The organism is Microvirga sp. M2 (genome assembly GCF_047497095.1).
GTDB lineage: Bacteria > Pseudomonadota > Alphaproteobacteria > Rhizobiales > Beijerinckiaceae > Microvirga.
On record NZ_CP134063.1, the window covers coordinates 1,995,001 to 2,451,594 of the forward strand.

The window sequence follows — 456,594 nt, forward strand, 5'->3', positions numbered from 1 at the left end:
GACGACAGCCATGCAGCACCTGTGTTCCGGCCAGCCGAACTGAAGAGGAATGTCTCCACTCCCCATACCGGACATGTCAAAGGCTGGTAAGGTTCTGCGCGTTGCTTCGAATTAAACCACATGCTCCACCGCTTGTGCGGGCCCCCGTCAATTCCTTTGAGTTTTAATCTTGCGACCGTACTCCCCAGGCGGAATGCTTAAAGCGTTAGCTGCGCCACTGACGAGCAAGCTCGCCAACGGCTGGCATTCATCGTTTACGGCGTGGACTACCAGGGTATCTAATCCTGTTTGCTCCCCACGCTTTCGCGCCTCAGCGTCAGATCCGGACCAGTCAGCCGCCTTCGCCACTGGTGTTCTTGCGAATATCTACGAATTTCACCTCTACACTCGCAGTTCCACTAACCTCTTCCGGTCTCAAGCCTTGCAGTATCGAAGGCAATTCTGTGGTTGAGCCACAGGCTTTCACCCCCGACTGACAAAGCCGCCTACGCGCCCTTTACGCCCAGTGATTCCGAACAACGCTAGCCCCCTTCGTATTACCGCGGCTGCTGGCACGAAGTTAGCCGGGGCTTCTTCTGCGGGTACCGTCATTATCGTCCCCGCCGAAAGAGCTTTACAACCCTAAGGCCGTCATCACTCACGCGGCATGGCTGGATCAGGCTTGCGCCCATTGTCCAATATTCCCCACTGCTGCCTCCCGTAGGAGTTTGGGCCGTGTCTCAGTCCCAATGTGGCTGATCATCCTCTCAGACCAGCTACTGATCGTCGCCTTGGTGGGCCATTACCCCACCAACCAGCTAATCAGACGCGGGCCGATCCTTCAGCGATAAATCTTTCTGCTCTCGCACGTATCCGGTATTAGCCCAAGTTTCCCTGGGTTATTCCGAACTGAAGGGCACGTTCCCACGCGTTACTCACCCGTCTGCCTGACCCCGAAGGGCCCGTTCGACTTGCATGTGTTAAGCCTGCCGCCAGCGTTCGTTCTGAGCCAGGATCAAACTCTCAAGTTGAACTTCAGAATTCGATCTCGACTGTTCGTCTTAAAACGCAAAATTGACAGAGCACCTCTCACTCCGGCCAAAACCGGAGCGGTGTACTCACCAAAAGCGCAAGACCTGGTCGATGTCTTGTTCAAAGCAGCCCCAAAGGGCCGCCGCAAGGACACCGCCGCCTGCGCTTCTTCTTCCTTCTTCACTTGTCAAAGAGCAAAACCCCGGTCCGAAGACCAGTCCCGGTCCGAAGACCGGAGCGAAACGCCCCGAAGGACCCTCGCCGACGCGGCAGTCCCGAAGGCCGCCGCCGATGAAGAGCTGTCTAATCGAACATTCCGCCGCCGTCAACCGGCATCTGCAAAGAAAGTCGAAAGATCTTCGCAGTGTTCGTCCGGCACGTCATCGAACAGGCCAAGCAAAACCGTGCCCGGACAACGCAGGTCGCCCAGGCCGAACCGTCGAACGCCCCGAAGGACCTCGACCGATACTCAGGATTTGCCTCCAGAGGAGCCAGCCGTCCCGCGGAACACGCCGCAAAACCACAAGGCTCATGGATCAGGCCGGCAACGAGGGACCCCGTCGCCGGTTCCGGCACGCCCACGTCCGCTCCGGGCATCGCTGCCCGGCCCGGCCGCCGTGTGATCCGGAAAAAAACAAGCGCGAGGCCGAAAGGGCGTCGCGCCGGGTTGCGCCGATATAAGCAATCCGCAGCGTTATGCAAGCGAAGAATCACGGTCCCCAGAACCCGGCGCCGGCACGCCGCGCCGGACAATCGTTCGGGTGTTCTGCCGGGAGAAGGGAAGAGGGCAGGGGCGGTGTCGCAAGGCGCCGGTTCGGAGCATGGGATGGCACATGGGATGACGACGATCCTGGGCCGTGAACCGACGGAAGGAGCGGACTCGCGGGGGGAGGAATAAGGCTGCCTGAGAGAGCTGCCTTATTCAAGAGAGAGTGGAATTCAATTGAGAGCGGGAGGCGTCACTCGATGACCTGGACGATGGTGCGGGTCTGAGGATCGACGAGAACGGTGCGGTCGTTCACGATCGTATAGCTGTACGGATTGGCGAGGCCGACGCTCGGCGGAACGGAATAGAGACGGACACGCGGCGGAAGCGGCTGGCCGACGACTACGTCCTCGGCGACGCGGATGGACGGACGGCGCTGGGCGACCGTATAGGTGTGGACGCGCGCGGTCTCTTCGGGGGACAAAGCGGCGCCGACGGCGGCACCCGCAACGCCGCCCACGGCGGCGCCCACCGGGCCGCCGACGAGGGCGCCAGTGACGGCTCCGCCCGCAGCGCCCGCAGCGGTCCCGCTCTGGCAGGCCGCGAGAGCAAGAGGAAGGGTGATCACGGCCAGAGTGGCGGCCGGGCGTAGGACACGATTGCGCATGACGGACTCCTTTCCGATTGGCAGAATGCGAACGCGAAAAAGCTTGGCCGGTTCCACGAGGAGGAGAACATGAGCATGAATTCCAAGGTCGCCATCGTGACCGGTGCCGGAACCGGCGTCGGAAAGGCGATTTCCGCCGCCCTGCTGAAGGAGGGCTATCACGTTGCGATGGCCGGCCGCCGTCAGGAGGTGCTCGAAAAGGCGGCGGCGGAGATCGGCGGGACGCCTCTCCCGATCACCGCCGACGTGGCGGACGCGGCTTCGGTCAAGGCGTTGTTCGCGAAGGCGAAAGACAGGTTCGGACGGCTCGATCTGCTCGTGAACAACGCGGGAACCGGCGCGCCGCCGGTTCCTCTCGAGGATCTGACGCTGGAGCAATGGCAGAACGTCGTCGGCACCAACCTGACCGGAGCCTTCCTCTGCACGCAGGAAGCGTTCAGGATCATGAAGGCGCAGGACCCGAGAGGCGGACGCATCATCAACAACGGCTCCGTCTCGGCCTATGCGCCGCGTCCCTTCTCGGCGCCGTATACGGCGACCAAGCACGCGATCCTGGGCTTGACCAAATCCACGTCGCTCGATGGCCGCGCCTACGACATCGCCTGCGGGCAGATCGACATCGGCAATGCGGCTACCGACATGACGGCGCGGATGTCGACGGGCGTCCTGCAGCCGAACGGCACGGTCATGGCGGAGCCGACCATCGATCCCGCTCATGTGGCGGACGCCGTCGTCTACATGGCGGGCCTGCCCCTTGAGGCCAATGTGCTCACCATGACGGTCATGGCCACGAAGATGCCGTTCGTCGGGCGGGGCTAGAGCCTCGAACGCAAAAGTGGGAACCGGATCCGGTTCCCGGTCGAGTATGCGACAGCCCAGGGAAGGGAACCGTTTTCACGGAGGTGGACACGGCCACTAGGGCGGAAAATATGATCGGCCAGGCTGGGAAGCCTGGCTTTTCCGCTCCATATGGACTCGCATGCCGGTCCTAAAACAGCCGTACTATCGAGCTTTCATCCAGCCTTCTTCCGACAGGATGAGGGGACCGGCGGCCTGCCGGCCCGTTTCATCGCGGACCGGGCTTTCGAATGAGCAGGGTCGTTCCATGATGGCGGCGGAATGAGCGCGATCCTCGTCAAGATTTTCGCAACGGCTCTTACCTTGAGCCAGGTTCTGGCGACCCCGGAGGCGGTGAAGACCTCCTTCGATCCCGTCCAGGACCGGGAGGAGGTGGCCGGAATCCTCAAGCTGGGCTGTGCCCATATGCGGCGCGCCTTCGACATCGAGGACATCAATCTCGACGATCTGATCACGACCGCCATGGACGATCCGCAGGCGGTCGCCGGCGACCTCAAGATCCTCAAGGGGTTGAGCTTCGGCGACCTGCACGCGAGCTACCGGCTGTTCTGCAAGAACGAGACGGTGGAGCCCTCGCCCGTCGATCTCGGCGAAGTGATCGCCTATTACAACAAGGCCGTGGCCGACCTTCCCGATGCAGGACAGCTGAAGGGCCTCAGGCTGCCCGGCACCAGCGTGATCCTGGACGGCAGCGGCCGGCGTTTCGCGGAAGTGTACGAGCCCGATCACCGGCGCATGTGGGTGCCGCTGGCGGATATTCCGAAATCGGTGCAGCAGGCTTTCGTCTCGGCCGAGGACAAGCGGTTCTATCAGCATTCGGGCGTCGACGAACGCGGGGTGATCCGCGCCTTCATGAACAATCTCACCGATCCCGGCCGGCCGGCCGGCGGCTCCACCATCACGCAGCAGGTGGCCAAGAACCTCCTCGTCGGCGACGACGTGACCTACGATCGCAAGATGCGCGAGATGATCGTCGCCACCCGCGCCGAGAAGCTCCTCAGCAAGGCGGAGATCCTGGAGATCTACCTCAACTCCATCTACCTGGGGCGCAACTCCTGGGGCATCGAAATGGCGGCCCAAAGCTATTTCGGAAAGAGCGCGAAAGCGCTCTCGGTGGCGGAGGGCGCGCTTCTCGCAGGGCTGGCGAAAGGGCCCAACTACTACAATCCGGATACCCAGCCCGAACGCGCGCGAGACCGCATGGCCTATGTGCTGAGCCGCATGCAGGAGGATGGCTTCCTCGACGCCGAGCAGGTCCGGCAGGCCATCGCCGCCCTGCCGCCGCGCATTCCCTTCGAGCGTCCGCGCCGCGACGGCGGCTTCTATTTCGTCGATCATCTCAAACGCGACGCCCGCAGCCTTGCGGGCGTCGAAAGCCTGACCGCCGGCTCCTATACGGTGCGCTCGACGATCAACGCGGACCTGCAGCGGGACACCGAGGCGGCCCTGCAGGAGGGGCTCGCGCGCTACGAGATGAGCATCGGCCGGCAGCGCTTCCAGGCGGCCGAGACCAATCTCGCGGAGGCCGTCAAGGCGCTCGCGGGCGGCCCGAGCGACGATGGAGCGCCGCCCTGGCGCGGAGCGCTCGCCAATGCGCGGCTGCCGCTCTACGACGTCCGCTGGCCCGCCGCCGTGGTGATCGAGACGGGCAGGGGGGGCAAGAAGGGGGCGGGCGTCCTGCGGGTCGGCCTGCCGGACGGACGCGTGCTGCCGCTCAATGCCTGGGAGGCCGCCCGCCGCGACCTGAAACTCTATGACGTGGTGCGCGTGCGCGTCGTCGAGCAGAAGGGCAAGGGGGCGGTCCGCGCCGACCTGCGCGTGCCGCCGAGCGTGCAGGGCGGAGCGGTCGTTCTGGAGAACAGGACGGGCCGCATCCTCGCGATGGCCGGGGGCTTCTCCTATCCGTTGAGCCAGCTCAACCGCGTGACGCAGGCTCATCGCCAGCCCGGCTCCGCGTTCAAGCCGATGGTCTACCTGGCCGCCCTCTCGAAGGGGCTGCAGCCCAACACCCTGCTGTGGGACGCGCCCGTGACCCTTCCACCCGTGAACGGCAGCTCCGCCGCGCGGGAGCAGGATTATTGGTCGCCCAAGAACTACGACGGCGGCGGAGGCGGCATCGTCACGCTGCGGAGAGCGCTCGAGAACTCGAAGAACCTCGTGACGGCCCGCCTCCTCGACGGCGGCATCGAGGCCGATCCGGCGCGAAGCCTGCGGGACGTGTGCGATCTCGCCCTGGAGGCGCAGCTCTATCTCGAATGCACGCCGCACTATCCCTTCGTGCTCGGCGCGCAGCCGGTGCGGATCCTCGATCTGGCCGCGTTCTACGCCGCCATCGCCAACGAGGGGGCCATGCCGGTGCCCCACGTCGTCGAGAGCATCGAGGAGCAGGGACGGCGCGTCTACAGCCGCAAGACGCAATCCCCGGTGCGGCTCGGCTCCGCGGACGCCGCCGCCTTCTACCAGTTGAAATCCATGCTGCAGGGCGTCCTCGAGCGGGGCACCGCGCGCAACCTGAAGGCTCTTGCTCCCTATGTCGGGGGCAAGACGGGGACGTCGAACGACGAGAACGACGCCTGGTTCGTGGGATTCTCGAACGACGTGACCGTCGCGGTCTGGGTGGGGCACGACAATGCGGACGGCAAGCGCCGGACGCTCGGGCGCGGGCAGACCGGCGCGAAGGTGGCGGCGCCGATCTTCAAGGACATCATGGAGGCCGCTTGGAAATCCCACATTCCCAAAACGCCCTTGAGCCCGCCATCGCCCCAGGCGGCCAAGCAGCTCGTCGCCCTGCCGATCGATCTCAATTCCGGCGACCGGCTCACCAACGGGGAGCGCGGCGCCTTCACGGAATATTTCCGGCTGAACTGGTTCGGACGCTTGAGCGAAACGCAGTACCGCCTCGTGCCTCAGGACCAGGTCTATGCCTTCCGCAATCCCGATCCCTGGAGCGACGGGGACGATTTCGGCACATCCAGTCCCTATGAGGACGCACCTTACATGCCCGGACAGAGCTGGCTGGATTCCTTCCGGCAGAACGCCCCCGTCCAGCGCCGTCCGGAATCGGGCGGGCGCTGGTGGTGGGAGGACGAGCCTCGCTCGAGACCGCACCGGGTCGATCCCGATTATCCCTGGGGCTACCAACGGGTCTATTGATGAAAGCACGTCTTCTCCAGTGCCGGCGCCTGATCGCCCTGGCGGCTCTCTCCCTGTCCATGTCTCAGGCTTTGGCCGAGGAGTATCGGGTCGAGGAAGTGCCGTCCGTCACGGCGGTCGCGCCTGCGCGGATGAAGCCGGGAACGATCCTGTTCAGCGATCGACCGGCGGACCGGATCGCGGACGGCGAGACCGGCCTCATGAAATTCGAGGACTGGTCCCGGGAGCGGCCGCTGCAGAAACGCTTCCTGAGCCCCTTTCCCGGTTATGTGGAGCCCAGGATCATGGTGTCGGTCCACGGCATCGAGAAACCTTATGTCGAAAAGCTCCACATGTACGTGGTGGAAACGCGGTTTCTCATCGCAAAGCCCGCCGATGCGATCGATCTCAAACGGTTCGTGACTCTCGACGTCGTGGAGAAGCTCGACCCTTCGATCCGGCACCATCGCATCACGGCCGATCAGGCGCGTCCCAACATCGATCCGAAGAGCGCCCATAACCGCCACCCGGACCGGCGCTGGTGCGAGGCCCCGCAAAGCCTGTGCATCGAATCCCGCTATCCGCTCGAAGGGCGGCTGCCGGTGGGCATCCGGCTCGCCAACAAACTGGAGGATGGCGGCAAGAAGATCTCCGAGTTCATGGAGTTCCAGAGCGAGATCCGGGTCATTCCGCATTCCGAGATCGATCAGGCGGGCCTCGTGAAGCTCACCAATCTGGATGAGCCGGTGACGGGCGTGCTCGAGCAGACCCTGTTCGACGTGAATCAGGTGATGCAGTTCGGAAAGCTGCTCGCCGTCCTCCAGCCCGATCCGGCGGACCGGGCGAAGACCATCGCGACCGTCTTCATGGCGCTGGGCATCGAAACGGACGTCCTGCAGCAGAAGAAGGAGTTCGCGAGCGTCCCGGTCCTGCGCAATCTCATCCCGGTTCAGGTGCTCATGGGAAAGAGCTCCTTCAATACCGGCAACTCCATCAGCGCAGGGCTGCCGAGCTATGTCCGCAACCGCATCCGTTCGATCGCCGAGATGCTGGACAAATGATTCGTCCGGGAAAAGGCTCACGGAGAAAGCCCATGAGAAAGCCCATGAGAAAGCCCATGAGAAAGCCCATGAGAAAGCCCATGAAAAAGCCCCGTTCCAACGCGGGCTGAACGGGGCTTGGAGTTGGCGGAGGCGATAAGGGGTTGCGGGTGTGATGCCTCCGTGCCAAGTCAAGAATTAGGACCGAAACAGGGTTCCGCGCCCTGCGCCGTTTCGGAAGCTTGGCGGGTTCACATTTTCTCGACCAGATCATCGGACGTGGAAAGTGGATTCCGCTTCTGGGATCGCTCCGATGCTCCCATCATGGAAGAGCGCATCGCTTAAGCGAAAAACCGGGTCCACTTTTTCGCCCGATGCGCTATGGGCTGTGACCGCTTTGAGACGTCCGCCACTCTTCAAGTTTCGATTCAACGAGAGTTTCACCATGGCCAAAGCCATTCATTCCATGATCCGGGTTCTGGACGAGCAGCGCTCGCGCGACTTCTACGGCAAGGCTTTCGGCCTCGATGCGGCGGAGCGGCTCGCCTTCGACGGCTTCACGCTGGTGTATCTGAGCAATCCGGAAAGCGAGTTCGAGCTCGAACTGACCATCAATCACGGCCGCACCGAGCCTTATGCTCCGGGCGACGGCTATGGTCATCTCGCCGTCTCCGTGGACGACCTGGAGGCGGACCATGCCCGCCTGACGCAGCTCGGCCTGAATCCCATGCCGATCCGGGAACTCATGCATCAGGAGAAGCGGCTGGCGAAGTTCTTCTTCATCCAGGACCCCGACGGCTACAGGATCGAAGTGCTGCAGCGCGACGGCCGGTACAAGTAAGACGCCTGCGTGAAAGGACCCGGCCTGTGGCGATCCGTCCCATCCTGCGTTTCCCCGATCCGCGCCTGCGCCTGCAGGCGCAGCCCGTTGCCGCCTTCGACGGTGGACTCCGCGATTTGGCGCGGGATCTGGCGGAGACCATGCGGGCGGCTCCTGGCATCGGCATCACGGCTCCCCATATCGGAGCGCTCGAGCGGCTCGTGGTGATCCAGCTCGATGCGGACCCGGCCCCGCGCCTCTACGTGAACCCGCAGATCGTCTGGGCCTCGCCGGAGACGATCCGTCACGTGGAGGGGAGCGTCTCCATGCCCGGCGTCACGGACGAGATCGAGCGGCATGCTCGCGTGCGGGTGCGCTATCGCGATCTCGACGGCGACGAGCGCGAGGAGGAGGCGGGGGGCCTGATGGCCGTCTGCCACCAGCACGAGATCGATCAGCTCGACGGCATCTTCTGGATCGACCGCCTGTCCAGCCTGAAACGGGATCGCCTGATCAGAAAATTCGACAAGCTCCAGCGCCAGAGGGCGTAGAACGGAGCAGTTTATCGCCGACGCGGCCCTCCGGGTCCGCAAAGGGACCAAGAGGGAGTTCCACTCGCGTGGTTGAAATTTTTCGCATCGAGACCATCGCCTCGGAGGAGGCGGGCGGAGGGGTGATCCGTCGGATCATGGTCCGTACCGATTCCGTGGAGAAGGCGAAGGAGCGCGCCGCCAAAGTGTTCTCGCTCGCCCGCCGGCCGCAATCCCGCGATCCTGAGATCGAGGCGGTGCGCGTGCTCGATGGGGCAGGGTACGAGGTGTTTTCCATCAGCACGCGGGACTGATCGACGAAAATCGTCCTGTGAAAAGCAGGTCCGGGCTGTGGATGACGAAAACAACATTTGACAGCCCGGCCAATCACCGGTACGAGCGCGGCCTCCCCAGCGGAAATGTCGGGCCTCGGTTCGACGCGGTGGAAGAGAAAAATGCGCGGGCGTAGCTCAGTCGGTTAGAGTGCCGGCCTGTCACGCCGGAGGTCGCGGGTTCGAGCCCCGTCGCCCGCGCCACTCTCTCCCTTCCCAACATTCCCCATATCAAGACATCGCCAGCGCGCGGCCCGAGGGCCGATCGCCCGCCTGCTCCCTGAACGAACAAAGGAGCCACGAGAGCAAATTGCATTCTGACGGGATCAGAATGCTTGCTCTCTCTCTCTTTGATGAAGCATCGTTCTTCGCGAAGAACCGGTTCCCACTTCTTCGCACGATGCTCTAGGGGCTCCTTTGAATTTTTGAACGACGTTTGAATGACGATGGCGCGGATCAGGCGATCTTGCCGCCGCCCTTCTTCGTGATCACGAGCACGGAGGGGCGGGGCGGAACGCCGTCCTTGAAATCCGGCCAGCGGGTGATCGGGTTTTCGAAGCTCGCCTGAACGCCGTCCTCCGGCTCGCCGGGATGCTGCACCGCCAGGAACAGCGACTCGTCGTTGGGCGTGAAGCAGGGGCCGCACATTTCGGCGCCCACCGGGACGCGGAAGAAATGCTTGGAGGTGCCGCGCAGCTCGCCCTCGGTTTCGAGCGCCCAGAGACCGTCGGCGCGGCCCGTGGCCTTGGCGTTGTTGCCGTCGGTGGCGATCCAGAGGCGGCCCTGGCTGTCGATGGCGCAGTTGTCGGGCATGCCGAACCAGCCGTTCCGGGTGGTCTCGGACGAGAAGGTCGCACCCACGGACGCCACCGCAGGGTCTCCGCACTTGACCAGGACTTCCCATTTGAACGCGGTCGAGGCGTGGTCCGCGCCCTCCGGCATCATCTCGACGATATGCCCGAAAGCGTTGTTCGCGCGCGGGTTCGCCGCGTCCACCTGGTCTTCCTTGCGGCGCGTGTTGTTGGTGAGCATCACGTAGACGCGGTTCGTCTGCGGATTCGCCTCGATATCCTCCGGCCGGTCCATCTTGGTGGCGCCGAGAAGGTCCGCCGCGCGGCGCGTCTCGATGAGCACGTCGGCCTGGCTCCTGAAGCCGTTCGCCTCGGTGAGCGGCCCCTGTCCATGGACCACCGGCAGCCACGTGCCCGTGCCGTCCGCGTTGTACCGGGCCACATAGAGGGTTCCCTCGTCGAGCAGGCCGAGATTGGCGGCTCTGTTCTGCGGGTCGACCTTTCCGGCGGTGACGAACTTGTAGACGTAGTCGAAGCGCTCGTCGTCGCCGAGATAGATCACGTAGCGGCCGTCGCGGTTGGTGATGCCCGCCGCGCCTTCATGCTTGGTGCGTCCGAGCGCCGTGCGCTTCTTCGGCACGAAGTTCGGATCGAAGGGATCGATCTCGACGACCCAGCCGAAGCGGTTGGCTTCGTTGGGCTCCTTGGCGATGTCGAAACGGTCGTAGAACTTGCCCCAGGCATAGGCGGGCGTGCCGATGCCGTAGCGCTTGTAGTTCCTGGCCTCGGGATGGTTGTCGCCGACCTTGCCCCAGAAATAGCCGTTGAAGTTCTCCTCGCAGCTCAGCCAGGTGCCCCAGGGGGTGACGCCGCCGGCGCAGTTGTTGACCATGCCGCGGACTTGGCGGCCGCCCGCATCGGCGGCGGTCTTCATGCGCTCGTGTCCGGCGGCCGGTCCCGTGATCTCCATGGGCGTGTCGGCAGTGATGCGGCGGTTGTACCTGGAATCCTTGACCACCTGCCACTTGCCGTCGACGCGGCGGATTTCGACGACGGCGCCGCCATGGGCCGCGATCTCGATATCCACCAGCTCCTTCGTCATCTTGGCGAAATCGGCATCCTTGGAGTCCTGGATGCCGACGCCGGCAAACATGAGCTCCTCGTTCGTATATTCGTGGTTCGCCACGAGGAGGCCGCGGTCGCTCGAACCGTCGAGCGGGATGAAGCCGATGAAGTCGCTGTTGTAGCCGAACTGGCGGGCCTGGCGTTCGGCCGTCTGGTTCATGGGATCGAATTCAGGGGCATCCGCGAAAATCGGATCGCCCCAGCGCAGCAGCACCTGGGCATCGTAGCCCTCGGCCACGTGGTGCGTCTGGTCGACGCCGGCTTCGATCTCGGCGAAATCGAAGGAGCCCGCCTGTGCCTTCCTGGCCGGCTGCTCGTTCGCCGCCAGGGCCCTGGTTCCGACCGTGGCGGAAATCGCCGCCACGGCGAGCGAGCCCCGCAGAAGATCGCGTCGGTTGAAGCGCGCGGCGATGATCTCGCCCATCGTGAGGTTCGCCGTCGGGTTGATGCCGACATCGCCCGAATCCTCCAGCTCGCTCGCGCGAAGGCGGCCCTTGTGCTCGTCCATTTGGCTTCTCCGTCTCCTGTGACGAGACTGCCTTAGGATCGTTCCATGTAAGCTGCGTGACAGGCTCCGGCCGCGGGACGATTGCCGGGGACAGGATGCGCCCGATCGTGTATGGATCAGACCATGACCGATGACACCTCCGCTCTCCGCATCCAGCTCGCCGACCAATGGCAGAAGCTCGCCATCGAGCTGATCAAGAAGGGCCTGCCGGCCGACATCATCTTCGAGTCCCTGCTCACCGTCGGCCTCGCCGGTCAGGTCGAGGTGCTCGGAAAGGACGTGGCGGCAGCCCGCCTCGCGGCGATCGCCGAGCAGCTCTCCGAGCAGGTCCGGCAGCAGAAGGAGGCGCTTCAGGAAGCCTCCGGCGCAACGAAGAACTGAACGGACCGGACCCGAGCGGCCGCTCTTGAAAAATGTCGCCGGACATCCCTCCATCCCGTGCAACACCTCGCCGGATTGCGGCGTTAGGCTGTTAAGCCTTGTGGAACCTTGAGGTGATGTCCTCATGCAGCCGGCATTCGACAGCGACATTCTGGGCCGTTTGGTCTCCCTCGGGCGGGAGCGGGGGCATCTCACGACGGCGGACCTTCGCGCCAGCCTTCCCATCGAACGCATGAGCGCGGAAGAGATCGCGCTCGTCGTGGTCCATCTGGAGGAAACAGGCGTTCCGGTCGAACTCGAGGAGAGTCTGCTTCCGGCCCACCAGAAACCAGCAGCACCGGGCCCGCGACGCAGCGCTCAGATCATCCCCTTTCCCGGGCCGCGGGCGCGGCAGGGCGCGCCGGACACGAGACCTGCGCCTGCGCCGAAGGCTCCTGTTCCGGAGCCGCCTCAGGCCACGGACGAGACGCCGCTTCCTGTCCGCTGGATCCTCGCCGGGATCGGAGTGCTCGTCTTCGCGGTCGCCTCGCTCGCCGTCTTCGCGGCGGCCATCTGATCCGACCTGAACCCGTCAGCCGGCGTTCGCCCAGACGTTTCTGGGAGGTTCCTGCTCGAGTCGTGGAAGAGGCTTGATCGCCGGGCCCGTGAAGCGCGCGGTGCTCAGCTCGTCGAGCGTCTCCGCCGAGAACCCGTTGTCGAGCCACGCGGTCTTGGGCTCGAAGAGCGAACGGACGGCCGCCCTCACGTTGTAGCCCAGAATCGGCTCGAAGGAGGCCGTGGGTCTGCCGCCCGGCTGCGCCGCGAGTGCGATCCGGGCGGGCGGTACCGGCGGCTCGAAGGACGCGACCCGAGGCGCCGCCTGAGGCGCGAGATCCTGCGGCCGCTGCGGCGGCAGGGGCGCGGGCGGAGCGACAGCCTCGGGCGCAGCCGATGCGACCTGGATCGGCTGCTGCTGGGCGGGAGCCTGCGGCGGCGTCTTCCGCCCAAAGACATTCGCCAGAACCGAGCCGATGGAGCCGCCGCCCGCCGAAGCCTGCTGGGCGAGGGCGGCGTTGCGGGAGGCGATCTCGACCCTGGCCTGCTCGTAGCCGGGGAGCGGCTTGCCGTTGGCGGGAAGGTGAGCGGTCTTCCCGTCCGGGAAGAGGCGCGCGAGCTGCTGCTGCGACATGCGGGGCCAGGCGCGGACATTGCCCGTATCCACATGGACGAAATTGGACGAGGCGTAATAGCCGACGCCGCCGTATTGCAGGCGCATGGCGACTTCCCGAAGCCGCTCGGTGGAGACGTCGGGCAGGCGGATGTCCATGGCCTTGCCGAGCATGTGCTGGCTGTTCTCCGCTACCCCGCTGGACCGGGCGCGCAGGGCGGAATTGGTCTCGGGCGAGCGGTAGGACGAGATGATGTGGATGGGCTGGCGCGATCCGGACTCGCGGTAGACCTCCCACAGGACGTCGAAGAGCCGGGGATCCATGCGCGCGGGCTTGTCGTTGCGCCAGTCCCGCAGAAACCAGTTGAGCTGGTTCAGGGCCTGCTCGTCATAGTATCCGTTCCTACGGAACGTGATGGTGACGCTGTCCTGGCGATGCGTGTGGACGAAGCTCAGGGTGCGGGTCTCGCCCTCCGCCTGAACGATCGTGTTCCACGGGTACAGCGCAAGAAGACCGGCCGCTCCGGCAAGAAGATAAGCAATCTTTAGGCTCGTTTTCCTGACATGCCCGCAGTTGTCCGCGAGCACACCCGCCGCACGATATTTGCCGAACGACCGTCCCGGTCGGTCCGTGATGTCCCGCATTTTGGTTTTATCCCGCTACCCTTACGAGAGGTGTGGCGGTCAACCATGGCAAAAATAGGCTTAATACTTCGTTCGCGCGCTACGTAGCCTGTGCAGTATGCGGCCCGCGCCGGCTTCCGGACCCGAGAACCACCACTTTCGTGCCGAGAGGCGTGTGGTTGTAGAGGTCGATCGCGTCCTGGTTGATCATGCGGATGCAGCCGGACGAGACGTTGGTGCCGATGGTCCAGGGCTCGAAGGTGCCGTGAATGCGATAAAGCGTATCCTTGTTGCCCTGCCAGAGATACATGGCCCGGGCCCCGAGGGGATTGCCCGGTCCTCCGGGCATGCCGTGGCCGCCGGGCAGATCGCCCATCTGCCTCATCAGCTCGGGCTGGCGTCCGAACATTTCCTTCGGCGGGTACCAGTCGGGCCATTCCTGCTTGTCCTTGATGACGGCGGTGCCCGACCAGCCGAAGCCGGCGCGCCCCACGCCGACGCCGTACCGGACCGCCACGCCGTCCCTCAGGACGAGGTAAAGATAGCGGCTCTGAGGATCGATCACGATGGTGCCGGGCTCCTCGTCCCTGTCATAGGCGACGACGCGGCGAAGGTAATTGGGATTAATCCGCGATAGGTCGATCCCCGGAACCGGATAGAGGTCGTTCTCGATGGGGGCGTAGACCGCCCGATAGGACGAGCGGGCCCCCAGCTGTTGAGCGAGGCTCGGAGCCGCCGGAAGGCTCGAGCAGACGGCTGCGGCTGGAACGCCCAGCACGAAGGCGCGACGATTGAGGTCCATCTTCACTCTCCCCAAGGCTTCGACCTGGCAATAAGAAGACGCAGGACCACGCGGCTCGGTTTCATGGAGCCGGGCCTTAAGATCGGGAGGGGGCGATGGTTGAGAATATGTCCTGGGCATGGATGGGCGGCATCACCCTGCTCGTCCTGGCGTTCCTCGTCGCGCTGGTCTGGGTGCGCCGCGTCCGCTATCGCCGTGTGTCGGTCATGACCGCCAACGAGCGCGAATTCTATCGGCGCCTGCTCCAGGCGCTTCCCGATTGCGAGATCTGGCCGCAGGTGCCGCTTCTGGCTCTCGTGCGGCCCGACGCGCGGGAGGGCAGCCGCACCTTCTGGGTCGCTTTCAAGCAGATCTCCAACACCCGCGTCGACTGGGCGATCGCCCGCGACATGGAGGTGATCGCCCTGATCGAGCTCGACGACCGCTCGCACGATGCCAAGCGCGACGCCAAGCGCGACCAGATCCTCAAATCCTGCGGCTACCGGGTCCTGCGGTTCCAGTCGAAGAAGCGTCCGGACCCGGAACAGATCCACGACGCGGTCTTCCCGGCGCGGTGATCCGGTCAGGCGGTCAGGGACCGGGCTTCGCCGCCCTGAAAACTCTCGGCGACTTCCTGCCGAAGCGCATCGGGTTCGGCGATGTAGCGGGCCGAATGGTGGAAGGGCGTCACGCGCCGCACGTCGGCCTCGCGGGCGAGGGCGCCCGCTTCCCATGCGGTCAGATGGCGCGAGGCTTCGGCAAGGGACCGGTCGCTTTCGAGAAACACGGCCTCGATGAAGAGCTGATCCGCCTCCTTCGCCAGTCGCAGGATCCTGGCGCGGTTTTCCGCATGAGGCGCGGCGTCCGTGACGTAGGCGACCACCTGGCCCGGGGCCAGGCGCAGGGCGCGATGCTTCAGCTCTCCGAGCCTGAGAATCCTGCCGTCCGGCACGAGGATCGGATGATCGTCCGGCAGGCCACGGCGCACCGCCTGTTTCGCCTCGTTCAGCCAGGGCCCCGGCGGCACTCCCATCTCGGCCAGAACGCCGCGCCAGACATTCACCTGCATGACCTCCCGCAACGCGAAGGCGAGCGATGGAATGCCGTGATCGAGGGCAACCGCCTCGATCACGAAGTCGGCCTCCGCCCATGCGAGGCCTTTCGCGAATTGCGGCGCCTGCACGTCGCGCCGGGCGAAAGCCTCGCGGGCGTGGAACTCGGCCGCCCGCACGAGGCGGGAGCCGTCGTAATCCATGGCACGGAGGCCGAAATCGACCGAGTTCTCGTCGAGCAGGTTCCAAGTGAAGCTGCGGATCCGGTGTTCGATCCGATCCGTGAAGCCCGGCGGACCGATCAGGACGAGCGGCGAGGGACGGTGAAGGCACAGCCTGAACAGACGGTCGAACCCGGCGAAATGGTCGACATGGGTATGGGAGACGAAGACATGGCTCACCCGCAGCAATTCGCGCGAGGAAAGCGCGCTCACGTCCCCCAGATCGAACAGGATCGCCCGGCGTCCGAACCGGAAATCGAGATAGACGCCAGGATCGCCGAAGGGATCGTTCACGAGGCGGGGTTGAACAAGCCAAGACATGAACGGCCAACGGGCCCGCCTTGCCCGGTGTTCCCGGGCCGTGATGTCCGTTACGAGGCCTCATGGCAGAATCCCCGTACGCTTCGATGGCTGGTCCAGGCGCGGAACGCCGTATTCCGCGAGAATGGCGTCGATCTGCGGCTTGAGGCGCGTGAGCGCGCCTTCGATCTCTTGGCGCAGCGCGTCGTCTTCTTTCCGGACCGCCATGGAAATGTCCCACGCCATCGGCAGTTGAGGGCCGTCGAAGAGAGGCCTGACCGGCGTGACTTTCAGCGGAGCGGATTCCCGGGTTGCGAAATAGCCGCCGAGAGGCCCCCAGGCGATGGCGACGTCGATGGTTCCGTCGGCCACCGCCTCGATGATGCGGGCCGGCGGGTTCGGCTCGCGATAGTCGCCATAGAGGCTGAATCCGCGCACGTTCTCGACGATGCCCCGCCTGGAGAGGGCATGGGCGGGCGGCGTGTTCCAGCCGTCGTCGCCCACGAGCTGCACGCCGACCTTCACTGTGCGAAGAACCGCATCGTTGAAGGATTGCGGCGCGGCCTCGTTCATGCGCGTCACGAAGACATAGGAGGAGCGGTAATAGGGAAACGTGGTGCGCACGCCCTCGATATTGCTCGGGAGGCCCGGCACCAGATCGCAGGTTTCCGCTCTCAGCCCTTCCCGCAGGAACCCCCGGCGTTGGGCGCGCCAGGTATAGGCGAGTGTGGCATTCAGATCGCGGGCGATCAGGTCGACGATCCTGTTCTCGAAGCCCTCGCCCTTGTCGTTGGAGAAGGGCAGGTTGTTCGGATCGGCGCAGACCCTGAGTTCGCGGGCCTCGGCAGCACCGGCGGTCAGGAGAGCCGCCACGAGAATGGCTTTAGGGAAGCGTGAAGACATACAGCGTTCCTCCCTTCGTCGTGACATCCTTCAAGTCGCGCATGGCGTTGGCGGAGCCTTTTTGCGGCCGTGTCCGCGCGGGTCGAGATCGTTCGACACGAGGGCGCCCGCCCAGCAGGTTCTTCACGTTATCCGTGTTGATCTCATCGAGTTCGCTGTAGCGGGTGCCGGCGTCGTTCTTGGCCGGCATGGTCCATTGGCCGTCGTCTTTCGGAGCGGCTGCCGGCGGCGCTGCCGGGACGGGCTGCTGCTGGGCGAGGGCGGGAAGGCACAGGGCCAGAGAGAACAAGGCTTGAACGGCACCACGGCGGAGAATGGCCAAGCCTGCATCCCCACAACCTCACACCTCGATAATCGCCGAGCTTAACGATCCTCGGACGGGTATGTTCCTCTCAGGCCCGAGCCCTGCGGGCCCAGAGGCCGCGCCCGGGATCGTACCCCCAGGCGGCCGTGCTCAGGAACGCCACGAACGCGCCGAGGCAGACGGCAAGGGAGGTCGGCTCCAGGCGCAGGTAGAGGGCGAAACGGATCAGCTCGACCGCGTGGGAGAAGGGGTTGACCAGTGCGACCAGCGCCAGCGGCGGGCTCACCTCGTCGAGACGCCAGAGCGGATAGAGCGCGGTCGAGGCGAAGAACACCGGAAAGATCACGAAATTCATCACGCCCGCGAAATTCTCCAGCTGCCTCACGAAGGCCGAGAGAAGAAGCCCGAAAGCGCCCAGCATCATCCCGGCGACGAGGAGGGCCGGAAGGACGGCGGCATAGCCGAGGAGCGGCGGGCGAACGTCCCAGAAGCGCGCGAGGGCGAGGAAGAGATAGACGATCGGAACGATCGAGATCGTGTTGGCGATCAGTCTCGCGGCGAGGAGCCACCAGCGGGGCAGAGGGGCGGTCAGAAGAACCCGCATGGAGCCCATCTCCCGGTCGTAGACCATGGAGAGCGAGGTCTGCAGGCCGTGAAAGAGCAGCATCATGGCCGCGAGCCCCGGCACCACATAGACCTCGTAGAGGATGTAGGTCTGGTAGGGCGGAATGATGGAAAGCCCGAGGACGGACCGGAACCCCGCCGCGAAAATGCCCAGCCAGACCAGCGGACGCACGATGGAGGCGGCGAGCCGTCCGTGCTGTCCGAGGATCTTCAGGCTCTCCCGGCGGACGATGCCGTTCAGGGCGCGCAAGGCATGGAGCGCGCTCATGCGGCCTGCCCCGTCAAGCGGACGAAGGCTTCGGACAGGTCCGAGGCGGTGAGCGACAGATCCTGCGCCTGACCCTGCCAGCACACGCGGCCCTGGTGGAGGACGACGAGGCGGTCGCCGGGCTCGACCTCGTCGAGCATATGGGTCGCCCACAGCACGCTCACGCCCTGGTCGCGGCAGAGGACGCGGACATGCTGGAGCAGCGCCCGCCGCGTCGGTACATCGAGCCCGATCGTCGCCTCGTCGACGATGAGCACCCGCGGGCGATGGATGAGCGCACGGGCGATCTCGACCCGCCGCCGCAGGCCGCCCGAGAGGTCGCGCACCTTCTCGTCGATGCGCTCGGCGATCCCCAGGCGCTCCAGTTCCGCGGCGGAGCGCTCCTTGGCCTCCCGCCGGGTGAGCCCGTGCAGGGAGCCGAAATAGAGCAGGTTTTCGGAAACGCTCAGATCGAGATCCAGGGTGGAGGCCTGGAAGACCACCCCGAGTTGGGCGAGGGCTTTCAGCGGCTCGGTCCGCAGACGGTGCCCCAGGACCCGGATGTCGCCGTGACGGGCCGCATAAAGCCCGGTCACCAGGGAGATCAGCGTCGTCTTCCCGGCGCCGTTGGGGCCGAGAAGCACGCAGAACATGCCCGGCTCTACGGAAAAGCCGACCTCGCTCAGGGCGCTCCGCTTGCCGAAACGATGGCTCAGGTTGTCGAGAACGAGGGCCGTCACGGCGCCACCACCACGCCCCACGGAGACCGGCCGACGCCGACGCTCTTGATCACGCTCCGGTCTTCGAGATCGATCACGGAGACGTCGTTCGAATTGCCGTTGGCGGTGTAGAGGCGCTGGCCCGCGGGCGAGAGGGCGACGTGCCAGACCCGCTGGCCCACGAGATAGGTGCGCAGCACCTTGAATGTCCTGGCGTCCACCTCCGCGACCCGGTTCGACGGTCCGAGGGCCACATAGGCGCGGGACCCGTCGGGGGTGAGCTGAAGGCCGACCGCCTGAACCAGGTCGCGCGAAACGCCGGGCACCTCGAAGCCGATCTTGGCCAGGGGCGCGCGCGTCTGCGCGTCGAACACCGAGACCGTGCCGCGCAGTTCCGAGGATACCCAGATCTGCTTGCCGTCGGGGGAGAACAGCACCATGCGCGGGCGCGTGTCGACGAGGATGTTGTCGATCAGCTCCAGCGATCGCGCATCGATCACATGGACCATGCTGGTGGTTTCGGACGTCACGGCGGCGAGTTGCCCGTCCGGGCTCACGCCGACCCCCTCAGGTTCCACGCCGACCTCGATCTCCTGCACGATCGCGAGCTTGGGCAGATCAACCACGGAAGCCTGGTTGTTGTCCTCGTTTGCCACGAACAGTCGTTGTCCATCCGGATGGACGGCGAAGAATTCAGGATCCGAGCCCGAGGGAATCGCGCTTTCCACACGCCTCGTCTTCAGATCCACCACGTCGATCCGGTCGTCGTCTCCGACCGCCACGTAAAGCTTCGTCCCGTCATGGCTCAGGGCGATCCCGCGCGGGCGCCGCCCGACCGCGATGGTCGCGGTCATCGTCAGGCTCTTCCCGTCGATGACGGAGATCGTGTTGTCCTGCTCGTTGGAGACGTAGATGGTTTCCGCGACGACGGGGCTCGCGAGAGAGATGAGGCAGAAGAGAAGGCTGGGCCTTAGAACTTGCATCGGCTTTCGTCCTTGTCCGTTCCCAGGCTGTCGAGCTCCGATCCCCTGTGCAGGAAGCCCGCCTGGGGCGAGGCCGAGACCAGCAGCCGCTGGTTCACGATGAGAATGGGCTGGCGCATCTGCCCGTCCCATTCGCGAAAACCCTGGCCTTGCCCCTTGAAGCCGGAGAGCAGGAAATCCTGGCTGCGCATGTAGGCTTCGATGGTGCCCGGATCGGTGCTCTTCGTCCGGAAGGCGGCCTCGCCGATGGCGCGGGCGGCGGCCCAGGCGGCGTAGTCGATGGAGGTCATCCGCCGGTTCGCCTGCTTCTCGAAGCGGTTCTGGAGCTGCGTCGCGCCCCACTGCTCCGTGACGGGGCTCCATCCGGTCGCAACGAGGCCGTGCGTCCCCGCGACGGGGCGCGGGCGGGCGGTGCGCCCTTCCAGGTAATCGCCGAACTCGCCGGCTTCGTCCGCCACCACGAGCACGTCGTAGTCCGGGCCTTGCGTGAAGGTGGGGATTTCGGTCTGGAGCTGCACGTGCCCCGTATCGGTGCGGCCGTTGCCGGGCTGGAAGGTCCAGTCCTTCTCGGCCACGATCTCCATGCCGAATTTGCGCGCGGCCAGCCTGTAGGCCTCCGCGAGTTCCCGGTCGCCCGGCTGCCGGCCGGTCACCAGAAACCAGCGCTTCCAGCGCTTGAACGCGAAATACTGCGCAAGCCCGTCCGCGATCATGGCGCGGCTCGGCAGCGTGTGAAGCGTGTCCCGGCTGCAGGCTTCGTTGCGAAGGCTGTCGTCGGGGGCGCCGGCATTGAGAAGGAGAATGTTCCTGGTCGCGGCGACCCGCGCGAGCGCTCCGAGCGTCGCTCCATCCGTCGCCGCGATGACGAGCCCGATGCCGTCGTCCGCGAGCGCCCGGATCGCGAGCACCGGATCCTCGTCCCGGTCGAGCCGTTTCTCCACGAGAACGAAGCGCTGCCCCGTGAAGCGGCCCGTGGTCTGATTGTCGGCGATGCCGAGGCGGGCGCCTGCCGCGCCCTCCTCGGTGACGACGTCGTCCAGGCGGGACACCGGCTGCGAGGGCGGCTTTGCCCGCGTGACCACCGCAACGCTCAGCACCTTGTCCTGCGCCAGGGCGGGCATGGCCAGGATGAGGCCGGTCACGAGGCCGATCAGACGGAGCAGGGTTCTCATTCGGCGCCCTCGGCGGCATGAGGGGTTGTTCCGGCCCGTTCGCTCGATGGGGTGCCGGGCCCGGGCGTTCCGGGCGCGGCTTTCTTGAAAATGCCTTTCGGCGCTAAGGCTTAGGGCTCGTCCTCGACTTCGTCGGGATCGGTCACATCGACCAGGAACATGATGTAGGGGCCGTCCTCCTCCTCCTCATCGTCCTCGTCGTCCTCGTCGTCGAAATCCGCATCCTCGAACTCCGCCTTCTCCTCGTCGGTCGCAGGCCGGACATTGAGCGTGGCGAAGCCGTCCCAGATCGGAGCGCCTTCGGTCTCCAGATATTTGAGGTCTTCCTTGAAATCCTCGCTCATGAGGAGTTCGCGGGCTTCCTCCTCATCGGCATTGGTAATGGCAATCGGCTTGTCGCTGATTGTAAGCGTGAACATGGTTTTTCCTTTCCTGTCGCCCGCAAGGGATACCCGTTAACGCACGAGCCCTCTCGTTCGAAGCAGAGAACTCCCCACAAGTGCGCAGCGACGCTTCTGTACACGCTCCAGGGCCGGATTGACACTGCCAAGGTGGAAACGGCCGCTCCGTCGAAGCGACGATACCCACAGGGAACCGGGGCGCCCAGCCCTTACTGGACGCCCTTTTGCTTCAACCAGGCCCGCATTTCCGCGATCTCGCGTTCCTGTTCGCGGATGACGTCCGTGGCCCATTTGCGGATCTGCTCGTCCTTGGCGTTGCGCAGAGCCACCTTGGCCATGTCGATGGCGCCCTGATGGTGGGGAATCATGCCGAGCACGAAGTCGATATCGGAATCGCCCGTGTAGGGGATGTCCATGTCGCGGTGCATCTTGGCGTTCGCCTCGCGGTATTCCTTCGTGGCGGCGGTGTCCGTGGACCGCTGCGTCTGCATGGGCATGGAGTGGCCGCCGTGGCCGGACCCCTGCGCCATCGCAAGGGATGGCAGGGCGATGACGGCTGCCGAGACGAGAAGATAGCGTAGGAGCATATTCATTATCCTTGAACGGAATGGGGGAGGGGTTCCTTCGACAGGGAGCGAGGCTGCCTCAGAGAGCTTCCGAGACAGGCTTGGCCGCGTATCCGGCCTCGTCCAACGCGGCGAGCAGCGCCGCCTCGGATCTGTCCGACGTCACCGCGATCGTGCGATTTTCAAGGTCGCCGTCGATCCGCGCCTGCGGATCGAGCGTCTCGATCGCTTTCGTAACGGCTGCGAGGCAGCCGCCGCAGGCCATCTTCGGAACGTGGAAACGGAACATGACGGAATCCTTCGTCGGTGGGGATTCTGGGAGTTCTGGACCTTCCTATCGTGGCAAGGTCAAGCGGCGGGCACGCGGGCCTTGCGTCGTCTCACTCGAAAGAACTCCTTTCGCCATAACCAGGAAAATGACTATTCAGGTCCATCGGCGCTATCGCAGGCGCGCGTGATAAGGTTATATGGCCCGTCCGCAGCTTGGCTGTTCCGGGCGTCGCAAAACTGGAGTCGCAGAGTTCTCGATGGGCCGACGGGAAGAAAGAATGCGGGAAGAAAGAATGAAGGTCGTAACCCATAGCGGGACATTCCACGCGGATGACGTGTTCGCCTCCGCCGTCCTGCGGGCCGCCCTCGGGGACTTCGATTTCTCCCGCACCCGCGACACGGCTCTGATCGCCGCTGCCGATATCGTCTTCGACGTCGGAGGGGCCTACGATCCGGCCCGCAGGCGGTACGATCATCACATGCGCGACCTGCCGCGGCGCGAGGACGGCACGCCCTACAGCTCGGTCGGCCTGATCTGGCGCGATTACGGCCGGGCCGCCCTGTCCCGTTTCGTGCCGGATATCGGCGACGGGGAACGCGATTCCGTCTGGCAGGATGTCGATGCCAGCATCATTCTTCCCATCGATCGGACGGATAACGGCGTCGCGACTGCGTCCCCCAGCCATCTCGCCCTGCTGATCGAGGCCTTCAACCCGACCTGGGACAGCACGCAGACCTATGACGAGGCTTTCGCGGAGGCGGTCGGGCTCGCGGATGGAATCCTGCGGCGGGTCTGCCGCCAGGCCCATGCGGAAGCCCGCGCGACGGCCTTTGTGCTCAAGGCCGCGACGGAGGCGAGGGATCCTCGCGTCATCGTCCTCGACCGGAAGCTCCCCTGGGAGAAGGCGGTGTTCGGGAGCGGGCTGACGGATCTCCTCTTCGTGATCTATCCCAACGAGGACTCGACCTCCTGGTATTGCCGCACGGTCCCGCCCGAGCCGAGTTCCTTCGGCCAGAGGCTTTCCCTGCCGGAGGCCTGGCGCGGCTTGCAGGAGGAGGCGTTCTCGAAGGCTTCCGGTATTCCGGACGGCGTGTTCTGCCATCCGAGCGGCTTCATCTGCGGGGCGCGCTCGCGCGCATCGGCCCTGCACCTGGCGGAGCAGGCGATTGCGGTCGGCCGGGAGACCGGGGCAGCCTGATCTCACCACGGTGCTGTTTCCCGAGCGGGACGGAGACCTTCTCATGTTCTTGACCCATCAGGACGTCGTCGCGCTGACCGAATGGCGGCGCGGGCTGCATCGCAACCCCGAGATTTCGGGCGAGGAAGTCGAGACGGCCCGCACGGTTCAGGCGTTTCTCGCCTCGGCCGGTGCCGACCGGATCGTCGCCGGGCTCGGCGGGCATGGGATCGCGGGCATCTTCGAAGGACGCGAGCCAGGGCCCACCGTCATGGTCCGCGCCGAGCTCGACGCCCTGCCCATCGAGGAGATCTCCGAGGCGCCGCACCGGTCGCGCGTCTTGGGCAAGGCGCATCTCTGCGGCCATGACGGACATATGGCGATCCTCGCGGCGCTTGCCCTGGGCCTGAGCCGCCGGCGTCCGCAGCGCGGCCGGGCCGTGCTGCTGTTCCAGCCGGCCGAGGAGACCGGGGCGGGCGCGGCGGCCGTGGTCGCAGACCCGAAATTTCGCGAGATCGCTCCGGATGCGGTCTTCGCCCTTCATAATCTGCCCGGCATGGCCTTCGGCAAAGTCGCCCTCATCGAGGGGCCGGTGAGCTGCGCCTCGCGGGGCATGCGCATCGTGTTCACGGGCAAGACGGCCCATGCCTCGATGCCCGAGACCGGGCTGTCGCCGGTCGGTGCGGTGGCCCGTCTCATGCCGGCCCTCACGGCTCTCGGGAGCGGCGGCCCCATGGACGAGAGCTTCGCGATGGTGACGGTCACGCATGCCCGGATCGGCGAGCCGGCCTTCGGGATCGCGCCCGCCCATGGCGAGGTCTGGGCGACGCTGCGCACGCTCACGGATGCGGGCATGGACGCCCTTGTCGCCGAGGCCGAGCGCCTGGCGCAGGATGCGGCCCGCGCAGGGAACCTGTCCGTCGCGGTATCCTACAGCGACATCTTCCGCCATTGCGAGAACGCACCCGAGGCGGTGGCGCATCTGCGCCGGGCCCTCGATGCCGAGGGCGTGCCCCACGACCGGGGCGACCTGCCCATGCGCCCCTCGGAGGATTTCGGGCACCTGGGGGCGAATGCGCCCGCCGCGATGTTCTTCCTCGGCTCCGGCGAGGATCACGCGGCGCTTCACAATCCCGATTACGATTTCCCGGACGATCTGATCCCGATCGGCGCGAGGGTTTTCATGCGCGCGCTGCGGGATCTGTTGGGATAGGGGCCCTCCGCCGTCATGCCCGGCTCAAGGCCGGGCATGACGGAAGCGATGTCATTCGCGCCAGGGCGGCCTTTCGATCCCGCGCAATGCGTTGACCACGCGGGAACCAGCCTCATCCCTCTCAGGGCCGCTTCGGAATCTCAAGGCCCCGCTGCACGGCGGGACGGGCGAGGCCGCGCTCCAGCCAGGCGGGAACGTTCCTGAGCGTGTCGAACTCGACGAGTTCGCGGGCGCCGTAGAAGCCGACGAGGTTGCGCACCCAGCCGAGCAGGGAGATGTCGGCGATGGTGTAGTCGTCTCCCATCATCCACGGGCGGCCGTCGAGGCGTTGTTCGAGGACGCCGAGCAGGCGCTTCGACTCCGCGCGATAGCGTTCGAGCGGCCGCTTGTCCTCGATCTCCCGGCCCGCGAACTTGTGGAAGAAGCCGAGCTGGCCGAACATGGGGCCGACCGCCGCCATCTGGAAGAAGACCCACTGGATCGTCTCGTAGCGGAGCGCCGGGTCCTTCGGCAGGAGCTGGCCGCTCTTCTCCGCGAGATAGAGCAGGATCGCGCCGGATTCGAAGAGACCGAAGGGCTTTCCGCCCGGTCCGTCCGGATCGATGATGGCCGGAATCTTGCCGTTGGGATTGAGCGACAGGAATTCCTCGGTCCAGGTTTCGTTCGCGCCGATATTGATCGCGTGCGGCTCGTAGGGAAGGCCGATCTCTTCCAGCATGATCGAGACCTTCACCCCATTGGGGGTCGGAACGGAGTAGAGCTGCAATCTGTCGGGATGGGCTGCGGGCCAGCGGCGCGTGATGGGAAAAGCGGAGAGGTCTGTCATTGAAAGGCTCCATGAAGCCGCGTTCGTGATCGAACCGAGGCTCTCCCGAACAGTTAACGGGTGATCTGATTCAGCGAAAGGCCGGCGGCATGGCGCGAAACGAGGACGGTTCGATCTCACGGCGGGGCGTCGTGGGTGCAGCGGCGGCCGGTCTTGCCACGGCTGCGGCAGGGTCTGCGAAAGCTCAAACGACCAGCACAGGTGGTGTCGCCATGGAAGATCCGACCACGAAATTTCCCAAGCCCCCGTTCCGCTCCCAGTCCCAGCCCTGGCCGGGCCTCGCGGGCAAGATGGATCCGCGCCCGGACCATGGCGAGACGAGCTACAAGGGCTCCGGACGCCTTCAGGGCCGCAAGGCGCTGATCACCGGCGGCGATTCGGGGATGGGCCGCGCGGCCGCGATCGCCTATGCCCGCGAGGGGGCCGACGTGGCGATCAGCTATCATCCCGACGAGGAGCCGGATGCACGCGAGGTGATCGACCTGATCAAGCGGGAGGGGCGCATCGCCGTTGCCCTGCCGGGCGACATTCGCGACGAGGCCCTGTGCCAGCGCATCGTGGCCGATGCGGTGCGCGAGCTCGGCGGCCTCGACATCCTCGTGAACAACGCCGGCCGCCAGCAGCAGCGCCCGTCGCTTCTCGACATCACGACGGACGATTTCGACGCGACGATGAAGACCAACATCTACGCCATGTTCTGGATCACGAAGGCGGCGCTGCCGCACCTCAAGCCCGGTTCGGCGATCATCCAGACGACTTCGGAACAGGCCTACGATCCGTCCGCCAATCTCGTCGACTACGCGATGACCAAGGCGGCCATGATGAACTTTTCGAAGTCCCTCGCCAAGCAGCTCGGCCCCAAGGGCATCCGCGTGAACGGCGTCGCGCCGGGCCCGATCTGGACGCCGCTTCAGGTGAGCGGCGGCGCCACGCAGGAGAAGCTGCAGCAGTTCGGCGGCGATACGCCCCTGGGGCGGCCGGGACAGCCGGCGGAACTCGCATCGATCTACGTGCAGCTCGCGGCATCCGATGCGAGCTATGCGACCGGCCAGGTCTATGGCGCGGCCGGCGGCAGCGGTCAGCCGTAGAGCACGGTGCGGACAGGCGGGGCAGGTCAGTCGTTGCCCAGGTCAATCCTTGCCCCAGGTCAATCCTTGCCCCAGGTCAATCCTTGCCCCAGGTCAATCCTTGCCCCAGGTCAATCCTTGCCCTTGAACAGAAGGGTCGTGTTCCCGCCGATGCCGCTCGATGCGACGGGGCGCTTCGACTGGAGCAGCGCCTCCGCCTGGGGCGAGGGGAAGCGGCTCTGATAGATCTCGAGCCAGGCGATGCGCGAACCCGGCACGGTCCCGTCGCCCGGGTAGGGCTCCTGCCTGGAACCCGTCGCCGTCTCGAAGAAGGACGGGTCCACGGCGGATCCGACCACCCGGTTCACGAGCCTGGACAGGGCCTTGTCGTTCTCCGCGTAGAGATCGATGCCTTGCGTGCGCGCGAGTTCCGCGGTGGCGACCAGCGGCTCGGCCGCGAAGAGATGATAGTCGCGGGCGCGCTTGGCGCGCTCGAGCTCCAGGGGCAGGGTACCGTCCCGGGTGATCTGCCGGATCCCGACCCGCGCGCTGTCGGCGCCCCATCTGATCAGCGTCTCGTCGCCGGCCGCGATGCCGGCCGCGATGGCGCTCAGGCCGTTCCAGTAGCGATGGTTGTTCCGGCTCGAGACACCGTCGTTCCCGTTCATGGCGTCCATGACCTGATGTCCCAGCCTGTCGAGCCATGCCTCGACCCGCTTCTTCCGGTCGTCCGGCAATCCCGGGGCGTCGCGGATCTGCAGATAGGCCATCGCGATGCCGCCCACCGCCTGCCCCTGATTATGGCTCGCCTGCCGGGTCCGCATGTCGGTCAGCGCGTGGGCCTTGGCCCAGCCGTCGAGCCAGGCGAGGGCGCAGGACGAGGCCGCAATGTTCCTCGGCTCCGACCGCACATAGGCGTTCGCGATCTTCACCAGGGCCTTGACGTAGTTCCGCAGCGGCTCGACGGCTTCGGAATAGGCTTCCTCCGCCTCCTCGTCGATGGTCGCGCGGGCGGTGTCGTCCTGCCTGTACTTGCTCTTCACATCGAGCGAGATCAGCGGCGCGTCCGGCGTCTCGCAATCGTATCGCGGCGTCTTCTGGATGTCCTTCGGGCCGGGAGCCGGGACCAGATAGCCGGTCCCCTGCGCTTCGGCAGGCGCGGTGAAGAGCAGCAGGCTGAGCCCTGTCAACGCCAGGGCCGACGCCACGAGGCTGCGCGTGCCGCGAAGTGTTGGCTGCCTTGCAGTCCGCCCGATTGAGCCCATGATCCCGTGTCCCTCTCACCCCGGAACTAGTCCGGACGGGGCAGGCAGCAAGGCCGGGGGTACGCCGCGAAAGGATTAGGACGTGCGGCCCCGGCCGACCATGCGGGGCAGGGCGTCCTGGCCGCGTCCGGCGACGACGACCAGGCGCTTCACCTCGCCCCTCAGATAGGCCTGCAGGAACCGGTCGTAGTTCCTGAACGACACGCAGCCGTTCGAATCCCCGTTCGGCCCGAGCATGTAGGTATGGGCGAGGATGCCGTCGCGTCCGTAGATGGCGGCGGTGCCGCCGACCGGGGTGAGGCGGATGGCGCGCACGCCGTGGAAGAGCGCCTCGCGCTCCTTCAGGAGATAGGTGCCGGGCGGCGTCGCGCCCCTCATGCGCACGTGGACGAACCGGGGGTCGTCGAGCTTGTCGCCCAGGCCGGAATGCGCCTCCAGCCGCTCCCCGTTGGGCATGACGACGACCTTCGCGCTGATGTCGTAGACGGCGGTCCCGTCGCCCGGTACCGCGTTGAGGCTGCGGCCGAGGGCGGCGTTGCCGGATTCCAGCGCGGCATAGCTGAGGGCGTTCTCGGGCGGGCGCGCGGGCTTGATGCCGAAGAGCTTCTCCAGGAAATTCGGGGAGCCTTCCTGCGCGCCGGATGCGGCCGCGACCTGCATCGGGGCGGCAAGCGGCGCACGGGCCGTCCGTGGCGTCTCGGGCCTTGGAGGCGCCGGCGCCTTCGCAATCTGGAATTCGGCAGGGCGCGGAACGGGCAGCGGCACCGGCTGGGCGGCTTGCGCCGGTTGCGGCTCGGGCGCGGCCTCCTGCGCCTGAGCGATCTCCTGCGCCTGAGCGATCTCCTGCGCCTGAGCGATCTCCTGCGCCTGAGCGATCTCCTGCGCCTGAGCGATCTCCTGCACCTGAGCGATCTCCTGCGGCGGAGACACGGGCGTCGCCGCAGCGGCGGCGGTGCGGGTTTCGCGGAAGGGTCTGAACGTCGTCGCGAGCGGGGCGTTGTGCCCGAAGGCGAGCGCCTCGGGCTTCAGCGTGGGCGCCGGGTCGACCGGTGACCATTCCGTGCCTTTGCCCGTGTTTTCGGTTGCCACCGTCACGGGCGCCTCCCGCACGGGAGCTACCGGAGCGGCGGCATCCATCGCGCGTGATGAAGAAGGCTGCGATGCGTCCTGCCCCTGGAGCTTCGCGTAGAAGGCGATGGGGCTCATGGAGATCGCCACGAGGACTGCCGTCAGGAACAGGTTGCGCGGGTTTTTCCGCTGAACGCGGCGGCCGGACGGATAACGGTACTGCACCATGGCGAACTCTACGCAACGTTCCTGCTGCGCACGCTTTGCCCCGATGGTCCGACCGAGAAGAAGCCCCCGAGCGCCGAGACTGTCGCGCGCGAAAATTTATTTTTCACTAGCGCAGATCAGATACGGTTTTGGTTAAATTATGGATAAGTTGCCTTTGGTTCGCCCAAATTGCCTGCGGCAATTCCGCAGGCATTACCCCTATCGGGGAGCGGCCGTATCCGGGCCGGGCGGAGCCTGCCTGACGATCTGACCCGTGGAGGCAGGCCGATCGGGCAAGCCCTCGGGATCCATGTTCGCACCGAGAATGGCGAAGCAGAAAACGAGAATCGCGGCCGCAATGGAGGCCAGCGCCACCCACATGCGTATGCCCATGATGGTCTCCCGACCGGACCTCAGCATCAGAGGATCAGAACAGCTGGGAACAAGGCTGGTTCCGGCAGATCCCAGGGCGAAGAGGGGGTAGGCCAAAGAGGCCATCCGGCTCGCAAAGCTTGATTTTCGTGCTAGCTATGGACGCCGGGCGCCGCCGTCCTCCGCAAGAGAATTCCGCAAGAGAATAATGACACAGCCATCCACGCCGGTCGCGAGACGACGCCCGTTCCTCCGAACCGCCCCGATCAGGGGGCGGGGGACGGCTCCGCTGTCCTTCGTCCTCCTCGGCTTTCTGGCGTTCGTTCTCAGTGCCTGCGCGACCAGGCCGGGGCCCGAGGTTCTCACCCCCGTGGGCGCTGCGGTTCCCGGCGCGCGGACGGTCACGGTCTATGTGGCGACCACCCGCGAGCGCGCCGCGCCGGGGCAGAACGTCTTCACGGCCGGGCGGGCGCCGAGCCTGAACTATGCGGAATTCACGATTTCCATCCCGCCCGGACATAGGCCGGGCGAGATCGAATGGCCCGGCACGGCGCCGGATCCCGCGACCAGCTTCGTCACCCTCAGTCAGACGGTTCTCGACGAAGCCGCCTTCCGGAAGAGGATCGGCGGCCGCACGGGACCGGGCGGACGGGATGCGGGCGTCTTCGTCCATGGATACAACACCAATTTCCAGGAGGCGCTGTTCAGGCTCGCCCAGTTGAGCGCCGATTCCCAGCTGGATACGGTGCCGGTGCTGTTCGCCTGGCCGTCGGAGGCCGCCATCACCGGCTACGTGGCCGACCGGGAGGCGGTGACCTATTCCCGCGACTACCTGGCGCATGTGCTCACGCTGCTGGCGCGGGAGCGCGCCGTGCGCAACGTCGCCGTCATCGGGCACAGCATGGGCGGATGGCTGACGATGGAGACCCTGCGCCAGCTCCGCCTTCAGGGACGGAACGAGGTTCTCTCCCGGCTCCAGGTGGTTCTCGCGGCTCCCGACATCGACCTCGACGTGTTCCGGACCCAGGTTGCGGCGATCGGCCCGATGTCCCCGCCGATGACCATTCTCGTCTCGAAGGACGATTGGGCGCTCGCGGCCTCGAGCCGCCTGTCGGGCGGCCGCGAGAGGGTCGGCACCCTGGACGTGGCGGATGCCCGGGTCCAGGCCATCGCCCGGCAGGAGGGCCTGCGCGTCGTCGACATCTCGACGCTGTCCTCGCCCGACAGCCTCAATCACGACCGCTTCATCAGCTTCGCGGCGGTCTACTCCTCGGTCGCTCCAAGGGGCGGGGCGGATCCGCTGCGCCAGGCCGGGGCCTTCGTGTTCAACACGGCCGGAACGGTCCTGTCCGCCCCGTTCACCCTGGTCGGTCAGGCTCTCGCGAGCCCCTGAACGTTCGGCTCAGGCGGATGGCGCGGCCTCGGCGGGCTGCCCGGCCCCGCCCCCCCGATGGGCGCTTTCCGCGAAGCGCCGGGCCAGGATCGCGCAGGCCATCAGCTGGATCTGATGGAAGATCATGAGCGGCAGGACGATGGTCCCGGCGTCGCGTCCTCCGAAGATCACGTTGGCGATGGGCGCGCCTGACGCGAGGCTTTTCTTGGAGCCGCAGAACGCGATCGTGATCCGGTCCGCCCGGTTGAAGCCGAGCCAGCCGCTCCCGTAGAACGTGAAGCACAGGACGATGGCGAGCAGCGCCATGTCCACGAGAACGACGGCGGCGAGATCGCGCGCGCCCAGGGTGCTCCACAATCCCCCGATCACCGCCGCGCTGAAGGCGCCGTAGATGGCCATGAGGATCGATCCCCGGTCGACGATCTGGGTCAGGACCCTGTGGCGGAGCAGCCATGGCCCGAGCCAGGGCTGCAGGATCTGGCCGACGACGAAGGGAACGAGGAGCTGCAGCAGGATGCCCTCCACGGCGCCCCAGGAAATGCCCGCACGGCCCTGCGTGTGGAACAAGACCCCGGCGATCAGCGGCGACAGCACGATGCCGAGGACGTTCGAGGCCGAGGCCGAGCAGATCGCCGCGGGCACGTTGCCCTCCGCGATCGACGTGAAGGCGATGGAGGACTGGATCGTCGAGGGCAGGACGCAGAGGAACGCCACGCCGAGGGCGAGGGTCGGGTTCATCAGGTCCGGCAGGGCGAGAATGACGAGGCCGAGCAGGGGAAACAGCACGAAGGTCGTGGCGAGCACGAACAGGTGCAGCCGCCAATGCACCATGCCGGCGATCACCACGTCGCGGGACAGGCGCGCGCCCTGCAGGAAGAACAGGAGCGCGATGGCGACATTCGTCGCGGCGGAGAACACGACGGCCGGTTCGCCGCCGATCGGGACGAGGGAGGCAAGCACGACCATTCCGGCAACGGCGATGGTGTACCATTCCCGCACAACGAGAGAGCGCATGAGATCTTTCGGACTGGGAAGTGTCTGGCCCGCAGGGATGTAAAGGCAGGGATGTAAAGGCAGGGATGTAAAGGATTGCGCCGTCCCCGTCCACGACGAGGGGACATGGCTGCCCTGCTCGGAAGCGGCAGCGGGCGGGACAGGAAAAGCGGCACCGGCCGGTGCGCGGGCTTTCCTGTCCGGGACCGCATCCTATTTCCTCCCCGGCGCGGGACGCGGCATGATCATTTTGGCTAGCTGGATGCGGCCAGGCTCCGCTGATAAGGCCGGAGAGATGATCGGCGACGAGGGCCGCGCGAGTCCGCCCCGATCGGCAAACCGGAGGAATACCATGAACGTCAGGCCGCTGCTTTCCCTCTCCCTTTTATCTCTGTTGGCCGCGACCGGGGCAGCCCGCGCCCAGGACATCACCATCGCGGTGGCCGGTCCCATGAGCGGTCCCGTCGCCTCGATCGGCGAGCAGATCCGGCACGGGGCCGAACTGGCGGCCGACGCCATCAACAAGGCTGGCGGCGTCAACGGCAAGAAGATCGTGCTCTCGATCCAGGACGACGCCTGCGATCCCAAGCAGGCGGTCGCCGTCGCCAACCGCATCCTGTCGGCGGGCATCAAGTTCGTGGATGGCCACGCCTGCTCGGGATCGTCCATCCCGGCGGCGGAGGTCTACGGTGAGAACCATGTCCTGATGATGAGCCCGGCCTCGAGCGCTCCGAAGCTGACGGACGATGCGGCGCAGAACGGCTTCACGACGATCATGCGCCTGTATGGCCGCGACGACGCGCAGGGGCGCTTCATCGGGCCGTGGATCAAGGAGCATTACGGGACGAAGAAGATCGCGATCCTGCACGACAAGAGCGCCTACGGAAAAGGTCTCGCCGACGTGGTCAAGGAATCCCTCAACAAGGCCGGCGTGAAGGAAGCGATGTACGAGGGCATCAATCCCGGAGAAAAGGACTACACCGCCGTGGTGAACCGGCTCAAGAGCGCGGGCATCGAGTTCGTCTATTTCGGCGGCTATCACACCGAGGCCGGATTGATGAAGCGGCAGGCGTCCGATCAGAACTACCAGTTCCAGCTGATGATGGGCGACAGCATCGCCACCCCCGAATTCTGGTCGGTCGCCGGACCGGCGGGCGAGGGCACCCTGTTCACCTTCCCGGCCGACGCCCGCGGGACCGATGCCGCCAAGGCGGCCGTGGAGCAGTTCAAGCAGATCAACTTCGTGCCGGAAGGCTTCAGCCTGTTCTCCTACGCGGTCATCCAGGCGATCGCCGGCGGCATCGCCAAGGCGAACAGCACGGATCCGGTCGCGGTCGCCAAGACCCTGCGCAACACGAGCGTCGATACGGTCCTCGGGCCGATCAGCTTCGACGAGAAGGGCGACATCAAGAACCCGCGTTACGACATCAACATCTGGAAGAACGGCCAGTACAGCAAGCTTGCCGAGTAAGGCTTGCGCATCGTGCGAAAAAGTGGATCCGGTTTTTCGCAGGAACGATGCGCTCATCTATAGGGGGAGCATCGGATCGATCCCAAAAGTGCAAGTCCACTTCCCGCGTCCGATGCCCTAGCGACAAAGCCTCGGCCGGACGAGACATCACCGGCCTTTCGAGCATGCCCGGCCCCGCGCCGGGCATGACCGTCTCCGGAGCGCAGTCGTCCGGAACGGAGACGGCTTCAGGGCGAGCGGGTTCAGGCCGCGCCGTCCATCTCGCGGCGCATCACGAAATTCGTCGTCGTCTCCGACGCGATCGAAAATCCATGCCGCTCATAGAAGCGAACGGCAGGGTTGTTCTTCAACACGAAGAGGGCGATCGACTTCGCCGTTCCGCGACGCTTCTCCATCAGCCGCCGGATGATCGTCGAGCCGATTCCGCGTCCCCGCCGGGTGGGAGCGATATGGAGTTGCTTCAGGAAGATCTCGTCGCCGGTCTGCCGAACCTCGACCCAGCCGATATCCTCCCTGCCGTCGAGGACGAGGATCCATGTCTCCGCCGGACGCCAGAGGCTCGCAAATCGGGTCCGCTGATCCTCGTCGCACCATTCGGTCCAGGTCCGTGCGAGAGGTCCGATCGCTTCGACGTAGAGATCGCGGGCAAAGGCGTAGTCGTCCGAGCGGGCGGGACGCAGGTCAATATTCATGAAAGTCAAAAGCGGAAAGGGAATGGTCCGGAGCCAATAGCGCTTGTTAGCGCATCGTGCGGAAAAGTGGACCTGGTTTTTCGCTCCGAACGGTGCTCTCGCCGACTATTCGAGTGATGTGAGGGCACGGGACCGTATCGCGCAGCCGAATACGCAAAGCATCTTGCGCCAACATGCCGCGATGCACGTCGAAATATAGGAAAATTTTAGTAAAGCCTCTTCATCATTCCGGCGCGCAAGGGGTTGGCGCTTGGACGAGGTTCTATGATGAAGGTTCAGTTGGGCTCGCTGCGAAGCAAGATCGTCGTGGCGATTGCCGTCGTGCTCACGACCATGCTGGGGCTGGGCGTGGCCGGAAATGCGTGGCGCAGCTCGCAACGCGCTTCGGCCGATCTCTCCGACAAGATCAATACCGCCATGTCGAGCATCGAGAAGGCCTCGGCCCATGCTCTTCTGATCAACAGTTCCACGACCCTGGAGACGCTGCTCTCCGGGCTCAAGAGCGATCCCGATTTCGATCTCGGCTTCGTGACGGCGGACGGCATGGAGGTCCGGATCGCGCGGGATGATTCGAAAACGAATCTCTCCGGCAAGGATCTGGAGACTCTGATCGGGCGCCCGATCAAGGATGCCTTCACCGAGACCGAGCGCCGCACCGTGGTTCAGCCCGACGCGCTGATCGAGATCTCCGTTCTCAAGATGGGCTCCAACCCGATGGGTTATCTCGCCCTGCGCTATTCCCGCGAGCGGACGCTGGAGCGGGTCCGGTTCGAGGCGCTGACGGACATCGCCATGGGCGTGGCCATCATCGTGATCATCGCGTCGCTCCTGGCGCTGATCCTGTTCAGGTTGCTGCAACCGGTTCGGCTGCTGGCCCAGGCGACGAGCAGGCTTGCCGCGGGAGATCTCACCGTCGCGATCCCGGCCGGTGAGCGGCGCGACGAGGTGGGGGAGATGGCGCGCGCCGTTCAGGTCTTCAAGGACAATCTCATCGAGCGCAGCGCCCTGCGCGACGCCAGCGAACAGGAAAAGCTCGCACGGGAAGAGCGCCAGCGCCGGATCGAGGATCTGATCCAGTCCTTCCACGGCTCCGTCCGGGACGTGCTCACCGCATTGGACCAGAACGGGAATGTCATGGCCGAGACGGCGGAGGCCTTGTCGGCGATCGCCGCGCAGACCGCCGACCGGGCCCGGACCGCGACCGCCGCCACGGGCGAGGCGTCGCAGAATGTTCAGCAGGTCGCATCGGCCTCCGAGGAATTGTCCGCCTCGGTCGAGGAGATCAACGCCCAGGTGCACTCGGCCCGGCAGGTGGTCATGGGCGTCGCCCAGACCGGGGCGGGCACGAACGAGAGCGTTCAGGTGCTCGCCGCCAAGGCCCAGAGCATCGGCGAGATCGTCGAACTGATCCGGGACATCGCGAGCCAGACCAATCTCCTGGCGCTGAATGCCACGATCGAGGCCGCGCGGGCCGGGGAGGCGGGGCGCGGGTTCGCCGTGGTGGCGTCCGAGGTCAAGAGCCTGGCGGCGCAGACGGCCTCGGCCACGGAGCGCATCTCGGCCCAGATCGCGGAAATCCAGGACGCGACCGCTCAAACGGTCCAATCCATCGGCGCCATCGCGCGCCAGATGGACGAGGTCGATCGCTATACGGGCGGCATCTCGTCCTCGATCGCCCAGCAATCCGCCGCCATCCAGGAGATCGCCCGCAGCGCGTCGGTCGCAGCCTCCGGTTCGATGAGCGTCTCGGCCGATATGCGCAGCCTCAACGAGGGCGTGGCGCATACCGACGCCGCGGCCTCGCGGGTTCGCGGCGCGGCCGAGGCGGTCGTCTCGCGGGCGGGCTATCTCCAGAATACGGTCGAGCAGTTCCTGCAGAAGGTGGCTGCCGCCTGACGACGCGGGCGGAAGGTGGAGAGGCCCGACCCTGGGCCGCCGACCTTCCGCTCCGGTTCGCCTGCGGCGCGACCGCCTATCGCACTCCGCGCCGCGATGATAAAAGCGCGCCGATCATCGCGGCGGTAGAGAGTGTCTCATGCCTGAAGGGCTTCAACTTCTGACGATTGCGGGCGTCTTCCTCCTGAGCGCGATGAGCCCGGGCCCGAATTTCGCCATCGTGACCTCGACCGCGATGAGCGTGTCCCGTCGCGCGGGTGTTCTCGCAGGCCTGGGGCTCGCCGCCGCGTCCCTGACATGGGCGCTCCTGGCCGTTGCGGGGATCGGCATCATCCTGACGCAGGTTCCCTGGATCCATGCCGCCGTGACGATCGCCGGAGCCGTCTATCTGATCTGGCTGGGGATCAAGATGGCGCTCGGCGCGCGCAAGCCGTTGCCGGCAGTCGGCGGCGGCGGGATCAAAGGCGCGACCGCGTTCCGGAAGGCCTATCTGGTCAGCATGACCAACCCCAAGTCGGTCGCGTTCTACGGCAGCGTCTTCACCGTCATGGTGCCGGTCCATGCGCCGTCCTGGTTCTCCATCGCGGTCCTGACGATCGCAGGCTTCGTGTCGTCGGCCTGGTATTGCGGCCTGGCGCTTCTGTTCTCGCACGGATCCGCCCGGCGCATCTTCGCGAAAGCGAAGACGGGAATCGAAGCCACGATGGGCGTAGTCCTGGTCGCCATGGGCGGCAGGCTGCTCTTCAGCCGGTAGGACCGGAACCGGGCCCTGAACGGCTTTCGCGAGGCCGTGAACCGGGGCACCTCCGACGGCATCGTGTAGAGGGTACCAAAGGATGGCTCAGGCAGATCCTTAAGTGTTTGTGTCTCCTGAGCTTCAATTTCGAGTTTGCCTCAGACTTTTCCCGAAGGGACCCATTGGTCTGCCTCACCCTCATAAGTGTTGATCTCTTTGTCTGGTTGGGAGGATAGAGCGGACGTTTGGAGCAGCCTTGTATCCTTCTGGAGTTGACCCGGAGCGGCCCTTCCGATGGAAGTGTTGCCGCACGGAATAGGACTTTACCTAACGCCTTGGTCCATCCATGCTGCCGCCTCCGGACGAGCTACCGAAGGCTTTCCGTGCAGCGCCACCTTGCATCCGTCCTTGCCCTCGGGGCCATCATTGGGCTCATGACCGGTTCCGCGCAGGCAACGGAAGGAGGCGCCAGCCTCTACCTGCCTGGTCTTCGCGGGCCTCTGGCGGGCATCGTGCCGCCGCCAGGGTTCTACTTCAGCAACGACTTCCTGGCCTATTAGGGCGAACTCAGCGGCGGTCGCCGGATCCAGATTGGCGGCGTAGTCCTTGCCGACGTGGAGGTCGAGATCCGGGCGGACTTCCTCACCGCCACCTGGGTTTTTTCCTTGGATGCCCTTGATGGCCGCATGGCAATTGGCGCCTGCCTGCCGCTGGGCGTGCCCCGCGTGAGCGCTGGCCTCCTGATCGAGGCGCCGCGTCTGGGGCGCACCTTCCTTTCCGCCATTTGGTAGCAAACGCCACCAGCTGACTGCTGGCTCGCTCCAAAGGCGAGAATTTTTCGGACAGGCGTCACAACCATGCACGCTTGCTCGTCTTAGGGGCAGATGGCCGCGGCCGAGCCGTAGGACATCTCACCATTGATCAAGACAACTGGAGGTTCCGATGAACAAGGCCGCTCTTCTCATTACCCACAGGACCCTTCCCGGAAAACGTGACGAGGTTCGTCAGGTCTGGGAGAAGCACCTTATGCCCAACATTGCCAGCAACCCGGGACATGAGGCCTACTTCTATTGTTACGACGACAGGGATCCCGATGTGATCCTCGCCTTTCAGCAGTACAGGGATCGCGTCGCACCGCAGGACTTCGTCAAGGCTCCGTGGTATGCCGCCTACATCGCGGAGGTGACCCCGCTGATTGCCGGAGAGCCGGAGGTCCGCGCCATCACCCCGGTGTGGATGAAGGGCGGATCGAACTGACGCTGGGAGGCGCTGCGATGCTGGACCGCGATGATATTCTCGCCTTCGAGCACTCGAGGTCCAGGCTCCTGGGGCCGGCCTATCGCATCCTCGGCTCCTGGGCCGATGCCGAGGATGCCGTTCAGGACACTTTCCTGAAGTGGCAGGGGACCGACCGGGGCCCGGTCGAGAACCCGGCATCCTGGCTGACAACCGCCTGCACCCGGCGCTGCATCGATATGCTACGAGCTCCCAACAGGGCCAGGGTCGACTATGTCGGCCCCTGGCTGCCAGAGCCGATCCAGACCGCTACCAGTGGGTTGCCGGAGGACGGGCTTTCGCTCGCCTCCACGCTCTCGACCGCCTTCCTGCTGATGCTGGAGCGGCTCACGCCCAAGGAGCGGGCGGCCTACCTGCTCCATGACATCTTCGAGAGACCCTATTCCGAGATCGCGCAGACGCTCGGCTTACAGGAGAGCGCCTGTCGCAAGCTCGTCTCGCGAGCCCGCGAGAACATTGCCCAGTCCAGGGTCAGGCATCTCACTCCGGTTGCTCGGCAGGAGGAACTGCTTGCTGCCTTCGAGGCTGCCATCAGCAGCGGCAGTGCCGATCCTCTTGCAGCCATGCTGTCGGACGAGATCGAGCTCAGTGCCGACAGCGGCGGAAAGGTTCCGACCATCCAGCAGATCCTGCAAGGAAAGGACGCGGTGCTCGCATTCCTCGCCCAGGTCCGCCAATGGTGGAGCACCTATGACTGGGTGGCCGCGGAGATCAATGGCGGCCGGAGCATCATTTTGCGGAAGGATGGCGTGACACAGGCTTCGATCTCCTTTGCCTATGACGAGTGTGGCGCCGTTACCCGGATCTACATCATGCGCAATCCCGACAAGCTCTCCCGGTTGTACGATGCGCGGACGTTCGAATGAGATAAGCTGATGGCAGCAAGGGCTATTGCGCAGAAATGTCAGTCGAGTCGACGCCACGTCCCGCGATTTCCGTTCTAGGAGATCCGGTCTTCTGAACCCTCAGTCCGGGCCATCTGTGAATTGAACGAGATCCCATAGATTGCCGTACAGATCCTCGAACACGGCGACGGTGCCGTAGGGAGCCTGCTTTGGCTCGCGAACGAACTTGATGCCCTGCTCAACCATCGCAGCATAGTCCCTCTGAAAGTCATCGGTCCGTAGGAACAGGAAAACGCGGCCGCCAGCCTGGTTGCCGATGAATGTCTCCTGGTGGGAAGTGGAGGCGCGGGCCAGAAGCAAGGACGTCGCTCCGTCGCCTTGGGGGCGAACGACAACCCAACGCTTGTCCTGCTCCGGCTGGTATGTGTCCTCGACCAGCGCGAACCCCAGCTTATTCACGTAAAAATCGATGGCCTCATCGTAATCGCGGACCACGAGGGCAATATGCGCGATGCTCTGCTTCAAACCGATCTCCTGTGTCGGATCCATGGCGCACCATAAGGCTGTCAGCTCGCCTCAGGCATTCTGGGCAGCAGCAGAAGCAAGCCGACGGACAAGGCATGGATCGCTAAGGTCACTATACCAAGGGGCCACAAACCCTGGTGAACGAAAGGCGCGGCGATGATCGCGCCAAAACTGGTCATGGCCAGGATGAAGAAAACGATCAGAGCCGAGCCGCGGGCGCTGTTGGCGCCGGACGCAACGATCCCGCGGTAGAACCCGAGTGGCCCGCGAAGTCCCAGACCCACGTTCATCGGCAGGAACAAGGCGGGAAGCAGTGTGCTGTCGTTCCCGCCAGCAAGCGCATAGGCCAGGATCGTGACGGCGCTTGCCAGGGCCATGGCCGTCCCGACGAGGATGATACGCTCGGTGCCCCACCGCTCGGCGAATCGCGACGTCAGATTGGCGGCAACGATGAAGCCGAGGACACCGCATACCTGCATGGCAATGAAGTGATCGAGGGTGCCCCCCATGGTCCCGACGATCACGGCCGGAGCCCCAAAGACGAAAACGACCAGACCGGCCAGTGTCATGGCCTGGGACAGCGCATACCGCATGAACACCGGGTCCAGAAGGAGCGCACGATAGCTGCCCTGTGCACCAGCCGCTTTCGGCTGCTGCGGCAGTCCCAGCACGAAAATCAGCGCAGCCGCGACCATCGCCACCACTCCAACAAGCTCGAACGAGCTTTGCCAACCGTACCTGGCGAGGAGCATGACGCCGAGGATGGGCGCGAGAGCAGGAACGAGGGATTCGACGCTGCCGAGTAAGCCAATGGCACGAACCCCGGCCTTCTCGCTGAAGATCTGTCTGATGATGGTGGGTCCGAAGACGGGTGCGGCCGCCGATGCGGTTCCCTGAACGAAGCGCAGCACGACCAAGGTCCATATGTCCGGTGAGAGGGCGCACGTCACCGATGAGATGGCAAAAACAACGAGCGAGGACACGAGCAAGGTTCGCAGGGACACGCGATCGGCCAGAGTCCCGAAGAGCAAGAGGCCCACCGCCGTGCCGGCGACATAGGAGGCCAGAACGAGCTGAGCGGTTGCTTGGTTGGTCGCAAAGATCGCTGGCAGCGCCGGCACGGCCGGCAGGATGAGGTCGGTTCCTGCCAGGGACAGGACCGCGCAGAGCATCAGCAGGGTGAAGATGACACCACGACGGGAGCCGGTCACGGGACCTGCCTGCCGATCTCGAGAAGATGCGAGCATGATTGAAACGGTCTTTGATGTCTGGAGGGCCGCTTGTCGTATCGTCTCCGGGCGGGAGAGGACGGCCTGGCCGAGTCCCGCTGTTATCCGGAGACGCACATAGGGAGCTCGCCCGCCGGGCGGCCGGCGAACGGAACATTAGCCGCAGCAATGTTCTGCATCGAAGACATTGGGATTAAATACCACGCTCCAGGTACAGGGACAAGCCGCCTGACTTTCTTGTGCTGGCGCCATCCCGCAATCAACCGCGTGTGGCCAAGACCGACTGTTCGAGCGCATGAAGAGCCCACCAGATCGCGACGGGTATCCCTGAGATGGGTCTTTGAAAGAGAAAGGTCCGGTAGTGGCACATCTGCGAAGTAGACCGAATGTCCGTGAAAGGCGGGCATACCGGACATTCATGGAAGATCGGCAATTTCCCTGCGTGACCCAGCTTGTGTAAATACGCGAACGGGTCCGGTCGCCACGAACTATTTGTACAATCTCGCCCGCGTACGCCGAGGAGTTTCCGGTTTGCTGGATGTCGCAAGACATAAAGTTGCTTCAGCGACTGACCTGTCAGCGATTCTACACGACCAAGACCCGTTTCAGACCTTCCTGAGTGCTCGTGCACGCCGCCCCAGGCTCAAGTCCGATAAGGGATCGGCACAGGCTGTCTGATCGGATGTCGACCTGTCGTGCGAGCAGCCGAGAATCAGAACCGCATGCTGATGCGAAGCACTGGCCCGTGCCGACGCATGTTGACCTCATAGCACCGCCGTTCCTCGTCCGGGATGTTATCGATGATGAGGGCCAGACTTAGGCCCGAACGTCGGACAAGCGCAGTGTCAGTGCGGTCGTTCAGCTCGCCGATGGCCATGCTCTATAAGAAAATCAGCCTAATGTCCGGAGTGTAGTCGACTTCTAGGTATCATCTCTTATAGTGCGCGCGCACTCCAGGCCGCTCACATGCGCCTCGACACCCATAGGAGGCCTCATGAGCCAGTCTTTTCATTACCTTGTTGAGCCCGGTCTAAAGCTCTCGACACTGAGATTTTGGCCTAAGGGGCCATCCTCCCGTCTGACTGCCTTGCTGGCCTCGGCCTCGACGGCCACGCTGGTTCTTCTGATCGGAATGCCCCAATCCGTTACGGCCCAGGCAGCCAACGAGGTGATCCAGGGACCAACTCCTGTCACGGTGCCAGGAACGCATTCCCCTCCGTGGGATATTGGCAAGCCTCTCATGGTTGGCAACACGCAAGATGGTACCCTGATCATTGAGGCCGGAGGCAAGGTCACCGGCACCACAGCTCGTCTCGGCTCTGACAACAACGTCACCGGCACGGTAATCGTGAGGGATCTCAATTCGGAATGGACCAACACCGGAACGCTCAACATCGGTGTTGGCGGCTGGACTACTGCGGGCGGCATCGGGTTTCTGAACATCCTGAACCAGGGGACCGTCAGCAACGCTAACGGCCAGATCGGTGTCGAGGGCCTCGCGAAGGGCACCGTGACCGTAAGCGACCCAGGCTCGAAATGGACCAATACCCATCTCGTCGTTGGCTATTTTGGCACCGGCATCCTGAACATTGAGAATGGCGGGCAGGTCGAGAGTAGCACAAGCGAGATTGGTAGCATCATCGGCTCGTCGGGCACGGTGACGGTCAGCGGCTCCGGCTCGCAATGGACCAACACCAGCTATCTTGTCGTCGGCAGTGCCTACGATCCCGGTGAAACAGACCATACGGGCGGCACCGGCAGCCTGACGATCGCGGATGGCGGAACCGTGAATGCCGAGACGACATGGGTGGCGCTGTATGCATCCGCCCAGGGGACCGTGACCCTCAGCGGCACCGATGGTGCCCGCGGCATGCTGACGACCGGCAGGATCCGGAAGGGTGTTGGCAGTGCCCGGCTCGATCTCGATGGCGGCATCCTGCGGGCGACGGCCGACCAGGCCGATTACCTTGCCGGCTTCGCACCCGGGGACGTGGTGATTGGCCATGGCGGCGCCTTCGTCGACAGCAACGGTTACAGCATCGGTGTGGCGTCGGCCCTCGGCGGGGCGGGCGGCCTAACCAAGATGGGGGCGGGGATCCTGACGCTCTCCGGCACCAACACGTATACCGGCGGCACTTCACTGAGTGGCGGCGTCCTGGCGGTTTCGGCCGATGCCAATCTCGGCCATACCGCAGGTCCGTTGAACTTCGACGGCGGCACGCTTCGGTTCGGTTCGGCCTTCAACCTGGCCGCGACTCGCGCGATTGTCCTCAACTCTGGCGGCGGCACATTTGACACGAACGGCTTCGACAGCACGATCAGCCAGAACATCACCGGCGATGGCAGTCTCACCAAGGCCGGTGCCGGCGCTCTGACGCTCTCCGGGACCAACACCTACACCGGTGGTACGCGGGTGAGTGGGGGAACCCTGGTCATCGGCGCTCCCGATGCGCTGCCGAGCGGCCCCGTCACGTTCGGGGGCGGTGTCCTCCGGTTCGCCTATACGGGGTCGCTCGACCGCCCCATCACCGTCGGGTCGGGCGGCTTTACCGCCGATACGAGCGGCAATACCCAGACCATGTCCGCGCCGCTCACGGGCAGCGGTCCGTTCACCAAGTCTGGTTCCGGCAGCCTGAACCTTACTGGCAACAGCCCATTGACCGGGCCGACCTCGGTTCAGGCCGGACGCCTTGCGGTGAATGGCTCGCTGGCGGACTCGATCGTCACTGTTCAGACCGGCGCGACTTTGGGCGGCAACGGCACGATCGGCGGCCTCATCGTTCAAAACGGCGGTTTTGCGGCTCCCGGCAACTCGATCGGCCGGCTGAGCGTCGCAGGAAACGTGCGCTTCACGTCGGGCTCGGTCTACGAGGTTGAGGTGAATGCCGCCGGTCAGGCCGACAGGATCGATGCATCCGGCGCGGCAACGCTCGGGGGCGGGACGGTCCAGGTGCTTGCCGAGCAGGGCATCTATCTGCCGCAGACGACATACACGATCCTCTCGGCTGGCGGAGGGGTTTCGGGACGGTTTGCGGCCGTCACCTCCAATTTGGCCTTTTTGACGCCGACACTGGACTACGGCAATAGAGACGTCACCTTGACGCTTGCGCGCAGCACCGACCCTGCCCGGGAGCCAAGCGCCTTCAACACGGCGGCGATCACCGCCAATCAATTCCGCACTGCCGATGCGGTCGAAGCCCTGGGCGAGGGCAACCGGGTCTTCGACACGGTGCTGGGCCAGAGTGTGGCAGGGGCTCGGCAAGCCTTCGATGCCCTGTCGGGTGAGGCGCATGCCTCTGCGGTCACTGTCGCCATGGACGATGTCGGGATAGTTCGCGACACCATCCTGAGCCGCCTGCGCCAGCCTTGGGCGCCCCTCCCGCAAGACAACGTGACGGCAGCCTATGCCGCCGATCGGCCGGATCAACGGCTCCAGCCGGCGGTGTCATCTCCGGCGCTCGATCCCTACGGCTTCACCTTCTGGGGCACGGGGTTTGGCTCGTGGGGCAAGGTCCGCTCCAACGGCAATGCGGCCGGGCTGGACACCTCCACAGGCGGCTTCATTCTCGGGGCTGAGACGCGGATCGATGAGACCTATCGCATCGGTGTTGCGGGCGGCTTCATGAGCACGTCCTTCGATATCGACGGCCGCCTGTCCTCGGGTGCGAACGAGAGCGTGTTCGGCTCTCTCTATGGCGCTGCTCAGTGGGACGCGATCAATGTCCGCCTCGGTATGCTCTATGCCCATCACGACGTGGACGTGAACCGCACGATCAGCTTCCCGGGTTTCAGCGACCGGGCGAGCGCCTCTTACGACGGCTCGACCCTGATGGCCTTCGGCGAGGTCGGCTATGCGCTCGATCTCGGCCGGGTGAAGCTGGAGCCGTTCGTCGGCGCCTCCGTGATGCGCGTGCACATGGATGACTTCCGCGAGGGCGGTGGTCCCGCCGCGCTGGCTGGCTACGGCCACAGCTATGAGCTCGGCACCACTACGCTCGGCATCCGCGCGGAGACGCAGCTCGGCACGGATTTGCCGCTGACGGTGCGCGGCCTGATGGGTTGGCGGCATGCCTTTGGCGACGTGAACCCAGCGGCGCTGCTGGCATTCTTGGAGGGAGTGTCGGCCTTTGAGGTGTCCGGCATTCCGATCGACCGGAATGCCTTTGTGGCCGAGGCCGGCCTCGATTGGCAGATCAGCCCGGACATGACGTTGGGCGTGTCCTATGCTGGGCAGATGGGCTCACGGGCACAAGAGCATGCGGTGAAGGGCAACTTTACCTGGCGCTTCGCGACCCGGTGAGGCGCATCTCGGCAGGCTTGCTCGTGACGGCAAGCAGCCAATCCAAGGGCGCGGCCCATGGCTCAGCCCTTGGACTTTCATCCCTCGTGCAGCACCAGCGCCAGATCGGGAAGGTCTCTTTCCGGCACATTCCGGAAGTACGGCGAGCGTCCGCATCGAGGCTGAGAACGGACAAAGCTCCATGGGCTGACACATGAAAAGGCCGCCCGGGTGGGCGGCCTCTGGGTTCAATCCGTTCGCCGAGGTTTCGATCCGATTTTCGAAGGACCTCGTCTCGCGCTTCAGTGGGTGAGGCAGACTGATCCGCGCATTGAGGAAGCACTTTGCCGAATTGCGGCTATCCTGTGCGAGCGTCCACACTTCGCCAAGTCGTCAGCTCTGCCCAGCGGCGGCGTCCCTGCGGAAACGGCATCTCTCGCAGGCGCGCTCCTCCCAAGAAGAAAGCGTCAGCATCAATCCCCAAAGTGCAAGTCCACTTTTCGCGTCCGATGCTAGAGGGCTTTTCTCACCGGATGGCGTCCTCCAGCAGCGCATAGCGCACCGTGACCGTGCTCAGCGAACGGTAGAACTTGATCAGATTGTTCCAAGGACGGTCGAGGCGGGTCATTCCCGTCAGAGCGGCCACGACGATTCCGACATCGGCCTCGCCCCGAAGCACGAGCCAGCCTCCCAGCACGAGCGTGCCCACGATGCCGAGTGCGGTCAGCGACCTGAGCGCAGCCTTCGAGGAGAGCTTGAGGATGTGGATCCGGCGACGGGTAGCGAACACGCTGTCGAAGACGTCCTGGATCGCCGCCTCCGGCGAGGCCTCGTTCCCATCGACCGTTCGGTCCGCCGCCGTTCGCAGAAGTTCCAGGCGCTTTCTCACGAGGGCGTTGACCGGCCCCTGGACGGTCGCAACGATAGCGACTTGCGGCAAGGCGAGCGCGACGATGAAGACGCCGAGGAGCGGCTCGCTGGCCGTGATGTAGCCGAGAATGCTGACGAGGGTCCCGACTTCCAGGAGCGGCGTCGTGATCGCCTCGCCGACGAAGAGGCCGACGCTTTCGGCTTCCGCGGTGAGCATGCTGACGACGGTCCCATCGGCCGGGCGACTCGGATCGTCTGCCCGGCGCTTGCGGTCATGGACGGTCAGGATGCGGCCGCGGATGCGACGGACGAGCGTTTCGCCCAGGATGGCACTCCGGTATTGCAGCCACAGCTTGAGTGCGATCGTGAGCAGCGATACCGCCGCATAGGCGGCGCCAAGCCAAAGCACCTGCTGCCGTGAGGTCCCGTACGCCAATCCGTTGATGATCTTCTGCTGGAAGAAGAGGGGAGCGGCGGCCAAGACAGCGATTGCAAGCGAGAGGCCGATGAGCAGGAACTGAGCCTGTTTCGTCTGCCGCCAGATCTGCCGATAGAGCCAGCGCCATCGCGCCGTCAGCCCTCCGCCTTCATCCGGACCAGGATCCGACCAAGGCATTGCTCGCTCTCCGTATCGGCGTGACGGACCTTGAACCGGTCTGCGCAGCGTCGCCCGACGGCGTCAGCATCGCTGGCGATCAAGGCGCATGTATGGGCTGCCGCATGACGAATATCGGCGCCGCCCGAAGTCTTCGGCCGGCCCTCCCTTATTTTGCTTTCCAGGTTCCTCGAGCCTGCCGAAGGAGTGCTTGGAGCTGTTCCCCTGACATGGACTCGGCTCAATTCTTTGCTCTGCCCTGTCGCATTTTTGGACGGCGAACCGGATCCACCGTGCCGGAAAAGGCTCTCATTCCATTAGGCTCGCATCGGGATCCCAAACTCCAGGAATGCCATGAGGACCCTGTGTGAAAGTCCCGAATTGCTCGGAAATCTGCGACTAAAGTAGCCTCGCGGTTCGCTTTGGGATCCCAAATCCCGATGTTAGGATCCTTTTCGGAATGAGGGGGAAGATCCTCGGTTTCGGCCGCTGCCGCGACGAGGGTCGCCACACGGGATCGCCAGCCATGAAGCAGCAAACCCTCGTGATGCTCAGGATCCGCGAGATGATCCTCCAGGGCGAATTGAAGCCCGGCGAGCGCGTGCCCGAAGCCGTGATCGCGGAGCGCCTCGGAATCTCGCGCACGCCCGTCCGGCAGGCTCTTCCGGCCCTGGCTCAGGAGGGGCTGCTGGTCGCCGGAGGAGCGCGCGGCTATGTCGTCCGGGGCTTCACGGCGCAGGAGATCCTCGATGCGATCGAGGTCCGGGCCGCCCTCGAAGGATTCGCCGCGCGGGCGATTGCCGAGAGGGGCCCCACGCGGGCTCTGCTCAGGGCCTTCCGGGCGTGCCTCGACGAAGGGGACGCGATCTTCGAAAAGCGCCGCCTGACGGAAGACGACGAGCTTCAGTACGGCCGGATGAACGGGACCTTTCACGCGCTCATCCTCGAAGGGGCGGAGAAAGCCATCGTGTCGGATCTCGCCGCCCGGTGCCAGCTTGTGCCGTTTACGTCCCCGTCGGCCATCGCCTTCGACAAGGCCGAACTGGGCCGGATGTTCGAGGTGCTGTTCTATGCCCATCGCCAGCACCACGCGATCGTCGACGCCATCGAGCAGGGAGACGGCTGGCGCGTCGATTTCCTCCTGAAGGAGCACGCCAACCCGCAAAAGCAAAGCATGAATCTGCCCGAGTGGCGCCTGTCCGCCGGCTCCCGGCTCGCCGATCCGGTCGGCTCCGAGGGCGCGCAAGCCTCGCAGACGGCGATCGCGAAACTCGTTCCCAATTACTAGAGCATCGAGCGCAAAAGTGGGCACCGGTTTTGCGTGAAAAGATGCTCCAAACCAGAGACTGACAGCATCGGATGCGGGTTCGATTTCACACCCGATGCTGTAGCGGTCCGACAACGGAAGGCGACCACGGCACGTCATCATGAGCGAGAGACCCAAGATCATTCTGCTGCCCGGCCTTCTCTGCGACGCCTCGATGTGGAGCGCGCAGCTCCGGGCGCTCGAGCCGCACGCGGATGTCTTCGTGGCCGACGTCTCGCGGCACGATTCCATCGACAGCATGGCCCGCTCGGCGCTTGCGCTGACCGAGGGCCCCGTCGCCGTCATCGGCCATTCCATGGGCGCGCGGGTCGCCATGGAGATGGCGCGCCTCGCGCCTGAACGGATCGCGCGGCTCGCCCTGATCGACACGGGCATCCATCCGCGGCGCGAAGGCGAGGAGGCGAACCGGCAGGTCCTCGTCGACCTGGCCTTCGCGGAGGGAATGGAGGCGTTGGCCGAGCGCTGGCTGCCGCCGATGGTCCACGAGGCGCGCATCGGCGACAGGGCCCTGATGGAGCCTTTGAAGGCCATGGTCATGCGCGCCACGCCCGAGCAGCACCAGCGTCAGATCCGGGCGCTTCTGAACCGCCCGGATGCGCGGCCCCATCTCTCCGCGATCGCCTGTCCGACCCTGGTCATGGTGGGGCGCCAGGATCGCTGGAGCCCGCTGGCGCAGCACGAGGACATGGCCGCCGTGATCCCGAATGCCGAACTCGTCGTCATCGAGGACAGCGGTCACATGAGTCTGGCCGAGCAGCCCGGGCAGGTATCGGACGCCCTCCTGCGCTGGCTCGGATTCGAGAACGGGACGGCGGGCGCGCAAGACGCCTTGCAGCAAGGACGATGAAAGCCATGGCGGACGAAGCCGACGACGATCGCATTCCGGAGACTCCGCTGTTCGACCGCAAGCGGTCTCTGGGCGGGTACCGGATCAACAAGATGGCGATGGGCCTGAGCCGGCCCGAGAACCGGGAGGCGTTCCGGCAGGACGAGAGCGCCTATCTCGACCGCTTCGGTCTGACGCCCGTGGAGAAGGAGGCCGTCATGACCCGCAACTGGCGCGAGATGGTGCGGCTCGGCGGTAACCTCTTCTTCATCCTGAAGATCTCCGCGGTCGACCCGGTCCGCATCACCGAGATCGGCGCTCATCAGGCCGGGATGGATCACGACGATTTCCTGCGCAACCGTTTGGGAAAGAAATAGCCATGGCAAAGCTCATCGGCGGCCTGGGGACGTCGCACGTTCCCTCGATTGGCGCGGCGCTCGACAAGGGCCTGCGGGATACGCCGGACTGGAAGCCGTTCTTCGACGGCTACGGTCCGGGACAGGAATGGGTGAAGAACCAGCGGCCCGACGTGGCGGTCGTGATCTTCAACGATCACGGCAATTCCTTCTTCCTCGACAAGGTGCCGACCTTCGCGGTCGGATGCGCGGACGAGTACCGTCCCGTCGACGAGGGATGGGGCCCCCGCGCCATCCCGCCCTTCAAGGGCGCGGTCGATTTCTCCTGGCACTTCATCGACACCCTGGTCGAGAACCGCTTCGATCCGATGATCTGCCAGGAGATCGAGGTCGATCACGGCATCCAGGTGCCGATGGAGCTGTTCTGGGGCCGGCCGGCCGAGTGGCCCGTGCGCGTGGTGCCGATCTTCGTCAACGTGATCCAGTACCCCATTCCGCTCCCGAGCCGCTGCTACGAGATGGGCCGCGTGCTGCGCACGGCGATCGAGAGCTACCCGAGCGACGAGCGCTTCGTCGTTCTCGGCACCGGCGGCCTGTCCCACCAGCTCCAGGGCGCGCGGGCCGGGTTCGTCAATCCGCAGGCGGATCAGGCCTTCCTGAACGACATCGCCACAGACCCCGACAGGCTCGCGGCCATGTCGCGCGAGCAATATGTCGAGATGTTCGGCAGCGAGGGCGCGGAGCTCATGATGTGGCTCGTCATGCGCGGCGCGATGGACCGGGACGTGGTGGTCCGCCACAAGCATTATTTCGTGCCCGCCTCCATGACGGGAGCCGGAATGATCGTCATGGAAAACAGGGCGACGGCCGCTTCGGCCGAAGCGGCGTGACGTCATGTACTGGCTCATGATCTGCCGCCACAAGCCCGGCATGACCGAACTGCGCGAACAGCACCGCGAGGCCCATCGCCAGCACGTGGCGACGGGCGGGGGAGGGCTCGCCAGGGTGCTGACCGGGAGCGCGTTGACTCAGGACGATGCCGAGACCCCGCTCGGGAATTTCGGCATCCTGGAGGCGCCCTCGCGCGAGGCGGCCCAGGCTTTCGCGGAGAACGACCCGTTCGCCCGCGCCGGGCTCGTCGAGTCCATCGAGATCACGGCCCTGGCATCACGCTTCCAGGCCCATCGGATCGATCCCATGACGCGAGATTTCACGCCACGATAAGGATCGGGAACAGGAAACCGGGCCGATCGAGAGCCCGGGTCCGACAATCACCAGGAGGAAACACATGAAGAGACGGATCATTCTCAAGGCGGGCGCAGCCGCGCTGGCGCTCTCGCTCGCTCCCACGCTGGCCCCCACGCAGGCCTTGGCCCAGGAGGTGGTGAAGATCGGCCTGATCCTGCCGATGACGGGGCCCTTCGCATCGACCGGCCGGCAGATCGAGGCCGCCGTGAAACTCTACATGCAGCAGAACGGCGATACGGTCGCGGGCAAGAAGGTCCAGCTCATCGTCAAGGACGACACGGGCGTGGCCGACGTGACCAAGCGCCTCGCGCAGGAGCTGATCGTCAACGACAGGATCGCCGTCATGGCCGGTTTCGGCCTCACCCCGCTGGCGCTCGCGGCCGCGCCGCTCGCGACCCAGGGCAAGGTGCCGGAAGTGGTGATGGCGGCCGCGACATCGATCATTCCCGAGCAGTCGCCCTATGTGGTTCGCACCAGCTTCACGGCCGCGCAGGTGACCGTTCCTCTCGCGGATTGGGCCGCGAAGGAAGGCATCAAGAAGGTCGTCACCATCGTGTCCGATTACGGTCCGGGCATCGACGTCGAAAAGGCGTTCACCGAGACCTTCACGAAAGCGGGCGGCCAGGTGGAGAACCTGCGCGTGCCGCTGGCCAATCCCGACTTCTCGCCCTTCCTGCAGAAGGTCGCCGATGCCAAGCCCGACGCGCTCCTGGCCTTCGTGCCCTCCGGCGTCGGCGCGCAGTTCATGAAGCAATATGTCGAGCGCGGCCTCGACAGGAGCGGCATCCGGTTCCTGGCGGAGGGCAGCGTCACCGACGACGATCTGCTCAACAGCATCGGGGACGTGGCCGCGGGCGCGGTGACGTCGCACCATTATTCGACGGCGCATGACAGCCCGGAGAACAAGGCTTTCGTGGAGGCCTTCAGGAAGGCCAACAACGGCATGCGGCCGAACTTCATGGCGGTGGGCGGCTATGACGGCATGCACCTGATCTACGAGGGCCTGAAGAAGACCGGCGGGGCCGGCGGCGAAGCGCTGATCGGCGCCATGAAGGGCCTGAGCTGGACGAGCCCGCGCGGCCCGGTCGCGATCGATCCGCAGACCCGCGACATCGTCCAGAACGTCTATGTGCGCAAGGTCGAGCGGGTCAACGGAGAGCTTTACAACGTCGAGTTCGCCACCATCCCGAACGTCAAGGACCCGGTGAAGGCCGCCAAGTCCAATTGATCGATGTCCAACTGACGGACGTCCAACTGACGGACGTCCAACTGACCGACCAACGGACGGAAGCGCCGCCCCGGAGGTGGCGCTTTTGTGACCTCGCACGCCGAATGCGCGCTTCCCAGGGAGATAACCGATGACCGACGCTCAAAGCTTCCCGCTGAATGCATGGTATGCCGCGGCCTGGAGCCATGAGGTCAAGCATGAGCTCGCGGCCAGGACCGTCTGCAACAAGGACATGGTGCTCTATCGCCGGTCGGACGGTCAGGTCGCCGTCCTGGAGGATGCGTGCTGGCACCGGCTGCTCCCGTTGTCGATGGGGCATCTCAGGGGCGATGAAGTGGTCTGCGGCTATCACGGGCTCGTCTTCAACGCCGCCGGGCGCTGCACCTACATGCCCGCGCAGAAGACCATCAACCCGTCGGCCTGCGTGCGCGCTTACCCGGCCGTCGAGCGGCATCGCCTGGTATGGGTCTGGCCCGGCGATCCGGCTCTCGCCGACCCCGCGAAGATTCCCGATTTCCATTGGAACGACGGCACGGACTGGGTCGGAGAAGGGGGAACCTTCTACAGCCTGAAATGCGACTACCGCCTCGTCATCGACAATCTCATGGATCTCACCCACGAGACCTATGTCCATGCGGGCAGCATCGGGGACGAGGCGATCACCAGCGCGCCCTTCGACGTCACGCATACGGACCAAACGGCGACCGTGACCCGCTGGATGATCGGCATCGAGCCGCCGCCGTTCTGGGCCAGGCAGCTCGACCGGCCCGGCGAGCACGTGGACCGCTGGCAGATCATCTATTTTCAGGCGCCGTCCACCATCGTGGGCGATGTGGGCGTCGCGGTGACCGGAACCGGCGCTCCGCAGGGCGACCGCTCGCAGGGCGTGAACGGCGCGTTCCTGGCAGCCATCACGCCGGAGACCGACAAGACCTGCCATTATTTCTGGAACTTCGTGAGAACCTTCCGGAGCGACGACGATGAGCTCACGCGCGACATCAACAAGGCCCACGTCAACGGGGGGAAAGGCGTCTACGACCAGGACCACGTGGTGCTCGAGGCGCAGCAGATCGCCATCGACCGAAACCCGAGGCTGCCCTTCTACAACCTCAATATCGATGCCGGCGCATTGTGGGCCCGCAAGCTGATCGACCGGATGCTCGCGGCCGAACGCGCCCAGCCGTTCCACCAGCCGGCCCCCATGCCGAACCAGGCCGCAGAATAGGGTCCGCCATGGCCGAGCCAATCGAATGGCGCAGCGCGAAGCTGCGCGCAACGCGAGACGTCTCTCCGGACATCCGTCTCTTCGAGATCGAGCCGTCGGGGGCGTTCGTCGCACCGGCGCCGGGCAGCCATATCAACGTGACGGTGCAGATCGGCGCGCGGCCCGACACCCGCTCCTATTCGATCGTGGGTTCCTGCGCGGACGGGATCTACCGCATCGCCGTCAAGCTCCTGGGCGGCAGCCGCGGCGGCTCCGCCTACATGTGGAATCTGGCTCCAGGCGCCCATCTCACGATCTCGACGCCGGGCAATCACTTCCCGCTCAGCCGGGGCCGTCCCGAATATCTTCTGCTCGCGGGCGGCATCGGGATCACGCCCGTCTTCACGATGGCGCTGGCCCTGGCGGAGGCCGGGGCCCGCTTCCGCCTGCTCTATGCCTGCCGCAGGCGGCAGGATCTCGCCTTCGCCGACGAACTCCGGGAGCGCATCGGGGATCGCCTCGAGGTCTTTCTCGACGAGGCGGGGGAACGGGTCGATCTCGATGCGCAGATCGCCCGTCTCGCGCCGGAAGGCGAGCTTTATGTCTGCGGCCCCATCGGCATGCTGGAGGCGGCCAAGCGCGCCTGGCGGAAGAGCGGCAGGCCGGTGGACCGGCTGCGGTTCGAAACCTTCGGCAACAGCGGCCGCTTCGCCTCGCAGCCCTTCACGGTAAAGATCCCGCGTCTCGGAAGGGAACTCACCGTTTTGCAGAACCAGACCATGCTGGATGCCCTGGAGGCCGCCGGAATCGCCATGATTTCCGACTGCCGCCGTGGCGAATGCGGCCTGTGCGCCCTGCATATTCTGGACGTGGACGGGGTCGTCGACCACCGGGACGTGTTCTTCAGCGACGACGAGAAGTCCGAGAACGGGAAGCTCTGCACCTGCGTCTCGCGGGTCGCCGGCACCAGCATCACCATCGACACCGCCGACAGGGCCGCCTGACGCGAGCCCTTAGGCGCCTGTTCCTGCTCAGCCATCGTCATCTCCTCCGGGAAGCCAGGATGCGACCGGTTCGGGCTTCGGGCCGCCATATCGATATTCGTGAGTTGTTCATGGTCTCGGGAAAGCGTGGAAAACCGGCCCGATGCCGGTTCGGGGCTTGATCCGTCCGAATGGGCAGGCCGCCCGGTCTGTTCAATCCGGTCCGGACCTCCCAGATAGAGATCATGAGCCAGGACCTTCACCCTCATGCGCCGCTCGCGGCCTCCACCGGTCGCAGCGCCGCTCCCGAGATCGCACTGTCCGAAGAAGACCGCGAGGCGTTGCGGCAGGCCGTCCTCGCGCTGGAGGGGCCGAGCTACGTGGCCCGGCTGTCGTCCCTGGCCGGGCGGCCGATCGAGCTGCTCGGGCAGGCGCTTCCCGCTCCCGTATCCGAGGTGATGTCGAAGACGACGCAGGCGGCGCTCGCCCGCGCCCTGCGCTACGCGCTCAAGACGATCCCGAAGGAGGGCAGGGATCCCGAGACCCGGGTCCACAAGGCGCTCGCGATCCTGTCCGGCGCGATGGGCGGCGCGCTCGGCGTTTCGGCCGTCCTGGCGGAGCTTCCGATCTCGACGACGATCATGCTCCGTTCCATCGCCCGGATCGCCGGGAGCGAAGGCGAGGATCTGGAGGATCCCGAGACGGCGCTGGCCTGCATTCAGGTCTTCGCGCTCGGCGGACATACCGGATCGGACAACCTGCACGAGGCCGGCTATTTCGCCGTCCGGGCCGCGATGGCGAAGTCCGTCACGCATGCTCTGCAGCAGATCGCCGGGCGCGGCATCGTCGACGAGAGCACCTCGGCCATCGTCCGCCTGCTCGCCCAGATCGGAACGCGGTTCGGGGTGGTCGTCTCGCAGAAGGTCGCCGTTCAGGCGGTGCCCGTGCTGGGCGCCATCGGCGGCGCGGCCGTCAACGCGGCCTTCATCGACCACTTCCAGACCCTGGCCCGGGGGCATTTCACCGTGCGCCGGCTGGAGCGGGCCTACGGCAAGGGAACGGTGCGGCGGGCCTATGACCAGATCCTCGCCACCACCCCAATCTGAGTGTATCCCTCGCAATTCCAATGCATCGTTTGACCGGCCCGGCGGGCCCGCACGATGCGCTGGAATCCGAGGCAGGCCTCAGGCGGCGAGGCGGAGCCCCATCTCGCACTGGCTGACCGGCGCCGCGCCTGATCGCCCTCAAGACGATCAGGCGCGGCCTGAAGGTGGCAACAGGCGTGGAATGACGCCGCGTGAAGCGTCGGAACACCTCCTGGTTGCGGCGCCGTATCCTTCGCGCACTGGTTTTTGTGGCTACGCTGAAACCAGCCCGCGACCCAGCGGTTCCCTTATTAACATAGGTTAGCCAACACCGCGCCCCGAGCCGATGCGAGGGGCCGCGACTGGCCGAGGAGAACACGGATGCCCCAGGATGTTTCAGGCGGCCTGCGCCTGCCCCATGTCAACGAACTCCATCCGGACGTCGCCACCTTCGCGATCGCCCGCACCCTCGAGGAGGTTTACCGGAGCGTGATCGAGGAGCCGGTGCCGCCGCGTCTGATGGCCATCCTCCTGCGCATGGAAAGCCGGGGAGGCCGGGATGGCGGATAGAGTCCCCGACCCGCATGTCGCCCTCATCGTCGAGGACGATCCGGATGTCCGGGAGCTGGCCGCGGCCCTGCTGGAGGAGACCGAGCTCGATGTCGTGGAGGTCGCGAGCGCCGAGGCGGCCCTGGCCTATCTGAAGGACCGGGGAGGCGAGGTGGCGATGATCTTCGCCGATATCCGCCTCGCCGGCCCGATGGACGGGATTCAGCTCGCCAAGGCGGCCTGCACGCTCTGGCCGACGATCCGGATCGTGCTCACCTCCGGCGTCGCGGGCGACCGGCTGGACGAGTTGCCCGATTGCGTCGCCTTCATGCCGAAGCCCTGGCGCGGCCTGGACGTGCTGGTCGAGGCGGAAAAGGCCGTGCATCAGCCCCCGCCGCCGGTGGCCTGACGAGAGGGGCGCGATTGGCCGACGCCACTCGGCGGCCTCTTGCATGGGCGCCTCTTGCATGGGCGCCTCTTGCGGATCGGATTTCCATCCCCATATCACGCTGACCCAGCGGACATTCTTGTGGACTTCGACAGCGGCGGGCGTCACCGCTCAGCGTCGATGGGACCGTGCCAGGACGGATGAACTCCGGCCCGGTCCGTTCCTGCGCCAGCCTGACGATGCCGGCGCCCGACTGGACCTTGATCAGCCCAGGCCCGTAGTGCGCGAGGCAGAGATGCGACGGCATCCTGTCCGTTCGCCCCGGAGCCTGGGCTTTTCCGTTTCAGGAGCCGTTTTCCCGGTTCGCCGACGGGGCGGCCGGACCGGCTCGCCCATTGACGCGTTACCCTGTCGCCGTGTTATCTCGTCACCGGAGCCGGACGCATCCGGCTCCGGGGCGTGAGAACCCCTTCTGCGGCGGCCGGTATCGGCCGTGAACGATGCCTTCCCAGCTTATGGCCGGGGAGGCGATGGCGCATGTCCAGGGCGAAAGCCTAAAGGTCATCGCGGTCGTCCGCAGACGGCTTCTCAACTCCCCGACCACCAGCGGTGCTGGTGGTCGCTCCACACCAAGGGGAGTTGCAGCGATGGACCAGCCCTCCAGTATCGTGGCCGATTGGCTCGCGAGGTTTCAAACCTCACCCGAATTCATCCAGGCTCTCTGGATCATCAGCGTGCCGCTGACCCTCATCGGCATGACGTGGGGCGTAACGTGGCTGGTGATGCGCGGTCTCCGCGACACGCGCCCCACGCTCGCCCGCCGCGATTGGCGCGGCCACCTGATCTACGGCGTCTATCAGGATCCGGAAGGCCGCTGGATGGTCTACTGGCACAACCGCAAACCGCAGGAGGTGGACTGGACCAATCCGCCGCCCGAACTCATCGGACGAGGGCAGGTGGTGCAGGGCGTGTTCCGCCGGCCGGAGGAGTGAGGCTTCGTCCCTCCTACCCGCCTGATGGCCGTTGAGGGGTTGTTGAAGAAGCGTGGGGAGCCGTCCGAGCGGCGCCGGATCCTGGAACAGGAGATCAAGCAAATCGGCAGCCATGTGGCAGCCATCGATCAGGTTGCGAAGCTGTTCGACCCGAGCATCCTGCCAACCACAATCTCACGAAAGAGGTTGCCCGCAAGCAGCGGTAATGCGTTCACGGGGGAGAACCCGAGCGCGATCGTCCTCAAGACGATCCGTGACGCCAAGGAACCCATCAGCACGGCGGCGTGCTCGGCGGCCATTGCAAGGCAAAAGGGACTTGCCGAGGACGATCCCTTCCTCAAGACCATGCCGAGCCGTATCTCGGCTACCCTCCCGAACCTAGAGAAGCGCGGACGTGTACGGCAGGCAGGAACCCTCGACGGACGCAAGGACCTCTGGGAGATCGCACGCTGAGTTATGCCGTCCGCTTGGCGGTCTTCACTTTCCTCTGCGCGTAACTCTCGGCCACATGGGCGAGGACCGCATCGAACCAGTTCGCTGGCAATTGGCCGATCACGCAGGTATCGCGTGCGGACGGAAGGCTCGAGAGCCAATCCCCGGGCCTGAGATCCGGTCCCGGCCAGACGAAGATGTTGACCTGATCCGTGGAAACCCACGCGGGCTCCTCATCCAGGCCCAGCCAGCGCTTCAGCTTGCGCGGGACCCCGAGCATCTCGAGCGTCTATCCGCGGTTGCCGAGGCGGTTGCGGTCCTCGCGCCAGGAAAGTTCGGCGACATGTGGTCTTTGCTACCGAATGCCGCTCATTTACGCCACCATCGTCATGCCCGGCCTTGAGCCGGGCATCCCCGTCTTGATGGCTCGACGGCCGCGGAGACCCGGAGGGCTGGAGACCAAGTGCGGCCATGGCGAGGAGGGGCAGGTGTTGGGAGGGGACATGTCGTGGGAAGCGAAGTTCCCGCCCGCCAATGCGTTCGACGTCCCTGATCGATCCGACCTCGACATTCAGGACAGGCTTCGTCGTCGACGCCTTCCAGCGCATCGTTCTCGCGAAAGACCGGGGCCGCTTTTTCGCACGATTCGCCGGTCGCACAGGCCCGCAACGATGTTCCCGACCGGCCAATGCCCAAAAGATCCAGGGGCGTCGAATTGCTTCGGCAACGTGACCGAGTGTAATTTCAAAAATACCAACGTGCCATCGGGAGCCTCATGCCCGGAGAAAGCACATCGCATGTCATTGGCAGTCCGCGGCGGCTGGCGGCTATTCTTGCGGCTGACATTGCCGGCTATAGCCGGCTCATGGGCATCGACGAGGAAGGCACGCTCGCCCGGCTGAAGCGGCATCGCCGCGAACTCATCGAGCCGACGATCCAAGAGCATTTCGGCCGCGTCATCAAGACGACCGGCGACGGATTCCTGGCCATGTTCGACAGCCCGCTCGAGGCGGTGCGCTGCGCCATCGTCATCCAGCAATCGATGGCGGCCCGGAACACCTCGCTGCCGCCGGAGCAGTGGATCCGCTACCGCATCGGGGTGAACCTGGGCGATGTCATCGTCGATCCGGACGACATCTACGGCGATGGGGTCAATATCGCGGCGCGATTGGAGAACATTGCCGAGCCCGGCGGGGTCTATATCTCGGGTGGCGTTTACGAGCAGATCAAGAACAAGCTGGTCTGCGGTTATCAATCGCTCGGCGACGAAAAGCTCAAGAACATCACGGATCCTGTCCGCATCTACCGCGTCCTGCCCGATCCGGCTGCGGTTTCGCGCGCCACACATGCAAAATGGAGATGGACCATTGCCGGGCTCACGGCTTTGGTCGCTGCGGCAGGAGGCACTTTGTACGTCTACGCGCTGCGTCCCGCAGGGGTGCCGGGGGCCGCGTTGAATTCACCCGCCTCCGTCCCGGCTCAGGCCGAGGCGGCGCAACCGCAACGAGACGGATCCTCTCAGGCCGCCGCCGACCTTCCGGGGCTTCCGCCGGTGCCTCCGCCCCTGACGGGCGTGCTGCCCATTCCTATTCCGGAAGCGAATCCCGCTCCCGTTGCGCCGCCCGCCAATCCTCAGGTCGCTGCCGTGCCTCCACCACAGCCTTTGACCAGACCGGTGGAATTCGGGACGACCTTCCGAGACTGCCAAGGATGCCCGGAGTTGGTGCGACTGGCCGGAGGCAGCTTCCGGATGGGGAGCAATGAGGATCCGTCCGAGGCTCCGGCCCACCCGGTTACCGTCAAGCCGTTCGCGTTGGGGCGATATCCCGTCACGGTGGGTGAATGGAATCGATGTGTGGCTGCGAGCGCCTGTCCTGTGCCCCTCAACGGCGACGCTGCGGCTCCGGCTCGCAATCTGAGTTGGGTCGATGCGCTGCAGTATGTTGCGTGGCTTTCGAAGAGCACGGGACAGGATTATCGCCTATCGAGCGAAGCCGAATGGGAATACGCCGCCCGGGCCGGAACCAGCAGTCGCTACTGGTGGGGCGACAAGGTCGTTCCGAAGATGGCCAACTGCAAAGGGTGCGGCGAGCCTTACGATCCGCGTCAGCCCACGCAGGTCGGCAGCTTCCCGGCGAACCCGCTGGGACTCCACGACATGACGGGCGGCGTCGCGCAGTGGGTCGCGGATTGCTGGCATCCGAACTACCACGGCGCACCTGCCGATGGATCGGCCTGGACTGAACCGAATTGCCGGGAGAACGTGCTGCGCGGCGGCTCCTGGCGTAACGACGCGAGCTATGTCAGATCCTCAAGCCGAGCCTATTACGACAGCGGCGTGCGATATCCGGCTCATGGATTCCGGGTGGCCCGGTCGCTTTGAAAGGGAGACGAGTCATGCATGCCATCGTCCGGCAGGGTGCGATCGCCGCCGTGCTCACCGCAGGATTCTGTTGGGCCCCCGGGGCTCAGGCGCAGACTCCGGCTTCCGCGGACGCCTCTCTCTACATCATCTATCCGCGCGACGGACAGCGGATCCGAGGCGGCTTTCCGGTCCGCTTCGGGCTGCGCAACATGGGTGTCACCCATGCCGGCGACAAGACACCCAATACCGGGCACCACCATCTCCTGGTTGATGTGAACGAGGAGATCGAGCCGAACGAACCGATTCCGACCGATAAGCAACATCTTCATTTCGGTGCAGGTCAGACGGAAACCCGTCTCGAGCTTCCTCCTGGGAAACATACTCTGCAACTCGTTCTCGGAGATGCCGACCACAAACCCTTCGCGCCTCTTCTTGCTTCCAAAAAGATAACCGTAACGGTATTGCCGCCCCGGGCACCCAGACCCCCTCAGAGCAGCCGTGCACAGCGATAGAGCAGGATGGGGCGAGACGGATGTTCGGCCGTCGGGAATGCGGTGAGCCGCCGGTCAGCGCAACACCACGACCCTGGTGCCGATCCGGGTTCGGTTGTAGAGGTCGACGACATCGGCATTGGTCATGCGAATGCACCCGGACGAGACCGCATATCCGATCGTCTCCGGCTCATTGGAGCCATGAATCCGGTACAGGGACGAGCCCAGATAAAGCGCGCGCGCTCCCAGCGGGTTGCCCAGACCGCCGGCCATGTAACGCGCCAGATCAGGGCGGCGGCGCAGCATCGCGGCCGGCGGGCTCCAGGCGGGCCATTCCCGTTTCATGCTGACCGTCTTGGTCCCGGCCCAGGCGAAGCCCGGTCGGCCAACCCCGATCCCGTACTGAATCGCCTGTCCTTGGCCGAGCACGAAATAGAGCCGCCGCTGACTGGTGGAGATGACGATCGTACCGGGCCGATGATTGCCGGACCACGAAACCAGCCGCCGAACGGTTGGGGAGCTGGGTCCGCCGAACAGGCGCTCGAAGAAGCTGGCTGGCCCTCCACCCGGGGAGGTGACGGGCTGCGCTTGGGCGGAGCCCGTGAACGCCATGCTGCACGCAAACGCCACGACAGTGAACACGGAGCGGATCATGGGGATCTCCCTCGCGTGGAATGGCACCGCTTCAACGCTGGACATCCGGCCCTCGGTTCCTCGCAAATCTGGAGTGCCTCAGTTGGATACGAAAGGCTTCACCGGACCGTATCACCGCATGGGCGAACGTCCCGCTGACACGCCGTGCACCGCGGCTGGGGCCATTGGCTCACTCCGTGCTCCGAGGTCGGGGCACAGGACGAGCTTGCCGGCGAGACCGCCTGCTTCGAGACGGCGATGGGCCTCGGCGACCTCGTCGAACGAGATCCGCCCGGCGATACTTGGCCGGATGGCGCCTGCCGCCAACCTGTCGAAGAGATGCCCCAGGTCCTCCCGGAACCAGGCAGGATGGCGTGCCCGCATGAGGTTGATCGAGTAGAGGCGGAGGCGCTTGCCCCTTGGCAACCAGCCCAGCACCTGCCTCCAGACATATACGCGCACGAGCCAAAGCATCAGAGGCAGCAGGCGTCGTTGCTCTTGCACGTTTGCCGAGTAGCCGTAGGCACAGAGCAGACCGCCCGCCTTGAGTGCCGCGAACGAGCGGCGATAATCGTCTTCGCCGACACCATCGAACACCACGTCGAACCCACCCGGCAGGACGCGCGTGAAGTCCTCGCGCTGGTAGTCGATGGGCGTGGCGCCGAGTTCGCGGACGATCCCGGCGTGCTCGCCCCGTGCAGTGCCCCATAGCTTCAGCCCCGACATTCGGCCCAGCGTCAGCAGCGCCTGACCGACAGCGCCGGCTGCTCCCTGCACGAGCACACACTGGCCTGCCTGAACCTGAGCCGTCCGGTGCAGGAGCTGGTAAGCGGTTGTCCAACTCAGGATCAGCGTGGCCGCCTCTGCCGGATCGATGCCTAGCGGCACCCGGACCAAGTCCCTGGCCCGGAGTGTTCGATAGGTGGCATTCGAGCCCACGACCGTCATGTCCGCCACACGCTCGCCAAGCTGGAAGTCCGTCACGTCCTCACCGAGTTGATCGATCTCCCCAACCAGGTCGTAACCCAGCGCGAATGGCGGTCGTAGGCGCATCGTTTGTGGGTAAAGGTGGCGGCGGATCGTGACGTCGGTGTACTCCAGGGCTGAAGCGAGCACCCGCACCCGAACCTCACCGGGCCCGGCGGCCGGCAAGGGGGCGTCGACGATCGCGAGCCCGTCCGAACCACCGAAGCGGCTGACCTGAACAACCTGGTTGCGCGGCTCCGCCATGGGCGTTCTCCTTGCGACTTCACAATCCAGTGCAAGGACGGAAAAGGCCCGAGCGGCTCCTGTGCCGCGGGTCCCACCGCCATGCAGGATGGCGAGACTTCCGATGCGACATCCTACTCTGCCTGACTGCGGCTCCGCCTTGATGTACCTCAAATCGGCGAGCCGTCGCGGAGCCGGCATTCACTTTTGCGGAAAAGGCTCTAGCGCGTCGGACGTGGGTCCGATTCCAGATCCGATGCTGTCGGTGCGATCCTCTGCGCGTTACGCCTCATCGATTGAGCGGCCTGTTCGGCCGTGATCGGTTTCTCCGAATTCATGAGCTCGCGGCGCGCCGTTGCAAGAACGTTTCTTCGAATGCCTTGCGGGATCCGCATGGCTGCTTCTGCAAGGGCAACGCTCGTATCGACGGGCCAGATGCTCTCGTAGCGCTCTCGCTCGGGCCCCGATGCGATTTCCCATTGTGGCGTTTCAGGCACATTGCCGCGCAAGGCGGTCGTGCGCTCCCGATCCACTTCGTCGTCGGCGATGACGACCCCGTAGACCGTTGCAGCCTCGTCGGCAGAGATCAGCTCGTCGCGGACGTCGCGGAGAACGAGATCGGGATCGCGCATCCTCGGGTTGCCGAAGCCCCCTCCCGATGGCGATACCATCAGGAGCACGTCTCCCTTCTCCATCGTCAAGACCTTGATCTTGCCGATCTCGCGCGTGATGGATCCCCGACGCAGGACCGCCTGACCGTTGCAGCCGGGCTCGCCGCCATAAGCCCCCCAGGGCTGAAGGCGGAAGCGGTCCAGGCCGCGGACCGTGATGATGGCCTCGGGCGCACGGCATTCGAGTTCGATGGAGACCGAGGCTCCGCCGCGATAGCGGCCATGGCCGATGGTCGAGGGAACCAACTCGTGACGTCGGACGATGAGTGGCGTTTCGATCTCCACATGCTCGATGGGCGTACTCTTGAGATAACCGATCATGGTGTCGGTCGCATCGACGCCGTCGGCCCGGACACGGCCGCCCGACCCGCCCGAGAACGGTTCGACCACGGCGACGCGATTGCGGCCCGTCAGGGGATCGACCCATGAAGCGCTGATGATGCCGGCCTGGCCTGCGCCGCAGGCGGCGATGCCGCCCGGAACGGCCTGGTTGAGGCATCCCATCAGCGCGTCGTAGGTACGCATCACCGCAACCCAGCGGTTGCCCATGGCGGCCGGAAAGTCAGCGTTCATAAGCGTGCCGAGAGGCGCGTAGGCTTTGATCGGGCGAAGGATTCCGCCGTTGATCGGGATGGAGGGCTCCACGGTCTGAATGTAGTTGGTGAGCGCGAGGCACAGAAAGGGGTGGGTCCTGCTGCCCGTGCCGAAGTTGAGTGCGGCATGGACCTGCGGCGAGCTTCCGGTGTAGTCGATCTCCGCTTCATCTCCGGCGATGGTCATCCGGCAATGGATATGGATCGCCGCGTCGGGATCGTCGCTTTCGAGGTAGTCGGTGAAGGTGTAGGTGCCGTCGCGCAGAGAGCGAATGGCTTCGCGGGCCTTATGCTCGGCGTAAGCGATCACATTCTCCACACATTGCTGGAACGTCACCTGGCCGACACGCCGGCAAAGGGCGACGGCGCGCTCGTCCAAAAGACGCATGGCCGCCATCAAGGCTTCGAGATCCCCCCAGACGGCATCTCCGATCCGCGAATTGTCGCGGAGAATGTTCACCACATCCCGATTGAGCGCGCCGGCCGCGACGAGCTTCATCGGTCGAAGCCTGATACCCTCCTGAAACGCTTCGGTGAGATCGGGCGAGATGCTGCCCGGAACCGCGCCGCCGATATCCGACGCGTGGACGAACGACCACGCGAAGCAGATGAGGTCACCATCGAGGAAGACCGGACGCACCAGATGGATATCCATCTGGTGCGTCACAAGCCCGCCCGTACGGAACGGGTCGTTGGAGATCAGAACGTCTCCCGCCTTCAAATCCGCAAGGTCGAAGGCATCGAGAAATCCTTGAATGGATTGGCCGCTGCCCGACGTGACCCCCGTCATGGTCGGATAGGCGAAGAACTCACCGGAGAGGGCCGCCAGGGCAACCTGGAAATCCTGGGTCTGCTTGACGAACGTCGTATGGGCCGTCCGGTAGGCGACCGTCGCGGCTTCCTCGGCCATGGCGGTAAACCGGTTCTTCATGATCTCGGTCAGAACAGGATCCATGATTCATCCTTTCGTCATTTCAAGGTCGCCGAATGCGGTGAGCTTTGCGCGAAATCCCTGCGGCACGAGGATCGTGGCGAGATCCTGCTGCACGATCGCCGGTCCTTCGATCCGCTGTCCGACCCGCATCTCGGGCCAGGAATAGACCGGGGCTTCGGCGACCCATCGGCCTTCCACCAGGATGGGGCGCGTCTCGATGGGCCGGGGTTCCAGCGGCTCTCCAGGATCCAGGGGCACGGCTGCCGGTTTCGCCTGGCGGCCGATCGTCCGCAGTCGAAGATTGTCGATGACGACGGGGGAGTTCTCATCGCAGTGGCCGAACAGGCGATGATGTTCCCGATGAAACAACGCGAAAACGGCGTCGAGTTCGAGACCCGCTTCCAGCCTGCCGGAGAGGTCTATCGGGATCGTGAAGGATTGTGCGCCGTAGCGCATATCCGCGAGGTAAACGCGATCGACGGCGAGGATCTGTTCGTCATGGCTCTGCCGCGCGAGCCAGGCCTCGCCTTCGGCGCGCAGGGTGTCGAAACGACGGGCGATGCCTTCACGGGAAAGGCTCACTCCGTGCAGGCTGTGAACGCCATCATGCACGAGATCCGACACGAGGCCCCCGAACGCGCAGAACACGGAAGGAAGGCGCGGCACGACGATATGCCTGATGCCGCATTCCTCCGCGAGGAGAGGGCCGTGAATGCCCCCGGCGCCGCCATAGATCATCAGGGCCAGATCGTTCGGCCCGACCCCGCAACGGGCGAGGAAGGGCAAGACGCGGGTCATCATGGTCGAGGTGGCCACCGCGATGGCGCTCTGAGCCGCGCCGACGGCATCCGTGCCGAGAGCGTCCGCGATAGGCCGGAAGGCTTCTTCCGCGAGCGATCGGTCAAGGGAGAGCTTTCCCCCGAGCAGACCCTTCGGCGACAGGTAGTTCATCAGCAGATAGGCGTCCGTCAAGGTCGGCTCGCGCCCGCCCTGTCCGTAGCAGGCAGGGCCCGGCTGCGACCGGGCGCTGCGCGGTCCGACTTTCAACACGCCCGCGTCGAGCCAGACGATGGAGCCGCCGCCGGCCCCCATGGCCTCGATCGCCGTGACGGGCATGAGCAGCGGAAAATCGCCCACCTCCGCCTGTCCGGTCGTGACGGGGCGCCCACGCTCGATCAGCGAGACGTCGGTCGAGGTTCCGCCCATATCGAAGGTGAGAACCTGTTCGAGACCTAAAAGTTCGCCGACCGCCTGAGCCGCGGTGACGCCCGCGGCAGGTCCGGACAGCAAGGTGTGAACAGGAACCTCGCGCGCTTCGGCCGAGGACATGATCCCGCCGTTGGATTTCGTGATGGCGAGGCGGGACCTTGGGAACCGGGACTGGAGAAAGTCGTCGACCTCCTTGAGGTAGCTGTCCATGAGTCGCTTCACATAGACGTTCAGCAGGGTGAGAACGGCGCGTTCATATTCCGATTGCTGCGGCCAGACCTCATGGGACGCCATCACGTCGAGATCGGGAAAGTGAACTCTGGCGAGTTCGAGGGCCCGGCGCTCATGCACCGGGTTGCGATAGCCGTGAAGAAAGCAGATGCCGACGGCCTGCGCGCCCTTCTCGCGGGCGGCCCGCAATGCGGCAATGACCGATGCATCGTCGATGGGCGTATCGACGGAACCATCGGAAAGCAGGCGCTCGCGAATCTCGAACACGCGTTCACGCGGTACGATCGGCGCCGGTCGCCGGTTGAACAGATCGATCGGCTTGTCGAGGCGTAGCCGCGCGATGCCGAGCAGATCGCGATAGCCTTGCGTCGTCAGCAGAGCGACCGGCGGTTGCGAGCGTTCGATCACCGCATTGGTGCTGATCGTCGTCCCGTGAACCACCAGGACCGAGGCGTCCGCGGGAATCGCGCAGCGCTCGGCGATCTCGATCACTCCCTGGATCACGGCGTCCGCAAAGTTCGGATAGGTCGTCGGCCGCTTATGGCTGCCGATCTCGACGTAGCCGTCTCTCTCGTCTTTCCAAATGGCGAAGTCGGTGAAAGTCCCGCCAATATCGACCCCAATCCTCAACACGATGTTCTCCGCGAAAACCAGCTTGACGCTAAGTCAAGTCCGTGCGTACCATTGTTGTCAACCCCGTTGCTGTATATGGAACAACATCGTGAGTTCTTTGGAGAACGGCCTCGAAATCTTGTCTCTTCTGAGCAAGGAGCGCCCGATCCTTCGGGTCGGCGAGGTTTGCCGTGAACTGGGCATGCCGAAGAGCAGCGTCTCGCGGCTGTTGAAGACGCTGAGCGAGTACGGTTTCCTCGAGCGGGCAAATCGGGAGCTCGGTTATTGCGTGGGCCGGCGGGCGCTCGCGCTCGCCGAACTCTACCTGGCGGACCACGATCTTCTCGATTTCGTCGACGTCGCCATGGATGCGCTGATTCACGATTTCCAGTTCGCGGCCTATACGGGCATCTTGTCCGGCCCGGACATGATCATTCTGAAGCTGAAGCACGGCACGTATCCGCTTCGCCTCGTGCACGACATCGGAAAGCGGATGCCGGCCTATCCGACCGCCATCGGCCGCGCGCTGCTGGCGCGCAAATCCGACGACGAGGCGATCGAACTGATCGAGGAAAGGGCCGAGGGAAAGATCGACCGCCGCATCATTCGCAAGGAATTGGCCGAGATCCGCAAGACCGGTGTCGCCATGACGAACAGCACCATGATCCCGGGGATCGCGGCTTTCGGCGTCGCCGTCGCGTATCCCGGGAAGGACGAAATGCTGGGATTCTCGGTTTCCTTTCCGACGACCGCCGCCGATCGCCCCCTGCAGGCCAGGATGATGCAGCGCATTCGTGAGGAAGCGCACTCCATAGGCCTTCGCCTGGGCGATCCTTACTGGTCGACACACTCGCTTGAGCCGGGCTCGGCGCCGGCCTCCTCAGGCAAGACGAAAGAACCCGCGTCAAAACCGAAGAAGTTTGCGGAGATCTGAACTTACAGCAGAAGGGAACACCTCATGGACGAGACGGTAAAGAATGGACTATCGCGCCGCGACCTGATCAAGGCGGGACTTGCACTGGTGGGCGGAACGGCCCTGACCGGCATGAGCAGCATCGAAGCCAAGGCTGCCAAAGATATCCGGATCATGATGGCGGGAGGATCCTGGAAGGATTGGGTCAGCAAGGTTTTCGCGGAGCCCTTCGCAAAGGACAACAAGGTCGAACTCGTCTGGAAGCTGGGCCTGTCGCAGGAACCCATCGTGATGGCGCAGCAGCGCAGGCCGCAATGGGACCTCATCCACACGGGGCAGACCAGGGCGGGCCAGCTGGGCGCCATGGGCCTCTACCTGCCCTGGACGGAAGACACCGTTCCGAACCTCGGCAAGATTCATCCCTCGTTCCGGTACGAGCATTTGGCCGGCAAGTGCCACACGCCCTACGGCCTGTGCGTCAACACTAAGCAGATCAAGCGGCCCATCACGTCCTGGACCGACATGTGGGATCCGGAATTCAAGGGCCGCGTGGCCTTCCCGGCCTGGGGCTGGATTGGCGACGAAGTCTTCCACGCGATCAATATCGCGTTCGGCGGCACTTCCGACAACATCGAGCCGGGCGTCGAGAAGTTCAAGGAACTGTTCGCCAAGAACAACTGTCGCATCATCAACAATGTCGAGCACACACGCCAGCTTCTCGAAGCGCAGGAAATCGTGCTCTGTCCGTATTTCGGCGCCCGTACCGAGCAGGCGGCCGCAGCCGGCGCTCCGGTCGAGTTCGTGATCCCGAAGGAAGGCGGCCTGTCCTGGATCTGGAATACCGCCATCATCGCGAACCGCCCCCAGGACAGCATCGATCTGTCGCGCAAGTTCGTGGGATCGACGCTCGATGCCGAGAAGCAGATCGAGTTCGCGCGCTTCACGGGATATCCGCCCACGAACATGGAGGCGATGAAGAACCTGCCGCCCGATCTCAAGAAGCTCGAGCTGAGCGACGAGCAGGTCGAGCTTCTCGGAAAACTGCAGCGTCAGGCGGACTACATGACCATGTTCGCCTATCGCGATCAGTATGCCGAGCGGTGGAACAAAGAAATCATCGCAGCGAAGTAACTCCCCATCAAGCTGGAAGGTGAGGCCACGTGCAGCCCGTTCTGAGACTCGAACAACTTGTCAAACGTTATGGAGCGACGACCGCTCTCGGACCGGTCGACATCCATGTCGACAAGGGTGAGCTGTTGACATTGCTGGGCCCGTCCGGGTGCGGCAAGACGACCACGCTGCACATCATCGCCGGCCTGACCACACCGACGGATGGAAAATTGCTCCTGGCGGGGAGGGACGTGACGAAGCTCGCCCCGCCTTATCGCGATATCGGCCTGGTCTTCCAGAACTATGCCCTGTTTCCTCACCGCACCATCGCCCAGAACGTGGCCTTCGGGCTACGCATGAGGAAGGTGCCGAAGGACGAGATCACCCGGCGCGTCCGGCATATGCTCGACGTCGTCGGGCTCCCCGGGGTCGAGGAGCGCTATCCCCATCAGCTCTCCGGCGGCCAGCGCCAGCGCGTCGCCCTCGCGCGGGCGCTGGTCATCGAGCCGTCGATCCTGCTGCTCGACGAGCCGCTCTCGAACCTCGACGCGCTGTTGCGCAAAAGAATGCGATACGAGCTTCGTGAAATTCAGCGTCGCCTCGGAATCACGACGGTCTTCGTCACGCACGATCAGGACGAGGCGTTCGAAATGTCCGACCGGGTCGTGCTCATGCATGCCGGCCATGTCGAGCAGGTCGGGACGCCCGAGGAACTCTACGATCGGCCGCAGACCCGCTTTGCCGCCGAGTTCATCGGCGAGGCCAGCCTGATCGAAGGCCGCATCGCCGAGAAGACGGGTGAAGACGTGCTGGTGGATGTGGGCCATGGGCTTCAGATCCCGGCTCGCGCGGTGAAACCCGACATGGCGGCCGGATCGGGCGCCGTCCTGATGACCCGGCCGGAACGGGTCGAGGTGGTTCAAGCGGGAGACAGCGGCAGCCTGCCCATGTCGATCACGAAGCGCGTCTTCCAGGGCGAGCGCATTCTTTTCGATCTTGCGGCACCCGGAGGTCAGGTCTTCCAGTCCTCCGTTCCGAGCGTCGAGAAGTTCAGGCGCATGCAGACGGGCGAGCGCGTCGGCGTCCGTCTTCAGGAATGCCGCGCCATTCCGGTGGGGCGGCCATGACCCGGGATCCTGGATCGCAAGCGAAGGCCTTCGCGGCAACGCTTCTTACCCCCATCGGCCTGCTCTATCTGGCGTTCCTGATCGCTCCCATCGGGTATTTTCTGTCCGTCAGCCTGCTGAAATATTCGCCGGAGCAGCTTTATCTGCCGCAGGTGACCACGGAGAACTACGAGCGCCTTCTGCTCGACGGCTATTACCGGCAGATCATCTACGACACCTTCCGCATCTCTGCCATCGTGACCGCGGTCACGGCGGTGCTCGGCTATGCTCTCGCCTATTTCCTGTCGCGGATGACATCCGCATGGCGCGGCTTGCTGATGTTCCTGGTCATCGCTCCGCTGATGACAGGCGTGATCGTGCGGACGTATGGCTGGATCGTGCTCCTCGGCAACGACGGACTCGTCAACCAGATCCTCCTCCGGCTCGGGATCGTCGATCAGCCGGTCGGCCTCCTGAACACCGAACCCACCGTGATCGTCGCGCTGATCCATATCATGCTGCCCTACATGGTGTTCCCGATCTTCTCCTCGCTTGCGAGCCAGGATCCTCATCTCGTGCCTGCCGCCAGCACGCTGGGGGCGCGTTCCATGCGCGCCTTCTTTGAGATCACGCTGCCCTTGAGCCGGTCCGGCATCGTCATGGGGGCGGCGCTCGTCTTCACCCTGACGGCGGGCTCCATCGTAACGCCCGAACTCCTCGGCGGCCGGAATGTCACGATGATGGGGCAGACGATCTACCAGCTCATCCTCTCGACCTTCAATTGGCCTCTCGGGGCCGCAGTCGCCGCCATCCTGGTTTTCTGCCAGTTCACCGTCATCTCGCTCTATTTCCGGAAGACGCGCCGTGGCTACTGATTATTCCTCACCCGCGTTGACGGCCTCCCGGCCGTCCCAAGGCCAGGCGATCGTCGAGCCGGCGGTCGATCTGACCCCGGTCCGAAAGTTCGCTTTCGGTCTTCTCGTCACGGCGCTCTACGTCTTTCTGCTCGCGCCGTTGCTGATCGTGATCGTCGCGTCGTTCAGCCCTGACCATGGCAATACCTATGCGCTGTCCCAGGCCTCGCTGCGCTGGTACCGTGAGTTCTTCGCCAGCGACAGCTTCGTCGACGCCTTCAAGTTCAGCATCGTTCTGGCTCTCGTCGCGTCCTGCATCGCGACGGCCATCGGCTTCATCACCGCCTACGGCATCGTCCGCTATATGGGTGGACGGCGGGAAATCGGACAATCCATGGCCATGCTGCCCATGATGGTGCCGCACATCCTGATCAGCCTGTCTCTCCTTCTGCTCCTGACCCAGCTTCCGCTTCCTGAACTGGCCGCCCTGGTGATCGGGCACGTGCTGATCTGTCTGCCGTTCACCATCGCGGGCATCATCGCCAGTCTCGAGGGTGTCGACAGCGATGTCGAGGCCGCGGCCTATACCCTCGGCGCGCCGCGCTGGCGTGTGCTGACGGAGGTGACGCTGCCGCTCGTCGCGCCAGGAGTGATCTCGGCGCTGATCTTCGCCTTCATCATTTCGTTCGGCGACGTCTACATCGCCCTCTTCCTGTCGGGTCCGGGAATGACGACCCTTCCCATCGAGATCTTCTCCTACATCCAGTGGGAAAGCTCGCCTGTCATCGCGGCCATTACGACATTGCAGATCGTCATGATCGTCCTGTTCGGCCTCTTGATCGAGCGGCTGGCCGGACTGCGCAAGACCATGCGCCTTTGAACTTCCAAATCGCGAGATCTATGAAAGGGAGTGACTATGGATATGATTGAAGTCGGCTCCGCGAGAGCGGACGGGCCCGGACGATTCGAGGGCATGCTGAAGGTCGGCGTGCATCCGGACGGAGCGCCCGTCGAGATCCCCGTCATCATTGTTCGCGGGAAGGAACCGGGACCCGTCCTGTGGATGCATGCCTGCGTCCATGGCGACGAGTATTGCGGAACCTACAACGTCCACGCCTTTCTCCGGTCGCTCGATCCGGCGGAGGTCCATGGGGCCGTCATCGCCCTCCCCATTCTCAATATCACGGCCTTCCGCGCCTATCGCCGCATGAGCCCGTTCGAAGGCTTCAACAACGGCGACATGAACCGCTGCTTCCCCGGCAACCCCAAAGGCGGGTTCACCGAGCAGATGGCTCATGCGGTCTATACGCAGCTGAAGCGCCATGCGACGCATCTGATCGATTTCCACACCGCCTTCACGGCCAACACCCGTTGGGCGCTCTATGCGGATACGGGCGGCGAGGTGAGCGCCGCCGGCCGCCGGATGGCGGAGGCCTTCGGGTATGAGAACACATTGCCGACCCCTAAGGGCACACTTGTGGGCTCGGCCATGATGACCGCCGCGGCCGACGGCATCCCGGCCTATATCGCTGAAGCGGGCGGCGTCGGCACGGCATTCACGCCCGAAACCGTCGCCGATGTGGCCGAGCGTCTGCGCAACGTGGCGCGCGCCATCGGCCTGCTCGAGGGCGAGGTCACCGATTACGGACCGCTGACGCTGTTCTCGAACTTCCATTGGGCGAACGCCCCGCGCGGCGGCCTGTTCACGCCGGCGGTGTCCTGCGGCGAGACGATCGGCGAGGGCGATGTCGTGGGAACCTACTACGACCTGTTCGGCGACAATGCGGGAGACGTGTACTCCCCGGCGTCCGGCATCGTCCTGGCGCACCACCCGGGCCCGATCATTCCTCAGGGCGACGTTCTCATCCACATCGGCCTCAACCCCAAGCGCGCGTGAGCCATTGTCATGTCGAAAGAAATTATTGTCGGTACGGCCCATTCCAAAGGTCCTGGCGTCACGAAGGGCGTCCTGCGCGTCGGCGACGCTCCGGACGGATCGCCCCTGAATGCTCCGGTCATCATCGTTCAGGGCGAGAAGGACGGCCCCGTCGTCTGGTTGCACGGCTGCGTGCACGGAAACGAATATTCCGGCACCTACATCATTCATGGGCTCGTGCGGGATCTCGATCCCTCAAAACTGAGCGGGACGGTCGTCGCATTGCCGGTTCTCAACGTCTCCGCCTTCCGGTCCAAGCAGCGCATGAGCCCTTACGAGGGCTACAATGGCGGCGATCTGAACCGTCAGTTTCCCGGCGATGCCGGTGGAACGCTGACGCAGCAGATGGCCTATGAGCTGTTCGAGCCGCTCAAGCGCTACGCCGATGTTCTGATCGACTTCCACACGGCGCTGACACCCGATGTGCGCTGGGCTCTGTTCCCGCGTGTGGACGGGGAGGCGGGCGTTCTGTCGGAGAAGGTGGCGCGGGCCTTCGGCTATCGCGATACCCTGCCGGCCCCGGATACGATCCTGGCCGGTTCGGCCATGATGACGGCCGCCAAGGCGGGCATTGCGAGCTTCATCGTGGAGTGCGGCGGCAAGAACCGTTCCTTCACGGACGAGTCCGTCGCCGACGCCGTCGGCCGATTGCACAATGTGCTTCGTGCCCTTGGCATGGAGGAGGGCGACGTCGCTCCGCAGGAGCCGATGAACTACTTCTCCAACTTCGAGTGGGTGACCGCCACCGATGGCGGACTTTTCCAGCGCAGCGTCCGATGCGGCGATACGGTGGAGGAGGGAAGCGTCATCGGGCACTATTACGATGTCTTCGGCAATCCCCGTGCCCAGGCGCGAAGCCCGAAGGCCGGCATCGTTCTGGCGATCCATCCGGGGCCGGTCATGGCGACCGGCGAGACACTGATCCATATCGGCCTCGAACCCAAGGCGGCCTGACGATGACGCTTCCCGGCCTGAAGGCTCAAGCGGTTGGAACGGCTCCCTTCGAGCCGGGTCGCCTCACGACAGGAGAACTGACCCTGGCCCATCAGATCGATGGGCCGGTCACGGCGCCGATCATGATCGCAACAGGCGCCGGGCCCGGACCCATCCTATGGGTCCAGGCTGCGATCCATGGCGGGGAGATCGGCGGAACGCTGGGGATCGCCCGCTGTCTCGAGCGTCTCGATCTCCAGACCATGCCCGGCGCCATCGTCGGCGCGCTGGCTGCGAACCCTCTGGCATTCCGGACGCAGACCCGCAATACGCCGGTCGACGGCGAGAACATGAACCGCCTCTTTCCCGGGGCGGCCAATGGCACCATCACCCGGCAGATGGCGCTGGCGCTCATGGAAACGGCGATGGCGAGCGCCGACATCGTCATGGATCTTCATTCCGGGGGGCACGAAGCGATCGTGCCGTTCTACAGCCTCTACTGGGAGGATGGATCCGACGCTTCGCAAAAGGCCAGGGCTTACGCCCGCAGCGCCGCGACCGACGTCGTCTGGGCGGCGCGGGACGAGTGGCTTTCCGGCGCCATGTTCACGCAGCTGACCCGGCGGGGCGTGCCCGCCCTCATCGTCGAATGTGGCGGTGCAGGAATCTCCGAAGCTCACATCGAGTCCTTCGCGCAAGCCATCGAAGGAGTTGCTCGCGCGGCCGGGATACTTCCCGGGGGGGCGGTCCGTCAGGAGCGATACCGGACGATCGGCTCCTGCGACCTCGCATATACGCGCCATGGAGGCTTCTTCATTCCGGCGTGCGAAGCAGGCGGCACACTGGAACAGGGCAGGGAAGTCGGTCGTGTCGTCGATGTCTATGGGCGAACCCAAGAGACCATCGTGACACCGAAGAGGGCGTACATTGCGGCTGTCGGACGGCCCTATCTGCCGGTTCAATCGGGCGCGATGGTCGCTGAGCTGAACGACGATCACGGGTGGGGTTGAGACGACGAGCGAACGGGAAGGCGGCCCGACAAGCGATGCTCCAGCCTCACGAGGCGTTCCGGTCACCGTTCAGGTTTCGCATCTGGTTGATGAAATCCGCCGGATAGAGCAGCGTCGACGATGGCGTTTTCAACCCCATATATCGCGCAATGTCGGCCACGAACGCGTTGCAGTTATAGACTGTCGCGCTCCAAAGGGGCGAGTTGGCCTGCAACTTCCTGATGAATGCAGTGACCCTTTCGTAGTCTGCCGCGCTGAGAACGACACGATAACGCGCCGAGACATACTTCTCCTCGAGATCGCCATCGCTGGGTCCCGTCTCCGACGGCACCGGGACGACGTGTCCGATCATCCAGGGAACAGGGCTGTCGCCCGCGGGATGCAAGCCTGCCACCTCCCGATCCGTGATCTGGCCGCGGCGATCCAGCCGACCGAACATCGCGAAGGTATGTCCATAGCTCAGGGCGTATCGCGACCGAAACTCGATGAAGTACTGTCCCGCTGGCGCCTGAACGGCTTTCTTACCTTTCGTTCCGTTGGTCGAAGCGAACTCGGTGCGGGGTGCGTTTGGAGAATCGGAGGTGCGCGCACTTGCGGCCGTGAGCATTGCTGCTGCCGAAAGCGAGAAGATCCAAACGCCCAACTTTCGGGTCCGATGCTCCGGGCTCTTCATGATATACTGCATTGGTCGCTCTCATGTCATTCAAGCGTGCGTCCGGGGTCGCGAAGATCGCTCCTCGACGCCAATAACAGTCTAAACATACGGAAGTAGAGCGATGACTTTTAGGCAAGAGGATTGACTTTTGCCAATCCTCCCAAGGATAATTACCCCTTCCGGACGATCGGCTCGGCTGGCGGTGGCGCGGGAGGTGGAGCTTTTCCTTTGCCTATACCTACGCAGGCGGAAACAGAGAGAACCACGAGAGCGACGGCTGAAATTGCAGCAAATCTCGGCATTGCAAGACTCCCCTTATCAACCTAGGAATTGTACCGTAACCGCGAAGTTCTTTCCCGTGGCAAAAGAGGCAATTCCGGGCGAGCTTGGCTACTCTTTTGAATGGCTGTGGGAAACGCCGAGGGTAGATCGTACGAACGGTCGTCGTCCTCCCGAATTCAAAAGGCATTTCTGAAGGATGTACGCCTGAGGAGGTGTAGAGCAGCGTGCGAAGACGTGGGAACCGGTTCTTCGCGAAGAACGATGCGTCATCAAAGAGAGAGAGCAAGCATTAGAGAAGCCAGGGGATCAGGCGCGTGGTTCGCGCCATGTAATCCTGATAGGCTGCCCCAAACGCCTCGGTCATGAGGCGCTCCTCCTTGGCGATCCTGAACATATAGAGTGTGCCGAATCCGACGATGCCCGAAAGACCGGCCACGAGGTTGGGCAACAAGAGCGCCTGCGCGATCGCCCACAACCAGAATGCCGTGTACATCGGATGGCGGATGTAGCGATAGACCCCGTCGGTCACGAGTTTATGGCGTTCGCGAACTTCGAGCGTTACCGACCAGTTGCGCCCTAATGCCTTATGCGTGATACGGAACATGGCCAGCGCCGAGACAACGGCGGCGATGCCGATATAGGCTTGGGCAGGTCGGAAGGTGTAGGCGGCAAACTTGGGAAAACCCGTCGCAATGTAAATGAACGGGACGATTCCAAGGCCTGTGAGAGAAATCAGGAGAAGAGCCATTTCGCGAGGGCCGCGCGAACTGCGCGCAACGGGAGTCCGCCGGGACCTTCGGACATGGGGCATACGGATCACGTACCAGCCGACCGCAAGGAGAATGTAAGCGATCTTGGCGATCATGGGCGTCATCAACAGCTTGCTTTCACGGGAGCTTCAAGGATTGACGAGGCGTCCTTTGTCCTTTCAAGGAGTGCCCCGTCGAAACCGATCGCGGATATGGCTCCATCCGCATACCCGACCTGACGTTCGACGGAAAGCGGCCCACAGAGGAGCATGAAATAATCATAGGCCGCGCGTCGGTCGTTGCCATTGACGAACTGGCAATGAACCTTGAAGAAATTGCGCCGGATGCGCCGGTATCGGGCAGGCTGGACCATGCGTCGGATGCGTACGACGCGGACGACCGGTCGCCCCGAGGAAGGAAGGCCCATCGCAGCGACGGGGTTCGTCTTATAGAAATTCATCACATCGGTGAGCGCCTGATACTCGGCCCAGAAGATCTGCGATGCGGACGCCACGCCCGCGACGCCTGCGCGGAAGCGCGTCGCTCCACGGTGCAATCCGATTTTCAGAAGCGAGGAGCCGATAGACGCGAAGGCAATCCGAGGACGGACCTCGCCGAGGTCCGGCTGAAGCCGCAGAGCCCGATCGAGTAAGTCAACCGCAAGCACGGCGCCAAGGCTATGGCCGGTCACCAGGATCTCGTCGGCTCCGCCCCTGCGTCCACGCGCGGCAAGCTCGCAGGCGACTCGCTCGAGCCGAGGGTCGAGCACGGAATGGCCTCGTCGGATGTAGTCCCGGGAGAAGATCCAGTCGTCGAACAGGAGGGGGAGATAGAGCCGTTTCGCAGGCCATTGTATCAGGAGCACGAACGCACCAAGGCCTGCCCCTGCTCCGATGAGCGAGGAGCCGGCGGTTCGGGCCGCAAGACCCGCCACAAGCCACGCCAGGACGGCGAGAACGCCGAAGAGAACGAACGGATAGAGAAAAAATGCCGCGTAGCGCCAGTTCGACCGTAAATAGCCCCAGAGTGCACCAGCCTGGACGAAATCCAGAAACGCCAGCAGCGCAAGCGGGATGCGACGCCACATGGGCCGCAGCGCCGCCGCGGCGATGACATCGTCCCAGCGCACGAGCCGATACTCGGTCTCGACGCGCCAGTTCGGGCCTGACGCAACCACGCGCCAGGATGCGATATCCGGTTCGATGTTCGGCTCGGACACAAAGGCCGCCACGGACCATGTCCGCTCGAACCGGCGCAGCTCCCGCACGAAACGCCGATAGGCTTCTTGTGGCGCGACCGGATCATATCCCCCCAAGTGGTAGACGAGGCGCTTGGTTTCGGCGGTTTCCCCCATGCCTTCCCCCGGCCATGGACCGCAACCCCACCGATCCATGGCGGAGTGGGAGCCATTATCTAACGGGCCATGGATTGCATTCTCACGATTGCGGGACTTGAAGGCATCCGCTCTAAGGTAGATGCGGCAGCGAAATTTAGAGTTATGAAACAGTCGACGGTCCGTCCTGCGGGGCGGGATTTCGCCGGCGCCATCCGGCGCATGTGCCGAACGCGATGGTTCCACGCCCGCAAACCGCCACGCCACGGATCGGTCGGGAACGCATTCCGGCCCTGGATTCCTCCTCTTCTCGTCTTGAAGGCTTGGAGATCGGGTTCGCCGGGCCGTTCCTTTCGGTTCCACGGCCTGTTGCCTTAAAGTGGTAAATCGCTGTCCCAAGCGGACAAGCACGCCCAATTGCCTGGTCCTATGGTACCGTTTTGGCGTGACGACCGCCTGGGGCCATGGCGATCCCGGCAAGGCGTCCGATCGAGCCATCCGGGACGTCCCGCAAGCGCTCGCCCCGAGTGTGCTCCAGGGCCCGGCCCGCCGCTCCATTGGCAAGTCGTCGATCTCTCAACGGGAGGCACGGATGGAACAGATCCTCATCAATCTGATCGCGGGCGCGGCGGGAGGCGGAGCAGCCGGGAAGGCATCCCCGAATTTTGACCTGGGCACTGCCGGAAATCTCATTGCAGGCGCTGTCGGCGGTGGCGTTCTCGGACAGATCGTGTCCCTTGCCATGCCGGCCATCAGTGCATCGTTCGCGAGCGGCAATTTCAGTGTCGGGGGAGTTATCGCCAACCTGGTCAGCGGCGGTGCCGGCGGCGCTATTCTGACCGTCCTCATCGGTGCGCTCAAGAACAGGGCCGCTTGAGGAGCGCTCTGCTCAACGGGTTCGGCGCATGCTGTCGCCCTTGCCCTCCGCTGGTGAGGCACCGCACGTGCGATCATCGAGATCGGGACATTTGCGGCAGGCCGGGGCCGGCGCTCTCACATACCCACCATCGTCATGTCCGGCCTCGAGCCGGGGATCCACGTCTGCCCATACGCAAAAGCGCTACGCTTGCGCGATGTCCGGGGACAAGAGGCGGTCGGGCCGGAATCCGGCGAGAGCCGCCTCCGGACCCGCATCGAGCAGTTCCGCCGCGACCATGGAACCGATTGCAGGTGCCAGGGTGACTCCGCTGTGCATGATCGCAACATAGTATCCGTCGATGCCCGGGACAGGCCCGACCGCCGGGAGCCCATCCGCCGGAATGGCTCGTATTCCAAGTCTGACTTCGTCGGCCTTGGCAGAAGCCAGCGCCGGGATAACGCGACTCGCTTCCCCGATGAGATCGGTGGCCTCCGGCATTGCGGCATGGATCACCGCATCAGGACCAAGAGCGTGGATCGCATCATTCCTGCAGACCAGAATCCTGCCGGACGGGTCGGGCCTGATGTGACAGCGTGGCGTAAACAGGACACGGTCCAGGCGAACGTCCGGTGCCCGCACATACACGAGCAAGCCGTAGCTGGGATCCATCGGAATGCGGAGCATCTCCGGAAGGACAGGATCATCGGCCCATCGACCCATGCAATTGACGACCATGTCGGCCGGATAGGAGGTGCCGTTCTCCGTCCTGACACCCACGACCTTCTGACCGGCCCACGCGGCGCCGATCACGCGTGTCTTCGTCACGACTGTCGCACCAAGCGCCGTGGCCGCTGCGAGCAGCCCTCGCACATATGAGCTTGTGTCGATCCACCCTTCCTCGGGAAACAGGGCGACGGGAGCATCTCCTATGGCGGCCGGATCGATGGATGGAACGAGACGGACGGCCTCATCGGCTGTGATCCAGCGTGCATCGTAGCCCCAGCCGAGAAGGCGTCCGACATTTGCGACATGGGCGTCCCGGCCGGCTGGGCCGCGCCACTCCAAGCAACCGGACACGTGGTACCAACCACCATCGAGCTCTTCGGCCAGGAGCCTGTGGGCGGCCATCCCGGCGATGTTGAGATCGTGATACCCGCGTGGACTTTTGTCGTGTGCGTTGACCCACGCGAACGTGTTCGAGGATGTCCCCCCACCGGCGTTCCCGGCCTCGATGACGGTCACCTTCGCGCCCCCTCGTGCAAGCCGGAACGCGACCGAGGCTCCGATCACTCCTGCGCCGATGACGATGATCGATCGTTGGAACACGGTCCCTTCCTTCTTGCTCGGATGACCGCACGAACGGCGGCGATGTCTGTGAGGCGCTGGAGCTGTCGCGTTACCGAAAGGACCGACGCGTCTGAAGATCGGTTCCGTTCAGGCTCGTTTCCCGCTGTGCGCCGAGAACCAGGTGGAGGATCCGACGCAGTCGAGCCTGGAGCCATGGACCCATCGCGTATCCCGCCTTTCCGGTCTATCCACCCGGCGATCCATTAAAACTTCGCATAGCGGCGCGGCCTGAGCCCCGCATGGAACCAGTTTACAAGCGAGACGGTATCGTAAACCGGCAGGCCGACCGCATCGCTGATGTCCGCCGTGAACGGGGCCAGATTCGTGCATTCCGACACGAGCGCCCCGATCTCGGGATGTTCCGACACGAAGCGTTTGGCGACGTCCACGACCTCGGACCTGAGCGTTTCATAGGGGACGCTGGTGTCGCCATGCTTGATCCACCGGACGAAGTCCGAACTCTGAGGCATGCCGGCGACAGGGGTATCCTGCGGAATGCCGACGGCATCGAAATATCGTCCGTTCAGGACTTCGCCGTTATAGGTCAGCACGCCGACGCGCTTGCCCGTCGGGATCAGTTGCTGGACCATGGACACTTGAAGCAGGCTGCTGGTCGCGACCGGAACAGAGCAAAAGTCGGCAAGCTCCCGTTGATAGATCGAAAGAAACCCGCATGTCGTGGTGATTCCGTCGACCCCCGCGTCGATCAGCTCTTGCGCGGCTCTCTTGAAAGGCTCGAGCAGGCTCACATTGTGAAGGTCGGTCATGCCGGTGGGAACCGCGTCCTTGACGATCTTGTACTGGACCGGAAAATCCCATGTTCCGGCATTGCCGATGTCGCCGAGGTAGCGTTGAAAGCTCGTGTTGACCATCAGGATCCCGACGGTCACGCCATAAAATGTCTTCTTACGCATGTCCTATCCACTTACGGAATGAGGCCGCATGTCCATCGTCCGCTGCGATGCTTCAGGCAGGCTCCGGCTCCACGACGAACGGCTCAAGGTATTCATCCAAGTTGACCTCGAGAACGGAGTTGAAGATGTTGGTCGCTACCATCGTTCCGGCAAAGCCAATCAGAGTCACGATTCCGGCGTCATCGAAGTGCTGCCTGAGTTCCTGCCAGATGCTGTCGGAGAGTGTCCCCCGCCTTTCCCCGATGGCTTGGCCAACCTTGAGGAGGGCAGCCTCGATCGCAGTGGGAGTGAAATCCCGCGGCTCAATTCCTTCCTCTTTCAAAAGGCGTCGGAAGAATGTGGCGCACAGGACGCAATCCGAACCTGTCGAGATGGCGTAGGCGAAGACGTTGAAGGCCCGGACCCCGACAAGGTCTTTCGCCGCTTTCTGCAAGTCGTAGAAACCTTTGTATGTTCTATAGGCGGGGAGGGAGTGCAGGATCGCCTTCTTCATGTTCGTGACTTGGCCCACGCGGGCGATCTCGTCATTGTAGGCGGCAATCTGCTCGGGGCTTCCATGCCCCTCTTCGACGGCGCTGACCTTGCTCATCATGACCTCATGTTTCCAGGGTGGAATGTTCTCGTCGCTCAGCCTTCGGGCCGGTGATGACGATTTTTACCATGCGGGAATGACCGTCCCGTTGAACCGCTGAACGATGTAGTTCTTGATCGGGTCGGACTCGAAGACCGCGATGAAGCGCTTGATCCGCGGATCGTCGACTTTGTCGTTGCGCGCGCTCCAGACGATGGCCCACGGCGACGTCTTGTCCTCCAGCATGATGGCGTTCTTCGGATCGAGATCGGCCAGGACGCCTTTGTTGAGGGTCACAAAGGCGGCTCCAAGATCTCCCAACGAGCGCGGCAGCATGATCTCGTCGAGGAGAACGATATCGAGGTTCCTGGGGTTTTCGGAAATGTCACGGACGCTGGCGTTGATCGAGGCCGGATCCTTGAGCTTGATCAACCCGGCCTTCTGAAGCAGCGCCAGGGCGCGGGATTCATTGGCCGGATCGTTGGGGATGCCGATCTTGGCTCCGTTCGGGATCTCGGCGATCGCCTTGTATTTCGCCGAGTAGATGCCGCCGGGCGCGACGTAGGCAGGCTTGATCGCAACGATCTTGTATCCGCGCGACTCGTTTTGCCTCTGCATGTAGGGCACATGCTGGAAGTTGCTGACGTCGATGTCGCCCGCCTGCGTGGCTTCGTTGATCTGGGTCGGCTCGGTGAATTCGGTCACCTCGACATTGAAGCCGTCGGCATTGGCCTTCTTGGCAGCCTCTTTCAGGAAATCGGCAAATGGTCCCGGAGACGCCCCGACCCGGAGGGCACCGTCGGCCGCATAGGACACGCTGCTGAGAGCCATCAGAACGGCTGCGGCGACGCTGTGGAGGATCCGGAGCTTCATGGGTTTGTTCTCCTGGCGAGCGGCTCGGATACGTCTGGACGAGCGACGCCTTCCGCTTCGAATGTCGATTGCATACAATGATCAGGCCGCCATAGACTGACCTGATCGGTTCGGAAGAGAGGACGCCTTAGAGGAATACGCTTCTAAATAGCGAACGAATCGTACGTTAAAACGAACATCATGGTGCAATCAAGCCCTTTTCTGTGTTTTTCTGCCGTGCGAGGGAGCTGTCTTGGGCGAAGCGCCCTGTGAAGGCGTGACGAGGCGTGACGAGGTCGCGGCAGGGACGAGAAGGGCAGGGGCGTGCAATGATCGGGAACGGGGAACCATCGTCGCTTGTCCATGCCGGATCCGATGGGGGGGCGGTGCGGGTTGCGGCTCGGCCGCTGCCGCAACAGATCGCTGCGCACCTGCGCGACCTGATCATTCATGATGTGCTCAAACCAGGCGAGCGGATCCGCGAGGTGCCGCTTGCGGCGGAACTCAACGTTTCCCGGACCCCCTTGCGCGATGCCCTGAAGATCCTTGCCGTCGAGCGGCTGGTCGATCTCGCTCCCAATCGCGGTGCCATCGTCACGGATCCGAGCATCGAGGAGATGCGCGATCTGCTGCGGGTCTAATCCTCGCTGGAGGCCTTAGGTGCGCAAATGGCCTGCGAACGGGCGCAGCCGGCCGATGTCGAAGCGATTCATGGCTGGCAGAACGAGATGTTGGCCGCATTCGAGCGGAATGACCGTCTCCGCTAATTCGGGCTCCGGCATCGGACGGGACATCGCACCCGCATCCGATGGTGTCGGTCTCTGGTCTTGTACATCCTTTCACGCAAAACCGGTTCCCGCTCTTTTGTCCGATGCTCTCGTGCCCTCAGAACGAGCCGAACAGCGAGCCGAAGACGATCACCGCCGTCAGCGCCAGCAGCGAGCTGACGATCCCGACCATGACGATGTCGAAATAGCTCTCGCGGTGGCTCGAGCCGCACAGGGCGAGCAGGGACACCACCGCGCCGTTGTGCGGCAGGATGTCGAGCGTGCCGGAGCCGATGACCGCGACGCGATGCAGGAGGGCGGGATCGATGCCGAGCTGCGCGGCCAGGGTCATGTAGGTCCCGCCGAGGGCGTCGAGCGCGATCGTCAGACCGCCCGAGGCGGATCCGGTCAGCGCGGCGAGCACGTTCGTGGCCACCGCCAGCGACACGAGCGGCCCACCTCCGATCGTCAGCACCCAGTCCCGGACCAGCGCGAATGCGGGAAGGGCCGCGATGACGGCGCCGAAGCCGACCAGGCTCGCGATGCTCATCGCCGGCAGAACGGATGCATTGGCCCCCGCGTCCATGCTCTCGCGCAGGGACGGCAGGCGGCCGCGGTTGAGGGCGACGAGGACCAGGATCGCGGCCGCCAGGGCGACCACGACCGACCACACGCCGGCCACCGCCGACAGGGAGGTGGCGCCCCAGCGCTCCTCGGCGAGATACGAGACGTCGAGACGCGGCAGAACGACGAGGGACATCAGGAGATTGACGGCGATCACCACGACCAGGGGCAGACCGGCCCGCAGCGCGGATGGCGGCTTGGGGCTGGGCCGGCCGTGCGCCATCTCGGCGGGGTCGAACTCGCGTGCGGTCGTCGCCCGCTCCCGCACCATCTCGTCGCTGGCCGCGGCATCGGGGGTGACGGGCGCATCCGTGCCGTAGCCTTCGCCGGTCCGGCGGGCCGCGGCCGCGGCCCGCTGCAGCCACCACAGACCGACCGCCAGGACGACCGCGGCCGCGATGAGCCCCAGTCCGGGCGCGGCAAACGGCGTGGTGCCGAAGAAGGGCATCGGGATCGCGTTCTGGATGGCCGGCGTGCCGGGCAGCGCCGTCATGGTGAAGGTCGAGGTGCCGAGAATGATCGCGGCGGGCATCAGCCGCCGCGGAATGCCCGCGGCGCGAAACAGCGCCTGCGCCATCGGGACCAGGACAAAGAAGGCGACGAACAGGGAGACGCCGCCATAGGTCACCAGGGCGCCGGCGAGCACGACCGCAAGGATGGCCCGGTCCTTGCCGAGCCGGGCCGTCATGACGTCGGCGATCGCCGTGACCGACCCGCTGTCGTTCATGAGCTTGCCGAACAGCGCTCCCAGCAGGAACAGCGGGAAGAACTGTGCCAGGAAGCGCGCGGCGCTGCCCATGAAGGTCTGCGTCCAGCTTGCCAGCAAGGGCTCGCCGGCGAACGCGGCCGCGATCAGAGCCGCAGCGGGCGAAAGCAGCAGCACGCTCCAGCCGCGGAACGCGAGCCAGATGAGGAGGCCGAGGCCGAGCAGGATCCCGAGAAGCCCCATGGCGTCACACGCTCTCGAGGAGCCGGTCGATGTCGAGCGTGGAGCGGGAGCCGATCCCGCTGCCCTCCTCGGCGAGGAACGCCTCCGCGGCCCGACGGCCCTTGTCCCGCAGCATGGTGAGGAACTCCCACTCGGCATTGAGCTTCGAGGAATAGCCGAGATCCGTCATCTGCTCGCTCGCGACGCGGTGGATGCGCATGCCGGCCCATTGGGCGCCCTCGCCGTTGCCGGGATCGGCCACCTGGCGCAGCAGGGCGATCATGCGCAGCTCCTTGAGCAGCACCGCGTTGAAGGACACCTCGTTGAGGCGGTTGATGATGTCGCGCGCCGTCCGGGGCATCCCCGTGCGCTCGACCGGATTGATCTGGACGAGGATCGTGTCCTGCGAGGTGCATTCGCGCACGAGCGGGGTGATGGTGGGATTGCCGGAATAGCCGCCGTCCCAATAGGATTCGCCGTCGATCTCGACGGCGTGGAACAGGGTGGGCAGGCAGGCCGAGGCGAGAAGCACGTCCGGCGTGATCTCGGCGTTCCGGAACACGCGTCCCTGGCCCGTGCGCACATTGGTGGCGGTGACGAACAGCTTGATCGACCCCGCGGTCAGGCGATCGAAATGAATGCTGTCGGCCAGGATGTCCCGCAGGGGATTGAGCCCGCGCGGGTTCAAGTCGTAGGGCGAGAACAGACGGGCCATCATGTCCATGGCGATGAAGGCGGGGGAATGATCGAGCGTCCAGCGGCCGAGCATCAGGTCGAGCGGCCCCCGCCGCAAAGGGCTGAACCGGGCCGCATCCGAGACCTTGCGCCAGAAGGCCTCGAGCGCCGCTCGCGCCCCGCGCGCTTCACCCTCGGCATAGCCGTCGGCCAGCACCGCGGCATTCATCGCACCGGCCGAGGTGCCGGAGATGCCGTCGATCTGCAGCCATGGCTCCTCCAGCAGCCGGTCCAGCACGCCCCAGGTGAAGGCGCCATGAGCCCCGCCTCCTTGCAGGGCGAGGTCCACCAGAATGGCACCCCGCTTCGAAGTGCGTCGGGGGCGATCGTCAGGCATGGTGCTTCTCTCGGGAGTTACAGGGCCGCTTTCTGAACGAATGTCTTGATCTCGTCCGGCCGCGGAGCCGCGGCAACGGGCGCTCCGCCGGGGATGGCCGTCCGGGCAGCGCCGCATCGAACGCGAGTGGGTCCACTCTCTGGCCGGGGTAAAGGGCCTGGATGCCGGCCGCGACAATCGTGTCGCCCGGATCGAGACCGCCGGCGAGAACGATGCGGTGCGGTTCGTAGCGGAGAATCTCCACGGGCCGCAGGGCGACCGTCTTCCCGGTCGGATCGACGATCCAAACCGCGGGCAGGTCTCCGTCCATGGTGAGAGCGCTGGCTGGAATCGAGATGATGGACTTCTGCGCGAATTCGACCAGCCCGTTCACGGTCGAGCCGAGCCGGAACGCCTCGGGCGGCGCCTCGAGCCCGACGCGGACGCGAAACGTGCGGGTCACCGCGTCCGCCTGCGAGGCGATCTCCCGGATCCGGCCTTGCGTCGTGACGGCGGGATCGTCCGCGAGCGCGATCCGGACCGGCAGATCGGAGCGGCCGCGCTCGAGCAGGCGCCCGGGGACATCGAACACCGCGTCGCGCCCGTCGCCTCCGGCCAGCCGAAGCACGGACTGGCCTGCCTGCACGACCTCTCCCGGCTCGACGGCGCGCGACGTAACGACGCCCGAGGTCCGTGCGCGCAGCTCGGTGAAGCCCACCCGGTCGCGAGCGATCTCCAGTTGCGCCTCCGCGTCCTCCACGCCGGCCTGGGCGGTTTCGTAGGACGCCTTGGCCTTGTCGAACAGGGGCCGCGTCGTGAACCCTTGAGCGAGAAGGCTTTCCTGCCGCTCGAAGGCGTTGGCGGCCCGCGCCAGTTCACCTCGGGCGGCATCGAGCGTGGCCTTGGCCGCCGTGAGGGCACTCTCCTCGGCGGCCGGATCGAGCCGTGCGAGCACCTGGCCCGGTTCGACGCGATCGCCCACATTGACGCTCCGCTCGACGACCCGGCCGCCGATCCGGAACGCGAGATTGATGTCCTTCTCGGCCTGGATGTCCCCGGTCAGCCGCACCGTCTCGCCGTGGAGTCCAGGCTCGACCGTCGCGACCCTCACGGGCCGTGCCGCGACGGCGGGCGGCTTCTCGCTGCCGCAGGCGCCAAGCGTGAGGATCGTGAGGATGAGGAGGGCCGGCAGGGCAGGGTGCGGAAACGTCATGACTGGCGGCCCTCGGCTGTCGTCAGGACCTGGGCCTCCGCCGGGGGCGTCGCCGCGGGCGATTCTTGCGGGCCGCGGTCGAACGCCGTCACGTAGAGGGCCGGAAGGAAGATCAGAGTGAGAACGGTACCGACGAGCAATCCACCCATGATGGCAAAGGCCATCGGGCCCCAGAACACCGTCCAGGCAATCGGGATCATGCCGAGCACGGTCGACACAGCCGTCAGAACGATGGGGCGGAAGCGGACCGTGCTGGCATCGATGGCCGCATTTTGCACGGACTTGCCGCTGGCGCGCTCGTATTCGATTTGCCCCACGAGGATCAGGGCGTTCTTCGTGATGATGCCGATCAGGGCGAGGATGCCCAACAGGGCCACGAAGCCGAGGGGCTTGCCGCCGAGGAGCAACGCACCGACCACCCCGATGAGGCCGAGCGGCGCGACGCTGAGCACGATGGCCAATCGCCCGAAGCTCCTCAGCTGCGCCATCAGGACGGTGAGCATGATGAGGATCATCACGGGGACGACGGCCATGACCGAGCTCTGCGACTTGGCGCTTTCCTCCACGGTGCCGCCGACGTCGATGGCGTATCCGGGCGGGAGCGTCTTGCGGATATCCTCGATCGGGGTGGCGAGGTCCGAGACCGCCGACTCGGGGAGAACTCCGGGCGCAATGTCGGCCTCTACGGTCAGGGTCGGCACGCGGTCGCGCCGCCAGACCAGCGGAGCCGATTGCTCATATGCGAAGGTGACGAACTGGGAGAGCGGAACGGACCGGCCGCTGGGGAGCGCGACCTGCATGCTGCGCAAGGCGTCGAGAGAAAGACGCTCCTCCTCGCGGGCGCGGAGCACGACGTCGATCAGGTAGATGTCGTCGCGGACCTGGGTGACGCTCGCGCCGGACACCACGGTGCCGAGCACGGCCGCGATCTGCTGCGAACTGAGCCCGAGCCTCCGGGCCTCGTCCTGATCCACCTGCAGATGAACCTTACGCGATGGCTCGATCCAGTCGAAACCGACCTGTCCGGTTTTCGGGCTCGTCGAGACCGCGCGGGCCACCTGCAGGGCGATGGTGCGCAGCTGCACGGGGTCCGGCCCGCTCACGCGGTACTGGATCGGCCAACCGACCGGTGGACCCAGTTCGAGCGGAGAGACGCGTGAGACGACGCCCGGAAAGTCGCGCGCCAGCAGGGTCTCGAGTCTCGCCTGCAGGCGCTCGCGGGCGGTCAGGTCCTTCGCGACGATCACGCCCTGGCTGAAGAAGTCGTTCGGCAGCTGCGCGTTGAGCGGGAGATAGAAGCGGATTGCGCCGCGCCCGACATAGATGCTCCAGCGCGCCACGTCGGGATCCTTGGCGAGGACGGCGTCGAGTTGCCCGGCGACGGCCTCGCTGGCATGGATCGAGGCGTTCTGCGGCAGCTTCAGGTCGACAAGCAGCTCCGGCCGGTCGGACGCGGGAAAGAACTGGCGCGGCACCAAGGGGAGCGCCAGCAGAGACAGCACGAACAGGCCCAGGGTCGCCCCGATGGTGATCCATCGCGCCGCGATCGCCTTCGACACGATCGACCGGAACGTCTTGGCCATCCTGCCGGTCGGGGCGGCGTCTGCGTGGCCTGCGGGCGACTTCAGGATCGCGACGCCGAGGACCGGCGAGAACACGACCGCGACGAACCAGGATACGACGAGGGCGATGCTCACCACGGCAAAGAGCGAGAACGTGTATTCTCCGGCTGAACTCGCCGCAAAGCCGATGGGGACGAATCCGGCGATCGTCACGAACGTGCCGGCCAGCATCGCCATGGAATAATGCTGAAAGGCATAGGTGGCCGCGCTTATCTTCTCGTCGCCCGCGGCGAGCCGCGTGACCATCGCGTCCGTGGTGGTCATGGCGTCGTCGACCAGCAGGGCGAGCGCGATGATCAGTGCGCCCAGGGACACGCGCTGCATGTCGATATGGGCCACCATCATGAGGGCGAAGACGACCGCGAGCGTGAGCGGGATCGACAGGGCGACCACCAGACCCGCCCGGACGCCGAGGCTGATGAAGCTCACTGCCAGGATGATCGCCACCGACTGCCAGAGCGAGGACATGAAGTCCGCGATGGCAAGATCGACCGTGACCGCCTGGTCGGCCACGAGCCACGGCTCGATGCCCACCGGCAGGTCGGCCGTGACAGCCGCCATGGCGGCCTTGAGATTGCGGCCGAGCGCAATGATGTCGCCGCCGTCCCGCATGGCGATGCCGAGGCCGATCGCCTCCTGGCCGTTCACCCGGAACATGGGTTGCGGGGGATCCGCATAGCCGCGGCGGATGGTGGCGATGTCGGCGAGCCGCAGCATGCGGTCGCCGACCGGGAAGTTGATCTGCGCCAGATCCGCCTCCGAGCCGAACGCACCCGAGACTTCCAGCGACACGTTCTCCTCGTCGGTGCGGATCGTCCCGGCCGGGCGAATGGCGTTCTGCGCCCGGATGGCATCGATGAGGGCCGAGCGGTCGATCCCGAGATTGGCCAGCTCCTTGACCGAGAACTCGACGAAGATCTGCTCGTCCTGCGCGCCGATGATCTCGATCTTCGACACGTCGGGAACGAGGAGCAGGCGGGATCGGATGGCCTCGACCTGGTCGCGCAATTCGCGGTGCGTGAAGCCGTCCGCGGTGAAGCCGTAAATGATCCCGAAGGTGTCGCCGAAGCGGTCGTTGAAGAACGGCCCGACCACGCCGGCCGGCAGGGTCCGGACCATGTCGGAGACCAGGTTGCGGACCTGGAACCAGCGCTCCTGGATGTTGCGGGCCGGCGTCGCATCCTTCAGGTTCACGAAGATCGTGGTCTGGCCCGGCACGGTGTAGCTGCGCACGAAATCGAGATCCGGTACCTCCTCGAGCTGCCGCTCCAGCCGCTCGGTGACCTGCTTGAGGGTGTCGTCCAGGGTCGCTCCCGGCCACGCGGCGGAGACCACCATCGTCTTGAACACGAAGGCGGGATCCTCCGCGCGCCCGAGCCGCTGATAGGCGATCGCGCCGGCGACCACCGCGACGAACATCAGGTAGACCACCACCGAACGCTGCCTCAGCGCCCAATAGGAGAGGTTGAACCGCATCATGATTCCCTCCCGATCAACCGGACCTTCTGGCCCTCGCGCAGTTGCCCCGCGCCGGCCGTCACCACGATGTCGCCGGCCGCCAATCCTTGCCCGATTGCGGCCGTGGCGGCATTGCGCCGGAGAATCTGGAGCGGTCGGAAGGACACCGTGCCTTTCTCCGGATCGGCGATCCACGCGCCGGTCGTGCCGTTGCGGTCGGTGAGCGCGGTGGCCGGGATGGCCAAGCTGTCGTCTGCGGCGCCTCCGACGTTGAGCGTGACCGAGGTTCCAATCAGAAAGGTCGGCGGGGGATCGGCCAGTCCCACGCTGATCGTGAAGGTGCGGGTCACGGGATCGGCCTCGGGCGACACCTCGCGGACCCGTCCGACGGCCCGGTGCGTGTTGTCGCTGCCGCCCGTCACGAGGATGTCCGCATCGGGATCCAGGGTGGCGAGCTGCTCCGCCGGGACTTCGAAAACCGCATCGCGGCCCTCGCGCCGCGCCAGGCGAACCACCGGCTGACCGGGGGCGACCACCTCGCCCGGCTCCGCGGAGACCGCCGTCACGTTTCCCGGGGCGTCCGCCTCGAGAGTGGTAAAGCCGACGAGATCCTCGGCGATTCGCAGCTGCGCGAGCGCGGCTTCGACCCGCGCGGCGGCGGCCCGACGCGCCTGCTCGGCGGCCTCAAAATCCGCCTGCGTGGCGACGCCGCGCTCGCGCAGATGGGACTGCCGCTCGAACTGACCGTCCGCGCGGCGCAACCCACCTTCGGCATCGGCGAGCGCCGCTCGGGCCGAGCGCAGGGCGTTCAACTCGTTCTCGGGGTCAAGCCGGGCGATGACCTGACCCTGTTTCACATCCATTCCCACATCCACCGGCCGCTCGGCCACACGGCCGCCGATACGGAAGGCCAAGGTCGGATGGTCCTGCGCGGCAATGCGCCCGGAGAAGGTCTGCGGCGCGGCTTTCACGCCCGGCTCGACGGCGATCGTGCGGACCGGACGGATCGGTTCTGCCTCTTCCGGTGCTTCATTGCCGCAGCCGGCGCAGAGGAGCACCAGGACCATGGCGGTCCAAGCCGTGCCGCAGCGCGCCGTCATGCCGGACCTCCTGCCTTGGCCTTCAGGAGCCCGATCGCGATCATGATGTAGCCGAGGCCGCCAAGCGCGATGGCGAACCCGGCCACGGCGCCGGGGGCCTCGAATGCCGCATAGGGGAAACGAACGACCAACGCGGCCCCGATGAGGATGGTGGCGAGACTGGCGCCGAGAAGCCAGCCCCAGCCCGCGGCCGGCCTCGTGCGAAAGGCGACACCCATCTGCGTGACGCCCTGCACGAACAGGACGATCGCAATCAGGAGCGCAATCGCGGCGGCCCCCTTCATCGGAGTGAGGACAATGAGAATCCCGCCGACGACCTCGGCGGCGCCGAGCACCATCTGCCAGCTAAAGCCCGCCCAATGCCTGACGCGCATCGCCTGGAGCATCGTGGCGGCTCCGGCGAATGCCAGGATGGAGCCCAGGATCGTGCTCGCGGCCACGGTCGAGTAGTGTGGCGCAAGCATCGCGGCGACTCCGCACACGACAAGCAGGATTCCGAGGGACAGGAACTCGATCCAGCGGGCACTCCGATCATCCGTCGCCGAGTTGGTTTCCAAGATGCCTCACCTCGCTTGCTCTCATGACGCCACTCGTTTCCGTTCCAGGAGCGCGACCTCAAGACACCCGACCTTTGGCGCGAAAGACTCCACGGACGTGCTCCGTGTCGTCTTTCTCATGCGGAGGGCGGACGCGGTTGTCCCTCAAATCCAGGAAAATCAAGGCGCGTCGCCATAGGCACTTGGCGGTTCCGTTTGCTGACCTCGAAGATCGATTGCCGTTTCACGTCACATCGAAATGATGGTTCCGGATGCGGGCGGCCAGCGCCTGAGATTGCAATGCAGGATGGCCCGGACACGGAAGCGAAAGCTGGCTCATCGCGTTTTCGAGAGCGTTAGCAATGCATATGGCGCCAAGGCTTGCTTGACCGATAAGGACAATGGCTGAACATTTGGGGACTTCCTCTCCAGGTTCACATGATCCCTCGCGCCGCGGGATCGAGCCGGGACGCTCGTGCGGCCGAGCCGCCGCGTGCTCTGCGTGAGGCTTCACGTGAGGCCTGAATGTCGGCCTGCAAGGCGAAAGCGGATGAAGGGTACCCGGACGCGCAAAAGAAGGGCCGCCTGCATGGGCGACCTCCTTTTGGGTTGGGTGCGGCACCAATTCGTCCCTCGGGCCGAACGTTGCCTCTCGTCTCACGCTGGGGGGCGTGGAAAGCGGAGGGGCCCGCCCGTCGATCCGTGCTCCGACAGAGGTGCCGCGAATCGAGGCAGAGTCCTGCCCCATCCGGGCCGATGGGGTGGCGCCGGATCAGGAGCGGCGTCTGACCGGCGACGAACCGAGGACCTTCAGTCTGTCGCTCATGCCTCCACGACAGCCGGTCGCGGCGTGTTTGGAGGCATTACATGCAACTCATTCCTAATTGCATTGACTCCTGCAAATCATTCGCATTAGCATCAGCGGATCAGAGCACCTGAGGCGCCGCCGCGCCGCCCACTCCCGGAGAAGAAGAGAATGGTTCCGAGACTCCTGTCGAAACGCCGTTTCCTGGGCCTCGCCACAGCCCTGGCTGCCGTGGCGGGTCTGTGGAACCCCGTTCCGGCCGAGGCCCAGGCCAGCCCGATCAAGGTGGTCGCGACCACCGGCATGATCGCGGACGCGGCCCGCCGGGTCGGCGGCGATCTGGTCGAGGTCAAGGCGCTCATGGGACCGGGCGTCGATCCCCACGCCTACCGCCAGACGCGCACCGATATCGTCGCCCTGACCAAGGCCGATCTCGTGCTCTGGCACGGCCTCTCTCTCGAAGCCCAGATGGAGGGCTTCATGCGCGACCTCGCCCAAAAGCGGATGGTGGTCGCCGTGGCCGAGGCGCTGCCGAAGACCCTGCTGCTTGCCCATGACGATTACGCCGACAGGTTCGACCCGCACGTCTGGATGAGCCCGGAGCTGTGGTCGCGGGTGGTGGTCGCGGTCCGCGATGCGCTCGCCTCCGCCCGGCCAGAGGCGAGGACCACCTTCGCGGCCAATGCCGCGACGCACCTGAAGGATCTCGCCGAGCTCGCCGACTACACCACCAGAGTGCTCTCTTCGGTTCCGGCCGGGAGCCGTGTTCTTTTCACCGCCCACGACGCCTTCAACTATTTCGGCGCGGCCTATGGCTTCGAGGTGCTCGGCATCCAGGGCATCTCCACCGAGAGCGAGGCCGGCCTGAGCCGCATCGCCGAGCTCGTGGACATGCTGGTCGGCCGCAAGATCGGCGCCGTCTTCGTCGAGTCGTCCGTTTCCGACCGCAACATCCGCGCCCTGATCGAGGGGGCCGCCGCCAAGGGGCACACGGTGACCATCGGGGGCGAGCTGTTCTCCGACGCCATGGGCAAGGAGGGCGCCTATGAGGGCACCTATCTCGGCATGATCGATCACAACGCCACCACCATCACCCGGGCACTCGGCGGCGAGGCGCCGGAGCGCGGCATGCGCGACAAGCTCGCGGCCGGGCACTGAAGGGGGTGGGTGCGATGACCTCAGCCGCCGTTCACCTGGCCGCCGGGGAGGGGCGGGCCAGTCGCCCGGCCGCTTCCGCCGAGAGCCCGCTCGCCATTCAGGGCATGACCGTTTCCTACGGTGAGAAGCCCGCCGTGTTCTCCGTCGATGCGGCCGTGCCGCCCGAGAGCATGGTCGCGATCATCGGCCCGAACGGCGCGGGCAAGTCGACGCTGCTCAAGGCTGCGCTCGGCATCGTGCCGGCGCTCTCGGGGACCGTCGCGGTCTTCGGCGAGCCCCTGGCGAAGGCGCGCCGCCGCATCGCCTACGTGCCCCAGCGGGCGAGCGTCGATTGGGACTTCCCGACCCGGGTGATCGATGTCGTGCTGATGGGACTCTACCGGGAGCTCGGGCTGCTGCGCCTCGTGCGGCGGTCCCATCGCGCGACGGCGCTCGCCTGCCTCGACCGGGTCGGCATGGCCGATTTCGCCGGACGCCAGATCGGCCAGCTCTCCGGTGGCCAGCAGCAGCGCGTGTTCCTCGCCCGCGCGCTGGCCCAGAACGCCGATCTTTACCTGCTCGACGAGCCTTTCGCCGGGGTCGATGCCGCAACCGAGAAGGCCATCATCGACGTGCTCAAGGCGCTGAAGGCGGAGAGGCGCACCGTGGTCTGCGTCCACCACGATCTCGCGACGGTCGTGGACTATTTCGACCACGTCCTTCTCATCAATGTGCGCAAGGTCGCCGAGGGACCGGTGGCGAGGACGTTCACGGCCGGGAACCTGCAAGCCACCTATGGTGGGCGGCTGGCGACGACGCATATCGATCAACTCAAGCTGCCGGCGGCATGAGACGATGCTGGACGCCTTCATCCGCGCCCTGATCCTGCAGTCGGGCTACAACGCCGCCCTGGTCGCCGTCGGCGCCGCCCTGCTCGGCATTGCCGCCGGAAGCGGCGGCGCCTTCCTGTTCCTGCGCAAGCGGGCGCTTGTCAGCGACGCGGTCGCGCATGCCACGCTGCCGGGCGTGGGGATCGCCTTCCTGGTCATGGCGGCGTTCGGGGGCGACGGCCGGAACCTGCCGGGGCTTCTTGTCGGCTCGGCGTTCTCGGCCGGCCTCGGCCTGCTCATGGTCGAATGGATCACGCGCCGGACGCGCCTGGCCGAGGATGCGGCCATCGGGGCGGTGCTGTCCGTGTTCTTCGGCTTCGGCATCGTGCTCCTGACGATCATCCAGACCATGTCACGCGGCAAGCAGGCGGGCTTGGAGGGCTTCCTGCTCGGCTCGACCGCGGGCATGCTGTTCCAGGATGCCGTCATCGTCGCAGCCGGCGGGGCTTGCGCCATCGCGGCCCTCGTCCTGCTGCGCCGGCCGATGACGCTGGTGGCCTTCGATGCGGAGTTCGCCGCGGCGTCGGGCGTCTCCGTCCGGAGGGTCGATCTGGCCATGATGGGCCTGGTCATGGCCGTCACCGTGACCGGGCTGAAGATCGTCGGCCTGATCCTGATCGTCGCGATGCTCATCATTCCGTCCGTGACGGCCCGGTTCTGGACCGACCGCACCGGGCGGCTCGTGGCCGTCGCCGGCATCATCGGCGGCGTGTCGGCCTATGTCGGTGCCGCTCTCTCCGCCTCCGCCCCGAACCTGCCGACCGGGCCGATTATCGTGCTTGTGTGCTTCGCTCTTTTCGTGGCGTCCCTTCTGCTTGCGCCCAGCCGCGGCGTGCTCGCCTCGATCCTTCGCCGCCGGCGCTTCCAGGTGCGGGTTCATCGCCGCCAGGGATTGCTGGCGCTGGCCCATGGTGAGCCGATCCTCGATCCGCTCACTGTTTCGGTGCTGCGCCGGGATGGTCTGATCCGCACGGACGGCGTTGCGACCGAGGCGGGTCGGGCGCAGGGCGCCAGGGTGCTGCGCGACGAGCGGCGCTGGGAAATCGCGCGCCAGATCCACCATGACGAGGCCGTGTCAGGCCGATACGACGGGGTGACGCCGATTGAGGCGGTGCTGACCCGGGATGAGATTGCGGAAATCGATCGTCGGATCGGCGGCCCGGTGCCGGTAGGAGGAGAGGCCTGATGGGTGCTGAATTCGTTCAACTCAGCCTGACGCCGCTGGTGATCGGCGTTTTCGCCGCCGTGGCCTGCGCCCTGCCGGGCAACTTTCTGATCCTGCGGCGGCAGGCCCTCATCGGCGATGCGATCAGCCATGTCGTTCTGCCCGGAATCGTCGTTGCCTTCCTGCTGACCGGCATGATCTCGACCTGGCCGATGATGCTCGGCGCGGCGGGTGCGGCGGTCGTTGCGGTGGTTCTGATCGAGGCGATCAGGCGGCTCGGCCGGATCGAGCCGGGAGCGGCCATGGGCGTGACGTTCACCTCGCTGTTCGCGGCGGGGGTTCTTCTGCTGGAGCAGAGCGACACGAGCACCGTGCATCTCGACGTGGAGCATGCGCTCTATGGCAATCTGGAGAGCCTGATCTGGCTGTCGGCGGAGGGCTGGGGCTCGTTGCTCGACCCGCAGGCCCTCGCCAATCTGCCGCCGGAACTTTGGCGCATGGCCACGGTGACGCTGCTGATCGCGGTGCTCACGGGCTTGTTCTGGCGTCCGCTCAAGCTCGCCACCTTCGACGAGGGTTTCGCCGGCACGCTCGGGATCCCGACAGCGGCCTTGAGCTTCGGCCTCGTGGTGGCGGCCGCGGTGGCCGCCGTGGCCGCCTTTGACGCGGTCGGGTCGATCATCGTGATCGCGATGTTCATCTGCCCGCCGGCCGCCGCGCGGCTGATGACCGATCGCCTGGAGGCGCAGGTGGCGTGGAGCGTTCTCTTCGCGACGATCTCGGCCGTGCTGGGCTATGTGTTCGCGGGCTACGGGCCGTTGTGGTTCGGTGGCCATGATGCCGTCAGCGCGGCCGGCATGATCGCGACAGCCTCGGGCGCGATCCTGGGGCTCGCCTGCCTGTTCGCCCCGCACCGCTCCCGCATCGGTGTTCCGCGCGAGGTCGAGGCCTAGAGCCTTTTCCATGAACTTCGGTTCATGGAAAAGGCTCCTGCACAGTACACGACTCATGTTGCTTTGAGCCTGATCGGACATTTTGCCGTCCATGCGTTTGCGGCGATGTGAGGGGTGTTGAAGAGCGCCTGCCTGAGGGTATCGAGGCCGGTGCGGAACCATGACTTCGCGCGCCGGCCATGGACTTTTCGTGGGATGGCCTTGAGCCCCATGGTGCGCGACGCGGTGGCGTAAACCCAGGTGATGGTGAGCGCCAGAAGGGCGGTCAAGGTTTCGATCTTGCCCGGATCGGCCAGGTGCGTATCCTCCAGGTTGAAGCCGCGCGTCTTGGCCTCGGCAAACAGGCATTCGATCGCCCAGCGCCGGCGATAGGTCTGCAACGCCCGGCGCGGATCGGTGCGGTTGGTCAGCACGACGAGCCATTGGCCGCTTTTGATCCGGCGGGCGGCGAGCCGCAGCGGGGTCGGGTGGTCGGGCAGGAACACGTCGACGGTGTGGATGAGGTGGCGTGCGCGCTTGGTGCGCAACAGGGTCCGGATCGACCACAGCTGCCGGTCGGCGAGCGCCAGGCGCAAGTCCTCCTTGACCCGGATGGCGAACGGAATGTCGTGGTCGATCAGGAACTTGATCCAGTCGGCCCCGATGAACTCACGGTCGGCCAGCAGCAGCTCGATGGTGTCGGGCCCAAACCGGGCCAGATAGCGCCGCATCAGGGCCATGCGCTGGGCGCTGGTGCTGTTGCCCGGATGGGTGAGAACGCTCCACAGCAGCGGCACCCGGAAGCGGCGCGTGACGATGGCCAGCACCAGGATGTTGATGTCGCGGCGGCCGATCTTCCAGTGCGTGCGGTCGAGCGCCAGGCATTTCGGCCGCGACAGGTTGAGCATGCGGACCACCAGGGCGGCCACCACCGTTTGGTCGAAGCGCACAACCTGGAAGAAGCGTTGCAGGCGACGGTATTTCGAGGCATAGCGGGCCGGTCCGGGAAACTGGCTGGCGACATGGGTCAGGTTGACCGTGCGGCCCTGGATCAGCGCGACCAGAAACAGGCAGGCGGTTTCCAGACGGGATTGGCTCAGACCCAGGTGCGGCGCTAAAGTCCGCATCAGGGCGGTGCGAAGACAGATCGGCATAGCAGGATCCTTTTGGCGAAGAATCCGCTACTCCACCAGATCGCACCGTCCACCACCAGACTGTCGTGTACTGTGAGGCTCCTGTTGGAAAAGGCTCCTGTTGTTTGAGAAAGACGCCTTTTCTTCGCAAAACCGGCATCCACTTTTGCGGAAAAGGCTCTAGAGGAGGCGTCTCGGACGGGCCTCAACGGCTGCAGGAGGTCGGTTCATGGCTGACCCGAGCGCATCGTGGGAGCACCGCACTGGTCCCAAACGTGGATTCCACTTTTCACGCCCGATGCTCTGGCGCGAAGGCAGCCTTGCGGACGCCTTTCGCCGCGAAGCTGCCCCAAGCGCAAATGGCAAATCCAAATGGCAAGTCAAAATGGAAAGGCCATCAGGAGGAGCGCTTGGTCGCACGGGCTGTTAGATTGGAGCCGATGACGGCCATGCGGGTTCGATGAGGAACGAAGCCGCCTGCCCGCGAGGAGGACCTGCCATGCAGCACTCGACGAGCGACATCCCTCGCATGGCCGACCTGATCGCCGCCCACGACTGGGCTTCTACTCCCCTCGGAGCGATCGAACGCTGGCCGCAGAGCCTGAAGACCGCCGTCGACATCATGCTGGCCTCCGGTCACGCCATGCAGATTGCCTGGGGCCCGGAGCGAACCGTCCTCTACAACGATGCCTATGCCCCGATGCTTGGCGAGCGGCATCCGTACGCGCTCGGCCTGCCGTTCCGCGAAGCGTGGCTCGACATCTGGGAGGAAATCGAACCACTCGTGGAGCGGGTGTTCGCAGGCGGGACGGTGCGGTTCGAGGATATGCCGCTGGTGCTGACCCGGCACGGCTATCCCGAGGACACGTGGTGGAACTTCTCCTACTCGCCTGTGCGGGATGAGGCGGGCGCGGTGGCGGGCCTTCTGAACGTCACGGCGGATGCCACCCCCCGGGTGCGTGCCGAACGTGCGGAATGCGAGAGGGACGAGGGCCGGCGGCTGCAATCGGCCATGCTGGAGGTGCTGCCTGTCGGCCTGGCCCTGATCGGCCCCGACGGCCACGTGATCATGTCCAATCCCGAATGGGATCGCTTCACGCCGGGTGGCCGACTGCCGTCGCGAGACCCAACGCGAGGCTGGCGCTGGCGCGCCTGGGACAGCGAAGGTCGGCCGATCGAGGCCGGCGACTTCCCCGGCGCCAGGGCGCTTCGCGGCGAGCGTTGCGTGCCGGGAATAGAGTTCCTCTACACCGACGATTCCGGCGCCGAGGTGTGGACAAGCGTTGCTTCCGTGCCCCTGTTCGATCCCCATCATAAGGTCGCTGGCGCGGTTTCGATCATCATGGATATCAACGCCGCGAAGCAGGCGCAGGAGGCGCTGCGCGAGAGCGAGGAGCGGCAGGCGTTCCTGCTGAAGCTGAGCGACGCCCTCCGGCCGCTTGCCGACGCGGCGGAAATCCAGGCCGTCACGACCCGGCTGCTCGGCACGCACCTGGGCGTCGACCGGGCGATGTACGCCGAAGTCGAGGGCGAGCTTGGCGCCGAGGCAGGGACCATCCGCGGGCAATACGTGCGGCCCGCACGTGGGAGCGATCCGTCGGCCGTTCCGTTCCCTGATCGATTCACCTTCCGGCCGTTCGGCGCGCGCACGATGCCGAGGCGTTATCGCGGCGAGCTTCTGGTCGTCGCCGATGTCGAGGCCGACCCCGGCTTTGAGCCGTCGGAGCGAGCCGCGTGGGCTGAGGCCAACGTGCGGGCCGCTGTCGTCGTGCCGCTCGCCAAGGGCGGCCGGTTGGTGGCCGAGTTCGGCGTGCATTGCACGGCGCCGCGCGCCTGGACCGATGCGGAGGTGTCGCTCGTGCGGGATGTCGCCGAGCGCACCTGGGCGGCGGCCGAGCGCGCGCGGGCGGAGGCAGCGCTGCGCGACACCGAAGAGCGCTTCCGCGCCATGGCCGACACGGCGCCGGTGCTGATCTGGGAAACCGACGCAAGCGGCGTGACCTTCGTCAACAGGCACTACCTCGACTTCTTCGGGGTCGATTTCGATGCCATCGGCGGGATGGGGTGGGCGCAGTTCCTGCACCCGGATGACGCCGCGGCTTACGCGGCCGCCTATCGTGAAGCGTTCTCACAGCGGAAGGCCTATGCCTATGAGTGCCGCTTCCGCCGCGCCGACGGCCGATACCGCTGGCTCCGCAACAGCGGCCGGCCGGTGGGCGAGGGCCGCTTCGTCGGCTGTTCGCTTGACGTTACCGACCTTCAGGAGGCGCAGTTCGCCCTTCATGAGAGTCGGGCGCGGCTCCAGGCGGCCATCGATCTTGTCGGCCTGTCGCCCTACACTTGGGATCCGGCCACCGGTGCGCTGGAATGGGATCACCGCCTCAGGGCCATGTGGGGCCTGCCGCCGGACGCGCACGTCGACTACGAGGTGTGGCTGTCCGGCATCCATCCCGAAGATCGTGCACGGGTCGAGGCGGCGGTTGCCCGGTGTACGGATCCCACGGGGGATGGAATCTATGCCATCGAGTATCGCGTCGTGGGCATTCAGGACCGTGTCGAGCGTTGGATCTCGACCCAGGGCCGGACCACATTCGAGAACGGCAGGCCCGTAGGACTCATCGGGGCTGCCCTCGAAATCACCGGCCGCAAGCGGGACGAGGAGGCTTTGCGTGAGGGTGGGGAGCGACTGAAGGTGCTGGTGGCTGAACTTCAGCACCGCACCCGCAATCTCCTGGGCGTGTTGCGCTCGATCGCGGATCGGACCCTCGCCAGCAGCTCCTCGTTCGAGGCGTTCCGGGAGCGTTTCCGGGACCGCATCGACGCGCTGAGTCGCGTGAACGGGCTGCTGTCGCGACTTGAGGAGGGCCACCGGATCAGCTTCGACGAGCTGATCCGGGCCGAGCTGGCCGGGCTCGGCGTCGTGGATGGCGAAGGACAGGGATCGCGGGTGACGCTGGAAGGGCCGAAGGGGGTGCGCCTGCGCTCATCCACCGTGCAGACCTTCGCGCTGGGGCTGCACGAGCTGGCGACCAACGCGGTGAAGTACGGGGCGCTCTCCCGGCCCGAGGGGAGGTTGACGGTGCGGTGGGGACTGACGGACGGAGATGGCGAGACGCGTTTGCGAATGGAGTGGCGGGAGAATGGAGTGCCCATACCGCCGTCGGCCGAAGGACAGCCTTGTCGGCGCGGCTCCGGGCGTGAGCTGATCGAGCGGTCGCTGCCGTATCAGCTTGGGGCTGAGACGTTGTACGAACTGACACCGGACGGGGTGCGCTGCACGATCACCCTGCCGATCTCCACCACGCACCGGGAGGCGGAGCATGCCTGATCCTCGGACGGTTTCCACCCTGCAAGGCCGCCGTATCCTGGTGGTCGAGGACGAATACATGATGGCAGAGGACTTGCAGCGTGACTTGCAGCAGGTCGGCGCGGAGGTGGTGGGGCCGGTGCCGAGCGTTACCGACGCACTGAGGCTGCTGGCGATGGAAGAGACAATCGACGGCGCCATCCTGGACGTGAGCCTCAGGGGCGAAAAGGCCTATCCCGTGGCCGACGCCCTGCGCGAGCGCGGTGTGCCGTTCGTGCTTGCGACCGGCTACGAGCAATGGGCTCTGCCGGAGGCCTACAGGGATGTGCCCCGCTGCGACAAGCCCGTCGATCTGCGCCACATGGCCCGGGCTCTGTTCGGCTGAGGAGAACGGCCGGCAGGGAACGACCGCTCCCGGCAACGGGGCCGACCTTAACCTTGTTTGCGCGTCCCCGGCGTGAGCGGACCTTCGCTTCGCTCGTCATGCCTCCGGTTGCCCCGCGCCGACCTACGACGCGGCCACCTTCGGTATGGGCGTGTCGCTGGCGCGGATCGGGGCGATCGACCGGGCCTCATTTCCGTGATCGTCGCGTTGCGGGAATGCCGTGCCTGGCTATTGAGGCCCGGCCTGGACCCGCGTCAGCGGCGTGCCGTCCACCGCAGTGGCTTCGGCGTTCTCCAGCTTCTTGACATCGTCCGGCGACAGCGTCGGTCGGTCCACCTTGATCGACAGCCTGTTCAGCTTGGCGGTCAGCGGGAACGGCGGCGTGTAATCGGCATCGTTGACGCCGGTGAGCGTGTCCGAGCCGATGTCGAACGCCTCGTCCCATTGCAGGATCATCGGCAACGTGTGCTCAAGCGTGATCGTCTGAACCTCCTTGCCGTCCACCTTGAGCGTGCCGGTGCCCGGCCGGCCGATCCCGCTGAAGTTGTTGAAGGCAAGCGTGCCCGCACCCAGGCCGTCGTACGTGAAGGCGAATTCCACAACATGCCTGCCCGGCGCGAGGGCCTCTGGGCCCTCCCACTTGATCCGCTTCAGGTCGACCAGGTTCCACAGGAATACCGGCTTGCCCTTGAGGAGGTAGAAGCCGTACCCGGCAAAGCGCCCGCCCGAGGTCAGGATCATTCCCTCGGCTCCTTCTTGCGGCACCTCGATGTCGGCCGTGATCGTATAGGACGTGTTCAGCAGCAGCGGCGAGTCGCCCTGCGGCAGCCCGGTCATCGGCCGGGTATAGACGAATTCGGAGCGGCCCGCGGTGATATTCGGTCGGGGCGCGACGATCCGCGCGGCGACCGAGGCATCCATCGGGAACACCTGGTATTTCCTCGCCTCGGCGACGAACATTCGCTTCAGCTCCTCGACCTTTTGGGGATTCGCGGCCGCCACGTCGGTGGTCTGGCTGAAGTCCGTGTTCAGGTCGTACAACTGGAGCACCTGGTTGTTCAGCGGGTCGGGATTGGCCGGGCCGAAGGCTTCCCACGGAGCGCGGTTGACCTTCGTGCTCAGGAGCCAGCCGTCGTTGTACAGCGCCCACTGTCCCATCATCTCGAAGTACTGGGTCATGTGCCGCGACGGCGCCTTGGCGTTCGCCGCGTCGAAGGTATAGGCGAAGCTCGTGCCCTCCATCGGCGCCTGCCGGATGCCGTCGACGACCTCCGGCTCCCGGATGCCGGCGGCCTCGAGGATCGTCGGCACGACGTCGATCACGTGCACGAACTGCTCGCGCAAGGCCCCCTTGTCCTTGATGCGCGCCGGCCACGACACGGCCATGTTCTGGTTGATGCCGCCGAGTTGCGACGCATTCTGCTTGAACCAGGTGAACGGCGTGTCGAAGGTCCACGACCAGCCGGCGGACATATGATTGTAGGTCTGCTCGGTGCCCCAGACGTCGTAGAATTTCATCTGGACGTCGACCGGCAGCTCGTTCAGGCCGTTGAAGAACGCAACCTCGTTGGGCGTCCCCATCGGCCCGCCCTCGGCGCTGGTGCCGTTGTCGCCGTTGATATAGATGACCAGCGTGTTGTCGCGTTGCCCGATGTCGTCGAAGGCCTGGATCACGCGTCCGATCTCGTGATCGTTGTAGGCCGCGTAGGCCGCGAAGACATCGGCCTGGCGGACGAACAGCTTCTTCTCTTCGGCCGAGAGCGCATCCCACTCCTTCAGAATGTCCTTGGGCCAAGGCGCCAGCTTGGCGTCCTGCGGAATGACCCCGAGCCGCTTCTGGTTCTCGAAGATGCGCTCACGCAGCTTGTTCCAGCCCTCGTCGAAGAGGTGCATGTCGCTGATCTTCTTGACCCACTCCGCCGTCGGATGATGCGGCGCGTGCGTGGCGCCGGGCGCGTACTTGACGAAGAGCGGCTTGTCCGGCTGGATCTGGTGCATCCGATTGACGTAGTCGATGGCGTCGTCGGCCATGGCGGTGACCAGGTTCCAGCTCCCGGGCGGCTTGCCCTCGAACGGATAGATCTGCGTCGTGTTGCGGAAGAGGTTGGGCTGCCACTGGTTGGCATCGCCGCCGACGAAGCCGTAGAAGTACTCGAAGCCCATGCCGGTCGGCCATTGGTCGAACGGTCCGGCCTGGCTTGCCGCGAAGGCCGGCGTGTTGTGATCCTTGCCGAACCACGAAGTGGCGTAGCCATTGTCCTTGAGGATCCGGCCGATGGTGGCCTCGTCCTTGGGAATGATGCTGTTGTAGCCGGGGAAGCCCGTGGACTGCTCGGAGATCACGCCGAACCCGGCCGAGTGGTGATTACGCCCGGTGATGAGCGCGGCGCGCGTCGGCGAACACAAGGCCGTGGAGAACATGCGGTTGTAGCGCAGGCCCTCGCTGGCGACCCGGTCGAGGGCCGGCGTCGGGATGACACCGCCGAAGGTGCTGGGCACGCCGAAGCCGGCGTCATCCGTGATGATCAGCAGGACGTTGGGGGCGCCTTTCGGCGGCACGATGCGTGGCGCCCACCACGGCGTGGACTGCAAGGCCTCGTCCCTGATCACGCCGCCGAACTGCGGGTCCGGCGTGGGGAGCTGGCGTCCGTCGATGGTCGTGGTCGCGTCCGGCGCGCCGGGTGTGCCGGTGACCTGCTGGGCCTGCGCCACGGCGATGGCCAGAAGGCTGGCGGTGGCGAAGGACAGAGCGAACGAGGTGACGTTGTTCATGGCCACGGTCCTCTGAGTGGCGACCAGTTCCCCCTGCGAGCCAGACAGAGAATGCCGTCCTCGGCTCAGGGAGCGCGACTTCGCAGGTTCGCAAGGAACACCGGTTCAGGGAACCACGCTTGATAGGAAGGGACATTCGCTTGACAGTAACGGACAGGCGCCTGCCTCTCATTCCAAAGAGCTCCCGCCAAAGAGCTCCCGCCAAAGAGCTCCCGCCAAAGAGCTCCCGCCAAAGAGCTCCCGCCAAAGAGCTCCCGCCAAAGAGCTCCCGCCAAAGAGCTCCCGCCAAAGAACTCCCGCCAAAGAGCTCCCGCCAAAGAGCTCCCGGTTCAGCCTCCCCGGGCGTCATGGATCCGATCCCCGGTCCCTTCGCACAAGCCCGCTACCGGAGTTCTCGCCCGGTCCTGATCAGAGGATCATGCATCGCAGAGAGCGCATCGGTCTTGCGAAAAGCCGGGTCCACTTTTTCGCACGATGCGCTAGCTTCAGTCATGGCCTGCCCGGACGGATAATCGTCAGGTCTCATGGTCCCCGCTTCGCCAAGATCGGCGGCGCCGTTGCGGCAAGAATGCGCTGACCTGAGCCGGTAGAGTGTCTGTCCAACGATCCCAAGAGTGCCGATCCTCGGAACGGAAAGGGTGCCCCATGGACCGCTTGAACCGCAGGACCGGCGCCATGAGCCTGACGCTCCTGCTCTCACTCTCTGCCGCACCGACGCAACCCCAGGCAGAGCCGTCACACGGGCAACGCCCCTGGCAAAACCCGGAGCTGTCCCCCGATCTGAGGGCCGAGAGCGTCGTCCGCCAAATGACCGAGGACGAGAAGTTTTCCTGGCTTTCGCAACTGCTGCCGGTGCCGGACGCTCCTCCCGCCTCGCCCCAGCCCGGCGCGGCAGCGTATTACCAGCCCATCCCGCGCTTGGACCTCCCCGCCCGCCTCGAGAACGATGCCGGTCTCGGCGTCACCAATCGCGGCAATGCGCGCCCGGGTGACGATGCAACCGCACTGCCATCCTCGCTCCTGCTCGGCGCCACATTCGATCCCGCCCTGGCCCACCAGGCAGGCGCGGTCGTCGGCCGTGAGGCGCGGGCGCGAGGCTTCAACGTGCAACTGGCGGGTGGCGCCAACCTGATCCGAGAGCCACGCGGCGGACGGACCTTCGAATACGTGTCCGAAGATCCGCTGCTCACCGGATTGATCGCGGGCCAATCGGTCGCCGGCATCCAGTCCGCGCGCATCGTCTCGACCGTCAAGCACTTCGCCGTCAACGCCCAGGAGAATGGGCGGGTGATGGCAAGCTCCAACCTTGCGGAAGCGGCCTTGCGCGAAGCGGATCTGCTCGCGTTCGAGATTGCCATCGAGATCGGTCGACCCGGCTCTGTGATGACGAGCTACAACCTGGTCAACGGCGAATACGCGTCTGAGAGCGGTTTTCTGATCGACCGCGTCCTCAAGCAGGATTGGGGTTATGCCGGCTGGGTCATGTCCGACTGGGGCGGCACCCATTCGACCGAAAAGGCGGTGCTCGCGGGGCTCGACGTGCAGTCCGGCGCCATGCTCGACCCGGCGCCCTATTTCGGGCGACCGTTGCGGGAGGCGGTCGCTGCGGGACGGGTGCCGCAGGCGCGCATCGATGACATGGTGCGCCGGATCCTGCGCAGTCTGTTCGCGACCGGCGTGATCGATGCTTCGCAGAGGCCAGACACCAATACGGTCGATCCTGCCGCACATCGCCTCGTGGCCCGCACGGTGGCCGAGAACGGCATTGTCCTTCTCAAGAATGCGGGTGACCTGCTGCCGCTGTCCACCGATACCCGGCGCATTCTGGTCATAGGCGCACATGCGGATAGGGGTGTGCTCTCCGGCGGCGGCTCCTCGTCCGTCACGCCGCCGGGCAGCCTTCGTCTGCCCGGGACGAACCTCATGGGGTTTGAGACCGAGAAGGTCTACCACCCGTCCTCGCCTCTCAACGCGATCCGCTCGGACGTTTCCGGGGAGGTGTCCTATGCCGATGGCACCGATATCGCGGCGGCGGCGCAAAGAGCACGCGATGCAGATGTTGTCATCCTGTTCGCGGAGGAGTGGCGGACGGAAGCGCTCGATGCGGCAGGCCTGGCCCTGCCTGGCCATCAGGAGACGCTGATCGAAGCTGTTGCCGCCGCCAACCCGAGAACGATCGTGGTGTTGGAAACCGGCGGGCCGGTCACGATGCCATGGCTCGACAAGGTGCCGGCGGTCCTGGAAGCCTGGTACCCCGGCGCCGGCGGCGGCGAGGCGATTGCCTCGATCCTGTTCGGCCGGGTCGATCCGGCCGGTCGGCTGCCTCTGACCTTCCCGGCGGACGAAGGGCAGCTGCCGCGTCCGACGCAAAGCGATCCGGCGCTCCTGGCCTCGAGTCCGGGCAGGCCCATCGAGGGCGGCACCGTCCACATCCCCTATGATGTGGAAGGCTCGGATGTCGGCTATCGCTGGTTTGCCCGCCAGGGTCTTGACCCGCTCTTCCGCTTCGGCTTTGGCCTCTCCTACACCCGGTTCGCTCTCTCCGATCTCTCGGTGGAGCGGCGGGACGGCGCACTGTCGGCGTCCCTGACGGTCACCAATGTCGGCAAGCGGCCCGGCACGGATACACCGCAGATCTACGTGTCGCTGCCAGGCCCTGCCGGTTTCGTGCCGAGGCTCGCAGGCTTCGCTCGTGTCCGTCTGGAACCTGGCGAAAGCCGCCGCGTCTCCCTCCCGATCGATCCACGGCTGCTCGCGCGCTACGATGTCGCTCGAGGATCGTTTCACATCGCCGCCGCCGATTACGTGTTCGATGCGGGCGAGGAGGCGGGGAAGACCATTCTCCGCACGAGGTTGCAACTCGATGCCATCGACGCGGGAAAATGAGGTTGGCGCAGGCGGATGGTGCGCGAGCCGAGGGCCATTGGCGTCCGAAAAAGTGCTGCGTGCTCTGCCTCCGGCCCAGAGGGTCTTCACCCTCCCGGCATTGAATTCGGCATTGAACTAATGGACATGGCAGCCCGCTGCGAGCGTCGCCCTCCGGCACTTTCGGGAAGAAGCGCGTCGGTCTGCGCGTAAGGGGTTATCCACCTGTCCGTTCGCCCCGGAGCCTGGGCTTTTCCGTTTCAGGAGCCGTTTTTCCGGTTCGCCGACGGGGCGGCCGGACCGGCTCGCCCATTGACGCGTTACCCTGTCGCCGTGTTATCTCGTCACCGGAGCCGGACGCATCCGGCTCCGGGGCGTGAGAACCCCTTACGCAGCGGCAAGCATCAGCCGCTAACGATGCCTTCCCAGTCTTATGGCCGGGGAGGTGCTGTCGCATGTTCAGGGCGAAAGCCTAAAGGACAGCGCGGTCGTCTGCGTACGGCTTCTCAACTCCCCGACCACCAGGGCTCCTGGTGGTCGCCACACCTTGAGGGGAGTTGATCATGGATCAGCCGTATAGCGCCTGGGCCGATTGGCTGTCGAAGTTTCATACCTGGCCCGAATTCATCCAGGCCCTTGGGATCATTAGCGTGCCGCTGACCCTCATCGGCACGACATGGCTGGTGATGCGCGGCATCCGCGATCTCATCCCCACGCTCTCCCGCCAGCACTGGCGCGGCCACCTGATCTACGGCGTCTATCAGGACCCGGAAGGGCGCTGGATGATCTACTGGCACAACCGCAAACCGCAGGAGGTGGACTGGACCAATCCGCCGCCCGAACTCATCGGGCGAGGGCAGGTGGTGCAGGGCGTGTTCCGCCGGCCGGAGGAGTGAGGCCGACGACACTCTCTGCGTCATGCCCATACCCGGATCGGGTCCGCAGGTCGGACGCGCGCCGTCCACGCCCTGGACCCGCTGCGTCGAGAAAGGCGTGGATACCCGAGGGCCCGCAGAAGCTCGATCGCGAGCTGCTTCAGGGTGCATGGCGAGCGCGCGGTGATCGACACGAACGGCATCGTGGGGCCGGTCGCGATGTTATGCGGCGTGAGTTCCCTGCGCCCGTCGATGAGGCGACGCAGCGCGACGGTCTTGCCGGCCCCGCTCTGACCGATGACGATCGGCGCGCCCCTCCGGCCGACGGCCGTTCAGCGACAGCGAGGCCCCGTCGTTGAGGCGCTCGAACCCGTCCTGGAGCTGGGCGTCCCGCGGCGTCCTCAGGGTGCTCTTGTGGAGCTTCCCCAACGCGACGATGCGCCGGGCGCGCCTCTCCTCGGCCACCCGCTCACCGGACCGGTCGTGGACAGGATGCGACGCGGGCAAGATGACTTGCTTTCAGGAGAATGATCTTGCTTTCAGGAGAATGATCTTGGCGGAGACGCCCAAGTCCCGCCCATTCGACGAACCCGGCCCGGACAAGAAGGTCAGGACGCTCGGGGAGGTGCTCGACGAGTTGGGCTTCGTTCCGCTGGCCGCGCCAAGGCACATCGTCGTTCAGGATGTCAATCGCGTCCGGTACGGAGGAAGCCACCATGACGTTCGGGATCCTCAGCTCCTGAGCCTGCGAAAGGGCGATGGTCCGCCGCCCAGGCAGAGGCCGCACGCCGCCTAATCCGCTGGTTGTCACTTAGAGCCATTTCCGCAAAAGTGGATGCCGGTTTTGCGAAGAAAAGGCGTCTTTCTCAAACAACAGGAGCCTTTGCCATGAACCGAAGCACAGTACACGACTCATGTTGCTTTGAGCCTGATCGGACATTTTGCCGTCCATGCGTTTGCGGCGATGTGAGGGGTGTTGAAGAGCGCCTGCCTGAGGGTATCGAGGCCGGTGCGGAACCATGACTTCGCGCGCCGGCCATGGACTTTTCGTGGGATGGCCTTGAGCCCCATGGTGCGCGACGCGGTGGCGTAAACCCAGGTGATGGTGAGCGCCAGAAGGGCGGTCAAGGTTTCGATCTTGCCCGGATCGGCCAGGTGCGTATCCTCCAGGTTGAAGCCGCGCGTCTTGGCCTCGGCAAACAGGCATTCGATCGCCCAGCGCCGGCGATAGGTCTGCAACGCCCGGCGCGGATCGGTGCGGTTGGTCAGCACGACGAGCCATTGGCCGCTTTTGATCCGGCGGGCGGCGAGCCGCAGCGGGGTCGGGTGGTCGGGCAGGAACACGTCGACGGTGTGGATGAGGTGGCGTGCGCGCTTGGTGCGCAACAGGGTCCGGATCGACCACAGCTGCCGGTCGGCGAGCGCCAGGCGCAAGTCCTCCTTGACCCGGATGGCGAACGGAATGTCGTGGTCGATCAGGAACTTGATCCAGTCGGCCCCGATGAACTCACGGTCGGCCAGCAGCAGCTCGATGGTGTCGGGCCCAAACCGGGCCAGATAGCGCCGCATCAGGGCCATGCGCTGGGCGCTGGTGCTGTTGCCCGGATGGGTGAGAACGCTCCACAGCAGCGGCACCCGGAAGCGGCGCGTGACGATGGCCAGCACCAGGATGTTGATGTCGCGGCGGCCGATCTTCCAGTGCGTGCGGTCGAGCGCCAGGCATTTCGGCCGCGACAGGTTGAGCATGCGGACCACCAGGGCGGCCACCACCGTTTGGTCGAAGCGCACAACCTGGAAGAAGCGTTGCAGGCGACGGTATTTCGAGGCATAGCGGGCCGGTCCGGGAAACTGGCTGGCGACATGGGTCAGGTTGACCGTGCGGCCCTGGATCAGCGCGACCAGAAACAGGCAGGCGGTTTCCAGACGGGATTGGCTCAGACCCAGGTGCGGCGCTAAAGTCCGCATCAGGGCGGTGCGAAGACAGATCGGCATAGCAGGATCCTTTTGGCGAAGAATCCGCTACTCCACCAGATCGCACCGTCCACCACCAGACTGTCGTGTACTGTGGAACCGAAGTTCATGGAAAAGGCTCTAGCTGGCGGCAAATCGAGAAGCTGCTATCAAATAAGCATTAAGTTATAGATAGCCCTACGAGCTTAGCGGCTTCCGTTTTGATCTGCCCTGCATAATCTTCGTGATTGCGTGCCCAGATGCGGCGCAGAAGGGCTTCTGGAACAAGCTCATCGAACTTGGCTCCCTGAAGATTTTCCACGAATTGAGCGATGTCACCGATCTCCATGGGAGGCATTTCGGCGATCTTGGTTATGATTGACCTCACCTGATCGATTGTTGCATCGCCAACCGTAATTCCAATATCGTGCTCTGCGCAGTCCAAGCCCGCAGTCTTCAGGGCGACAGCAAATACCGAGGTCATTGAGGAGCCTCGCCAGAGTAGAATATGAACGTCTCGATTGGCTTGAATGAGCCGGATTTTGTCGAGCTTCATGTCCCTGAAGGCTTTCCGGCCCTCTACCAGCATTTCCTTGGACGTTTGATCGAGATAGGCAGGTAGATCGTCATCGCGATAGACAGATAGCATCTCGGCAACGAGACGGTCATGGAGCATCTCGACCGCAAGGTTCTCGAATTTGGGAATGCGAGCCGAGCGGTGGTGTTCGACATCAAGCACTTTGGCATGATCGTCGACCGCCGTAACCCGCCAGCGCTGTCCTGCAAAGACGAGCAGGGTCCCTATGCCGACTGCGTTGACGATCGGGATTGTTCCAAGGGTTCGTCCGCTTGTTACCAGACGCCATTCTTCATCGCTTGGGAAGATGGCGTAGAAGTCTCGGCCACGGGTCAGCTCCTCGCCAATCTCGCCCAGCATGATTGTGCCGTCCGACGCTTGCTCAATGAGCCTTGTCTCGGGAGAGGCCATCCCGCGCAGCATCTCCACGAAATCGGTCTTGCTGATCACAGATAATGGACCAGCACCACAGATAGTCTTGTAGAATTGATCTACCCGAGCACCACTTCGTTCCGTAATGACAGACAAGATTTGGTGTAAAACGACTGTTGCAGCGGATGGATCGAGGCTCGGGGGTTCTACGAATTTGCCGATGAGGAGCCTGATCGCAGCTACCGCCCGCACAACCTCGAGACGTAGCCGATCGAGGGGATCTGCATCAGCCGCCAGATAACCCTCGCGGATATAAATGCGAAGGATCGCAGGTACGCCTTTCCGCCGCCCGCTCCGCCCGAGCCGCTGCCGCAAGGAGGCGAGGGAGCGCGGTGCGCCGATCTGGGCAACCGATTTCACGGAACCAATGTCGATTCCAAGCTCAAGCGTTGTCGTGGCAACGGCCGTTGTCGGCAGATCGCCCGCCTTTAAGCGCTCTTCAAGCTCCTCACGAAGGCCTTTCGAAATGCTTCCATGATGTGGGAAGAACTCATTCTGGACGCCCTGAGTCTCGCAACGCCTCCGGAGACGGTCAGCCATGGCCTCAACCCTCCGCCTCGATCCGGCGAACACGAGGTTGTTGCTGCCCCTCAAGTTTGTGAAGAGATGATCGGCAATGTAGTCGAGGGCGACTTTCTTGCCGTTCTCGTTCTCAAGGCCGTCGGCATCATCAGCGTCTTCAGGATCGATATAGGTTCTGACTTGGAGACGCAGCTCAGGAGCGCCGCTACCCGCTTCCACGATAGTGACACCAGATGGAGCCCCAGGATTCATCCACTGGGCTGCCACAGATAGGTCGCCTATGGTCGCCGACAGGCCCACACGCCGCGGACGCTTTGTCGACGCTTCGTCAATGCGCCGAAGCAGGCTAGCGAGATGCAATCCTCTTGGCCCCTGGAGAAAGGCATGCAGCTCGTCAACTACAATGAAATCGAGCGATCCGAGAAGCGCGTACGCTTGTGCAGGGCGTCTGATGAAAAGGGCTTCGATGGACTCGGGTGTGATGAGTGCGATCCCTCGTGGACTCCTGAGAGTTCTTGCTTTGGCGGCCTGTGGCGCATCTCCATGCCAGCGAACGACCTCGATTTCCATCCTTTCGCAGAGAAGGTCCAGGCGACGGAACTGATCATTGATCAGGGCCTTCAGTGGGCTGATATAGAGAACCGATAATCCTTGAGCCTCGCGGTCGGCCACCTGCGTGAGTATTGGCAGGAAGGCGGCTTCCGTCTTGCCAGCTGCTGTCGAGGCGGCAATCAGGACATCGTTACTCCCGTCCAGGACCGCCCGAATGGAGCGATCTTGAACTTCCCTGAGCTCTTCCCATTTCTGCTCCCAGATCCAACGCCGGATCTCCGGGTGCAGCCTGTCGAAGCTAGTCACGATATCAGAGCCGGAGGGTGGCAAGGTCATCGTCGCTAGACTGGGCGTCGCTACCATCTCCATTCTCTTCGGCATCCTCACCGATATCGCCAATATCAGTCTGAACGTCGACTCCACCGAGCAAGGACCGCCAATCAATGCCAGGGTTCTGTTCAAGCACGGCCAGGAACTGGACAAAGGCCTTGATCGTGTTGCGCGGCGTACGGAAATACGCCTCGCCGATGCGACGGCTGCAATGCTCCATGAAGGCCGTCAGCGCCTCTTCAGGCACCAGATTCTTGGAAGGGTCGCCACCTGCAAACACCGCGCGGATGTTCGACAACAGGATCAAAAGGTCCTCTGGAGTAAGGTTCTGGAGGCGGATGACCGGGCCGGATAGGTCGATGAGTCCGTTCGTCGCGAAGGCATTCTCGACAAGGCGGGATTGCAGCGCCTGATAGCTATAGAGGCCGCGGCGCGTGTCCATGAGAAACTCAGGGGTGCCGCCGAATACGAAGCCGATGCCACCGACATTGCCTTGGAGCACGTCGTTCAGCATGCGCAAAACCTGCTCATAGTTCTGGTTGCGCGCCTGTGAACTCTGGAGCTTGTAGAGGTTCACCATTTCATCGAAGACGACGAGCAGGCCTGCGTATCCGGCCTCCCGAACGAAGGCGCTCAGAAGCTTCAGAGCATCGTAGACATCACCGTCATCGATGATGTTCCTCACGCCGAGTGCCTGGCGGGCTTCGGTCTTCGTGCTGTACTCACCCCGAAGCCAGCGCAGGGCTGCCGCTTTGAGCACCTCGTCTCCGTCTTCGCTTCCACGCCAGTATGCCTTGATCACGGCCGCGTAGTCATACCCGCCGATATGCTCCTGAAGGTGTGCAAGGCGCTCGTCGATGACCTTCTCGACGGCCACGCCACGTCCTTCTGCGTCCTTCATGCATTCGGTTACAAATCGCTCGACGACACTCGCAAGTGCGCCACCTTCCGGTTTCGTGCGGGTTGCCATATTACGGACGGCTTCTGCATACAGCCCTCGTGCCTGGCCAGCCGTCGCATGAATGCGGCGATCGGGAGCGAGGTCTGCATGAATGGTGACCAGCTTTCGCTCAAGCGCAATAAGGCGCACGAGGTTCAGAAAGAATGTTTTACCCGCACCGTATTCTCCGATGACAAAGCGTAAACCCGAGCTTGCATCTGCGATGCGATCGATGTCGCGGACCAGGGCGCCTACTTCTGCGGCACGGCCAACCTGGATATGGCGTAGTCCGGTGCGAGGAACGACACCCGCTGCCAAGGCTTGAAGGATGACGTCACGGTCGCGGGCCTTGATCGGGGTATGGGTCGTCATGCAGCAATCTCCAGTTTGTCGAGTTCCTCGCGGAGGTGTTCCGCAATCATGATTGTTTCCCCATCCTCAAGGGCAGCCTCGTCGAATGTCTCGAAGCTCCACTCGTTGATGGTCTCAATGGCGCCATCCGGAAGCAGTCTCAGAGAACGAGCGCGCTCCTCGAAGGCGGCTCGATCAAGGGAGCCGGTGGTAAGGATGGCTGACAGAAGGGCCCCATGGGCGGCGTCTAGGCCCTGGAAAGCAACAGCTTGTGTTGTGGTCGCGGCTTTGGCTGGAGGAGAGACCTCCTCCTCGACGAAGATGTCCGCGAGCAGGGCTGAAACAGTCGATGTCTCGTGCTTTATGCGCTGAAGCCGCTCGTGATCGATCTGGATGCCTGTCTTTTTGGAGGGAGGAGCCGGACGCGCAGGGATAGGCGTGCCCTTGGCCGTTTCCTCGGGCGCCACAGTAACGGGACTTTCGATTATAGTCGCGCCTCGGTGCAAGGCGGCATACAGATCTTCCTGAGTGAGGCCGAGCGCCTTGTAGAGCTTTTCAAGAAACTTGATCTCTGCGGGTGACGCGTGTCCATCGGCAAGCACAACTCCGATTGCGGCCTGCGCGATCTGCTGACGGTCCATCTCAGGAAGGGTCGAGATCTTGTTCAAAACAGCCTGTTGACGAAGGCCGTCCTGCATCATGACCGCGGCGTATGCTAGAAGGCGCGCGCGCTCGATATCCGAGATCCCGGAGAGAGAACGGAGGGAGGCCGTAAGGGCCTCGTATTCTGCTGAAGCCACCGTGCCGTCAGCCAAGGCTGCCAGGACGGTCACATCGATCGTAGCTTTCGCGGACTTGTATTCCGGCTTATCCGAATCGACGGCACCGCCACATTTTGCTTTAAAGAGAACCATTCGTCCGTCCGCTGCCAGAGGGGCGGACCCGTAGCGCCTATCCGGTTCAAACGCGATATCCAGCTTGTCCAGGATGGCTCCGATTTGGGTTCGAACGGTTGCCGACATCTTTCCGTCCGAGGGTAATGGGAGACCGAGGATGTCAAGCACACTGGAGGCCATGGCAGGCGCGAGGGGGCGGCCGCCAAATAGCGTCTCGACTCTGTCTCGAAGAGAGGCCATCACCGATCCACTGTCGGATACCAGCAGCTCCTGAGGCAGTGCCATGAGCGCCTCGATAGTGCCCTTTGCCTCGGGGCGCCGCCCGAGGATACGGCTGTATGGATCCAAGGCGTCCGTGCAGGTCTCCAAGAGATCAGTCAATTTCCGCACAGGAGCGGCTAAACCCGAGATGTCAGGCAGCTCTGCGCCGGAAATGCTGAGGTCAACTGCGGCATCAAACGTACCGCTGGCAGCCTTATAGGAAATCTTCAGTCGCTTCCTCGGAGGGGGGACTGACATCCCCTTAGGATACTTTAGGACGAACCGGATGCGCCATAGAGCGACCAGTTCGTCGAAGCACCGTTTGGCAGGCGTTCTAAGGTAAATATCAGGACAAGATATGACCCAAAGCAATGCGTCGTCCGCTTCCGGCGGTTTGCCCTCAGCCAAGAGGTGTCCGATATATAAGCGGACTGGGAATGGGATCTCGTAATCCTTGCGGAGATCCGGATCGAGGGATGGTCGCTCATTCGTCTGCAAAGCCATCGCTGAGACGATATCCAGAAGCATTGAAGCATAGTTCCGAAAGGAATAATTCTCACCGTAAATGGTCAACAGCCTACGGATCTCGCTCGAGATCACTGTGGCTTCATGAGCTGCGCGGTCAACGAGGAACCGTCGCTCAAGACCATAGAAGAACAAAAAAACATACCCGATCCCGACATGTGGATCCTTCCTCCCTCCGGCGAGCCATTCGAGATAGGCTCTGCGGGATGTGGGAGGAATATCTGCATAGGATGGCCAGTATGGCATCCGGGATCCCGTGGTGTCCGCTCCCGTTGCCGCCACCTTCAGCTTGGGATTGATCAGGCAGTTCTCCTGTTGTGCACCTCCTGCGGTGTAAAGGTGCTCGCCGACATAGATCATGCCTCCCGTGATCCGGATGCCCGCGATTTCAGTGGTCTCGTCCGGCTGGAGCTATTTCGCAGGCGTTCTGCCCGAGCCCTGCTTGTTGCTTGTCGACGGTGTCGCTCGTCCGGCAGACATGCTGGCGGCTTGGTCCCACCGGATCGGTTCCGTAGTCGGTCTATAGACGGACCCTCTGGCAGCATTCTCTCGCTTCTTGGCCGCTTTGTAGGTGATGAATAGGCCGATCACGACAGCAATGATGATCCAGCTCACAATAGCCCCCAAGTCCCATCACAACCGCTGCCCCTGATCGTTGTGGTTGTGGGGTACAAATGGTTATGGTGTTGGGACAAATCTGGCAATAGTCCACATTATTAATGTTGATTTTCTCCATAAATGCTTAGTCTTGGGAGCTGGGATGTTGTCAAAATACAATTGTCTTGGTCGACCTCAGATGGAATGAGAGTGCCGAGGCAGTTGGGTAAGATCGGGAATTCAATGTCGGGGCAGCGTCCATACCTTCAAATGAGAGTTTCCGAACTCAAGACCCTCCTTGATAGGGCTCGTGGCGACCGTTCCGTCTTAGACGAGTTGGCCAAGGAGTTGACCTTTCGTAATGTCCCTAAGGCCAAGGAGTTGGCTGCCGAGGTCGACGACGCGTTGGCATCTCTCAAGAACTCAAGAGTTCGAGCTGCTGGCGGCGCATCATTTCGTTCGACATCTTCCATTGCCGAGGCGGATGCAGCACCGGGTGCACACGTCCTAAAATTTCCAGAGCGCCCGGTATCAAAACGTCCTGTCGAGTCGCGGGTCCATAAGCCGTTAGACAAGCGGGATGCTCCAGCCCAACAACCCGTCCCTCCAATAGAACACCTGGGCCCGCTGCCGACTTTCGCATCGCCCAAAGCTTCCAATGAGCCTCGTGCAATCCTGGCCGCTTGGACTGCTCTGGAGGCTCTATCTCCCCAGACATATCGGAAGCCAGAGGATTTGGCGGCAGGGGATCGCCGATGTGTTGCAGATCTTGCAAGCCAGGGGCTGCCATGGAGCAGGGGAGAACCCTCAAGGCCTAATAGAAAGCTCTTCTACCAGGTGATTCTTGGCGCGATCAGCATGGACCGCGCGACGGATGAACTCATCAAGGCGTTTGGAGCCGATGAGGAACGCAGCCGGCGGGAAAAGGAAAGGGCTGCCATTGCCGCTGTGATGGTGGACAAGAACGGCTATGTTCTCGATGAGAATGCCATTGCCGTCTCCTCATTCGCATGGGCGCTCCCGCATGCTCTTAAGTTAGAACTCGGAGGGCTCGGTGCGTGGCTTCGCGTCGAGCAAACCCTTCAGGACCGTCTCGGGAAGATCCTGCGCCGTAAGGATCCTGACGGGAAGCCGCTGCCCCTGGATCTGGCGACCATTCAGCATGCCTATGACTGGCTTGTTGCCCAATTTGAGCTTCCTGGGCACCTCATTGAACCACCGTCCTTCGCCTTGCGCGTCTATCACTATTTCAAATCCAAGACGCCGCCTGAAGCATCGCTCCTGAACTCGTTCTTCCTGGCCGATCTCGGGCGGGCATCGGAGCTCGTCGCCAGCGGCGCCGGATCAGGACTGCGGCGCTATCTCGGCCAGGAGACGCCGCGCGAGACCCAGGACCTGCTCGCCGGTCTCAGCCGGATCGAGCCATTCGTGGCGCCGAACATGATGGCGGCTTCCCGGTGGCCGGCTCAGGGCGGCTATCCGCTCGCCCTCCTTCAGCAGGCGGCCGTCAACTTGGCGCGGGCAGAGCTCGGACGAACTGACGGCATCATGGGAGTGAATGGCCCGCCGGGGACGGGAAAGACCACCCTGCTGCGCGATCTGGTAGCCAGCTGTGTCGTCGATCGTGCGAGCGCCATGGTAGCGTTCGAGGACCCTTCATCTGCATTTACGAGTTCCGGCCAAAAGGTGATGGTGGGATCCAATGCGTTCCTCCACCTGTACATGCTCGATCCAAGCCTGAAGGGGCATGAGATCCTGGTCGCATCCAGCAACAACAAGGCCGTCGAGAACGTCAGCCGTGAGCTCCCGCTAAAGAAGGAGTTCGGGCGCGCGGACGAGATCGGCTACTTCAGATCGATCAGCGACCACCTCGCCAACTCCCGCGATCTCGATGATGAAGAGGGGGAAAAGGAAACTGAGTCGATCGAGACCTGGGGGCTGATCTCAGCCGTGCTCGGCAATTCGAGGAACCGGGCAGCCTTCCAGCAGAAGTTCTGGTGGGACGAGGAGCGGGGCTTACGAATTTACCTCAAGGCGGCCAAAGGAGACTCCGTCGTCCGGCAAGTCTTGGATGAGAAGACAGGTAAGATCATCGAACGACGAACACCGGAGGTAGTCGTCAAAGAAAAGCCTGCATCTGGAGCGGATGCGGCAGCCCAGTGGCGAAAGGCACGTTCCCGGTTCCAGTCTCTGAAGCAGGAGATCGAGGCCGACTTGAAGCGTCTCGAAGGACTGCGTGTAGCCTGCCAGAGGTTCCCTGAGGCGCGAAACAAGCACGTATTGCTTCAGGAGCAGCACACGACTCTCGAGAAACAGTCGGCGCATGCGAAGCATCTGCTCGACAAGCGGACCTTCGAGCACACGGGACTATTAGAAGAGGCGAGGCGCCAGGAGAGCCATCAGGCCAACCACAATCTGGTCCGCCCCGGTTTCTTTGCGCGCCTTTTTGGGACAGCCAGCTGGAAAGAATGGGCGAAGATCGCCAGAGACCTTGCTGAACGGGCGAGACAGGCGCAGGAGCGCGTGGCCACAGCCGAAATGGCGCGAGCCAAGGCTTGCACATCCCATGATACTTTAGTCGCTGAACTCTCGGCCTCGATGCAGCAGCTCACTGCACTCACAGATCTCATCTCACGAATTCAGCAGATGATGGATGAAACCCGTGCCGAGATCGGTGATGGCATCATTGATCGGGAATTCTTCAAACGCTCTCACCGAGAGATGCACCTGGCCGCACCATGGCTCCCCGCTGCCCTCCACCGGAAGCGGGAGGAGCTTTTCATCGCAGCTCTTGAGGTCCAGAAGACGTTCATCGATGCGTCTGCCCAGAAGGTGATGCACAATCTCAGCGCTCTGATGGGTGCCATGACAGCGGGAGCTTTTCCTGAGGAGGAAAAGAAGGCGCTGCTCGGTGATCTCTGGTCGACCCTGTTCATGGTCATTCCGGTTGTTTCGACGACGTTTGCGTCGGTGGACCGGATGTTCGGGGACCTGAAGCCCGGAAGCCTTGGATGGCTTCTGATCGACGAGGCAGGCCAGTCGGTTCCACAGGCCGCTGTTGGCGCCATAACGCGCGCGAAGCGATCCGTCGTCGTCGGCGACCCCCTTCAGATCCCGCCTGTAGTGTCTCTTCCGGATCGCCTCACGTCTGAGATCTGCACGTTCTTCAAGGTCGACACGACTGAGTGGGCTGCCCCGAGGGCCTCGACGCAGACGCTTGCCGACAAGGCCTCCACGACGAAGGCCTCATTCAAGTCGGATCAGGGTGTAAATTGACTCATTAACTTTCACCGGGGTCGGCTCAAACCCTTATTTTCTGGGGCCCGATTTCGGCATCTGACGCATTACCTCTCGGTTTTGACTCACCGACGCGTCATTGATTTCGGCTTCGAACGGGCACTCGGCTATGCACGTCCAGCCAATAAAAAACCCCCGAGGAATTCCTCGGGGGTTCTCGCCTTATCGGATGCGAGTGCGCTACATCATGTGGGGACGGTGTCGCGCCGGAACAGCAGCGTTCGTTTCGCGGCCTCTATCACGATGGCCGGCTTTATGCCGTGCGCGACCAGCGTCCGCTGCAACGCCCCGCGCGACTGATGCCGCTCCCGGGCAAGGCGCGACAGGGTGATCGTCTCGCTCTCGAACCGCGCCATCTCCGCCTCGGGCACCACCGTCTGGGGACAGCGGTTAACCGGATTGACCGCGACCTCGGTCGCGAGATGACCGCCGGCGATCAGACCCTGCACCGTAGAGGTGTGAACGCCGAGACGCCGCTCGACCGCGCGCAACGACAGGCTGCCGTGATCCGGACGGCGCACCGCCGCCCGGACCTCGTCCATACTCACCAACACCGACAGGTAGCCGCGCGTGTTCGTCCTCTGACCGACGAACGACAAGCGACGCTCCAGGATCGCCGCCACGATCTCCTGCGCGGAGCAGTTCGCGCGCTTGGCCGCTTCGGGAATGGTGGCCATGCCCTCCAGCGGCGCGGTCATCGGCTCGGCGTCAGCCAGCAGGCGGGCGAGGAAGCGATCAAGCTCAGTGCGGGCAAAGGCCGGACGCAGTGCCGTGCCTTTCCCCGCGAGCGGCTGGAGGAAACCCGCCTCGTACAACAGTGCCATCTGCACGCGCGGCGCGTTGAGGTAGTGGCCGGCCCGCTTCAGGCTCAGCGCCCCCGTCACCTCGAGTGCGAGGCTCGCGGCGGCCTCAGCCTCGAACACCACCCGATCGTCGGACAGCTCGCGGCTATCGCCGCCGATGAGGCCATGGCGCAGCAGCAGCTTGCGCAGACGCTTCGGATGCTCGCCCGTTTCCTGCGCCAGCGTATGGATCGAGTGCAGGCGCCGCTCGGTGACAGGTTGCCCGAAGATTTCGTCGCCGGGGCCGACCGCCGTCGTGGCGATCAGGTGATGGGCGATCCTATGCCTGATGGCGGCGTAGGAGGGATCCTTCTCCTCGCTCGAAAGCCACTCGTAAAGGCGCCCGAACTTGCGCCGTGGCCGTCCGTCCTCGACCGCCTGCACCTGATCGCGCAGGCGGGTCAGAAGGTTCGTGAAGGCGTCGTCTCCTGCCGCCGCGATGCGGTAGCCCTCGTCGCCCGCCTCGCGCCACTGCCTCTCGCTGAGACGGCTGCGGCGCACCCGCGGACCATTCAGGGACACGGCGCCGATCATCTCGCAGGCCCGCGCCACCGCATACCACGGCAGCTCGTCGAGGAAGGGTACGTTGGGTGCCTCCCCCCAGAGGCGCCCGAGCAGGTACGCCTCAAAGTTTGAAGGCGGCAATTCCTGGCCCTTGATCTGCCCAGCCGTGATCGTCGCCCAGTTCGCCTGCACAGCCGCGGCGAAGTCGGGCACGCCCGGCTTCGAATCGGGCACAGGCAGACAGGTGAGTGCGAGCCAGTGCCGCGCGCAGGTCCGGACCGAGGCCAGCGTCCAGGCGGCGCGGCCATAGGGACGAAGGCGGTCGGGGCCGGAGCGGCTGTCGAGATCCTCAGCGAGACACGACAGGCACACCCGCACCCTGGAGCGGCACAAGCTCATGGGCCGCAGCACCTGCCCGTTGAGGCTGAACACCTGGGCCTCCCCCTGCGGCTCCTCGTGCCTGAGCGAGAAGCGGCGCAGGGCCTCGAGGTCGGCTCCCGTTGCGGCGCTCAGACGGGACAAGGCCGCTTCCTCGCCGTAGGCCAGGCTCACGGCATTGATACGCAGGTCGCCGCAGAAGGTGCCGAGGTCGAGACCGTACATGGCGCCGCTGAGCGAGCCATGGCTGATCGCGGTCTCGCCGAGACCGAGGTCGACGGTGTAGCGCAGGCGCTTCGGAAGGGGCATGTGAGCACTCACGCGCGGCCTCCCTTGCGGCGGGAAGGCGTGGGGGCCTCGGGTTGCACCGCGGTGGGAACGAACCCGGACGCCACGAACTCCCAGTCGCGCACAGTGAACAGGTTTTCGTCCGGCGCGCAGCCCGTGCCGGCGGCGTAGGCGGATGCGAAGTGCTTCGGGGTCAGCTCCTCCGCTCCGGTGCGGATCGCCTCCTCGGCCGCCGCACGGCAGATCTGGATCACCAGCCCGAACTGCCCGCCCGCCGCCCGGCACAGGCGCGCCAGGAACTCGTCACTGAGGAGGTCGACAGGCGTCAATTCGGCGAGGCCCTCGCTCACCGTCCTGACGACCAGGCGCAGACCATCGACGTCCTCGGGGAACGAGAGCGGGGTGAAGCGCACGAAGCGGCAGCGGCGCTGAAGCTGGACGTCGGTCTTGACGAAGTCGACGAGCGCCGGCAGCCCCGAGAGAATGAGCGAGACCGGGTTCTCGGCATGCTGCATCAGGTTCTTGAGCGTGTCGGACAGCTTCTGCATCTCGTGCGCGCTGTTGGCACTGAGCGCGTGCTGCATCTCGTCGATGTGGACGATCCTTACCTGCCTGACGCGGAGTTGCTCGCGCAGGCGGGAGTAGGCGACGTTCTCGCGGATGTCGCGCACCATGCCGTAGCCGAGACCCTGGTTCATTACCTCCATGGCCAAGGCCCGCGGGGTGAAGGGCGAGGGCGCGGTGATCGACACGATCGGCACGACGGGGCCGACGGCGAGATTGCGCGGCTGGAGCTCGACCTGCGAGGCGATCAGGCGCGCGATCGCCGCCGACTTGCCGGCACCGCTGTCGCCGACCACGACGAGAGCACGGCCCTCGACACGGCGACCGGAGACGTTGAGCCCGTGCAGGTCCTTGAGGCGGGTGATCTCGTCCTTGAGTACTTCGTACATGCCCGTGCGGATGAAGCCCGCGTTCAGCCGCTCGATGCGTGCGATGATGCGCTCGTGGCCCAAATCACGCAGGACCGGGATTGGACCGGACCTGCTCACACCTTGCGTGAGGTCGAGCACGGGCTCAGGCAGGATCTCCGTCGTGGGGAGGGTATCGGCGAGAGCGCCGCTCTCGCGCAGCGGCACGATGTTGTCGGAAACAGTAGCGGTCTGGGTCGTCATGGGTGTCTCGGGCTCCTGGTGCGGGGTGGTGGGGGCAGTCGTGGACGCGGTCATGTGCAGGTCTCCTGGTTGGGAAGGATCGGTCACGGAATGGCTTCTCTCGGGGGGCATGCTTGGGTTCCCTTGGAGGGGGTGAAGGGGTGTCGGGCTTACTTGTCGCTCTCCACGGTCCAGGTGCCGGCGGGGCCGTAGGGGGAGGTGGGAGCCGGGGCGGCGTCGCCGAGGATGTCGGCCTCAGTGTCCTCGGCAGCCGTGCCGGCGGTCTCGTCCTCGCCATCGGTCAAGCCGAGCAGGTCGTCGTGGCTGGCCGCGACAGCAGCGCTCTCGCGGATGCTGAAGGTGCGGAACAGGTCGCGCTCATAGCGGTTGAGCTCGATGTCTGTGGCCTCGGGCGGCGCGATCCCGCAGCGGGCGCGGGCCGCGTCGCCGATGGCGCGGATCGCCGCCACCGCCTCCAGCACGATCGGACGGGCAAGTTTCGCCTGGGTGGCGAAGCGATGGCGCAGGCGCTCGCCGGTCGCGATCCAGTCGCTCATGATCAGCCCTTGCGCGAAGCTCTCCACGCACGGCACTGCGATCCAGCGCTCCCCCGGCACCTTGACTGAGATCGCGCCGAGATCCTGGGCGTCGACCTTGATATGCACCTTCTGCTGCTGCACGAAACGGCGCAGGCGCTGAAGCTCCAGCGACTGGTAGCGCAGGCCGAGGAAACGCATGCCCTCCTTGCCGATCTTGCGCTTGACGACGCGGCCGAAGACCTCGCGCAGACGGCGCGGGCCGGGCTCGGGTGCCACCGCCCATTCCCGCGACAGCCGGGCCCAGGCGTTCGCCGGCGTCTCGCCCTTGAGCCCTGCATGCGGGGTCTGGTGGTAGATGTCGGCCACCGCCCGCACCGCGCACTGCAACAGCTCGTCGGCGGTGACGCAGGCGTTGGCCCCCGGATCGTAATCGGCGCGGTCGACCGGATTGGCGAAGGTGCGCCCGCTCAGGTCCGCGAGCGTGATCCCCTCCAGGGTATCGAACAGGCGCTCGATGGTGCCGCGCAGTTCGGGGTGTCCGCCGGGCGCCTGCTCGAACGGAATGCCAAGCTGCATCAGGAGCTCGCAATAGGCAGGGCCGAACGCAGGGCCCTGGTCGGTGACGATCAGGGAGGGCTTGCCGCGGTACGGCCACAGCATGCGGCAGCCGGCGGATTGGGCCAGCGCCGACTTGTCGGACATCATCATCCGCAGGGCCGTCGAACTGCTGTCGCGGGACGGCGCGTGGATCGACATGTGCAGGGCGAGGATGACCCGCGAGGCGCAGTCGATCGCCGCCGTGATCCAGCAGCGGCACTTTTGCAGCTCCTCGCGCTGCTTGTCCGTGAACGTCTCCCACAGCTTGGTGCCGGCGAGCACCGTGACGAGAGGCACCTCCCACTCGTCCATCTCGACGCGTTCCAGCAGGCGCGTGACGGTGACGCCCTGGTGCACGACGTAGAAATGATGGTTGGCGTAGGCCGCACCCTTGCGCGCAGCCATGACCTTGAACGGGTCGAGCTTGGCGATCGCCCGATACACAGTGCGCAGGTTGGGTGCCTTGAGCTTAGGTTCACTCTGACCCCGGGCGGCGCGGGCGTCATTCTCATTGCCGATCCTCGTCTCGATCTCAATCAGCAGCTTCGGAGCCGAGGGGCGCAGGTTGCTTGCGTAGCCCTTGACCACCGCGTTGAGGATCTCGCGCACCTTCGGATCGAGGCGGTCGGTGCGGTAGCCACGGCGGTGGGTGGCGTCCATCAGGCACGAGACGTCGCCGTCGGTCTCCTGCCAGCGCTTGAGCCAGCGGCGCACCTGCCACGGCTCCGGCAGTTCGGGGCGCTCCGGCTTGTCCGAGCCGTGGCCCAGGCTGTTCTTGTAGTACGCCTTCTCGTGCTTCCAGCGCTCGCGGGCTTCCCGGGTCAGTTCCTTGTCGATCGTCTCCAGGACGTCGCGCAGCTTGTCGTCGGCGAGGCTCGGAGCCTCGCCCCTAGCGCGCTTCTCGATCAGGCGCAGGATGAACTGCTGGCGGGTGAACACCACTGCCTGCTCGTCTTGCGGAAGGTCGAACACGGTGCGGGCGCCATGGATCAGGCGCAGGTTCGCCCGGTTGCGTGCGAAGTAGTTGCGCTCGACCTCGAGGCGGTCGGCCTCGAGCAGGCCCCAGAGCTGAGCCTGGGTGAAGGTCTGGTGCAGGCCCGCGCCGTCCATGCTCTTGAGCAGGACGAATTGCGGGCGGATGTCGAGGCAGCGGTGCGGGGTGCCGTCGACCAAGACGCGGTCGTCGGGGAACAGCGCCATCATGTCCGTGCGGGTGGATTCCGGCAGCGGAGTGGTTTGGGAATTCGTGAGCTTCAGGGCAGCGGACATGCAAAACCTCGTGTGGGGTAAATCGGAAGGGTTCAGTGGGCGCGAACGGGAATGACGGAGGCGCCCATATCGATGCGGCCGGGGCGCGAGAGCGTGATGAAGCCGTCGCCGATCAGGCAGGCGATGGCCGGCAGGGCATGGCCCTCGAGCCCGCTCGCTTCCACGAGATCGGCAATGCGCACCGCGCCAGTGACGCCGTCGAGCAGCTCCAGCACCCGGGCGAGGTGGACGTCATCCCGACGCTGACAGGCATCGAGGATCATGCGGGCGTTGTGGACGCGATCCGCCGTGATGTGGGCTTCCGTGCGCAGCACCACGCTGGTGGCGAAGGTTGGGTCGAGCTGGGCACGGATGAGCTCGAGCACGCGCTCAATCCCGGTGCTTGCCACCTTGATGGCCGGCTTGACCGCAAAGGCGATGCGGTGCCCGTCGTGCAGGACGGCGAGATAGTCAAACGTGTGCTCATGCATGACGCCGTCCTCGTCGATATAAGCGACGGCGGGGGGCTGGTCCCAGATCCAGGCGACGCGCGGATCGGTGCGCAGCAGCAGGTAGAAGCCGCCCTCAAGGGAGCTCTCGCCGGTGATGACGCGGTTGATCACCGGATCGGGGATGAAGGCGTGGAACGAGCCTTTGAAGTTGCGCGGCAGCCTGCGCGATGCGACCGACTCCTGCGGCGGCGTCCAAGCGTCGGGGAAGGGATCGTCCGGGGCAGGCGGAGGCGGCTGGAAGCGCAGGGACAGCGGCTTGGTCCAGTCGGGCAGGCTAGCTGGGGTCTCGGGGGTGCGGTGGGGATTGGGCAGGGACAAGGCAAAGCTCTCCTGTGCTCCGGCGCGGCTCTCCGGAGTGATAGCTGTGGGATGGGACGAGGAGCGGCCGCTGAGGGCCGCGTCAGGTCAGGCCGCTATTCGGCGGAGAGCGAAGCCGTGGGCAGGGAAGGCCGATGCTGGGCGCTGGGGTGAGGCTGAGCGCATGGCCTGCTTCGACTCCACATAGTCGTCTGTCACCGCGGCAAAGACCGCGGCAGCAGAGACAGCGTGGGCGGAAACAGGACGGATCATCAGGGGCCTCGTTGAAACGGTCGTCCGCCTTTGCCAGGTCACGAGGGATGGCGTCAATCACGGCGGATGAGTCCTTGGAAGAGCCGATCACGAAGTGTTCCATGCTGGGTTCAGATGCCGGGCGAACCCTTCACGGGGCCTGATTTTGCTGAAGTTTTCGGGCGCCTGTGGCGCGTGCCGGACGCGTCGACTGCGTTCGTCCCGGGGGCGGCGTTGAGGATTGGGTCGGGCCTGTGCGCTTGCACAATGGCGACGATATCGCGAAAATAGATTTCACCTTTGTCCGCAAGCGCTTCCGTCAGCTCGAGCAGCGCCGCGCGGTGGCCCGACAACAGGGATTCGGCCTTTTCTCGGCAAAAGTGGAGAATCTTGTCCACACGCTCCCGCAATGCGGCGTCCGCGTTCAGCATGTCGAGGAAATCCCGGTCCTGCATGCTGCCGCGATAGACGAGCGACGCGCCCATGCCGGCCGCCACCTCCAGCGCCAGCGCCCGCAATGTGGCATGATGCAGGTCCGAGCCCACGCGGCTGCCCGAGCCGTCGCAATGCTCGCCCAGCAGCATCGTCTCTGCCGCCATACCGGCCAGCAGCGCCGCAATATCGCCGAGATAGGCCGAGCGGGTCAGCGGCACTGCGACCTGTCGCCCGAATATCGTCTCGCCGGCAGGCAGTCCGGGCGGGGACACGCGGATCACCCGCGCCATCAGCGGCGGGTTGCTCGTCTCGGACATGACCAGGCAGCCGACGAGCGCATGCGCCGCCTCGTGCAGGCAGGTACGATGATAGGCGTCCTCCGAGAGCGCAATTAGCCGCGGCGTCGAAGCATTCAGATCGTCGAGGGTTACCGGCCGCTTCTCCAAGCGTGCCTTGCGCCTAGCATCGCGCACGATCTTCTCGAGATCGGCGCCGGACAGGCCCTCCAGCCGCCGACTCAGGGGCATCAGGTCGGCTCCTCCGAGAAGCTCAGCGAGATGGAAACGCAGGATCGCGGCGCGGGCCGTGGCATCGGGGAGCGGGATCGCGATCAGGCGTTCCAACCGTCCCGGACGCAGGATCGCGGGGTCAATCTTGTCGGGGTAGTTCGTCGCCCCGATGACCACGACGCCCTCGCGGCCGTCGGCGCCGTCGAGACATTCGAGGAGGCCGTTGACCACCTCGCGGCAATACTGCTCGTTGCGGGCATCAATGAGTTGCGACCGGTCGCCGAAGCTATCGATCTCGTCGAGGAACAGGATGCAGGGCGCGTTCCGCTTGGCCTCGTCGAAAGCCTTGCGCATGGCCTTCAACAGATCGCCGAGATGGCCCATGGCCTGCCAGCGGGCGAGCGAGTGGATGAAGATCGGCACGTTGCAGGATCTGGCGATGGCCTTCGCGGCGGTGGTCTTGCCGGTGCCGGAGTTGCCGTGCATCACCACGCCCTTGGGCATCTCGGCCCAGGTGATCTCCTTCGCCCGGTAAGCCAGCCAGTCGACGACGAGCGACTGCCCCCACTCGGCAACCTCTCCGAGACCGGCGAGTTCGGCAAGGGTCGGATCTGTCCTGGTATCGCGCACGGACTCGGTGGGAGCCACGGGGGCTTGCGCCACGCGGCTTAAAGAAGCCAGCGCCCGGGACAGGCTGGCGCGGGTGCGCAAGGCCGCGGTGACCGCGGTGATCGACAGCCCGCTCACGTCAGGCAGCTCGTGGGTGGCCGGTGCCTGCCCGAAGAAGGCATACAGCACGCCGCGCAAGGCATGAGAGTCGCAGGGCGCGAGCGGCACCACTGCCTCCGCCGCCTGTCGGAAGAAGGACGGGATGTCGGCGTCCTCGGTGGCCAACACCAGCACGCGGCGGTGCTTGGCCAGCAGCGCCGCAGCGTCGGCATCCTTCCAGCGCAGTTTCTCCTCAATGGAGATGATCCTCACGGCATCCGCATTGCGATCCTCGATGATCAGATCGAGGTCGTCCCATTCCCTGCGCGCCCGCAGCAGGAGCGTCTCGCTGGCTTCCTTGACGAGAGTGAGATCCTGGGCATGCCGCACGATGAGGGCGATTGCGCCGCTGCCGCCGCGCAGGAGGTTGTGCGCGCCGGCCTGGCGCACGGCGCGCACGATCAGATCCATGGCAAGACGCTTAGCCGGATCGGTGACGGGCGACAGGGCCTTGCGCTTGCGCCGCAACGGCTTGTCGGCGGGTTTGGGTTTTGGCGTGTGACGGAGGCGGCGGGATCGCTGCATGGACGAGCGGGACGAAGAGGGCATGGATCATCGTTCAGGCGCGCGAGGCTGCCTGTCCTTGTAGGGTTCGGGATGGGTGGTAAGGGGGAAGGGCGCGGGCCGGCGCGATGCGGCCGGCCCGGCAATGGTGGGCTGTCAGCCCGCGGCCAGGCCGAGCGCGTAGAAGCGGTTGAGAGTGCGGGCGTAGCCGAGTTCGGGTGCGAGCACCCACAGGCCGCTCGTGACGGCGGGGCGCAGGTCGGCGATCTCTGGATGACCCTCGACGACCCCCGTCAGGCACGGCTCCGTCTGCAAGGAGAGTGTCCAGCCGTTGAGCAATGGAGCCCCGTCGAGAACGTCACGCCCGGGATGCCGGCCTGCCGCGATCGCCTCCATATCGGCGACGAGGCGCTTGAGGCGCGCGATCTCCGGTAAGAGCTGCGGCGCGGGGCCGTCACGACGCACGATCATGCTCATGCCCGGTTCTCCAGCCAATCAGTCGCTGTCGGCTCGGCCCTTCGAATGCGGGTCCAGGGATCGAGAGGGCCGGCATCGAGATCGGCGACGATGACGCCCTTCACGATCAGGGCGGCGAGCACTGCCACCGGTTGAGCACTTTCTCTCAGCACATGTAGACAGCCAGTCACGGGCAGCGAGCCATACTCGTCGAGGCAGGCGAGCAACAGAACGCGCTCGTGCAGGGCAACCGGATGATCGGCGTAAGGAAGAAGCTCGTCACGGGCTTCCTGGCAATTGGGCAAAGGCCAGGGTTCGCCGTCGCGGCCTGCGACGGCGGGAGAGGGCATGGGCATGGTCAAAACACTCAATCTGCGGGGACGGCGCCCCTAGTGACGCTCAAGGTGCAAAAGACGATGCGCACCTTGCTCCTCCGATCCGTAAGTATCCGTCGGCGGCCTCTCAGGGCCGAGAGAATATTGATGGCGTCGGAAAGCCTTCAATTGTTAGGAGATAATTGAGTTGGAAGGCAATACGCGGAAGCGGCTTAAAATCTGATGCGGCAATCGTGCCGACATCTGGGGCATTCCGGCGGATACAGCGGAATTGTTGACAAGAACCTTGCATCATCCTGTGCGAATGCTTGCGCCTGTCACTTCGACGAGGATCCAATCCTGCCGATGCAATTCGAGGCGCAGGATTCGCGGCGTGCGGCCGTGCCGGCGCGGTTGGGGCAGAGCATCGCGACGATCGGCGCTCCCGCCGAATACAAGCGAAAAGCGACTCGAAAAGAAAGTTATCCAGGGCTGACGCCAACCATGGTTAAAATTTGCTGCAAGCCCCTCGCTCAGCAGCGTTATTCGGCTTTTTTAGGGATGTTGATAATCCACAAGTGCGCAGGTGGCACGATGGGCGGGAATGGGGAGGTCGAGAGGGTGTTGACCGGAGATCCAGCTCGTTCCAAGTTGCCCACGTTGCATCACAGAGGGTGTGCGAGGCCGGAAATCTGGTCGGGCAAGGCTGCGGTCCGCACAACCTGCCAAGCCGCGTTGGCGCTATTTATTGCGAGTTTAGTCCAGTTTATCGAAGTTCGCTAAACCCGCCGGAGCGGCAACCGATGCCAAGCCTCCCCTTTCGCAGTGATCAGGGTATGGTAACGCAACCCTCGCCTTGGAATTCCTCGGCGGCTGAACACCAGGGCCGGTGTGGCCCTGGCTCAAGCGTATAGGGAAGGCTCAAGCCGCCTTCCTCGACCCGATCCTCAGCTTTGCGATGGGAGCGTGCTCATCCTGCGGATCATCGTTCTCGTAAGCCTCGGCCATCTCCTTCGCTAAGTCCCGCATCTGCTTTTGCCGCGGCAGGTCGCGCCACTCGGCATGCATCCGCAGGGACAGCCGGATGTCCGACTTCACCGAGGCGGACAGGCCTGCGAATTCCTTGTTCTTCTCCAGCAGAGCGAGTTCGAGGTCAATGTCGGCTAGCATGCGCCCGTTCAGCAGCTTGCGGCCGCGGTTGAGATAAGTTTTGCGGTTGCGCAGAACCTGACCTTTCGCTTTCTTCGCCTTGGTCAGCCAAGTGACGAAGTCCGTCTCAATGGCTGGAATGCTGTGGCCCTCATCCCGTGCCTTGATGATGCGGCCGAGCGCTTCCGCCAGCTTCACCGGCACGGCATTGGCGATCATTTGGGCCTTGTTCTTCTTGGTCAGCCCACTCCAGTCCCAAGTCTTGGGGAAGCCCTGGATCAGGGAGAGCTCGTCGACGGAGAGCGGTGGCACATCCTGCCCACGGGCGAGATCCTTCGCATGCTTGATATAGCGGCTCGATGCCGGCTCGTGCGAGGTCGTGATGATTGTGGGACATGGCAGATCGATCGAGCGCACGCCAGGTTGTAGGCTGAACGGGCGCATGTAGTAGACGCGGGTTTCGGGCGGGGACTTGCCGTCATCCGGGTGTACGCCGACGTCGTCGCCGAGCAGGTCACGTACGCTCATCGGCTTGTCGCTGCGGGACTCCACCAAGGCGCTGTCGAGGAAGCCATCGGCTTCGTCCAACCTGCCGATGACAATGAAGCGGCGTCTGGCCTGGGCGACGCCGTAGAAGCTGGCATCGACGATCTGCTCGGTGAGGCCGTAGCCAGCCCGCTTGAGGATCTTACGTGCGCGCTGGTAGGCCTTGGACTTCTTGGCCTCCGGCACGTTCTCCATCAACAGCCAGCGTGGTCGCAGGGCCGCGACAAAGATGGCAAACGCCAGGGTAACGTCGGCGCGACTGCCCTCGATGCGCGAGCCGGCGGAAGAGAAATCCTGGCATGGAGGCGATCCCACGATGATATCGCACGACTTGGTGAGAGCTTCCGGCACCACCGCAAGCAGGTTGGCCAGATCGCCCTGGACGGCGTGCCGGCCCGGACGGGCGAGCAGCGAAGGCGACTTGATGTTCTGGCGATAGATCTTGACCGCTTCGGACCAGAAATCGATGGCCAGTCCTATTTTGAATCCTGCCTTCCTCAGGCCCAGCGACATGCCGCCGGCCCCACAGCACACTTCGACTGCGTTCATCCTCAAAGCCCCCGAATTCTTCATTGTGGAATCATTCGCGTCTAGGATGTTTCCGTTACGGAAGTATTGATGGGTGCCGCAGCGAGGATCTGCGGGCACACACAACGGCGAAAGTCGCCTTCGGCGCCCATGTCCCCGCAAACAGGCCCGCAGTTCCCGGGGGGGCTCAAAACAAGAACATTGCCCCTTGCAATCCAGGAACATGATCCTCATTTCTTGGCGAGCGTAGCAATAGAGATGATCGGTTATGGCTGGCGGGGACGAACAGGTCGAAAGTTTTCTTCAGGCCCTTGTGGAGGAATTGGCGATACCGGAGACGCGGTATCAGCAGGCCGAGACCAGCTACAAGTCGTTGGGCGACTGGTTCCACCGGGACGACAGCCGCATCCGGGACTTCGATCCGGTCGTCTATGTGCAAGGCTCATTCCGGCTCGGAACGGCGATCCGTCCCATCAACGACGCCGAGGAATATGATGTCGACTCGGTGTGCGAGCTGCGAAAGCTCTCCAAAGCTCACCTGAGCCAGTTCGAGCTGAAGCAACTGCTCGGGCACGAGGTTCATGCCTATCACGATGCCAAAGGCATGACCAAGCCCGTCCGCGAGGGACGGCGCTGCTGGATCCTCGACTATGCGGATGGCGCTCAGTTCCATATGGACATCGTCCCCGCGCTCCCGAACGGCGCCGAGCAGAAAATTCTCCTCGAACGGGCGCAACAGGATGCCCGATGGGCCCTGACCGCGATTGCGATCACGGACCGCGAGGAACCGACCTACATGGTGCGGACGCCTGACTGGCCCCGTTCGAATCCGAAGGGTTATGGTGAGTGGTTCAAGTCCCGCATGGCCGTCGTCCTGGCTCGCCGCAAGCGGATGCTTGTCGAGAGCCTCCAAAGCCGTGGCGTAAGGGCGAGCGTCGAGACCATGCCCGATTATCGCGTGCGCACGCCGTTGCAGGCCGCGGTGATGCTCCTGAAGCGGCATCGCGACAACATGTTCGTCCGCGATCCCGACCTGAAGCCGATCTCCGTCATCATCACGACCCTGTCGGCGCATGCCTATAACGGCGAGGAGACCATTGCCGGAGCGTTGCTATCCATTCTCGAGAACATGGATCGCTACATCCTTCGCAGCGGGACCAAGTACGTCATCCCGAATCCGAGCGATCCGCTCGAGAATTTCGCGGACAAGTGGGAGAAGGATCCTCGTAAGGCGCAGGCCTTCTTCCAGTGGCTGCGGCAGGCCCGTGAGGACTTCGGTCGAGCCGCTCGGGCGACAACGCTTCAAACCATGAACGAGGCCGTCTCGACCCGGATGGGCGCCGGTCTGACGGATCGCGCGGTGAAGCGGATCGGCGGAAACGGTCGCCGGTTGCTGCGGATGGCCTCGGTTGCCCCGGTTGCTGCAACCCCGGCCTTCGGCAATACACCCCGGGTGCCGTCGACGCCGAAGGGTTTCGCATGAGTTGGTGGCTCACAGACACGGCCCGTGCCAAGTCCGAACAGGCTGCGCTGGCGCAGTTGGATGAGCAGGTCGGCTGGCTGTCGGGTGTGACCTGGAGCATGGGGGATCACCTTCAGCTCAATGTCGAGTTCGATATCGAGCATGACGGAGATGTCTTCGGCCTCTCCATGGCCTATCCGGCGACCTTTCCAGACACCCCGCCCATGATCAGCCCGCGGGACGGGAAACGGCTCTCCTGGCATCAGTACGGAGCCGGAGGTGAGCTCTGCCTCGAATTTCGGCCGGACAACTGGGATTCCTCGATCACCGGATCGATGATGGTAGAGAGTGCCTACCGCCTCCTGTCGGGTGAACGGCCTATGGGAGACGACAGAGGCATCGTGCCGTCCGCTCACCAGGCTTCGATCGGGCGCGACCTGCGCGGCGAGACCATGAGGTTCGTGGTCGCCCGGGAGGCGATCGATGTTCTGAAGGACATTCCTCCCGAAGCGCCCCTGCCGATCGATGTCTGGGAAAGGATCGGGAAGCCGCTGTGGATCGCCTCTCTCGTCAGCATCGGCGACACCAGCGCCCCGCTCTGGGCGGGGGGCGCCCCGTGTCCGTCCGGATCCATCAAGGCGAAAGGATTCGTTCTGCGCACCTCTCGGGAGGTGGAGCGGTTTCGCGGCAATGCCGATGGTTTTGCCAATTCTCTGCCTGGCGAGTTTCCGGAGCTTGCCGAGCAGTTCCCCGAGAACCCATTCACCGGCTACGTCCTGCTGGGTGAAGGTGACCGGTGGATCGTGCTCTATCTCTTTGCGTACCAAGGCAAGCAGACGGTCTTCCCGTATAAGGTGATCGTGGCGCCCGAGACGGCGGGGCGGCTTCCGCCCGGCCACGCCGCGCTCGCCAGCAAGCGCGTTGCGATCGTCGGGTGCGGTTCCGTCGGGTCCAAGATCGCTGGCATGTTGGCCCGCTCCGGCGTTCGCCGCTTCACGCTCATCGACGACGACGTCTTCTTCCCGGCCAATCTCGTCAGGAATGAACTCGACGCGCGTGCCATCGGGCTGCACAAGGCCGAAGCCTTGACGGGCCGTCTCGAGGACATCGCCTCGGATATGGATATCACCACACGGCGCGTCGCGCTTGGCCAGCAGGAAAGCGCCGGGACCACCGAGTGGGTCATGGAAGACCTAACCAAGGCCGACCTGCTGATCGACGCGACTGCCGATCCGCGGGCGTTCAACCTGGTCGCTGCGGTCGCGCGCCGCCACAGGAAGTCGATGGTCTGGTGTCAGGTCTATGCCGGAGGGATCGGTGGGCTTGTGGCCAGAGCGCGGCCGGACGTCGATCCGCCGCCGATGCAGGTCCGTGGTCAGATCCAAGCGTGGTGCGACAGCCAGAACATACCCTGGGCGGGATCCGCGGAAGCGGATTACGGCGCGCGGTCCGGCAGTGGTGCGCCGCTGATTGCCGACGACGCCGACGTCAGCGTCATCGCTTCGCATGCAGGCAGGATGGCTTTGGATATCCTGACCCGGGATCATACCATCTTCCCATCCTCCGCTTACCTGATCGGGCTGGCGGCCGAATGGATTTTTCAGGCGCCGTTCGATACGTGGCCGATCGAGCTGCGTCCGGATGGGGAATGGGGCAACCGGCAGGGACCAGTGTCGACAGAGGATCTTATCGACCTGATGACGACGCTGTTCCCGAAGGGCGGCCAAGAGTGATCCAGGTCTCCTTGCCATTGCCGATACAGGACCGCATGCAGCAGGCGCTCAGGCGTGCGCGGCGGCGCGAGATCGGCGGCATCCTGATGGGACGGCAGATCGCCGCTGGACAATTCGAGGTCGTCGACTTTTCGCTGGACGAACTCTCAGGAGAACGCGCGCACTTCGTCCGCGATGCCGAGCATCACCGCGAGGAGCTGGAGCGCTTCTTCGAGCGAACCGGCCATGAGTACCAGACGTTCAACTACCTGGGCGAATGGCACTCGCACCCTGGTTTTCCTGCGGCACCAAGCCTGACCGACCTCCGGTCGATGCAGGAACTCGTCGAGGGTGAGCGAGAGATCGATTTTGCTGTGCTGCTGATCGTGAAGCTGGGGCTCCTCCGCAGGTTCATCGCATCGGCAACCCTGCACAGGCGCGGACTGGCGCCGGCCCCTCTCCGACTGATTTCAACTGAAGAGAGTCACCCATGACCCGGGATACCCTTGACTTCGCCATCCGCTCGGCCGTGGCGTGGTTGTTCCGTTCCCGGAATGCGGAGAGCTGGATTTTCCGCGGGGCTGTCGCCGTGCTCGTGGTCCTGTACGGGGCGAACTGGTTCTTCAGGTACAATGGATCGTTTGAGGGCCGTCCCGTCTCAGTCGAGTTCGGGACCGCAGGGGTGATCCCCGAAGGCCTTCTCTGGAGCCTGTCAGGACTGTGCGCCCTGCTGATGGCTGGGGCGGCCGGGTGGGCTTGGACCCGATACTCGGCCGAGCAGCGCAGGTTGTCGCGCAAGAAGGTATTCGTGATTGAGGGGCGCGGGCTGCGGGACGACGACGGCTCGCCCCTGCTGGCTGCCGTTCCCGAGACAATTCCCGGCACCCGGGTGCCCTATCTTCTGGACCTTCGCCAGCGCAAGGACGGCGTTCTCGTCGAGCCGGACGACCTGCTCCGGCCTGTCGAGGCCATGAAGATCTGGCTGCACCAGATGCAGAAAGGCAACGACCGGAGCGATCTCACGACCGTCTATGGCGGTCTGACGGCCGTTCCCTTGACCTTTCTGACCGGGGTGCTCCTGGACGACGAGGGCGACATCGTCGTCCTGGATTGGGACCGCACGAGCGAGCGGTGGCGATCACTCAATGGGCCCGACGATACCATGCGGTTCGAGGTGTCCGGACTGGAGACGGCCGCTGGTGCCACGGAGGTCGTGCTTGCGATTTCCGTGTCGTACCCCGTCCTGTCGGACAATCTGGCGACCACATTCGCGTTCCCCGTGATCAGGATGACCATGCCGGACCTCCAATCGTCGCATTGGTCGCAGGCCAAGCAGGCAGCGTTGGCGGATCAGTTTCTGGGTACGCTGAAACAGCTCGAAGGCTTGGGCGTTCAACGAGTTCATCTTGTGCTGGCTGCGCCGAACAGCGTCGTCTTCAATTTCGGACGACGGTACGACAGGAGAAATGTGCCTGCGGTGACGGTCTACCAGTTCGAACGTGCCCAGGATCCTCGGTATCCATGGGGAATCGAAATGCCCGTTGCCGGGGTCGATAGCGCTCGAGTTGTCTATACGACAAGTTCCGTACCCGCCTCGCCATGATATGCTGCGACTGATCCGCATGGCTGTAATCGGCGCGCGATCAGACGCCACGAACCGGCTGCGACCCTAAACGCCGCAGGACCTGACTGCCCGAGACTGCATTAACTTCCGCATACAGTCCGGCGGTATCTACGCTTGAGAATTCGAGAGAGACGGTCGTGAATCGAAGGTGCGGGGCGACGGGCAGCGCGTGTTCAACAGTACCCTTACAGCTTCTGACGTAGCGGTGGCTGGATAGGGTCTGGTTTGCCTACTCGAGGATCAAGTTCAAGCGGGTTTTACTGATAGACTTCTCGTCCGAGTGCTCGCCGGCTGGTGTCCGCCCCTCTCTGGCTGTCACTTGTACAACCCGAGCCGCCGGCAGCCCACGGCGACCTTCATCCTGCTCGGGCATGCGCTGTAGCATCGAGCGCGGAAGCCTTCATCATTCCACCGCCGGGTATCTCCCTATGGTTGCGAAGGGATTGAGCCAGTTCCGAAGAAAGGCCTCTCCTGGCAGACCTGCAATGTAAGCACTTGGTCCGCTTCGATACTGGATAGCCGACGTTCGTTGAGTGGTCGGAAGGTGATATTCTGACCCGGAGCGGCCATTCCGATGCCTGGGTGGCCCCGGGGAATAAGACTTTACCTAACGTACTGTCCCATTCATGCTGCCGGTGCCGGACAAGATCCCTAGGACCTTCCATGCCGCGACACCTTGCATCCGTCCTCGCCTTCGGAGCCGTCCTCGGTCTCATGGCCAGTGTCGCACACGCCACCGAGGGAGGCGCCGGTCTTTTCATCCCCGGCGGCCATGGCCCCGGCGCAGGCATCGTTCCTCCGCCCGGCTTCTATTTCGCCAACGACTTCTTCGCTTATTCGGGCGAGATCAGTGGTGGCCGCAGGATCCAGATCGGCGGGGCGGTGCTGGCCGACGTCAAGACCGAGGTCAGGGCCGACTTCCTGACCGCGACCTGGGTCACGCCGCTGGAGATCCTCGGGGGACGAACCGCCATCGGGCTCAGCCTGCCGTTCGGTGTGCCCCGGGTCAGTGCGGGCGCCTTGATCGAAGCGCCGAGGCTTGGACGCACCTTCGCCTTCAGCCAGCGCGACGACTCCTTTGTCCTCGGCGATCCGGTGATGGCAGGCCTTGTCGGCTGGGATGCGGGCAAGTTCCACTGGCAGATCGGTACCACCGTGAGCATTCCCGCCGGGGGCTATCAGGAAGGCGAACTCTCAAACCTCGCTTTCAACCGCTGGATCGGCGACGTGTACGCCGCACTCACCTGGCTCGACCCGGAACTCGGCCTCGACCTCTCGGGGGCCGTCGGCTTCGAGTTCAACGGTGAGAACCCCGACACCAACTACCGCAGCGGCAACGCCTTCCACGTGGATGTCTCGATCAGCAAGAACCTGACCAAGGCGTTCTCGGTCGGGCTGCTCGCTGGCTACTACGACCAGGTCTCCAACGACAGCGGCGCGGGCAACCGCATTGGGCCCTTCAAGGGTCGGGTGACGGCGGTCGGTGCCACGGCCGGCTACGACTTCATGGTTGCCGGCACGCCGGTCTCCGCCCGCATCAAGGTGCTGCGCGAGGTGGACGTAGAGAACCGCCCGCAGGGCACCATCGGCCTGTTCACGGTCGGCTTCCCCCTGGGTGCGCCGGCCGCTCCCGCGTCGCCCCAAACAGTCACAGCGAAGGACTGAGCGGCCGATCTTCCAACCCGCTATGAAGGATGTCCTAGATCGGCCCTTTCCAGCCTATCGCCGCCGCCCTAGGTGAAACGTAACACAGACCAAAAGTTCTGCGTCGAACCTAGGCCTCCGACGGGCCTGTCTTGATCGGCATTGCTGCCGACGTCGCTCCCTGACCATGTGACGGATCTGTCCGTCGGAGCGCGCATGCACCCACGAGAGACAACGGCATCGGTGTTCACGCGACGTCACCGCGGATGTGTCCCGGCACGGCCCCCGGGGGAGCACGTGGCGGCTTTTCCCTCGCCCCTGACAATGGGAAAGCGGCAAGGGAACATTGCCGATGCCGCTTGAGCTTCAGACGGAGGATGCCGATCCCGGCCTTGAGCCGGAACCCGCCTCCGGCATGGTCCGGATCGCGGGCGGCACGTTCTGGATGGGATCCGACATCCACTACCCGGAAGAGGCTCCTGCCCACCGCGTCACCGGCGACGGCTTCTGGATCGATCGCGCGCCCGTGACCAACCGCGACTTCCGCCGCTTCGTCGAGGCAACCGGCCACGTCACCGTCGCGGAGAAGACCCCTGATCCACGAGACTATCCCGGAGCCCTGCCGCACATGCTGAAGGCCGGTTCGCTGGTCTTCGATCCGCCGAACCACCCCGTATCCCTCGATAACTGGAGCCAGTGGTGGACCTTCCGCTTCGGAACGACCTGGCGCAAGCCGTACGGGGCCGGCTCCTCGATCAAAGGCCTTGATGACCATCCGGTGGTCCATGTCGCTTACGAGGACGCAGCGGCCTATGCCGCCTGGGCCGGCAAGGAGCTGCCGACGGAAGCCGAGTGGGAGCTCGCCGCACGGGGCGGCCTCGATGGCGCCGAGTTCGCTTGGGGCGACGAACTGGAGCCGGACGGGCGTCAGATGGCGAACTTCTGGCGCGGCGAGTTCCCGCACCGGAACCTGTCACCCTTCGCCTACAAGCGCACCACCCCCGTCGGCACGTTCCCGCCGAACGGCTACGGCCTCGTCGACATGATCGGCAATGTCTGGGAGTGGACCTCGGACTGGTACACCCCGAAGCACTCCGCCGATGCGCCGAAGGCCTGCTGCATTCCCGAGAACCCGCGCGGTGGCCGCGAGGATCAGAGCTACGATCCGCGCCAGCCGCAGATCCGCATCCCGCGCAAGGTGCTCAAGGGCGGCTCGCACCTGTGCGCGCCGAACTACTGCCGTCGCTACCGCCCCGCCGCGCGCCATGCGCAACCCGTCGACACCTCCACCAGCCACATCGGCTTCCGGTGCGTCATCCGAGAGCAGCGCGTGTCATGAGCCAGGCATCGGCTGGCTTGGTAGCCATCAACCGACCCATAGTATTCACCAGGAGCTCGTGATGAGTCCGACCCGAAGGCACACCCTTGGCTTGCTTGCATCTGTGACCGCCCTTTCGGCTGCCGTGTTCTCGGCGAGTCACGCAGCGGCTCAGGCACCGTCACCGCAGAGTTCCGGGAAGCCCAACATCGTCTTCATCCTGATGGACAACCTCGGCTACGGCGAGGTGGGCGCCTATGGCGGCGGAATCACCCGAGGCGCGCCCACCCCCCGCATCGACCGACTGGCCTCCGAGGGCACGCGGCTGACCAACTTCAACGTCGAGGCGCAGTGCACCCCAAGCCGCTCGGCCATCCTGACAGGGCGCTTCTCGATCCGCTCGGGCACGCATTCCATCCCCATTGGCGGGGGCCTTGAGGGCCTGACGCAATGGGAGCGGACCATCGCCGAATGCCTGTCCGATGCCGGGTACGCCACGGCGGCCTTCGGCAAGTGGCACCTCGGCAGCGAGCAGGGGCGGCTGCCGAACGATCAGGGTTTCGACGAATGGTATGGCATCCCGCGCACGACCGACGAGGCCTTCTGGCCGAGCGAGCCGCAGGCCAAGGCCGCCAGCGTAGAGTTCGAGCACGTCATGGAGGGACGCAAGGGCGAGAAGAGCCGCGAGCTGCAAGTCTACGATCTGGAGCAGCGCCGCCTGATCGACGCCGAGCTCACGCGACGGACCGTCGACTTCATGAAGCGCAGCACCGACGCGGGCAAGCCGTTCTATGCCTACGTGCCGTACACACTCGTGCACTTCCCGACGCTGCCGAACCCGGCCTTTGCGGGCAGGACAGGCCAGGGTGATTTCCCCGATGCACTGGCCGAGATGGACGCGAACGTCGGGCAGATCCTTGATGCGGTGGATGGCCTCGGCGTCCGCGACAACACCATCGTGGTGTTTACCAGCGACAATGGTCCCGAGGCGACCTGGCCGTGGCAGGGCTCGTCGGGACCGTGGCGGGGCTACTACTTCACGCATATGGAAGGCTCGCTGCGCACGCCCTTCATCGTGCGCTGGCCCGGAAAGGTCCCGGCCGGGCGGGTCAGCAACGAGATCGTGCATGAGGTCGATACCTTCACCACCTTCGCGGCGCTCGCGGGAGCGGCGATCCCAACCGACCGTCCTATCGACGGCGTCGACCAGAGCGAGTTCCTGCTCGGCCGATCCGAAGCTTCGAAGCGCGAGGGTTTTCCGGTCTTCGTCGCGGATCGCCTGGAGGGCGTGAAGTGGCGGAACTGGAAGGTCGTGTTCTACGACGAGCAGCGGGACTGGTGGACGCCGCCCCTGAAGCTGGGATCGCCCAAGGCGTTCGACCTCATCACCGATCCGAAGGAGGAATACCCTCAGACTGCACTGCGAAACTCGTGGAATGCTGGGCCTGCCATGCGGATCGTGACGGAGTTCGAGAACAGCCTGAAGCAGCACCCACCGATCGCACCAGGCACGCCTGATCCCTACATGCCACCAAGTTGACCTGTTCGCATGGACAACATGCGCCCGCGAACGGCAGCTCTTGGCACTCCTGGGACTTAAGCCGATCGACCGCTTTGGCGCCAAAAAGCCGACGTTCATCGGGCGTCTGGAAGGTGAAAGATTGACCCTGAGCAGACCTTGGCTGATCCGAGTTGAATTGTCGGTGTACAGAACAATCGCGGCAGCGGGAGGCGCTTGCGGCTCCGCGAGCTGGCAACGCGACTCCCGCATTCCCTGATCCGATGTTCATGGAGCTTGGATAGGGAGAGGGCCCATTACATGGCGGTGAGAAGTGAGTTCCCATCGGGGCCGTCCGACCCAGCCGCATTGACCTGCAAAAAGCCAAGTGCCCCTTGTCTCAAGCCGCCATGCCGAGACCGGTGGCGAGCCGCTCATCCCGCAACATCTGTCTCCGGCCGGTCCTTTCCCAGAGAGATCTCTTCGTGCCAGTCTCCAGCTTCGTCCTGGTACTCGATGTCTTCCGTCGGGCCCGGCAGCCTCTGTCCGGCAGCCGCCCGCTCCGCAGCCTCGCGGGCTTCGTTATGGGCGGCGTAGCGCTCCGAGAACACGTCTCCGACTTTGTAGGCCCATCCGCCCTCGTGTTCGACAATCATGTAATGAACGTTGGCCATAACCATTCTCCATTGAGCCCCTTTGACGCGGACAACAGGCGAGGAGAGGCCGTTGCACTCTCAGGTCCTGCGGCCCTCTGGGCGCCAGACAAACACCTCTTCACCACGCTCATCAACCACCCGCAAGGCGTCCGGCTTTTGCGGCATATCCAAGGTCTCGAAGAGCGATTGGGCCCTGACCTTGGTGTCCTCCAGATCGGTGGTGTCATGTTCAACCCGGCCGAGAGTGGCATGGGCCTGGTCCGTGTCCCGGACCCGAAAGAACTCGATGATAAACATTGCCGATGCACCACCTCTCCAGAGGAGTCGATAAGCCGTCCAGGCCGCCTGTTCCTCGGCGACGATTTCATAGCCCACTTCGGTTCACCCAGCGGCGCAGCCACGTGGGATGCCACCAGGATAGCCGGCGTATTCCTGGAACCGGGAACTCATGGACTGCGTGCCTCCGCATCCGGCAGAGCCGCCGCATCGGCATCGTTGCGCGCGAGGAGCGCCTGCAAGACCGCCAGAGTGGCCTCATCCGCGGCTGCTGCCGCAAGCTCAAACACCGCAATAGCATACTCCTCCGCATCATGGGCGCGGACTTCCAGCAGATGTGGCTTATGGCGTTCTGTCCAAAGATCCACGCCTGAACCAGAGCCAGCCTTTTTCTCTGCGAGCCAAGTCTTGACCCTGACATTGGCAGCTTCAACGGTCACGCGGTTGTCGTAGATGCGCTGCTCGACGCGGTCGAGTTGGCTTTCAAGGACTTCCTGAGATTGGTCGAAGGTCGCTGCGCCGTTCGATTTCAGCGCCCCAAGGCGGCGATCCATCCCGTGAAGTTTGATCCGGAGCTCGTCATATAGACGGCCCATCCGCTCACTCATGCGCGTCTCCTGTAAGATCGTGCCGTGATGATCATGGCGAGGGCGAGTTGGTGCCGTGCTTCGACGGCCATTCATCGCTGTATTGACTGACAATCCCTGTGCTGAAGACCTTGGCCCCTGGCCCGGCGGCCTGGGCTTCCGTCACTGCGGCGTTGATGGCCAAAAGGCGGGATTCGTAGTCCCCATGATGTTTGCCATTGACCCGGATGCGCCAGGCACCCTGATGTCGGACGACGTAAAACTCGGTTGCCATCAACGTCTCTCCATCAATTGTCAGTCCGGACGGGAAGGCGCCGACATCTCATCCGGATCCGACAGGGGGCAGAACGGCTTGCCCGCCCTTCAGCCTTCTCAAAGCTGCTTATCCAGAGCCCAGAACTCGACATCTCTGGCTGCCTGCTCGTGGGAGAGGCCGTAGCTCTCTTCAACCTTTTCGATGAGCTCCGACGTGGTTCGGACCCCGATCACCTCGACCATCGTGAACCGATCCCATCTGGCCTGCATCATCGGCAGCGCGTGAAGCGTCAGTCCTGGACCGTCGCGGGCTTGATAATGCTGAAGATCAAACATGAAGCGGCTGTTCAAACACATTGGGAACCTCCGCGATCACTCGCAGATATCAACCTTGGCCAATTGCAAGGGTGCAAAGCCGAAAGTTTATCTCAATTCTATATGGGGGAGGCGGGCTCGTTTACATCGGATCTCATAAATAAATTACTAATAAATCCGATTTAAGTATCTAAAATTTACACGCGGGATTATAGTATATGTCATCAGGTTCTATAAGACCTAAGACTATTAACTTATCAGGCGCGCTAGATTTCTAGGTGAGGAACAGAAAGATGTTCGGTCAAGCCGTCATCTCGGTTCCGATTGTCGTGCGCGACTGGCCCTGGTGAAAGATCAACAGGATCACCGGCTTCACCCAAGTACAGGAAAGGATCCTGTCATGAGAACGCATCGCTACGCTGCCGGTCAGCACGTCAGCTACGCCGAGGATGCTTCGCCCGCCGGGGTCTGGCTCGGTGGTTACGAGATTGTTGCCTTGCTGCCCGCCGGCAGCCGGGAGCCCCAGTACCAGATCCGAAGCGACGATCAGACCTATGACCAGGTTGTCTGGGAGTCCCAGTTGCGGGAGGAGTTCGGCAGGCGGACGATGCGCTTGAGCGAGCTTGCAAAGCAAGCGACGACGATGCTGGCATCACCACCCCGGCGTGCCCGCCACCCGAAAAGGCCAAGCCGACATGAGGATCTCACAAGGTGGGATGATGAGGGTGGTGCGCCCCGATCGGGCCACCGCTTCAGTGAGCACCCTCCATTGCCATCCAGGGCGGAAACAGCTCTCTACTATTTCAACGTCCGGACGGAGAGCAACCTCATGGAAGACCCGGAAGGAAACAGGTACCCTGACCTTCAGGCCGCGCGGGATGTTGCAGTCGCCTTGGCCCACAACATGATTGCGGAAGGCCATCAGAAGGGCGAGGACCGGCGACGCTGGCACGTCGAAGTCACCAACCGGGCCAATCAACCGGTACTGACGGTCGCATTCGCGGACGTCCTCGGCCCTACGGCCGTCGGCTAGCGGCGACAAAGCGATTGCCGCAGCACGGCCCTAGGGTCGGCAAGGGAGCCGACCATGAGCAAGAGCCCTCTCACCGCTACGCAGAAACTGGTGAACTCGGTCTGGAATGCCGTGAGGATGCTGGACGATCGCCCTGAACCACCCCCGAAGGTCAAACTCGACGGCCGACGTGGTTATGGCGACGGCGACATCCCCACGCCGTATCAACGTCCCGACCGCAAATGATCCAAAGCCCGCGCCGCCACGAGACGCGATATGCCGAGTTCTCGCCATCACGCTGGTATTGACTCAGGGGTAAATGGCGAGCGTCCACCAGGAGAACTGGTTGCAGGCGGTGCCGGGTGCGGAGAAAGGAAAAGGGCCGCGCCCGATCTTATGAACGCGTGCGCGACCCTCAATCCGCAATTTGCCCTTACGGAGACGCCTGCATATCTACCTCAGACGAGGTATGCAATAAATGGCCTGATCGAGCTGAGCGGTGACCGGCTGAACATTTCTGATTGGGAGAGGTTGAAGCAAGCAGGCGAGTTCGATCCGACTTACCTGGACCTAGGGAGCAATCAGGCGGCCGCATGACGCTCACCCCTCAGCCCATTCGCGTTGCGACCGGCTTCGACGCGGAAGGCATGATGATCCTCGATGAGGAGGAACGGCTCGTAGCGGTGCTGGTGCGCCTCTCGGACGAGAACGAGGTGGCTCCGGGGCAATGGTACCTGGAGGCAGGCTTTGGCCCGATCGATGGAGTAAGCCACCCGACTTTCTCCAACCTGGACATGGCCCAGGACTGGATTGGGCAGCGCCTCACGGGGGGCAGTAAGCGGCTTCCGCTCGACTCGGGTCGGCGACCACCATCGGCATGCGGACGGCATCGATCGTAGCGACGAACGAGCCGCCAACATGCTGAAACGCTTCGACTCGATCTTCAACTCGTCCCAGAAGGATGTGCCCGGGTATTGGGTCAGGCCTCAATTGACATCGCTCCGGCTACGGCCCAGCTATGATGCCCGCTTGCCACCCACCGGTTTCGCCGGAGTGCTGCCCTTGCCTTGGTTCACGAAGGGAGAGGCCGGGATCGGGTTCTTGGGCTTGTCCTGCTTCGGCTTCTTTGCCTCACGGTTGCCGCGCTTTTCGCCTCTGGCCATAGGGTATCTCCGTTGTCAGTTGGGTTCTGGAAAATTCGTCTCAGTCGTGGGGCGGTTTGTCGAGCAGGTGATCAAAGTCGGCCAGCACCCGGTCGATCAGCCTGCGCCGACGCAGGTCGGATGCATCCATACTCCGCGCAAGCAGACCCAGCAGATAGCGCGCCTTCTCGATCGCTTCCGGCCAGTCAGTGGCGGGAGCGGCCGCAAGCAGGTCTTCCAACTCCGCTTGTCTTGCGTGCAGTGCTGCCTGGTCAGCCTCGACCTCGGAGCGCAGGCGTCGTAGGTCGGTGGCTTTCTGGGCTGCCATGCCGCGATGCGCATCAAGCTTGGTTGGTTGATCAACCATGGGGAGCCTCCTGCGGGTTGAGAGGCAAAAGCGTTGCGAGCGATGTGTCCTCATCCATGCATTCACCTCTGTATTGGTGATCGTCAGGCTCGCTCCGCGAGCAACCGCGCCAGTGTCTTGGCTTGCTGAGCGCTCCCGCCCATCGGCTCGGGCGTCACGAGGTGCCACGCGTGGGCTCGAAGAGCCCAACCCACATCCGAGAGACTACCGAGCGGCTCATGTGGCCAGGCAGGCTCACCTGTTGGCGTGAGGATCATAAACTGTCGGGACGCCTCCCTGCCGACGCGAGCGACGTAGACGGTCTCATCGCCCTGTCGAAGCAGGGCGACAGGATCGTAGATCTGCGATCCGTGAAAGAAGGCGTTTGCGCTGGTCAATTGGCTCATGTCTGCGCCACGATCTCGCTCTCGCGCACAGCGCGCTCGCCGAAACCGGATGATTTGATGCGGTACGAGACCTCGCCAGTCTGATCGGCCGGCATGAGGCGGGTCACCTCGTAGACGCCGCTTGTCGTTGCGCGCTTGTCCGAGAAGTTCGGATGGGTAATGCGGACCAACTCACGAAGTTTATATTTGTGAGACATTCATTGCTCCTGGAGCCCAACTGCTGTCGGGCAGGGCCGGGCGGATAACCGCTGCCGAGTGATTGCGGGCGCAAACAAAAAAGCCGCCCCACAGGGGAGCGGCTTCAAGACCGAGCGGCACAGGCCTATGTCCTGAGCCGGTCATCAGTGATTACGCTGTTTCAATGTTGTTGACGGCAATCTTGCCGGAGCGACGATCCTCGGCTGTATCGAAGGAGACTTTCTGGCCTTCGACCAGGCCGCGCATGCCGGCGCGCTCAAGCGCCGTGGCATGAACGAACACGTCCTTGCTGCCATCGTTCGGCTGAATGAAGCCGAAGCCCTTCATGTCGTTGTAGAATTTCACGGTGCCCATGATCATGGGGGTAGCCTTTCGCGATTGCTGTAGATGCACGTGAGGGAAGGCGCGCACCAGCGCGACCTCAACTCGGTTCGTCGATGTAATGGTAAGAAAGTCCGAACGTGCGCCTGACAGTGTCAAAAGCGAAACGACCCGATTGTCCGGCCAAAATCCGATAAGAACTATATAGGTCCTCTATCGAATAATAACAAGTGCGGCGTGTCTGCTGATCTATTTAATATATAACCTGCCCTTTTTCATCACAATTCAAAGACAGGACCGTGTTTATGCGGGGTGGATTCATGATTATTGGGCCCAGCCCATGCACAGTCACCCGCTCCCGCACGCTTCAAAGCACAATGCCAATGATGAACATGCGAGAGTGCTTCCGTGACGTACGCATCCGAGGAAGACCGCGGGATCAGGCCTCGCGCGTCGATGGGATCGTGGCTAACGTTGGTGCAGGTTTAAGGGGCGGCTTTTTGTGATGCGACGGTCCTGCGAGCCTCGATGATGTACTTGAGGTTCTCGATGCCATCCTCGGTGAAGAGGACAATGTGCTCGGTCAATTCGGAGGCTGGGTAGTTGTCGTAGGCACTGAGGCGGCCGTCTTCCGGGAACATCTCGATGGAGCACTCGTGCAGGAAGTCCTCGTCTTCACCGAGCATGTCAGCCACGTATTTCAGCGTGTACAGCGTTGAGTTGCGATATCCCATTCGTCGGTCCCTTTTCGGTCACGCGGCCAGCTGGGAGGCCGGGTTCTCGGCCAGCCGTCGGCCTTTCCACGCCCAGGGAAGCAATTCGGGCAGGCGGGCGACAGGAAGATCGGCGATCCGGGCCAGCACGTCGGCGAGCCAGGCTTTTGGATCGACATCGTTGAGACGACAGGTCGTGATGAGGGTAAGCATGACGGCGGCCCGATCGGCCCCGCGCTGGGAACCGGCGAAGGTCCAGTTGCGGCGCCCCAGGGCGATCCCTCTCAAGACCCGTTCGGCGGCATTGTTCGTCAGACACACCCGGCCATCCTCCAGGAAGCGGGCAAAGCCATCCCAGCGCTTCAGCATGTAGTCGATGGCGCCGATCACCTCGGACGATCGGGTGAGCGTGGCACGCTCCCGCTTCAGCCACTCGTGCATCTCATCGAACAGCGGCTTGCTCTTCTCCTGCCGCACAGCCAGTCGTTCCGCGGCGCTCAAGCCGTTGATCTGACGCTCGATGTCAAACAGCGCGTCGAACCGCTTGACGGCCTCCAACGCGATCGGGGAGATCGGCTTGCCGTTTCTTTTGCGATCCCGAGCCCTTTTCTCGATATCGGCCAGTTCAAAGAATTTCCGTCGCGCATGCGCGTGGCAGAAGGCAAAGGTAATCGGCACCGTTTTCTGTTCGGCAACACTGATCGGCTCGAAGCCATTGTAACAGTCACTCTGCAGAATGCCGCCATACCCGGCCAGGTGTTTCTGCGGATGCTCGCCGCGGCGGTCACCTGAGGCGTAGTAGACCGCGGCTGGCGGCGCAGGCCCACCAAACGGCTGGTCGTCCCGCACGTAAGTCCAGATCCGTCCGGTCGTGCACTTGCTTTTGGCTCGGATGGGGATGGTCGTATCGTCGCCGTGAAGGCGCTCGGCCGCAAAGACATGCTTCTCGATCAGATCGAAGACCGGCCTGAGAGCGGAGGTTCCAAACCCAACCTGATCGGCCAGCGTCGAGGTCGACAACGCGATGCCTTCGCATGTAAACCGGGCGCTCTGGCGATTGAGCGGACTGTGCATGCCAAACTTGTCGAAGAGGATCGTCGCCAGCAGATGAGGGCCGATGAAGCCGCGCGGCGTGGCATGGAACGGCGCCGGCGGCTGGCTGATCGCCTCACAGTCCCGGCAGCTGAACTTTTCCCGCACCGTCTCGATCACCTTGAACCGACGCGGGATCTCCTCCAGCGTCTCGGTGATGTCCTCGCCCAGTTTCGCCAGGCGCGAGCCACCGCAGCAGGCACAGGTCGCCGGGGGATCAAGCACCACGCGTTCGCGCTCGATAGTCTCCGGCCAGGGCTTTCGGACTGGCCGCCTGCGCACAAAAGAGCGCCCGTTTGAGTTCCTGGTGGCGGCCTGTGCCGCAACCTCATCCTCGGTCGCGGCCATCACCAGTTCTTCGAGTTGCAATTCCATCTGGTCGATCAGTCGCGCCGCGCGCTCGGAGCGCTGGCCGCGCAGTTCGCGCTTCAGCTTTTCGATCGCCAGTTCCAGACTGGCGATCAGGGCCTCGCTGTCGGACAACAGGGCTTGGGCCTTGGCGGCTTGCGCCACAGCCCTGTCCCTCTCGGCGACAACGACATCTCGTTCAGCCTGCAACACCTCACGCTCGGACAGCAGCGCCAGATAGGCGCTTGCAAGGTCTTCTGGAAGATCATCAGGCTTTGAAGGCATGACACCATTCGATCAGAATTCCCCTGTCTTTTCAATTGAATAATGCTACCCGACCCGTGTCGGACGCCAGGTTTCCTGAGGGGCACGCCAATCGATTCCGGACAGAAGATAAGACAGCTGCGCCGGCGAGATTGTCACCACGCCATCAGCCGCTGACGGCCAGATGAACCTGCCGCGCTCGAGGCGCTTCGTGAACAGGCATGCCCCCTGGGAATCGTGCCAAATCACTTTGATCAGATCGCCGCGACGACCCCGGAAGCAAAATAAATGACCGCTGAGCGGGTCATGTTTTAAGACTTCCTGCACCTGCAGGGCCAACGATGGAAAGCCCCGTCTCATATCGGTATAGCCCGTCGCCAGCCATACCCGAACGCCTGTTGGGATGGGGATCATCGCAGCGCCTCGAGGCCCCGGATGATCCGCAACAGCGCATCGACGTCAACATCCCGGTCGACGATCACATGCCGCCCATTCGCCGTGACAACGTCCATTCGGCCGGGGCCGCGTGGGGAATGCGGTACCGGCGCAGTCGGCGAAGGCTCCAAGGGCGCGTGCGAGTCCGGCACGACCAGGGCAGGCACAAACCCATCCCATGAACCAGCGCCAAGCCGTCCTTCTCTGTGAGCCTTGCGCCAGCTGTTCAATTGAAAGCGGGTGATCCCGTGCCGGCGCGCCGTGGCCGAGACCTGCTTTGGGCCGCGATGGCTCTCGGCCACAATCGCGAGCTTTGCTTCATCGCTGAACCGGCGACGGCGACCAGTGTCGACCACGTCCAGGCGGCTGACCGGCCCACGGTCCCTGATAATGTCCATGGCTACAACACCGTCCATATCGACGTCGATAGAGCCAGTGGTCTTCCAAATGCCTCAATCCCACAAGGCGGCCCTGCCCGGATGCGTACTCCGTGACTGGTCCATATCACCAATCATCGACATTGCTCCCGGTCAAGCTCAGCGGATGAGATCTAGTCCTCGGTACTCGCAACGCCGGAACTGAGTGGAGCATGGGTGTGCTCCGGAGATCCAACGCTGTGGTTGATCATCCAAAGGCAAAGACCAAGACCTATAACAAAGGCCGACCAGTTCAGTACCCCTGTAACCCAGCCGGACAATGTCTCATGAGTTGCTGGCAACTTCTTGGGGTTGGGAGGCATATCGACAGGCATGGCAGGTCCTTTGCTCAACAATCTCGAGGACGGTCTGACGGCCAAGATTAGGACAAAGGGGACTTCATCGGACCCAGAGGCGGCGTGCAGGACCCAATCATCCTCTCGTTATGCCAGAGTTGCACACGGCTCGTGTGGGCAAGACTGCACGCCCACTCACGCGCTTGCATTTCACTGTCGCAAACCAGGGTCTCGATCGTGGCGAGGCCGGTTGACGGGTCTACGATGACAGCTTGGTAGGGCTGACTTGATCTCGATGAGTTGTTCATAGCACACCTCAGAGCCTAAGGCACTTCGAGGTGCAGGAGTGCGCCCAAAAGGACAACGGTCGACTAAGGAGCCGCTGGTTTATTCTATATGGTGGGCCGCTCGCCCTTTGAAAGAGCCAGTGCTGTAAAGGAGTCCTAGGTGGCTGCTTGCAAAAAGTGTTCGACCTTAATCGCAAATGCAGCGGTCACTCTTAAGTGACTGGTTAGCAGCGCAATAGCCAACTGTTGGTTGGCAGGTGTGTGCTAGGCTCCAACAATCAAACCCTCTGTGGAGCCGATCTATGCGCGTTCTGATGGCCCTTCTCATATTGGCTCCTGTTCTTGCCCCTCAGGTTGCTCAGGCACAGGCAGCTAAGGAAGGGTCAAAGGCAACGACCGAAAGGATCTATACGGCAGAAGAAAGCGCGGCGATGGCTGTCGCTGTCCGTAAAAAGGCCGAAGCCGCAGAGCGTGCGAGGGATGTCAGGCTCAGAAGAGCGACCAGGGGCATCTGCATTGGCTGCTGAGCTGGCCTCAATCTCTTCCTTGAAGAATGCATGGCAAGGCTCAGAATTAGTGTCGCCTCAGACACTGATCCTCGATTGACCAAGTGGGGAGGCTGGAGAAAGCACAGGTCCCGGCTTCTTCTTCCTCACGAAAAAACTCCCTCGCTGGCGGGGACCAGTCTCAGGAGCTTCCTTTCAGAAGCCGTATCCTGAGCCGGCGCGGCTGCACCAACCGCTTTGCCACTTGGGTTAAACGGAGCAGGAGGTTTCGGCTGGACCGGCTACGGTAGAGTATTCTACATCCAAGGAGAGCATCCTTTATTCAGATCTGCGGCAGAGATGCTCGGTGGAATCCCTTTGGTTTGCCCCGGGAAACCTCCCCGAACCAGTTATCTCCGCTGACGTGCGGACCTCTTGGTGCTCAGGGCAGTTCCTCATCAGGAGGATCTTCCATGCCTCGCTACTTCTTTCATCATCGCACTGAGAACCGGATGTTCTGGGATAGCACAGGTCTCGATCTACCCGACCTGTGGCAGTCACTGGATCCAGAGATGACAGATGCGATTTGGAATGAGGCCTTGGCCGTCCACGCTCAGGCAGGCCATGCGCTGATCATCACAGACGAGGATCGACAAACTTTGTTTGTTGCAAGCTTGTAAGCTCGCCAATGAAAAGGGTCGTGCCCGATCTTTTGATCGTGTTCGCGACCCTTGAACCCGTATTTGCCCCTACGGTGACGCCTGCATACCTGCCTCGGGCGAGGTATGCAATAAGTACAAAACCGTATTTTTAGCCATTCCTGCCAAAATGCCGCACACTATAATGAGCGAAGAACAAAGACAGGACGGAAGTAATGTGAGCAGGTGGCCTTCATCGGATTTGTTTTATTTTGCCCCTACGGATCCGTAAACTCAAAGCGCCGTCTTCGGACAGGCGCTTTTTCTTTGTCTATTGGGGACCTGCAATTCTGACGGGCTACTCGGTTGCAGCCAGACGGGCTAGTTCTTGCCGGATAATCCGAGCCATGGTCAACCCGATCCCAGGGAGTCGTTCAAGCCGATCTGCAACAGCCGTGAGTTGATCAATGGTCGTGATGCCTTGATTGTGCAGACTGTTCCACGCGGCAAGTGGCAGGCGCAGGCCTCTGATGGGGCCTTCCCAGCGCTCCTTGTAGTGGTTTGGCATGGCTTGACCTCCTGCTCTTCGCTTGCCGAGGAAGCCCACAGATCCTTCAGGCGCTGACGCCTGGATCATTCCTGCCAGCGGAGGAGGCAACGGTTTGAGGTTCAATCTGTTCAGATCCGCGCTCAGACAACGAACCGTCTCATAAAGGGCATCATGCGCAATCGCGGATCGCTCCGCATCTGAGAGGCCGTCGCACTGTTCAAGCTTCCGGATCAGAGCAGTGGCCGGCCTGATGTTTTCCTGGAGACCTTGGAGATACTGGTCAGCCTGTACCAGATGTCACTGGATCAGGAGGAGGGCTCAGCTATGCCGTATCCCCATCTCACGCCGAAACCGGGAATGTCGCATATTGGCACATCTCGGAAGTACACCGAACGTCCGTGATGCGGCGAATACCGGACTTTGGGGCGACTGCCGATTGCCCGAACGGTAGGTCTCGAAAACCCGTCATGCCCGCCTCCTGCTGCGTGGGCGTGTGGCTTTCCATGCCTATCCGCCGCCATGTCCCTTGTTGAGCACTGGTATGAAATGACCCTTCTGATGATAGTGAGTCACATCGCCGATCAGGATCTCGGCGAGCCCGTCGATCTCTTGCACAACGGGGTCGATCTGTCGGTACTCCTCGCCACCGATCGGGATGTCAGCCAGCGCTCGCGTGAGGAGATGGCGGGTCGGCCGCAAGGACTCCAAGAGCCTGTCTGCAATTTCCGGTGTCATGAGACGCCGGGCTTTTCTCAAACGACTGTGTTGCATGGATCACCTCACCGTTCTTCATTTGCTTCAGCCAATAGCGGTACCAAGTCACGCGATCATCATGATCGGGAGGTTTCACCGTGGCTGGAGCCACCCCAGGTCGGCATCACCCCAGTCCGCCCTCGGACGTACCCGAACGACAGGGCTGCGGCGAGACGTTCGATCCGTTGCTCCTGGATGTGCTGCTCGACGAGAAGGGCCTTAATGGCGGTTCGTGGATCGCCACCACAGGCCTCGATCACGGCCGTTACTTCAGCCTCCAACCGGTCCGTATCGCTCGTGACCTGAAGCTGGTTAGTCATCGTCACCTCCCTTGAGAGCCGCGACGTTACTGATTCGACGCTCGAGTCTCTAGCAAAATGTTCTTCTTTTGTTCTTAGGTTGTGGAATGCGGGGAAACGCTCACGATCGTTGCCCGTGTAGGAGGCAGCCAGACGGGATTCACTGCCACGACACGCGGCCAGCTTGGCCCGGGTCCTAGTATTCCGAATTTCGAGAAATGCGGCGCCTGATCCCTGAGGCGCGCGGCTCGTACGAACTCCATAGCGAGGGACAAAGGCATCACGAACGGTTTCGTGCCCGTAATCCCGCGCGAGAACACGATTGATTAGTGACGCCGAATGCCTGGCGGACAGCAGCTCGTCGGATTCGAGCAGGCGAGGTCGTCTTCGCAGTTGTTCTGAGTTGACAGGTCGACAGTGGGTTGGCTGAGTGGCCGCTGTCGGGGGTTTGTCATGCGTCTTGTTTCCATTGCGGTCACCATTGCGATTTGTGCGTTCGGTCCATCGGCCCTAGCGAATTCCTTCACGCTCTCGGGTGACGCTCGCTGGGTTGCTTTGGCGAGCCGGCAGAGCCTTGATGAGGCCATTGGCGTTGCGCACGCCTACCGCTGGCGCTTTCCGACCGTGAGGGTCATGCAGGCGACGAACGGATGGTACGCCATCGTTGCCGGGCCCGAGCGCATCCCGAACCCCCGGGCTTACAAGGAAGCGCTGGTCCGCACGGGCGAAATCCCCAGCGACACCATCATCACCAGAGGACAAGGCTATGTCGCCGAGGTGTGGACGCCTTCGACCTTTAAGCCTCTGATCCAGGCAAAGTACGATGGCGCGGAGCAGGTCAATCTGCGCTCGGGCGAACTGGTTCTCAACGTCTCGAGCCTTGCAAGCGGGAAGGAGGGCGGACGCTTTCCCGTCCTGTCCGGATCTGCAAACGGCCGTCTGGCCTTCACGGCGCGCCTTGAGGAAAGCTCGAACGAGGTGCCGAACGCCGAGGTCGCCGTCGTTCGCCTCGACCCCACCAGTCCCGAGCCGCAGGTGGTCTTTTCGTCCTTCTGGGGTGGCGCTCATTGCTGCACCGTGACCAAGATCGCCACAAAGGTTGGAACCGAGTGGCGCGTTGTTCAGGGCAAGACCATCGACGGGGATGGCGGCTACACCTTCGATGACATCGACGGCGATGGCACCGCAGAGCTGCTGAGCGTCGACCAGACCTTCCTCTACACCTTCGCGCCGTATGCAGGATCCTGGGCGCCTGAGAGCGTTTCGAAGCTCTCCGGTGACCGTCTCATCGATGTGACAGCCCACCCAGCCTTCCGAACCTACATGCGTCAGGAGCTCTACCGGATAGAGTATCTCGCCAGCCGAGAGCCGAGCCTGTGGCGATCCAACGGGTTCCTCGCTGCCTGGGTGGCGACGAAAGCCATTGTGGGCGAGTTCGACGAGGCCTGGAGCCGGATGCTTCCCCTGTACGATCGAGGCACCGATTGGCCCCTGACAGAATGCACGGTGGCGAAGGTGGGCGGGTCCTGTCCGGACGGCAAGGAGCGGACCATCGAGTTTCCGGTAGCCCTGCGCAAACACCTCGAGGAGGAGGGATATATCCCGAGGAGCGCGCCGGCCCCTCGGCCGGAAAGTGTTGCGGTTGCGCGACCCACCCCTGTCGCGCCGAACCCGGCTCCGAAGGAGGAGAAGCGTACGTCCTTGGGGACGGGCTTCTTCGTCACCCGGGAGGGGCATGTCGTCACGAACAACCACGTGATCGAAGGTTGCGCTGCTGTCCAGATCAAGCCCTCCAACGGCTCGCCGCTTCCGGCAAGGATCCTGGCCCGGGATACGACCAACGACTTGGCATTGCTGAAGGCTGACCAACCAACGGACAAGTTCGCAACTGTCCGAGCGGGCGTTCGTCTCGGCGAAGCCGTCGCGGCCTTCGGATTTCCGCTCAACAGTGTCCTGGCAAGCTCCGGCAACTTCACCCTGGGCAATGTGACCGCACTGGCAGGCATCGGGGACGATAGCCGCTTTCTCCAGATCTCAACTCCGGTTCAGCCGGGGAATAGCGGTGGGCCGCTGCTGGATGAGAATGGCAATGTCGTCGGCGTGGTGACATCCAAGCTCAACGCCCTCAAGACGGTGGTTGCCATTGGGGATGTCCCCCAGAATGTGAACTTCGCCATCAAGGCAGGGGCGCTGACCACGTTCCTGGAGAGCACTCGGATTGAGGTGCCGGCAGCCTCTGGTGCGTCACGCCTCTCGCCACCCGATCTGGCCGATGTGGCCAGCAGCATCAGCGTATTCGTCAGATGTGACTGAGAGGCTAGCCCATCGATCATTCCCGGAGGCAAACACATTCGGACGCCGAGCCGACTGAGGTGTAGGGCAACACGAATACCTTCGTGACATCTGACAGGTTATGAGGTGGCTCGAAAGCGCTCGAAGGCAGTGATCCGCTGGGTGAAGGGCTCCACATCTCGACCGTAGACCTCCTGCCGCAGGAACTTCATCTCCGCCTCATACACATCCTCGGCAATCTCGATGAACCAGGATTTGGGACGTCCGTTTGTGCCATCGTTCCAGCGGTAACCCCGCTTCTTGAGGTTGTCCTTCATGTCGAAGGGCGAGCCTTCGGCCCAGATCCGCAGTAGGGCTTTACGAGCCGACCTGAGAAGATGGGACATGGCGCATCCAGCATTCCCGGGGAGGGGGGCTGCCAGCACCTCCAGAAGGGCATGGCAGTCCTCGACAGCCCGATGCCCCTGGTGAAACCAACCGCATTGAGACAGAAGGTATCCCAGCTTTGAGCCTTCGAAGCCGAAATCCGACCAAGACACCTCGGCGTGGGAGCAGGCCCAGGCTTTGAGGGAAAAAACGTGAGCTAGGCGCTCGCAGAAGGGGCGGTCGAAGCGGGCGTTGTGGGCGATCACAAGATGGGCGGGCTGGATGAACGCCTCGACGGCATCGAGATCAATCGTGTGGCCCTGTACCATCTCGGACGTGATCCCGGTCAGGCGTGTAATCTCTGGCGAGATTGAGACCGAAGGCTCCCTCAGGGCATTGAAGGTGCCGACGACATCACCGATGCTGCCGTCTTCGTCATACGAGAACGCCACCATCCCGACCTCGATGACCTCGTCCCGGGTGTGATCGAGACCTGTGGTTTCCGTGTCCACGATGACCGCGAGCTTCTGGCCGGGGATTGCTGCGCGGGACGTGACTACAGGTCTTGGATGGAGGCGGCGCAGGATGCGATATAGGCCGCTCCCCTCAAGGACGTGGGCCGCTCTCTCAAAGTCGGATGGATCGAGCGGGAGCGCACGCTTCTGCACCTGCGGCTTTATTTGGATCTCAGAAGTGACTGGGTTCTGGATCGGTGCAGCCGCTTCATCCAATCCCAGAAACAGATCGGCCTGTCCCTGCATCTGGTCTCTCCCGCGGCGGTCGATGAGCCGTCGCCTTCACGAATGTGAGAGACAGTAGGGTAGAACTGGTCGCTACAAGGTTAACAGGGGGTGACCGGGGATACCTTTGGAAGATTGCCCGCTACTCTTGTGCCTCGGATCGGCTGTTACGCAAATTGATCGCGCGGATGACTTCGGCGCCGAGGATCTGCGTGTTCTTTGTCTCGCTCCTTGAGTTTAGAACATTGATACCGAGTTCGGCAGCAATGGGACGAAGAACATCCTTGACGACGACGGGTTGAATGACTCCCTCGCGGAGGATGCGAATTGCACCGCTTTCATATCGGACAATTTCGAAATTAGAGTAGCTTGCGCGTGCAGTCACCCGCAAGTCATCGACGGGTCGTTTCTCGCGTCGCGAACCCTGCGCAATGGGATAGATATAGTTGCCTGCGCTGAGACGCATCCTGTCCTTGGCGGCGTCGGCGCTCTCATCGAGAAGTTCCTCGACCGAGATACCATTCTCCTCGTCCACGTTGACCCGGAAGACCATAACCCTGTCGACGAACTCGAAAGTCGAGGCGTTGAAGGACACTTGGGAAGAGGTCGTGATGGTTTTCACGGAGATACGCTCATTTGCTGACGAAACGACGTCGTATCCCCGTTGATTCGTTTCCAAAGCCATCTGGCCGCGTGTGATCATCGCAGCGTAGAGTTCGCCAATCCGGCCGGTGAGATGGTTCAGTTCCGCCGGAGCGACACCCCAGCTCAGCTCCTTCTCGAACCAAGCAAGGGCCTCGGCGAGCGATTGAATGATTTGGACCTGGGTAAGTGTCGGTCGCGTATCGCCAGCTTCGGGTGTCATTCGGAACCAGTCATCCTTGTAAGGATCTTGAGGTATTAGCCAGAGGCTAAGACTATGTACGGATAGACCGTTTCGCGAACTCGAGGGCTGCCTCAAACCGCGTGCGCGTTCCCTGCTTAATCCGCGACAGTCCAAACTTCTCTGCCATCAGTCGAATGACCGTTTCGTCATCCTCTCCGCCGGCAGCCAGGCTCGCGGCGAGGCTGGCCAACTCGTGAATAGGAATGTCGCCATGCGACCTCACCTCCGGATCCGACTCCCTGAGAGGAAAAGGATGCCCGGGATCGCTCGCCTCTGGCCAGAACACAAGGCGTCCATCCTCCTCGGTCCGTCCAATATCTTGGGGAATCACGCCGAGGACGATTTCCCGGATCTTTCCCGCTGCACGTTGGAAGCCATGTGATCGAGCCAGCCGCTGGACAAGGACGTCATCAAAGACTGGCCCCTCGGTGCGGATCACGTGCCGGACCATCTCCCTGAGTTTTGGGCGATAGGCCGGGTCGTAGAAGTGGCCTCCATCGGGGACATGTCCACTGTCGACGAGATTGGCGGGGACGTAGATGCCCTGCGGAGTCGGAATGACGGTAGCCTTGCGAGGATCAGCCTCTCGGCGGGCGTAGATGCGTTGTTCCTCGGTGGTCTCATTGTCCTGATCGTGCGCGGGCGGTGTCACCTGCTCGGTCGTCGCAGGAGCCACAACAAGCATGTAGTCGCTTGAGGACGGCTCTGTGTCGGTGGATCCTGCGGCGGGTGTCAGCGCGAGATCGCCTTGAGATGGTATCAACCCATCAGGGATCGCCTCTGCCGCCTTAGGCCTGCTGCGATCTTCCTCAAGGTCAGCCGTAAGCCTCGCGTGGAGCGCCTCGAAAGCACGCTCGGTATCCATCCACCATTCGGTGCTCCAGATCCGTCGGATGCGCCATCCGAGCTTGGTGAGGATGTGTTCCCGCAGCCTGTCGCGATCGCGGGCCGTGGCCGAACGATGATAGGTCGCTCCGTCACATTCGATGCCCGCGAGGTAGCGGCCCGGTGCGTCCGGGTGTACGACCGCGAGATCAACGCGGAACTTGGAGACGCCGATTTGGGTATGGACCTCCCATCCTTGGGACTCCAGCGCCTTCTTCACGGCGTCCTCGAATGGGGACTCCGTATCACGGCCGGTGGGAGTAAAGGCTTCCGCCAGAGCGCGGGGACCACGCTCGGCGAACTCGAGAAAGTGCTTGAAGTCGCGAATGGCGCGGGCGTTCGTGCGACTGAGGTCAATCTGGTCCGGCCGGAGTGTGGCAAAGACAATCATCTCCCGCCGAGCGCGGGTGATCGCCACGTTCAGGCGGCGGTAGCCGCCCTCCTTGTTGAGGGAGCTGATTGTGGCCACGCCCCGGCCAGCTTGGTCCGGCGCCACCGCGACAGTGAAAAGAATGACGTCACGCTCGTCGCCCTGCACGTTCTCCAGGTTCTTAACGAACACGGGTTCATGCCAGCGGGTCCGGTCGAAGAAGTCTTCCAGCTCCGGATAAGAACGCCGCTCCTGGTCGAGGAGGTTCTCCACAAGGCGCTGCTGCTCGGCGTTGAAGGTGACCACGCCAAGTGACTGCTTCCGTGCACGGAATGTGGGATCCTTCAAACGCCGGACAACATCGGCGACCACTGCCTTGGCCTCTTCCTGATTGATGCGGCCCTTGCCCCGCTCGTAGACGCCCCCGGGTACGTGGATGTACCGGACGGCCTGGTCCGTCGTCAGGGGGGAGGGGAAGGTCACGAGCTCGCCGCGGTAGTAGTGCTTGTTCGAGAACGCAATCAGGCTCTCGTGCTCGCTGCGGTAGTGCCAATCGAGGCGGATTTGCGGGATGTTCGCTGCGAGACACTCATCGAGGATGCTCTCCTGGTCCTCAACGTCCGTACCGTCCTCGATCTCGTCGACGCCGCGCTCGCCGACGCTGGTGGGCGGCAACTGTTCGGGATCGCCAACGATAATCACCTGCTTGCCACGGGCGATTGCCCCGATGGCGTCCCACACAGGAATTTGCGACGCCTCGTCGAAGATGACGACATCAAAGGGGGCACCATCTGGCGGGAGATACTGGGCGATGGAGAGCGGGCTCATCATCACACAGGGTGTCAGCTTCGTGAGCACGCTCGGGATCTCGGAGAACAGCCGGCGCACGGGCATGTGCTTGGCACGCTTCGTGATCTCACGAGCGAGTGTTCCCCACTCGGGATCTGCTCCGAAGGCGTTGGGCGGCGGGATATCGCCGGAGAGATGGGCCTTGATGATCCGCTTCGACAGCTCGACGACGCGCTCGTCAGCCGCCCTGAAACGCGCGATCACGTCCTCATGGCGGGCGGGAACGAACGAGCGCAGGACGACGTCGTTGTCCACAACGCGGTCCGCCCACCACCGGGCATAGGCGGCCTCGAACGCAGTAGCCACTTCCTCAGGGCCGACGGTGCCCCTGCCGATGGCGGCGACCAGCGGGCCAAGGCCGAGTTCGGCCGCTCGGCTGCCGGATGTATTCCAAAAGCACCATTCCTGCGCACGACCGAGGTTCGACTTCCACCGCGTTGCGATAGCCGTCGTCTCCTCGATCCAGTGTGGTCCTTCCGCAAGTGGGATCGAGCCGTCACCAAGGCCAGCGAGACGGGCGACCGCCGTGATTGCGGACGTGGCCACCTCCCAGACGGACAGGAAGTTGCTGGCCGCCTCGCCTGCACGTCCCGGCTCCCACTGGCCATGGTCCGCGAGCAGATCGCGCATGCGCTCGAGCATGTGGGAGCGGTCGAGGCCCAGCACGTCGGCTGCCAGCGAGGAAACCTTCCGGGCATGGGCCGCCCACTCGAGCCAGCCCTGGACCTCCGCGGTATCGGTATCAATGCCCTCCCATGAGGTGCCAACCGCAACGAAGACCTCGCGGAGACGCTCCGCAGACGCGCGCACCTCTTGAAGATCTAGCAGCTTCACGAGTTCCATGCCGAGGTCGGTCGGCACCTGAGAAGTGGCGAAAGGCTGCAAGGCCAGACGCACCTTGCCCTGCCGACTGCTGCGGAACAGGAAGTTCGACTCGGACGCGGCGCGCCAGTCCGCGAGGATGGCGCGGAGGTCCTCCTTGAACACAGATGGACTGTACGCACCGGAAAGACCGCCGGTGAGCTCTGCGGCCTTGGTCCTCAGGGACTGCAAGTCCTCGATTGCGGAGCGGAGCGCTGCGTGGTCGGTCGCAATGCAGCGGGCGGCTTTTCGCGCCTCTGGGCGGGTGAGCAGAGCCGCCAGCAAGGCAACTGCCCGCATCGCCGCATAGGAGGCCGCCTCAGGCAGGCCGGTGACGTCGCCAATCCTGCGGGTGGCGTCCCCGAGGGGAGCGATAGCCCTGACAAGCGCATCAAGAGCGGCAGTCAGCTCCGTGCGCCATCGTGGGCTCCACTCCAGTGTTCGGATCCCGCGCAGGGGATGCTCGGAAGGATCGCCGGCCGCCCGGATCGCGGTCGACAGGTCGCGGCATGTCTTGCGGAGGTTGGCAAGGAAAGCCTCATCGTGCGTCGCGGCCGGCCAGCCCAAGACCACATCTTCAAAGCGGCCGCGGTGGGCCACCACGATCCCGAAGGTCTGGTATGCGGACATCCCGTTGGAGCGGCGGGTGTGGAGGGCTGCCACAAGAGCGTTCAGCTCATTCCTAAGGTCAGCCAGTTCCTCGGCCGCCTCCTTCCACTCGCGCGCGTCCGGGACCGCGCGCTCATGCCACGAGGTCTTGAGTTGGTTGAGGATTGCCGACTTCTGCGCCTTCGAGGAGTGAACCTCGAGACAATAGTCCCCCAGGCCGACATCAACCAGGCGCCGACGGACCACCTCAAGCGCCGCGGTCTTCTGCGACACGAACAGAACCTTCCGCCCCATCGCGAGCAGTTGGGAGATCATGTTCGTGATCGTCTGGCTCTTACCGGTCCCGGGCGGTCCGTGAAGGACAAAATCCTTGCCCCCGGCGGCAGCAAACACCGCCGCAAGCTGGGAAGAGTCGGTGGACAGAGGCGCGAACACTTCCGAGGGATGCCGCTCGTGGTCGAGCTTGGCGGGCGACGGGAAAGGCCTGTCGTCGCCATAGGAGTGCTTCGGGGTGTCGACGAGATGGCGGACGACTGAGTTCTGCTTGAGCAGGTGCATTCGCTCGACGAGGTCGCGCCACATCAGGAACTTGGTGAATGAGAAGGTCGACAGGACAACCTCCGTGGTCACCTCCCATCCACGAATATCTCGCACGTGTGCGCGCACGATGCTCCAGACCTTGGCCACGTCGATACCGGAACCGTCGGCTGGCAGTTCCCCTTCGAGTTCCTTCATCCGCAGATTGAAGTCCTGGCGGAGCATCTCCAGCAGAGTTGGATTGAAGCGGATCTCATCCTCGTGCAGAGCGAGTCGAAAGCCGGCCCTCACACTTGACCGCTCAAGGGAGACAGGGACGAGGAGGAGGGGGGCCTTGAGTTCCTGTCCCTTGCCCTTCTCGTCCTGCCGCCAGCGCAGGAAACCGAGAGCGAGGAAGAGGATGTTGGAGCCGCCTTCCTCGAACGCGGTGCGCGTTACGCGGTAGAGATCGGTCAGCCGCGCGTTCAGGTCCTTCTCATCAAGCGTCGAATGCAGTTCGTTACGGGCCAGCGCGTCAATGGCTATCTGGCGGCGGGCGTCGGCGTTCGTCCTCTCTTCGTGGAGCTTGGCGTCACGGACGTCGCCCTCGCCGAGGACGCTCGACTGCGGCAATATCTTGAAACGCCGACCGCCGGACAGGGCATCCTCCAGAACATGAGGTTCGGGACACTCGATCCGGATCGACTTCGCGCCGTCCTTGAAATTGAGCATCTTGTTGCGGAGCGTGAGGTCGAGGAGTTTTCGCTTCCACCGTTCCAGCCTGTCAATGTTCGGGTCTTCGACTTCCCGAATGACGATATCCTCGGCAAACGTAGGAGCCTCGTCGATGCCGACGTCGAATTCGGGGCCTTCTTGCCTTTCGGTTGACGTCGCAGCCGCCCCGTCCCCGAGGTCGAGCGGTCGGATCTGCGCCGATCGCGCCCGCGAGATGTCAACGGCGAGCTCAAGCGTAGCCTCTGCGCCGTCTTCGATGTGGGCCGCTCCCTTACGCACGGCATCGCCGAACCGCGCCGGGGGCGTATGGGTCAGGTAGGTCGTCTCGACGAAAATCGCTTCCTCGGCATCCCGGCGCTTGCGGAGGACTTGGACGTCGTCGACAACCGCCATCGGCATCTCCTCCCGACGCAGGAACACTCCGACGAAGGCATGTCCCTCGGTAAGGACGACCATCGGATTGAGACCAGCCTGTTCCAGGGCAGCCGCGTAGAGTAGTGTGAGGTCGAGGCAGGTTCCGATCCGTTTCTCGAGAATTTCGGAGGGTGAGCGGACCTTCTGTCCCTGCCTCTCGAAGCTTTTCGGGGGGAGGACGTAGGTCAGGCGTTTTGCCGCCAGCACGGACCAAATCGCAGCCGCGAGTTCCCAGGCCCGATCACGGCGCCCCGAGGTATACCCATCGATAGCATTCGGCTTGCCAGCCGCCGCCAGCTTGAGCCCGGCCTCCCTTAGGATTGCGTCGATGGCTGGATCATTTGGGCGAACGAACGCCGCAAGTAGTTCGGGGGCCGATCCGCTCCCGCCCCAGTGTGATGGCGGGAGGAGGTGGATCGGCTTCACCTCCCGGGCGATCTCCGTGCCTTGTTCCTTGAGGGTGAAGCGAAGTTCGCCCTGGATCCCCTCGGTCAGCTTGCGCAGGAAGGCGATGCTCAAGGGCAGGTTGGGACTGCGGACATGCTGGGCGGATTTTGCAGGGATACGGTCGATCCGAAGGGACAGCGACGCCGCGAACTCCGGCTCCGATGCGACTTCGACCACCAAGTCAACCAAGTCGCGGTCGGTCCCATTCTCGACGGTAATCTCGCGAACGGTGGGAACCGAGTTTTGATGGAACGCCGCAGAGATGTGGTTGGACACCACAATAGATAAAGAAACGTCTCCGTCAGCCATCCTGATTCTATGCCCCGTAAGCCCAAGTTTGGGACGATAGCAATGGGATAGTGGTTCGGGGAACAGTAAGTTTTTCTCAACCTATGGTAATATGGTCGCATATAGTGGATTGGCCGGCTGTCTGAACGCCTTCGACGGGCAGCCATGATCGATGTCGCGGCGGCGCAAGGCAGGATCCAGTAGGCCCGCAGTCCATCAGCAGGCGGTCGACGGTTTGCCGACCGAGCTTGGGCCAGCAAGGCGCGGGCACCCTCGCGCAGGATGTCGGTCAGAGCGTCGGTAAAGCTCCCTGGCTGGGCGAGTTTGAAGACGTTATGATCAGATAAGGCGTATCACTCCTTTGGTGGAGAAGTGGAGGCTCGAACACCCCCGCGATACGCCGCTTCATCCCTTCATGCCGTCCCCAACTTCCGGCGCTAACTCGAGGATCTCCATGATTAGGGTGACGCGCGATGGCCTGAGAACGACGACCGGCGAGGACATCGACGGGATGATCGACCGCTTGGAGCGTCTTGCGGCAGACTTGAAGGCCCTCCGAGACGGCGCCGATCCTTCCGCGCTCGCCGCCGATGCCACGATCCTCGACGGATGGATGGAACACTACATGCCCATCCCCGTCCTCGTCGGCGGCGCAAACGGGCACCCGACCCTCCCCGGCAAGGGTCGGCTGATCCGAACCTCGGACCTTTGGGTGATGGCCGAGGATCACGGGTGTGCCCATTCCATGGCTAGGTGGGATCGTCTCGGCCGGCCGCTCGAGGCCGAGACGACGCACTCCTGAGGAGACTGCCTATGGGTGATCGGAAGATGCCGCGCCTCCCCATGACCGCTGACGAGTTTCTGGAGTGGGCCGAGACCCAGGAGGAGAAATGGGAGCTTGTGGATGGCTATCCCGTTCCCAAGTTCTGTGACGAAACAGAGGCTGGGATGGCCCCGACACCCCGAGTGCCGATGAGCGAGGCCGAGTTTCAGGAATGGGTGAGGACTCAGCCGAGCCGGTATGAGCTCGTGGACGGCGTCCCGATCCCTGTGTACGGCGAGGTGAGGGGGGACCTGATCACCTCCGACTGGCGGGCGCTATACGGCAGTCTGAAGGGGAAGGGCAGAGAACCCGATCGCGTCCGCTCCATCGAGGAGATCAGCGGAGCCGCGGATGATGACGAGCAGTTCCAGGAGGCGCTTCGGCAGGTCCGGGCGACGGGAGCCATGGGCGTCGCTCCGCGGCATGCCGTCGTGACGGATCTAGCCGCCGAGGGCGAGGATGCCGAGAAGGAGCAGACGTTCGGCGAGGCTCTCCGCGAGATGGGTTGGCAGCCTGTGCCCTTGCCGCGCCTGACACTCCGCTCAGGCGCTCCCGGCAGGCGGCTGAAGCTCCCTCGTCCTCCCGAGGAGGCCGTCCTGATCGCGGAAGGCGAGGCCACCAGGCGCGAGATCCTGCGGCTGGCCGGGGGCTACCTCGAGGAGGAGCTGGCGGCCGAGTGGCTCGGCGTCTCGGTCGATCACCTGCGCCGCTCCGTCGAGGAGGGCACCTGGATCTCCGTCGAGATGGACGGGCGCCTGGTGGTCCCGGCCTGCATGATGCGGGACTCTATGACGGTCCTGATCCTGCGCGAGATCCTCGCCGTGATGCCGATCCGATCGCCGTGGATGCGGCTGGAATGGCTCGTCCGGCCGGACGACGCTCTCGGCGGGCTGAGCCCGATGGAGGCCATCCGGGACTGCCGGGAGCAGGAGGTCCGAGAGCTCGCGCGAAGCCACGGAGAGGATTAGAGGGTGTCTGGCAAATCGGGTTGAGCCCATCTGAAGGGGCATGACAGCCTCCTTCTATGAAGCGACCTGAGCGATGCGGAGTGAACGATCCGGGCGCCGCTCCTTGCCTCCACGACACGCCGTGGGCGTCCTCGCAAGCATGGCCTGCGGTTGGTCCTGAATGCCATCCTCTACATTCTGCGCGGTGTCGAACCCTGGCGGTTGTTGCCGCACGAGGATCCGCCCTGGCAGAGCGTGTACGATCAGTTGCGACGATGTCGCGGCGGCCCAAGGCAGGATCCAGTAGGTCCGCAGTGCCCATCAGCAAGCGCTGGACGAATTGACGACCAAGAAGAAAATCTCCCGGCGCAATCCAGGTGCCGTCGCGGTCCGCGACATCGAGCGGCTACAGGTCATCGCGCAGGGAAGAGGGTATCCCCGTCGAAGACAATCCGTCCCAGCCGTTCGGACGCGCGGATTAGCGCCAGGAGGTCTCATTGAAATTGTTGCAATTTTTGGATCGGGCCGAGCAGTCACGCCAATCGGGCACCCAGGTGGCTAAAGCGGGTAATTAAATCTGGGAAGTCACATCGTGCATGACCAGCTGGCCACCGGCCGGAAGCTGCGGGTCCTGACCGTGGTGGACATCTTCTCGCGCTACTCACCGGTGATTGATCCGCGCTTCAGCTATCGGGGCGAGGACGTGGTGCAGGTGCTCGAGCGGACCTGTGCCGAGATCGGCTATCCGACGACGATCCGGGTCGACCAGGGCTCGGAGTTTGTCAGTCGTGACCTGGATCTGTGGGCCTATGCCAGGGGTGTCACGCTCGACTTCTCCCGGCCCGGCAAGCCGACCGACAACGCGTATATTGAAGCCTTCAACGGCCGCTTTCGGGCCGAGTGTCTGAACCAGCACTGGTTCCTGACGCTTGCCGATGCGCGCGAAAAGATGGAGGATTGGCGTCGATACGACAATGAGGATCGGCCACATGGCGCCCTTGGGCATAAGCCTCCGATCTCACTGACAAATCACGGCAGCACAGCCAGCCTGCCGCCGTGAACGAGGCCGGAAAACTCTAGCCTCCGGCGATCCAAAGAAGGGGCTCAGCGCAGACGCCGGAAAACTCTAACCGCAGGTGGTCCAAAGAAGGGGCTCAGCGCAGAAGCCGGAAAACTCTAACCGCAGGTGGTCCAAAATCCGGGATCGGTTCAGTCTAGCACGCGGGTGGGCGGCATGGCGACGACCACCTTCGGGGCTTGGGAGCCTGGGCGCGGTGGCAGGTGAGGGCGTAGCGGAGCCCCAGGTCGATGAGAGACATCTCGTCGAATTCGTGCTCCTCTTCGTCGAACACGGCGATGAGCTTACGGCCTTCAAGATCGATGCTCGCTATCCGTCCCAGTCTCCCGTTGTCGAGGCGCCTCCGGTAATCATTCCGGCGATGAGTCACGGGATCCCTGGGAGAAGACCTCGCTGAGCGCACCCTCCATCTCCGGCAGCCTCAGGGTCTCGCACCTCGCGTCGTGCAGGCGCTGGTTCAGAGCGCGGATGCCTGTGGGGCGCTCGCGGATCGGCGTCATGATCATCGTCTCTCCGTCTAGACCCAGGCAGGAGGGGACTGCGGCGACTGCGGCGGCGATCCTTGGCGCAAGGCGGCGAAGGTCGCGTATTGGCACGTTCCGGCAGTACGGCGAGCGTCCGCAACGGGGCTGAGAGCGGACAAAATTTCATGGACTGACACAAGAGAAGGCCGCCCAATTGGGCGGCCTTTCGGTTCAATCCGTTAGCCGAGGTTTCGATCCGCTTTTAGAAGGACCTCGCCTTGCGCTTCAGTGGGTGAGGCAGGCTGATCCGCGCATTGAGGAAGCACTTTGCCGAATTGTTGCTATCCTATGCGAGCGTCCACACAAAGACCTCCGGGTCAGAGCGTCTTACGAACACCCCGTCGTAGAACCGCACGTGTCGCACTTCAGGCACGTCCCGTTCCGGACCAGCGTGAAGTTCGCGCACTCGGGACAGGCTTCGCCCACATAGCCTTTCATCTTGGCCTCGGCGCGCTTGTCGGCGAGGGAGGGGGCGGGGGCTGTGAAGGCGAGTTTGGCCATCTCCGCTTCGCCGACCTTCTCGTCCGCCTGCGGGAAGGGCTGGGCGAGTTCGCTCTTGAGCGCGGTCGCGCCGACCGTCACGCTGCCCGTGCGCTGCGTTTGGCCTGCGGCGCTGCCGCCGCCCGGGATGAGCATGAGGCGGTCGACGTTGCCGCGGGTGAAGCCGCGGGACACGATGGCCGTGGCGGGAGCCGCTTCCGGCGCCTTCGACTGGGCTTCGCCCGAGCCGATGGTGGTGGGGCCGGCCTCGGACGGATCCACATGGGCGAGATCGTTGCGGGCGAGATAGGACACCGCAAGCTCGCGGAACACGTAGTCGATGATCGAGGTCGCCGACTTGATGCGCTCGTTCCCCTGCACGAAGCCGGCCGGCTCGAAGCGCGTGAAGGTGAAGGCCTCCACGTATTCCTCCAGCGGCACGCCGTATTGCAGGCCGAGCGAGATCGCGATGGCGAAGTTGTTCATCATCGCCCGGAAGGCCGCGCCTTCCTTGTGCATGTCGATGAAGATCTCGCCGAGGCGGCCGTCGTCGTATTCGCCGGTGCGCAGATACACCTTGTGTCCGCCGACCACGGCCTTCTGGGTGTATCCCTTGCGGCGATCGGGCATCTTCTCGCGCTCGCGCAGCGCCACCACGCGCTCGACCACCTTCTCGACGATCTTCTCCGACACATGCGCGGCCTTGGCGGCGGCGGGAAGCGCCGTGACGGCCTCCACCGCGTCCTCCGCGTCCTCGTCCTCATCGGCGATGAGGGCGGAGTTCAGCGGCTGCGACAGCTTGGAGCCGTCGCGGTAGAGGGCGTTCGCCTTCAGGGCCAGCTTCCAGGAAAGCATGTAGGCGTTCTTGCAATCCTCGACGGTGGCGTCGTTGGGCATGTTGATGGTCTTGGAGATCGCGCCCGAGATGAAGGGCTGCGCTGCCGCCATCATGCGGATGTGGCTCTCCACCGAGAGGTAGCGCTTGCCGATCTTGCCGCACGGATTGGCGCAGTCGAACACCGCGTAATGCTCGGTCTTCAGGAAGGGCGCGCCTTCGAGCGTCATCGCACCGCAGATATGGATGTTCGCGGCCTCGACGTCGGCCTTCGAGAAGCCGAGGAAGGACAGGAGGTCGAAGGTCGGGTCGTTGAGCCGCTCGGCCGGAACCTTCAGCGTGCCCGTGAGGAAGTCCTCTCCGAGCGTCCAGCGGTTGAACACGAACTTGATGTCGAAGGCGGATTTGAGGCCCTTTTCCACGGCCTCGATCTTCTCGTCCGTGAAGCCCTTCGTCCGCAAACTTCCCGGGTTGATGGCGGGGGCCTGCTTCATCGAGCCGTGGCCGACCGCGTAGGCCTCGATCTCGGCGATCTCGGATTCCCGGTAGCCCAGGGCGCGCAGCGCGTCGGGCACGGCCCGGTTGATGATCTTGAAGTAGCCGCCGCCCGCGAGCTTCTTGAACTTCACGAGGGCGAAGTCGGGCTCGATGCCGGTGGTGTCGCAATCCATCACGAGGCCGATCGTGCCGGTGGGCGCGATCACGGTCGACTGCGCGTTGCGGTAGCCGTGCGTCTCGCCGAGGTCGAGCGCCTTGTCCCAGGCGGCCTTCGCGTGGGCGATCAGGTCCTGGTCGGGGCATGAGGCGTGATCGAGCGGGACCGGGTTGACGGAGAGGCCTTCATAGCCTTCGGCGACGCCATGCGCGGCGCGGCGATGGTTGCGGATCACGCGCAGCATGTGCTTCGCGTTGGCCTTGTAGTTCGGGAAAGCGCCGAGCTCGCCCGCCATCTCGGCCGAGGTGGCATAGGACACGCCGGTCATGATCGCGGTGAGCGCGCCGCCGAGCGCACGGCCCTCGGCGGAATCGTAAGGAAGGCCCATGGTCATGAGCAGGCCGCCGATATTGGCGTAGCCCAGGCCGAGCGTGCGGTACTCATACGAGAGCTGCGCGATCTCCTTCGACGGGAACTGCGCCATCAGGACGGAGATTTCGAGCACGATCGTCCACAGGCGGCAGGCATGCTCGAAGGACCCCGCGTCGAACTTGTGCGCGGCGCGGTCGAAGAACTGCAGCAGGTTGGCCGAGGCGAGGTTGCAGGCCGTGTCGTCCAGGAACATGTATTCCGAGCAGGGGTTCGACGCCCGGATGCGGCCACCGGCGGGGCTGGTGTGCCAGTCGTTCATGGTGGTGTTGAAGTGCAGGCCCGGATCCGCCGACGCCCAGGCGGCGTGGCCGATCTGCTCCCACAGGTCGCGGGCCTTGAGGGTCTTGATGACCTTGCCGTCCTTGCGGGCGGTGAGCTTCCACTCCCCATCCGTCTCCACGGCGCGCAGGAAGTCGTCCGTCACGGAGACGGAGTTGTTGGAGTTCTGGCCCGAGACCGTGAGATAGGCCTCCGAATCCCAATCCGTGTCGTAGACGGGGAAGTCGATATCCGTGTAGCCCTGGCGCGCGAACTGGATGACGCGCTTGATGTAGTTGTCCGGGATCTGGACCCGGCGCGCCATCTTGATCTCCTTCTTCAGAGCCGGGTTCTTCTCCGGATCGAAGCAGGCGTCGCCTTCGGCCTCGCAGTTCACGCAGGCCTTCATGATGGCTTTCAGGTGCTTGGCGGCGAGCTTGGAGCCGGCCACGAGGGCCGCCACCTTCTGCTCTTCCTTCACCTTCCAGTCGATGTAACTCTCGATGTCGGGATGGTCGACGTCGACCACCACCATCTTGGCCGCGCGGCGGGTGGTGCCGCCGGACTTGATCGCGCCCGCGGCGCGGTCGCCGATCTTGAGGAACGACATGAGGCCCGAGGAACGGCCGCCGCCGGAGAGCCTCTCGCCCTCGCCGCGCAGCTTGGAGAAGTTCGAGCCGGTGCCCGAGCCGTACTTGAACAGGCGCGCCTCGCGGACCCACAGGTCCATGATGCCGCCCTCGTTCACCAGGTCGTCCTCGACGCTCTGGATGAAGCAGGCATGGGGCTGCGGGTGCTCGTAGGCCGATTTCGACTTGGTCAGCCGGCCGGTCTTGTAGTCCACGTAATAGTGGCCCTGGCCGGGGCCGTCGATGCCGTAGGCCCAGTGCAGGCCGGTGTTGAACCATTGCGGGGAGTTGGGCGCCACCATCTGGTTGGCGAGCATGTAGCGCAGCTCGTCATAGAAGGCCTGCGCGTCGTCTTCCGACGAGAAATAGCCGCCCTTCCAGCCCCAATAGGTCCAGCAGCCCGCGAGCCGGTCGAACACCTGCTTGGAGGAGATCTCGGAGCCGTAGCGGCTCTCTTCCGGCAGGCTGGCGAGCTCGGCCTCGTCCGGCACCGAGCGCCAGAGCCAGGACGGGACGTCGTTCTCCTCCACTCGTCTCAGGCGGGCCGGAACGCCGGCCTTGCGGAAATACTTCTGGGCCAGCACGTCGGACGCCACCTGGCTCCAGGTCTCCGGCACCTCGATGTTCTCGAGCCTGAAGACGATGGAACCGTCCGGATTGCGGATCTCGCTCGTGGCGAGCCGGAAGGCGAGGGAGGAATAGGGCGATTGCCCGTTTTGCGTGTAACGCCGCTCGATCCGCATCTGTCTGATCCCTTGCTATCGGAGACAAAAAGCCCCCGCGCCGCGGACAGGGTCCGCAACGATTGCCCGATAATAATTCTTTTGACGCCCCCACGGTCCGCTCGTGTCGAACCGCCACTCGCACGCCCGAGCCACGTCTCCTTCGGACGCCACAGTTCCCGCGGCAAGTGGTTTACCGCGTGGCCCTGACGCTGACTCTTGGGAGATTTCAACCCCTCCTCGCAGAGGGGCCGCCGGTCTCAGATCGGCACTCCGGCAAGCTAGTCGTCTTGAGGGTCCTGCGTCAAGAACTTGTAGCGGCGACCGTGGTTCCAACTACATATAGTGGGCAAATGTTAAAAATGTGGAAAAGTGGCTAAGCTCAAGAGAATCCTTTCAGAATCCCGAAGCATAAATTCTGCCGGCGAAATTCGCGGTGTACAAATCGTGGTTAACGGGAAACCCAGGCCCCCAAATATGGGGTTCGCGGCTCCGCTCCGGGGGAACGCGGGACAGGTTCCGGTCAGGACCTCGGAGCCTATGAGCGAAGCCCGGAAAACCAAGGAAAGAGCCCTCCAGCACGCGCCGACCGAATCGGCGGAACGGGGTCTGTTCTTCCTTCGCGGCGATTCGTCTCTTTAGAATCTCCCGTATGGTCGCCGCCCTGGTGATTCCCGGTCAGCCGACCAGTCTGTTCGCCACGTGAAAGGGGCGCCCCAAAGCACCCCTTTTCCCATGGAAAAGCGTGAGCAGGGGCGCCCGCAATCGTTCCTGGACTTCTCGAAGATCCGACGCCATATTCCGGCCAGCTTTTCGACCCTATGGCAGACGCATGAAACAGTTTTTGACGCAGTTCTTCACCTGGTGGAACGGGCAGACCCTCGGCACCCGGTTCTTTACGTGGCGCAAGGGGCAGTTCGTCGGCCAGGACGAGTTCGGCAACCGCTACTACCGCTACACCCAGCCCCAGCCGATCGATTCGAATGTGGGCGCGGAGCGTCGCTGGGTCATCTATAACGGCGAAGCCGATGCCTCGAGGGTCCCGCCCGGCTGGCGCGCCTGGCTCTGCCATAACGGCGATGTGCCTCCGAGCGAGGAGAATTATCGGCCGTACCCGTGGGAGAAGCCTTACGTGCCCAACATGACGGGCACGTCTCAGGCCTACCGCCCGCAAGGATCCCAGCTCTCCACCGGCCGGCGTCCCGCCGCAACCGGCGACTACGTTCCCTGGACGCCGGGCGAGTGAGGCCCGGCGGCCCCGATTCTGAGAACGCCATGCTGAACCGACCCCAACCGCGCACCTGCATCGAATGCGGCCTGCCTTACGGCCACGGCGACTTCGCATACCATGCCGGCAAGGCCGAAAACGGTCCCTCCTACTGGTCGGATCGCGGTCTTCTTTGCTCCGTCGTCTGCTCCACCGCCCATTACGAGCGCCGGGAGAAGGCAGGCGAGGCCATGAAGGCGCCCGCGCCCAATCCCCTGGAGCGGTGAGTTCGGCCTGACGGAAGCCCGTCCCGAAAAGGGCGGATCCAACGGGTCTCTTTTCCTCGCTTGCCCTTTTTCCATCATGGTTCGCGTGTTATCGCGTTGCCCGACCCGACGCAGGCCTTTCCTGGCTGTGGAACCCGTTCACAAGGGGCATGGATTAAGACAATGAAGTTCGAATGGACGCGGGCTGCCCTGGTGCTCGCCTCGGTCGTCGGCGCGGCCGGTACGGCCCAGGCGGACAGAATCAAGAATCCGACGGCGGTCTTTTCCGGCCTCGACAAGATCACCGGGCGCATCGTCTCGTTCGAGGTCAAGGTCGACGAGACGGTTCAGTTCGGCGCGCTCCAGATGACGCCGCGCGTCTGCTTCACCAAGCCTGCGACGGAGACCCCGAACACCACCTCCTTCGTCGAGGTGGAGGAGGCCGGCACCGATGGGAGCGCCCGCAAGGTGTTCTCGGGCTGGATGTTCGCCGCGAGCCCCGGCCTGCACGGAATCGAGCACCCGGTCTACGACATCTGGCTCGTGGACTGCAAAGGCGGCACCGAGGTGATCGCCGAGCCCAAGGAGACGCCCGAGGAACTGCCGCCGATCGAGCCGAGCACCCAGCGCACATCGACCGATCCCGGCCGCCCGCGCGACATCATGGCTCCGCCCGATTCCGGCGGCGCCCGGCCGCTGCCGCCTGCGCCTCCGTTGACGAATGCCCCGCCCCAGCCGCGGCAGCCGGCGCGGCGCAGCGGTCCGGATTTCAACCGGAATGCGCCCCTGATCAATACGGATCGCTGATCCCGGGCCGGAGCTACATGGTCTCCGGCACGTCTCCCCGGCAGGCCCATGCGACCGCCGCGAAAGAGCGTGGTCCATCGGGCTCGCCGGCCTCATAGGCGGCCCTGACCGCCTCTTCGGCACGGGCGAGGCGTACCGGATCGAGACCTGCCACATAGCTGCCGAGCGGTCCCTCGCCGGCAGCGAACGGCTCCCAGTAATCCGCGAAGTTCTCATAAGTCATTCGGACCAGGAGCTCGGTCTCCCGGACGTTCGACAGGCCCTCGGCGATGAAGCACCGCTTCATTTCGCCCGGCCGCATCATCGGCTGGAAGCACTAGCGGTGGCGCAGCTCCCGGACTTTCTCGTCCTGCATGGCGAGGGTGTCCAGCATCATGCGCATGCCCGACATGCCGCCCAGGTGGTCCCAGACGGCAGCCGCGATCCTGCCGCCGGGCCGGACCACGCGGCGCATCTCCGCCACGGCCTTTCGAGCCTCGGGGACGAAATGCAGCACCAGAAGGGCCAGGGCGCGGTCGAACCGGCCGTCCGGGAAGGCGAGGGCGCAGGCATCGCCCTCCTGGATGGTAATCCTCGGGTCGTCGTTTCGACGTTGGGCCTCCTCGACGAAGGCGGCCGAATAGTCGATCGCCGTGATCTCGCTCACATCCGCCACCCGCGGCAATGCGAAGGTGAGGCTTCCCGTGCCGCATCCGACGTCGAGAATCCGTTCGCCGTTCGCAAGGCCTGCGAAGCCGATGAACGGCTCCGCCAGCCTGCGGCTCCAGCGGCCCATGATCTGCTCGTACCCGGCGGCGCTGCGAACATTGAAGCTCGATGGCATGGCGCGTGATCCTCCTCTGCGAGTGTTCGTCCCCCCAGCCCGAGGTCGACAGGATACGCGCTTATGGATCCGACGGTTTGACGAATCGACAGCATCGGACGCGGGAAGGGGGATTGCCCTTTTGGGATTCCCCCCGATGCTCCCGTCTTGGAAGGCGTCTTGGAAAGAGCGCATTGTTCTTGCTGACCCGAAGGCCGCTTTCGTGAAAACCGGGTCCGGACGGTGCTCTACAGCGCAGCGATGACCTCCTCGCCGCTCACTTTCCGTTTCCCGGGCCAGGCGTCCCAGTTGCCTTCATGGTCGAGCGCGATGCGCAGCATCTGCTTGTAGCTGCGCCGGGGGACCTCGACGGCGCCGAACTGCGCCAGGTGCGAGGTCACGAACTGGGTGTCGAGGAGGGTGAAGCCGCCGCGCTTGAGCCGGGCCACGAGATGGACCAGGGCGACCTTCGAGGCGTCGCGCTCGGTGTGGAACATGCTTTCGCCGAAAAACGCGCCTTTCAGGCGCACGCCGTAGAGGCCGCCGACGAGGCGGTCGTCCCGGTAGACCTCGACCGTATGGCAGAAGCCCGCGTCGAACAATTGCCCGTAGAGATCCCGGATGCGCCGGTTGATCCAGGTTTTCTCCCGGTCGGCGGCGGGCGCCGCGCAGCCGGCGATCACCGCGTCGAAATCCCGGTCGATATGGACCTCGAACTCGTCGGAGCGAACCGTGCGGACGAGGCGCTTGGGGACGTGAAAGGTGTCGAGCGGGATGATGCCCCGTTCCCGGGGCTCGACCCAGAACAGGGACGGATCGTCGGCATCCTCTCCCATGGGAAAGATGCCTGCGGCATAGGCCTTGAGCAGGATCTCGGGGGTGATGCTGATGCTGTCGTCGGATGGCCTAGTCATTCACCAGCATGTCCAATCGTTCGGGCTCTGTCAGCACACATAGAACGACCGGAACCGAGGGTTAGACCGGAGGCATGTCGATTTTGAGGAGAGGCCGCTCCTCCCGATCCGCCGCACAGCGTCGGTCCGGGGCCAAGCTCCGAACGCTTCGGCCCCGAACCCCTTGCCGGGGCCGGTCGGGAGGAGGCCCGTCACCGATCAGGCCTCTTCGAGCCCGCCCGTCTTCAGGAAGTTCTCGAGCCAGTGGATGTCGTACTGGCCGTTCTGAATGTCCGGGTTGCGCACGAGGGTGCGGAAGAGCGGGAGCGTGGTGTCCACCCCGTCGACCACGAACTCGTCGAGCGCCCGGCGCAGGCGCATGAGGCACTCGTTGCGGGTGCGTCCATGCACGATGAGCTTGCCGACGAGGGAATCGTAATGCGGCGGGATGCGGTAGCCCTGATAGGCCGCCGAGTCCACGCGCACCCCGAGACCGCCCGGCGGATGGAAATAGCTGATCGTCCCGGGCGAGGGGCGGAAGGTGGAGGGATGCTCCGCATTCACGCGGCACTCGATGGCATGGCCTTCGATCTTGATGTCTTCCTGCTTGACCGAGAGCGGATGGCCCGCCGCGACGCGGATCTGCTCGTTCACCAGGTCGATCCCGGTGATCATCTCGGTCACGGGATGCTCCACCTGAATACGGGTGTTCATCTCGATGAAGTAGAACTCGCCGTCCTCGTAGAGGAACTCGATGGTGCCGGCGCCCGCATATTGCAGCTCCTGCATGGCTTTCGCCACGACGCCGCCGATGCGCTCGCGCATCTCGACGTTCAGGGCCGGCGAGGGGCCTTCTTCCCAGACCTTCTGGTGACGGCGCTGCAGGGAGCAGTCGCGTTCGCCCAGATGGATCGCGCCGCCCTTGCCGTCGCCGAGCACCTGAATCTCGATGTGGCGGGGCTTCTCGAGGTATTTCTCGATATAGACCGCATCGTCTCCGAAGGCGGCCTTCGCCTCGGTCTTGGCGGTCTGGAGCGCGTGGACGAGATCCGCCTCGTTGCGGGCGACCTTCATGCCGCGTCCGCCGCCGCCGGCGGCCGCCTTGATGATGACCGGGTAGCCGATCTCGGATGCGACCTTCCTGGCCTCGTCCTCGTCGGAAATGCCGCCTTCGGAGCCGGGCACGCAGGGAATGCCCAGGCGCTTGGCGGTGCGCTTCGCCTCGATCTTGTCGCCCATGATGCGGATGTGCTCCGCCTTGGGGCCGATGAAGGCGATGCGGTGATGCTCCAGCACCTCGGCGAAGCGGGCGTTCTCGGAGAGAAAGCCGTAGCCGGGATGGATGGCGTCCGCGCCGGTGATTTCGCAGGCGGCGATCAGGGCCGGGATGTTGAGATAGCTGTCGCGGGCGGCGGGCGGCCCGATGCAGACGCTCTCGTCCGCGAGCCGCACGTGCATGGCGTCCGCGTCGGCGGTGGAATGCACCGCGACGGTGGCGATCCCGAGCTCCTTCGCGGCCCGCAGGATGCGCAGGGCGATCTCGCCTCGGTTGGCAATGAGGATCTTATCGAACATGTCGCGCCTTACTCGATGACGAGGAGGGGTTCGCCGTATTCAACAGGAGTTCCGTCTTCGACATAGATGGCGGTCACGGTGCCGGCGCGGGGAGCGACGATCTCGTTGAAGGTCTTCATGGCCTCGACGAGGAGGACCTTGTCGCCGGCCTGGACCTTGGAGCCGATCTCCACGAAGGACTTCGCATCCGGGGAGGGCTTGCGGTAGGCGGTGCCGACCATGGGCGAGAGCACCGCGCCCGGATGGGGGGCGCCGGGCTTCGCCGCGCCCGGAATGTCGGCGGCGGCCGGCGGCGGCGCGACGATCGGAGCCGGAGCGAGCGCTGCCGGAGCGGCGACCGGAACGGTCACGGCGTGGATCGTCCGGGCCACGCGGATGCGGAGGTCGCCCTTCTCCACTTCAATCTCGCTGAGATCCGTTTCGGCGATCATGTTCGCCAGCTCCCGGACGAGATCGGGATCGAAAGGGTTGTCCTTGGCCATGGGGCTCACCTCTTTATTGTGAGGAACTAGTGCTGGGAGGGCTTCGGAAGCCGGGCCCGCTCGACCATGACACGGTGAACCGCTTCGAGGCCGAGCAGATAGCTCTGGGGGCCGAAACCGCAGATCACGCCGACTGACACGGGTGCGATGAACGAGCGATGGCGAAAGCCTTCGCGAGCATGAACGTTGGAAAGATGGATCTCGACCGTCGGAGCGCCGCTGCCGGAGATGGCATCGCGCAGAGCGATCGAGGTGTGGGTATAGGCGCCGGCATTGATGACGATGCCCGCGCCCTGTGCTCCCGCCTCCTGGATCCAGTCTACCAGATGTCCTTCATGGTTCGACTGGCGGAACGTGATCGCCACCCCCAGGGCTTCCGCCTTCTCGCGCACGAGCGTCTCGATGTCCGCCAGCGTGGTGCTGCCGTAAATCTGGGGCTCTCTGCGGCCGAGCAGGTTGATGTTGGGTCCGTTGAGGATGTGGACGTTGATCATCGCGAAAGGAGCGTTCCATAAAGCTCCGTCAGGCGGAGCCGAAACGCCCTCTTATCCAAAAGGCGGGCACGGGGGAAGGGGAAAACCAAGCCTTTCCAGAGCTTGGCGCGATTTCCTCAAGGGAATGGAGGCTCGCGGAAAGGCTTTCCGCCCTCATGGCCGGACCGGTTCAGGCCATCCGGGCTTTCCGAGCCGCGGCGTCTTCGAGACATGGATCCCCGGCGCGAGGCCGGGGATGACACGATTGGGCGGACTTAGCCGCAGGTGGCCTTGCCGCAGGAACGGACATTGTCGATGATCTGCTTCAGGGGCTCGATGCCGACCGCGCCGGGGATGACCGCCTCGCCGATGATGAAGGCGGGGGTGCCGGTCAGGCTCAGCTTGTCGCCGAGAGCCATGTTTTCCTGAAGGGCGCCGCGCACGTCGGGGCTGTCCATGTCCTTCTGGAGCTTGGCCATGTCGGCGCCCATCTCCTTGGCGACCGCCATGGCGCGCTCGCCATTCACGCGTCCGCGGGTCTCCAGGACCTTCACGTGGTAGTCGAAGAGTTTCGGACCCTGCAACTGCTTCCTGACCGCGAGGGCCACCCGGCTCGCTTCCACGGAATCGGGGCCGAGCACCGGGAAGTCCTTGAGCACGACGCGCAGCTTGGGATCGTTCTTGACGAGCGTCTGGAGGTCGGTGAGGGCCTTTTTGCAATAGCCGCAATTGTAGTCGAAGAACTCGACCAGGGTGATGTCGCCGGAAGGGTTGCCGACCACATAGGAGTGGGGAGCGTTCAGGAGCGTCTGCTTGGTTTCCTTAACGGCGCTCGCCTGGGCGACCTGCTGGGCCTCGGCCTGCCGCTTCTCGAGCTCGCCGATCACCTCCGTCAGAACCTCCGGGTTCTTCAGAAGGTATTCCTTCACGATGTCGCCGATCGCCTGCTTCTGCTGGTCGTTGAAGACCGCATTCTGGGCGAGGGCGGCCGGGGCGACGGCAAGGCCGCCGAGCAGCGCGCCGAGCAGGGCCGCGGCCCGGCAGGTGTTGAGAAGCGAGAAACGCATGTCCGATCCTTTGCGGAGTTTCCCGTTCCGGCCTGTGCGATGCGAAAGGTTCGGCACCCGGCGGAACGACATATCTGGGGTGAGTTAGCGGCTTGGAGAGCCCGGCGTCAAATCACGCCTTCGTATTTCCGGAACGACCCGTCATGCCCGGACTTGGGTCCGGGGATCCGCGTGTCGGCCCCGGTGCTGCCGCCGAAGGCGCGGACGGCCGCAACATGGTTCTTGAGACCGGCTTTCCAAAGAGCTACGAGCTTCTCCATGACAAAATCGATCGCCGATCAGAACCTTCCCGTCATCGCCCGCCGCATGGACCGGGTCTCGTCCTTCCTGGCCATGGATGTGTTGAGCGCCGCTGCGGCGAAAGAAAGGCGAGGGGACAGCGTCATCCATATGGAGGTGGGGCAGCCCTCCGCGCCCGCGCCCCGGGCGGCCCGCGAGGCCGCCAAGGCCGCGTTGGATCTGGGCCGAATCGGCTACACGGAAGCGCTCGGCATCGCGGCTCTGAGGGAGCGGATCGCCCGCCATTACCGCGACGTCTACGGCGTCTCCATCGCGCCTGAGCGGGTCGTCGTGACGACCGGATCCTCGGCGGGGTTCGTGCTGGCTTTCCTGAGCCTCTTCGATGCGGGCCAGCGGGTGGCGATCACCGCGCCCGGCTATCCGGCCTATCGCAACATCCTCGAGGCGCTCGGCATCGAGCCGGTGGTGATTCCGCTCACCAGGGCCGACGGCTGGATCATGACGCCCGAGGCGATCGAGAAGGCCCATGCGGAAAAGCCGCTCCACGGCATCCTGGCCATGAGCCCGGCCAATCCGTCCGGCACCATGATCGGCCGCAAGGCGCTGGCCGGGCTGGGCGAGGCCTGCCGCCGCCTGGGGCTCTGGTTCGTCTCGGACGAGATCTATCACGGGCTGACCTATGGCGAGGACGCTTCGACGGCGCTCGCCTCGGACGACGATGCGGTCGTCATCAACTCGTTCTCGAAATATTACTGCATGACCGGCTGGCGCATCGGCTGGATCGTGGTGCCCGAGCGGCTCGTGCGGCCCGTCGAGCGGCTGGCGCAGAACCTCTACATCTCGCCGCCCTATCTGTCGCAGGTCGCGGCGCTCGCGGCCTTCGACGCCGCCGAGGAGCTGGAGGCCGTCAAGGCGGGCTATGCCCGCAACCGCGGCTACCTGCTCGAGGAATTGCCGCGGATCGGAATCTCCGACATGCATCCGGTGGACGGCGCCTTCTACATCTATGCCGACATCGCCCGGTACACCAACGATTCCATCGGCTTCTGCAGGCGCATGCTGGAGGAGACGGGCGTCGCGGCGACCCCCGGCCTCGACTTCGATCCCATCGAAGGCTCGCACTACATGCGCCTGTCCTTCGCCGGTTCCGACGCCGATTGCCGCGAGACCGTGGCGCGGCTCAGGGGCTTTCTGAAATAGGACCCGTCCCGCTCTTCATCGTCCGCCTAGAGCCTTTTCCATGAACTTCGGTTCATGGAAAAGGCTCCTGTTGTTTGAGAAAGACGCCTTTTCTTCGCAAAACCGGCATCCACTTTTGCGGAAAAGGCTCTAGCCTTCCGCCGCGCTCCCGTCATCCTGACGCTGCGCAGCGGAGCGCTTCAACGAAAAAGGCCCAGCGCAAGCTGGGCCTTTCTGCTTTCTCGGAAACTTACGATCCGCTGAGAACCGACTTGGCTTTCGACCACCAGCCGGCGCGCTTCGGGCGCTCCGGATCCGGCGGGGTGAGCACGACCGCGACCGGTTCGGGCTCGGGAGCCACGGGCTGCGGGGCCTCCTCGACGGGCTGCGGCTCGGGCTTGGTCTCGATGGGCTTCTCCTCGACGGGGGCAGGCTGCTCCTCGATGGCCACGGTCACCTGAGCTGCAGCGGGCTCCTGAGCTGCCGCGGGCTCCTGAGCGGGGGCGGATTCGCCTGCCGGCTCGTCCAGGGTGCCGACGGCCTGGGCGACGGCCTCCGTCGCAGCCACGAAGCCTTCCTCGGTCGCGAAGGTCTCGACGGCCTCGTCGCGACCGCGTCCGCGACCGCCGCGGCGGCCCCGGCGACGGCGGCGGCGGCCATTGCCATCGGCTTCGGCATCGGACGATTCGCCTTCCTCGCTCTCGCCGACCTCGGCCTCCTCGCCGGCAGCTTCCGCCGCTTCGCCTTCCTGACCCTCGTTCTCGGTGAGGTCGCCCTCGGAAGTGTCCTCGTCCTGGCCCGCACCCGTGAGACCCTCGCGGTCGCGTCCACGACGACGGCGACGGCGGCGGCGGCGGCGGCCATTGCCTTCACCGTCGTCAGAGGCCCTGGCCTCCTCGTCGGCCTGCTCCTCGTCCTCGGCCTCGATCTCGGGCTCGGCTTCCTCCACCACGTCCATCGGGGTGATGGCGTCGATCTGGATGCCGGTCGCGGCCGATTTGAGTTCGAGGCGAAGCGCGGGCTCGCCCCGGTCGATCACGTAGTTCGTCGTGCCGGTCAGCGAATCGTCGGCCACGATGGAGATGGCCACGCCGAAGCGGGTTTCCAGTTCGCGCAGGTGGATGCGCTTCTGGTTGAGAATGTAGAAGGCGGCCTCCAGCCGGGTGCGGACGACCAGGTTGTAGCCGGCATTCTTGATGAGGGTTTCCTCGATCGAGCGCAGCACATGGAGCGCGACCGACGGCGTCGAACGGATGAAGCCGGTTCCCGCGCAGTGCGGGCAGGGGACGGAGGAGGATTCGAGCACGCCCGTCCGGATGCGCTGGCGCGACATTTCCAGCAGGCCGAAGGGCGAGATGCGGCCCACCTGAATGCGGGCGCGGTCGTTCTTCAGGCACTCGTTGAGCTTCTTCTCGACGGCGCGGTTGTTGCGCTTCTCTTCCATGTCGATGAAGTCGATGACCACGAGGCCGGCGAGGTCGCGCAGACGAAGCTGACGGGCGATTTCCTCGGCCGCTTCGAGGTTGGTGCGAAGCGCCGTGTCCTCGATGTTGTGCTCGCGGGTGGATCGGCCCGAGTTGACGTCGATGGAGACCAGGGCCTCCGTCGGGTTGATGACCAGATAGCCGCCGGACTTCAGCGTCACGACGTTGGAGAACATCGCGTCGAGCTGGGCTTCCACCCCGTATTTCGCGAAGACCGGCTGCGGCTCCCGGTAGGGCTGGACGATCTTGGCATGGCTCGGCATGAGCATGCGCATGAAGTCCTTGGCCTCGCGATAGCCCTCCTCGCCGGACACGAGAACGTCGTCGATGTCCTTGTTGTAAAGGTCGCGGATCGCGCGCTTGATCAGCGAGCCTTCCTCATAGACCAGCGCGGGGGCGGCGGAGTTGAGGGTCAGCTCGCGCACGCTCTCCCACAGGCGCATCAGATATTCGTAGTCGCGCTTGATCTCGGGCTTGGTGCGCGATGCGCCGGCCGTGCGCAGGATGATGCCCATTCCCTCGGGCACCTCCAGCTCCTGGGCGATTTCCTTGAGGCGCTTGCGGTCGGCCGCGTTGGTGATCTTGCGCGAAATGCCGCCGCCACGGCCCGTGTTGGGCATGAGCACCGAATAGCGGCCGGCGAGGGAAAGATAGGTGGTGAGGGCCGCGCCCTTATTGCCGCGCTCTTCCTTCACGACCTGGACGAGCAGGATCTGGCGGCGCTTGATGACCTCCTGGATCTTGTACTGCTTGCGCGGGACGCGGCGCTGGGGAAGGTCCTCCATCGCGTCGCCGCCGCCGAGCTGCTCGACATGGTCCTCATCCTCGCCTTCGGCGTGGTCCTCGTCGTGCTCTTCCTCGTCGTGATGCTCGTCATGATGATCCGAGTCCTCGTCGCCGGATGAGTCCGAAGACTCGGACAGGTCCTCCGCGGGCGCATCGCGGTGGTCCGCGGTCTCGCCGGCGTCTGCCTCCCCGGCCTCCGCCTCCCTGGCCTCTGCCTGGGTCTCCGCGCTCTCCGGGGCGGCCTGAGCCTCCTCGGCGCCCTCGGTGGCCGGGGACGTTTCGAAGGCTTCGCCCGATGCGGGCTCGAAGTCGCCCGCGGCGGCGATCAGATCGGCGGTCTCGTCGGTGCCCTCAGCAGGCGCGGGGGCCTCGGCGCCCTCGGCACCGGCTTCCGCCTCCGAGGACGCGACCGTCTCGTCGCTGTTCGAGCGGCGCGGCGCGGAACGGCGGCGGCGGTGACGGCGGCGCTCCTCCTCGCGCTCCTCCTCGGCCTGAGCCTCGGCCTCGGCTTCGAGAAGAGCCTGACGGTCGGCGACCGGGATCTGGTAATAGTCGGGATGGATTTCGCTGAAGGCGAGAAACCCGTGGCGGTTCCCGCCGTATTCCACGAACGCCGCCTGGAGGGACGGCTCCACGCGCGTCACTTTCGCGAGATAGATGTTCCCGCGCAGCTGCTTCCTGTTAGCGGATTCGAAGTCGAATTCTTCGACCTTCTGGCCGCGCACCACCACGACCCGGGTCTCTTCCGGGTGGGAGGCATCGATGAGCATCTTGTTTGCCATGTTGAACTCTCGACATGGCGACCGAGGGCAGGACCTGAGGCAGGGGCCGCAGTGAAGGCGGGTGGCCGCGCCGCATGAGAGAGCGGCGGGCTGGAATTGCGTTCGGAGTGCTGTCGATCGCCATCGTGCGCCTTGAGGGGGCACATTCTGGGTTGAAACGGGCCGGCTTCGAGCCGGATGAGGTGAAGGAGGGGCGAGCGCGAAAAGAAACGCGCGCTTCGAACGGTGCCGGGACGAGAGTCAAAGCTGACTTCGTGTGCGCAACCATTCAAGACTGCCCTTTCTCGGAATCGATGGGCCGGACGGAATCCGGACATCGGCAAATAAGTGGCGATCTGTATCGCCCACTGAACCCTTCCAAGCGCCTGTCGAGGGTGACGGGATCCGTGAGGACCGGTCAACACAACCATCTCCTCAGGTCCGCCGTCAGATTCGGCCATGCCGGACGGGGTCATGATCATTACAGATCGAATGGGGCATTTGGCAAGATGCCGAGACATGTGTCGTTAATGCAACAGAGTCTCGTTATCGGGTGTTCGCCGAGAAGCTTCCTTAACCAAAGGCCACGTAATGAGATAGGAAGGGGGCGCGAAAAGTTCCAGCCGCAGCATGAGAAACAAACCCTTCATCAGCCTGATATGCGCGGGCCTCCTGGCGATATTCCTCAGCCTGGCGGGCGGCTCCGCATGGGCGAATGCCGATGGCGGCAAGGTCGTGGCTCCGGTCATCGCGGCCGAGGTGTCCGTCGAAGTGGACGGGCCCACGACCCGGTTCAAGATCGCCCTGTCCAAGCCCGTCACGGCGCAGGCTTCCCTCATGGAGAGGCCCGACCGTCTCATCATCGACCTGCCGGAGGTGGCGTTCCACCTGCCTCCGGATTCGGGGCGCCAGAAGGCCGGCCTGATCTCCTCCTACCGCTACGGTCTGTTCGCTCCGGGGCGCTCGCGGGTCGTGATGGACCTGGCCCAGCCGGCCACCGTCTCGGGCATGACCGTGGACGCGCACGCGGCCGGGGGGACCGCCCTCCTCACCATCGAACTCACCCGCATCGAGCGCGACGATTTCCATCGCGCGGCGGCCGACAGCGCGGCCAAGGCGGCCCAGTCCGCGGGCTCGGAACAGGCGCCGCTCGCGAAGGACGCCCGCCCCGTCATCGTGGTCGATGCGGGCCATGGCGGCATCGACCCCGGGGCGAATTCCACCGGTGGGGTGCTCGAGAAGGATCTCGTCCTTTCCTTCGCCCAGAAGCTGCAGAAGAGGCTCGAAGGCGGCGGACGCTACAGGGTCGTCATGACCCGCGACAAGGACGTGTTCATCTCGCTGGGGGACCGGGTCAAGGCCGCGCGCCACGTGCAGGCGGACCTTTTCATCTCGATCCACGCGGATTCGATCTCCGGCGGCCAGGAGGTGAGGGGGCTCACCGTCTATACCGGCGCGGAAAGGGCGTCGGACGCCGACTCGGCCAAGCTGGCAGACCGGGAAAACAAGGCCGATGCGGCGGCCGGGATCGAGGCGGCCGACATGCCGGACGACATTTCCGATATCCTCCAGGAGCTGACCCTGCGCGAGACCCGCAGCTTCTCGCACCATTTCGCGAGCCGTCTGGTCGGCGAGTTCGATTCGATCGCCCGCCTCAACAAGAATCCCCACCGGCAGGCGCGTTTCCAGGTGCTGCGCGCCCATGACGTGCCCTCCGTCCTGGTGGAATTGGGGTACCTCTCCAGCAAGCAGGATCTCGACCTGCTCATGTCGGAGGAGTGGCGCGGAAAGATGGTGGATGCCATGGGCGTGGCCGTGGATCGCTTTTTTGCAACACGTGTCGCCCGGCAGGGTGCTGCCGCAGTTTTACCATAGATAGAGTGTCGATACCCGTAGCGGGGGCGCGATTCCTCGGTTAACAGAACGGGCAGGCTGTGCCCGGCTTCTGTTCCGGTAAGGAAATGGCGTTCGGGAGATGCACAATCAGGTGCCGCTGGGTGCCGACAACGGAATACCTACGGATGCGCTTTGTCCTACGATTTTTCGGATTCCTGTTCAGCGTCGGGGCGATTTTCTTCCTGATCGGCGCCGTCGGGCTGGCCTACGGCTTCTGGTTCTTCTCCAAGGACCTGCCGGATCACGCGCAGCTCGCCGATTACGAGCCGCCGGTGATGACGCGCGTCCATGCCTCGGACGGCAGCCTGATCGCGGAATATGCCCGCGAGCGGCGCCTCTACGTGCCCATCCAGGCCATGCCGAAACTCGTCACGTCGGCCTTCCTCTCGGCCGAGGACAAGAATTTCTACAAGCATCCGGGAGTCGATCCGGAGGGCGTCATCCGGGCGATCGTCTCCAACCTCAAGTCGGGCGGCAAGCGCGAGCAGGGCGCTTCGACCATCACGCAGCAGGTCGCCAAGAACTTCCTCGTCGGCAACGAGCGCAGCTATGAGCGCAAGATCCGCGAGGCCCTCATCGCGCTGCGCATGGAATCGACCTTCTCGAAGGACAAGATTCTCGAGCTCTACCTGAACGAGATCTATCTCGGCCTGGGCAATTACGGCGTCGCCGCGTCCGCCCTGAACTATTTCGGCAAGTCGCTCCACGAGCTGAGCATCGCGCAGGTGGCCTATCTGGCGGCCCTGCCCAAGGCCCCGAACAACTATCATCCGTTCCGCCAGCGCCAGGCCGCCATCGACCGCCGCAACTGGGTCATCGGCCGCATGGCCGACAACGGCTACATCACCAGGGAGCAGGCGGAGGCGGCCAGGAAGGAACCCCTCGACGTCACGCCGCGCGTCGTCTCGCCCAACAGCATCGCGTCCGGCTATTTCGCCGAAGGCGTGCGCCGCGACATCGCCGAGCGGTATGGGGAGGAGAAGCTCTACGAGGGCGGCCTCCTGATCCGGGCGACGCTCGACCCGAAGATGCAGGCCATGGCCCGCAAGGCGCTCGTGGACGGACTCGTGCGCTTCGACGAGGCCCGCGGCTGGCGCGGCGCGCAGCAGAAGCTCGACCTGACCGGCCGCGAGTGGGGCCTGGCCCTGGCCGAGGTCGCCTCCATGGGCGACGTTCAGCCCTGGCGGATCGCCGTCGTGCTCGAAGTCTCCGGCGGGCGGGCCCGCATCGGCCTGCAGCCGAAGAAGGAGGCCTCCGGCCAGCTCTCCCGTGAGCGGGAAACGGGCTTCGTCACCGCCGACGGCGTGAAATGGACCCGCCGCGCCGTCGAGAAGGCGCTGGCGGTGGGCGACGTGGTCTATGTGGAGCCCCTCGACGGCAAGCAGGGCCAGTATCGCCTGCGCCAGGTGCCCGAGATTTCCGGCGCCATCGTGGCCATGGATCCCCAGACCGGCCGCGTCCACGCGATGGTCGGCGGCTTCTCCTTCGACCAGAGCGAGTTCAACCGGGCCACGCAGGCCATGCGCCAGCCGGGCTCCTCGTTCAAGCCGATCGTGTACGCGACGGCCCTCGACAACGGCTATACGCCGTCGACCCAGATCATGGATTCGCCCTTCGTGCTCGACATGGGGCCGGGGCAGGCCTCCTGGGCGCCGTCGAACTACGACGGCAAGTCGGCGGGCCTGCGCACCCTGCGCTACGGCATCGAGCATTCGAAGAACCTGATGACGGTGCGCCTCGCCAACGAGATCGGCATGCCGGTCGTGACCGAATATGCCCGCCGCTTCGGCGTCTACGACGACATGCTGCCGCTGCTCTCCATGTCGCTCGGCGCGGGCGAGACCACGGTGATGCGCATGACGGCGGCCTATTCCATGTTCGTGAACGGCGGCCGCCGCATCAAGCCGACGCTGATTGACCAGATCCAGGACCGCAACGGCCGCACGATCTATCGTCACGACGACCGCAAGTGCGACAATTGCGATGCGCAGAGCTGGGACGGCGGCGCCGCGCCCAAGCTCACCGATACCCGCGAGCAGGTGCTCGATCCGCTGACCGCCTATCAGATCACGTCGATCCTCGAGGGCGTCGTGCAGCGCGGCACGGCGCAGTCGGTCAAGGCCGTGGGCAAGCCGCTCGCGGGCAAGACCGGCACCACCAACGACGCCAAGGACGTGTGGTTCGTCGGCTTCTCGCCCGACCTCGCGGTGGGCGTGTTCATCGGCTACGACACGCCGAAATCGCTCGGCAACGCGGCCACCGCCGGCCAGTACGCGGCCCCCGTGTTCCGCGACTTCATGCAGATGGCCCTGAAGGACAAGCCCGCGACCCCGTTCCGCGTGCCTCCGGGCATCAAGCTGATCCGCGTCAACGCCTCCACCGGCACCCGCGCGGGAGGCGAGGGCGGCGGCACCTTCCTGGAGGCCTTCAAGCCCGGTCAGGCTCCTCCGGAATATTATTCCCCCCCTGAGGAGGAGGTTCCGCAGGCGGAATACGCGCCCGCGCCTCCGGACGCGATGCCCCGCAGGGCCGTGGGGGCGACGCCGGGCGGATTGTACTGATCCGCCCCGCACCCCACATCAGGGGCTGTTCCCGGCAAGCCCAAGGCATGTGAGCGCCGCCGCGCTTCGGTGACGACGCTCACATCAGCGTGGAGGAAGAGATCCTTTACATGCCGGGGCCACGCCCTTAAGACCCCCTTCATTCACAGGCACGGACAGCAAGACGAAATGCGCGCCGAAATCGAACACCTCGTAGAAGAGACCAAGCAGTCAGTCGGGCTGCTGAGGAGGCATCTTTGACTGGGACAACGCCCAGCGCCGCCTCGCCGAACTGAACGCCCTCGCCGAAGACCCGAATCTCTGGAACGATGCGGAAGCCGCGCAGAAGACCATGCGCGAGCGCACCTCCCTGGAGGACCAGATCTCCGCCATCCGGCGCATGGAGCAGGAGCTCGATGACGCCATCACGCTGATCGAACTCGGCGAGATGGAGGACGACGACGGCACGATCCGGGAGGGCGAGGATGCGATCCGCCGCCTCCAGGAGGAGGCGGCCCGCCGTCAGGTGGAGACCCTGCTGTCCGGAGAGGCCGATTCCAACGACACCTATATCGAAGTGCATTCGGGCGCCGGCGGCACCGAGAGCCAGGACTGGGCCTCGATGCTCCAGCGCATGTACGCCCGCTGGGCCGAGCGCCGGAAGTACAAGGTCGAGCTTCTCGAAGTCACCGACGGGGAAGAGGCGGGCATCAAGAGCGCCACGCTCGTGATCAAGGGCCACAACGCCTATGGCTGGCTCAAGACCGAGTCGGGCGTGCACCGGCTCGTGCGCATCTCCCCTTACGATTCGAATGCGCGCCGCCACACGAGCTTCGCCTCGGTGTGGGTCTATCCGGTGGTGGACGACCGCATCGACATCGATGTCAAGGAATCGGACTGCCGCATCGATACGTTCCGCTCCTCGGGCGCCGGCGGCCAGCACGTGAACACCACCGACTCGGCGGTGCGTATCACGCATATCCCGACCGGCATCGTCGTGGCCTGCCAGCAGGAGCGCTCGCAGCACAAGAACCGGGCGACCGCCTGGAACATGCTGCGCGCCCGTCTCTACGAGCTGGAGCTGAAGAAGCGCGAGGAGAAGGCGAACGCGGAAGCGGCCGCCAAGACCGATATCGGCTGGGGCCACCAGATCCGCTCCTACGTGCTGCAGCCCTACCAGCTCGTGAAAGACCTTCGCACCGGCACCCAGTCGCAGAGCCCGCAGGACGTGCTCGACGGCGATCTCGACCCCTTCATGGAAGCCTCGCTCGCCCAGCGCGTCTATGGCGGCACGGAAGAGGTCGAGGACATCGACTAGAAATGACGAAAAGGGCCGCTTCGATGAAGCGGCCCTTTTCATGCCCCCTGGCGCGTCAGAGCGCTTTCGCGGCCGCCAGCACCTCCTCGGCGTGGCCCGGCACCTTCACCTTGTTCCAGACCTGCGCGACGACGCCTTCACGGTCGATGAGAACCGTCGTCCGTTCGACGCCCATGTATTTGCGGCCGTACATGCTCTTCTCGACCCAGACGCCATAGGCCTCCAGCATCGTCTTGGCCTCGTCGGACGCGAGGGGGAACGAGAGACCGTATTTGGCCCGGAACTTGTCGTGGCTCTTGAGGCTGTCGGGCGAGACGCCGACGATGACGGTGTCCGTCCCCTGGAATTCCGGGCGAAGGGCCTGGAAATTCTGCGCCTCCAGGGTGCAGCCGCTGGTGTCGTCCTTCGGGTAGAAATACAGCACGACCTTCCGGCCCTTGAGGCCGTCGAGGGAAATATCCTTCCCGCCGGTCGCCGGAAGAGTGAAGGCCGGGGCATGGGTTCCGGGCGTCAGTGTCATCGTTCGCCTTCCTTTTGGCGGAATGTCCTGGTTGGAAGCCTCTTGTGTGCACGACGGAAAGAGGCGGTCGCGAGAGGCTGCCGGGACGGTTAAGGTCCTCATTGATTCCCTCGTTGCCGCGAAGGCGCAAGAACCGGGTTGCCCCATACCACAGAATGAAACGAACGGTCCGTACCCCGTTGTCCCGGCGAGAACCGGCGAAACGAAGCTTCGTGAGGCGGCTGGTCCGTGGAACGATCTATGCCAAGCTCGGGCTGATCGCCTTCCTGATCGTCGCCGCCGGGGTGTTCTATCTCCGCCTGTCGGTGGCGCCGCTCAGCTTCGGGCGCCTGCCCGAGCGCGTGGCCGAGGCCCTGGCCTCGCGGATCGGTCCGGGCTGGACCGTCGCGCTGCGCAACACGGTCATCGAGCTTCACGAGGGCATGCCGGCCCTGCGGGCCAACGGGCTCGACATTCGCGGCCCCAGCGGCGAACTCGTCGTCCGTGCCCCCTATGCGCTCGTCAGCGTCGATTTCGTGTCGCTGCTCACCGCCAATCTCCAGCCCAAAGCCATCCAGGTCCGGGACCTGCAGCTGCGCATGCTCGTCAACCGGGACGGCTCGCTGACCTTCTCGCCCGTGCCGGCCACGGAAGAGGAGCATGCGCGGGGCGCTCCCGCTCCCGAGCCCGCTCCCTCCAAGGAGGCCGCGGCCTCCCTGGCCGTGAGCGCGGACGGGCCGTCCCTGGTCTCGGGCGCCGTCGGGTCGCTGTTCGACCTGATCGTCGGACCGCGCAGCGTGCTCAACGCCCTCGGGACGGCGCAGCTGACCAACGCGCAGCTCGTGATCATCGATGCCGATTATCGTGAGCGGGCCCGGTTCGACCGCGTCGATGCCGTCTTCGACTGGGACAAGGACGGCGGCCGCCGTTTCTCGGCCACGGTCGTGGGGCCCCAGGGCCCGTGGGAGCTGAGGGGCGACGTCAGGGCCGAAGGCCGGACGGCGTATCGCGCGGCCTTCGTCGCCGACTCCGCCCCGATCCAGGACATCATGGTGCTGAGCGGGATGTCGAGCCTTCCGGCGGCGACCGATCTCGAGTTCACAGGCCGCTTCGACGTGGCCTATGCGGATGGCCGCGTGACCGAGCTGAAGACGCGCCTCGACAGCAATGCGGGCTTCATCCGGATCGAGGACAAGGACACGTCCGCGCTGCCGGTGGACCGCGCCACGATCGTGGCCGAATGGAGCGAGGCCGAGAAGACGCTCAACCTGCCGACCCTGGAACTCAAGGGAGGCGACACGCAGGTCAAGCTCCAGGGCACGCTCTCGGCCCCGGCGGCCCATCAGCCCTGGCGCCTGAAGCTCAGCGGCCGGGACATCGTATGGTCGGGCGCCGCTCCCGGCGATGCGCCGCTCCGGGTCTCGGAGATGGACGCGGACCTGTCCGGCCCCAACGGCGTCATGATCAACAGCATCAGGCTGAGGGGCCCCGATCTCCATGCGGATATCAGCGGCGCCCTCGCCGAGAGCGCCGACCCGAAGGGCCTGAAATTCGACGTCATGGCCTCGAAGACCAACATCCGCTCCGCGCTGCGGGTCTGGCCCGAGGCCGTCGCGCCGCCGGTGCGCCGCTTCCTGGTGGCGAACCTCAAGGCCGGCACCCTCGAGAATTTCAAGCTCAAGGTCGCGATGACGGGAGCCGATGTCGAACGATCCATGTCCGGCGGTCCCATTCCCGACGGCTCCGTCAGGATCGACTTCGTGATCTCGCAGGGCGCGCTCCAGGCGGCCGAGGGACTGCCGCCGGTGTCCAGGATGGACGCGGCCGGGCGCGTGACCGGCACGTCCGTGAGCGTGCGCGCGCCGTCGGGCCGCGTCGACATGCCGGGCAATCACGACCTGGACGCCCTCGACGGCTCGTTCGCGCTCGACAATTACTGGGACGACAAGGCCGTGGCCCAGATCGGCTTTCGCCTCACGGGCGCGGCGGACGGCGTCGGGGCCATGCTGCAGCAGCCGCTGGTGAAGGAGATTGCCGGCTTCGAGGTCGACCCCGCCACCATGAAGGGCAGGGCGGAGCTGCTGGTCGGGGTCGGGCTTCCCGTCAAGAATATTCCGGCCATCGCCGATCTTCCGCTGAAGGTGACGGGCACCGTCAGCGATCTCACGCTCGACAAGATGTTCGGCAAGGAGAAGCTCGAAGGCGGCAACCTGACCGTCGCCTATGACCGGGGCGATCTCTCGATCAGGGGCGAGGGCAAGATCGGCGGCGGCGCGGCGACGGTCGACGTGCAGAAGGGCCGCCAGGGCGGTCTGGCGAACGTCGCCTTCGTGCTCGACGACGCGGCGCGCAGCAAGCGCGGCCTGTCGTTCGGATCGCAGCTGACGGGCCCGGTCGCCTTCAAGGTCGGCGTGCCGCTGGGCGGCCCCGATGGGGCCGGGATGCTGATCGAGGCGGATCTGACGAAGGCGGGGGTGGACCAGCTCATTCCGGGCTGGGTCAAGCCCGCGGGCAAGCCCGGCAAGCTCGCCTTCACCATGAGCGAGACGCCCGAGCCCGAAATCCGCGACCTGCAGCTCGACAGCGGCAATGTGCAGCTGCGCGGGACGGCGTCCCTGTCGAAGGACGGCGATCTCGTGAAGGCGGACCTGTCCACCTTCAAGCTCTCGCCCGGGGACGACATGCGGGCCCAGATCGAGCAGTCCGGCGGCGCCTACAAGGTCGTCGTTCGCGGGAATGTGGGCGATGCCCGCCCGTTCCTCAAAAGTCTCAGCGCGCCGTCCTCGTCCCGGAGCGGAAACGGCCAGAAGGACACGAAGGACTTCGACCTCGATCTGAACCTCAACATCCTGACCGGATACAACAACGAGGCGATCACCAACGCGGTCATCAAGTCATCCATGCGCAAGGAGATCCTGCGTCAGCTCGAAATGAAGGGCCGCCTCGGCGCGACCAATGTCGCGGCGCGCACGGACACGCAGGGCCGGAACGGTTCGGTCATCATCATCCAGGCCGACGACGCGGGGGCGCTCCTGAGGTTCACTGACGTGTACAGGCGCATGGTGGGGGGCGACCTCATCATCAACATGACGACCGGCGAGGGGCAGCAGCCCGGCATTCTGCTGCTGCGCTCCTTCACGCTGGTCAACGAGCCGGCCCTGCGCCGGATCATCCCGACCCAGACCCAGATGGTCGCCGGACAGGACAAGCAGGGCAATCCCCAGATGGTTCGGGTGGACGTGAACGAGGTGACCTTCACCAGGGCCCGCGCCGAGTTCACGCGCGCGTCCGGCCGTCTCGATTTCAGGGAGGCGGCGATCTATGGGAATCAGATCGGCTTCACGCTCGACGGGTTCGTCGATTACAGCCGCGACCGGATGGATATCTCCGGCACCTTCGTCCCGGCCTATGGTCTGAACAACGCCTTCGCCAAGGTGCCGCTGTTCGGTCCGCTGCTCGGCGGCAGCCAGTACGAGGGCCTGTTTGCGGTCAATTTCCGGGCCACCGGTCAGGCGAGCGCGCCGTCCCTGACGGTCAATCCGCTCTCGGCGGTGGCTCCCGGATTCCTGCGCAAGCTCTTCGGCGTCGGAATGGAGCCGCAGCAGAGCGACGCGCAACCGCCGGTCGTGGATCGGTAGAGTCTCTCGCGGTTTGCGACCGCCGCCGTCATGCCCGGCCTTGAGCCGGGCATCCACGTCTTCAAACCGTCGAGGCTCCCAAGACGTGGATGGCCGCATCGAGTGCGGCCATGACGAAAAACGATGATGAAAAGCGCGTTGTGACCACCTCCACCGTCATGCCCGGCCTTGAGCCGGGCGCCCACGTCTTTAAACGCTGTGGTTCGTAAAAACGTGAATGGCCGCAACGAGTGCGGCCATGACGAGAAAACAGACGGGCGTTATCGCCCGTTCGAGCCCTTACACCGCCCGCAGGAGCACGTGCTTCTTCTTGCCGAAGGAGAGCTTGATCACCCCTTCGGTGGTGAGATCCGACAGGCTCAGGCTGCCGCGCTCGTCCGAGACCGTCTGGTCGTTCACCTTCAGGCCGCCGCTCTTGACCTGGCGGCGGGCCTCGCTCGACGATGGCACGAGCTTCGCGTAATCGGGCCCGAAGGCGGTGAGCACGCCGAGCCCGTCCTTCAGGACGCTGGACAATACCTCGACGGTGGGCAGGCTTTCCGCGAGCGTGCCCTGCTCGAAGGTCTTCTGCGCCGTCTCGGCGGCGAGCTGCGCCGCCTCGCGCCCGTGCAGGAGCGCCGTGGCCTCGGTGGCCAGAACCTTCTTCGCCTCGTTGATCTCGGCGCCCTGCAGGGCCGAGAGCCTGGCGATCTCGTCCATGGGCAGGATCGTGAAAAGCTTCAGGAAGCGGGAGACGTCCGCGTCCTCGGTGTTGCGCCAGAACTGCCAGTAATCGTAGGGGCTGAGCATGTCGGCATTGAGCCAGACCGCGCCCGAAGCGGTCTTGCCCATCTTCGCGCCGGAGGCCGTGGTAAGGAGCGGGCAGGTGACGGCGTAGAGCTGCGGCGTGCCGAGGCGGCGGCCGAGATCGATGCCGTTGACGATGTTGCCCCACTGGTCCGAACCGCCCATCTGCAGGACGCAGCCGTAGCGCTTGTTCAGCTCTACGAAGTCGTAGGCCTGGAGGATCATGTAGTTGAATTCCAGGAACGACAGCTCGTGCTCGCGCTCCAGGCGCAGCTTCACGCTGTCGAAGGACAGCATGCGGTTGACCGAGAAATGACGGCCCACATCGCGCAGGAAATCGATGTAGTTGAGCTTGGTGAGCCACTCGGCATTGTCCACCATCATGGCGTCGACCTTGCCGCCGCCGAAGTCGATGAAGCGCGAGAAGACGGTCCTGATGCTGTCCTTGTTGGCTTCGATCTGCTCGACCGTCAGGAGCTTGCGGCTCTCGTCCTTGCCCGAAGGGTCGCCGACACGCGTGGTGCCGCCGCCCATGAGCGTGATCGGCTTGCCGGCCCCGGTCTTCTGGAGCCAGTGCAGCATCATGATCGAGAGCAGGTGGCCCACATGAAGGGACGGTCCCGTGCAGTCATAGCCCACATAGGTCGTCAGGCGGCTCTCGAGGGCCGCGGCATCCACCCCCTCGAAATCGGAGGTCTGGTGAATGAAGCCTCGCTCGGTGAGGACTTTGAGGAAGTCGGAACGTGGCGCGTTCATCGCGGCTCTCGTCTGTGATCGGTGGTCTTCGCAGGATGACGAGCATCACACGATCTCGCGTGATGCTCCGCAAAAAGGCAGGGCTCAGGCCGGCTGCTCGGCCTCTTGCGTGCTGCCGAGGCGCTTGTCGAGATACTCGTCGACCGCCACCATCAGTTCGTCGACCCTGCCGTCGAAGAAGTGGTTGGCGCCTTCGACCACGGCGTGCTCGAGCTTCACGCCCTTCTGGGTCTTCACCTTCTCGATGACGCTGACCACGTCCTTCACCGGAGCCACGCGGTCTTCCGATCCGTGCACGAACAGGCCGGAGGACGGGCAGGGGGCGAGGAACGAGAAATCGTAGCGGTTCGCCATGGCGGCGATCGAGATGAAGCCCTCGATCTCCGGGCGGCGCATGAGGAGCTGCATGCCGATCCAGGCGCCGAAGGACACGCCGGCGATCCAGCAGGCGCGGGCATCCGGGTTCATGGCCTGGGCCCAGTCGAGGGCCGCTGCGGCATCCGACAATTCGCCCTGACCGTGATCGAACGAGCCCTGGCTGCGCCCGACGCCGCGGAAATTGAACCGCAGGACCGCGAAGCCGCGCTTCACGAAGTCGTAGTACAGGTTGTAGACGATCTGGTTGTTCATCGTCCCGCCGAATTGCGGGTGCGGATGCAGGATGATGGCGATCGGAGCGCCCTTTTCCTTGGCAGGTTGATACCGCCCCTCGATACGACCGGCGGGACCTGTGAAGATGACTTCAGGCATATACGCGAACCTCTTGATCGCCTCTCCGTGAAGAGAGGGAAACCCCCGTGCGACCTTGACTCAAGGTCTCGGATTCCCTTAAGAAACCCTTAGAATATTTCTAAACTGTTCCAATGTTTCAATTGCTCCCGAGGGCACAGCCGTCGGGGAAACACGGGCAGATGTGGTTGCGGTGCTTTAACACGGCAACCAGGGTCATTTGCAAGACATTCGTGAGGCTTGAGGCTGACAGCCATGGCGACGGGCCAGCGCACATATCTCGATCATAACGCGACCTCGCCCCTGCGGCCGGAGGTAGCGGAGCTGGTCGTGCGCGTGCTGCAGCTGCCGGGCAATGCCTCGTCCGTTCATGCGGAAGGCCGTGCCGCACGGGCCGAGAACGAGGCGGCGCGGGCCGCCGTCGCCAGGCTTAGCGGCGCGAAGGCGAAGAACGTGATCTTCACGAGCGGCGGCACCGAGGCCGCGAATCTCGTCCTGACGCCGTCCTTCCGCCGTCTCGGCCAGGCAGGAATGACGCGCCTCCTCATGGGCGCGGCCGAGCACCCCTGCGTTCTCAATGGCCATCGCTTCCCCACCGGGAACGCCGGAACCATTCCCGTCGACGGGAATGGGATCCTCGATCTCGCCTGGCTCGAAGCCGCCCTGAAGGGAGCGCCCGGCGAGCGGTTGCTGGTCTCCGTCCAGCTCGCCAACAACGAGACCGGGGTTCTCCAGCCCGTGTCCGAGATCGCGCGGCTGGTTCACGAGCATGGCGGGCTCGTTCACACCGACGCGGTGCAGGCGGCGGGCCGGGTTCCCGTGGAGATCGCGAGCCTCGGCGTCGACGCGCTGACGCTCTCGGCCCACAAGCTCGGCGGCCCCAAGGGGGCGGGGGCTCTCGTGCTCGCCTCCGATCAATACGAGATCGGCGAGCGGCTGATCCGGGGCGGCGGGCAGGAGAAGAACTACCGGGCCGGCACCGAGAACGTGGCGGCCAACGCGGGATTCGGCGCCGCGGCCGATCTCGCCCTGGCGGGGCTGGAGCGGGAAGCCGCGCGGCTGCGGGAGCTGCGGGACGAGGTCGAGGCCCATGTGCGCCGGATCGCACCGGACGCTCTTGTTGTGGGTGCCGGGGCGGAAAGGTTGCCTAATACCTTGGCCTTTGCCATACCCGGCCTCAAGGCCGAGACGGCATTGATCGCCTTCGACCTGGCGGGCATTGCCCTGTCTTCCGGTTCGGCTTGCTCGTCCGGGAAGGTCAAGCGGTCGCATGTGCTCGACGCCATGGGCGTGGAGCCGGCCCTCGCCGAGGGCATTTTGCGTGTGAGTTTGGGGTGGTCGACCACAAAAGAGGACGTCATCCGCTTCGCGGAGGCGTGCGAAACGGTGGTGGCCACCTTATATAAGCGGAAGGCGAGCGCGGCTTAGAAGGTCCGCCCGATTTCCATGTCATATCAACCCGCGGCCCTTGAAGCCGTGAGAGGTGGGAGAGACAGATGCCTGCAGTGCAGGAGACGATCGATCAGGTTCGATCGATTGACGTCGAGCAGTACAAGTACGGCTTCGAGACCGAGGTCGAGATGGAAAAGGCTCCCAAGGGCCTTTCCGAGGACGTGATCCGCTTCATCTCGGGCAAGAAGGGCGAGCCCGAGTGGATGCTCCAGTGGCGCCTCGACGCCTACAAGCGCTGGCTGACCTTGAAGGAGCCGAGCTGGGCGCGCGTGTCGTACGACAAGATCGACTACAACGACATCTATTACTACGCCGCCCCGAAGAAGAACCCGGCGCCGAAATCCCTCGACGAGGTGGACCCCGAGATTCTCAAGACCTACGAGAAGCTCGGCATCCCACTGCGCGAGCAGGAGGTCCTGGCCGGCGTCGAGCCGCAGAACCGCGTGGCCGTGGATGCGGTGTTCGATTCCGTCTCGGTGGCGACGACCTTCAAGGAAGAGCTGAAGAAGGCCGGCGTGATCTTCATGCCGATCTCCGAGGCGATCCGCGAATACCCCGACCTCGTGCGGCAATATCTCGGCTCGGTCGTGCCGGTGACGGACAATTTCTTCGCGACGCTGAACTCGGCGGTCTTCACGGACGGCTCGTTCGTCTACGTGCCGCCGGGCGTGCGCTGCCCGATGGAGCTGTCCACCTATTTCCGCATCAACGAGAAGGATACGGGCCAGTTCGAGCGGACGCTCATCATCGCCGACAAGGGCTCCTACGTCTCCTATCTCGAGGGCTGCACGGCCCCGAAGCGGGACGAGAACCAGCTCCACGCCGCCGTGGTCGAGCTGATCGCCCTCGACGACGCCGAGATCAAGTACTCGACGGTTCAGAACTGGTATCCGGGCAATGCCGAAGGCAAGGGCGGCATCTACAACTTCGTGACCAAGCGCGGCGATTGCCGGGGGCGCAACTCCGTCATCACCTGGACCCAGGTCGAGACCGGTTCCGCGATCACCTGGAAATATCCGTCCTGCATCCTGCGCGGCGACAATTCGCGCGGCGAGTTCTATTCGATCGCCGTGTCGAACGGCATGCAGCAGGTCGATTCCGGCACCAAGATGATCCATCTCGGCAAGAACACCACGAGCCGGATCATCTCGAAGGGCATCGCGGCCGGCAGGTCCGAGAACACCTATCGCGGCCTGGTTTCGGCTCACCGCAGGGCGACCGGCGCACGCAACTTCACGAATTGCGACTCGCTGCTGATCGGCAACGAGTGCGGCGCCCATACGGTGCCCTACATCGAATCGAAGAACGCCACCGCCGTGTTCGAGCACGAGGCGACGACATCGAAGATCTCGGAGGATCAGATGTTCTATTGCCAGCAGCGGGGCCTCTCGGAAGAGGAGGCGACGGCGCTCATCGTGAACGGCTTCGTGAAGGACGTCCTGCAGCATCTCCCCATGGAGTTCGCCGTGGAGGCCCAGAAGCTCATCTCGATCTCGCTGGAAGGCTCGGTCGGTTAATTCGGTAATCGGACGTGGAAGGCCCGGGACAGGCCCGGGGATGACGCGAGACGCCTCAGGCCCGTCATGGCCGGATCCGATCCGGCCGCCCACGCCTCAACAACGGAATACTCAGATGCTCGAAATCAAGAATCTTGTCGTCCAGATCGAGGACAAGCGCATTCTCAACGGCCTCAACCTCACCGTGAACAAGGGCGAGGTCGCCGCCATCATGGGCCCGAACGGATCGGGCAAGTCGACGCTCTCCTACGTGATCGCCGGCAAGGAGGACTACGAGATCCTCGACGGAGAGGTCCTGCTCGACGGCCAGAACCTGCTCGAAATGGAGCCTGACCAGCGCGCGGCGGCCGGTGTCTTCCTGGCGTTCCAGTACCCGCTGGAGATCCCCGGCGTCGGCACCATGACCTTCCTCAAGGCCGCCCTGAACGCCCAGCGCAAGGCGCGCGGGCAGGACGAGCTGACAACGCCCGATTTCATCAAGCAGGTGAACGCCGCAGCGGCGAAGCTCGAGATGCCCAAGGACATGCTCAAGCGCGCCCTCAACGTCGGCTTCTCGGGCGGTGAGAAGAAGCGCATGGAGATCCTGCAGATGGCGCTGCTCCAGCCGTCCTTCTGCATTCTGGACGAGACCGATTCCGGCCTCGACATCGATGCGCTGCGCATCGTGTCCGAGGGCGTGAACTCGCTCCGTTCGCCGGATCGCGCGTTCCTGGTCATCACGCACTATCAGCGCCTCCTGAACCACATCGTGCCCGACACCGTCCACGTCATGCATGGCGGACGCATCGTGCGCACCGGCGGCAAGGAGCTCGCGCTCGAGCTCGAGGCCAACGGCTACGCCGATTACCGGGAAAGCGAGGCCGCGTGACCATGGCCGACGTGACCCTCATGAAGACGCCGGCGGAAACCGCGCTGGTGCAGGCCTTCGAGAGCGTCAGGACGACGCTTCCGGGCGACGCGGAGTCGCGCGCCCAGGCCTTCGAGCAATTCTCCACCCGCGGGCTTCCGCACCGCCGGGTCGAGGAGTTCAAGTACACGGATCTGCGCGCCCTCCTGCGCGAGGTCGCGCCTTTCGCGGCCGTGCCCTCGGCCGAAGAGGCCAAGGCGGCGCTGCGGGACGCGAAGGCGTTTACCGGCGTGAGCGCGCTCGAGGTGCCGTTCGTGAACGGGCATTTCGTGCGCGAGGCGGTCGACTTCCACGCGCTGCCCGACGGCATCGAGATCGTGCCTCTGCGCGAGGCGCTGGCCAACGGCCACGAATGGCTGGCGAAGCTCAGCCCGGTTCCGTGGGCGAGCGACAATCCGGTCTATCAGCTCAACACGTCGTTCATGGCGGACGGGGTGATGGTCCGTGTCGCCGGCTCGGTCGGGATGCCGGTTCACCTGCGCTTCGTGACCGCTGCCGGTTCCGCGGTCGCCACCGCCACGCGCGTTCTCGTGGTGGTGGAGGACGATGCGTCCGTCACGCTCCTCGAAACCCACGAGAGCGCCGACGGCGTGAACCATCAGCCGAACGACGTGGTGGAGATGATCGCGGGCGACCGGTCGAACGTGCAGCACGTTCGCCTCAACGCCGAGGGCGACAAGACTCTCGCTCTGTCGACGCTCGCCGCGAAGGTCGGCGCCGAGGCGATGGTCAACAGCATCAACGTGGTCGTCGGCGCCTCCACGTCGCGTCACCAGGTTTACGCCATTCTCGACGGTGAGAACACGCACCTGCGCGTCAACGGCGCGTCGATGCTGAAAGGCTCGCAGCACGGCGATTCCACCCTGGTGGTCGAGCACAATGCGCTCCATTGCGAGAGCCGCGAACTGTTCAAGACCGTGATCGACAACGAGGCCACGGGTGTCTTCCAGGGCAAGATCATCGTTCCGCATCACGCCCAGAAGACCGACGGCCGCATGATGTCGGCGGCGCTTCTCCTCTCGGAGGGCGGTTCCATGAACAACAAGCCGGAGCTCGAAATCTTCGCCGACGACGTGCAGTGCGCCCATGGCGCCACCTGCGGACAGCTCGACGAGGATCTCCTGTTCTACCTCATGGCCCGCGGCCTGCCGCGGAAGGATGCCGAGAGTCTTCTCGTCCAGGCTTTCCTGGGCGAGGCCATCGAGTTCGTGGAGAACGAGAGCGTCCGCGAGGCCCTGGTCGGCACGGTCGAGGGCTGGCTGAAGGCCCGTTCGTAAAACCTCCTCGCCATGCCCGGCCCCGTGCCGGGCATTCGCTCTTCAATGACGGGGAAAGACGTGGATGGCCGGGTCAGGGCCCGGCCATGACGGCAGAGAAACGGTTCAGGCGATGAACATGCAAATCAAGCCCTACGACGTCGAAACGATCCGGGCGCAGTTCCCGATCCTGTCGCAGCAGGTCTACGGCAAACCGCTCGTCTATCTCGACAATGCCGCCTCGGCGCAGAAGCCGAGGGCCGTGATCGACGCCATGGTGACCGCCATGGAGACGGGGTACTCCAACGTCCATCGCGGCCTGCATTACATGGCCAACGTGGCGACCGAGGGCTTCGAGCGGGCGCGCGAGACGGTGCGCGAATTCATCAATGCGGAATCGGTCGACGAGATCGTCTTCACGAAATCCGCCACGGAAGCCTACAACCTCGTGGCGGATTCCTTCGGCCGCATGAATATCGGGGAGGGGGACGAGATCATCCTCTCCATCATGGAGCATCATTCCAACATCGTGCCCTGGCACTTCCTGCGCGAGCGCAAGGGAGCCGTCATCAAGTGGGCTCCGGTGGACGACGAGGGCAACTTCCTGGTCGAGGAATTCGAGAAGCTCTTCTCTCCCCGCACGAAGATCGTCGCCATCACGCACATGTCCAACGTGCTCGGCACCGCGACGCCCATGAAGGAGATCATCCGCATCGCCCACGGCCATGGGGTTCCGGTCCTCGTCGACGGGGCTCAGGGCGCCGTGCATCTCGATGTGGACGTGCGCGATCTGGATGCCGATTTCTATGTGTTCACCGGCCACAAGGTCTATGGTCCGACGGGCATCGGCGTTCTCTACGGCAAGCGCGAGTTTCTCGAGAAGATGCCGCCCTACCAGGGCGGCGGCGAGATGATCCGCGAGGTGCGCGAGGACGCGATCACCTACAACGATCCGCCGCATCGCTTCGAGGCGGGAACGCCGGCGATCCTGGAGGCCATCGGCCTGGACGCCGCGCTCCGCTTCATGATGGAACTCGGGCGCGAGAACATCCGCGCCCATGAGGAGGCTCTCGCGGCCTATGCGCACGAGCGCCTGCGCGCCATGAACTCCATTCGCATCATCGGCCAGGCCAAGGGCAAGGGCCCGATCATCGCCTTCGAGATGAAGAACGCCCACGCCCATGACGTCGCGACGATCATCGACCGGCAGGGCGTCGCGGTCCGCGCGGGCACCCATTGCGCCATGCCGCTCCTGACCCGCTTCGGCTCCACCTCCACCTGCCGTGCATCATTCGGCCTCTACAACACCATGGAAGAAGTCGATAAACTGGTGGATGCCTTGCAGAAGGCGGAAACCCTGTTTGCCTGAAGGATTGACCCTGTGAACGACCAGACCCCCATCCAGGACGGGCCCAACGCGCCGCAGGTGTCGCCCGGCTCAGGGATCCCTCCGGAAGAGCTCGACCGCATGACGGACGACATCATCGCCGCGCTCAAGACCGTCTACGATCCGGAAATCCCGGCGGACATCTACGAGCTCGGCCTCATCTACCGTGTCGACATCGACGACGACCGGAACGTGGCCATCGACATGACCCTCACGGCTCCGGGCTGCCCCGTCGCCGGCGAGATGCCGGGCTGGGTGGAGAACGCCGTGGCCACGGTGCCGGGCGTGCAGAGCGTCAGGGCCACCATCGTGTTCGATCCCCCGTGGGACCAGAGCCGCATGTCCGACGAGGCGCGCGTCGCCCTCGACATGTGGTAACGGACACCGGTTCCGCGAATCCTCTCCTACAGTGTCATCGTTTGGGTCCGATGCTGTAGCGCACTGCCGCCGGAAATGTGCTAAGCGTACAGCCTCGTCCTGCCGGGAGGAGGCCGCATATGGATACGCCCCGGGCCCCTGAAGCGCTCCAGGCCCGCTGCTGCATCGTCGGCGGCGGACCGGCCGGCATCATGCTGGGCTACCTTCTCGCCCGGCAGGGAACGGACGTCCTCGTCCTCGAAAAGCACGCCGATTTCCTGCGGGACTTTCGCGGTGACACCATTCATCCCTCGACGCTCGAGCTCATGGGCGAGCTCAGCCTTCTCGACGACTTCCTGAGCAGGCCGCATCAGGAGGTGCAGACCGCCAGCCTGCGGATCGGCGACACCCTGCTGAAGCTCGGCGACTTCTCGCATCTGCCGACCCGCTGCAAGTTTCTGGTCTTCATGCCGCAATGGGACTTCCTCGATTTCCTGGTCGGGCAAGCCCGGTCCTATCCGGGTTTTCGCCTGCGCATGCGGGCCGAGGCGGTGGACCTGATCGAGGAGGGAGGGCGCATCGCCGGCGTTCGCGCCACGACGCCGGACGGCCCCCTCGACGTGACCTGCGACCTGGTCGTCGCGGCGGACGGGCGGCACTCCATCATGCGCGAGAAGGCGGGTCTTCCGGTGATCGACATCGGGGCGCCCATGGACGTGCTGTGGTTGCGGGTCTCCAAGCTCCCGGGCGACCCCACCAACCTGCTCGGGCATATCGAGGCCGGGCGGATGCTGGTGATGCTCGACCGCGGCGATTATTGGCAATGCGCCTATCTCATCCCCAAGGGGACGTTCGAAACGGTCAGGCGGGAAGGACTGGACGCTTTCCGGCGCAATCTGGCGAGCCTCGCGCCGTTCCTGGGGGCGCGGACCGAGGAGATCCGCGGCTGGGACGACATCCGTCTCCTGACCGTCACCGTCGACCGGCTCAAGCAATGGTCGAGGCCGGGGCTTCTCTGCATCGGCGATGCGGCGCACGCCATGTCGCCGATCGGAGGGGTCGGGATCAATCTCGCCATCCAGGACGCGGTCGCGACGGCAAACCTCCTCGGGCCTTCCCTCAGGAACGGCGCCCCCGCGCCGCAGACGCTCGCCCTCGTTCAGAAACGGCGGGAGCTTCCGACGCGGCTGACGCAAGGGCTGCAGGTGCTCGTTCAGAGGCGGCTGATCGATCCCGTTCTCAAGACCACGGGCCCGGTGTCAGCGCCCTGGCTCCTCCGCGTGCTGGCCGGCTGGCCGTGGCTCCGGCGTCTTCCCGCCCGCCTCATCGGCATCGGTTTCCGGCCGGAGCACGTCCGGTAGGGCATCTTCGCCAGCCTGCTCCTGCGCGGCCCCGTCCGTCACCCCTTCGATCTCGTCGGCGTCCTCGACGGACGAGAGGATCGGCGCGCGCGGAGCATCGGGAACCGCCGAGATCATGGCCCGGGCGATTTCCTGCTCTCCCATCACCACCCGGGTCGCGCCGTATTTCATGACGTGATCTTCCTGCGCGGCGGAATGAACGCGCACCACGATCGGCAGGTCCGGGTTGAGCCTGCGGGCCTGCTCGACGACCTGTCCGCTCTCGAACGCATCCGGAATGGCGACCAGAAGGCAGCGGGCGTCCCCGACATTCGCGGCGGCCGCGACCTCCGGATCGGCCGCGTTGCCGATCAGGGTTTCGACGCCCCCCTGCGGCAGGTCCGCGAGCTGGGTCTTGTTGGTCTCGACGATCAGGAACGGCGTTCCGGTCGCGGCGAGCTTGCCGCTGATGAACTTGCCGACCCGGCCGTGGCCGACGAGGACCACATGATCCGCCAGGGACGTCTTCGGGAGGGGCTCTCGCGTCGCGGCCGGAGGCTCGACCGGAGCCGTCGCGGCTTCGGCCTCGGCCGCCTTCTCGGGTCTCGCGGCCTCCCGCCTGGCGAACCAGCGGTCCAGAAGCGTGAACAGGAACGGATTCACGAGGATCGAGAGGATCGCGCCCGCCAGGATCAGATCGCGCCCCTCGCTCGGCAGCAATTGGAGCTCCACGCCGAGGCCGGCGAGGATGAACGAGAACTCGCCGATCTGGGCCAGGCTCGCCGCGATTGTGATGGCCGTCGTGTCGGGATGCCGGAACAGGCGGACGATGCCGTAGGCGGCGAGCGATTTGCCGACCACGATGATCAGGAACGTGGCCAGCACCGGCCCGAAATTGTGGATCAGGATCATCGGGTCGAACAGCATTCCGACCGAGACGAAGAACAGCACCGCGAAGGCGTCGCGCAGCGGCAGCGTTTCGGACGCGGCGCGATGGCTCAGCTCCGATTCGCTCAAGACCATGCCGGCGAAGAACGCCCCGAGGGCGAAGGAGACACCGAACAGTTCGGCCGCCCCGAAGGCCGTGCCCAGGGCGATGGCGAGAACCGACAGGCGGAACAGCTCCCGGGAACCCGTATGCGCGACGTAATGCAGGATCCACGGGATGACGCGCCGGCCCACGACCAGCATGACCGCCATGAAGGCCAGGACCTTGCCGAGGGTGAAGCCGAGCGAGATGGCGATCGACTCGAGATCCGCGCCGGCGCCCGCCGTCGCCTTGGCGAAAGCCGGGAGCAGCACCAGGGTCAGCACCATGGCGAGATCTTCGACGATCAGCCAGCCGACCGCGATATGGCCGCGCTCGGTTTCCACGAGGCGGCGCTCCTGCAGGGCGCGCAGCAGCACGACCGTGCTGGCCACCGACAGGGCAAGGCCGAAGACGAGGCCCCCTTCGAGGCTCCAGCCCATCAGCCAGGCGAGCCCCATCCCGAGCAGCGTGGCGCTGGCGATCTGGACGATGGCGCCTGGAACCGCGATGGCGCGGACGGACAGGAGGTCCTTGAGCGAGAAATGCAGGCCGACGCCGAACATGAGCAGGATCACGCCGATCTCGGCGAGCTGGTTCGAGAGCGTCTGGTCCGCCACGTAGCCGGGCGTGAAGGGCCCGACGAAAACGCCGGCCAGGAGATAGCCCACGAGGGGAGAGATGCGAAGCCGCTGCGCGATGACGCCGAGAACGAAGGCCAGGACGAGGCCGACCACGATCGTGGATATCAGCGGCATGTGATGCGGCATCGGGTCTCCTCGGAGGGGATATGTCCTGGGAAAAGGCATACCCCGTATGAGGCACGCGGCCGCCGATCACAACCCTGTTGATCTCGACGTTTGCCCCCGGATCTCTTATCTATGGATCATCGTACTCGTTCTGCCCGGGCCTTGAACCCGGCCGCCAGGAGAGAAGGCTTATGGCTCTACCCGGTTTCAAGGTCGTCACCTTGACGGACGCGGCGGCAACCCGCGTCAAGGACATCATCGGCAAGGCGGACCGGCCCATCGTGGGCGTCCGCGTGGGCGTGAAGAACGGCGGCTGCGCCGGCATGTCCTACACCATGGAATATGCGGAAAGCGTCAACCCGCTCGACGAAATCGTCGAGGACAAGGGCGTGACCGTGCTGATCGACCCGAAAGCGGTGCTGTTCCTGCTCGGCACGGAGATGGATTTCCAGACGACCAAGATGTCGTCCCAGTTCGTGTTCAACAATCCCAACCAGACCTCCGCCTGCGGCTGCGGCGAATCCGTGGCGATCACCCCGGCGACGCCGCCCGCGCTCCATAGCGCCGGCTAGCATCGGACCCAAAAGTGGATTCCACTTTTGGGGTTGAATCCGATGCTCTTTTCTAGAGGAGCGCATCGTTTGTGCGAAAACCCGGGGCCACTTTTTCGCACGATGCGCTAGATTCGATGGATGCCGAGGCCATCCGCGAGACGTTTCAGGCGTTCGGCCCGGTTGGCACCCGCCGCATGTTCGGCGGGCAGGGGGTCTATCGCGACGGGCTGATGTTCGCCCTCGAGAGCGGGGGCGAGCTCTATCTGAAGGTCGACGACGAGAGCCTCGGCTTCTTTCGCGACCTCGGCTCGCGGCCTTTCGGCTACCGGACGAAGGACGGTCGGACGGTGGTCATGAGCTATTGGCTCATGCCGGAATCGGCCCTGGACGACCCCGACGAGGCGGCCCGCCTGGCCCGAATGGCCTTCGAGGCGGCCCTGCGGACGAAAGCGGCTGCTGCGAAGAGGGCGAAGAAGCCGTCTTCGCCCGCGCGGACGTCGAAGAAGAGATCGGAACCCGCGCTTTAGCGCATCGTGCGGCCCTTTGGGGCCGTTCAAATGGTTCGCTGTTCTATCGTAGGAGCATCATCACTCCCGTCATGCCCGGCCCTGCGCCGGGCATCCACGTTTTCGTGGCGCAGTCGTCCCCAAGACGTGGATGGCCCAAGACGTGGATGGCCGGGACGAGCCCGGCCATGACGATGAATGATGACGATGAATGATCACGGCATCGGTGTGAAATCGAACTCACGTCCGATGCTGAAAGTCTCTGCTTTTGAGCATCTTTTCCCGCAAAACCGGTTCCCGCTTCTGCGGTCGATGCCCTACGACTTCTTGGTCGTGACCGGTCGCATGAGGAAGGCCGGCACGTGGTCGCCCAGCCCCTTGACCGGCACATCGTCGTCGTCGCGACGCGAACGGCCCTGGTTCCCGCCCTGGCTTCCCCTGCCGGAGGAGCGTTCCCGCTCGGGGCGCTCCCTTTCGGCTCTTTCGGGACGCTCCCTCTCGGGACGCTCCCTCTCGGGGCGCGCCCTGCGCGCGGACTGCTCCTGGCGAGGAGCCGCCGCCCGCGCGGGCGCAGCCTCCTCTGCCGTCTCGTCGGCGTCGGTCCGCTGCCGGCCACCGGAGCGAACCTTGACCTTGCGGCCGCGGGAGCCGCGCTCTTCGCCACGGCCGCCGCGGCGGGAGGAGCCTTCGGAAGGCGGCAGTTCGGCGACGGTCGGGCCGTCCCATTCGATCGTGGTGGCGATCAGCTTTTCGATCGCGGCCAGGGACTTCTCGTCGCCCGGGCTGACGAGCGTGAACGCATGACCGGCGCGGCCGGCCCGGCCCGTGCGGCCGATGCGGTGGACGTAATCCTCGGCATGGTGGGGCACGTCGTAATTGAACACATGGCTCACGATGGGAATGTCGAGGCCGCGGGCCGCCACGTCGCTCGCCACCAGTATGGGCATCTCGCCGGTCCGGAAACTGTCGAGGGCCGCCATGCGGGCATGCTGATCCATGTCGCCGTGGAGGGCCACGGCCCCGAAGCCGTGCTTCTGCAGCGAGCGGTGAAGCACCGCCACGTCGCGCTTCCGGTTGCAGAAGACGATAGCGTTCTGCAGGTCGGTCGCGTTGCGGATCAGGCGGCGCAGGGTGTCGCGCTTCTCCCAATCCTGCCGGCCCGTCGCCACGAGGCGCTGGGTGATCGTCGCGGCCGCCGTGGCCGCGCGGGCGACCTCGACCTTGACCGGATTGTGCAGGAAGGCATCCGCGAGGCGTTGGATCTCGGGCGGCATGGTCGCCGAGAAGAACAGCGTCTGGCGCGTGAAGGGCACGAGCTTCACGATACGCTCGATATCCGGAATGAAGCCCATGTCGAGCATGCGGTCGGCTTCGTCGATGACGAGGAGCTCGACGCCGGTCAGCAGGAGCTTGCCGCGCTCGAAATGGTCGAGCAGGCGGCCGGGCGTGGCGATCAGGACGTCGACACCGCGGGTGATCTTTGCGTCCTGGTCCCCGAAGGACATGCCGCCGATCAGCAGAGCCACGGAAAGCTTGTGGTAGATGCCGTACTTGTCGAAATTGTCCTCGACCTGGGCGGCGAGCTCCCGGGTCGGCTCCAGGATCAGCGTCCGCGGCATGCGGGCCCGGGCGCGGCCATGCTCGAGCAGAGTGAGCATCGGCAATGTGAAGGCTGCCGTCTTGCCCGTGCCGGTCTGGGCGATGCCGAGAACGTCCTTGCGGGCGAGCACATGGGGAATGGCCTGGGCCTGAATCGGCGTCGGCTCCGTGTATCCGGCAGCGGCAACAGCCTGTTGAACTTTATCGCTAAGTCCGAGTTCGGCGAAGGACATGAATCTTTATACCGTTGGGGGCAGGATGCGCTGACAGTGCCGGCCGCGCTCTACGGCAACAAACAGGCGCGAGACTGGTTTCACCTGAGGTTCTTGCTCAAGTAAAAGGTGTGGCGGGACCATAGGACAAGCTATGAGCTTGTCAATACAAGCAAACTTGCAAGGGAGCGAAGAAATGGCCGAAACATTGGTTCTGATTCCGGGTTTGGCCTGCACGGGGCGCCTGTTCGACGCCCAGATCGCCGCCCTGTCCGGAAGCAGGAACGTTGTCGTCGCCGACCATACCCAAGATGATTCGGTTCCTGCAATAGCCGCGCGGCTCTTGAAGGATGCGCCCGAACGCTTCGCTCTCGCCGGCCTCTCCATGGGCGGATACGTGGCCATGGAGGTCATGCGCCAGGCCCCCGAACGGGTCGAGCGTCTCGCGCTTTTGGACACCAGCGCCCGGCCCGACACGCCCGAGGCGAGTCGGGATCGCGAGCAGCTCATCGTCCTGGCGCAGGCGGGTCGCTTCGAGGAGATCCATGCGAAGCTGTGGCCGCGCCTGGTGCATCCCGACCACAGGAACGACCGGGCCCTTCAGGCCACCGTGTTCGGAATGCTGCGCGATACCGGGGCGGAGGCTTATGCCAGGCAGCAGCACGCCATCATGAACCGGGCGGATTCCCGGCCGCTGCTGTCCGGCATCGAAATCCCGACCCTGGTTCTCGTCGGGGAGGGCGATGCCATCACGCCACCCGAGATCGCCCGCGAGATGGCCGACATGATCGAATGGGCCTCGCTCGCCATCGTGCCGAGGGCCGGGCACCTGTCCAGCCTGGAGCAGCCCGAGCGGGTCGCGCACGCCATGCGCATGTGGCTCGAAGAGGGCTGAGAGACCTCTGAGAGACCTGCAAGGAAAGTGCTCTTTTCCTACATGGTCAATGATTTCTTACCGCCTCGGGCGTCTGTGTCCCGGGCCATTCACCCATCGCCAGAACGTGAAATATCCCTGTTTCAGCAAAGGTTTGCGCCCGGGATGGGGCGTTCCGGCCGCGAGCGCTCGGCCGGGTGCGGATCCCGTCGCTGCGGCGGCGCATCCGGGTTCAGGCGCGCAGGTTCGCGAGCTTTGCCCACTGTTGCGCGAAAGTGACAGACGCCGAGCCTGCCCTCGATTAGAAGCGACGCCATAGCGTTCTTCCCGAATGGATAAATCAATGAAAAAGATTCTTCTCTCCTCGGTTGCCCTTCTCGGCCTCACCGCTGGCGCGATGGCCGCCGACCTTCCCTCCCGCCGCGCTCCGGCTCCGATCGTGGCTGCCGTTCCGGTCTTCACCTGGACCGGTTTCTACGTCGGTGTGAACGCCGGCGTCGGCTTCAACAACGGCAATGACGATGTCGTGTTCAATCCCACCACGACGATCTTCGCCGACAGCAACAACGACGCCAGCTTCGTGGGCGGCGCTCAGGCCGGCTACAACTACCAGATCGGCTCCTTCGTGGTCGGTGTGGAAGGCGACCTGCAGTGGGCCGATTTCGGCAGCACCACCTATGACTTCACCGGTGTCGGCGGCACGCTGATCACCCGTAATTCGGCCGATTGGTTCGGCACGGTGCGTGCTCGCGTCGGTGTCGCGTTCGACCGCGCCCTGATCTACGCCACCGGCGGCTGGGCCTTCACGGACAACCGCAACGGCTGGACGGTCGGCGGCGGCATCGAGTACGCCATCACCAACAACCTCTCGGCCAAGCTCGAAGGCCTGTACGTGAAACTCGACAGCGACGACTTCACGGTTCCGGGCGTGGTCGGCACGTTCAGCACCGGCGACACCGATTTCGGTGTGGTTCGCGCCGGCCTGAACTACCGCTTCGGCACCTACTAAGATCCGTCGCATCCGCGACAGAAAAGACCCGGGGAAACCCGGGCCTTTTTTTGTTTCAGGCGGCGATGACGCCCGTCGCCGGACGGCATCGCGGCGCGAGCGGCTTACTGGACGATGGTCACGACCTTGCGGGTCTTGGGGTCCACGAAGACCACGTCGTCGTTATAGACGAAATAGCTGTAGCCCTTCACGGACGGGATGTCGGACACGATGGTGTCGGGAACGGTCTGCAGCTCGACGGTGTCGGGAACCGTCGCGCCCACGGTCACCTTCTCCTTCACGGTCACGGGCTTCGCCGAGCCCAGACGCTCATGGATGATGGTGCGCTTTTCCGGCGCGATGGTGATGGAGCCGGTGGTCTCCGTGGTCGTCACGGCGGTCTGGGCGCTGGCCGGAACGGCGGCCAGAAGGCCGAAAGCGGCCGCAACTGCGATCATGGCGCTCTTCATGGTCTTCTCCTTCTTTTGGCGTTCGGAGTCGTCTTGAGGCGGGCTCAAGCATGCGGCCCGTCGATGGGCCGCTTCGGGCTGGGTAACTCCGAGGGGTGAGGAAGCGTTCCTGATTCGCGATCGCTTTTCCTATGGAACGCCAGGAATTCCTTTGCCGGAATTCCTTTGCCGACGGGAGAAAGCCTGGGACCGGGAGGCTACCGCAGGGCCGTGGCGATCGCGATGCCGATGAGCAGGATTCCGGCAAGGCGCCCGATCGTTGCGGTCGCGCGGGGGCTGGAGACCAGGAGTTCCCGACCGCGTCCCGCCGCCATGGCCAGCCCGCCATAGACCGCGAACTGTATCGCGACCGTCATGATTCCCATCACCAGGGCCTGCAGCCAGATCGGCCCGTAATGAGGCAGCAGGAACTGCGGGTAGACCGCGAGCACGAAGAGATAGGCTTTCGGATTGAGAAGGCATGTGACGGCGCCCTGGCGGAAGGCTACCCAGAGGGATCGCGTTTTCGCCGCTCCGACATCCCCGATGGCGATCGAGCTGCGCAGGAGCGTCAGGCCGATCCAGGTCATGTACGCCGCGCCGGCATAGAGCAGGGCGCTCAGGATCGTCGGCGACAGGCGCGAGATCAGCCCGACGCCGAGAGCGCCGAAGATCGTGTGCGCCGCCCCTCCCGTCATGATGCCCGCCGTCGCCGCGAGACCGGCCCTGCGCCCACCCGTCAGCGCATTGGCGAGGACGAAGAGCATGTCCATGCCCGGAACGACGATGATACCCAGAAGAAGCGTGAGAAAGAGCCCGAGATTCGCGCTATAAGTCATGTCAGTTGCCCTCAGCCGTGCCGATGATGGATCCGACATTTATCGTTGTTTATCAATCCTATGAGGGTCAAAGGTCGACATCTCAACTGACACCGTTGTGTCAGTTGAAAGGAAGGCCAGTTGCCGAAAGGAAGGCCAGATGCGGAAAGCCTCCCGGCTGTTCGAGATCATCCAGATCCTGCGGATCGCGGACGAGCCGGTGACGGCGGCGCGGATCGCCCGAACTCTGGGCGTGACGGCGCGGTCGATCTACCGGGATATCGGGGCGCTCCAGGCGATGAATGTTCCGATTCAAGGCGGGCGCGGCATCGGGTACATGCTGCGCGCCGGGTTCGATCTGCCGCCGCTGATGTTCTCCATCGAGGAAACGGAGGCCATCGTGCTGGCCCTCGCGCTCCTGGAGCGCACCGGCGACGCCGCCCTCGAACAATCGGCGAAAAGGATCAGCCAGAAGATCGCCGCAGCCGTTCCTCCGCCGCTTCGCCAGGCACTGGCCGCCAAGACCCTTCACGCCTGGGGAGCCGCCGTCCGGACGGGTTCGGGGGTCGACCTCGCGGTGGTGAGGGCCGCGATCCGGGACGAGAGGAAGCTCACGATCGCCTATCGCGACGAGCAGGGGCGGCGGACCGGGAGGACGATCCGCCCCATCGCGCTCATCTATTATCCGGAGGCCGCCAACATCGTCGCGTGGTGCGAATTGCGCCAGGATCTGCGCCATTTCCGCGCGGATCGCGTGGAGAGCGGTGCGCCGGTGGAGGCCTTCTTCAAGGGAGAAGGCGATGCGCTGAGGCGCCGATGGGTGTCCGGTTGGGCCGTCAACCGGAGCGTCGCGGAAACAGGGGGCGCATGATCCCGGAGCGGCGGGCGCAGCGCATGCGAGGATCATCGCGCCCACAAAAAAGCCGGAGCCCAGAGGGCTCCGGCAGGAAGGCTGCGGTAAAAAATGCAGCCGGGAGGAAACAGGTCCCGTCAGACGGAATAGTACATCTGGAACTCGACCGGGTGCGGGGTCATCTCGAAGCGGGCGACCTCGGTCATCTTCAGCTCGATATAGGCGTCGATGAAATCGTCGGTGAAGACGCCGCCGGCCTTGAGGAAGGCACGGTCCTTGTCGACGCTGGCGAGGGCTTCGCGCAGGGAGCCGCAGACCGTCGGGATCTTCTTGAGCTCCTTCGGGGGCAGGTCGTAGAGATCCTTGTCCATCGCCTGGCCGGGATCGATCTTGTTGAGGATGCCGTCGAGGCCCGCCATCATGATCGCGGTAAAGGCGAGATAGGGGTTGGCGGTCGGATCGGGGAAGCGGATCTCGACCCGCTTGGCCTTCGGAGAGGTCGTCCACGGAATGCGGCAGGACGCCGAGCGGTTGCGCGCCGAGTAGGCGAGCAGAACCGGAGCCTCATAACCCGGGACGAGTCGCTTGTAGGAGTTCGTCGACGGGTTGGTGAAGGCGTTGAGCGCCTTGGCGTGCTTGATGATGCCGCCGATGTACCACAGGCATTCCTGGCTCAGATCGGCATACTTGTTGCCGGCGAAGAGAGGCTTGCCGTCCTTCCAGAGGGACTGGTGCACGTGCATGCCCGAGCCGTTGTCGCCGTAGACCGGCTTCGGCATGAAGGTGGCCGTCTTGCCGTAGGACTGGGCGACGTTGTGGATGCAGTACTTGTAGATCTGCATCTCGTCGGCGGTGCGCACGAGCGTGTTGAACTTCGTGCCGAGTTCGTGCTGGGCGGAGGCCACCTCGTGGTGGTGCTTCTCGACCGTCACGCCCATGGACTTCATGGCGGCCAGCATTTCGCCGCGCATGTCCTGGGCCGAATCCAGCGGCGGAACCGGGAAGTAGCCGCCCTTGATCGGGATGCGGTGGCCGAGGTTGCCGCCTTCATAGGCCGTGTCGCCGTTGATCGGCAGCTCGGACGAATCGAGCTTGAAGCCGGTGTTGTAGGGGTCGGCCATGAACTTCACGTCGTCGAACACGAAGAACTCGGCCTCGGGGCCGACATAGACCGTGTCGGCGATGCCGGTGGAGCGAAGATAGGCCTCGGCCTTCTTGGCGATGCCGCGCGGATCGCGGTTATAGGGCTCGCCCGTGGCGGGCTCGAGAATATCGCAGTTGATCGACAGGGTGGAGGCCGAGAAGAACGGGTCCATCTGCGCCGTCGTCGGATCGGGCATGAGGGTCATGTCGGACTCGTTGATCGCCTTCCAGCCGGCGATGGAGGAGCCGTCGAACATGATGCCGTCGGCGAACAGGTCCTCGTCGACCATCGAGACGTCGAAGGTCACGTGCTGCCACTTGCCGCGCGGATCCGTGAAACGGAAATCGACGTACTTCACGTCGTTATCTTTGATCGCCTTGAGCACATCCTTGGCGGTCTGCATGGTGCTGGTCCTCTTCTGCCCTTAAGATAGTCCTCGGCCTTGAAGCCTCGGCTTGAGATGGCGCGTTTAGATCGCGTCGGATCCGGTCTCGCCCGTACGGATTCGGACGGCCTCTTCGACCGTCGACACGAAAATCTTTCCGTCTCCGATGCGCCCGGTCTGGGCCGCCTTGCGGATGGCCTCGATGGCGCTTTCGGCCATGTCGTCGTTCAGGACGATCTCGAGCTTCACCTTGGGCAGAAAGTCGACGACGTATTCCGCTCCGCGATACAGCTCGGTATGGCCCTTCTGACGGCCGAAACCCTTCGCCTCGATGACCGTGATGCCCTGGAGTCCGACTTCCTGGAGGGCTTCTTTGACTTCATCGAGCTTGAAAGGTTTGATGATGGCTTCGATTTTCTTCATCGGATAACCGTTTCGGTTCGGGACTTGCCGCTTTTAGCACCAGCACAGGGCGCCTTCCATGGATTCAACGATTCAAATCGGGCGCAATTGCATCTCCGGGGAGCAGTTGTTGCTCAAAGTTTGTGCATGTGCGGCTTTCGTCGGCAAAGGCTCTTCATCCGGTAATTTCGAGGGTCGGAATGCCTCCTGAACTCATCCTTACGCCCCCGGAAATGAAACAAGCGGATGCCCGGACCATCGAGTCGGGGATTTCGGGCATCGAGCTCATGCTGAGAGCGGGCCGTGCCGTCGCCCGCGCGGCGGCCGAGATGCTCACGAAAGAGGCGCGCGTGATCGTCGCCGCGGGCCCCGGCCAGAACGGCGGCGACGGCTTCGTCGTCGCGACGCGCCTGGCGGAGCAGGGCCATCGGGTCTCGCTCGGCCTGTTGGGGCGCGTCGAGCGGCTTTCGGGCGATGCGGCGCTGGCGGCAAAGGATTGGCCCGGAGATATCGAGCCGGTCGAGAACCTGCCGTTTTCCGAAGCCGACCTGATCGTCGATGCGCTGTTCGGCACGGGGCTTGCGCGGGATCTCGACGGCGCGGCCCATCTTGCGGTCGACCGCATGAACGCCTCCGGCAGACCCATTCTCGCCGTCGACCTGCCCTCGGGGCTGGACGGCGCGACCGGGCGGGTGCGGGGCATCGCGGTCCGGGCGGCCCGGACGGTGACCTTCGCGGCCCGCAAGCCCTGTCATCTCCTGATGCCGGGCCGGGCCTTCTGCGGGAGCGTGGAGGTGGCCGATATCGGGATTGCGCGGGCGACCCTGCAGGCGGTCGGCGGAAGGCTTTTCGCGAATGCTCCCGCGCTGTGGCTCCAAAAGCTGCCCCGGCCCGAGCTCGGCTCCCATAAATACGACCGCGGCCACACCCTCGTTCTCTCGGGCGGCGCGACGCGGACGGGCGCGGCGCGGCTGGCGGCCCGGGCGGCTTTGCGGATCGGCTCGGGCCTCGTCACGGTGGCTTCGCCGCCGGAGGCTCTCGGTGTCAACGCGGCCCATCTCACCGCCGTCATGCTGCGGGGCTGCGACGGTCCGGAGGGGCTCCATCACATCCTCCAGGACAGGCGGCTGAACGCCCTGGTGCTCGGGCCGGCCCTCGGGGTCCATTCCGGCACCCGCGCCATGGTGGCGGTGGCGGCCCAGGCCCGGCGCAGCCTCGTGCTGGATGCGGATGCGCTGACATCCTTCGAAGGGCTCGCCACGGAGCTTCATCAGGCCTTCCGCCACGCTCCGACGGTGCTCACGCCCCATGACGGCGAGTTCAGCCGGCTGTTCAAGGATCACCCGGATCTCCTTGATCCGGAATCGAAAATCGAGCGGGCGCGTCGCGCCGCCCTCTATACGGGCGCGGTCGTGGTGCTCAAGGGACCGGACACGGTCATCGCCGCGCCGGACGGGCGCGTCGCCGTCAACGAGAACGGCACGCCCTATCTCGGCACGGCCGGGTCGGGCGACACCTTGAGCGGGATCGTCGCGGGCCTCATGGCCCAGGGACTGCCCGCCTTCGAGGCCGCTTCGGCGGGCGTCTGGATCCACGCGGAGGCGGGCGCGAGCTTCGGGCCGGGACTGATCGCGGAGGATCTGGCCGACCTCATTCCGGCCGTCCTGCGCGGGCTTCTCAACTGACCTCGATCCAGGTCCACAGGCCCGCGTCGAACCGCTCCATGACCGTCGAGGCGAGCAGCCACTTGCCGGGATTGTCGGCCACGAAGGCGATCCGGACCGTCTTGTTCTCCGGGACCTGCACCGTGTCGAGCCAATAGGGCTCCCAGCCGTCGTCGAGCGGATGCAGAAGCCGGAACGCGTGCCCGTGCAGGTGCATGGGCTGGACGAAGCCGGTCTCGTTCCTGAGGGCCAGGACCACGGGCGAGCCGCGCTTGACGCTCAGGAGCGGCGGATTTCCGGCGTTCCCTACAGCCCCGTTGATCGTCCAAGGGGGGATCGACGTATCCTTCGGGATCCCCTCCATGATGACGTCCTTGCGCATGGCCGCCTGGAGCCTGATCGCATCCGGCAGCTTCGGATTCGGGGGCAGCGGCGCGATCGGGGGCAGGGCATCGCGCCCATCGCCTGACGCGACGATCTCCAGGAGCGGGAATCCGTTGCCGATCAGGGCGCTCACGGTCCCGGCAGAGCCGGTCTCCCGCGGCAGGTCGACGAGCAGGTCGTAACGGTTTCCGGGCGCGAAGGGCAGGGACGCCTTCAGGGGCTCGAAGGTGCTGGAGGGCTGTCCATCGACGGCGATCACGCAGGCGTTCAGTCCTTCGAGGCCGAGCCGCATGATCCGGGCGTTGCAGGCATTGGCGAGCCGGAGGCGGATGCGCCCGCCGGGCGCGGCCTCGATCCGCTGTGGAGCAGGTTTTCCATTGGCGGTCAGAACGCTGCCCAGCCGTCCCGCGGGAGCGGGTTCACCGAGGGCAAGACTCCCGTCATCCGCAAGGGCCCAATCGTCCACGAGCAGGGCGATATCCTGATCGACCTCAGGAGGGTTGGTTTCCTCGACGATCAGCAAGCCCGACAGGCCCCGTTCCATGGGCTCGGCGCTCTTGCCCGGAACGCAGGGGCGGATCAGGAACGTGCCGGGGTCGGGAGGAGTGAAGGAGTAGTCGAAGCGCTCGCCGGGAGCGACGGGCTTCTGGGTCAGGCCGCCGACCCCGTCCATGTCGTTCGGCCCCCGGACACCATGGCAATGCAGGGACAACGGGAGCGGTGTGTCATTCTCGAGGGACAGCCGCACCTCTGCGCCATGCTTGATCCTGAAGGCAGGCGCCAATCTGCCGTCGAAGGTCCAGAGGTCGGCCTCCCGGGACGCGTCGGGCAGCAGGCGCATCGACCGAGGCTTGGCGGTGACGTTCCAGCCGAGGCCGTTGCCCTTCAGGCTCTCGATCGCCGGAGAGGACTGCGAGCCTTGGGTCCATCCTTGGGGCGTTCCTTGAGCCGCCGCCCGCCTGGTCAGCCCGAGCAGGGTTGCGGCGAGGCCCCCGATGGCGGCGCGGCGGGTGATCATGCAAGAGGGCTCACGATAGGGGGCGGGAGGTTACAGAGTACCTTCTTCAACGAAAATGGCCAAGTTTGGTTGCTTTGCGCTTGCGCGCGAAGTTTTTTAATGCATGCCTCTCCAAGCATGGTATAGAGCCGCGTCCCGGAAGAGGGGCGCGTATATCGTGCTACTCCCATGCGGGCGTGGCGGAACTGGTAGACGCACTGGATTTAGGTTCCAGCGACGCAAGTCGTGGGGGTTCGACTCCCTCCGCCCGCACCAATCATCGGGATTGGGTCCGGAGGCTCCTGGCACCTGGTTGACGACAGCGACTGTCGCATCGGCCGGAGCCAGATATCAATTTTTCGAGTGAATGAAGGCGAATAGAACTATGCAGGTGACGGAAACACTGTCCCAAGGCTTGAAGCGAGAGTTCAAGGTCGTGCTCCCGGCCACCGAGTTGGAGCAGCGCCTGAACAGCGAGCTGGACAACATCAAGGATCGCGTGCGGCTCAACGGCTTCCGCCCCGGCAAGGTGCCGGTCGCCCACCTGCGCAAGGTCTATGGCCGCTCCGTGATGTCCGACGTTCTCCAGAACGCCGTCAACGAGGCCAACCGCAAGATCGTCGAGGACAACGGCCTGAAGCTCGCCCACGAGCCGCAGATCCAGTTTCCCGAGGACAAGGACACGATCGAGAAGGCCATGGACGCCAAGGGCGATCTCGCCTTCACGGTCGCCCTCGAAGTCCTGCCGGAATTCGAGCTGGCCGATCTGTCGGACGTGAGCGTCAAGAAGCCGGTGGTCGAGGTTTCCGAGACGGAAATCAACGAGTCGCTCGAGCGCATGGCCAAGCAGAACCGCTCCTTCGAGAAGAAGGAAGGCGCGGCCGCCGACGGCGACCGTGTCCTGGTGGACTTCGTGGGCCGAATCGACGGCACCGAGTTCGAAGGCGGCAACGGCCAGGACATCCGTGTGGAGCTGGGCTCCAACACCTTCATCCCGGGCTTCGAGGAGCAGCTCATCGGCCTGAAGGACGGCGACACCAAGCTCGTGAAGGTCAAGTTCCCCGAGAACTACCTGGCCGCTCACCTGGCCGGCAAGGATGCCGAGTTCGACGTGACCGTGAAGGAAGTCGAGGCTCCCGGCGAGCTGAAGATCGACGACGAGATGGCCAAGGGCTTCGGCATGGAGTCCCTGGACAAGCTCAAGGAAGCGATCAGCGACGCCATCAAGCGCGATTTCGACGCCCAGTCCCGCCGCAAGGTGAAGAAGGAGCTTCTGGACGCTCTCGACGCCAAGTACAGCTTCGAGCTGCCCCCGTCCCTGGTCGAGCAGGAATTCGCCGCCGTATGGTCGCAGGTCGAGGCCGACATGAAGTCGAATGGCCGCACCTTCGCCGACGAGGACACGACGGAAGAGCAGGCGAAGGCCGATTACCGCAAGATCGCCGAGCGTCGCGTGCGCCTCGGGTTGGTCCTTGCGCAGATCGGTGAGAAGTCCGATATCAAGATTTCCGACGACGAGGTGACTCAGGCCCTCATCGAGCGGGTCCGCCAGTATCCCGGCCAGGAGCGGCAGGTCTGGGAGTTCTACCAGAAGAACCCGCAGGCCCTCGCTGAAATCCGGGCTCCTCTGTTCGAGGAGAAAGTCGTCGACCAGATCCTGTCGCAGGTGAAGGTGAACGAGGAGACGGTTTCCAAGGAAGCCCTCTTCAGCGACGATGAGGCCGAAGGGTCCGATTCCGAGCCGAAGGGTAAGGGCGGTCAGAAAGCCAGCAAGGGCGAGTAACGCTTCATCTCGAGCGTCTCGCAGCTTGCATCAATCAGACGGCCGCGCATCCCGCGCGGCCGCTTTGGAGCAGTGAGACATGAGAGATCCGGTAGCGCTCTATAACAACACGCTCGTTCCCATGGTGGTCGAGCAGTCGAACCGCGGCGAGCGCGCCTTCGACATCTATTCGCGCCTCCTGCGCGAACGGATTATCTTCCTGACGGGTCCGGTCGAAGACTATTCGGCGTCGCTCATCGTGGCGCAGTTGCTGTTCCTCGAAGCCGAGAACCCGAAGAAGGAAATTTCCTTCTACATCAACTCCCCTGGCGGCGTCGTGACCTCGGGCCTGTCGATCTACGACACGATGCAGTTCATCCGCTGCCCGGTTTCGACCCTGTGCGTCGGTCAGGCCGCCTCGATGGGCTCGCTCCTGCTGACCGCCGGCGAGAAGGGCATGCGCTTCGCGCTCCCCAATGCCCGGATCATGGTCCACCAGCCGTCCGGCGGCTATCAGGGGCAGGTCACCGACATCATGATCCACGCCCGCGAGAGCGAAGCCCTCAAGCGCCGGCTCAATGAGATCTACGTGAACCATACGAGCCGGAACTACGAGGAAATCGAGCGCGCGCTCGAGCGCGACAACTTCATGACCGCCGAGGCAGCCCGGGAATTCGGCCTGATCGACCAGGTCATCGAGAAGCGCCCCGAGCCGGCGGCAACCCCGACCTAATCCTTAAAACCTGGGGAAAAATTCTCCCCAGGTGCGTCTTTTTAACCTGTAATCCCGTTTCTGTTGATCGCGCGCCCGGCCCGTGATTGCATGTGGATTCGGGAGGGAGGCGATTTGACGTGAAAATCCTCAGCGTCGGAACCTTTCATTAGCTCCGGCGCTCATAACTTACAGGGTGCAGGGTCGGCACAGGGCCGTCCCGGCACGAATTGGAGATGTGATAATGACCAAGGCTGGCGGCAACGACTCCAAGAGTACGCTGTACTGCTCCTTCTGCGGCAAGAGCCAGCACGAGGTTCGCAAGCTGATCGCTGGCCCGACGGTTTTCATCTGCGATGAATGCGTCGAGCTCTGCATGGACATCATCCGCGAGGAGTCGAAATCGTCTCTCGTGAAGTCCCGGGATGGCGTTCCCACCCCGAAGGAAATCAGCCGCGTTCTGGACGACTACGTGATCGGCCAGGAGCACGCCAAGAAGGTGCTCTCGGTGGCGGTCCACAACCATTACAAGCGCCTGGCCCACGCCACGAAGCACAACGACGTGGAGCTGGCGAAGTCCAACATCCTGCTGATCGGTCCGACCGGCTCGGGCAAGACGCTGCTCGCGCAGACGCTCGCCCGGATCCTGGACGTGCCCTTCACCATGGCCGACGCCACGACCCTTACGGAAGCCGGCTATGTGGGCGAGGACGTCGAGAACATCATTCTCAAGCTGCTCCAGGCCTCCGACTACAATGTCGAGCGGGCGCAGCGCGGCATCGTCTATATCGACGAGATCGACAAGATCTCCCGCAAGTCCGACAACCCGTCGATCACCCGCGACGTGTCGGGCGAGGGCGTGCAGCAGGCCCTTCTGAAGATCATGGAGGGCACCGTGGCCTCCGTGCCCCCGCAGGGCGGCCGCAAGCATCCGCAGCAGGAATTCCTGCAGGTGGACACGACCAACATCCTGTTCATCTGCGGCGGCGCCTTCGCGGGCCTCGAGCGGATCATCGCCGGCCGCGGCAAGGGCACGTCCATCGGCTTCGGCGCCTCGGTGAGCGCGCCGGACGACCGCCGGACGGGCGAGATCTTCCGCGAGGTCGAGCCCGAGGATCTCCTGAAATTCGGTCTCATCCCCGAGTTCGTCGGCCGTCTTCCGGTCCTGGCGACCCTCGAGGATCTCGACGAGGAGGCCCTGAAGAAGATCCTGCAGGAGCCGAAGAACGCGCTGGTGAAGCAGTATCAGCGTCTCTTCGAGATGGAGAACGTGCAGCTGACCTTCCAGGAGGAGGCCATGTCCCTCATCGCCCGCAAGGCGATCGAGCGGAAGACGGGCGCCCGCGGCCTGCGCTCCATCATGGAGGGCATCCTGCTGGAGACCATGTACGACCTCCCCGGTCTCGACTCGGTCGAGCAGGTGGTCATCGGCCCGGAAGTGGTGGAGGGCAAGGCCAAGCCGCTCTTCATTCACGGCGACCGGGTCGAGCAGACCAGCGCGAGCGCCTGAGGCGCTTTCGGGGACTTCCATGAACGACGGCGTTGCGGGCACGGTTCTTGAAACATTGCATCCGCAACGCCACATAATTTCTTGCGCGGTGGTCGTCCGCTCATCCCCGAGGGGTGGCCCCGCGTACCGGATGCAGCCCATAACAAAAGCCTGAGCATTCCGGTATCCCGTCCGAGAACCAGCTTATTCCAAGGGGCGCTCCGGACGCAGACATAAGGATGTTGTCTCATGACACAGTCGAAGCCTCGTCAGCCTGTCATCCCGGGCTCGACCGGAACCTATGCGGTTCTGCCTCTGCGCGATATCGTCGTCTTCCCGCATATGATCGTGCCGCTCTTCGTCGGCCGCGAGAAGTCGATCCGTGCGCTCGAGGAGGTGGTCAAGAACGACCGTCACATCCTGCTGGCGACGCAGATCGATGCGACGGACGACGATCCTGCTGCGGATGCGATCTACAAGGTCGGCACCCTGGCCAACGTGCTTCAGCTCCTGAAGCTGCCCGACGGCACCGTGAAGGTGCTGGTCGAAGGCGCGAGCCGCGCCCAGGTGAAGGCCTATACCCGCACGGAAGAATTCTACGAGGCCGAAGCCGAAGTGCTTCCGGACTCCCTCGGCGACCAGATCGAGGCCGAGGCCCTGGCCCGCTCGGTGGTGGCCGAGTTCGAGAACTATGTGAAGCTCAACAAGAAGGTCTCGCCGGAGGTCGTCTCCGCCGTGACCCAGATCGACGAGCCCGCGAAGCTCGCCGACACCATCGCTTCGCACCTCGCCATCAAGATCGCCGACAAGCAGGCGATCCTGGAGACGCCGACCGTCGCCCAGCGCCTGGAGAAGGTGCTCGGCATGATGGAGAGCGAGATCTCCGTGCTGCAGGTCGAGAAGCGCATCCGGACCCGCGTGAAGCGGCAGATGGAGAAGACCCAGCGCGAGTACTACCTCAACGAGCAGATGAAGGCGATCCAGAAGGAGCTCGGCGACGACGAAGGTCGCGACGAGCTGGCCGAGCTCGAGGAGAAGATCGAGAAGACCAAGTTCACGAAGGAAGCCCGCGAAAAGGCGATGGGCGAGCTGAAGAAGCTGCGCCAGATGTCGCCCATGTCCGCGGAAGCGACCGTCGTGCGCAACTATCTCGACTGGCTGCTCGGCATTCCGTGGGGCCGCCGCTCGAAGATGAAGAAGGATCTGAAGGCCGCCCAGGATACCCTGGACTCCGATCACTACGGCCTCGACAAGGTCAAGGAGCGGATCGTCGAGTACCTGGCCGTGCAGCAGCGCGCCAACAAGCTCACGGGCCCGATCCTCTGCCTCGTCGGACCTCCCGGCGTCGGCAAGACCTCCCTCGGCAAGTCGATCGCCAAGGCGACGGGCCGCGAGTTCGTGCGCATGTCGCTCGGCGGCGTCCGGGACGAGTCGGAGATCCGCGGCCACCGTCGGACCTATATTGGCTCGATGCCCGGCAAGATCATCCAGTCGATGCGCAAGGCCAAGACCTCGAACCCGCTCATCCTGCTCGACGAGATCGACAAGATGGGCATGGACTTCCGCGGCGATCCGTCGGCGGCTCTCCTGGAGGTTCTCGACCCTGAGCAGAACAACTCGTTCAACGACCATTACCTGGAGGTCGATTACGATCTCTCCAACGTGATGTTCGTCACGACGGCCAACACGCTCAACATTCCCGGCCCGCTTCTCGACCGTATGGAAGTGATCCGCATCGCGGGTTACACAGAGGAGGAGAAGGCCGAGATCGCCCGTACGCACCTGATCCCCTCGTCCACGCAGAAACATGGCCTGCAGGCGAAGGAGTGGAAGATCGGCGACGATGCTCTGCTCATGCTGATCCGCCGCTACACCCGCGAGGCGGGCGTGCGTAACCTCGAGCGCGAGATCAACAATCTCGTCCGCAAGGCGGTGAAGGAGATTCTTCTCTCCAAGGTGCCGTCCGTCGAGGTCACCACGGCCAACCTGCCGGACTTCCTCGGTCCCCCGCGCTATCGCTACGGCGAGGCCGAGACGGAGGATTCGGTCGGCACGGTCACGGGTCTCGCCTGGACAGAGGTGGGGGGCGAATTGCTCACCATCGAAGGCATCGGCATGCCGGGCAAGGGCAAGATGACCGTCACGGGCAACCTGCGCGACGTGATGAAGGAATCGATCTCGGCGGCGGCCTCCTATGTCCGCTCCCGCGCGGTTGCCTTCGGGGTCGAGCCGCCGCTGTTCGACCGCCGCGACATCCACGTGCACGTGCCGGAAGGCGCGACGCCGAAGGATGGTCCGTCCGCCGGCATCGCCATGGCGACGGCGATCGTCTCCGTCGTGACCGGGATCCCGGTGCGCCGCGACATCGCCATGACGGGCGAGGTCACGCTGCGGGGCAGGGTGCTGCCCATCGGCGGGTTGAAGGAGAAACTCCTCGCGGCTCTGCGCGGCGGCATCAAGAAGGTCTTGATCCCCGAGGAGAACGCCAAGGACCTGGTCGACATCCCGGCGAGCGTGAAGAACGGCCTCGAGATCGTGCCGGTCTCCACCATGGATCAGGTGCTCCAGCATGCCCTCCTGCGCATGCCCGAGCCGATCGAATGGGACGAGGCTTCGGTGCTCAAGGGTCCGAAGCCCGCCGTCGAGGAGGACGGAGCAGGCGTCGTTGCCCATTAAGCAGCCGACGTAACGTCACGTGAAATCAGGCCCCCGGATGACGAATTCGGGGGCCTTTTTTGGTGCGAAACGACAGAAAACGGCGCATTTCCGGCACTTTAGGGCTTGCCTACGGACTAGCTTTGCGCCACACGAGTGCTCCCTGAAGCGGTGATACTTCATAACCTGCGATCGCCGCGATCACTGGAGGATATGATATGAACAAAGGCGAGCTCGTTGCTGCCGTCGCCGACAAGGTCGGTCTTACTCGTGGCCAGGCTGGTGAGGCGATCGACGCCGCCATCGAGGCGATCACGGGCGCTCTGAAGCAGGGCGACGAAGTGAAGATCGTCGGCTTCGGCACGTTCGTGGTGACCAACCGCGCGGCCGGTGAGGCCCGCAACCCGCGCACCGGCGAGAAGGTGGCGGTTCCGGCGTCGAAGACCCCGAAGTTCCGCGCCGGCGCGGGCCTGAAGGACGCCGTCAACACGAAGTAAGCGCATTTAGCGCCGCTTTCACCTGCACAGAAGGCCAACGGCGCTTGCGTTGTTGGCCTTCTCTTTTTATGTCAGAGGCATCGGGGCTGGAAACATTCGCAGCTTCTGGTATGACGCATGCTCCTTCGGTGACCGATTCCGAAGGTCAGGCGAAGGGCGGTTAGCTCAGCTGGTAGAGCATCGGTTTTACACACCGCAGGTCGGGGGTTCGATCCCCTCACCGCCCACCATCTCCCCTTGTCGCGTCATGCGGAAATCATCGCATCGCAGCCCTCCTCGGCGGGACTGTCGAGGTGTTTTGCTGATCTCCTGCCCCTCCATTTCCATTCTGGTTGTGCCTCGTGCATCGTGAGCGCACCCGTCGCGCGATCTCATGTCCCGAGCGTATGATCGGGTTCCGATCCGCAAGCGCGTGAGGAATTCCGGAGCATTGCCGGAGAAGGAGAGGGCAGAGTGGGGTTGAGGTGGAACGCCGCACCCTGCAACAAGCCCATGGGGCAATCGTTAAAGCTCATTCCTCCCGAGACCGCTCCTGTGACTAGCCCGCTCCACGACGTGTGGAGCGGGCCTTTTCGTTGTGCATGGTCGGACATTGCCGGAAGCACGGGAATGAAACGCAAGGGACGATTCGGAAACAGACGCTTCGGGAAGGGACGCTTCGGGAAGGGACGCTTCGGGAAGGGACGCTCCGGGAAGGGACGCCTCGGGAAGCGACGATCCGGACCCGCGCCCTGAGACACACGGCTCGTTTCCCTTACCGTCAAGATGCACTAGACTCACCGCCAGCTGATGGTCTTCAGCGACAGCCGGACAGGCAGGTTTTACATGAATTGGGATCTTGAACTGCTGATGCTCGATGGCGCGCTCGGCGGCACATTGGTCGGCAGCCTCTTCGAACTCGGCGAGGCTTATTTCGATCTTCCGGGCGGTGTCGAGCCCCCGATGCACTTCATGGCGGAGATCGCGGCCGTCAGCGTTGCCGGGGCAGTCCTTTGCGCTCTCGTGGCGACCTGCCTGAAACGCCTCAAGCCGGGATCCTGAGTCCGCGCCATGTCGCGCGTTTCGTCGGTCCGGCACGAGCAGGATCGTCGCGGGATCGATGCCAAGACGATCGGCCGGTAAGGCGCATGATCGCCGCAATCGGTGAGAGGCGATCGTCCGCCGCGAACGATCGTCCCGCATATCGGCCGGGATGATGGGAAAGGCATTATGCTTGGCTGCACTTCGCGGCCTGAAGGGCGAGGCGAAGGTTGACGACCTGAGCGACAGGCTCATCCATGGCGTCGGCGATGGCCGATTGAACCGCCGCATAGTCGCGGGCCTCCCGAGACCACAGGGCCAACCGCCGCTCACGACCCCCGAGCATGCCGGCCCAACGGGTGCGGGCGATCGCTTCGCATGCGGCGGTCAGGGCGTGGCTGGTGTTGGCGCTCTTGCAGGGGCCATGGCGGAGTTTCTCGGCATCGTAGGAGGCGATGAGGACGAGGAATTGCTCCTGGTTTCGCTTCAGGTCCATGTGGCTCGTCCTTCATTGGATGAACCGAAGGCTAAGTAGGTTAAATCCGACAGTCAAGACGAAAGTCGGATGAGCTCGAGGGGGATTTCCGACGACGCGCGGCCTCCTGTGGAAAACCGCATCCGACTCGACTCTCCGACAAGCCTTCGGCAACATGAGAACATAAAGAGAACGGGGTGTGCTATGGAAGTGAGGCGCTATGTGAGTGAGCTGCGGCAGGCGCGGGCGCTGGACATCCTGTGCGAGGATTGCGGGAGCGCGCGGCGCTTCCCGAGGCGCTACCTTCTGGAGCTGGATATGGGAGGCTTCACGAGCTTCCAGCAGCTCGCCGCCAGGCTCGTCTGCAAGCACTGCCGGGAGCGGAAAGGGCAGGGGCGCAATGTCACTCTGAGGCCCCGCTGGCTCTCCCATCTGCGGATGACGGGCCGGCATCAGGCGACAAAAAACCCCGGCGTTTAGCCAGGGTTTTTCGGACAAACTGACAATATCAAGGATGCTCGGAGCTTGTCATTGCTCGATGAGCACCCTGCCTAGCAAGCTAGGTCTTAATGCCCGACGACCGGGATACCTACATTAAATAACCTGTTCACCATGGCAGGCTGTGCTTGGGCTCTGTTGTGCTGATCGGCACTACTGCCGCGATGCCCGAACGATAAGGCAGGCGGCGGGATACGACAATCACAGGGCGAGGCTTGATCATTTCGGGCTCTTTGAACCCAGAGAAGTCGCACATGACGACTTGTCCGGCTCTGGGGTGAAATGGAAGCGTCACGGTTTAGTTAGACCCCCAAGAGCTCATCGTACGGAATGACCCGGTGAAGGCTCTTCACGTCCTGGAGGTCGAATTCCAGCTCCTTGGGCGGGTTGAACTGGGACACGATCAGCTTGGTGGAGGTCTTGCGCACCAGGCGCTTGATGAAGCCCTTGCCCGGGTCGCCATGGTCGGAGCCGTGGAGCTCGACCACGACGTAATCCGTGGGCCGGGGCGTCCGGTGCGGGTCCACGTAGAGCCGCTCGCCCTCCTCGAATCGGGGCGCCATGCTGTCGTTGCGGACATAGAGCACATAGACGTCCTTGCGGCTGGCGATGCCCGGCGGCCGCGGCGCGTAGTCGATCGTCTCCCCGTTGAAGCGGAAATCCCCGTCATCGTTGCCACCGCCGACCGCCGTGCCGTAGACCGGGACGCTTCTTGGCCCGCCGAAGCCCCGGAAGCTCGGGACATCCTCCGCCCGGGCGAGGTCCGTGTTGGGTTCCGGGGGCAGGGGCCGTAGAGGCGGCTCCTCGAAGTGCCGAAGAGCCGGCTCCTCGAAGTGCTGATACGTCTTCCCCTCGACGAGCGCCATGGGCCCGGATTTCGGATCTCGGGCGATGATGTCGGCCCCGGCGCGCGAGGGGTCGTTCGTTCGGGCCGTCAGGTACTCGATAGTGGTCTCGAGGGCGGCTGCCAGTTGCTCCAGCTTATCCGCTCGGACCGACTTCTTTTTCCCCTCGGTGATGTCGCGAATGTAATTGCGCTCGAGCTTCGCCGATGTGGCGGCCTCGACCGGCCCCTTGTTGATCGCGGCGAGACGGGCGGCAACCCGCTTCTGGAGTTCTTCCATCATATCGGATTTATCCGATGAGTCGGCCCGGAATGCGAGCCTGTTGTTTCCGATTGACGGAGTCGGATTAAACCTACTATGATGCTCTTCATGGAACCTGAGCTTCGTCATCACCTGGAAGGCTGTGCCCCGTCGTCTTCCTTCGCACGCGGGATTTCGATCCCAACCGGTGCAAGGCTTGCCGCGAATTGTCTTGTTGAAGCCGTCGCGGCGGTGCGGGTCCCGGACCTAGTGGGCGTTCGCGCCACCAGCACGCCGGCCGGAGCGCACGAATGAGCAACGATTGGTTCCGCTCCTGGCACGGCGCTCCCACCGACAACAAATGGCTTGTGATCGCCCGCAAGGCGGGAACGTCACCGGCCGTCGTCTCGGCCATCGTATGGGCGCTCCTGGACCACGCCAGCCAGTCGGACGACCGCGGCTCCGTGGCCGGATTCGACGTGGAAACCTACGCGGCGTTCTCCGGGCTGGAGGAGGCGCAGATCCAGACCGTCATCGGCGCCCTGACGCATAAGGACATCATCGGTCCCGACGGCGGGTTCACGAACTGGAACCGGCGCCAGCCCAAACGCGAAGACGGTTCGGCCGACCGATCGAGAGAGTGGAGAGACCGGCGGCGAACGGGGGGCGAGCGCGCGCGAACGCAAGCGAACGCGGACGAACGCCAAGACAAGAGAAGAGAAGAGTCGGACATGACCTTAGCTGACGCTAAGGACGCTGCCGCGTCGCAGCCCGCCGATATTTCCGGCGAGATCATTCGTCATCCCGGGCACACCGCCAAACACACGGCCAAACACACCGCCACGTACACCGACGCCGTTCACGAGCTCTTCGGCGAGGGCGTGCCCGCCCTGGTGAGCCTTGGCGTCCCCGAAAGGCAGGCGCGGTCCATGATCGGATCCTGGCGCAAGCAGGCCCGCGAGGACTGCAAGTCCGTTCTCAGGGCCGTCATCCACGCCCGCGACCAGCGCGTCTCCGACCCGGTCCCGTACATCACAGCATCCTTGAAAACGAGGGAACGTCATGAGCAGCCTTCCAACACATCGGATCTCGCAGGCGCCTTCGACCGTTTCGACGAGCGGTACGATGCTTTGGGAGGGTCTTGAGCGCGTGGTGCGCGACACGGCGCGAAGCTCTTTGGACCTGACCCGGATCGATCTGCCGTCGTGTCACGCCGTCATCCGCCTCGAGGAGGAGCTGGACGGACCCTCCGTCCATCCGAAGACCGCCGCCAGGTACGGGAAGTTCATCACCGGGTGTTACCGGGCCCGCGACTTCGTCGATGCGGACACCTTCGCGACGGCGCTCGTCGCCACGCTCGTGCAGCATCCCGAGGCCGTCGTTTCGATGGCGTCCGATCCGATCCGCGGCATCCCCCGCAAGTTCAAGTTCGTGCCGGCCATTTCCGAGGTGGCGGATGAGCTGGAAGCCATCACGGCGCGCATCAGGCTGGCGGCCCATGGGGCCCGTCGCGCGCTGGCCGTCGGCGCCATCCATCCGAACGGCGGCGCCGGGAATGCCCCCGGGCCGTCGGGCCTTTGATTCATGAGATCTGTGGAGGAAGACACATGACGCCGTTGGTCGGCCGCAAAGCGGGGAGGCCCCGCAGGCAGGGGGTCCCTCGCAACGCCAAGGGGGCGATCGCCTATGGGCACCGCTCCGAAACGGAGGATTCCGACGCTGTCCGCCGGACGGCGGAAGAAGCGCGCATCAGGCAGCTATGGGGGGTTGACGTGTGGCTGAAGGAACGGCGCAGCGAAAAGGCTCTCGCGGAAGCTCGCAAGAGAGCGGGCGATCCACTCCTGGGTTATGCGCTCGGGCGGTTTCTCTACGCCAAGGAGATCGACCGGAAGCAGCACGACGCGGGGATGTACTTCGCATGGCTCTGGAAAGCCAATGCGAGGATCCGCGGCTGGCCTTCCCCGAACGTGAGGGCTCTGGATTACGACGCGTCGTTTCCCGGCCTCTCCACCCATCCCGAAAGCTCGGACGCCTATGTGGCGGAGATCCGCCGCAAGTGGGGGGACACCTATCGCTACATCCTCCAGGCTCAACAGGATTTCGGGCCCGTGTTCGAGATCCTCAAACGAACGCTGGTGGAAGATGTCGGGCCGCAGAACGCGCGCGAGCTGGGCAACCTGCGCATCGGGCTGAATGCGATCAACCGGGCGAGGGGAGCCTGAGCACCCCGCGCTCGCATCGGTGTCGCGGGTCATTCGCGCTCCGCCTGTCGAGACGTGGATGCCCGGGACCGGCCCGGGCATGACGGGGAAGAGCGTCAAGGGGCCCATGACGCCCTCACGCATGTTCGACGACACATACCGCTTGACAACCCGCGCGGGCGCGCGTACAAGCGAATTTAATGCAGGGTACGAAAATGTGCCCGAGGATGATTGAAGGCTCGCTTCGGCGGGCCTTTTTTGTTGTCCGGAACCGATCCATTCCACTGAATTCCTCTTGATGCGGCGGCTCGTTGTTCCTCCCTATCCGTGAGCCGGGTGTGTCGATGGATCGTCCAGAGCATCGGACGCGGGAAGTGGGAACCGGTTTCGCGTGAAAAGATGCTCAAGCAAGGAGAGCATCGGAGGCGGGAAGTGGGAACCGGTTTCGCGTGAAAAGATGCTCAACAACAGAGACTGACAGCATCGGACGTGGGTTCGCTGTCACCTCCGATACTTCAACGACGAGAGAGATCCATGAGCCTTGATGTCTTCTGTCCCACGGACGGCGTGTGCACGGTTGCGCTCAACGTCGCCACCAGCTCGCAGGCCGTCGCGCTGATCGATCCCAAGACGGGCAGCGACGACCGCTATTTCCGTGTCGCGGTGACCGGCACCGACCCCGCCATCATCGCTTTCGGGAAATCCGGCATCGCCGTGACCGCTCCGGCGAACGGCGCGCCCGCCAATGGCATCACGATCCCGGCAGGCGGCGTCGAGATCTTTCGCCGCGACGGCTCGACCACCCATCTGGCGGCCCTGTGCCGCTCCGGGTCCACTGCGGTCGAAGTCACCACCGGTAAGGGTGTCTGAATGCTGCGTCGTGGTGTCGGCCGCCGCAACCTGTCCAGGGGCATCGGGCTTCCGTTCTTCGGCGCGCCCGGTTCCGTCCTGGACATGGACTTCCGGCAGAACCGCTATTTCGGCCGCACGCTCGCGGACATGGAATGTGCCCGCGTGTCCGGGGCCTACACGGAAACGGCGGCCGGCGATTACGTCTATCATACGGACCATGTTCCGCGCCGGACCGATAACGGCCTCATGTCGGAATCCATCCGCACCAATGTCATCACCAATTCCTGGACCATCGGCGCGGCCGTAGGAAATCCCGGCCTGCTTCCGGCCGGATGGGCCGCGATCGTGCCGACCGGCACAACGCTCTCCGTCGAAGGCAAGGGAACCACCAAGGGCCTTCCGTATGTCGATCTGCGCCTGAGAGGCACGGCTACGGGCGGGAGCTTCCGGCTCCAGTTCGATCCCGCCGGCGAAGCCGTCGCGCCCGGCCAAAATTGGGCCGGCTCCTTCTTCCTGCAGGCCCTTGAGGTGAAGGGGCTGACGGATCTGCGGGCCGCCATCAGAAAGCAGAACAGTTCCGGCATTTTCATAGGCGATACAGTCAATAGCAACATCCTGAGCGCCGCGGCCACTTGGGGGCGTTTTGCCACGTCCAATCCGACGACTCTCGGCGATGCCAAGTTTTTCTTTGGCCTCTTGGGACCGCAGAATTTTACCGGTGGGGTTGTGCTCGATGAGATGCTGCGGGTCGGCCTGCCGCAATTCGAGCAGTGGGACCCCACCATCGTCCCGAGTTCCCCGGTCATGACCTCCTCGCCGATCCGGACGGAGGAGGGCGCGGCGGCGCGGGGCGGCGAGGTGCTGCGGGTGCCGCTTGCGGGCCTTGGCCTCGACACGGCGCTGACCTGCGTGGTGATCGCGCGGACCTCCCGCATGAACCGCAACTACGGAACCTATGTGGAGTTCAACAACTGGTTCACGCCCGGATCCATGGACGCGATCGCGCTGCGCAACAACAGCAACGCCACAACGATGATCCTGGATGTGGTGACCGACGACAATGCCAACCAGGACGTTCCCGGCTACACCATCCCGCCTCGCAACACCCGGTTCTGCGCCGCCTTCGCGTTCACGGGCCATGACTTGGCCTGGAGCCTCAACGGGCAACCGATCAAAGCCGTGACGTCGACGGTGCCGTTCGAGGACGGCGGCTATCAGTGGCTGAATTTCGGCGGCACCTGGGGCGGCGTGCATCAATCGGAAAACTTCGTCGAGCGCGTGATCGTCTACAGCGGCCGCAGGTCGAACGCGGAACTCGTGGCCTTGTCGAACCCTGCAACCTGGGATCTGGACCTGACGTCATGGGGCGACTGATGTTCGACTATATCCGCATGTTCGAGGACGAGGCGGCGGCGATCGCGGCCTGTCCGGGCTACGGCCGGATCGACGAGGCTGGGGCCTGGGAATGGTCGGCCGTTCATGTGCTGCCCGTGACCCTGACGGACGAGGCGGGCGACTCTGTGCCGGGCTTTTCCCTCATGGTGTCGACCGAACTTCCCGACGATGATCTGGCGGCGTTGTCCAAGCTGGAACTGAGCAGGGCGCTGGCGCCGTCCGCCACGACGCTGATGGACTGCGTTCTGCGATCCGACGCGGCGTTCACGACCACGGTGGCGTCCTTCGCGCCCATGTGGCTGGGCGCGGAGTATCGCGTCCGTCGAGCACGATCTAGAACAGAGTGAGACAGATGGCTAAGGGTCACAAGACCGAAGGCCGCCGGAAGGGCTCCCGCGCCAAGACGGCGGTGATCGCCAAGGAGGCGATCGCCCTCGCGGCAGAGCGCCTGGGCGGCGTCGAACGGATCGTCGCGTGGGCCGGGGAGGATGCGCGGAACGAGCGCACCTTCTGGAGCACGATCTATCCCAAGCTGCTCCCGTTGCAGGTGGCGGGCGATCCGGAGAACCCGCTGCAGACCGTGACCCGCATCGAGCTTGTCGCTGAACCGTCCCATGGCGACGGTCCGGATTAAGCTCCCTCCCAAGCTCGTTCCGGTCTTTACGGGCGAAGCCGACGTGAGAGGGGCTTATGGCGGCCGCGGATCCGCCAAGACCCGCTCCTTCGCCAAGATGTCGGCGGTCCGGGCCTACATGTGGAGCAGGGAGGGGCGGGAGGGCATCATTCTCTGCGCGCGCCAGTTCATGAACGCGCTGGACGATTCCTCGCTCGAGGAGATCAAGGCGGCCATTCGCTCCGAGCCCTGGCTCGCGGAGCATTTCGAGATCGGCGAAAAATACGTCAGGACCCGGGACGGGCGCATCGCCTACAAGTTCGCCGGCCTCGACCGCAACATCGACAGCATCAAGTCGAAGGCCCGCATCCTGCTGTGCTGGGTGGACGAGGCCGAGCCCGTCACGGAAGAGGCCTGGACGAAGCTGATACCGACCATCCGCGAGGAGGATTCCGAGCTCTGGGTGACGTGGAACCCGGAGCGCAAGACCAGCGCCACGCACAAGCGCTTCCGGGAGAAGCCGCCGCTGGGCGCCAGGATCGTCGCGATCAATTTCACGGACAATCCGTGGTTTCCGAAGGTGCTGGACAAGAAGCGTCTGGACGACCGGGAGAACAGGCCCGATCACTATGCCCATATCTGGGAGGGCGATTTCGTGACGGTGTACGAAGGCGCCTATTACGCCCGGCAGATCACCCTGATGAGGCAGGAGGGGCGCTTGGGCCGCGTCTCAGCCGACCCCTTGATGACCTGTCGGGCGATCTGGGACATCGGCGGAACCGGCGCCAAGGCCGATGCCTGCGCGATCTGGATCGCGCAGTTCGTCGGGCGCGAGATCCGGGTTCTCGATTACTACGAGGCTCAGGGCCAACCGCTCGCCACGCATGTGAACTGGCTCCGGGAGAAGGGCTACGCCAAGGCTTTGTGCGTCCTCCCGCATGACGGAGCCAGCAACGACAAGGTCTATGACGTTTCGTACGAGAGCGCGCTGAACGACGCGGGCTTCGCCGTGGAGGTGATCCCCAACCAGGGCAAGGGCGCCGCCATGAACCGCATCGAGGCGGCGCGACGGCTCTTCCCGTCGGTCTGGATGAACGAGGCCGCCACCGGGCCGGGGCTCGAGGCGCTGGGCGCCTATCACGCCCGCAAGGACGACAGCCGGAATATCGATCTGGGGCCCGAGCACGATTGGTCCTCGCACGCGGCGGACGCCTTCGGGCTCATGTGCGTGGTCTACGAGGAGCCCCGCGTGCGGCGGGAGAGGACATTGAAGATCCGCCGGACTGGCGGTTGGCAGGCAGCATGATGGCGCATGAGATGACCGAAACGGCGAAGGACGGCGAGGGCGGCAAGCGCGACACCGCCGACTTCATGAAGGAGGCGCGCGGCCGCTACGAGCGCGGCCTCCAGCGTGAACGCGACAACATCGATGAGGCCTATGAGGACCTCGCGTTCCGCGTCGGCGAACAATGGGATGCCGAGGCCAAAAGGGCCCGCAAGGACCGCCCCTGCCTGACGATTAACCGCATCCCGCAATTCGTGCGCCAGGTCACGGGCGACATGCGGCAGATGAGGCCCGCCATCCGGGTCGTTCCCGTCGACGCCAGAGGAGACCCGGAGACGGCGGAAACCCAGGCCGGGATGATCCGCTACATCGAGAACCGCTCCGATGCGCCCGCGGCGTATTTCCAGGCGGCGGACAGCCAGGTCGCCGCGGGCGCCGGCGCGTGGCGCGTGCTGACGGAATACGCGGACGACTCGACGTTCAACCAGGAGATCCGCATCGCTCCCGTCGAGGATCCGATCGCGGTCGTCTGGGATCCCGACGCCGTTCAACCGACACGCGAGGACGCGCAGTTCTGCTTCGTCCCCGTGGACATGAGCCGCGCCGCCTTCGAGGCGAAGTACCCCGACGCGACCGCTGAGGGCTTCCAGGGCACGCAGCACGCGGCGACCTTCAGCGGCTGGTTCGCCGACGATCACGTCCGGGTGGCCGAGTACTGGTACAGGAAGCCCGCCAAGCGCCTGCTGCTGCAGATGCCCGACGGCGCGGTGGACGACCTGACCGATGCGAGCCCGGAGGAGATCAAGCAGGCGCAGGAGATCGTCGCCTTCATCGAGGCCCGCGGCGAGTTCGCCCGCCTGGAGAGGCGGGACAGCTATGTCGTCTGCCGCGCCGTGATTTCGGCCTCCGAGGTGCTCGAAGACCCGACCGAATGGCCGGGGCGCTACATCCCGATCGTGCCGGTCTGGGGCGAGGAGATCCGCATCGGCCGCAGGATCGTCCGTCACGGGGTCGTGCGCTACGCCAAGGACCCGCAGCGGATGTACAACTACTTCCGCTCGGCGCAGACCGAGATCGTGGCGCTCCAGCCCAAGGCCCCGTTCATCGGGACGGAAAGGCAGTTCGAGCAATACCAGGACATCTGGGAGACGGCGAACACGGTCAACCACCCGTATCTCGTCTACACGCCGGACGGCAATGCGCCGCCCCCGTCCCGCGTTCAGCCTCCGGTTTCGTCGCAGGGCGTCGACGCGGGCGTGGCGCTCGCCGCGGAGGACATGAAGGCCGTCACGGGCATCTACGACGCCTCGCTCGGCAACCGGTCCAACGAGAGCAGCGGCAGGGCCATCCTGGCCCGCCAGCAGGAGGGCGACACGGGCACATACGTCTATATCGACAATTTCGCCCGTGCCATTCGCCACACCGGCAAGATCCTGATCGGTCTCATCCCGAAGGTCTACGACACCGCCCGCACGATCCGCATTCTCGGCGAGGACGGAAAGGTGGACGTGGTGGAGATCAACCAACCGTTCGGCATGGACGACAAGGGCAACCCCATCGTCCGGAACGACGTGACGGTCGGGGCCTATGACGTGGTCCTGGAAATGGGCCCGAGCTACAACACCAAGCGCCGGGAAGCCAAGGACGGCATGACGGCGTTCATCCAGTCGGCCCCGGGCGCGGCGCCGCTGATCCTCGACCTGATCGCGAAAGCGCAGGATTGGCCGAACGCGACGGAGATCGCGGAGCGGTTGGAGGTCATGCTGCCCCCGCCCGTGAAGGCGCTCAAGGCCGAGAAGGAGGGCAAGCCATTACCTCCTGAGATGCAGCCGCCGCAGCCGGGGCCGCTGGACGAACTGGAGCTTCAGGCCAAGCAGGCCGATGTCGAAGCCAAGAAGGCGCAGGCCCGCAAAGCCATGGCAGAAGCCGACAAGGCAGAAATCGAATTGTTCCAGGCGCGGGCCGTCATGGGGCCGGGTGTGATGCACCCCGGACAGGAGGCCATGCAGCCTCCGTCCGAGCCGATGCCGCCGCCTCAAGGGGCAACGCCAGAGTTGATGCCGCAACAGCCACCTTCGGGTGGCTTTTTCGTCGGCCCCGAGACACCGGAGCAAGCGCCTCCGGTTTGAGCTTCACGCAGGCAGTCGCATGACGCGGTTGCCGCGATGATGAACGCCGTCCTTCACGGCGGCATTTTCCCATGTGAGACCCATGAATAACGAGGATGACAACCTGCCCGCCGCGCAGGCCGCCGAACGTGCGCCCGCCGAAAGCGAAGCGTCTGAGGCCCAGTCCGAGGACACCACCAGAGACGAGGCCGATACGGAGACGGATCGAGACACCGAAGCCGGGCGAGGCGAGGGTGACGATCACGACGACGGTTCCGACGAGGACAAGCCTAGGAAACCCTCCCGCTATCAGCGCCTCAAACGCGACCGGGAGCGCCTTGCCGCCGAAAATGCCGAACTGCGCCGCCGCGTTCTCGCCGGCAGCCCCGAGGCGACGGATCAGGCAGGCGTCGACAGGCTTGTGGAGGCCGAAATCGGCCCGCCTCCGCAGGAAAGGGACTTCTCCGACTATCTCGCCTTCGAGCGGGCGCTGACGGCCTACGAGACCGAACGGCGCATCGTCACGCGGGAGGTCAGGAGGAACGTCCAGGCGAGCCGGGTCACGCAGCAGGACAGCTATCGTGAACTGGTCGAGGATTTCAGGGATCATTACGAGGCTGCCGCGCAGCAGATTCCGGAAATCCGCAAGGCGGCTCTGCCGCCGATCACCCCCGTCGTCGAGGACCTGATTCTCCGCGCTGGAGAAAAGGGGCCCTTGATCGCCTACCACCTCTCCAAGAACCCGGCCAAGGCCGCCGATCTGAATGCGATGAGCCCTGTGGAGGCCGCCCGCGCCGTCGGCCGTCTCGAGGCCACGCTCTCTCTGCCGAAACCCAACAAGACCACCCGAACCGCTCCCCCTCTGACGCCTGTCAGGGGCGGCGGCTCAGCGCCCCTCGATGCATCCAGGATGAGCATGGAGGAATACGCGCAAGCGCGCCGCAAAGGGCGGATTCTTTGACCCGAAAGGAAAGCCTTGAATGGCCAATACGACACTGACGGCTGACATCATCGCCAAAGAGGCCTTGATGATCCTCGACAACGAACTCGTCATGGCGAAGCAGGTGTTTCGCGGCTACGAGAACGAGTTCGACAAGAAGGTGAACGGCTACGAGGTGGGCGAAACCATCTCGATCCGCCGCCCGACCGACTTCACCGTCCGCGACGGCGCGGTCGCGTCCGCGCAGGATGTGGTGGAGGGCAAGACCACCATCACGGTCGACAAGCGCAAGGGCGTGGACTTCAAGTTCACCTCCCAGGACCTGACCCTGAAGATCTCGGACCTCTCCGAGCGGGTGATCAAGCCCGCCATGGTGCAGCTCGCCAATCAGGTCGACCGCGACGTGATGGCGCTTTACGCGGACGTCCCCAACTGGGTCGGCACGCCCGGGCAGACCATCAACGCCTATGCGGACTTCGCGAAGGCTCCCGAGCGCCTCGACGAGCTCGCCGTGCCGTCCGAGCGCAGCGCGGTGCTGTCGCCGGCCGATCACTGGGGCCTGCTCGGCTCCCAGACCGCCCTCTACATGCAGGACGTGGCGAAGGAGGCCTATCGCAAGGGCTCGCTCGGCGAGATCGGCGGCGTCGATACCTATATGAGCCAGAACGTCCTGACCCACACGGTCGGGGCCTATGGCGGCACGCCGCTGATCAAGGGCGCGAACCAGGTGTCGGCCTATGCGTCGGTCAAGGACACGATGACGCAAACCCTCGTGACGGACGGCTGGACGAACGCCACTTCCGTCCTGAGGACGGGCGACGTGTTCACCATCGCCAATGTCTATGACGTGAACCCGGTCACGAAGGCCACGCTGCCCTTCCTGAAGATGTTCACCGTCAAGACGGACGCCACATCGGACGGCTCGGGCAACAAGACCCTGACGATCCATCCGGCGATCATCACGACCGGCGCGTTCAAGAACGTGTCGGCGGCTCCCGCCGACAATGCCGCCGTCACGGTGATGGGCTCGGCCTCGACCGGCTATCGCCAGAACCTGGTGTTCAACAGGAACGCCTTCGCGCTCGTGTCGGTGCCGCTCGTCAGCCCGCCCGGCGCGGTGGACGTGGCGCGCCAGTCCTACAAGGGCCTCTCCGTGCGCGTGATCCCGGTCTATGACGGCATCAACGACGAGAGCCTCTGGCGCCTGGACATCCTCTACGGCGCCAAGACGCTCGACCCGCGCCTGGCCACCCGCGCGTCGGGCACGCCGTAAGTCGGGCACTTCGTAAATAACGAGGGAGGGCCATGGCCCTCCCTTTTCATGTCAGGTGACCGATGAGCGAAGAGCCAGTTCCGACCTGGGGATACCACCCCACGCAAGAGCCGACGATTTTTCACCTCGCGCAGGGCGAGGACCTTCCGAAGGGATGGGCCGATACGCCCGCCGCATGGGGAAAGCGCGATGAAGACCAAGGACGATCTGATCGACGAGACGCTGCAGGCCCTGGGGGCCCTGGGGGTGGGGCAGGCGCCAAGCGCGGAAGACCGCCGGGACGTGGAAAGCCGCATTCAGCCCCTGCTGGCTGACCTGGCGGCTCGCCGGGTGATCTATGTCGCCGATGCCGATGCCATCGACGAGGCGCCCTTTTCCTATCTGGTTCTCGTCCTGGCCGAGCATTGCGCGGCGAAATTCGGCCGACCCATGGACGCCAATGCGGTGACATACGGCGAGGACCGTTTGCGCACGATCTCCAGGATCGGCAAGGGCACTGGACAATCGCTGACGGTCGACCCGGCTTTGCGGAGGCGTTGCTGATGGTTGCAATTCCCTTCCCGCGCTCTTCGCTGCCGGGTCAATCGGCGCAGGAAGGGCAGGGCCGTCTCGTCAACGCCTTCGTCGACAGGGACGGGGACCTGTTCGTCTGGCGCCGCTCGCCCGGGCTCGTCGCGTTCAAGGACGCGGCCTTGAGCAGCCCGCGCGGATTTCTGGAGGTCGCAGGGTTCCTCTATGGGGCCTGGGAGGGCACGGCCGCCATCGTGGACGCCGGCGGCGGCGTCACCGTGCTGGACGGGGCCCTCACGGGGGCCAAGCCCGTCACCTGGGCGCGCAACAACGCGCCGACGCCCGACGTGGCCGTCGTGACCGAGGAGGGAGTCTTCGTCGTTTCGACGACGACGGTTTCGTCCTATCCGGACGGCGACCTGCCTCAGCCCAACAGCGTCAGCTTCCTGGACGGGTTCTTCCTGTTCACGATCGCGGACGGGCGGATCTACGCGTCCGATCTCAACGCGCCTGCCGTCGATGCCCTGAGCTTCGCCAAGGCCGAGGCGAAGCCCGACGGATTGCTGCGGGGCGTCGTCTCCGGTCAGTATTTCTACGCCTTCGGGCAATCCTCGTTCGAGCGATGGCGCAACGTGGGGACGTCTCCGTTCCCGCTGGCGCGCGACGGCGTCGTGCCGGTCGGCATCGCCGGCCCCTGGGCCATCGCGGGATACGAGGACGGCTGGGATGGCAACCCGATCTTCGTCGCCTCCGACAGCACGGTGCGCGAACTCAACGGCTTCCAGGCCAATGTGATCTCGACCCGATACATCGAGCGCATCATCGCGTCCGTGCCGGACAAGACGCAGCTTCATGCCACGGTCTATGTGGTGGGCGGCCACGCCTATTGGTCGCTCAGCGCGTCCGAATGGACCTGGGTCTACGACATCACCGCGCAGGCCTGGCACGAACGCAGATCCTACGGGCTGGAGAATTGGCGCTATCGCCACGCGGTCAAGGCGTTCGACCGCTGGATCGTCGGTGACACGCACTCCACCAACCTCCTCACCATCACCGAACAATCCCTGACGGAGGAGGGAAGCCCGCTCGCGGCCGTGATCGAGAGCGGTCCGGTCAAGCAGTTCCCGGCGCGCGTGGCCGTCAAGGCCGCGTGGTTCGACTTCGTCGTGGGGCAGGGCGATGCCCGCAGCGCCAGCATTCCGGAGAACGACCCGCAGGTCGCCATCCAGTGGTCGCACGACGGCGGCGTGACGTGGTCCAATCCCATCCTGCGCAGCCTGGGACGCCAGGGCGAGAGCCGCCGGCAGATCCGCGTCAACAGGTTGGGCCTCACCACGCATCACGGCATCCGGTTCCGTCTCACCGTGTCGGATCCCGTCTATGTCTCGCTGATGGGCGGCGAGGTCGAAGCGGACGCGAGGACGCCCTGATGCCGTTCACGCAGACACCGCCGCGACTTCCTCCGGCAAACGAGCCGGTGATCGATCTCAGGACGGGGCAGATGACGCCCGCCTGGCTCACGTATTTCGACCGCCTGCTGGCCTATCTCAGGGACCTCGCGGCGGCACTTCCTTAAGGGACGAAAACCATGTTCGGACTCGACAAGCTCACGAGCGGCAAAGACGGGCGTGACGCCGCCAAGGCCATGAGCGACGTGCTCGTGAACACGCGGGACTCGGCGCTTCAAAGCATCGACAGGGGCACGAACCGGGCGGTCGCCGATCTCGGCCAGGCCCGCAACGTGTACCGGGGCGCCCAGCGCAATCAGCTGGACGCGCTCCGGAGCGGCTACGACACCGCGCGAGATTACGGGCAGCGCGCCTACGACGCGTTCACGCCCTACACGAATGCGGGCCGGAACGCGTTCGGCCAGTACCAGGACGCTATCGGCATGAACGGCGCCGACGGCCGGACGCGGGCTCTCGCCGCCTTCCAGGCCGGTCCCGGCTATCAGTGGCAGGTGGATCAGGCGACGGACGCCGCAGCCCGCAAGGCGAGCGCGCTCGGCCTCACGGCTTCCGGCAATACGCTCGACGCGATCACGCGGCTCGGCTCCAATCTCGCGAACCAGGAATACGGCTCGTATCTGGATCGCCTGAACGGCGTGTCTCAGATGGGCTACAACGCCACGGGGCAGCAGGCCGGCGCCCTGCGCGACCTCGGCACCGTGGCGACGGGCTATGGCCGGGACCGCGCCAGCGTCTACGGCCAGACGGCCGGCAACATCGCTCAGACCTATGGGCAGCAGGCGGGCTACCATTCCGGGGCTGGGAATGCGGGCGGGCAGCTCATCGCGAATATCGGGCAGGGCCTGGCCAACGCGGCATCGCAGAACGAGCTCGCAGGCCAGCAGGCCGCGGCCAATCGCGCGGGGCTTCTCATGAGCGGTCTGCAGCTCGGAGCCAGCGTTCTCGGCGGCGGGTTCGGAGGTGGCATGGGCGGCGGCCTCGGCAGCCTCTTCGGCGGAGGCGGCGGCCTGACCGGCTCCAACTGGAATACCGGCAATGGCACCGTGCCGGCCGGAATGACGATGAATTACGGCGGGCGGTAAGGAGGGCCTTGGAATGAACTTCGGACCACCCATCATCGATTGGTCGCCCATCGCGAGCCTGGGCAAGACTTTCCTCGGCGCCTACGACCAGGCGGCGAGGCGCCGGCAGGAAGCGGAGGCTCGCGGGCTCATCGACCGGACCATGGCGTCCACGGGGCAGGGCGGACAGCCGCCGCAGGAGATGCGCCCCATCGCATCGCTCGGCGAGCCCCAGGCGCAACAGCCCATGCAGGGCAAGGCTCCGACCTTCGCGGCCATGGAGGGCGCCGAGCCCAGCAGGACTCTCGAGGACATGTTCGGCGAGCGGGAGCGGCATTCCTTCCCTCACTCGGGCGGGGGCGGATGGGCCGATTTCGGCAACGGCATCAAGATGCGGAGGAAGCAGTAATGCCCGTTTTCGAGTTGCAGGGGCCGGATGGCTCCACCTATGAGGTGGACGCTCCGGACGAAGACGCTGCCGTTGCCGCATTCGGCGCCATGGGCAGGGACCCGCGAAAGAGGGAGGCTCAGCAGAGCTTCGATGATCGGTTCGGCAAGGGCCCGATGGCGCGCGATGAAGGACCTATCCGGGCGCCGCGAAAGGTTCTGCCCTATGGTGGCTACGAACCAATTGCCAAATTCCCGGGCGGTCGTCGATTCAGCCGAGGGGGCATTGTTCCGGAACGGGTTGCGCCCCCGGAGCCGTTGACCGCCGAGCAGGCCGGTTCGGTGATGACGAACCCGGAGGCCGCGAACACGCTGAAAGACGCGTTGCAGCAGCGGGCGGACATCGCCCTTGTCGGCGAGCCGTCCGCCTTTGGGCAGTTCCACGTAGCAACGCAGCGGGCCGCAAACACTTACGCCCTGAACATCCCCCGCAATGTTACGGCGGCGGCCCTTACCGCTCTCGATAACATCGGCCTGGGCAACGAATACACCGCCTCCACCTTCGGAGAGAATTACCAGCTCATGAAGGATATGGAGGATGCGACCGGTCGCCAGCATCCTAAGACGGCGATGGCCGGAACGGCTGCTGGCATCGTCGGCGGGATGTTCACGCATCCCGTTCTCCAGGCGCCACAAGAGGTGATTCAGGCTGGACGTGTGGTCCAACAGGGTGCCGGGCTTGCGGGCCGCACATGGCGCGCGGGCGCGACCGCAGGCGGGTATACCGCTGCGGCTGAATTGGCAGACAGCAAAGATCCCTGGAAGGCCGCGAAGGCGGGCGCGATTGGTGCGGCGGTGGGCACATTCGCGCAGCCGACTTTAGAGCTTGCCGGGCGCGCTTTGGGGCCGCTCATCCAACGCGGCATTGCCTATCGCAAGCCCGATGGATCCTTGACGGACGAGGCTGCAAACGCCTTGCGTGAGGCAGGGATCGATCCCCGCGAGATTCCGCAGGCGCTCGATGAACAACTTGCGCAGGCATTCGCCAGGAAGGGCGTATCGGTTCCCGCCGCACGAGAGGCGGCAGCTGCGGAGTTCGGCATACCCTTGTCCCGTGGACAGGCCACAGACGATGTGGCGGCGCTGCTTTTCGAGAAGCAGGCCCTTTCGGGAGCCAAGGGAGACAAGGCGCAAGCCATAGCGACAGGTTTCGCGAACGAGCAGCAACAGGCCGTGACGGCGGCGCGCGATGCCATGGGCCAGCGACTCGGACGTGGGCACGTCGACCTTGAAAACCCCGTTGAGGCTGGCGCGATGGTGGGCGATGCGGTCCGCAGCGCGGCGGCAAAGGCACGAGCTGACTTCAAGGGCCGCTATGACGATGCGTTTTCTCGTTCTGGCGAGTTCGCGCCGGATGCGTTCGGCGGCATCGGCAATCGCATTGCAGGATCCCTCTCGCAGCGCGCGGAGTCGGTCATCATTGACGATGTGGTGACGCCGGTTGCCAAGCGCGCCCTGGATGACATCGCCAACGCTCGGCACCTCAACCTCGGGGATAGCGGCCCTGTTACATTGCGAGGCGTCGAGCAAGCCCGCAAGCGCCTTGTCGCGTTCTACAAGGGCGCGAAGTCTTCGGGCAATCCGGAGGATATGCGCGCCGTCCGCAGCATCATGGACGAGTTTGACAACCGGGTGGAGCGGGCCGTTTCCAATGGCATGTTCTCGGGTGATGACGGGGTGCTGGAGGCGCTGAAGGGGGCAAGGGTGTCCTATGCCAGCTATCAAAAGACCTTCAAGCCGGATGGCGCCGGGGATGAAGTTGGGCAGGCGATGCGCCGCATTGCGGAGCGTGACGCTACGACTGAAGAAATCGGGCGCTATCTCTATGGCACGTCAAAGATTGGCGACCGGGGGGTATCCGTTCGCATGGTGGATCGGCTGCAAAAGGTTCTCGGCAAGGAAAGCCCCGAGTGGTCGGCCATCCGTCAAGCGGTGTTCATGCGAGTGACGGGCATGGGCGAAGGCAAGACGCCGCTGCGCCCCGAAAAGATGGCGGAGCGGGTTAACGAGTTCTTGCGGGGCGGGGGCTCGACGCTCGCCAAGAAGCTGTTCACGGGCGAAGAGCTGGCGAACATGAATCGCTTTGCCAATGCGGCACGTACCACGGCCATGCGTCCGATCAAGGATCAAGGCGGGGCGGGCTACGCCGGGAAAATTGCGGGTGGCGCTATGGATGCGCTCGCGGCAAGCATCGGCTTCAAGGTGGGTGGACCCACGGGAGGCACGGCGGCCTTGAACACGAGCCGCATAGGCCGTAAGTTCTTCAGCAACTTCCTGAACGACGGCAAGGTAGAACGCTCCTTCAACGGCGGGGCTCCCAAGGCGCCGGACCCGGGTCTTGTGGATCGAACGAGCCGCGCAGCACCAGGCATTGGATATGCAACCGGATCCCAGGAGGAAGGCAGGGATGCGGTCTCGAAACTAGGCGGGCTTGCTCTGCTGGGCGCAGCCAGTCTCATACAGGAGAGGCAGCAATGAGACATGGACTTTAGACCCTACCAGGGGTCACGGCCAAAGCGTATCCAACTCCGCAGGATTGGCCAGGTTATCAGCAAATACAGCCATACGGCGGTAATGATAAAAAGCGGAAGGTGGGTCTGCCAAGCCAAAAGGGCGTAAATAATAAACAGTCCCACCAACCCGAAGAAAAGCACGACCTGGGCAAGGTAAGCCCATCCGTCGCGTGTGGTGAAGGCCAGCCGCACCATGTGCCAGTTGATGCGGATACCGGACGGCTCTGGGAAACGCAGGGGCATGTCTCACTCTCCAGCGAAGATGAAGCGAAGGCCGATGGGGCTGCGAGCAACTGAACTTGCGAGGGCACTAACCTTCTCTGTCAGCCCTGCCATGGTCGGATTGGAAATTGCCCCTCGTATGCGTGCTTCTCTTCTCGGAAGCCACACGAAGCCAACGTACCAGAGGGTAGCGAGGGGGGCCAGAAAGATCGCAATGTCAATGGCGAGTCCCAGAGTCTCTCCAAAAGTTGCTTGGAGCCAAGCGCCAAAGGCTGCGAAATAAGCCTCGGTCTTGGGCGTGAATGTCGCCGTGAACCAGGCAACGCCAGCAAAGGCGATTGAATACACGACAGCGAGAAGCACCCGCCGGCAGGCGTCGCTTCGGCAAATTGCCGCCTGATGCGCTCAGGGGCTCCAGGGTGCTTGGAGGATTCGCTCATTTCGTCTGCGTTGTCTTGGGTGGGGCTTGGGTCTCTGTCTTTGGAATGGGACGAAGGCGCATTGCTGCATGATATAAAGGTTATCACATTTCTAAGTGCGGTCGAGTCTGTTCATGAGTCTTGGAGGAGCGCATCGACTTTGAGGAATCGCAGGGCTTCAATGCAGGTGATCTGAAGGCCGCCCACGGTGCCGTCACGAGAGCGATGGAGAGCGCAGTCCAACAATCGGCTCTCAAGGTCCCAGCGAGTGCCCTGAAGCGGTTCCAGGCTGCGGACGCCGAGCTCGGCAGGCTTGCCGAGACCAACAAAGGCTTGCGGCAAGTCCTGCGCTCCCAATCCGATGAGGCTTTGGCCGATAAGGTGATCGGCATGGCCGCCCAGGGCGGAAGGACCAACATCCGTCAATTGCAGCTCTTGCAACAGGAGCTAGGTGACGAAGCCTTCAACGATCTTTCGTCCGTCATGATCGGTCGGATGGGATATGGGCCGTCCGGCGGCGAGTTCTCATTCGCCCATCTCGTGAGCAACTGGAACAAGCTCTCTCCTGAAGGAAAAGCCTACCTGTTCCGCGATCAGGGCATCCGCAAGTGCCTGGACGACATCATGACCCTAGCGCGGCCGGCCAAGGAGGCCGAGGGCAAGTTCGCGAACAAGTCGAACACGGGTCGCGCGGGACTGACAGGCGGTTTGGTTGTAGGGGGTATGGCAGAACCCATCACGGCCCTTGGTGCCGCCATAGGTGGAGTGGCATTCGGCAAGCTCGTATCGACCCCCGCAACAAGCTCTCAATTCCATCGCTGGGCGAGGTTGGCGAGCGAGATGAAGGTTGGCCCGACTCCTCAAAAGGCCGCGGCGATGGAAACTCTCTCTCAGTATCTTATGTCCTCTACTGAGTCTCTGGGTATCGGCATCCCGCTGAGCGTTCTTGCGGGAGCCGCCAACAATAATAGCGCTCCGACATTTGCTATCGGCCAGTAATGGCGCTCCCAACAAGCGCTCCACCGCCCAAGAAAAGCATAAAGCAGCTTCCTATCCCAATGTAGCGACCCTTAATGCTTCTTGTAAGGAAGTCTCCCACCCCAACTGCCTCGGCATAATGATACTGCTCTATGGCAAGCCATAAGCCGGCTCCAACAAGGATAAGGCCGAAGATTAGGCAGGCAATGCGGCGGACGGGGTTCATAACCACCTTTCCCTTGAGTAGCAGTTGGCGTCTGATAGCTGCGCACCTGGGGAGCAAGTTTCTCCCTTCACTTTTGCAGATTCAAATCCACGAGCCGCCATGCAGGCTCTATGGAATTGGAAGCCCGGATCGAAAAGCTTAACTGGGCGATCGAAGGTTGGGCTAAACTTCTCTATCCACTCCTTACGACAGATATTCAGCGCCGTTTCTGCGCTTTCAAAATTGCACCCCAGCAGACAGAAAAAGAATGAGGTGAAGAGTAGCCAGCGGGGTGCTCTGCTCATTTCTTCTATCCAACCAAGGACATCATCATGAAGACTAATTCCGACGCTTCGCTGGCGGAACATTCAGGGCAGTCACAGGAGTCTCAGGCAACTTCCAGCCCAGTTGTTGTTGAGCGGATTGGAGCTGAGCTAATAGCCGCATTGCGTCTTCCGGAGACATTTCGAGAAGGATATCTTTTCCGGATCGGGCCGCTTTACCATTCTGGTTCACTACCTCCTGGCAGTGAACTCCCACAGCCTTCATGGTCGGCGTGACGAACAGGTTGACCCCGAAGCCTGTCAGCCGGATCTCCGGTTCCTTCATTTGCCACTCCCAGTCGACGCAACTTTATCACACTTCATCCGGGAGTCGAGAGGGGAGGGTTCGGCACCCTCCCCGGAGCGGATCAATTCCCGCCGCTTCTCCGATCGGCGGCCCTGCCGCCACACCGGGAGCCGTCGCTGGCTCGGTCATAGGAATGCTGGCACGGACCGGCCTGGGCAGGGGCGGGTTGCGCAACGTAAATACCGGCCACGATCAGCGCCAAGGCGAGGATTTGCTTCATCATTGGTTGTCCCTCCTAACGGACGGTTGTGACAATATCACTATGCAACCAAGAGTCGAGTGGAGGGCGCGGCCGGTCCGCGGGGGGCTGCCTGGCCTTAAACCCCTTGACGAGAAAGGGTGAAAGAGGAGGGCCTGGGACCTATATGGGTGTCTTGAACGTTACAGGAAAACTCTTAAGGTTGGTGACGATAAGCATGGCCATAACCCGGACGCGCACGATGCCGAGCAGGTTGATCGTTGTGAAGATCGCCTATGATGACGAGGCCGCCGTCTGGTATATTGACCAAAGCACTCTGGTGGGATTGAGAGCCGAAGCCCCGACAGCGGATGCCCTTATCGACCGCATTCCCACGATGATTACGGATCTCCTCGATGTGGGGGGCGGTGGGGTGTTCGAGGTGCCCGTTGAAATCATCGCCTCGACCCGGACCAGTGTCACCATCCACGAGGCCGCCTGAACGACGACACGAAAGCCGTGAAGGAACTTCTGAAAGCGGCGGGGTGCTATTTCCAGCGGCAGGGCAGGGGTGACCACGAGATTTGGTTCAGCCCTATCGTGCAAAGGAAGTTTACGGTGGATGGAGCGATGAAGTCGCGGCACACCGCGAACGGCACACTCAAGGATGCGGGGCTCCCAAAGGCCTTCTGAATCGATCATGAGCCGCCTCCGGGCGGCTTTTTCTTTGTCTAGGCTCGCTCTCAGCGGGCCTTTTTCTTTTGGAGAAACCGAATGACCGCAGTTCCGGCTCCGATCTCGGGGCTTCCCCGCTTCAAGCATGGGCAGGTGCAATACGGCGCGAAGGCCTATGTCTTCGAGGCTGGAACCACGACGCCCAAGCTCACCTACAAGGACCCGACCTTCAGCCAGGAGCACACGCATCCCGTGGCGGTGGACGGGGAGGGGAACTTCCCGGCGATCTATATCGGCGAGGGGAATTACGACATCCGCATCGTGGACGGCGCGGGCGCGGTGATCGGCGCGCTGAACCAGCTTCAAGGGGCCGTCACCGAGGAAACCGAACCCCCGCCCGACCCGGAGGACGTGGACGCCACGAAGCTTCACCAAACCGGCGACATGAAGATCCGGTACGACTCGGGCGTTCTGCAGGGTTGGGTGCGGGCGAACGGGCGCAGCATCGGCTCGTCGTCCTCCGGCGCATCGGAGCGCGCCAATGCGGATAGCCAGGCCTTGTTCCTCCATCTGTGGGCCAAGGATCCGAACCTGACGGTCCTTCCGTCCCGCGGCGTGTCCGCCGCCGCGGACTGGGCCGCCAACAAGACGATCGCGCTCCCGGATTTTCGGGGCCGCGCCCTCGTCGGCCTGGACGATATGGGCAACACGGCGGCGGGGCTTCTCACCGGCGTGACCTTCACGTCGGGCAGCGCGACGACCCTGGGGGCGAAGGCCGGCGCATCGACCGTCACTCTCACGACCGCGCAGATCCCCGGCCACACGCACACGGCAACCTCCGCTTCCGCCGGCGGGCACAATCATACGGTCACGGGGACGACCAACACCACGGGCAATCACAGCCATACCTACACGCGGCCCCCAGGCGAACTGGACCACCCGGCCGGCACGAATGCCGGCTTCGAAACCCGCGGACACAACACGACGGCCAACACCGGCACGGACGGCGCTCACGCGCACAGCGTCAGCGGCTCGACCAACACCACGGGCGCCCACACGCACAGCATCAATGTGGAACCGGCCGGCGGCGGCGAAGCGCATAACAACCTTCAGCCGTCCTTCCTCGTCAGCGTCTACATCAAGCTCTAGGACCGCGCATGTTCACAGGCCACCTACCGCCCATCTGGCAGAGCCGCACATGGGTCGGCACCTTCAAGCTGACCCACAAGGACGATCACGGCGCCCTTCAGCCCATTCCTCGCGACGAGTTGGAGGACGTCACCTTCACGGGCGGGCTCTACGAGCCGGGTTGCTCCGGCCCGCTCGTCGCCGCTCAGACGTCGTCCGGCATCGAGGTCGTGTCCGACGGCGTCGTCGAATGGCGCATGGAGGCGTCGGCAACCTCCAATCTCCGTCCCGGCGTCTACGTTCTCAAGCTCGATGTCTCGAACGGCACGAGTGTCGAGCCCCTGTTCGAAGTCAATATCCCTGTGAGGTGCTAGATCATGGCGCTCTTTCCTTCCGCCCCCGGGGGCGTTCAAATCGAGGTGCTGCCCCGCTGGCCCGGCAAGATCGTCGCCACGGGCGGCATCAAGGCGGCAGCGACCGGCGGAACCGTCACCATCGAAAGCGACATTCCTTCTCTCGTCGAGGTGACGCCCGCCGACAACGAGGGGCGCTTCGTCCATGTCTGGAACGAGGCGACCGACACCAACGAGCGCGTCGAACTCGTCAACCTTCCGACCCAGAGCCAGTCGTGGAACGAGCTGACCGACAAGCCGGCCGCGTTTCCGCCCGATTACCATACGCATATCCCGGAAGACATCGAGGGAAGCACATCCGTCGGCATCGCCGTCTTCAGTGCCCCCTCCCAAGCGGCGGCCCGAACCGCCATCGGGGCGGCCGCGGCCAACCATAGTCACACGGCTTCCCAGGTCACCGATTTTTCTGAGGCCGTGGACGACAGGGTCGCCGCGCTTCTCCAGCCGGGAAGCGGTGTCAACCTGTCCTACAACGATACCGCGAACACGCTGACGATTTCGACGAGTGCGACAGGACCGGCAACGGCACTTGCGACCTACTCCACGCGGAACAGCACACAAGGCCATATCCCGACGGGGGCCGGCACTCCCCAATGGACGGACGGCCTCCTGCTTATGAGCGTCACGATTACTCCTAGTGCTGCCACCAACAGAATCCGATTGTTTTTCAATGGGCTCGCCGGGACAGGCGCCGAGACGTCATTAACGGCCGCTCTTTTCCGGGGCACGACGTGCATTCGGGCCGTGAGCCAGTGGGCGTTCACCAACGTTCCAACGCTGCTGACCCTGCTGTGCGAAGACACCCCGAACACGACTTCGCCCATCACCTATTCCATCCGCATCGGGACGGCCACGATCCCGATGTCACTGATACTCAACCGATGGACCGCCAGCAGCGACTTGGGTACTGCTCCTGCATTCACGCTGATTGCCCATGAGGTCATTCCATGAGCTACACGATCTCCGCCGCGCGATACGGCAACTCCGAAAATACGGCAGCCACGATCACCACTGATGAGGCGGGCGATATCGCCGTCAGCGAGGCCGATACCCCCGGCCTATGGGCCGATTTCCTGGCATGGGTTGCGGGCGGCGGCGTTCCCACGGCCTATGGTGCGCCAGCGCGCTATCTCGACCGGTACACCTTCTACCGGGAGCTTGTGACGCAGACGCTGTACGGCTCTTTCAACACGTGGCTGGCAAGCCAGGCCGACGCGGTGAAGGCGTACTTCACCCATGCGCCGGGCTTCCTCGAGGACGACGCCAAGATCGAGGATGCCATGATGGCGTTGAGGACGACGCCAGGGGATTTTTATACGACCGCGCTCACCTGACGCGGCGTCTCGGTCGAGGATGCGGACCCGCCCATGGAGGCGGGTTTTTTTATGGGAGAACTGACAGTGACGGACATCTTCAGGGCGAAAGCGCCGAAGGTGATGGCTGATCTCATGCGCGACTTTCCGCTGGATGCGGAAGACGCGGCAGCCATCCTCGGCAATCTGGGGCACGAATGCAGCGGCTTCCGCAGTCTTCAAGAACGCGAGCCTTTGGTAAAGGGCTCCCGCGGCGGCTACGGATGGTCGCAATGGACGGGCCCGCGCCGCAGGGCCTATGAGGCGTTCTGCGAGGCGCTCGCCCTGGATCCGGCCTCCGACAGGGCGAATTACGGTTTTCTCATCGAGGAACTGAAGGGCTCCGAGAAAAGGGCCGTTCCCGCCGTGATGCAGGCGTGCGGCTTGCGCGACAAAGTCATCGCCTTCGAGAAGACGTTTCTCAGGGCCGGCATCAAGCACTACGGCAGCCGCCTGAAGTGGGCCGAGGAGGCGTTGAGCGCCTGGGCGGACTATATCCCGCAGCCTCCCGATATCGAACCCATCCTTTCCCCGAAAACCTCACGGCTCGGTGCTCTGCTCCGGGCCTTTTTCAATGCCCTGAGAAGGAGGTCGTGATGGCCGCAGGAGCAGCAATCGGCGCAATCATCAGCGAGGTCATCGCTCCCGTCGTTCTGGATGCGCTGAAGACGGATACGACCGGCAAAAGCCCGGATGAGATCAAGACCACGGCGGAAGAGCGAGCCCGGCAGATCGCCATCGATCTGGCCGACGCCCAATCCGAGAGCTGGTTCCAGAAGGGCTGGCGGCCCTTCGTGGGATGGGTGTGCGGCTTCGGGCTCCTGGCCTCATGGGCGGGGATGCCGTTCGGCCTGCACATGATCCCGCCGGATCAGCTTTATCCGCTTCTCTACGGGCTTTTGGGGCTTGGCGGCTATCGGTCGGCCGAGAAGGTTATTCCGGCCGTGGTCGGTCAGATGAAGGTTCGCTCATGAGCGACGACACGGGTCTGACCGCCTTCAAGGTCGAATTCGCGGAGTTCAGGGGCGAGTTGAGAACGGAGTTCAAGAACCTCGCCCGTGACGTGCGCAACCTGACGCAGAAGATGGACGAGCAATCCGTCCACTTCGTGCCCCGCAAAGAGATCGAGCAGATGCATGCCGCCATGGACGGAAGGGTCTCCAGTCTGGAGGACAGCCGGACATGGCTTGTCCGCTGGATCGTCGGCGCCTGGCTGGCAGGGATCGCCGCCGTCGCGACGTTCTTCAGCGAGCTCCCCCATTAGCGCATCGCGCGAACGACCGGCCCTGGTTCTTCGCAAGAACGATGCGCTAGCCGCAAGGCGGGCGTGAATTGTCGGGCGGCGTCATGGAACGCGCCGCGGCGGCATGGGCAGATGCTTGAAGGTGTAGCCAAGGACGGCATTGGTGATCGTCGGGCGGCTGACCCCATAGTCGCGAGCGAGCCTCGTGAACTCTCTTTCGCCGGCGGCATAGCGAAGCCGAGCCTCGAGGACCTGCTCGGTTGTCAGTTTCTCGCGCTTCATGCCTCTGCCCGACTCGTTGTGAACAAAGGATGAACATGTCGGGCAATGGCACAGGAGTCGAGAACCAATTCATTCGAACAGTGTTGCGCGGTGAAGAACGGGAATAAGCCGATCACGCCCGGTCGACGGTTCTCCCATCCGTAGCGTTCCGACCGTCGAAGAAGGCATCCCTCTGCTCGTTGCTCCTCGCCGCAAGCATGGCTTGTTCGGGGATGTGCGTCCCGAACCGTGGCGTCCGGTGCCGTTTCGTTCCGAACCTGAATTTTGGGGGTTGCGCCCGAAGGTCGAAATCGCTAGATGATCCAAGCCGTTGAGGCGTCGGAGCGTAGCGCAGCCCGGTTAGCGCACTAGTCTGGGGGACTAGGGGTCGGAGGTTCAAATCCTCTCGCTCCGACCATTATATTCCAAGAGCTTACGGGCATCTTGGGTTCTCTCTCCAACCTTCAGTTTGCAAATCGGTTTGCAGATTATGCGCCGGTTTTGTTCCGGCGGTGCTCGTCCAGCTTGGCGATGGCTGATTCTGCCAGAGTCCGAGTCCGGGCCAAATAGCGATCCAAAATCTTCTGTGCATGAGCTTGGGTGTGACCGGTGATGGTCGCGATCTCCGGCACCGTTGCGCCCGCCTCCGCTAACATTGTAACGGCCGCCCCCTCGGCATCCGCTGCGCGCCGCCTTCGGGCGGCGGCTCTCACTTCAAGGTCTCTTACCCTTCCCAGGCGGAGATTCTGACCATCCCCTACCGAAACCCCATCAAGAGCGTTTATGTTCGGAAACTCGTCCGGTTCTGCCGTTCCGTGGAGGCCAGCAATGCCCGTTCATGAATATCGCATCATCCTGGAGCAGCTTTCCCAGGAGGACGGTGGCGGCTCGCTTGCCCAGGTGCTGCAGCTCCCGGGCTGCATGAGCGATGCGGAGACGCCGGAGGAGGCCGCTCACAATGTCCAGGACGCCATTGCGGCTTGGATCGAGGAGGCTCGTGCCATTGGGCGTGAAGTCCCTGCTCCAGCCCGGCACGCCGCCTGAATCAAGCACAACAATGGCTCGACGCAGCATCCGAGCGAAAACAACCCAAGAAGAATTCGATGCGTTCCATCCCAAGATCCGGGGGATGCTCAAGCGGCGCCGGAGCGAGTTGAAGCGGATCAAGGCAGCTTTCTGGCGGCGGCTGCGGGCGAGCCTCCGGAGCAGACCACAATCCGGGGACCTATAAAGCCACGAGGCCAAGTCGGTTTAAACCTGAGGCTCCGCAGGATCAGGCTGCATGAAGGGCTGCCGTTGCACAGCAAGGAGTCCTGACAGATAGGTGGCCATCGGCGTTGGATCGACAGCGCCCCGCATAGCGGATGCATCGAGCTCGCGCAGAGCTTTCTGGTAAGGATCTCTGTCCGCCATTATCAAGTCTGCGACAGTTGGAACGCCCGGCAGGCATACGCGAAGGCTCGCGCTGTGCGACCATTTCCGCGGGGAAGGCCGAGAGCCTTTCCAATGCCCTCTCCCAAGGGGGGCTCTTCGACGGGCAGCTGAGAATGCTCCTGGCTTGATCTCGACATACTGCGCCAGCTTCATTCCTATCCGCAGTTCCGTCGCAAAGGAAACGGGAACTGCCGCGCCTGCGCGATACCGAACAAATGGATGGTCTCCACTTTCCGCCCTTCGTTTTGACGATAGAGGCGGCCGAACTCTGCCCTCAGCTCTTCCAATGTCATGACTGCTCGCCATGTGTGAATGGTTAAGCTTTAGCACAAGCACGAGCTTAGGACGCGATTGCGGGTTCACTCCCTCCCATCCGGAGCTAGGGGAGAGGTGAGGGCGGCGTGAGCCTTGCGGTAGCGTTCCAGCCGCTCCTCGTCCCGGGGTGTGATGATGGTCAGCCGCCCGAGGTCCATGTTGTCTTCCAGATCCGCCAGTTTTACGAAGGTGGCGATCCGGCTATTGCCGCAGCGGGCGACAAAATCCTGATAGGTCTCTTCCTTGCGCCTGGTGAGGGCGTCGAGCGCCTCTATGGCCGCAGGGCTCAAGCCCGCAGAGGAAAGCCTTTCCAAGGGCCAGTCCGGGCAATCTTCCACAACATCGTGAAGGACGGCGACGATCCCGACATCGGGCTCGTCAACCCGGAAAGCCTTCTGCATCACCCGGAGCGGATGCAGGATGTAGGGAGCGCCGCCCTTGTCTACCTGACCGGCATGCGCCTCGGCCGCGATAGCGATGGCTCGTTCAAGGGTGCTCATCTTTCACCTCGACTCTGCGACTGTGTGCTGTCCTGACTTGCGCATACGAGCGAAGCGGAGGTCAATTCCTTATTCCTCTCATCCATTGGTATTCTCCCTCCCATCCAGAGCACCTCCCATCCAGAGCACCTCCCATCCAGAGCAAAGGGGAGAGGTGAGGGCGACGTCGATCATGGCCCTGTAAACATCGGCATTCTCGGCGTTCTGATCCGGGAAGGCGTTGATGTTCGCGTGAAGCTCGGCCTCGACCATTGCCTCATTCGGCTGCCGCATGGCCCCAATGGCGGATGCCGAAGCGTTCAAGCGCTTCCCAAAGGTCAGGAGCCCCGCTGGAAAGAGCCATGTCGAGGAGCTTTGCCAATGGCTCGCCGGCATCGGTTATCCGGTGGGCGTATCCGAGTTTTGTCCGGTAGCTTGACAGTCGGTCGGCCAGCCTGAAAACTCGCGCTGGGGGATTTAGAAATGGCTGGACTGCTTGGCGCCTTCTTGGGGGCGGTGCTGCTGACCCAATTGTTCCTATGGCTCCTACGCTCATGGAAAGCCGAATATCCTCGTCTGATCACCGCAAACGGCCTATCCTTGTGTCTTGCAACCGTTCTGGCCGGCTTCGGGAATGCCTATGGCGGCGCTCCAGATTTCCAGAAGAGCTTCGCCACCTATGTGCTGCCTCAGTTCGTATGTCTCTTGCTAGGTCTGTACCGTGCCAACAAGACGCCCGGTTCATCATCTGAGAACACAGGGGCCGCTCAGGTCAGTTCCGAAGGGCGGGCTCATCAGGGTCGGATCGAGCCCAAATTCGAGGAACCCGAATCCGTCCCAACAGAGATCGCTCGGCAACTTGATCAAGACATCAAAGCGTTTGTGACTTCTGCGGCTCCAGCAGCAGCACCCCCACCATCCCAACGCGGTCGTCGGAACTTCGTCGCCCGCCATTGGCGCGGCGAGTTTCCGCTCTGGGTCTCCTATTGGGTCTTTGGTTTCTTCTCCAACCTGGCGCTCATGGCCTTCTCTGGAGTGATCGCCGCCACGCTGACCCCGGCAGGCGGTTATGATCCGACCAAGATCCTGATCGTGCTCGTCGCAATCTGGATAGGCGTCGGCTTGATTGCCGTGTGGCAGATGATGGGTATCTGGCGCTCGGCTAACCGGTACGTCGATCAGAAGCACAAGACCCTCTGGCCCGCCTTGGCGAAGATCGCCGTCATCCTGGGGGGTCTAAGGATCCTCATCGACTTCACACAAAGCGGATACCCACAACTCCTGGAAACCTATCAGATCGCCTTCCACGACGACCCAACGATCCCGGCCTATTCCATTCGCATCATGCGCAACGGAACTGAGGTCGAGGTGGCGGGAGGCTTCAAATTCGGCTTGGACGATGACTTCAACCGGGTGGTCAAAGCTCTTCCGAACCTGAGGGTGGTTCATCTCAACAGCGACGGTGGCCGTATTGGAGAGGCCAAGAAACTCTACCGGACGATCCAGAAGCTGGGACTCACCACCTATACATCGGATCGGTGCCAGTCCGCCTGCACGATCGCCTTCGCGGCGGGACGTGAGAGATGGATCCGCCGGGATGCAAAACTCGGCTACCATGCCTCAAGCTTCCCCGGGATGACCGCCCAGGAAATTCGTGAATCTGATCAGGACGGTCGTGATCTCTTCATCGCATCCGGCATCACGCCTGACTTCGTCCATAAAGCTCTCTCCACGCCCAACCAGTCCATGTGGACGCCGAACCCGGACGAGCTGATGGCCGGAAGGGCCATTAGCGGCGTCGTTGACAATTCGCTCTACGCGGCGTCCGGATTTGGAGCCAATCTGACGCGTGAGACACTATCCGATAGGCTCACCGAAGTCGGACTCTTCTCAGCGATCAGAGATGCCGAGCCTAGGGTGTACTCGGATATCGTTGACGATTTCAGCCAAGCCTACTTCGCTGGCGAAACGGAACTGGTCATCTTCCAGAAGGCTCGGGCCAAGATCTTCCCCATCATCCAATCCCGGCGGGGCACGGCCGATGATCGGACCGTTCTCGATCTTGGACGCCTTCTGATCGAGCAGCTCCAGGCGCTTTCCGTCAAAGACAAAGCATTGTGTTACCAGTACGCGTCGGGGGTTGGGGGGAGCACCAGTTTCAGCCAATACCTTCCGCCGGCGCTCGTTTCCAAGGAGCTCGAGATCTCCGAGAGGCTTATCCGCTCCCCCAGAACAGGAATTTCAGTGAGCCCCGCCACATTGGACCAGTACTGGAGCAAGGTAGGCGTTCGTCTGGCCTCACGCTTCAACAGCGATACGATTGCTCTCCTGACGGCACAGGGCATCCGGCCTACCCAGTACGGGGCCTATTGCGATCTAGTCGTTGCGATGTACCAGGAAATCCTGGCCTTGGGAGACGCGCCTGCAGCGAATGTCCTTCGACAGAATTTCGCCGATTCTGTTGGAGAGCAGAACTGATCCTTAAGGCAACGTGCGAAGAAGCGGGAACCGGTTCTTCGCGAAGAACGATGCTTCATCAAAGAGAGAGCAAACATTCTGATCCCGTCAGAATGCAGTATGCGCTGGCTTCTTGCTATGCCGAGCCGGTCCCCGGACATGCCCTGATGCATGCCTGGGCTTACCGGCGCATCATGCGGACCCGGCGGGCCGCGTTCGCGAAAAGTGGACCCGACTTGATTCCTTAAACCCGGACAAGTTTGGGTTGGAGTTTTCCGCGCTATTGTCCCTGGCTGAGATGGACCGGAAGGCTCATGAAGGCAGCGCGGATCACGGATGCTCAGAAGGCTTCATCCTCAGGCAGGGCCCGGATGGAACGCCGGTGCGGGAGATAAGCCGGGCCCGCGCTATCCCTTCCTCGCGCGAGCCTCCTGGAGCCGCTCGATGGTCGCCTTGATCCCCTCGGCGGCCTTCAGCCCACGGATGGCGATCACGCCGCGGTCGATGGTCTTCCCATCCGCATCCTTCCGGCCGTTGAAGAAGGCATCCCGCTGTTCCTTGCTCATCTTCAGGACGGTACGGGCTTCGGTTTCGATCCGCCATTCCTCGGACCAGGTGTTGACGGGCTGGCCGGTGAGTTCGGATAGGGCGGTGTTGTCTCGGGTGTCGGTCATGCCCTGCCTATGGCAGGGAAGGGTGAAGAGAGGGTTAGGTGCGGCGGATAAAAAAATAGCGCCCCTCATACGCGGGCGCCGAGTTACCGATCCCTAGGGGCAAACCAAGACCGGGGACATGGATAAGCTCCAGCCTGCCGGGTTGTTCAGATATGACGCTCACTCTTTCGGGGGAGCCGTTCCATTCATTCATTCAGCCTCTACCGGAAGGTGGCAAAGGGGAGATCTCGCGGTCGCTGTCGGGTGGATACGACTGTCGGGTGGATACGCCTTGGGTGCCCATAAACAACAAACGCCCGCCGGGAGGCGGGCGAGGGCGTTTGCTGCAGTGCAGAGAGCTTTAGGCCGCAACGGCTCGGCGAGCGACCGTTTCGATCTCGAAACGGGCGATGCCGAAATCGCTGAGCTGGCGATCCGAGAGAGCCGACAGCTCATTGACCGTCGCGCGATAGCGGAAGTAGGCCTGGATCTTGGCGAGGATGAGTGAAACGAACATTGAGAGCTCCTGTGAGTTTGCCTGCCATTTCGGCGATGGCCTGTGTTCTTGCCTTGCGATGCAGCAATACGCCCATGCGGTGCACAAAAGGAGCGCTCATTCCGAAGGCCAGATATGCGGCGGTATCATACCAAAGTATAATAGCGCCTCAGGCGTCCCCGCCGGCCTTCCACCATCGGACGTGACATCGAACCCAGATCCCATGCTCTCGTCGCGCCACTTCGGGAATGACACTCACGCGGGATCGCGTGTACGCTCCTGCCATGTTGAAGGGTTCTTGCGCTTGCGGGCAGGTCCGCTACGAAATTCGGGGCGACCTCCTCGGCCCGATCACCTACTGCCATTGCTGGCGCTGCCGAAAGCAGTCAGGGTCAAGCTTCGGCACGACGGCAGGCCTCAAGGCGACGGCACTTGCCTTTGCGGCCGGTGAGGACCTGATGCGGAGCTGGGAGTCGAGCCCTGGCGTTCGGCGCTTCTTCGCTAGCTGTTGTGGGTCCCCAATCTACAAGCGGGACGATGGCGACCCGGAGGAGCTCGGGTTTCGCCTCGGGACATTGGATAGCAATCCGTCCATGACGGCTGAGATGCACTTCTGTGTCGACTCGAAGGCTCCATGGGTCGAAATTGACGATGCTTTGCCCCGGAAACCCGGAGGACCTCCATTCGGCTTGCGCGATTGAGGCTTCGCAATTTCCGATAAGGTCCGTTCGTGGAAACCAAGCGGTGAGCGCAGCCGTGGCCTCCTCTCTGGCCTTCGATTCGCTGAAATCGAACGGGTTGTGCGGCGGCCCATGATCGCAGGGGTAAACGGGCTGCGCCAGGAGCCCGCGGGACAGGACCAACAGCTCCATGGAGCGCCGCATGCAGTCCCGATGGGCGGCTTGTGGCTGACCGGCACTGCGACTGGCCTTGGTCCAGCCGCGTCACACGCGCCGAACGCGAGCGCATCCATCAGAATATCATTGCTTCTTTTCGCAAGGGTCGCTTTGACCTGGATCAGGTCGGCGAGATCCGATCAATGAACCTCCCACCGTTGCGCCCACGAGGGGCTTGGTTCTGTCCAGCAATTCGCGGGATCGCCTGATCGTTTCCGTCGAGCCGGCCATCATCTGCTTGTTGTAGTCGGCAGGCGTAAGGGGGCGTGTGGCCCGGGCCATGGGGCGCTCCTCTGCTTTGCAGGCGGGAGCGCGCGTCTCTCTCAGCCACCAGAGCCTACGGTTCGGGATCGGCTGGTGATGACAGGGATATAGGGCCGTCAGGGCGGAAGTCCACATGAGGACCGCGTTCGCGGATCGCGAGGACCGCGTTCACGGATCGCGAGGACCGCGTTCGCGGATCGACAGTCGTCCGCTCCGTCTCCGAAAGACCCCGTGAAACGCCCCGCGGACGCTTCCGGACCCGTCGGGCAGCTGCCGCATTTTGCCTCATAAAACAGCTTTGCTAGTGAGATCTTAATCCTGTAGCGGCAACGTTTCCGTTGCGTCATGCGGGGCGGACGGTCGTGATCGGACGGTCATGGTTGGGGGCGCGGGATCCACAGGCGCGTGAAGGCGGTCCATGGTAGACACGACGAGAACATTCAGCTTGCCGAAATGGCGGTTCACGCGCTGGCTGGCCGACCCGGGCAAGGATGTCCCGACCGAGATCCGCCACGCGCTGATCTCGAACCTGTTCGGGACGTTGCCGATCTTCATCGGGGGCGTCGCCAACACGATTCTGGTGTCGGGCGTCATCGCCGTACGCAAACCCGAGCCGCTGTTCCTGGCCTGGCTGGGGCTCGAGGTCCTGCTCGGGATCGTGCGGACAGTCCTGATCCTGATCGCCTATCGGGGCGCGGCGCGGCAGCAGGAGACGCCGACGGATCTGTATCTCGTTCTCGCGCTCGTCTGGGCCTTCGGCGTCGGCGCCGGGGCCTTCATCAGCCTGCTGAGCGGAGACTGGGTCGTGGCGGCGCTCGCATGCCTCTCCGCGGCCGCCATGATGGGCGGGATCTGCTTCAGGAATTTCGCCGCGCCGCGACTTGCGGCGGCCATGATCGTGCTGAGCTTCGGGCCGGCCTGTCTCGGTGCGGTGTTCTCGGGCGAGCCGATCATGCTGCTGACCGGTCTGCAGATTCCGTTCTATCTCTACGCCATGAGCAAGGCGGTCTACCGGCTCAACGGGATGCTCGTCTCCACCATGCGGGCCGAGCGCGACAACGACCATTGGGCGCGGCACGACATGCTCACGGGGCTCGCCAACCGGCGCTCCCTGGTGGAGCTCAACGAGAGCGCGGCGGAGCAGGCCGTCGTGCTCGTGCTGATGGACATCGATCATTTCAAGGCGGTGAACGATACCTACGGCCACCAGGTCGGCGACTCCGTTCTCCAGGCCGTCGGAAAGATCATCGCCGGACATCTGACGCCCTATGGCGCGGTCGGCCGATTCGGCGGCGAGGAGTTCGCACTGATCGCGCCGACCGGCTCCGCAGACGCGCTTCTTCCCGCCCTCGGCGAGCTTTTGGCCATCATGGAGAAGACGCCCATCGTCGCCGCAAAGGCGACGGTCCGGCTGACCCTGTCCGTCGGCGTCGCCGTCCGAGAGGCCTTCGAGCCGTTCGACCAGGCCTATGCCGCGGCCGACGAGGCGCTCTATCGCGCCAAGCGGGCCGGGCGCAACCGGATCCAGGTCGCCGAGCGGGTCAAAGTCGCCGGCTGACGACGCAGTGAGGATCCCTGCAGTGTGGATCCCTGCAAGGTCAGCTCAGGCCGGCGACGCTCATGTCGCCCTGTTCGGACAGCTGCGGGCCGAACTGGGCCGTGCCGAGCGTGGGACGCCCGGTGATCAGCTCCGCGCAGCGGCTCCCGAGCATCATCGCCGGGGCGTTGGTGTTGCCCGCGTTGATGTTCGGCATGGCCGAAAGATCGCAGACCCGCAGGTTCTCGATGCCGCGCACGCGCAGCCGCGAATCGAGAACCGCCATGGGATCGCTGGACGTGCCCATCCGGCAGGTACCGCTCGGATGATAGTTGGTCTTCACGAACCGGCGGCAATGCTTCATGAGCGCCTCGTCGCTCATATCGTCCGGATCGGGGATCGCGATGCGCGCGATCCTGTCCGAAAGCGGGCTCGTCCGGAAGGCGCGCAGGAAGAAGCGCTGTCCGTCGATCATCGTGCGGGCATCCGCCGGGTCCTTGAGAAGATGGGGCGAGACGAGAGGCATGTCGTCCGGATCGGCGGAGCGGAGCCGGACGAACCCGCGGGATTTCGGCTTCACCACCACCGTGGTGATCGTCACGCCGTAGGTGTCCTGGACAAGGCCCAGCGTGTCGCGGTCGAGATAGACGATCGGCACGCAGAAGGCCTGGATCGTCGGCTCGCCGTCGGGGTCCGCCGGGTTCACGAAAGCGCCGGCCTCCACGCCGGCGGACAGGATGGGGCCGCTTTTGAACAGCCTGAAATGCAGACCGTTGAGCAGCATCCGCCAGCCGACGCCCTGCTTGTAATAGCCGTGGGGGCCGTTCACCGTCGCGATCATCGGAACCTCGGGATGGTCGATCAGGTTCTCGCCGACGCCCGGAAGATCGGCGATGCACGTGATCCCATGCTCCTTCAGCCGGTCGGCCGGGCCGATCCCCGAGAGCATGAGCAGCTGGGGCGTCACGAGCGAGCCCGAGGCCATGATGATCTCGCCGTCCGCATGCACCCGATGATCGGCGCCCCTGGAATCGCGGTAGGTGACGCCGACGGCGCGGCCGTTCTCGATCTCGATCCTGCGCACGCGCGATTGCAGGCGGATCACGAGATTGGGATTGTCGGCGAGCGGCGCGAGAAAGGCGTAGGCCGCGCTGCTGCGTTTGCCGCGCCGGTTCATGAACTGGTAGAAGCCGACCCCGCGCTGCGTCGGGCCGTTGAAATCGGGGTTGAACGGCTCGCCCAGGGCCTGCATGGCCTGCACGAACCAGCGCGACAGGTCGTTGATGTGCCCGGGATCTGAGACGAGCAGGGGGCCGTCCGCCCCATGCAGGTCGTTGTAGAACCGGTTGTTGCCCTCCATGGTGCGGAAGTGCGGCAGCACGTCGGCCCAGCTCCAGCCCGGATAGTCGTTCTCGCTGCGCAGAAGCGCGTGCCATTCGTCGTAGTCGGACGGCCTTCCGCGCATATAGACCTGAGCGTTGACGGAGGAGCCGCCGCCGAGGACGTTGGCCTGCGGAATGTCGTGCACGCGCCCGTCGAGATGCTCCTGCGGCACCGTGTGGTGATAGCGCATGTACTTGCTGCCGTTGATCATCTTGAAGATCCCCGGCGGCATGTCGAGGAGCGGGTGCCGGTGCGAATAGCCGCCTTCGAGCAGCAGGACGCGGGCGCCCTCGTTGACCAGCCGGGCCGCCGCCACCGACCCTGAAGAGCCCCCGCCGACGACGATATGGTCGAAACGCTCCTTCATGCCTGAATCCTTTTCTGCCAATCCCATGCTCCTGACAATCCATGCGCTGTCGGGATGTCCCTCGATCAGCCCGTCCGGCCGCCGTCGATGACGTGACGCTGTCCGGTCGTATAGGCGGCGGCGTCGCGCGCGGTCCTTCCGGCGAGAAGAGTGTCTGAGAAAGGGTTCATGGCGAGCATTTCCCAATGGTGACGTCAGGCCTTGATCCGTTCGAGGCCGCGCCAGTCGAAGGCGATGCCGTGGCCCGGACGGTTCGGCGCGAGGGCGTTGCCGTCCCGGATCTCGAGCGGCTCGGCGATATACCGCTCGAGCCCGAAGCCGTGGGCCTCGAGATAGGAGCGGTTGGGACAGGCGGCGAGGAGATGGACGGTCACGTCGTGCGCCCCGTGGCTCGTGACCGGCAGGTTGAAGGCCTCCGCCAGGTGGGCGATCTTCATGAACGGCGTGACGCCGCCGCAATTGGTGACGTCGGGCTCCGGATAGGTGACGCCGCCGCCCGCGACATAGAGCCTGAACTCCCACAGGCTGCGCAGGTTTTCGCCCGCCGCGATGGGCAATCCGCCCTCGCGGACGATGCGGGCATGGCCCGCCGGGTCGTCCGGGATGGTGGGTTCCTCGAGCCAGGTGAGGTCGAAGGGCTGAAAGGCGCGGGCCGCCCGGATGGCCCCGTCGATGCTCCATTTCATGTTGGCGTCCGCCATGAGCGGGAACCCTTCCCCGAGATGCTCGCGCATCGCCTTGACGCGCTCCACGTCCTCGAACAGGTTCGCACGGCCGACCTTCATCTTGATGGCCCGAAAGCCCTTGCCGAGATTGTCGTCGGTTTGACGCAGCAGATCGTCGAGAGGCAGGTCGAGATCGATGCCGCCCGCGTAGCAGGGGACCTTCGGATCATAGCCGCCGAGGGCCTTCCAGAGCGGGAGACCGGCGCGCCTGGCCTTGAGATCCCACAAGGCCATGTCGAAGGCCGAGATCGCGAGAACCGTCGGCCCGCCCCGTCCGCCGTAATGGAGCGCCCACCACGCCTTGTGCCAGAGCCGTTCGACCTCGTCGGCCTCCTCGCCGTCCATGATCTCCGGAAGCTCCCGGGTCAGGACAGCATCGATGGCGGCTCCGTTGCGCCCGACCGTGAAGGTATAGCCCACGCCCTCGGCGCCGTCCGCGTCGCGGATGCGGATGGTGTTGAGCTCGAAGGCCCGCATCTCGCCGTGCATGGAATCCGTCAGGACGGTGGGCAGCGGAATGCGGTAGAAACCGGGTTCGATGGACATCATCCGAGGCATGGGTCGTCCCGTCTGTTGAAATGCATTTTCGCCAGTCACGCCGTCTCTTCCGTGCGCACGCTCAGGCGTGCCTGAATGGCCACCACGAGCAGCAGGAACAGGCCCCGGATGACGGATTGCCAATAGGCGGAGAGGCTGATCCAGCCGAGGCCGTTCTCGAAGTTCAGGATGTTGAAGATCAGGCCGAGCAGCAGCACGCCGGCAAGCGTCGAGCCGACGGATCCGACACCGCCCGTCAGAAGCGTTCCGCCGACGACGACGGCCGCGATGGCGAACAGCTCCCAGCCGACCCCCTCGATGGGCTGACCCGCGCCGAACTGCGCCGCGAGGATCACGCCCGCAAGGCCCGCGAGCCCGCCGCTTGACAGGTACACGGTCGCCTTCACCCGATTGGCGGGCAATCCCATGAGCCGCGCCGCCTCCTCGTTGCCGCCGACGGCCAGGACCGTGCGGCCGAAGGACGTGAAGTTGAGGACGAGGGAGCCCAGGAGATAGGCCGCGAGGGCGATCCAGGCGAGAACGGGAAAGCCGAGGAAATCCCCCTGGCCCAGTTCCGTGAATCCGGATTCGTAGGAGACGGAGACGGATTGGTTCCCGGCCAGAAGGAGCGCGCAGCCGCTCGCCGCCAGCATGGTCGCGAGCGTCGTGATGAAGGGCAGGATGTTGAGCCGCGTGATGATGAGGGCGTTGCAGGCGCCGATCGCCAGCCCGGCCCCCAATCCGGCGAGGAGGCCCGGGACCGCCCCGTAGGGCGAGGCGAGCGCCGCCACGACGCTGCCGAGAGCCGCGGTCGATCCCACCGAGAGATCGATGCCCCCGGTGATGATGACGAAGCACATCCCCAGGGCGACGAGGGCGAACATGCTGTTGTAGCGCAGGACCGAGAGCACGTTGAAGCTCCCGAGGAAATTCTCGTAGCGCAGCCAGCCGAACACGATCAGGGCGGCGAGCGCGAGCAGCACGCCGAAGCGCCCGATGGCCTGGAGGGTTCTGAGGCTCATGGTGCCGCTCATCGCCGACCTCACCGCTGTCCCTGCCGCTGCAGCCAGACGGCCATCACGATGATGCCGGCCTTCGCCACGAGGGCGGCCGCGTCCGGCACGCCGTTGGCGAGCAGCGTGTACCGGACGAGCTGGATGATGAGGGCGCCCACGAGCGTTCCGACCACCGTCGCGCGACCGCCCGTCAGGAGCGTTCCGCCCACGGCGACGGCCGCGATGGCGTCGAGCTCCATGCCGAGGCCCACGAGATTGGCATCGGCGGAGGAGTTGCGGGCGATCACGATCAGGCCCGCGAGGCCCGACAGAAGACCGCTGATGAGATAGACGCGCTGCTTGACGGAGGCCACGGGAATCCCTGCGAGCCGCGCGGCGCGCTCATTGCCCCCGATGGCGAGAATCTGCCGCCCGAACACCGTATGCCTGAGCATCCAGGCGGCGGCCGCCACGATCACGGCCATCAGGATGGCCTGAAACGGAATCCCGACAATGCGCCCGAGGCCGATGAACTGGAAATCCGGCAGGTTGAACACCTGCAGGTTGCCGTTGGTGAAGACCTGGGCGATGCCGCGGCCCGCGATGAACAGAACGAGCGTGGCGATGATGGGCTGAATGCGCAGATGCGTGACGAGCCAGCCGTTGAACCAGCCGAGGCCGCCGGCGACGAGAACCGGCAGGATGAAGGCGAGCGCGATGCCGATTGCCGGATGGGGCAGGGGAAAGAGCTTGCCGAGGAAGATCAGCGGCGCGAGGGCTCCGGCGATGGCCATGAGCGCGCCGACCGAGAGGTCGATGCCGCCGGTCGCGATCACGAGCGTCATTCCCACGCCGACGATCACGATCGTGCAGACCTGGGTCAGGTTGACGTTGAGCGTCTGCCAGGTGGCGAAATTCGGCGTGATCGCGAGATTGACCAGGATGAGGAGCGCGAGCGCGATCCATGACCCGTAGCGGGTGAGAAAGGCCCTGGTGTCGAAGCGGGACGCATCGCGGGCAGGAGCGGGGGCAGGAGCGGGCGGAAGTGTCGTCGCGGTGTCAGCCACGCGCGGCCTCCCGTCTGTCCGCATCCCCGTGAGCCATCGCGGCCATGACCGTCTGCTCGCTGACGGCGTCTCCCGCGAGTTCGGCCACCGTCCGCCCGTCGCGAAGAACGAAGATGCGGCTTGCGGCCTCCACGACCTCCTCCAGCTCGGAGGAGATCATCAGGACGCCGAGGCCCTGACCGGCGAGCTCCCTGATCAGGTTGAGGATCTCGGCCTTGGCTCCGACATCGATGCCGCGCGTGGGCTCGTCGAGGATGAGGAGCTTCGGGTTCATGCAGAGCCAGCGGGCGAGGAGGACCTTCTGCTGATTGCCGCCCGACAGCTCGCGAATGCGCTGCTCCGGCCCCGAGCAGCGGATGCCGAGGAGCTTGATGAAACGGTCGACGACGGCGCGGCTTTTCCCCTCGTCCACGATGCCGCGCCGTCCCAGCGTCGGCATGAGGGCCAGAATCATGTTCTCGCGCACCGACATGTCCGGGATGATGCCTTCGAGCTTGCGGTCCTCCGAGCAGAAGCCCATTCCCGCCCCGATGGCGTCCGCGGGCTGCGCGATCGCGTTGTCGGAGCCTGCGAAGCGGATTGTCCCCGCGTCGGGCCGGTCGGCCCCGAACACGGCCCGGGCCGATTCCGTGCGTCCCGCGCCGAGCAGTCCCGCGAGGCCGACGATCTCGCCGGGCCGGACGTCGAAACCGACGTCGCGGACCTTGCGCCCGACGGCGAGATGGCGAACCTTCAGGATGGGATCGCGCGCGGCCGCGGCGTCTGCGTCCTCGCGGCCCTCCCGCAGGGCCTGCGTGAGTTCCCGCCCGAGCATCGTCGTCACCAGGTCGAGCCGGGAGAGATCCGCCATGGCCGACACCAGCACGGTCCGGCCGTCGCGCATGATCGTCACGCGATCGCAGACCGCATAGAGTTCGTCGAGCTTGTGGCTGACGAAGATGACGGACACGCCCGCGTCCTTGAGCCGGCGGATCACGCCGAAAAGCACCTCGACCTCGCGCTCGTCGAGGGAGGATGTGGGCTCGTCCATGATGACGAGCCTGGCGTCGAACCCGATGGCGCGGGCGATGGCGACCATCTGCTGCACGGCGGTCGGATAGGCCATGAGCGGGCGATGGACGTCGATATCGACGTTGAACCGCGCCAGGAGCCCGCGGGCCTCCGCATGCATCGCGGGCCAGTCGAGAAGGCCGAAGCGGCGCTTCTCCCGGCCGAGACAGATGTTCTCCGTCACCGACCTGTACGGCACGAGGTTGATCTCCTGGTAGATCGTGCTGATGCCCGCCCTCTGGGCCTCCTGCGGCGAGGCGAAGGCCACCGGCCTCCCGCCGAAGACGATCTCGCCCGCATCCCTGGCGTAGTATCCGGTCAGGATCTTGATCAGGGTCGATTTGCCCGCGCCGTTCTGGCCGATGAGCGCATGGACCTCGCCTCGCTCCACGGCGAGTTCGGCGGCGCGCAGGGCCGGTATTCCGGCAAAGCGCTTGTCGATCCCGTGCATCGTGAGAAGCGGCGCCATGAGAGCTCCGTGACCCGTCCTGTCCGTGAGGAGAGGGACGCCGTCCGCACGCGCGGGCGGCGTCCGGCGATCAATAGGCGTCGGCGATGAGCTGCGTCGCGTTCGACTTGTCGAAGAAGCGGTCGGTGTTGATCACCCACGGCTCGATCTGCTCACCCTTGGCGTAGCGGTCGAGGGTCTCGAACGCCTTGGGCCCGAACTTCGGATTGCACTCGACGGTGGCGAGCATCTTGCCGTCGATGATCGCCTGGAGGGCATCCCGCGTGCCGTCGACCGACACGACGATCACGTCCTTGCCGGGCGTCTTCCCGGCCGCTTCGAGGGCCGCGATCGCCCCGATGGCCATCTCGTCGTTATGGGCGTAGATCGCGGTCGCGTCGGGATGCGCCTGCAGCAGGGTCTCGGCGACCTGCCGGCCCTTGTCGCGGGCGAAGTCGCCGGATTGCGACGCCACGATCTGCATGCCCGGATGGGCCTTGATGGCGTCCTCGAAGCCCTTGCGGCGGTCGTTGGCGGGCGACGATCCGGTGGTGCCTTCGAGCTGGATGATCTTGGCCTTGCCGTCGACCGCCTTGGCCAGCGCCTCGGCCGCGCGCTTTCCCTCGTCCACGAAGTCGGACCCGATGAAGGTCACGTAGTCGCGGCCCGCCTTGGCGAGGCTCTGGTCGACGTTGCGGTCGAGCAGGACCACCGGGATGCCGGCCTTCTTGGCGGCCATCACGGCCGGGATCAGCGGCTTCTCCTCGCGGGGCGCGAGGAAGATCAGGTCGACGCCCTGGGCGATCATCGAGTTGACGTCGGCCACCTGCTTGGCGGCGGAGCTGGCGGCATCCGTATAGACGAGCTGATCGCCGCGCTTGGCGGCCTCGGCCTTCATGCTTTCCGTCTGGGCGATGCGCCAGGGATTGTTGGATTCTGTCTGCGCGAATCCGACCTTGTAATGATCCTTCTTCTTCAATTTCGGCAGCTCCTGCGCCGACACGCCGCCGAGCCCAAGCCCGATGGCGGCGACGCCGGTTGCGAGGGCAAGGAAAGTCCTTCTTTGCATCATGTTCCTCTCCATTGGTTCTGTGCCCCGTTCCCGGGGTTCTTCGGGTGTATTGCCGCAGCCGCTCACGGCGTGCGGATCGTCACCAGCGGACGTAGGTCGTCTGCTTCCGCAGGTATCCGTCGAAACCGTACCGGCCGTCCTCGCCGCCGAGGCCGGAATGTTTCCAGCCCGTGTGGAAGCCCTGGACGAGTTCGCCGCACGGGCGGTTCACGTAGACCTCGCCGAAGGACAGCTCCCGCGACAGGCGCATGACCCGGCGCAGGTCGTTCGTGTAGACATAGGCCGAGAGGCCGTAGCTCGTGTCGTTGGCGAGGGTCAGCGCCTCTTCGAAGCTGTCGACCGTCATGACCGGTGCGACGGGGCCGAAGATCTCCCGCTGCATCACGTTCGCCCGGTTGGTGTCGACCCGCAGGACCGTCGGCTCGAACCAGTGCCCGCGCGCGAATGCGCCCTCCCTCAGGCGGCGGCCGCCGGTCAGCACCTCGGCCCCCGCTTCGATGGCCTGGTTCACGATCTCCTCGACCTTGTCGACCTCGGGCCGGTTCACCTTCGGCCCCATGTCGGGATTGGTCATCGGATCGGCGAGCCGCATGGCCTTCACGCGGGCCACGAACCTGTCGAGGAAAGGCTCCGCGATGCCGCGGTGCAGATACATGCGCTCGTTGCAGGTGCAGATCTGCCCGCAATTCGTGAAGCGCGACACGAGGGCCGCCTCGACCGCGGCGTCGAGGTCCGCGTCGTCGAGCACGATGAACGGCGCCTTGCCGCCGAGTTCGAGACGGATCACCTTCAGGTCGTCCGCGCCCGCCGCATAGATCTCGCGGCCCGCGCGGACGCTGCCGGTCATGGTGATCATGTCGCTCAAGGGCGAGCGCACGAGGGCGTCGCCGACGACGCGCCCGTCGCCCGTGACGACATTGAGAACGCCTTTCGGAAAGCCGACCTCGTGGGCGAGCCGCGCGATCTCCAGCGCGGACAGCGGCGTGGATTCGTGCCCCTTGACCACGATGGTGTTGCCCGCGACGAGCGCCGGGCCGATCTTGCGGGCGGCGAGCGCCGCGGGATAATTCCAGGCCGTGAGGCCGACCACGACGCCGAAGGGAACGCGGCGGATCCACACCTCCTCGTTCTGGAAATCGGACGGCAGGATATCGCCTTCGATGCGGCGCGCGGTTTCCGCCGCGAAGGTCAGGAACGTGACGGCGGCGTCGATCTCCCCCTCGGCCTGGTTGAGGGGCTTGCCCTGTTCCAGCACCACGGTGCGGGCGAGACGGTCCTTCTCCCGCCGGATGGCTGAGGCGAGGTCCGCCACGTAACCGGCGCGGACGATGGGAGGCAGGGCGGCCCAGGCGGGTTGCGCGCGCCTGGCCGCTTCGAGGGCCGTGAGCGCATCCTCGGCGGAGCCGGCCGGGACCGTCGCGAAGACGAACTCGTCGGCGGGGTTCTCCACGTCCGAACGGGCCGGATTGCGGCCGTCCGTCCAGGCGCCGTCGATATACATCTGGTAGCGTGTCGGAGTTTGGGGCCGGTCGCCCGAGGCAGGCGTCGTCATGGCCGGCCCTCGCGATGTCCTCGGCGGAGCCGATGAGGGGAAAGGGGAGACGGAGTCGTGCCGGATATTGGCGTCACTCGGGTGTCCTCCAGGCTTCTCATGACAAGCAAGGTCAAACGAAATGTCTTCGATGGGCTGCACTTCTCGACGGCGAACCGGATCCGGCTCGCCAAAAATTCTCGGGAATCGTCCGATGCGGAGCGGGCCGGGCCCGCTCCGCCCATGCTCTCGCTCAATCGTAGAGAACGGCCGCGATCTTCGGGTCGGTCATGGTCGACTTGTCGTAATAGTAGAAGCCGGTGTCGATCACCTTGTCGAGATTCTCTCCCTTGAGGGCCTTCACGGCCGCTTCGACCGTCTTGTAGCCGATGCCGACCGGGTTCTGGGTGATGGCGCCCGCCATGATGCCGTCCTGGATGGCCTGCTTCTGCTGCTTGCCGGAATCGTAGCCGATGATGACGATCTTCCGGTTCAGCTCCCTGGCGCCGTTGACGACGCCGATGGCGGAACCCTCGTTGGCGCCGAAGATGCCCTTGAGCTTCGGATTGGCCTGGAGAATCGACTTCGTGATCTCGGTCGATTTCAGGTGGTCGCCGGCGCCGTACTGGACGCTGACGATGTTGATCTTGGGATACTTCTCCTTGATGCGATTGACGAAGCCGTCGCGCCGGTCGATGCCGGTGCGGCTCGTCTGGTCGTGGACCACGAGCGCGATGTCGCCTTCGCCGCCGATGAGCTCCGCCATCTTGTCGGCCGCGAGCGCCGCGGCCGCGATGTTGTTGGTCGCCGCCGTCGTGAGCGGAATGTCGCTGTCGACGCCGGAGTCGAAGGCGATCACCGGGATCTTGGCGGCCTGGGCCTTTTTCAGAAGCGGGATGGCCGCCTGGCTGTCGAGGGCCGCGAAGCCGATCGCCTGCGGGTTCTTGGCGAGCGCGGCCGAGAGCATGTCGATCTGCTTGTCGACCATGGTTTCGCTGTCGGGGCCCTCGAAGGTGATCCGGACCTTGTAGTCCTTGGCGGCCTGTTCGGCGCCGGCCTTCACGGCCTGCCAGAACTGGTGCTGGAACCCCTTCGAGATGAGCGGGATATAGGTTTCCTGAGCCGTTGCCGGAGCGGCGAGGCCCACAAGGGCCGCGATGCCGACGGCGCCGATCAGAGTGCGTCTGTTCAACATGGTTTCCTCCTGCAGCATCGCGCGTGAGATCGAACCCGCTCCGATGCATCAAGTTTATGTTTTCGAGCATCCCGTCACGCAAAACCGGTTCCCGCTTTTGCGTTCGATGCTCTCCTTTCCTGAGCATCTTTTCACGCAAAACCGGTTCCCACTTTTGCGTTCGATGCTCTGGACGTCACGGTTCGTCGGGGCCGGCATTCTGTCGGGATCCGCGTGCCGGATCGTCATGGGTTTGGGCCGTGTGTGTTCTCTCCTCCCTCGAGATGAGCGATCAGGGTTCAGGCTTGACCTCTGCGCCGCAGGATATCGGCGTAGACGGCCAGGATGATGATGATCCCGGTCACGACGGTCTGCCATTCCTGAGCGACCGACAGGATCCGAAGCCCGTTCGTCAGCACGCTGATGATCAGGGCGCCGATGATGGTTCCCAGGATCGTGCCGCGGCCTCCGCTCAGCGAGGTGCCGCCGATGACGACCGCCGCGATGGCGTCGAGCTCGTAGCCTTGCCCGAGGGCGGGCTGCGCCGAGTTCAGCCGCGACGCGATGATGAGGCCGGCGATGCCGCAGATGGCGCCCGAGACCGTGTAGACGATGATCTTCCAGAAATCCGTGTTGACACCCGACAGGCGCACGGCTTCCTCGTTGGAGCCGAGCGCGAAGGTGTAGCGGCCCAGGGCGGTGCGGGAGAGCACGATGCTCGACGCGATCGCGACCACGAAGAGGATGAGGACGCCGTTCGGAATCGGCAGGAACGGCAGAACGGTGCCGATGAGCGATTCCTGCGAGATCATGGGAAAGTTCGGCGTGTCGTTGAAGTAGATCGGCCTTGTCCCGGAGATCACGAGCGCGAGCCCCTTCAACAGCATCATCATGCCGAGCGTCGCGATGAAGGGCGGGACCTTCATCTTGGCGATGATCGTGCCCGAAACGGAGCCGCACACGGCGCCCGCGGCAATCGCCGCGACGATGCCGACCGGCATCGGCAGGCCCCAATAGGTCAGGACGACGCCCGCGATCACGGCGCAGAAGGTCATGAGGGTGCCGACCGACAGGTCGATCCCGCCCGTGATGATCACGAAGGTCGAAGCGACCGCGAGAACGCCGTTGACCGCCGTCGCCTGGAGAATGCCGATGAGGTTGTCCCTCTGAAGAAAATTCTCGGACGCGATGCTGAAGACCGCCATGAGGGCGATCAGGCTCGCGAAGGCGAGAAGCTTCTGCCACGTGCCCTGGCTGAGCACCGCGGACTTCGCGAGGTTCGGGGTCTCCTGCTCTACGAGGGTCGTCACGGGGTCATCCTCTCGTCGCCGGGCTCGCAGCGCGGGCCGTCACGCTACGCCGTTGTGTGGCGAGCCGCATGATATCTTCCTGGGTAGCCCCTTCTGCGGGCAGTTCTCCGGTGAGCCGTCCCTCGCACATGACGGCGATGCGATGGCTCATGCGCAGGATCTCCGGCAGCTCGGAGGAAATCATCACGATGGCGCGGCCCTGGGCCGCGAGCGCATTCAGAAGCTTGTAGATCTCGTTCTTGGCCCCGACGTCGATGCCCCGGGTCGGCTCGTCGAAGAACAGGATCTCGCAATCCCGGGCGAGCCATTTCGCCACGACGATCTTCTGCTGGTTTCCGCCCGAGAGAAGCCTCGCCTCCTGGGTTTCGGAGGGCGTCTTGATCCGCAGCTGCCTGATATAGGAGCGCGAGGTGTCCCGGATCGCGCGCCATTTGAGAAAGGCGCCGAGGGAGAGAAACCGGTTCAGGCAGGGCATCACGATATTGGTCGCTACATCCATTCCGGTGGCGAGCCCGAACCGCTTCCTGTCCTCGGAGAGATAGCCGATCCCGAGGCGAACGGCATCTTGCGGAGAGCGGATCGTCACGGGCCTGCCCCGCACGATGATCTCGCCGCTATCGAGCGGATCGGCCCCGAAGATGGCGCGGGCGACCTCCGTGCGCCCCGCGCCCATGAGCCCCGCGAAGCCGAGGATCTCGCCTTTGCGCAGGCTGAAGCTCACGTCGCGGATCGCCGAGGCGCGCCGGAGATTTCTCACCTCGAGCACCACCTCGTGCTCAAGAAGGTCCGGGATCTCGGTCTTCGTCTCGGTCAGGCTGCGGCCGACCATCATGGCGATGATGGTATCGACGGGGGTCGATGCCGTCGGCAGGGTGCCGACATACTCGCCGTCGCGCATGACGGTGACCCGGTCGGAGATTTCCTTCAGCTCGTCCATCTTGTGCGAGATGTAGACGATGCCGACGCCCTCGGCCTTGAGCTGCCGGATGATCCTGAACAGCTCGCCGATCTCCGTATTGTTCAGGGCGGCCGTGGGCTCGTCCATGATCAGGACCTTCGACCGGAACGAGAGGGCCTTGGCGATCTCGACCATCTGCTGCTTGGCCACGGTGAGCTTGCCGACCTCGACGCGCGGATCGAGCTTGAGATGCATGCGCTCGAAGATCGCGGCGGCGTTCCGGTTCAGCGCCTCCTCGTCGAGGAGGAGCCCGTAGGCCCGCTTCGGCTCGCGGCCGATGAAGATGTTCTGCGCGGCCGTGAGATCGTTCATCAGGTTGAGCTCCTGATGAATGATGCCGATCCCGAGATCCTGCGCGGCCCGGGGGGAGGGGATCTCCACGGGAACGCCATCGATGCGGATCTCGCCGGAATCCTTGGCGTATATGCCCGCCAGGATCTTCATGAGGGTCGACTTGCCGGCGCCGTTCTCCCCCATGAGGGCATGGACCTCACCGGGGAGCAGTTCGAACCGCGCCTGCCTCAGCGCCTGAACGCCGGGAAAGGCCTTGTCGAGATTGTGGATCGTGACGAGGGGCGTCATCGGGCGCGTCCCGCCGGCGCGCGCCTTGCCTGCGACGACCGCGCAGGACGAGCGCCGCCGCCGCGAGGGCGCGCCGAAGCGCGGGCCTCTCGCGGGCCCATGGCCGCTGCGGAAAAGAGCAGAACGCTGCCCTGACCCCGCATGGATTCCTCCCGATCGCCGGCCCCCGACGATCCCGGGCCTTCTTCGCCCTGCTCGTCCGGCTCGTGAGGAGATGGACGGGGGTTCGGATGCGAAGGCCTCTTGTTGGGAGAGGATGATATTCATGAAGAGTTGAAGGACGCAACTGAAATGATCTTCAGGCGAAAGGCCCGTGACAAGCTGCCTTGGCCTTCAGTGCAGCCATTCCTCCGAAGGGATGAGCCCTCGAAGGACGCATCCGTCTTGGCGGCTCGTGGATAGGCCAGAGGGCATCGCGGGATGCATCCGATTCAATCCCGAAAGTGGAATCCACTTTTAGGGTCCGATGCCCTAGCTTGAGGGGAAGGCCCGCAAGGCGGGGACACGCGGAGCGATCGCATGGCAGACGACCCGATCGAAAAGACCAAGCTCGGACATACTCGGCTTGCCGTATCGAAGATTGGCTTCGGCACGTCCTCGCTGGGCGACATGCCGGACACCTACGGCTATGGCGTCGACGAGGAGCGGGCCGAAAAGACGATTCAAGCCATCTTCGACAGTCCCGTGAATGTCCTCGATACGTCCCGCATCTACGGCTTCGGGCGCAGCGAGGAGCGGATCGGCGCGGCCATCCGCGAACGGGGCGGCGTGCCCGAAGGCTTCGTCATCTCGACCAAGCTGGACCGGGATCCCGAAACGAACCGCTTCGACGCCTCCCAGGCCCGGCGCTCCCTGGAGGAGAGCCTGAAGGCCCTCGGTCTCGACCGGGTCGACATCCTGCACCTCCACGATCCGGAGCATACGGATTCTCTGGAGGCGACGACGGGGCCGGGGGGAGCCCTCGCCGAGCTGTTCAGGATGAAGGAGGAGGGGCTGGCGACGGCCGTGGGCCTTGCGGCGGGTCCGGTGGATGTCATGATGCCGCTCCTGCAGGATTGGGATTTCGACGTGCTGATCACCCATAACCGCTTCACCCTGACGAACCGCAATGCGCATTCCATGATCGACTTCGCCTGCGCCAAGGGCATCGCGGTCCTGAACGCCGCGCCCTATGCCGGGGGCGTTCTCGCCAAAGGTACGGATTCGTACCGCCGCTACGTCTATCAGGAGGCGTCCGACGCCATGCTCGATCCGGTCCGGAGGGTCGAGGCGGTCTGCGCCAGGCACGATGTCCCACCCGGCGCCGCCGCCCTGCAATTCTCGATGCGCGACCCGCGGATCACCGCCACGATCTGCGGCGTGAGCAGGCCCGAGCGGGTCGAGCAGACGCTCGAATGGGCGCGCTGGCCGGTCCCGCAGGCGGTGTGGGACGAACTGGACGCCCTGTCCTTCTCGACCGACGATCCCGAGGCGACGCGCGAGTACAAGGCCGGATAGCCGGCCGGGAAGGTCCGCCATGCTCAAGAACATCGATCCGCTGCTGTCGCCCGAATTGCTGATGGTGCTGCGCTCCATGGGGCATGGCGACGACATCGCCGTGGTGGATGCGAACTTCCCGGCGGCCTCCATGGCGCGGCGTCTCGTGAGGCTCGACGGCCTGACCGCGACGGCGGTGACGGACGCCATCCTGTCGGTAATGCCTCTCGACGATTTCGTGCCCGAGGCGGCCTGGCGGATGGAGGTCGTGGGCGATCCGCACGACGAGCAGCCGATCTTCGAGGAGTTACGGGCGATCATCGCCCGGCGCGAAGGTACGGGCTTTCGCCTCGCCGCCCTCGAGCGATTCGCGTTCTACGAGCGGGCGCGATCGGCCTTCGCGATCGTGGCGACCGGGGAGGCGAGGCTCTACGGCAACATCATCCTGAAGAAGGGTGTCGTGCGCTCCGTGTGAAGCGGGGCGCCGGACGTGGTTCCCAAGGCCCGGACATGAAGCGGGGGCGAAGGATGCGGATCGACTCTCATCAGCATTTCTGGCGCGTCGCCAGGGGCGACTATTCCTGGATGAGCCCCGACGACGAGACCCTCTGCCGCGACTACGGCCCCGAGGATCTCAGGCCTCTCCTGGACCGGCACGGGATCGACCGGACGATCCTCGTGCAGGCGGCCCCCACCGTCGCCGAGACGCAGTTCATGCTGGCGATGGCCGAGAGCGCCCCCTTCGTGGCGGGCGTCGTCGGCTGGGCCGACTTCGCGGCGCCGGATGCCCCGGACACCATCGCGACGCTTGCGGGCAATCCCCTGGTCGTGGGCTTTCGTCCCATGGTGCAGGATATCGCCGACGACGATTGGCTCCTTCGCGCGGACCTCGGGGGAGTCTTTTGCGCCCTCGTCGAGCGCCGGCTCGTCTTCGACGCCCTCGTGCTGCCCCGCCACCTGTCCCGCACCCTCGTGACGGCGGATCGCCATCCCGATCTCTCCATCGTGGTCGACCATGGGGCGAAGCCCTTCATCCGGGAGGGCGTGCTCGACCCGTGGCGGGCCGACATGGCCGCCCTGGCGGCCCGCCCGAACGTCGTGTGCAAGCTCTCCGGCCTTGTGACGGAGGCGCGGCCCGAATGGAGAACCGACGATCTGCGGCCTTATGTCGATCATCTGCTGCGGGTGTTCGGGCCGGAGCGGCTGCTGTGGGGCAGCGATTGGCCGGTGGCCAATCTCGCCGGGGGATACGATCGTTGGCGGGCGGCGAGCCTCGACCTGATCGCCGGCCTCTCCGAGGCCGAGAAGGATGCGGTGCTCGGCGCCAACGCGGCCCGGATCTATCTTTCCGAACACGGGCGTCGCTGAGCGGCGGGCCTCTCGCGCATCGTACGAAAGGGTGACCCGGATCTTCGCCGGAACGATGCGTTCACCTACAGCATCGGACGTGACATCGGTCCCACATCCGATGCTGTCAGTTGATGCTTTTGAGCATCTTTCCACGCAAAACCGGTTCCCACTTTTGCGTCCGATGCTCCGGCGGGCGAGCCGCCGTCAGCGCCGGGCGGGGACCCCGGCGGGGACCTCGGAGCAGACCTCGGCGAAAACCTCCGGATGAGCCGCCGAGAAGTGGTCGAGCTCTTCCATCACGGCTTGCAGGTGGGACTCCATCGAGCGTCGCGCCGCCTGCGCGTCGCCGGATTCCACGGCCTTGAGCAGATGCCGGTGCTCGGCGAGCGTGACGACGGAGCGGCGGGGGGAGGACAGAAGCTGGCGCACCCGGTCGATATTGGCGCGCGAGGCCTCGATCACGGCCGCCACCCGCGGCAGCTCCAGGCCGTCCACGAGGATCGCGTGGAAGGCGAGGTCGAGAGCGTGGAACGCGGCTCTGTCGTCGAGACGGACGGCTGCTTCCTGAGCCTGCAGGTTCCGTTCGAGAGCGGCGAGGGCGTCCGACGGCAGGCGCAGGGCCGCCGTCTCCGCTACCATCGTTTCCAGAGAGCGGCGAATCATCATCGATTCGCGGATTTCCGCGAGGCGGATGCGGGCGGCGCGCGTGCCTCTCTGGGGGAGGATCTCGACCAGCCCTTCCGCCGCCAGCCGCGCCAGGGCTTCCGAGACCGGGAAACGGGACACGCCCAATCGGGTGCAGACGAGCCCCTTGTCGATGAACTCGCCCGGCGCGAAGTGCAAGGCGACGATGGCGGAGCGCAACGAGCGTTCCACCTGCGCGGTGGTCTTCCCGCGCGGTCCCCGCCCGATCGGTTCGAGAAAGCGATAATGTTCGGTCTTGTCGGTCATGGTCCTGGCGCTAACATGTTAGTCGGTCCGGCGGGCCGACGCCATCGTTTCGTCGGGGCCGCTGTTTCGCACGATGCTCTACACCTTCACAGATCGATGAGGCGACCATGACATCCCCCCGGACATCCCCCCGGACATCCCCCCGCACGATCCGCCTGTCCGCCGACGACAACGTGGTCATCGCCATCGACCTCGTGAACCAGGGGGATACGGTCTCGGGCCTCACCGCGCGGGAGCGCATTCTGCGCGGCCACAAGATGGCGGTCGAGCCGATCCGCGAGGGTGAGCCGGTCCGCAAGTTCGGCCAGATCATCGGTTTCGCCAAATCCCATATCGCGCCCGGCGAATGGGTCCACGAGCACAATGTCGGGCTGCACGATTTCGAACGGGACTACGCCTTCTGCGCCGATGCCCGCGACGACGACCTGCTGCCGCCCGAGATGCGCGCGACCTTCGAGGGTTACCGGCGCGCCTCGGGGAGAACGGGAACCCGGAACTATATCGGCATCCTGACATCCGTGAACTGCTCCGCATCGGTCGCCCGCTTCGCTGCGGCGCAGATCGAACGGTCGGGGATCCTGAAGGACTATCCCGGCATCGACGGCGTGGTGGCGATCGTCCATGGCACGGGATGCGGCCACGCGGCCTATGGCGAGGGATTCGACATCCTGCGCCGCACGCAATGGGGCTATGCCAGCCACCCGAATTTCGCAGGCGTCGTGATGGTCGGCCTCGGTTGCGAGGTGTTTCAGATCGGACGCATGAAAAAGGAATACGGCCTGGAGGAGACCGACACCTTCCGGACCTTGACCATCCAGGAGACCGGCGGCACGCGCCGGACGGTGGAGGCGATCGCGGCCGGCATTCGGGACATGCTTCCCATCGCGGCGCGGGCACAGCGCGAGACGCGCCCGGCCTCCGAACTGACCCTCGCCCTGCAATGCGGCGGGTCCGACGGGTATTCGGGCCTGACCGCGAACCCCGCCCTCGGCGTCGCGTCCGATCTGCTGGTGCGCCATGGCGGGACTTCGATCCTGTCCGAGACGCCGGAGATCTACGGAGCCGAGCACCTGCTGACCCGGCGCGCCGCGACCCGTGAGGTGGGCGAGGCGCTCGTCGCGCGCATCCGCTGGTGGGAGGCCTACACCGCACGCAACGGGGGCGAGATGAACAACAATCCGTCTCCCGGAAACAAGGCCGGCGGACTCACCACGATTCTGGAAAAGTCCCTCGGTGCGACGGCCAAGGGCGGGCGCTCGACGCTGCGGGCCGTCTACGAATACGCGGAGCCGGTGAAGGAGCACGGCTTCGTCTATATGGACACGCCCGGCTACGACCCGGTCTCCGCGACAGGACAGGTGGCGGGCGGAGCCAACCTCATCGCATTCACCACGGGACGCGGCTCCGCCTTCGGAGCCAAGCCGGTTCCGTCGCTGAAGCTTGCGACCAATTCCGAGATTTACCGGCGCATGCAGGAGGACATGGACATCAATTGCGGTGACATCCTCGACGGGACCCCGCTCGAGCAGAAGGGCGCCGAGATCTTCGACACGCTCCTGCGGGTCGCATCGGGCGAGCACACGAAATCCGAGACTCTCGGCTACGGCGATCTCGAATTCGTTCCGTGGCAGGTCGGCGCGGTCATGTGACGGGGAGGGGGGAACAGGTGTTCCATCATCCGCCCGGCGAAGCGGCATCGTCGCGCGAAAAAGACATGCAATGACGTTGCATTAAGTGAATCGATGCAGCGTATCCGTTCTGTAACAGGGCTGCGACCCTGCGGACCGTGGACCGACGAAACGAGCGATTTTACGGCCTGGACGTGTGGGTCTATGCTGTTGAGGCTTGCTTCATTCTTTTCCGACCTTATACGAAGACTGCCCCGATCAATCTCATTCCTTTCTTAGCTTTCATGACCGCTCGCCGCCGCTTCCTCCTCGCTTCGTCCCTTGCCCGTCTCGTTCAGCGCGAAAGGGGCGGCCTGCGCCAGATCGAAGGCTTCTTCCCGGAGCAGCCGGGCCGCGCCGCCCTGGTCCGCCTGGAGGAAAACAAGGGGCTTCTGATCCTGCGAACGGCGACGTCTGAGGGAGAGGTCGAGGAGCAGGCCGAAGTCCCGATGGCCCATGCGCACGCCCTCCTCGATGTGTGTGCCGGAGAGATTGCTTACGATCGCACGAGGCTTCCCATCGGGGACCGGGTCGCCCTGATCGATCAGGTCATCCATCCCCGCGAAGTTCATCTTGTGACCATCGAGTTCGATTCCGACGGAGAAGCAAGGGATTTCCGTCCTCTGGCCTGGTTCGGTCCCGAGGTGACGCGCGACGGCCGTTACGCCACCAAGTCGATTGCGTTTGCGGGCCTCAACGAGTCTCCCGACATTCCGCTGTCCAACACGGCGCTCGAAAGCCTGATCGACACGCTGGAAAATCGCTTCCCGAGCCAGGCGCGTCCACATCTGCGCAGGCCCGCGGCCAATCAGGCCGCCTCGGGCAAGCCCGCACGCAACCAGGCGCAATCCCACGACCAGACCGGCAAGGCCAATCTCGACGAGATCGAGGAAGCCATCATGCGGGAAATGGAACTGACCATTCAGAACAAGCGTCCGCGCTAGCGCATCGTGCGAAAAAGTGGACCCGGTTTTTCGCTCAAACGATGCGCCCATTTAAGAAGGGAGCATCGGATCTGTCCCAAAAGTGCAGATCCACTTTTGGGTCCGATGCTCTAGAGATCGCTTGCGCGCCGCCGGAGGCGGTCTCCCGATCCCGAAATGAGGGTGTACCTCGGACGACCCGTGGAAAATTAACCTCACATCAAGATCAACGCTCCACTGTGCCGTCTCGTCAGAAAGGAGACGGCACCATGACCGAATGGCATCACCGGGAGCGCGGACCGATCACCGAGGACAAGCTCCTCAAGGCCGTCCATATCCTTGCCGACATCGTCGAAAGCCATGGCGCGACATTCCGCCCGCTGTATCACGATGTCCGCCAGCAACTGGGCGAATTCCGCGCGCAGCAGCAGGCCGATGCGGCTGCAGCGAGGATCGCCGCTCTGGGCGAAGAGAAGGTCGCTTAGCGCATCGTGCGAAAAAGTGGACCCGATTTTGCGTGAGCGGGCGGGCCATCGTCCCGACACTCCCAGGGTCGCTCTCGTTTTCCTTTGCCCGTTGTCCTATGTCGTCATGCCCGGCCTTGAGCCGGGCATAAACGTCTAAGGCGCGGCGTTTCCCAGGCGCGTCACGCCCGTTCACTCAGCCATAGGCACGCAATCGACACGACAATCCGTCATCTAGGCAGCCCCGGCCTCCCGCAGGGACTGCTTGTCTAACTTTTCGGGCGGGACTAACATGCTAGCTGATCCAGGTTCACGCCAGATGAACCAGATCTAGGAAGAACGCCCTAGGAGGATCAGATGACACGCGTCCTTTGCCTGTCTGCAGTTGCTTTCACCGGTCTTCTCCTCTCATCCGTCGCCACCTTTGCCGGGCCCAAGATCGTCTCCGGCCCGGGGGCGGATCCGGGTTGCTTCAAGCCCTGGAACGCCCAGACCAAGTACATGCAATGGGACAAGAAGAGCGGTCCCTATCGCATCGCCGTGGTCAACGGTTTCGTCGGCAATACATGGCGCATCCAGATGATCCAGACCGCCAAGGCCTATGCGGAACAGCCGGGCATCAAGGAGAAGGTCAAGGAGTTCAAGGTCGTCTCGACCGGCACGGACGTCGCCGCGCAGCTCGGCGCCGTCGAGGATTTCATCAACCAGGGATTCGACGCGATCATCACGCTGGCCGTCGCGCCCGACGGCTTCGATCGTGTGATCCGCCTAGCCGACCGCAACAACGTGGTGATCGTTCCTTTCGACAACGTGCTCGACACCGACAAGGTGATGCAGGTGAACGAGGACCAGCTCGAGATCGGCCGCCTCTCGGCGCGGCACATCCTGAAGGAGCTGGGCCAGAAGCGGGACGGCAAGATCCTCGAGGTGAGGGGGCTCCCCGGCAATTCCGTCGACCGTGACCGCCACCTCGGCTTCCGAGAGGTGATGGACAAGGAAGGCAAGTTCCAGATCGTCGAGGTCGTGGGCAACTGGGACGACGGCACCGCGCAGAAAGCCACCGCCGACGCGATCGCGGTTCACGGAAAATTCGACGCCGTGTTCACGCAGGGCGGTTCGACGGGATCCGTGCGCGCCATGATGGACGCGAAACATCCCTTCGTGCCGATGGCCGGGGAGGGCGAGAACGGGTATCGAAAGCTCATTGCCCAGCATGTGAACGACGGATTGAAAGGCTTCTCCTACAGCCAGTCGCCGGGCCTCGTGGCGATCTCGATGAAGGCCGCGCTTTCGGCGCTCGAAGGCAACCCGATGCCGCAGCTCATTTCCGTCCCCATTCCGGCGGTCGACTACACGACGCTCAAGGACAATGTGAACTTCTGGTCGAACCTCTCCGACAATTTCTTCGCGGCCAATGAATTCCCGGCCTGCGGCGTGAACATCACCGCGCCCGAGATCATGGCGAAGGACGCCAAGAATACGCAGTGAAGGAACACCCGGTCAGGGAATACGCAGTCAGGATCCTGCCGCCGAAGCGCTTCCGCTCCTCTCCCGCGAGAGAGGAGCGCCTTCCGAGCATCGAAGGAGTCCTATGGTCGAGGCCGCCCGCTTCTTCGTCCTTGAGAACATCTCCAAGCGTTATGGAGGTGTGCACGCTCTGCAGGACGTGAATTTCGCCTGCGGCCATGGGTCGATTCACGCGGTTCTGGGAGAAAACGGCGCCGGAAAATCGACCCTGATGAAAATCATGGCCGGCGTGGTGCGGCCCGACGAGGGCCGCATGCTTCTCGACGGCACGGCGGTCGCTTTCGCCGATCCGGCGGCCGCGAACCGGGCAGGGATCGTCTGCATCTTTCAGGAATTGTCCCTGATGCCCGAACTCACGGTGGCCGACAACATCACCCTGTCGAACCCGCCGTACCGCTTCGGCCTGATCGACGGCCGCGCGCAGCGGCGGCGCTCCGAGGAGCTGCTCGCCCGGATCGGCTGCGAGGATATCAATCCCATGAGCCGGGTGGCCGATCTTCCTCTGTCGCGCCGGCAGATGGTCGAGATCGCGAAGGCCCTCGGCCGCGATCCGAAGCTCCTCATTCTCGACGAAGCCACCTCCGCGCTCACGGCGACCGACGTGGACCGGGTCTATCGCCTGCTCTTCGACCTGAAAGCCAGGGACCTGGGCATTCTCTACATTTCCCACCGCATGCACGAGATCGAGGCGCTGGCGGATCGCTGCTCGGTATTCCGCAACGGACGGCATGTGGAGACCTTCGCCAAGGGCGCCCGCAGCCGTGACGAGATCATCGGCCTCATGATCGGCCGCGAAATCGAAGGACAATTTCCGCAAAGGCCCGAGCGGTCGCGGCCGGCGCCCTTCATCCGGATCCGCGATCTCTCATGGGAGAGCCGCCTCAACGGGGTTTCCCTCGAAGCCGGCTCCGGCGAGATCGTGGGCCTCGGCGGTCTCGACGGGCAAGGGCAGAAAGAGCTGATGCTCGCGCTCTTCGGCGTGCTGCGGCGCGTGCGCGGCACGGTGACGCTCGACGGCAAGGCCATGGCCATGCGATCGCCGGAAGCGGCCAAGAGCGGCCGCATCCGTCTGGCGCTGGTGCCGGAGGATCGCAAGAGCGAAGGGCTGATCCTCTCGATGTCGGTCCGCGACAACCTTTCCATGGCATCCCTCGATCGCCTTTCGCGCGGACCCTTCATCGATTCCGGTCGCATGCATGCCACCGTCGCGCAGGCCATCGAGCAGCTTCGGATCAGGATCGGCGATCCGGCCGATCCGGTCTCGACCCTGTCGGGCGGCAATCAGCAGAAGGTCGTGATCGCCAAATGGCTCGCGACGGGTCCCGACGTGATCCTTCTGAACGACCCGACCCGCGGCATCGATGTGGGCACGAAGCAGGAAATCTACCGGCTCATGCGCCGTCTCGCGGACGATGGCGCCTGCATCCTGTTCTACTCCACCGATTACGAGGAACTCATCGGCTGCTGCGACCGGGTCGCAGTCATGTACGATGGCCGCGTCGTGCGCGAGCTCGCGGGCAAGGCCATCAACGAGCACAATCTCATCGCGAGCGCGCTGAACATCGTCGAGCCGCGGGAGCCGGCCCAGGAGTCAGCTCAGGAGTCAGCCCAGGAGCCAGCCCAGGAGCCAGCCCAGGAGTCGGACCATGTCTGACGCCGTTCTCGATCGCACGGTGGCGGCCGCGAGGAGGCGCAGCCGGCGCGCGGGGCTCGGGCTGAAGCTGCGGCAGAATGCGGGCATTCTCGGCGCCCTTGCCCTCTTCATCGCGCTCTATCTCTTCTATCAGGCGAACCATCCCCGCGGCTTCACGGGGCAGATCCTGATCCAGAACGCCAACGAGGCCTTCGCTCTGGCGCTGGTCTCGATGGCCCAGACGGTGCCGGTGCTCATGGCTGGGCTCGATCTTTCCGTGGGCGCCGTCATGACCCTGTGCGGCTGTATCGCCAGCCATCTCGTCAACGGCAGCCCGGGCGAGATCGCGTTCGGCCTCGCAGCGTGCATCGCGGCCGGTGCGGCCTGCGGCTTCGTCAACGGCTGCATCGTGGTCTATGGGCGCATCCAGCCCATCATCGCGACGCTCGCCACGAGCGCGATCTATATGGGGTTCGCCCTCATCCTGCGGCCGACGCCGGGCGGCAAGGTGCACGAGGACCTTTCCTGGGCGATGACCAACGACGTCCGGGAATTCGCGGCGACCTTCGGGCTCTTCGACGGCGGCGACGCAGCATGGCTCCAGCCCGTCGCGTGGATCCCCGTGCCGCTCATCCTGCTGGCGATCATCGTCCTCGTCGTGTGGGTGCCCTTCACCCGCACCGTGACGGGCCGGACGGTCTATGCCATCGGGTCCTCGGAAGGGGCCGCCTACATGTCGGGCCTCCCGATCCATCGGGCGAAGCTCGCGGCCTTCACCCTGGCCGGTCTTTTCGCCGGTCTCGGCGGCCTCTTCCTCGCGCTCCAGACGTCCTCCGGCAACGCCGACATTCCGCAGGCCGGTGCCTATACGCTGAATTCCATCGCGGCGGTCGTGATCGGCGGCACGTCGCTTCTCGGGGGCACGGGCAGCGCCATCGGGTCCGTCATCGGCGCGTTCGTGCTGCGCACCATCTCGTTCAACTTCCGCATCTTCGACATCGCGCCGCTCCTCCAGCCGCTTTTCGAGGGAATCGTCCTGCTCGCAGCCGTGAGCCTGGGCGGCCTGAAGCTGCTGCGCCTCAGGAACAAACTCGAGGTGTTCCGGTGACCCGAGCCGCATCGCATGGATACCGTCTCGGGCCCGACGACAAGCCCGTGCTGTTCGCGGCCGGGTTCGTGCTGCTCATCCTGCTCGTCGGGACGGGCTACACTCTCTCCACCCAAGGCAGCATGCCGCTCCTGCAGCCGCAATACATCCTGCAGCAGCTTCAGGTCGGAGCTTTCCTCGGGATCGTGGCGGCCGGGATGATGCTCGTGATCCTGCTCGGGCATATCGACCTCTCGGTTCCCTGGACGCTGACGGCGGCCGCCATGATGGCGACCGCGGTGGGAGGGGCCTGGGCGATTCCGGTCGGCATCGGCGTCGGTCTCCTGGTCGGCATGGTCAACGGGCTCGGCGTCGCCTATCTGCGCGTTCCCTCGATGATCTTCACGCTGGGCATGAACGCCGTGATGAGGGGCCTGATGGTCGCCCACACGGGCGGCTTCGCGCCGCAGACCGCCGCCACCGATCTGATGCAATACCTCGCGGTCGCCCGCATCGGCGGTGTCATCCCTGTCGCTCTCCTGGTCTGGCTCGCCGTATCCGCAGCCGTCGTCGTGATCCTTACGCGCACCGTGCTCGGCCGCGCCATCTACGCCATCGGCAACCGGGAGCGGGCGGCCTATCTGTCCGGCATCGACACCAGCCGCGTGATCCTCATCGCCTTTGCGCTGTCCGGGGCCGCGGCCGGCATCGCCGGCGTGCTTCTCGCCGGCTATTCCACCAAGGCCTATCAAGGCATGGGGGACGCGTATCTGCTACCGTCCATCGCGGCGGTGGTCGTCGGCGGGACCAACATTCTCGGCGGACGCGGACGCTATCTCGGCACGCTCGTCGGCGTCATCCTGATCGTGCTTCTCAATTCCGTCCTGTCCATCATGCAGATGCCCGAGGCCGGCCGGCAGATCATCTATGGCGGGGTTATCATCATGATGCTGCTCGTCTACGGACGCGGCGACCGCATCACGGGATGACGATGACTGTCTGGCGGAGCCGTTGCTGACAACGCACTGCCTTCGTCATGGCCGGGCCTGTCCCGGCCATCCACGTCTTGGGAGCCTCGGCGGTTTAAAGACGTGGATGCCCGGCTCAAGGCCGGGCATGACGGGGACGGGGATGACACGGCAGCTCTTGTCCTTGCCTTTGCCGCATCTTTCCACGCAAAGCCGGATCCACTTTTGCGTCCGATGCTCTAGGCGCTGGCCTGGTCGAGCCGTTCGATGTCGCCGGAATCGAGGTGAAGCCGTGTCGATGCCACGAGATCCGACATCTGCTCGAGGCTCGTGGCGCTGGCGATCGGCGCCGTCAGTCCGGGCCGCGCCATCAGCCAAGCCAGGGCGACCTGCGCCACATTCGCGCTCTTTCGGGCGGCGACCTCGTCCAGGGCCGCGAGGATGCGCCTGCCGCGTTCGTTCAGATAGGCGCTCATCCGGCCGCCGCGCGGGCTCTTGCCGAAATCCGCTTCCGACCGGTATTTGCCCGTCAGGAACCCGCTGGCGAGGCCGTAATAGGGGATCACCCCGATCTCCTGGCTTCGGCAAAGGGGCTCCAGCTCGCTCTCGTAACCGGCGCGGTTGTACAGGTTGTATTCCGGCTGAAGGCTCTCATAGCGCGGCAGACCGTGCTTCGCGCTGGTCTCCAGCGCTTGCCGCAGGCGCTCCGCCGTGAAGTTCGAGGCGCCGATCGCCCGCACCTTGCCGTCCCGGATCAGCTCCGCATAGGCCTCGAGGGTCTCCTCTTGAGGCGTATCCGGATCGTCCCGGTGCGACTGGTAGAGGTCGATGTAGTCCGTCTGCAGCCGCCGCAGCGAGGCTTCGACCGCCGAGCGGATATAGGCTTTGGAGAGCCCCTTCTTCCCGGGCCCCATCTCGGACCCGACCTTGGTGGCGACGACCAGCGTGGACCGGTTCCCGCGAGCCTTCATCCACTTGCCGATGATGGCCTCGGATTCGCCTCCCGCGTGGCCGGGAACCCAGGAGGAATACACATCCGCCGTGTCGATGAAGTTCAATCCTGCGGCCGCATAGGCGTCGAGGAGCTTGAACGAGGTGGTCTCGTCGGCGGTCCAGCCGAAAACGTTGCCGCCGAGACAGAGAGGCGAAACCATGAGGTCCGAACGGCCGAGCCGGCGCTTGTCCATTGAAATATCCTATCGTGAATCTGCTGGTTCCGGGGATGCGAAGCTGTATCCGGAATATGGTGCGATGCGAACCGACGATATCGGTGCGGACGGTTCAGCTCCACAGGGCTCTCGCCTGCGTGTTCGGATCTCCGGTTCATACCCCCTGTCGTCTGCCCACAGCATCGGGTGTGACATCGAACTTACTTCCGGTGCGATAAGCGAAGGTCCTCGCGCACCTTTTCACGCTAAACCGGGAACCGGTTCTGCGTTCGAGGCTCTAACGTCGTGCCGGGAGCTTAGATCCATGACTCTTCAGGAATCAGTCGTGCCGCCGCCTGCCGGTTTCCCGCGCAATCCGGCCGACGGTGCTGGAGCTCAAGCCCAGGCGGATCCCGATGGTGACGTTGCTGAGACCCTGCGCCTTCAGCGCCGCGATGCGTTCCGATCGCTTCGCCGTCTCGGCTTGCCGCTTGGCTCTCTCATCGGGCGTCGAGACCCGGTAGCTCAATGATCGTCTCTTCGATTCTTTTCCCATGAATTCCACCAGCCGAAGCCTTTCTGCTTGTTCTTGCAGAATGTCGGTCGAGCGCTCGCTCTTGAAGGGCCCGTTGCATCGCTAGCGCATCGTGCGAGAAAGTGGGGCCACTTTTCGCACGATGCGCGACTGTCCTGCGATCAGGATTCCGGCGTGGCAAAGGCCACGAATGCGGTGCGGATGGGTCGGCATGGCGCGACGAGATTAGGCACGCGCAGGGCTTTGTCAAACGGCATTGTCCGGCGCGCCGCCAACGTCCTTGACTTCGGCGATGACAAAGCCGAGATTGAGCGGGTCATGTCCGCGATCCGCACCATTTCCGCTTTCCGCGCAGGCCGTCTGAAGACGGGAGCCTGAGCCCCGGACTTTTCTGTCCGGGGATGAACGGTACACGGCAGTAGCCCGACCAGCGATAACCTCTTTCGCATCCGCATCGTGAAACAATCCGATGCGCGGGCTTGCTTGCGAACACAATCATCGATTCAGCATCGGCGTCTCACTGAGACGGCCGAACGGTGAGGTCATGTCGGTTGTCATTCTTGCGGTCCTTTTCACCTTAACGCTCGCACAACTCGTCTTCTGGGACATCCTTGGAGAGATGTTCGGTTTTGCAGCCTCCGTCAGCGTTCTGGGAGTCTGTGCATCTCTCACGCTCATTCTCGCCGCCCATGTGGCCGCAACGCACACGTTCCGTCTCGGCGGAAGGGGATAGGCGAATTTCAAGGCGAGCGCGGTGCGGATGAATGACCGCAGACGTCAGTCCCTTCGCGCTGCGCCTCCCTCACGGGACCATCACGGCGAGCATCGGCTCGCGACAGGAGATCATCGATGTTGAAGCGCGTTCGACGGGACGTCTGCGGCATCTGCAAGCGCATTCTGCCAAGAGCCGCTGCACGGTGCCCCTGGTGTTCCTACAGGATCGGCCGTCCGATCAGATCATACGCATTCCGATTTCCGGACATTGCAGTCCGGGGACGTCGGACGAGGTGGGTGCCTCGTCTCGCAAACTTCCATGTCGCAATTCCATGAAGGAGATAGCCATGAAACAGAATGGTGCAAACGCAGCGATCAAAGTCAAAGGGCGCAATATCGAGCTCGACGAGGCGCTGCCCTCCAAGGTGCAGGAAGGGCTCCTGCATGTCGCCGGATCGCATTTCGGGAGCTTGAACCACGCGACGGTCGGGTTCGGCCGCGATGGTCATTCCTATTCGTGCATCATCAATCTGCAGGTCGGCACTCTCAAGATGATCATCGCGGAAGCGGTCGCGGGCGATTGTCATCAAGCCTTCGACCAGGCGCTCGGGAAGATCGGTCGACAGCTCCATCGGAGAAGGCAACGAATGGAGGACCGCTCCAGGGATCAGGCGTCCGTCTCGGCGACGGCGTAAATTCCTTTCGGGGCCGGAGGATACCTCCGGCCCCTTGCATTGTTAGAGCATCGTGCGGATGCGACCCGAATTGTCGCGCACCGGCGCCTCTGCGTCCTTCAGAATATCCCCTTGCATCATGTTGCCTTGGGACATTTCTTCCCGTTCGGGCTGATGAACCACCTGGATGACGTGCAATGTCCGTTGGGCGCCCGTGGCGCTGCGCCACCGATGGGATTGCCCCTCCGCCAATCCGATCAGCGCGGCGCCGAGAGGCGACAAGACGGAGATCCGCCCCAGTCCCGCATCCTCCTCGCCTGGGTAGACCAGCATGGCGCGCCGCAGCTGCTCGGTAATGCCGTCGCGGAAGTCGAATACGGAGTGCATGGAGATCACGTTCGAAGGAAGGCGCACCGGATCGACCACGCGTGCCCGCTCCAGTTCGATTGCAAGGATCTGCGCCGAAGGGGGGGCCCTGCGGATCCGCATGCCGGCCGATGCGATGCGCCGGAGATGTGCATGATCGATGGACGTCATCATCGGGACGATGGAAGGCGTGGACACCTCGTACTCCTGAAACAGCGACAGCATCGGACGTGAAATCGGACCCACATCCGATGCTGTCAGTTGATGCTTTTGAGCATCGTTCCACGCAAAACCGGTTTCCACTTTTGCGTCCGATGCTCTGGTGAATTCCCGGATGAATGCGCCTGGACATTTTCGCGGATGAACCGGGGAGATCGGCTCGAACGAGCCGCAATCGTGGAATGCATGCATGCCGACGGGCACGCGTTCCCGGGGCAAGCCAGGTCTCTTGCGCCCGGGATCAGCGGCTTGAAGCAATGAGGGGTATAGAGCGAGCGCTGATGAAATTAAGCATGATGCTTTCAAGATAGATTGAAAACTCGGCGATTCAAGTCTGTGGTTTCCACGATCGCGTGAACGGAGCGATAGTCCGTTGCATGAAGCCCTAAAGGATAGTTTCCGGCCTGTTCTTGAACTTACCTTGCAGAGAAGCGTTGCCGTAATATCATGATAGCGCTTCTACTCATCCTGCGAATGCTGGTTCGGAATGATCTTTTCCAAACGGGCCCGTAAACCCGCGGCGGCACCCCGCCCGAAGCCCATGCCGATGTCGATATTGGAGCCGAATGGCCTCGGGAACCGGGCCTGCTCGACGATGGGGGACACCATGATGGCATCTCTGATTTCTCCCGCATGTGTGATGCCGCGCTTGCGCGCGCGCGATGTCCCACATGCCGTGGATGCACTTGCCCGTGTCGCGGCAGCGAAGACCGGGCTGGACGGCAACGCCATCGGCCGCGCCGTTCTGGAGCAATGGGGAGTCTCCACGTTCGGCTTCGGACGCGGCGTCGCGATCCCCCACGCGTCCATTCCGGGGCTTGCGCGGCCTGTCGGAATCTTCGCGCGGCTGAATCCCGGGCACGACTTCGGCGCCTCGGACGGCATTCCGGCCGATCTCATGTTCCTGCTGCTGAGCCCTGACGGGGACGAATCCACCCATCTGCGGGCCTTGGCCTGCGTGGCGCGTCGCCTGCGCGATCGCGAGGTCGCGACGCGCCTCCGGTCGGCGACGGATGCGGAGGCGATCCATGTCGTGCTGACAAGCGACGCATGGCGTGCCGGTCACACTTCAGCCTCCGTCGACGGCCGTATGACGAAAACAGCGCCGATTTGACAAACGGAGCGATGTATACCAGCATCGACCCATCATGTTGAGCTTTGCACAATATCGTCGCGGCCTGCTTCGTGCAGGCAATCTCATCGCGGGCAAGTAGCCCCGAGCCCGACGTGCATCCGCACCCCGGGTTCGGGGCGCAAGATCCTTCCATTCCACACGGCCTGTAAGCCGGATGCTGGCGCACCCGGTGTCGCGGCATGCTTCATCGCTTCGATGAACCGCAGCTTCGATGAACCGCCAAGGCCTGAACTCGCGGTCCCCTTCGACCGCGCCGCTCCCTCTGTTGCAATCGGCAGAAACTCTGCCAGCGGAGACATGAATGCCCGAAACCACCCGCCTCAGCGCGATCGCCGCCCCGGACCTGCGCCTGCCCGGAATGGTCACGCCGGCCGCCCACGAACGGGGAGTGATCCTATGACGTGGTTTCAGGAAAAGCTCTGCGGGCATTACGGGCAGATGCTCAGCATGGACACCGTGCTCTATCATTGGCGGACCGAGTTCCAGGACGTGCTGATCTTCGAGAACGACGCCTTCGGGAAGGTGCTGGTGCTCGATGGCGCCGTGCAGCTGACGGAACGCGACAACCACATCTACCACGAGATGATCGCTCATGTTCCGCTGATGGCTCACGGCTCGGCGCGGGACGTTCTCATCATCGGAGGAGGCGATGGCGGCGCCCTGAAGGAAGTGCTGAAGCATCCGGTCGAGCATGTCACCCTGGTGGAGATCGACGGTGAGGTGATCGACCTGTCGCGGCGCTTTCTGCCGATGGTATCGGGCGGAGCCTTCGACGACCCGCGGGCGACCGTACTGGTCATGGACGGGACGCGATACATCCGCGAGACCGGGGAGTTGTTCGACGTCATCGTCATCGACTCGACGGACCCGATGGGCCCGGGGGAGTCGCTCTTCACGGCGGCGTTCTACGCGGCGTGCAAAAGACGGCTTCGTCCCGGAGGGGTGATCGTCGTTCAGAGCGGCGCGCCGTTCTTCCAGTCCGAGGAGGTGACGATGGCCTGCGAACGCCTGTCCGGCTCCTTCGCGGGCGTGCGGCCGTATCTCGCGCCGGTCCCGACCTGCGCGGGCGGCATGCTCGCGCTCGTCGCGGCGGGAGAGACGCGCGAGGGGTTGAGACCGTCTTACGACGTCCTGTGGGACCGATTCTATCGGCTGCAGGGTCCGACGCACTACTACACGCCGGACGTGCACAGGGCCGCCTTCGCGCTGGCCCCCGCGTTTTCCTCCAGAGTCGAGACGCCGATGAGTCCGGGGTTCCTCAAAACAGGGTCCTGAGACCCGGGACGGCGGCCGCGCAGGACGGAGCGCCGTCCCGGGAAATTCCTCATCGCACCCGATCAACACGGCTTCGCACAGGCTGCATGCATCGCGAAGCCCGCCAGGAGGACACCATGACGATCGTTTCATCAAGCCCCGCGACGCCGCTTCGGAGGATCGATCCGCCCAAGTGGCCGAGCCCGCACGGCTATTCGCACGCGGTGGCCGGGACGGGGACGTTCGTGTTCCTCGGAAGTCAGATCGCCACCGACAATGCCGGGAGGGTGACGACGATCGGGCTCGTCCCGCAGGCGCGCCAGGCCTTGCGGAACGTGCGGTCGGTCCTCGCGGAGGCGGGCGGGGCCCCTGAGCACATCGCGCAGATGACCTGGTATGTGCTCGACATCGATCACTACAGGACCCGGCTTCCCGAGCTCGGCGTCGTCTATCGGGAAATCATGGGGAGCCACGACCCGGCCATGGCCCTGGTGGAGGTTTCCGGCCTCGTCGACCCTGCCGCGATCGTGGCGATCTCCGCGACGGCGATCCTTCCCGGTGAAAATCCATCGCCGCCCGGGGGCAGCGGGGCCGTTCCGTAGAGCGGCCTGCCACAGCATCGGGTGTGAAAAGGGGAATCCACATTTCCGCACGATGCTCTCGGCCCGCCGATTGACGTATCTGGATTGAGGTGATGACGATGAGTGCTCTCCTGCCGCCGATCACGCTGACGCGGCGCGATCATCAGCGGCTCGCGCGGACGGCGGAACATCTCGCCGGACAGATGCACCCGCTCGCGACGCCGCTTCTGCGCGAATTGCGACGGGCCACGATCTGCGCACCGGACGACGTTCCCGACGACGTCGCGGCGCTTGACACGTTCGTGACCTACCGGCTCGCCGGCGAGGACAGATCGGAAAAGCGCATGCTGATCCACCCGGACGATCACATGTGGCCGCCGGCCGAGCTGTCGGTCCTGACGCCGGTCGGGCTTTCCCTGCTCGGACTGCGCGCCGGCGACAGGATGCCGCTGCTCGGCTCCGGGGAGGCGGCCGACGCCTGCGTCGAGATCGAAGCGGTCGGGCCGCGCGTGGTCGGGGGCTTCGTGCCCCTTTGACCGGAGCCGCGATCCGGCACCGGCAACGGTCCGCTCGTTCGCACGTCGCCAAGCCTCGTGCGTTGCTCCAGGGCGCTCATTCGGCCCCGGCGCCTGGGATCGCCGGGCGCCGCAGCCCGGCGACCGACCGGATCACGATCGCTCTCGCCACGGTTCGACGAATTGTCCGTAGGGCTGATAGAAAACCTGCAGCAAAGTCAGACTGCGCCATCCTTTCGGCGTGCGCCATGCGATCGACTGGCCCTCGCGAAGACCGATGAGAGCGGCTCCGATGGGAGAAAGCACGGAGATCCGGTCCGGCTTGTCGTCCGCCTCGCCGGGATAAACGAGAGTGGCGCAGCAAACGTCCAGGGTCACGTCGTCGCGGAACTCCACGCGCGAATGCATCGTCGCGACGGTGCGGGGAACCGCGCGATCCGTCACGACCGTGGCGCGCATCAGTTCACCCGCGAGCATCGCGGCGGCGGGGCGATTGCGCGGATCGTTCGCGCCGACCGTCACGATCCCGGTCAGACGCTCGTAGTCTCCCGCCGCAATCGTCACGGGTGGCAGGTTTTCTCGTCTCATCATGATGTCATCCGCATAGCGCATCGTGCGAAAAAGCGGCCCCGGTTTTTCGCCAGAACGATGCGCTCATCTGACAAGGAAGCATCGAATAGATCCCAAAAGTGGTTTCCTCTTTCGGGTCCGATGCTCCGGCGCATCGTGCGAAGAAGTGGGAACCGTTTCTTCGCGAAGAAAACGATGCTTCATCGAACAGATAGTGCCAGCATTCTGATCCTGTCGGAATGCTTGCACGAGTGTCACACCCATGCGAGGCCGCCCGGACTGCGCGTGACCGTCGAACCGTCGTCCAGGAAACGCAGGCCGATGCCCTCCACGTACACTTCGTGGGGGTGTCCGTCCGTTTCCGCAAAAGGCATGCGGGCGCCGACGCGCAGGCCAAGAAGTGCGGTTCCGAGAGGGGACGTGACGGAGATCTCCGCCCCGGGCCAGATCAGGTCTTCCGGATGGACGAGCAGATGCGCACGGGTTTTCGGCTCGCCGTCGAGACGATAGATCACGCGGCAATTCGTGGAGACCACATCCTCGGGCAGGCTTGCCGGATGACAGACGGTTGCGCGGCGCAGTTCCTTGAGCAGGAAATCGGGTATCCGGCGGTTCTGCTTCTGCCGCATCATCGCCGTGAACAGCAGGCGGTTGTAATCGCTGGTCGCAAGGGTAATCGGCGGAAGATCGTGCTGCGCGTTCATGGAAGCCTCCTCAGGAGCGGTCCTCCGGCCGGCTGTGCAGGGCGTGCGCTCCGGCGGATCGGGCACAGGAAACGGACCGCCATGTGCCCGGCGGCACCGGCGACGGCTCATGGTTGGTCTCGTTGAGAATTCATGTCCCCCGAGTGCCGGCGACCCAAGGGTCCAGCCGGCCGTCGGGGCCTACCCGCCTGCTTTGAGGCAGCCCGCGTGCGCCATGAAGCGAAGAGGTTTCACGAGCTTGAACATGACACCGATAACATAGCCCCGCCGCCTGCAAATGCAAGGTTCCGGCGGGCTTCGGGCATGGGACTATAGGCTGATCCGGAGCGCTCGCGCGCAGGGATGGCACACCGTCATGCGCGCTCGTCCCGGTCGGCCGTCTCATGCACCATGATCGCCCGCACGGCGCTCAGATGATCGAACATGGCCTCCTGCGCGGCCGCGGGATCGCGTGCGGCGATGGCCTCGACGATGGCCATGTGCATGCGTCCCTGCCGGGCGGCGTATTCCTTCTTGCGGGCCCGGCGGAACGCGAGATCGTGCTGCCTCTGCCAGCGGGCGCGGCCCCGCACCGACGACAGGACATCGAGAAACGCGATCAGCAGCGGATTGCCAGTGATCCGTGCGATGGCCTTGTGAAAGGCATCGTCCGCCTGCTCGTAGGCCTGCCAGTCGGGCGCGGCGCTGCTCCCGAGCGCGTGACTGCGGAGAAGAGCGACATCGTCGGCGCTCGCCCGCAACGCCGCTCCGCCTGCAATGGGCGGCTCGATCAGCAGGCGCGCGTCGAGCACGTCGGCCGGCGAGGCCATCTCGGCCAGAACCGATGGGCGGATCGGCTCGTGCGCCGGGCGCGGTCCTACGAAGGTGCCTTGACCCACATGACGCCAGATCACCCCCTCCCTCTCCAGAACGGCGAGCGCGCTGCGCAGGGTCTCCCGGCTGCAGCCGATCCGGGCCGCGAGAATCCGTTCCGGCTCGAGCCGGTCCTGGGGCCGATAGGCCTGCTGTCTCAGATGGGCGCGGAGCCTTCGTGTCGCAGCCTCCGCCGTGAGCCGGGTTCCTGGCATGTCTCCAGACCAATTTATAGACCAATCCAGATCGGCCGTATCTATCACTCCGGCTCCCGGCGCGAAAGGCCCGGGCGGCGCGAGACACCGCGAGAAGGTCGCACGAAGCCCGAGGAGATTGTCCGATGAAAACCACGATGCTCGAAAAACTGATCGGGGATGAGCCGAGTGCCGACCCGGCGGTCCGCCTCGGCCGTCTGATCGGCACGATCGTGGGGCTCCCGTTGTATCCGATGTTCGTGTGGATCGTCGTCGACGGTTTCTTCCGGACCCTCTGAGCCGAACGCAGCCGGTTGGCGGCCCCCGGAGCCGCCGCTCATCCGCCGGTCCGCCTTCAACGATCCGATTGGAACTCACGAATGCGCAAGATCGATCCGTTTCTTCTGCTCATCATGGCGGCGGTGGCTCTCGCCGCCGTGGTCCCGGCCGAGGGAGCGAGCGCCGGGATTCTGGACACCCTGGGAATCCTCGGGATCGCGCTCCTGTTCTTCGTGCATGGTGCGGCCCTCCCGCGCGAGGTGGTGATCGCAGGACTGGTCCAATGGCGGCTTCACCTGTTCATCTTCGCCATCACGTTCCTGGTGTTCCCCCTGGCCGTGGCGCCGTTCGGCATCCTGCCGCGCGCCTGGCTGCCGGCGGATCTGCTCCTGGGCTTCCTCTATCTCGCGGCCCTGCCGTCGGCGGTGTCGTCCTCGATCGCCTTCACGGCCATGGCGCGCGGCAATGTCCCGGCGGCCATCTGCAGCTCCGCCGCCTCGAATGTCTTCGGACTTCTGCTGACCCCCATTCTGCTTTCGCTTCTCACAAGGAGTTCCGTCGATCAGGGCATGGATCTCGGCACGGCGCTGACCGACGTCGTCGTCCAGCTCCTGCTTCCTTTCATGGCGGGACAGATCGCGCGTCCCTGGCTCGCCGGCATCATGGCACGGCACGAACACCGGATTGGCCAGCTCGACCAGGCCGTCATTCTGCTGATCGTCTATGCGGCGTTCTCGCAGTCCGTGGTCGACGGCCTGTGGTCGCGGGTTCCGCCGGCATCGGTCGCTCTGACGGCGGTGCTGTGCCTCCTGCTGCTGACCGTTGTCCTGGCCTTCACGGCCTTTGCCGCGAGGCGCCTGCGCTTCTCCAGGGGCGACGAGATCGCGGCGGTGTTCTGCGGCTCGAAAAAGAGCCTCGCATCCGGCCTGCCGCTGGCGAAGGTGCTGTTCGCGGCCGCTCCGGGTTTCGGCATGATCGTTCTGCCGATCATGTTCTACAACCAGATCCAGATTCTGGTCGGAGCCGTGCTCGCCCGCCGCTATGCATCCGGCGACGACGCCGAGTTCACGTCTCCCTAGCCCACCGTGCGGGGACGGCGCGGAGACGGTCGCCGCCGCGCGGTCTTCAGGCCAGCCAGAACTTGATGACGAGGCCGACCGCTCCCGTCGTGCCGACGCCGGCCGCCCACAGGCCGATGAACCACAGCCAGCGGCGCAAGGCGGAATGGGGTTCGCTCGGGTTATGCATCAATGGTACCCCTCGGGACCGGTCTTGCCGCGGAAGACCCAATAGGAATAGCCGGTATAGGTCAGGATGATCGGAAGCAGCACGCTCGCGCCGACCAGCATGAACAGCAGGCTGGCATGGGGGGCCGCGGCCTCATGGACGGTGACGGCGCTCGGCACCACGTGCGGGAACATGCTGATTCCCAGCCCGAGAAGGCAGAGCCCGAACAGGGCCAGGGTCAAAAGGAAAGGCCAGTATTCCCAGCGGCGCGCCAGGCCCACCAGCAGCGCCCCGGAGCAGAGGGCCACCAGCAGGGGCACCTGCGCGGTGAACAGGACCTGCGGCCAGTCGAACCAGCGCTCGTAATAGGCCGCGCTGAGGAACGGCGTCGCCGCGCTCACGACGCCGATGCAGGCGATCATCCCGAGGGCGAGCTTGCCCGCGAGGCGATAGCTGTGATCCTGGACCACGCCTTCGGTCTTCATCACCAGCCAGGTCGCGCCGAGCAGGGCGTAGCCGATCACGAGGCTGAACCCGACCAGGAGGCTGAAAGGCGTGAGCCAGTCCCACCAGCCGCCCGCATAGGCCCGGCCCTCGACCGCGATGCCCTGGAGCAGCGCCCCGAGGGTGATGCCCTGCGCCAGCGTCGCCACGATGGAGCCGGTCGTGAAGGCGAAATCCCAGTAGCGCCGATGGCCGGGATCGCGCCAGCGGAACTCGAATGCGACGCCGCGAAAGATCAGCGCCAGGACCATGGCGATGATCGGGGCGTAGAGCGCCGGCAGGATGATCGCATAGGCGAGCGGGAAGGCGGCCATGAGGCCGCCGCCGCCCAGGACCAGCCAGGTCTCGTTGCCGTCCCAGACCGGGGCGACCGAGTTCATGGCGCTGTCGCGCTCCGGGCCCGGCTCGAAGAAGGGGAACAGGATGCCGATGCCGAGATCGAAACCGTCCATCACCACATAGGCGAAGACGGCAAACGCGATGATGAAGGCCCAGAGGGTCGGAAGATCGAGAAAAGCGGTCATGATTCAGGTCTCCGCGTTCAGGTCTCTGCGCCAAGGGTGCGGTTCGGATCGACGGCGGGCGCCGGAGTGATGCCGGCCGCGCGGATCGGGTGATCGGGGCCGGCCTCGGGCCCTCTCTCTCCGTGATGCGGCGGCTTGCCCATCAGCTTGAGAATGTAGCCGGTGCCCGCGCCGAACACGATGAAGTAGACGACGATGAAGGTCAGAAGCGATGCGGCCACGGCCGGGGCCTCGAGCGGCGAGGCCGATGCCGCCGTCTTGAGAAGGCCGTAGACCGTGAAGGGCTGGCGGCCGACCTCCGTGGTCACCCAGCCGGCGATGACCGCGACGAAGCCCGACGGCCCCATCGAAAGGGCGAACCAGTGCAGGGGACGCCAGTCGTAGAGCCGGCCCCGGACACGGGCGAGGAGGCTCATCGCTCCCAGGCCGAGCATCAGAAAGCCGAGGCCCACCATGATGCGGAACGACCAGAACACCACCGGGACATAGGGCCATTCGGCGCGATCGACCGTGTCGAGCCCGTTCAGGGGCGCATTCGGATCGTGCTTGAGGATGAGCGAGGATGCCTTCGGGATCTGGATGGCGTTGCGGATTGTGCCGGCTTCCTGATCGGGGATGCCGAGCAGGATCAGCGGCGCGCCGTCCGGATGGCTCTCGAAATGCCCTTCCATGGCCATGACCTTGGCGGGCTGATGCTCGAGGGTGTTGAGGCCGTGCATGTCGCCCGCGAGGATCTGGAGCGGGGCGACGAGCGCCACCATTCCCATGGCCATCGAGAACATCACCCGCGCGCCCTTGTTGGCGCGGTCGCGCAGGAGATGCCAGGCGCCGACGCCGCCGACCACGAGGGCCGTGGTGAGATAGGCCGCCATGACCGTGTGCACGAGGCGGTACGGGAAGGACGGGTTGAAGATGATGGCCCACCAGTCCTGGGGCACGAACTGCCCGGCCTCGTTCACCATGTAGCCGACCGGGGTCTGCATCCAGGAATTGGCCGAGAGAATCCAGAAGGCGGAGATGAAGGTGCCGACGGCGACCGCGAGCGTCGCGGAAAAGTGCAGCCTCCGGCCGACGCGGCCCATGCCGAACAGCATGATGCCGAGGAAGCCCGCCTCCAGGAAGAAGGCGGTCATGACCTCGTAGGCCATCAGGGGGCCGATGATCGGCCCGGCCTTGTCCGAGAACACCGCCCAGTTGGTGCCGAACTGGTAGGACATGACGATGCCGGACACCACGCCCATGGCGAAGGCGAGCGCGAAGATCTTGAGCCAATACTTGAACAGGTTGAGATAGACCTCGCGCCCGGTCCACAGCCAGAGCCCTTCGAGCACCGCGAGATAGCTCGCCAGGCCGATCGAGAACGCCGGGAAGATGAAGTGGAACGAGACCGTGAACGCAAACTGGAAGCGCGCGAGGAGAAGCGCGTCGAACTGATCGAACATGTCACTGATCCTTGGCGTCGCTGCGGCCCTTCCGGGAGCCTGGAACGACGAACAGGCGATCCTTGATTTCCAGGATCTTCTGCACCTTCGAGCCCAGCGTCAGGAGCTGGACGAGGCGCTCCGTGTCGAGCCGCCGAACGTCGGCGTACCAGCCCGTCAGAAGCTCGAAGAGATCATGCATCTCGCGCATGCGCTCCTGCGCATGACGCTCCTCCGCGCTTGCGGGCTCCTGCATGAGAACCTCGCGCAGGAGCGTCATGGTCGGGTCGATCTCGCGCTTCTTGCGTTCCTCGACGAGGCTGCGAACGATCTGCCAGATGTCGTCTGGCGTGGAGAAGTATTCGCGCCGGTCGCCGGGCTTATGCTGAAGCCGCACGAGGTTCCAGGCCTGGAGCTCCTTGAGGCCCATGCTCACGTTCGAGCGCGATACGCCGAGCCGCTCGACGATGTCCTCGGCGTTCAACGCGTCGGGCGAGACGAACAGCAGGGCATAGATCTGCCCGACGGTCCGGTTGATCCCCCAGCGGGATCCCATCTCGCCGAAGTGGAGCACGAAGGTTTGAACGAGGGGAGGGAGATTCATGACGATTCCGAAATTTCAGTATTTTCTGAAACTTCGGACGGGAGGGAACTTAAGTCAAGTGCGGCCCAAACGCCGTGGCCGGATTTGGAGCGCGGACGCAATATCCTTTGTCGTCATGGTCCTTTGTCGTCATGCCCGGCCTCGAGCCAGGCATCCCCGTCGTCATGGCGCCGGGATGCCCGAGACGTGAATGGCCGCATCGAGTGCGGCCATGACGGCGAGGGCAGGGGCGGGCCGCGGACAGTGCGCCCGATCCGCTTGTGAGGGCAGGCGTGGGTCGGCTCAGGTATCGGAGACCGTCTGCCCGGGAGGCATGGGCTTGTCCCTTGCGGCCTTCTGCGGGACGGCGAAGCGGCCCTCCTCGGCCTTGTGGAAGTATTGGCTCGCGACCATCATGCCCTTGGCGATGCGGATCGGCGGGATGCAGGTCAGCAGCAGGAACGGCCCCGACGTGAGCAGGTGAACCCAGACGGACGGCTCCCACATGACCTCGATCCAGACGCCGAATCCCGCCGCCGGAATGCCCATGATGATCATGATGAAGAAGGCGGGGCCGTCGGCCGGGTCTGCGAAGGAGTAATCCAGGCCGCAGGCCTCGCAGCGCGGGGCGAGCTTGAGGAATCCGTTGAACAGACGGCCCTTGCCGCACCGGGGGCAGCGGCACAGGAGACCGTGCTTGAAGATGGCCTCCCGGGCCGAGGGGTTCATGGTCATGTCGGTTCCTTCAGATCTGCGACCCGGCGTGCGGGACGAATGTCAATGTATGGTTTGACGATCCATACAATTTACGATAATTTCCCTTCTGGGTCGCACCGATGGGCTGTTGTGGATGGGTTTGTGCCCGCGCGGCGCGGATATGATGTATGTCGTGCCTGAGCCATACATTTGCAAGACAAGAAGGTCAAGGAAGCATGTTGTCCTGGACGCCGCGCATCGAGAAGGACGGCGGACCCAAATACCTGGCCATCGCCAGGGCGCTCCGCGCCGATGTGCAGTCCGGCCGCCTCAGGTCGGGTGAGCGCCTGCCGGCGCAGCGTCTGCTCGCGAAGGTGCTCGGGGTGGACCTCACCACCATCACCCGGGCCTTCAACGAGGCGCGCCGGATGGGACTGATCGAGGCCAATACGGGGCGGGGCAGCTATGTGCGGGGAGGGGCCTCGGCACGGGACGAGGCCGCCCGTTCCGGATCTCCGATCATCGATCTGAGCATGAACATGCCGCCGCAGCCCCCGGAGGCGAAGCTGCGGGAGCGCATTCAGGATGGGATCGCCGGTCTTCTGAACGGGCCCCAGGGCCCGATGCATCTTCACTACCAGGAGAGCATCGGAGCCGGCCCGGACCGCGCCGCGGGCGCCCGATGGCTCGCGCCGCGCCTCGGTGCGGTTCCCGTCGACCGCATGGTGGTGGCGGGAGGGGCGCAGACGGCGCTCTATGCGGTCGTGCGCGTCCTGGCCCCGGAGGGCGGCGCCCTCTGCGTTCCCGATCTCACCTATCCGGGCCTGAGGGCGATCGCCGAGCAGCTCAGGGTTCGGTTGATCCCCGTGGCGATGGATGAGGAGGGGCTCGATCCCGCCGCATTGGAGGAACTGTGCGCGCGTGAGCGGCCGAAGGCGGTTTACTGCGTCCCGACCATTCACAATCCCACGACCGCAACGATGTCGACCTGGCGGCGTGAGGCCATCGCCGGGGTCGCGCGGCGGCATGCCATCACGATCATCGAGGACGATGCCTATGGCGCGCTGCCCCGGCAGGCCCCTGCGCCGATCGCGTCCCTCGCGCCTGATGTCACCTGGCATATCGCCACCCTGTCGAAATGCGCGACCCCGGCGCTCCGGACAGCCTACGTGGTCACGCCCGGATTGTCGGACACGCTGCGGCTTGCAGCGGAGATCCGCGCGATGACCCTCATGGTCCCGCCTCTCATGGCGGCCCTGGCTTCGCAGTGGATCCTGGACGGGACCCTGGATGACGTGACGGCGGCGGTCCGCGCGGAAAGCGCGGCGCGTCAGGCCATTGCCGGCCGGATGCTGAAAGGACTCGTGTTCAGGAGCCACCCGGAAGGACATCACCTGTGGCTGACCTTGCCGGACCGCTGGCATCGGGCCGACCTCAACCTCTATGCCCGGCAATCGGGGCTCGCCCTGGTGCCGAGCGAGGCCTTCGCGGTCGGGCCCGCGCCCGACGCCATCCGGGTCTCCCTCGGGGCGGCGCCGAGCCAAGCCATGCTGGAGCGGGGCCTCGGATTGCTGGCGACGGTCCTGTCACACGGACCGAGCGCTCTCTCGTCGATCGTGTAACCCGGCTTAACGGCGCCTCCCGACCGATGCGGGGCGGGGCGAGTCCGTGCCCGGCTGCCGGGGAGCGGCGTCAGGGTGTCAGAAACTGGCAAGCCGTGTCTCAAACGATCAAGCAGCATTCCGCAAAGCGGCGATCATGCATTTTCCGCGCGATCGCGTCCTGATCGCGCCTGTCGTATGCCGCCAAGAAGGAGCGTGGCCATGAAGCGAATGCTCTTGATACTGAGCGCTCTGCTGATGAGTGCTCTTCTCATTCCAGGTGATGCGGAGGCGCGCCGCGGCGGTGGCGGCGGCTTCGGGGGAGGCGGAGCCCGCCTCGGCGGCGGAGGATATGGAGGACATCGGATGTACGTCCCGCGCGGCGGGATGAACCGTGTCTCTGCCGTCCGTCCGGGAACGGGGGGCTTCCGCCGGGCGTCGGTCGGCTATCGCGGCAACCGCTTCGACAACCGTGTCGGTTACGGGCGCTATGGCCGCAACTACGCACGCTATCCCTATTATGGGCGTTACGGCCGGTACCCGTATTACGGCCGGTATGCCGGTCGCTATCCGTACTACGGGAACTACTACGGGAATTACTACGGTGGCTTGGGCGCCGGTCTCGTCACGGGCAGCGTGCTGGGAGCCGCCGCAACATATCCGTATTACAATTACCCGTACCAGAGTTCGTCCGGTGTCGGCGGCTATTGTGCGACCCAGGTCCGCACCTGTGCCTTGATATCGCCCTCCACCGTAGGAAACGGATGCTCGTGCAGCACGCCGGGCGGCCGGGCACGCGGAACTGTCGTGAGCCGGTAATACGTGCATCGCGTCGAACCTTCGAGCGCATCGCGCCGCGACGCCGCCCGAAGGTTCGCCGTGATGAATCCAAGGAGCGTTCCATGGATCTGCGCAATCCCACCAATCTGCACAAATGCGTCGCCGAGGGCATCGGCACTTTCTGGCTCACCTTCGCGGGCTGCGGCAGCGCCGTCATCTCCGCCGCGTTTCCCCAGGTCGGCATCGGCCTTCTGGGTGTCGCGTTCGCCTTCGGACTGTCGGTGCTCACCATGGCCTATGCCATCGGTCACATCTCGGGCTGCCATCTCAACCCGGCCGTGACCGTCGGCCTGGCGGCGGGCAACCGCTTTCCCAGGCAGGACGTCCTGCCCTACATCGTGTCCCAGGTGGTGGGAGCCATCATCGCTTCGGCGGTGCTTTACGCCATCGCCATCGGCGCTCCCGGCTTCGATCTCGCCAAGGGGTTCGCGGCCAACGGCTACGGCGCGCATTCCCCCGGCCATTACAGCATGATCTCCGGCTTCGTGGCCGAGGTGGTGCTCACCATGATGTTCGTGTTCATCATCATGGGGGCCACCCACGGCAAGGCGCCGGCCGGGTTCGCGCCCATCGCCATCGGCCTGGGCCTCACGCTGATCCATCTCGTCGGCATCCCGATCACCAATACCTCGGTCAACCCGGCCCGCAGCACCGGGCCGGCGCTGTTCGTCGGCGGCTGGGCGCTGGGGCAGCTCTGGATGTTCTGGCTCGCGCCGCTTCTCGGCGGTGCGCTCGGCGGCGTGCTCTACCGCTGGCTCAGCGAGGAGCCTTCCGCCCAGGTCACCGGCGTCTCGCCGCCGGCCCCGGCGGAATGAGCGGTGTCGTCGAGGGTCTCGGGCGCGCAGCGAGAACAGGGCCTTCCGCTTCATTTGCCGCGCGCACGGCGCTGCGCGGCCGGCGGAGCGTTGGCGCTCGCCTCCTGAATGCAGGTCAGCACCTCGACATAGCTCGGGGAGCCGCCGATTCTGGTTTCGCTGGTGCACCTCGCCCGCAGCCGGGCATCGTATCCGGCCCATTCCCGCTCCAGCTCGGTCCGCGCCTCGGTCTCGTCGCGGACGCAGTTCTTGTCGGTGTCCTTGTCGTTGGCGTCCAGGCGCGGAGCGGCCCGGCACATGGCGGCGATGTCGAAGCGCGGGACCCCCTCCGCCCAGGCGACCGAAGCGAGCAGGGGCAATGCCAGAAGGCCTGCGAACCGAACCATGTCGTTTCTCCGCAGCAATGAGCACATCGAGGGCCATTATAGGCCGTCGCGCCGATGCGGCTTGACCCGATGTGACGCGGTCTTGGCCGAATGCGTCAGAACGCTGCATTTTGCGTAAGGGAAGACCTCGCACGATGCTCCCTTCATAAATGAGCGCACCGTTCTTGCGCAAAACAGGTTCCCTCTTTTGCGTCCGATGCTCCCCCTATAGAACAGCGCATCGTTCTCGCGAAAAACCGGGGCCACTTTTTCGCACGAGGCGCTAGTACCCGGTCAGCTCGTCGGCCTTCGGGGGGTAGGGGGCGGCCTTTCCGAGAACCCGTGACATGATGGTCCCGAGCGTCGCGGCGTCGTTGTCGAAGCCGCCATGGCTGCGCGAGGCGGTTTTCCCGCCGTTGCCGGTCGAGTAGGCGATATCGAGCTTCGCGTGAGACCCCAGCCCGCGGGCATAGATCTGCATGCCCGCAAGGGGCGTGTTCGGGGCCTGCTCGTAGGCTCTCGAAACCAGATAGAGCAGCGAGTGGCCATAGGACGGAAGCAGGGGGAAATTGGCCGATACGGTATCGTCCTGCTCGAGCCGGTCCGTCAGATTGTACAGGTAGATCCGGTCCTGCAGCCTCAGTCCGCCCTTGCCGGCCAGATAAGGTTCATAGTGCTCCTTGAAGAATTCGGTCGTGCAGGCCGGCGCCATCAGATGGACCGATCCGAGCTCCAGCCGTTTGAGCCTGAAGCGCTCCAGGGCGGACAACAGGTATCCGAGCACGATGGCTCCGGCGCTGTGCCCGACGAGATGGAGCCTGGGGCGTCGGGCCGCGCCGTCGAGGCCGGACAGGAGCGGCGACAATCCCTTGAACCCGCCGTCATATTCGGGCGTGCCGCTGAACGACATCAGGGAGTCCTGCTTCATGTTTCTCCAGGCATACGAGCCGGTCTGCCTGCCGATGCCCGCCTCGAAGAACCAGTCGGAGATCCGCCCGCCGGCGCAACCGACGGCGGGCGATTGCGACAGCTGGCCGAAGACCTCGTCGATGAACCCCGAGCCCCACATCAGATGGAAGTTGTAGATGCGGTTGCGGCCGTAAATGTCGTTCCTCTTCCAGATAGCGATGCGCTGGGCCTCGGCCGCGAGCGTGTTCAGCCCGCCATGCGCGTAGATGACGAGATGGTCGAAGCCCTGGTGGCCGTTGGAGGCGGGGTCGATCAGCCGCTCGACGGTCTCCTGCATCTCGGCGTCCGTGGGAGATCCGTACTTGCCCGACGTGACGAGGGTTCCGTCGTCGATATTCGTGTAGTGGCCGATGATGTCGCTGCGCGTCGGTTCGTTGAAACCGAACAGGCCCGTGGCGCTCGACGGGGTGACGCCCGGAGCGGCCCCGAACGCGGCGGGGGCGCGGACTCCGAGCTGCAGCACCCAGGCATCCATGATCGTGTTCGCCCAATCGGCATAGGTCCATTTGGCGATGCCGTTGACGCCCCATTCCGCCCCCCAGGAATTGAGAACCCAGAAGCCGGTCTCGTCATAGCCCACGATCGCGAAGGCGTGGCCGCCGGCCGGGTCGCCTCCGGGTTCGATGAGGCCGTCCTTCGGCGTGTCCCAATGGGAGTGGATCTGCGCGGATGCGTAGATGACGCCGATGTCGTTGAGCGCCGCATGGTAGTCGCTGATGTCCGGCTGGACCCGGAAATAGGCGCCGAGCCGGGTTTCCCGCGCCTCTTTCGCCATGTCGTAGGTCAGCGCCCAACGCTTGATGCCGGGCTTGTCCGGCGCGGTCGCATCGCTGCAGACGCCGTTCTGGTAGAAGCCCTTCAGCGCTCCCCGGATGCTCGATCCCTCATAGGCGGAGCCCTCCCACTCGTCGTTGCGCTTCGCCATCTCGTAGAGCATGCGCGAACTGACGGGCTCGGGTCGGTCCGGTCCGACCTCCCGGGAGCGCAGGAAGTCGATCACATGAGCCAGGGCGAAACCGGTGCAGCTCGAATCCCGGCCCTGGTTGCGGACCGGAAATGCGATTCTCGGATAGATGCCGGGTAGCAGGGCTCTGAGATGAGGGAGATAAATGCGGTCCCGGATATCCGGCATGTCCGGCAGAATATCGAGAACATGCGGACCGAGCTTCTGTTTCGATCCGGAGAATTCGCGGTTGCCGACGCGAATGGACGGCGGGGTGGAGACCATGCCGGCGTTCGCATCGCTCGGGATGTCGCCGGCTTGACCCGTGAGAGCGGATCGCGGGGCGTTCCGAACCGCCCGCGCCTTTCCGGAGGAACCCGCGGTCCGGTCCTTCCTGCTGGATCCGTCGTTGCTGGATCCCTTGCCGTTGGATCCCTTGCTGTTGGATCCTTTGCCGGCGTTCGATGTGCCCCGCGCTCGTGCCATGATGTCACCGCAGACGTCGATCGCCCCTTTGCGGGATCATCTCACGGTTAAGCCTGGCCGTCGACCCGGGAAGCGCGGCCGTGCGGAACCGGCCAGCCCGAGGCGCTAGCCGGGCGGAGGCTTGGCTGCTTTCCTGCCTCGAATTCTCCTGGCTGCCATGCGTTTTCCGTAGCCGGGAAACGACCCGAAACTGTTGCGCTTTAACGTGGAAGCCGCCATTAAGACTTCCGTAACGGCAACCTGCCCGATCTGAAACAAAAGACAGGAGTAAGATAGATTGCAAGCAGCCTCCATGCTGGACCAGGCCCTGACACGCCTCGACGAGGCAGCCCGGCACCTCGATCTCGATGCGGACGTCTTGGAAAAACTGAAATATCCGCGTGAGACGACGAAAGTCCGCCTGATGATCCGCATGGACGACGGCTCCCGCAAATCCTTCATGGCCTGGCGCTGCCGTTATGACGATACGCGCGGCCCCACGAAGGGCGGCATCCGCTTCCACCCCGACTCCACGATCGAGGAAGTGGAGACGCTTGCCTTCTGGATGACCTTCAAATGCGCCGTGATGAACCTGCCTTACGGCGGCGGCAAGGGCGCCGTTCGCGTCGATCCGCACACGCTCTCGAAGGCCGAGCTCGAGCGCCTCTCGCGCGCCTATATCCAGGCCTTCTCGAAGATCATCGGGCCCGACCGCGACATTCCGGCGCCCGACGTCTACACCAATTCCATGGTCATGGGCTGGATGGCCGATGAATACGCCTCCATCGTGGGCGACGCGACGCCGGCCGTGATCACGGGCAAGCCCATCGCCCTGGGCGGCTCGCTGGGGCGCGACGACGCCACGGCGCGCGGCGGATATTATCTCGTCCGGCACCTGGCGCAGCAGCTCGGACTGGCGCCCGGCGCCCGGGTCGCCATCCAGGGCTTCGGCAATGCGGGCCAGCATATTGCGCGGCTCCTGGGCGAGGACGGATACACGATCGTCGCGGTCTCCGACTCCAAGGGGGCGATCCACTGCCCGACGGGACTCGATGTCGGCAAGCTGCTCGCCGCCAAGGGGCAGGGGAGCGTCACGGCCCTCGCGGGATCGGACGGCGTCTCCGCGCTGCCGGCGGAAAAGCTGATCTCCGTCGATTGCGATATCCTCGTGCCGGCGGCCCTGGAGGACATGATCCACGAGGGCAATGCCGAAGGCGTGAAGGCCCGTGTGGTCCTCGAGCTCGCCAACGGTCCGATCACGCCCGAAGCGGACGCGATCCTGACCCGCAAGAACGTCATCGTTCTTCCCGACATCCTGGCCAATGCGGGCGGCGTCACCGTCTCGTATTTCGAGTGGGTGCAGAACCGGCAGGGCTATTACTGGACCGTCGATGAGGTTCATGCACGGCTGCAGACGATGATGGAGCGGGAAGGCCAGGCGATCTGGTCGCTTGCCCAGGACAAGGGGATCTCGCTCCGCAGCGCCGCCTATGTGCATGCGCTCTCCCGTCTCGCCAGCGCCATCGAGGCGCATGGAACGCAGCAGTTCTTCACGAGCTGAGAGCCGAGAGCCCATCATCATGACACCGCCCCGATCGCGGGGCGCAGGCGGGCCACGGCGTCATTCCGACGCGGTGGTCAGCTTGCCGCGCGCCCTGTCGAAGCTCGGATTCTGCTCGCGGACCCAGGCCGAGGCGCTGATCGCCGAAGGGCGTGTGCGCGTCGACGGCCGGATCGCGCGCAACCCCGCCGTCCGGGTCGATCCCGGACGCGCCCGCATCGCGGTCGACGGCCAGCCTGTCGCGGCCGAGCGCAAGGTCTACCTGATGCTCAACAAGCCGCGCGGGCTCGTCACGACCCGCGACGACCCTCAGGAGCGGGCCACGGTCTACGACTGCCTGGAGGGGCTCGACCTCCCGTTCCTCACGCCCGTCGGGCGCCTCGACAAGGCGAGCGAGGGATTGCTGCTCATGACCAACGACACCCGCTGGGCCCAGAGGGTGCTGGATCCGGCGTCGAACGTCGAGAAGACCTATCACGTGCAGATCGACCGCCAACTGGACCAGGCCGCGCTCGAGCCGATCCTGGACGGCATGGTGCTCGACGGGGAGCGCCTGGTCGCAAAGGCCGCGAGGGTGCTGCGGAGCGGCACGCGCAATGCGTGGCTCGAGATCGTTCTTAACGAAGGCAAGAACCGGCAGATTCGCCGTCTGCTCGCCGCCGTCGGGACGGAGGTCGTTCGTCTCGTGCGCATCGATGTGGGCGGCGTGCGGCTGGGCGATCTCGCCCGGGGCGCGGTGCGTCATCTCACGGCGGACGAGAAGGCCCGGCTCGACGCGCCGGCCCGCACTTTCAGTGGCCCGACAGGCAGGAACGCGTCCCGGGGCACGGCAAGGGACGCGACCTAGAGCATCGGACGCAAAAGTGGGAACCGGTTTTGCGTGGAAAGATGCTCAAAAGCATCGACTGACAGCATCGGATGTGGGTTCGATGTCACGTCCGATGCTGTAGCGCCTCGTTCTTGCGACAAGGTGGCCCCGGTTTTTCGCCAGAACGATGCGCTCTTCTAGAGTGGGAGCATCGGATTCTATCCCAAAAGTGGATTCCACTTTTGGGTCCGATGCTCTAGGTCCCGCGTCCGATGCGCGAGAGCGGCCTCCGGCTCCCGATTTGACAAGCGCCGGAATCTGTACGAGCATCAGGCATCATGTTGAGCTTCGCACACATTCGTCGCGGCCTGCACCGGTCAGGCAACCTCATCGCGGGCAAGTAGCCCCGGGCTCGACGCATATCCGCGCTCCGAGTTCGGGGCGCTCCAAGTTAGCTGGACTAAGATCCTCGACTTTCGGACGTCTTGTGAGGCCGGATGCTGGTGCATCCGGTGCGGCGGTATGCTTCAATATTTTTTCAAACGCGTGCTCCGCTTTGCGGAGCGTAAGTCCGTGCATCCAGCGAGTCTGGAAGGCGGTCCGGACAGAAGTCCCATGCGTGGCGACGCAGGCCCCCCTTCATCCGCTTTCCTGGGACAGGTTCTCCGGACGGCCCTCGCTGAGACCCGCACTCGACACCCTGGAGACCGCGCCGTGCATCATTCCCGAGAAGAAACCAAACCGGAGCCGATTGCCCCGGAGACCGAGCAGCCCGGCGGAAACGTGATCCGCTTCGTTCCGCGGCCACGTCCGGCGCCGGACAAGAACTGCGAGCCGGCGCAACCCGACGACGACAACAACGATCCCGGACCGAGCGCGGCGTGATCCGCATCGGCCCACAACAGAACCAGGAGAATGACAGTGACCAAGAAGACGACAAGCAGCTCGAAGCCACGGATCACACTGACCGCGACCGACCATGAAAAACTCTCGGCGCTCGCGGATGCCGCATCGCACACGATGCCGGAAGTGGCCGCGGAGCTCGCCGACGAGATCGACCGCGCTCAAGTCCTTCCCAAGGGGCGCAGCGCCACCGATATCGTCTGCATGGGCTGCGAAGTCGAGTTTCGCGACGACGTGAGCGGCAGGGTCCAGACGGTCACCCTCGTCTATCCGAACGAGGCGGATATCGCCCGGGGACGGATTTCGATCCTGACCCCCATCGGGACGGCCCTGATCGGACTTCCCGTCGGCAAGTCGATCGACTGGACCACGCGCAACGGCGACAAGAAGCGCCTGACGGTGTTGCAGGTGCGCGAACCCGCCGCCACGGAGCCGCAATCCGCCTGAGGCGAACCGACGGGCCGGCGCATCGTGCGGCCCGCCGGGTCCGCACGATGCGCCTGGTTCTAAAGCGCAGTGCCGCTCGCCTGATCCGAGATTTCGAGCTTCCTGATCCATGACCGGTGCTGGGCGGTCGTACCGCCCGGCACGCGAGCCTCCGCTTCCTCGCGGCCCAAGATCGCCTGGAGCGACTCCGGCAGGGTTCCGCCGGGGGTGTCCAGTTTGCGCATCCAGCTCCGGTGCTGGGCGCGCGTGTTGTCGGCGCTGAAGGCGGAGCCCGAGCAGGCCACGCTGAAACAAACAAAGACAATGCCGGCCATGACGCGGTGCAACGGCGCCTCCTTCTTCGAAGCTTTGATGGATGGGTGTCGGCCTGGAAAGTAGGGCAGACACCGCCTCCGGTCAAAGGCTCGAAGGCGGCCTTCCGGTCAGTGCGCTCTGATGGCCTTTGCGACCTGCTGCAGCATCTCGAAGGCCTTGAACCTTTTCTCGTGCCATGCGGCCGCCGCCGCATTCGGCCGATAGGTCTCCCCCATGGCGGACATGGATGCCATGGCCGCGTCGATGTCGGAATAGCGGCCCGCCGCGACGGCGCCGAGAATGGCGGAGCCGAGAAGAACGGGCTCCTGGGAGACCGGCGCGGCGACGACCTGTCCGGTGGTGTCGGCGAGGAGCTGGCGCACGAGCGGGCTCTGGCCCGCGCCGCCGCTGACCACGATGGTGTCGATCGCCACGTCTTTCTCGGCGAGCACCTGCACGATCTGCCGGGCGCCGTAGCCCAGTCCGCAGACGCCCGCGAGGTAAAGCGCGACGAGGCTGTCGAGATCGCTGCCGATGCCGAGCCCGGCGATCACGCCCCGGGCCTCGGGATCCGCGAAGGGCGCGCGGTTGCCGAGGAATTCCGGCACCACATGCACGTCCCCGACGAGGTCGGACAGGGCCGCCGCGCCGCCGCGCCGCTCGGCCTCGAGCGACAGCCAATGGCTGAGGCTGGTGCCGTTCCCGCGGGCGATCTTCGCGGCCTCCTGCGAGGCGGGATGCATTCGCACGAGATGGTCGATGGCCGCGCCCGCCGCCGATTGGCCGCCTTCATTGAGCCACAGCCCCGGGATCATCGCGGAGTAGTAGGGGCCCCACACGCCCTGCACGAAGGCAGGATCGCGCGTCGAGGACATGGTGCAGGCCGATGTGCCGAACACATAGGCCATGCGCGTGAGGATGCTGCCCACGTTGCCGCGCGCGCCGACCGTTCCCACGCCGCCCGCATGGGCGTCGATCAGACCCGCGGCGACGGGCGTTCCGGGTTCGAGGCCGAGATCGGCGGCCGCCTCAGCGGTCAGGCCGCGGCCGAGCGCGGTGCCGCCCGGCACGACTTCGGTTCCGATGCGGCTGAAGCCTTCGTCGGCGAGAGCGCCGAGCCCCACCTTTCGGAAATAGCCGTCGTCCCAGCGGTTCTCATGCGCCAGATAGGTCCATTTGCAGGTGACCGTGCAGGTCGAGCGCGCGAGGCTCGCCGTCGCCTTCCAGGTGAGGAAATCGGCGAGATCCAGGAACTGCCACGCGCCCGTGAAGGTCTGCGGCATGTTCTCCGAGAGCCACAGCAGTTTCGGCGTTTCCATCTCGGGTGAGATCGACCCGCCGACGTAGTTCAGCACGGCCTCGCCCGTGCCGTTGATCCGCCGCGCCTGCTCGGTCGCGCGATGATCCATCCAGACGATGATGTTGCGCTCGGGGTCGCCGGACGGGCCGACCGGCAGTGGCGCGCCGCCCGCGCCCAGGACCACGAGGGAACAGGTTGCATCGAAGCCGATGCCCGCGACGCTCTCCGGCGGCACGGCCGCTTTCCCCACGGCTTCGCGTACGCAGGAACAGACGGCGCGCCAGATATCGGCGCTCGACTGCTCCACGATGCCGCCTGCTTCCTGCCAGATCGCGATATCGGCCTTGGCGGCGGCGAGGAGGGCGCCCTGGTCGTCGAAGAGGCCTGCGCGGGCGCTGCCGGTACCGACATCGATGCCGAGAAAATGCTTTGCCATGGCTGTTCAATCATCCGGAGAAGGAGCGGGATCGGCCTGCGCCGACGATGATGGATTAGAGCATCGGACGGGAAAAGTGGAATCCACTTTTGGATCGATCCGATGCTCCCGTCTTGGAAAGAGCGCATCGTTCCTGCGAAAAACCGGGTCGACTTTTCGCTGGCGCGGTGTGCCGGGTCCGCGCGATGCGCTAGAGCCTTTTCCATGAACTTCGGTTCATGGAAAAGGCTCCTGTTGTTTGAGAAAGACGCCTTTTCTTCGCAAAACCGGCATCCACTTTTGCGGAAAAGGCTCTAGAGATCGTTGCTTTGCGGCAGGATGACGAGATCGCGGATGGTCACGGTCCTGGGCCGCGTGAGCATGAACAGGACGGCCTCGGCCACCTCGACGGGCTGCATCAGGCCGCCGGCCGCCAGCTCGGCGTCGAGCTTCTCCTTTGGCCAATCCTTGATGAGGGCCGTCACCACGGGGCCGGGAGCGACCGCTCCGACGCGCAGTCCGTGCGGAGCGACCTGCCGCCGGACCGTGTGCACGAAGGCCTGAACGGCGTGCTTGGAGGCGGTGTAGATCGGCTCCCACACGACCGGGACGAGGCCCGCGATGGAACTCGTCACGATGATGTCGCCGGTCCTGCGCTCCACCATGTGGGGCAGCACCGCATGCACGCAGCGGAACACGGCGTTGATGTTGAGATGGAGCATGCGGTCCCAGGCATCGGGATCGCCCTTCAGGATCTCGCCGCCGATATAGGAGCCGGCATTGGCGTGGAAGATGTCGAGCTGGCCCGTGCGGTCGAGGATCTGGGGCATCATGCGCGCGACGCTGGCCGGATCGGTCACGTCGACCCGCAGGGGAATGGCCTGCGGCCCGAGCTCCGCGCCGACCGCTTGCAGGGCCGCTTCGTCCCGGTCGACCAGGACCACCCGAGCGCCCTCGGACAGCAGGATCCGGGCGCATTCGAGGCCGATGCCGGACGCCGCTCCGGTGATCGCCGCGACTTTCCCGTTAAGCTTGTCGCCCATGGCTTTTTTCCTTTTCGTTCGTATGGCTCAGGCCCGGCCATGGGAAACGCGCGAGCGCCGTGCCAGCGAGTCGACGATGACCGCGATGGCGAGGACGGCGCCGGTGATCATGTACCGGAGCGACGAGGAGAGATCGAGCAGCGTCAGGCCGCTGGCGATCGACTGGATGACGATGATGCCGAGAAGGGCCGAGTAGGCGCTTCCGCGTCCGCCGAACAGGCTGGTCCCGCCGATGACGGCGGCCGCGATGGCGTTGAGATTGACGTCGCCGGTGCCGGCCTGCTGGCTCGCCGAAGCCAGGCGCGCGGCGGCCAGGAGGCCGCCGGCGGCGGCGAGCCCGGAGCAGAGCATGAAGGCCGTCGTATAGATGAACTTGACGTTGATGCCCGCCCTGCGCGCGGCCTCGCGATTGCCGCCGACCGCCAGCATCTGGCGGCCCCATTGGGTGCGGGTCAGCGCATAGTTCATCGCCACCACGAGCCCGACGAACAGGCCGAACATCCATGGGATGCCGCGATCGAGGTTCAGGTAATAGGCGATGAATTCCAGCACGATCGTGATGACGACGGAGCGCAGCAGGAGGCTGGTCATGGGCTGGGCCGACAGCCCGGCCTTGCGGCGGCGGGCGGCGGTCCGGAAGCCGAGCACGAGCATCACGACGCCCGGCAGCGCCGCGAGGACGTAGGAGACCTCGTCAGGCATGACGAGAAGCTGGCCGAAATCGACGAACGGGGAGCCGTAGGGGAGGTTGATCGAGCCGGTCGAGCCGAGAAGATAGAGCTGGAGCCCGAGGATCGACAGAAGGCCCGCCAGGGTCGCGACGAAGCTCGGCATGCCGAAACGGTTGAACAGGAAGGCATAGACGGCGCCGATCAGGGCCCCGAGGACGAGCGCCGCGATGACGGCGGCCGCGACGGGCCAGCCCTGGTTGACCCACATGACGCCGAGAAGGGCCGAGGCGAAACCGCTGACCGACCCGACCGACAGATCGATCTCGCCGACGATCAGGATGCAGACGATGCCGAGCGCGATCACGCCCACGGTCGAGCAGTCGAACAGGAGATTGACGAGATTGTTGGGGGCCAGGAACACCGGGTTGAGGCTCTGGAACACGGTCCAGATGATCGCGAGGCCGACGACGACGGGAAGCGAGCCGAGATCGCCGGACCGGACCCTGTCCAGGAAGGCCCGGATCGTGTCGGAGAACCCTTCCGCATGCCTCACGCGCTCGTCTCTTCGGTCGAGCATCGGAGCCGTCTGCGCGTTCCGTTCCGCGCTCTTTGTCATGGGCGTCCCTCCGGTGCCGGTGATTGTCCACTCTGCGCCTGACGCCGGCTGGCGCGACGCGAAACCGAATTGTTGGCCGCGCCCGTGATGGCGCTGACGAGCTGCTCGTTCGAGGCGTCGGGTTCGAAGACACCGTTGTTCCGGCCCAGCCTGAGCACGACGATGCGGTCCGCGACCGCACGCACGTCCTCCATGTTGTGGCTGATCATGATGACGCCGAGCCCGCGGTCGCGGACGCGTTCGATCAGGTCGAGCACCTCGGCGGTCTGCGCGACGCCCAGGGCGGCGGTAGGCTCGTCCAGGAGAATGAGCTTGGGTTCGAGGAGCAGCGAGCGCGCGATGGCGACGGTCTGCCGCTGCCCGCCGGACAACGAGGCGACCGGCTCGCGCACGCTGGGAATGCGCGCGGACAATTCGTTGAGCAGGGTCCAGGCCTTCAGCTCCATGGACACTTCGTCGAGGCGGTAGGGACCGACCTCCCGCCCGAGAAAGATATTGGCCACGACGTCGAGGTTCTCGCACAGAGCCAGATCCTGGAACACCGTGGCGATGCCGAGGCCGAGCGCGGCGCTCGGATCCGACAGCGTCACCGGCTGCCCGCAGAACGTGATCGAGCCGGAACTCGGCTGGTGCACGCCGGCCAGGGTCTTGACGAGGGTCGACTTGCCGGCGCCGTTGTCGCCCACCAGGGCCACGACCTCGCCCGCATGCACGTCCAGATCGATATCGGTCAAGGCGGAGACGGCGCCGAAATGCTTCGAGATGCCGCGCAGGCTGAGCACGAGCTCGCGCTTGTCGTGTTGCTCTTGGGTTGTGTCCATCGCTTTTTAAGACCCTGGCGGAGCGTTCCGCCGTTTCAGGGATGTCCGGCCGCCGTGGCGGCCGGACGGACCATGCAGGGTTACTGCGTGATGCCGAGCTTCTTGCAGCCTTCGGCATAGCGGCCCGTGCAGAGCTGCTCGGCCGTGTTGATCTTCTTGTCGATGATCTCGGCCTTCAGGTTCTCGGCGGTGATCACCGCCGGAACGAACAGCCGGGAGGGCGTCTCGTAGAGAGTCGTTTCCGCCTTCGGGGTCCCGCCCGCGAGGAAGTCGACCGCCACGTTGGCGGCTGCCGCCGCCACGATCTCGCTCGGCTTTGAGATCGTGTTGTACTGGTCGCCCGCGATGATGAGCTGAAGCGCGGCGATCGTCGCGTCGTTGCCGGTCACCGGCGGAACCGGGTTGACGCCTGCGGCCTTGAAGGCCGCGATGGCCCCGCCCGCGGTGCCGTCATTGGCCGCGACGACGCCGAGGATGTTCTTGTTGAAGCGCGTGATCTGGCCGCTCGCCCATTGCTGCGCCTTCGGCGGAGCCCAATCCGGCGTGTCGTACTCGGCCAGGATCGGATAGCCGCTGTTGTCGAGACCCTCGTGAATGCCCTTCTTGATGAGGCCGGCGGCGGCGTCGGTGGGCGATCCGTTGATCTGAAGGACGCCGGTGCCGCTGCCGGCGGTCACGTTGCTCTTCTTGAGGTGCTGGACGAGCGAATCCGCAATCGACTTGCCGATGGCCTGGTTGTCGAAGGAGACGTAGAAATCGGCCTTGGCGTCCGGGATGGGCCGGTCATAGGCGATGACCTTGATGCCCTGGCTCTGCGCCTGCTTGACGAGGGATGCGGCTGCGGCGGAGTCGACCGGATCGAGAACGATCACCTTCGCGCCCTGCGAGATCACGGAGTTGAACTGCTGCTGCTGGCGCGAGACGTTCGCGTCGGCGTTCTGGTAGAGGACCTTGCAGGTCGGGCAGAGCTTTTCCATCTCGGCCTTGAAGCCGGGGAAGTCATGCTCCTCGTAGCGGGTGGAAGCCTGGTCCGGCATGAGGAAGGCGACCGTGGCGTTGGAGGCCTTCGCGTTCTGCGCCATGGCCGCGCCCGTGCCCGCGAGGAGGGTGAGGGCCAGGGCCGCGAGGCCGCCGAGCTTCCATGAAGACGTGATCATTCGTTTCTCTCCCGTTGGTGACCGTTATCGTGCAGTCGAATTGCGCCGGCTCGGGGGCGACGGTTGCGGCAGCCTTCGTGTTTTGCTGCCGTCCCGGATGTCAGAGCAGGGCGCCTCTTTTCCCGGGCTGCTCTTTCGCGCCGCCCGGTCTTGCCCGTGATGCCTGAGTTGCTGGGTCCTTGCTCCTCCGTTGCGCGGCCTTGGCCGAGTTGATGTTGTCGAGCAGCAGGCGCCGGAACCGGGAAGGGGTCATGCCCTTCTCGGCCAGGAACTGCCTGTTGAAATTGGAGAGGTTGTTGTAGCCGACCTCGTAGCAGATGCTGGTGATCGAGGCCTGCTCGTCGCTCATGAGGATCTGACAGGCGAGATTGATGCGCAGGCGCTTCACGTACCGAACCAGCGACATGCCGGTATGCTGCCGGAAGGAGCGCGAGAACGCGCTCGTGGATTGTCCGGCGATCGCGGCCAGATCCGCTTCGCCGAAGGGCTGGGTCAGGTTCTCGCGAATATAGGCGAGCGCCTTGTTGATGCCTGCGGACATGTAGCCGGACGGGTCGGGTAGGTAGCCGGGGCTCGCGAGCATCCGCGAACCCTGCGCGCGGCTCAGGAGCCCGGCGATCATCATGAAGAGCTCGATGCGGCGCACGCTCTTCGCGTGCATCGCCTCTTCCATGAGAGGCGAGATCTCGCGGCTGATCTCCTTGCTGAAGAGCACGCCGCGCCGCGACGCTTCCAGCACCGGCGCGAGGGCGGAGAGCTCGGGCAGGGTCTTCATGGCCCCGCCGACGAAATCCTCGCTGAACTGGATGATGCGGCACCTGAGCGGAACGATCGCGTCCTTCGGAACGTCGCTGACCCAGTTGTGCGGGAGGTTCGGTCCGGTCAGCACCAGGTTTCCGGGCTCGAACTCGCCGATGAAGTCGCCGACGAAATAGCGCCCGTTCGTGGCCACCACCTGATGCAGTTCGTATTCGGGATGAAAGTGCCAGCGCACCGTGCGGTAGGGATAGCCATGGGACCAGGCGGCGAAGGACTCGCCCGGTCTTATCTGAACGACTTCGAGATCCGGCTCCATGTCCGTTTCCTCCAGGCCGGTGCGGGTGCTCGCGATGGCCCCTCGCTCCGAGCCGGCCGATCTCAGTTCGGCTCTCACTGACGATGACGGTAACCTTCGCCACAAGCGCGTGCCAGCACCTTTCATGGCCGGGAATGATACTTTTTTGACAACGCGATGCTGCGATCCACCGTAACATGTATGTCGCGGATCGCCGACGGAAAGGCTCTCGGGAGAGCCGATTGAGTTGAGGCTCAGGCTCGCGTGATCTCGCTCGACCACGTGCTCGAGACCTGTCCTTCACGCGGGAGAGTCTCCCGGGAGGTAACGGTGAATCTCTCCCGGCACAGGGGAACCTCGAATGAGATGCTGCAGCGGCCATTCCCGTCGATCGTCGGGCTTGTTCCGTACTCGGCCAGGATGTCCTCCACGATGCCAAGGCCAAGTCCGCTCGAGTTCGGGTCGCATCGTCCCGTCATCCCTCGTTCAGGGCGCGCCCCATCGGGACCCGAGAAGCCAGGGCCATCGTCCTCGACGGTAATACGGGCGTTCCCCCCTGTGGGCTCCGCCCGAACTTCAACCCGGGTTCTGGCCCATTTTCGCGCATTGTCGAGGAGATTGCCCAGGATCTCTCCAAAGTCATGGGGATCCATGTCAACAGCCAGATCGGCTGGAATCCCGGTCTGCCAGACAAGCTGCTCGCCCCTTGGCAGATGCTGCATCAGGCGCAGAAGGCGCGCGACGGACTCGTCCACCTGGGTATAGGCGCCGCACGCCACCGATGCACCGCTTGTACGAGCGCGCGCGACCTCGCGCTCCACATGGGAGCGGATGATCTCAAGCTGCTCCTGCATGCGCTCCGCAGCGTCGGACTTGCCTGTCCGTTCGAGACGGCGCACCTCGCCGCCAAGAATCGTCAGGGGAGTTTTGAGACCATGAGCCAGAGCGCCGGCCCGGTCGCGCGCCTTGCGAACGAGGTTCTCCTGCCGGTCGAGCAGCTTGTTGATGCTCCCGACCAGCGGCGCGACCTCGTCGGGAAAGCGGCGCGTCATGCGTCGGATCCGACCGGTCTGGACGGCATTCAGATCATGCCCGACGGATCGCAACGGGCGCAGGCCCAGCGAAACCTGGAGCCAGGCGAACAGCACCAGGACCGCCGCAATGGGAAGCAGGACGCGGGCCACGTCCCATCCGAAGGCTTGGCGCAGCTCCACCACCTGCGCATGATCCAGGGCCACCGCGAGGCTGAACGTGCGCGAGCCCTGCTCGCCGCCGATCGTGACCTCGCGCGCGATCACGTAGAGCTCCGAACCGTCGGGTCCATCGGCCTCAAAGGCCTTGTCCCGGTCGGCACGCGGGCGCGGTTCGTCTGCGGGCAGCGTCCGATCCCAGAGCGAACGGGACCGCAGGATCGGCCGCCCGCCTTCGGAAACCTGCCAATAGGCCCCGCCGTAGGGCTGGTGATAGCGGGGATCCGTCATCCTCTGGCTCAAGTCCGTCTCCCCCTCGGCCCCGAAGGCCGTGGCGAGTTCGGTCCAATGGATGTTGAGGTCCTGTTCCACATAGCGGAGCACCTGGCGCTCGAAGAACACCACGAGGGAGGCGCCCGCGACGGCGATCGTCGCGACGATGGACGTGATCGCCACGACGAGCAGCCGCAGCCGGATGGAATTCCGCATCATGTCGAGGGCGTCTCCATGATATAGCCGTGGCCGCGACGGGTTCCGATCGCCTCCGATCCGATCTTGCGGCGCAGGCGCGCCACGAGCGCCTCGATCGTATTGCTCTCGGGCTCGTCCGATCCGTAGACGTGCTCGACCAGCTCGCTCTGGGCGACGACGCGATCACGATTGTGCGCAAGGTAGCGCAACAGACGGAATTCCAGCGGAGACAGCTCGATCGCCCGGCCGCTGACCATCACCCGCAGCCGCCGCGTATCGATGCGCAGCGCACCGACCTCGATCAGGGGCGTCACGTGACGACCAACCCGGCGCAGCAGAGCCGCGAGACGGGCAAGAAGCTCCTCCATCTCGAACGGTTTGGTCAGGTAGTCGTCGGCACCGGCGTCGATGCCTTCGACCCGCTGCAGCCAGGAGCCGCGGGCCGTGAGCACGAGGATCGGAACGGTGCTGGCCTCCTCCCGCAGCCGGCGCACCACCGACAGGCCGTCGAGTTTCGGCAGGCCCAGGTCCAGGATGACGGCGTCATAGTCCTCGGTCGAGGCACGGAACCAGCCGTCATCGCCATCCCGGGCGATGTCAACGACATAGCCCGTCTCGGCCAGGGCGCCCGCGACATCCCTTGCGATGGCTGCTTCATCCTCCACGAGAAGGACCCGCATCAGCGTCTCCTGATTTGAAGAATTTTGTTGCGCCGGGCATCCACGACGACCTCCTGGTAGCGACGATCGCGGGTGAGAACCAGGAATTCGTACCACCACTCGCCGTTCCAGGTCTGGCGGAGATCGACCTCCAGCACCTGCCCCGGAACCGCTTTCGACACTGTCGGAAGAACGGAGCTCAGGGTCAGGGCCTGCCCTTGGGAGACGGCCTCGCGGGCATGGTCGGAGGAGGTGCTCCCCCAGCCTGCGAACGCACCCGCCCGGGCATCATCGCCGCCCCGGCCCCGGCCACGTCCGCCGCCATCGTCTCCGCGTCCTCGATCGTCGCCGCGGCCGCTGTTCTCGCCGCCACCACGACCGCCGTCGTCGCCTCCACCGCGACCGCCACCATCATTCCCTCCGTGGCCTCCATCGCCGCCTCCACCGCCACCGCCGTCCTTGGCGATGGCAGGCGTCATCCAGGAGACTTCTACCGGAGCCAGCGCCAGGGAGAGCAGCAGCAGAGCAAAAAGGTGACGCCGTGTCATGAAACCTTCCGAAGATCACCAGAATAGCACGCCCAAGCTGATATTTCGCTGACACGTTCCGTCAGGTTCGGATGCCGGCCCCAAGCCAAACTGCTCCGGCATCGGCGCCGATCTGTCCGGCGCCGGGTGAATGGAGAAAGACGATGCTGAAGCCAATCAAGAACGGTCCGAATATCCTGGTCCTGGGGACCATGCTGGCCTCGCTCACGGCAGCCGCCGTCCCGGCCGTGGTCGCGAGCGCGATCCTGACCCCCGCTCTGGCGCGCGGCGGGGGCGACAATGGCGGAGGCCGCGGCGGTGATGACAGTGGCGGCCGCGGGGGGCGTGGTGGAGACGATGGCGGCAGCCACAACGGCGGTCGCAGCGACGACGGCGGCGGACGGGGAGGCCGGGGCGGAGACGACAACGGTGGCCGCGGAGGCCGCGGCGGCGATGACGGCGGGCGGGGCCGTGGCGGCGATGCCACTGGCCGCAACGATGATCGCGGCCGTGACAGGGCGGACGACGCCGGTCATGGGCGCGGCCGGGGGGCCGACGATCAGGGGATGGGTCGAGCGGGGGACAATCGGCGCAGCCGCGGAACGGAGGACCGCGTCCTGATGGAAGGCCGGACAAGGACCCACACGAGAGACCAGCACCAGACACGCACCCGCACCCGTGGCGGCGATCATGTGGCGGATGCGCGCCGGTCCCGCGGGCGTGGGGCGGACGATCCCGCTGTCGCTGCAGACGACAAGGGTGGTCGCCTCGATCGCGACAAGCGCTTCGAGCCGGGAGACGACCGGCGTGTGAACGGCCGGTGACGGATGCCCGATCGACTGTGCCGCGGGGCGGACGGCCCCGCGGCAACCCAGTGCGGTCGGGGCAGCCTGACTTTCACGTGACGGGTGCCTCTTCTCGCCCTCGCGGCTCGACCGAAGAACCATTCGTCGTGCCGATCCAGGATCGCCGCTCGCAGTTTGCGGAAAACCGGACCGGTCGCGATGCAAGGTCCGCTCCCGGGCAACGGGAGACGTGGACCGATAGTCTCTGAAGGTCCGCTGCCCGTTGCCCTTCGGACGCCGCTCTTGATCCGACGCTCACCCCATCGGCCCTGATGCGGACGGACTTTGCCCTGTGGGGCACGGCATTTCTGCCGTGGTGCCGATGCTCACACTCAATCGCTATCGTGACGGGTTCCACCCGGCGCCTGTAAGCCGGCCACCATCGCAACCTGCACCAACTCGGGCAGGCTGTTGGCCCCGAGCCGCTCCATGATGCGGGCTCGATGCGCCTCGACCGTCCGCGGGCTGATGCCGAGATCCCGTGCGATCGTCTTGTTGGTGCCCCCGGCCAGGAGGCCGTCGAGAACTTCTCTCTCTCGGGACGGCATTGTCGCGAGGGCCACCCGCAGGCGCTCCGTCGCCTGGTCCCGCTCCGCCCGTTCGAGGATCGTGGCCTGGGCGGCGGCGAGCGCGTTCAGCAACTGGTCGGGCTGATAGGGCATGTCGAGGAAATCCACCGCACCGGCCTTCATCGCCTCGATCCCGATCGCAACTCTCCCTCCGGTCTCGCCGATCGCGATCACCGGCAGGCTTGCTCGGCGTGCCTTCAATTCCCGCGGGACGGTCAGCCCGCCGGCTTCAGGGTGCCGCGTGTCGAGCACCACGCCGCCGGGCAGCAGCACCGGCGCAACCTCCAGGAAGGCCTTGGCCGAAGCAAATGCCTTGACTTCGTACCCTGCTCCTTGGAGCTCACGGCCGAGGCTCTGGCGGGCGCTCCCATCGCCTGCCACCACATAGACCACGGAGCCGTCGTGCTGGGTGAGATCCTGGGCAATGCCGCCCACCTTCCGCACCTGCCCGTGCTCGTCGCGGATCGGAAAGAACGTATCGCGGATCCACCGCACCCCACCGTCCGGTCGGATGATGTGGTATTCATGCGTGCCTTCCTCGCCCTGCCGCACACCTTCGATGATGGCGCTGGCCCGGTCGCGGTCATCGGGATGAACGGCCTTGACCCAGTGATCAGGATCATTCAGGGCCGCCGCCACCGGCTCGCCCCAGATCGTCTCGTAGGCCGGGCTGACGTAGTCTACCTGCCGCGTCTCAAAGTCGAGGATCCAGAGCACCGTGGAGGAACGCTCGGCAAATTGCCTGAAGCGCTCCTCACTGTCCCGAAGGGCCATCTCGGCCCGAGCGCGCAGGACCGAGGTCCAGGTGCGTTCGGCCACCTCCCGCGCCAGCTGCGCCTCGTCGTCATGCCAATGACGCGGTTCCGACTGGTGCACATAAAGTGCTGCGACCCACCGCCCGTCCCGGATCAGCGGCGTGATGATCGTGGAGCGGTTGCCCGCTCTGAGGAACTCGGGCGAGATCGGCTCCTTTGCCGTCAGCGGATGAGCCAGGACGTCATCGATGCGCACCGTTCGTCCGGCTTGCAATTCGCGCTCGATGGACCGGCCGAAGTCACCCGTCCGGTAATGCCCGGCAAAGCTCGCCAGTGCCGGATCGCTCCAGTCACGCTCCACCACGATGGCCTCGCCGCTCTCGCTGAGCTCGGCATAGCCGACGCGGCTCGCCCGCAGGTGATGGGCCAGCATCTCCGCGGCCGTGGTCATGACGTTGCGGGGATCGGCCACCCCGCGCAGGCGCGTGCTCAGCTCGACCAGGAAGCGGAGCCGCCGCTCGGTGAGCACCCGTTCGGTCGTATCCTGCAAGGTGACGAGGACGCCTGCGACGGTCGCGGGATCGGTGATGATCGGGCTGACGGATCCCGTCCACCAGGTTGTCTCCGGATAGCTGCTGCGCGATACGAGGCCGATGGGCACGTCGTGAACGAAAGCGGCCTGCCCGTGCAATGCCTTGGAAACCAGGGGAGCGGCCACGTCCCAGATATCCGCCCACGCCTGGGGCAGGGGGCAGCCGAGCACTTCGGGCCGTCTTCCACGCAGTTCCAGATAGGCATCATTGTAGAAGACAATGAGGTCCGGCCCCCAGGCGACGAGGGTCGGAAAGCCGGAATGGATCATGACCTTGAGCACGGTCCGCAGATCCTGCGGCCAGGTCTCGGGCGAACCCAGCGGCGATGCTGCCCAGTCGTGGGCCCCGAACCGCGCCGCCATCGTGCCTTGGTGAGCCAAGAATGTCCCAGTGTTCAAATCGGCCGTCTCCTGGCGAATCGCGCGAAAAAGTGGCCCCGGTTTTTCGGAAGAATTATGCGCCCTTTCCAAGCAGGGAGCATCGGATTCTATCCCAAAAGTGGGTGCCGCTTTTCGGTCCGATGCTCTCGGAGCCGGCCTTCCGGGATTTGGTTCAATTTGTCGAAGGCTGTGTGTGGACGTCTATGGAATATGGGGCGGAAGCGAACGAGGCTTCCTTAGAGCGATGCAAGATGGACGGCGAAGCCGATGAGCCCAGCCGCCGCCAGCAACGATAGCGTCAGCATAAAGATGTTGAATACACTCACGTACCGAACAAGCTGGGCCTCTGTTGCATCAACCTTACGGTGCTGCTCCTCGGGGTCAGCGCATTGGCGCGGCATGATCGCTCGGTTGCTCGACAAAGAGTTCTTCTCGACCTCGCCGTCGCACACAAGTGGAAACATTGTTCAAAGGTTCCGATAAGCTCATTTTGGGAACAGACGCAGGCGAGGCAGCCCGTCCTGACCTATTCCGGCTCGGCAAAAAGAAAGCGCCTCTCTTCCCATGAGGACGCTTTGAAGGTCCGGACCGTAGGGGCGAAAGAAACGGTGCCGATGCCACCTCAATATAAGAGGGGATCCGCTGTGCATACTCGGGGAATCCCCACGTAAGCATCCGACTTCAGCACCCTCACGCTCCAGCCCATCTAAATCCCCGAGAGTGAATGCTAGGGTAATCGACGAAACTCTGCTGAAGGGCTGAAATCATGCTTTGTCATAGAGAGAACAGCGGTCGGGCTTTCGGGGATGATCGGGCTATCGCCGAGACCTTGATTGCGGAGGCGCAGGCCGCACGGGTTAAGGCTCATGTTCGATCCATGCTCTCCCGGTTGCAAGCTCGCCGCCAAATTCAAACCGAGCGGGCTGTGTAGTCCGCAGAAGCCTCTTTATGTAACACCATCTCCGTCATGAGAGAGATTGCGCAAGCCTGAGGCCAGCACCAGGCACTCCTCCGTGCGGACCCGGCGGTCCGCACGATGCGCCAATGAGTGTCCGTGCGTTCCGGTTCAGCCGCGGGCTCTGCCCATCGGATAGGGCATGTAGCCGACGAAGCCGGTGATCTTCCAGCGTCCGCCGAGGCGGGCGCAGAAATACAGGGTCTGCCAGCTCAGAACCTCCACGCCGCCGCCCTCGAGGGCGATCGTGCCGTCGAATTTCTTATGGCAGATCGCGGCGTCGCCGCGCAGATCGATGTCGCGCATGTTCGTGGCCCGGAACAGGGCGTCCCGGACCGGTTCGGCATACGCGACGGTCTGCGCGGCTTTCGCCTGCCGCAGCCATTCGTCGCGGTAGGTTTCGAGGTCCGGGAAGTCGAGACGCCAGCTGTCGGGCAGCTCCGACTTGTGCGCGTGCAGACCCAGGAATCCTTCGCGGCGGAAATCCTCATCGACCATCGACCAGTCGGCCGCCAGGAAGGCATCGATGTCGCGCTCGACCAGCATGGTCCATATTTCGCGGCGGTCCGCGTCGGTTTCGGCGAAGGGGTTTCGGGTATGGTCGATCATGAGGGAACCTTAGGTGGACAGGGCAGGCGAGGGGAAAGGGATCAGGCCACCTTGCCGCGCGCGGCGACCGGAACCGTCTCGATCACGTCGTCTCCCCGCACGAACGTCACCTCGTCGAACAGGTTCGTGACGGGGCAGACATGGTTCGGAACGATGCGAACCATGTCCCCGACCTTGGGCCTGGCGGCCGAACGGGAGAGATCCACGACGCCGTGCTCCTCGCTCAGCGACACGATGACCGCGTCCGGGTACTCGGCGATCCGGCCGAAACCTTGAAGGCCCAGGGTATCGCTGGTCAGGGATTTCGACCCGGTGTCGAGGACCGCGCGGTCCTCGGTCGGGCGCGAGACGACGGTGGCGAGAACCGTGAGGGCGCAGTCCTCGAAGCCGCCGACGCCTTCCTTCACTTCGAACCGGTCGAGATAGATATAGGTGCCGGGACGATATTCCGTGGCCGCTTTGTTGTCCTTGCTGCGCCACAGATCCGGCGTGCCTCCCGTGGAGACGATCTCGGGCTTCAGGCCCGCTTCATCGAGCAGGGCTGCGGCGCGCTCGAGCCAGGCATTGGCCTCTGTGGCCATGCCCTTGGCCGGATAGGTCATGAGACCGGCGAAGCGCAGGCCCTCCGAGGCGGCGATGTGCCGGGCGAGCGCGAGCGCCGCTTCGGGGGTCTGGACGCCCACGCGTCCCCCGCCCGTATCGCATTCCACGAGAACCGGAAGGGTCAGGCCCGAGCCGGCGAAGGTTCTGGAATAACCGTCGACGGTGGTGGTGCTGTCCGCGGTGACCTTCAGCGATGCGCGCCGCGCGAGGGCGAGAAGCCGCTTCAGCTTCGGCTCGCCGAGAATGTTGTAGGGCAGAAGAATGTCGCTGATCCCGGCCTCGACCATCACTTCGGCCTCACCGATCTTCTGGCAGGTGATGCCGATGGCGCCGAGCTCCATCTGGCGCTTGGCGAATTGAGGCAGCTTGTGCGTCTTGATGTGCGGACGCAGCTTCATGCCGTTGGCGTCGGCATAGTCCTGGGCACGCTTGAGATTGGCCTCGACGCGGTCGAGGTCGATCAGCACGACGGGGGTATCCAGTTCATGAATCTTGGTCATGGGAGCCTGATGTCTCTTCCAGCATCGGACGTGATATCGACCCCACATCCGGTGCATCAAGTTGATGTTGTGAGCATCTTTTTACGCAAAACCGGTGCCCGTTTTTGCGTCCGATGCTCTCCTTGCTTGAGCATCTTTTCACGCAAAACCGGTGTCCACTTTTGCGTTCGATGCTCTAGTCGCCGAGGGGCAGTCTCGGATCGTTGACGTTCACGGCCGCGAGGCTGTGCCTGATGCGGCGGAGCCCTTCGAGCACGGACGGTCCGATGCTCTCCGCCGTGGTCATCGCGATCAGATCGACGATGGCCATCATGGCATAGCGCGTGGCGTTCGGTTTGTAGAGGTTGTCGTCCTCCGGAATCGAAAAGGGCAGCAGAATCTCCGCTTCGCGCGCCAGGGCGGAACCGGGCGCGGTCACGGCGACCGTCCTGGCTCCGTAATGGCGCGAAATTCTGACGGAGTCGACCACAGAGGGAGAATATCCGGAGGTCGAGAAGGCGATCACGGCCGTGTCCGGGGTCGCCACCGATGCGGTCATCCGCTGCATCTGGCCGTCGCTGTGCGCGATGACGGACAAGCCGAGGCGGAACAGCCGGTTGTGGAGCTCCATCGACATGATCGAGGAATTCCCGCCCGAGCCGTAGGCCAGCACGGCGCGGGCGGTCGAGATCCGCTCGGCGATCTGGCCGACGACATCCATGTCGATGGTAGCCCGCAGATCCTCGATCGCCGCGACGGCGTTGCCGCAGACGGCGGACAGGACACGCTCCTCCCGCTCCTCGCGCCGGATCGGCGACGGGTCGAGATCGTTGCCGCCCACGGCCAGGGCCTGGGCGAGATGATATTTGAAATCGCGCATGCCTTCGCAGCCGACCGCCCTCGCGAAGCGCGTCACGGTCGGCTCGCTCACGCCCGCGCGGCCCGCGATTTCCGCAATCGTCGCCTTGGACACGTAAGCGAGGTCGGAGAGCACCAGCGATGCGAGCCTGCGCTCCGCCTTGGAGCCGTCCGCGGCCCACCTGCGCACCCTTGCAACGATGTCCTGTGGCGCCTCCACGGTCAGGCTCCCGGGAGGCGCAGGCCGGTCGCGGCGTCGAACTGGTGGACCTTCGCCGGATCGACCGAGAGGCGGAGCGTCCCGCCCGGATCGAGGGCGATCCTCTCGCGGAGCACGGCGCGCACCTCCGCTGCGCCGACATGCCCGTAGATGTGGCTCTCCGATCCGGTCGGCTCGATCAGGTCGACCACGAGCCGGATCGGCCCGGCCGGGTCGACCCGGTAGTGCTCCGGCCGGATGCCGAGAGTCACGCCGGCGCCGTCTGAAGCAGTCGATCCAGCGACCGGCACCATCGTGGCGTCCGGGAGGCGGGCAAAGATTCCTTCGCCCGATCGCACGATGGTCGCGTCGAGGAAGCTCATCGCCGGAGAGCCGAGGAAGCCCGCGACGAAAACATTGGCGGGCCCGTCGTAGAGCTCCAGGGGAGTGCCGGCCTGTTCGATGCGGCCGGCGTTCATGACGACGATGCGGTCCGCCATGGTCATCGCCTCGATCTGGTCGTGCGTCACATAGACGATGGTGCTCTCGAACTTGTGGTGCAGCGCCTTGATCTCGGTGCGCATCTGCACCCTAAGCTTGGCATCGAGGTTGGAGAGCGGCTCGTCGAAGAGGAAAAGATCGGGGTTGCGGACGATGGAGCGTCCCATGGCGACGCGCTGGCGCTGGCCGCCGGAGAGCTGGCCGGGCCTGCGGTCGAGATACGCGCCGAGATTCAGGGTCGAGGCCGCGCGCTTCAGCTTCTGCGCCGTCTCCTCGGCGTTCTCCCGGCGGATGCGCGGGCCGAAGGTGATGTTGTCCTTCACCGTCATGTGGGGAAACAGGGCGTAGGACTGGAACACCATCGAAATGTTGCGCTTCTGCGGCGGCACCTCGTTGGCGCGGCGGCCGCCGATGCGGATCTCGCCCTCGGAGACCGTCTCCAGTCCGGCGATCATGCGCAAAAGGGTCGACTTTCCGCAGCCCGACGGACCCACGAGCACGACGAACTCGCCGTCCTCGACCGAAAGGTCGATCCCATGAAGGATTTCGAGAGTGCCGTAGCGCTTCTTCACATTGACGAGGTGGAGATCGGCCATCGGGCGCTCCGTTCACCTGATCGCATCGATGAAGGGCAGGTTGCCGGCCATGAGGCCGCCATCCACGGGAAGGGCGACGCCCGTGATCCCGGCCGAAAAGGGCGACGCGAGAAAGACCGCCGCATTCGCCACGTCGGCGGGCGTGACCATATGGCCGAGAGGATAGAGGCGCGAGACCTTGTCGAGAATTCCGGGATCCTTCTCGATCCGGTGATCCCAGGCATGGGTGCGCACGGAGCCCGGGCAGATCGCATTCGAGCGGATGCCGTGTCGCCCGCATTCCGTCGCGATGGCCCGGGCATAAGCCACCAGGCCCGCCTTGGCGGCCGCATAGGCGGGATTGCCGAAATGGGCGAGGGCGTTCACGGACGCGATGAAGACGAACACGCCGGAGCCTCTCGCCTTCATGGGCTCGAGAAACGGCGCGGTGAAATTGCGGGCCCCGTTGAGATTCACGTCGAGTTCGAAGTTCCAGGCCCGGTCGTCGACCTGTTCGAGGGTCTCCGCGCGGGTATAGCCGGCATTGCTGACGACGATGTCGGGCAGGCCGACGCGTTCCTGAATGCGCGCGCAAGCCGTTCTGCACGCGTCGGCATCGCCGAGGTCGAACGCTTCCCTGTGGGCGACGTCCAGCCCGGCGAGCGCCTCGGCCGAGACGTCGCAGGCGACGACCCGCGCGCCGGCGTCCCGGAACCGCTCGACCATGGTGACGCCGATGCCGCCGCCCGCGCCCGTAATGACGGCCAACCGGCCTTCCAAGCTGTTCTTCAACGGACCGCTCCGACCTGCTCCCTGGTTTCGAGAGCGACAAGGCTGAAGCGATTTATGAAAATTAGCAACATCAAAGCCAGGAATATACGTAAGTATAGCCTTGCCTAAGTAATTATCTTTCACAACAATGCAGGCTGCCGGGCTGCTTTTCTAGGGTGTGCGGCCCTCAAGCATTTTTTCGGCGACGTGGATCCGGTTCGCCGTCCAAAAATGCGGCAAAGCAAAGAAAAGAGCTCCTTCCACGTCAGTGGAAACAGCTCTAGCAGAGGGAACATACACGTGAAAACACTGCACAAGAACAGCTTCTTCAATCTCAAGGGACTGATGCTCGCGGGCGTCGGGGCCGTCGCTCTCTCCGCGTCGGCGAATGCAGGTACGGTCCGGATGACCGTTGCGGAATATTCGGCCAAGACCGGTCCCTATTTCGAGCAGGTGGCCAAGGACTTCGAGGCCGCCAATCCGGGCATCAAGATCCAGTTCGAGGTGGTGCCGTGGGACAACCTTCTTCAGAAGCTGACCACCGACATCTCGGCGAACGCCAATGCGGACCTCTCGATCATCGGGACCCGCTGGCTCGTCGATTTCGTCGAGCAGGGGATCGCGGAGCCGCTCGACGGCTACATGACGCCGGAGATCAAGGGGCGATTCATCGAGACGTTCCTGACCCCGTCCGTGATGAACGGCAAGACCTACGGGCTGCCGATCGCCGCGTCCGCGCGCGCGATGTATTACAACAAGGACCTCTTCGCGAAGGCCGGCCTGTCCGAGCCGCCGAAGACCTGGGCGGAACTGGAGGCGGACGCGAAGAAGATCACCGCCCTCGGCAACGGGGTCTACGGCTTCGGTCTTCAGGGTAAGGAAGTCGAGACCGACGTCTATTTCTATTATGCCATGTGGTCCTTCGGCGGCGAGATCGTGAAGGACGGGAAGTCGGGGCTCGACTCGAAGGCCGCCGTCGACGCCGCGTCGCTCTACAAGCGCCTCATCGACGAGGGGGCGACGCAGCCGGGCGTGACGTCCTACGCGCGCGAGGACGTGCAGAACCTGTTCAAGCAGGGCAAGATCGGCATGATGATGACCGCTCCGTTCCTGGCGAACCAGATCCGCGCCGAGGCGCCGAACCTCAAATACGGCGTGGCTCCGATCCCGAAAGGGCCGGGCGGGGATCAGGGCACCTACGGCGTCACCGATTCCGTCATCCTGTTCCAGAACTCCAAGAACAAGGCCGAGGCGTTCAAGTTCCTCGACTTCCTGTTCCAGCCCAAGCAGCGGATCAGGTTCACGGTCGACGAGGGCTTCCTGCCGGTGACGAAGGCCGAGGCTGAGGACAAGTACTTCGCCGATAACGCGGACCTGAAGGTCTTCACGAGCCTTCTCCCGATCGCGCGCTTCGCCCCGGTGATCGCAGGCTGGGAGGAAATCGCCGATACCACGACCTCGGCGCTGCAGCGGATCTATCTCGGCCAGGGACAGATCGAGCCGACCCTGAAGGAGGCGGCCGCCAAGGCGAATGCGGTTCTGAAGAAGTAACCGCGAAAGGGGGCCGGGCCCGCCGCCCGGCCCCTCGTCCGTTCGTTCAGCCAGCGGGATGTCAATGACCTCGAAACGGGTGGTCGCGCCCTACGTTCTCATCCTACCCAGTTTCATCCTGGCGGCCCTCATCGTGATCTGGCCCGTCAACGAGCTGGCGCAGCTCGCAAGCCACAGCGTGAACCGCTTCGGCCAGCTGCGCGACTTCGTGGGCATGGCGAATTTCCGCGCGCTGCTCGACGATCCGAACTTCATCGACGCACTCTGGCGAACGGGGATCTGGACCATCGGCGTGGTCGGAGGCGCCATCCTGTGCTCGGTCCCCGTCGCCCTGGTCCTGAACGAGGATTTCTACGGACGCGATCTCGCCCGCGTGCTCGTCATGCTGCCCTGGGCGGTTTCGCTCACCATGACGGCCATCGTCTGGCGCTGGGCCCTGTCGGGCGAGAGCGGCATGCTGAACTCGGCCCTCATGGATTTCGGCCTCATCGACGAGAATATCCAATGGCTCGCCGAGGCGAGGACCGCCTTCCCGATGCAGATCCTCATCGGCATCCTCGTGACCATCCCGTTCACCGTCACGATCATCCTGGGCGGCCTCGCCTCAATCCCGGACGATCTTTACGAGGCGGCGGCTCTGGAGGGGGCCGGGCGCTGGGAGCAGTTTCGCCACATCACGCTGCCGCTCATCGCGCCCTTCCTGAACATCGCGCTCGTGCTGAACACGATCTATGTGTTCAACTCGTTCCCGATCATCTGGGCCATGACGCAGGGCGGCCCGGCGAACTCCACCGACATCCTCGTTACCTATCTCTACAAGGTCGGGTTCCGGCTGGGAAAGCTCGGCGAGGCCTCCGCCGTCTCGCTGGTGATGTTCGGCATCCTGCTGGTCTTCACGCTGATCTATGTGCGGCTCACCGCGTCCAGGGGAGCGAAAGCATGAACTCCGCCAAGCTCCGCCGCTCGCTCGTCTGCTGGCTCGTGCTCTCGCCGATCGTCGTGGCGGCGATCTTTCCCTTCGCCGTGATGGTGATCACGGCCCTCAAGCCGAGCACGGAAGTGTTGACGCCGACCTGGTGGCCGTCGCGGATCGCGTGGGAGAATTTCCGGACCATGTGGGTCGCGACGAATTTCGGCAATGCCCTGAGGAACTCGCTTTTCGTCTCCGTGCTGGCGACGCTGGGATCGCTGATCGTTTCCATTCCGGCGGCTTATGCCCTGACCCGCTTCGACTTCAAGGGGCGGGAATTCTACCGCCAGTTCCTGCTGGTCACGCAGATGCTGTCGCCCATCGTTCTCGTGGTGGGGCTGTTCCGCCTGATGGTGGCGCTCGGAGTGATCGACAACATCAACGCCGTGACCGTCGTCTACGCGGCCTTCAACATCGCCTTCTCGGTCTGGATGCTGCAGAGCTATTTTGCCACCATCCCGGTCGATCTGGAGGAGGCGGCCTGGATGGAAGGGGCGGGGCGGGCCCAAACCCTCGTGAAGGTGTTCCTTCCCCTTGCCGTGCCCGCGATGGTGGTGACGGCGATCTTCACCTTCATCAATGCGTGGAACGAGTTCGTCATCGCCCTGACGCTCCTGCGCTCGCAGGACAGCTACACCCTTCCCATTCAGATCTTCTCGCTGGTATCGGGCCGCTACACCGTGGAGTGGCATCATGTGATGGCCGCCACATTCGCGGCGACGATCCCGGTCGCGATCGCCTTCGCATGGCTGCAGCGCTTTCTCGTGCGCGGCCTCGCGCTGGGAGCGGTCAAATAGAGCATCGAACGTGAAAAGTGGGTACCGGTTTTGCGTGGAAAGATGCTCAGCGACATCACCTTGCAGCATCGGATCCGACTTCGATGTCACGTCCGATGCCATCGTGCACGGGACCATCCAACGGAGACCGTGACGAAGCCGCCGGACGGGATCTCTCGACGGTCCGGTTGCGGCGTTGCGCCTCATGCCCGTTTACCTTGTGTCTTAAGGCTTTGGCGACGCCGATCCCCTATCGGGAGGCTGGTCGAAGAATTCCCAGCAAGGAACAGGACAATGGCTCTGACGGGGCGTTTCAACCTCCGGAAATCGTTTTCCGGGCGGATCATCTTACAGGTCGAGGAGGAGGTGAAGAGCGTCTGGAGCCTGTTTTCGCGGCAGCCCAGATTCCGCAGACGCTGGCGCGACGCGAAGGCCATGGATCTTGCGGCCGCCGAGCTTCGCGCCCTGATGGATCTCCGCAACCGTCCCCGGTTCGTCACGCAGGCGTTCGAGCCGACCCAGAACGTGCGGTCCGGCCAGCGCGCGGACGAGGCGAGGCTGCCCAGGCCGACCAGGCCCGAGGATGTGCGGGCAGGAGCCACCCATTAAGGAAAAAGGGGCTGCTCCCATGGGGCGGCCCCCAATGGCCCTCAGGCGGCCTGCTCGTCCACCATGGGCGGGTCGATCAGCTCCCAGTTGGCGAACAGGTCGATTTTGGCGTGACCCGGCATGGTCGCGTCGAGATACAGCAGGATCTCGACCCAGGGCCGGCCATAGGCGCGGGGGGTGACCTTCGTGACCTGGCCGAAGAAGCCGGTGAGCGGGCAGCGGACGAACTCGCCGACCTCCGGCCAGCGGTTCTGCTCGTATTCCAACTGCTGTTCGGCGTCCTCCAGCTCCGCCCGGAGGCGCGCCACCCTCGCCTGGAGTTCGGCGGTGCGTTTCGTGGCCTGGGTTTCCTGAAGCTCGTGGAGCTTGGAGCCCAGCTCCAGTCCCTCGCCATACTCTGCGGGCGGAAGCGAAATCAGGCTCATCACTAGTCCTTTCCCAGCGGCGGAACGGCCCGCCGCGAGACGAAGATCTTCAAGGCTCAAGACTATGTGGTGCGGGTTCGAGAATAGAGCAAGACATCCAAAGGGATGACGGAACGCAAGCTTGCCAGTGCCGGTTGACGGACATGGCAAAGCTTGTCGGGAAATCTTCAAGACCGAAAGAACACCGCTCGGAACGATCCTCGCCGCATCCGGCAGGGCCTTTGCTTCTCGCGGCCGTGCTCATCTTCCCCTGGGGCGCTTTTGCTCAGGAGACCGCGCCTCCCTTGCCGCCGGCACGGCCGAAGGGGCTGACGCCGCAGGCCCAGGAGCAGACCCGGGAGCAGACCCAGGAGCAGGCCCAGGAGCGGAAAGGGCCGCCGAAACCGGATCCGCGGACAGGACAGGAGACCCAAGGACAGGATCCCCAGGAAGGAAAGGCCGCGTCTTCGAGCGAGGCCGACATGGCCTGCATCGGACGGCTGGAGGCGCTCGGGCTGAAGTTCGAGAAGCGCCCTCCGGTGGAGGGGGACGACTGCCGGATCGGCAACCCCGTAGCGGTCCAGGCGCTCGCGAACGGCGTCGACGTCGCGCCGGATTCCCTGATGGAATGTCATTATGCGGAAAGTCTCGCCCACTGGGTCGGCGATGTCGTCTTGCCCCGCGCGAAGGAGCATTTCCAGAGTGCGCCGACTAAGCTCCTCATCGGCACGTCCTATCAATGCCGGGATCAGCGCTCGGGCGGCAAGCGGAGCGAGCATGCGTTCGGGAACGGCGTGGACGTGATGGGATTCGCGTTCGACAGGAGGCCCCCGCTGACCATCACGTTCCAGCCCGAAGGTTCACCGGAGGCCGCCTTCCAGTCCGCCATCCACAAGGGGGCCTGCGAGATCTTCAAGACCGTGCTGGGGCCCGGCGCCGACGCCGATCACGGCAACCACCTGCATCTCGATATGCGGGCGCGCAAGAACGATTACCGAATTTGTCAGTGAGTGCGAGGAACGCCGGACGGGCGTCGGTCTTTGACATGACGCCTGCCCCGTTCCGGGGCGCGCGGTGCGGAGTGAAGAATGAGAGTTATGGTATGCGTGGCGTTCGGTCTCCTGTGCATGACGGGAAGTGTCGCCGCTTCCTCGCGGGATCTGACCATGGAGGCGGTGAACGGGGCCTCGGATCCGTCGGTCGCCTCCGAGGGCGATGTCAGCCCGATTCTGATCAAGGCGCAGGTCCTCCTCGACCGGGCCCGGTTCTCTCCAGGCGTCATCGACGGGCGCGATGGCGAGAACGTCCGGAACGCCATCAGGGCCTTCGAACGGGCCCACGAACTCGAGGCCGATGGGACGGTCGACGAAGCGCTCCTGGCGAAACTCAACGGGACGTCGTCCGACCCCGTCCTCATGTCCTACACGATCGCCGAGGACGACGTGAAAGGGCCCTTCACGGCGATCCCGGAGCGGATGGAGGATCAGGCCAAGCTCGAGCGGCTGTCGTATTCGAGCCCCGAGGAGCTGCTGGCCGAGAAATTCCACATGGACATCAATCTGCTCAAGGAATTGAACCCGGGCAAGCGCTTCGACAGGGCAGGGGAATCGATCGTCGTGGCGAATGTCGCGTCACCGGACGGCGCAAAGGATCGTCCGAAGGCCGACAGGGTCGAAGTCGTCAAGAACGAACGTATCGTGCGCGTGCTCGGAAAGGACGGCGCCGTGCTCGCGGTTTATCCCGCTTCCATCGGCAGCGAAGAGAAGCCCGCGCCGACGGGCAGCTATACGGTGAAGGCGGTCGCGCACAATCCCGTCTACACCTACAATCCTGATTATGGCTTCAAGGGCGTGAAGGCGAAGGAAAAATTCGAGATCGAACCCGGGCCCAACAACCCTGTCGGAACGGTCTGGATCGACCTTTCGATCGAGTCCTACGGCATCCATGGGACGCCGGAGCCGGAAAAGGTCGGAAAAGCCTATTCTCACGGCTGCGTGCGGCTGACCAACTGGGACGCGGAGGACCTCGCGGGAATGGTCAAGAAAGGACGCCGGTCGATTTTCTCGACTGACGCCCGAAGACCACGTCTCAATCGTCGTTGGCGGAATTCAACTGGTCGGGCTTCAGACCCTCGTCCACTTCGGTGTCATGCATTTTGACGAGCCATTCCAGTTGCTCCTGCACGAAGCTGGGGTCGCTGTGAAAGCGCATGGCGCAGGCGACGAGGAAGATCGCCATCTCCGGAAGATCTTCGTCGCCCATGTCCGGCAGGACAAGCTCCAGCTCCGTCATGTTGCTGGCCGTCACGATGGCTGCCTCGTTGGGCGGAATGACGGTGCCGCTGCTGTCGGGAGGAAGGGCCATGAACGTTTCCTTCGGTTGGATTCTGCGGTTGGATTCTGCGGTTGGATTCTGCAGTTGGGTTTTCGGGTTCCGAGCAATTTTAGAGCATCGCACCCAAAAGTGGACTCCATTCCGGGAAACGATCCGGTGATTGCGTCCCGGGCGGGCGCATCGTCGCGGGCGGTCTTGCGTCTTGGCAGGATGCGCCTGGTCGTCGAAAAGGCCCGCCGCGGTGCGGCGGGCCTGCTGCGAAAGCGAACCCGTCTCGAAACGATGCCGGTTACGGGTAGGTGCAGACGTACCGCATGCCGTTGGTCGCCAGGAACGTGCCCGACGCCGGATCGTACGAGCGGTACTTGCGGGCGCAATACGCGGCAAGCTGCGGATCGACCGTGCCGGGAGGCGGCGGCGGAGCGGCCTGGGCCTGACTGCCGGCGATCGCGCTGCCGATCAAAGCGCCCGCGGCCAGACCGACGGCTCCGGCAGCCAGGGCGGAGCCGCCGTCGTGCCGGCGGTAATGGCGATGATAATAGGGCGGCGGAGGACGGTATCCCCGGTAAGGACGGTATTGAGTGTATCCTTCGTTGGGATAGGATTGTTCGATTGAAGGAAGCGCACGCTTCTGGAGCGGTTCCGCCTGCACGGGCAGGCTGGAGACGAGGAGGGCTCCAAGAATGCCGGCGGTTCCGAGAGTGACGGCGAATTTGCGCATTGGGACTCCTGATCTTGCGGTTCGGCAGCATCGAAAGGCTGTCTCGGGCCGACGTTACACCGCCCCAGGCCAAGGTTGCAAACGTTACCGTGATTTTTGCCATGAGGGCGCATGGCGGCGTGAATTTCCTGCAATAGCAATGACTTAGTTCTACCGGGATTCGGCAGCCTTCGTCGGAGCGGGCACGTTTCATGGGCGGTGAAACGGGATATAGTGGGAACTCGGCTCCCGGGGGGCGGACAGCCGTGGCCGGACAGCCGAGGCAGCGCCCTGGATTTTTATGGTGAAATCGTCCAGAAAGCGTATGTTCTAACGTAATAGTTCAGCGGGGATTCCATGCGGTACATCCGACTCCTGGGGCTGCTGGCGAGTTTTCTGGGATGGAATTCCTTTGCATGCGCGGCGGAGCCCTTGCCGCCGCCGACGGGACCCGTGCTGCTGACGATTTCCGGCAGGATCGACCAGACCAATGCCGGGCAGGAGGCCCGGTTCGACCGGGAGATGCTCGAAGCCTTGGGGGCCGCCTCGATCACGACCTTTTCCACCATGTCGGCCACCAGGCAGCTTTTCGAGGGTGTGTCCCTGCGGTCCGCCCTGGAGCGGGTGGGAGCCAGCGGAACATCCATCGTCGCTTCGGCCCACAACAGCTACAAGATCACCATTCCCGTCGAGGACCTGAAATACGAGCCCATCATCGCCATGCGCGTCGACGGACAGGTCTTGAAGCTTCGCGACAAGGGGCCGTTGTGGATCGTCTATCCGCGCGATGCGCATCCGGCTCTGCAGACGTCGATCTATGACGCCCGCTGGATCTGGCAGTTGAACAAGCTGCGCGTCGAGTGACCATGACATTGAACCTCAACACCCACAAGGCGGGATTGCTCACGCTGCTGACGACGGTGGTGCTCGCCGTCTCGCTGAGCTTCGCCGTGGTGCGGTTGTTCGATATCGAGCGCGACCTGCGCAGCGAGGATACCCATGCCAATCTCTGGATGATTTCCCAGGCCCAGTTCGAGGCGGCGCTCACGGCCGAAAGTCTGGCCCGGTCCGCCGCCGGCGAAGACTTCGCCGATCCCGAGCAGGCGCCGGACTTTCGCTTGCCGATCCTGATCAGCCGTGTCGCCGTCCTGCTGGAGGGGCCCCAGGCCGAGATCATCGCCAAGATCGGTTTGTTGGGCGATCTGAAGGTCGGCTATCTTCAGCTCACCCTCGCCGAGGCCCTGGTCGGGCAGGCCATGACGCCGGACGAGGCCGAACGTTTGCGCGTGCAGGTCCGGGAGCTGGGCTACACCCTGCGGGACGCCGCCAACGACGTCATGCTGCTCAACCGGACAGACACCGCGTTCAAGCGGGCCATGTATCTGCGGGTGGTGCTGGAGAGCCTCGCCTTTCTCACGGGCATTTTCCTGAGCGCCGCATTTCTGCTGGTCAGGCTGTTCAGAGGCGTTCAGGAGGCCAGTCAGGCCAAGCAGCTGCTGCGACAGGAGCAGGAGCTTTCGGATCTCGTCATCAACAACGTGAGCAACCAGGGCATCGTCATGTTCGACGAGAAGCTCGAATGTCTGCTCTGGAATCCGGGCATGGAGGGTCTGCTCAACGTCGGGCCCGACGAGGCCATCGGCCGCCTGATGCAGGATCTCGACCCGCTGTTCTCGAAGCCGGAGATGATCCACTCCCTCCATCTCGCGATCGAGGGCGAGAGTTCGATCTTCGAGGACGAGACGAGCAGCGAGGCGGGCGGCCAGGCGGGCGGTCTGGATCGTTGCCTCGAGATCAACTGCTTTCCCGTCTCCATGGCGCAGCGCAAGCTGGGCATCGCCTTCGTGCGCGACGTGACCGAGCAATGGCTCGCCCGCAAGCAGGCCGAGCGGGAGAATTTCGACCTGGAGATCAAGGTCCTTCAGCGCACCGCCGCTCTGAGGCAGGCGGAGCGGCGCCTGATCGCGGCCATCGAATCCGCTTCGGAGGGGTTCGCGGCTTTCGACTGGACCGGCAGGCTTCTTTTCGCGAACGAACAGGTCTGGGCCGCCGCGCCCGTGGCGCTCTGGTGCCGGGAGGAAATGAGCCTGCCGGTCTTTCTGCGCTGCTTTGCCATGTGCGAAGGCGCGGATCAGCGGCTTCTCGTGACCCAGCCCCCCTTCGAGGAGATCGAAGTCGACGTTCTGATCAAGAAGGACATTTGGGCCCATCTGTCCGTCTCGAAGGCCGATGGGGCGACGATCTTCGTGCGGATCACCGACATCTCGGCCTACAAGCAGGTGGCGAAGGCGCTTCAGTCGGCTCTCGATCGCGAACGCGTGACGACCAATGCGTATCGCAACTTCGTCTCCATGGTGTCCCACCAGTTCCGGACACCGCTGGCGATCCTGGACTCGAGCGCGCAGCGAATTCTCCGGCGCGGGCCGAACCTGACCTCGGACGAGCTCCTGGGCCGCATTCAGAAGATCAGAAACGCCGGCAATCGCCTGCCCCGCCTTGTCGAGAGCGTCCTGAACGCCGCCAAACTCGACGAGGGCCGGATCGAGCTGAACCCGGAACCCTGCGATCTCGTCCAGCTCGTCATGGATATCGGCGAGCGGCAGAGCGAGCTGAGTTCTCACTCCAAGATCCTGTTTCAGGTCCCCGACCAGGCCATCCGGGTGTATTGCGACACCATGCTGATCGAGCAGGTCTTCATCAATCTCCTGTCGAATGCCGTCAAATATTCAGGCGAGCAGCCGGTCGTCGAGATCAAGGTCTGGGCCGAGGGCGCGCGCGCCTTCTGCTCGGTTCGGGACTGGGGCATCGGCATCCCGGCCGATGAATTGCCCAAGATCTTCGATCGCTTCTATCGCGCGAGAACCGCCACGGGGATCGCCGGAACCGGGATCGGACTGAATTTCGCACAAAGGATCATGCACTTGCACGGAGGAGATATCCAAGTGGAAAGCTACGAGGCCGAGGGCTCCCTGTTTACGTTTGACCTGCCGCTGTCGCATGCCGACCAGGCGCAGCAGGCTGCTTGAGTGATGAAACCCATGAATCATCAGAAAACGATCCTGTGCGTCGAGGACGAGGACGATTTGAGGACGGATCTGGCGGAAGAGCTGGAAACGGCCGATTATCGTGTCCTCCAGGCGTCCAACGGCAACGAAGCGCTCCGGCTGCTCGCAACGGAGCGTCCGGATCTCGTGCTCTGCGACATCACCATGCCGGGCATCGGCGGCTACGAGGTCCTCAAGGCGATCCGCGAGCAGGGGGACAAAGCGGATGTTCCCTTCATCTTCCTGACGGCCCTGGCCGAGCGGAACGACGTGCTCGTCGGAAAGCAGGCCGGCGCGGACGACTACCTCGTCAAGCCGATCGATTACGAGATCCTGCTCGCCACGATCGCCGCGCGCCTCAGTCAGGTGGCCCGCGTCCAGTCGAGCGCCGTCAGCCGCGCGGAAGAAGCCTGGCAGGAGGTTCTCAGGTCGTCCCGCGGGCAAGCCGTGGAGGCGCTCTACAAGGCGACCTTCGCCTTCGACCGCTTCCTCGTCGGCGTCGTGATCGTCGACGAGAAGGGGGAGGTCAGGCTCATGAACAAGGAGGCCGAGCGCATCGCCGGAGAGAACGACGGAATCGGCGTCTCCTCGGGCATCCTGAAAGGCGCGGCCGTCAAACAGAATGCCAAGCTCTACCAGGCCATCGAGAAGGCCTTCGAGGAGGAAACCCTCGACGAGATCGTGTCCTTCCCGCGCAGTTCGGGCGGGCGTCCCTATCTCGTGCTCGTGCCCGGACAGCGCTTTTCCGCCAACGAGCGTCCCGAAGCGGTCGTGCTGCTCGTCATCGACACCGAGCAGCGCACCAAGGTGTCCGGGGATACGCTGGTGCGGCTCTACAACCTCACCCCGTCCGAGACACGGGTGGCGCTGCTGCTCATCGACGGCAAGCGTCTCGACCAGATCGCGGAGGAACTCGAAGTCGCCCAGACGACGGTCGTGTTCCATCTGAAGAACCTGTTCAGAAAGACCGAGACGAACCGGCAGGCGGATCTGGTGCGCGTTCTGCTGTCGGTGCCGTTGCGGACGGCGGGAGATTGACCGGCCGCGGCGGAAGCGGGGAGTATTAAGGAGTTATTCACCGTCTCTTTTGAAACAGAGTTCGGTCCCGGCGTTGCCACAATCTGTTCAGCTTCCAGTGAGGTTTGCGGCCCTATAGTCACTGCCAAGAAAGGGCGAAAGGAATTCTCCCTCCTGCTTGTAGGTGACGAGCTATGAAGGTCTTCAATCTCCTCTCCGGCACGACTGCCGCCCTGGCGCTGGTGGCCGGTCTGGCCGCCGCCGAGCCGGCAGCCGCGCGCGATCGCATGTCCCCGGGGGCGGCCGCCGCCGTCGGCGTTCTGGGAGGGCTTGCCGTCGGTACCATCGTCGGCGCGACGGTTGCGCAGCCCGCCTATGCGGCTCCCGCTCCCGTTTATGTGGCTCCCCCGCCGCCGCCTCCGCCGGCCCGCGTCTATGTGGAGGAGCCGGCTCCCATCGTGTACCGCCACGCGCCGCGCCGGGTCTATGTCGAGCGCTGCACGACCGAGCAGTTCCGCGAATGGGTTCCCGGCTGGGGCTGGGAATATCGGACCCGCCAGGTTTGCAACTGATAGACCGGTTGCGATTGACAGGATCCATGCCGGATCGAGAACGGGCCCGCTTCCAGCGGGTCTTTTCTTTTGAGGAATGGAGAGAAACCGCGATTCCGCTGTCGCGTTGACGGATGAGGCGACACCGTGAGACCCGTCATGAGCCATTCATCGCGCGATCAAGGCGCATCCGACCCGCCGAAACTGAATCCCGGCGACCAGGCCGAGCCGGGCAGCCCGGGCACCGGCGAAAATATCTGCCCCGAATGCAAGGGCAGCGGGCGCATCGGCGCAGCCGCCTGTCCGATCTGCGGCGGCACGGGCAAGATCATCGAAGGGATCGGCGGGGCGTAGATCAAGGGCCCCAACCTCGAGCAGCGTTCGAGGAAGTGGGAACCGGTTCTTCGCACGCCGCTCTACGACTTGCCTAGGACTTGTCCGGCTTGGCCATCCATCGCACGAGCGGCATCAGCGGCACGATCCAGATCAGGCCGAGCACGATATAGGCGAGGGTCTGGACCAGCTTCGGCGCCTCGGTGATGCGGCCTTCCGCCAAGGCCATGGCAAACAGCGCGTAGGTGATGATGAACAGCAGCATCGCCACCGTCCCGATCAGTTTGCGCCATCGCATGCCCATGGTGAACCCTTCCGGCCCCGCCCGAGGGCGGTGCGTCACTGTCATTGATTGCCCTTCGGCGGCCCAGCCTCTATGTGACAAGCCGTAACCCGGGTTCAAGTCTTAAATTACCAGTGAGAACGAGCATGGCTGTCGCAGCCTCACCCGAGGGCGCGTCCTTGGCGCGCCTTTCCGAAAGCCAATCGCCCGAAAGCCGATCGCCGCACGTTCGGTCCCGGACTCTCGTGAGAACCTGGATCTACACTCTCGCCGTCCTGGTCGTGCTGATGATCGCGGTGGGCGGCGCCACCCGCCTGACGGGCTCGGGCCTGTCGATCACGGAATGGAAGCCCGTGACCGGCGCGATTCCGCCTCTGACGGAACAGTCCTGGCAGGCCGAATTCGAGAAATACCGGCAGATCTCCCAATATGAACTCGTCAACAAGGGCATGACCCTGTCCGAGTTCAAGTTCATTTATGCCTGGGAATGGGGCCACAGGCAGCTCGGCCGCCTGATCGGCCTCGTCTTCTTCGTGCCGCTGGTCTGGTTCTGGGCGCGCGGGACCATCAAGGGCCGTCTGGCGCTGACATTGCTCGGCATCGGGGCTCTGGGAGGTCTGCAGGGCGCCATCGGCTGGATCATGGTGGCGTCCGGTCTCGAGCCCGGCATGACCGCCGTCGCACCCATCAAGCTCGCCCTGCATCTGACCGTCGCCAGCGTCATCCTGGTCTGTCTGGTCTGGGTGGCCGCAGGGTTGAAGGACCGCAGCGCGTCGCCGGCCGAGAAGGGAATCGGCTTTTCGCCCCGTGCTCTCGTGATCCTCGTTCTGGCGCAGATCGCCTTGGGAGGCCTCGTGGCCGGCTCGAAGGCCGGATACACGTACAATACGTGGCCGCTCATGGACGGGAGCCTGATCCCGCCCTCGTCGGCCTTGTTCTCGGTCAAACCCTGGATCGAAAACTTCGTGGACAATGTCGTGCTGGTCCAGTTCAACCACCGCATGCTGGCCTATCTGGTCGTCGCCCTCGCGATCTGGCATGCCTGGAGCCTGCGCCGGCAGGCGCCGGGATCCGGCGCCGCGCGCCGCGCCACCGGCATCGCAGGTCTCGCCCTGGCCCAGATGGCGCTCGGCATCGCGACCCTTCTCCTCGTGGTGCCGCTTTGGGCCGGACTTGCCCACCAGGTCTTCGCCATGGCGGTGCTGGCCATGACCGTGGTCCACGCCCGCGTCAGCTTGGCCCGATAACGAGAAGGGCGGCCCGAAGGCCGCCCTGACTCCGTCATCCCGCCAAGAATTTGGCGGATGAGCTTAGCGGATCACTTGGACGATGCGGTGGGTGCCGGGATCGACCAGAACCGGGGTGTCGTTCACCACCGTGTAGCGGTACTGGCTCACGCCGTACTCGGCCGGAACCTCATAATACCTGACGCCCGAGGTCGGCAGCACCGTGCCCACGCGAACCTCTTCCTGATAGCGGTAGGACGGAACCTCCTGCTGGATGACGTACTGGCGGAAGCGGGGCTGGGACTCGCCCGCCAGGCCGCCGACGATCGCGCCCGTCACGCCGCCGACCGCCGCGCCGATCGGGCCGCCGACGATCGCGCCGCCCACGGCACCGGTCGCCGCGCCGGCCGCGGCGCCACCGGCCGCCGGGTCCTGGGCGAAGGCGCCCACGGGGGCGAGGGCCACGAGAACAGCGCCTGCAAAGAGAACCTTCTTCGACATGTGTCAGCTCCAATTCAATGGTGAAGTCGGGAGCTTAACGACTAAGCAAAAAGGTGGTTCCGTAACCGGTATAAAGTTGCGCGCCGGGATGCTTTCGAGGAAATAGTTCTGGTCCCCGGTTGTTCCCGGAAACGAAACCCTCTTGGGATCGTTTCCCGAATTCGTGCGGATCCATTCGTCATATCAGTCGTTTAGTCGCCGTCCTTCATGTCCTGGCGGAGGTCCGGAAGACCTTTACAAGCCAGCAAATCTTCCTGACGCTGCGGTATGCAGTTTTGCCAATCCGCGCGTTCTCTGCTTGGGGATATGCACAGAGTGATCGAAGGTGGAATTAGGAAATCAGGTCTTGTTCTGGTACAGATGAACAATATTAAGCTCGCGTTAACAGAGGGCTGCGGGCATTCTTAGGCTTATGAGGAGTCAGGCATGAATGTGCTGGTCTTTGCTTCGCGGAAAGGCGGCTCTGGTAAGAGCACGCTCGCTGCTCATCTTGCGAGCTACATTGCCAACCCGTCGCGCAAGACGTTGTTGATCGACAACGACCCGCAGGGTTCCCTGTCCTTATGGCATAAGATTCGCGATCAGGAGCATCTCAGCCTGCGGCACAATGTGCGCAATCTCGGCGACGCCCTGAAGGACGCCAAGCGGGAAGGCTACGAGTGGGTCCTGGTCGACACGCCGCCCAACAAGTCCAACGTCGTCGCCGAATCCATCCGGCATGCCACGCTCGTGATCGTCCCGACCCGGGCGAGCCTGTTCGATATCGCGGCCCTGCAGGATACGGTCCAGATCGCGCGCGAGCTGCGCAAGCCCTACGCCGCCGTGATCAATGCCGCCCCGGCCAAGCACGGCGATGCGGAATCGCCCGTGGTGGCCGATGCCCGCGGCGCGCTGAATGCCCTGCAGGTTCCCGTTTGGGCTGGCCAGATCACCCATCGTCCGGAACTGACCCTGGCCCTGGCGACAGGCGAGGGCGCGAGGGAATACGAGCCGAATTCTCAGGGCGCCGAGGAGATCGGGCGCCTTTGGACGGCGCTGGAGCGCTCCCTCAACGCCATTCACAACACCTACAAGAAGACCGGCGGCTCCTCACGCGCCGCGTGACCGGGATCCGGATTTCCAACAAAAAGGGCGGCTCGAAGCCGCCTTTTTTGTTGCCTGCTGTCCGCGGTTTTTCGTCATGGTCGTGCTCGTCACGCCCATCCACGTCTTGAGGAACCGCAGCGGGTAAAGACGTGGATGCCCGGCACAGGGCCGGGCATGACGAGGAGTTGAGGCGACCGAGATGCTTTATTAAGCCGCGTCGAGGGCCTGGTTCAGGTCGTCGATCAGGTCTTCCTTGTCTTCGAGGCCGATGGAGAGGCGCACCACCTCCGGTCCGGCACCCGCCAAGGTCTTCTGCTCGTCGGTGAGCTGCCGGTGCGTGGTCGAGGCCGGGTGGATCACCAATGAACGCGTGTCGCCGATATTTGCGAGATGCGAGAACAGCTTGAGGTTCGAGACCAGCTTCACGCCCGCCTCGTAGCCGCCCTTGAGACCGAAGGTGAAGACGGCGCCGGCGCCCTTCGGGCAATATTGCTGGGCGAGGGTGTGGTAGCGGTCGGACGCCAGGCCCGGATAGCTGACCCAGGAGACCTTGGCGTGGTTCGCCAGATGCTCCGCCACCGCCAGGGTGTTGTCCGAATGGCGCTGCATGCGCAGCGGCAGGGTCTCGATGCCGTTGAGAATCAGGAAGGCGTTGAAGGGCGAGAGGGCGGGGCCCAGATCGCGCAGGCCCAGGACGCGGGCCGCGATGGCGAACCCGAAATTCCCAAAAGTCTCGCCCAGCACCATGCCGCCATATTCCGGACGCGGCTTGGAGAGCATCGGGTAACGGTCGTCGCCTGCGAAGTTGAACGAGCCGCCATCCACGATCAGGCCGCCCACCGAGTTGCCGTGACCGCCGAGGAACTTGGTGGCGGAGTGCACGATGAGGTCCGCGCCGTGCTCGAACGGGCGGATCAGGTAGGGAGTCGCCATCGTGTTGTCGACGATGAACGGAATCCGATGCTTCTTGGCGATCGCCGCGATGGCCTTCAGATCGACGATCACGCCGCCCGGATTGGCGATCGATTCGACGAAGATCGCCTTGGTGCGCGGCGTGATGGCGGCCTCGAAGGTCGACGGATCGTCGGAATCGGCCCAGACCACGTTCCAGCCGAAGTTCTTGTAGGCGTGGTTGAACTGATTGATCGAGCCGCCATAGAGCTTGCGGGCCGCGATGAACTCGTCGCCGGGCTGAAGCAGGGTGTGGAAGGTCAGGAACTCGGCCGCATGGCCCGAAGCGACCGCCAGGGCCGCCGTGCCGCCTTCGAGGGCCGCGACGCGCTCCTCGAGGACTGCGTTGGTCGGGTTGCCGATGCGGGAATAGATGTTGCCGAAGGCCTGCAGGCCGAAGAGGGAGGCCGCATGGTCCACGTCGTCGAAGACGAAGGACGTCGTCTGGTAGATCGGCGTCGCCCGTGCGCCGGTCGCGGCATCGGGGGCGGCCCCCGCATGGATGGCAAGCGTATTGAAGCCCGGCAAACGGTCAGTCATGGCAGAAGCCCTTTTTCCTCGTGAGGACGTTGTTCTGTTCTCTTTAAAGAACGAATTGTTCGTCCGGTCAAGGTGGGGGCAGGGCGCCTTTTTCGAGACTTATGGACGATTGAGTCCGAGCTTCTGAAAGCCCTTGCCCGAGAGCACCGGCTTCTTGGCGCTGAGCATCCGCGAATTCACGCCCTGCCAGGAAATCTCGCCGGAGAGGCGCCCGAATTCGATCTTGGGGCAGCGGTCCATCACCACCTTGATGCCCTCCGCCTCGGCTTTCGCCGCCGCGTCGTCGTTGCGGACGGAAAGCTGCATCCAGATCACCTTCGGCAGGGGATCGAGCGCGAGGGCTTCGTCCGTGATCGGGCCCGCCGCTTCCGAGTTGCGGAAGATCTCGACCATGTCGATGGGGCCGGGCACCTCGGCAAGCGAGCCATAGACCTTCCTGCCCAGCAGTTCCGTGCCGGCGATTCCCGGATTGACGGGAATGACGTCGTAGCCCCGCTCCAGCAGGTATTTGGTCACGATCCAGCTCGGACGGGCCGGATTCGCGGAAGCGCCCACCAGCGCGATGGTCTTCGCGCTGTTGAGAATGCCGCGGATGTAATCGTTCGGGTAATTGCTGTGATCCATGGCGGCAACGTATGGGATAGCCCAGGGCAGTTCAACGAGCATTTGACGCATGGCATCCCATCATCCGGTCATGACGAAGGACGATCTGATCGCGTTCCTGGACCGGGAGTTTCCACAAATGCATATGGGCGGGCAGAGCTATTTCCTCGAAGAGATCGGGCCGCTCTGCGCGCGCATGCGCATGGACTATCACGAACGCCATCTTCGTCCGGGCGGCACGATTTCCGGACCCGCCATGATGACCCTGGCGGATCTCGCGCTCTATGCCGCGATTCTCGCCCATGTCGGTCCCGTGGCGCTCGCCGTCACCACGAGCCTCAACTTCAACTTTCTCAGGAAGCCCGAGCCGCGCCCCCTGATCGCGGAATGCCGCCTCCTGAAACTCGGGAAGCGGCTCGCCGTGGGCGAGGTCTCGATGGTCTCGGAAGGCGGTTCCGACGTCGTCTGCCATGCAACCGGGACCTATTCGATCCCAGATCGCCGCTAATGCTCTCCTGGCTTGAGCATCTTTTCACGCAAAACCGGTCCCCACTTCCCGCGTTCGAGGCTCTAACCCTTCTGCCTAGCTGCGGCCAATGCGTCGTCGATCTCCCGCGCCCGTATCGCGGCCGGGCGGCTGCTGATCCGCTGCCAATAGGCCTCGAAGGCAGGGCGCTTTTCGAGGGTGCCGAACATCATGCCCCAGCCGATCTGCGACCCGACATAAACGTCGGCCGCGCTGAAGCGGTCGCCCGCGATGTATTCGGATTGCGTGACGGCGTATTCGAGAGCGTTCACCGCATCCTCGACGCTGCCGTATCCGATCATGCCGCGCCGTTCCGGGGGCACCTCGAATCCCAAGGACTTGTTGCTCAAGGCGGCCTCGACCGGTCCGGCGGCGAAGAACATCCAGCGGTAATAGGGACCGCGGCGGCGGTCGCCGTGGGGCGGCGCCAGTCCCGCATCGGGGAACACGTCTGCCAGATAGGCGCAGATGGCCGCCCCTTCGGTGACGACGGTGCCGTTATGGATGATGGTCGGAACCTTGCCCATGGGATTGAAGGCGAGAAAGTCCGCGCTCTTCATGGTGGTGCCGAATTCGAGAACTTCCGTTCTGTAGGGCTGGCCGACCTCTTCGAGCATCCAGCGGACGATTCGCCCGCGCGACATGGGATTGGTATAGAAAATCAGATCGTCGGCCATGGTTTAAGTCCTCGTTCAGGGGAGCTGGCGACGGGAACGATAGCCGGAGTGGCTTGGATCGGCAAACGGCATGTGGTTTTATGATACCACACTAGCGGTATTTAGATACCAGCACAGGTTAAGTTGCTGATAATAGATGGCTTTTGCCTATTTTTGATCGTCGCGAATGCCGTTGACTTGCGGCACGAAAGTCACTAAACACTCACTCACTCGCCGCCGCATCTCGCGGCGGTTTGTCGTTTTCAGAACCTGAGCCCTGACGGGCTCCAACGGGAAACAGCGCAATGAAGACTACGACTTCGCTGAAGCCCGCCGAGGTCGAGAAGAAGTGGGTTGTGATCGACGCGAAGGGCCTGGTTGTGGGCCGTCTCGCGACGATCGTTGCCATGCGCCTGCGTGGCAAGCACAAGGCAAACTACACGCCCCACGTCGACTGCGGCGACAATGTTATCGTCATCAACGCCGACAAGGTGGTGTTCACCGGCCGCAAGCGCGAGCAGAAGGTGTACTACCATCACACCGGTTATCCGGGCGGCATCAAGGAGCGCACGGCCAGGTTCATCCTGGAAGGTCGCTTCCCTGAGCGCGTGGTCGAGAAGGCCGTGGAGCGCATGCTCCCCCGCGGCCCGCTTTTCCGCCAGATCATGGGCAACCTGCGCGTCTACGGCGGCGCCGAGCACCCGCATACGGCTCAGCAGCCGGAAGTGTTGGACGTGGCTGCCCTGAATGCCAAGAACGTGAGGGCCTAATCCATGGCGACCCTTCAGTCTCTCGCCGATCTGGGCCAGTCCGCCCAGACTGCCGCTCCGGAAGCTCCGAAGCATGTCCAGAAGCTCGACTCCCTGGGTCGCGCTTACGCCACCGGCAAGCGTAAGGACGCTGTCGCCCGCGTGTGGATCAAGCCCGGCTCCGGCAAGATCATCATCAACGACCGCGCCGTCGAAGTTTACTTCGCTCGTCCGGTTCTCCGCCTGATCCTGTCGCAGCCGCTTCAGATCGCTCAGCGCGAAGGCCAGTACGACATCGTCGTGAACGTCAACGGCGGCGGCCTCTCCGGCCAGGCCGGCGCGGTCCGCCACGGCCTCGCCAAGGCGCTGACCTACTATGAGCCGGAGCTTCGCGGCCCGCTCAAGAAGGAAGGCTTCCTGACCCGCGACCCGCGCGTCGTCGAGCGCAAGAAGTACGGCAAGAAGAAAGCTCGCCGCAGCTTCCAGTTCTCGAAGCGCTAATCGCTTCCAGGCTATCATTCCCAAGAAAAGGGCGGCTTCCGGGCCGCCCTTTTTTGTTTGCTCGGGCGCGGTCTTCCATGTCGCGATGCCATCCCCCGCGCCATCGAACCCGCATCCGATGCTGGAAGTCTGTGCTGTTGAGCGTCTTTTCACGCAAAACCGGTTCCCATTTTTGCGTTTGATGTTCTCCTTGCTTGAGCGCTCGCGGATCATATCGCGCTCGAACTGCACGACAGCGGAAAGGATCGTGAATGCGAGCCCGTCGCCTGGGCAGATGGTATCGGTCTGCGCCGTCAGCGCGAACTCGATGCCTTAGCGTTTCAGCTCCTCCATCGTCTCGATAAACTGGCACGTCGAGCGGGTCAGCCGGTCAAACTTCCCTGTAAAGAGGCAGTCACCCGATCGGAGGCACTAGAGGGCGGCCGCGAGCTGCAGCCGGTCCTGACGCGCGCCCGAAGCGGTCTCCTGAACGATCCGCTCGCGCCCGGTCGCCTTCTTCGTCGGCAGCCTCTACGGCGTCGACGGCGTTCTCTTCGACAACATGCCGTATGAACTCGCGGCGCAGCGTCTTCACGACGACGCAACGGCCTTGGATCCGAACACGGGAGATGTCATCGATCCCCTGGCCCGCCAGGAGTTCTATGGCAGCGCTTCGCCTTGGGCGATCGACGGATCGGGTCTGACGGGCTACGCGGTCCAGGGCGAAGTTCTTGGTGGAGTGCGAGTCTCGCAGAGCATGGTTCCAGCAGAGCTGGAGGCACCCTGGGGAAATCCGCTCGACCGACACAAGCAATCGCTGCTCGTCATGATGCTGTATGCGAAGCAGATCGCCGAGGCAGGCGGTACCGCGCAGTCGAGATGGACCAATCTCGGCGCCGGCCTGATCGCAAGTCTGTTCAGCACGGAGATCGCGCAGGCGGTCGGCGCCGGCACCATCCAGGGCACCTCCAGCGCGGACGAGAAGCTGCGCTCCATGATCGCCTATTCCGCCATCGACGAGGGCACACGGCCCTTCGGCGATTCCGCGATCCGGGCTCTCTTCGACGACGCCAACGAACTCGGCAATCTTCTCGGCCAGGCGAATGTCTCCCAAACTCTCCGGGAGGCGGCCGATGCCCTGTCCAAGATCATCGTGCAATATGCCGGCCGTCTCGCCATGGAGCACGACACCTCGGACACCGGCAAGGCGGGCATCCTCGCGGCGGGACAGGATCTGCTCTTCGCCGATCTCAGCCCGGCCACGTGGAATCCGGACGGCGAGGGAAGCAGCGCGATCATCGGGAAGGAGGAACTGCTGCAGGAGCTTCTCCACAACGGCGGCTATGACGAGAGGGCGCTGGGGGCCGGCATGCTGCAGCTGTGGGGCTCCGACAGCCACGCGCTGATCACGCAGATCGCTTTTCTGGCCAGGGAGCTGGCGGGCGCCGTTCAGCTCCCGGCTCAGCCTTCCGCTCCGGAAGGGGCGACCATGGTGGTCGGGACGGACGCGGCCGACACGATCGCCGGCTCCGGCGCGGATGAGCTGATCCTGGGCGGTGATGGCGCCGATACGCTTTCCGGCGGAGCCGGGAGAGACCTGCTGCTAGGAGGAGCCGGCAACGATACGCTCCTGGGCGGCGCGGGGGACGACGTGCTCGTGGGTGGGGCCGGCAACGACACGGCGAGCTACAAGGGGTCGGACGTCCAGACGGGACTCAGGGCGACTCTGGGCCGGGCCGACATCAACGGTTCCGCCGGCTTGGCGCAAGGCTTTCAGCTGACTTCGCCGACGAGCGGCCACGATCTGCTGTTCCAGATCGAGAGAATCGAGCTGACCGACAAGGCCGACCATCTCACGATCAGGGCCAATGCCCTGCAGTTCAACCCTCTGCTCGGCAGCATCGTCATCGACATGGGCGCGTCGGAGCGCGACCAGGACTTCATCGGCAATGTCGATGTCGTCGACTATTCCCAGGTTGCGCAGGGCATCGTCTACGACAACGGAAAGGTCTTCCTCGACGGTGGCCGGACATCCACGGCCATCGTCGTCGAAAACGCCGACAAGGTCGTGCTGACGAATCAAAGCGACGTGCTCAAGTCCGCAGCCGTCGGGACGATCGTCGAAACGGGAGGAGGAGCGGACCGCGTTTGGTTCAACAAGGACATCGGGATCAGCGACCTGTCCGGCGACGACGGAATTTCGCTCTTCGGTGCCATGGACCTGTTCGGCGGGCTCAGGAACAAGTATTCGGAAAGCCCCTATGCGGTGAGCTGGGGCGGCATGGTCGAGTGGGGCATCAACACCGCAGGAGAGCTCGTCATCCGTCTGCCGTGGTGGGGCGAGGGCGGCGCCGAGATGTACGTTCTCAACTGGCAGCGCGACGCCGGCGCGAATGGGCGCGGACCCGGCAACATCCTCCTCAGGGAATACGAGATCGGGGTCTATCGCCTCCTGGACCCGAACCGGCCCAGCCACATGACGGTCATGGGAATGTGGGAGCTGTTCGGCGCCATGGTCAAGACGATGACCGAGCAGGGCCCATGGAAAGGCATCGACCCGCTGGTTCTGGATCTCGACGGGGACGGCATCGAGCTCTCGACGCAGAGCAGCATCTCTCCGGTCTTCGACATCGACGGCGATCTCTACGGGGAGCATACGGGCTGGGTCAAACCGGACGATGGCTTCCTTGTCCGCGATGTCGACGGCAACGGCCGGATAGACGACGTGCGGGAAATGTTCGGGGGGGCGCGGTCCGGCTTCGCAGCGCTCGCCGAGCTCGATGGGAACCATGACGGCAGAGTGGATGCGTCGGACAGCGGCCTCGCCGATTTCAACGGCGATGGCATCATCGACGCCGGAGATACGTTCTCCGCGCTCAGAATCTGGCAGGATCTCGACCAGGACGGTATCACCGATGCGGGCGAGCTGAAAAGTCTCGATCAACTCGGGATCGTCTCCATCGGCGTGCAGGGCACGCAGGCCGGCCGGACCGTCAATGGCAACAGGATCACCGCCGTCGGGACCTACACCCGCGCCGATGGGACGACCTGCACGGTCGCCGACGTGGTGCTCAGGGTCGATAACGGCGCAACCGTCTACCAGGGAGGGCCTATCACCATAACGGACGATGCGAAGACCAGGCCGGATCTCGCAGGCTTCGGTACGCTCGTCAGCCTGCGCGAGGCCATGAGCGTGATGCCGAGCGCGACCCCTCGGATCGATGCCGCTCTTACCCATTTCACATCGCCCAATCTGGCGGCTTTGCGGGAGGCAGCTCAACCGATCCTCCAGGCCTGGGCGCAAGGCTCACCCGTCCGTCTCCCGAACGGGCAGATCGTCACCGGGGCAGCGGGCCTGAACGGCTATCATGACATCGCCATCTTGAAGAATGGCGACGACGTGGTCGATTACTCGTATGGATTCTCGGCGCAGACGACGCAGACCGAGAGCGGGTCCCAAACCCTGTCCACCTGGAACTTCGCGTCCGGTACGATCGTCAGGGTGAGGACAGGCGCGGCGCCCGCGCCAGCCAGCCTGGCGGACATCCGGAACGAAACTCCCGTCTCGACCAGCCCGGAAACGACGACCGTCGTCATCGACGGCATCACCTATATGGCCAATAGCTACTCTTATGCGACCGGTATGACGGTATCGATCCTCACCAGGGGCAGCTCGGGCTCCGCGGTCGCCTCGCATATCGTCGATCATGGGCAGGACACCTACGCCTGGTCTACCTTGCGCGGCACCGAGCTTGCTTTCATGGAGCGCTATCTCGGCGAGACGCTTCCCTTCCATACGAAACCGACCAATCATTCTGCGGCACTCCAGGGAATGAAGCTTGCCCTCGAGACAATCGATGCGACGCTCAATTCGCTGGCTGTGCGTCTTGCCGTCCAGAACGGCCCGCTTGCGCAGTACTTCGAGGGCATCCGCTACGATGCAGAGAACGACTGCTTCAAGGGGATCACGGACAGGCAGCTCATCCCGGTTTTCGAGGAGCTGCTCTCTGCCGCATCTGACGCTTCCAGTCCCCTGCAATGGCTCAACGAATGGAAGCCATTCCTCGATGTCGTGATCGGAGATTATACTCGCGGGAATGCCTACCTGCTGAACACCTATGGTTTCCTGGCGCAGAACATCATTGCGGCCTTCGAGGCGGTCTCACCGGATCTTGCCCTTCACGACGTCTTCGATGTTCTGGGTGTCCCACCCGAGCTCCTGATCACCGGGTCGGGAATCGTCCAAGGTTCAAACGAGGCCGATATCTTTTATCTTGACGGCGGCGATCAACTTCTCAGAGGCGGACTGGGGCGCGATACCTATATCGTCGGCGCCCATATCGGACACGACGTCATCGACGACTATGTCGCCCCTCTGGAGGCGCGGAACGACGATGTTCTCCGCTTCACGACGTTCCGGCCCCAAGACATTGTGGCGACCCGCGACGGAATCGATCTCATCCTCACCGTTACTGCCACAGGGGAGACGATCCGTGTCAAGGACCAGTTCGAGGGTGAGAGCCCCAATCCATTTATCAATGACACTTCGCCGGATACGGGGATTGCGGAGATCGTTTTCGCCGACGGAACGGTTTGGACCTCTCTCGATATCGCGAAAGCCGTGGCGCGTCCCGATCCTGCAAGCACGATCCTGACCGGTACTGCCGACAACGACTACATCTATGGCGGAGCCGGTAATGACACCTTGAGCGGCTTGGGGGACGGAGACATCTATTGGTTCGGCCGAGGGGACGGCAACGATGTCGTCGAGGACAAGGAGGACAACATTTTCAGGGCGGCTCCGGACATTCTCCAGTTCAAGGACGGGTTGCGCTTCGGCGACCTAGTGTTCTCGCGTCAGGCCAACTCGGATGATGTCCTGATCACCTTCAAACAGGGAGCCGACTCCATTCTCATCAAAGGACAGTTCAAGGCAGCTTACACGGGGCCACTTGGAATAGCATGGATCGACCGGATCGAGCTCTTCACCTTCGACGATGGGTCCGCCTTTACCTATAAGGATCTGATGAACTTCGTTCAGGCGCGTTATACCACGAGCGGAGACGATACGATCTACGGATTTTCGCGAGAAGACCGGCTCGATGGTGGCGCGGGCAACGACTACTTGTCGGGCGGGAACGAAAACGACACGTATGTTTTCGGCCGCGGTTACGGGCAGGATACGATAGAGGACAATCTCGAGAACATCCTTTCCGGCGATAACGATACACTCGAATTCACGGCGGGGATTGCGGTCGACGATGTGTGGTTTCGCCGCGAGGGCGAGAGTTTGGATCTGTTGGTCGGCATTATCGGGACTGATGATCAGGTTCGGATCAAGAACTGGTATCAAGTTTTTGAGACGGGGCCTTTTGGTCCGCGAGCCTTTGACCTCATCGAGCAATTCCGCTGGGCGGACGGCACGGCGAAGAACTGGTGGACGATCGCCAAGGGCGTCATCGACCAATCAGAGACAGCCGGCGACGATCTGATCGTCGGCACGCATTTCAACGACACGCTCGATGGTGGCGCCGGCAACGATACCATGAAGGGATCGGACGGCGATGATAGATATCTCTTCGGCCGCGGCTATGGCCAAGACATCGTCGAGGATTATGAATCAAACCTCTTGGCGACCCAGAGAGGGGATCGTGTGTTATTCGGTTCGGATGTCGGCACTGCGGACCTCGAGGTCTTCAGGACATCCGGCGATCCGCATTCAATGACGCTGCGGATCCGCGGAACCAATGACACCCTGACACTGAAAAATTTCTGCGATTATCTCAGTTATGAAATCGAGTGGTTTGAATTCGCTGACGGCACAATCTGGACAAGCAGCCAAATCGGTCGGATGTCGCTTGAGCGACTTACTTCTGCCGGGAACGACCGTATCGAGGGATTCCGCATACAGGATGTTCTGGCTGGTGCCGGCGGGAATGACAGCCTCTATGGCGGATCGGGCAGCGACACGCTGATCGGCGGCACCGGCAACGACTACCTGCAAGGCGACCTCGGCAATGACATCTATCGCTTCGAGCTCGGGGATGGACAGGACACGATCTATGACGGCAGCGGCTGGTCCACCGACGTTGAACTCGACACGCTGGTGCTGGGTGCCGGCATCGATCCCGCCAACGTGACCGTCAGCCAGGCGGCCAACGGCCAGGATCTCGTGCTCTCAATCGTCGGCACCGCCGACCAGATCACCTTGCGCCAACAGATCAGCGGCACATACGGCGGTGTCGATCAGGTCCAGTTCGCCGACGGCACCCTCTGGAACCGGACACAGCTGATCGTGAAGTCGACTCCGGCAACAAACGGCGACGATGTGTTTCGTGGCGGATCAACCTCCGACATCCTGGCAGGTGCTGGCGGGAATGACAGCCTCTACGGCGGATCGGGCAGCGACACGCTGATCGGCGGCACCGGCAACGACTACCTGCAAGGCGACCTCGGCAATGACACCTACCGCTTCGAGCTCGGGGATGGACAGGACACGATCTATGACGGCAGCGGCTGGTCCACCGACGTTGAACTCGACACGCTGGTGCTGGGTGCCGGCATCGATCCCGCCAACGTGACCGTCAGCCAGGCGGCCAACGGCCAGGATCTCGTGCTCTCAATCGTCGGCACCGCCGACCAGATCACCTTGCGCCAACAGATCAGCGGCACATACGGCGGTGTCGATCAGGTTCAGTTCGCCGATGGCACCCTCTGGAACCGGACACAGCTGATAGAGCGTTCAACGATAGCTACGGAAGGCAACGATATCTTCTATGGCGACTCGACAGCCAATCTCCTGAACGGCGCTGGCGGGAATGACACCCTCTACGGTGGATCGGGCGGCGACACGCTGATCGGCGGCATCGGCTCTGATTCCTTAAGCGGCGGATCCGGGGGAGACACCTACATCTTCAATGTCGGCGACGGACAGGACGTCATCGCCGAGGCGGGATCGGACACGACGGACGTCTTGCTGTTCGGAGCCGGCATCTCGGCCGTGCAGGTCCTCGTCACGCAAGCCGGATCGGGCCACGACCTCGTGCTGACCATCGGAACCGACAAGGTCACGCTGGACGAGGCGATCACGAACGCGATTTATCGCGTTGATGAGGTGCACTTTGCTGACGGCACGACCTGGACTTACGCCCATCTCTTCGACATGGCCACGACCGCAACCGCGGGCAATGACGTCTTCTACGGTGACGAGCGCGCCAACAGCCTCTCCGGAGGAGCTGGGAACGACAGCCTCTCGGGGGCATCCGGGGATGACACGCTGACAGGCGGGGCAGGCAACGACTCCGTGAGCGGGGGTAGCGGCAGCGATACCTACCAGTTCGACCGCGGAGACGGCCAGGACATCATCTACGACAACGGCGTCGGCAGCGGCGACGTGGATATCCTGCTGTTGGGGGCCGGCATCGGTGCCACGGATATAACCGTGGCGGAGGCTGGCTCCGGACACGACCTGGTCCTGACGATCGGACCGGACAAGATCACGTTCGACGAGGCAATCTTTGGCTCGTCCAACCGGGTTGAGGAGGTTCATTTTGCGGACGGCACAATCTGGACCTATGCCCAGATGCTCGACATGGCGACAGTCGCAACTGCTGCAAATGACCTGTTCTACGGCGATGAGCGGGCTAATGCTCTGAACGGCGGAGCCGGCAACGATAGCCTGTATGGCGGGTCCGGCAACGATACCCTTGCCGGGGGCACTGGAAACGACTTCCTGCGCGGCGAGAGCGGCAGCGATACGTATGTGTTCAACGTCGGCGATGGCCAGGACATCATCAGCGATTCCGGATTCGGCAGCGGAGACGTGGATGTGTTGCAGTTCGGGTCCGGCATCAGTGCCGCCAACGTGACCGTCAGCCAGGCGGACACGGGACGCGACCTCGTCCTGACCATCGGTGCCGATAAGGTCACGCTGGATGACGTGGTCAATAGTACCTACTACCGGATCGAGGACGTTCGCTTCGGCGACGGCACCGTCTGGACCTATGCCCAGCTCTTCGACATGGCGACGGCCGCCACATCCGGGAACGACCTGTTCTACGGCGACGAGCGCGCCAACAGCCTCAGCGGCGGGGCAGGAAACGATACCCTGAGCGGCGGATCCGGGAACGACACCCTCGTCGGCGGAGCAGGCAATGACTCGCTGACAGGCGGTTTGAATTCGGACACATTCGTCTTCGCTGCCGGTTTTGGAGTCGATGTGATTACGGACTTCAAGGCCGGCGCGAACACCGAAGACGTCATCGAATTCTCGACAGCCGTGTTCTCCGGTTACGCCGCCGTGCTCGCAGCCTCCACGCAGTCAGGCAGCAATGTCATGATCACGGCCGGCGCCGGCAATACCATCACCCTGAAGAACGTGACCCTCTCAAGTCTCCACGCCGACGATTTCCGGTTTGTGTAGGATCAGAACGATAGGTTCGCTTGGCGCGAATCCGGAATGCGAGGACATCCTTCAGATGTGATCCGGCCGAAGGGTGTTTCCGGTCCTCAGCCGGGCTTGTTGACAAAAGGCCGCCCGCCTCGCCATAAATGTCCGATGAGCCAGAGCCTTGCCAGCATCCGACGCCGATCGATCGCCGCCCCGGCGCGCGCGCGATGACGGCTGTCCAAATGGCCTGACCGCAAGCCGCGCAGTGCATCGCGCGGCTTTTTTATTTCTCCAGAACTCTTTCGGCGTTATGGGCTTTAGCCTCAATGGCGGCCACAGGTGGATCGGATCGACATGACAACCATGACCCACAATTCCAGCGCTCTCAGCCAGGGCACGAAGACGGTCTTCATCGACGGCGAGGCGGGCACGACCGGCCTCGGCATCCGCGAGCGCCTGCAGGGCGTGCCGGGCGTGGCGCTCAGGAGCATCGACCCGGCGCGCCGCAAGGATCCGGAAGCCAAGCGCGAGATCCTGGCCGATGTCGATCTCGTCGTGCTCTGCCTCCATGACGACGCGGCCCGGGAGACGGTCTCCCTCGTGGACGGCCTGAGCGGGAAGAAGCCGAAGATCCTCGATGCCAGCACCGCCCACCGGGTCGCGCCGGGCTGGGTCTACGGCTTTGCGGAGCTGACCTCCGCGCAGAAGGAGGCCGTCGTCTCGGCGGAGCGCGTCGCCAATCCGGGCTGCTACCCGACGGGGGCCATCGCGCTCCTGCGGCCCCTCGTCGATGCGGGGCTGATTCCGGCCGATTACCCGATCAGCGTGAACGCGGTCAGCGGCTATAGCGGCGGCGGACGCGCCATGATCGAGGCGTACGAGGCGGGCACGGCCCCGGCCTTCGAGCTCTACGGCCTGGGTTTCGAGCATAAGCACGTGCCCGAGCTTCAGAAATACACGGGCCTGACCCGGCGTCCGATCTTCATCCCGTCCGTCGGCAATTTCCGCCAGGGCATGCTGGTGAGCGTGCCGCTCCACCTCGACCTGCTGCCGGGCAAGCCCAAGGCAGGGGATCTCGAGGCGGCGCTCATGGATCGCTACCCGGGCGGGGGCCTCGTCGGCGTGGTGCCGACGATTGCGGATGCCAGGACAATCGAGCGGATCGAGCCCGAGGCGCTCAACGACACGGACCGCCTGGAGCTCTTCGTGTTCAAGCACGACAGCTACAACCACGCCGTGCTCGTCGCGCGCCTCGACAATCTCGGCAAGGGCGCGTCCGGCGCCGCCGTTCAGAACATCGAGCTCATGCTGGGGCTGGCCTGAGGAGCGATTTCACGGCTTCGCACCGATAGTTCCACGCCGTCATGCCCGGCCTCGAGCCGGGCATCCACGTCTTTGTCGTGCGATGCGCTAGTGGAAACCTGATATCGAGTCTCACCGCGTGGGCGATAAGCCGAGGTGGAAGCCGATGGCACTGATCGCCGATGGCGGGCAGGGGCATGCTGCCGGACTTACCCCAGAGCCTCCTGGCACTCGGTAACCGTGACATCGCCGTTTACCGCGCGATGGTGGGGCCTGGCGCCGGGTCGCCGTGCAATTTTGGTTTGGTTGCGGCCGGCAAGTTTGGCGTTATAGAGTTGCCTGTCGGCTTCTTCGTAGAGTTGCTCGAACTCCACATAGGCGCTTGGCGACACGTCCGTCATGCCCATGCTGGCGGTTACGGATCGCCCAAGGCCCGGAACGGCATTGGCGACGATGGCCGGGATCGCCTGGCGCCGAAGCTCCGCCCGAGTCTCGGCATCTTCCCCGCGCACAAGCAGAACGAATTCCTCCCCGCCGAGGCGGAACGCATGAACCTGCGGGTCCGCCTGGAGCGCCTCGGCCACGGCTTTCAGCACGGCATCGCCGACTACGTGGCCGTGAACATCGTTGATTGCCTTGAAATGGTCCAGGTCGAGGACGGCGAGTGTGTGGTACCCCTCGGCGCGGAACTTCTCGAAATTCTGCTCGATGGCCCGCCGGTTGAGCAATCCCGTCAGTGTGTCGCGTTCGGACAGGCGCTCAAGCACCTCGGCTTCGAAGAGTGCGCTGTCGCGCTGGCGCTTAATCGTCATGAAACGGTCGGCCACGCCGAGTGTGGTGAACAGGACTTCGAATGCGCAACCCACATAGAATAGAAGCATGGCATCATTGCTCTGCAACCAGGGAACCACACCCGTGACCAAGCGCACCAATCCGGCTATCGTCACCGGCATATAGCCGACCACCTGGAACTTGGCGGCCCGGCTTCCGCGCCGCAGTGCGTCGGCAAGCGACACGATGAAAATGACGATCACTGGAGCAAAAGCGGCCGTGTACGCCGTCGACTGAATCGGGCGACCGATGAACGGAAATGCGGCGTGAGACGTGCTCAGCAACATCGCCCATGCGGCGCAACAGAGCAGCGCCCGCCGCAGGATCGGATTCATGTTGCCAGGTTCGATGAAGCTGTGAGTGAACATCACTCCGGAAGCGACCGTAAGGCCGAAGATCACCGTCGTCATCCAGCTCAAGGTCATCGCCGGCGGATCGAAGAGAACAACGGCAAGACCCGAAGACACCAGGATCGTCAGCAGCAGCGCTATCGTCAGCATGGAATGCCAAATCAAGAACGGCTCGCGCAGGATCCGGTAGAAGGCCGCGTTGAAAATGAGCGGCATGGAAAGCATTCCGGCAAGGATAGCAAGAAAAAGGAGGGACAGCAGAAGCTCCGGCCCCAGAGCCATGTCGGACGGTGACAGATAGGCTCTCTCCAGCGTCATATGGTGGCTCGGCAAATCGAACGCGACAACGACCTGCAGCGTGTCGCGGGTTACCCCCGGCAGGGACGCCTTGAAATACCCCCCATGCAGAGCGCTCCGCAGTTCACCCGCCGATAAGGAGGTCCGGCGCATTGCGCCGTCCCGGTCGATCGCCACCAGGTGGACAGCCGCGAGCGCACTTCGCCTGGAAAAGAGATACTGGGGAAGGGCATCGTGCGGACCGATTTCAAACCGCAGCAGCGTCCGCTCGCCTTCGAGCGAATAGGTCCGATCTCCGCAGGTCCAGCGCCCGGGCGAGTGCACGACAGTGACCAAGTCGTCCGACAAACTGCCGGACGTCCAGCAGGAACTGCGAATGTCGACCGATTCAGCGGCGGAAAGGGGGGAAGCGCCAAGAGATACAAGCATTACGAAGCGCAGTAGCGTCGCCACGAGCGCTTTTCGAAGGGCATTCCAGGACATCGATCGACGCTACATACCAATCATCGAGACGACGTAATCGATCTCCAAATCAGTCGGTCTTTCGTGAATCATGACAAAGCTCAAGTAAGGAGTCCCAAACGCGATTTCTGCGGCAATCCGCCCACACCGCCTAGAGCATCGGACCCAAAAGTGGAATCCACTTTTGGGATCGAAGCCGATGCTCCCACGCTAGAGCCTTTTCCGCAAAAGTGGATGCCGGTTTTGCGAAGAAAAGGCGTCTTTCTCAAGCAACAGGAGCCTTTTCCGTGAACCGAAGTTCATGGAAAAAGGCTCTAGACCGGCGCATCGTACGGACCCGGCGATTCGCACCACGCCGTCATTCCCGGCCCTGAGCCGGGCATCCACGTCCTTGTCGTGCAGCGTTTCGTCAAGACGCGGATGGCCGTCCCCGGATCAAGTCCGGGGACGGCCATGACGAGAGGGGCATGACATCGGCGCCGGGCGACGCCGAATCAATGGCCCCTATGGTGCTTGCTGGTATCGAGCGCGCTTCCCTCGAAGGCGACGACGCGCTGGCGCTGTTCGCCCAGGCCCTCGATGCCCAGGCTCACGACGTCTCCGGCCTTGAGAAAACGCTGCGGCTTCATGCCCATTCCGACGCCGGGCGGCGTTCCCGTGGTGATCACGTCGCCGGGTTCGAGAATCATGAAGTGCGAAACGTAGGACACGATCTGCGCCACGTTGAAGATCATGGTCTTCGTGGAACCGGTCTGCATGCGCTCGCCGTTCACGTCGAGCCACATGGAAAGGTTCTGCGGGGCCGGGATTTCGTCCTTCGTCACGAGCCAGGGGCCGAGGGGGCCGAAGGTGGGGCAACCCTTGCCCTTGGTCCATGTGCCGCCGCGCTCGATCTGGAATTCACGCTCCGAGACGTCGTTGCAGATGCAGTAGCCCGCCACGAAGTCGAGCGCCTCGTTCGCCCCGACATAGGACGCGCGCTCGCCGATCACGATGGCGAGCTCGACCTCCCAGTCGGTCTTCTCGGACTTGCGGGGCAGGATCGTGTCGTCGTTCGGGCCGACGATGCAGGACCGCGCCTTGTTGAAGATGATCGGCTCCGCCGGGATGGCGGCCCCGGTTTCGGCGGCGTGGTCGGCGTAGTTCAGCCCGATGGCGATGAAGTTCCCCACCTGCCCGACGCAGGCGCCGATGCGCTGTCCGGCCGGGGCGAGGGGGAGCGTGTCGGGATCGACGGCGCGGATCCGCGCGAGGCTCTCCGCCGACAGGGTCGCGCCGGTGATGTCCGGGATCGTCCCGGAGAGATCACGGATCTGTCCTTGGGCATCGACGATTCCCGGCTTCTCGTGTCCGGCTTCTCCAAATCTCACCAGTTTCATCAGGCGCTCCTATCCTAACAGGCCAATTCCAATGTGGCGTCTTCACGCCCGCCTACAATGCATGTTCCCGGCACAAATATGTTGCCGTTTTGCCACGAGGATGGAGAAAGCGTGAGATTTCCCCCAGCGACGGCGGCCCACAGTAACTGCATTTCACAACCCTGTATACGCTCGGTTGCATATGAACAAAACGTAATGCAACGTATTCGCGGCGGTTATGCTTTCGTTTTTCCATGTAGTTCGCAGAAACGAACTCCAGTATTCAGTCTATCCAGAGGCCCGGCCGAAGGCGGGCCTGGAGATTGCGGCGAAATTTGAGCATGGCACAGTGGCGGCTCAAGCGGGATTCCCGCAACAAAACAGAAAAGGGCAGGAAACCTCCATGAGCCGCTTCAACCGTTCTTTGTCCCTCGCCGCCGTCTCCTTCGCAACCCTCATCGCCGCCCAGGGCGGAGCCCAGGCGGGCGCCTTCGGCCTGCGCGAGCAGAGCGCCACGGCACAGGGCTTTGCGTTCGCCGGCGCGGCCTCGGGCTCGGGCTATCTCTCGTCGATGTTCTGGAACCCCGCCGTCATCACGATGTCGCCGGGCTGGAACAGCGAGTGGCATCTGTCGCTGATCCTTCCGCGCGTCGACATCAAGCCCGATCCCACGCAGACGCCGACCGCGATTTTCGGCAATTCCGGCGATATCGGCCAGGATGCCATCGTGCCGACCGGCTTCGGCTCGTACCAGGTCAACGACAGCCTCTGGGTCGGTCTGTCCACCACGGCTCCCTATGGTCTCGTCACGGATCCCCGGGAGAACTGGGCCGGTCAGGTCTATTCCCGCTCCTCCCGGATCTTCTCCGTGAACGTCAACCCGGTCATCGGCGTGAAGGTGACCGATTGGCTGTCCGTCGCCGCGGGGCCGACGTTCCAGTATTTCGACATCCGGCTGAAGAGCGCGGTGCCGACCCCGATCGGGGCGCCCGGCACCGCCGTCCTCCCCGGCCAGCCGAGCGGTGTTCTGGAGGGTGACGATTTCGGCATCGGCTTCACGGCCGGCGTGACGATCACTCCCTTCATCGGAACGACGATCGGTCTCGGCTATCGCTCGTCCGTCGAGCACGACCTCGAGGGATCCTTCACGCTTCCCGCGGGCGTCGTCGCCCCGGTCTCCGTTCGCACCCCGATCAACGCGACCCTGAAGACCCCGGATCAGCTCACCCTCGGCCTCTCGCAGGTGATCTCTCCGAACATGACGGTCCATCTCGGCTTCGAGTGGACGAACTGGAGCATTCTCAAGACGCCGATCGTCACGAGCGCCGCGACCGGGGCGCCCGTCCAGGCGCTCCCGCTCAACTACGAGGACGGCTATTTCTATTCGCTCGGTCTGGACTACAGGGTGGATCCGCAATGGACCCTGCGGGCCGGTCTTGCCTACGAGCAATCGCCCATCGACACAAAGATCCGCTCCACCCGTCTGCCCGACAACGACCGTATCTGGGCCTCGATCGGCGTGGGCTACCAGTGGAGCGACAAGCTGTCCTTCGACCTCGCCTATACCCACATCTTCACGAAGGACACGAATATCCGCATCGTCGAGGGCCATCAGGACTTCCGTCCCGGGCTGCCCTTCGTGGCCGACGTGGATTCGAGCGTCGATATCATTTCGGCGGCGCTGCGCTACCGCTGGGACGACGCGAAGGTGGCCATCCCGGCCCCGATCGTGCGCAAATACTGAGAGCCGGAAGGCTCGCAGCGGAAAGGCCGGCGGTGACGCCGGCCTTTTTTCGTTTAGGGTCCGGGGAGCGGCCGGGACAGTTCTTGTCTTCAGGCCCTGGCCAGAACGTAGGTGCCCGGCGCATCGCAGAGCGGCTCCAGCTTGCCGGCGCCCGGCTCGCGCGCGGGGACCGTCCTGGGAGCCTGCTTCTCGATCCACGCGAACCAGTAGGGCCACCAGGAGCCCGGCGTTTCTTCGGCGGCCGCGACCCAGTCCTCCAACTCGCCCTTGACCGGGCCTCCCGTCCAGAACTGGTATTTCTCCTTATAGGGGGCGTTCACGACGCCCGCGATATGGCCCGATCCGGCCATGACGAAATCGACCGGCCCGCCGAAGGACTTCGAGCCCAGGAACACGGATCGGGCAGGGGCGATGTGATCCTCCTTCGCGGCGAGATTGAAGATCGGCACCTTGATCTTCTTCAGGTCGAGCCGCACGCCGGCCAGCTCCATCTCGCCCTTCGCGAGCTTGTTCTCGAGATAGCAGTTGCGCAGGTAGAAGGCGTGGTTCGCCGCCGGCATGCGCGTGGAATCGGAGTTCCAGTAGAGCAGGTCGAAGGCGGTGGGGGCCCGGCCCTTCATGTAGACGTTCACGACGTTCGACCAGATCAGGTCGGTCGGCCGCAGCATGTTGAAGGCATTGGCCATGTGCGAGCCTTCGAGGTAGCCGCGCTTCTTCATCTGCGCCTCGACGGAGCGGATCTGCTCCTCGTCGGCGAAGACCTTCAGGTCGCCGGCATGCGTGAAGTCCACCTGCGCGGTGAAGAACGTGGCGCTGTCGATCCGCTTGTCGCGCTTGGCCGCCATGTAGGCCATGGTGACGGCGAGCAGGGTGCCGCCGACGCAATAGCCGATGGCCGTCACCTTCTTTTCGCCGGTCGCCTGCTCGATGGCATCGAGCGCGGCGAAGATGCCCTCGCGCATGTAATGCTCGAAGCCCTTCTCGGAATGCTGCGCCTGGGGATTGACCCAGGAGATGCAGAACACGGTGAGCCCCTGCGCGACCGCCCAGCGGATGAAGCTCTTCTCGGGGTTGAGGTCGAGGATGTAGTATTTGTTGATCCAGGGCGGCACGATCAGAAGCGGGCGCTTGAGCACCCGTTCGGTCGTCGGGGTGTATTGGATCAGCTCGATCAGGTCGCTGCGGAAGATCACCTTGCCCGGGGTCGTCGCGATATTCACGCCGATCTTGAAATTGCTGGGGTCCGTCTGGCGGATCTTGAGTTCGCCGCGCCCGGTCTGGATGTCCTCCGCCAGCATCGCCATGCCACGGGCCAGATTCGCGCCGTTCTCCTTGATCGTCTCGCGGATGAGCTCCGGATTCGTCAGCAGGAAGTTCGACGGGGAGAGGGCGCTCGAAATCTGCCTGAGGTAGAACTGCGCCTTGTGGCGGGTGCGCTCGTCGAGGCCGTCTGCTTCCTCCACCATGTCCTCCGCCCATCGGGAGGATATCAGATAGGCCTGCTTGAGGAAGTCGAAGACGGGATTCTCCGTCCATTCCGGATCGCTGAACCGGCCGTCCTTCGGTTCCGGCTCCGCGATCGGAGACACCCGCTCGCCCTGAGCCCTCTTGAGAGTCGAGGCCCAGAGATGCAGGAACTGGGAGCTGAGGCGGGCCTGAGCCTCGAAGGATTTCTGCGGGTCGCTCATCCAGGATTCCGCGACATGACCCAGGGTCTTGATCGCGTCCGAGGCGTCGCTCGCGATCTCGGGAGTGAATCCGCGCTCCTCCAGCGGCTTCAGGTAAGCGGCCGTCGCCTTCGTGGCTCCTTCGAGGAAGCGAGCCATGTTGCGGGAGAGTTCCTCGAAGTCCGGGCCGGAGGATCGGGCCTTCTCTTCACCGTATGGCTTGTCCATAAGGCGATCTCCCTCTATCTCGCGCCATTGCCCAGGGGGCGCAATTCGAGCATCTTAGCGTTTCAGCCCCATCCTGTGCAGTCATCTCTTAGGTTACCGACAATGCGTATCCAGTTCCCTACGGTCTCCCGCCCGCCGGCCCTTCTGCTGGCGCTGCTGGTCGCTGCCAACGTCACGGCCTGCGCGGGTGGTTCCAATCCCGTGCGGGATGTCGCCGCCGCGGTGGGAGCGGGGCCCAAGACCGCGGCAACGCCGGATTTCGTCGCTCAGTCGCGCCCGGGCAGCCTGGACTACATGCCCATCGGCAGGGCCGAGGAGGGGCGGCCCACTCCCGCCCGCTCGGCGTCCGAGGTGAAGGCCGCGGAGGCGGAACTCGACGCTCTGCGCGCCCGCAACGAGGCGGCCGGGGCCGAGGCGGCCCGCCTCGGGGGAACGCCCCCGCCCGAGCCGGTCACGCTGCCGGTCAACACGCCGCAGAAACCTCCCCGCAAGACGAATTCCAATCCCACTCGCTGACAATTATACCGGACCGATCCGATTCCGCTCGAGGACGAACCATGTCTCACTTCTACCGCATCAAGCGCCTCCCGCCTTATGTCTTCGAGCAGGTCAACCGCATCAAGGCCGCCGCCCGCGCCAACGGAGCCGACATCATCGATCTGGGCATGGGCAATCCCGACCTGCCCGCGCCGCAGCACGTCATCGACAAGCTGGTGGAGACGGTCGGCAAGCCGCGCACGGACCGCTACTCGGCCTCCAAGGGCATTTCGGGCCTGCGCCGCGCGCAGGCGGGCTATTACGAGCGCCGCTTCGGCGTGAAGCTCAATCCCGACACGCAGGTGGTGGCGACGCTGGGCTCGAAGGAGGGCTTCGCCAACATGGCGCAGGCGATCACGGAGCCGGGCGACGTGATCCTGGTGCCCAATCCGAGCTATCCGATCCATGCCTTCGGGTTCCTCATGGCGGGCGGCGTGATCCGCTCCGTGCCGGCCGAGCCCACGCCGGACTTCTTCGTGGCGGCCGAGCGCGCCGTGATGCACTCGATCCCGAAGCCCGTGGCGCTCGTGGTCTGCTACCCGTCGAACCCGACGGCCTATGTCGCCTCCCTCGATTTCTACCGGGACCTCGTGGCCTTCGCCAAGAAGCACGAGCTGATCCTGCTCTCGGACCTCGCCTATTCGGAGGTCTATTTCGACGAGAACGACCCGCCTCCGTCGATCCTGCAGATTCCCGGAGCGATCGACGTGGCGGTGGAGTTCACCTCCATGTCGAAGACGTTCTCCATGGCGGGCTGGCGCATGGGCTTCGCGGTCGGCAACGAGCGCCTTCTCGCCGCGCTCGCCCGGGTGAAATCCTATCTCGATTACGGCGCCTTCACGCCGGTCCAGGTGGCGGCGACGGCGGCCCTCAACGGTCCCGAGGACTGCATCCGGGAGATGCGCGCCACCTACAGGAAGCGCCGCGACGTCCTGGTCGATTCCTTCGGCAAGGCGGGCTGGCCCGTTCCGGCCCCCAGCGCCTCCATGTTCGCCTGGGTGGAGATCCCGGAGAAGTTCCGCGGCATGGGGAGCCTCGAATTCTCCAAGCTTCTGGTGGAAAAGGCCGATGTGGCGGTCGCGCCCGGCATCGGGTTCGGCGAGCACGGCGACGATTACGTCCGGATCGCCATCGTGGAGAACGAGCAGCGCATCCGTCAGGCGGCCCGCAACATCCGCAAGTTCTTCGATCAGGCGGACCAGATCCTGCACAACGTGGTCCCGATGGCGCGCCGGGGCTAGATTTCGGACGGGCGGAAGGCGATGGTTTCCTGGGCAAGTTTCCGGGTCCGCATGGACATGAGAGCTTGGCGGTCGTAAAGAGCAACCCGGTTTTACAGGGAGCTTCTGTCCGTGATACGTCCTCTCAAGGTGGGCATTGCCGGCCTCGGTACCGTCGGCGCTTCGGTTATTCGGATCCTCGAACGCCGGAACGCGACGGTCACGCAGAGGGGCGGAAGGCCCGTGGAGGTCGTCGCCGTTTCGGCCCGTGACCGCTCCAAGGATCGCGGGGTGGATCTCTCCCGGTTCGCATGGTTCGACAACCCGGTGGATCTCGCCGGATCGGCCGAGGTCGAGTGCGTGGTCGAGCTGGTCGGCGGCGCCGACGGACCGGCCCTTGAAGTCGTGCGGGCAGCCCTGTCGCAGGGTAAGCACGTGGTCACCGCCAACAAGGCGCTGCTGGCCAAGCACGGCCTTGCTCTTGCGAAGCTCGCCGAGATCCATGGCGGATCGATCGCCTTCGAGGCATCGGTCGCCGGCGGCATCCCGATCATCAAGACCCTTCGGGAGGCGTTGCCCGGGAACCGGGTCGCGCGCCTGTACGGCATCCTCAACGGAACCTGCAATTATATCCTCTCCCGCATGGAGCTGGAGGGCCTGACCTTCCAGGAATGCTTGAAGGACGCGCAGCGCCTCGGTTATGCGGAAGCCGACCCGACCTTCGACGTGGAAGGCTTCGACACGGCCCACAAGCTCGCGATCCTCACGAGCCTCGCCTTCGGGACCGAAATCGACGCCGACGCCATCTATGTGGAAGGGATCTCGTCCATCACGCCGCTCGACCTGGCCATGGCCAAGGAGCTCGGTTTCCGCATCAAGCTGCTCGGCGTCGCCGAACGCACGGAGACGGGAATCGAACAGCGCGTGCACCCGACCATGGTCCCCCGGAGTTCGTCCATCGCCCAGGTGATGGGGGTGACGAACGCCGTGACCATCGACGCGGACGCGGTGCGCGAGCTGACGCTGATCGGGCCGGGCGCGGGAGGCGACGCCACGGCCTCGGCGGTGGTGGCCGATCTCGCGGACGTGGCCGCGGGCCTGGTCCAGCCGCTGTTCGGCAGACCCGTCGAGCAGCTCGAGAAGGCCCTGAGGGCCCCCATGCAGCGCCACGAGGGCGGCTACTACGTCCGCCTCACGGTCCATGACCGGCCGGGCGTCGCCGCGGGCGTCGCCACCCGCATGGCCGAGGCGGACATCTCGCTGGAGAGCATCCTGCAGAAGCGCTCCGAGGTAGCGGCCACGAAGGATCCTCACGGCCGCTCGGGCGCGCCCGTGTCGCTCGTTCTCATCACCTATGCGGCGACGGAGGCGGCGATCCGTTCCGCCCTGGAGAAGATCTCGGGGGATGGTCTTATCGCCGAGCCGCCCCAAGTCATTCGCATCGAACGCGATTAATCATCGGGCGGGCGGTTGCGCCCGCCGGTCACCGTCACAAGGGAGACGACACGTCCATGTCGCAAGGCATTACCGTCCAACCGGGGCAACTCATCGAGCGCATCCTCACCATGGAGCTCGTCCGCGTCACTGAGCGCGCGGCCGTGGCTTCGGCCCGGCTGCGCGGGCGCGGCAACGAAAAGGCGGCGGATCAGGCCGCGGTCGACGCCATGCGCCGTGAGCTCAACAAGCTCCCCATCGACGGCACCGTCGTGATCGGCGAGGGCGAGCGCGACGAGGCGCCGATGCTGTTCATCGGCGAGAAGGTCGGCAACAAGAACGGACCGAAGGTGGACATCGCCGTCGACCCGCTGGAAGGCACGACCCTCTGCGCCAAGGACATGCCGGGCTCCATCGCCGTGATGGCCATGGCGGAGGCGGGCACGCTGCTCGCCGCGCCCGACGTCTACATGCACAAGATCGCGGTCGGCCCCGGCTATCCGACCGGCGTGATCGATCTCGACGCCTCGCCGGAGGACAACATCCATGCCCTCGCCAAGGCGAAGGGTGTGGCGCCGAACGAGATCAACTGCCTCGTGCTCGACCGTCCGCGTCACGCCGAGCTGATCGCCGCCATCCGCAAGACCGGCGCGGGCGTTCGCCTGATCACAGACGGCGACGTGGCGGGCGTGATCTTCACGACGAAGCCGGCCGACACGGGAATCGACATGTATCTCGGCATCGGCGCCGCCCCCGAGGGCGTGCTCGCGGCCGGCGCGCTGCGCTGCATCGGCGGCCAGATGCAGGCCCGCCTGATCCTCGACACCGAGGAGAAGCGCTCCCGCGCCTTCCAGATGGGGGTCACCGACCCCAACAAGAAATACGACATGACGGATCTGGCCCGCGGCGACGTGATCGTGGCGGCCACCGGCGTGACGGACGGCGCGCTGCTCAAGGGCGTCCATTTCAGCAAGGACGTGATCACCACCGAGACGGTGGTCTACCGCTCCGCGACGGGCACCGTGCGCCGCATCCATGGCGAGCACCGTGAACTGGCGAAGTTCCACCTGGACTAGATCATCGAATTGATCCCAAAAGTGGAAGCCACTTTTGGGCCCGATGCTCCAGGCAGTCGAACCTCGTGATGTGACATGGCCGGGCTCGTCCCGGCCATTGCCGTTTGAACGCGGGGTGATTTGACCACATTTCACGGGTAAGACTCAGAGCGTGACCGAATCATCGCCTATTTCCCTGCCGAAGCCTTTTCTGGGCGTGGCGCAATCCGCCCTGGGACGGACCTGGGTCGAGCGCTGCAGCGCCGCCCAGAGCGCGATCGCCATCGCCATCGCCCAGACCCATGGCGTCCCGGACATCGTGGCGCGGGTGCTCGCGGGCCGCGGCGTGGGCATCCACGAAACGGAAGGGTTCCTGAATCCGCGCCTGCGCGATCTCATGCCCGATCCCCATGTCCTCACCGACATGGAGGCTGCCGCCAACCGGCTCGCGGATGCCGTGACGCGCGCCGAGAAGGTCGCCATCTTCGGCGATTACGACGTCGACGGAGCCTGCAGCGCGGCGCTCCTGGCCGAGTATCTTCGCGCCTGCGGCATCTCCTATGCGATCCATATTCCCGACCGCATCACGGAAGGGTACGGCCCGAATGTCGATGCGATCCGCGGCCTGAGGGAGCAGGGGGCGGATATCCTGGTCACGGTCGATTGCGGCACGGCCAGCATGGAGCCGCTTGCCGAGGCGACGCGCCTCGGCCTCGATCCCGTCGTGCTCGATCACCACCAGGCGCCCGAGCGCCTGCCCGAGGCGCTCGCGATCGTCAATCCGAACCGTCACGACGATCTCTCCGGCCTCGGGCATCTCTGCGCGGCGGGCGTGGTCTTCCTGTTCCTGGTCGCGCTCAACCGCACCTTGCGCGGACGCGGCTTCTTCCAGAACCGGCCCGAGCCGGACCTGATGGGCAGCCTCGACCTCGTGGCGCTCGCCACCGTGGCCGACGTGGTGCCGCTCGTCGGCCTGAACCGCGCCTTCGTGCGCCAGGGGCTTTCGATCATGCGGGGCCGCCGCCGCGTGGGCCTTGCGGCGCTTCTCGACACGGCGGGGCTCGCGGGTGCACCGGAATCCTGGCATCTCGGCTATCTCGTCGGCCCGCGCATCAACGCGGGCGGGCGCATCGGCGACGCGGCGCTCGGATCCCGGCTCCTGCTGACGGAGGACCCGGTCCAGGCCGGCCAGATCGCCGGCGAGCTCGACCGTCTGAACCGGGAACGCCAGGCCATCGAGGTCGTCGCGGTCCAGGAAGCCGAGGCTCAGGCCATGATGGCGCTCGAGAAGGCTCCCGATCAGGCCGTGCTCGTGACGGCCTCGGCCGAGTGGCATCCGGGCGTCGTCGGCCTGATCTCCGCGCGCACCAAGGAACGTTTTCGCCGTCCCGCCTTTGCGTTCACGCTCAACCCCGACGGAACCGCCACGGGCTCGGGCCGTTCCGTGCCCGGCGTGGATCTGGGCCACGCCGTCCGTGCGGCGGTGGACGCCGGGATCGCCATCAAGGGCGGAGGGCACACCATGGCGGCGGGCGTCACGATTCGCGCCGCCGAACTCGACCGCTTTCTCGCCTTCGTGACCGACAGGCTCAACGAGCCCGTCAGCACCATGCGCCTCAACGACCAGTTTCCCATCGACGCCACGTTGACGGCGGCGGGCGCGCAGCCTGCGCTCGTGACGGCGCTGGAGCGGGCAGGGCCGTTCGGCTCGGGCCAGCCGGAGCCGATGTTCGTGTTTCCACAGCATCGTCTCGTCGAGGCCCGCGAGGTCGGAAGCGGCGGGCACATGCGTGTGAAGCTGCGCGGCGGCGACGGCAGCTTCATCGGCGGAATCGCCTTCCGCGCCGCGGGACAACCGCTCGGGAATGCGCTCTCGGCCGGCATCGGAAACCCGCTGCACGTGGCGGGAACGCTCTCCATCGACCGCTGGGGCGGGCAGGAAAAGGCCGAGCTGCGGATCATGGATACGGCGAAGCCTGAATAAATCGAAACTGACGCTTGCGGTACGTCACGAACCCATCTATATGTCCGCCCACTTCGGAGGCGATGCCCTCCGAAACACAGCGCGCCCTTCGTCTATCGGTTAGGACATCTGCCTTTCACGCAGGAAAGAGGGGTTCGACTCCCCTAGGGCGCGCCACTCCTTTCCTTCAGTCTTTGCAAGCCGAAATCATCTGCCCTTTCCGAGGGTTAGGCCCGCCCCCTGCTGGTTCGAATCCGGGCTACGGAGCGCTGGTTCGAAGGCCTGGCGATGCCCCATCTGCAAAGGCGACGTTCCGGCATTGACGCGTTTCGGCGGATGTCGCCCCGGTCCCTCGCAGGGGAACCGGCTCCTCCCCGATCCCGAGAGCTTAGGGTCTCCCTTCGAACCTCCGACACACGCGAGGGCAGACGCAGGAACGTGCGGGAGGCGGTCCGTGTCCGTGACCTTTGCAAGGCTGCTGAACAATCGTCCGCCCAAGCCCCATCGGGCACAGCCGATCCTTCAGGGATGTCCGACCGCCAATCCGTCATGGCAACGTGAGGGACATGGAGGAGGGCGCGAATTTCGTGCAACGAAGGTGGGGCGGTTCGTGACGCGGTCAGAAAGGAGAGGGGGCTTCTCTTGCTGGCCGTGTCGGGACGACCTACGTCTTGGTGAAGCGTACGACATGGAGGGGCACCATGCGCATAGCACTGGTTCTACTGGCCCTCGCGCTTTGCTGTATCGCCATCCTCTGGATTGTGGGCGTCTGGATCAGTCAGCGGATATATTCCGCGTGGTCCCGGCCAACGGGAGGTCTGGACCCCATCACCGGGCCGAAAGACCTCATCGCCATCCACGACACGGGCGGCCCCTTCATCCCAATGCCGGAGGCCATCAAGACCCGTGAGGAGATGGTGGCGTGGATGACGACAGAACTTCCCAAGCTCACGGCAGAGACGGGGAAATCTTAATCATGGCACCGAACGAGCGGCTGCCTTCGTGTCCGGCTTAGGGTGCCATCCTTTCGCGCCCAGCTTCACGCAGGCGAACCCAAATTTTCGTCCGCGTGGATCGGATCCGGCGGCGCTGCGTTAAGCTTCCGTTAATCGCTTCCGTTGGGCCGGTCCCCATGTCTGAAGAACTGAAGTCGATCCTTATCCCATTTGGTGCGGCTGCAGGTCTGAGCACATTAAGTGTTTTGGTTGCGGTGGCCATATATCTGGCTTGAGCAAAGCACGAATTCGTCCTTATGCTCGCAAGTCCTACGAAACGGTCGGCCGAACGCACCGGCGAATGGAACCTCGTCGCGCCATGCGCCGTGGTCCAATGCTATCTTTCCGCCGTGCTGCGTGGAGCTTCTGCAAGCCTGAGGTCACATCGTGCCACGCTATTTCTTTCATGTGCATATAGGCGCAGACGTCGTCCAGGACCCCGAAGGGCAAGACTTCCGAGACATGGACGCGGCCTGGAGGGCAACGCAAGCGACGGCTCGCAACATCATGAACTCGGAACTTCCGCAGCCCGTGAACTGGGCTGCAAGCTACATCGAGGTCACGGACGAGGCCGGGGAGATCGTCCTGGAGTTTCCGTTCCTTGAGGCCATAGAGGTTCCCGAGCGGCCGAACTAGCTGCTTGGTTTCGGTGGGCCAGCCGACGCATTCGGCATCAGGCCGGATCGCCTTTGACCTTCGTCACCATTTCCCAGTTGTTGCCTGCCGCGATGAGGCAGGCCTTACCGTCCGGCATGGTCATGACCATCGTCCATGTGCCCGCCTGCGAGGCGAAGACCTCAAGCACCTGGCCGGGTTGGGCAAGGCCGATGCCGACGGGGTTCTCCTTGTATTGATCGGAAAGCAGCTTCACGATTTCGCTTCGCAGCCCGCACGACGCCTGGACCTGGGCAAAGGCGGAGGGGGCGACGAGCAGCGAGCATCCGAGAGCGGACAGAGCAGCGAGGGGACGGTGGATCATGGCGCATCCTTAGCGGTTTTCCCGCAGGCCCCCTTCCTGTGTCCTTCAACGCGCAAGTCTTGCAAAAGTGCGCAAATCTTCCAAAAGCGTCCCTGCCGCCCGAGCCTCAACTTGTGCTGCATAACCGGGCATTCTCATCAAGATTCCAGTGTCCAGGCGGGGGCTGCTCCCGCTAGAATGAACCTGACGAAGTCGAAACCGTTTTCTCGCCATCTCTCTGCTCGAGCGTTCTGCCATGCCTCGCTTTTTCTTCAATATCCGCGACGGTTACGATGTCGATGAGGACGAGGAGGGCATCGAACTGCCGGATTTCGATGCCGCCCGCGCCGAAGCCCTCGCCACGGTGGAGGAACTGCGCGACGAGCTGAGGGACGCAGGCAATATCGAACTCGAGATCGTGGACGAGACGGGGCGCCGCCTGCTGACGGTGCCCTTCTTTCGCGGCGGCAAGCGCCGTTAGGGCACCGCACGAGAAACCTTCGAGCCGGTTTACGCTCGGTGCTCATAGGCGATGCCCGAGCATCGGATGTGAGGTCGATGGCCTGTCCGATGCTGTAAGTTGATGCTTTTGAGCATCCTTTCACGCAAAACCGGTTCCCACTTTTGCGTCCGATACGCTAGCCGGCCTCCAACGAGGAAGCCCGGCTGGAAGCCGGGCTTTGCTGTACCGTCGGAGTCGCGAGCGCGCTCAGCATTCGGTCGTCTTCTTCGTCGTGGTGTCGCCAAACTCGTTGGTCTTCTGCTTCGTTTCGGTCGTGCAGCCCACGCCGGAGCCGGTCGTGACCGTCGTCGAGGACGTCGTGCTCGGCTCGCGCTTCTGTTCGATGGTCGTCTTGCTGCCGAGGAGCCCTTCCTCCTTCTTGATGGTGGTCGTGGTGTCCTGAGCGAAGGCGGCCGTGCCGATCACGGACGCGGCAAGGACGAGAGCCAGTCTTCTCATGGTTGAATCTCCTGTTGAAAGCCGTGCCGTATGAACGCCTTGTCCGTAAGGCGGTTCCTGCAAAGGCTGGAGGAGCTTCACCGTCAGCGCAGTTCCTTCCATGCGTCCGCGAAGGCGCGCGCGTTGCGGGCGACGTCTTCGACGCCCATCGTGGGCGTGAAGAGCGCGGAGCCCAGGCCGAACCCGTCGGCGCCCGCATCCACATAGGATTTCATGGTGTCGGGCCTGATGCCGCCCACGGGCAGCACGATCGTGTCCTTCGGCAGCACGGCCCGCCAAGCCTTGACGATCGCCGGAGGAATGCCCTCCGCGGGAAAGATCTTGATCGCATCCGCTCCCGCCTTGAGGGCCGCGAAGGCCTCCGTCGGCGTGGCGACGCCGGGCGTGCAGAGCATGCGGTGCTCCTTGGCGCGGCGGATCACGTCGGTATCCCCGTGCGGCATGACGATGAGCTTGCCGCCCACGTCGCGGATGCCGTCGACCTGTTCCGGATCGAGAACCGTTCCTCCGCCGACGAGGACGCCGTCCGGCATGGCCTTGGCCAGAATCTCGATGCTGCGGAACGGATCGGGCGAGTTCAGGGGAACCTCGATGATGCGGAAGCCCGCTTCGACCAGGGCCATTCCGACAGCTTCGGCAGAATCCGGCCGCAATCCGCGCAGGATGGCCACCAGGGGAAGATCGGCGAGATAGTCCCGCAACACGACAGCACCTCTTCATGATGATTGGGTAGGCTCGGGAACTTAACGCCAAAGAGGCGTGAGTTTTCCAGCGGCTTCTTCGCTCTCGCGCGCCCAGTTCACAAGTGTCGCACGGGCGCGCTCCACAAGAGGCGAGCCCTTGTGAATAGCATGGAGCAGCGTTCGTTGCGAAAAACCGGGGCCACTTTTGCGCACGAGGCGCTAGGAGCGACCCGCCGGGCCCCGGCGCCACGCGCCGGCGGATGACCGGCCGGACCGGGGCGGGTGATGGGCGTTGTAGGAAAATTCGGATGCCGCACGGGGCAGGGCATCCGCGATATAGCGCACGACGCCGCCGACCGTGTCGCGGCCGTTGGCGCAATGTTCGATGAACCACCTGTCGAGGGCCAAGCCCGCATAGAGTTGCTCGACACGCGAGAAGAATTGCATGAGCTGCCCGGAATCGAAGTGGAGGTCGTGCGTCAGCGACATGTCCATGTCGACATGAGTCACGCTGCTTCCGCCGACGGTCTTGCAGAGATCGACAATTTCACGCGCAACGTTCGCCTCCAGCTGGTGGGTCATGGTGTTTCCTTCGGGTGGCTTACGTAGTGTCGGAGCGGGACGATATCGCGTATCGTTCCAATACAACATAGCGTCGACATTGAACCCTTGCAAATTACGTTTGGGAATTTGCAAGATGCCGCTGCGATCGGACAAATCGGCCATCGGACCCGGTCCGTCCCGACGTGCCAGTCAGGACGGATCGCGCCGCAGGCATTGCTGGGCCATGCGGGACATCCGGGTTCTGTCATCCTCGGTCATCGCGCCGCTCAGGGCCTTCCGCCACAGATCGCCCTGGCGGAGCCGATCGACCGTGCAGGAGCAGACGGCATTGCACGTGGCCGCAGGAACATTCCCCATAAGGCACGAGGCCACGCAGTCATCCATGAAGGGCCGCGCTTCGGCCCTCGGATTCGGGCCGGTAACCTGCAGAATGCCGTAGAGGAGCGCGAGCAGCACCAGCTGGTGAAGAAGATAGATCGGGAGGCTCTTTCGTCCGGCCCAGACGAGGAACCGCGACAGCCGATCCCGCGCCCGCCAGCGCGCCAGGGGCCATGCGCCTGCGCGCGGCACCAGCGCCTTGCGGAGTGCGACCCCGATCAGAACCAGGCCGAACCACGGAAAGATGGGGACGTAGTCGTTCGTCACGGGGTCCGCGGCGCCGAGGCCCAGCCAGTCGAGGAAGGGCGCGTCGAAAGCGGGGCTCGTGAAAAGAGAGGGCGCCGCGAGGCAGAATGCGGCGACCGGCAGGGTGAGGGCAGGGGACAGCCGCAGGAAGGGGAGCGCGAGCACGCTCGAAACCGCGATGCAGTGCAGGATGCCGAAGAAGATGTAGCTGTCGGGAAAGACGAAGAAGGTCACGAGGGTGACGGCCAAGGCCGCGCCGCCGACTTTCAGGAGACGTCTCAGGAAGGCGGATCGGCGGAAACCCTGCAGATGGGCGAGGGCCAGGCCCATTCCGGCGAGCAGCAGAAAGGAACCGGCGATTCCCCGTGCGAACCATCGCCATGCCGGAATCTGAAGGACGTTCGTTTCGATGAGTTGCAGGAAGCTCAGGTCCCAGCCGAAGTGATAGACGATCATGGCGAGGATCGCGACGCCGCGGGCGACATCGATGACGTCCCACCGTTGGAACGTGGCGGCGGGCGGGTGTCCAGCCGATGCGTCGGCTTCGGCGCGCCTCCAGGGGGTGGCTCCGGCGCGGGAAAGTTCGTCGGTCACGGAATGGGGATCCTGTCGTTGAGAGGCGCTTCTCACGGGGCCCCGCCTGCATATATCAGTGACATGACCGAGAACATCGCCGCGTCAATCTCCGAATTGCAGGACATGATCCACGCCGCCAGGATGGTGGTCGGCTTTACCGGGGCGGGCATCTCGACGGAGAGCGGCATCCCGGACTTTCGTTCGCCCGGCAGTCCCTGGCTGAGCAACAAGCCGATCTCCTTCGAGCTCTTTCTCCGAAGCGCCGAAGCGCGGCGCGAAGCCTGGCGCCGGAAATTCGTCATGGACGATCTCTATCGCGGCGCGCGGCCCAGCCAGGGGCATCTCGGCATGGCCGCGCTCGTGGCCTCGGGACGCATGCCGGCGGTCGTTACGCAGAATATCGACGGCCTTCATCAGGCTTCCGGCCTCTCGGACGAGCAGATCATCGAGCTTCACGGCAATGGAACCTATGCGAAATGCCTGTCCTGCGGCCACCGCCACGAGCTCGACTGGATCAGGAGCCGTTTCGAGGCGAGCGGAGACCCTCCCGCCTGCGTCCATTGCGGGGGCGTTCTGAAATCCGCCACGATTTCCTTCGGCCAGTCCATGCCGGAAGAAGCGATGCGCAGGGCCCAGACGGCCATGGCGCGGTGCGATCTCTGCCTCGTGGCCGGATCGTCCCTGGTGGTCTATCCGGCCGCGGCCTTTCCGGCCTTCGCCAAGGAGAACGGAGCCCGGCTCGTGATCCTCAACCGGGAGCCGACTCCGCTCGACGGCGAGGCCGATCTGGTGATCCGCGCAGAAATCGGGTCCGTCATGTCGGTATTTCTGTCGTAATTTCAATGGTCTCGCCGAGTGCTGAAAAAATCATCGCATTTTCAGGCGCGTTTCCGTCTTCCCCTGAATCAGGACGATGTTATCCTCATTTTAAGAATCGGGATTTTTGATTCGAGTTCGGGTTTATTCATGACTAGCGATTTCGGCTCTAACTCCTTCAATCTTCGAGAGGAAAGCTCCTCTTTCGATCAAGGTCGCCGTGAGGTCGCCCAGGCCCCCGGGGAGGAGAGTTCCCTCGAACTCATTCATGTGAGCGGTCGGATCAAATGGTTCGACGTCGCCAAGGGCTTCGGTTTCATCGTCCCCGACAACGGCATGCCCGATGTTCTGCTGCATGTGACATGCCTGCGCCGGGACGGGTATCAGGCCGCCAACGAGGGGGCCCGGATCGTGGTCGAGGCGGTCCAGCGCCCGCGCGGCCTTCAGGCCTTCCGGGTTCTGTCGCTCGACGAATCGACGGCCCTGCATCCGTCCGAGCTTCCGCTGCCGCGCACGCACGTCCAGGTGGTGCCGACGAGCGGCCTCGAGCCCGCCGTGGTGAAGTGGTTCAACCGCCTGCGCGGCTTCGGCTTCCTGACGCAGGGAGAGGGCAAGCCCGACATTTTCGTCCACATGGAGACGCTTCGCCGCTACGGCATCGCCGAGCTGAAGCCCGGCGAGCGGGTCTTCGTGCGCTTCGGCGACGGTTCGAAGGGCCTCATGGCCGCCGAGGTCCGCCTGGCTGAAATGGCTCTGCCGCACTCCCACTGACAGGTTGCGTTCGTGTTCCAGCGGTTCCATCCGGCCCTTCCGGCCCTCGCCCTTGTGATCGCCTCGGCCGGAGCGGTCTATGCCCAGGCGATGGAGGCGTTGTCGATCACCAGCCAGGGAGGCCAGAAGCACGGCTTCCAGGTCGAGGTCGCCCGCAATGACGCGGACCGGGCCCAGGGGCTGATGTTCCGCCGCTCCATGGCGGCCGACCATGGCATGCTCTTCGATTTCGGCCGGGTCGAGCCGGTCTCCATGTGGATGCAGAACACTTATCTGCCCCTCGACATGCTGTTCATCCGGCAGGATGGCACGATCGCCCGCGTCGCCGCCAACACGGAGCCGTTATCGACCCGCACCATTTCCTCCGGGGAGCCCGTTCTCGCCGTCCTGGAGCTGAATGCCGGCACCGCGGCCCGGCTCGGCATCAAGCCGGGCGACAAGGTGGAGCACCCGCTTTTCAGGCGGTGAGGCGAAGACGACCTGATCCGGATGATGCAGGGAGCATCGGGGTCAATCCCGAAAATGGATTCCCCGTTGCAGGTCCGATGCTCTCACGGCCGTCACAGAATGAAATAGGCTTTCGAGAGGGTCGAAAGGCCTTTCACATAGATGGAAAAATCGGCCCGGCCGTCGCCGTCGACGTCTCCGCCGACGAGGACCCCGGTTGCGTATTTCTCATAGCGCAGCTCACCCGCCTTCTTATGGAAGGATTGGGAGCCGATGAAGGTGAAGGCCTGATTGCCGGCGACCTTCTTGTTGGCGTCGATCATGTGCAGGTCGATCCTGTCCTTCTGAGAAGGCGTGAAGTCGAAGATCGTGTCCCGCCCGGAAGCGGAGACCGTGCTGTCGCCCGTGGAGTTGAAGACGAAGGTGTCTGCGCCGGCTCCGCCGTAGAGCTTGTCGGCCCCGGCCTTCCCGTAGAGGATGTCGTTGCCGCCGAAGCCTTCCAGCTTGTCGGCATAGGCCCCGCCCGTGAGCCGGTCATGGCCGGCGAAAGCCGATTTGAAGATCTTCAGGTCGTCCGCCGTTGAAGAGGTCATTGCGGCGGCGACGAGCGATGTCGCGGAAATGTTGATGCCGTCGATGGAGCCGATCTTCTTGCCGGACGCGATGGCGGCATAGCTCTTGACGGTTCCGGAGATGGGAACGCCGTCGCGGTCATAGGCGAATCTGGTTCCCCGGAATTCGTCCCGGAAGGAGCCCTTGGCGTCGTACCGGGCTGCGAACACGGTGGACGTGCGCGTGTAGCCGTAGGCGTAGGCCAGCCCGGAAAGATCGAGGTCTCTCAGATCGAAGCCGTAGGGTCCCGACCAAGTAAACGTCGCCATGTTTTCGCTCCCATTGACCTCCGCAAGGTAGACGGGAGGAGCGGGTCCGTACAATTGACTTAATGTCGTAAGGTTGTGTCGTAAGGTGATGTGGCTGATACCCGCAGAGAAAGGCGGAGGGTTGGGCAGCCCCCTTCAGCCGCCCTGCCGGTGACGGGCCGTCAGATGGCGGTCACAAAGACGACCTGTCCGGTCTGGTCGGTCACAACCATGATGCGACCCGGCTGAATTCGCTTGCCGAGGCATTTTGCCCACCCTTCGGTATCCGTTTCGGCATGCGGCATATGCTTGAGATCCGGCAATTCGACCCCGGTCCGATCTCGCAATAATCGATTGCCGACGAGGTGATGAAAGAAGTAGCGCGGCATGATGGAACTCCATCCATGCGCAAACTATCCCGACGCTCTTCCATCCCGACCATCAACTAGGTTAAGAACCGGCCTCATGCGGAGAGCCCTAACTCTAAAGAATTCCTGCCCAACTTTCGCGGGACTTCCTTCGGCGTATCCACGGCAGAATTCGTGAAATGCGACGGCGTCCGTTCCTGTGCCGCCGGAACATCGCGCCGGTTCCCCGGCGCCTTCGCGGTGGTCGCCAGGGTATGATCAGGGCCTTCCCACGGGGAAATTCATGGCATTCCGGGGCATACTGCCCTGTTATTGCTCTGGGTGCTGCAACCTAGGGCTTGCCTAGGGGTTCTCAAATCGATAGAGAAACCAAGCTGTTGAGAGACTCGGGGTGTAGCGCAGTCTGGTAGCGCATCTGCTTTGGGAGCAGAGGGTCGCGGGTTCAAATCCTGCCGCCCCGACCATCCTCACCGGCTTAAGTCTTGGAGAGAGTGCGAAAACCAATGCCTGCACGGATTTACAAACCCGCCAAATCCGCAATGCAGTCCGGATTGGCCCGGACCAAGCAATGGTTGCTCGTCTTCGAGCAGGACAAGCCCCGCGAAATCGAGCCTCTCATGGGCTGGACCAGCTCGGGCGATATGCGTCAGCAGCTCCGCCTGTGGTTCGATACCAAGGAAGAGGCCATGGCCTATGCGGAGCGCGAAGGCATCGCCTACCGGGTCGAGGAGCCTCAGGAGGTCAAGCGGCGGACGATGTCCTATTCCGATAATTTCAAATTCAATCGCGTCGGGCCCTGGACCCACTAACGTCCGGGCCACGGCCCAATGGCCCCTTAGCTCAGCTGGATAGAGCAACTGCCTTCTAAGCAGTAGGTCGCAGGTTCGAGCCCTGCAGGGGTCGCCAATAAAATCAGGAACTTAGACTCAAATTTCCGGCCGAAAGCGAAATCGCGGCAGCGTGGACTCCGGCTGCGGGCCAAGCTCCGGAGCCGAAAAACTGCTGAGAAAACTGCCGAGGAAGAGTAGATCTTAGAAATCGATCTTGCCCTTTGCTCGGGCTTCAGCCAGCAGCTTGCGAGCACGATCCAACGCGGCATTCTTGCTCCGCAGATTCGCAAGCTCCTTCTCCAAGCGTTCGAAGATCGGCAGGTACACCCCTCCATGACGCTCCATGACATACGCCACATAGACCAGGGCGCGCTCGAGGCGCTCTTCGGTGACGGGCTCCTCTTTCGGACGTTTTCGCATCTTGGTCCGATTCAGAACGCGACTTGAGAGTGGCCCGGTCCTGTACCGGTGATGGATGCAGAGCGATCATCCATTCGGAGATCTGCCAGGGATCGTAGAGCGTGACAATGGCGCCAAGATCCGCCGGCGGGACAAGGCAGAACTCGAAGAACTTCCCGATCCGGATCTCCAACTCCTCGCAGCCCTCCTCCCCAGTGAGGAGCAGAGGCAGGCATTGGCGATCGCGCTCGTACGTTGTCGCTTCATGACACGGACGAGCCTCAAGCCTGATTGTCCTGCTCTTGCTTCACATGGCTGTTACGCGGCCATGGCAGGAAGTCTGGATCGTAGGCAGTCTCGTCCGCATAGTAGTCCAAAGCACGGATCTGCTCGCTCTCGGACGGTCGCTGGCTCTTCCCGGATACAAGATAGCCGATGATCTGGTAGGCTTGCCCTACCTTGTCCAGAAGCCGCTCCACCGGGTCGTCGGTCACATCAGGGATAGGATCGGCAATCTTGTATTCGAAGGCGGTTGGCTCACTAAGCCATCTTTCCGGCTCATCCAGTACCGACTGGGCCTGCGCGTCTTCGAGCGCCTGCTGGAGCAGGCGAGCGATCTCCTCGGGCCCTTCTCGCAAGCATGCATCAAAGCCGATCGGTTCCTCGGTCCGGGCCGTTGGGTTTCCGCCCTCGTCGTAGAACACTTCGTGGAGGCCGTATCCAGATCCGTCCCTGTATCGGACAATTCGGTACTTCCAGCTCGTCAACAGTTCCTCCCGGTTCTGCCTTTCGTCGATACAGTATTTCCACGCTCAAGGCTGATCTGTCGAGTGCGCTCCGCAATCCGTGGCGCTGCAAGGCCGATCCGGACTGGACATTCAGCGCTTCCGTATCCGGGGTCTGTCTCGCCGCTTCATGCTGGAGGGGCTATGTTTTCGAGCATCCTTTCACGCAAGACCGGTCCCCGCTTCCCGCGCTCGATGCGCTCGATGCCCTACCGCGCCCTCGGGTCTCCTGCCGCGGCGGGCTCCTGCCTGGTTTCCGGATCTGCCTTTGCGGGAGGGGTGTTCTTCAAGGTCTGCTCCCGCGCGAAGATGAACAATCCAGCGCCGACCACGATGGCGATGCCGACGAGCGCCAGGGAGTCGGGCCATTCATCGAAGAAGAGGGCTCCGATGAGGAGGGCCCAGAGGATCTGGCTGTACTGCGCCGCTCCGAGGCGGTCCGCCGGCGCATAGGTGGTGGCGACGACGAAGAGGGCCTGCGCCACGAAGGCCGTGGCCGCGAAGGCGAGCAGCAGAACCCATTGGGGCAAGGTCGGCCACGTGAAGCCCGGGATCATGAGAACGCCGGCGATCGCCGCCGTTCCGAGAAACACGCTTCCGATCAGGGTATAGCGCTTTTCCGTCGTGCCGATCATCCGCCCCATGATCACGCCGCCCGCCGAGCAGAGCGCGGCGGCAATCGCGATCAGGTGCCCGGGGAGGATTTCCCGAAATCCGGGCCGGACGATCACGAGCACGCCGATGAACGCCGCGCAGACCGCAAGGCCGCGCCGCCACCGGACCGTCTCCTTCAGGATGAAGATGGACAGGACCGTCACGAGGCTCGGCATGAGGAACAGAAGGGCGAAGGCTTCCGCGAAGGGAAGCCTCGTGAAGGCCATCACGCTCAGGGGCGTCGTCACCGAGATGAACAACACCCGCAGGCCCATCAGCCAGGGCCGCTTCCAGCGCACGAGATCGCCGAGCCTGTCGCCCGGCTTCATGAAGGCCGGAGAGAGCAGCAGGGGGATGAGGTAGCCGAAAAACGTCACCTCGAACGGATCGAGGCCGTGGCCGATGGCCTTCACCACCGCGTCGCCCCAGGCGAAGACGGCAAAGGCAAGGAAAGCAAGGACGATGCCTTTGACCATATCTGGGATGCTTCAAGAAACGGGGCTGCGTCCGCGCAGCCCCTGATAACATGGGACGGATCGCGAGGGGAGTTCTAGCGCACCGCCAGTCGCGGACGCCGCCGCTCCACCACGATGACCTTGGCGCCTTCGCCGCGATCCAGGATCCGGTCGGCGAGGGCGGGGCGCTCCAGCTGGCGCGGCTGCGCCGAGAGCTTCTGAGCCACGGGCCTGACCTCGTCTTCCGCCATGCCCATGAGCTGGGAGGCGATTTCGACCTGCCAATCGAGGTTGTCCGTCAGGCCCTGGGCGGCCGCGATCGCCTCCTCCAGGGACGGGGGTTCGATGCGAGTGACCCGCCGGCCATAGCGGTTCGGTGTTTTCTTCGTTCCTAGCATTCCGCTTCTCCTGGGCTCCCCTTAGCGTATGGATCCGGCGTTCGCACAATGCGCAGGCGTGACGGCAGGGATGCGCCTGACGCAGGCTTCGAGGCGAGCCGGCGCGACCCTGCTGGAAAGCGGCGCAAAATCATGCTTCCACAGAACGCAGGGCGACGGCCGGTGTTTCGTGCCGAAGCAGAGGAAAGGTCACGACGGTGGGAAAACCCAAAATTCTCCTTCTCGGATCGGGCGAGCTCGGCAAGGAGTTCGTGATTTCGGTCAAGCGCTACGGTTGCCATGTGGTCGCCTGCGATTCCTATGCCGACGCTCCGGCCATGCAGGTCGCCGACGAGGCCGAAGTTTTCCCGATGCTCGATGCGGATGCCCTGAGGCACGCCATCGGGAAGCACAGGCCGGACTTCATCGTCCCGGAGATCGAGGCGATCCGCACCGAGGTGCTCCAGGAATTCGAGGACAAGGGCTTTACGGTCGTGCCCTCCGCCCGTGCGGCTTCGCTCACCATGAACCGTGACCGGATCCGCGAGCTTGCCGCGACCGAACTCGGTCTGCGCACGTCCAGGTACCGATATGCGGAGAGCCTGGACGAGGTGAAGGCGGCCGTGGAGCACACCGGGCTGCCCTGCGTGATCAAGCCGGTCATGTCGTCCTCCGGCAAGGGCCAGAGCACGGTGCGGTCCGCCGATCAGCTCGAACAGGCCTGGGACGATGCCGTCGCCAACATGCGTGGTGACCGCAGGAAGGTCATCGTCGAGGAATTCGTGGCCTTCGAGTACGAGATCACGCTCCTGACGGTCCGCACCCGCGAGGGCGTGTCCTATTGCGCGCCCATCGGGCACAGGCAGGAGCGCGGCGATTATCAGGAATCCTGGCAGCCGACGCCGATGACGGACCGGTTGCTGGCCGAAGCGCAGGACATGGCCCGCAAGGTCGTCGACAACCTGGGCGGCTACGGTATTTTCGGGGTGGAGTTCTTCGTCACCCGGGACGAGGTCGTCTTCTCAGAATTGTCGCCCCGCCCGCACGACACGGGATTGGTGACGTTGCTGTCCCAGAACCTCTCCGAGTTCGATCTCCATGCCCGGGCCATCCTCGGCCTGCCGATCCCGAGCATCCGTTTGAGAGGCCCCACCGCCTCGGCCGTGGTCCTGGCCGATCGGGACGCGGAGCGCTTCTCCATCGAGGGACTGGGAGATGCGCTGGCCCTGGGTTCCGGTGAGAGCGAAGTCGACGCCCGCATCTTCGGAAAGCCGACGACGCGGCCCTATCGCCGCATGGCGGTGACACTGGCCTCCGGTGGCACCGTCGAGGAGGCGAGGGCGCGCGCCCGTGAGGCCGCCGCCAGGATCCGGATCGAATACGAGGCGTGAGCCTCGGGCGGGGCGACGTCCCCGGTCGAGCACGCCGGTCGTGCGGCGACGGAATTCCTCGGCCTGCTCGCGCATCAGTGCGATGCAGAGCAAGCTGAGCTCGCCGAATTCGGAGAGGGCGCCGATCAGGTGGAGCGCGTGTCTCCCGTTGTGTGTGACGCACCGCCGGCGCGACCCGGACCGGAACGCATCTCGCCAGGATCGGTGGCGTCCCGGCGAGGCTTTGCCGTGAGAGATCTGGCGTCGGCCGGAATGCGTCCTACATTAAGCAGGGCCCCAGAGCATCGGACGTGAAAGGTGGCCTCCACTTTTGGGATTGCATCCGATGCTCTCTTCTTGGAGAGAGCGCATCGTTCTCGCGAAAACCCGGGGCCACTTTTTCGCACGATGCGCGAGGGGCCGAAAACTGAGGGGGAGCCGGGCGCCGTCCGGCTTAAAGCATTGAAATCCATCAACTTCGAGGCTCTTTTCAACGCGTCGCCGAACCCATATGTGTTGGTCAATCCCTCGCTGGTCATCATGGGGATGAACGATGCGTATCTGCGCACCACGATGCGCAAGCGGGAAGAGCTGGTCGGGCGCGGCATGTTCGAAGCCTTTCCCAGCGACCCGGACTCGGAAAGCCACAAGCAGCTCAATGCTTCGTTCGAGCGCGTCATCCGCGAGAAGGTGACGGATCATTTGCCGCTCATCGAGTACGCCATTCCCTTGCCCGACGGCGAGGGCTTCGAAGTTCGCTACTGGAGCGCCACGCACACGCCCTTGTTCGACGACGCGGGGGACCTGGTCTCCATTCTCCAGCACACCGTCGACGTCACGGAACTGCACCATCTGCGAACCTTCGCGCAAACGTCGGTATTGCTGTCAGGCCCGTCCGCGCTGATCGAGACCGATATGTTCCGCCGGGCCCAGGCGGTGCAGGAGGTCAACCAGATCCTTTCGCGGGAGCGCCAGCACCTGCAGGAGCTGTTCGAGCAGGCTCCTGGCTTCATCGCGGCGCTCAGCGGGCCGGATCACGTTTTCACGATGGCCAATGCGGCCTATCGCCATGTCGTCGGCCGCGCGGACCTGATCGGCAAGCCGGTGAGCGAGGCTTTGCCGGAAGTGGTCGAGCAGGGTTTCCTCAACCTCCTCGACCGGGTCTACGGCACGGGCGAGCCCTTCGTCGGCCGCGGCGTCCGCATCGTTCTCAGCCAAGGTCCGGAGGATGCCGGCGAAGAACATTTTCTCGATTTCGTGTACCAGCCCATCTTCGGCCGCGACGGAAAGGTCTCCGGCATCTTCGTGCAGGGCCATGACGTGACGGATCATCGGCGGGCCGAGAACGCTCTGCGGGAAAGCGAGGAACGCTTCCGGGCGATCGCCAATTCCATCGATCAGCTCATTTGGGCAACGCGGCCGGACGGTTTCCACGATTACTACAATCAACGCTGGTACGAGTATACCGGCGTGCCGGAAGGCACGACCGACGGCGCGGGCTGGAACGGGATGTTCCATCCCGACGACAGGGAACTTGCGTGGACGACGTGGCGGCATTCGCTGGAGTCCGGAGAGCCGTATCACATCGAATACCGGCTGAGACACCGTTCGGGCCAGTATCGCTGGGTGCTCGGGCGTGCGCAGCCCGTCTACGACGAAAACGGGCGGATCACGCGCTGGTATGGCACCTGCACGGACATTCACGATCTCAAAGAGGCGCAGGAGGAGACCCGCCGCCTGGCCGGAATGCTGGCCGAGCGGGTCGGGGAACTCGATGCGGCGAACGAGGAGATCCAGCGCTTCGCCTATATCGTGAGCCATGACCTGCGGTCCCCGCTCGTGAACATCATGGGGTTCACGAGCGAGCTCGAGAATTGCCGGGAGGATATCGAGAAATTCTACAAGAGCGTCTCCGACAGCCATCCGAACATCGTTACGGCGGAAGCGCGTGCCGCCATCGAGGAGGATCTTGCGGAGTCGATCGGGTTCATCAGGACATCGACGATCAAGATGGACAAGCTGATCAATGCCATTCTCAAGCTGTCCCGGGAGGGCCGCAGGGTGCTCGCCCCGGAGCAGATCAGCATGAACACGCTGCTCGAAGCCCAGCATCACAGCCTTGCCCATCAGCTGCAGGACAAGGGAGCCGAGCTGGTCATCGAAACCGTCCCCGATCTCTTCAGCGACCGCCTGGCCGTGGAGCAGGTCTTCGGCAATCTCATCGACAACGCGGTGAAATATCTCGACCCGAAGCGTCCCGGCCGGATCGTGGTGCGGGGGCAGGATCTCGGCCCGGGGGTGCGGTACGAGATCGAGGATAACGGCCGCGGCATCGACGAGAAGGATTTCGAGCGGATCTTCGACCTCTTCCGGCGCTCCGGAACGCAGGATCAGCAGGGCGAGGGAATTGGTCTTGCGCATGTTCGCGCCCTCGTGCGAAGGCTGGGGGGTAGCATCTCGGTCCGTTCGAGACTAGGTGAGGGCTCATCCTTCACCGTCACCCTGCCCAAATCCATCAGCATGAGTTCGGAGGCCGCGTAACATGCCCCAGCAGCAACCCGTCACCATCATCATGATCGAGGATGACGAGGGACACGCGCGCCTGATCGAGAAGAACATCCGGCGCGCCGGCGTGTGCAACGAGATCCGGACATTCGGCAACGGAACGGCTGCGCTTGAGCACCTGTTCAGCGACGGAGTGCGCAGTTCCGGCCCGTTTCTCGTCCTTTTGGATCTCAACCTGCCCGACATGAACGGCGTCGATATCCTGGCGAAGCTGAAGAACGACGACACCCTCAAGCGGGCTCCGGTCGTGGTCCTGACGACGACGGACGATCAGCGCGAGGTGCAGCGCTGCTACGACCTCGGCGCCAACGTGTACATCACCAAGCCGGTCGAATACGAATCCTTCTCCCAGGCCATTCGCCAGCTTGGCCTTTTCCTATCCGTCATTCAGGTTCCCGAGACGCTGTGAGCGACACTTCGCCTATCCGCCTTCTCTATATCGACGACGATCCCGGTCTCGGGCGCCTGGTGGAGCGCGCGCTCTCCCGGCATGGCTTTCAGGTCACTCACGCGCTCGGCGGCGACGAGGGCCTCGAACGGCTCGCCGCACAGCCCTTCGACGTGATCGCGCTCGATCATTTCATGCCCGGCAAGGAGGGCCTCCAGGTCCTGGCGGAGATCCAGACGCTCGCCGACCCGCCGCCGGTGGTCTACGTGACCGGGGCGGATGAGGGGCGCATCGCCGTGGCTGCCCTCAAGGCGGGCGCGGCCGACTACGTCATCAAGGACGTCGGGGGCGTCTTCCTCGATCTGCTCCATTCGGCGGCGGGGCAGGCCCTCGAGGCGGCGCGGCTGCGCCGGGCCAAGGAGGCCGCCGAGCGGGAGATGCGCGAGGCGCGCGAGCGGGCGGAGATGCTCATTCGTGAGGTCAACCACCGGGTGGCCAACAGCCTGCAGCTCGTGGCCTCTCTCGTCGCCATGCAGCAGCGTGCGGTCGCGGGCGACACGATCGCGCAGGATACCCTCGCCGAGACCCAGAGCCGCATCACCGCCATCGCGCAGATCCACCGGCGCCTCTACACCTCCGACGATGTCCGCTTCGTCGAGATGGACACCTATCTGGAGGGCCTGGTGGAGGAATTGGAGGGCGCCATGCGGACGGCGGGCCGCGGGCATACGATCTCGCTGCGGGCGGAGCCCATTCCGGTTCCCACCGACAAGGCGGTGTCGGTCGGCGTGATCGTGACGGAACTCGTCACCAATGCATTCAAATACGCCTATCCGGAGGGAGCCAGCGGCGACATCCGCGTGATCCTGGCGAGTTCCGGCGAGCGGATCCGTCTGTCCGTCGAGGATGACGGCATCGGCTGGACGGGAACGGGCGAGGTTCAGGGCAGCGGCCTGGGAACGAAGATCGTGCGCGCCATGGCGTCCAACCTGCAATCGGCCATCGAGTTCGACCCGCAGCACACGGGCACGCGGGCCATATTGTCGTTCTCGATCTGACGGGTGGCGAGAGCATCGGACGTGAAAAGTGGAATCCACGTCACGTCGGTCCTGGCATTCAGGCCGCGTCGAACGCGAACGCATCCTTTCCCGAGCGCCCGCTCAGCTTGTCCTGCCGCCGAGCGGCACCTTGGCGGCCTTGGCGATGGAGGTCCCACGGCGATGACCTCCACGTCGAAGGTCAAGGTTCCTGCCGGAGTTTCCGAAACCGTGATGAAAGCCCCAGGCTCATCCATGATGGGGAGGTCGACGTCATGAAGATTTGGGGAGGGTGTAGGGTGCCTGGTGACCGACGCGTTACGAATGCTCCAGGAGGAAAATAGTCAACAGAACAGCATGCATAAGCGAAATTACGTATATCATTCAACATGACACAACGTAACGCAACTTATCATTCCGGATGCGCTCTTACTTGCGCTGCTCTCTCTTGAATGTGGCAGACGCGATCCTCGTCCGTATGGCGCTGGCGATGAGGCTGAGCTCGCGCTGAACGCGGTTCAGACGGGAAAGCAGCTCGCCATCTTCCATGGTCGGCAGGTTCGAGAGGCGCTCTTCCACCGGAGCCTCGCCGATATAGCGGCGGATCTCCTCGAGAGTGGTCGGGCCGATATTGGGAACCGTCAGCCATTGCGCATCCGAGATGCTGGCGACTTCCCTGATCGTAGGACATCGTCCCTGAAATTCTGCGAGAACTGCGCCACGGACTCGCCCCGAGCACTTCTCGATAGGAAATGGATCATCCAAACCCATCTCGCTTCCCCGGATCCCGATAGGTGACGTACTGCCTACTTGCATCGGCTCATTCCCGAACTTGGCATTACAGCTTCACATGCGTATCTGTTGCATGTGCAAAAGAGCAGAGTTCCTTAAGTTGATACAAGGCATGCTTGGGGAGTAGCCAAATCGGCTCGTGTGGCGAGTCTGTGGCAAGGGCGTGAAAGCGCGCCCGAAGAATGTGAATAAATCGGGCTCGGATCGCCGGTCGGGCGCCTGGAGCATCGGACGTGAAAAGGGGAATCCACTTTTGGGATTCCCTGCGATGCTCCCTTCTTGGAAAGAGCGCATCGTTCTCGCGAAAAAGCCGGATCCAGCGTTCGCACGATGCGCTAGGGCGGCAGCATGCTTCCGGTCTCCCGGGCCCGCATGTGCCACGAAAATGCCTCTTCCAGAAGATGTGGCGTATGGCCGCCGCGTTGCGACGCGCGCTTCAGGTAGTCGGTCGCCAGTTCGCGATAGCTCGGATGAATGCAGTTCCGGATGATCGTTTCTGCCCGTTCGCGCGGCGCCAGTCCGCGAAGGTCGGCGAGGCCGATCTCGGTCGCGATCACGTCGACGTCGTGCTCGTTGTGGTCCACATGCGTCACCATCGGCACGATACGCGAGAGCGCCCCCTTCTTGGCGAGCGACTTCGTCACGAAGATCGCGAGATAGGCGTTGCGCGCGAAGTCGCCGGATCCGCCGATGCCGTTCATCATGTGGGTGCCGTTGACGTGCGTCGAGTTCACGTTGCCGTAGATGTCGCATTCGAGCGCGGTGTTGATGCCGATGACGCCGAGGCGGCGGATGACCTCCGGGTGATTGCTGATCTCCTGCGGGCGCAGGACCATCCTGTTCTTGTACCGGCCGATATGCGGGATCACGCGATCGTGGGCTTTCGGCCCGAGCGTGATGGACGATCCCGACGCGAAGGCGAGCTTGCCCGAATCGAACAGTTCGAAGGTGCTGTCCTGCAGCACCTCGCTGTACATCTTGAGATCGTGAAAGGGGCTCTCGATGAGCCCGTGGAGAACCGCGTTGGCGATGGAGCCGATTCCCGCCTGAAGCGGTCCGAGCGTCGTTCCGAGCCGACCCTTCCTGACTTCGGACTGGAAGAATTCGATGAGATGGCCCGCAATGGCCGCGGTTTCCGAATCCGGCGCCTCGATGGTTGCCGCGCTGTCGGATTTCTGCGTGACCACGATGGCCGCGATCTTGCCGGGATCGATCGGGATGAAGGGCAGGCCGGCGCGGCTCTCGGGCGACACGACCGGGATCGGCTCGCGGAAGGGCCGGCGGGTCGGGATGTAGATGTCGTGCAGGCCCTCCAGCGCGAGCGGCTGGGCCAGATTGATCTCCACGATGACCTTTTCGGCCAGGATGGCGAAAGTCGCGCTGTTGCCGACGGAGGTCGTCGGGATCAGCCCTCCGTCCTCCGTGATCGCCGAGGCTTCGACGATGGCGTAATCGATCGGGCCGAGCTGGCGCGAGCGGAGCATCTCCACGGTCTCGGACAGATGCTGGTCGATGAACATGACACGGCCGTCGTTGATGGCCGCCCGCAGCGTCGGGTCGGCCTGGAAGGGCAGGCGGCGCGCCAGGACGCCCGCCTCGGTCAGAAGCTTGTCGTTGTCGTTGCCCAGAGAAGCGCCCGTCATCAGGGTGATGCGCAAGGGTTCCGAGGCGGCCCGTTCGGCGAGAGCGAGCGGAATGGCCTTCGCATCGCCCGCCCGCGTGAACCCGCTCATCCCGATGGTCATGCCGTCCTTGATCAGCATGGCCGCCTCTTCCGGCGACATCATATTGCCCCGGAGCGTGTCGAGACGAATACGATCGCGATACATCGAAGAATCCATGACACTATCCAAGTCCGATCCAAGTCCGAACTAAGTCGTCCGACGGGACTGTCCGAACCGGGGGCACCCGCATGGGCCGGGAGAGCCCGGGGCCGCCGTTTCAAGCCTTAGACCCGCCGACTCTCAGTCGATAGGCCTTTGGATGCAGGGCTGCGTTGATTCCGATCAAAGCCCCTCCGAAGCAGGAGGGCGAGGCATAAATTCATGGCTTTCAAGCGAAAAATCCGGGAAATCTCCCCGGCCGGGTCATTATTAGCCGGCAACCTTATTGTCGTTCCGGGTCAACGGGGCTAAGCAGAAGGTTCACCCCATGTTTGTCGCTTGCTGAGGAATAAATGTCCGCTACCGCCGTCTTGATCCACCTTCTCGGTGAGATTGCCCTGCTGCTGTGGGGCATCAACATGGTCAATAGCGGGGTTCAGCGCGCCTTCGGCAGCGATCTGCGGTGGATCCTCGGCATCGGCCTGCGGACCCGCCTGCGCGCCTTCCTGGCTGGCGTCGGCGTGACGACGGTCCTGCAGAGCAGCACGGCCACGGCGCTGATGGTGGCGTCCTTCACCGCGGGAGGCGCCGTCGACATGGTGCCTGCCCTGGCGGTCATGCTGGGCGCGAATGTCGGCACGACCCTGATCGTGCAGGTGCTGTCCTTCGATATCACCCTGATCTTCCCGATGCTGATCTTCTTCGGCTACATGGGCTACAAGCGGGGTTCGTCGAGCCGGATGAAGGATCTGGGGCGGGTCGCCATCGGCCTCGGCCTGATGCTGCTGTCCCTTCATCTCCTGAGCGAGACGATCCGGCCGATCGAGTCCTCGGAGGTTCTCAAGAACGTTCTGGCGGTCATCGCACCGGACCCGCTGATCCTGGTATTCCTGTCCGGCTTCTTCGCCTGGATGGCCCATTCCAGCGTCGCCGCGATGCTGTTCATCATGTCCCTCGCCAGCGCCGGGGTCATTGACTCGCATGCCGCGCTGGTCATGGTGCTGGGTGCCAATCTCGGCAGCTCGGTCAACCCGATGCTGGAGGGGCTCGGGGGCGATCCGGCCAAGTTCCGGGTGCCCTTCGGCAATCTGGCCATGCGCGTGATCGGCTGCGTGGCGGCGCTGCCGCTGATCGATGTCGCTCTCGGCTATCTGACCATGCTGGAGCCCGATCCGGCCCGCCTGGCGGCGAACTTCCATACCCTCTTCAACATCGCGGTCGCCGTGATCTTCATCGGGCCGCTGCCGTGGATCGCGAAACTGCTCATGAGGGCGTTTCCCGAAAAGCTGATCGCCTCCGATCCCGGCATGCCGCAATACCTCGACAAGGACGCGCTGGACACGCCCTCGGTCGCCCTGTCGAATGCGGCCCGCGAGGTTCTGCGCATGGCCGACACGGTCGAGATCATGCTGCGCAGCTCGCAGGACCTGTTCCGTGAGGACGATATCAGCCGGGTCGCCGAGGTGAGCCGCACGGACGACGTGGTGGACCGCCTCTACAGCGCCATCCGGCGGTATCTGAGCTCGATCAACCATGAGGCTCTGAGCGAGACGGAAGCCAAGCGGCTCTCCGACATTCTGGCCTTCGCCATCAACCTGGAGCATATCGGCGACATCATTGACAAGAACCTGATGGAACTGGCGGCCAAGCGCATCAAGAACCACCTGCGCCTGCCCAAGGACAGCCTCGACGACATCACCAGCATGCACAACAAGCTGCTGGAGCATCTCCAGCTCGCCGCGTCCGTCCTGATGTTCCAGGACATCGGATCGGCCCGCCGCCTCGTGTCGGAGAAGGAGCGCTTCCGCGACCTGGAGCGCGCCGTCACCCAGAAGCAGCTTGAGCAGATCCGCTCCGGCCGGACCGTGGGCGATACCAGCGCGCTTCAGCTCGACATCGTGCGCGACCTGAAGCGCATCGAGGCTCACATCGCGGCGACCGGCCATTCGCTGCTGGAGGAGAGCGGCGAGCTCAAGCCGAGCAGGCTTTCATCCTGAGTCCCTCCAGCATCGGGTGTGACATCGAACCCCCATCCGATGCGGTCAGCCTCTGGTCTCGCGCATCTTTCTACGCAAAACCGGTTCCCGCTTTTCAAGCCCGATGCGCTAGAGGCGCGTCTCGTCCTTCAGGCGCGCCCAATCCATGTAACGATGGGGCTCGGGCAGGCCGATATCGCGCCTCTCGTGATCCGACAGATGCCGCAGGGCGGCCGTCGGATCACGGGGGACTTGCCGAAACGAGCGCAGCCACATCTCCAGACGCGGCCAAACGCTTCCGACGCCGCGCAAGCGGCGGGCATCTTCGTACCTCATGACGATGTCCATTGCTGTTGTTCGGGGCTCGCGCCCTCGCTCATCCGGTAAGACGATGCTCCTGTTCGGGAGCCTTGACAAAATGAAACGCAAGGGGCTGGCATAAGGCAGCCTTATGGATCGCAGATGCCGAAACCGGTCTCCAGACTTCCTCCCATGAGCGCGGTCCGCGTCTTCGAAGCGGCGGCCCGGCACCAGAGCTTTACCCGGGCGGCGGAGGAGCTCGGCATGACCCAGGCCGCCGTGAGCTACCAGATCAGGATGCTGGAGGATCGTGTCGGCGCGCCGCTCTTCGTGCGCATGCCCCGGCAGGTGACGCTCACGTCCAAGGGGCAGCAGCTCGCTCCGGCCGTGACCGAGGCGTTCGATGCCCTCAGGGCGGCCTTTGCCGGGGTCGAGGAGATGGTGCAGTCGGTCCTCACCGTCACGACGCTGAGCACTTTCGCGTCCAACTGGCTCATTCCCCGACTAGGCCGCTTTCAGCATCTGTTCCCCCAGATCGCGGTCCAGATCTCCGTCGGCGAGCAGGTGGTGGAGCTCGCTCAGAGCGAGTTCGATCTCGCCATCCGCAGCGGGCACGGCACCTGGCCCGGGCTCGAGGCCCATCTCCTGGCTCCCAATCGGTTCACCCCGGTGTGCAGCCCCGATCTGATCCGGGGCGCAGAACTGGCCGAGCCGATGGACATCCTGAGATTTCCGATCATCTCGCCGAGCGACCCATGGTGGAAGGAGTGGTTTTCCGCGGCAGGGGTGCCCGACGTGGACCTCTCCCGGCGCCCCGACAACTCCCTCGGCGTGCAGCAGTTCGAGGGCATGGCGGCAATGGCCGGGCAGGGCTTCGCCCTGATCAATCCCTTCTTCTTTCCGGACGATCTTGCCGCGGGACGCCTCGTCCAGCCCTTCGATCTTCTCGCTGAATCCGGCCGGGGCTACTGGGTCGTTTATCCGAAGGGCCGCAGGCGATCGCCCAAGATCGAAGCGTTCCGGGACTGGATCCTCAGCGAGGTCGCGGGGGATGCGGAGAAGGATTGTCTCACGCGCGGGATCAAGGCCAGGGCGTGAGCCCGGGAGCATCGAACGCGGGAAATGGGAACCGGTCTTGCGTTCGATGCTCGAGACCAGAGACTGACCGCATCGGATGGGGGGCGATGTCACGTCCGATGCTGTAGCCTTGGGAGCATTGTTACTCGGCCGCCTGAGCCTCCGCCGGCTTGTCCTCCAGGCGCACCAGCCTGTTGAGCAGGCCGCGATCGTGCAGCACGACCATGCGCTCCTTGGGATGCAGCCATTTGACGGCATCCTCGATCGTTTCCGCATCGGCCAGCTTGGCCTCCGCCAAGGCGCGTTCCGTCTCGATGATCCCGCGCTTGCGGGCCGCCGCGGGCGGCAGCATCTCGATATGACGCTCCCTCAAGGCGGCATCGGCATAGATCGCCCTGAGGCTGTCCTCGTCGTCGAAGCCGAGAGCCGCGTTGCGCACCTGCAGTTCATTGGCCCGCACCGCGATGGAGGGCGGCCGGTGCTCCTCCGGAGTCAGGAGGAGACCGAGCCTCTTGAGGGCGAGCCCCGCGCCGAGCTGGCCGCTGAGCCATGACAGGGGAATCGCCAAAAGAAGGCCGATGATGGTGGGCGACATCCAGAGGAAGAGCGACGTGGCGATCATGAAGGCCGAGATGCCCGCGAGCGCGCCCAGAACCGTATGGGCCCGGTGGCGGCGGACGATATCCCCGAACGGGATCGAGCCGTCGTCGCGGCGCTGCGGCTGCCAGCCCGTGTCGCGCCCGAGCAGGATCTGGAACACCGAACCCGATTGAATGAGCATCAGGATCGGCGCGAGAAGGGCCGACAGGATGATCTCGATCAGGGACGAGACGACCAGGCGGAGGCCGCCGCCCGAGGCGCGGCGCTCCTTGCCCCGGAGCAGCATCAGGATCAGGCCGAAGATTTTCGGGGCCAGCAGGATCCCCATCGTCAGCGCGAACAGGGCCAGGGCTCGTTCGGGATCGAATCGGGGCCAGATCGGATAGAGGCGGAAATCGCGGGAGAAATACTCGGGCCGGATATAGGTGGTCTGCAGCACGAGCGCGATACCGACGATCAGCTGGAACAGCCAGAAGGGCGAGGCCAGATAGGACATGATGCCCGTGGCGAAGTGCTGCCTCGTCGGAAGCTTCAGGCCCTTGGCGGTGACCACGCGCATGTGCTGCAGATTGCCCTGGCACCAGCGCCGGTCGCGGGCCGAGAGATCGATGAGCGAGGGCGGGCTCTCCTCGTAGGACCCCTCGAGATCCGGCAGCATGTAGACGTCCCATCCGGCGCGCCGCAGGAGGGCCGCTTCCACGAAGTCGTGGCTCAGGATGTGGCCGCCGAAGGGCGGCTTGCCGCGCAGATCCGGCAGTCCGGCATGGGCCGCGAAAGCCTTCGTCCGGATGATCGCGTTATGGCCCCAGTAATTGCCGTCCCGGCCCATCCAGACCGACAATCCCATGGCGATCACCGGGCCGGTGACGCGGGCGGCATATTGCTGAAGGCGCGCGAAGAGGGTGTTGCGGTTGATGATGAGGGGCAGCGATTGGATGATGCCCGCATCCGGATCGGCCTCCATGGCGGCCGCCAGACGCACGACGCAGTCGCCCGTCATGAGGCTGTCGGCGTCCAGCACGAGCATGTGCTCGTAATGACCGCCCCAGCGGGAGACGAAATCGGCGATGTTGCCGGCCTTCCGGTGATGGTTCTTCGCCCGGTGGCGATAGTAGAACCGCGCCTTCGGTCCGAGCCGCTCCCTGAGAGCCAGGAAGGCGCGCTCCTCGGCGACCCATGCGTCCGGATTCGTCGTGTCCGAGAGGATGAAATAGTCGAACGCATCGCCCAGGCCGGTCGCCTCGACGGATTCGTAGATCGCCTCGAAGGCCGCATAGGTCCTCGACGTCTGCTCGTTGTAGACGGGCATGACGATGGCGGTGCGCGCCTTCAGCGAGGCCGGCAATGCCGCGGGCCGGCGCTGCCGGAGAAGAGCGACGAATCCGAGGAGGGCGCTGGTGAAGGCCACCGCGATCCAGGAGAAGTTGACCGTGAACAGGGCAACCAGCACCCACTGGAGGGCGGTCGTGCGGCTCACCGACACCACCTGGTACATCTCATAGGTGCCGTAGGCCGTCACAAGAAGGCCGCCGCCGAACACGAAAAGACGCGCGAGCCAGGTTCCGAGCTTCGAATTCCGCCGCACGGGCTTGCGCTCCTGGTCCGCCGACCAGCGCCTCAGATGCTGGGTCGGCATATCCAGATGCTTTTCGGGGGGCATGACGGATTCGGGCCGCCCGAGGGCAGCGATACTCTTGTTCGGGTCGGAACTTAGGGTGTCCAACGATACAGCCATGTCTCGCTTATCGGTTTCCCGCCTGCTTCGAGGATGAGACGCATCTCACACGCGTTTTCGTTGCCCGGGTCAAGCTCGAATGCAACGCGGATCGTCTTCCGCTCCGGATAGGGCAAAAGTTTGAGGTTCTGGAACGAGCCCGGACCAACGGTGAGGACAGATTTAATGTCCTTCGGCCAATTGTCACCCAGCATCTCGCCGGAAAAGTCCACGGTGAAGCGCCGCCGCCGTCCGGAACTGCCCCGGCCGGACCGGGTCGCGATGACGGTGGCGAGCGGCGGCCTCTCGGGCGAGTTCCAGCCCCAGTACTGCCGGTAGGCGAAGGGGATCTCCGTATTCGCCGCCATCGGGGCGCGCGGACGCCAATAGGCCAGGATGTTGTCGTTGATCTCGGCATCCGTGGGGATTTCGAGGAGCTGGACGCTGCCCTGGCCCCAATCGCTCAAGGGTTCGACCCACAGGCTCGGCCGGCGCTCGAAACGCTGGTCGTCGTCCTGGAAGGAATCGTAGTTTCGCTCCCGTTGAAGCAGGCCGAATCCGCGTGGAGAGCTGTCGACGAAGGCCGAAATCTGGAGGGTCTCCGGATTGTGCAGGGGGCGCCAGAGCCACTCGCCCTGACCGTTCAGCATCTGGAGCCCTGAGGATTCATAGACGGCCGGGCGGATGTCGTCGGCGTTCCGACGGTCGTTCGGACCGTAGAAATAGGTCGAGGCCATGCCGCCAAGGCCCACATGCTCCAGGTTCACCCGGGGAAAGAGCGTCGTTTCCACGTCGACGATCGTCATGTCGCCGGGCCGGAAGGTCATCCGCACCGCGCCGGTCGTCGAATCCGAATCCAGAACGCCGTGGATCGTGATATTGTTGCCGCCCACGCTCGGACGCTCGATCCAGAAGGCCCTGAAGATCGGGAACTCCTCGCCCTTCGCTTCCGCGGGCTTGAGGGTCAGGGCCCGGGCGATGACCCCGTAATTCTGGCCCCGCGCGAGGGCCCGGAAGAAGGTCGCTCCCTGGACGATGGCGAAATCGTAAGGCTTGCCCTCGGCCGGCTGCGCGATCAGCCGGAATCCGGAAAAGCCGATATCCTTCAGGTCGTTGGGAACGTTGACCCCGTTGAAGTTGAACTGGGCGGGGTCATAGGACAGCCGCCGGATGTTCCCGTCCTCGACGATGTAGAGATCGACCGCATTGTTGAAGACGAAGCCCCGGTGCAGAGGCTCCAGGGCGATGCCGCGCCCCTCCGAGCTCCAGATCGGCTGCTGAAGCGATTTGATGGCGACGTACTGCTCGTAGTTGAGGTTCGAGAACACGTCCGGCAGATCGTTCTGCGGGGCGGCGAACGGCTTCTTCGAAAGCTGACGGGCGATGTCGGTGACGCCGGCCGGATTGAAGCGCTGCCCGTCTCCCATCATGGTCGCGATGTTGGCTTGTGGGGTCTGGGCCCGGGCGGCGGGCGCGAGTGTGAACGCGGCAACCGAAGCGCTGAGATAGGCCAGCACTTCGCGTCGCCGAGGATGAGAAGGGCGCGATGCCCCCAGCGAAACCGACACAGTGATACTCTTGCGTGAATTTGGCTCTTCGGCCTGACAATCAGGAAGACTCATGATTTATCATCGAACATGAGTATGAAGTAAACGAGGCAGTTCGCGTTCGGGGCCGTTCCCCATGAAAAGATTGCCGAAATACCCCTTCTGGTTTAGCTGCATCCCTGACCCTCACCGGATTGAAGCCTGATGACATCGAGCCATTCTCCCATGACATCCGCCGCCCGGAGCTGCCTGGCCGTCGTGCTGGCCGCCGGGGAGGGGACCCGGATGAAGTCCGCCAAGCCCAAAGTTCTCCACCACGTCGCGAACCGCTCGCTCGTCGGGCATGTGCTGGCGACCCTGGCGGAGGCCGGCGCCACGCAGACGGCCGTGGTGATCGGGCCGGACCGCGAGGATGTGGAGAAGGAGGTGCGCGGAATCCTGCCGGACGCGCGGATCTTCGTGCAGCGCGAACGGCTCGGCACCGGCCACGCGGTTCTGAGCGCCAGGGATGCCCTCGCGGCGAAGCCGGACGACGTCATCGTCGCCTATGCCGATACGCCCCTCGTCACGACGGAGACCTTCGCCCGCTTGCGCGCCCCGCTCGCAGAGGGCGCGGCCGTCGTGGCGATGGCTTTCGAGGCCAGGAACCCGTCGGGCTATGGGCGTCTCATCACGTCCGGCGACGACCTCCTCGCCATCCGGGAACACAAGGACGCCTCGGAGGCGGAGAGGGCGATCACGCTCTGCAACGGCGGCCTGATGGCGATCCGGGGCGATGTGGCCCTGACGCTCCTGGAGCGGATCGGAAACAGCAACGCCAAGGGCGAATACTACCTGACCGATATCGTCGAGATCGCCCGCGAGGCCGGATACAGGGCCGCCATCGCGGTCGTGCCCGAAGAAGAGGTGCACGGCGTCAACGACCGGGCGCAGCTCGCGGCCGCCGAGCGCATGATCCAGGAGCGGCTCCGGGAAAGGGCCATGGCGGCGGGCGTCACTCTCGTCGCGCCCGAGACGGTCTTCCTCAGCCACGACACCACGTTCGGACAGGACGTGGTCGTGGAGCCGCACGTGGTCTTCGGCCCCGACGTCGTCGTCGAGGCGGGGGCGACCATTCACAGCTTCAGCCATCTGGAAGGGGCCCGCGTCGCGTCGGGAGCCGGGATCGGCCCCTTCGCGCGGCTGCGCCCGGGCGCCGTCATCGGCCCGAAGGCGAAGGTCGGCAACTTCGTCGAGCTGAAGAACGCGAATCTCGGCGCGGGCGCGAAGGTCAGCCACCTGACCTATCTCGGCGACGCCACCATCGGAGCGGGCGCGAATATCGGCGCGGGGGCGATCACCTGCAATTACGACGGCTTCGCCAAGGCCCGCGTCGAGATCGGCGAGGGCGCCTTCGTCGGCTCGAACTCGTCTCTCGTGGCGCCGCTCACCATCGGCGAGGGGGCCTATGTGGGCTCGGGCTCCGTCGTCACCGAAAACGTGCCCGCGGACGCGCTGGCTCTCGGGCGCGGCCGCCAGGTCGTGAAGGAGGGCTGGGCCGCGCGGTTCCGGGAGAAGGCCAAGGCGGCGAAAGGGCAGTAGGGGCGATGCTCCCTCTTAAGGGGCACCGCGGGACGCGAAAGGCCCCATTCACTTTCCCGCACGATGCGCCAGCTGTCATAAACTGTCATCGAAGTTGATTCCGGCATACCTCGCATTCTCTGTATGGAGAGGCGCAGCATAGCTTAGATTAACCTCGCGAATAGGAAGCCTCGGGGCATGTGTGGAATCGTTGGAATCATCGGCAATACACCGGTCGCGGAGCAGATCGTCGAAGCCCTGAAGCGGCTGGAGTATCGCGGATACGATTCCGCCGGCGTCGCGACGCTGGAATACGGCCGTCTCGACCGCCGCCGCGCGGAAGGCAAGCTCCGGAACCTCGAGGCGAAGCTCTCCGAGGCGCCCCTCTCCGGCGTCATCGGGATCGGCCATACCCGCTGGGCCACCCACGGCAAGCCGAACGAGACCAACGCCCATCCCCACGCGACCGACCGGCTGGCCGTCGTCCATAACGGCATCATCGAGAATTTCCGCGAGCTGAAGGCGGGCCTCGAATCCAAGGGCGTGCGCTTCGAGACCGAAACCGACACCGAGGTCGTGGCGCAGCTGGTGACCTACGAGATGCGCCAGGGCCGTCCGCCCGTGGAGGCCGTCGCCGTCACGCTGCCGCGCCTGCGCGGGGCCTTCGCCCTGGCGTTCCTCTTCAACGGCGAGGACGAGCTTCTGATCGGCGCCCGCCATGGCGCGCCGCTCGCCATCGGCCATGGCGCGGGCGAGATGTATCTCGGCTCCGACGCCCTGGCGCTCGCGCCGTTCACCGACGACATCACCTATCTCGATGACGGCGACTGGGCGATCCTGCGCCGGACCGGGGCCGATATCCGGGACGCCTCCGGGGCGATGGTCCGGCGTCCGCGCCACAAGATTCCCGCCGGCTCCTTCCTGGCCGACAAGGGCAATCATCGCCATTTCATGGCGAAGGAGATCCACGAGCAGCCGGAGGTGGTGGGCCGCACGCTCGCCCATTACGTGAATTTCACCGCCGGGCGGGTCGAGCTCCCTGTCGAGCTGCCCTTCGATTTCAGGAATCTGAAGCGGATCTCCATCTCGGCCTGCGGCACGGCCTATCTCGCCGGCCTGATCTCGAAATACTGGTTCGAGCGGCTCGCGCGGCTCCCGGTGGAAATCGACGTGGCGTCGGAGTTCCGCTATCGCGAGGCGCCCCTGGAGCCGGGCGAACTCGCGCTCTTCGTCTCCCAGTCCGGCGAAACGGCCGATACGCTCGCGTCCCTGCGCTATGCCTCGGGCGAGAAGCTCCACACGCTCTCGGTCGTGAACGTGCCGACCTCCACCATGGCGCGCGAAAGCGCGGTCGTCGCGCAGACCCTCGCCGGGGTCGAAGTGGGGGTTGCCTCCACCAAGGCCTTCACCTGTCAGCTCACCGTTCTCCTCTCGCTCGCCATCGCGGCGGGCCGCGCCCGCGGCACGCTGAGCGCCGAGGAGGAAAAGGAGCTGGTGGATGCGCTCATCGCCGTTCCGGGGCAGATGAGCGAGGCGATGAAGCGCGAGCACGACATCGAGATCCTCGCGCGCGAGCTCTCGAAGGCGAAGGACGTGCTCTATCTCGGGCGCGGAACGTCCTATCCGCTCGCCATGGAAGGCGCGCTCAAGCTGAAGGAAATCTCCTATATCCACGCCGAGGGCTACGCGGCGGGCGAATTGAAGCACGGGCCCATCGCCCTGATCGACGAGACCATGCCGGTGATCGTCATCGCCCCGCACGACCACATCTTCGAGAAGACCGTCTCCAACATGCAGGAGGTGGCCGCGCGCGGCGGCCGCATCATCCTCATCACCGACGAGAAGGGGGCGCTGGAAACGGGCCTCGACACGATGGCGACCATCGTGATGCCATCCGTGCATCCGGTGGTGGCCCCGATCCTGAACTCGGTGCCGATCCAGCTGCTCGCCTATCACACGGCCGTCTTCATGGGCAAAGACGTGGACCAGCCGCGCAATCTGGCGAAATCGGTCACGGTGGAGTGAGCCGTTCCTCAGTGTCGATCCGGCGGGCTCGCGAGTCGGACCTGCCGAAGCTCGGCCCCGTCGAACGCTCCGCGGCATCGGTCTTCCGAAACGTGGGGCTGGATTGGCTCGCGGACGGGGAGACCATGGACCTCGCGGCTCTGGCCGATCTCTGCCGTAACGCGACGCTGTGGATCGCCGCCGAGCGCACCGCGCGGACCCAGCGGGACGAGCCCGTCGGCTTCCTGGCGGCCCATGAGATGGACGGATGCTTCTACATCGCCGAGGTATCCGTCGCGCCGTCGCATCAGCGCCAAGGCCTGGGGGCGCGGCTCATCGGCGCGGCGGTTGCCCATGCGAAGCGGTCGGGCTTTTCAACCGTGACGCTGACGACCTATCGCGACCTTGGGTGGAACGGGCCCTTTTACGCAAGGCTTGGATTTGCGGAGATCGAGCCCGGTGAAACCGGGGCCGGGCACGCTGCCAAACTTCGGGCAGAGGCCGAGGCGGGCCACGATCCCGCCCGGCGATGCCTTATGGCATTGCGGCTCGATCAGCGCATCGTGCGAAAAAGTGGCTCCGGTTTTTCGCTTAAACGATGCGCTCATCTATGAAGGGAGCATCGGATTTTGATCCCAAAAGTGGATTCCACTTTTGGGTCCGATGCTCTAGCCCGCCCGCAGCAGCTTGATGGCGGAATCCCGTTCGAACAGATAGAGCATGGTCCGCAGGGCCTGGCCGCGCTCGCTCACGAGATCCGGGTCCCTGTCGACGATGAGGCGCGCATCGTCCCGCGCGGCGGCGAGGAGATCGCCGTCCGTCTCCAGGCGGGCGAGCTTGAAGCCCGGCGTGCCCGACTGGCGGGTGCCGAGCACCTCGCCTTCGCCGCGCAGGCGCAGGTCCTCCTCGGCGATGCGGAAGCCGTCCTCCGTCTGGCGCATCATCTCCAGGCGGGCCTGGGCGATCTGCCCGAGGGGCCCCTTGTAGACCAGAAGGCAGGTCGAGGATTTCGAGCCGCGCCCGATGCGGCCGCGAAGCTGATGAAGCTGGGCGAGGCCGAAGCGCTCGGCGTGCTCGATCACCATGATCGTGGCGTTGGGAACGTCGACGCCGACCTCGATGACGGTCGTGGAGACCAGGATCTTGGTGTCGCCGCGGGAGAACCGCTCCATGGCGGCGTCCTTGTCCTTGCCCGCGAGCTTGCCGTGAACGAGGCCGACGGAATCTCCGAAGAAGCTCCTCAAGGTCTCGTAGCGCTCCTCGGCGGCGGCGAGGTCGATCGTCTCGGATTCGCCGACGAGGGGGCAGACCCAGTAGACCTGATCGCCGTTGGCGATGGCCCGTCCGATGCCGCCGACGATCTCGTCGAGCCGGTCGATGGAGATGAGCTTCGTGGCGATGGGCTTGCGGCCCGCGGGCTTCTCGTTCAGGACCGACACGTCCATGTCGCCGAAATAGGTGAGCGCCAGCGTGCGCGGGATCGGCGTCGCGGTCATGACGAGAATGTCGACCGCCTCGCCCTTCGAGCCGAGCGCCAGGCGCTGGTGGACGCCGAAGCGGTGCTGCTCGTCCACCACGGCGACGCCGAGATCCTGGAACGCGACGCCCTCCTGGAACAGGGCATGCGTGCCGACCGCGATCTGGATGCTGCCATCCGCGAGGCCCGCGAGCACCGCCTTGCGGGCGGCGCCCTTTTCGCGTCCGGTCAGGAGGGCGATCGAAAGCCCGGCCTCTTCGGCCATGGGGGCGAGGCGCTCGTAATGCTGCCGGGCCAGGATTTCGGTGGGGGCCATCATGGCCGCCTGCCGGCCCGCCTCGATGGCGCTCGCCATGGTGAGCAGGCCGACGACGGTCTTGCCCGAGCCCACGTCGCCCTGGAGGAGGCGGAGCATCTTCTTGTCGGACACGAGATCGCGCCGGATATCCTCGATGGCCTGCGCCTGGGAGCCGGTGAGGCCGAAGGGCAGGGCGTTCTTCAGCGTCTCGACGAGATGCCCGTCGCCCGCATTCACCCGGCCGGGCAGCCGCCGCATGCGGCTGCGGACGAGCGCGAGGGCGAGCTGGGAGGCGAGCAGCTCGTCATAGGCGAGACGCCGGCGCGGCGCGGATTTGGCGAGCGCTTCCTCGGAGAGCTGCGACGCGTTGTCCGGCCTGTGCAGGGTGAAGAGCGCGGTCCTGAAATCGGGCAGGGCGTTCCGGCCGAGCCAGGCGGCATCCTGCCATTCGGGCAGATTCGGCACCCGCTCGAGGGCGGCTGCGATGAACTTGCCGACCATGCGCGAGGACAGCCCCTCCGTGAGGCCGTAGACCGCCTCCACGGCGGGCAGGTTCTCGATTCCCCGGTCGTCGAGGATCCGGTCGGGGTGGACCATCTGGCGGCGGCCGTCCCACAGCTCGATCTTGCCGGAGACGTAACGGCGTTCGCCGACCGGCAGGAGCTTTTCCAGCCGCGCCTTCTGGCCGTTGAAGAAGACGAGCGAGACGTCTCCGGTCTCGTCCTCCACGAGGATCCGGTAGGGGGCGCGGCGTCCGGGCGGAGGCGGGCGGTGCGATACCACGGTGACCGAAAGGGTGACCGGCTCGCCGACCGGCGCGTCGGCGATGGAGCCTTTCATTTCCCGCGAGATGCCGCTGCTCGGCACGTGGAACAGGAGGTCGGCCGCCCGCGCGGGCCGGCCCGGCTCGCCGAGGAGGCGGTCCAGCAGGGGGGCGATCTTGGGCCCGACGCCGGGCAAGGAGGCCGCCGGGGCGAACAGGGGATCGAGAATGGACGGGCGCAAGGACATCAAACGGGTGTCAAGTCGAAGGGAGATGGTTATATAGCGGCCAAGCCGCCGCGAAGCGACGTTATCTTTTCTCTGACCGGAGCATTTTCATGAGCGGGACGACACGCAGCAGCGCCGACCTCGACGTTCGCCGCAGGAAGATTCTTTTCCGGGCCTGGCACCGGGGCATGCGCGAGATGGACCTGATCATGGGACGCTTCGCGGACGCCCAGATCGGCGAACTCCCCGAGGAGGATCTGGCCGAGTTCGAGCGGCTGATCGAGGTGACCGACCGGGACCTGCTCGGCTGGATCACGGGCGAGATCGAGACCCCGTCGAATTACGACACGCCCCTGTTCCGGCGGTTGAAGGCCTTTCATACCCATACCTCGCCGATTCATAACTGACGTTCCGTTTTTCCATCCCGTCGCCGAAGAACCGGTCCCTCGAGCCCGCGTTCTCCTGCCATTGACCTGATACGCGCCATCATGAAGTCTGCACTCGCCCGCGCCCTCGACGCCCTGAAGAAGGGCCACGGCCTGACCCTGTCCAGCGTTCCGGACGGCTTCGACGCGCTCGCGGTGGCGGATCTGGCGCGGGGCCTGTCGGGGACCGTGGAGGGACCGGCCGTCCTCGTCCATGTGGCGCGCGACGGGCAGCGGCAGCAGAACTTCGCCAGCAGCCTCGGTTTCATCGCGCCGGAGATCGAGATCCTCCCCTTCCCGGCCTGGGATTGCCAGCCCTACGACCGGGTCTCGCCCAACGCGGCGATCACGGCCCAGCGCATGACGACCCTGGCGCGCCTCGCCCGCTCCAAGACCTCCGAGGACAAGCCGCGCATCCTGTCCACCACGGTGAACGCCCTCGTGCAGCGCGTCCCGCCGAGAGCCCGCATCGCGAAGGAAACCTTCTCGGCGGCGCCCGGCAACGTGGTGGACACGACCCTGCTCGTGAACTGGCTCGAAACCAACGGCTTCATGCGCACCGGCACGGTCCGCGACACGGGCGAATACGCCGTGCGCGGCGGCATCATCGACCTTTATCCGGCGGGCCTTCCGAATCCGGTGCGGCTCGACTTCTTCGGCGATGCGCTGGAATCGATCCGCGCCTTCGATCCGGAAAGCCAGCGCACCGTCGGCACCCTGCGCTCCCTCGACCTCGTGCCCATGAGCGAGGTGCAGCTCACCACGGAGAGCATCAAGCGCTTCCGCCAGGCCTATGTGGCCGCCTTCGGCGCGCCCACCCGCGACGACCGGCTCTACGAGGCGATCAGCGAGGGGCGGCGCTATCCCGGCCTGGAGCACTGGCTTCCGCTGTTCCACGACCATCTCGACACCCTGCTCGATTACGTCCCCGGCATTCCGGTGGTGTTCGACGCCCTGGCCGACGACGCCGCGGGCGAGCGTCTGTCGCAGGTGAAGGATTATTACGACGCGCGGCGCGACACCGTGGGGCAGAACCAGCCCGGCGTCGCGCCCTATCGTCCGCTGCCCCCGGACCAGCTCTATGTCAGGCCCGAGGAATGGTCGGAGCGGACGAACGCGCTCCCGCTCGCCCGCCTGAGCCCCTTCGCCATGCCGGAATCCGGAGCGCCCCGCATCGTCGTGGATTGCGGCGTGCGCCAGGGCCGGAACTTCATCGCCGAGCGGGCGGACGAGAACGCCAACGTGTTCGAGGCCGCGATCCGCCACATCCGCGACCAGCAGGCCCAAGGACGGCGTGTCATTCTCGGCGCATGGTCGGACGGCTCGCGCGAGCGCCTGTGCCACGTGCTGCAGGATCACGACCTGCGGCAGACCAAGCCGATCGGCCGGTTTTCGGAGTCGATGGCCTATCCGCGCAACGAGATCCCGGTCGGCATCTGGCCCCTGGAGCATGGGTTCGAGACGGGCGAACTCACGGTCATCAGCGAGCAGGACATCCTGGGCGACCGCCTCGTGCGCCAGAAGCGCAAGTCCAGGCGTCCGCAGGACTTCCTCACGGAGGTGGCCGCGCTCACGCCCGGCGACCTCGTGGTGCACGTGGATCACGGCATCGGCCGCTTCGAGGGGCTGAAGACCATCGAGGCGGCGGGCGCGCCCCACGATTGCCTGGAGCTGCATTATGCCGGCGGTGACCGGCTGTTCCTGCCGGTGGAGAACATCGAGCTTCTGACCCGCTACGGGTCGGAGGAGACGGAGGTTCAGCTCGACAAGCTCGGCGGCGGGGCCTGGCAGGCCCGCAAGGCCCGCATGAAGCAGCGCATCCGGGAGATGGCCGGGGCGCTCATGAAGATCGCCGCGGCCCGCATCCTGAAGGACGCTCCGCGCATGGTGCCGCCGGAAGGCCTCTACGACGAATTCGCCGCGCGCTTCCCCTACGAGGAGACCGAGGACCAGCTTAACGCCATCGAGGCGGTGCTGGACGACATGGCCTCGGGCCGCCCCATGGACCGCCTCGTCTGCGGCGACGTGGGTTTCGGCAAGACGGAAGTGGCGCTTCGCGCCGCCTTCGTGGCCGCCATGAGCGGCAAGCAGGTGGCGGTCGTCGTGCCCACGACGCTGCTGTCCCGCCAGCACTACAAGACCTTCTGCGACCGTTTCCGCGGGCTGCCGCTCAACATCGCGCAGGCGTCCCGCTTCGTGCCGTCGGGCGAGCTGAAGAAGACCAAGGAAGGGCTGACGGACGGCTCCGTCGACATCGTGGTCGGCACCCATGCGGTTCTGGGCAAGTCCATCAAGTTCAAGGATCTTGGCCTCATCATCATCGACGAGGAGCAGCATTTCGGCGTGACCCACAAGGAGCGCCTGAAGGAGCTGCGCGCCGAGGTGCACGTTTTGACGCTCTCGGCGACGCCGATCCCGCGCACCCTGCAGCTCGCCCTGACGGGCGTGCGCGAACTCTCGCTCATCACCACGCCGCCGGTGGACCGGCTGGCCGTGCGCACCTTCATCACGCCGTTCGATCCGCTTCTCATCCGCGAAGCCCTCCTGCGGGAGCGCTACAGGGGCGGGCAGGCCTTCTACGTGGTGCCGCGCCTCGACGACCTCGGAGAGGTGAAGACATTCCTCGACCGGGAGGTCCCGGAGGCGAAGGTCGCCGTGGCCCATGGCCAGATGGCGGCCGGTCAGCTCGAAGACGTCATGACGGCCTTCTACGAGGGCCAGTACGACATCCTTCTCTCCACCACCATCGTGGAATCGGGCCTCGACATTCCCACCGCCAACACGCTGATCGTGCATCGCGCCGACATGTTCGGCCTGTCGCAGCTCTACCAGCTGCGCGGACGCGTGGGCCGCTCGAAGACCCGCGCCTACGCCCTGTTCTCGGTGCCCGCCAACAAGCCCCTGACCACGCAGGCCGAGCGGCGCCTCAAGGTGCTCCAGACCCTCGATACCCTGGGCGCGGGCTTCCAGCTCGCATCGCACGATCTCGACATTCGCGGCGCGGGCAACCTGCTCGGCGAGGAGCAGTCCGGCCACATCAAGGAAGTCGGCTACGAGCTCTATCAGCAGATGCTGGAGGAGGCGGTCGCGCAACTGAAGGCGGGCATCGAGGAGCCCGCGGAGGATCAATGGTCGCCCATCATCGCGGTCGGCGCGCCGGTGATGATCCCGGAGAGCTACATCGCCGACCTGCAGTTGCGACTCGGGCTCTATCGCCGGCTCTCGACCTTCGAGGCCGCCTCCGAGATCGATGGATTCAGGGCCGAACTCGTCGACCGCTTCGGCCCGGTTCCGTCCGAAGTGGACCAGCTTCTCAAGATCATGGCGATCAAGGTGCTCTGCCGTCGCGCCAATGTGGAGAAGGTGGACGGCGGGCCGAAGGGCATCATCATCTCCTTCCGGGACAATTCCTTCGCCAACCCGGCGGGCCTCATCTCCTACGTGACCGAGCAGGCCTCCTTCGCGAAAGTCCGTCCGGACATGAAGATCGTGTTCGTGCGCGATGTCGAGACGCCGGACGAACGCATCAAAGTGTCCACGCACATCCTGCGCGATCTGGTGCGGATCGCCGAGAAGAAGGCGGCCTGATCCCATGATCGAAGCCTGATTTCATGATCGAGTCTTGATTCCATGATCGAATCTTGGGCCGTGATCGAGGACGGCTTCGTGGCGGACAGCCGGGACGCCGACCGGCTCGTCCCCTGGTGGAGCTTCACGAAGACGATCCTGGCCGCCGCGACCCTCGTACTCGTGCGCGACGGGCTCGCGAGCCTCGACGAGCCGATGTCCGGCAGGCCCTATACGCTACGCCACCTGCTGCAGCACCGGTCGGGGCTTGCCGAATACGGCCGGCTTTTGGCCTATCAGGAGGCGGTCGCGCGGGGCGACGAACCCTGGCCCGTGCCGGAACTCCTCGCCCGCGCCGATGCGGACAGGCTCCGCTACGATCCGGGCGAGGGCTGGGACTATTCCAATATCGGCTATCTTCTCGTGCGGCAGGCGATCGAGACGGTGACCGGAGAAAGCGCCGGACAGGCGTTGCAGCGTCTCGTCCTGCATCCGCTCGGCATCGGAAGCGCCCGTTTGGCGACGTGGCCCGAGGACCTCGCCGGCGTGAGCATGGGACACGCGTCGGGCTATCACCCGGCCTGGGTCTATCACGGATTGATGGTCGGAACCGTCCCGGACGCCGCGATGCTGCTCCATCGCCTCATGAGCGGCATGCTTCTCCCGCCCGGGTGGGTGCGGGCCATGCTGGAGCCCCATGAACTGCCCGGCCCGGTCGACGGCCGCCCGTGGCGGCGGCCCGCCTACGGCCTTGGAGTGATGACGGGCGAAACGACGCGAGGCCTGAAGGTGGCCGGCCATACGGGCGGTGGGCCCGGCAGCACGATCGCCGTCTACTGGGCGCTCGACAGGCGCGATGCGCCTCGCGTGGCCGCGAGCTTCGCGACCACCGACGATCAGGCCATGACGGAAGAAATGGCCTTCGGCCTTCTGGAAAAATAGGCGTCAGAGCTCCGCTGCCGCCACGACCTGGGCACTCAACTCGTTCTGAAGCATCGTGGCCGCGCCGCTCGCCTCGCCCGTGATGATCACGGGGGTATGGCTTGCCGCCAAAGTCTTGCGCAGGCGCGTCGCCAGTTCGAGGAACCGCTTCCGCTCCGTCCAGTTGGCATGTCGCGGCATCTGCAGCACGACCGCTGCGGGGCTCGGGATCAAGGCAAGAACGTCGTCAGCGGCCTCGAACGGCGTCGTGACGCTGGCATAACCCATGCCCGCGAGTTCGGCCGAAAGAGCGCTGTCAGGAGCGCGCTCGCCGTTGTCCACGACGAGAACCTTCTGCATTCCGTTCATTGCAACACCCTCGCGTCAAAGCGCGTTCATCGAGTCAGGAGATCCTTCCCTCAACGAACAAAGCAGGAGGTTAGTTGCATCCGCGACCTGAACGGAACCTCAACAGGAAGGGTAACCCGTACAGCCAAAGGGTTAGCGGGGCGGCCTCCACCAGGTGTCGATAGAGGGTCCGAAAAGCGGGGTCCTGTCGGGTTTTTGCAGGTCTCCGTCATAGGCAACCCATTGATCGCCCACGTAGAACAGCGGGATCACGTAGAAGCCCGAGAGCAGGACCCGGTCGAGAGCCCGGACCGAGGAGACGAACTCCTCCCTCGTTTTCGCCTCCAGAAGAGCATCGACCATCCGGTCGACGGCCGGGGAGGCGACGCCCGCGAAATTGAGGGAACCGCTCCTGTCGGCCGCGTCCGAACTCCAGCGGTTGCGCTGCTCGTTCCCGGGCGAGGCCGAAGCCGGCCAGACCCATTGCACCATGTCGAAATCGAATTGCGACAGGCGGCGCCAGTACTGGACGTTATCGACGAGGCGGACGCGCGCGCTGATCCCGATCCGCTCGAGCGACTGGGCGAAGTTGAGGGCGAGGCGCTCCTGCTGGCTGGAGCTGACCAGCATCTCGAACGTGAAAGGCTCTCCCGTTCGCTCGTTGCGCAGAACGTCGTCCCTGATGGCCCAGCCGGCCTCCGAGAGCAGCGACAGGGCGCGCCGGGCCATCGCCCGGTCGCGGCCCGACCCGTCCGGCGACGGCGGCCTCCATCGCCCTTCCAGAAAGTCGTCCCGCACGGCGCCCGGGAAGGCCGCCAGGAGGCTGCGCTCGCGCTCATCGGCCGGCTGCCCGGTCGAGGAGAGCTCTGACCCCGAGAAGTAGCTGTCGGCGCGGGTGAGCAATCCGTAATACAGGTTGCGGTTGAGCCAGTCGAAATCGAACAAGTAGCCCAGGGCCTCCCGCACCCGGGGATCGCCGAAGATCGGACGCCGGGTGTTGAAGACGAGACCGTTCATGCCCTTCGGAAGCCGGATCGGCACGGTTTCACGGACGGTCCTGCCGCTCAGGAGGCGCGAGAAGGTGTATCCCGTCGCCCAGCGGGCGGGATCTCCTTCGAGCCGGAAATCGTAGAGGCCCGCGCGGAAAGCCTCGAACATGGTGTTGTCGTCCCGATAGAAATCGTAACGGATCTCGTCGAAATTGTAGAGGCCGCGCAGGATGGGCAGATCCGCGGCCCAGAAGTCCTTGCGCCGCTTCAGGACGATCCGTTCGCCGGGCCGGACCTCGGTGATGGCGTAGGGTCCCGATCCGACCGGCGGAGCGAGGGTGGTTCTGTCGAACCGGTCCGGATCGGTCGCATGGGCCGGGAAGATCGGCATCGTGGCGATGATGAGCGGCAGTTCCCGATCGTTGGAACCCGACAGGTCGAAGGTGATTCTGTGCGGGGTCTCGGCCGTCACGGATCTCACCTGGCCGAAACTCGAGCGGTGGAAGGGCTTTCCATATGTCTTCAGGAGCTCGAAGGTGAAGCGCACGTCCTCCGAGGTGAGCGGGTGTCCGTCCGAGAAGCGGGCGCGGGGGTCCAGGTTGAAGGTCACCGAGCTGCGGTCGTCCGGCATCTCCGCCGAGCGGGCGATCAGGCCGTAGACGGTGAAAGGCTCGTCCCGGGAGCGCATCATCAGGCTCTGCAGCACGTAGTCGGGCACGGCGGGCGGAGCGACCCCGAGAACGATCAGCGGGTTGAGGCTGTCGAAGGTCCCCTGGATCGCCAGGGTGATTCGTCCTCCCTTCGGGGCGTCGGGATTCGCATAGGGCAGGTGGGAAAAGTCCGCCGGCAGGACGGGATCGCCATGCATGGCGATCCCATGCCGCGGGGCGTCCGCTTCGGCGGCAGCCACGGGGCCTGCGCCCGCCAGGAAGAGGCAGGCGATCAGGCCAAGAATCCTTGTGAGGCTGCGGCTCATGGGTCTCCTGCTCTGCGGCGGCGATTTCGGGGCAATATTGTACAGAAAGTTAATCGGGGTGACTGGAAACCTAGCCCACGAAAGGTTAAAGGAGCCCCACAGGTCATGTCTTCGCCGCATTCGGCAAAGATTCACCGTCCCATTGCAGGTTTAAGAAAGCCGGATACCAACGGCCCATTCAAGAGCCGACCTTTCGACTGAAGAGGATCTAACGACATGTCATTCGCGACACGCATCGCGAGCTTGGGGGGTTCCTGTGGCCTGGCGATCGCCGCGGCCCTTCTCGCCAGCGCGCCCGTTTCCGCTCAGGCCCCGAAGCCCGCCGCTCAGCCGGCGAAGCCCGCCGCTCCTGCGCCTGCTCAGGCCCAGCAGCAGGCCGGCGGCCCCACGGTCGTGCAGGTGAAGGCCGAGCCGTCCCAGCCGGAATGGACCAAGGTCTGCGGCAAGGACCAGAACACCAATACCGAGATCTGCTACACGACCCGCGACTTCGTGTCGGATCAGGGCCAGCCGGTTCTCGCCCTCGCGGTCTACGACGTGAAGGGCCCGCAGCCCCAGAAGGTCGTCCGCTTCGTGATGCCGCTCGGCCTGCTGCTGCAGCCGGGCCTGCGCTTCGCCGTCGATCAGGGCCAGGCGACCCCTGGGCGCTACGTGATGTGCCTGCCCAACGGCTGCTTCGCCGAGGCCCAGGTGAAGGACGACTTCATCGCCTCGCTCAAGAAGGGCGCGAATCTGAACGTCAGCGTTCAGAACCAGGTGGGCCGCGAGATCACCTTCGCGGTTCCGGCCGCCGGCTTCGGGAAGGCCTTCGATGGTCCTCCGATCGACCCGAAGGTGCTCGAGGAGCAGCAGAAGAAGCTCCAGGAAGAGCTTCAGAAGAAGAGCGAAGAGATGCGCCAGAAGATGCTCCAGAGCAACGGCGCTGCGGCCCCTGGCGCTCCCACCGCTCCCGCCGCTCCCCTGACTCCGGCTCCCAAGCCGTAATCCGGATCGTCACGAAAAAGAAACGCCGGGCCCGTGGCCCGGCGTTTTCGTTTGTGCGGCGGCCGGGATCAGTGTGCGAGGCTCGGCTTGGCCCTGTATCCGCCGTTGGGCTGGCGCACGAACATTTCCTCGATCATCGGGTTGCGCAGGGGCTCGTCCGAGGGGTCCGGCATCAAATTCTGTTCGGAAACGTATGCGATGTACTCGGTTTCCGCGTTCTCGGCGAAGAGATGGTAGAACGGCTGATCCTTGCGGGGACGCACGTCCTCGGGGATGGACAGCCACCATTCCTCGGTATTGTCGAATTCAGGATCCACATCGAAGATGAGGCCTCGGAAATCGAACAGGCGATGCCTGACCACCTGGCCGATCGCGAATTTCGCCGAACTCGCTTTCATAGGCATGGTCGTAACTCCTTAGCCTTGCATATAGACAGGCCCACCGGAATCTCCAAATCGGCCGCCTTCACAATTCGGAGAACCCCGTCAATAGCTTACCAGTATTGGCGGGCGCGGATCGGCGCATTGTCAGTGAAAAAGCCGGCAAGCCCTGCGATTTCGGTCTAGCTGCCTTCCGAAGGTGGGATTGCTGCCGGGGCCGAACCTTGCCAGAAGAATGACCTCCTATTTCTCGCCGCTTGGCGCATCGCGCGGCCCGACGGGCCGCGTCCCGCGATGCGCTCTCTCGAAGGGAGCATCGGATTCCATCCCGGAAGTGAAAATCCGCTTTGGGATCCGATGCTCCAAGCCTCGCATCAGGAGCCTGCGATGTCCGACCTGATCGGGCTTTTCAACCTGCTCGCCCCCTTCTTCGGCCTGATCGGCCTCGGGTTCTTCTGCGGCAAGACCGTCAGGCAGCCGGAGGCGGGCCTCGCGTGGATGCAGTTCTTCCTGATCTACGTGGCCCTGCCGTGCCTGTTCTTCCGGCTCATCGCCGACAAGCCGCTGGATCAGCTCGCCAACTGGGCCTTCGTGGCGGGCACCACCTTCTCGACGGCCTGCGCCTTCCTCCTGTCCTTCGCGGCGGGGTGGCGGCACACGAAGGACCTGCCGCAATCGGTCATGCAGGGCGTCGCCGGCTCCTATTCCAATATCGGCTATATGGGGCCGCCCCTGATCCTGGCGGCCATCGGACCGGCCGCGAGCGCGCCGGTCGTCCTCATCTTCGTGTTCGACAACCTGTTCCTGTTCTCGATCGTCCCGCTGCTCATGTCGGTCGCCGGGCTGGAGCGGCTCAGCCTGCCGGCCACGATCCGCCGCATCGTCCGGCGCGTCGTGACCCATCCCTTCAACGTGGCCACGGCTCTCGGCGTCGCGGTGAGCTTTCTCCACCTTGAGATCCCGGGACCCGTCAATCAGATGGTGACGTGGCTGTCGGGCTCCGCCGCGCCCTGCGCCCTGTTCCTGCTCGGCGTGACCGTGGCCCTGCGTCCGGCGCGGCGCATCCCGGGAGAGGTGCCGGCCCTCGTCGTCATCAAGCTGATCCTTCATCCCCTGCTGGTCTGGATCGTGCTCTCGGCCATCGGCGATTTCGGGCAGACCTGGACCTACGCGGCCATGGTCATGGCGGCCCTGCCGCCCGCCCTGAACATCTTCGTGATCTCGACCCAGTACAATGTCGGCGTGGAGCGGGCCTCCGCCTGCGTTCTCATCGGCACCCTGGTGTCGATCGTGACGCTGACGGCGGTGCTCTATCTCACGACCAACACCGGCACCTTGCCCTACGACCTGTTCCCTTAAGGGGCCGAGGCGTTCTGCATGAGGCGGGGGGCTCCCATATGGGGCAGCACGCCCTCGCGCATGACGGCGCGGCGCAGGGGGCCGAGCCTGCCGAGCGCCAGGAGGCCGGCGCCCCTCAGGAGGTCGGCCGGCAGAAAGCCGGTGAGCAGGGTCCTGTTGAGCCCGTCCACGGCGGCCGTCCGCAGGCGCACGTCTAGGTCGCGGCTGCGCTGATACTGCTTCAGCGTATCGGGCGCTCCGGGCTCGCGCCCGTCGTCGAAGGCGTCCACGACCGCGTCCCTCAAGGAAGCCACGTCGCGGAAGCCGAGATTGAGGCCCTGGGCCCCGATGGGCGGGAAGACGTGGGCGGCTTCGCCCACGAGGGCGAGACGAGGAGCGCCGAACCGGTCGACGGACAGGCCGGTCATCGGAACGACCCCGCGCGGCCCGTCGATGCGCATCGCCCCGAGAAGGGATTGGGCCTGGCGTTCGATGGCCCGGGCCAGCGCCCCGTCGTCGAGCTTGGCGAGTTGTTCGGCCTGTTTGGGGCTCATCACCCAGACGAGGCTCGAGCGCCTGCCGGGGAGGGGGACGAGGGTGAAGGGGCCGTTGCGCGTGTGAAACTCGGTCGAGCTTTCCCGGTGCTCCCGCTCATGGGCCAGGATCGCGGTGAGGGCCGTCTGAGGATAGGACCAGGTCCGTGCCTCGATGCCGGCGATCTGGCGCAGCCGGGAATTGCGCCCGTCGGCCGCCACGACGAGATTGGCCTCGATCTCGGAGCCGTCGGCCAGGGCGACCACGGCCCGCTCGCCCTCGGCCCGGAAGCCGGCGGCGTGCTGGGGCAGGATCGTCAGGTGCTCGCAGGACCGGGCGGCTTCGGCCAGCCGCTCCACGAGGGTCGCGTTCTCGATGTTCCAGCCGAAGGCGTCGAGATCAATTTCCCGCGAGGAGAATGAGACCGGCGGCGGGCGGAACAGGCTGCCCGTATCGTCGATGATCCGCATCGTTTCGAGCGGAGCCGCCTCGGGGGCGAGGTCGGGCCAGACGCCGAGAGCCTGCAGAAAACGGACCGAACCGTTGAGGAGGGCGACCGTCCGCCCGTCCCGCCGGGCATCGAGGCTGCCGATCATGACCGTCTCGAAGCCGTCGCGGGCGAAGGCCAGGGCCGCGCTCAGGCCGACCGCTCCCGCCCCGACGATGGCAATGCTATAGCTTTTCGGTGTCAAGAACTTTCCCCGTCATCTGTCGCCGGACGGCTTGCCGACTCACAATAATCCATGGATTCGCCATTGCCGACCGAGGCGGCGCATCCCTATGATCGTTATTCATGGTTCTTGTCGAACCGGCTTCCACATCTTCAGTTCAGAGTCGCTTGCGTGAAGGCAGACGTATCATCATCTGGGCCGCCCCTTGTCGAGCTAAAAGGGATCAGCAAGCGTTACGGCGACCTGCTCGCCAACGACGGCATCGACCTGTCCATCGAACCGGGGGAGATCCATGCCCTGCTCGGCGAGAACGGCGCCGGCAAGTCGACCCTGGTCAAGATCCTCTACGGCGTCATCGAGCCCAGCGCGGGTGAGATCCGGTGGGAAGGGCGGCCGGTCACCATCGGCTCCCCGGTCGAGGCGCGCGCGCTCGGCCTCGGCATGGTGTTCCAGCATTTCTCGCTGTTCGACGAGATGACCGTCGCCGAGAACATCGCCGTCGCCCTCTCCGGCGAGTGGAGCCTCGCCACCGTGCGCGGCAAGCTCGGCGAAATCAGCCGGACCTACGGGCTCGCGCTCGACGCCGACCGCGCCGTCTGGACCCTGTCCGCCGGCGAGCGGCAGCGCATCGAGATCGTCCGCTGCCTGCTGCAGAACCCGCGCCTGCTGATCCTCGACGAGCCGACCTCCGTCCTGACCCCGCAGGAGGCCGAGCATCTGTTCGCGACTCTGGACAAGCTCTCGGCCGAGGGCTGCTCGATCCTGTACATCTCCCACAAGCTCGAGGAGGTGCGCCGCCTCTGCCGCCGCGCCACCATCCTGAGGGCCGGGCGCGTGGTGGCGACCATCGATCCGCGGGCGTGCACCGCGCGGGAGATCGCGGCCCTGATGGTCGGCAACGAGGTCGGCGAAATCCGCACCGACGCGCCGCACGTGCCGCAGGGAGAGATCCTGCGCGTCGACCACCTCGACATGCCGCCCGCGGGGCTTCACGGGCAGGCCCTGAGGGACATCGATCTCGTGGCGCGCGCCGGCGAGGTGGTGGGCATCGCGGGCGTCGCCGGAAACGGGCAGAGCGAGCTGTTCGCGGCGCTGTCCGGTGAAAGGCTGGCCGACCGGGCAGGCGCGATCGTCATCGCAGGCCGGCCCTGCGGCACCCACGGCATCGACGCCCGCCGCCGTCTGGCCGCCGCCTTCGTTCCGGAGGAGCGCCTGGGCCATGCGGCGGCTCCGACTCACCGGCTGAGCGAGAACACCCTGATCTCACACGCGGCGACCGAGGTGAGCCGGTCCGGTTTCATCCTGCTGAACGCCGCGAAGCGGCTCGCCCGCACGATCATCAAGACCTTCGACGTGAGAACGCCGGAAGGCGATCCCCAGGCGCGCAAGCTCTCCGGCGGCAACCTGCAGAAATTCGTGATCGGGCGCGAGATCATCCGCAAGCCGAAGCTGCTGATCGTCGATCAGCCGACCTGGGGCGTGGACGCGGGCGCGGCGCGCCTGATCCGCCAGGCGCTCGTCGATCTCGCCCGCGAGGGAAGCGCCGTCGTGGTGGTGAGCCAGGACCTGGACGAGCTGTTCGAAGTGGCCGATCAGATGGCCGTGATCCACCAGGGGCAACTGAGCCCGCTGAAACCCATCGGCGCATGGACCAAGGAGGCGGTCGGCCTTGAAATGCTAGGCGTGGCTCATACTCCAGGGGGCGCTCATGCGGTTTGAGCTGACGCCCCGCACGACGGTCTCACCCGTGGCGCGCGCCGTCGCGCCGGTCGCGGCCTTCATCGTGTCGTTCCTCATCGCGGGCTTCGTGATCTGGCTCATGGGCCGGTCGCCCATCGCAGCCTTCAACGTCTATGTGCTTCAGCCCCTGAGCGATCCCTGGTCGCTCCAGGAACTGCTCGTGAAGGCGACGCCGCTCGCCCTCATCGCGATCGGCCTGTCCTATTGCTTTCGCGCCAATCTCTGGAACATCGGCGCCGAGGGGCAGTACGTCATGGGCGCGGTCCTGGGGAGCTGGCTCGCGCTGAAGACCCACGGAACGGACGCCGGATTCTGGGTGCTGCCGCTCATGCTGATCCTCGGCATGATCGGCGGCGCGCTCTACGGCCTCATCCCGGCCGTCCTGAAGACCCGCTTCGGCGTCAACGAGATCCTGACGAGCCTCATGCTCGTCTATGTGGCGCAGCTCACGCTCGACTATCTCGTGCGCGGCCCCTGGCGCGACCCGAAGGGCTTCAATTTCCCGCAATCGGTCACCTTCGACCCGTCGGCGACGCTGCCTCCGGTGATGGAGGCGAGCCGCGTGAATTACGGAACGGTCTTCGCCCTCGTCGCGGTCCTGGTGACCGCCGTGGTGCTCGGGCGGACCCTGTTCGGCTATCGCCTCAAGCTCACGGGCGATGCGCCGCGCGCGGCCCGGTTCGCGGGCTTCAGCTCCAAGGCGACGACGCTTGCGGTCTTCGCCATCTCGGGCGGCCTCGCGGGACTCGCGGGCATTTCCGAGGTCTCCGGCCAGATCGGGCAGCTCCAGCCCTCGATCTCCCCCGGCTACGGCTTCACGGCCATCACGGTGGCGTTCCTGGGCCGGCTCAATCCCTTCGGCATCCTGGTCGCGGCGCTGGTTCTCGCGCTCACCTTCATCGGCGGGGAGAGCGCCCAGATCCTTCTCAAACTGCCGCTGGACCTGACCCAGGCGTTCCAGGGCATTCTTCTGCTCTGCGTTCTGGCGGCCGACGCCCTGGTCAGCAACCGCATTCGTCTCGTGACACGGGGAGGGGGCAAGTGACCACATTCGAGGCCATTCTTCTCACCATCGTGACGGCGTCCACGCCGCTTCTCATCGCGGCGCTCGGCGAGCTGGTGTCAGAGCGCGCGGGCGTTCTGAATCTCGGCGTCGAAGGCATGATGATCATGGGGGCCGCGTGCTCCTTCGCGGCCGCCGTGACCTTCGACTCGACGGTCGTCGGCGTGCTCGCCGGGATTCTGGCGGGCGTCGCGATGGCGGCGCTCTTCGCGCTGGCCGTGCTGGGATTTGCCGCGAACCAGGTCGGCTCGGGGCTCGCGCTCACCATTTTCGGCATCGGTCTGTCGGGGCTCATCGGCGCGCCTTTCGTGGGCGCGCGCCGCGATCCCATCGCGCCCCTCGACATCCCGGTCCTCAGCGACCTGCCGGTGATCGGCCGCCTCTTTTTTGAGCAGGATCTCTTCGTCTACGGATCCATCGCGCTCACGGTTCTGATCGCCCTCTATCTCGGCAGGACCCGGTCCGGCCTGACCCTCCGGTCCATCGGGGAGAACCACGGATCGGCCCATGGGCTGGGACTTCCGGTCCTGCGCGTGCGCTTCCTGGCCATTCTCTTCGGGGGTGCGTGCGCCGGTCTCGCCGGAGCCTATCTGTCCCTCGTCTACACGCGGTTCTGGGCTCCCGGCATGACGTCCGGACGCGGCTGGATCGCCCTCGCGCTCGTCGTGTTCGCGGCCTGGCGCCCGGCCTGGGTGCTGGTCGGAGCCTATATCTTCGGCACGGCCACCGTGCTCCAGCTCCATGCCCAGGCGGCCCAGTTCGGCGTGCCGTCGCAGGCCCTGTCGGCGGTGCCGTATCTCGCCACGATCCTGGCGCTGCTGCTTCTGTCCCTGCGGCGCGGACGGGCGATCGGCGCGCCGGGATCCCTGGGCGTTCCTTTCGTGCCTGACCGGTGATCAAACTGGTGTTATTCTAGCCACGAGAAGTGTTGCCAGAAACCTTCGGAACTGCCAGGGATACCAGACCTTAACGTGGGGGAGCGAGCATGCTTTCAAAGACAATCATCGGAGCCTTGGCGGGTGCGGCAGCCCTGGCCTTGTCCGCCGGGAGCGCGGGCGCGCAGGAGAAGCTGAAGGTCGGCTTCGTCTATGTCGGCCCGATCGGCGATTTCGGCTACAGCTATCAGCACGATCAGGGCCGCCAGGAGATGGAAAAAGCTCTCGGCGACAAGGTCGAGACCACCTATGTCGAGAACGTGCCGGAAGCCGATTCCGAGCGCGCCATCGAGCAGCTGGCCCGCACCGGCCACAAGCTGATCTTCACGACCTCGTTCGGCTTCATGGAGCCGACCCTGAAGGTCGCCAAGAAGTACCCGAACATCAAGTTCGAGCACGCGACCGGCTTCAAGCGCGCCCCCAACGTGGCGACCTATGCCGCCAAGTTCCATGAGGGCCGCTACATCGCCGGCCAGATCGCCGGCAAGATGACCAAGTCCGGCACCATCGGCTATGTGGGCGCCTTCCCGATTCCGGAAGTGATCTCCGGCATCAACTCCTATTTCCTCGGCGCGCAGTCGGTGAACCCGAACGTCAAGCTGAAGGTCGTGTGGGTGAATTCCTGGTTCGATCCCGCGAAGGAAGGCGACGCCGCCAAGGCTCTGCTCGACCAGGGCGTGGACGTGCTCACGCAGCACACGGACAGCCCGGCCCCGCTGCAGGCCGCAGAGGCGCGCGGCAAGCTCGGCTTCGGCCAGGCCTCCGACATGGAGCGCTTCGCTCCGAAGGCTCAGCTGACGGCGATCATCGACCATTGGGGCGACTATTACATCCAGCGCACCAAGGCCGTTCTCGACGGCACCTGGAAGTCCGAGGACACCTGGGGCGGCCTCGCCGCCAATATGGTGCAGATGGCTCCCTACAAGAACATGCCCGACGACGTGAAGAAGATGGCCGAGGAGACCGAGGCCGCGATCAAGTCCGGCTCGCTCAACCCCTTCAAGTGCCCGGTCTACGGCCAGGACGGCAAGGAGATCGAGTGCAAGGGCAAGGGCGCGCTCTCGGACGAGCAGGTCCTCGGGATGAACTTCTACGTGAAGGGCATCGACGACAAGATCCCGCAATAAGCGGCGAGGCTCATCGACGAACCGAAGGCAGCCGAGCGTTCGGCTGCCTTTTTTGTTTCCGGGGTCCCTGATGGCGCCCGTGCGCGAGGAGGAGAATGCCAATGACCGAGCAACAGCAGATCCGGCCGGGCGACGCCGACGTGCTGGTGGTCGTCGACGTCCAGTACGACTTCCTTCCGGGCGGCGCCCTGGCGGTCCCGGACGGCGATGCGGTCGTCGCGCCGATCAACCGGCTGGCGAAGGCGTTCCGGCACGTGGTCCTGACGCAGGATTGGCACCCGAAGGGACACGCCTCCTTCGCGTCGAGCCATCCCGGCAGAAAGCCGTTCGAGGCGACCGAGCTCGCCTATGGCCCCCAGGTGCTGTGGCCCGATCATTGCATTCAGGGAACGCCCGGCGCGGACCTCTCCCGGGCTCTCGACATTCCCCACGCGCAGCTCGTCATCCGCAAAGGCTACAATGCGGATATCGACAGCTATTCGGGTTTCAAGGAGGCCGACCGCAAGACCTCGACGGGTCTCGAGGGCTACCTGAAGGAGCGGGGCTTCAGGCGGGTCTTCTGCGCCGGTCTCGCGACCGATTTCTGCGTGGCCTGGACCGCGATCGATGCCGCCGGGGCGGGCTTCGAGAGCTACCTGATCGAGGATGCGTCCCGGGCCATCGACGCCGGCGGCTCTCTGGCGAGGGCCAGGCGCGACTGGAACGCCGCGGGCGTCCGCACGATCGGGAGCGACCGGATCCGGCAGGCATGAACCGACGCCATTGTCGCTTCCGCCCTGGCCGGGCCTGAGCCGTGCATGACGATACGGGGGGCCTTGGAATCTGAGCATTTGCGAAGATGCGTCAAAAGTCTTACATCAAGCCCTAGCGCATCGTGCGGAAAAGTGGACCCGGTTTTTCGCAGGAACGATGCGCAGTCCTCTAATGGGAGCATCGAATTGATCCCAAAAGTGGATTCCACTTCCCGCGTCCGATGCTCTAGTCCGAAGGGCAGGTCCCTTCGCCCACAAGGTTCAAAGCTAGGTTCAGCCCCTATGGCCGTCGTTCTCGACCTTCTGAACAAGGACAACCGTCCCCGTCACCCGGAAAAGGCGCACCGGCCAGACCAGCCCGTTCAGCAGCGCAAGCCCGATTGGATCCGCGTGAAGGCACCGGGCTCGCCCAAATGGGCCGAGACCAACCGGATCGTCCGTGAGAACAAGCTCGTGACGGTCTGCGAGGAGGCGGGCTGCCCCAATATCGGCGAGTGCTGGGAGAAGAAGCACGCCACTTTCATGATCATGGGCGACACCTGCACCCGCGCCTGCGCCTTCTGCAACGTGAAGACCGGCCTGCCCGAGGCGCTCGACCGGGACGAGCCCGAGAACGTGGCCAAGGCCGTCGAGAAGCTGGGCCTGGAGCACGTGGTCATCACCTCCGTGGATCGCGACGACCTCGCCGACGGGGGGGCGCAGCATTTCGCGGACGTCATCCGTGCCATCCGGGCCCGCAGCCCCAAGACGACCATCGAGATCCTGACGCCCGATTTCCTCCGGAAGCCCGGCGCGCTCGAAGTGGTCGTGGCGGCCAAGCCCGACGTGTTCAACCACAACCTGGAAACCGTGCCGTCCAAGTACCTGAAGGTCCGTCCCGGCGCGCGGTATTTCCACTCGATCCGCCTGCTCCAGCAGGTGAAGGAGCTCGATCCGACCATCTTCACCAAGTCCGGCATCATGGTCGGCCTCGGGGAGGAGCGGAACGAGGTCCTGCAGCTCATGGACGACCTGCGCTCGGCGGATGTGGATTTCATGACCATCGGCCAGTACCTCCAGCCGACGAAGAAGCACCACCCCGTCATCCGCTTCGTCACGCCCGACGAATTCAAGGCCTATGAAACCACTGCCTATGCGAAGGGTTTCCTCCTCGTCTCCTCGACTCCGCTGACGCGCTCGTCGCATCACGCGGGCGAGGATTTCGCCAAGCTCAAGGCGGCGCGTCTCGCCAAGCTCGGCTGAAGCGTCTGACCCGGAGGGGAGTTTCGCCTTCGGGGTCCAATCAGACGCCTCATGATCACTTCGGGTGGGGGCATGCATCGCATTCTCGTCATCGGCAGCCCGGGTGCCGGCAAGAGCACCCTGGCCCGGCGCCTCAGTGAGCGGCTCGACCTGCCGCTGATCCATCTCGACCGGGAGTATTTCGGCCCCGGTTGGACGATGCCGCCGCGCCCCGAATGGCGCGAGCGGGTGAACGCGCTCGCCGCCCGGCCCGCCTGGGTCATGGACGGCAATTACGCCTCGACTTTCGACATCCGCGTGCCCCGGGCGACCGCCGTCGTCTGGCTCGACCTGCCGCGCTGGCGCTGCGCCTTCTCCGTCCTGTGGCGCGTGGCGAGGAACTACGGCCGCGTCCGGCCCGATCTCGGCCCGGATTGCCCGGAGAAATTCGATCTGTCCTTCATGCGCTGGATCTGGTCCTATCCCAGGACAATGCGCCCTAAGACCGCCCGGATGCTCGAACGCCTGCGGCCCGACCAGCGGGTCTTCGTGGTGCGCTCGCGCTCCGATATCCCGGCCCTCGAGGCCAATCTCACTCACATCAAGGAGGCCGCCTGAGCCATGCCGAACTTCCGCATGACTCGAATCGTCAAGCACAAGCCGGCCCAGATGTTCGCGCTCGTCGCGGACGTGGAGCGCTATCCGGAATTCGTGCCGCTCTGCGAGGAGCTGCGCATCATCCGCCGCGTGCAGAGCGGGGAGGGGATCGAGACGCTCGTCGCCGCCATGAGCGTGGGCTACAAGGCGATCCGGGAGAGCTTCACCACCCGCGTGACCCTGGACGAGCCGCGCCTGCGCATCGGTGTCGAATACGTGGACGGACCGTTCAAGTATCTCGAGAACCGCTGGACCTTCCGGGACGCACCGGGCGGCTGCGAGGTGGAATTCTACATCAACTACGAGTTCAAGAGCTTCGCGCTCGGTCTCGTCATGGGCACCGTCTTCGACAAGGCCTTCCGGAAGTTCACGGAGGCCTTCGAGCAGCGGGCCGACACGGTTTTCGCAACGTGAGAAGAGCTTAGAGCGTGAGCACCCGTTCGAGGAGAGCCATGGCGTCCTCGACCGCGCTCCGGCGCACGGCTTCCCGGCCGAGGTCGCCGTAGCGCCGCTCCAGGTGGATCGTCGCGAAGGACTTTCCGGCAAGGCCGAAATGCACGAGGCCCACCGGCTTCGTGGCCGTTGCGCCGCCGGGTCCGGCGATTCCGGTGACGCCGACGGCCACGTCCGCTCGGGAATGCGCCAGCGCGCCCTCGGCCATGGCCCGCGCCACCGGTTCGCTCACCGCGCCATGGGCCGCGATGAGAGGCGCCGGAACGCCGATGAGTTCCGTCTTCGCCTCGTTCGAATAGGTCACGAAGCCGCGCTCCACGACCGCCGAGGAGCCGGCGATCTCCGTCAGCAGGGCCGCCACGAGGCCGCCCGTGCAGGATTCCGCGGTCGCGATCTTCAGGCCCTTCTCCTCATAGGCCTTGAGCAGGGCCGCCGCGCGCTGCTTCAGTTCGGGTGTCATGAGAACGGGCGTCACGGGAACGATCGTCATGGTGAAACCTCCGGCGAAATATCTGGGAGGCGGATCGTTGCGGCGGCCTGGGCGGCGATGCCTTCGCTCCGGCCGGTGAACCCGAGCTTTTCCGTCGTGGTGGCTTTCAGCGACACCTGATCGAGCCGCAGGCCCACGATCCCGGCGATCCGCTGGCGCATCGCCTCGCGATGGGGGCCGAGGCGCGGCTTTTCGCACAGAAGCGTCGCGTCCAGGTGGTCGATCAGACCGCCGCGTCCCCTCACCAGGGCCGCCGCATGGGCCAGGAACCGGTCGGACGACGCCCCGCGCCATTGCGGATCGCTCGGCGGGAAATGGGTGCCGATATCCCCGTCCGCAATGGCGCCGAGGAGGGCGTCCGTGAGGGCATGGAGAATGACGTCGCCGTCCGAATGGGCGATCACGCCTCTGTCGTGGGGAACCTTGATCCCGCCGAGCCAGACATGGTCGCCGTCGCCGAAGGCGTGAACGTCGAAACCGGTTCCGAGCCGGGTCACATAGGTCATCGCTAATCCTCGCAAGCGCCTCTCGGCTTCGGGAAAGTCGGAAGCACGGGTCAGTTTGGTGTTGAGGGGATCCCCTTCGAACACATGGACGGGATGGCCCGCCCACTCGGCCAGAGCCCCATCGTCCGTGAAATGTCCGATGCCGGCCTGGGCGGCTCTGCGGTGCGCGGCGAGCAGCGCCGCGAAGTCGAAGGCCTGGGGCGTCTGCACGGCCCTGAGCCCGGCGCGATCCGGCGTCGACACGACTTCGTTCCGGGCCCCGATGACCTTGATCGTGTCGGTCACGGCAATGCCGGGCACGGCCGCCTCCCATTGCTCCGCCGCCGCGAGGGCGCGCGCGATGAGCGCGTCGCTCGCGAAGGGCCGGGCTGCATCGTGGATCAGGATGTGCCGGGGAGCGGAGGCCTCAAGGGATTCGAGCCCGTTTCGAACCGAATCCTGACGCGTTTCTCCGCCGTAGGCCACCGGCAGGAGGCGGCCGGTTCTCCCGGCGGGAAGGGCCGCAACGGCTTGCCGATAGAGATCGATATCGTCCGGATGAACGACGACGAGCACGGCCTCGATCTTCGGGTGGCGCAGGAAGGCGTCCAGGGTCAGGGTCAGGACGGGCTTTCCGCCGAGGAGCCGATATTGCTTCGGAACTCCCTCGCCGGCTCTCGATCCACGTCCTGCGGCGACGATAAGGACGGCGACTGGCACCAAGGTGGGTTCTCCCCTTCACGCGCTCTTCCGGCGCATCGCGCGGCCCTTCAGGTCCGCAAGGACGCCGCTCTTCACTCATCCGATGCTCTAAGGGCGACTTGGAAATAAGGCAAATCTCTCCGCCAGGGACTTGCGCTTCAGATTGGATTGGCTAGTAAATAGGCACAATGGAACTTGATCAAAAAATAGGCGAGGGGATGCGGGTGGGACCCATCGAGGTCGACGCACCGGCGATCCTCGCACCTCTGTCGGGCGTCACGGATGTGGCGTTCCGGCGCATCGCGAAGCGTCTGGGGGCCGGTCTCGTGGTCTCCGAGATGGTCGCGTCGGATGAGCTCGTCCGGGGTTCGGAAGAGGCGCAGCTCCGGGCCGAGGGCGCCGGCATCGAGCCTCACGTGGTCCAGCTGGCGGGCTGCGACCCCCGCTGGATGGCGGAGGGGGCGCGGGTCGCCGAAGCGGCGGGCGCCCGGATCATCGACATCAACATGGGCTGCCCCGCGAAACGCGTGATCGGCGGCTATGCGGGTTCCGCCCTGATGCGCGACCTCGACCATGCCTGCCGGCTGATCGACGCGACGGTGCTGGCGGTGTCCGTGCCGGTGACGGTGAAGATGCGGCTCGGCTGGGACCATGACGCCCTGAACGCCGCGGAACTCGCCCGGCGGGCACAGGCTCTCGGCGTGAGGGCCGTGACGGTACACGGCCGGACGCGGCAGCAATTCTACAAGGGCCGCGCCGATTGGGCCGCGATCGCGCCCGTCGTGCAATCCGTGAGCATTCCCGTGATCGCCAACGGCGATGTCGGCTCGCTGGACGACGCCCGGACATGCCTTGCCGCGTCGAAGGCCGATGCGGTGATGATCGGACGCTCGGCCGTCGGCCGGCCATGGATCGTGGGTCAGATCGGGGCCGCACTTCGCGGAAGGGCGTTGCCCGACCCGAGCCCGGCCGAGAAGACCGACCTTGCCCTGGAGCATTACGACGGCCTTTTGTCCCTCTACGGAGCCAGGGTGGGCATCCGGCACGCCCGCAAACATCTCGCGGCATATGCCGAGGCGGCGATGGAGGCCGGTTTTCACGTCCCGCAGAAGGTCCGGACCGGCCTCGTCACGTCGGACGATCCGGGCGTCGTCATGGCGCTGCTGGGCTCTCTCTATGCCCATCGGAACCGGGAGGCGGCATGACGGCGGCGATGAACGACCTCATCATGAACGCGCTGCCCTTGCCGGTTCTGACCGTGGGGAGCGAGCACGGCATCGTCCACGCGAATGCGGCGGCCGAAGCGTTCTTCGAGGCGAGCCTGCGCATGATGCAGCGGCAGAAGCTCACCGATTTTCTCCCCTTCGGCTCTCCCGTCCTGAGCCTCGTGGACGATGTCCGGCAGCGGGGCGCGAGCGTGAGCGAGCACCGCGTCGACATCGGCAGTCCGCGCCTCGGTCCGGAACGGATCGTGGATGTGTTCGCGACGCCGCTCGGTGACGACAGCGACCATGTGGTCGTGATGCTCCAGGAGCGCACGATCGCCGACAAGATGAACCGGCAGCTCACCCATCGCGGCGCCGCCCGGTCGATCACGGCACTGGGAGCGCTGCTCGCGCACGAGATCAAGAATCCGCTCTCGGGCATTCGCGGAGCGGCGCAACTCCTCGAACAATCGGCCGATGAGGACGACAGGCTCCTCACGCGCCTGATCTGCGACGAGACGGACCGGATCGTGAAACTCGTCGAACGCATGGAGCATTTCGGCGAGGAACGGCCGGTGGACCGCGGCCCCGTGAACATCCACGGCGTGCTCGACCACGTGAAGCGCCTCGCCGGGTCGGGTTTCGCGCGTCATATCCGCTTCGTCGAGACCTACGATCCGTCCCTGCCGCCGGTGCTCGGCAACCGGGATCAATTGGTGCAGGTCATCCTGAACCTCGTGAAGAATGCCGCGGAGGCGGTCGGGATCGATGCGACGGACGGAGAGATCACCCTGTCGACCGCCTTCCGGACCGGCGTCAGGCTGCAGGTGCCGGGATCGCACGAGCGCGTGAGCCTGCCGATCGAGCTGAGCGTCAGCGACAACGGCCCGGGCATTCCTCCGGAGCTGATGGGCGATCTGTTCGATCCCTTCGTCACCACCAAGGTGCAGGGCAGCGGCCTCGGGCTCGCGCTCGTGGCGAAGATCGTCGGCGACCATGGCGGCATCGTCGAATGCGAACCGGCGCCGAGGCGCACGACCTTCCGAATTCTCCTTCCCATGCACCGCGCTACCGCCGGTAGCGACATGGCTATGTGAGGCTCAAGACCATGCCAAGCGGACAAATTCTCCTCGCCGACGACGACGCCGCGATCAGGACCGTCCTGAACCAGGCCCTGTCCAGGGCCGGATACGAGGTCCGCTCCACCAGCAACGCCGCGACGCTCTGGCGCTGGGTGGCCCAGGGCGAAGGCGACATCATCATCACCGACGTGATGATGCCGGACGAGAACGCCTTCGATCTGCTCCCCCGCATCAAGAAGCTGCGGCCGGACCTTCCCATCATCGTCATGAGCGCGCAGAACACGTTCATGACGGCCATCAAGGCATCGGAGCGCGGCGCCTACGAGTATCTGCCGAAGCCGTTCGATCTCAAGGAACTGGTGGCGGTGGTGGGACGCGCGCTCTCCAGGCCCAGGACGCCCGTTCCGACCGCCGCCCCCGTCGAGAACGAGGACATCCCCCTGGTCGGCCGCTCCCACGCCATGCAGGAGATCTACCGCGCCCTGGCGCGCCTGATGCCGACCGATCTGACCGTGATGATCACGGGCGAGTCCGGAACCGGCAAGGAACTCGTCGCGAAGGCGCTGCACGATTACGGCAAGCGCCGGCAGGGGCCTTTCGTTGCCGTGAACATGGCGGCGATTCCGCGCGAACTCATCGAATCCGAGCTCTTCGGCCACGAGAAGGGCGCCTTCACGGGAGCAACCGCCCGCAATACCGGCCGCTTCGAGCAGGCCGAGGGCGGAACCCTCTTCCTTGATGAAATCGGCGACATGCCCATGGAGGCGCAGACGCGGCTCCTGCGCGTCCTCCAGCAGGGCGAATACACCACGGTCGGCGGCCGCGTGCCGATCAAGACCAATGTCCGCATCGTGGCGGCGACGAACAAGGACCTGCGGGTGCTCATCCAGCAGGGATTGTTCCGGGAGGATCTCTATTTCCGCCTCAACGTCGTCCCGCTGCGCCTGCCGCCCCTGCGCGAGCGCGTGGAGGACATTCCGGACCTCGCCCGGCACTTCTTTTCGCTCGTGGAAAAGGAGGGGCTGTCCCGCAAGCACCTCGACGCGGATGCGATGGATCGCCTCAAGCGCTACCGGTGGCCCGGAAACGTCCGCGAACTCGAAAATCTCGTGCGCCGCCTGGCCGCTCTCTATCCGCAGGACACGATCACCGGAGCGATCATCGACGCGGAACTCGATTCCCAGCCCTTGCCGACGCCGCAGCCGGCCGGCAAGGCCGCCGGGCAGGCCCAACAGGGCTCGGAGGGGCTCTCGGAGGCGGTCGAGCGCCATCTGGCGGAATATTTCTCCGGATTCCGCGACAGCTTGCCGCCGCCCGGCCTCTATCACCGGATCCTGCGGGAAATCGAAGGGCCTCTCATCGGAGCTGCCCTTGCAGCGACCCGTGGAAACCAGATCCGTGCGGCCGAACTTCTGGGCGTGAACCGCAACACCTTGCGCAAGAAGGTCCGCGATCTGGACCTGATGGTGGTGCGCAGCAATCGCCCCTGATCGGGCGGCTGTAATAATTTGACCACAGTGTTGTGTTGGTGCATCACCCTTCAACGGGTGCTCCATGAAGGGCGCCCGATTTGCGGGGCCTCACGTCTTGACCGAGCAGAGCATTCACGAACCGCGCCAAGTGGCGGACCCGCGCCAAGTGGCGGAACCGGCCCAGGGCAGCCTTGGCTGGCTGGGCTACGGTGCCGTGCTCGCGGCCCTCGGTTCGGCCCTGACCACCTTCCTGGTTCTGTCCGGCGCGACCCCGATCCTGCCGACGAACAACGTGGTCATCGGCATGTTCGTCATCAACGGATTGCTGATCACGCTGCTTCTGGGCGTCGTCGCCTGGCAGGCCAAGAAGCTCGTGCGCGAGCATCGGGCGGGGGCCGCCGCGGCCGGTCTCCATGTCAGGATCGTGGGCCTGTTCAGCCTGGTGGCCGTTCTGCCGGCGATCCTCGTGGCGGGCGTGGCGACCGTCACCCTGGAGCGCGGCCTCGATCCCTGGTTCACCGGCAAGATCCGGGAGCTGATGTACAACACGGTCGAAATCGCGCGGGCGTACCGGGAAACGCAGTGCCGGATGCTCGCCCGCGAAACCAACCTGCTGGCGGTCGATCTCAACCGCGCGAAGGTCATGTACGACGCGGACCGGAAGCTCTTTCGCGAATACATGACCTATCGTTCGGTGGCGCTCGGATTCCCGCTGGCCATGATCCTGGAGCCGAACGGCACGGTCGTGGAAAAGATCGAGTCGAAAAAGCTCGAAGGCATTCCCGAGCCGAAGGAAGCGGATCTCCAGGACGCCAGCAGCCAGGAGCCGTGGTGCCTTTTTCCGCGCACGGGCAATATCGTCGTTTCGGTCCTCAAGCTCGAGGCGCATAGCGGGCGGATCCTCTACATCGCCCGCGAGGTCGACCAGAGGGCCATCGAATTCCCGCCCATCGCCGAAGCCGGCGTCGCCTATTACGAGGCCTTCGATCAGAAGAAGGCGGGCATTCAGTTCGCGTTCGCGTCCATGTTCACCCTCATCGCCCTGACCGTGCTTCTCTCGGCGATCTGGTTCGGGCTGAATTTCGCCAACCGTCTCGTCGCGCCGATCCGCCGCCTGATTCATGCGACCGACCAGGTGGCGACCGGGAACTTCTACGTGCAGGTTCCGGTCAAGCGCAGCGAGGGCGACCTGGGCCATCTCGGCGAGACCTTCAACAAGATGACGTCGGAGCTGCGCCGCCAGCACGACGGCCTCACGGCGGCGAGCGAGCTCATCGACAGCAGGCGGCGCTTCACGGAAGCCGTTCTGGCCGGCGTCTCGGCTGGCGTGATCGGCATCAACGCGCGGGGCACGATCACGATCGTCAATCCCTCCACGGAAGCCCTGCTGCAAACGGCGCGCGAGAGCCTGATCGGCCGCCCGATCACGGACGTCCTGCCGGAGGTCGCCCAGCTCGTCCTGGAAATGAGCCAGGGACGCCAGCGCCTGATGCAGGACCAGATCCAGATCTCGCGCAAAGGCAAGGAGCGCACCATCAATGTGCGCGTCACGAGCGATCAGACCCGAAACGACAAGCGCGAGATCGTCATCACGCTCGACGACATCACCGATCTCGTCGTGGCGCAGCGCACCTCCGCCTGGGCCGACGTGGCGCGGCGCATCGCGCACGAGATCAAGAATCCGCTGACGCCGATCCAGCTCTCGGCCGAGCGGATCCGCCGGAAATACGGCAAGGTGATCACCACCGACCGGGAGGTCTTCGACCAGTGCACCGACACGATCGTGCGGCAGGTCGACGACATCAAGCGCATGGTCGACGAGTTCTCGTCCTTCGCCCGCATGCCGAAACCGACCATCGGGCGGGAGGATCTGGCCGAAACGATCCGCCAGGTGGTGTTCATGATGCGCATCGCGCATCCCGACATCGCCTTCGTCGACCGGGTCCCTGAAGGACGGGTGATCGCGCCCTTCGACCGGCGGCTGATCTCCCAGGCCGTGACGAACATCGTCAAGAATGCGACCGAAGCGATTGCGGCCCTGCCGGAAGAGGAACGCGGCGAGCCGCAGATCACGGTGACGTTGGACGAAAGCCATCCCGACTACCTGATCCTGGCCGTGACCGACAACGGCAAGGGGTTCCCGCTCGAGGGCCGCCAGCGGCTGCTCGAGCCCTATATGACGACCCGCGACGGCGGCACCGGACTGGGCCTCCCGATCGTGGCGAAGATTTTGGAAGACCATGGGGGCGGCATGGACCTCGTCGACAATCCCGCAGGCCGGGGCGGACAGGTTCGCATGTGGATCCCGAAGACGAAGCAAGTTGCCGATGAAGAGACGCCCGCCGCCTCGGAACGCAACGAAACTCGCAGAGCAAGTCTATGAGCGCTGACATCCTCGTCGTTGACGACGAAATCGACATTCGCGAATTGGTGGCCGGCATTCTCGAGGACGAGGGCCATCGCACACGCACGGCGGGAACGTCTGACGATGCGCTTGCGGCCATCGAGGCGCGCCGTCCGCATCTCGTGTTCCTCGATATCTGGCTGCAGGGAAGCCGCCTCGACGGCCTCCAAGTCCTGGACATCGTCAAGGCCCAGCATCCCGATCTGCCCGTGGTGATGATTTCAGGGCACGGCAACATCGAAACCGCCGTCTCGGCCATCAAGGCCGGAGCCTACGACTTCATCGAGAAGCCCTTCAAGGCGGACCGCCTCGTGCTCGTCGCCGAGCGGGCCCTCGAAGCGTCGCGCCTCAAGCGCGAGGTGAGGGACCTGCGCTCCCGCTCCATCCAGGCCAACCGCATCGCGGGCAAGTCCATCGTCATCAACCAGTTGCGGCAGGCCGTCGAGCGGGCCGCCCCCACGAACGCCCGCATCCTGATCACCGGCGCCCCCGGGTCCGGCAAGGAGCTGACGGCGCGGACGATCCACGGCATGTCCACGCGCGCCAACGGCCCGTTCGTGGTTCTCACGGCGGCGAACATCACGCCCGAGACCATGGAGACCGAGCTTTTCGGCAACGAGGGCGCGGAAGGCGGAGGCCGCAGGGTCGGCGCCCTCGAGGAGGCGCATGGCGGCACGCTCTATATCGACGAGATCGCCGACATGCCGCGCGAAACGCAGAACCGGATCCTGCGCGTCCTCGTCGACCAGAATTTTCAGCGCGTGGGGGGCACGACGCGCGTGCACGTGGACGTGCGCATCATCTCCTCGTCGAGCCGGGACCTGCCGGCGGAGATCGCCGCCGGACACTTCCGCGAGGATCTGTTCCACCGGCTCGGCGTGATCCCGATCCGCGTCCCGTCCCTGGCCGAGAGGCGCGAGGACGTGCCGGAACTGATCGAGTTCTTCATGGATCAGATCTCCACCACGACCGGCCTTCCCAGGCGCCGGATCGCCGAGGATGCCATGGCGGTGCTTCAGTCTCACGACTGGCCGGGCAATGTCCGTCAGCTGCGCAACAATGTCGAACGCTTGATGATCCTGAGCTCCGGCGACCCGGATGCCGAGGTGACGGCGGACATGCTGCCCTCGGAGATCGGCACCCTGGTGCCGACCACGCCGGGAGGGGCAGGGGGCGAGAAGCTGATGAGCCTGCCCTTGCGTGATGCGCGCGAGATCTTCGAGCGGGAATATCTCCTGGCGCAGATCGCCCGCTTCAGCGGCAACATTTCCCGCACGGCGGAGTTCATCGGGATGGAGCGTTCCGCCCTTCACCGGAAGCTGAAATCGCTGGGGATCGGCAGCTAGAATCTCCCTTGCCGCCTCACAGGGAAGTGGTTCTGCGGGGGGCCGTCGCCTTCCGCCGCCCTCATCCACGGGAAAATATGCTCCGGAGGGGGTAGATTAATGAAGACCCTCTTGCCGAACGGTCAACTTCGCCCTGTAATAGTCGGGCCGGTCGACGACCGCACGATAGCGGAAACCATATACAGGCGGCCCAATAGCCAAGACCGGCGGTGATGGGCTTGCGAGGCAACTTCAATGGCGGGCGATCGCGCGCAGAATCTTCAGGACACGTTTCTCAACTACGTCCGGAAGCAAAAGATTCCCCTGACGATATTCCTTGTGAACGGCGTGAAGCTTCAAGGGGTCGTCACATGGTTCGACAATTTCTGCGTTCTTCTGCGCAGAGACGGTCACTCCCAGCTGGTTTACAAGCACGCTATTTCCACCATCATGCCCGGACAGCCCGTCCAATTGTTCGACCAGGTCGACGAGGCTGGCGAAAAGGCTTGAGGTGACTGAACCGCGCACTCCGGGGGAACACCGTCTCGCAGAGCTGGCCGAACCTGAGAAAGAGGTCGCGGTCGGCACCCGGACGCTTGTCGTCGGGCCGTATCTGACCCGAAAGCGTCGCTCGCTTTCCTCCGACGGGGAGGCCGAGGAGACGAACCCTCGGCCGCCCGAGGCGCGCCTGGACGAGGCGTCGGGTCTCGCGCTCGCCATCGATCTCTCCGTCGTCCGGTCTCTGATCGCGCCGCTCGCCTCTCCCCGGCCCGCAACCTATATCGGAAGCGGCAAGGTGGACGAGCTGGCGGCCCTGATCAGGGCCGAGGACGTCGGCCTCGTGGTCATGGATTGCGCCCTCAGCCCCGTGCAGCAGCGAAATCTGGAAAAGGCCTGGGGCGCGAAGGTCATCGACAGGACCGGCCTGATTCTGGAGATCTTCGGTCGGCGCGCCCGCACGAAAGAGGGCACCCTTCAGGTCGAGCTGGCGCATCTGTCCTACCAGAAGGGGCGGCTCGTCCGCTCATGGACCCACCTGGAGCGGCAGCGCGGCGGCTTCGGCTTTCTCGGGGGACCCGGCGAAACCCAGATCGAAGCGGACCGGCGGCTCATTCAGGAGCGGATGAACCGGATCGAGCGCGACCTGGAAAGCGTGGTCAAGACACGCTCCCTGCACCGGACGAGCCGGAGGCGGGTGCCCTATCCCATCGTGGCTCTCGTAGGCTACACCAATGCCGGCAAGTCGACCCTCTTCAACCGCATGACCCGGGCCGAGGTTCTGGCCGAGAACATGCTGTTCGCCACCCTCGATCCGACGACCCGCGCCATCGATCTCCCCCACGGCGAAAAGGCGATCCTGTCCGATACGGTCGGGTTCATTTCCGATCTGCCGACCATGCTCGTGGCGGCCTTCCGGGCGACTCTTGAGGACGTGGTCGAGGCCGATATCCTCCTGCATGTGCGCGACGTCTCCCATGGGGAGACGGAGGCTCAGGCGGGCGACGTGGCCGTCGTCCTGCGCGAGCTCGGGATCGATCCGGACGACACCCGCAGGATCATCGAGGTCTGGAACAAGGCCGATCTCCTCTCGGCGCAGGACCGCGAACGCCTGGCGACGGCGTCCCGTCGCACCGGGATCGAGCGGCGGCCGATCCTGATATCGGCGCTCACCGGGGAAGGTGTGCCCGAGCTTCTGGAGACCATCGAGCAGCACCTCGCCATGGGACGGCGGACCTATGAGGTCGACGTGGCTCCCGAGGACGGGCAGGGGCTTGCCTGGCTTCACGAGAACACCGAGATCCTTAAGCGGGAAACGCTGGAGGACGGCCACACCCTCCTCCATGTGCGCCTGGTTCAGGGCAAGGAGCCCCGGTTCCTGAACCGTTTCGCCAATGCCCGCGTGATTTAGAGCATCGGGTGCGGGAAGTCGGAACCGGTTCTGCGTGAAAAGATGTTCAAGATCAAAATGGTAAATCATCGGACGTGAGTTCGATTTCACACCGATGCCGTGATCATTCATCGTCATCATTCACCGTCATGGCCGGGCTCGTCCCGGCCATGACGATGAATGATGCTGCCACGATAGAATTGCGCATCGTTCGAGCGAAAGCCGGGTCCACTTTTCACGTTCGATGCGCTAGAGCCTTTTCCGCAAAAGTGGATGCCGGTATTGCGAAGAAAAGGCGTCTTTCTCAAAAAACAAGAGCCTTTTCCATGAACCGAAGGTCATGGAAAAGGCTCTAGCCGTGCAGAAGGGAACGACCCGTCGGCATCAGTCTCGACACCTCGTTCGGCCTCCAGGTGCGCCGATCCATCTCGGGAAGGGCCTTGCTCACCCACTCGTCCGACTGGGCAAGAGCCGCGAGATGGCTCTCGTAAGCCGGCAGGCTGGGAAAGCTCGAGAACCACGCAAAGACGGTCTCGCCTTCGCGAACGGGAAGTCGCGGAAAGGTGTTCGGACTTCTCTCGGTGACGAATGCGGCCAGAACCGTTGCCGAGGCCCGTCGCAGAATCGGCTGGAGTGATTCCCCGAAGAACGTTGCGAAAGCCTCATCGGTCCGCGGAGCGAGATAGCAGATCGTCGCCACGATCAGACCCGGTTGCCCTTGGGGGCCCGCCACGTGAAGGCGCTCCTCCGCCGGGGCAGCGAACCCGGCTTGGGGCGCCGCGGGGCGCAGGAGCAGCACGTTGTCGGAGTTGATCATCGTGCCGTTTGCAACGTCCCTGTGGGCCGCCCAGACCGGGCCCGTGTAGAACGTCTGCAAGGCTGCCGCGCGGGACGGCATGTCCGAAAAGCCCCGCAACCAGACGAAATCGTTGGGGGCGTCCAGGTCGCGGAACTGCCCGATCACCCGCATGCCGACCGCTTCCTGCGTCTCCACGAACTCACGGTCGAAGAGATCGATCAAAGTCTCTCGTTTCCCTGGATGAAGGCGATAGCGCCGCAGCTCGACGATGGATGGTCCGGGGGCGTTCGCCTTCGGCCGAATGCCGCCGTCGGTCCCGTCGCGATCAGTCAAAACAGTCATGAGAATCTCCACAAACAGGACGTTCATCCTGTTTCCATTACGGGACGCTTGTCCTGTTTTGTCAACCTGCTATCCTGGCTTGCACAAGGAGGCAGCATGGCGAGCCGAGCGCCCACGAAACATCGACGCAGCAATGATCCCGAAGGTGTCCGACGCCGCGTCGTCGACGCGGCCTATGCGGCCTTCTCGACACAAGGATATCACGCGACCTCGGTCCATGACCTGAAGCGCGAGGCGGGGGCGACGGGTGGCGCCCTTGCGCACCATTTCGCCACGAAGAAAGAGCTTGGACTCGCCGTCATACGAGACCGGGTCGCCGCAGCCGTTGAGGAGACGTGGATCCGGCCCGTGCTGGCCGCCTCGACTGCGTCAGAGGGTATTCAGGCCGTCTTCGCCGGCATCATCGCGGAACTGGAGGGCCAGGGCGCAGTCTCCGGTTGCCCGTTGAACAACCTCGCGATCGAGCTCGCGCGCCATGACGACGATTTCCGTGTGTCGATCGATACGGTGTTTGTCCGATGGCGAGAGGCGATCGCAGACAAGCTCAAGGCTGACTTGAGCGCCGGGGCCGTGTTCGATCTCGATCCTGAAGCCTTCGCGGTCCTGGTCGTCGCATCCTACTCGGGCGCGATGGCAATGGCGAAAGCCCAACAGAGCGCGGAGCCGCTCAGGGTCTGCGCCGAGCAGCTTGCCCGGGTGATGTGCAAGCGCAGTCCGGCGGTCGGTCTATGACACCGTCAAAGCGGTTTCGTTCGAGCGTCCTCAGAGCATCGGACGTGACATCGAACCCGCGTCCGATGCAGCCAGTCTATGGTCTTGAGCATCGACCGCAAAACCGGTTCCCATTTTTGCGTGCGTTGCTCTCGTTGCTTGAGCATCTTTCCACGCAAAACCGGTTCCCACTTTTGCGTTCGATGCGCTAGGGCCAATCCACATTCAGGATTCACACGAGCGAAGAAAGCTGACTCACTGGGTTGCAGGTGGTTTGATTCGGAGCCGGACGATGGGTGTGAAGCGATACGAACTGAGCGAAGCCCAGTGGCGGCGCATCGCCCCCCTGCTGCCGGGCAAGGTGGGCGACCCCGGCCGCAGCGGGGCGGATAACCGCCTGTTCGTCAACGGCGTCTTGTGGGTGCTGCGCTCTGGAGCATTCTGGCAGCATCTGCCCGAGCGCTACGGCAAATGGAAGAGCGTCCACGCCCGCTTTACCCGCTGGACCAAGGCCGGGGTCTGGGAGCAGGTGTTTGCCGAGCTGATCAAGGATCGCGACAATCACTATCTCATGCTCGACACCACCCTGGTGCGCGTCCATCAGCAGGCCGCCGCCGGAAAAGGGGGGCCGCCACTCAGGCGCTGGGGCGTTCCCGCGGGGGTCTGACCACCAAGATCCACATGATCTGTGACGGCCTCGGCCGACCGCTGCGCTTCCTGCTGAGCGCCGGCCAGCGCCACGACTGCCTCGGCGCCAAGGCGCTGCTCGACGGCTTCCAGGCCCGGTCCGTCCTGGCCGATCGGGCCTATGACACCAACGAGCTGCGCCAGACCATCGCGGCGATGGGCGCCGAGGCGGTCATTCCCTCAAGCCGATCGCGCAAGCAGCCGATTGCCCATGACGCCACCGCCTACAAACTGCGCAATCGGATCGAACGCTGCTTCAACAAGCTCAAGCACTGCCGACGCTTTGCAACCCGGTACGACCGGCGCGCCTGCCACTTCCTCGCCTTCATCCACCTCGCCGCCATCATGCTCTGGCTGTGCTGAATGTGGATTCGTCCTAGGCGCCGCGCTCGGAGCGCTTCGCCTGGACCCAGAGATCTTCCATCTCTTCGAGAGAGGCGTCGTCCAGCCTGCGCCCTTGCCACTTCAGGCCCTCCTCGACCGCTCCGAACCGGCGCTCGAACTTGGCGTTCGTCCGTCTCAGAGCCGTTTCCGGATCGATGCCGTAATGGCGGGCGAGATTCGTCACCGAGAACAGAAGGTCGCCGATCTCATCCTCGATGCGGTCTCGCTCGCCGCTTGAGGAAGCATCCTTAACCTCTTCGAGCTCCTCGTGAATCTTGTCGATCACCTGGGCAGCGTCGGGCCAGTCGAACCCGACTTTCGCCGCCTTGGCCGTCAGCTTCTGGGCACGGGTCAGGGCGGGCAGGGCCGTCGGAATGCCGCCGAGAAACCCGGCATCGTGCGGCTCCGGAGCATGGCCCATCGTCTCCCGGGCGCGGTGGCGCTCGCTCTTTTCCTCCCGCTTGATCGCGTCCCAGAGCGTCTTGACCTCCTCCGGAGCCAGATCCTTCGCCTCGCCGAACACATGGGGGTGGCGGCGGATCAGCTTGCGGGTAATGGCCTCGACCACATCGGGAAAGGCGAAGGCACCTTGCTCTTCGGCCATCCGGGCATGAAACACGACCTGGAGCAGCAGGTCGCCCAGCTCGTCCCGAAGGTCGGCCAGATCTCCCCGCTCGATGGCGTCCACGACCTCATAGGCCTCCTCGAGCGTATAGGGGGCGATGGAGGCGAAATCCTGCTCCAGATCCCAGGGGCAGCCTGTCTTGGGCGTACGCAGGGCTGCCATGATCTCCAGGAGCCGTGCGATATCTGAAGAAGGCGTCATATCCGGGCTGTCCTTGTTGTCGTGGCGCTTCATAGCCCGATTCCAATAGGGAATCAGGACAAAAGATGATCAAAGGCCTTTTCGAGTTGGGAGACGGAAACGATGAAAGCACGGGTCAAGCTGGTCGACGGCATGATGTTCGTCGGAGAATCGGGCAGCGGGCACGCGGTCGTGATGGACGGGGCGCCTGAATATGGCGGCCGCAACCTCGGCATCCGGCCGATGGAGATGCTGCTGATCGGCCTGGGCGGATGCACGGCGTTCGACGTGGTGCAGATTCTCCGGAAGGGGCGGGAGGACGTGACCGATTGCGACGTCGAGATCAGCGGCGAGCGCGCCGAGACCGACCCCAAAGTCTTCACGGCGATCCACATCACGTACCGGGTCAAGGGGCGCAAGCTGGCCCCGGCGAAGGTCGAGCGCGCCATTCAGCTCTCCAAGGAGAAGTACTGCTCGGCCTCGATCATGCTCGGCGCTTTCGCCAAGATCACCTATGACTGGACCGTCGTCGACGAGACCTCCGCCGAGGCGTAAGTTCCGGAGCATCGGACGTGAAAAGCGGATTTGCCCTTTTGGGATTCCCTCCGATGCTCCGTTGTCGGAACGAGCGCATCGGGGGCCGTGCGGACCCTTCCGATGTGTTGCGGGCGATCGTCGCACTTAGACCGAATCTCCATTCCGCGCCGGTCGGCGGAGGATTATGATCTGCTTCGAACACCGGGCGCTTTCGCTCACTGTCTCGGGCGCAAGTGCCGGATTCGCGATCAGCCGATCCGGGTCGCATGGCCCTTTTCCGGGCACGATGATCATCACCCGCGGATCTCCGGCTGACGATGGAGGAACGCACGATGGCCCGCAATCCGATGACCCCCTACCGCCCCGGCGGCGGAATGTTCGCAGGCGACCCCTTCCTGTCCCTGCATCGCGAGATGAATCGCCTCTTCGACGATGTCCTGCGCGGCAACAATCTTCCCGCCGCGCCGGGCGGTCAGGGCGATGTCGGCAGCTTCGTCAATGCCAGCATGAACGTGTCGGAGACCGACAAGGAGATCCGCGTGACCGCGGAACTGCCGGGCGTCGCCGAGAAGGACATCGACGTGAGCCTCGACGACGACGTGCTGACCATCCGGGGCGAGAAGAAATTCGAGCGCAAGAACGACAAGGAGAACTTCCACTTCGTCGAGCGCTCCTACGGCACGTTTCAGCGTTCGGTGCGTCTGCCCTATCGGGTCGACCCGGAGCAGGTGCAGGCCAGCTTCGAGAACGGCGTCCTTACCGTGACGGTTCCGAAGACCGAGCGGCAGGAGCGCTCCCGGCGCATCCAGGTGCAAGGGCGGGGTTCGACGGATCAGGGCGCCGGTGGCGGAGCGGCGGGACAAGGGCGGTCGGCAGCGAAGGATCAGTCGGAGGACACCAAATCGGGCTGACCGCAGCTTGGAGCATCGAACGCGGGAAGTGGGACCCGGTTTTGCATTCGATGCTCGAGAACGGAGACTGACAGCATCGGATGCGGGGTCGATGTCACGTCCGATGCTGCAGAGTGTCAGGCGCGGGACACATGGCCGTCGTGCCCGGTGCGCGGAGGACAGGAGCGATGCTCAGGGACATCATCGTGCATCTCGACGGAGGCCGTGAAGACGAGATCCGGCTGGAGCATGCTCTCGCCATCGCGGCAGCGGAGCGCGCCCATCTGACCGGTCTTTACACGAACCAGTTGCCCGAGCTCACGCTCATGGTGCCGATGGACGGCAGCGGGGCCGCGATCGAGGTTCTGTCCGAGCTCGAGGACAGAGCCCGCCAGGAAGGGGATGTCATCGCCAAGCGCCTGGCGGAGAAGCTCTCCGGCCTCGAGGTCCCGAGCGGGCTTCGCCGGCTGGACGACACCTTGGGCGGCTTGCTGGCTCAAGTGGTCGAACAGGCGCGCTGCGCGGATCTCTTCGTTACGACACGGCCCTATGGCGAGGCCGGAGCATCCGTCTGGTCCGGTCTCGTCGAGGCCGTGCTCTTCGGCAGCGGCCGGGCGCTCCTGCTGGTGCCGCCGGGCCAGCATCCTCAAGGCCCGATCAAGACCGTTCTCGTGCCGTGGAACGGAAGCCGCGAAGCGACCCGGGCTCTCCGGGAAGGATTGAGCTTCATCGCGCAGGCAGACCGCACGATCGTCCTGGTGGCCGATCCTCCGGCGGATGCGGATCCGGGTGCGGAGGTGAAACGGCATCTCGCCCATCATGGCGTCGCCGCCGAGGTCGCGACGGTAGAATGCCGGGGCCGCTCCGTCACGGCGGCCATCCTGGAAGAGGCCCGCCGTCTTGCTGCCGATCTCGTCGTCATGGGAGGCTACGGCCATACCCGGTTCAGGGAACATGTGTTCGGCGGTGTGACCCGTGACATGCTCACCGCCTCGGATCGCCCGATCCTGCTGGCTCATTGAAATCGGGAGCCTTGGGGAGAATCTTGCGGAAGGCCCTGTCCGGGGATCCCGTTTGGGTCGGGGAGAGCGCCCGCCTCACCCGACAGTCGAAAGGGCTTGGCCTCAAGGGCGATCCGGGACCAGAACCGCCGCGCCGCGGAACCGGCCGGCTCTGAGGTCCGCGAGGGCCTCGTTGGCCGCCTCCAGCGGATACGGCACGGTTTCCGTCCTGATGCGGGCTTCAGGGGCGACGGCCAGAAACTCCCGGGCGTCCTGCCGGGTGAGATTGGCGACCGACCGGATCTGCCGCTCCTCCCATAAATACCGATAGGGAAACTGGGGAATGTCGCTCATGTGGATCCCGCCGCAGACGACCCGGCCGCCCTTGTCCACCGCCTGCAGGGCCACCGGGACCAAGCTCCCGACGGGCGCGAAGATGATGGCCGCATCGAGCCGCTCGGGCGGCGTCTCGTCCGAGCCCCCGGCCCAGACCGCGCCGAGCGAGCGGGCGAAGTTCTGGGACACATCGTCGCCCGGGCGCGTGAAGGCGAAGACGCGCCGTTCCTGCCAGGTGCAGACCTGCGTGACGATATGGGCCGCCGCCCCGAAACCATAGAGGCCGATCGTCCTGGCGGGGCCGGCTGCGGCGAGAGACCGCCAGCCGATCAGTCCGGCGCAGAGCAAGGGAGCGAGCGCGATTGCGTCCTCCTCCTCCGGCAGCGGAAACGCGAAGGCGGCGTCCGCGACCACGTGGGAGGCGAAGCCGCCGTCCCGCGTATAGCCGGTGAACAGGGGCGCGTCGCAGAGGTTCTCACGGCCCGAGGCGCAATAAGGGCAATGACCGCAGGTATGACCGAGCCAGGGAACCCCGACGCGCTCTCCGATCCTGAACCCGCCGGTTCCCTCACCCAGCATGTCGACCCGTCCGACGATCTCGTGGCCCGGGACGACCGGGAGCCTGGGCCCGGGGAGATCGCCGTCGACGACATGAAGATCCGTGCGGCAGACCGCGCAGGCTTCCACTCGCAATCGAAGTTCGCCCGGAGCGGGCGAGGGCAGGGGCCGCTCCTCGCAGACGAGCGGTGCGCGCACATCCCTCAGGACCATGGCCTTCATGAAGCGGGCCTGTGTCATATGGCGCGGACCCTCCCGCGAACGGCCCCGGCCTCCTATTCGAACCCGGCCCTCATCCGCTCCTGAAGAGCCGTGAGCTCTTCGACATAGGGCGCGCGCTGCTCCTGATGGCGCAGCAGAAGCGCCGCGACCATCGTGCGCTTATGGTCTTCGCCGGTCGGACTGCGCCTGATGCGCTCGAGGTCCTTCTCGCAGGTGAAATCGATGTCGGCCAGATCGGCCAAGAGCGACTGGAGCTGCGGCAGAATGTCGGGCGGATACATCCGCTCCGGCCTCGCAGATCCCTGAATACGCAGGTGCTCCACATCCATCGGCATGGCTCCCTCCGTTGTCTTCGCGATCCTGAATCACTGTCGTTCGCGTTGTTAACCTACGTTAAGAGCAAGATACTTTGTTCAACGTAGGGCACCTTGGCGCTTGGCGCTCATCGGATCCGGACAATCCCGGATCCTCGATGCTTTTCTCCGGCAGGGCCTTGACTTCGATCAATGCCGCCGAAGGATAGGGTGCCAGGATTATTCCGGACGCGGATCGGGTGCCGTGCCCGCATGGTACTCCACCGCTCAGGGAGAAATGGCATGATGTCCTGGATCGTCCGTCTCCTGATGGCCGTCGCCGGAATCGGAGCGGCCTGGATCGTCGCCGAGGATGCGCCGAACTTCGGAATCGTTCAGGCGATGATCGCACTCCTGCTGGTCACCTTCATCGTGGCCGTGCTGGCCCTCCGGCCGTCCCGTCGAGCCTCCGACCGCGACCTTACTCGGAAATCCCGCTGACCGACGCGCGATCGCTCGCCGGCGACGCCGAGGCGTTCTCGGCTTCGGTGGCCTGCGGCTTCGCCGTCACGGCCTGCGCCTGCTTCGGCTCATCCGGGGTCGCAGCGCTGCCGCCGCGCTTGGCTCCCGACCATTTGTAGGCGAGCCAGCCCAGACCCGAGACCAGGGCTGCGAGAACGACGAGGCCGGTGCTGGGATAGTCGCGGAAATTGATTCGTCTCCCGGCTGCGAGATCGTCCAAGCCGGGCTCCGTGTCATCGTGGCTGCTGGGCATGGAAGATCCCTCATCCTGCAAGCTCCATATTTAGGAGCTCCGCCGCGGAATGTGAGCGGCAAGCCTCGTTTGTTTTTCAAGTCGCCGATCTTCCGGGCGTCCCTTTAAACCCGAAGCGGGAATAAACCCGAAGCAAGAATCCCTGGCCGACAGAGCCGGCACGGCAGGGCAGGCTAGAGGCGTCAGCGGCCGGCGGTGACGGTCGGTGAGACGAACGCTCCACCAAGAGAGGCCCATGTCGAGCCCGTGTCGCCCTCGCGCTTGACATAGGTATAGCCGGTCTGGTGCCACGGCAGGACCGCGTCGCGCTTGTTGTCGAGGATGAAATCGCCCCGGTTCGTGCGCACCATCATGACCGCATGCCCGGCGCCTTCCTCGTCGATGACCACGGTCATCCGCAGGGCCCGGCGGGGAAAGCCGGCCTTGACCAATTGCCTGCGCTTGACGAGCTGGTAGTCCTCGCAATCGCCATAGCCGTCTTCGGCGAAATCCCAGCGGTCCTCGACGCCCCAGTGCTCCTGATCGGTCATCGGCTTGATGGCGGCATTCACCTGCCGGTTGACCTGCACGAGAACTTTCCAAACCTGTGGGGTGAGGGTGATCGTGGCGGGCTCGGAGGGGTCGACCGCACATTCCTGCGGCGTTTGCTGGCAGAAGCGGACCCATCCGGCGATCGGCTTGGCGTTGCCGACCTTCGCGACGGGCTGTGACGCGACCGGCAGAGCCGCCAGGGTCTGGGCCTGACCGGCGGCCGCCGCGGCGGTCAGAGCCAGGGCGACCGCAACAAGCCGACATGTAATCTTGGAAAAAGGCCGAACGTTCAGAAGCCTGAAGAGAGGTTGCCGCATTGCCCCCGCCGACGTGTCGTTAAGGAATTGTTCATCTTCATGACACGGCAGAGATGGCGGATTCAAGGCAGGAGTTAAACATCGGTTAACGTTGCGGGCCAGGTTCCGTTCCAGAGATCGAAACCGCAGGGTGGAGACCCAATCGCCAATCCCCCGGCCGGTTCGACGCAACGCGCCGTGGACGGACCCACACCGGATCGATCACGAATGCGTGCGGGCCGCGTGCCATGCCTATTGAGACATTGACGGAATAACCGATGGAGCGATCGTGTGGGACGCCGGAGCACCCGATGGTCAGTCATGCCCCAGCCGAGGAGAGTCCCCATGAGGTCATCCCTGATCGGAGTGTTCTTCGCTCTGACCACCCTTCCGGGCCTCGCCCAAGGTCCCGCCCAAGGTCCCGAGGGAACACCCACCCGCATCCGCGGAACGGTCGAGAAGCTCGACGGCCAGACCCTTGTGGTCAAGACCCGCGCAGGAGTGGACGTCCCCGTCGGCCTGGCGCCGAACGTGACCATTGCGGCCGTGGAGAAGCGCAGCCTCGCCGACATCAAGACCGGCGACTACATCGCCTCGACCTCCGTGCGAGGGCCCGACGGCAAGCTCCGGGCCCTGGAGGTCCATTTCCTGCCGCCGGGGGCCGGCGAGGGGCAGTTCGCCTGGGATCTGGCGCCGGACAGCCTCATGACCAACGCGACGGTCGCCGGGATCGCGGCCGCCCCGCAGGGGCAGGCGCTGCGCGTCACCTACAAGGGCCAGGAGGCGGAGATCATCGTTCCGCCTGAGGTGCCCGTGGTCGCCTTCGTGCCCGGCGATACGAGCCTTGCGAAGCCCGGGGCGGCGGTTTTCGTCTTCGGCCAGAGGAAGCCCGACGGCTCCGTATCGGCGACCCGCGTCACGCTGGAGAAGAATGGGGTCAAGCCGCCCATGTGACGAGGGGAGCGCCGTCCCTGTCTTGCCCTTTGCCGCCCGAAGGATCGTCACAGGGTCCACTATCCTCGCCGACAGCCCTGAGCCGTGCAACTGGAGGCGCACCATCGCCGACGCCGCAGCCTCAACCGCGCCTTATGGCCGGGAGAAGAGCGGCACCCGGCAAGGTCTTGAGCCAGATCGGCCGCAGGATGCGCAGTCCCGCGGACCGCTGCCATTCCTGAATGGCGGCGACCGACCATGTGCCGGACGTGCTCGTCAGAGCGAAGTAGACGTCCAGCACCGCTCCGAGCCTCCGGCTCGGCCGGTTCGCTTCGGCCGGCGATGCGATCCGGATGGCGTCCACGATCATGAACACCCCGCCCGGCCTGAGGGCTCGGGCTACCTTCCGGGCCAGCCGGAGATTCTGCTCCGCATCGAAGTGGTGGATGAGATTGGCGAGGAGCACCGCGTCATAGATGTCGGTCCCGAGATCGTCATCGAGTGCATTGCCGGCCACATGAACCACCCGGCGTCCCAGGCCCTCCCTGGACAGGATCTCGGCCGCGGCGGGAATGGCCTCCGCCAGTTCCAGGATCGTCGCCGTCAGCTCCGGATGGCGGCGGCACATCTGGACCGAGTAGAAGCCGTGGGATCCGCCGATATCGAGCATGACCCGGGCCCCGTCGGGCAGACGGGCCCGCCAGGCCACTTCGGTTGCCGGCGCCGTCGAGAAATCGCGCATGCCCCACTGATAGCGGCGCCACTCATCGGGGCTGAGAGTCCTGTGCATGTCCCGGGCTTTCCCGTCGAAAAGCCACTGGTCGAAACCTTCCGTCCAGCGCCATTCGATCTCCTGGAAGTCGAGCTTGTGCACCAGCGTGTGCGGGCTGTCGGCAAGCAGCCATTTCCGGGACAGCCGGTTGAGCTCATAGAGCCGGTTGCGATACCCGAGGTAGCCGTGGGCCAGAAGGGCATCGAGCACCTTGCCGGTCGCGCGAGGATCCGTGCCGCGCGCGGCGGCGATCTCCTGGGCCGTGCGCCCGCCGTCCTGCAAGGCTTCGAACAGGCCCGCCCGGGAGGCCGCCATGATGATCCGGGCGAACTGGAACGCGGCCTGTGTGTCGGCCAGTGGCTTCGGGCCGAGATTCAGCCTGAGAGCCAGCCACTCGATGACGGTTTCAGCATGAGCCCCTAGCCGCATCGCGCCTCACTCCTCCGGCAACCGAGACCGATCCGTCGATGGGGCGATCTCGTGCCGGTCCGGTATCATTCGACTTTCTTCGGGATGACCTTCATGACGAGCAGCGTGCTCGCTTGCTGGCGCAGGTCGATCACGTAGTCGGCGGCACAGCCACTGTCCTCGCCATGGCCGGACCTGTGGACCTCCGCAACGAGCCGCGAGACCATCGCGCTGCGCCGGTCCGCCGGAAGATCGGGATCGAAGACGATCATCGTGGCTGTCAGAGCGGTGAAGGCATCAGTGACGATCACATGAGGCTGAACGGCGGGATGTCCCTTCAGGATATCCGCCGCGAGGACGATCCTCGCGATCCGCACGTCCGATGGCTGACGATCCCGGCCGATGACGAGAACCTCGACGTGGATGGACGAGAAGAGGCACCATGCCGAAGGGGGATCGGAGGAAGGGGTATCGCCGCATTGCTTCGCGTTGAACCGAAGGTCGGACCCGGTTTTCTCCAGGACGCCGTTGACGGCCGTGCCGTAGTCGCCCGGCGCCCTGGAGAAGGGATCCGCCTGGGCAAGTCCTGTCGATCCCAAAGCTGAGAGCAAACCCCAAGCGATGACCACCGCTCGCTTCTCGACCTTCGACAAGACAGCACCCGGCTCGTGTCCGGCCTCAAGCATACGACCAAAGGCGTGCCGCCGGGAGCGCCACGGATCGCTATCCGATGCGCCTACCTCCTATGCGTCACGCCAGGATCCCGAACCTCCGTAGTAGTCTTGGCGCGGATGGGAGCACGGGAGTCCCGAACAAGGGATTGGGATCATGCGCAAGATGGTTCTAGCTGCGGCGGGCCTGCTTATGGCGGCTGGATTCGGAGCATCGGCCCAGCAGGATGAACCTATCCGCCAGCGCCAGGACCTGATGAAGAACAACCAGGAGCAGATCCGATTGCTGGTCGGGATGTCGCGCGGACAGGTTCCTTTCGACGCGGCACGCGCCCAGGCCGCCCTGCGGCAGGTGGAGCAGAATGCCCGGCGGATCCACGCCTTGTTCCCACCGGACTCGCGGCAGGGGAAGACCGACGCCCTTCCCGTGATCTGGGAACGAAAAGCCGATTTCGACGCCCGGGCGGCGAAGCTCGAACAGGATGCCGGAGCGGTCCAGGCGGGGATTACGGATCAGGCCAGCTTGCAACCCGCGCTGCAGCGGATCGGCCAGACCTGTGGCGGCTGCCACGAGACCTATCGTCGAAAGACGACTTAGAGCCTCGAACGCAAAAGTGGGAACCGGTTTTGCGTGAAAAGATGCTCAAGACCACCAACTTACAGCATCGGACGTGAGTGCGACCACAGTACACGACAGTCTGGTGGTGGACGGTGCGATCTGGTGGAGTAGCGGATTCTTCGCCAAAAGGATCCTGCTATGCCGATCTGTCTTCGCACCGCCCTGATGCGGACTTTAGCGCCGCACCTGGGTCTGAGCCAATCCCGTCTGGAAACCGCCTGCCTGTTTCTGGTCGCGCTGATCCAGGGCCGCACGGTCAACCTGACCCATGTCGCCAGCCAGTTTCCCGGACCGGCCCGCTATGCCTCGAAATACCGTCGCCTGCAACGCTTCTTCCAGGTTGTGCGCTTCGACCAAACGGTGGTGGCCGCCCTGGTGGTCCGCATGCTCAACCTGTCGCGGCCGAAATGCCTGGCGCTCGACCGCACGCACTGGAAGATCGGCCGCCGCGACATCAACATCCTGGTGCTGGCCATCGTCACGCGCCGCTTCCGGGTGCCGCTGCTGTGGAGCGTTCTCACCCATCCGGGCAACAGCACCAGCGCCCAGCGCATGGCCCTGATGCGGCGCTATCTGGCCCGGTTTGGGCCCGACACCATCGAGCTGCTGCTGGCCGACCGTGAGTTCATCGGGGCCGACTGGATCAAGTTCCTGATCGACCACGACATTCCGTTCGCCATCCGGGTCAAGGAGGACTTGCGCCTGGCGCTCGCCGACCGGCAGCTGTGGTCGATCCGGACCCTGTTGCGCACCAAGCGCGCACGCCACCTCATCCACACCGTCGACGTGTTCCTGCCCGACCACCCGACCCCGCTGCGGCTCGCCGCCCGCCGGATCAAAAGCGGCCAATGGCTCGTCGTGCTGACCAACCGCACCGATCCGCGCCGGGCGTTGCAGACCTATCGCCGGCGCTGGGCGATCGAATGCCTGTTTGCCGAGGCCAAGACGCGCGGCTTCAACCTGGAGGATACGCACCTGGCCGATCCGGGCAAGATCGAAACCTTGACCGCCCTTCTGGCGCTCACCATCACCTGGGTTTACGCCACCGCGTCGCGCACCATGGGGCTCAAGGCCATCCCACGAAAAGTCCATGGCCGGCGCGCGAAGTCATGGTTCCGCACCGGCCTCGATACCCTCAGGCAGGCGCTCTTCAACACCCCTCACATCGCCGCAAACGCATGGACGGCAAAATGTCCGATCAGGCTCAAAGCAACATGAGTCGTGTACTGTGGAGTGCGACGGCACGTCGGATGGGTGACGGCCGTCGGTCTCGATTCTGCCTTCACGCGTGATGCGCGACCCGGCCTTGCGCCGCTGCCGGAACGCCACCGCTCCGGCCAGAAGCGCTCCCGCCATCGCGAAGGCCGCAGCCAGGAGCCAGGCCTCGTCGATGGCGAGGGTCAGGGCCGCTTTCTCCACGAACGGTTTCAGGAATGCCTGCACGAGGGGACTGTCCGGTGGAGGATGGGGCCCTGCCAGCAGATCCGGAGACAGGCCCATGAAGGCGGCTGCGGATCGGTCGCCGGCCACGAGCCGGTCGACGAGATCCTGTCCGTGCCCCGCCACACGGGACCAAATGACCGTGTCGATCAGCGCGATCCCGATCGCGCCGCCAAGATTGCGCATCAGATTGAACAGGCTGCTCGCGTCCGGCACCTGCTCAGGATCCAGATGCCCCAGCGCCAGCCGTGTCGGAGGCAGAATGCACAGCATGATGGCCGAGCCACGGATCACCTGGGGCCAGAACATACCCGCGAAGTCCGTCTGTGGCGTCTGGTCGGCACTCAGCCACAGGCCTGCGCCGAACAGCGCGAAGCCCATGGTGGCGAGAAGGGCCGCGAACCCACGCCTCTCGATCCAGACCGTCAGCGGCGCGGCCACCAACTGGGCGCTCCCGGTGACCAGCATGACGATGCCGATCCGGAGCGGGCCGTGCCCTCTGACGAGGGCGAGGAACACCGGCATGAGATAGACCGATCCGTAGAGCCCGATGCCGAGCAGAAAGCTCAGGATGCATCCGACCGCGAACCGATCGTCGGAGAAGAGCGCGAGATTGACGAGGGGCCTCGGGCTGCGGAGCGTCCGCACCGTGAAAGCGGCGCCGAGCATGAGACAGAGGGCAAAGGCCAGAAGGACGAAGACGGACCACCATCCCCGCTTCGGAGCCTCCTTCAGCCCGATCTCCAGGGCCGCCAGCGTCATCGCGACACATCCGACCGCGATCCAGTCGAGGGCCCGGAACAAAGATGTTTCGGATCGCTGCCGGGGAAGGCAGATCGCACCGACGAGAAGCGCAACCGATCCTGGCACGACATTGATCAGAAACAGCCAGTGCCAGGAAAAGCGGGTGGTGGTCCACCCGCCGACCACGGGGCCCAGCGTCGGGGCCAGGACCGCCAGGACGCCCGCGATGGTCGTCGCCAGCCCCTCCGCCCTGCGGGGCAGCAGGAGGAAAACGGCGGAAAACACCATCGGAATGAGAGTGCCGCCGCTGAAACCCTGCACGATGCGCCATGCCGTCAACGATGCGAAGCCGGAACTCGCGGCGCATCCGACCGACGCGAGAGTGAACCCGCCGATGGCCAGCATGAAGAGCCGGCGGAACGTCAGGGCCCGGATGAGCCAGCCCGTCAGCGGGATCGAGATGACCTCCGCGATCAGGTAGGCCGTCTGGATCCAGCTCATGCGGTCGGGGGAGATGTCCAGGGCGGAGCTGATCGCCGGCAGGGACGTCGCGACGATCTGGATGTCGAGGATCGCCATGAACATGCCGAGGGCCATGGCCGAGAAGCCCACCCAGGCCGCAGCGGAGGCATGGTCCGTGGGGTGAAGGAGGGCCATGGACGGAGAGACGGGCTGAGCGCCACCTACAGCCAATAGCGATGACGTGCGGCGGGACATCGTCATCGGACCGGCAGCCCCTCGTCCCGAGGTTTATGCGCAACCAGCAAGCCGTAGCGCATGGAGCCTGTCGCGTATGCCGCCCGGATGCGTAAGAGACTCAAGGCAAAGACGCGGTTCTTCGCACGGGCGTCCAGCAGATAACGGCGATAGCGCCGATCGGTCAGAAGCAGCCTGGCCACACGTCCGGCGCAGATGGTCCATGTCCGCTGCACTTGTGCGGTAAGATCATGAAACCTGTCGATTTCGAACCCTGCCGTGACGGCCCATCCGCGATAATCGGCCTCCGTCCCCATGCTCGCGAGCCGCCCTTCGCGGCAGATCGGCTCGAGGAGGTGGCGCTCTTCCCAGGGCGTGGCGCCGGTTTTCGCGAGCCAGGCGCAGACGCCGAGCCTGCCGCCGTCTCGAAGCGTCCGAAAAGCCTCGTCGAAGAAGCCCTGCTTGTCGGCCATATGCTCGGAGCTTTCGATGGCGATGACGCAGTCGAAGGCGTTCTCGGCAAACCCGTTCTCCAGCCAGTCCCGGCGCAGGAAGCCGAGGAGGGGGGCTGCGTCGCTCCGGAGCCGCGCATGCTTCATCTGTTCCGCCGAGAGGGTGACGCCCGTGACATGAACGCCGAAACGCGTCGCCAGATACTCCGCCGTGGCGCCGTAACCGCATCCGACATCGCAAAGACTCTGTCCGGGTCGCAGAGCCAGCTCTTGCGCCAGATGGTCTATCAGGGCCTCGACGGCGTCGGCCGGGCTCTCCCGGCCCGTGAGCCAAAGCCCATGATGGACATGGTCTCCCCAGACCTCACGGTAAAACGGATCGAGTTCGTCGTAGTGTTCGGCGACCGCCTGAACCGTCTGGGGCACTCTCGGGATGATCATGGCGGAACCAATGCTCGCTGAATGGCGCCCGGCCGCAGGCGGGTGAGTGCCGCGATGGACCTCAGCGCGCCGGGCCAAACCTGAAAGGCCCTGACGAGTTTCGGCTGACCTTTGGGCCAGCGGCCCGCATCGTGAATCACGGACGCAAGCCGGATCTGCCCGCGGACATGGCGGCGCACCTCACGATGATACATCGCGCTTTCCCGGCCGTGCCGCAGGTAGATGGAGGCCGCCATGAAGCCGCTGTGCAGCGCGATCGCCATGCCGTCGCCGGTGAAGGATGGGGTGACGGCCAGTTGATCCCCGAGCCGGAAAAGACTCTCCGGCTCAGACGGCAAGGGGGCATGGATGAAGCCATAAGGAATGCCGAAGATCGCCAAGGGGCGAGGCATCACGGCCGCGGCTCCGTCGAGGCGGGACGCCATGGGAGAACTGCCATTGCCAATGAACTCGAGGAGCGTGTCCCAGCGCTTGCCGACGCCCTCGAAGCACTCCCGGCCGACCAGAAGACACAGATTTGCGAGGCCGCCCTCGACCATCTGCAATCCGGCGTAGCCTCCCGGGAAGAGCACGATCTCGACCGTCCCCTCGAGGGCCGATCGCTGGGCCGGGGCGAGAACAAGGTGTGTCTTGAATCCGATCATGTCGTTTCTGGCGCCAGTGGTCACGCGCTTGCCTCCGCGCAGATCGTGCTTGCCCGTCGCCAGGAAGAGCGCGCTTGCCTGAAACGGATCGCCGGTGGAGCGGTCGACGCGCCAGCCCGCCCGAGTGGGTCCGATGCTACGGACCGGTGCACCACGTTCGATTCTGGCCCCGCTCTCTGCGGCCGCCCTCAGGAGAGCTTCGTCCAGGCTCTTGCGCGAGAGGCCTCGCGCCCTGAAGGGCAGGGCGGCCCCGGCGACCGTCCGGTTGCACATGATCCGCACGGATGAAATCGTGCTGGCTCCCAGGCGATCAAGATCGACTCCGAGACGAGCGAGGTAGTCCTGCGCCTCGACGCTGAGGAACTCGCCGCAGACCTTGTGGTGAGGTTCCGCGCTCCGCTCCATCAGCAGAACCGGACGACCCGCCCGAGCAAGCAGGCAGGCTGCCGACGACCCGGCCGGGCCCCCGCCGACAATCGCAACCTCCTCCATGCGCTCGCCCGGCGTCATTTCAGCCGGCTCACGCATAACCGGAACGGCATATGCCACCGGATCCTCACGGCTGAGAGGTCGAGGCCCGCGTCACGCAGGATCAGCTCCCAGTCGGCGCGGCGGAAGCTGCGTGCGATCGACACGGGGCCGTCATGCCGGACAAAGCGGTGCCATCCCGCGAGCCGGGAGAGAAGGCGGAACGCATGAAACGGAATGCCATGCCGGTGCAGATCGGCGATGAACCAGCCGCGCACAGCCGCGTGCTCCATCCATCGGATGAGGCGCACGAGCTCGTCGTGAGTCATGTGATGCGCGGTCTGGGAACAGACGATGAAGTCGATCGGCCGATCGGAGGTGAACTGGAACACGTTGCCAATGCGGAAATCGATCTGGGCCTCCTGGGGCGTTGCGGCCCGCGCGATCGTCTCGCTGTACGGATTCAGATCGATACCGATCAGCCTCACATTCCTTTTTCTGCGGCGGCTCCACTGATGAATCCGCCGCAGGAGGTCGCCATAGCCGTAACCCACGTCGAGAACGGTCACCCGGTCCGTGGGACCCATATCGCGCGTGGCGCGATCAAGCCACGCCAGGATCGGGCGGTGCGTCAACGTCAGAACGTTGACGCGCGCGAGATCCTCGAGGCACGCCCTGTAATCCTCGAGCGAGACGCTCTCGGTATCCATGAGTTCCGTCTCGTCGCTGCGCCGGCTTAACCCGATGCCCATGACGTCCTACCCTTTGATGACGTCCTACCCTTTGGTGACGTCCTACCCGTCGAGAGCGAACCTGAAGGTCTCCGCCACGAGTCCCGGTCCGAACGCCATGGCAAGTCCTCGCGCCGGTGAAGGCGCGTGCTGCATCATGCGCTTGAGAACGAACATCAGCGTGGCCGAGGACATGTTTCCGAACTCCCGGAGCACGTCTCGCGACCAGCGCAACGCATCGGGACCAAGGCCGAGACCTTGCTCGACCGCATCCAGGATCGTGCGCCCTCCCGCATGGACGGCCCAAAGATCGTAATCATCCTTGCTTTGTCCGCGCAGGATGCCCTGGTCGTCGTTGCGCATCATCTCCTGCCGCAGAGCGCGCGCGATCTGGGGAGGGACCTCGCCGGAGAGACTCATCTTGAAGCCCGAATCCCCGATTTTCCACGTGATCAGCTCGCCTGTGTCCGGGATCGTCACGACCCGAAAGTCCTTGAGCGCAATTCCTTGCGGCCGGGCCGTAACGAGACTGACGGCACAGCCGTCTCCGAACAGGAGAGCGCTGAGAAGCACTTCGAGTTCGGGCGTTTCCTGGAGGTGCAAGGTGCACAATTCGAGATTGACCACCAGGACCTTCGCCGAAGGCTCGGACCGGACGATATGATGCGCAACCTTCAGAGCATTGACGGCCGCCGCGCATCCCATGAAACCGACCAGCGTCCGCTCGATGGATGGGTTGAGCCCTAGACGATCGACGAGCTGCTGATCGAGCCCCGGCGCGGTAAAGCCCGTGCAGGACGCCACCACTAGGTGGGTGATGGACGCCGGGGCCTCGTCGAGGTCGAGGGATTCGACGCCGCGCTGAGCGAGATCCACGGCGTGAGCCTCGAAATGAGCCATGCGGGCACCGGTGCCGGCGAACCGGCACATCTGGTAGAGGCCCTTCCGGTCGACCTCGGCTTCCGGATTGTCACTGGGCTCCAGGGTCGAGTAGCGATGGTCGATGTCGGCCCGCTGCACCATCCTCTGGAAGAGGAGACGGGCCCTTCGATCCGGCAGAATTTGATCGGCGAAGTGGATAAAGGTTCCGTGGACATCGTATTCGGGAACCGCCGTACCGATCCGATTGATGTAGGCCACTGTCATGTCGCACCTGAGCACTATCCCGGGGTCGAATGAAAACACCGGTCGTCCTCGAAAAATTCGATCCACCGAAGAAAAGACCCTCACGTCCGTGTGATCGATCCGGGCCTTATCGGCGCTTAGCGAGAGCCCGCGCATCGGGGATGACCCAGACGTCGAGGGGCGCCGTGCGTCCCCGCATGGTGAGGGTCTGGCGCCGGGATCCGGCGAGGTCGAGCTTGGCGCGTTTTGCCAGTTCGTCGGAAACCACGAGTTCGGCATCGAGGTCCTTGGCGAGCGCCTCCAGGCGGCTTGCGGTGTTGAGCGTGTCTCCGACGGCCGTCAGATTCGTCGCCCTGCCATAGCCCATCTCACCCACGATGGCCGGCCCGACATGAAGGCTGATGACGATTCTGAGGGGCTGATCGAGCTCGCTGCCGTAGGCTGCGTTCAGGTCCGCCACTCCCTGGCTTATGCGCAGGGCCGCCCCGAAGGCCTGCCGCGAGGCCTCTTCCGGATCCGTCCCCAGGCCGAACAGGGCGAGAGCGCCGTCGCCGACAAATTTGTCGAGGTGTCCGCCGGTCTCCTCGACCGCATGACCGACGACCTCGAAGTATCGGTTGAGGATGAACACCGTATCGAACGGCAGGCGTCGTTCGGCCAGGCTGGTGAAGCCGCGCAGGTCGCAGAACAGGACGGCGATCTCGCGCTCCTGCCCGCGCGCCGCCCGGCTGTTTCCGGCAGGCACGGTGAGTCTGGTCCGCGCCGCCGAGAGGACCGGTACGACGGAGAGGTCGTGGGTGGGCCGGAACTGACAGGCAAGCCTCACATTGGGCCCGGCTTTGATCCGGGCCAGGGTCGCCCGTTCCGACGATGTCGGATCGGGTTGGCCCTCGAGCCCGTCGAGGACACGCACCCGGCAGGTCGAGCATCGGCCGCGCCCGCCGCAGACGGACGGGTGCGGGATCCCGGCCATGCGGCTGGCTTCGAGGACACTGAAGCCGCGCGGGACGCTGACGACCCTTCCTCCCGGATAGGTGATGCGGATGCGGCGGGACCAGTTTCGCGACACGCGGATCGCCCGTGCCGCGAGGGTTGTTCCGATCGAACCTGCGAACGCGAGATAAAGGCCGGTGCGGATTTCGGACAGGATGGCGGGGGCCGAGGACGGCTCAGGGGCGTTCAGCAAGTCCGGGTTGTCGGCGATGGCCCTCCCGGCCTCGGCGAACCCGAGCAGGGCCAGCAGCGGAACGATCAGGGCCCCCGTATAGAGACCGAGGGCGTACCGGCCAAACCAAGGCTTGGGGCGGAGCCAGAAGTAGATTCCAAGGCATCCATGCAGCCAGGCGATCACGAGGGCGATGCCCTGGCGGATGCCGATTTCCGGCGCACGGATCCACAAATTCCGAATGACTTCAGGGTAGCCTGCCTCCCGTCCGGTGAGTGCGAGCTCGATCCGGGTCCCGGTTACGTGCGCGACAAGGAGAAACGGCAGCACCAGGCCGAGCGTCAGCTGGGCGGCCTCCCGCAACGGCATCCGCAACGTCCGGCGGCGGTAGAGCGCTTGGAGCGCCAGCAGGAAATGCACGAGAAGCGCACCATAGAGCAGGACCGTGCCGGTCGGGTTGCGCCACACCGTGTTGAACCAGCCGCGCGCTTCCTCCATGGCCCCGATCGAGACGAGCCCGAGGGCGTGGTTGCCGAAATGGGTGATCAGGAAGGCCCCGAGCACCAGGCCCGAAGCCAGACGCACCTCACGCAGCCGCACGGGGCTCTCGAATGGGGGCGGACTGGAGCCTTGGCGTGCCGGGAATGAACTCATCGGGATGGCCGCGTGCGGAAAAGGAAGACAAAGCGCAATGTGTGGCCTGAGCAGGGCAACGGGCAGGCGGCCTGGCTGATATCCTCCGCCCGTTCGCTGCTCATGCCGACTTACTCGGCCGGCGCCATGGTTTTGCGCAAACCCTTGCGGGATCCGAGATAGTTCGGAAGGCTGAATGCACCTGCCCCGCTGACGAAGTAGAACAGCAGACCGCCGACGATGGCGAGGTTCTTGAAGAACTGGGTCTGTTGCTGTGCCGCCTGAGCCGCATCGGGGAAGGTCCAGAAACTATGGCTGATCAGGCTTGCGACGAGGGTGAAGCCGATCAGGAGAATGGCGGTGAGCCGCGGCGCGACGCCTAAGATCAGCGCAAGGGGGGCGAGGATCTCGGCCGCGACCCCGAGCATGGCAAGGAGGTCGGGATAGGGCAGTCCCTTGCCGGCCAGCATCGCCGTCAAGCCGGACAGGCCGAACAGCTTGCCGATCCCGGCGGGAAGGAAAAGGGCTGCGACGGCCAAGCGGGCGGCCAGCAGGGCCACATCGTTCGTGCGGGTGATCATGAATTCTCCGTGACGGATGATCCGTCGGACAAGCGGTACGGCACTGCGCTTAGCCTGGTCCTGCGGCATTGGGGGAGACACAATCATGTGAGACGTCGGACAGGGCTGCAGATCGTGCTTTGCAAACGTGCAAGCCGATGAGGGGAGCCTGGAACCAAAGAGGCGAACGGACAATTCAGCACTGGACCCGTTTCCAGATCCGCAATAGCTAGGTGTCCTTCGCCCTCTCCCGCAGCTCCGATGAACGTGTTTCCCTCAGATCCCGATAGCGAGGCCCTCCGTGGCCTGGTGGGCGCGCTCACGGAGAGTGGCCAAGCCGTCTCCCTCTACGATGCCGAGGATCGGCTGCGCTACGCCAACACGACGTACCGGGACCTGTTCATGGGAGACTATGACGGCCCTCTGACGTTCACGGACATCCTCCGCCACGCCAATCGGAACAGGCTCGGGGTGCGGATCGACGACGACATCGAGGCCTTCATCGCCCGAACCCTGCCGCGGCGTCGCAGCCCGCGCCGGAAATCATTCGAGACGGACCTGGTCAACGGCCGGTGGTTCTGGATCGAGCACACGATCCTGCCGAATGGCTGGGTCCTTTCGGTCGGGGCCGACATATCGACCCTGAAGCACAACGAGAAATCCCTGCGCCAGGCCCACGAGGCGGCCCTCGTGGCCGCGCGCACCGATCTTCTGACCGACTTGCCGAACCGGCGCCACATCCTGGAGCACCTGGACGAAGCGCTCGTGGTGGACAAGCAATCCGCTTCGGGGCTGTGCGTCGCCATTATCGACATCGACCACTTCAAGGCCGTCAACGACACGTACGGGCATGACGCCGGTGATGCCGTCCTCCGGCACTTCGCCCAAGGGTGTCGCGAGAGGCTGCGCGACCGGGATCTCCTCGGCCGGATAGGAGGCGAGGAATTTCTGCTGCTGCTGCCGGGTATCAGGCTCAGCGACGCCGTCGGCATCATCGACCGGGTCAGGGCAGGTTTCCCTCCCCATAACCTCCCCGACGACGCGCGGGACGTGCGGTTCACCTTCAGCGCGGGCGTGACGGAAGCCCTTCCCCACGACGACCGGAGCTCCATTCTCTACCGGGCCGACCGCGCCCTGTATGCCGCCAAGGCGGAGGGCCGGAACTGCACCAGGATCCGCTTCGAGAACGAGATTCCGCCGTTGCGCGGGGAGACTCGGTCCTGACGGGATCGCCAGCCCCGATAAGGCTCATCCGATAAGGCAAGGAGCCGCCGTCAAATCTCCCGGGGCGGCAGCGGCTCGCGGGCAGGACCGTGGATCACGGCTCCATTCCGCTCGAACATGGAGCCATGGCAGGGGCAATCCCAGGTGCGATCGGCGTTGTTCCAGGTCACGGTGCAGCCTTTGTGCGTGCAGCTTGCCGAGAGAGCATGAAGCCCGCCGCCCTCGTCCCGCCAGACCGCAATTTTTTCGTCTCCCCTCACGATGACCCCGCCTTCGCCCGGGGCGATCCGCGCGACGTCATCGACGAGCGACTGCGTGTCGCCGTTCTGGTGGAAGTCCTTCGGTGCCGGCCGATCCGGCCGGTAGAGCGGGCCCCAGGGGCGGGAGCCCGTAGCGATCTCATGGGCGACCGTCAGACCCGCTGCGGTTCCGTTGCTGATCCCCCAGCCATTGAAGCCCGTGGCCACGTGAAATCCGGGCGATTCCCCTGCGTCCGGCTGGCCGACATAGGGCATGCGATCCGGGGTGTCGTAATCCTCGTTGCACCAGCGCCAGGCAGCTTCGCCGACGGGCAGGTTGGCCCGGGTCCAGTCCTCGAGCTCGCGGAACCGGCGGGCGACATCGCCGTCCTGGCCCGTGTTGAAGCGGGGCCCGAGGGTCAGGATCAGAGGGCCGTCGGCGTCTCGGCCCGTCCGGATGGAATGGG

General features: G+C 64.6%; 421 protein-coding genes, 7 tRNA genes, 1 rRNA gene and 4 pseudogenes (2 of these 433 cut by a window edge). 234 read left to right on the forward strand and 199 right to left on the reverse strand.

Annotation, left to right across the window (positions count from 1 at the left end; translation table 11 throughout):
* Both RE429_RS09450 and RE429_RS09455 read right to left on the reverse strand, forming a co-directional pair.
* A 16S ribosomal RNA gene (locus tag RE429_RS09450) occupies positions 1-1,010 on the reverse strand; it reaches 475 nt to the left of the window's first position.
* 960 nt (positions 1,011-1,970) lie between these two features.
* Complete coding sequence (locus RE429_RS09455; protein WP_414474020.1) at positions 1,971-2,384, reverse strand: DUF1236 domain-containing protein; 414 nt, start codon at positions 2,382-2,384, stop codon at positions 1,971-1,973.
* 69 nt (positions 2,385-2,453) lie between these two features.
* Here RE429_RS09455 and RE429_RS09460 point away from each other — a divergent pair, with 69 nt between their 5' ends.
* The 7 genes from RE429_RS09460 to RE429_RS09490 all read left to right on the forward strand — a co-directional run bounded on the left by RE429_RS09460 (position 2,454) and on the right by RE429_RS09490 (position 9,300).
* A complete protein-coding gene (locus RE429_RS09460) occupies positions 2,454-3,203 on the forward strand; it encodes an SDR family oxidoreductase (RefSeq protein ID WP_414474021.1) in 750 nt (249 codons plus the stop codon).
* A 300-nt stretch (positions 3,204-3,503) separates the two neighbouring features.
* On the forward strand, positions 3,504-6,395 hold the full coding sequence (locus RE429_RS09465) for a penicillin-binding protein 1A (RefSeq protein WP_414474022.1): 2,892 nt from the start codon (positions 3,504-3,506) through the stop codon (positions 6,393-6,395).
* Positions 6,395-7,435, forward strand: coding sequence for a hypothetical protein (locus RE429_RS09470; protein ID WP_414474023.1), 1,041 nt, complete (start codon positions 6,395-6,397; stop codon positions 7,433-7,435). Before RE429_RS09465 ends, RE429_RS09470 begins: the two co-directional genes overlap by 1 nt.
* 424 nt (positions 7,436-7,859) lie before the next feature.
* Positions 7,860-8,255 (forward strand): VOC family protein, encoded by a 396-nt coding sequence (locus RE429_RS09475; protein ID WP_414474024.1) that lies wholly within the window; start codon positions 7,860-7,862, stop codon positions 8,253-8,255.
* Between the two features lie 26 nt (positions 8,256-8,281).
* Positions 8,282-8,785 carry a peptide deformylase gene (locus tag RE429_RS09480; protein ID WP_414474025.1) on the forward strand — a complete coding sequence of 168 codons (504 nt, stop codon included), beginning with the start codon at positions 8,282-8,284 and terminating at the stop codon, positions 8,783-8,785.
* Positions 8,786-8,853: 68 nt separating this feature from the next.
* Positions 8,854-9,078 (forward strand): hypothetical protein, encoded by a 225-nt coding sequence (locus RE429_RS09485; protein ID WP_414474026.1) that lies wholly within the window; start codon positions 8,854-8,856, stop codon positions 9,076-9,078.
* Positions 9,079-9,223: 145 nt separating this feature from the next.
* Positions 9,224-9,300 (forward strand) — tRNA-Asp (locus tag RE429_RS09490).
* Positions 9,301-9,552: 252 nt separating this feature from the next.
* On the opposite strand, the gene RE429_RS09495 is transcribed toward RE429_RS09490, so the two are convergent.
* Positions 9,553-11,520, reverse strand: a complete 1,968-nt coding sequence (locus RE429_RS09495) for a PhoX family protein (RefSeq protein ID WP_414474027.1) — start codon at positions 11,518-11,520, stop codon at positions 9,553-9,555.
* A 123-nt stretch (positions 11,521-11,643) separates the two neighbouring features.
* Between RE429_RS09495 and RE429_RS09500 the strand changes: the two genes are divergently transcribed.
* The gene (locus RE429_RS09500) at positions 11,644-11,901 is read left to right on the forward strand and encodes a hypothetical protein (protein WP_370437936.1); all 258 of its coding nucleotides are present in this window, start codon (positions 11,644-11,646) and stop codon (positions 11,899-11,901) included.
* 124 nt (positions 11,902-12,025) lie between these two features.
* On the forward strand, positions 12,026-12,457 hold the full coding sequence (locus RE429_RS09505; protein WP_414474028.1) for an RNA polymerase sigma factor region1.1 domain-containing protein: 432 nt from the start codon (positions 12,026-12,028) through the stop codon (positions 12,455-12,457).
* A gap of 15 nt (positions 12,458-12,472) precedes the next feature.
* On the opposite strand, the gene RE429_RS09510 is transcribed toward RE429_RS09505, so the two are convergent.
* Both RE429_RS09510 and RE429_RS09515 read right to left on the reverse strand, forming a co-directional pair.
* Positions 12,473-13,693 carry a DUF882 domain-containing protein gene (locus RE429_RS09510; RefSeq protein ID WP_414474029.1) on the reverse strand — a complete coding sequence of 407 codons (1,221 nt, stop codon included), beginning with the start codon at positions 13,691-13,693 and terminating at the stop codon, positions 12,473-12,475.
* Positions 13,694-13,772: 79 nt separating this feature from the next.
* A complete protein-coding gene (locus RE429_RS09515) occupies positions 13,773-14,474 on the reverse strand; it encodes a L,D-transpeptidase (protein ID WP_414474030.1) in 702 nt (233 codons plus the stop codon).
* Between the two features lie 95 nt (positions 14,475-14,569).
* Here RE429_RS09515 and RE429_RS09520 point away from each other — a divergent pair, with 95 nt between their 5' ends.
* Entirely contained in the window at positions 14,570-15,031 is a 462-nt protein-coding gene (locus tag RE429_RS09520; RefSeq protein ID WP_414474031.1) for a DUF2726 domain-containing protein, read from the forward strand.
* 5 nt (positions 15,032-15,036) lie between these two features.
* On the opposite strand, the gene RE429_RS09525 is transcribed toward RE429_RS09520, so the two are convergent.
* The 10 genes from RE429_RS09525 to RE429_RS09570 all read right to left on the reverse strand — a co-directional run bounded on the left by RE429_RS09525 (position 15,037) and on the right by RE429_RS09570 (position 22,234).
* Positions 15,037-16,047: a ribonuclease Z gene (locus RE429_RS09525; RefSeq protein WP_414474032.1), complete on the reverse strand. Its 1,011-nt coding sequence runs from the start codon at positions 16,045-16,047 to the stop codon at positions 15,037-15,039.
* A 60-nt stretch (positions 16,048-16,107) separates the two neighbouring features.
* On the reverse strand, positions 16,108-16,929 hold the full coding sequence (locus RE429_RS09530; protein WP_414474033.1) for a substrate-binding domain-containing protein: 822 nt from the start codon (positions 16,927-16,929) through the stop codon (positions 16,108-16,110).
* Entirely contained in the window at positions 16,910-17,251 is a 342-nt protein-coding gene (locus RE429_RS09535) for a hypothetical protein (protein ID WP_414474034.1), read from the reverse strand. Before RE429_RS09535 ends, RE429_RS09530 begins: the two co-directional genes overlap by 20 nt.
* Positions 17,252-17,321: 70 nt before the next feature.
* Positions 17,322-18,125: an ABC transporter permease gene (locus tag RE429_RS09540; protein ID WP_414474035.1), complete on the reverse strand. Its 804-nt coding sequence runs from the start codon at positions 18,123-18,125 to the stop codon at positions 17,322-17,324.
* Complete coding sequence (locus RE429_RS09545) at positions 18,122-18,844, reverse strand: ABC transporter ATP-binding protein (RefSeq protein ID WP_414474036.1); 723 nt, start codon at positions 18,842-18,844, stop codon at positions 18,122-18,124. Before RE429_RS09545 ends, RE429_RS09540 begins: the two co-directional genes overlap by 4 nt.
* Entirely contained in the window at positions 18,841-19,806 is a 966-nt protein-coding gene (locus tag RE429_RS09550) for a PQQ-dependent catabolism-associated beta-propeller protein (RefSeq protein ID WP_414474037.1), read from the reverse strand. Before RE429_RS09550 ends, RE429_RS09545 begins: the two co-directional genes overlap by 4 nt.
* A complete protein-coding gene (locus RE429_RS09555) occupies positions 19,794-20,978 on the reverse strand; it encodes an ABC transporter substrate-binding protein (protein ID WP_414474038.1) in 1,185 nt (394 codons plus the stop codon). The genes RE429_RS09550 and RE429_RS09555 overlap by 13 nt, the downstream gene beginning before the upstream one ends.
* 110 nt (positions 20,979-21,088) lie before the next feature.
* Positions 21,089-21,397 carry a hypothetical protein gene (locus tag RE429_RS09560; RefSeq protein ID WP_414474039.1) on the reverse strand — a complete coding sequence of 103 codons (309 nt, stop codon included), beginning with the start codon at positions 21,395-21,397 and terminating at the stop codon, positions 21,089-21,091.
* Positions 21,398-21,588: 191 nt separating this feature from the next.
* Positions 21,589-21,966, reverse strand: coding sequence for a DUF305 domain-containing protein (locus RE429_RS09565; protein WP_414474040.1), 378 nt, complete (start codon positions 21,964-21,966; stop codon positions 21,589-21,591).
* A gap of 58 nt (positions 21,967-22,024) precedes the next feature.
* The gene (locus tag RE429_RS09570) at positions 22,025-22,234 is read right to left on the reverse strand and encodes a heavy-metal-associated domain-containing protein (RefSeq protein WP_414474041.1); all 210 of its coding nucleotides are present in this window, start codon (positions 22,232-22,234) and stop codon (positions 22,025-22,027) included.
* A gap of 274 nt (positions 22,235-22,508) precedes the next feature.
* Between RE429_RS09570 and RE429_RS09575 the strand changes: the two genes are divergently transcribed.
* Positions 22,509-23,414: an MYG1 family protein gene (locus RE429_RS09575; RefSeq protein WP_414474042.1), complete on the forward strand. Its 906-nt coding sequence runs from the start codon at positions 22,509-22,511 to the stop codon at positions 23,412-23,414.
* Between the two features lie 43 nt (positions 23,415-23,457).
* Positions 23,458-24,606: an amidohydrolase gene (locus RE429_RS09580; protein ID WP_414474043.1), complete on the forward strand. Its 1,149-nt coding sequence runs from the start codon at positions 23,458-23,460 to the stop codon at positions 24,604-24,606.
* A gap of 121 nt (positions 24,607-24,727) precedes the next feature.
* Here the strand turns inward: RE429_RS09580 and RE429_RS09585 are convergent, their stop codons facing one another.
* Positions 24,728-25,432 carry a glutathione S-transferase N-terminal domain-containing protein gene (locus tag RE429_RS09585; protein WP_414474044.1) on the reverse strand — a complete coding sequence of 235 codons (705 nt, stop codon included), beginning with the start codon at positions 25,430-25,432 and terminating at the stop codon, positions 24,728-24,730.
* A 212-nt stretch (positions 25,433-25,644) separates the two neighbouring features.
* Here RE429_RS09585 and RE429_RS09590 point away from each other — a divergent pair, with 212 nt between their 5' ends.
* A complete protein-coding gene (locus RE429_RS09590; protein ID WP_414474045.1) occupies positions 25,645-26,520 on the forward strand; it encodes an SDR family oxidoreductase in 876 nt (291 codons plus the stop codon).
* 110 nt (positions 26,521-26,630) lie between these two features.
* On the opposite strand, the gene RE429_RS09595 is transcribed toward RE429_RS09590, so the two are convergent.
* The 3 genes from RE429_RS09595 to RE429_RS09605 form a co-directional block, all read right to left on the reverse strand.
* Positions 26,631-27,764 (reverse strand): alginate lyase family protein, encoded by a 1,134-nt coding sequence (locus tag RE429_RS09595; protein WP_414474046.1) that lies wholly within the window; start codon positions 27,762-27,764, stop codon positions 26,631-26,633.
* A 75-nt stretch (positions 27,765-27,839) separates the two neighbouring features.
* A complete protein-coding gene (locus RE429_RS09600) occupies positions 27,840-29,060 on the reverse strand; it encodes a tlde1 domain-containing protein (RefSeq protein WP_414474047.1) in 1,221 nt (406 codons plus the stop codon).
* 198 nt (positions 29,061-29,258) lie between these two features.
* On the reverse strand, positions 29,259-29,432 hold the full coding sequence (locus RE429_RS09605) for a hypothetical protein (RefSeq protein ID WP_414474048.1): 174 nt from the start codon (positions 29,430-29,432) through the stop codon (positions 29,259-29,261).
* Between the two features lie 187 nt (positions 29,433-29,619).
* On the opposite strand from RE429_RS09605, the gene RE429_RS09610 reads away from it, so the two are divergent.
* Complete coding sequence (locus RE429_RS09610; protein ID WP_414474049.1) at positions 29,620-30,804, forward strand: alpha/beta hydrolase; 1,185 nt, start codon at positions 29,620-29,622, stop codon at positions 30,802-30,804.
* A gap of 9 nt (positions 30,805-30,813) precedes the next feature.
* Here RE429_RS09610 and RE429_RS09615 read toward each other — a convergent pair whose 3' ends face one another.
* Complete coding sequence (locus RE429_RS09615; protein ID WP_414474050.1) at positions 30,814-31,818, reverse strand: bile acid:sodium symporter family protein; 1,005 nt, start codon at positions 31,816-31,818, stop codon at positions 30,814-30,816.
* 331 nt (positions 31,819-32,149) lie between these two features.
* On the opposite strand from RE429_RS09615, the gene RE429_RS09620 reads away from it, so the two are divergent.
* Positions 32,150-33,268, forward strand: coding sequence for a branched-chain amino acid ABC transporter substrate-binding protein (locus tag RE429_RS09620; RefSeq protein WP_414474051.1), 1,119 nt, complete (start codon positions 32,150-32,152; stop codon positions 33,266-33,268).
* A gap of 242 nt (positions 33,269-33,510) precedes the next feature.
* On the opposite strand, the gene RE429_RS09625 is transcribed toward RE429_RS09620, so the two are convergent.
* Positions 33,511-33,960: an N-acetyltransferase family protein gene (locus RE429_RS09625; protein ID WP_414474052.1), complete on the reverse strand. Its 450-nt coding sequence runs from the start codon at positions 33,958-33,960 to the stop codon at positions 33,511-33,513.
* A 264-nt stretch (positions 33,961-34,224) separates the two neighbouring features.
* Between RE429_RS09625 and RE429_RS09630 the strand changes: the two genes are divergently transcribed.
* The 5 genes from RE429_RS09630 to sigJ all read left to right on the forward strand — a co-directional run bounded on the left by RE429_RS09630 (position 34,225) and on the right by sigJ (position 38,754).
* Positions 34,225-35,856 carry a methyl-accepting chemotaxis protein gene (locus tag RE429_RS09630; protein WP_414474053.1) on the forward strand — a complete coding sequence of 544 codons (1,632 nt, stop codon included), beginning with the start codon at positions 34,225-34,227 and terminating at the stop codon, positions 35,854-35,856.
* 139 nt (positions 35,857-35,995) lie between these two features.
* Entirely contained in the window at positions 35,996-36,610 is a 615-nt protein-coding gene (locus RE429_RS09635; RefSeq protein ID WP_414474054.1) for a LysE family translocator, read from the forward strand.
* A gap of 365 nt (positions 36,611-36,975) precedes the next feature.
* A complete protein-coding gene (locus tag RE429_RS09640) occupies positions 36,976-37,152 on the forward strand; it encodes a hypothetical protein (RefSeq protein WP_414474055.1) in 177 nt (58 codons plus the stop codon).
* A 382-nt stretch (positions 37,153-37,534) separates the two neighbouring features.
* On the forward strand, positions 37,535-37,849 hold the full coding sequence (locus RE429_RS09645) for a putative quinol monooxygenase (RefSeq protein WP_414474056.1): 315 nt from the start codon (positions 37,535-37,537) through the stop codon (positions 37,847-37,849).
* Between the two features lie 17 nt (positions 37,850-37,866).
* A complete protein-coding gene (gene sigJ / locus RE429_RS09650; RefSeq protein ID WP_414474057.1) occupies positions 37,867-38,754 on the forward strand; it encodes an RNA polymerase sigma factor SigJ in 888 nt (295 codons plus the stop codon).
* A 99-nt stretch (positions 38,755-38,853) separates the two neighbouring features.
* Here the strand turns inward: sigJ and RE429_RS09655 are convergent, their stop codons facing one another.
* Both RE429_RS09655 and RE429_RS09660 read right to left on the reverse strand, forming a co-directional pair.
* Positions 38,854-39,258 (reverse strand): VOC family protein, encoded by a 405-nt coding sequence (locus tag RE429_RS09655; protein WP_414474058.1) that lies wholly within the window; start codon positions 39,256-39,258, stop codon positions 38,854-38,856.
* A gap of 41 nt (positions 39,259-39,299) precedes the next feature.
* Positions 39,300-40,469: an MFS transporter gene (locus RE429_RS09660; RefSeq protein WP_414474059.1), complete on the reverse strand. Its 1,170-nt coding sequence runs from the start codon at positions 40,467-40,469 to the stop codon at positions 39,300-39,302.
* A gap of 1,012 nt (positions 40,470-41,481) precedes the next feature.
* On the opposite strand from RE429_RS09660, the gene RE429_RS09665 reads away from it, so the two are divergent.
* Entirely contained in the window at positions 41,482-44,787 is a 3,306-nt protein-coding gene (locus tag RE429_RS09665; protein WP_414474060.1) for an autotransporter domain-containing protein, read from the forward strand.
* A gap of 505 nt (positions 44,788-45,292) precedes the next feature.
* Here the strand turns inward: RE429_RS09665 and RE429_RS09670 are convergent.
* The gene (locus tag RE429_RS09670; RefSeq protein WP_414474061.1) at positions 45,293-46,252 is read right to left on the reverse strand and encodes a hypothetical protein; all 960 of its coding nucleotides are present in this window, start codon (positions 46,250-46,252) and stop codon (positions 45,293-45,295) included.
* Positions 46,253-46,757: 505 nt separating this feature from the next.
* Here RE429_RS09670 and RE429_RS09675 point away from each other — a divergent pair.
* The 13 genes from RE429_RS09675 to RE429_RS09735 all read left to right on the forward strand — a co-directional run bounded on the left by RE429_RS09675 (position 46,758) and on the right by RE429_RS09735 (position 56,870).
* On the forward strand, positions 46,758-47,519 hold the full coding sequence (locus RE429_RS09675) for a GntR family transcriptional regulator (protein WP_414474062.1): 762 nt from the start codon (positions 46,758-46,760) through the stop codon (positions 47,517-47,519).
* Between the two features lie 139 nt (positions 47,520-47,658).
* The gene (locus RE429_RS09680) at positions 47,659-48,405 is read left to right on the forward strand and encodes an alpha/beta fold hydrolase (protein ID WP_414474063.1); all 747 of its coding nucleotides are present in this window, start codon (positions 47,659-47,661) and stop codon (positions 48,403-48,405) included.
* A 5-nt stretch (positions 48,406-48,410) separates the two neighbouring features.
* On the forward strand, positions 48,411-48,761 hold the full coding sequence (locus RE429_RS09685; protein WP_414474064.1) for an extradiol ring-cleavage dioxygenase: 351 nt from the start codon (positions 48,411-48,413) through the stop codon (positions 48,759-48,761).
* A 2-nt stretch (positions 48,762-48,763) separates the two neighbouring features.
* A complete protein-coding gene (locus RE429_RS09690) occupies positions 48,764-49,630 on the forward strand; it encodes a class III extradiol dioxygenase family protein (RefSeq protein WP_414474065.1) in 867 nt (288 codons plus the stop codon).
* Positions 49,631-49,634: 4 nt separating this feature from the next.
* Positions 49,635-49,964, forward strand: coding sequence for a YciI family protein (locus RE429_RS09695; RefSeq protein WP_414474066.1), 330 nt, complete (start codon positions 49,635-49,637; stop codon positions 49,962-49,964).
* Positions 49,965-50,028: 64 nt separating this feature from the next.
* Entirely contained in the window at positions 50,029-51,216 is a 1,188-nt protein-coding gene (locus RE429_RS09700) for an ABC transporter substrate-binding protein (RefSeq protein WP_414474067.1), read from the forward strand.
* A 130-nt stretch (positions 51,217-51,346) separates the two neighbouring features.
* Positions 51,347-52,441, forward strand: coding sequence for a Rieske 2Fe-2S domain-containing protein (locus tag RE429_RS09705; RefSeq protein WP_414474068.1), 1,095 nt, complete (start codon positions 51,347-51,349; stop codon positions 52,439-52,441).
* Between the two features lie 8 nt (positions 52,442-52,449).
* On the forward strand, positions 52,450-53,424 hold the full coding sequence (locus RE429_RS09710; RefSeq protein ID WP_414474069.1) for a PDR/VanB family oxidoreductase: 975 nt from the start codon (positions 52,450-52,452) through the stop codon (positions 53,422-53,424).
* A gap of 224 nt (positions 53,425-53,648) precedes the next feature.
* On the forward strand, positions 53,649-54,509 hold the full coding sequence (locus tag RE429_RS09715; RefSeq protein ID WP_414474070.1) for an EcsC family protein: 861 nt from the start codon (positions 53,649-53,651) through the stop codon (positions 54,507-54,509).
* 360 nt (positions 54,510-54,869) lie between these two features.
* The gene (locus tag RE429_RS09720) at positions 54,870-55,058 is read left to right on the forward strand and encodes a hypothetical protein (protein WP_414474071.1); all 189 of its coding nucleotides are present in this window, start codon (positions 54,870-54,872) and stop codon (positions 55,056-55,058) included.
* Entirely contained in the window at positions 55,048-55,446 is a 399-nt protein-coding gene (locus tag RE429_RS09725) for a response regulator (RefSeq protein WP_414474072.1), read from the forward strand. The genes RE429_RS09720 and RE429_RS09725 overlap by 11 nt, the downstream gene beginning before the upstream one ends.
* 626 nt (positions 55,447-56,072) lie before the next feature.
* A complete protein-coding gene (locus RE429_RS09730; protein ID WP_414474073.1) occupies positions 56,073-56,417 on the forward strand; it encodes a hypothetical protein in 345 nt (114 codons plus the stop codon).
* 42 nt (positions 56,418-56,459) lie between these two features.
* On the forward strand, positions 56,460-56,870 hold the full coding sequence (locus RE429_RS09735; protein ID WP_414474074.1) for a hypothetical protein: 411 nt from the start codon (positions 56,460-56,462) through the stop codon (positions 56,868-56,870).
* 1 nt (position 56,871) lies between these two features.
* Here the strand turns inward: RE429_RS09735 and RE429_RS09740 are convergent, their stop codons facing one another.
* Positions 56,872-57,129 carry a hypothetical protein gene (locus RE429_RS09740; RefSeq protein ID WP_414474075.1) on the reverse strand — a complete coding sequence of 86 codons (258 nt, stop codon included), beginning with the start codon at positions 57,127-57,129 and terminating at the stop codon, positions 56,872-56,874.
* A 495-nt stretch (positions 57,130-57,624) separates the two neighbouring features.
* Between RE429_RS09740 and RE429_RS09745 the strand changes: the two genes are divergently transcribed.
* Positions 57,625-59,232: an SUMF1/EgtB/PvdO family nonheme iron enzyme gene (locus RE429_RS09745; RefSeq protein WP_414474076.1), complete on the forward strand. Its 1,608-nt coding sequence runs from the start codon at positions 57,625-57,627 to the stop codon at positions 59,230-59,232.
* 14 nt (positions 59,233-59,246) lie between these two features.
* Positions 59,247-59,726, forward strand: coding sequence for a DUF4399 domain-containing protein (locus RE429_RS09750; protein ID WP_414474077.1), 480 nt, complete (start codon positions 59,247-59,249; stop codon positions 59,724-59,726).
* Between the two features lie 54 nt (positions 59,727-59,780).
* Here the strand turns inward: RE429_RS09750 and RE429_RS09755 are convergent, their stop codons facing one another.
* The 4 genes from RE429_RS09755 to RE429_RS09770 form a co-directional block, all read right to left on the reverse strand.
* Positions 59,781-60,359 carry a L,D-transpeptidase gene (locus RE429_RS09755; protein WP_414474078.1) on the reverse strand — a complete coding sequence of 193 codons (579 nt, stop codon included), beginning with the start codon at positions 60,357-60,359 and terminating at the stop codon, positions 59,781-59,783.
* 111 nt (positions 60,360-60,470) lie between these two features.
* A complete protein-coding gene (locus tag RE429_RS09760; RefSeq protein ID WP_414474079.1) occupies positions 60,471-61,568 on the reverse strand; it encodes a medium chain dehydrogenase/reductase family protein in 1,098 nt (365 codons plus the stop codon).
* A 200-nt stretch (positions 61,569-61,768) separates the two neighbouring features.
* Complete coding sequence (locus RE429_RS09765; protein WP_414474080.1) at positions 61,769-63,766, reverse strand: hydantoinase B/oxoprolinase family protein; 1,998 nt, start codon at positions 63,764-63,766, stop codon at positions 61,769-61,771.
* Positions 63,767-63,769: 3 nt separating this feature from the next.
* Positions 63,770-65,818, reverse strand: a complete 2,049-nt coding sequence (locus RE429_RS09770) for a hydantoinase/oxoprolinase family protein (protein ID WP_414474081.1) — start codon at positions 65,816-65,818, stop codon at positions 63,770-63,772.
* 1 nt (position 65,819) lies between these two features.
* On the opposite strand from RE429_RS09770, the gene RE429_RS09775 reads away from it, so the two are divergent.
* From RE429_RS09775 to RE429_RS09810, 8 genes are read left to right on the forward strand one after another with little or no spacing between them, the layout of a single operon-like run.
* A complete protein-coding gene (locus tag RE429_RS09775) occupies positions 65,820-66,731 on the forward strand; it encodes an IclR family transcriptional regulator (protein ID WP_414474082.1) in 912 nt (303 codons plus the stop codon).
* A 24-nt stretch (positions 66,732-66,755) separates the two neighbouring features.
* The gene (locus RE429_RS09780) at positions 66,756-67,841 is read left to right on the forward strand and encodes an ABC transporter substrate-binding protein (RefSeq protein WP_414474083.1); all 1,086 of its coding nucleotides are present in this window, start codon (positions 66,756-66,758) and stop codon (positions 67,839-67,841) included.
* A 29-nt stretch (positions 67,842-67,870) separates the two neighbouring features.
* Complete coding sequence (locus tag RE429_RS09785; protein ID WP_414474084.1) at positions 67,871-68,947, forward strand: ABC transporter ATP-binding protein; 1,077 nt, start codon at positions 67,871-67,873, stop codon at positions 68,945-68,947.
* Positions 68,944-69,801, forward strand: a complete 858-nt coding sequence (locus RE429_RS09790; RefSeq protein WP_414474085.1) for an ABC transporter permease — start codon at positions 68,944-68,946, stop codon at positions 69,799-69,801. The genes RE429_RS09785 and RE429_RS09790 overlap by 4 nt, the downstream gene beginning before the upstream one ends.
* A complete protein-coding gene (locus tag RE429_RS09795; RefSeq protein ID WP_414474086.1) occupies positions 69,791-70,660 on the forward strand; it encodes an ABC transporter permease in 870 nt (289 codons plus the stop codon). Before RE429_RS09790 ends, RE429_RS09795 begins: the two co-directional genes overlap by 11 nt.
* 36 nt (positions 70,661-70,696) lie before the next feature.
* Positions 70,697-71,677 carry a succinylglutamate desuccinylase/aspartoacylase family protein gene (locus tag RE429_RS09800; protein WP_414474087.1) on the forward strand — a complete coding sequence of 327 codons (981 nt, stop codon included), beginning with the start codon at positions 70,697-70,699 and terminating at the stop codon, positions 71,675-71,677.
* 9 nt (positions 71,678-71,686) lie between these two features.
* The gene (locus RE429_RS09805; protein ID WP_414474088.1) at positions 71,687-72,670 is read left to right on the forward strand and encodes a succinylglutamate desuccinylase/aspartoacylase family protein; all 984 of its coding nucleotides are present in this window, start codon (positions 71,687-71,689) and stop codon (positions 72,668-72,670) included.
* Positions 72,671-72,672: 2 nt separating this feature from the next.
* Positions 72,673-73,659, forward strand: a complete 987-nt coding sequence (locus RE429_RS09810; protein WP_414474089.1) for a succinylglutamate desuccinylase/aspartoacylase family protein — start codon at positions 72,673-72,675, stop codon at positions 73,657-73,659.
* Between the two features lie 46 nt (positions 73,660-73,705).
* Here the strand turns inward: RE429_RS09810 and RE429_RS09815 are convergent, their stop codons facing one another.
* From RE429_RS09815 to RE429_RS09825, 3 genes are all read right to left on the reverse strand, one after another.
* Positions 73,706-74,266 carry a hypothetical protein gene (locus tag RE429_RS09815; RefSeq protein WP_414474164.1) on the reverse strand — a complete coding sequence of 187 codons (561 nt, stop codon included), beginning with the start codon at positions 74,264-74,266 and terminating at the stop codon, positions 73,706-73,708.
* Positions 74,267-74,885: 619 nt separating this feature from the next.
* Positions 74,886-75,470, reverse strand: a complete 585-nt coding sequence (locus RE429_RS09820; protein WP_414474090.1) for a protein-S-isoprenylcysteine O-methyltransferase — start codon at positions 75,468-75,470, stop codon at positions 74,886-74,888.
* On the reverse strand, positions 75,470-76,699 hold the full coding sequence (locus RE429_RS09825) for a hypothetical protein (protein WP_414474091.1): 1,230 nt from the start codon (positions 76,697-76,699) through the stop codon (positions 75,470-75,472). Before RE429_RS09825 ends, RE429_RS09820 begins: the two co-directional genes overlap by 1 nt.
* Positions 76,700-77,270: 571 nt before the next feature.
* Between RE429_RS09825 and RE429_RS09830 the strand changes: the two genes are divergently transcribed.
* The gene (locus RE429_RS09830) at positions 77,271-77,555 is read left to right on the forward strand and encodes a hypothetical protein (protein WP_414474092.1); all 285 of its coding nucleotides are present in this window, start codon (positions 77,271-77,273) and stop codon (positions 77,553-77,555) included.
* Between the two features lie 183 nt (positions 77,556-77,738).
* On the opposite strand, the gene RE429_RS09835 is transcribed toward RE429_RS09830, so the two are convergent.
* The 4 genes from RE429_RS09835 to RE429_RS09850 form a co-directional block, all read right to left on the reverse strand.
* The gene (locus RE429_RS09835; RefSeq protein ID WP_414474093.1) at positions 77,739-78,863 is read right to left on the reverse strand and encodes an NAD(P)/FAD-dependent oxidoreductase; all 1,125 of its coding nucleotides are present in this window, start codon (positions 78,861-78,863) and stop codon (positions 77,739-77,741) included.
* Positions 78,864-79,087: 224 nt separating this feature from the next.
* On the reverse strand, positions 79,088-79,798 hold the full coding sequence (locus tag RE429_RS09840; RefSeq protein WP_414474094.1) for an aspartate/glutamate racemase family protein: 711 nt from the start codon (positions 79,796-79,798) through the stop codon (positions 79,088-79,090).
* 52 nt (positions 79,799-79,850) lie between these two features.
* Complete coding sequence (locus RE429_RS09845; RefSeq protein WP_414474095.1) at positions 79,851-80,390, reverse strand: carboxymuconolactone decarboxylase family protein; 540 nt, start codon at positions 80,388-80,390, stop codon at positions 79,851-79,853.
* Positions 80,391-80,453: 63 nt separating this feature from the next.
* Entirely contained in the window at positions 80,454-81,242 is a 789-nt protein-coding gene (locus RE429_RS09850; protein WP_414474096.1) for a MetQ/NlpA family ABC transporter substrate-binding protein, read from the reverse strand.
* A gap of 308 nt (positions 81,243-81,550) precedes the next feature.
* On the opposite strand from RE429_RS09850, the gene RE429_RS09855 reads away from it, so the two are divergent.
* The gene (locus RE429_RS09855; protein ID WP_414474097.1) at positions 81,551-81,862 is read left to right on the forward strand and encodes a GntR family transcriptional regulator; all 312 of its coding nucleotides are present in this window, start codon (positions 81,551-81,553) and stop codon (positions 81,860-81,862) included.
* Positions 81,863-82,106: 244 nt separating this feature from the next.
* On the opposite strand, the gene RE429_RS09860 is transcribed toward RE429_RS09855, so the two are convergent.
* Genes RE429_RS09860 through RE429_RS09885 form a run of 6 tightly spaced genes read right to left on the reverse strand, consistent with a single transcriptional unit; the run spans position 82,107 to position 90,541 of the window.
* Positions 82,107-83,561 (reverse strand): GntP family permease, encoded by a 1,455-nt coding sequence (locus tag RE429_RS09860; protein WP_414474098.1) that lies wholly within the window; start codon positions 83,559-83,561, stop codon positions 82,107-82,109.
* Positions 83,562-83,565: 4 nt separating this feature from the next.
* Complete coding sequence (locus RE429_RS09865) at positions 83,566-84,612, reverse strand: patatin-like phospholipase family protein (protein WP_414474099.1); 1,047 nt, start codon at positions 84,610-84,612, stop codon at positions 83,566-83,568.
* Entirely contained in the window at positions 84,605-85,804 is a 1,200-nt protein-coding gene (locus RE429_RS09870) for an efflux RND transporter periplasmic adaptor subunit (RefSeq protein ID WP_414474100.1), read from the reverse strand. The genes RE429_RS09865 and RE429_RS09870 overlap by 8 nt, the downstream gene beginning before the upstream one ends.
* Positions 85,801-88,905 (reverse strand): efflux RND transporter permease subunit, encoded by a 3,105-nt coding sequence (locus tag RE429_RS09875; RefSeq protein ID WP_414474101.1) that lies wholly within the window; start codon positions 88,903-88,905, stop codon positions 85,801-85,803. The genes RE429_RS09870 and RE429_RS09875 overlap by 4 nt, the downstream gene beginning before the upstream one ends.
* Positions 88,902-89,984 (reverse strand): efflux RND transporter periplasmic adaptor subunit, encoded by a 1,083-nt coding sequence (locus RE429_RS09880; protein WP_414474102.1) that lies wholly within the window; start codon positions 89,982-89,984, stop codon positions 88,902-88,904. The genes RE429_RS09875 and RE429_RS09880 overlap by 4 nt, the downstream gene beginning before the upstream one ends.
* The gene (locus RE429_RS09885; protein WP_414474103.1) at positions 89,981-90,541 is read right to left on the reverse strand and encodes an HdeD family acid-resistance protein; all 561 of its coding nucleotides are present in this window, start codon (positions 90,539-90,541) and stop codon (positions 89,981-89,983) included. The genes RE429_RS09880 and RE429_RS09885 overlap by 4 nt, the downstream gene beginning before the upstream one ends.
* 955 nt (positions 90,542-91,496) lie before the next feature.
* On the opposite strand from RE429_RS09885, the gene RE429_RS09890 reads away from it, so the two are divergent.
* From RE429_RS09890 to RE429_RS09905, 4 genes are read left to right on the forward strand one after another with little or no spacing between them, the layout of a single operon-like run.
* Entirely contained in the window at positions 91,497-92,483 is a 987-nt protein-coding gene (locus RE429_RS09890) for a metal ABC transporter solute-binding protein, Zn/Mn family (RefSeq protein ID WP_414474104.1), read from the forward strand.
* A 14-nt stretch (positions 92,484-92,497) separates the two neighbouring features.
* On the forward strand, positions 92,498-93,313 hold the full coding sequence (locus tag RE429_RS09895) for a metal ABC transporter ATP-binding protein (RefSeq protein ID WP_414474105.1): 816 nt from the start codon (positions 92,498-92,500) through the stop codon (positions 93,311-93,313).
* 4 nt (positions 93,314-93,317) lie between these two features.
* Positions 93,318-94,538, forward strand: coding sequence for an iron chelate uptake ABC transporter family permease subunit (locus RE429_RS09900; protein WP_414474106.1), 1,221 nt, complete (start codon positions 93,318-93,320; stop codon positions 94,536-94,538).
* The gene (locus RE429_RS09905; RefSeq protein WP_414474107.1) at positions 94,538-95,470 is read left to right on the forward strand and encodes a metal ABC transporter permease; all 933 of its coding nucleotides are present in this window, start codon (positions 94,538-94,540) and stop codon (positions 95,468-95,470) included. The genes RE429_RS09900 and RE429_RS09905 overlap by 1 nt, the downstream gene beginning before the upstream one ends.
* A gap of 53 nt (positions 95,471-95,523) precedes the next feature.
* On the opposite strand, the gene RE429_RS09910 is transcribed toward RE429_RS09905, so the two are convergent.
* Entirely contained in the window at positions 95,524-96,603 is a 1,080-nt protein-coding gene (locus RE429_RS09910) for an IS4 family transposase (RefSeq protein ID WP_414470626.1), read from the reverse strand.
* A 478-nt stretch (positions 96,604-97,081) separates the two neighbouring features.
* On the opposite strand from RE429_RS09910, the gene RE429_RS09915 reads away from it, so the two are divergent.
* A complete protein-coding gene (locus RE429_RS09915; RefSeq protein ID WP_414470620.1) occupies positions 97,082-99,910 on the forward strand; it encodes a PAS domain S-box protein in 2,829 nt (942 codons plus the stop codon).
* The gene (locus RE429_RS09920) at positions 99,903-100,274 is read left to right on the forward strand and encodes a response regulator (protein ID WP_414470621.1); all 372 of its coding nucleotides are present in this window, start codon (positions 99,903-99,905) and stop codon (positions 100,272-100,274) included. Before RE429_RS09915 ends, RE429_RS09920 begins: the two co-directional genes overlap by 8 nt.
* A 228-nt stretch (positions 100,275-100,502) precedes the next feature.
* Here the strand turns inward: RE429_RS09920 and RE429_RS09925 are convergent, their stop codons facing one another.
* The gene (locus RE429_RS09925) at positions 100,503-103,046 is read right to left on the reverse strand and encodes an arylsulfatase (protein WP_414470622.1); all 2,544 of its coding nucleotides are present in this window, start codon (positions 103,044-103,046) and stop codon (positions 100,503-100,505) included.
* A gap of 645 nt (positions 103,047-103,691) precedes the next feature.
* Between RE429_RS09925 and RE429_RS09930 the strand changes: the two genes are divergently transcribed.
* Both RE429_RS09930 and RE429_RS09935 read left to right on the forward strand, forming a co-directional pair.
* Complete coding sequence (locus RE429_RS09930) at positions 103,692-105,932, forward strand: beta-glucosidase (protein WP_414470623.1); 2,241 nt, start codon at positions 103,692-103,694, stop codon at positions 105,930-105,932.
* A 542-nt stretch (positions 105,933-106,474) separates the two neighbouring features.
* A complete protein-coding gene (locus RE429_RS09935; RefSeq protein WP_414470624.1) occupies positions 106,475-106,807 on the forward strand; it encodes a hypothetical protein in 333 nt (110 codons plus the stop codon).
* 20 nt (positions 106,808-106,827) lie between these two features.
* Here the strand turns inward: RE429_RS09935 and RE429_RS09940 are convergent, their stop codons facing one another.
* Positions 106,828-107,091, reverse strand: coding sequence for an ATP-binding protein (locus RE429_RS09940; RefSeq protein ID WP_414474165.1), 264 nt, complete (start codon positions 107,089-107,091; stop codon positions 106,828-106,830).
* 248 nt (positions 107,092-107,339) lie between these two features.
* On the opposite strand from RE429_RS09940, the gene RE429_RS09945 reads away from it, so the two are divergent.
* Positions 107,340-107,582, forward strand: a complete 243-nt coding sequence (locus RE429_RS09945; RefSeq protein WP_414470625.1) for a hypothetical protein — start codon at positions 107,340-107,342, stop codon at positions 107,580-107,582.
* A gap of 116 nt (positions 107,583-107,698) precedes the next feature.
* Here the strand turns inward: RE429_RS09945 and RE429_RS09950 are convergent, their stop codons facing one another.
* The 4 genes from RE429_RS09950 to RE429_RS09965 form a co-directional block, all read right to left on the reverse strand.
* On the reverse strand, positions 107,699-108,778 hold the full coding sequence (locus RE429_RS09950; RefSeq protein ID WP_414470626.1) for an IS4 family transposase: 1,080 nt from the start codon (positions 108,776-108,778) through the stop codon (positions 107,699-107,701).
* Positions 108,779-108,917: 139 nt separating this feature from the next.
* Entirely contained in the window at positions 108,918-111,182 is a 2,265-nt protein-coding gene (locus RE429_RS09955; RefSeq protein WP_414470627.1) for a DEAD/DEAH box helicase, read from the reverse strand.
* Entirely contained in the window at positions 111,130-112,461 is a 1,332-nt protein-coding gene (locus RE429_RS09960) for an ATP-binding protein (protein ID WP_414470628.1), read from the reverse strand. The genes RE429_RS09955 and RE429_RS09960 overlap by 53 nt, the downstream gene beginning before the upstream one ends.
* On the reverse strand, positions 112,458-114,482 hold the full coding sequence (locus RE429_RS09965) for a TerB N-terminal domain-containing protein (RefSeq protein WP_414470629.1): 2,025 nt from the start codon (positions 114,480-114,482) through the stop codon (positions 112,458-112,460). The genes RE429_RS09960 and RE429_RS09965 overlap by 4 nt, the downstream gene beginning before the upstream one ends.
* Before the next feature lie 507 nt (positions 114,483-114,989).
* Between RE429_RS09965 and RE429_RS09970 the strand changes: the two genes are divergently transcribed.
* Positions 114,990-117,995: an AAA domain-containing protein gene (locus tag RE429_RS09970; protein WP_414470630.1), complete on the forward strand. Its 3,006-nt coding sequence runs from the start codon at positions 114,990-114,992 to the stop codon at positions 117,993-117,995.
* A gap of 206 nt (positions 117,996-118,201) precedes the next feature.
* On the opposite strand, the gene RE429_RS09975 is transcribed toward RE429_RS09970, so the two are convergent.
* The 7 genes from RE429_RS09975 to RE429_RS10005 form a co-directional block, all read right to left on the reverse strand.
* Complete coding sequence (locus RE429_RS09975) at positions 118,202-120,061, reverse strand: TniQ family protein (RefSeq protein ID WP_414470631.1); 1,860 nt, start codon at positions 120,059-120,061, stop codon at positions 118,202-118,204.
* Positions 120,058-121,257 carry a TniB family NTP-binding protein gene (locus tag RE429_RS09980; RefSeq protein ID WP_414470632.1) on the reverse strand — a complete coding sequence of 400 codons (1,200 nt, stop codon included), beginning with the start codon at positions 121,255-121,257 and terminating at the stop codon, positions 120,058-120,060. Before RE429_RS09980 ends, RE429_RS09975 begins: the two co-directional genes overlap by 4 nt.
* 95 nt (positions 121,258-121,352) lie before the next feature.
* Entirely contained in the window at positions 121,353-123,587 is a 2,235-nt protein-coding gene (locus RE429_RS09985) for a Mu transposase C-terminal domain-containing protein (RefSeq protein WP_414470633.1), read from the reverse strand.
* Between the two features lie 32 nt (positions 123,588-123,619).
* Positions 123,620-124,396 (reverse strand): hypothetical protein, encoded by a 777-nt coding sequence (locus RE429_RS09990; protein ID WP_414470634.1) that lies wholly within the window; start codon positions 124,394-124,396, stop codon positions 123,620-123,622.
* Positions 124,397-124,758: 362 nt separating this feature from the next.
* Positions 124,759-126,888 (reverse strand): AAA family ATPase, encoded by a 2,130-nt coding sequence (locus RE429_RS09995; RefSeq protein WP_414470635.1) that lies wholly within the window; start codon positions 126,886-126,888, stop codon positions 124,759-124,761.
* Positions 126,889-126,999: 111 nt separating this feature from the next.
* Complete coding sequence (locus RE429_RS10000; RefSeq protein WP_414470636.1) at positions 127,000-127,320, reverse strand: hypothetical protein; 321 nt, start codon at positions 127,318-127,320, stop codon at positions 127,000-127,002.
* Positions 127,317-127,655, reverse strand: a complete 339-nt coding sequence (locus tag RE429_RS10005; RefSeq protein WP_190844397.1) for a hypothetical protein — start codon at positions 127,653-127,655, stop codon at positions 127,317-127,319. Before RE429_RS10005 ends, RE429_RS10000 begins: the two co-directional genes overlap by 4 nt.
* Before the next feature lie 324 nt (positions 127,656-127,979).
* Between RE429_RS10005 and RE429_RS10010 the strand changes: the two genes are divergently transcribed.
* Positions 127,980-128,396: a hypothetical protein gene (locus tag RE429_RS10010; protein ID WP_414470637.1), complete on the forward strand. Its 417-nt coding sequence runs from the start codon at positions 127,980-127,982 to the stop codon at positions 128,394-128,396.
* Between the two features lie 138 nt (positions 128,397-128,534).
* Here the strand turns inward: RE429_RS10010 and RE429_RS10015 are convergent, their stop codons facing one another.
* Positions 128,535-130,061 carry a DNA cytosine methyltransferase gene (locus RE429_RS10015; protein ID WP_414470638.1) on the reverse strand — a complete coding sequence of 509 codons (1,527 nt, stop codon included), beginning with the start codon at positions 130,059-130,061 and terminating at the stop codon, positions 128,535-128,537.
* A 43-nt stretch (positions 130,062-130,104) separates the two neighbouring features.
* Here RE429_RS10015 and RE429_RS10020 point away from each other — a divergent pair, with 43 nt between their 5' ends.
* The 7 genes from RE429_RS10020 (at position 130,105) to RE429_RS10050 (ending at position 139,136) form a co-directional block, all read left to right on the forward strand.
* The gene (locus RE429_RS10020; protein WP_414470639.1) at positions 130,105-131,319 is read left to right on the forward strand and encodes a nucleotidyltransferase; all 1,215 of its coding nucleotides are present in this window, start codon (positions 130,105-130,107) and stop codon (positions 131,317-131,319) included.
* A complete protein-coding gene (locus RE429_RS10025; protein WP_414470640.1) occupies positions 131,316-133,031 on the forward strand; it encodes a ThiF family adenylyltransferase in 1,716 nt (571 codons plus the stop codon). Before RE429_RS10020 ends, RE429_RS10025 begins: the two co-directional genes overlap by 4 nt.
* Complete coding sequence (locus RE429_RS10030) at positions 133,028-133,504, forward strand: Mov34/MPN/PAD-1 family protein (protein ID WP_414470641.1); 477 nt, start codon at positions 133,028-133,030, stop codon at positions 133,502-133,504. The genes RE429_RS10025 and RE429_RS10030 overlap by 4 nt, the downstream gene beginning before the upstream one ends.
* Entirely contained in the window at positions 133,501-134,613 is a 1,113-nt protein-coding gene (locus tag RE429_RS10035) for an SAVED domain-containing protein (protein ID WP_414470642.1), read from the forward strand. The genes RE429_RS10030 and RE429_RS10035 overlap by 4 nt, the downstream gene beginning before the upstream one ends.
* A 684-nt stretch (positions 134,614-135,297) precedes the next feature.
* Positions 135,298-136,299: a transporter gene (locus tag RE429_RS10040; RefSeq protein ID WP_414470643.1), complete on the forward strand. Its 1,002-nt coding sequence runs from the start codon at positions 135,298-135,300 to the stop codon at positions 136,297-136,299.
* 394 nt (positions 136,300-136,693) lie between these two features.
* Entirely contained in the window at positions 136,694-137,617 is a 924-nt protein-coding gene (locus RE429_RS10045) for a formylglycine-generating enzyme family protein (RefSeq protein WP_414474166.1), read from the forward strand.
* A gap of 61 nt (positions 137,618-137,678) precedes the next feature.
* A complete protein-coding gene (locus RE429_RS10050) occupies positions 137,679-139,136 on the forward strand; it encodes an arylsulfatase (RefSeq protein ID WP_414470644.1) in 1,458 nt (485 codons plus the stop codon).
* A gap of 392 nt (positions 139,137-139,528) precedes the next feature.
* Here RE429_RS10050 and RE429_RS10055 read toward each other — a convergent pair whose 3' ends face one another.
* The 5 genes from RE429_RS10055 to RE429_RS10075 all read right to left on the reverse strand — a co-directional run bounded on the left by RE429_RS10055 (position 139,529) and on the right by RE429_RS10075 (position 141,219).
* A complete protein-coding gene (locus tag RE429_RS10055) occupies positions 139,529-139,768 on the reverse strand; it encodes a hypothetical protein (protein WP_414470645.1) in 240 nt (79 codons plus the stop codon).
* 60 nt (positions 139,769-139,828) lie between these two features.
* Complete coding sequence (locus RE429_RS10060; RefSeq protein ID WP_414470646.1) at positions 139,829-140,125, reverse strand: hypothetical protein; 297 nt, start codon at positions 140,123-140,125, stop codon at positions 139,829-139,831.
* A gap of 71 nt (positions 140,126-140,196) precedes the next feature.
* Positions 140,197-140,634, reverse strand: a complete 438-nt coding sequence (locus RE429_RS10065) for a hypothetical protein (protein ID WP_414470647.1) — start codon at positions 140,632-140,634, stop codon at positions 140,197-140,199.
* Positions 140,635-140,665: 31 nt separating this feature from the next.
* Positions 140,666-140,887 (reverse strand): hypothetical protein, encoded by a 222-nt coding sequence (locus RE429_RS10070; RefSeq protein WP_414470648.1) that lies wholly within the window; start codon positions 140,885-140,887, stop codon positions 140,666-140,668.
* 98 nt (positions 140,888-140,985) lie between these two features.
* Positions 140,986-141,219: a hypothetical protein gene (locus tag RE429_RS10075; RefSeq protein WP_414470649.1), complete on the reverse strand. Its 234-nt coding sequence runs from the start codon at positions 141,217-141,219 to the stop codon at positions 140,986-140,988.
* 364 nt (positions 141,220-141,583) lie between these two features.
* On the opposite strand from RE429_RS10075, the gene RE429_RS10080 reads away from it, so the two are divergent.
* The 3 genes from RE429_RS10080 to RE429_RS10090 all read left to right on the forward strand — a co-directional run bounded on the left by RE429_RS10080 (position 141,584) and on the right by RE429_RS10090 (position 143,094).
* The gene (locus RE429_RS10080) at positions 141,584-142,216 is read left to right on the forward strand and encodes a DUF6894 family protein (protein WP_414470650.1); all 633 of its coding nucleotides are present in this window, start codon (positions 141,584-141,586) and stop codon (positions 142,214-142,216) included.
* A gap of 54 nt (positions 142,217-142,270) precedes the next feature.
* Complete coding sequence (locus tag RE429_RS10085) at positions 142,271-142,441, forward strand: hypothetical protein (RefSeq protein ID WP_414470651.1); 171 nt, start codon at positions 142,271-142,273, stop codon at positions 142,439-142,441.
* Positions 142,442-142,788: 347 nt separating this feature from the next.
* Positions 142,789-143,094 carry a hypothetical protein gene (locus tag RE429_RS10090; protein WP_414470652.1) on the forward strand — a complete coding sequence of 102 codons (306 nt, stop codon included), beginning with the start codon at positions 142,789-142,791 and terminating at the stop codon, positions 143,092-143,094.
* Between the two features lie 117 nt (positions 143,095-143,211).
* Here the strand turns inward: RE429_RS10090 and RE429_RS10095 are convergent, their stop codons facing one another.
* The 9 genes from RE429_RS10095 to tnpA all read right to left on the reverse strand — a co-directional run bounded on the left by RE429_RS10095 (position 143,212) and on the right by tnpA (position 147,877).
* Positions 143,212-143,358, reverse strand: a complete 147-nt coding sequence (locus tag RE429_RS10095) for a hypothetical protein (RefSeq protein WP_414470653.1) — start codon at positions 143,356-143,358, stop codon at positions 143,212-143,214.
* Between the two features lie 40 nt (positions 143,359-143,398).
* Positions 143,399-143,704, reverse strand: coding sequence for a hypothetical protein (locus RE429_RS10100; protein WP_414470654.1), 306 nt, complete (start codon positions 143,702-143,704; stop codon positions 143,399-143,401).
* An 83-nt stretch (positions 143,705-143,787) separates the two neighbouring features.
* A complete protein-coding gene (locus RE429_RS10105; RefSeq protein ID WP_414470655.1) occupies positions 143,788-144,090 on the reverse strand; it encodes a hypothetical protein in 303 nt (100 codons plus the stop codon).
* Positions 144,087-144,287, reverse strand: a complete 201-nt coding sequence (locus tag RE429_RS10110) for a hypothetical protein (protein WP_414470656.1) — start codon at positions 144,285-144,287, stop codon at positions 144,087-144,089. The genes RE429_RS10105 and RE429_RS10110 overlap by 4 nt, the downstream gene beginning before the upstream one ends.
* 151 nt (positions 144,288-144,438) lie before the next feature.
* A complete protein-coding gene (locus RE429_RS10115; RefSeq protein WP_414470657.1) occupies positions 144,439-144,648 on the reverse strand; it encodes a cold-shock protein in 210 nt (69 codons plus the stop codon).
* Positions 144,649-145,094: 446 nt separating this feature from the next.
* A complete protein-coding gene (locus tag RE429_RS10120) occupies positions 145,095-145,343 on the reverse strand; it encodes a hypothetical protein (protein ID WP_414470658.1) in 249 nt (82 codons plus the stop codon).
* An 18-nt stretch (positions 145,344-145,361) separates the two neighbouring features.
* A complete protein-coding gene (tnpC, locus tag RE429_RS10125) occupies positions 145,362-147,047 on the reverse strand; it encodes an IS66 family transposase (protein ID WP_414470659.1) in 1,686 nt (561 codons plus the stop codon).
* A 45-nt stretch (positions 147,048-147,092) separates the two neighbouring features.
* A complete protein-coding gene (tnpB, locus tag RE429_RS10130; RefSeq protein ID WP_414470660.1) occupies positions 147,093-147,440 on the reverse strand; it encodes an IS66 family insertion sequence element accessory protein TnpB in 348 nt (115 codons plus the stop codon).
* Positions 147,437-147,877: an IS66-like element accessory protein TnpA gene (gene tnpA, locus RE429_RS10135; protein ID WP_414470661.1), complete on the reverse strand. Its 441-nt coding sequence runs from the start codon at positions 147,875-147,877 to the stop codon at positions 147,437-147,439. Before tnpA ends, tnpB begins: the two co-directional genes overlap by 4 nt.
* Positions 147,878-149,418: 1,541 nt before the next feature.
* Here tnpA and RE429_RS10140 point away from each other — a divergent pair.
* Positions 149,419-149,625: a hypothetical protein gene (locus RE429_RS10140; protein ID WP_414470662.1), complete on the forward strand. Its 207-nt coding sequence runs from the start codon at positions 149,419-149,421 to the stop codon at positions 149,623-149,625.
* A 316-nt stretch (positions 149,626-149,941) separates the two neighbouring features.
* Here the strand turns inward: RE429_RS10140 and RE429_RS10145 are convergent, their stop codons facing one another.
* From RE429_RS10145 to RE429_RS10155, 3 genes are all read right to left on the reverse strand, one after another.
* On the reverse strand, positions 149,942-150,151 hold the full coding sequence (locus RE429_RS10145) for a hypothetical protein (protein WP_414470663.1): 210 nt from the start codon (positions 150,149-150,151) through the stop codon (positions 149,942-149,944).
* A gap of 489 nt (positions 150,152-150,640) precedes the next feature.
* Complete coding sequence (locus RE429_RS10150) at positions 150,641-150,904, reverse strand: hypothetical protein (RefSeq protein WP_414470664.1); 264 nt, start codon at positions 150,902-150,904, stop codon at positions 150,641-150,643.
* Positions 150,905-150,963: 59 nt separating this feature from the next.
* Positions 150,964-151,206: a hypothetical protein gene (locus RE429_RS10155; protein ID WP_414470665.1), complete on the reverse strand. Its 243-nt coding sequence runs from the start codon at positions 151,204-151,206 to the stop codon at positions 150,964-150,966.
* Positions 151,207-151,638: 432 nt separating this feature from the next.
* Here RE429_RS10155 and RE429_RS10160 point away from each other — a divergent pair, with 432 nt between their 5' ends.
* Positions 151,639-153,498, forward strand: a complete 1,860-nt coding sequence (locus tag RE429_RS10160; RefSeq protein WP_414470666.1) for a S1C family serine protease — start codon at positions 151,639-151,641, stop codon at positions 153,496-153,498.
* Between the two features lie 98 nt (positions 153,499-153,596).
* Here RE429_RS10160 and RE429_RS10165 read toward each other — a convergent pair whose 3' ends face one another.
* The 3 genes from RE429_RS10165 to RE429_RS10175 form a co-directional block, all read right to left on the reverse strand.
* The gene (locus RE429_RS10165) at positions 153,597-154,604 is read right to left on the reverse strand and encodes a 3'-5' exonuclease (RefSeq protein WP_414470667.1); all 1,008 of its coding nucleotides are present in this window, start codon (positions 154,602-154,604) and stop codon (positions 153,597-153,599) included.
* Between the two features lie 121 nt (positions 154,605-154,725).
* Positions 154,726-155,448 carry a DUF6998 domain-containing protein gene (locus RE429_RS10170; RefSeq protein WP_414470668.1) on the reverse strand — a complete coding sequence of 241 codons (723 nt, stop codon included), beginning with the start codon at positions 155,446-155,448 and terminating at the stop codon, positions 154,726-154,728.
* A 52-nt stretch (positions 155,449-155,500) separates the two neighbouring features.
* Positions 155,501-161,344, reverse strand: a complete 5,844-nt coding sequence (locus RE429_RS10175; protein ID WP_414470669.1) for a DUF3320 domain-containing protein — start codon at positions 161,342-161,344, stop codon at positions 155,501-155,503.
* Between the two features lie 553 nt (positions 161,345-161,897).
* Between RE429_RS10175 and RE429_RS10180 the strand changes: the two genes are divergently transcribed.
* The 4 genes and pseudogenes from RE429_RS10180 to RE429_RS10195 all read left to right on the forward strand — a co-directional run.
* Entirely contained in the window at positions 161,898-162,245 is a 348-nt protein-coding gene (locus RE429_RS10180) for a hypothetical protein (protein ID WP_414470670.1), read from the forward strand.
* 11 nt (positions 162,246-162,256) lie between these two features.
* Positions 162,257-163,234 carry a hypothetical protein gene (locus RE429_RS10185; RefSeq protein ID WP_414470671.1) on the forward strand — a complete coding sequence of 326 codons (978 nt, stop codon included), beginning with the start codon at positions 162,257-162,259 and terminating at the stop codon, positions 163,232-163,234.
* A 150-nt stretch (positions 163,235-163,384) separates the two neighbouring features.
* A complete protein-coding gene (locus RE429_RS10190) occupies positions 163,385-163,714 on the forward strand; it encodes a transposase (RefSeq protein ID WP_414470672.1) in 330 nt (109 codons plus the stop codon).
* 91 nt (positions 163,715-163,805) lie between these two features.
* Positions 163,806-164,273: pseudogene (locus RE429_RS10195) on the forward strand (integrase core domain-containing protein); the annotation flags it as partial.
* Between the two features lie 368 nt (positions 164,274-164,641).
* Here the strand turns inward: RE429_RS10195 and RE429_RS10200 are convergent.
* Together RE429_RS10200 and RE429_RS10205 are read right to left on the reverse strand one after the other, a co-directional pair.
* Positions 164,642-164,797, reverse strand: a complete 156-nt coding sequence (locus tag RE429_RS10200; RefSeq protein WP_414470673.1) for a hypothetical protein — start codon at positions 164,795-164,797, stop codon at positions 164,642-164,644.
* A 345-nt stretch (positions 164,798-165,142) separates the two neighbouring features.
* Positions 165,143-168,847: a vitamin B12-dependent ribonucleotide reductase gene (locus tag RE429_RS10205; RefSeq protein ID WP_414470674.1), complete on the reverse strand. Its 3,705-nt coding sequence runs from the start codon at positions 168,845-168,847 to the stop codon at positions 165,143-165,145.
* A gap of 811 nt (positions 168,848-169,658) precedes the next feature.
* Here RE429_RS10205 and RE429_RS10210 point away from each other — a divergent pair.
* The 3 genes from RE429_RS10210 (at position 169,659) to RE429_RS10220 (ending at position 171,106) form a co-directional block, all read left to right on the forward strand.
* Complete coding sequence (locus tag RE429_RS10210) at positions 169,659-170,072, forward strand: NADH:ubiquinone oxidoreductase subunit NDUFA12 (RefSeq protein ID WP_414470675.1); 414 nt, start codon at positions 169,659-169,661, stop codon at positions 170,070-170,072.
* A gap of 29 nt (positions 170,073-170,101) precedes the next feature.
* Positions 170,102-170,320, forward strand: coding sequence for a hypothetical protein (locus RE429_RS10215; protein WP_414470676.1), 219 nt, complete (start codon positions 170,102-170,104; stop codon positions 170,318-170,320).
* A gap of 162 nt (positions 170,321-170,482) precedes the next feature.
* Positions 170,483-171,106 (forward strand): DUF2155 domain-containing protein, encoded by a 624-nt coding sequence (locus RE429_RS10220; protein WP_414470677.1) that lies wholly within the window; start codon positions 170,483-170,485, stop codon positions 171,104-171,106.
* Positions 171,107-171,119: 13 nt separating this feature from the next.
* Here RE429_RS10220 and RE429_RS10225 read toward each other — a convergent pair.
* The 7 genes and pseudogenes from RE429_RS10225 to RE429_RS10255 form a co-directional block, all read right to left on the reverse strand.
* Positions 171,120-171,929 (reverse strand): annotated as a pseudogene (locus tag RE429_RS10225) (class I SAM-dependent methyltransferase).
* A 227-nt stretch (positions 171,930-172,156) separates the two neighbouring features.
* Positions 172,157-172,822, reverse strand: coding sequence for a leucyl/phenylalanyl-tRNA--protein transferase (aat, locus tag RE429_RS10230; RefSeq protein ID WP_414470678.1), 666 nt, complete (start codon positions 172,820-172,822; stop codon positions 172,157-172,159).
* Positions 172,823-173,020: 198 nt separating this feature from the next.
* Complete coding sequence (gene accC / locus RE429_RS10235; protein WP_414470679.1) at positions 173,021-174,376, reverse strand: acetyl-CoA carboxylase biotin carboxylase subunit; 1,356 nt, start codon at positions 174,374-174,376, stop codon at positions 173,021-173,023.
* Positions 174,377-174,384: 8 nt separating this feature from the next.
* Positions 174,385-174,858, reverse strand: a complete 474-nt coding sequence (gene accB, locus RE429_RS10240; protein WP_414470680.1) for an acetyl-CoA carboxylase biotin carboxyl carrier protein — start codon at positions 174,856-174,858, stop codon at positions 174,385-174,387.
* A 26-nt stretch (positions 174,859-174,884) separates the two neighbouring features.
* The gene (aroQ, locus tag RE429_RS10245; RefSeq protein ID WP_414470681.1) at positions 174,885-175,352 is read right to left on the reverse strand and encodes a type II 3-dehydroquinate dehydratase; all 468 of its coding nucleotides are present in this window, start codon (positions 175,350-175,352) and stop codon (positions 174,885-174,887) included.
* Between the two features lie 254 nt (positions 175,353-175,606).
* Positions 175,607-176,398, reverse strand: a complete 792-nt coding sequence (locus RE429_RS10250; RefSeq protein WP_414470682.1) for a DsbA family protein — start codon at positions 176,396-176,398, stop codon at positions 175,607-175,609.
* Between the two features lie 107 nt (positions 176,399-176,505).
* The gene (locus tag RE429_RS10255; RefSeq protein ID WP_414470683.1) at positions 176,506-176,658 is read right to left on the reverse strand and encodes a hypothetical protein; all 153 of its coding nucleotides are present in this window, start codon (positions 176,656-176,658) and stop codon (positions 176,506-176,508) included.
* Here RE429_RS10255 and RE429_RS10260 point away from each other — a divergent pair.
* A complete protein-coding gene (locus tag RE429_RS10260) occupies positions 176,657-177,838 on the forward strand; it encodes a pyridoxal phosphate-dependent aminotransferase (RefSeq protein WP_414470684.1) in 1,182 nt (393 codons plus the stop codon). The two genes, RE429_RS10255 and RE429_RS10260, sit on opposite strands and share 2 nt — an antisense overlap.
* A 229-nt stretch (positions 177,839-178,067) precedes the next feature.
* Here the strand turns inward: RE429_RS10260 and RE429_RS10265 are convergent, their stop codons facing one another.
* Complete coding sequence (locus RE429_RS10265) at positions 178,068-180,869, reverse strand: Rne/Rng family ribonuclease (protein WP_414470685.1); 2,802 nt, start codon at positions 180,867-180,869, stop codon at positions 178,068-178,070.
* A 609-nt stretch (positions 180,870-181,478) separates the two neighbouring features.
* Between RE429_RS10265 and RE429_RS10270 the strand changes: the two genes are divergently transcribed.
* From RE429_RS10270 to prfB, 3 genes are all read left to right on the forward strand, one after another.
* The gene (locus RE429_RS10270; RefSeq protein WP_414470686.1) at positions 181,479-182,723 is read left to right on the forward strand and encodes an N-acetylmuramoyl-L-alanine amidase; all 1,245 of its coding nucleotides are present in this window, start codon (positions 181,479-181,481) and stop codon (positions 182,721-182,723) included.
* Positions 182,724-182,869: 146 nt separating this feature from the next.
* A complete protein-coding gene (locus RE429_RS10275) occupies positions 182,870-185,305 on the forward strand; it encodes a penicillin-binding protein 1A (protein ID WP_414470687.1) in 2,436 nt (811 codons plus the stop codon).
* Between the two features lie 168 nt (positions 185,306-185,473).
* A protein-coding gene (gene prfB, locus RE429_RS10280) for a peptide chain release factor 2 (RefSeq protein WP_414470688.1) occupies positions 185,474-186,602 on the forward strand; the annotation gives its coding sequence in 2 pieces (ribosomal slippage) (positions 185,474-185,542 and positions 185,544-186,602; 1,128 coding nt in all).
* Positions 186,603-186,657: 55 nt separating this feature from the next.
* Here prfB and RE429_RS10285 read toward each other — a convergent pair.
* Entirely contained in the window at positions 186,658-187,122 is a 465-nt protein-coding gene (locus RE429_RS10285; RefSeq protein WP_414470689.1) for a peroxiredoxin, read from the reverse strand.
* Between the two features lie 212 nt (positions 187,123-187,334).
* Here RE429_RS10285 and RE429_RS10290 point away from each other — a divergent pair, with 212 nt between their 5' ends.
* Positions 187,335-190,739 carry a DUF3971 domain-containing protein gene (locus tag RE429_RS10290; protein WP_414470690.1) on the forward strand — a complete coding sequence of 1,135 codons (3,405 nt, stop codon included), beginning with the start codon at positions 187,335-187,337 and terminating at the stop codon, positions 190,737-190,739.
* A 279-nt stretch (positions 190,740-191,018) separates the two neighbouring features.
* Here the strand turns inward: RE429_RS10290 and tyrS are convergent, their stop codons facing one another.
* Both tyrS and RE429_RS10300 read right to left on the reverse strand, forming a co-directional pair.
* Positions 191,019-192,281, reverse strand: a complete 1,263-nt coding sequence (gene tyrS / locus RE429_RS10295) for a tyrosine--tRNA ligase (RefSeq protein ID WP_414470691.1) — start codon at positions 192,279-192,281, stop codon at positions 191,019-191,021.
* 84 nt (positions 192,282-192,365) lie between these two features.
* Positions 192,366-193,031: an alpha/beta hydrolase gene (locus RE429_RS10300; RefSeq protein ID WP_414470692.1), complete on the reverse strand. Its 666-nt coding sequence runs from the start codon at positions 193,029-193,031 to the stop codon at positions 192,366-192,368.
* Positions 193,032-193,265: 234 nt separating this feature from the next.
* On the opposite strand from RE429_RS10300, the gene RE429_RS10305 reads away from it, so the two are divergent.
* From RE429_RS10305 to RE429_RS10335, 7 genes are all read left to right on the forward strand, one after another.
* Entirely contained in the window at positions 193,266-194,438 is a 1,173-nt protein-coding gene (locus RE429_RS10305) for a cysteine desulfurase family protein (RefSeq protein WP_414470693.1), read from the forward strand.
* A 68-nt stretch (positions 194,439-194,506) separates the two neighbouring features.
* A complete protein-coding gene (sufB, locus tag RE429_RS10310) occupies positions 194,507-195,979 on the forward strand; it encodes a Fe-S cluster assembly protein SufB (protein WP_414470694.1) in 1,473 nt (490 codons plus the stop codon).
* A 115-nt stretch (positions 195,980-196,094) separates the two neighbouring features.
* Complete coding sequence (gene sufC, locus RE429_RS10315) at positions 196,095-196,847, forward strand: Fe-S cluster assembly ATPase SufC (RefSeq protein ID WP_414470695.1); 753 nt, start codon at positions 196,095-196,097, stop codon at positions 196,845-196,847.
* Between the two features lie 2 nt (positions 196,848-196,849).
* Positions 196,850-198,163: a Fe-S cluster assembly protein SufD gene (gene sufD, locus RE429_RS10320; RefSeq protein WP_414470696.1), complete on the forward strand. Its 1,314-nt coding sequence runs from the start codon at positions 196,850-196,852 to the stop codon at positions 198,161-198,163.
* A 112-nt stretch (positions 198,164-198,275) separates the two neighbouring features.
* Complete coding sequence (locus RE429_RS10325; RefSeq protein WP_414470697.1) at positions 198,276-199,511, forward strand: cysteine desulfurase; 1,236 nt, start codon at positions 198,276-198,278, stop codon at positions 199,509-199,511.
* 12 nt (positions 199,512-199,523) lie between these two features.
* Positions 199,524-199,907, forward strand: a complete 384-nt coding sequence (locus tag RE429_RS10330) for an SUF system Fe-S cluster assembly protein (protein WP_414470698.1) — start codon at positions 199,524-199,526, stop codon at positions 199,905-199,907.
* Between the two features lie 119 nt (positions 199,908-200,026).
* Positions 200,027-201,247 carry an FAD-dependent oxidoreductase gene (locus RE429_RS10335; RefSeq protein ID WP_414470699.1) on the forward strand — a complete coding sequence of 407 codons (1,221 nt, stop codon included), beginning with the start codon at positions 200,027-200,029 and terminating at the stop codon, positions 201,245-201,247.
* Here RE429_RS10335 and ybaL read toward each other — a convergent pair.
* On the reverse strand, positions 201,146-203,023 hold the full coding sequence (ybaL, locus tag RE429_RS10340) for a YbaL family putative K(+) efflux transporter (RefSeq protein WP_414470700.1): 1,878 nt from the start codon (positions 203,021-203,023) through the stop codon (positions 201,146-201,148). The two genes, RE429_RS10335 and ybaL, sit on opposite strands and share 102 nt — an antisense overlap.
* 170 nt (positions 203,024-203,193) lie before the next feature.
* Between ybaL and RE429_RS10345 the strand changes: the two genes are divergently transcribed.
* Positions 203,194-203,574, forward strand: coding sequence for a HesB/IscA family protein (locus tag RE429_RS10345; RefSeq protein ID WP_414470701.1), 381 nt, complete (start codon positions 203,194-203,196; stop codon positions 203,572-203,574).
* 116 nt (positions 203,575-203,690) lie between these two features.
* Complete coding sequence (locus tag RE429_RS10350; protein WP_414470702.1) at positions 203,691-204,083, forward strand: TfoX/Sxy family protein; 393 nt, start codon at positions 203,691-203,693, stop codon at positions 204,081-204,083.
* Positions 204,084-204,379: 296 nt separating this feature from the next.
* Here RE429_RS10350 and RE429_RS10355 read toward each other — a convergent pair whose 3' ends face one another.
* Positions 204,380-205,894, reverse strand: coding sequence for a DEAD/DEAH box helicase (locus RE429_RS10355; protein ID WP_414470703.1), 1,515 nt, complete (start codon positions 205,892-205,894; stop codon positions 204,380-204,382).
* A 175-nt stretch (positions 205,895-206,069) separates the two neighbouring features.
* On the opposite strand from RE429_RS10355, the gene RE429_RS10360 reads away from it, so the two are divergent.
* The gene (locus RE429_RS10360) at positions 206,070-206,768 is read left to right on the forward strand and encodes an alpha/beta fold hydrolase (RefSeq protein ID WP_414470704.1); all 699 of its coding nucleotides are present in this window, start codon (positions 206,070-206,072) and stop codon (positions 206,766-206,768) included.
* Between the two features lie 322 nt (positions 206,769-207,090).
* Positions 207,091-207,756, forward strand: coding sequence for an outer membrane protein (locus tag RE429_RS10365; protein ID WP_414470705.1), 666 nt, complete (start codon positions 207,091-207,093; stop codon positions 207,754-207,756).
* Between the two features lie 104 nt (positions 207,757-207,860).
* On the opposite strand, the gene RE429_RS10370 is transcribed toward RE429_RS10365, so the two are convergent.
* Both RE429_RS10370 and RE429_RS10375 read right to left on the reverse strand, forming a co-directional pair.
* Positions 207,861-208,205, reverse strand: coding sequence for a DUF1236 domain-containing protein (locus RE429_RS10370; RefSeq protein ID WP_414470706.1), 345 nt, complete (start codon positions 208,203-208,205; stop codon positions 207,861-207,863).
* A gap of 197 nt (positions 208,206-208,402) precedes the next feature.
* Positions 208,403-209,023, reverse strand: a complete 621-nt coding sequence (locus tag RE429_RS10375; protein WP_414470707.1) for a LysE family translocator — start codon at positions 209,021-209,023, stop codon at positions 208,403-208,405.
* A 139-nt stretch (positions 209,024-209,162) separates the two neighbouring features.
* Between RE429_RS10375 and RE429_RS10380 the strand changes: the two genes are divergently transcribed.
* Positions 209,163-209,873: a helix-turn-helix transcriptional regulator gene (locus tag RE429_RS10380; protein WP_414470708.1), complete on the forward strand. Its 711-nt coding sequence runs from the start codon at positions 209,163-209,165 to the stop codon at positions 209,871-209,873.
* Positions 209,874-209,992: 119 nt separating this feature from the next.
* Here the strand turns inward: RE429_RS10380 and glnA are convergent, their stop codons facing one another.
* Together glnA and RE429_RS10390 are read right to left on the reverse strand one after the other, a co-directional pair.
* Positions 209,993-211,402 carry a type I glutamate--ammonia ligase gene (gene glnA / locus RE429_RS10385; RefSeq protein WP_414470709.1) on the reverse strand — a complete coding sequence of 470 codons (1,410 nt, stop codon included), beginning with the start codon at positions 211,400-211,402 and terminating at the stop codon, positions 209,993-209,995.
* A 66-nt stretch (positions 211,403-211,468) separates the two neighbouring features.
* On the reverse strand, positions 211,469-211,807 hold the full coding sequence (locus tag RE429_RS10390; RefSeq protein WP_009490961.1) for a P-II family nitrogen regulator: 339 nt from the start codon (positions 211,805-211,807) through the stop codon (positions 211,469-211,471).
* Between the two features lie 179 nt (positions 211,808-211,986).
* Between RE429_RS10390 and RE429_RS10395 the strand changes: the two genes are divergently transcribed.
* A complete protein-coding gene (locus RE429_RS10395) occupies positions 211,987-213,471 on the forward strand; it encodes an NAD(P)H-hydrate dehydratase (RefSeq protein ID WP_414470710.1) in 1,485 nt (494 codons plus the stop codon).
* Here RE429_RS10395 and RE429_RS10400 read toward each other — a convergent pair.
* The gene (locus RE429_RS10400) at positions 213,464-214,852 is read right to left on the reverse strand and encodes a multicopper oxidase family protein (protein WP_414470711.1); all 1,389 of its coding nucleotides are present in this window, start codon (positions 214,850-214,852) and stop codon (positions 213,464-213,466) included. The genes RE429_RS10395 and RE429_RS10400 overlap by 8 nt on opposite strands.
* Positions 214,853-215,022: 170 nt before the next feature.
* On the opposite strand from RE429_RS10400, the gene RE429_RS10405 reads away from it, so the two are divergent.
* From RE429_RS10405 to RE429_RS10440, 8 genes are all read left to right on the forward strand, one after another.
* Positions 215,023-215,107, forward strand: a tRNA-Leu gene (locus tag RE429_RS10405).
* A gap of 109 nt (positions 215,108-215,216) precedes the next feature.
* On the forward strand, positions 215,217-216,614 hold the full coding sequence (tig, locus tag RE429_RS10410; RefSeq protein WP_414470712.1) for a trigger factor: 1,398 nt from the start codon (positions 215,217-215,219) through the stop codon (positions 216,612-216,614).
* Between the two features lie 79 nt (positions 216,615-216,693).
* The gene (locus RE429_RS10415) at positions 216,694-217,326 is read left to right on the forward strand and encodes an ATP-dependent Clp protease proteolytic subunit (RefSeq protein WP_370437693.1); all 633 of its coding nucleotides are present in this window, start codon (positions 216,694-216,696) and stop codon (positions 217,324-217,326) included.
* A gap of 223 nt (positions 217,327-217,549) precedes the next feature.
* On the forward strand, positions 217,550-218,815 hold the full coding sequence (gene clpX / locus RE429_RS10420) for an ATP-dependent Clp protease ATP-binding subunit ClpX (protein WP_414470713.1): 1,266 nt from the start codon (positions 217,550-217,552) through the stop codon (positions 218,813-218,815).
* 228 nt (positions 218,816-219,043) lie between these two features.
* Entirely contained in the window at positions 219,044-221,470 is a 2,427-nt protein-coding gene (gene lon, locus RE429_RS10425) for an endopeptidase La (protein WP_414470714.1), read from the forward strand.
* A gap of 197 nt (positions 221,471-221,667) precedes the next feature.
* On the forward strand, positions 221,668-221,946 hold the full coding sequence (locus RE429_RS10430; RefSeq protein ID WP_414470715.1) for an HU family DNA-binding protein: 279 nt from the start codon (positions 221,668-221,670) through the stop codon (positions 221,944-221,946).
* A 154-nt stretch (positions 221,947-222,100) separates the two neighbouring features.
* Positions 222,101-222,176 (forward strand) — tRNA-Val (locus RE429_RS10435).
* A gap of 595 nt (positions 222,177-222,771) precedes the next feature.
* A complete protein-coding gene (locus tag RE429_RS10440) occupies positions 222,772-222,987 on the forward strand; it encodes a hypothetical protein (protein WP_414470716.1) in 216 nt (71 codons plus the stop codon).
* Positions 222,988-223,153: 166 nt separating this feature from the next.
* Here RE429_RS10440 and RE429_RS10445 read toward each other — a convergent pair whose 3' ends face one another.
* Positions 223,154-223,462 carry a hypothetical protein gene (locus tag RE429_RS10445; protein WP_414470717.1) on the reverse strand — a complete coding sequence of 103 codons (309 nt, stop codon included), beginning with the start codon at positions 223,460-223,462 and terminating at the stop codon, positions 223,154-223,156.
* A 201-nt stretch (positions 223,463-223,663) separates the two neighbouring features.
* Between RE429_RS10445 and RE429_RS10450 the strand changes: the two genes are divergently transcribed.
* Positions 223,664-223,921, forward strand: coding sequence for a hypothetical protein (locus RE429_RS10450; RefSeq protein ID WP_414470718.1), 258 nt, complete (start codon positions 223,664-223,666; stop codon positions 223,919-223,921).
* Between the two features lie 127 nt (positions 223,922-224,048).
* Here RE429_RS10450 and RE429_RS10455 read toward each other — a convergent pair whose 3' ends face one another.
* Positions 224,049-224,195 carry a type II toxin-antitoxin system PemK/MazF family toxin gene (locus RE429_RS10455; protein WP_414470719.1) on the reverse strand — a complete coding sequence of 49 codons (147 nt, stop codon included), beginning with the start codon at positions 224,193-224,195 and terminating at the stop codon, positions 224,049-224,051.
* 46 nt (positions 224,196-224,241) lie between these two features.
* A complete protein-coding gene (locus RE429_RS10460) occupies positions 224,242-225,066 on the reverse strand; it encodes a S24 family peptidase (protein ID WP_414470720.1) in 825 nt (274 codons plus the stop codon).
* 269 nt (positions 225,067-225,335) lie between these two features.
* Between RE429_RS10460 and RE429_RS10465 the strand changes: the two genes are divergently transcribed.
* From RE429_RS10465 to RE429_RS10545, 17 genes are all read left to right on the forward strand, one after another.
* On the forward strand, positions 225,336-226,169 hold the full coding sequence (locus RE429_RS10465; protein WP_414470721.1) for a hypothetical protein: 834 nt from the start codon (positions 225,336-225,338) through the stop codon (positions 226,167-226,169).
* Complete coding sequence (locus tag RE429_RS10470; protein WP_414470722.1) at positions 226,150-226,605, forward strand: hypothetical protein; 456 nt, start codon at positions 226,150-226,152, stop codon at positions 226,603-226,605. The genes RE429_RS10465 and RE429_RS10470 overlap by 20 nt, the downstream gene beginning before the upstream one ends.
* A 26-nt stretch (positions 226,606-226,631) precedes the next feature.
* Positions 226,632-227,246: a hypothetical protein gene (locus tag RE429_RS10475; protein WP_414470723.1), complete on the forward strand. Its 615-nt coding sequence runs from the start codon at positions 226,632-226,634 to the stop codon at positions 227,244-227,246.
* A 513-nt stretch (positions 227,247-227,759) separates the two neighbouring features.
* Positions 227,760-228,095 (forward strand): hypothetical protein, encoded by a 336-nt coding sequence (locus RE429_RS10480; protein WP_414470724.1) that lies wholly within the window; start codon positions 227,760-227,762, stop codon positions 228,093-228,095.
* Positions 228,096-229,451 carry a hypothetical protein gene (locus tag RE429_RS10485; RefSeq protein ID WP_414470725.1) on the forward strand — a complete coding sequence of 452 codons (1,356 nt, stop codon included), beginning with the start codon at positions 228,096-228,098 and terminating at the stop codon, positions 229,449-229,451. It abuts the gene before it with no gap.
* Positions 229,451-229,819: a hypothetical protein gene (locus RE429_RS10490; protein ID WP_414470726.1), complete on the forward strand. Its 369-nt coding sequence runs from the start codon at positions 229,451-229,453 to the stop codon at positions 229,817-229,819. The genes RE429_RS10485 and RE429_RS10490 overlap by 1 nt, the downstream gene beginning before the upstream one ends.
* Before the next feature lie 5 nt (positions 229,820-229,824).
* Positions 229,825-230,106 (forward strand): hypothetical protein, encoded by a 282-nt coding sequence (locus tag RE429_RS10495; protein ID WP_414470727.1) that lies wholly within the window; start codon positions 229,825-229,827, stop codon positions 230,104-230,106.
* Positions 230,087-231,391, forward strand: coding sequence for a PBSX family phage terminase large subunit (locus RE429_RS10500; protein WP_414470728.1), 1,305 nt, complete (start codon positions 230,087-230,089; stop codon positions 231,389-231,391). The genes RE429_RS10495 and RE429_RS10500 overlap by 20 nt, the downstream gene beginning before the upstream one ends.
* Positions 231,392-231,402: 11 nt before the next feature.
* Positions 231,403-233,499, forward strand: coding sequence for a portal protein (locus tag RE429_RS10505; protein ID WP_414470729.1), 2,097 nt, complete (start codon positions 231,403-231,405; stop codon positions 233,497-233,499).
* 82 nt (positions 233,500-233,581) lie between these two features.
* Complete coding sequence (locus tag RE429_RS10510) at positions 233,582-234,439, forward strand: hypothetical protein (RefSeq protein ID WP_414470730.1); 858 nt, start codon at positions 233,582-233,584, stop codon at positions 234,437-234,439.
* 19 nt (positions 234,440-234,458) lie between these two features.
* Positions 234,459-235,691 carry a P22 phage major capsid protein family protein gene (locus RE429_RS10515; RefSeq protein WP_414470731.1) on the forward strand — a complete coding sequence of 411 codons (1,233 nt, stop codon included), beginning with the start codon at positions 234,459-234,461 and terminating at the stop codon, positions 235,689-235,691.
* A gap of 189 nt (positions 235,692-235,880) precedes the next feature.
* A complete protein-coding gene (locus RE429_RS10520) occupies positions 235,881-236,234 on the forward strand; it encodes a hypothetical protein (protein ID WP_414470732.1) in 354 nt (117 codons plus the stop codon).
* Positions 236,234-237,631, forward strand: coding sequence for a hypothetical protein (locus RE429_RS10525; RefSeq protein ID WP_414470733.1), 1,398 nt, complete (start codon positions 236,234-236,236; stop codon positions 237,629-237,631). Before RE429_RS10520 ends, RE429_RS10525 begins: the two co-directional genes overlap by 1 nt.
* Positions 237,631-237,777 (forward strand): hypothetical protein, encoded by a 147-nt coding sequence (locus tag RE429_RS10530; RefSeq protein ID WP_414470734.1) that lies wholly within the window; start codon positions 237,631-237,633, stop codon positions 237,775-237,777. Before RE429_RS10525 ends, RE429_RS10530 begins: the two co-directional genes overlap by 1 nt.
* 12 nt (positions 237,778-237,789) lie before the next feature.
* Positions 237,790-238,752, forward strand: a complete 963-nt coding sequence (locus RE429_RS10535; RefSeq protein ID WP_414470735.1) for a hypothetical protein — start codon at positions 237,790-237,792, stop codon at positions 238,750-238,752.
* A 13-nt stretch (positions 238,753-238,765) separates the two neighbouring features.
* Complete coding sequence (locus RE429_RS10540; RefSeq protein ID WP_414470736.1) at positions 238,766-239,140, forward strand: hypothetical protein; 375 nt, start codon at positions 238,766-238,768, stop codon at positions 239,138-239,140.
* Positions 239,140-241,656, forward strand: coding sequence for a hypothetical protein (locus RE429_RS10545; protein WP_414470737.1), 2,517 nt, complete (start codon positions 239,140-239,142; stop codon positions 241,654-241,656). Before RE429_RS10540 ends, RE429_RS10545 begins: the two co-directional genes overlap by 1 nt.
* 17 nt (positions 241,657-241,673) lie before the next feature.
* Here RE429_RS10545 and RE429_RS10550 read toward each other — a convergent pair whose 3' ends face one another.
* Positions 241,674-241,934, reverse strand: coding sequence for a hypothetical protein (locus RE429_RS10550; RefSeq protein ID WP_414470738.1), 261 nt, complete (start codon positions 241,932-241,934; stop codon positions 241,674-241,676).
* A 539-nt stretch (positions 241,935-242,473) separates the two neighbouring features.
* Here RE429_RS10550 and RE429_RS10555 point away from each other — a divergent pair.
* Positions 242,474-243,331: a hypothetical protein gene (locus RE429_RS10555; RefSeq protein ID WP_414470739.1), complete on the forward strand. Its 858-nt coding sequence runs from the start codon at positions 242,474-242,476 to the stop codon at positions 243,329-243,331.
* A gap of 523 nt (positions 243,332-243,854) precedes the next feature.
* On the opposite strand, the gene RE429_RS10560 is transcribed toward RE429_RS10555, so the two are convergent.
* Positions 243,855-244,124 (reverse strand): hypothetical protein, encoded by a 270-nt coding sequence (locus RE429_RS10560; protein WP_414470740.1) that lies wholly within the window; start codon positions 244,122-244,124, stop codon positions 243,855-243,857.
* Positions 244,125-244,206: 82 nt separating this feature from the next.
* The gene (locus tag RE429_RS10565) at positions 244,207-244,368 is read right to left on the reverse strand and encodes a hypothetical protein (protein ID WP_414470741.1); all 162 of its coding nucleotides are present in this window, start codon (positions 244,366-244,368) and stop codon (positions 244,207-244,209) included.
* A 217-nt stretch (positions 244,369-244,585) separates the two neighbouring features.
* On the opposite strand from RE429_RS10565, the gene RE429_RS10570 reads away from it, so the two are divergent.
* The 8 genes from RE429_RS10570 to RE429_RS10605 all read left to right on the forward strand — a co-directional run bounded on the left by RE429_RS10570 (position 244,586) and on the right by RE429_RS10605 (position 249,155).
* Positions 244,586-244,825 carry a DUF1902 domain-containing protein gene (locus tag RE429_RS10570; protein ID WP_414470742.1) on the forward strand — a complete coding sequence of 80 codons (240 nt, stop codon included), beginning with the start codon at positions 244,586-244,588 and terminating at the stop codon, positions 244,823-244,825.
* A 272-nt stretch (positions 244,826-245,097) separates the two neighbouring features.
* On the forward strand, positions 245,098-246,147 hold the full coding sequence (locus RE429_RS10575) for a phage tail protein (RefSeq protein ID WP_414470743.1): 1,050 nt from the start codon (positions 245,098-245,100) through the stop codon (positions 246,145-246,147).
* Positions 246,148-246,155: 8 nt separating this feature from the next.
* Entirely contained in the window at positions 246,156-246,500 is a 345-nt protein-coding gene (locus RE429_RS10580) for a hypothetical protein (protein ID WP_414470744.1), read from the forward strand.
* A 3-nt stretch (positions 246,501-246,503) separates the two neighbouring features.
* The gene (locus RE429_RS10585; RefSeq protein WP_414470745.1) at positions 246,504-247,490 is read left to right on the forward strand and encodes a hypothetical protein; all 987 of its coding nucleotides are present in this window, start codon (positions 246,504-246,506) and stop codon (positions 247,488-247,490) included.
* Positions 247,487-247,873 (forward strand): hypothetical protein, encoded by a 387-nt coding sequence (locus RE429_RS10590; protein WP_414470746.1) that lies wholly within the window; start codon positions 247,487-247,489, stop codon positions 247,871-247,873. The genes RE429_RS10585 and RE429_RS10590 overlap by 4 nt, the downstream gene beginning before the upstream one ends.
* Before the next feature lie 66 nt (positions 247,874-247,939).
* Positions 247,940-248,488, forward strand: a complete 549-nt coding sequence (locus RE429_RS10595; protein WP_414470747.1) for a phage tail tip lysozyme — start codon at positions 247,940-247,942, stop codon at positions 248,486-248,488.
* On the forward strand, positions 248,488-248,865 hold the full coding sequence (locus RE429_RS10600) for a 3TM-type holin (protein ID WP_414470748.1): 378 nt from the start codon (positions 248,488-248,490) through the stop codon (positions 248,863-248,865). Before RE429_RS10595 ends, RE429_RS10600 begins: the two co-directional genes overlap by 1 nt.
* Positions 248,862-249,155, forward strand: a complete 294-nt coding sequence (locus tag RE429_RS10605; protein ID WP_414470749.1) for a hypothetical protein — start codon at positions 248,862-248,864, stop codon at positions 249,153-249,155. Before RE429_RS10600 ends, RE429_RS10605 begins: the two co-directional genes overlap by 4 nt.
* An 81-nt stretch (positions 249,156-249,236) precedes the next feature.
* Here the strand turns inward: RE429_RS10605 and RE429_RS10610 are convergent, their stop codons facing one another.
* Positions 249,237-249,416 carry a hypothetical protein gene (locus RE429_RS10610; protein WP_414470750.1) on the reverse strand — a complete coding sequence of 60 codons (180 nt, stop codon included), beginning with the start codon at positions 249,414-249,416 and terminating at the stop codon, positions 249,237-249,239.
* A 319-nt stretch (positions 249,417-249,735) separates the two neighbouring features.
* Here RE429_RS10610 and RE429_RS10615 point away from each other — a divergent pair.
* Both RE429_RS10615 and RE429_RS10620 read left to right on the forward strand, forming a co-directional pair.
* Positions 249,736-249,813: transfer RNA gene (locus RE429_RS10615), tRNA-Pro, on the forward strand.
* 410 nt (positions 249,814-250,223) lie between these two features.
* Positions 250,224-250,439, forward strand: a complete 216-nt coding sequence (locus RE429_RS10620; protein ID WP_414470751.1) for a type II toxin-antitoxin system HicB family antitoxin — start codon at positions 250,224-250,226, stop codon at positions 250,437-250,439.
* 749 nt (positions 250,440-251,188) lie between these two features.
* On the opposite strand, the gene RE429_RS10625 is transcribed toward RE429_RS10620, so the two are convergent.
* Positions 251,189-251,644, reverse strand: coding sequence for a GTP pyrophosphokinase (locus RE429_RS10625; protein WP_414470752.1), 456 nt, complete (start codon positions 251,642-251,644; stop codon positions 251,189-251,191).
* Positions 251,645-251,722: 78 nt separating this feature from the next.
* Positions 251,723-251,896, reverse strand: coding sequence for a hypothetical protein (locus tag RE429_RS10630; RefSeq protein WP_414470753.1), 174 nt, complete (start codon positions 251,894-251,896; stop codon positions 251,723-251,725).
* Between the two features lie 210 nt (positions 251,897-252,106).
* Between RE429_RS10630 and RE429_RS10635 the strand changes: the two genes are divergently transcribed.
* Complete coding sequence (locus RE429_RS10635; RefSeq protein ID WP_414470754.1) at positions 252,107-254,101, forward strand: hypothetical protein; 1,995 nt, start codon at positions 252,107-252,109, stop codon at positions 254,099-254,101.
* A 386-nt stretch (positions 254,102-254,487) separates the two neighbouring features.
* On the opposite strand, the gene RE429_RS10640 is transcribed toward RE429_RS10635, so the two are convergent.
* Positions 254,488-254,754: a hypothetical protein gene (locus tag RE429_RS10640; protein ID WP_414470755.1), complete on the reverse strand. Its 267-nt coding sequence runs from the start codon at positions 254,752-254,754 to the stop codon at positions 254,488-254,490.
* 340 nt (positions 254,755-255,094) lie between these two features.
* Complete coding sequence (locus tag RE429_RS10645; protein WP_414470756.1) at positions 255,095-255,250, reverse strand: DUF1127 domain-containing protein; 156 nt, start codon at positions 255,248-255,250, stop codon at positions 255,095-255,097.
* Positions 255,251-255,513: 263 nt separating this feature from the next.
* Here RE429_RS10645 and RE429_RS10650 point away from each other — a divergent pair, with 263 nt between their 5' ends.
* Positions 255,514-255,930: a GFA family protein gene (locus RE429_RS10650; RefSeq protein ID WP_414470757.1), complete on the forward strand. Its 417-nt coding sequence runs from the start codon at positions 255,514-255,516 to the stop codon at positions 255,928-255,930.
* Positions 255,931-256,807: 877 nt separating this feature from the next.
* Positions 256,808-257,947 (forward strand): diguanylate cyclase, encoded by a 1,140-nt coding sequence (locus tag RE429_RS10655; protein WP_414470758.1) that lies wholly within the window; start codon positions 256,808-256,810, stop codon positions 257,945-257,947.
* A gap of 40 nt (positions 257,948-257,987) precedes the next feature.
* Here RE429_RS10655 and RE429_RS10660 read toward each other — a convergent pair whose 3' ends face one another.
* The 10 genes from RE429_RS10660 to RE429_RS10705 form a co-directional block, all read right to left on the reverse strand.
* Positions 257,988-259,676, reverse strand: coding sequence for a GMC family oxidoreductase (locus RE429_RS10660; protein WP_414470759.1), 1,689 nt, complete (start codon positions 259,674-259,676; stop codon positions 257,988-257,990).
* A 194-nt stretch (positions 259,677-259,870) separates the two neighbouring features.
* Positions 259,871-260,959: a mandelate racemase/muconate lactonizing enzyme family protein gene (locus RE429_RS10665; RefSeq protein ID WP_414470760.1), complete on the reverse strand. Its 1,089-nt coding sequence runs from the start codon at positions 260,957-260,959 to the stop codon at positions 259,871-259,873.
* 35 nt (positions 260,960-260,994) lie between these two features.
* Positions 260,995-261,960 (reverse strand): ABC transporter permease, encoded by a 966-nt coding sequence (locus tag RE429_RS10670; RefSeq protein ID WP_414470761.1) that lies wholly within the window; start codon positions 261,958-261,960, stop codon positions 260,995-260,997.
* Positions 261,961-261,980: 20 nt separating this feature from the next.
* Positions 261,981-263,000 carry an ABC transporter permease gene (locus RE429_RS10675; RefSeq protein WP_414470762.1) on the reverse strand — a complete coding sequence of 340 codons (1,020 nt, stop codon included), beginning with the start codon at positions 262,998-263,000 and terminating at the stop codon, positions 261,981-261,983.
* Positions 262,993-264,519, reverse strand: coding sequence for a sugar ABC transporter ATP-binding protein (locus RE429_RS10680; RefSeq protein WP_414470763.1), 1,527 nt, complete (start codon positions 264,517-264,519; stop codon positions 262,993-262,995). Before RE429_RS10680 ends, RE429_RS10675 begins: the two co-directional genes overlap by 8 nt.
* Before the next feature lie 70 nt (positions 264,520-264,589).
* Positions 264,590-265,570 carry an ABC transporter substrate-binding protein gene (locus RE429_RS10685; protein WP_414470764.1) on the reverse strand — a complete coding sequence of 327 codons (981 nt, stop codon included), beginning with the start codon at positions 265,568-265,570 and terminating at the stop codon, positions 264,590-264,592.
* A 79-nt stretch (positions 265,571-265,649) separates the two neighbouring features.
* Entirely contained in the window at positions 265,650-267,122 is a 1,473-nt protein-coding gene (gene aldA / locus RE429_RS10690) for an aldehyde dehydrogenase (RefSeq protein WP_414470765.1), read from the reverse strand.
* Positions 267,123-267,354: 232 nt separating this feature from the next.
* Entirely contained in the window at positions 267,355-268,296 is a 942-nt protein-coding gene (locus tag RE429_RS10695; protein WP_414470766.1) for an ABC transporter substrate-binding protein, read from the reverse strand.
* A gap of 278 nt (positions 268,297-268,574) precedes the next feature.
* Positions 268,575-269,537, reverse strand: coding sequence for an ABC transporter permease (locus tag RE429_RS10700; RefSeq protein WP_414474167.1), 963 nt, complete (start codon positions 269,535-269,537; stop codon positions 268,575-268,577).
* Between the two features lie 52 nt (positions 269,538-269,589).
* The gene (locus tag RE429_RS10705; RefSeq protein ID WP_414470767.1) at positions 269,590-271,125 is read right to left on the reverse strand and encodes a sugar ABC transporter ATP-binding protein; all 1,536 of its coding nucleotides are present in this window, start codon (positions 271,123-271,125) and stop codon (positions 269,590-269,592) included.
* Between the two features lie 519 nt (positions 271,126-271,644).
* Here RE429_RS10705 and RE429_RS10710 point away from each other — a divergent pair.
* The 3 genes from RE429_RS10710 to RE429_RS10720 are packed head-to-tail and all read left to right on the forward strand — an operon-like array spanning position 271,645 to position 273,969.
* Positions 271,645-272,622 (forward strand): aldo/keto reductase, encoded by a 978-nt coding sequence (locus RE429_RS10710; protein ID WP_414470768.1) that lies wholly within the window; start codon positions 271,645-271,647, stop codon positions 272,620-272,622.
* 19 nt (positions 272,623-272,641) lie between these two features.
* Positions 272,642-273,076 (forward strand): RbsD/FucU family protein, encoded by a 435-nt coding sequence (locus tag RE429_RS10715; protein ID WP_414470769.1) that lies wholly within the window; start codon positions 272,642-272,644, stop codon positions 273,074-273,076.
* Positions 273,077-273,129: 53 nt separating this feature from the next.
* Positions 273,130-273,969, forward strand: a complete 840-nt coding sequence (locus RE429_RS10720) for an amidohydrolase family protein (protein WP_414470770.1) — start codon at positions 273,130-273,132, stop codon at positions 273,967-273,969.
* 186 nt (positions 273,970-274,155) lie between these two features.
* Here RE429_RS10720 and RE429_RS10725 read toward each other — a convergent pair whose 3' ends face one another.
* A complete protein-coding gene (locus RE429_RS10725; RefSeq protein ID WP_414470771.1) occupies positions 274,156-274,902 on the reverse strand; it encodes a GntR family transcriptional regulator in 747 nt (248 codons plus the stop codon).
* Between the two features lie 107 nt (positions 274,903-275,009).
* Here RE429_RS10725 and RE429_RS10730 point away from each other — a divergent pair, with 107 nt between their 5' ends.
* The 7 genes from RE429_RS10730 to RE429_RS10760 all read left to right on the forward strand — a co-directional run bounded on the left by RE429_RS10730 (position 275,010) and on the right by RE429_RS10760 (position 283,192).
* Entirely contained in the window at positions 275,010-276,551 is a 1,542-nt protein-coding gene (locus tag RE429_RS10730) for a UxaA family hydrolase (RefSeq protein ID WP_414470772.1), read from the forward strand.
* Between the two features lie 263 nt (positions 276,552-276,814).
* A complete protein-coding gene (locus tag RE429_RS10735; protein WP_414470773.1) occupies positions 276,815-277,513 on the forward strand; it encodes a hypothetical protein in 699 nt (232 codons plus the stop codon).
* A 248-nt stretch (positions 277,514-277,761) separates the two neighbouring features.
* Entirely contained in the window at positions 277,762-277,977 is a 216-nt protein-coding gene (locus RE429_RS10740; RefSeq protein ID WP_414470774.1) for a hypothetical protein, read from the forward strand.
* Positions 277,978-278,313: 336 nt separating this feature from the next.
* Complete coding sequence (locus RE429_RS10745; protein ID WP_414470775.1) at positions 278,314-279,444, forward strand: sugar ABC transporter substrate-binding protein; 1,131 nt, start codon at positions 278,314-278,316, stop codon at positions 279,442-279,444.
* Between the two features lie 103 nt (positions 279,445-279,547).
* Entirely contained in the window at positions 279,548-281,137 is a 1,590-nt protein-coding gene (locus tag RE429_RS10750; protein WP_414470776.1) for a sugar ABC transporter ATP-binding protein, read from the forward strand.
* Positions 281,130-282,224, forward strand: a complete 1,095-nt coding sequence (locus RE429_RS10755) for an ABC transporter permease (protein ID WP_414470777.1) — start codon at positions 281,130-281,132, stop codon at positions 282,222-282,224. The genes RE429_RS10750 and RE429_RS10755 overlap by 8 nt, the downstream gene beginning before the upstream one ends.
* Positions 282,221-283,192: an ABC transporter permease gene (locus RE429_RS10760; RefSeq protein WP_414470778.1), complete on the forward strand. Its 972-nt coding sequence runs from the start codon at positions 282,221-282,223 to the stop codon at positions 283,190-283,192. Before RE429_RS10755 ends, RE429_RS10760 begins: the two co-directional genes overlap by 4 nt.
* Positions 283,193-283,410: 218 nt before the next feature.
* Here the strand turns inward: RE429_RS10760 and RE429_RS10765 are convergent, their stop codons facing one another.
* Together RE429_RS10765 and RE429_RS10770 are read right to left on the reverse strand one after the other, a co-directional pair.
* Positions 283,411-284,358: an aldo/keto reductase gene (locus RE429_RS10765; RefSeq protein ID WP_414470779.1), complete on the reverse strand. Its 948-nt coding sequence runs from the start codon at positions 284,356-284,358 to the stop codon at positions 283,411-283,413.
* A 301-nt stretch (positions 284,359-284,659) separates the two neighbouring features.
* Entirely contained in the window at positions 284,660-284,848 is a 189-nt protein-coding gene (locus tag RE429_RS10770; protein WP_414470780.1) for a hypothetical protein, read from the reverse strand.
* Positions 284,849-285,028: 180 nt separating this feature from the next.
* On the opposite strand from RE429_RS10770, the gene RE429_RS10775 reads away from it, so the two are divergent.
* The 3 genes from RE429_RS10775 to RE429_RS10785 all read left to right on the forward strand — a co-directional run bounded on the left by RE429_RS10775 (position 285,029) and on the right by RE429_RS10785 (position 286,263).
* Positions 285,029-285,232, forward strand: a complete 204-nt coding sequence (locus tag RE429_RS10775) for a hypothetical protein (RefSeq protein WP_414470781.1) — start codon at positions 285,029-285,031, stop codon at positions 285,230-285,232.
* Positions 285,233-285,398: 166 nt separating this feature from the next.
* Positions 285,399-285,587 carry a hypothetical protein gene (locus RE429_RS10780; RefSeq protein WP_414470782.1) on the forward strand — a complete coding sequence of 63 codons (189 nt, stop codon included), beginning with the start codon at positions 285,399-285,401 and terminating at the stop codon, positions 285,585-285,587.
* A 328-nt stretch (positions 285,588-285,915) separates the two neighbouring features.
* Positions 285,916-286,263, forward strand: coding sequence for an HPF/RaiA family ribosome-associated protein (locus RE429_RS10785; RefSeq protein WP_414470783.1), 348 nt, complete (start codon positions 285,916-285,918; stop codon positions 286,261-286,263).
* A 42-nt stretch (positions 286,264-286,305) separates the two neighbouring features.
* Here RE429_RS10785 and rnk (RE429_RS10790) read toward each other — a convergent pair whose 3' ends face one another.
* Both rnk (RE429_RS10790) and RE429_RS10795 read right to left on the reverse strand, forming a co-directional pair.
* Positions 286,306-286,806, reverse strand: coding sequence for a nucleoside diphosphate kinase regulator (gene rnk / locus RE429_RS10790; RefSeq protein WP_414470784.1), 501 nt, complete (start codon positions 286,804-286,806; stop codon positions 286,306-286,308).
* Between the two features lie 480 nt (positions 286,807-287,286).
* Positions 287,287-287,436 carry a hypothetical protein gene (locus RE429_RS10795; protein ID WP_414470785.1) on the reverse strand — a complete coding sequence of 50 codons (150 nt, stop codon included), beginning with the start codon at positions 287,434-287,436 and terminating at the stop codon, positions 287,287-287,289.
* Between RE429_RS10795 and RE429_RS10800 the strand changes: the two genes are divergently transcribed.
* The 4 genes from RE429_RS10800 to RE429_RS10815 all read left to right on the forward strand — a co-directional run bounded on the left by RE429_RS10800 (position 287,435) and on the right by RE429_RS10815 (position 290,333).
* Positions 287,435-287,941: a PTS sugar transporter subunit IIA gene (locus tag RE429_RS10800; protein ID WP_414470786.1), complete on the forward strand. Its 507-nt coding sequence runs from the start codon at positions 287,435-287,437 to the stop codon at positions 287,939-287,941. The two genes, RE429_RS10795 and RE429_RS10800, sit on opposite strands and share 2 nt — an antisense overlap.
* Before the next feature lie 417 nt (positions 287,942-288,358).
* Entirely contained in the window at positions 288,359-289,237 is an 879-nt protein-coding gene (gene speE, locus RE429_RS10805; protein WP_414470787.1) for a polyamine aminopropyltransferase, read from the forward strand.
* 116 nt (positions 289,238-289,353) lie between these two features.
* Entirely contained in the window at positions 289,354-289,818 is a 465-nt protein-coding gene (locus RE429_RS10810) for a RidA family protein (protein ID WP_414470788.1), read from the forward strand.
* Positions 289,819-289,916: 98 nt separating this feature from the next.
* Positions 289,917-290,333, forward strand: coding sequence for a transcription elongation factor (locus RE429_RS10815; RefSeq protein WP_414470789.1), 417 nt, complete (start codon positions 289,917-289,919; stop codon positions 290,331-290,333).
* 132 nt (positions 290,334-290,465) lie between these two features.
* Here the strand turns inward: RE429_RS10815 and rnk (RE429_RS10820) are convergent, their stop codons facing one another.
* The 3 genes from rnk (RE429_RS10820) to RE429_RS10830 form a co-directional block, all read right to left on the reverse strand.
* A complete protein-coding gene (gene rnk, locus RE429_RS10820; protein ID WP_414470790.1) occupies positions 290,466-290,903 on the reverse strand; it encodes a nucleoside diphosphate kinase regulator in 438 nt (145 codons plus the stop codon).
* 233 nt (positions 290,904-291,136) lie between these two features.
* Positions 291,137-291,586, reverse strand: a complete 450-nt coding sequence (locus RE429_RS10825) for a GreA/GreB family elongation factor (RefSeq protein ID WP_414470791.1) — start codon at positions 291,584-291,586, stop codon at positions 291,137-291,139.
* Positions 291,587-291,939: 353 nt separating this feature from the next.
* Positions 291,940-292,653 carry a FadR/GntR family transcriptional regulator gene (locus RE429_RS10830; RefSeq protein ID WP_414470792.1) on the reverse strand — a complete coding sequence of 238 codons (714 nt, stop codon included), beginning with the start codon at positions 292,651-292,653 and terminating at the stop codon, positions 291,940-291,942.
* Positions 292,654-292,778: 125 nt separating this feature from the next.
* Here RE429_RS10830 and RE429_RS10835 point away from each other — a divergent pair, with 125 nt between their 5' ends.
* Together RE429_RS10835 and RE429_RS10840 are read left to right on the forward strand one after the other, a co-directional pair.
* Complete coding sequence (locus RE429_RS10835; protein WP_414470793.1) at positions 292,779-292,931, forward strand: hypothetical protein; 153 nt, start codon at positions 292,779-292,781, stop codon at positions 292,929-292,931.
* An 81-nt stretch (positions 292,932-293,012) separates the two neighbouring features.
* Positions 293,013-293,990, forward strand: a complete 978-nt coding sequence (locus RE429_RS10840) for a bile acid:sodium symporter family protein (protein ID WP_414470794.1) — start codon at positions 293,013-293,015, stop codon at positions 293,988-293,990.
* 46 nt (positions 293,991-294,036) lie between these two features.
* Here RE429_RS10840 and RE429_RS10845 read toward each other — a convergent pair whose 3' ends face one another.
* The 5 genes from RE429_RS10845 to RE429_RS10865 all read right to left on the reverse strand — a co-directional run bounded on the left by RE429_RS10845 (position 294,037) and on the right by RE429_RS10865 (position 297,905).
* Positions 294,037-294,159 (reverse strand): DUF2474 domain-containing protein, encoded by a 123-nt coding sequence (locus RE429_RS10845; RefSeq protein ID WP_414470795.1) that lies wholly within the window; start codon positions 294,157-294,159, stop codon positions 294,037-294,039.
* Positions 294,159-295,166 carry a cytochrome d ubiquinol oxidase subunit II gene (cydB, locus tag RE429_RS10850; RefSeq protein ID WP_414470796.1) on the reverse strand — a complete coding sequence of 336 codons (1,008 nt, stop codon included), beginning with the start codon at positions 295,164-295,166 and terminating at the stop codon, positions 294,159-294,161. Before cydB ends, RE429_RS10845 begins: the two co-directional genes overlap by 1 nt.
* A 17-nt stretch (positions 295,167-295,183) precedes the next feature.
* Entirely contained in the window at positions 295,184-296,608 is a 1,425-nt protein-coding gene (locus RE429_RS10855; protein WP_414470797.1) for a cytochrome ubiquinol oxidase subunit I, read from the reverse strand.
* A 1-nt stretch (position 296,609) separates the two neighbouring features.
* Positions 296,610-297,191 (reverse strand): GbsR/MarR family transcriptional regulator, encoded by a 582-nt coding sequence (locus RE429_RS10860; protein WP_414470798.1) that lies wholly within the window; start codon positions 297,189-297,191, stop codon positions 296,610-296,612.
* Positions 297,192-297,473: 282 nt separating this feature from the next.
* The gene (locus tag RE429_RS10865) at positions 297,474-297,905 is read right to left on the reverse strand and encodes a DUF983 domain-containing protein (RefSeq protein ID WP_414470799.1); all 432 of its coding nucleotides are present in this window, start codon (positions 297,903-297,905) and stop codon (positions 297,474-297,476) included.
* A 197-nt stretch (positions 297,906-298,102) separates the two neighbouring features.
* Here RE429_RS10865 and RE429_RS10870 point away from each other — a divergent pair, with 197 nt between their 5' ends.
* The 3 genes from RE429_RS10870 (at position 298,103) to aqpZ (ending at position 301,122) form a co-directional block, all read left to right on the forward strand.
* Positions 298,103-299,488, forward strand: a complete 1,386-nt coding sequence (locus tag RE429_RS10870; protein ID WP_414470800.1) for a PLP-dependent aminotransferase family protein — start codon at positions 298,103-298,105, stop codon at positions 299,486-299,488.
* A 201-nt stretch (positions 299,489-299,689) separates the two neighbouring features.
* Positions 299,690-300,286, forward strand: coding sequence for a hypothetical protein (locus RE429_RS10875; protein WP_414470801.1), 597 nt, complete (start codon positions 299,690-299,692; stop codon positions 300,284-300,286).
* Positions 300,287-300,369: 83 nt separating this feature from the next.
* Entirely contained in the window at positions 300,370-301,122 is a 753-nt protein-coding gene (gene aqpZ / locus RE429_RS10880) for an aquaporin Z (protein WP_414470802.1), read from the forward strand.
* Positions 301,123-301,172: 50 nt separating this feature from the next.
* Here aqpZ and RE429_RS10885 read toward each other — a convergent pair whose 3' ends face one another.
* Both RE429_RS10885 and RE429_RS10890 read right to left on the reverse strand, forming a co-directional pair.
* Positions 301,173-301,508, reverse strand: a complete 336-nt coding sequence (locus tag RE429_RS10885; protein ID WP_414470803.1) for a hypothetical protein — start codon at positions 301,506-301,508, stop codon at positions 301,173-301,175.
* A gap of 262 nt (positions 301,509-301,770) precedes the next feature.
* The gene (locus tag RE429_RS10890; protein ID WP_414474168.1) at positions 301,771-303,456 is read right to left on the reverse strand and encodes a C1 family peptidase; all 1,686 of its coding nucleotides are present in this window, start codon (positions 303,454-303,456) and stop codon (positions 301,771-301,773) included.
* A 706-nt stretch (positions 303,457-304,162) separates the two neighbouring features.
* On the opposite strand from RE429_RS10890, the gene RE429_RS10895 reads away from it, so the two are divergent.
* The 4 genes from RE429_RS10895 (at position 304,163) to rnk (RE429_RS10910) (ending at position 307,583) form a co-directional block, all read left to right on the forward strand.
* Entirely contained in the window at positions 304,163-305,425 is a 1,263-nt protein-coding gene (locus RE429_RS10895) for a Glu/Leu/Phe/Val family dehydrogenase (protein ID WP_414470804.1), read from the forward strand.
* A 19-nt stretch (positions 305,426-305,444) separates the two neighbouring features.
* Positions 305,445-306,272, forward strand: a complete 828-nt coding sequence (locus RE429_RS10900) for a pseudouridine synthase (protein WP_414470805.1) — start codon at positions 305,445-305,447, stop codon at positions 306,270-306,272.
* 675 nt (positions 306,273-306,947) lie between these two features.
* On the forward strand, positions 306,948-307,118 hold the full coding sequence (locus RE429_RS10905; protein WP_414470806.1) for a hypothetical protein: 171 nt from the start codon (positions 306,948-306,950) through the stop codon (positions 307,116-307,118).
* A gap of 30 nt (positions 307,119-307,148) precedes the next feature.
* The gene (gene rnk / locus RE429_RS10910) at positions 307,149-307,583 is read left to right on the forward strand and encodes a nucleoside diphosphate kinase regulator (protein ID WP_414470807.1); all 435 of its coding nucleotides are present in this window, start codon (positions 307,149-307,151) and stop codon (positions 307,581-307,583) included.
* Between the two features lie 59 nt (positions 307,584-307,642).
* Here the strand turns inward: rnk (RE429_RS10910) and RE429_RS10915 are convergent, their stop codons facing one another.
* The 10 genes and pseudogenes from RE429_RS10915 to RE429_RS10960 all read right to left on the reverse strand — a co-directional run bounded on the left by RE429_RS10915 (position 307,643) and on the right by RE429_RS10960 (position 317,822).
* Positions 307,643-307,909, reverse strand: coding sequence for a hypothetical protein (locus RE429_RS10915; protein WP_414470808.1), 267 nt, complete (start codon positions 307,907-307,909; stop codon positions 307,643-307,645).
* A 96-nt stretch (positions 307,910-308,005) separates the two neighbouring features.
* On the reverse strand, positions 308,006-309,613 hold the full coding sequence (locus tag RE429_RS10920; RefSeq protein ID WP_414470809.1) for an FGGY-family carbohydrate kinase: 1,608 nt from the start codon (positions 309,611-309,613) through the stop codon (positions 308,006-308,008).
* Between the two features lie 293 nt (positions 309,614-309,906).
* A complete protein-coding gene (locus RE429_RS10925; protein ID WP_414470810.1) occupies positions 309,907-310,635 on the reverse strand; it encodes an SDR family oxidoreductase in 729 nt (242 codons plus the stop codon).
* A 27-nt stretch (positions 310,636-310,662) separates the two neighbouring features.
* Positions 310,663-311,922, reverse strand: coding sequence for a sugar ABC transporter permease (locus RE429_RS10930; protein ID WP_414470811.1), 1,260 nt, complete (start codon positions 311,920-311,922; stop codon positions 310,663-310,665).
* Complete coding sequence (locus tag RE429_RS10935; RefSeq protein ID WP_414470812.1) at positions 311,919-312,743, reverse strand: ATP-binding cassette domain-containing protein; 825 nt, start codon at positions 312,741-312,743, stop codon at positions 311,919-311,921. The genes RE429_RS10930 and RE429_RS10935 overlap by 4 nt, the downstream gene beginning before the upstream one ends.
* A gap of 80 nt (positions 312,744-312,823) precedes the next feature.
* A complete protein-coding gene (locus RE429_RS10940) occupies positions 312,824-313,900 on the reverse strand; it encodes a sugar ABC transporter substrate-binding protein (RefSeq protein WP_414470813.1) in 1,077 nt (358 codons plus the stop codon).
* 193 nt (positions 313,901-314,093) lie between these two features.
* Positions 314,094-314,975 (reverse strand): annotated as a pseudogene (locus tag RE429_RS10945) (helix-turn-helix domain-containing protein); the annotation flags it as partial.
* A gap of 233 nt (positions 314,976-315,208) precedes the next feature.
* The gene (locus RE429_RS10950; RefSeq protein ID WP_414470814.1) at positions 315,209-316,636 is read right to left on the reverse strand and encodes a sensor histidine kinase; all 1,428 of its coding nucleotides are present in this window, start codon (positions 316,634-316,636) and stop codon (positions 315,209-315,211) included.
* Entirely contained in the window at positions 316,633-317,295 is a 663-nt protein-coding gene (locus RE429_RS10955; protein WP_414470815.1) for a response regulator transcription factor, read from the reverse strand. Before RE429_RS10955 ends, RE429_RS10950 begins: the two co-directional genes overlap by 4 nt.
* Entirely contained in the window at positions 317,295-317,822 is a 528-nt protein-coding gene (locus tag RE429_RS10960) for a PepSY domain-containing protein (RefSeq protein ID WP_414470816.1), read from the reverse strand. Before RE429_RS10960 ends, RE429_RS10955 begins: the two co-directional genes overlap by 1 nt.
* A gap of 143 nt (positions 317,823-317,965) precedes the next feature.
* On the opposite strand from RE429_RS10960, the gene RE429_RS10965 reads away from it, so the two are divergent.
* Positions 317,966-318,625, forward strand: coding sequence for a hypothetical protein (locus tag RE429_RS10965; protein ID WP_414470817.1), 660 nt, complete (start codon positions 317,966-317,968; stop codon positions 318,623-318,625).
* 353 nt (positions 318,626-318,978) lie between these two features.
* Here the strand turns inward: RE429_RS10965 and RE429_RS10970 are convergent, their stop codons facing one another.
* The 6 genes from RE429_RS10970 to RE429_RS10995 all read right to left on the reverse strand — a co-directional run bounded on the left by RE429_RS10970 (position 318,979) and on the right by RE429_RS10995 (position 326,514).
* Positions 318,979-320,961: a PAS domain-containing protein gene (locus RE429_RS10970; protein WP_414470818.1), complete on the reverse strand. Its 1,983-nt coding sequence runs from the start codon at positions 320,959-320,961 to the stop codon at positions 318,979-318,981.
* A 1,048-nt stretch (positions 320,962-322,009) separates the two neighbouring features.
* Positions 322,010-322,507: a hypothetical protein gene (locus RE429_RS10975; protein WP_414470819.1), complete on the reverse strand. Its 498-nt coding sequence runs from the start codon at positions 322,505-322,507 to the stop codon at positions 322,010-322,012.
* Between the two features lie 41 nt (positions 322,508-322,548).
* Positions 322,549-323,610, reverse strand: a complete 1,062-nt coding sequence (locus RE429_RS10980) for a D-TA family PLP-dependent enzyme (RefSeq protein WP_414470820.1) — start codon at positions 323,608-323,610, stop codon at positions 322,549-322,551.
* A gap of 175 nt (positions 323,611-323,785) precedes the next feature.
* Positions 323,786-324,667, reverse strand: coding sequence for a MurR/RpiR family transcriptional regulator (locus tag RE429_RS10985; protein ID WP_414470821.1), 882 nt, complete (start codon positions 324,665-324,667; stop codon positions 323,786-323,788).
* A gap of 2 nt (positions 324,668-324,669) precedes the next feature.
* On the reverse strand, positions 324,670-325,743 hold the full coding sequence (locus tag RE429_RS10990) for an ABC transporter ATP-binding protein (RefSeq protein ID WP_414470822.1): 1,074 nt from the start codon (positions 325,741-325,743) through the stop codon (positions 324,670-324,672).
* A 12-nt stretch (positions 325,744-325,755) separates the two neighbouring features.
* The gene (locus RE429_RS10995) at positions 325,756-326,514 is read right to left on the reverse strand and encodes an SDR family oxidoreductase (RefSeq protein WP_414470823.1); all 759 of its coding nucleotides are present in this window, start codon (positions 326,512-326,514) and stop codon (positions 325,756-325,758) included.
* Between the two features lie 324 nt (positions 326,515-326,838).
* Here RE429_RS10995 and RE429_RS11000 point away from each other — a divergent pair, with 324 nt between their 5' ends.
* From RE429_RS11000 to RE429_RS11015, 4 genes are all read left to right on the forward strand, one after another.
* Positions 326,839-328,044: an ABC transporter substrate-binding protein gene (locus RE429_RS11000; protein WP_414474169.1), complete on the forward strand. Its 1,206-nt coding sequence runs from the start codon at positions 326,839-326,841 to the stop codon at positions 328,042-328,044.
* Positions 328,045-328,108: 64 nt separating this feature from the next.
* Positions 328,109-328,987, forward strand: coding sequence for a carbohydrate ABC transporter permease (locus RE429_RS11005; protein WP_414470824.1), 879 nt, complete (start codon positions 328,109-328,111; stop codon positions 328,985-328,987).
* Positions 328,984-329,811: a carbohydrate ABC transporter permease gene (locus RE429_RS11010; RefSeq protein ID WP_414470825.1), complete on the forward strand. Its 828-nt coding sequence runs from the start codon at positions 328,984-328,986 to the stop codon at positions 329,809-329,811. The genes RE429_RS11005 and RE429_RS11010 overlap by 4 nt, the downstream gene beginning before the upstream one ends.
* Before the next feature lie 273 nt (positions 329,812-330,084).
* Positions 330,085-330,399, forward strand: a complete 315-nt coding sequence (locus RE429_RS11015) for a hypothetical protein (RefSeq protein WP_414470826.1) — start codon at positions 330,085-330,087, stop codon at positions 330,397-330,399.
* A gap of 41 nt (positions 330,400-330,440) precedes the next feature.
* Here RE429_RS11015 and RE429_RS11020 read toward each other — a convergent pair whose 3' ends face one another.
* Positions 330,441-330,824 carry a hypothetical protein gene (locus RE429_RS11020; protein ID WP_414470827.1) on the reverse strand — a complete coding sequence of 128 codons (384 nt, stop codon included), beginning with the start codon at positions 330,822-330,824 and terminating at the stop codon, positions 330,441-330,443.
* Between the two features lie 284 nt (positions 330,825-331,108).
* Between RE429_RS11020 and RE429_RS11025 the strand changes: the two genes are divergently transcribed.
* Together RE429_RS11025 and RE429_RS11030 are read left to right on the forward strand one after the other, a co-directional pair.
* Positions 331,109-331,813: an extensin family protein gene (locus RE429_RS11025; protein WP_414470828.1), complete on the forward strand. Its 705-nt coding sequence runs from the start codon at positions 331,109-331,111 to the stop codon at positions 331,811-331,813.
* A 78-nt stretch (positions 331,814-331,891) separates the two neighbouring features.
* On the forward strand, positions 331,892-332,962 hold the full coding sequence (locus RE429_RS11030) for a L,D-transpeptidase family protein (protein ID WP_414470829.1): 1,071 nt from the start codon (positions 331,892-331,894) through the stop codon (positions 332,960-332,962).
* On the opposite strand, the gene RE429_RS11035 is transcribed toward RE429_RS11030, so the two are convergent.
* Both RE429_RS11035 and RE429_RS11040 read right to left on the reverse strand, forming a co-directional pair.
* Positions 332,892-333,167: a hypothetical protein gene (locus RE429_RS11035; protein WP_370437568.1), complete on the reverse strand. Its 276-nt coding sequence runs from the start codon at positions 333,165-333,167 to the stop codon at positions 332,892-332,894. The genes RE429_RS11030 and RE429_RS11035 overlap by 71 nt on opposite strands.
* Before the next feature lie 259 nt (positions 333,168-333,426).
* The gene (locus RE429_RS11040) at positions 333,427-333,858 is read right to left on the reverse strand and encodes a BA14K family protein (RefSeq protein ID WP_414470830.1); all 432 of its coding nucleotides are present in this window, start codon (positions 333,856-333,858) and stop codon (positions 333,427-333,429) included.
* A gap of 336 nt (positions 333,859-334,194) precedes the next feature.
* Between RE429_RS11040 and RE429_RS11045 the strand changes: the two genes are divergently transcribed.
* The 5 genes from RE429_RS11045 (at position 334,195) to RE429_RS11065 (ending at position 338,803) form a co-directional block, all read left to right on the forward strand.
* Entirely contained in the window at positions 334,195-334,701 is a 507-nt protein-coding gene (locus RE429_RS11045) for an oxidoreductase (RefSeq protein WP_414470831.1), read from the forward strand.
* A 2-nt stretch (positions 334,702-334,703) separates the two neighbouring features.
* Positions 334,704-336,863 carry an ATP-binding protein gene (locus RE429_RS11050; RefSeq protein WP_414470832.1) on the forward strand — a complete coding sequence of 720 codons (2,160 nt, stop codon included), beginning with the start codon at positions 334,704-334,706 and terminating at the stop codon, positions 336,861-336,863.
* A 12-nt stretch (positions 336,864-336,875) separates the two neighbouring features.
* Complete coding sequence (locus RE429_RS11055) at positions 336,876-337,919, forward strand: response regulator (protein ID WP_414470833.1); 1,044 nt, start codon at positions 336,876-336,878, stop codon at positions 337,917-337,919.
* A 173-nt stretch (positions 337,920-338,092) separates the two neighbouring features.
* Positions 338,093-338,470: a hypothetical protein gene (locus RE429_RS11060; protein WP_414470834.1), complete on the forward strand. Its 378-nt coding sequence runs from the start codon at positions 338,093-338,095 to the stop codon at positions 338,468-338,470.
* 138 nt (positions 338,471-338,608) lie between these two features.
* The gene (locus RE429_RS11065; RefSeq protein WP_414470835.1) at positions 338,609-338,803 is read left to right on the forward strand and encodes a hypothetical protein; all 195 of its coding nucleotides are present in this window, start codon (positions 338,609-338,611) and stop codon (positions 338,801-338,803) included.
* 73 nt (positions 338,804-338,876) lie between these two features.
* On the opposite strand, the gene RE429_RS11070 is transcribed toward RE429_RS11065, so the two are convergent.
* Complete coding sequence (locus RE429_RS11070; RefSeq protein WP_414474170.1) at positions 338,877-339,086, reverse strand: DUF2842 domain-containing protein; 210 nt, start codon at positions 339,084-339,086, stop codon at positions 338,877-338,879.
* A 125-nt stretch (positions 339,087-339,211) separates the two neighbouring features.
* Between RE429_RS11070 and RE429_RS11075 the strand changes: the two genes are divergently transcribed.
* Positions 339,212-340,312, forward strand: coding sequence for a COX15/CtaA family protein (locus RE429_RS11075; protein WP_414470836.1), 1,101 nt, complete (start codon positions 339,212-339,214; stop codon positions 340,310-340,312).
* A 63-nt stretch (positions 340,313-340,375) separates the two neighbouring features.
* On the opposite strand, the gene RE429_RS11080 is transcribed toward RE429_RS11075, so the two are convergent.
* Positions 340,376-340,792 (reverse strand): DUF1236 domain-containing protein, encoded by a 417-nt coding sequence (locus RE429_RS11080; protein ID WP_414470837.1) that lies wholly within the window; start codon positions 340,790-340,792, stop codon positions 340,376-340,378.
* A 426-nt stretch (positions 340,793-341,218) separates the two neighbouring features.
* On the opposite strand from RE429_RS11080, the gene RE429_RS11085 reads away from it, so the two are divergent.
* The gene (locus RE429_RS11085) at positions 341,219-341,896 is read left to right on the forward strand and encodes an AAA family ATPase (RefSeq protein WP_414470838.1); all 678 of its coding nucleotides are present in this window, start codon (positions 341,219-341,221) and stop codon (positions 341,894-341,896) included.
* Between the two features lie 189 nt (positions 341,897-342,085).
* On the opposite strand, the gene RE429_RS11090 is transcribed toward RE429_RS11085, so the two are convergent.
* Positions 342,086-343,369, reverse strand: a complete 1,284-nt coding sequence (locus RE429_RS11090) for an O-acetylhomoserine aminocarboxypropyltransferase (protein WP_414470839.1) — start codon at positions 343,367-343,369, stop codon at positions 342,086-342,088.
* Between the two features lie 99 nt (positions 343,370-343,468).
* Positions 343,469-343,993 (reverse strand): CoA-binding protein, encoded by a 525-nt coding sequence (locus RE429_RS11095; protein WP_414474171.1) that lies wholly within the window; start codon positions 343,991-343,993, stop codon positions 343,469-343,471.
* Positions 343,994-344,042: 49 nt separating this feature from the next.
* Between RE429_RS11095 and RE429_RS11100 the strand changes: the two genes are divergently transcribed.
* Positions 344,043-344,480 carry a PaaI family thioesterase gene (locus tag RE429_RS11100; protein ID WP_414470840.1) on the forward strand — a complete coding sequence of 146 codons (438 nt, stop codon included), beginning with the start codon at positions 344,043-344,045 and terminating at the stop codon, positions 344,478-344,480.
* Between the two features lie 62 nt (positions 344,481-344,542).
* Here RE429_RS11100 and RE429_RS11105 read toward each other — a convergent pair whose 3' ends face one another.
* Positions 344,543-345,175 carry a glutathione S-transferase family protein gene (locus RE429_RS11105; protein ID WP_414470841.1) on the reverse strand — a complete coding sequence of 211 codons (633 nt, stop codon included), beginning with the start codon at positions 345,173-345,175 and terminating at the stop codon, positions 344,543-344,545.
* 284 nt (positions 345,176-345,459) lie between these two features.
* Here RE429_RS11105 and rplM point away from each other — a divergent pair, with 284 nt between their 5' ends.
* The 4 genes from rplM (at position 345,460) to argC (ending at position 356,095) form a co-directional block, all read left to right on the forward strand.
* On the forward strand, positions 345,460-345,924 hold the full coding sequence (rplM, locus tag RE429_RS11110) for a 50S ribosomal protein L13 (RefSeq protein WP_414470842.1): 465 nt from the start codon (positions 345,460-345,462) through the stop codon (positions 345,922-345,924).
* Between the two features lie 3 nt (positions 345,925-345,927).
* Positions 345,928-346,404: a 30S ribosomal protein S9 gene (gene rpsI / locus RE429_RS11115; protein WP_370437553.1), complete on the forward strand. Its 477-nt coding sequence runs from the start codon at positions 345,928-345,930 to the stop codon at positions 346,402-346,404.
* 541 nt (positions 346,405-346,945) lie between these two features.
* Complete coding sequence (locus tag RE429_RS11120; RefSeq protein ID WP_414470843.1) at positions 346,946-354,805, forward strand: calcium-binding protein; 7,860 nt, start codon at positions 346,946-346,948, stop codon at positions 354,803-354,805.
* A gap of 321 nt (positions 354,806-355,126) precedes the next feature.
* Positions 355,127-356,095 carry an N-acetyl-gamma-glutamyl-phosphate reductase gene (argC, locus tag RE429_RS11125; RefSeq protein WP_414470844.1) on the forward strand — a complete coding sequence of 323 codons (969 nt, stop codon included), beginning with the start codon at positions 355,127-355,129 and terminating at the stop codon, positions 356,093-356,095.
* A 188-nt stretch (positions 356,096-356,283) separates the two neighbouring features.
* On the opposite strand, the gene RE429_RS11130 is transcribed toward argC, so the two are convergent.
* Together RE429_RS11130 and RE429_RS11135 are read right to left on the reverse strand one after the other, a co-directional pair.
* Complete coding sequence (locus RE429_RS11130) at positions 356,284-358,035, reverse strand: diguanylate cyclase (RefSeq protein ID WP_414470845.1); 1,752 nt, start codon at positions 358,033-358,035, stop codon at positions 356,284-356,286.
* A 473-nt stretch (positions 358,036-358,508) separates the two neighbouring features.
* Positions 358,509-359,393, reverse strand: a complete 885-nt coding sequence (locus RE429_RS11135) for a fumarylacetoacetate hydrolase family protein (protein WP_414470846.1) — start codon at positions 359,391-359,393, stop codon at positions 358,509-358,511.
* 382 nt (positions 359,394-359,775) lie between these two features.
* On the opposite strand from RE429_RS11135, the gene RE429_RS11140 reads away from it, so the two are divergent.
* Complete coding sequence (locus tag RE429_RS11140) at positions 359,776-361,116, forward strand: OmpP1/FadL family transporter (RefSeq protein ID WP_414470847.1); 1,341 nt, start codon at positions 359,776-359,778, stop codon at positions 361,114-361,116.
* A gap of 89 nt (positions 361,117-361,205) precedes the next feature.
* Here the strand turns inward: RE429_RS11140 and RE429_RS11145 are convergent, their stop codons facing one another.
* Positions 361,206-363,011, reverse strand: a complete 1,806-nt coding sequence (locus RE429_RS11145) for a PHA/PHB synthase family protein (protein WP_414470848.1) — start codon at positions 363,009-363,011, stop codon at positions 361,206-361,208.
* 102 nt (positions 363,012-363,113) lie between these two features.
* Here RE429_RS11145 and RE429_RS11150 point away from each other — a divergent pair, with 102 nt between their 5' ends.
* The 8 genes from RE429_RS11150 to RE429_RS11185 all read left to right on the forward strand — a co-directional run bounded on the left by RE429_RS11150 (position 363,114) and on the right by RE429_RS11185 (position 370,851).
* On the forward strand, positions 363,114-363,527 hold the full coding sequence (locus RE429_RS11150; RefSeq protein WP_414470849.1) for a hypothetical protein: 414 nt from the start codon (positions 363,114-363,116) through the stop codon (positions 363,525-363,527).
* A 41-nt stretch (positions 363,528-363,568) separates the two neighbouring features.
* Entirely contained in the window at positions 363,569-364,789 is a 1,221-nt protein-coding gene (locus RE429_RS11155; RefSeq protein WP_414470850.1) for an LL-diaminopimelate aminotransferase, read from the forward strand.
* Between the two features lie 111 nt (positions 364,790-364,900).
* Entirely contained in the window at positions 364,901-366,223 is a 1,323-nt protein-coding gene (locus RE429_RS11160; RefSeq protein ID WP_414470851.1) for a homoserine dehydrogenase, read from the forward strand.
* A 56-nt stretch (positions 366,224-366,279) separates the two neighbouring features.
* Positions 366,280-367,278, forward strand: coding sequence for a class II fructose-bisphosphatase (gene glpX, locus RE429_RS11165; RefSeq protein WP_414470852.1), 999 nt, complete (start codon positions 366,280-366,282; stop codon positions 367,276-367,278).
* Positions 367,279-367,429: 151 nt separating this feature from the next.
* On the forward strand, positions 367,430-369,241 hold the full coding sequence (gene recJ / locus RE429_RS11170) for a single-stranded-DNA-specific exonuclease RecJ (RefSeq protein WP_414470853.1): 1,812 nt from the start codon (positions 367,430-367,432) through the stop codon (positions 369,239-369,241).
* An 81-nt stretch (positions 369,242-369,322) separates the two neighbouring features.
* A tRNA-Glu gene (locus tag RE429_RS11175) sits at positions 369,323-369,397 on the forward strand.
* 524 nt (positions 369,398-369,921) lie between these two features.
* Positions 369,922-370,194 (forward strand): hypothetical protein, encoded by a 273-nt coding sequence (locus RE429_RS11180; protein WP_414470854.1) that lies wholly within the window; start codon positions 369,922-369,924, stop codon positions 370,192-370,194.
* A 429-nt stretch (positions 370,195-370,623) separates the two neighbouring features.
* Entirely contained in the window at positions 370,624-370,851 is a 228-nt protein-coding gene (locus RE429_RS11185; protein ID WP_414474172.1) for a DUF6894 family protein, read from the forward strand.
* 37 nt (positions 370,852-370,888) lie between these two features.
* On the opposite strand, the gene RE429_RS11190 is transcribed toward RE429_RS11185, so the two are convergent.
* Positions 370,889-371,194, reverse strand: coding sequence for a hypothetical protein (locus RE429_RS11190; RefSeq protein WP_414470855.1), 306 nt, complete (start codon positions 371,192-371,194; stop codon positions 370,889-370,891).
* 235 nt (positions 371,195-371,429) lie between these two features.
* Here RE429_RS11190 and RE429_RS11195 point away from each other — a divergent pair, with 235 nt between their 5' ends.
* On the forward strand, positions 371,430-371,654 hold the full coding sequence (locus RE429_RS11195) for a DUF6894 family protein (RefSeq protein ID WP_414470856.1): 225 nt from the start codon (positions 371,430-371,432) through the stop codon (positions 371,652-371,654).
* 228 nt (positions 371,655-371,882) lie between these two features.
* Here the strand turns inward: RE429_RS11195 and RE429_RS11200 are convergent, their stop codons facing one another.
* The 4 genes from RE429_RS11200 to RE429_RS11215 form a co-directional block, all read right to left on the reverse strand.
* The gene (locus tag RE429_RS11200) at positions 371,883-372,134 is read right to left on the reverse strand and encodes a hypothetical protein (RefSeq protein WP_414470857.1); all 252 of its coding nucleotides are present in this window, start codon (positions 372,132-372,134) and stop codon (positions 371,883-371,885) included.
* Positions 372,135-372,217: 83 nt separating this feature from the next.
* Complete coding sequence (locus RE429_RS11205) at positions 372,218-372,838, reverse strand: 2-dehydro-3-deoxy-6-phosphogalactonate aldolase (RefSeq protein ID WP_414470858.1); 621 nt, start codon at positions 372,836-372,838, stop codon at positions 372,218-372,220.
* A 198-nt stretch (positions 372,839-373,036) separates the two neighbouring features.
* A complete protein-coding gene (locus tag RE429_RS11210) occupies positions 373,037-373,399 on the reverse strand; it encodes an acyl carrier protein (protein ID WP_414470859.1) in 363 nt (120 codons plus the stop codon).
* Positions 373,400-373,570: 171 nt separating this feature from the next.
* Positions 373,571-374,599, reverse strand: coding sequence for a heparan-alpha-glucosaminide N-acetyltransferase (locus RE429_RS11215; RefSeq protein ID WP_414470860.1), 1,029 nt, complete (start codon positions 374,597-374,599; stop codon positions 373,571-373,573).
* 63 nt (positions 374,600-374,662) lie between these two features.
* Between RE429_RS11215 and RE429_RS11220 the strand changes: the two genes are divergently transcribed.
* The 3 genes from RE429_RS11220 to RE429_RS11230 all read left to right on the forward strand — a co-directional run bounded on the left by RE429_RS11220 (position 374,663) and on the right by RE429_RS11230 (position 376,636).
* Positions 374,663-375,418 (forward strand): SIR2 family NAD-dependent protein deacylase, encoded by a 756-nt coding sequence (locus RE429_RS11220; RefSeq protein ID WP_414470861.1) that lies wholly within the window; start codon positions 374,663-374,665, stop codon positions 375,416-375,418.
* Between the two features lie 129 nt (positions 375,419-375,547).
* Positions 375,548-376,168, forward strand: a complete 621-nt coding sequence (locus tag RE429_RS11225; RefSeq protein WP_414470862.1) for a cold-shock protein — start codon at positions 375,548-375,550, stop codon at positions 376,166-376,168.
* Between the two features lie 54 nt (positions 376,169-376,222).
* Positions 376,223-376,636, forward strand: a complete 414-nt coding sequence (locus RE429_RS11230; protein ID WP_414474173.1) for a DUF192 domain-containing protein — start codon at positions 376,223-376,225, stop codon at positions 376,634-376,636.
* Between the two features lie 92 nt (positions 376,637-376,728).
* Here the strand turns inward: RE429_RS11230 and RE429_RS11235 are convergent, their stop codons facing one another.
* Both RE429_RS11235 and RE429_RS11240 read right to left on the reverse strand, forming a co-directional pair.
* Positions 376,729-377,496: a calcium-binding protein gene (locus tag RE429_RS11235; protein WP_414470863.1), complete on the reverse strand. Its 768-nt coding sequence runs from the start codon at positions 377,494-377,496 to the stop codon at positions 376,729-376,731.
* A gap of 161 nt (positions 377,497-377,657) precedes the next feature.
* Positions 377,658-377,864: a DUF6894 family protein gene (locus RE429_RS11240; RefSeq protein ID WP_414470864.1), complete on the reverse strand. Its 207-nt coding sequence runs from the start codon at positions 377,862-377,864 to the stop codon at positions 377,658-377,660.
* A 366-nt stretch (positions 377,865-378,230) separates the two neighbouring features.
* Between RE429_RS11240 and RE429_RS11245 the strand changes: the two genes are divergently transcribed.
* The 3 genes from RE429_RS11245 (at position 378,231) to RE429_RS11255 (ending at position 378,749) form a co-directional block, all read left to right on the forward strand.
* Positions 378,231-378,307 (forward strand) — tRNA-Pro (locus tag RE429_RS11245).
* Between the two features lie 39 nt (positions 378,308-378,346).
* On the forward strand, positions 378,347-378,652 hold the full coding sequence (locus tag RE429_RS11250) for an ETC complex I subunit (RefSeq protein ID WP_414470865.1): 306 nt from the start codon (positions 378,347-378,349) through the stop codon (positions 378,650-378,652).
* 20 nt (positions 378,653-378,672) lie between these two features.
* Positions 378,673-378,749: transfer RNA gene (locus RE429_RS11255), tRNA-Arg, on the forward strand.
* Positions 378,750-378,874: 125 nt separating this feature from the next.
* On the opposite strand, the gene RE429_RS11260 is transcribed toward RE429_RS11255, so the two are convergent.
* The 4 genes from RE429_RS11260 to RE429_RS11275 form a co-directional block, all read right to left on the reverse strand.
* On the reverse strand, positions 378,875-379,093 hold the full coding sequence (locus RE429_RS11260) for a hypothetical protein (protein WP_414470866.1): 219 nt from the start codon (positions 379,091-379,093) through the stop codon (positions 378,875-378,877).
* 260 nt (positions 379,094-379,353) lie between these two features.
* A complete protein-coding gene (locus RE429_RS11265) occupies positions 379,354-379,839 on the reverse strand; it encodes a hypothetical protein (RefSeq protein WP_414470867.1) in 486 nt (161 codons plus the stop codon).
* Between the two features lie 227 nt (positions 379,840-380,066).
* Positions 380,067-380,987 (reverse strand): DMT family transporter, encoded by a 921-nt coding sequence (locus RE429_RS11270; protein WP_414470868.1) that lies wholly within the window; start codon positions 380,985-380,987, stop codon positions 380,067-380,069.
* Positions 380,988-381,061: 74 nt separating this feature from the next.
* Positions 381,062-381,364, reverse strand: a complete 303-nt coding sequence (locus RE429_RS11275) for a hypothetical protein (protein WP_414470869.1) — start codon at positions 381,362-381,364, stop codon at positions 381,062-381,064.
* A gap of 197 nt (positions 381,365-381,561) precedes the next feature.
* Here RE429_RS11275 and purT point away from each other — a divergent pair, with 197 nt between their 5' ends.
* The 4 genes from purT to RE429_RS11295 all read left to right on the forward strand — a co-directional run bounded on the left by purT (position 381,562) and on the right by RE429_RS11295 (position 386,724).
* Positions 381,562-382,734 carry a formate-dependent phosphoribosylglycinamide formyltransferase gene (gene purT / locus RE429_RS11280; protein WP_414470870.1) on the forward strand — a complete coding sequence of 391 codons (1,173 nt, stop codon included), beginning with the start codon at positions 381,562-381,564 and terminating at the stop codon, positions 382,732-382,734.
* Between the two features lie 492 nt (positions 382,735-383,226).
* Positions 383,227-385,254: a PAS domain-containing protein gene (locus RE429_RS11285; protein WP_414470871.1), complete on the forward strand. Its 2,028-nt coding sequence runs from the start codon at positions 383,227-383,229 to the stop codon at positions 385,252-385,254.
* 1 nt (position 385,255) lies between these two features.
* Positions 385,256-385,687 carry a response regulator gene (locus RE429_RS11290; protein ID WP_414470872.1) on the forward strand — a complete coding sequence of 144 codons (432 nt, stop codon included), beginning with the start codon at positions 385,256-385,258 and terminating at the stop codon, positions 385,685-385,687.
* Positions 385,684-386,724, forward strand: a complete 1,041-nt coding sequence (locus RE429_RS11295) for a histidine kinase dimerization/phosphoacceptor domain -containing protein (RefSeq protein WP_414470873.1) — start codon at positions 385,684-385,686, stop codon at positions 386,722-386,724. Before RE429_RS11290 ends, RE429_RS11295 begins: the two co-directional genes overlap by 4 nt.
* 408 nt (positions 386,725-387,132) lie before the next feature.
* Here the strand turns inward: RE429_RS11295 and RE429_RS11300 are convergent, their stop codons facing one another.
* Complete coding sequence (locus tag RE429_RS11300; RefSeq protein WP_414470874.1) at positions 387,133-387,468, reverse strand: hypothetical protein; 336 nt, start codon at positions 387,466-387,468, stop codon at positions 387,133-387,135.
* A gap of 362 nt (positions 387,469-387,830) precedes the next feature.
* Positions 387,831-389,324: an acetyl-CoA hydrolase/transferase family protein gene (locus tag RE429_RS11305; protein WP_414474174.1), complete on the reverse strand. Its 1,494-nt coding sequence runs from the start codon at positions 389,322-389,324 to the stop codon at positions 387,831-387,833.
* A 347-nt stretch (positions 389,325-389,671) separates the two neighbouring features.
* On the opposite strand from RE429_RS11305, the gene RE429_RS11310 reads away from it, so the two are divergent.
* Positions 389,672-391,315: a Na/Pi cotransporter family protein gene (locus RE429_RS11310; RefSeq protein WP_414470875.1), complete on the forward strand. Its 1,644-nt coding sequence runs from the start codon at positions 389,672-389,674 to the stop codon at positions 391,313-391,315.
* 108 nt (positions 391,316-391,423) lie between these two features.
* Here the strand turns inward: RE429_RS11310 and RE429_RS11315 are convergent, their stop codons facing one another.
* On the reverse strand, positions 391,424-391,630 hold the full coding sequence (locus RE429_RS11315) for a hypothetical protein (RefSeq protein ID WP_414470876.1): 207 nt from the start codon (positions 391,628-391,630) through the stop codon (positions 391,424-391,426).
* A gap of 156 nt (positions 391,631-391,786) precedes the next feature.
* On the opposite strand from RE429_RS11315, the gene RE429_RS11320 reads away from it, so the two are divergent.
* On the forward strand, positions 391,787-392,692 hold the full coding sequence (locus RE429_RS11320) for a LysR substrate-binding domain-containing protein (RefSeq protein ID WP_414470877.1): 906 nt from the start codon (positions 391,787-391,789) through the stop codon (positions 392,690-392,692).
* 121 nt (positions 392,693-392,813) lie between these two features.
* Here RE429_RS11320 and mdoH read toward each other — a convergent pair whose 3' ends face one another.
* Together mdoH and RE429_RS11330 are read right to left on the reverse strand one after the other, a co-directional pair.
* Entirely contained in the window at positions 392,814-395,006 is a 2,193-nt protein-coding gene (mdoH, locus tag RE429_RS11325) for a glucans biosynthesis glucosyltransferase MdoH (protein WP_414470878.1), read from the reverse strand.
* Positions 394,982-396,502 carry a glucan biosynthesis protein gene (locus RE429_RS11330; protein ID WP_414470879.1) on the reverse strand — a complete coding sequence of 507 codons (1,521 nt, stop codon included), beginning with the start codon at positions 396,500-396,502 and terminating at the stop codon, positions 394,982-394,984. Before RE429_RS11330 ends, mdoH begins: the two co-directional genes overlap by 25 nt.
* A 255-nt stretch (positions 396,503-396,757) precedes the next feature.
* On the opposite strand from RE429_RS11330, the gene glmU reads away from it, so the two are divergent.
* The 3 genes from glmU (at position 396,758) to RE429_RS11345 (ending at position 400,710) form a co-directional block, all read left to right on the forward strand.
* Complete coding sequence (gene glmU / locus RE429_RS11335; RefSeq protein WP_414470880.1) at positions 396,758-398,113, forward strand: bifunctional UDP-N-acetylglucosamine diphosphorylase/glucosamine-1-phosphate N-acetyltransferase GlmU; 1,356 nt, start codon at positions 396,758-396,760, stop codon at positions 398,111-398,113.
* A gap of 177 nt (positions 398,114-398,290) precedes the next feature.
* Positions 398,291-400,117, forward strand: a complete 1,827-nt coding sequence (gene glmS, locus RE429_RS11340; protein ID WP_414470881.1) for a glutamine--fructose-6-phosphate transaminase (isomerizing) — start codon at positions 398,291-398,293, stop codon at positions 400,115-400,117.
* Positions 400,114-400,710 carry a GNAT family N-acetyltransferase gene (locus tag RE429_RS11345; protein WP_414470882.1) on the forward strand — a complete coding sequence of 199 codons (597 nt, stop codon included), beginning with the start codon at positions 400,114-400,116 and terminating at the stop codon, positions 400,708-400,710. Before glmS ends, RE429_RS11345 begins: the two co-directional genes overlap by 4 nt.
* A 54-nt stretch (positions 400,711-400,764) precedes the next feature.
* Here the strand turns inward: RE429_RS11345 and recG are convergent, their stop codons facing one another.
* The gene (recG, locus tag RE429_RS11350; protein ID WP_414470883.1) at positions 400,765-402,882 is read right to left on the reverse strand and encodes an ATP-dependent DNA helicase RecG; all 2,118 of its coding nucleotides are present in this window, start codon (positions 402,880-402,882) and stop codon (positions 400,765-400,767) included.
* Between the two features lie 89 nt (positions 402,883-402,971).
* Here recG and RE429_RS11355 point away from each other — a divergent pair, with 89 nt between their 5' ends.
* The 3 genes from RE429_RS11355 to RE429_RS11365 all read left to right on the forward strand — a co-directional run bounded on the left by RE429_RS11355 (position 402,972) and on the right by RE429_RS11365 (position 407,795).
* Entirely contained in the window at positions 402,972-403,268 is a 297-nt protein-coding gene (locus RE429_RS11355; protein WP_414470884.1) for a succinate dehydrogenase assembly factor 2, read from the forward strand.
* Positions 403,269-403,349: 81 nt separating this feature from the next.
* Entirely contained in the window at positions 403,350-406,874 is a 3,525-nt protein-coding gene (gene mfd / locus RE429_RS11360; protein ID WP_414470885.1) for a transcription-repair coupling factor, read from the forward strand.
* Between the two features lie 42 nt (positions 406,875-406,916).
* Positions 406,917-407,795, forward strand: coding sequence for a serine hydrolase domain-containing protein (locus RE429_RS11365; RefSeq protein WP_414470886.1), 879 nt, complete (start codon positions 406,917-406,919; stop codon positions 407,793-407,795).
* 3 nt (positions 407,796-407,798) lie between these two features.
* Here the strand turns inward: RE429_RS11365 and RE429_RS11370 are convergent, their stop codons facing one another.
* Together RE429_RS11370 and RE429_RS11375 are read right to left on the reverse strand one after the other, a co-directional pair.
* Positions 407,799-408,143, reverse strand: coding sequence for a hypothetical protein (locus tag RE429_RS11370; RefSeq protein WP_414470887.1), 345 nt, complete (start codon positions 408,141-408,143; stop codon positions 407,799-407,801).
* A 132-nt stretch (positions 408,144-408,275) separates the two neighbouring features.
* A complete protein-coding gene (locus RE429_RS11375) occupies positions 408,276-410,087 on the reverse strand; it encodes an extracellular solute-binding protein (RefSeq protein WP_414470888.1) in 1,812 nt (603 codons plus the stop codon).
* Positions 410,088-410,303: 216 nt separating this feature from the next.
* Here RE429_RS11375 and RE429_RS11380 point away from each other — a divergent pair, with 216 nt between their 5' ends.
* Entirely contained in the window at positions 410,304-411,071 is a 768-nt protein-coding gene (locus RE429_RS11380) for an invasion associated locus B family protein (RefSeq protein WP_414470889.1), read from the forward strand.
* A gap of 68 nt (positions 411,072-411,139) precedes the next feature.
* On the opposite strand, the gene hspQ is transcribed toward RE429_RS11380, so the two are convergent.
* A complete protein-coding gene (gene hspQ, locus RE429_RS11385) occupies positions 411,140-411,469 on the reverse strand; it encodes a heat shock protein HspQ (RefSeq protein ID WP_414474175.1) in 330 nt (109 codons plus the stop codon).
* A 369-nt stretch (positions 411,470-411,838) separates the two neighbouring features.
* Between hspQ and RE429_RS11390 the strand changes: the two genes are divergently transcribed.
* Positions 411,839-412,810 carry an AEC family transporter gene (locus RE429_RS11390; RefSeq protein WP_414470890.1) on the forward strand — a complete coding sequence of 324 codons (972 nt, stop codon included), beginning with the start codon at positions 411,839-411,841 and terminating at the stop codon, positions 412,808-412,810.
* On the opposite strand, the gene RE429_RS11395 is transcribed toward RE429_RS11390, so the two are convergent.
* Positions 412,807-414,015: a UbiH/UbiF family hydroxylase gene (locus RE429_RS11395; protein ID WP_414470891.1), complete on the reverse strand. Its 1,209-nt coding sequence runs from the start codon at positions 414,013-414,015 to the stop codon at positions 412,807-412,809. The genes RE429_RS11390 and RE429_RS11395 overlap by 4 nt on opposite strands.
* A 150-nt stretch (positions 414,016-414,165) precedes the next feature.
* Here RE429_RS11395 and RE429_RS11400 point away from each other — a divergent pair, with 150 nt between their 5' ends.
* The 8 genes from RE429_RS11400 (at position 414,166) to RE429_RS11435 (ending at position 421,903) form a co-directional block, all read left to right on the forward strand.
* On the forward strand, positions 414,166-415,713 hold the full coding sequence (locus RE429_RS11400; protein WP_414470892.1) for an ABC transporter ATP-binding protein: 1,548 nt from the start codon (positions 414,166-414,168) through the stop codon (positions 415,711-415,713).
* Positions 415,703-416,779, forward strand: coding sequence for an ABC transporter permease (locus tag RE429_RS11405; protein WP_414470893.1), 1,077 nt, complete (start codon positions 415,703-415,705; stop codon positions 416,777-416,779). The genes RE429_RS11400 and RE429_RS11405 overlap by 11 nt, the downstream gene beginning before the upstream one ends.
* Positions 416,776-417,693: an ABC transporter permease gene (locus RE429_RS11410; RefSeq protein ID WP_414470894.1), complete on the forward strand. Its 918-nt coding sequence runs from the start codon at positions 416,776-416,778 to the stop codon at positions 417,691-417,693. Before RE429_RS11405 ends, RE429_RS11410 begins: the two co-directional genes overlap by 4 nt.
* A gap of 89 nt (positions 417,694-417,782) precedes the next feature.
* A complete protein-coding gene (locus RE429_RS11415) occupies positions 417,783-418,859 on the forward strand; it encodes a BMP family ABC transporter substrate-binding protein (RefSeq protein ID WP_414470895.1) in 1,077 nt (358 codons plus the stop codon).
* Positions 418,860-418,960: 101 nt separating this feature from the next.
* Complete coding sequence (locus RE429_RS11420; protein WP_414470896.1) at positions 418,961-419,611, forward strand: nicotinamidase; 651 nt, start codon at positions 418,961-418,963, stop codon at positions 419,609-419,611.
* A gap of 282 nt (positions 419,612-419,893) precedes the next feature.
* A complete protein-coding gene (gene lipA, locus RE429_RS11425) occupies positions 419,894-420,853 on the forward strand; it encodes a lipoyl synthase (protein WP_414470897.1) in 960 nt (319 codons plus the stop codon).
* Positions 420,854-420,925: 72 nt separating this feature from the next.
* A complete protein-coding gene (locus RE429_RS11430; RefSeq protein WP_414470898.1) occupies positions 420,926-421,450 on the forward strand; it encodes a topology modulation protein in 525 nt (174 codons plus the stop codon).
* Positions 421,451-421,453: 3 nt separating this feature from the next.
* Positions 421,454-421,903: a type II toxin-antitoxin system RatA family toxin gene (locus RE429_RS11435; RefSeq protein WP_414470899.1), complete on the forward strand. Its 450-nt coding sequence runs from the start codon at positions 421,454-421,456 to the stop codon at positions 421,901-421,903.
* A gap of 7 nt (positions 421,904-421,910) precedes the next feature.
* Here RE429_RS11435 and RE429_RS11440 read toward each other — a convergent pair whose 3' ends face one another.
* A complete protein-coding gene (locus RE429_RS11440; RefSeq protein ID WP_414470900.1) occupies positions 421,911-422,432 on the reverse strand; it encodes a CinA family protein in 522 nt (173 codons plus the stop codon).
* Positions 422,429-423,637 (reverse strand): bifunctional 2-C-methyl-D-erythritol 4-phosphate cytidylyltransferase/2-C-methyl-D-erythritol 2,4-cyclodiphosphate synthase, encoded by a 1,209-nt coding sequence (locus tag RE429_RS11445; protein WP_414474176.1) that lies wholly within the window; start codon positions 423,635-423,637, stop codon positions 422,429-422,431. Before RE429_RS11445 ends, RE429_RS11440 begins: the two co-directional genes overlap by 4 nt.
* A 200-nt stretch (positions 423,638-423,837) precedes the next feature.
* Between RE429_RS11445 and dusB the strand changes: the two genes are divergently transcribed.
* The 7 genes from dusB to hflX all read left to right on the forward strand — a co-directional run bounded on the left by dusB (position 423,838) and on the right by hflX (position 433,016).
* Positions 423,838-424,824, forward strand: coding sequence for a tRNA dihydrouridine synthase DusB (gene dusB, locus RE429_RS11450; protein ID WP_414470901.1), 987 nt, complete (start codon positions 423,838-423,840; stop codon positions 424,822-424,824).
* Positions 424,821-425,921 (forward strand): two-component system sensor histidine kinase NtrB, encoded by a 1,101-nt coding sequence (locus tag RE429_RS11455; RefSeq protein ID WP_414470902.1) that lies wholly within the window; start codon positions 424,821-424,823, stop codon positions 425,919-425,921. Before dusB ends, RE429_RS11455 begins: the two co-directional genes overlap by 4 nt.
* 11 nt (positions 425,922-425,932) lie before the next feature.
* Positions 425,933-427,396, forward strand: a complete 1,464-nt coding sequence (ntrC, locus tag RE429_RS11460; protein ID WP_414470903.1) for a nitrogen regulation protein NR(I) — start codon at positions 425,933-425,935, stop codon at positions 427,394-427,396.
* A 64-nt stretch (positions 427,397-427,460) separates the two neighbouring features.
* Entirely contained in the window at positions 427,461-429,761 is a 2,301-nt protein-coding gene (locus RE429_RS11465) for an ATP-binding protein (RefSeq protein WP_414470904.1), read from the forward strand.
* Positions 429,758-431,128, forward strand: a complete 1,371-nt coding sequence (locus tag RE429_RS11470) for a sigma-54-dependent transcriptional regulator (protein WP_414470905.1) — start codon at positions 429,758-429,760, stop codon at positions 431,126-431,128. Before RE429_RS11465 ends, RE429_RS11470 begins: the two co-directional genes overlap by 4 nt.
* A gap of 234 nt (positions 431,129-431,362) precedes the next feature.
* Positions 431,363-431,617, forward strand: a complete 255-nt coding sequence (hfq, locus tag RE429_RS11475) for an RNA chaperone Hfq (protein WP_329785631.1) — start codon at positions 431,363-431,365, stop codon at positions 431,615-431,617.
* Position 431,618: 1 nt separating this feature from the next.
* The gene (hflX, locus tag RE429_RS11480) at positions 431,619-433,016 is read left to right on the forward strand and encodes a GTPase HflX (protein WP_414470906.1); all 1,398 of its coding nucleotides are present in this window, start codon (positions 431,619-431,621) and stop codon (positions 433,014-433,016) included.
* 331 nt (positions 433,017-433,347) lie between these two features.
* Here the strand turns inward: hflX and RE429_RS11485 are convergent, their stop codons facing one another.
* Entirely contained in the window at positions 433,348-434,136 is a 789-nt protein-coding gene (locus RE429_RS11485; protein WP_414470907.1) for an NIPSNAP family protein, read from the reverse strand.
* A gap of 96 nt (positions 434,137-434,232) precedes the next feature.
* On the opposite strand from RE429_RS11485, the gene RE429_RS11490 reads away from it, so the two are divergent.
* Positions 434,233-434,868, forward strand: coding sequence for a TetR/AcrR family transcriptional regulator (locus RE429_RS11490; RefSeq protein ID WP_414470908.1), 636 nt, complete (start codon positions 434,233-434,235; stop codon positions 434,866-434,868).
* Between the two features lie 271 nt (positions 434,869-435,139).
* Positions 435,140-435,897 (forward strand): annotated as a pseudogene (locus RE429_RS11495) (IS5 family transposase).
* A 13-nt stretch (positions 435,898-435,910) separates the two neighbouring features.
* On the opposite strand, the gene mazG reads toward RE429_RS11495, so the two are convergent.
* The gene (mazG, locus tag RE429_RS11500) at positions 435,911-436,744 is read right to left on the reverse strand and encodes a nucleoside triphosphate pyrophosphohydrolase (protein ID WP_414470909.1); all 834 of its coding nucleotides are present in this window, start codon (positions 436,742-436,744) and stop codon (positions 435,911-435,913) included.
* Positions 436,745-436,846: 102 nt separating this feature from the next.
* Here mazG and RE429_RS11505 point away from each other — a divergent pair, with 102 nt between their 5' ends.
* The 3 genes from RE429_RS11505 to RE429_RS11515 all read left to right on the forward strand — a co-directional run bounded on the left by RE429_RS11505 (position 436,847) and on the right by RE429_RS11515 (position 439,172).
* Complete coding sequence (locus RE429_RS11505; RefSeq protein ID WP_414470910.1) at positions 436,847-437,278, forward strand: OsmC family protein; 432 nt, start codon at positions 436,847-436,849, stop codon at positions 437,276-437,278.
* Between the two features lie 314 nt (positions 437,279-437,592).
* The gene (locus tag RE429_RS11510; RefSeq protein ID WP_414470911.1) at positions 437,593-438,171 is read left to right on the forward strand and encodes an Hsp20/alpha crystallin family protein; all 579 of its coding nucleotides are present in this window, start codon (positions 437,593-437,595) and stop codon (positions 438,169-438,171) included.
* A 167-nt stretch (positions 438,172-438,338) separates the two neighbouring features.
* Positions 438,339-439,172, forward strand: coding sequence for a universal stress protein (locus RE429_RS11515; protein WP_414470912.1), 834 nt, complete (start codon positions 438,339-438,341; stop codon positions 439,170-439,172).
* A gap of 102 nt (positions 439,173-439,274) precedes the next feature.
* On the opposite strand, the gene RE429_RS11520 is transcribed toward RE429_RS11515, so the two are convergent.
* Positions 439,275-440,267: a zinc-dependent alcohol dehydrogenase family protein gene (locus RE429_RS11520; RefSeq protein WP_414474177.1), complete on the reverse strand. Its 993-nt coding sequence runs from the start codon at positions 440,265-440,267 to the stop codon at positions 439,275-439,277.
* A gap of 53 nt (positions 440,268-440,320) precedes the next feature.
* Positions 440,321-440,602 (reverse strand): hypothetical protein, encoded by a 282-nt coding sequence (locus tag RE429_RS11525; RefSeq protein ID WP_414470913.1) that lies wholly within the window; start codon positions 440,600-440,602, stop codon positions 440,321-440,323.
* Between the two features lie 261 nt (positions 440,603-440,863).
* Here RE429_RS11525 and RE429_RS11530 point away from each other — a divergent pair, with 261 nt between their 5' ends.
* Entirely contained in the window at positions 440,864-441,061 is a 198-nt protein-coding gene (locus RE429_RS11530; RefSeq protein ID WP_414470914.1) for a hypothetical protein, read from the forward strand.
* Here the strand turns inward: RE429_RS11530 and RE429_RS11535 are convergent.
* On the reverse strand, positions 441,042-441,335 hold the full coding sequence (locus RE429_RS11535) for a hypothetical protein (protein ID WP_414470915.1): 294 nt from the start codon (positions 441,333-441,335) through the stop codon (positions 441,042-441,044). The two genes, RE429_RS11530 and RE429_RS11535, sit on opposite strands and share 20 nt — an antisense overlap.
* A gap of 182 nt (positions 441,336-441,517) precedes the next feature.
* On the reverse strand, positions 441,518-442,183 hold the full coding sequence (locus RE429_RS11540) for a transglutaminase-like cysteine peptidase (protein ID WP_414470916.1): 666 nt from the start codon (positions 442,181-442,183) through the stop codon (positions 441,518-441,520).
* 324 nt (positions 442,184-442,507) lie between these two features.
* Between RE429_RS11540 and RE429_RS11545 the strand changes: the two genes are divergently transcribed.
* A complete protein-coding gene (locus tag RE429_RS11545; protein ID WP_414470917.1) occupies positions 442,508-443,116 on the forward strand; it encodes a hypothetical protein in 609 nt (202 codons plus the stop codon).
* 121 nt (positions 443,117-443,237) lie between these two features.
* Here RE429_RS11545 and RE429_RS11550 read toward each other — a convergent pair whose 3' ends face one another.
* Positions 443,238-444,296 (reverse strand): methyltransferase, encoded by a 1,059-nt coding sequence (locus RE429_RS11550; RefSeq protein WP_414470918.1) that lies wholly within the window; start codon positions 444,294-444,296, stop codon positions 443,238-443,240.
* A 65-nt stretch (positions 444,297-444,361) separates the two neighbouring features.
* Positions 444,362-444,928 carry a hypothetical protein gene (locus RE429_RS11555; RefSeq protein ID WP_414470919.1) on the reverse strand — a complete coding sequence of 189 codons (567 nt, stop codon included), beginning with the start codon at positions 444,926-444,928 and terminating at the stop codon, positions 444,362-444,364.
* A 175-nt stretch (positions 444,929-445,103) separates the two neighbouring features.
* Between RE429_RS11555 and RE429_RS11560 the strand changes: the two genes are divergently transcribed.
* Both RE429_RS11560 and RE429_RS11565 read left to right on the forward strand, forming a co-directional pair.
* Positions 445,104-445,544, forward strand: coding sequence for a c-type cytochrome (locus RE429_RS11560; protein WP_414470920.1), 441 nt, complete (start codon positions 445,104-445,106; stop codon positions 445,542-445,544).
* A 159-nt stretch (positions 445,545-445,703) separates the two neighbouring features.
* Positions 445,704-446,783 (forward strand): IS4 family transposase, encoded by a 1,080-nt coding sequence (locus RE429_RS11565; protein WP_414470626.1) that lies wholly within the window; start codon positions 445,704-445,706, stop codon positions 446,781-446,783.
* On the opposite strand, the gene RE429_RS11570 is transcribed toward RE429_RS11565, so the two are convergent.
* The 7 genes from RE429_RS11570 to RE429_RS11600 all read right to left on the reverse strand — a co-directional run bounded on the left by RE429_RS11570 (position 446,673) and on the right by RE429_RS11600 (position 454,685).
* Positions 446,673-448,406 (reverse strand): DHA2 family efflux MFS transporter permease subunit, encoded by a 1,734-nt coding sequence (locus RE429_RS11570; protein WP_414474178.1) that lies wholly within the window; start codon positions 448,404-448,406, stop codon positions 446,673-446,675. The two genes, RE429_RS11565 and RE429_RS11570, sit on opposite strands and share 111 nt — an antisense overlap.
* Positions 448,407-448,468: 62 nt before the next feature.
* Positions 448,469-449,338 carry an SAM-dependent methyltransferase gene (locus tag RE429_RS11575; protein WP_414470921.1) on the reverse strand — a complete coding sequence of 290 codons (870 nt, stop codon included), beginning with the start codon at positions 449,336-449,338 and terminating at the stop codon, positions 448,469-448,471.
* Entirely contained in the window at positions 449,335-450,531 is a 1,197-nt protein-coding gene (locus tag RE429_RS11580) for an FAD-dependent monooxygenase (protein WP_414470922.1), read from the reverse strand. The genes RE429_RS11575 and RE429_RS11580 overlap by 4 nt, the downstream gene beginning before the upstream one ends.
* Entirely contained in the window at positions 450,489-451,202 is a 714-nt protein-coding gene (locus RE429_RS11585; protein ID WP_414470923.1) for a methyltransferase domain-containing protein, read from the reverse strand. The genes RE429_RS11580 and RE429_RS11585 overlap by 43 nt, the downstream gene beginning before the upstream one ends.
* Before the next feature lie 42 nt (positions 451,203-451,244).
* Entirely contained in the window at positions 451,245-452,327 is a 1,083-nt protein-coding gene (locus RE429_RS11590) for a type III polyketide synthase (RefSeq protein ID WP_414470924.1), read from the reverse strand.
* Between the two features lie 106 nt (positions 452,328-452,433).
* A complete protein-coding gene (locus RE429_RS11595) occupies positions 452,434-454,071 on the reverse strand; it encodes an adenylate/guanylate cyclase domain-containing protein (RefSeq protein WP_414470925.1) in 1,638 nt (545 codons plus the stop codon).
* Between the two features lie 164 nt (positions 454,072-454,235).
* Complete coding sequence (locus RE429_RS11600; RefSeq protein WP_414470926.1) at positions 454,236-454,685, reverse strand: DoxX family protein; 450 nt, start codon at positions 454,683-454,685, stop codon at positions 454,236-454,238.
* 240 nt (positions 454,686-454,925) lie between these two features.
* Between RE429_RS11600 and RE429_RS11605 the strand changes: the two genes are divergently transcribed.
* Entirely contained in the window at positions 454,926-455,888 is a 963-nt protein-coding gene (locus RE429_RS11605) for a diguanylate cyclase (protein ID WP_414470927.1), read from the forward strand.
* Between the two features lie 50 nt (positions 455,889-455,938).
* Here RE429_RS11605 and RE429_RS11610 read toward each other — a convergent pair whose 3' ends face one another.
* On the reverse strand, positions 455,939-456,594 hold the final stretch of the coding sequence (locus RE429_RS11610) for an FAD-dependent oxidoreductase (protein ID WP_414470928.1). 820 nt of this gene lie beyond the right edge of the window; only the last 656 of its 1,476 coding nucleotides appear in the window; the start codon falls outside the window, past its right edge — the gene reads right to left on this strand; its stop codon occupies positions 455,939-455,941.

Bases quoted from the DNA above. Each gene is read 5' to 3' on its own strand.
- RE429_RS09455 (WP_414474020.1), bottom strand. From the start codon at position 2,384: ATGCGCAATCGTGTCCTACGCCCGGCCGCCACTCTGGCCGTGATCACC.
- RE429_RS09460 (WP_414474021.1), top strand. From the start codon at position 2,454: ATGAGCATGAATTCCAAGGTCGCCATCGTGACCGGTGCCGGAACCGGC.
- RE429_RS09465 (WP_414474022.1), top strand. From the start codon at position 3,504: ATGAGCGCGATCCTCGTCAAGATTTTCGCAACGGCTCTTACCTTGAGC.
- RE429_RS09470 (WP_414474023.1), top strand. From the start codon at position 6,395: ATGAAAGCACGTCTTCTCCAGTGCCGGCGCCTGATCGCCCTGGCGGCT.
- RE429_RS09475 (WP_414474024.1), top strand. From the start codon at position 7,860: ATGGCCAAAGCCATTCATTCCATGATCCGGGTTCTGGACGAGCAGCGC.
- RE429_RS09495 (WP_414474027.1), bottom strand. From the start codon at position 11,520: ATGGACGAGCACAAGGGCCGCCTTCGCGCGAGCGAGCTGGAGGATTCG.
- RE429_RS09500 (WP_370437936.1), top strand. From the start codon at position 11,644: ATGACCGATGACACCTCCGCTCTCCGCATCCAGCTCGCCGACCAATGG.
- RE429_RS09505 (WP_414474028.1), top strand. From the start codon at position 12,026: ATGCAGCCGGCATTCGACAGCGACATTCTGGGCCGTTTGGTCTCCCTC.
- RE429_RS09510 (WP_414474029.1), bottom strand. From the start codon at position 13,693: ATGCGGGACATCACGGACCGACCGGGACGGTCGTTCGGCAAATATCGT.
- RE429_RS09515 (WP_414474030.1), bottom strand. From the start codon at position 14,474: ATGGACCTCAATCGTCGCGCCTTCGTGCTGGGCGTTCCAGCCGCAGCC.
- RE429_RS09520 (WP_414474031.1), top strand. From the start codon at position 14,570: ATGGTTGAGAATATGTCCTGGGCATGGATGGGCGGCATCACCCTGCTC.
- RE429_RS09525 (WP_414474032.1), bottom strand. From the start codon at position 16,047: ATGTCTTGGCTTGTTCAACCCCGCCTCGTGAACGATCCCTTCGGCGAT.
- RE429_RS09530 (WP_414474033.1), bottom strand. From the start codon at position 16,929: ATGTCTTCACGCTTCCCTAAAGCCATTCTCGTGGCGGCTCTCCTGACC.
- RE429_RS09540 (WP_414474035.1), bottom strand. From the start codon at position 18,125: ATGAGCGCGCTCCATGCCTTGCGCGCCCTGAACGGCATCGTCCGCCGG.
- RE429_RS09550 (WP_414474037.1), bottom strand. From the start codon at position 19,806: ATGCAAGTTCTAAGGCCCAGCCTTCTCTTCTGCCTCATCTCTCTCGCG.
- RE429_RS09555 (WP_414474038.1), bottom strand. From the start codon at position 20,978: ATGAGAACCCTGCTCCGTCTGATCGGCCTCGTGACCGGCCTCATCCTG.
- RE429_RS09560 (WP_414474039.1), bottom strand. From the start codon at position 21,397: ATGTTCACGCTTACAATCAGCGACAAGCCGATTGCCATTACCAATGCC.
- RE429_RS09565 (WP_414474040.1), bottom strand. From the start codon at position 21,966: ATGCTCCTACGCTATCTTCTCGTCTCGGCAGCCGTCATCGCCCTGCCA.
- RE429_RS09570 (WP_414474041.1), bottom strand. From the start codon at position 22,234: ATGTTCCGTTTCCACGTTCCGAAGATGGCCTGCGGCGGCTGCCTCGCA.
- RE429_RS09575 (WP_414474042.1), top strand. From the start codon at position 22,509: ATGAAGGTCGTAACCCATAGCGGGACATTCCACGCGGATGACGTGTTC.
- RE429_RS09580 (WP_414474043.1), top strand. From the start codon at position 23,458: ATGTTCTTGACCCATCAGGACGTCGTCGCGCTGACCGAATGGCGGCGC.
- RE429_RS09585 (WP_414474044.1), bottom strand. From the start codon at position 25,432: ATGACAGACCTCTCCGCTTTTCCCATCACGCGCCGCTGGCCCGCAGCC.
- RE429_RS09590 (WP_414474045.1), top strand. From the start codon at position 25,645: ATGGAAGATCCGACCACGAAATTTCCCAAGCCCCCGTTCCGCTCCCAG.
- RE429_RS09595 (WP_414474046.1), bottom strand. From the start codon at position 27,764: ATGGGCTCAATCGGGCGGACTGCAAGGCAGCCAACACTTCGCGGCACG.
- RE429_RS09600 (WP_414474047.1), bottom strand. From the start codon at position 29,060: ATGGTGCAGTACCGTTATCCGTCCGGCCGCCGCGTTCAGCGGAAAAAC.
- RE429_RS09605 (WP_414474048.1), bottom strand. From the start codon at position 29,432: ATGGGCATACGCATGTGGGTGGCGCTGGCCTCCATTGCGGCCGCGATT.
- RE429_RS09610 (WP_414474049.1), top strand. From the start codon at position 29,620: ATGACACAGCCATCCACGCCGGTCGCGAGACGACGCCCGTTCCTCCGA.
- RE429_RS09615 (WP_414474050.1), bottom strand. From the start codon at position 31,818: ATGCGCTCTCTCGTTGTGCGGGAATGGTACACCATCGCCGTTGCCGGA.
- RE429_RS09620 (WP_414474051.1), top strand. From the start codon at position 32,150: ATGAACGTCAGGCCGCTGCTTTCCCTCTCCCTTTTATCTCTGTTGGCC.
- RE429_RS09625 (WP_414474052.1), bottom strand. From the start codon at position 33,960: ATGAATATTGACCTGCGTCCCGCCCGCTCGGACGACTACGCCTTTGCC.
- RE429_RS09630 (WP_414474053.1), top strand. From the start codon at position 34,225: ATGATGAAGGTTCAGTTGGGCTCGCTGCGAAGCAAGATCGTCGTGGCG.
- RE429_RS09635 (WP_414474054.1), top strand. From the start codon at position 35,996: ATGCCTGAAGGGCTTCAACTTCTGACGATTGCGGGCGTCTTCCTCCTG.
- RE429_RS09645 (WP_414474056.1), top strand. From the start codon at position 37,535: ATGAACAAGGCCGCTCTTCTCATTACCCACAGGACCCTTCCCGGAAAA.
- sigJ (WP_414474057.1), top strand. From the start codon at position 37,867: ATGCTGGACCGCGATGATATTCTCGCCTTCGAGCACTCGAGGTCCAGG.
- RE429_RS09665 (WP_414474060.1), top strand. From the start codon at position 41,482: ATGAGCCAGTCTTTTCATTACCTTGTTGAGCCCGGTCTAAAGCTCTCG.
- RE429_RS09670 (WP_414474061.1), bottom strand. From the start codon at position 46,252: ATGCCTTGGTCGGATCCTGGTCCGGATGAAGGCGGAGGGCTGACGGCG.
- RE429_RS09675 (WP_414474062.1), top strand. From the start codon at position 46,758: ATGAAGCAGCAAACCCTCGTGATGCTCAGGATCCGCGAGATGATCCTC.
- RE429_RS09680 (WP_414474063.1), top strand. From the start codon at position 47,659: ATGAGCGAGAGACCCAAGATCATTCTGCTGCCCGGCCTTCTCTGCGAC.
- RE429_RS09685 (WP_414474064.1), top strand. From the start codon at position 48,411: ATGGCGGACGAAGCCGACGACGATCGCATTCCGGAGACTCCGCTGTTC.
- RE429_RS09690 (WP_414474065.1), top strand. From the start codon at position 48,764: ATGGCAAAGCTCATCGGCGGCCTGGGGACGTCGCACGTTCCCTCGATT.
- RE429_RS09695 (WP_414474066.1), top strand. From the start codon at position 49,635: ATGTACTGGCTCATGATCTGCCGCCACAAGCCCGGCATGACCGAACTG.
- RE429_RS09700 (WP_414474067.1), top strand. From the start codon at position 50,029: ATGAAGAGACGGATCATTCTCAAGGCGGGCGCAGCCGCGCTGGCGCTC.
- RE429_RS09705 (WP_414474068.1), top strand. From the start codon at position 51,347: ATGACCGACGCTCAAAGCTTCCCGCTGAATGCATGGTATGCCGCGGCC.
- RE429_RS09710 (WP_414474069.1), top strand. From the start codon at position 52,450: ATGGCCGAGCCAATCGAATGGCGCAGCGCGAAGCTGCGCGCAACGCGA.
- RE429_RS09715 (WP_414474070.1), top strand. From the start codon at position 53,649: ATGAGCCAGGACCTTCACCCTCATGCGCCGCTCGCGGCCTCCACCGGT.
- RE429_RS09720 (WP_414474071.1), top strand. From the start codon at position 54,870: ATGCCCCAGGATGTTTCAGGCGGCCTGCGCCTGCCCCATGTCAACGAA.
- RE429_RS09725 (WP_414474072.1), top strand. From the start codon at position 55,048: ATGGCGGATAGAGTCCCCGACCCGCATGTCGCCCTCATCGTCGAGGAC.
- RE429_RS09730 (WP_414474073.1), top strand. From the start codon at position 56,073: ATGGACCAGCCCTCCAGTATCGTGGCCGATTGGCTCGCGAGGTTTCAA.
- RE429_RS09740 (WP_414474075.1), bottom strand. From the start codon at position 57,129: ATGCTCGGGGTCCCGCGCAAGCTGAAGCGCTGGCTGGGCCTGGATGAG.
- RE429_RS09745 (WP_414474076.1), top strand. From the start codon at position 57,625: ATGCCCGGAGAAAGCACATCGCATGTCATTGGCAGTCCGCGGCGGCTG.
- RE429_RS09750 (WP_414474077.1), top strand. From the start codon at position 59,247: ATGCATGCCATCGTCCGGCAGGGTGCGATCGCCGCCGTGCTCACCGCA.
- RE429_RS09755 (WP_414474078.1), bottom strand. From the start codon at position 60,359: ATGATCCGCTCCGTGTTCACTGTCGTGGCGTTTGCGTGCAGCATGGCG.
- RE429_RS09760 (WP_414474079.1), bottom strand. From the start codon at position 61,568: ATGGCGGAGCCGCGCAACCAGGTTGTTCAGGTCAGCCGCTTCGGTGGT.
- RE429_RS09765 (WP_414474080.1), bottom strand. From the start codon at position 63,766: ATGGATCCTGTTCTGACCGAGATCATGAAGAACCGGTTTACCGCCATG.
- RE429_RS09775 (WP_414474082.1), top strand. From the start codon at position 65,820: ATGTTCTCCGCGAAAACCAGCTTGACGCTAAGTCAAGTCCGTGCGTAC.
- RE429_RS09780 (WP_414474083.1), top strand. From the start codon at position 66,756: ATGGACGAGACGGTAAAGAATGGACTATCGCGCCGCGACCTGATCAAG.
- RE429_RS09790 (WP_414474085.1), top strand. From the start codon at position 68,944: ATGACCCGGGATCCTGGATCGCAAGCGAAGGCCTTCGCGGCAACGCTT.
- RE429_RS09800 (WP_414474087.1), top strand. From the start codon at position 70,697: ATGGATATGATTGAAGTCGGCTCCGCGAGAGCGGACGGGCCCGGACGA.
- RE429_RS09805 (WP_414474088.1), top strand. From the start codon at position 71,687: ATGTCGAAAGAAATTATTGTCGGTACGGCCCATTCCAAAGGTCCTGGC.
- RE429_RS09810 (WP_414474089.1), top strand. From the start codon at position 72,673: ATGACGCTTCCCGGCCTGAAGGCTCAAGCGGTTGGAACGGCTCCCTTC.
- RE429_RS09815 (WP_414474164.1), bottom strand. From the start codon at position 74,266: ATGCTCACGGCCGCAAGTGCGCGCACCTCCGATTCTCCAAACGCACCC.
- RE429_RS09820 (WP_414474090.1), bottom strand. From the start codon at position 75,470: ATGACGCCCATGATCGCCAAGATCGCTTACATTCTCCTTGCGGTCGGC.
- RE429_RS09825 (WP_414474091.1), bottom strand. From the start codon at position 76,699: ATGGGGGAAACCGCCGAAACCAAGCGCCTCGTCTACCACTTGGGGGGA.
- RE429_RS09830 (WP_414474092.1), top strand. From the start codon at position 77,271: ATGGAACAGATCCTCATCAATCTGATCGCGGGCGCGGCGGGAGGCGGA.
- RE429_RS09840 (WP_414474094.1), bottom strand. From the start codon at position 79,798: ATGCGTAAGAAGACATTTTATGGCGTGACCGTCGGGATCCTGATGGTC.
- RE429_RS09845 (WP_414474095.1), bottom strand. From the start codon at position 80,390: ATGATGAGCAAGGTCAGCGCCGTCGAAGAGGGGCATGGAAGCCCCGAG.
- RE429_RS09850 (WP_414474096.1), bottom strand. From the start codon at position 81,242: ATGAAGCTCCGGATCCTCCACAGCGTCGCCGCAGCCGTTCTGATGGCT.
- RE429_RS09855 (WP_414474097.1), top strand. From the start codon at position 81,551: ATGATCGGGAACGGGGAACCATCGTCGCTTGTCCATGCCGGATCCGAT.
- RE429_RS09860 (WP_414474098.1), bottom strand. From the start codon at position 83,561: ATGGGGCTTCTCGGGATCCTGCTCGGCCTCGGCCTCCTCATCTGGCTC.
- RE429_RS09865 (WP_414474099.1), bottom strand. From the start codon at position 84,612: ATGCCTGACGATCGCCCCCGACGCACTTCGAAGCGGGGTGCCATTCTG.
- RE429_RS09870 (WP_414474100.1), bottom strand. From the start codon at position 85,804: ATGACGTTTCCGCACCCTGCCCTGCCGGCCCTCCTCATCCTCACGATC.
- RE429_RS09875 (WP_414474101.1), bottom strand. From the start codon at position 88,905: ATGATGCGGTTCAACCTCTCCTATTGGGCGCTGAGGCAGCGTTCGGTG.
- RE429_RS09880 (WP_414474102.1), bottom strand. From the start codon at position 89,984: ATGACGGCGCGCTGCGGCACGGCTTGGACCGCCATGGTCCTGGTGCTC.
- RE429_RS09890 (WP_414474104.1), top strand. From the start codon at position 91,497: ATGGTTCCGAGACTCCTGTCGAAACGCCGTTTCCTGGGCCTCGCCACA.
- RE429_RS09895 (WP_414474105.1), top strand. From the start codon at position 92,498: ATGACCTCAGCCGCCGTTCACCTGGCCGCCGGGGAGGGGCGGGCCAGT.
- RE429_RS09900 (WP_414474106.1), top strand. From the start codon at position 93,318: ATGCTGGACGCCTTCATCCGCGCCCTGATCCTGCAGTCGGGCTACAAC.
- RE429_RS09905 (WP_414474107.1), top strand. From the start codon at position 94,538: ATGGGTGCTGAATTCGTTCAACTCAGCCTGACGCCGCTGGTGATCGGC.
- RE429_RS09910 (WP_414470626.1), bottom strand. From the start codon at position 96,603: ATGCCGATCTGTCTTCGCACCGCCCTGATGCGGACTTTAGCGCCGCAC.
- RE429_RS09915 (WP_414470620.1), top strand. From the start codon at position 97,082: ATGCAGCACTCGACGAGCGACATCCCTCGCATGGCCGACCTGATCGCC.
- RE429_RS09920 (WP_414470621.1), top strand. From the start codon at position 99,903: ATGCCTGATCCTCGGACGGTTTCCACCCTGCAAGGCCGCCGTATCCTG.
- RE429_RS09925 (WP_414470622.1), bottom strand. From the start codon at position 103,046: ATGAACAACGTCACCTCGTTCGCTCTGTCCTTCGCCACCGCCAGCCTT.
- RE429_RS09930 (WP_414470623.1), top strand. From the start codon at position 103,692: ATGGACCGCTTGAACCGCAGGACCGGCGCCATGAGCCTGACGCTCCTG.
- RE429_RS09935 (WP_414470624.1), top strand. From the start codon at position 106,475: ATGGATCAGCCGTATAGCGCCTGGGCCGATTGGCTGTCGAAGTTTCAT.
- RE429_RS09950 (WP_414470626.1), bottom strand. From the start codon at position 108,778: ATGCCGATCTGTCTTCGCACCGCCCTGATGCGGACTTTAGCGCCGCAC.
- RE429_RS09955 (WP_414470627.1), bottom strand. From the start codon at position 111,182: ATGGTAGCGACGCCCAGTCTAGCGACGATGACCTTGCCACCCTCCGGC.
- RE429_RS09960 (WP_414470628.1), bottom strand. From the start codon at position 112,461: ATGACGACCCATACCCCGATCAAGGCCCGCGACCGTGACGTCATCCTT.
- RE429_RS09965 (WP_414470629.1), bottom strand. From the start codon at position 114,482: ATGATCTATGTCGGCGAGCACCTTTACACCGCAGGAGGTGCACAACAG.
- RE429_RS09970 (WP_414470630.1), top strand. From the start codon at position 114,990: ATGAGAGTTTCCGAACTCAAGACCCTCCTTGATAGGGCTCGTGGCGAC.
- RE429_RS09980 (WP_414470632.1), bottom strand. From the start codon at position 121,257: ATGACCGCGTCCACGACTGCCCCCACCACCCCGCACCAGGAGCCCGAG.
- RE429_RS09985 (WP_414470633.1), bottom strand. From the start codon at position 123,587: ATGTCCGCTGCCCTGAAGCTCACGAATTCCCAAACCACTCCGCTGCCG.
- RE429_RS09995 (WP_414470635.1), bottom strand. From the start codon at position 126,888: ATGCCCTCTTCGTCCCGCTCGTCCATGCAGCGATCCCGCCGCCTCCGT.
- RE429_RS10000 (WP_414470636.1), bottom strand. From the start codon at position 127,320: ATGAGCATGATCGTGCGTCGTGACGGCCCCGCGCCGCAGCTCTTACCG.
- RE429_RS10005 (WP_190844397.1), bottom strand. From the start codon at position 127,655: ATGCCCATGCCCTCTCCCGCCGTCGCAGGCCGCGACGGCGAACCCTGG.
- RE429_RS10010 (WP_414470637.1), top strand. From the start codon at position 127,980: ATGCAATTCGAGGCGCAGGATTCGCGGCGTGCGGCCGTGCCGGCGCGG.
- RE429_RS10015 (WP_414470638.1), bottom strand. From the start codon at position 130,061: ATGTTCCTGGATTGCAAGGGGCAATGTTCTTGTTTTGAGCCCCCCCGG.
- RE429_RS10020 (WP_414470639.1), top strand. From the start codon at position 130,105: ATGGCTGGCGGGGACGAACAGGTCGAAAGTTTTCTTCAGGCCCTTGTG.
- RE429_RS10025 (WP_414470640.1), top strand. From the start codon at position 131,316: ATGAGTTGGTGGCTCACAGACACGGCCCGTGCCAAGTCCGAACAGGCT.
- RE429_RS10035 (WP_414470642.1), top strand. From the start codon at position 133,501: ATGACCCGGGATACCCTTGACTTCGCCATCCGCTCGGCCGTGGCGTGG.
- RE429_RS10040 (WP_414470643.1), top strand. From the start codon at position 135,298: ATGCCGCGACACCTTGCATCCGTCCTCGCCTTCGGAGCCGTCCTCGGT.
- RE429_RS10045 (WP_414474166.1), top strand. From the start codon at position 136,694: ATGGTCCGGATCGCGGGCGGCACGTTCTGGATGGGATCCGACATCCAC.
- RE429_RS10050 (WP_414470644.1), top strand. From the start codon at position 137,679: ATGAGTCCGACCCGAAGGCACACCCTTGGCTTGCTTGCATCTGTGACC.
- RE429_RS10055 (WP_414470645.1), bottom strand. From the start codon at position 139,768: ATGGCCAACGTTCATTACATGATTGTCGAACACGAGGGCGGATGGGCC.
- RE429_RS10065 (WP_414470647.1), bottom strand. From the start codon at position 140,634: ATGAGTGAGCGGATGGGCCGTCTATATGACGAGCTCCGGATCAAACTT.
- RE429_RS10070 (WP_414470648.1), bottom strand. From the start codon at position 140,887: ATGGCAACCGAGTTTTACGTCGTCCGACATCAGGGTGCCTGGCGCATC.
- RE429_RS10080 (WP_414470650.1), top strand. From the start codon at position 141,584: ATGAGAACGCATCGCTACGCTGCCGGTCAGCACGTCAGCTACGCCGAG.
- RE429_RS10085 (WP_414470651.1), top strand. From the start codon at position 142,271: ATGAGCAAGAGCCCTCTCACCGCTACGCAGAAACTGGTGAACTCGGTC.
- RE429_RS10090 (WP_414470652.1), top strand. From the start codon at position 142,789: ATGACGCTCACCCCTCAGCCCATTCGCGTTGCGACCGGCTTCGACGCG.
- RE429_RS10095 (WP_414470653.1), bottom strand. From the start codon at position 143,358: ATGGCCAGAGGCGAAAAGCGCGGCAACCGTGAGGCAAAGAAGCCGAAG.
- RE429_RS10100 (WP_414470654.1), bottom strand. From the start codon at position 143,704: ATGGTTGATCAACCAACCAAGCTTGATGCGCATCGCGGCATGGCAGCC.
- RE429_RS10105 (WP_414470655.1), bottom strand. From the start codon at position 144,090: ATGAGCCAATTGACCAGCGCAAACGCCTTCTTTCACGGATCGCAGATC.
- RE429_RS10110 (WP_414470656.1), bottom strand. From the start codon at position 144,287: ATGTCTCACAAATATAAACTTCGTGAGTTGGTCCGCATTACCCATCCG.
- RE429_RS10115 (WP_414470657.1), bottom strand. From the start codon at position 144,648: ATGATCATGGGCACCGTGAAATTCTACAACGACATGAAGGGCTTCGGC.
- RE429_RS10120 (WP_414470658.1), bottom strand. From the start codon at position 145,343: ATGGGATATCGCAACTCAACGCTGTACACGCTGAAATACGTGGCTGAC.
- tnpC (WP_414470659.1), bottom strand. From the start codon at position 147,047: ATGCCTTCAAAGCCTGATGATCTTCCAGAAGACCTTGCAAGCGCCTAT.
- tnpB (WP_414470660.1), bottom strand. From the start codon at position 147,440: ATGATCCCCATCCCAACAGGCGTTCGGGTATGGCTGGCGACGGGCTAT.
- tnpA (WP_414470661.1), bottom strand. From the start codon at position 147,877: ATGGACGGTGTTGTAGCCATGGACATTATCAGGGACCGTGGGCCGGTC.
- RE429_RS10140 (WP_414470662.1), top strand. From the start codon at position 149,419: ATGCCTCGCTACTTCTTTCATCATCGCACTGAGAACCGGATGTTCTGG.
- RE429_RS10145 (WP_414470663.1), bottom strand. From the start codon at position 150,151: ATGCCAAACCACTACAAGGAGCGCTGGGAAGGCCCCATCAGAGGCCTG.
- RE429_RS10150 (WP_414470664.1), bottom strand. From the start codon at position 150,904: ATGCAACACAGTCGTTTGAGAAAAGCCCGGCGTCTCATGACACCGGAA.
- RE429_RS10155 (WP_414470665.1), bottom strand. From the start codon at position 151,206: ATGACTAACCAGCTTCAGGTCACGAGCGATACGGACCGGTTGGAGGCT.
- RE429_RS10160 (WP_414470666.1), top strand. From the start codon at position 151,639: ATGCGTCTTGTTTCCATTGCGGTCACCATTGCGATTTGTGCGTTCGGT.
- RE429_RS10165 (WP_414470667.1), bottom strand. From the start codon at position 154,604: ATGCAGGGACAGGCCGATCTGTTTCTGGGATTGGATGAAGCGGCTGCA.
- RE429_RS10170 (WP_414470668.1), bottom strand. From the start codon at position 155,448: ATGACACCCGAAGCTGGCGATACGCGACCGACACTTACCCAGGTCCAA.
- RE429_RS10180 (WP_414470670.1), top strand. From the start codon at position 161,898: ATGATTAGGGTGACGCGCGATGGCCTGAGAACGACGACCGGCGAGGAC.
- RE429_RS10185 (WP_414470671.1), top strand. From the start codon at position 162,257: ATGGGTGATCGGAAGATGCCGCGCCTCCCCATGACCGCTGACGAGTTT.
- RE429_RS10200 (WP_414470673.1), bottom strand. From the start codon at position 164,797: ATGATCATGACGCCGATCCGCGAGCGCCCCACAGGCATCCGCGCTCTG.
- RE429_RS10205 (WP_414470674.1), bottom strand. From the start codon at position 168,847: ATGCGGATCGAGCGGCGTTACACGCAAAACGGGCAATCGCCCTATTCC.
- RE429_RS10210 (WP_414470675.1), top strand. From the start codon at position 169,659: ATGAAACAGTTTTTGACGCAGTTCTTCACCTGGTGGAACGGGCAGACC.
- RE429_RS10215 (WP_414470676.1), top strand. From the start codon at position 170,102: ATGCTGAACCGACCCCAACCGCGCACCTGCATCGAATGCGGCCTGCCT.
- RE429_RS10220 (WP_414470677.1), top strand. From the start codon at position 170,483: ATGAAGTTCGAATGGACGCGGGCTGCCCTGGTGCTCGCCTCGGTCGTC.
- aat (WP_414470678.1), bottom strand. From the start codon at position 172,822: ATGACTAGGCCATCCGACGACAGCATCAGCATCACCCCCGAGATCCTG.
- accC (WP_414470679.1), bottom strand. From the start codon at position 174,376: ATGTTCGATAAGATCCTCATTGCCAACCGAGGCGAGATCGCCCTGCGC.
- accB (WP_414470680.1), bottom strand. From the start codon at position 174,858: ATGGCCAAGGACAACCCTTTCGATCCCGATCTCGTCCGGGAGCTGGCG.
- aroQ (WP_414470681.1), bottom strand. From the start codon at position 175,352: ATGATCAACGTCCACATCCTCAACGGACCCAACATCAACCTGCTCGGC.
- RE429_RS10250 (WP_414470682.1), bottom strand. From the start codon at position 176,398: ATGCGTTTCTCGCTTCTCAACACCTGCCGGGCCGCGGCCCTGCTCGGC.
- RE429_RS10260 (WP_414470684.1), top strand. From the start codon at position 176,657: ATGACAAAATCGATCGCCGATCAGAACCTTCCCGTCATCGCCCGCCGC.
- RE429_RS10255 (WP_414470683.1), bottom strand. From the start codon at position 176,658: ATGGAGAAGCTCGTAGCTCTTTGGAAAGCCGGTCTCAAGAACCATGTT.
- RE429_RS10265 (WP_414470685.1), bottom strand. From the start codon at position 180,869: ATGGCAAACAAGATGCTCATCGATGCCTCCCACCCGGAAGAGACCCGG.
- RE429_RS10270 (WP_414470686.1), top strand. From the start codon at position 181,479: ATGAGAAACAAACCCTTCATCAGCCTGATATGCGCGGGCCTCCTGGCG.
- RE429_RS10275 (WP_414470687.1), top strand. From the start codon at position 182,870: ATGCGCTTTGTCCTACGATTTTTCGGATTCCTGTTCAGCGTCGGGGCG.
- RE429_RS10285 (WP_414470689.1), bottom strand. From the start codon at position 187,122: ATGACACTGACGCCCGGAACCCATGCCCCGGCCTTCACTCTTCCGGCG.
- tyrS (WP_414470691.1), bottom strand. From the start codon at position 192,281: ATGAACGCGCCACGTTCCGACTTCCTCAAAGTCCTCACCGAGCGAGGC.
- RE429_RS10300 (WP_414470692.1), bottom strand. From the start codon at position 193,031: ATGCCTGAAGTCATCTTCACAGGTCCCGCCGGTCGTATCGAGGGGCGG.
- RE429_RS10305 (WP_414470693.1), top strand. From the start codon at position 193,266: ATGGCGACGGGCCAGCGCACATATCTCGATCATAACGCGACCTCGCCC.
- sufB (WP_414470694.1), top strand. From the start codon at position 194,507: ATGCCTGCAGTGCAGGAGACGATCGATCAGGTTCGATCGATTGACGTC.
- sufC (WP_414470695.1), top strand. From the start codon at position 196,095: ATGCTCGAAATCAAGAATCTTGTCGTCCAGATCGAGGACAAGCGCATT.
- sufD (WP_414470696.1), top strand. From the start codon at position 196,850: ATGGCCGACGTGACCCTCATGAAGACGCCGGCGGAAACCGCGCTGGTG.
- RE429_RS10325 (WP_414470697.1), top strand. From the start codon at position 198,276: ATGAACATGCAAATCAAGCCCTACGACGTCGAAACGATCCGGGCGCAG.
- RE429_RS10335 (WP_414470699.1), top strand. From the start codon at position 200,027: ATGGATACGCCCCGGGCCCCTGAAGCGCTCCAGGCCCGCTGCTGCATC.
- ybaL (WP_414470700.1), bottom strand. From the start codon at position 203,023: ATGCCGCATCACATGCCGCTGATATCCACGATCGTGGTCGGCCTCGTC.
- RE429_RS10345 (WP_414470701.1), top strand. From the start codon at position 203,194: ATGGCTCTACCCGGTTTCAAGGTCGTCACCTTGACGGACGCGGCGGCA.
- RE429_RS10350 (WP_414470702.1), top strand. From the start codon at position 203,691: ATGGATGCCGAGGCCATCCGCGAGACGTTTCAGGCGTTCGGCCCGGTT.
- RE429_RS10355 (WP_414470703.1), bottom strand. From the start codon at position 205,894: ATGTCCTTCGCCGAACTCGGACTTAGCGATAAAGTTCAACAGGCTGTT.
- RE429_RS10360 (WP_414470704.1), top strand. From the start codon at position 206,070: ATGGCCGAAACATTGGTTCTGATTCCGGGTTTGGCCTGCACGGGGCGC.
- RE429_RS10365 (WP_414470705.1), top strand. From the start codon at position 207,091: ATGAAAAAGATTCTTCTCTCCTCGGTTGCCCTTCTCGGCCTCACCGCT.
- RE429_RS10370 (WP_414470706.1), bottom strand. From the start codon at position 208,205: ATGAAGAGCGCCATGATCGCAGTTGCGGCCGCTTTCGGCCTTCTGGCC.
- RE429_RS10375 (WP_414470707.1), bottom strand. From the start codon at position 209,023: ATGACTTATAGCGCGAATCTCGGGCTCTTTCTCACGCTTCTTCTGGGT.
- RE429_RS10380 (WP_414470708.1), top strand. From the start codon at position 209,163: ATGCGGAAAGCCTCCCGGCTGTTCGAGATCATCCAGATCCTGCGGATC.
- glnA (WP_414470709.1), bottom strand. From the start codon at position 211,402: ATGCAGACCGCCAAGGATGTGCTCAAGGCGATCAAAGATAACGACGTG.
- RE429_RS10390 (WP_009490961.1), bottom strand. From the start codon at position 211,807: ATGAAGAAAATCGAAGCCATCATCAAACCTTTCAAGCTCGATGAAGTC.
- RE429_RS10395 (WP_414470710.1), top strand. From the start codon at position 211,987: ATGCCTCCTGAACTCATCCTTACGCCCCCGGAAATGAAACAAGCGGAT.
- RE429_RS10400 (WP_414470711.1), bottom strand. From the start codon at position 214,852: ATGATCACCCGCCGCGCCGCCATCGGGGGCCTCGCCGCAACCCTGCTC.
- tig (WP_414470712.1), top strand. From the start codon at position 215,217: ATGCAGGTGACGGAAACACTGTCCCAAGGCTTGAAGCGAGAGTTCAAG.
- RE429_RS10415 (WP_370437693.1), top strand. From the start codon at position 216,694: ATGAGAGATCCGGTAGCGCTCTATAACAACACGCTCGTTCCCATGGTG.
- clpX (WP_414470713.1), top strand. From the start codon at position 217,550: ATGACCAAGGCTGGCGGCAACGACTCCAAGAGTACGCTGTACTGCTCC.
- lon (WP_414470714.1), top strand. From the start codon at position 219,044: ATGACACAGTCGAAGCCTCGTCAGCCTGTCATCCCGGGCTCGACCGGA.
- RE429_RS10430 (WP_414470715.1), top strand. From the start codon at position 221,668: ATGAACAAAGGCGAGCTCGTTGCTGCCGTCGCCGACAAGGTCGGTCTT.
- RE429_RS10440 (WP_414470716.1), top strand. From the start codon at position 222,772: ATGAATTGGGATCTTGAACTGCTGATGCTCGATGGCGCGCTCGGCGGC.
- RE429_RS10445 (WP_414470717.1), bottom strand. From the start codon at position 223,462: ATGGACCTGAAGCGAAACCAGGAGCAATTCCTCGTCCTCATCGCCTCC.
- RE429_RS10455 (WP_414470719.1), bottom strand. From the start codon at position 224,195: ATGTGCGACTTCTCTGGGTTCAAAGAGCCCGAAATGATCAAGCCTCGC.
- RE429_RS10460 (WP_414470720.1), bottom strand. From the start codon at position 225,066: ATGATGGAAGAACTCCAGAAGCGGGTTGCCGCCCGTCTCGCCGCGATC.
- RE429_RS10465 (WP_414470721.1), top strand. From the start codon at position 225,336: ATGAGCAACGATTGGTTCCGCTCCTGGCACGGCGCTCCCACCGACAAC.
- RE429_RS10470 (WP_414470722.1), top strand. From the start codon at position 226,150: ATGCTTTGGGAGGGTCTTGAGCGCGTGGTGCGCGACACGGCGCGAAGC.
- RE429_RS10475 (WP_414470723.1), top strand. From the start codon at position 226,632: ATGACGCCGTTGGTCGGCCGCAAAGCGGGGAGGCCCCGCAGGCAGGGG.
- RE429_RS10480 (WP_414470724.1), top strand. From the start codon at position 227,760: ATGAGCCTTGATGTCTTCTGTCCCACGGACGGCGTGTGCACGGTTGCG.
- RE429_RS10485 (WP_414470725.1), top strand. From the start codon at position 228,096: ATGCTGCGTCGTGGTGTCGGCCGCCGCAACCTGTCCAGGGGCATCGGG.
- RE429_RS10490 (WP_414470726.1), top strand. From the start codon at position 229,451: ATGTTCGACTATATCCGCATGTTCGAGGACGAGGCGGCGGCGATCGCG.
- RE429_RS10495 (WP_414470727.1), top strand. From the start codon at position 229,825: ATGGCTAAGGGTCACAAGACCGAAGGCCGCCGGAAGGGCTCCCGCGCC.
- RE429_RS10500 (WP_414470728.1), top strand. From the start codon at position 230,087: ATGGCGACGGTCCGGATTAAGCTCCCTCCCAAGCTCGTTCCGGTCTTT.
- RE429_RS10505 (WP_414470729.1), top strand. From the start codon at position 231,403: ATGACCGAAACGGCGAAGGACGGCGAGGGCGGCAAGCGCGACACCGCC.
- RE429_RS10510 (WP_414470730.1), top strand. From the start codon at position 233,582: ATGAATAACGAGGATGACAACCTGCCCGCCGCGCAGGCCGCCGAACGT.
- RE429_RS10515 (WP_414470731.1), top strand. From the start codon at position 234,459: ATGGCCAATACGACACTGACGGCTGACATCATCGCCAAAGAGGCCTTG.
- RE429_RS10520 (WP_414470732.1), top strand. From the start codon at position 235,881: ATGAAGACCAAGGACGATCTGATCGACGAGACGCTGCAGGCCCTGGGG.
- RE429_RS10525 (WP_414470733.1), top strand. From the start codon at position 236,234: ATGGTTGCAATTCCCTTCCCGCGCTCTTCGCTGCCGGGTCAATCGGCG.
- RE429_RS10530 (WP_414470734.1), top strand. From the start codon at position 237,631: ATGCCGTTCACGCAGACACCGCCGCGACTTCCTCCGGCAAACGAGCCG.
- RE429_RS10535 (WP_414470735.1), top strand. From the start codon at position 237,790: ATGTTCGGACTCGACAAGCTCACGAGCGGCAAAGACGGGCGTGACGCC.
- RE429_RS10540 (WP_414470736.1), top strand. From the start codon at position 238,766: ATGAACTTCGGACCACCCATCATCGATTGGTCGCCCATCGCGAGCCTG.
- RE429_RS10545 (WP_414470737.1), top strand. From the start codon at position 239,140: ATGCCCGTTTTCGAGTTGCAGGGGCCGGATGGCTCCACCTATGAGGTG.
- RE429_RS10550 (WP_414470738.1), bottom strand. From the start codon at position 241,934: ATGCCCCTGCGTTTCCCAGAGCCGTCCGGTATCCGCATCAACTGGCAC.
- RE429_RS10560 (WP_414470740.1), bottom strand. From the start codon at position 244,124: ATGAAGGAACCGGAGATCCGGCTGACAGGCTTCGGGGTCAACCTGTTC.
- RE429_RS10565 (WP_414470741.1), bottom strand. From the start codon at position 244,368: ATGATGAAGCAAATCCTCGCCTTGGCGCTGATCGTGGCCGGTATTTAC.
- RE429_RS10570 (WP_414470742.1), top strand. From the start codon at position 244,586: ATGCCGAGCAGGTTGATCGTTGTGAAGATCGCCTATGATGACGAGGCC.
- RE429_RS10575 (WP_414470743.1), top strand. From the start codon at position 245,098: ATGACCGCAGTTCCGGCTCCGATCTCGGGGCTTCCCCGCTTCAAGCAT.
- RE429_RS10580 (WP_414470744.1), top strand. From the start codon at position 246,156: ATGTTCACAGGCCACCTACCGCCCATCTGGCAGAGCCGCACATGGGTC.
- RE429_RS10585 (WP_414470745.1), top strand. From the start codon at position 246,504: ATGGCGCTCTTTCCTTCCGCCCCCGGGGGCGTTCAAATCGAGGTGCTG.
- RE429_RS10590 (WP_414470746.1), top strand. From the start codon at position 247,487: ATGAGCTACACGATCTCCGCCGCGCGATACGGCAACTCCGAAAATACG.
- RE429_RS10600 (WP_414470748.1), top strand. From the start codon at position 248,488: ATGGCCGCAGGAGCAGCAATCGGCGCAATCATCAGCGAGGTCATCGCT.
- RE429_RS10605 (WP_414470749.1), top strand. From the start codon at position 248,862: ATGAGCGACGACACGGGTCTGACCGCCTTCAAGGTCGAATTCGCGGAG.
- RE429_RS10610 (WP_414470750.1), bottom strand. From the start codon at position 249,416: ATGAAGCGCGAGAAACTGACAACCGAGCAGGTCCTCGAGGCTCGGCTT.
- RE429_RS10620 (WP_414470751.1), top strand. From the start codon at position 250,224: ATGCCCGTTCATGAATATCGCATCATCCTGGAGCAGCTTTCCCAGGAG.
- RE429_RS10625 (WP_414470752.1), bottom strand. From the start codon at position 251,644: ATGAGCACCCTTGAACGAGCCATCGCTATCGCGGCCGAGGCGCATGCC.
- RE429_RS10630 (WP_414470753.1), bottom strand. From the start codon at position 251,896: ATGGTCGAGGCCGAGCTTCACGCGAACATCAACGCCTTCCCGGATCAG.
- RE429_RS10635 (WP_414470754.1), top strand. From the start codon at position 252,107: ATGGCTGGACTGCTTGGCGCCTTCTTGGGGGCGGTGCTGCTGACCCAA.
- RE429_RS10640 (WP_414470755.1), bottom strand. From the start codon at position 254,754: ATGACCGACACCCGAGACAACACCGCCCTATCCGAACTCACCGGCCAG.
- RE429_RS10645 (WP_414470756.1), bottom strand. From the start codon at position 255,250: ATGTTCGTTTCACTCATCCTCGCCAAGATCCAGGCCTACTTCCGCTAT.
- RE429_RS10650 (WP_414470757.1), top strand. From the start codon at position 255,514: ATGTTGAAGGGTTCTTGCGCTTGCGGGCAGGTCCGCTACGAAATTCGG.
- RE429_RS10655 (WP_414470758.1), top strand. From the start codon at position 256,808: ATGGTAGACACGACGAGAACATTCAGCTTGCCGAAATGGCGGTTCACG.
- RE429_RS10660 (WP_414470759.1), bottom strand. From the start codon at position 259,676: ATGAAGGAGCGTTTCGACCATATCGTCGTCGGCGGGGGCTCTTCAGGG.
- RE429_RS10665 (WP_414470760.1), bottom strand. From the start codon at position 260,959: ATGCCTCGGATGATGTCCATCGAACCCGGTTTCTACCGCATTCCGCTG.
- RE429_RS10670 (WP_414470761.1), bottom strand. From the start codon at position 261,960: ATGAGCCTCAGAACCCTCCAGGCCATCGGGCGCTTCGGCGTGCTGCTC.
- RE429_RS10680 (WP_414470763.1), bottom strand. From the start codon at position 264,519: ATGGCGCCGCTTCTCACGATGCACGGGATCGACAAGCGCTTTGCCGGA.
- RE429_RS10685 (WP_414470764.1), bottom strand. From the start codon at position 265,570: ATGATGCAAAGAAGGACTTTCCTTGCCCTCGCAACCGGCGTCGCCGCC.
- aldA (WP_414470765.1), bottom strand. From the start codon at position 267,122: ATGACGACGCCTGCCTCGGGCGACCGGCCCCAAACTCCGACACGCTAC.
- RE429_RS10695 (WP_414470766.1), bottom strand. From the start codon at position 268,296: ATGTTGAACAGACGCACTCTGATCGGCGCCGTCGGCATCGCGGCCCTT.
- RE429_RS10705 (WP_414470767.1), bottom strand. From the start codon at position 271,125: ATGACGCCCCTCGTCACGATCCACAATCTCGACAAGGCCTTTCCCGGC.
- RE429_RS10710 (WP_414470768.1), top strand. From the start codon at position 271,645: ATGGCAGACGACCCGATCGAAAAGACCAAGCTCGGACATACTCGGCTT.
- RE429_RS10715 (WP_414470769.1), top strand. From the start codon at position 272,642: ATGCTCAAGAACATCGATCCGCTGCTGTCGCCCGAATTGCTGATGGTG.
- RE429_RS10720 (WP_414470770.1), top strand. From the start codon at position 273,130: ATGCGGATCGACTCTCATCAGCATTTCTGGCGCGTCGCCAGGGGCGAC.
- RE429_RS10725 (WP_414470771.1), bottom strand. From the start codon at position 274,902: ATGACCGACAAGACCGAACATTATCGCTTTCTCGAACCGATCGGGCGG.
- RE429_RS10730 (WP_414470772.1), top strand. From the start codon at position 275,010: ATGACATCCCCCCGGACATCCCCCCGGACATCCCCCCGCACGATCCGC.
- RE429_RS10735 (WP_414470773.1), top strand. From the start codon at position 276,815: ATGACCGCTCGCCGCCGCTTCCTCCTCGCTTCGTCCCTTGCCCGTCTC.
- RE429_RS10740 (WP_414470774.1), top strand. From the start codon at position 277,762: ATGACCGAATGGCATCACCGGGAGCGCGGACCGATCACCGAGGACAAG.
- RE429_RS10745 (WP_414470775.1), top strand. From the start codon at position 278,314: ATGACACGCGTCCTTTGCCTGTCTGCAGTTGCTTTCACCGGTCTTCTC.
- RE429_RS10750 (WP_414470776.1), top strand. From the start codon at position 279,548: ATGGTCGAGGCCGCCCGCTTCTTCGTCCTTGAGAACATCTCCAAGCGT.
- RE429_RS10755 (WP_414470777.1), top strand. From the start codon at position 281,130: ATGTCTGACGCCGTTCTCGATCGCACGGTGGCGGCCGCGAGGAGGCGC.
- RE429_RS10765 (WP_414470779.1), bottom strand. From the start codon at position 284,358: ATGGACAAGCGCCGGCTCGGCCGTTCGGACCTCATGGTTTCGCCTCTC.
- RE429_RS10780 (WP_414470782.1), top strand. From the start codon at position 285,399: ATGTCGGTTGTCATTCTTGCGGTCCTTTTCACCTTAACGCTCGCACAA.
- RE429_RS10785 (WP_414470783.1), top strand. From the start codon at position 285,916: ATGAAACAGAATGGTGCAAACGCAGCGATCAAAGTCAAAGGGCGCAAT.
- RE429_RS10800 (WP_414470786.1), top strand. From the start codon at position 287,435: ATGATGGCATCTCTGATTTCTCCCGCATGTGTGATGCCGCGCTTGCGC.
- RE429_RS10795 (WP_414470785.1), bottom strand. From the start codon at position 287,436: ATGGTGTCCCCCATCGTCGAGCAGGCCCGGTTCCCGAGGCCATTCGGC.
- speE (WP_414470787.1), top strand. From the start codon at position 288,359: ATGACGTGGTTTCAGGAAAAGCTCTGCGGGCATTACGGGCAGATGCTC.
- RE429_RS10810 (WP_414470788.1), top strand. From the start codon at position 289,354: ATGACGATCGTTTCATCAAGCCCCGCGACGCCGCTTCGGAGGATCGAT.
- RE429_RS10815 (WP_414470789.1), top strand. From the start codon at position 289,917: ATGAGTGCTCTCCTGCCGCCGATCACGCTGACGCGGCGCGATCATCAG.
- rnk (WP_414470790.1), bottom strand. From the start codon at position 290,903: ATGATGAGACGAGAAAACCTGCCACCCGTGACGATTGCGGCGGGAGAC.
- RE429_RS10825 (WP_414470791.1), bottom strand. From the start codon at position 291,586: ATGAACGCGCAGCACGATCTTCCGCCGATTACCCTTGCGACCAGCGAT.
- RE429_RS10830 (WP_414470792.1), bottom strand. From the start codon at position 292,653: ATGCCAGGAACCCGGCTCACGGCGGAGGCTGCGACACGAAGGCTCCGC.
- RE429_RS10835 (WP_414470793.1), top strand. From the start codon at position 292,779: ATGAAAACCACGATGCTCGAAAAACTGATCGGGGATGAGCCGAGTGCC.
- RE429_RS10840 (WP_414470794.1), top strand. From the start codon at position 293,013: ATGCGCAAGATCGATCCGTTTCTTCTGCTCATCATGGCGGCGGTGGCT.
- RE429_RS10845 (WP_414470795.1), bottom strand. From the start codon at position 294,159: ATGCATAACCCGAGCGAACCCCATTCCGCCTTGCGCCGCTGGCTGTGG.
- cydB (WP_414470796.1), bottom strand. From the start codon at position 295,166: ATGACCGCTTTTCTCGATCTTCCGACCCTCTGGGCCTTCATCATCGCG.
- RE429_RS10855 (WP_414470797.1), bottom strand. From the start codon at position 296,608: ATGTTCGATCAGTTCGACGCGCTTCTCCTCGCGCGCTTCCAGTTTGCG.
- RE429_RS10860 (WP_414470798.1), bottom strand. From the start codon at position 297,191: ATGAATCTCCCTCCCCTCGTTCAAACCTTCGTGCTCCACTTCGGCGAG.
- RE429_RS10865 (WP_414470799.1), bottom strand. From the start codon at position 297,905: ATGACCATGAACCCCTCGGCCCGGGAGGCCATCTTCAAGCACGGTCTC.
- RE429_RS10870 (WP_414470800.1), top strand. From the start codon at position 298,103: ATGTTGTCCTGGACGCCGCGCATCGAGAAGGACGGCGGACCCAAATAC.
- RE429_RS10875 (WP_414470801.1), top strand. From the start codon at position 299,690: ATGAAGCGAATGCTCTTGATACTGAGCGCTCTGCTGATGAGTGCTCTT.
- aqpZ (WP_414470802.1), top strand. From the start codon at position 300,370: ATGGATCTGCGCAATCCCACCAATCTGCACAAATGCGTCGCCGAGGGC.
- RE429_RS10885 (WP_414470803.1), bottom strand. From the start codon at position 301,508: ATGGTTCGGTTCGCAGGCCTTCTGGCATTGCCCCTGCTCGCTTCGGTC.
- RE429_RS10900 (WP_414470805.1), top strand. From the start codon at position 305,445: ATGACACCGCCCCGATCGCGGGGCGCAGGCGGGCCACGGCGTCATTCC.
- rnk (WP_414470807.1), top strand. From the start codon at position 307,149: ATGACAGTGACCAAGAAGACGACAAGCAGCTCGAAGCCACGGATCACA.
- RE429_RS10920 (WP_414470809.1), bottom strand. From the start codon at position 309,613: ATGGCAAAGCATTTTCTCGGCATCGATGTCGGTACCGGCAGCGCCCGC.
- RE429_RS10925 (WP_414470810.1), bottom strand. From the start codon at position 310,635: ATGGGCGACAAGCTTAACGGGAAAGTCGCGGCGATCACCGGAGCGGCG.
- RE429_RS10930 (WP_414470811.1), bottom strand. From the start codon at position 311,922: ATGACAAAGAGCGCGGAACGGAACGCGCAGACGGCTCCGATGCTCGAC.
- RE429_RS10935 (WP_414470812.1), bottom strand. From the start codon at position 312,743: ATGGACACAACCCAAGAGCAACACGACAAGCGCGAGCTCGTGCTCAGC.
- RE429_RS10940 (WP_414470813.1), bottom strand. From the start codon at position 313,900: ATGATCACGTCTTCATGGAAGCTCGGCGGCCTCGCGGCCCTGGCCCTC.
- RE429_RS10950 (WP_414470814.1), bottom strand. From the start codon at position 316,636: ATGATGCGGAATTCCATCCGGCTGCGGCTGCTCGTCGTGGCGATCACG.
- RE429_RS10955 (WP_414470815.1), bottom strand. From the start codon at position 317,295: ATGCGGGTCCTTCTCGTGGAGGATGAAGCAGCCATCGCAAGGGATGTC.
- RE429_RS10960 (WP_414470816.1), bottom strand. From the start codon at position 317,822: ATGACACGGCGTCACCTTTTTGCTCTGCTGCTGCTCTCCCTGGCGCTG.
- RE429_RS10965 (WP_414470817.1), top strand. From the start codon at position 317,966: ATGCTGAAGCCAATCAAGAACGGTCCGAATATCCTGGTCCTGGGGACC.
- RE429_RS10975 (WP_414470819.1), bottom strand. From the start codon at position 322,507: ATGATCGACCATACCCGAAACCCCTTCGCCGAAACCGACGCGGACCGC.
- RE429_RS10980 (WP_414470820.1), bottom strand. From the start codon at position 323,610: ATGACCAAGATTCATGAACTGGATACCCCCGTCGTGCTGATCGACCTC.
- RE429_RS10990 (WP_414470822.1), bottom strand. From the start codon at position 325,743: ATGGCCGATCTCCACCTCGTCAATGTGAAGAAGCGCTACGGCACTCTC.
- RE429_RS11000 (WP_414474169.1), top strand. From the start codon at position 326,839: ATGCTCGCGGGCGTCGGGGCCGTCGCTCTCTCCGCGTCGGCGAATGCA.
- RE429_RS11005 (WP_414470824.1), top strand. From the start codon at position 328,109: ATGACCTCGAAACGGGTGGTCGCGCCCTACGTTCTCATCCTACCCAGT.
- RE429_RS11010 (WP_414470825.1), top strand. From the start codon at position 328,984: ATGAACTCCGCCAAGCTCCGCCGCTCGCTCGTCTGCTGGCTCGTGCTC.
- RE429_RS11015 (WP_414470826.1), top strand. From the start codon at position 330,085: ATGGCTCTGACGGGGCGTTTCAACCTCCGGAAATCGTTTTCCGGGCGG.
- RE429_RS11020 (WP_414470827.1), bottom strand. From the start codon at position 330,824: ATGAGCCTGATTTCGCTTCCGCCCGCAGAGTATGGCGAGGGACTGGAG.
- RE429_RS11030 (WP_414470829.1), top strand. From the start codon at position 331,892: ATGAGAGTTATGGTATGCGTGGCGTTCGGTCTCCTGTGCATGACGGGA.
- RE429_RS11035 (WP_370437568.1), bottom strand. From the start codon at position 333,167: ATGGCCCTTCCTCCCGACAGCAGCGGCACCGTCATTCCGCCCAACGAG.
- RE429_RS11040 (WP_414470830.1), bottom strand. From the start codon at position 333,858: ATGCGCAAATTCGCCGTCACTCTCGGAACCGCCGGCATTCTTGGAGCC.
- RE429_RS11045 (WP_414470831.1), top strand. From the start codon at position 334,195: ATGCGGTACATCCGACTCCTGGGGCTGCTGGCGAGTTTTCTGGGATGG.
- RE429_RS11050 (WP_414470832.1), top strand. From the start codon at position 334,704: ATGACATTGAACCTCAACACCCACAAGGCGGGATTGCTCACGCTGCTG.
- RE429_RS11055 (WP_414470833.1), top strand. From the start codon at position 336,876: ATGAATCATCAGAAAACGATCCTGTGCGTCGAGGACGAGGACGATTTG.
- RE429_RS11060 (WP_414470834.1), top strand. From the start codon at position 338,093: ATGAAGGTCTTCAATCTCCTCTCCGGCACGACTGCCGCCCTGGCGCTG.
- RE429_RS11065 (WP_414470835.1), top strand. From the start codon at position 338,609: ATGAGCCATTCATCGCGCGATCAAGGCGCATCCGACCCGCCGAAACTG.
- RE429_RS11070 (WP_414474170.1), bottom strand. From the start codon at position 339,086: ATGGGCATGCGATGGCGCAAACTGATCGGGACGGTGGCGATGCTGCTG.
- RE429_RS11075 (WP_414470836.1), top strand. From the start codon at position 339,212: ATGGCTGTCGCAGCCTCACCCGAGGGCGCGTCCTTGGCGCGCCTTTCC.
- RE429_RS11080 (WP_414470837.1), bottom strand. From the start codon at position 340,792: ATGTCGAAGAAGGTTCTCTTTGCAGGCGCTGTTCTCGTGGCCCTCGCC.
- RE429_RS11085 (WP_414470838.1), top strand. From the start codon at position 341,219: ATGAATGTGCTGGTCTTTGCTTCGCGGAAAGGCGGCTCTGGTAAGAGC.
- RE429_RS11090 (WP_414470839.1), bottom strand. From the start codon at position 343,369: ATGACTGACCGTTTGCCGGGCTTCAATACGCTTGCCATCCATGCGGGG.
- RE429_RS11095 (WP_414474171.1), bottom strand. From the start codon at position 343,993: ATGGATCACAGCAATTACCCGAACGATTACATCCGCGGCATTCTCAAC.
- RE429_RS11100 (WP_414470840.1), top strand. From the start codon at position 344,043: ATGGCATCCCATCATCCGGTCATGACGAAGGACGATCTGATCGCGTTC.
- RE429_RS11105 (WP_414470841.1), bottom strand. From the start codon at position 345,175: ATGGCCGACGATCTGATTTTCTATACCAATCCCATGTCGCGCGGGCGA.
- rplM (WP_414470842.1), top strand. From the start codon at position 345,460: ATGAAGACTACGACTTCGCTGAAGCCCGCCGAGGTCGAGAAGAAGTGG.
- rpsI (WP_370437553.1), top strand. From the start codon at position 345,928: ATGGCGACCCTTCAGTCTCTCGCCGATCTGGGCCAGTCCGCCCAGACT.
- RE429_RS11120 (WP_414470843.1), top strand. From the start codon at position 346,946: ATGCCGTATGAACTCGCGGCGCAGCGTCTTCACGACGACGCAACGGCC.
- argC (WP_414470844.1), top strand. From the start codon at position 355,127: ATGACAACCATGACCCACAATTCCAGCGCTCTCAGCCAGGGCACGAAG.
- RE429_RS11130 (WP_414470845.1), bottom strand. From the start codon at position 358,035: ATGTCCTGGAATGCCCTTCGAAAAGCGCTCGTGGCGACGCTACTGCGC.
- RE429_RS11135 (WP_414470846.1), bottom strand. From the start codon at position 359,393: ATGAAACTGGTGAGATTTGGAGAAGCCGGACACGAGAAGCCGGGAATC.
- RE429_RS11140 (WP_414470847.1), top strand. From the start codon at position 359,776: ATGAGCCGCTTCAACCGTTCTTTGTCCCTCGCCGCCGTCTCCTTCGCA.
- RE429_RS11145 (WP_414470848.1), bottom strand. From the start codon at position 363,011: ATGGACAAGCCATACGGTGAAGAGAAGGCCCGATCCTCCGGCCCGGAC.
- RE429_RS11150 (WP_414470849.1), top strand. From the start codon at position 363,114: ATGCGTATCCAGTTCCCTACGGTCTCCCGCCCGCCGGCCCTTCTGCTG.
- RE429_RS11155 (WP_414470850.1), top strand. From the start codon at position 363,569: ATGTCTCACTTCTACCGCATCAAGCGCCTCCCGCCTTATGTCTTCGAG.
- glpX (WP_414470852.1), top strand. From the start codon at position 366,280: ATGTCGCAAGGCATTACCGTCCAACCGGGGCAACTCATCGAGCGCATC.
- RE429_RS11180 (WP_414470854.1), top strand. From the start codon at position 369,922: ATGCGCATAGCACTGGTTCTACTGGCCCTCGCGCTTTGCTGTATCGCC.
- RE429_RS11190 (WP_414470855.1), bottom strand. From the start codon at position 371,194: ATGATCCACCGTCCCCTCGCTGCTCTGTCCGCTCTCGGATGCTCGCTG.
- RE429_RS11195 (WP_414470856.1), top strand. From the start codon at position 371,430: ATGCCTCGCTTTTTCTTCAATATCCGCGACGGTTACGATGTCGATGAG.
- RE429_RS11200 (WP_414470857.1), bottom strand. From the start codon at position 372,134: ATGAGAAGACTGGCTCTCGTCCTTGCCGCGTCCGTGATCGGCACGGCC.
- RE429_RS11210 (WP_414470859.1), bottom strand. From the start codon at position 373,399: ATGACCCACCAGCTGGAGGCGAACGTTGCGCGTGAAATTGTCGATCTC.
- RE429_RS11220 (WP_414470861.1), top strand. From the start codon at position 374,663: ATGACCGAGAACATCGCCGCGTCAATCTCCGAATTGCAGGACATGATC.
- RE429_RS11225 (WP_414470862.1), top strand. From the start codon at position 375,548: ATGACTAGCGATTTCGGCTCTAACTCCTTCAATCTTCGAGAGGAAAGC.
- RE429_RS11235 (WP_414470863.1), bottom strand. From the start codon at position 377,496: ATGGCGACGTTTACTTGGTCGGGACCCTACGGCTTCGATCTGAGAGAC.
- RE429_RS11240 (WP_414470864.1), bottom strand. From the start codon at position 377,864: ATGCCGCGCTACTTCTTTCATCACCTCGTCGGCAATCGATTATTGCGA.
- RE429_RS11250 (WP_414470865.1), top strand. From the start codon at position 378,347: ATGCCTGCACGGATTTACAAACCCGCCAAATCCGCAATGCAGTCCGGA.
- RE429_RS11260 (WP_414470866.1), bottom strand. From the start codon at position 379,093: ATGCGAAAACGTCCGAAAGAGGAGCCCGTCACCGAAGAGCGCCTCGAG.
- RE429_RS11270 (WP_414470868.1), bottom strand. From the start codon at position 380,987: ATGGTCAAAGGCATCGTCCTTGCTTTCCTTGCCTTTGCCGTCTTCGCC.
- RE429_RS11275 (WP_414470869.1), bottom strand. From the start codon at position 381,364: ATGCTAGGAACGAAGAAAACACCGAACCGCTATGGCCGGCGGGTCACT.
- RE429_RS11290 (WP_414470872.1), top strand. From the start codon at position 385,256: ATGCCCCAGCAGCAACCCGTCACCATCATCATGATCGAGGATGACGAG.
- RE429_RS11305 (WP_414474174.1), bottom strand. From the start codon at position 389,324: ATGTATCGCGATCGTATTCGTCTCGACACGCTCCGGGGCAATATGATG.
- RE429_RS11310 (WP_414470875.1), top strand. From the start codon at position 389,672: ATGTCCGCTACCGCCGTCTTGATCCACCTTCTCGGTGAGATTGCCCTG.
- RE429_RS11315 (WP_414470876.1), bottom strand. From the start codon at position 391,630: ATGAGGTACGAAGATGCCCGCCGCTTGCGCGGCGTCGGAAGCGTTTGG.
- RE429_RS11320 (WP_414470877.1), top strand. From the start codon at position 391,787: ATGAGCGCGGTCCGCGTCTTCGAAGCGGCGGCCCGGCACCAGAGCTTT.
- mdoH (WP_414470878.1), bottom strand. From the start codon at position 395,006: ATGGCTGTATCGTTGGACACCCTAAGTTCCGACCCGAACAAGAGTATC.
- glmU (WP_414470880.1), top strand. From the start codon at position 396,758: ATGACATCCGCCGCCCGGAGCTGCCTGGCCGTCGTGCTGGCCGCCGGG.
- glmS (WP_414470881.1), top strand. From the start codon at position 398,291: ATGTGTGGAATCGTTGGAATCATCGGCAATACACCGGTCGCGGAGCAG.
- recG (WP_414470883.1), bottom strand. From the start codon at position 402,882: ATGTCCTTGCGCCCGTCCATTCTCGATCCCCTGTTCGCCCCGGCGGCC.
- RE429_RS11355 (WP_414470884.1), top strand. From the start codon at position 402,972: ATGAGCGGGACGACACGCAGCAGCGCCGACCTCGACGTTCGCCGCAGG.
- mfd (WP_414470885.1), top strand. From the start codon at position 403,350: ATGAAGTCTGCACTCGCCCGCGCCCTCGACGCCCTGAAGAAGGGCCAC.
- RE429_RS11365 (WP_414470886.1), top strand. From the start codon at position 406,917: ATGATCGAATCTTGGGCCGTGATCGAGGACGGCTTCGTGGCGGACAGC.
- RE429_RS11370 (WP_414470887.1), bottom strand. From the start codon at position 408,143: ATGAACGGAATGCAGAAGGTTCTCGTCGTGGACAACGGCGAGCGCGCT.
- RE429_RS11375 (WP_414470888.1), bottom strand. From the start codon at position 410,087: ATGAGCCGCAGCCTCACAAGGATTCTTGGCCTGATCGCCTGCCTCTTC.
- RE429_RS11380 (WP_414470889.1), top strand. From the start codon at position 410,304: ATGTCATTCGCGACACGCATCGCGAGCTTGGGGGGTTCCTGTGGCCTG.
- hspQ (WP_414474175.1), bottom strand. From the start codon at position 411,469: ATGAAAGCGAGTTCGGCGAAATTCGCGATCGGCCAGGTGGTCAGGCAT.
- RE429_RS11390 (WP_414470890.1), top strand. From the start codon at position 411,839: ATGTCCGACCTGATCGGGCTTTTCAACCTGCTCGCCCCCTTCTTCGGC.
- RE429_RS11405 (WP_414470893.1), top strand. From the start codon at position 415,703: ATGCGGTTTGAGCTGACGCCCCGCACGACGGTCTCACCCGTGGCGCGC.
- RE429_RS11415 (WP_414470895.1), top strand. From the start codon at position 417,783: ATGCTTTCAAAGACAATCATCGGAGCCTTGGCGGGTGCGGCAGCCCTG.
- RE429_RS11420 (WP_414470896.1), top strand. From the start codon at position 418,961: ATGACCGAGCAACAGCAGATCCGGCCGGGCGACGCCGACGTGCTGGTG.
- lipA (WP_414470897.1), top strand. From the start codon at position 419,894: ATGGCCGTCGTTCTCGACCTTCTGAACAAGGACAACCGTCCCCGTCAC.
- RE429_RS11430 (WP_414470898.1), top strand. From the start codon at position 420,926: ATGCATCGCATTCTCGTCATCGGCAGCCCGGGTGCCGGCAAGAGCACC.
- RE429_RS11435 (WP_414470899.1), top strand. From the start codon at position 421,454: ATGCCGAACTTCCGCATGACTCGAATCGTCAAGCACAAGCCGGCCCAG.
- RE429_RS11440 (WP_414470900.1), bottom strand. From the start codon at position 422,432: ATGACGATCGTTCCCGTGACGCCCGTTCTCATGACACCCGAACTGAAG.
- dusB (WP_414470901.1), top strand. From the start codon at position 423,838: ATGCGGGTGGGACCCATCGAGGTCGACGCACCGGCGATCCTCGCACCT.
- RE429_RS11455 (WP_414470902.1), top strand. From the start codon at position 424,821: ATGACGGCGGCGATGAACGACCTCATCATGAACGCGCTGCCCTTGCCG.
- ntrC (WP_414470903.1), top strand. From the start codon at position 425,933: ATGCCAAGCGGACAAATTCTCCTCGCCGACGACGACGCCGCGATCAGG.
- RE429_RS11465 (WP_414470904.1), top strand. From the start codon at position 427,461: ATGAAGGGCGCCCGATTTGCGGGGCCTCACGTCTTGACCGAGCAGAGC.
- RE429_RS11470 (WP_414470905.1), top strand. From the start codon at position 429,758: ATGAGCGCTGACATCCTCGTCGTTGACGACGAAATCGACATTCGCGAA.
- hfq (WP_329785631.1), top strand. From the start codon at position 431,363: ATGGCGGGCGATCGCGCGCAGAATCTTCAGGACACGTTTCTCAACTAC.
- RE429_RS11485 (WP_414470907.1), bottom strand. From the start codon at position 434,136: ATGACTGTTTTGACTGATCGCGACGGGACCGACGGCGGCATTCGGCCG.
- RE429_RS11490 (WP_414470908.1), top strand. From the start codon at position 434,233: ATGGCGAGCCGAGCGCCCACGAAACATCGACGCAGCAATGATCCCGAA.
- mazG (WP_414470909.1), bottom strand. From the start codon at position 436,744: ATGACGCCTTCTTCAGATATCGCACGGCTCCTGGAGATCATGGCAGCC.
- RE429_RS11505 (WP_414470910.1), top strand. From the start codon at position 436,847: ATGAAAGCACGGGTCAAGCTGGTCGACGGCATGATGTTCGTCGGAGAA.
- RE429_RS11510 (WP_414470911.1), top strand. From the start codon at position 437,593: ATGGCCCGCAATCCGATGACCCCCTACCGCCCCGGCGGCGGAATGTTC.
- RE429_RS11515 (WP_414470912.1), top strand. From the start codon at position 438,339: ATGCTCAGGGACATCATCGTGCATCTCGACGGAGGCCGTGAAGACGAG.
- RE429_RS11520 (WP_414474177.1), bottom strand. From the start codon at position 440,267: ATGAAGGCCATGGTCCTGAGGGATGTGCGCGCACCGCTCGTCTGCGAG.
- RE429_RS11525 (WP_414470913.1), bottom strand. From the start codon at position 440,602: ATGCCGATGGATGTGGAGCACCTGCGTATTCAGGGATCTGCGAGGCCG.
- RE429_RS11530 (WP_414470914.1), top strand. From the start codon at position 440,864: ATGATGTCCTGGATCGTCCGTCTCCTGATGGCCGTCGCCGGAATCGGA.
- RE429_RS11535 (WP_414470915.1), bottom strand. From the start codon at position 441,335: ATGCCCAGCAGCCACGATGACACGGAGCCCGGCTTGGACGATCTCGCA.
- RE429_RS11540 (WP_414470916.1), bottom strand. From the start codon at position 442,183: ATGCGGCAACCTCTCTTCAGGCTTCTGAACGTTCGGCCTTTTTCCAAG.
- RE429_RS11545 (WP_414470917.1), top strand. From the start codon at position 442,508: ATGAGGTCATCCCTGATCGGAGTGTTCTTCGCTCTGACCACCCTTCCG.
- RE429_RS11550 (WP_414470918.1), bottom strand. From the start codon at position 444,296: ATGCGGCTAGGGGCTCATGCTGAAACCGTCATCGAGTGGCTGGCTCTC.
- RE429_RS11560 (WP_414470920.1), top strand. From the start codon at position 445,104: ATGCGCAAGATGGTTCTAGCTGCGGCGGGCCTGCTTATGGCGGCTGGA.
- RE429_RS11565 (WP_414470626.1), top strand. From the start codon at position 445,704: ATGCCGATCTGTCTTCGCACCGCCCTGATGCGGACTTTAGCGCCGCAC.
- RE429_RS11570 (WP_414474178.1), bottom strand. From the start codon at position 448,406: ATGGCCCTCCTTCACCCCACGGACCATGCCTCCGCTGCGGCCTGGGTG.
- RE429_RS11575 (WP_414470921.1), bottom strand. From the start codon at position 449,338: ATGATCATCCCGAGAGTGCCCCAGACGGTTCAGGCGGTCGCCGAACAC.
- RE429_RS11585 (WP_414470923.1), bottom strand. From the start codon at position 451,202: ATGGGCATCGGGTTAAGCCGGCGCAGCGACGAGACGGAACTCATGGAT.
- RE429_RS11590 (WP_414470924.1), bottom strand. From the start codon at position 452,327: ATGACAGTGGCCTACATCAATCGGATCGGTACGGCGGTTCCCGAATAC.
- RE429_RS11600 (WP_414470926.1), bottom strand. From the start codon at position 454,685: ATGATCACCCGCACGAACGATGTGGCCCTGCTGGCCGCCCGCTTGGCC.
- RE429_RS11605 (WP_414470927.1), top strand. From the start codon at position 454,926: ATGAACGTGTTTCCCTCAGATCCCGATAGCGAGGCCCTCCGTGGCCTG.